At 60.0% G+C, this 461,373-nt stretch carries 417 protein-coding genes, 7 tRNA genes, 3 rRNA genes, 2 pseudogenes and 1 riboswitch (2 of these 430 running past the window's edge); of the genes and pseudogenes, 182 read left to right on the forward strand and 247 right to left on the reverse strand.

Annotation, left to right across the window (positions count from 1 at the left end; genetic code table 11):
- A protein-coding gene (locus tag AABM52_RS26460) for a sigma-54 dependent transcriptional regulator (protein WP_347909142.1) crosses the window boundary here: on the forward strand, window positions 1-858 show its 3' portion. The gene continues 480 nt to the left of window position 1, outside the view; the window shows 858 of its 1,338 coding nt (coding positions 481-1,338); the start codon falls outside the window, past its left edge; the stop codon is at window positions 856-858.
- A 4-nt stretch (window positions 859-862) separates the two neighbouring features.
- Here AABM52_RS26460 and thiO read toward each other — a convergent pair whose 3' ends face one another.
- Genes thiO through AABM52_RS26495 form a run of 7 tightly spaced genes read right to left on the reverse strand, consistent with a single transcriptional unit; the run spans window position 863 to window position 4,949 of the window.
- Window positions 863-1,963 carry a glycine oxidase ThiO gene (thiO, locus tag AABM52_RS26465; RefSeq protein ID WP_347909144.1) on the reverse strand — a complete coding sequence of 367 codons (1,101 nt, stop codon included), beginning with the start codon at window positions 1,961-1,963 and terminating at the stop codon, window positions 863-865.
- A 56-nt stretch (window positions 1,964-2,019) separates the two neighbouring features.
- Window positions 2,020-2,421 carry a type IV pilin protein gene (locus AABM52_RS26470; protein ID WP_150813481.1) on the reverse strand — a complete coding sequence of 134 codons (402 nt, stop codon included), beginning with the start codon at window positions 2,419-2,421 and terminating at the stop codon, window positions 2,020-2,022.
- 14 nt (window positions 2,422-2,435) lie between these two features.
- Window positions 2,436-2,849 carry a hypothetical protein gene (locus AABM52_RS26475; protein WP_347909146.1) on the reverse strand — a complete coding sequence of 138 codons (414 nt, stop codon included), beginning with the start codon at window positions 2,847-2,849 and terminating at the stop codon, window positions 2,436-2,438.
- Window positions 2,836-3,315 carry a PilX N-terminal domain-containing pilus assembly protein gene (locus tag AABM52_RS26480; protein WP_347909148.1) on the reverse strand — a complete coding sequence of 160 codons (480 nt, stop codon included), beginning with the start codon at window positions 3,313-3,315 and terminating at the stop codon, window positions 2,836-2,838. The genes AABM52_RS26475 and AABM52_RS26480 overlap by 14 nt, the downstream gene beginning before the upstream one ends.
- Window positions 3,316-3,325: 10 nt before the next feature.
- Window positions 3,326-4,033: a prepilin-type N-terminal cleavage/methylation domain-containing protein gene (locus AABM52_RS26485; RefSeq protein WP_347909150.1), complete on the reverse strand. Its 708-nt coding sequence runs from the start codon at window positions 4,031-4,033 to the stop codon at window positions 3,326-3,328.
- On the reverse strand, window positions 4,030-4,479 hold the full coding sequence (gene pilV / locus AABM52_RS26490; protein ID WP_347909151.1) for a type IV pilus modification protein PilV: 450 nt from the start codon (window positions 4,477-4,479) through the stop codon (window positions 4,030-4,032). Before pilV ends, AABM52_RS26485 begins: the two co-directional genes overlap by 4 nt.
- Window positions 4,476-4,949, reverse strand: a complete 474-nt coding sequence (locus tag AABM52_RS26495; RefSeq protein ID WP_347909153.1) for a GspH/FimT family pseudopilin — start codon at window positions 4,947-4,949, stop codon at window positions 4,476-4,478. The genes pilV and AABM52_RS26495 overlap by 4 nt, the downstream gene beginning before the upstream one ends.
- Window positions 4,950-5,079: 130 nt before the next feature.
- Between AABM52_RS26495 and AABM52_RS26500 the strand changes: the two genes are divergently transcribed.
- Complete coding sequence (locus tag AABM52_RS26500) at window positions 5,080-5,619, forward strand: GspH/FimT family pseudopilin (RefSeq protein ID WP_347909155.1); 540 nt, start codon at window positions 5,080-5,082, stop codon at window positions 5,617-5,619.
- Here AABM52_RS26500 and ispH read toward each other — a convergent pair.
- The 6 genes from ispH to murJ all read right to left on the reverse strand — a co-directional run bounded on the left by ispH (window position 5,588) and on the right by murJ (window position 13,148).
- Entirely contained in the window at window positions 5,588-6,535 is a 948-nt protein-coding gene (gene ispH, locus AABM52_RS26505) for a 4-hydroxy-3-methylbut-2-enyl diphosphate reductase (protein WP_223514877.1), read from the reverse strand. The two genes, AABM52_RS26500 and ispH, sit on opposite strands and share 32 nt — an antisense overlap.
- Window positions 6,536-6,746: 211 nt before the next feature.
- Window positions 6,747-7,184: an FKBP-type peptidyl-prolyl cis-trans isomerase gene (gene fkpB, locus AABM52_RS26510; RefSeq protein ID WP_223514907.1), complete on the reverse strand. Its 438-nt coding sequence runs from the start codon at window positions 7,182-7,184 to the stop codon at window positions 6,747-6,749.
- A gap of 7 nt (window positions 7,185-7,191) precedes the next feature.
- Window positions 7,192-7,704 (reverse strand): signal peptidase II, encoded by a 513-nt coding sequence (gene lspA, locus AABM52_RS26515; protein ID WP_007970932.1) that lies wholly within the window; start codon window positions 7,702-7,704, stop codon window positions 7,192-7,194.
- Entirely contained in the window at window positions 7,697-10,528 is a 2,832-nt protein-coding gene (ileS, locus tag AABM52_RS26520) for an isoleucine--tRNA ligase (protein ID WP_347909158.1), read from the reverse strand. The genes lspA and ileS overlap by 8 nt, the downstream gene beginning before the upstream one ends.
- A 13-nt stretch (window positions 10,529-10,541) precedes the next feature.
- Entirely contained in the window at window positions 10,542-11,480 is a 939-nt protein-coding gene (ribF, locus tag AABM52_RS26525) for a bifunctional riboflavin kinase/FAD synthetase (RefSeq protein WP_347909160.1), read from the reverse strand.
- Window positions 11,481-11,609: 129 nt separating this feature from the next.
- A complete protein-coding gene (murJ, locus tag AABM52_RS26530; RefSeq protein ID WP_347909162.1) occupies window positions 11,610-13,148 on the reverse strand; it encodes a murein biosynthesis integral membrane protein MurJ in 1,539 nt (512 codons plus the stop codon).
- Window positions 13,149-13,536: 388 nt separating this feature from the next.
- On the opposite strand from murJ, the gene rpsT reads away from it, so the two are divergent.
- A complete protein-coding gene (gene rpsT, locus AABM52_RS26535) occupies window positions 13,537-13,815 on the forward strand; it encodes a 30S ribosomal protein S20 (RefSeq protein WP_007970922.1) in 279 nt (92 codons plus the stop codon).
- A 119-nt stretch (window positions 13,816-13,934) separates the two neighbouring features.
- On the opposite strand, the gene AABM52_RS26540 is transcribed toward rpsT, so the two are convergent.
- From AABM52_RS26540 to rplU, 5 genes are all read right to left on the reverse strand, one after another.
- The gene (locus tag AABM52_RS26540; protein ID WP_347909182.1) at window positions 13,935-14,399 is read right to left on the reverse strand and encodes a CreA family protein; all 465 of its coding nucleotides are present in this window, start codon (window positions 14,397-14,399) and stop codon (window positions 13,935-13,937) included.
- A 12-nt stretch (window positions 14,400-14,411) separates the two neighbouring features.
- A complete protein-coding gene (proB, locus tag AABM52_RS26545) occupies window positions 14,412-15,530 on the reverse strand; it encodes a glutamate 5-kinase (protein WP_347912693.1) in 1,119 nt (372 codons plus the stop codon).
- Window positions 15,531-15,667: 137 nt separating this feature from the next.
- Window positions 15,668-16,891, reverse strand: coding sequence for an Obg family GTPase CgtA (gene cgtA, locus AABM52_RS26550; RefSeq protein ID WP_347909189.1), 1,224 nt, complete (start codon window positions 16,889-16,891; stop codon window positions 15,668-15,670).
- 195 nt (window positions 16,892-17,086) lie between these two features.
- Window positions 17,087-17,344: a 50S ribosomal protein L27 gene (gene rpmA / locus AABM52_RS26555; RefSeq protein WP_003205738.1), complete on the reverse strand. Its 258-nt coding sequence runs from the start codon at window positions 17,342-17,344 to the stop codon at window positions 17,087-17,089.
- Between the two features lie 35 nt (window positions 17,345-17,379).
- Window positions 17,380-17,694, reverse strand: coding sequence for a 50S ribosomal protein L21 (gene rplU / locus AABM52_RS26560; protein WP_003176051.1), 315 nt, complete (start codon window positions 17,692-17,694; stop codon window positions 17,380-17,382).
- A gap of 239 nt (window positions 17,695-17,933) precedes the next feature.
- Between rplU and AABM52_RS26565 the strand changes: the two genes are divergently transcribed.
- The 3 genes from AABM52_RS26565 (at window position 17,934) to AABM52_RS26575 (ending at window position 19,836) form a co-directional block, all read left to right on the forward strand.
- Window positions 17,934-18,902, forward strand: a complete 969-nt coding sequence (locus AABM52_RS26565; protein WP_008052062.1) for a polyprenyl synthetase family protein — start codon at window positions 17,934-17,936, stop codon at window positions 18,900-18,902.
- Window positions 18,903-19,034: 132 nt separating this feature from the next.
- On the forward strand, window positions 19,035-19,376 hold the full coding sequence (locus tag AABM52_RS26570; RefSeq protein WP_020798653.1) for a zinc ribbon domain-containing protein YjdM: 342 nt from the start codon (window positions 19,035-19,037) through the stop codon (window positions 19,374-19,376).
- Between the two features lie 202 nt (window positions 19,377-19,578).
- Window positions 19,579-19,836 (forward strand): hypothetical protein, encoded by a 258-nt coding sequence (locus AABM52_RS26575; protein ID WP_217836406.1) that lies wholly within the window; start codon window positions 19,579-19,581, stop codon window positions 19,834-19,836.
- 68 nt (window positions 19,837-19,904) lie between these two features.
- Here the strand turns inward: AABM52_RS26575 and AABM52_RS26580 are convergent, their stop codons facing one another.
- The 3 genes from AABM52_RS26580 to AABM52_RS26590 all read right to left on the reverse strand — a co-directional run bounded on the left by AABM52_RS26580 (window position 19,905) and on the right by AABM52_RS26590 (window position 21,554).
- A complete protein-coding gene (locus AABM52_RS26580; protein WP_347909193.1) occupies window positions 19,905-20,522 on the reverse strand; it encodes an FKBP-type peptidyl-prolyl cis-trans isomerase in 618 nt (205 codons plus the stop codon).
- Between the two features lie 121 nt (window positions 20,523-20,643).
- The gene (locus AABM52_RS26585; RefSeq protein WP_347909195.1) at window positions 20,644-20,934 is read right to left on the reverse strand and encodes a DUF6482 family protein; all 291 of its coding nucleotides are present in this window, start codon (window positions 20,932-20,934) and stop codon (window positions 20,644-20,646) included.
- Between the two features lie 131 nt (window positions 20,935-21,065).
- On the reverse strand, window positions 21,066-21,554 hold the full coding sequence (locus tag AABM52_RS26590) for a TIGR00645 family protein (protein ID WP_007970904.1): 489 nt from the start codon (window positions 21,552-21,554) through the stop codon (window positions 21,066-21,068).
- Window positions 21,555-21,725: 171 nt separating this feature from the next.
- Here AABM52_RS26590 and AABM52_RS26595 point away from each other — a divergent pair, with 171 nt between their 5' ends.
- On the forward strand, window positions 21,726-23,555 hold the full coding sequence (locus AABM52_RS26595; protein ID WP_347909197.1) for a hypothetical protein: 1,830 nt from the start codon (window positions 21,726-21,728) through the stop codon (window positions 23,553-23,555).
- A 6-nt stretch (window positions 23,556-23,561) separates the two neighbouring features.
- Here AABM52_RS26595 and AABM52_RS26600 read toward each other — a convergent pair whose 3' ends face one another.
- Together AABM52_RS26600 and AABM52_RS26605 are read right to left on the reverse strand one after the other, a co-directional pair.
- Complete coding sequence (locus AABM52_RS26600; RefSeq protein ID WP_347909199.1) at window positions 23,562-23,903, reverse strand: hypothetical protein; 342 nt, start codon at window positions 23,901-23,903, stop codon at window positions 23,562-23,564.
- Between the two features lie 321 nt (window positions 23,904-24,224).
- Window positions 24,225-26,663: an AAA family ATPase gene (locus AABM52_RS26605; RefSeq protein ID WP_347909200.1), complete on the reverse strand. Its 2,439-nt coding sequence runs from the start codon at window positions 26,661-26,663 to the stop codon at window positions 24,225-24,227.
- Window positions 26,664-26,942: 279 nt separating this feature from the next.
- Between AABM52_RS26605 and AABM52_RS26610 the strand changes: the two genes are divergently transcribed.
- The 3 genes from AABM52_RS26610 to AABM52_RS26620 all read left to right on the forward strand — a co-directional run bounded on the left by AABM52_RS26610 (window position 26,943) and on the right by AABM52_RS26620 (window position 29,984).
- Window positions 26,943-27,431 carry a DUF3015 domain-containing protein gene (locus tag AABM52_RS26610; protein WP_007970900.1) on the forward strand — a complete coding sequence of 163 codons (489 nt, stop codon included), beginning with the start codon at window positions 26,943-26,945 and terminating at the stop codon, window positions 27,429-27,431.
- Window positions 27,432-27,524: 93 nt separating this feature from the next.
- Complete coding sequence (locus tag AABM52_RS26615; RefSeq protein WP_347909202.1) at window positions 27,525-29,378, forward strand: DUF4105 domain-containing protein; 1,854 nt, start codon at window positions 27,525-27,527, stop codon at window positions 29,376-29,378.
- Window positions 29,379-29,489: 111 nt separating this feature from the next.
- Window positions 29,490-29,984, forward strand: a complete 495-nt coding sequence (locus AABM52_RS26620; RefSeq protein WP_347909204.1) for a GreA/GreB family elongation factor — start codon at window positions 29,490-29,492, stop codon at window positions 29,982-29,984.
- Here the strand turns inward: AABM52_RS26620 and gdhA are convergent.
- Window positions 29,981-31,318, reverse strand: a complete 1,338-nt coding sequence (gene gdhA / locus AABM52_RS26625; RefSeq protein ID WP_347909206.1) for an NADP-specific glutamate dehydrogenase — start codon at window positions 31,316-31,318, stop codon at window positions 29,981-29,983. The two genes, AABM52_RS26620 and gdhA, sit on opposite strands and share 4 nt — an antisense overlap.
- A gap of 300 nt (window positions 31,319-31,618) precedes the next feature.
- A complete protein-coding gene (gene ettA / locus AABM52_RS26630; RefSeq protein ID WP_347909208.1) occupies window positions 31,619-33,283 on the reverse strand; it encodes an energy-dependent translational throttle protein EttA in 1,665 nt (554 codons plus the stop codon).
- A 397-nt stretch (window positions 33,284-33,680) separates the two neighbouring features.
- On the opposite strand from ettA, the gene AABM52_RS26635 reads away from it, so the two are divergent.
- The 5 genes from AABM52_RS26635 to AABM52_RS26655 all read left to right on the forward strand — a co-directional run bounded on the left by AABM52_RS26635 (window position 33,681) and on the right by AABM52_RS26655 (window position 41,857).
- Window positions 33,681-37,421, forward strand: coding sequence for an EAL domain-containing protein (locus tag AABM52_RS26635; RefSeq protein ID WP_347912694.1), 3,741 nt, complete (start codon window positions 33,681-33,683; stop codon window positions 37,419-37,421).
- Window positions 37,422-37,556: 135 nt separating this feature from the next.
- Complete coding sequence (gene glyA, locus AABM52_RS26640) at window positions 37,557-38,810, forward strand: serine hydroxymethyltransferase (RefSeq protein ID WP_347909210.1); 1,254 nt, start codon at window positions 37,557-37,559, stop codon at window positions 38,808-38,810.
- A gap of 271 nt (window positions 38,811-39,081) precedes the next feature.
- The gene (locus AABM52_RS26645; RefSeq protein WP_347909211.1) at window positions 39,082-40,395 is read left to right on the forward strand and encodes a C4-dicarboxylate transporter DctA; all 1,314 of its coding nucleotides are present in this window, start codon (window positions 39,082-39,084) and stop codon (window positions 40,393-40,395) included.
- 48 nt (window positions 40,396-40,443) lie between these two features.
- Window positions 40,444-41,148 carry a FadR/GntR family transcriptional regulator gene (locus AABM52_RS26650; RefSeq protein WP_347912695.1) on the forward strand — a complete coding sequence of 235 codons (705 nt, stop codon included), beginning with the start codon at window positions 40,444-40,446 and terminating at the stop codon, window positions 41,146-41,148.
- A gap of 25 nt (window positions 41,149-41,173) precedes the next feature.
- Window positions 41,174-41,857, forward strand: a complete 684-nt coding sequence (locus tag AABM52_RS26655) for a GntR family transcriptional regulator (RefSeq protein WP_347909213.1) — start codon at window positions 41,174-41,176, stop codon at window positions 41,855-41,857.
- A gap of 107 nt (window positions 41,858-41,964) precedes the next feature.
- Here the strand turns inward: AABM52_RS26655 and yjiA are convergent, their stop codons facing one another.
- The 3 genes from yjiA to AABM52_RS26670 all read right to left on the reverse strand — a co-directional run bounded on the left by yjiA (window position 41,965) and on the right by AABM52_RS26670 (window position 45,381).
- Complete coding sequence (gene yjiA / locus AABM52_RS26660) at window positions 41,965-42,939, reverse strand: GTPase (protein WP_347909215.1); 975 nt, start codon at window positions 42,937-42,939, stop codon at window positions 41,965-41,967.
- A 162-nt stretch (window positions 42,940-43,101) separates the two neighbouring features.
- The gene (locus AABM52_RS26665; RefSeq protein WP_007895266.1) at window positions 43,102-43,299 is read right to left on the reverse strand and encodes a YbdD/YjiX family protein; all 198 of its coding nucleotides are present in this window, start codon (window positions 43,297-43,299) and stop codon (window positions 43,102-43,104) included.
- A gap of 15 nt (window positions 43,300-43,314) precedes the next feature.
- Window positions 43,315-45,381, reverse strand: coding sequence for a carbon starvation CstA family protein (locus AABM52_RS26670; RefSeq protein WP_347909217.1), 2,067 nt, complete (start codon window positions 45,379-45,381; stop codon window positions 43,315-43,317).
- A gap of 160 nt (window positions 45,382-45,541) precedes the next feature.
- Between AABM52_RS26670 and AABM52_RS26675 the strand changes: the two genes are divergently transcribed.
- Entirely contained in the window at window positions 45,542-45,910 is a 369-nt protein-coding gene (locus AABM52_RS26675) for a PilZ domain-containing protein (protein ID WP_347909219.1), read from the forward strand.
- A 42-nt stretch (window positions 45,911-45,952) separates the two neighbouring features.
- Here the strand turns inward: AABM52_RS26675 and radA are convergent, their stop codons facing one another.
- A complete protein-coding gene (gene radA / locus AABM52_RS26680) occupies window positions 45,953-47,320 on the reverse strand; it encodes a DNA repair protein RadA (RefSeq protein WP_046041753.1) in 1,368 nt (455 codons plus the stop codon).
- 628 nt (window positions 47,321-47,948) lie between these two features.
- Here radA and mscL point away from each other — a divergent pair.
- Complete coding sequence (mscL, locus tag AABM52_RS26685) at window positions 47,949-48,362, forward strand: large-conductance mechanosensitive channel protein MscL (RefSeq protein WP_347909221.1); 414 nt, start codon at window positions 47,949-47,951, stop codon at window positions 48,360-48,362.
- Window positions 48,363-48,405: 43 nt separating this feature from the next.
- Here the strand turns inward: mscL and AABM52_RS26690 are convergent, their stop codons facing one another.
- A complete protein-coding gene (locus tag AABM52_RS26690) occupies window positions 48,406-49,182 on the reverse strand; it encodes a ferredoxin--NADP reductase (protein WP_347909223.1) in 777 nt (258 codons plus the stop codon).
- A 305-nt stretch (window positions 49,183-49,487) separates the two neighbouring features.
- On the opposite strand from AABM52_RS26690, the gene AABM52_RS26695 reads away from it, so the two are divergent.
- The gene (locus AABM52_RS26695; RefSeq protein ID WP_347909225.1) at window positions 49,488-50,201 is read left to right on the forward strand and encodes an autoinducer binding domain-containing protein; all 714 of its coding nucleotides are present in this window, start codon (window positions 49,488-49,490) and stop codon (window positions 50,199-50,201) included.
- Between the two features lie 175 nt (window positions 50,202-50,376).
- Window positions 50,377-51,501, forward strand: a complete 1,125-nt coding sequence (locus tag AABM52_RS26700) for a methyltransferase (RefSeq protein ID WP_347909227.1) — start codon at window positions 50,377-50,379, stop codon at window positions 51,499-51,501.
- A 64-nt stretch (window positions 51,502-51,565) separates the two neighbouring features.
- On the opposite strand, the gene AABM52_RS26705 is transcribed toward AABM52_RS26700, so the two are convergent.
- The 3 genes from AABM52_RS26705 to AABM52_RS26715 form a co-directional block, all read right to left on the reverse strand.
- Window positions 51,566-51,733, reverse strand: coding sequence for a DUF2474 domain-containing protein (locus AABM52_RS26705; RefSeq protein ID WP_015096916.1), 168 nt, complete (start codon window positions 51,731-51,733; stop codon window positions 51,566-51,568).
- Between the two features lie 87 nt (window positions 51,734-51,820).
- On the reverse strand, window positions 51,821-52,828 hold the full coding sequence (gene cydB, locus AABM52_RS26710) for a cytochrome d ubiquinol oxidase subunit II (RefSeq protein ID WP_056728750.1): 1,008 nt from the start codon (window positions 52,826-52,828) through the stop codon (window positions 51,821-51,823).
- A 3-nt stretch (window positions 52,829-52,831) separates the two neighbouring features.
- Window positions 52,832-54,268, reverse strand: a complete 1,437-nt coding sequence (locus AABM52_RS26715; protein WP_347909229.1) for a cytochrome ubiquinol oxidase subunit I — start codon at window positions 54,266-54,268, stop codon at window positions 52,832-52,834.
- A gap of 393 nt (window positions 54,269-54,661) precedes the next feature.
- On the opposite strand from AABM52_RS26715, the gene AABM52_RS26720 reads away from it, so the two are divergent.
- Window positions 54,662-55,921, forward strand: a complete 1,260-nt coding sequence (locus AABM52_RS26720; RefSeq protein WP_110657144.1) for an MFS transporter — start codon at window positions 54,662-54,664, stop codon at window positions 55,919-55,921.
- On the opposite strand, the gene AABM52_RS26725 is transcribed toward AABM52_RS26720, so the two are convergent.
- Both AABM52_RS26725 and AABM52_RS26730 read right to left on the reverse strand, forming a co-directional pair.
- On the reverse strand, window positions 55,918-56,469 hold the full coding sequence (locus tag AABM52_RS26725) for a DJ-1 family glyoxalase III (RefSeq protein WP_347909231.1): 552 nt from the start codon (window positions 56,467-56,469) through the stop codon (window positions 55,918-55,920). The two genes, AABM52_RS26720 and AABM52_RS26725, sit on opposite strands and share 4 nt — an antisense overlap.
- 68 nt (window positions 56,470-56,537) lie before the next feature.
- Window positions 56,538-56,984, reverse strand: a complete 447-nt coding sequence (locus tag AABM52_RS26730) for a DUF4879 domain-containing protein (RefSeq protein ID WP_347909234.1) — start codon at window positions 56,982-56,984, stop codon at window positions 56,538-56,540.
- A gap of 222 nt (window positions 56,985-57,206) precedes the next feature.
- Here AABM52_RS26730 and AABM52_RS26735 point away from each other — a divergent pair, with 222 nt between their 5' ends.
- The 5 genes from AABM52_RS26735 to AABM52_RS26755 all read left to right on the forward strand — a co-directional run bounded on the left by AABM52_RS26735 (window position 57,207) and on the right by AABM52_RS26755 (window position 62,045).
- A complete protein-coding gene (locus AABM52_RS26735; protein WP_046041744.1) occupies window positions 57,207-58,502 on the forward strand; it encodes an NCS2 family permease in 1,296 nt (431 codons plus the stop codon).
- Window positions 58,499-59,578: a tRNA (uridine(54)-C5)-methyltransferase TrmA gene (trmA, locus tag AABM52_RS26740; RefSeq protein WP_347909236.1), complete on the forward strand. Its 1,080-nt coding sequence runs from the start codon at window positions 58,499-58,501 to the stop codon at window positions 59,576-59,578. Before AABM52_RS26735 ends, trmA begins: the two co-directional genes overlap by 4 nt.
- 114 nt (window positions 59,579-59,692) lie before the next feature.
- On the forward strand, window positions 59,693-60,604 hold the full coding sequence (locus tag AABM52_RS26745) for a LysR family transcriptional regulator (protein ID WP_223449032.1): 912 nt from the start codon (window positions 59,693-59,695) through the stop codon (window positions 60,602-60,604).
- Window positions 60,605-60,744: 140 nt separating this feature from the next.
- Window positions 60,745-61,185: a type II 3-dehydroquinate dehydratase gene (gene aroQ / locus AABM52_RS26750; protein WP_347909238.1), complete on the forward strand. Its 441-nt coding sequence runs from the start codon at window positions 60,745-60,747 to the stop codon at window positions 61,183-61,185.
- A gap of 5 nt (window positions 61,186-61,190) precedes the next feature.
- Window positions 61,191-62,045, forward strand: a complete 855-nt coding sequence (locus AABM52_RS26755; protein WP_347909240.1) for a shikimate dehydrogenase — start codon at window positions 61,191-61,193, stop codon at window positions 62,043-62,045.
- Window positions 62,046-62,081: 36 nt separating this feature from the next.
- Here AABM52_RS26755 and AABM52_RS26760 read toward each other — a convergent pair whose 3' ends face one another.
- Both AABM52_RS26760 and quiC read right to left on the reverse strand, forming a co-directional pair.
- Window positions 62,082-62,759 (reverse strand): TetR family transcriptional regulator, encoded by a 678-nt coding sequence (locus tag AABM52_RS26760; RefSeq protein WP_347909242.1) that lies wholly within the window; start codon window positions 62,757-62,759, stop codon window positions 62,082-62,084.
- 102 nt (window positions 62,760-62,861) lie between these two features.
- Window positions 62,862-64,763: a 3-dehydroshikimate dehydratase QuiC gene (gene quiC / locus AABM52_RS26765; protein WP_347909244.1), complete on the reverse strand. Its 1,902-nt coding sequence runs from the start codon at window positions 64,761-64,763 to the stop codon at window positions 62,862-62,864.
- Between the two features lie 268 nt (window positions 64,764-65,031).
- Here quiC and AABM52_RS26770 point away from each other — a divergent pair, with 268 nt between their 5' ends.
- Window positions 65,032-66,369, forward strand: coding sequence for an MFS transporter (locus tag AABM52_RS26770; RefSeq protein WP_347909246.1), 1,338 nt, complete (start codon window positions 65,032-65,034; stop codon window positions 66,367-66,369).
- A gap of 63 nt (window positions 66,370-66,432) precedes the next feature.
- Here AABM52_RS26770 and AABM52_RS26775 read toward each other — a convergent pair whose 3' ends face one another.
- From AABM52_RS26775 to AABM52_RS26790, 4 genes are all read right to left on the reverse strand, one after another.
- Entirely contained in the window at window positions 66,433-67,311 is an 879-nt protein-coding gene (locus tag AABM52_RS26775) for a DMT family transporter (protein ID WP_347909248.1), read from the reverse strand.
- A 103-nt stretch (window positions 67,312-67,414) separates the two neighbouring features.
- Window positions 67,415-68,230 carry a sugar phosphate isomerase/epimerase gene (locus tag AABM52_RS26780; protein ID WP_347909250.1) on the reverse strand — a complete coding sequence of 272 codons (816 nt, stop codon included), beginning with the start codon at window positions 68,228-68,230 and terminating at the stop codon, window positions 67,415-67,417.
- 2 nt (window positions 68,231-68,232) lie between these two features.
- Window positions 68,233-69,288 (reverse strand): Gfo/Idh/MocA family oxidoreductase, encoded by a 1,056-nt coding sequence (locus AABM52_RS26785; protein ID WP_347909251.1) that lies wholly within the window; start codon window positions 69,286-69,288, stop codon window positions 68,233-68,235.
- Between the two features lie 160 nt (window positions 69,289-69,448).
- Window positions 69,449-70,225, reverse strand: a complete 777-nt coding sequence (locus tag AABM52_RS26790; RefSeq protein WP_347909253.1) for an IclR family transcriptional regulator — start codon at window positions 70,223-70,225, stop codon at window positions 69,449-69,451.
- Between the two features lie 176 nt (window positions 70,226-70,401).
- Between AABM52_RS26790 and AABM52_RS26795 the strand changes: the two genes are divergently transcribed.
- The 3 genes from AABM52_RS26795 (at window position 70,402) to AABM52_RS26805 (ending at window position 74,279) form a co-directional block, all read left to right on the forward strand.
- The gene (locus tag AABM52_RS26795; RefSeq protein ID WP_347909255.1) at window positions 70,402-72,168 is read left to right on the forward strand and encodes an FAD-dependent oxidoreductase; all 1,767 of its coding nucleotides are present in this window, start codon (window positions 70,402-70,404) and stop codon (window positions 72,166-72,168) included.
- 260 nt (window positions 72,169-72,428) lie between these two features.
- On the forward strand, window positions 72,429-73,319 hold the full coding sequence (locus AABM52_RS26800) for a neutral zinc metallopeptidase (RefSeq protein ID WP_347909257.1): 891 nt from the start codon (window positions 72,429-72,431) through the stop codon (window positions 73,317-73,319).
- Window positions 73,320-74,279 (forward strand): alpha/beta hydrolase, encoded by a 960-nt coding sequence (locus AABM52_RS26805; RefSeq protein WP_347909259.1) that lies wholly within the window; start codon window positions 73,320-73,322, stop codon window positions 74,277-74,279. It abuts the gene before it with no gap.
- Window positions 74,280-74,349: 70 nt separating this feature from the next.
- Here the strand turns inward: AABM52_RS26805 and AABM52_RS26810 are convergent, their stop codons facing one another.
- From AABM52_RS26810 to AABM52_RS26820, 3 genes are all read right to left on the reverse strand, one after another.
- Complete coding sequence (locus tag AABM52_RS26810) at window positions 74,350-74,943, reverse strand: HAD family hydrolase (RefSeq protein WP_347909261.1); 594 nt, start codon at window positions 74,941-74,943, stop codon at window positions 74,350-74,352.
- The gene (gene tesB, locus AABM52_RS26815) at window positions 74,940-75,809 is read right to left on the reverse strand and encodes an acyl-CoA thioesterase II (protein WP_347909263.1); all 870 of its coding nucleotides are present in this window, start codon (window positions 75,807-75,809) and stop codon (window positions 74,940-74,942) included. Before tesB ends, AABM52_RS26810 begins: the two co-directional genes overlap by 4 nt.
- Before the next feature lie 104 nt (window positions 75,810-75,913).
- Complete coding sequence (locus AABM52_RS26820) at window positions 75,914-76,483, reverse strand: GNAT family N-acetyltransferase (RefSeq protein ID WP_347909265.1); 570 nt, start codon at window positions 76,481-76,483, stop codon at window positions 75,914-75,916.
- A gap of 78 nt (window positions 76,484-76,561) precedes the next feature.
- On the opposite strand from AABM52_RS26820, the gene AABM52_RS26825 reads away from it, so the two are divergent.
- Entirely contained in the window at window positions 76,562-77,482 is a 921-nt protein-coding gene (locus AABM52_RS26825) for a histone deacetylase (RefSeq protein WP_347909266.1), read from the forward strand.
- A 193-nt stretch (window positions 77,483-77,675) separates the two neighbouring features.
- Entirely contained in the window at window positions 77,676-78,917 is a 1,242-nt protein-coding gene (locus AABM52_RS26830) for a TIGR03862 family flavoprotein (protein WP_347912696.1), read from the forward strand.
- Between the two features lie 107 nt (window positions 78,918-79,024).
- Here the strand turns inward: AABM52_RS26830 and AABM52_RS26835 are convergent, their stop codons facing one another.
- Window positions 79,025-80,365: a DEAD/DEAH box helicase gene (locus AABM52_RS26835; RefSeq protein ID WP_347909269.1), complete on the reverse strand. Its 1,341-nt coding sequence runs from the start codon at window positions 80,363-80,365 to the stop codon at window positions 79,025-79,027.
- A 64-nt stretch (window positions 80,366-80,429) separates the two neighbouring features.
- Window positions 80,430-81,362, reverse strand: a complete 933-nt coding sequence (yedA, locus tag AABM52_RS26840) for a drug/metabolite exporter YedA (RefSeq protein WP_347909271.1) — start codon at window positions 81,360-81,362, stop codon at window positions 80,430-80,432.
- Between the two features lie 165 nt (window positions 81,363-81,527).
- On the opposite strand from yedA, the gene AABM52_RS26845 reads away from it, so the two are divergent.
- Window positions 81,528-81,980: an Lrp/AsnC family transcriptional regulator gene (locus AABM52_RS26845; protein ID WP_007990688.1), complete on the forward strand. Its 453-nt coding sequence runs from the start codon at window positions 81,528-81,530 to the stop codon at window positions 81,978-81,980.
- A gap of 50 nt (window positions 81,981-82,030) precedes the next feature.
- Here AABM52_RS26845 and AABM52_RS26850 read toward each other — a convergent pair whose 3' ends face one another.
- The 3 genes from AABM52_RS26850 to AABM52_RS26860 all read right to left on the reverse strand — a co-directional run bounded on the left by AABM52_RS26850 (window position 82,031) and on the right by AABM52_RS26860 (window position 84,045).
- Window positions 82,031-82,636, reverse strand: a complete 606-nt coding sequence (locus tag AABM52_RS26850) for a 3'-5' exonuclease (RefSeq protein WP_347909274.1) — start codon at window positions 82,634-82,636, stop codon at window positions 82,031-82,033.
- Window positions 82,637-82,658: 22 nt separating this feature from the next.
- Complete coding sequence (locus AABM52_RS26855; protein ID WP_007990686.1) at window positions 82,659-83,138, reverse strand: NYN domain-containing protein; 480 nt, start codon at window positions 83,136-83,138, stop codon at window positions 82,659-82,661.
- Window positions 83,139-83,262: 124 nt separating this feature from the next.
- On the reverse strand, window positions 83,263-84,045 hold the full coding sequence (locus AABM52_RS26860; RefSeq protein ID WP_347909275.1) for a DUF2076 domain-containing protein: 783 nt from the start codon (window positions 84,043-84,045) through the stop codon (window positions 83,263-83,265).
- Window positions 84,046-84,223: 178 nt separating this feature from the next.
- Between AABM52_RS26860 and AABM52_RS26865 the strand changes: the two genes are divergently transcribed.
- Both AABM52_RS26865 and AABM52_RS26870 read left to right on the forward strand, forming a co-directional pair.
- A complete protein-coding gene (locus AABM52_RS26865) occupies window positions 84,224-84,898 on the forward strand; it encodes a YciC family protein (protein WP_347909283.1) in 675 nt (224 codons plus the stop codon).
- Between the two features lie 66 nt (window positions 84,899-84,964).
- Window positions 84,965-86,044 carry an endonuclease/exonuclease/phosphatase family protein gene (locus AABM52_RS26870; protein ID WP_347909285.1) on the forward strand — a complete coding sequence of 360 codons (1,080 nt, stop codon included), beginning with the start codon at window positions 84,965-84,967 and terminating at the stop codon, window positions 86,042-86,044.
- 74 nt (window positions 86,045-86,118) lie between these two features.
- Here the strand turns inward: AABM52_RS26870 and AABM52_RS26875 are convergent, their stop codons facing one another.
- The 5 genes from AABM52_RS26875 to AABM52_RS26895 all read right to left on the reverse strand — a co-directional run bounded on the left by AABM52_RS26875 (window position 86,119) and on the right by AABM52_RS26895 (window position 92,085).
- Window positions 86,119-86,952: an ABC transporter ATP-binding protein gene (locus AABM52_RS26875; protein WP_347909287.1), complete on the reverse strand. Its 834-nt coding sequence runs from the start codon at window positions 86,950-86,952 to the stop codon at window positions 86,119-86,121.
- A complete protein-coding gene (locus AABM52_RS26880; RefSeq protein WP_007990681.1) occupies window positions 86,940-87,743 on the reverse strand; it encodes an ABC transporter permease in 804 nt (267 codons plus the stop codon). Before AABM52_RS26880 ends, AABM52_RS26875 begins: the two co-directional genes overlap by 13 nt.
- 8 nt (window positions 87,744-87,751) lie before the next feature.
- Complete coding sequence (locus tag AABM52_RS26885; RefSeq protein WP_057400544.1) at window positions 87,752-88,738, reverse strand: ABC transporter substrate-binding protein; 987 nt, start codon at window positions 88,736-88,738, stop codon at window positions 87,752-87,754.
- A 464-nt stretch (window positions 88,739-89,202) separates the two neighbouring features.
- Window positions 89,203-90,573 (reverse strand): aspartate aminotransferase family protein, encoded by a 1,371-nt coding sequence (locus AABM52_RS26890; protein WP_347909290.1) that lies wholly within the window; start codon window positions 90,571-90,573, stop codon window positions 89,203-89,205.
- A gap of 21 nt (window positions 90,574-90,594) precedes the next feature.
- Window positions 90,595-92,085 (reverse strand): aldehyde dehydrogenase, encoded by a 1,491-nt coding sequence (locus AABM52_RS26895; RefSeq protein ID WP_347909292.1) that lies wholly within the window; start codon window positions 92,083-92,085, stop codon window positions 90,595-90,597.
- A 226-nt stretch (window positions 92,086-92,311) separates the two neighbouring features.
- Here AABM52_RS26895 and AABM52_RS26900 point away from each other — a divergent pair, with 226 nt between their 5' ends.
- Window positions 92,312-93,235, forward strand: a complete 924-nt coding sequence (locus tag AABM52_RS26900) for a LysR family transcriptional regulator (RefSeq protein WP_347909293.1) — start codon at window positions 92,312-92,314, stop codon at window positions 93,233-93,235.
- Here the strand turns inward: AABM52_RS26900 and hrpB are convergent, their stop codons facing one another.
- Complete coding sequence (gene hrpB, locus AABM52_RS26905; protein ID WP_347909294.1) at window positions 93,236-95,752, reverse strand: ATP-dependent helicase HrpB; 2,517 nt, start codon at window positions 95,750-95,752, stop codon at window positions 93,236-93,238. It abuts the gene before it with no gap.
- Between the two features lie 100 nt (window positions 95,753-95,852).
- On the opposite strand from hrpB, the gene AABM52_RS26910 reads away from it, so the two are divergent.
- Window positions 95,853-96,272 (forward strand): polyribonucleotide nucleotidyltransferase, encoded by a 420-nt coding sequence (locus AABM52_RS26910; RefSeq protein ID WP_218429792.1) that lies wholly within the window; start codon window positions 95,853-95,855, stop codon window positions 96,270-96,272.
- 41 nt (window positions 96,273-96,313) lie between these two features.
- On the forward strand, window positions 96,314-97,210 hold the full coding sequence (locus AABM52_RS26915) for a cation diffusion facilitator family transporter (RefSeq protein ID WP_347909295.1): 897 nt from the start codon (window positions 96,314-96,316) through the stop codon (window positions 97,208-97,210).
- Here the strand turns inward: AABM52_RS26915 and AABM52_RS26920 are convergent.
- Complete coding sequence (locus AABM52_RS26920) at window positions 97,204-98,247, reverse strand: DUF6515 family protein (protein WP_347909296.1); 1,044 nt, start codon at window positions 98,245-98,247, stop codon at window positions 97,204-97,206. The two genes, AABM52_RS26915 and AABM52_RS26920, sit on opposite strands and share 7 nt — an antisense overlap.
- A gap of 437 nt (window positions 98,248-98,684) precedes the next feature.
- Between AABM52_RS26920 and AABM52_RS26925 the strand changes: the two genes are divergently transcribed.
- Both AABM52_RS26925 and AABM52_RS26930 read left to right on the forward strand, forming a co-directional pair.
- Window positions 98,685-99,164, forward strand: a complete 480-nt coding sequence (locus AABM52_RS26925; RefSeq protein ID WP_056855781.1) for an Lrp/AsnC family transcriptional regulator — start codon at window positions 98,685-98,687, stop codon at window positions 99,162-99,164.
- Between the two features lie 247 nt (window positions 99,165-99,411).
- The gene (locus AABM52_RS26930) at window positions 99,412-99,621 is read left to right on the forward strand and encodes a DUF2788 domain-containing protein (RefSeq protein ID WP_007937369.1); all 210 of its coding nucleotides are present in this window, start codon (window positions 99,412-99,414) and stop codon (window positions 99,619-99,621) included.
- Here AABM52_RS26930 and AABM52_RS26935 read toward each other — a convergent pair.
- The 4 genes from AABM52_RS26935 to AABM52_RS26950 all read right to left on the reverse strand — a co-directional run bounded on the left by AABM52_RS26935 (window position 99,616) and on the right by AABM52_RS26950 (window position 106,048).
- Window positions 99,616-100,251, reverse strand: a complete 636-nt coding sequence (locus tag AABM52_RS26935; protein ID WP_347909298.1) for a pseudouridine synthase — start codon at window positions 100,249-100,251, stop codon at window positions 99,616-99,618. The two genes, AABM52_RS26930 and AABM52_RS26935, sit on opposite strands and share 6 nt — an antisense overlap.
- A 71-nt stretch (window positions 100,252-100,322) precedes the next feature.
- Window positions 100,323-101,822, reverse strand: a complete 1,500-nt coding sequence (gene amn / locus AABM52_RS26940) for an AMP nucleosidase (RefSeq protein WP_347909300.1) — start codon at window positions 101,820-101,822, stop codon at window positions 100,323-100,325.
- Window positions 101,823-101,939: 117 nt separating this feature from the next.
- The gene (locus tag AABM52_RS26945; RefSeq protein ID WP_347909302.1) at window positions 101,940-103,589 is read right to left on the reverse strand and encodes an acyl-CoA dehydrogenase family protein; all 1,650 of its coding nucleotides are present in this window, start codon (window positions 103,587-103,589) and stop codon (window positions 101,940-101,942) included.
- A 74-nt stretch (window positions 103,590-103,663) separates the two neighbouring features.
- Window positions 103,664-106,048 carry a 7TM diverse intracellular signaling domain-containing protein gene (locus tag AABM52_RS26950; RefSeq protein WP_347909304.1) on the reverse strand — a complete coding sequence of 795 codons (2,385 nt, stop codon included), beginning with the start codon at window positions 106,046-106,048 and terminating at the stop codon, window positions 103,664-103,666.
- Window positions 106,049-106,352: 304 nt separating this feature from the next.
- Between AABM52_RS26950 and AABM52_RS26955 the strand changes: the two genes are divergently transcribed.
- From AABM52_RS26955 to AABM52_RS26970, 4 genes are all read left to right on the forward strand, one after another.
- Entirely contained in the window at window positions 106,353-107,150 is a 798-nt protein-coding gene (locus AABM52_RS26955; RefSeq protein WP_057713171.1) for a hydroxymethylpyrimidine/phosphomethylpyrimidine kinase, read from the forward strand.
- Window positions 107,151-107,180: 30 nt separating this feature from the next.
- Entirely contained in the window at window positions 107,181-107,804 is a 624-nt protein-coding gene (gene thiE / locus AABM52_RS26960; RefSeq protein ID WP_347909306.1) for a thiamine phosphate synthase, read from the forward strand.
- A gap of 28 nt (window positions 107,805-107,832) precedes the next feature.
- Complete coding sequence (gene hemL / locus AABM52_RS26965; RefSeq protein ID WP_347909309.1) at window positions 107,833-109,116, forward strand: glutamate-1-semialdehyde 2,1-aminomutase; 1,284 nt, start codon at window positions 107,833-107,835, stop codon at window positions 109,114-109,116.
- 225 nt (window positions 109,117-109,341) lie between these two features.
- Window positions 109,342-109,896 carry a tetratricopeptide repeat protein gene (locus AABM52_RS26970; RefSeq protein ID WP_151214175.1) on the forward strand — a complete coding sequence of 185 codons (555 nt, stop codon included), beginning with the start codon at window positions 109,342-109,344 and terminating at the stop codon, window positions 109,894-109,896.
- A gap of 167 nt (window positions 109,897-110,063) precedes the next feature.
- Here the strand turns inward: AABM52_RS26970 and AABM52_RS26975 are convergent, their stop codons facing one another.
- The gene (locus tag AABM52_RS26975; protein WP_008052403.1) at window positions 110,064-110,393 is read right to left on the reverse strand and encodes a DUF1820 family protein; all 330 of its coding nucleotides are present in this window, start codon (window positions 110,391-110,393) and stop codon (window positions 110,064-110,066) included.
- Between the two features lie 135 nt (window positions 110,394-110,528).
- On the opposite strand from AABM52_RS26975, the gene miaB reads away from it, so the two are divergent.
- From miaB to lnt, 5 genes are all read left to right on the forward strand, one after another.
- Window positions 110,529-111,857 carry a tRNA (N6-isopentenyl adenosine(37)-C2)-methylthiotransferase MiaB gene (miaB, locus tag AABM52_RS26980; RefSeq protein WP_347909313.1) on the forward strand — a complete coding sequence of 443 codons (1,329 nt, stop codon included), beginning with the start codon at window positions 110,529-110,531 and terminating at the stop codon, window positions 111,855-111,857.
- A 214-nt stretch (window positions 111,858-112,071) separates the two neighbouring features.
- A complete protein-coding gene (locus AABM52_RS26985; protein ID WP_056728837.1) occupies window positions 112,072-113,079 on the forward strand; it encodes a PhoH family protein in 1,008 nt (335 codons plus the stop codon).
- The gene (gene ybeY / locus AABM52_RS26990) at window positions 113,072-113,566 is read left to right on the forward strand and encodes an rRNA maturation RNase YbeY (RefSeq protein WP_347909315.1); all 495 of its coding nucleotides are present in this window, start codon (window positions 113,072-113,074) and stop codon (window positions 113,564-113,566) included. The genes AABM52_RS26985 and ybeY overlap by 8 nt, the downstream gene beginning before the upstream one ends.
- Window positions 113,567-113,571: 5 nt before the next feature.
- Window positions 113,572-114,411 carry an HlyC/CorC family transporter gene (locus AABM52_RS26995; protein WP_027924283.1) on the forward strand — a complete coding sequence of 280 codons (840 nt, stop codon included), beginning with the start codon at window positions 113,572-113,574 and terminating at the stop codon, window positions 114,409-114,411.
- An 8-nt stretch (window positions 114,412-114,419) separates the two neighbouring features.
- On the forward strand, window positions 114,420-115,943 hold the full coding sequence (gene lnt / locus AABM52_RS27000) for an apolipoprotein N-acyltransferase (protein WP_347909319.1): 1,524 nt from the start codon (window positions 114,420-114,422) through the stop codon (window positions 115,941-115,943).
- 109 nt (window positions 115,944-116,052) lie between these two features.
- Here lnt and AABM52_RS27005 read toward each other — a convergent pair whose 3' ends face one another.
- Window positions 116,053-116,814 (reverse strand): YdcF family protein, encoded by a 762-nt coding sequence (locus tag AABM52_RS27005; RefSeq protein WP_347909321.1) that lies wholly within the window; start codon window positions 116,812-116,814, stop codon window positions 116,053-116,055.
- A gap of 104 nt (window positions 116,815-116,918) precedes the next feature.
- Window positions 116,919-117,239, reverse strand: a complete 321-nt coding sequence (locus tag AABM52_RS27010) for a hypothetical protein (protein ID WP_347909323.1) — start codon at window positions 117,237-117,239, stop codon at window positions 116,919-116,921.
- A 281-nt stretch (window positions 117,240-117,520) separates the two neighbouring features.
- Between AABM52_RS27010 and leuS the strand changes: the two genes are divergently transcribed.
- The 5 genes from leuS to AABM52_RS27035 all read left to right on the forward strand — a co-directional run bounded on the left by leuS (window position 117,521) and on the right by AABM52_RS27035 (window position 123,557).
- Window positions 117,521-120,127: a leucine--tRNA ligase gene (leuS, locus tag AABM52_RS27015; protein WP_347909325.1), complete on the forward strand. Its 2,607-nt coding sequence runs from the start codon at window positions 117,521-117,523 to the stop codon at window positions 120,125-120,127.
- An 87-nt stretch (window positions 120,128-120,214) separates the two neighbouring features.
- The gene (gene lptE, locus AABM52_RS27020; RefSeq protein WP_347909326.1) at window positions 120,215-120,820 is read left to right on the forward strand and encodes an LPS assembly lipoprotein LptE; all 606 of its coding nucleotides are present in this window, start codon (window positions 120,215-120,217) and stop codon (window positions 120,818-120,820) included.
- A 39-nt stretch (window positions 120,821-120,859) separates the two neighbouring features.
- Window positions 120,860-121,897 (forward strand): DNA polymerase III subunit delta, encoded by a 1,038-nt coding sequence (holA, locus tag AABM52_RS27025; RefSeq protein ID WP_347909328.1) that lies wholly within the window; start codon window positions 120,860-120,862, stop codon window positions 121,895-121,897.
- A 111-nt stretch (window positions 121,898-122,008) separates the two neighbouring features.
- Complete coding sequence (gene arfA / locus AABM52_RS27030; RefSeq protein ID WP_277532074.1) at window positions 122,009-122,173, forward strand: alternative ribosome rescue factor ArfA; 165 nt, start codon at window positions 122,009-122,011, stop codon at window positions 122,171-122,173.
- A 61-nt stretch (window positions 122,174-122,234) separates the two neighbouring features.
- A complete protein-coding gene (locus AABM52_RS27035; RefSeq protein WP_347909330.1) occupies window positions 122,235-123,557 on the forward strand; it encodes a lytic murein transglycosylase in 1,323 nt (440 codons plus the stop codon).
- A gap of 54 nt (window positions 123,558-123,611) precedes the next feature.
- On the opposite strand, the gene AABM52_RS27040 is transcribed toward AABM52_RS27035, so the two are convergent.
- The 13 genes from AABM52_RS27040 to AABM52_RS27100 form a co-directional block, all read right to left on the reverse strand.
- The gene (locus AABM52_RS27040) at window positions 123,612-124,559 is read right to left on the reverse strand and encodes an LD-carboxypeptidase (protein WP_347909332.1); all 948 of its coding nucleotides are present in this window, start codon (window positions 124,557-124,559) and stop codon (window positions 123,612-123,614) included.
- Between the two features lie 174 nt (window positions 124,560-124,733).
- A complete protein-coding gene (gene lipA, locus AABM52_RS27045) occupies window positions 124,734-125,732 on the reverse strand; it encodes a lipoyl synthase (protein ID WP_347912697.1) in 999 nt (332 codons plus the stop codon).
- Window positions 125,733-125,757: 25 nt separating this feature from the next.
- A complete protein-coding gene (gene lipB / locus AABM52_RS27050) occupies window positions 125,758-126,405 on the reverse strand; it encodes a lipoyl(octanoyl) transferase LipB (protein ID WP_347909333.1) in 648 nt (215 codons plus the stop codon).
- The gene (locus AABM52_RS27055; RefSeq protein ID WP_347909334.1) at window positions 126,405-126,680 is read right to left on the reverse strand and encodes a DUF493 domain-containing protein; all 276 of its coding nucleotides are present in this window, start codon (window positions 126,678-126,680) and stop codon (window positions 126,405-126,407) included. Before AABM52_RS27055 ends, lipB begins: the two co-directional genes overlap by 1 nt.
- Window positions 126,681-126,767: 87 nt before the next feature.
- Window positions 126,768-127,925 carry a D-alanyl-D-alanine carboxypeptidase family protein gene (locus AABM52_RS27060; protein WP_046041684.1) on the reverse strand — a complete coding sequence of 386 codons (1,158 nt, stop codon included), beginning with the start codon at window positions 127,923-127,925 and terminating at the stop codon, window positions 126,768-126,770.
- Window positions 127,926-128,120: 195 nt separating this feature from the next.
- Window positions 128,121-129,131: a septal ring lytic transglycosylase RlpA family protein gene (locus AABM52_RS27065; RefSeq protein ID WP_347909335.1), complete on the reverse strand. Its 1,011-nt coding sequence runs from the start codon at window positions 129,129-129,131 to the stop codon at window positions 128,121-128,123.
- Window positions 129,131-130,141, reverse strand: a complete 1,011-nt coding sequence (gene mltB, locus AABM52_RS27070) for a lytic murein transglycosylase B (protein ID WP_223542019.1) — start codon at window positions 130,139-130,141, stop codon at window positions 129,131-129,133. The genes AABM52_RS27065 and mltB overlap by 1 nt, the downstream gene beginning before the upstream one ends.
- Window positions 130,142-130,158: 17 nt before the next feature.
- The gene (gene rodA, locus AABM52_RS27075; RefSeq protein WP_347912698.1) at window positions 130,159-131,262 is read right to left on the reverse strand and encodes a rod shape-determining protein RodA; all 1,104 of its coding nucleotides are present in this window, start codon (window positions 131,260-131,262) and stop codon (window positions 130,159-130,161) included.
- 31 nt (window positions 131,263-131,293) lie between these two features.
- Window positions 131,294-133,189 (reverse strand): penicillin-binding protein 2, encoded by a 1,896-nt coding sequence (mrdA, locus tag AABM52_RS27080; RefSeq protein ID WP_347909336.1) that lies wholly within the window; start codon window positions 133,187-133,189, stop codon window positions 131,294-131,296.
- A gap of 10 nt (window positions 133,190-133,199) precedes the next feature.
- Entirely contained in the window at window positions 133,200-133,667 is a 468-nt protein-coding gene (rlmH, locus tag AABM52_RS27085) for a 23S rRNA (pseudouridine(1915)-N(3))-methyltransferase RlmH (protein ID WP_008052376.1), read from the reverse strand.
- A 9-nt stretch (window positions 133,668-133,676) separates the two neighbouring features.
- Window positions 133,677-134,171, reverse strand: coding sequence for a ribosome silencing factor (gene rsfS, locus AABM52_RS27090; RefSeq protein WP_347909337.1), 495 nt, complete (start codon window positions 134,169-134,171; stop codon window positions 133,677-133,679).
- Between the two features lie 73 nt (window positions 134,172-134,244).
- Window positions 134,245-134,934, reverse strand: a complete 690-nt coding sequence (gene nadD, locus AABM52_RS27095) for a nicotinate-nucleotide adenylyltransferase (protein WP_160385777.1) — start codon at window positions 134,932-134,934, stop codon at window positions 134,245-134,247.
- A 1-nt stretch (window position 134,935) separates the two neighbouring features.
- A complete protein-coding gene (locus AABM52_RS27100; RefSeq protein WP_347909338.1) occupies window positions 134,936-136,207 on the reverse strand; it encodes a glutamate-5-semialdehyde dehydrogenase in 1,272 nt (423 codons plus the stop codon).
- Window positions 136,208-136,396: 189 nt separating this feature from the next.
- Here AABM52_RS27100 and AABM52_RS27105 point away from each other — a divergent pair, with 189 nt between their 5' ends.
- Both AABM52_RS27105 and AABM52_RS27110 read left to right on the forward strand, forming a co-directional pair.
- On the forward strand, window positions 136,397-137,095 hold the full coding sequence (locus AABM52_RS27105; RefSeq protein ID WP_347909339.1) for a DNA-3-methyladenine glycosylase: 699 nt from the start codon (window positions 136,397-136,399) through the stop codon (window positions 137,093-137,095).
- Between the two features lie 158 nt (window positions 137,096-137,253).
- On the forward strand, window positions 137,254-138,570 hold the full coding sequence (locus AABM52_RS27110; protein WP_347909340.1) for a bifunctional DedA family/phosphatase PAP2 family protein: 1,317 nt from the start codon (window positions 137,254-137,256) through the stop codon (window positions 138,568-138,570).
- A 193-nt stretch (window positions 138,571-138,763) separates the two neighbouring features.
- On the opposite strand, the gene AABM52_RS27115 is transcribed toward AABM52_RS27110, so the two are convergent.
- From AABM52_RS27115 to AABM52_RS27130, 4 genes are all read right to left on the reverse strand, one after another.
- Window positions 138,764-139,132 carry a hypothetical protein gene (locus tag AABM52_RS27115; RefSeq protein ID WP_347909342.1) on the reverse strand — a complete coding sequence of 123 codons (369 nt, stop codon included), beginning with the start codon at window positions 139,130-139,132 and terminating at the stop codon, window positions 138,764-138,766.
- Window positions 139,133-139,356: 224 nt separating this feature from the next.
- Window positions 139,357-139,947, reverse strand: a complete 591-nt coding sequence (locus AABM52_RS27120; RefSeq protein ID WP_347909343.1) for an LON peptidase substrate-binding domain-containing protein — start codon at window positions 139,945-139,947, stop codon at window positions 139,357-139,359.
- A gap of 10 nt (window positions 139,948-139,957) precedes the next feature.
- Window positions 139,958-140,674: an LrgB family protein gene (locus tag AABM52_RS27125; RefSeq protein WP_347909344.1), complete on the reverse strand. Its 717-nt coding sequence runs from the start codon at window positions 140,672-140,674 to the stop codon at window positions 139,958-139,960.
- A complete protein-coding gene (locus tag AABM52_RS27130) occupies window positions 140,671-141,033 on the reverse strand; it encodes a CidA/LrgA family protein (RefSeq protein ID WP_015096984.1) in 363 nt (120 codons plus the stop codon). The genes AABM52_RS27125 and AABM52_RS27130 overlap by 4 nt, the downstream gene beginning before the upstream one ends.
- Window positions 141,034-141,226: 193 nt before the next feature.
- On the opposite strand from AABM52_RS27130, the gene AABM52_RS27135 reads away from it, so the two are divergent.
- The 3 genes from AABM52_RS27135 (at window position 141,227) to AABM52_RS27145 (ending at window position 144,184) form a co-directional block, all read left to right on the forward strand.
- Complete coding sequence (locus AABM52_RS27135; RefSeq protein ID WP_046041672.1) at window positions 141,227-141,682, forward strand: MaoC family dehydratase; 456 nt, start codon at window positions 141,227-141,229, stop codon at window positions 141,680-141,682.
- Window positions 141,683-141,796: 114 nt separating this feature from the next.
- Window positions 141,797-143,515, forward strand: coding sequence for a C13 family peptidase (locus AABM52_RS27140; protein ID WP_347909346.1), 1,719 nt, complete (start codon window positions 141,797-141,799; stop codon window positions 143,513-143,515).
- A gap of 27 nt (window positions 143,516-143,542) precedes the next feature.
- Window positions 143,543-144,184 carry an oxidoreductase gene (locus tag AABM52_RS27145; protein ID WP_008022905.1) on the forward strand — a complete coding sequence of 214 codons (642 nt, stop codon included), beginning with the start codon at window positions 143,543-143,545 and terminating at the stop codon, window positions 144,182-144,184.
- Between the two features lie 55 nt (window positions 144,185-144,239).
- Here the strand turns inward: AABM52_RS27145 and AABM52_RS27150 are convergent, their stop codons facing one another.
- The 4 genes from AABM52_RS27150 to AABM52_RS27165 form a co-directional block, all read right to left on the reverse strand.
- Entirely contained in the window at window positions 144,240-144,524 is a 285-nt protein-coding gene (locus tag AABM52_RS27150; RefSeq protein WP_347909347.1) for a YceK/YidQ family lipoprotein, read from the reverse strand.
- Window positions 144,517-145,149: a flavin prenyltransferase UbiX gene (gene ubiX, locus AABM52_RS27155; protein ID WP_347909348.1), complete on the reverse strand. Its 633-nt coding sequence runs from the start codon at window positions 145,147-145,149 to the stop codon at window positions 144,517-144,519. Before ubiX ends, AABM52_RS27150 begins: the two co-directional genes overlap by 8 nt.
- Window positions 145,146-146,495 carry a UDP-N-acetylmuramate:L-alanyl-gamma-D-glutamyl-meso-diaminopimelate ligase gene (mpl, locus tag AABM52_RS27160; protein WP_347909349.1) on the reverse strand — a complete coding sequence of 450 codons (1,350 nt, stop codon included), beginning with the start codon at window positions 146,493-146,495 and terminating at the stop codon, window positions 145,146-145,148. The genes ubiX and mpl overlap by 4 nt, the downstream gene beginning before the upstream one ends.
- A gap of 157 nt (window positions 146,496-146,652) precedes the next feature.
- A complete protein-coding gene (locus tag AABM52_RS27165) occupies window positions 146,653-148,569 on the reverse strand; it encodes a sigma-54-dependent Fis family transcriptional regulator (RefSeq protein ID WP_347909350.1) in 1,917 nt (638 codons plus the stop codon).
- A gap of 299 nt (window positions 148,570-148,868) precedes the next feature.
- Here AABM52_RS27165 and AABM52_RS27170 point away from each other — a divergent pair, with 299 nt between their 5' ends.
- The 9 genes from AABM52_RS27170 to AABM52_RS27210 all read left to right on the forward strand — a co-directional run bounded on the left by AABM52_RS27170 (window position 148,869) and on the right by AABM52_RS27210 (window position 158,306).
- On the forward strand, window positions 148,869-150,389 hold the full coding sequence (locus tag AABM52_RS27170; RefSeq protein WP_347909351.1) for an aldehyde dehydrogenase family protein: 1,521 nt from the start codon (window positions 148,869-148,871) through the stop codon (window positions 150,387-150,389).
- Between the two features lie 272 nt (window positions 150,390-150,661).
- Entirely contained in the window at window positions 150,662-152,035 is a 1,374-nt protein-coding gene (gene eat / locus AABM52_RS27175; RefSeq protein WP_347909352.1) for an ethanolamine permease, read from the forward strand.
- 106 nt (window positions 152,036-152,141) lie between these two features.
- Window positions 152,142-153,536, forward strand: coding sequence for an ethanolamine ammonia-lyase subunit EutB (locus AABM52_RS27180; RefSeq protein WP_347909353.1), 1,395 nt, complete (start codon window positions 152,142-152,144; stop codon window positions 153,534-153,536).
- Between the two features lie 8 nt (window positions 153,537-153,544).
- The gene (gene eutC, locus AABM52_RS27185) at window positions 153,545-154,369 is read left to right on the forward strand and encodes an ethanolamine ammonia-lyase subunit EutC (RefSeq protein WP_347909354.1); all 825 of its coding nucleotides are present in this window, start codon (window positions 153,545-153,547) and stop codon (window positions 154,367-154,369) included.
- Between the two features lie 114 nt (window positions 154,370-154,483).
- Window positions 154,484-154,945, forward strand: a complete 462-nt coding sequence (locus AABM52_RS27190) for an N-acetyltransferase (RefSeq protein WP_007990572.1) — start codon at window positions 154,484-154,486, stop codon at window positions 154,943-154,945.
- Between the two features lie 270 nt (window positions 154,946-155,215).
- Window positions 155,216-155,872: a DedA family protein gene (locus AABM52_RS27195; protein WP_347909355.1), complete on the forward strand. Its 657-nt coding sequence runs from the start codon at window positions 155,216-155,218 to the stop codon at window positions 155,870-155,872.
- Window positions 155,873-155,876: 4 nt separating this feature from the next.
- Window positions 155,877-156,689: a zinc-dependent peptidase gene (locus AABM52_RS27200; RefSeq protein ID WP_046041660.1), complete on the forward strand. Its 813-nt coding sequence runs from the start codon at window positions 155,877-155,879 to the stop codon at window positions 156,687-156,689.
- Between the two features lie 113 nt (window positions 156,690-156,802).
- The gene (gene ppa / locus AABM52_RS27205; protein WP_007990564.1) at window positions 156,803-157,330 is read left to right on the forward strand and encodes an inorganic diphosphatase; all 528 of its coding nucleotides are present in this window, start codon (window positions 156,803-156,805) and stop codon (window positions 157,328-157,330) included.
- Window positions 157,331-157,559: 229 nt separating this feature from the next.
- Window positions 157,560-158,306, forward strand: a complete 747-nt coding sequence (locus AABM52_RS27210) for a S24 family peptidase (RefSeq protein ID WP_347909356.1) — start codon at window positions 157,560-157,562, stop codon at window positions 158,304-158,306.
- Between the two features lie 373 nt (window positions 158,307-158,679).
- On the opposite strand, the gene AABM52_RS27215 is transcribed toward AABM52_RS27210, so the two are convergent.
- From AABM52_RS27215 to AABM52_RS27240, 6 genes are read right to left on the reverse strand one after another with little or no spacing between them, the layout of a single operon-like run.
- Complete coding sequence (locus AABM52_RS27215) at window positions 158,680-159,492, reverse strand: DUF2135 domain-containing protein (RefSeq protein ID WP_347909357.1); 813 nt, start codon at window positions 159,490-159,492, stop codon at window positions 158,680-158,682.
- Window positions 159,493-159,495: 3 nt separating this feature from the next.
- A complete protein-coding gene (locus tag AABM52_RS27220; RefSeq protein WP_347909358.1) occupies window positions 159,496-161,115 on the reverse strand; it encodes a DUF2300 domain-containing protein in 1,620 nt (539 codons plus the stop codon).
- A 1-nt stretch (window position 161,116) separates the two neighbouring features.
- Window positions 161,117-165,676 carry an alpha-2-macroglobulin gene (locus tag AABM52_RS27225; RefSeq protein WP_347909359.1) on the reverse strand — a complete coding sequence of 1,520 codons (4,560 nt, stop codon included), beginning with the start codon at window positions 165,674-165,676 and terminating at the stop codon, window positions 161,117-161,119.
- Window positions 165,673-166,311, reverse strand: coding sequence for a DUF1175 family protein (locus AABM52_RS27230; protein ID WP_347909360.1), 639 nt, complete (start codon window positions 166,309-166,311; stop codon window positions 165,673-165,675). The genes AABM52_RS27225 and AABM52_RS27230 overlap by 4 nt, the downstream gene beginning before the upstream one ends.
- On the reverse strand, window positions 166,308-168,020 hold the full coding sequence (locus AABM52_RS27235) for a DUF2138 domain-containing protein (protein ID WP_347909361.1): 1,713 nt from the start codon (window positions 168,018-168,020) through the stop codon (window positions 166,308-166,310). Before AABM52_RS27235 ends, AABM52_RS27230 begins: the two co-directional genes overlap by 4 nt.
- A 39-nt stretch (window positions 168,021-168,059) precedes the next feature.
- A complete protein-coding gene (locus AABM52_RS27240; RefSeq protein ID WP_347909362.1) occupies window positions 168,060-168,851 on the reverse strand; it encodes a DUF2135 domain-containing protein in 792 nt (263 codons plus the stop codon).
- A 368-nt stretch (window positions 168,852-169,219) separates the two neighbouring features.
- Here AABM52_RS27240 and AABM52_RS27245 point away from each other — a divergent pair, with 368 nt between their 5' ends.
- From AABM52_RS27245 to AABM52_RS27260, 4 genes are all read left to right on the forward strand, one after another.
- Window positions 169,220-169,462 (forward strand): exodeoxyribonuclease VII small subunit, encoded by a 243-nt coding sequence (locus AABM52_RS27245; RefSeq protein ID WP_007970180.1) that lies wholly within the window; start codon window positions 169,220-169,222, stop codon window positions 169,460-169,462.
- Complete coding sequence (locus AABM52_RS27250; protein ID WP_347909363.1) at window positions 169,459-170,346, forward strand: farnesyl diphosphate synthase; 888 nt, start codon at window positions 169,459-169,461, stop codon at window positions 170,344-170,346. Before AABM52_RS27245 ends, AABM52_RS27250 begins: the two co-directional genes overlap by 4 nt.
- Window positions 170,347-170,437: 91 nt before the next feature.
- On the forward strand, window positions 170,438-172,336 hold the full coding sequence (gene dxs / locus AABM52_RS27255) for a 1-deoxy-D-xylulose-5-phosphate synthase (RefSeq protein ID WP_347909364.1): 1,899 nt from the start codon (window positions 170,438-170,440) through the stop codon (window positions 172,334-172,336).
- Between the two features lie 157 nt (window positions 172,337-172,493).
- On the forward strand, window positions 172,494-174,347 hold the full coding sequence (locus AABM52_RS27260; protein WP_347909366.1) for a TonB-dependent receptor: 1,854 nt from the start codon (window positions 172,494-172,496) through the stop codon (window positions 174,345-174,347).
- A gap of 150 nt (window positions 174,348-174,497) precedes the next feature.
- On the opposite strand, the gene AABM52_RS27265 is transcribed toward AABM52_RS27260, so the two are convergent.
- The 11 genes from AABM52_RS27265 to nrdR form a co-directional block, all read right to left on the reverse strand.
- On the reverse strand, window positions 174,498-175,298 hold the full coding sequence (locus AABM52_RS27265; RefSeq protein ID WP_347909367.1) for a cobalamin-binding protein: 801 nt from the start codon (window positions 175,296-175,298) through the stop codon (window positions 174,498-174,500).
- A complete protein-coding gene (locus AABM52_RS27270) occupies window positions 175,298-175,717 on the reverse strand; it encodes an MFS transporter (protein ID WP_347909368.1) in 420 nt (139 codons plus the stop codon). The genes AABM52_RS27265 and AABM52_RS27270 overlap by 1 nt, the downstream gene beginning before the upstream one ends.
- Window positions 175,714-176,331 (reverse strand): GTP cyclohydrolase II, encoded by a 618-nt coding sequence (gene ribA, locus AABM52_RS27275; RefSeq protein WP_046041645.1) that lies wholly within the window; start codon window positions 176,329-176,331, stop codon window positions 175,714-175,716. Before ribA ends, AABM52_RS27270 begins: the two co-directional genes overlap by 4 nt.
- A gap of 267 nt (window positions 176,332-176,598) precedes the next feature.
- Complete coding sequence (locus AABM52_RS27280; protein WP_008018154.1) at window positions 176,599-177,102, reverse strand: phosphatidylglycerophosphatase A; 504 nt, start codon at window positions 177,100-177,102, stop codon at window positions 176,599-176,601.
- Window positions 177,099-178,064: a thiamine-phosphate kinase gene (gene thiL, locus AABM52_RS27285; protein WP_347909369.1), complete on the reverse strand. Its 966-nt coding sequence runs from the start codon at window positions 178,062-178,064 to the stop codon at window positions 177,099-177,101. The genes AABM52_RS27280 and thiL overlap by 4 nt, the downstream gene beginning before the upstream one ends.
- A gap of 178 nt (window positions 178,065-178,242) precedes the next feature.
- Window positions 178,243-178,743 (reverse strand): transcription antitermination factor NusB, encoded by a 501-nt coding sequence (nusB, locus tag AABM52_RS27290; protein ID WP_003185935.1) that lies wholly within the window; start codon window positions 178,741-178,743, stop codon window positions 178,243-178,245.
- Window positions 178,740-179,216, reverse strand: a complete 477-nt coding sequence (ribE, locus tag AABM52_RS27295; RefSeq protein WP_003228649.1) for a 6,7-dimethyl-8-ribityllumazine synthase — start codon at window positions 179,214-179,216, stop codon at window positions 178,740-178,742. Before ribE ends, nusB begins: the two co-directional genes overlap by 4 nt.
- Window positions 179,217-179,307: 91 nt before the next feature.
- Window positions 179,308-180,399: a bifunctional 3,4-dihydroxy-2-butanone-4-phosphate synthase/GTP cyclohydrolase II gene (gene ribBA / locus AABM52_RS27300; RefSeq protein ID WP_347909370.1), complete on the reverse strand. Its 1,092-nt coding sequence runs from the start codon at window positions 180,397-180,399 to the stop codon at window positions 179,308-179,310.
- A gap of 16 nt (window positions 180,400-180,415) precedes the next feature.
- Entirely contained in the window at window positions 180,416-181,078 is a 663-nt protein-coding gene (locus tag AABM52_RS27305) for a riboflavin synthase (RefSeq protein WP_007906836.1), read from the reverse strand.
- 47 nt (window positions 181,079-181,125) lie between these two features.
- Window positions 181,126-182,259 (reverse strand): bifunctional diaminohydroxyphosphoribosylaminopyrimidine deaminase/5-amino-6-(5-phosphoribosylamino)uracil reductase RibD, encoded by a 1,134-nt coding sequence (ribD, locus tag AABM52_RS27310; protein WP_347909371.1) that lies wholly within the window; start codon window positions 182,257-182,259, stop codon window positions 181,126-181,128.
- Window positions 182,256-182,720: a transcriptional regulator NrdR gene (gene nrdR, locus AABM52_RS27315; protein WP_003228656.1), complete on the reverse strand. Its 465-nt coding sequence runs from the start codon at window positions 182,718-182,720 to the stop codon at window positions 182,256-182,258. The genes ribD and nrdR overlap by 4 nt, the downstream gene beginning before the upstream one ends.
- Window positions 182,721-182,847: 127 nt before the next feature.
- Here nrdR and AABM52_RS27320 point away from each other — a divergent pair, with 127 nt between their 5' ends.
- From AABM52_RS27320 to trxA, 3 genes are read left to right on the forward strand one after another with little or no spacing between them, the layout of a single operon-like run.
- Complete coding sequence (locus tag AABM52_RS27320; RefSeq protein WP_347909372.1) at window positions 182,848-183,312, forward strand: YbaY family lipoprotein; 465 nt, start codon at window positions 182,848-182,850, stop codon at window positions 183,310-183,312.
- Complete coding sequence (locus AABM52_RS27325; RefSeq protein ID WP_347909374.1) at window positions 183,309-183,965, forward strand: 50S ribosomal protein L11 methyltransferase; 657 nt, start codon at window positions 183,309-183,311, stop codon at window positions 183,963-183,965. The genes AABM52_RS27320 and AABM52_RS27325 overlap by 4 nt, the downstream gene beginning before the upstream one ends.
- Before the next feature lie 39 nt (window positions 183,966-184,004).
- On the forward strand, window positions 184,005-184,877 hold the full coding sequence (trxA, locus tag AABM52_RS27330) for a thioredoxin (RefSeq protein ID WP_347909375.1): 873 nt from the start codon (window positions 184,005-184,007) through the stop codon (window positions 184,875-184,877).
- Here the strand turns inward: trxA and AABM52_RS27335 are convergent.
- Window positions 184,874-185,221, reverse strand: a complete 348-nt coding sequence (locus AABM52_RS27335; RefSeq protein ID WP_347909376.1) for a hypothetical protein — start codon at window positions 185,219-185,221, stop codon at window positions 184,874-184,876. The genes trxA and AABM52_RS27335 overlap by 4 nt on opposite strands.
- Before the next feature lie 135 nt (window positions 185,222-185,356).
- Between AABM52_RS27335 and AABM52_RS27340 the strand changes: the two genes are divergently transcribed.
- From AABM52_RS27340 to AABM52_RS27360, 5 genes are all read left to right on the forward strand, one after another.
- A complete protein-coding gene (locus tag AABM52_RS27340; RefSeq protein ID WP_347909377.1) occupies window positions 185,357-185,947 on the forward strand; it encodes a DUF2796 domain-containing protein in 591 nt (196 codons plus the stop codon).
- Window positions 185,948-186,070: 123 nt separating this feature from the next.
- A complete protein-coding gene (locus AABM52_RS27345; protein ID WP_347909378.1) occupies window positions 186,071-186,781 on the forward strand; it encodes an ABC transporter ATP-binding protein in 711 nt (236 codons plus the stop codon).
- Between the two features lies 1 nt (window position 186,782).
- A complete protein-coding gene (locus AABM52_RS27350; RefSeq protein WP_347909379.1) occupies window positions 186,783-188,048 on the forward strand; it encodes an ABC transporter permease in 1,266 nt (421 codons plus the stop codon).
- An 11-nt stretch (window positions 188,049-188,059) separates the two neighbouring features.
- The gene (locus tag AABM52_RS27355; protein WP_347909380.1) at window positions 188,060-188,578 is read left to right on the forward strand and encodes a DUF3299 domain-containing protein; all 519 of its coding nucleotides are present in this window, start codon (window positions 188,060-188,062) and stop codon (window positions 188,576-188,578) included.
- A gap of 178 nt (window positions 188,579-188,756) precedes the next feature.
- Window positions 188,757-189,455 carry an OmpW family outer membrane protein gene (locus AABM52_RS27360; protein ID WP_347909381.1) on the forward strand — a complete coding sequence of 233 codons (699 nt, stop codon included), beginning with the start codon at window positions 188,757-188,759 and terminating at the stop codon, window positions 189,453-189,455.
- 186 nt (window positions 189,456-189,641) lie between these two features.
- Here AABM52_RS27360 and AABM52_RS27365 read toward each other — a convergent pair whose 3' ends face one another.
- The gene (locus tag AABM52_RS27365) at window positions 189,642-190,571 is read right to left on the reverse strand and encodes an NAD-dependent epimerase/dehydratase family protein (protein ID WP_347909383.1); all 930 of its coding nucleotides are present in this window, start codon (window positions 190,569-190,571) and stop codon (window positions 189,642-189,644) included.
- Window positions 190,564-191,448 (reverse strand): sugar nucleotide-binding protein, encoded by an 885-nt coding sequence (locus AABM52_RS27370; RefSeq protein ID WP_150726884.1) that lies wholly within the window; start codon window positions 191,446-191,448, stop codon window positions 190,564-190,566. The genes AABM52_RS27365 and AABM52_RS27370 overlap by 8 nt, the downstream gene beginning before the upstream one ends.
- Window positions 191,449-191,668: 220 nt before the next feature.
- Here AABM52_RS27370 and AABM52_RS27375 point away from each other — a divergent pair, with 220 nt between their 5' ends.
- A complete protein-coding gene (locus AABM52_RS27375; RefSeq protein WP_347909384.1) occupies window positions 191,669-195,967 on the forward strand; it encodes a DEAD/DEAH box helicase in 4,299 nt (1,432 codons plus the stop codon).
- A gap of 117 nt (window positions 195,968-196,084) precedes the next feature.
- On the opposite strand, the gene AABM52_RS27380 is transcribed toward AABM52_RS27375, so the two are convergent.
- The gene (locus tag AABM52_RS27380) at window positions 196,085-198,214 is read right to left on the reverse strand and encodes a mechanosensitive ion channel family protein (protein WP_347909385.1); all 2,130 of its coding nucleotides are present in this window, start codon (window positions 198,212-198,214) and stop codon (window positions 196,085-196,087) included.
- 205 nt (window positions 198,215-198,419) lie between these two features.
- Here AABM52_RS27380 and AABM52_RS27385 point away from each other — a divergent pair, with 205 nt between their 5' ends.
- From AABM52_RS27385 to AABM52_RS27400, 4 genes are all read left to right on the forward strand, one after another.
- Window positions 198,420-199,631, forward strand: coding sequence for an MFS transporter (locus AABM52_RS27385; RefSeq protein WP_347909387.1), 1,212 nt, complete (start codon window positions 198,420-198,422; stop codon window positions 199,629-199,631).
- A gap of 250 nt (window positions 199,632-199,881) precedes the next feature.
- Window positions 199,882-200,646 carry an endonuclease/exonuclease/phosphatase family protein gene (locus AABM52_RS27390; RefSeq protein ID WP_347912699.1) on the forward strand — a complete coding sequence of 255 codons (765 nt, stop codon included), beginning with the start codon at window positions 199,882-199,884 and terminating at the stop codon, window positions 200,644-200,646.
- Window positions 200,643-201,935, forward strand: coding sequence for a cardiolipin synthase ClsB (gene clsB, locus AABM52_RS27395; protein WP_347909388.1), 1,293 nt, complete (start codon window positions 200,643-200,645; stop codon window positions 201,933-201,935). Before AABM52_RS27390 ends, clsB begins: the two co-directional genes overlap by 4 nt.
- A complete protein-coding gene (locus tag AABM52_RS27400; protein ID WP_347909389.1) occupies window positions 201,922-202,908 on the forward strand; it encodes a lysylphosphatidylglycerol synthase domain-containing protein in 987 nt (328 codons plus the stop codon). The genes clsB and AABM52_RS27400 overlap by 14 nt, the downstream gene beginning before the upstream one ends.
- A gap of 112 nt (window positions 202,909-203,020) precedes the next feature.
- Here the strand turns inward: AABM52_RS27400 and AABM52_RS27405 are convergent, their stop codons facing one another.
- A complete protein-coding gene (locus AABM52_RS27405; protein ID WP_347909390.1) occupies window positions 203,021-204,013 on the reverse strand; it encodes a GlxA family transcriptional regulator in 993 nt (330 codons plus the stop codon).
- Between the two features lie 101 nt (window positions 204,014-204,114).
- On the opposite strand from AABM52_RS27405, the gene AABM52_RS27410 reads away from it, so the two are divergent.
- On the forward strand, window positions 204,115-204,663 hold the full coding sequence (locus AABM52_RS27410) for a cysteine hydrolase family protein (protein ID WP_347909391.1): 549 nt from the start codon (window positions 204,115-204,117) through the stop codon (window positions 204,661-204,663).
- 103 nt (window positions 204,664-204,766) lie between these two features.
- Here AABM52_RS27410 and AABM52_RS27415 read toward each other — a convergent pair whose 3' ends face one another.
- Both AABM52_RS27415 and AABM52_RS27420 read right to left on the reverse strand, forming a co-directional pair.
- Window positions 204,767-205,285, reverse strand: coding sequence for a single-stranded DNA-binding protein (locus AABM52_RS27415; RefSeq protein ID WP_347909392.1), 519 nt, complete (start codon window positions 205,283-205,285; stop codon window positions 204,767-204,769).
- A gap of 9 nt (window positions 205,286-205,294) precedes the next feature.
- Window positions 205,295-206,692, reverse strand: a complete 1,398-nt coding sequence (locus AABM52_RS27420; protein WP_347909393.1) for an MFS transporter — start codon at window positions 206,690-206,692, stop codon at window positions 205,295-205,297.
- 191 nt (window positions 206,693-206,883) lie between these two features.
- Between AABM52_RS27420 and uvrA the strand changes: the two genes are divergently transcribed.
- Entirely contained in the window at window positions 206,884-209,718 is a 2,835-nt protein-coding gene (uvrA, locus tag AABM52_RS27425; protein WP_347909394.1) for an excinuclease ABC subunit UvrA, read from the forward strand.
- A 65-nt stretch (window positions 209,719-209,783) separates the two neighbouring features.
- Here the strand turns inward: uvrA and bfr are convergent, their stop codons facing one another.
- From bfr to tyrS, 55 genes are all read right to left on the reverse strand, one after another.
- Complete coding sequence (gene bfr, locus AABM52_RS27430; protein WP_347909396.1) at window positions 209,784-210,248, reverse strand: bacterioferritin; 465 nt, start codon at window positions 210,246-210,248, stop codon at window positions 209,784-209,786.
- Between the two features lie 149 nt (window positions 210,249-210,397).
- A complete protein-coding gene (locus AABM52_RS27435; RefSeq protein WP_347909397.1) occupies window positions 210,398-211,852 on the reverse strand; it encodes a catalase in 1,455 nt (484 codons plus the stop codon).
- Between the two features lie 237 nt (window positions 211,853-212,089).
- Complete coding sequence (gene rplQ, locus AABM52_RS27440; RefSeq protein ID WP_046041617.1) at window positions 212,090-212,476, reverse strand: 50S ribosomal protein L17; 387 nt, start codon at window positions 212,474-212,476, stop codon at window positions 212,090-212,092.
- Between the two features lie 42 nt (window positions 212,477-212,518).
- Window positions 212,519-213,520 (reverse strand): DNA-directed RNA polymerase subunit alpha, encoded by a 1,002-nt coding sequence (rpoA, locus tag AABM52_RS27445; protein WP_007970428.1) that lies wholly within the window; start codon window positions 213,518-213,520, stop codon window positions 212,519-212,521.
- Between the two features lie 22 nt (window positions 213,521-213,542).
- Window positions 213,543-214,163 (reverse strand): 30S ribosomal protein S4, encoded by a 621-nt coding sequence (gene rpsD, locus AABM52_RS27450; protein ID WP_003176404.1) that lies wholly within the window; start codon window positions 214,161-214,163, stop codon window positions 213,543-213,545.
- A gap of 18 nt (window positions 214,164-214,181) precedes the next feature.
- Complete coding sequence (gene rpsK, locus AABM52_RS27455) at window positions 214,182-214,571, reverse strand: 30S ribosomal protein S11 (RefSeq protein ID WP_002555466.1); 390 nt, start codon at window positions 214,569-214,571, stop codon at window positions 214,182-214,184.
- A 30-nt stretch (window positions 214,572-214,601) separates the two neighbouring features.
- Window positions 214,602-214,958: a 30S ribosomal protein S13 gene (gene rpsM / locus AABM52_RS27460; RefSeq protein WP_009045849.1), complete on the reverse strand. Its 357-nt coding sequence runs from the start codon at window positions 214,956-214,958 to the stop codon at window positions 214,602-214,604.
- Window positions 214,959-215,088: 130 nt separating this feature from the next.
- Window positions 215,089-215,205: a 50S ribosomal protein L36 gene (gene rpmJ, locus AABM52_RS27465; RefSeq protein ID WP_002555468.1), complete on the reverse strand. Its 117-nt coding sequence runs from the start codon at window positions 215,203-215,205 to the stop codon at window positions 215,089-215,091.
- 24 nt (window positions 215,206-215,229) lie between these two features.
- The gene (secY, locus tag AABM52_RS27470) at window positions 215,230-216,558 is read right to left on the reverse strand and encodes a preprotein translocase subunit SecY (protein WP_003228718.1); all 1,329 of its coding nucleotides are present in this window, start codon (window positions 216,556-216,558) and stop codon (window positions 215,230-215,232) included.
- A complete protein-coding gene (gene rplO / locus AABM52_RS27475; protein WP_003228720.1) occupies window positions 216,559-216,996 on the reverse strand; it encodes a 50S ribosomal protein L15 in 438 nt (145 codons plus the stop codon).
- Window positions 216,997-216,999: 3 nt separating this feature from the next.
- A complete protein-coding gene (gene rpmD, locus AABM52_RS27480; protein WP_003176408.1) occupies window positions 217,000-217,176 on the reverse strand; it encodes a 50S ribosomal protein L30 in 177 nt (58 codons plus the stop codon).
- A 2-nt stretch (window positions 217,177-217,178) separates the two neighbouring features.
- Window positions 217,179-217,679: a 30S ribosomal protein S5 gene (gene rpsE, locus AABM52_RS27485; protein ID WP_003186035.1), complete on the reverse strand. Its 501-nt coding sequence runs from the start codon at window positions 217,677-217,679 to the stop codon at window positions 217,179-217,181.
- Between the two features lie 3 nt (window positions 217,680-217,682).
- The gene (gene rplR, locus AABM52_RS27490) at window positions 217,683-218,033 is read right to left on the reverse strand and encodes a 50S ribosomal protein L18 (protein ID WP_003186037.1); all 351 of its coding nucleotides are present in this window, start codon (window positions 218,031-218,033) and stop codon (window positions 217,683-217,685) included.
- A gap of 10 nt (window positions 218,034-218,043) precedes the next feature.
- Window positions 218,044-218,577, reverse strand: a complete 534-nt coding sequence (gene rplF, locus AABM52_RS27495; protein ID WP_003176412.1) for a 50S ribosomal protein L6 — start codon at window positions 218,575-218,577, stop codon at window positions 218,044-218,046.
- A 12-nt stretch (window positions 218,578-218,589) separates the two neighbouring features.
- Window positions 218,590-218,982 (reverse strand): 30S ribosomal protein S8, encoded by a 393-nt coding sequence (rpsH, locus tag AABM52_RS27500; RefSeq protein WP_003186040.1) that lies wholly within the window; start codon window positions 218,980-218,982, stop codon window positions 218,590-218,592.
- Window positions 218,983-219,191: 209 nt separating this feature from the next.
- Window positions 219,192-219,497 carry a 30S ribosomal protein S14 gene (gene rpsN, locus AABM52_RS27505; RefSeq protein ID WP_003176414.1) on the reverse strand — a complete coding sequence of 102 codons (306 nt, stop codon included), beginning with the start codon at window positions 219,495-219,497 and terminating at the stop codon, window positions 219,192-219,194.
- 13 nt (window positions 219,498-219,510) lie between these two features.
- Entirely contained in the window at window positions 219,511-220,050 is a 540-nt protein-coding gene (rplE, locus tag AABM52_RS27510; RefSeq protein ID WP_003210069.1) for a 50S ribosomal protein L5, read from the reverse strand.
- A 22-nt stretch (window positions 220,051-220,072) separates the two neighbouring features.
- Window positions 220,073-220,387 (reverse strand): 50S ribosomal protein L24, encoded by a 315-nt coding sequence (rplX, locus tag AABM52_RS27515; protein WP_003176416.1) that lies wholly within the window; start codon window positions 220,385-220,387, stop codon window positions 220,073-220,075.
- 11 nt (window positions 220,388-220,398) lie between these two features.
- Complete coding sequence (gene rplN, locus AABM52_RS27520; RefSeq protein ID WP_002555479.1) at window positions 220,399-220,767, reverse strand: 50S ribosomal protein L14; 369 nt, start codon at window positions 220,765-220,767, stop codon at window positions 220,399-220,401.
- A gap of 23 nt (window positions 220,768-220,790) precedes the next feature.
- A complete protein-coding gene (rpsQ, locus tag AABM52_RS27525) occupies window positions 220,791-221,057 on the reverse strand; it encodes a 30S ribosomal protein S17 (protein WP_003176419.1) in 267 nt (88 codons plus the stop codon).
- 2 nt (window positions 221,058-221,059) lie between these two features.
- Window positions 221,060-221,251, reverse strand: a complete 192-nt coding sequence (gene rpmC / locus AABM52_RS27530; protein ID WP_002555481.1) for a 50S ribosomal protein L29 — start codon at window positions 221,249-221,251, stop codon at window positions 221,060-221,062.
- Window positions 221,251-221,664: a 50S ribosomal protein L16 gene (gene rplP / locus AABM52_RS27535; RefSeq protein ID WP_003228729.1), complete on the reverse strand. Its 414-nt coding sequence runs from the start codon at window positions 221,662-221,664 to the stop codon at window positions 221,251-221,253. The genes rpmC and rplP overlap by 1 nt, the downstream gene beginning before the upstream one ends.
- A gap of 12 nt (window positions 221,665-221,676) precedes the next feature.
- On the reverse strand, window positions 221,677-222,363 hold the full coding sequence (gene rpsC / locus AABM52_RS27540; protein ID WP_008065719.1) for a 30S ribosomal protein S3: 687 nt from the start codon (window positions 222,361-222,363) through the stop codon (window positions 221,677-221,679).
- A gap of 13 nt (window positions 222,364-222,376) precedes the next feature.
- The gene (rplV, locus tag AABM52_RS27545; RefSeq protein ID WP_003103908.1) at window positions 222,377-222,709 is read right to left on the reverse strand and encodes a 50S ribosomal protein L22; all 333 of its coding nucleotides are present in this window, start codon (window positions 222,707-222,709) and stop codon (window positions 222,377-222,379) included.
- A gap of 11 nt (window positions 222,710-222,720) precedes the next feature.
- On the reverse strand, window positions 222,721-222,996 hold the full coding sequence (rpsS, locus tag AABM52_RS27550; protein ID WP_002555486.1) for a 30S ribosomal protein S19: 276 nt from the start codon (window positions 222,994-222,996) through the stop codon (window positions 222,721-222,723).
- A gap of 16 nt (window positions 222,997-223,012) precedes the next feature.
- The gene (gene rplB, locus AABM52_RS27555; protein WP_003176423.1) at window positions 223,013-223,837 is read right to left on the reverse strand and encodes a 50S ribosomal protein L2; all 825 of its coding nucleotides are present in this window, start codon (window positions 223,835-223,837) and stop codon (window positions 223,013-223,015) included.
- A gap of 14 nt (window positions 223,838-223,851) precedes the next feature.
- Entirely contained in the window at window positions 223,852-224,151 is a 300-nt protein-coding gene (gene rplW, locus AABM52_RS27560; RefSeq protein ID WP_002555488.1) for a 50S ribosomal protein L23, read from the reverse strand.
- Complete coding sequence (gene rplD / locus AABM52_RS27565; RefSeq protein WP_003228735.1) at window positions 224,148-224,750, reverse strand: 50S ribosomal protein L4; 603 nt, start codon at window positions 224,748-224,750, stop codon at window positions 224,148-224,150. Before rplD ends, rplW begins: the two co-directional genes overlap by 4 nt.
- A 12-nt stretch (window positions 224,751-224,762) precedes the next feature.
- Window positions 224,763-225,398, reverse strand: a complete 636-nt coding sequence (gene rplC, locus AABM52_RS27570; protein ID WP_003186059.1) for a 50S ribosomal protein L3 — start codon at window positions 225,396-225,398, stop codon at window positions 224,763-224,765.
- Window positions 225,399-225,478: 80 nt separating this feature from the next.
- Window positions 225,479-225,790, reverse strand: a complete 312-nt coding sequence (gene rpsJ, locus AABM52_RS27575; RefSeq protein WP_003186070.1) for a 30S ribosomal protein S10 — start codon at window positions 225,788-225,790, stop codon at window positions 225,479-225,481.
- Window positions 225,791-225,947: 157 nt separating this feature from the next.
- Complete coding sequence (tuf, locus tag AABM52_RS27580) at window positions 225,948-227,141, reverse strand: elongation factor Tu (RefSeq protein WP_347909399.1); 1,194 nt, start codon at window positions 227,139-227,141, stop codon at window positions 225,948-225,950.
- A gap of 30 nt (window positions 227,142-227,171) precedes the next feature.
- Window positions 227,172-229,277: an elongation factor G gene (gene fusA, locus AABM52_RS27585; RefSeq protein WP_007994652.1), complete on the reverse strand. Its 2,106-nt coding sequence runs from the start codon at window positions 229,275-229,277 to the stop codon at window positions 227,172-227,174.
- A 30-nt stretch (window positions 229,278-229,307) separates the two neighbouring features.
- Window positions 229,308-229,781, reverse strand: a complete 474-nt coding sequence (rpsG, locus tag AABM52_RS27590; protein ID WP_007994653.1) for a 30S ribosomal protein S7 — start codon at window positions 229,779-229,781, stop codon at window positions 229,308-229,310.
- Between the two features lie 108 nt (window positions 229,782-229,889).
- On the reverse strand, window positions 229,890-230,261 hold the full coding sequence (rpsL, locus tag AABM52_RS27595) for a 30S ribosomal protein S12 (RefSeq protein WP_003186084.1): 372 nt from the start codon (window positions 230,259-230,261) through the stop codon (window positions 229,890-229,892).
- Window positions 230,262-230,477: 216 nt separating this feature from the next.
- Window positions 230,478-234,677 (reverse strand): DNA-directed RNA polymerase subunit beta', encoded by a 4,200-nt coding sequence (gene rpoC, locus AABM52_RS27600; RefSeq protein WP_347909400.1) that lies wholly within the window; start codon window positions 234,675-234,677, stop codon window positions 230,478-230,480.
- Between the two features lie 64 nt (window positions 234,678-234,741).
- Entirely contained in the window at window positions 234,742-238,815 is a 4,074-nt protein-coding gene (gene rpoB / locus AABM52_RS27605; RefSeq protein ID WP_150726865.1) for a DNA-directed RNA polymerase subunit beta, read from the reverse strand.
- Window positions 238,816-239,035: 220 nt separating this feature from the next.
- Window positions 239,036-239,401 (reverse strand): 50S ribosomal protein L7/L12, encoded by a 366-nt coding sequence (rplL, locus tag AABM52_RS27610; RefSeq protein ID WP_108218340.1) that lies wholly within the window; start codon window positions 239,399-239,401, stop codon window positions 239,036-239,038.
- 75 nt (window positions 239,402-239,476) lie between these two features.
- On the reverse strand, window positions 239,477-239,977 hold the full coding sequence (rplJ, locus tag AABM52_RS27615; protein WP_007970413.1) for a 50S ribosomal protein L10: 501 nt from the start codon (window positions 239,975-239,977) through the stop codon (window positions 239,477-239,479).
- A 198-nt stretch (window positions 239,978-240,175) separates the two neighbouring features.
- Window positions 240,176-240,871 carry a 50S ribosomal protein L1 gene (rplA, locus tag AABM52_RS27620; RefSeq protein WP_019693883.1) on the reverse strand — a complete coding sequence of 232 codons (696 nt, stop codon included), beginning with the start codon at window positions 240,869-240,871 and terminating at the stop codon, window positions 240,176-240,178.
- Window positions 240,871-241,302, reverse strand: a complete 432-nt coding sequence (gene rplK, locus AABM52_RS27625; RefSeq protein WP_007933726.1) for a 50S ribosomal protein L11 — start codon at window positions 241,300-241,302, stop codon at window positions 240,871-240,873. Before rplK ends, rplA begins: the two co-directional genes overlap by 1 nt.
- Before the next feature lie 117 nt (window positions 241,303-241,419).
- Window positions 241,420-241,953, reverse strand: coding sequence for a transcription termination/antitermination protein NusG (gene nusG / locus AABM52_RS27630; RefSeq protein ID WP_046041611.1), 534 nt, complete (start codon window positions 241,951-241,953; stop codon window positions 241,420-241,422).
- A gap of 9 nt (window positions 241,954-241,962) precedes the next feature.
- Window positions 241,963-242,331: a preprotein translocase subunit SecE gene (gene secE, locus AABM52_RS27635; RefSeq protein ID WP_007984402.1), complete on the reverse strand. Its 369-nt coding sequence runs from the start codon at window positions 242,329-242,331 to the stop codon at window positions 241,963-241,965.
- A gap of 45 nt (window positions 242,332-242,376) precedes the next feature.
- Window positions 242,377-242,452: transfer RNA gene (locus AABM52_RS27640), tRNA-Trp, on the reverse strand.
- Window positions 242,453-242,626: 174 nt separating this feature from the next.
- A tRNA-Thr gene (locus AABM52_RS27645) sits at window positions 242,627-242,702 on the reverse strand.
- A 26-nt stretch (window positions 242,703-242,728) separates the two neighbouring features.
- Window positions 242,729-242,802, reverse strand: a tRNA-Gly gene (locus AABM52_RS27650).
- A 24-nt stretch (window positions 242,803-242,826) separates the two neighbouring features.
- A tRNA-Tyr gene (locus AABM52_RS27655) sits at window positions 242,827-242,911 on the reverse strand.
- Window positions 242,912-243,054: 143 nt separating this feature from the next.
- Entirely contained in the window at window positions 243,055-243,495 is a 441-nt protein-coding gene (locus tag AABM52_RS27660) for a hypothetical protein (RefSeq protein WP_347909402.1), read from the reverse strand.
- Between the two features lie 7 nt (window positions 243,496-243,502).
- On the reverse strand, window positions 243,503-244,252 hold the full coding sequence (locus AABM52_RS27665) for a pantothenate kinase (RefSeq protein ID WP_347909403.1): 750 nt from the start codon (window positions 244,250-244,252) through the stop codon (window positions 243,503-243,505).
- Window positions 244,242-245,201, reverse strand: coding sequence for a bifunctional biotin--[acetyl-CoA-carboxylase] ligase/biotin operon repressor BirA (gene birA / locus AABM52_RS27670; RefSeq protein WP_347909405.1), 960 nt, complete (start codon window positions 245,199-245,201; stop codon window positions 244,242-244,244). The genes AABM52_RS27665 and birA overlap by 11 nt, the downstream gene beginning before the upstream one ends.
- Before the next feature lie 135 nt (window positions 245,202-245,336).
- Window positions 245,337-245,452, reverse strand: a 5S ribosomal RNA gene (gene rrf, locus AABM52_RS27675).
- Between the two features lie 165 nt (window positions 245,453-245,617).
- Window positions 245,618-248,511, reverse strand: a 23S ribosomal RNA gene (locus AABM52_RS27680).
- A gap of 248 nt (window positions 248,512-248,759) precedes the next feature.
- A tRNA-Ala gene (locus AABM52_RS27685) sits at window positions 248,760-248,835 on the reverse strand.
- A 30-nt stretch (window positions 248,836-248,865) separates the two neighbouring features.
- Window positions 248,866-248,942 (reverse strand) — tRNA-Ile (locus tag AABM52_RS27690).
- A gap of 81 nt (window positions 248,943-249,023) precedes the next feature.
- A 16S ribosomal RNA gene (locus tag AABM52_RS27695) occupies window positions 249,024-250,560 on the reverse strand.
- Together the 16S, 23S and 5S rRNA genes with 2 tRNA genes alongside form the textbook arrangement of a ribosomal RNA operon.
- A gap of 494 nt (window positions 250,561-251,054) precedes the next feature.
- Window positions 251,055-252,254: a tyrosine--tRNA ligase gene (gene tyrS, locus AABM52_RS27700; RefSeq protein WP_347909406.1), complete on the reverse strand. Its 1,200-nt coding sequence runs from the start codon at window positions 252,252-252,254 to the stop codon at window positions 251,055-251,057.
- A 211-nt stretch (window positions 252,255-252,465) separates the two neighbouring features.
- On the opposite strand from tyrS, the gene AABM52_RS27705 reads away from it, so the two are divergent.
- Both AABM52_RS27705 and AABM52_RS27710 read left to right on the forward strand, forming a co-directional pair.
- Window positions 252,466-253,884 carry a peptidoglycan DD-metalloendopeptidase family protein gene (locus AABM52_RS27705; RefSeq protein ID WP_347909407.1) on the forward strand — a complete coding sequence of 473 codons (1,419 nt, stop codon included), beginning with the start codon at window positions 252,466-252,468 and terminating at the stop codon, window positions 253,882-253,884.
- Between the two features lie 3 nt (window positions 253,885-253,887).
- A complete protein-coding gene (locus AABM52_RS27710; protein WP_347909408.1) occupies window positions 253,888-254,979 on the forward strand; it encodes an anhydro-N-acetylmuramic acid kinase in 1,092 nt (363 codons plus the stop codon).
- Between the two features lie 68 nt (window positions 254,980-255,047).
- Here the strand turns inward: AABM52_RS27710 and erpA are convergent, their stop codons facing one another.
- On the reverse strand, window positions 255,048-255,398 hold the full coding sequence (gene erpA / locus AABM52_RS27715) for an iron-sulfur cluster insertion protein ErpA (RefSeq protein WP_007906865.1): 351 nt from the start codon (window positions 255,396-255,398) through the stop codon (window positions 255,048-255,050).
- Window positions 255,399-255,564: 166 nt separating this feature from the next.
- Window positions 255,565-256,599: an N-acetyl-gamma-glutamyl-phosphate reductase gene (argC, locus tag AABM52_RS27720; RefSeq protein WP_347909409.1), complete on the reverse strand. Its 1,035-nt coding sequence runs from the start codon at window positions 256,597-256,599 to the stop codon at window positions 255,565-255,567.
- Between the two features lie 134 nt (window positions 256,600-256,733).
- On the opposite strand from argC, the gene hemJ reads away from it, so the two are divergent.
- From hemJ to coq7, 6 genes are all read left to right on the forward strand, one after another.
- Window positions 256,734-257,162: a protoporphyrinogen oxidase HemJ gene (gene hemJ / locus AABM52_RS27725; RefSeq protein ID WP_347909410.1), complete on the forward strand. Its 429-nt coding sequence runs from the start codon at window positions 256,734-256,736 to the stop codon at window positions 257,160-257,162.
- A 33-nt stretch (window positions 257,163-257,195) separates the two neighbouring features.
- The gene (locus tag AABM52_RS27730; protein WP_347909411.1) at window positions 257,196-258,164 is read left to right on the forward strand and encodes a nitronate monooxygenase family protein; all 969 of its coding nucleotides are present in this window, start codon (window positions 257,196-257,198) and stop codon (window positions 258,162-258,164) included.
- A gap of 93 nt (window positions 258,165-258,257) precedes the next feature.
- The gene (locus AABM52_RS27735) at window positions 258,258-259,223 is read left to right on the forward strand and encodes a DUF805 domain-containing protein (RefSeq protein ID WP_347909412.1); all 966 of its coding nucleotides are present in this window, start codon (window positions 258,258-258,260) and stop codon (window positions 259,221-259,223) included.
- Between the two features lie 61 nt (window positions 259,224-259,284).
- Window positions 259,285-260,073 (forward strand): SDR family oxidoreductase, encoded by a 789-nt coding sequence (locus AABM52_RS27740; protein WP_347909414.1) that lies wholly within the window; start codon window positions 259,285-259,287, stop codon window positions 260,071-260,073.
- 80 nt (window positions 260,074-260,153) lie between these two features.
- On the forward strand, window positions 260,154-260,492 hold the full coding sequence (locus AABM52_RS27745) for a histidine triad nucleotide-binding protein (RefSeq protein ID WP_046039514.1): 339 nt from the start codon (window positions 260,154-260,156) through the stop codon (window positions 260,490-260,492).
- Window positions 260,493-260,640: 148 nt separating this feature from the next.
- Window positions 260,641-261,288: a 2-polyprenyl-3-methyl-6-methoxy-1,4-benzoquinone monooxygenase gene (coq7, locus tag AABM52_RS27750; RefSeq protein WP_347909415.1), complete on the forward strand. Its 648-nt coding sequence runs from the start codon at window positions 260,641-260,643 to the stop codon at window positions 261,286-261,288.
- Window positions 261,289-261,369: 81 nt separating this feature from the next.
- Here the strand turns inward: coq7 and speD are convergent, their stop codons facing one another.
- Both speD and AABM52_RS27760 read right to left on the reverse strand, forming a co-directional pair.
- Window positions 261,370-262,161, reverse strand: a complete 792-nt coding sequence (speD, locus tag AABM52_RS27755; RefSeq protein WP_007986012.1) for an adenosylmethionine decarboxylase — start codon at window positions 262,159-262,161, stop codon at window positions 261,370-261,372.
- A 239-nt stretch (window positions 262,162-262,400) separates the two neighbouring features.
- Window positions 262,401-262,823: an OsmC family protein gene (locus AABM52_RS27760; RefSeq protein WP_007941657.1), complete on the reverse strand. Its 423-nt coding sequence runs from the start codon at window positions 262,821-262,823 to the stop codon at window positions 262,401-262,403.
- Between the two features lie 228 nt (window positions 262,824-263,051).
- Here AABM52_RS27760 and crp point away from each other — a divergent pair, with 228 nt between their 5' ends.
- Window positions 263,052-263,696, forward strand: coding sequence for a cAMP-activated global transcriptional regulator CRP (gene crp / locus AABM52_RS27765; RefSeq protein ID WP_008051651.1), 645 nt, complete (start codon window positions 263,052-263,054; stop codon window positions 263,694-263,696).
- A 10-nt stretch (window positions 263,697-263,706) separates the two neighbouring features.
- Here crp and AABM52_RS27770 read toward each other — a convergent pair whose 3' ends face one another.
- The 4 genes from AABM52_RS27770 to AABM52_RS27785 all read right to left on the reverse strand — a co-directional run bounded on the left by AABM52_RS27770 (window position 263,707) and on the right by AABM52_RS27785 (window position 267,042).
- On the reverse strand, window positions 263,707-264,408 hold the full coding sequence (locus AABM52_RS27770; protein ID WP_347909416.1) for a lipoate--protein ligase family protein: 702 nt from the start codon (window positions 264,406-264,408) through the stop codon (window positions 263,707-263,709).
- A gap of 148 nt (window positions 264,409-264,556) precedes the next feature.
- Entirely contained in the window at window positions 264,557-265,393 is an 837-nt protein-coding gene (trpC, locus tag AABM52_RS27775; RefSeq protein WP_347909417.1) for an indole-3-glycerol phosphate synthase TrpC, read from the reverse strand.
- A complete protein-coding gene (gene trpD, locus AABM52_RS27780; protein WP_347909418.1) occupies window positions 265,390-266,439 on the reverse strand; it encodes an anthranilate phosphoribosyltransferase in 1,050 nt (349 codons plus the stop codon). The genes trpC and trpD overlap by 4 nt, the downstream gene beginning before the upstream one ends.
- A 9-nt stretch (window positions 266,440-266,448) precedes the next feature.
- Window positions 266,449-267,042, reverse strand: coding sequence for an aminodeoxychorismate/anthranilate synthase component II (locus AABM52_RS27785; protein WP_007906885.1), 594 nt, complete (start codon window positions 267,040-267,042; stop codon window positions 266,449-266,451).
- Between the two features lie 408 nt (window positions 267,043-267,450).
- Between AABM52_RS27785 and estP the strand changes: the two genes are divergently transcribed.
- Window positions 267,451-269,361 (forward strand): esterase EstP, encoded by a 1,911-nt coding sequence (gene estP, locus AABM52_RS27790; protein ID WP_347909419.1) that lies wholly within the window; start codon window positions 267,451-267,453, stop codon window positions 269,359-269,361.
- Between the two features lie 75 nt (window positions 269,362-269,436).
- On the opposite strand, the gene trpE is transcribed toward estP, so the two are convergent.
- From trpE to AABM52_RS27840, 10 genes are all read right to left on the reverse strand, one after another.
- The gene (gene trpE, locus AABM52_RS27795; RefSeq protein ID WP_347909420.1) at window positions 269,437-270,918 is read right to left on the reverse strand and encodes an anthranilate synthase component I; all 1,482 of its coding nucleotides are present in this window, start codon (window positions 270,916-270,918) and stop codon (window positions 269,437-269,439) included.
- A 69-nt stretch (window positions 270,919-270,987) separates the two neighbouring features.
- Complete coding sequence (locus AABM52_RS27800) at window positions 270,988-271,806, reverse strand: phosphoglycolate phosphatase (RefSeq protein ID WP_347909421.1); 819 nt, start codon at window positions 271,804-271,806, stop codon at window positions 270,988-270,990.
- Window positions 271,803-272,477: a ribulose-phosphate 3-epimerase gene (gene rpe / locus AABM52_RS27805; protein WP_150725211.1), complete on the reverse strand. Its 675-nt coding sequence runs from the start codon at window positions 272,475-272,477 to the stop codon at window positions 271,803-271,805. The genes AABM52_RS27800 and rpe overlap by 4 nt, the downstream gene beginning before the upstream one ends.
- 115 nt (window positions 272,478-272,592) lie before the next feature.
- The gene (locus AABM52_RS27810; protein WP_347909422.1) at window positions 272,593-273,741 is read right to left on the reverse strand and encodes an iron-containing alcohol dehydrogenase; all 1,149 of its coding nucleotides are present in this window, start codon (window positions 273,739-273,741) and stop codon (window positions 272,593-272,595) included.
- A gap of 214 nt (window positions 273,742-273,955) precedes the next feature.
- Window positions 273,956-274,780, reverse strand: coding sequence for an ABC transporter permease (locus tag AABM52_RS27815; protein ID WP_007910157.1), 825 nt, complete (start codon window positions 274,778-274,780; stop codon window positions 273,956-273,958).
- Window positions 274,781-274,792: 12 nt separating this feature from the next.
- Window positions 274,793-276,040, reverse strand: coding sequence for an ABC transporter permease (locus AABM52_RS27820; protein ID WP_347909424.1), 1,248 nt, complete (start codon window positions 276,038-276,040; stop codon window positions 274,793-274,795).
- A gap of 181 nt (window positions 276,041-276,221) precedes the next feature.
- Window positions 276,222-277,265, reverse strand: coding sequence for an ABC transporter substrate-binding protein (locus AABM52_RS27825; RefSeq protein ID WP_347909425.1), 1,044 nt, complete (start codon window positions 277,263-277,265; stop codon window positions 276,222-276,224).
- A gap of 48 nt (window positions 277,266-277,313) precedes the next feature.
- Window positions 277,314-278,438 (reverse strand): ABC transporter ATP-binding protein, encoded by a 1,125-nt coding sequence (locus AABM52_RS27830; protein WP_046039490.1) that lies wholly within the window; start codon window positions 278,436-278,438, stop codon window positions 277,314-277,316.
- 265 nt (window positions 278,439-278,703) lie between these two features.
- Window positions 278,704-279,357 carry a response regulator transcription factor gene (locus AABM52_RS27835; protein ID WP_007993216.1) on the reverse strand — a complete coding sequence of 218 codons (654 nt, stop codon included), beginning with the start codon at window positions 279,355-279,357 and terminating at the stop codon, window positions 278,704-278,706.
- Window positions 279,358-279,458: 101 nt separating this feature from the next.
- Entirely contained in the window at window positions 279,459-281,855 is a 2,397-nt protein-coding gene (locus AABM52_RS27840) for a transporter substrate-binding domain-containing protein (RefSeq protein ID WP_347909426.1), read from the reverse strand.
- A 73-nt stretch (window positions 281,856-281,928) separates the two neighbouring features.
- Here AABM52_RS27840 and AABM52_RS27845 point away from each other — a divergent pair, with 73 nt between their 5' ends.
- Entirely contained in the window at window positions 281,929-282,918 is a 990-nt protein-coding gene (locus AABM52_RS27845; protein WP_347909427.1) for an alpha/beta hydrolase family protein, read from the forward strand.
- A gap of 138 nt (window positions 282,919-283,056) precedes the next feature.
- Here AABM52_RS27845 and AABM52_RS27850 read toward each other — a convergent pair whose 3' ends face one another.
- From AABM52_RS27850 to AABM52_RS27860, 3 genes are read right to left on the reverse strand one after another with little or no spacing between them, the layout of a single operon-like run.
- Complete coding sequence (locus AABM52_RS27850; RefSeq protein ID WP_347909428.1) at window positions 283,057-283,824, reverse strand: TerB family tellurite resistance protein; 768 nt, start codon at window positions 283,822-283,824, stop codon at window positions 283,057-283,059.
- A 1-nt stretch (window position 283,825) separates the two neighbouring features.
- The gene (gene murU / locus AABM52_RS27855; protein WP_347909429.1) at window positions 283,826-284,497 is read right to left on the reverse strand and encodes an N-acetylmuramate alpha-1-phosphate uridylyltransferase MurU; all 672 of its coding nucleotides are present in this window, start codon (window positions 284,495-284,497) and stop codon (window positions 283,826-283,828) included.
- Window positions 284,494-285,513: a phosphotransferase gene (locus AABM52_RS27860; RefSeq protein ID WP_347909430.1), complete on the reverse strand. Its 1,020-nt coding sequence runs from the start codon at window positions 285,511-285,513 to the stop codon at window positions 284,494-284,496. Before AABM52_RS27860 ends, murU begins: the two co-directional genes overlap by 4 nt.
- Before the next feature lie 130 nt (window positions 285,514-285,643).
- Here AABM52_RS27860 and AABM52_RS27865 point away from each other — a divergent pair, with 130 nt between their 5' ends.
- From AABM52_RS27865 to AABM52_RS27915, 11 genes are all read left to right on the forward strand, one after another.
- Complete coding sequence (locus AABM52_RS27865) at window positions 285,644-288,439, forward strand: LPS-assembly protein LptD (RefSeq protein WP_347909431.1); 2,796 nt, start codon at window positions 285,644-285,646, stop codon at window positions 288,437-288,439.
- Window positions 288,420-289,736 carry a peptidylprolyl isomerase SurA gene (surA, locus tag AABM52_RS27870; RefSeq protein WP_347909432.1) on the forward strand — a complete coding sequence of 439 codons (1,317 nt, stop codon included), beginning with the start codon at window positions 288,420-288,422 and terminating at the stop codon, window positions 289,734-289,736. The genes AABM52_RS27865 and surA overlap by 20 nt, the downstream gene beginning before the upstream one ends.
- The gene (gene pdxA, locus AABM52_RS27875) at window positions 289,733-290,722 is read left to right on the forward strand and encodes a 4-hydroxythreonine-4-phosphate dehydrogenase PdxA (RefSeq protein WP_347909433.1); all 990 of its coding nucleotides are present in this window, start codon (window positions 289,733-289,735) and stop codon (window positions 290,720-290,722) included. Before surA ends, pdxA begins: the two co-directional genes overlap by 4 nt.
- The gene (gene rsmA, locus AABM52_RS27880; protein ID WP_347909434.1) at window positions 290,719-291,528 is read left to right on the forward strand and encodes a 16S rRNA (adenine(1518)-N(6)/adenine(1519)-N(6))-dimethyltransferase RsmA; all 810 of its coding nucleotides are present in this window, start codon (window positions 290,719-290,721) and stop codon (window positions 291,526-291,528) included. The genes pdxA and rsmA overlap by 4 nt, the downstream gene beginning before the upstream one ends.
- A 115-nt stretch (window positions 291,529-291,643) precedes the next feature.
- On the forward strand, window positions 291,644-292,024 hold the full coding sequence (gene apaG, locus AABM52_RS27885) for a Co2+/Mg2+ efflux protein ApaG (protein ID WP_347909435.1): 381 nt from the start codon (window positions 291,644-291,646) through the stop codon (window positions 292,022-292,024).
- A complete protein-coding gene (locus AABM52_RS27890; protein ID WP_347909437.1) occupies window positions 292,024-292,905 on the forward strand; it encodes a symmetrical bis(5'-nucleosyl)-tetraphosphatase in 882 nt (293 codons plus the stop codon). Before apaG ends, AABM52_RS27890 begins: the two co-directional genes overlap by 1 nt.
- Before the next feature lie 33 nt (window positions 292,906-292,938).
- A complete protein-coding gene (gene glpE, locus AABM52_RS27895; RefSeq protein ID WP_008051614.1) occupies window positions 292,939-293,268 on the forward strand; it encodes a thiosulfate sulfurtransferase GlpE in 330 nt (109 codons plus the stop codon).
- Between the two features lie 297 nt (window positions 293,269-293,565).
- Entirely contained in the window at window positions 293,566-295,488 is a 1,923-nt protein-coding gene (locus tag AABM52_RS27900) for a PrkA family serine protein kinase (protein WP_007982655.1), read from the forward strand.
- A 204-nt stretch (window positions 295,489-295,692) separates the two neighbouring features.
- A complete protein-coding gene (locus AABM52_RS27905) occupies window positions 295,693-296,964 on the forward strand; it encodes a YeaH/YhbH family protein (protein ID WP_347909438.1) in 1,272 nt (423 codons plus the stop codon).
- Window positions 296,961-298,523: a SpoVR family protein gene (locus AABM52_RS27910; protein ID WP_347909439.1), complete on the forward strand. Its 1,563-nt coding sequence runs from the start codon at window positions 296,961-296,963 to the stop codon at window positions 298,521-298,523. Before AABM52_RS27905 ends, AABM52_RS27910 begins: the two co-directional genes overlap by 4 nt.
- A 63-nt stretch (window positions 298,524-298,586) precedes the next feature.
- The gene (locus AABM52_RS27915; protein ID WP_347909440.1) at window positions 298,587-299,816 is read left to right on the forward strand and encodes a multifunctional CCA addition/repair protein; all 1,230 of its coding nucleotides are present in this window, start codon (window positions 298,587-298,589) and stop codon (window positions 299,814-299,816) included.
- A gap of 81 nt (window positions 299,817-299,897) precedes the next feature.
- Here AABM52_RS27915 and folK read toward each other — a convergent pair whose 3' ends face one another.
- On the reverse strand, window positions 299,898-300,416 hold the full coding sequence (folK, locus tag AABM52_RS27920) for a 2-amino-4-hydroxy-6-hydroxymethyldihydropteridine diphosphokinase (RefSeq protein WP_347909441.1): 519 nt from the start codon (window positions 300,414-300,416) through the stop codon (window positions 299,898-299,900).
- Window positions 300,407-300,763, reverse strand: coding sequence for a dihydroneopterin aldolase (gene folB / locus AABM52_RS27925; RefSeq protein WP_008017405.1), 357 nt, complete (start codon window positions 300,761-300,763; stop codon window positions 300,407-300,409). Before folB ends, folK begins: the two co-directional genes overlap by 10 nt.
- Before the next feature lie 74 nt (window positions 300,764-300,837).
- Between folB and plsY the strand changes: the two genes are divergently transcribed.
- Window positions 300,838-301,407, forward strand: a complete 570-nt coding sequence (plsY, locus tag AABM52_RS27930) for a glycerol-3-phosphate 1-O-acyltransferase PlsY (RefSeq protein WP_008051600.1) — start codon at window positions 300,838-300,840, stop codon at window positions 301,405-301,407.
- Between the two features lie 23 nt (window positions 301,408-301,430).
- On the opposite strand, the gene tsaD is transcribed toward plsY, so the two are convergent.
- Entirely contained in the window at window positions 301,431-302,456 is a 1,026-nt protein-coding gene (gene tsaD, locus AABM52_RS27935) for a tRNA (adenosine(37)-N6)-threonylcarbamoyltransferase complex transferase subunit TsaD (RefSeq protein WP_347909442.1), read from the reverse strand.
- Between the two features lie 199 nt (window positions 302,457-302,655).
- Here tsaD and rpsU point away from each other — a divergent pair, with 199 nt between their 5' ends.
- The 5 genes from rpsU to AABM52_RS27960 all read left to right on the forward strand — a co-directional run bounded on the left by rpsU (window position 302,656) and on the right by AABM52_RS27960 (window position 311,199).
- A complete protein-coding gene (gene rpsU / locus AABM52_RS27940; protein ID WP_002551877.1) occupies window positions 302,656-302,871 on the forward strand; it encodes a 30S ribosomal protein S21 in 216 nt (71 codons plus the stop codon).
- Window positions 302,872-303,353: 482 nt separating this feature from the next.
- On the forward strand, window positions 303,354-305,321 hold the full coding sequence (gene dnaG, locus AABM52_RS27945; protein WP_347909443.1) for a DNA primase: 1,968 nt from the start codon (window positions 303,354-303,356) through the stop codon (window positions 305,319-305,321).
- A 67-nt stretch (window positions 305,322-305,388) separates the two neighbouring features.
- Window positions 305,389-307,236 (forward strand): RNA polymerase sigma factor RpoD, encoded by a 1,848-nt coding sequence (rpoD, locus tag AABM52_RS27950; protein ID WP_347909444.1) that lies wholly within the window; start codon window positions 305,389-305,391, stop codon window positions 307,234-307,236.
- 124 nt (window positions 307,237-307,360) lie between these two features.
- On the forward strand, window positions 307,361-311,107 hold the full coding sequence (locus AABM52_RS27955; protein ID WP_347909445.1) for an EAL domain-containing protein: 3,747 nt from the start codon (window positions 307,361-307,363) through the stop codon (window positions 311,105-311,107).
- A gap of 15 nt (window positions 311,108-311,122) precedes the next feature.
- A tRNA-Ile gene (locus AABM52_RS27960) sits at window positions 311,123-311,199 on the forward strand.
- Between the two features lie 219 nt (window positions 311,200-311,418).
- Here AABM52_RS27960 and AABM52_RS27965 read toward each other — a convergent pair.
- The gene (locus AABM52_RS27965) at window positions 311,419-311,952 is read right to left on the reverse strand and encodes a hypothetical protein (RefSeq protein WP_347909446.1); all 534 of its coding nucleotides are present in this window, start codon (window positions 311,950-311,952) and stop codon (window positions 311,419-311,421) included.
- A gap of 557 nt (window positions 311,953-312,509) precedes the next feature.
- Here AABM52_RS27965 and AABM52_RS27970 point away from each other — a divergent pair.
- Window positions 312,510-312,818, forward strand: a complete 309-nt coding sequence (locus tag AABM52_RS27970) for a DUF3077 domain-containing protein (RefSeq protein WP_347909447.1) — start codon at window positions 312,510-312,512, stop codon at window positions 312,816-312,818.
- 7 nt (window positions 312,819-312,825) lie between these two features.
- Here the strand turns inward: AABM52_RS27970 and AABM52_RS27975 are convergent, their stop codons facing one another.
- Window positions 312,826-313,503, reverse strand: coding sequence for a peptidase M41 (locus AABM52_RS27975; protein WP_347909448.1), 678 nt, complete (start codon window positions 313,501-313,503; stop codon window positions 312,826-312,828).
- A gap of 113 nt (window positions 313,504-313,616) precedes the next feature.
- Window positions 313,617-315,971: a glucose/quinate/shikimate family membrane-bound PQQ-dependent dehydrogenase gene (locus AABM52_RS27980; RefSeq protein ID WP_347909450.1), complete on the reverse strand. Its 2,355-nt coding sequence runs from the start codon at window positions 315,969-315,971 to the stop codon at window positions 313,617-313,619.
- A gap of 185 nt (window positions 315,972-316,156) precedes the next feature.
- On the opposite strand from AABM52_RS27980, the gene AABM52_RS27985 reads away from it, so the two are divergent.
- From AABM52_RS27985 to AABM52_RS28030, 10 genes are all read left to right on the forward strand, one after another.
- Entirely contained in the window at window positions 316,157-316,618 is a 462-nt protein-coding gene (locus tag AABM52_RS27985; protein ID WP_046039454.1) for an Lrp/AsnC family transcriptional regulator, read from the forward strand.
- A 221-nt stretch (window positions 316,619-316,839) separates the two neighbouring features.
- Window positions 316,840-318,522 (forward strand): FAD-dependent oxidoreductase, encoded by a 1,683-nt coding sequence (locus AABM52_RS27990; RefSeq protein WP_347909452.1) that lies wholly within the window; start codon window positions 316,840-316,842, stop codon window positions 318,520-318,522.
- A gap of 12 nt (window positions 318,523-318,534) precedes the next feature.
- A complete protein-coding gene (locus AABM52_RS27995) occupies window positions 318,535-319,329 on the forward strand; it encodes a carbon-nitrogen hydrolase family protein (protein WP_347909453.1) in 795 nt (264 codons plus the stop codon).
- 38 nt (window positions 319,330-319,367) lie between these two features.
- Complete coding sequence (gene pqqF, locus AABM52_RS28000) at window positions 319,368-321,797, forward strand: pyrroloquinoline quinone biosynthesis protein PqqF (protein WP_347909454.1); 2,430 nt, start codon at window positions 319,368-319,370, stop codon at window positions 321,795-321,797.
- A 158-nt stretch (window positions 321,798-321,955) separates the two neighbouring features.
- Window positions 321,956-322,030, forward strand: a complete 75-nt coding sequence (gene pqqA / locus AABM52_RS28005) for a pyrroloquinoline quinone precursor peptide PqqA (RefSeq protein WP_003444522.1) — start codon at window positions 321,956-321,958, stop codon at window positions 322,028-322,030.
- An 81-nt stretch (window positions 322,031-322,111) separates the two neighbouring features.
- Window positions 322,112-323,023 (forward strand): pyrroloquinoline quinone biosynthesis protein PqqB, encoded by a 912-nt coding sequence (gene pqqB, locus AABM52_RS28010; protein ID WP_347909456.1) that lies wholly within the window; start codon window positions 322,112-322,114, stop codon window positions 323,021-323,023.
- A 140-nt stretch (window positions 323,024-323,163) separates the two neighbouring features.
- Window positions 323,164-323,916: a pyrroloquinoline-quinone synthase PqqC gene (gene pqqC / locus AABM52_RS28015; RefSeq protein ID WP_347909457.1), complete on the forward strand. Its 753-nt coding sequence runs from the start codon at window positions 323,164-323,166 to the stop codon at window positions 323,914-323,916.
- Complete coding sequence (pqqD, locus tag AABM52_RS28020; RefSeq protein ID WP_347909458.1) at window positions 323,913-324,188, forward strand: pyrroloquinoline quinone biosynthesis peptide chaperone PqqD; 276 nt, start codon at window positions 323,913-323,915, stop codon at window positions 324,186-324,188. Before pqqC ends, pqqD begins: the two co-directional genes overlap by 4 nt.
- Window positions 324,160-325,332 carry a pyrroloquinoline quinone biosynthesis protein PqqE gene (gene pqqE, locus AABM52_RS28025; RefSeq protein ID WP_347909459.1) on the forward strand — a complete coding sequence of 391 codons (1,173 nt, stop codon included), beginning with the start codon at window positions 324,160-324,162 and terminating at the stop codon, window positions 325,330-325,332. Before pqqD ends, pqqE begins: the two co-directional genes overlap by 29 nt.
- Window positions 325,298-327,124, forward strand: coding sequence for a S9 family peptidase (locus tag AABM52_RS28030; protein ID WP_347909460.1), 1,827 nt, complete (start codon window positions 325,298-325,300; stop codon window positions 327,122-327,124). The genes pqqE and AABM52_RS28030 overlap by 35 nt, the downstream gene beginning before the upstream one ends.
- An 88-nt stretch (window positions 327,125-327,212) precedes the next feature.
- Here AABM52_RS28030 and AABM52_RS28035 read toward each other — a convergent pair whose 3' ends face one another.
- From AABM52_RS28035 to AABM52_RS28045, 3 genes are all read right to left on the reverse strand, one after another.
- Complete coding sequence (locus AABM52_RS28035; RefSeq protein WP_003228885.1) at window positions 327,213-327,371, reverse strand: YqaE/Pmp3 family membrane protein; 159 nt, start codon at window positions 327,369-327,371, stop codon at window positions 327,213-327,215.
- Between the two features lie 83 nt (window positions 327,372-327,454).
- Window positions 327,455-327,775, reverse strand: a complete 321-nt coding sequence (locus tag AABM52_RS28040; protein WP_046039442.1) for a DNA-binding transcriptional regulator — start codon at window positions 327,773-327,775, stop codon at window positions 327,455-327,457.
- Window positions 327,768-328,124: a type II toxin-antitoxin system RelE/ParE family toxin gene (locus AABM52_RS28045; RefSeq protein ID WP_347912700.1), complete on the reverse strand. Its 357-nt coding sequence runs from the start codon at window positions 328,122-328,124 to the stop codon at window positions 327,768-327,770. The genes AABM52_RS28040 and AABM52_RS28045 overlap by 8 nt, the downstream gene beginning before the upstream one ends.
- Before the next feature lie 362 nt (window positions 328,125-328,486).
- Here AABM52_RS28045 and AABM52_RS28050 point away from each other — a divergent pair.
- Window positions 328,487-328,657 (forward strand): annotated as a pseudogene (locus tag AABM52_RS28050) (LysR family transcriptional regulator); the annotation flags it as partial.
- Between the two features lie 227 nt (window positions 328,658-328,884).
- Here AABM52_RS28050 and AABM52_RS28055 read toward each other — a convergent pair.
- The 4 genes from AABM52_RS28055 to AABM52_RS28070 all read right to left on the reverse strand — a co-directional run bounded on the left by AABM52_RS28055 (window position 328,885) and on the right by AABM52_RS28070 (window position 336,299).
- A complete protein-coding gene (locus tag AABM52_RS28055) occupies window positions 328,885-330,663 on the reverse strand; it encodes an acyl-CoA dehydrogenase C-terminal domain-containing protein (RefSeq protein WP_347909461.1) in 1,779 nt (592 codons plus the stop codon).
- A gap of 175 nt (window positions 330,664-330,838) precedes the next feature.
- Entirely contained in the window at window positions 330,839-332,635 is a 1,797-nt protein-coding gene (locus AABM52_RS28060; protein WP_347909462.1) for an acyl-CoA dehydrogenase C-terminal domain-containing protein, read from the reverse strand.
- A gap of 85 nt (window positions 332,636-332,720) precedes the next feature.
- A complete protein-coding gene (locus AABM52_RS28065) occupies window positions 332,721-334,013 on the reverse strand; it encodes a GGDEF domain-containing protein (RefSeq protein ID WP_347909463.1) in 1,293 nt (430 codons plus the stop codon).
- A 150-nt stretch (window positions 334,014-334,163) separates the two neighbouring features.
- On the reverse strand, window positions 334,164-336,299 hold the full coding sequence (locus AABM52_RS28070; protein WP_347909464.1) for a cytochrome c peroxidase: 2,136 nt from the start codon (window positions 336,297-336,299) through the stop codon (window positions 334,164-334,166).
- Between the two features lie 1,130 nt (window positions 336,300-337,429).
- On the opposite strand from AABM52_RS28070, the gene AABM52_RS28075 reads away from it, so the two are divergent.
- On the forward strand, window positions 337,430-339,205 hold the full coding sequence (locus tag AABM52_RS28075) for a hypothetical protein (protein WP_347909465.1): 1,776 nt from the start codon (window positions 337,430-337,432) through the stop codon (window positions 339,203-339,205).
- Between the two features lie 79 nt (window positions 339,206-339,284).
- Here AABM52_RS28075 and AABM52_RS28080 read toward each other — a convergent pair whose 3' ends face one another.
- The 7 genes from AABM52_RS28080 to bioB all read right to left on the reverse strand — a co-directional run bounded on the left by AABM52_RS28080 (window position 339,285) and on the right by bioB (window position 346,403).
- A complete protein-coding gene (locus AABM52_RS28080; protein ID WP_095944826.1) occupies window positions 339,285-341,090 on the reverse strand; it encodes a phenylacyl-CoA dehydrogenase in 1,806 nt (601 codons plus the stop codon).
- 278 nt (window positions 341,091-341,368) lie between these two features.
- The gene (locus tag AABM52_RS28085) at window positions 341,369-341,665 is read right to left on the reverse strand and encodes a pyrroloquinoline quinone biosynthesis protein PqqE (protein WP_347909466.1); all 297 of its coding nucleotides are present in this window, start codon (window positions 341,663-341,665) and stop codon (window positions 341,369-341,371) included.
- Between the two features lie 123 nt (window positions 341,666-341,788).
- A complete protein-coding gene (gene bioD / locus AABM52_RS28090) occupies window positions 341,789-342,469 on the reverse strand; it encodes a dethiobiotin synthase (protein WP_154861025.1) in 681 nt (226 codons plus the stop codon).
- A complete protein-coding gene (gene bioC, locus AABM52_RS28095; RefSeq protein ID WP_347909467.1) occupies window positions 342,466-343,278 on the reverse strand; it encodes a malonyl-ACP O-methyltransferase BioC in 813 nt (270 codons plus the stop codon). Before bioC ends, bioD begins: the two co-directional genes overlap by 4 nt.
- A complete protein-coding gene (locus AABM52_RS28100) occupies window positions 343,271-344,002 on the reverse strand; it encodes an alpha/beta fold hydrolase (RefSeq protein WP_347909468.1) in 732 nt (243 codons plus the stop codon). The genes bioC and AABM52_RS28100 overlap by 8 nt, the downstream gene beginning before the upstream one ends.
- Window positions 343,995-345,173 (reverse strand): 8-amino-7-oxononanoate synthase, encoded by a 1,179-nt coding sequence (bioF, locus tag AABM52_RS28105; protein ID WP_347909470.1) that lies wholly within the window; start codon window positions 345,171-345,173, stop codon window positions 343,995-343,997. The genes AABM52_RS28100 and bioF overlap by 8 nt, the downstream gene beginning before the upstream one ends.
- A 174-nt stretch (window positions 345,174-345,347) precedes the next feature.
- Window positions 345,348-346,403 (reverse strand): biotin synthase BioB, encoded by a 1,056-nt coding sequence (bioB, locus tag AABM52_RS28110; RefSeq protein ID WP_095944924.1) that lies wholly within the window; start codon window positions 346,401-346,403, stop codon window positions 345,348-345,350.
- A gap of 93 nt (window positions 346,404-346,496) precedes the next feature.
- Between bioB and AABM52_RS28115 the strand changes: the two genes are divergently transcribed.
- The 5 genes from AABM52_RS28115 (at window position 346,497) to rarD (ending at window position 352,221) form a co-directional block, all read left to right on the forward strand.
- Entirely contained in the window at window positions 346,497-347,237 is a 741-nt protein-coding gene (locus tag AABM52_RS28115) for a ComF family protein (protein WP_347909472.1), read from the forward strand.
- 63 nt (window positions 347,238-347,300) lie between these two features.
- The gene (locus AABM52_RS28120) at window positions 347,301-348,065 is read left to right on the forward strand and encodes a TOBE domain-containing protein (RefSeq protein WP_347909473.1); all 765 of its coding nucleotides are present in this window, start codon (window positions 347,301-347,303) and stop codon (window positions 348,063-348,065) included.
- A 67-nt stretch (window positions 348,066-348,132) separates the two neighbouring features.
- The gene (locus tag AABM52_RS28125) at window positions 348,133-350,034 is read left to right on the forward strand and encodes a PhoX family phosphatase (protein ID WP_347909475.1); all 1,902 of its coding nucleotides are present in this window, start codon (window positions 348,133-348,135) and stop codon (window positions 350,032-350,034) included.
- Between the two features lie 166 nt (window positions 350,035-350,200).
- Window positions 350,201-351,175, forward strand: a complete 975-nt coding sequence (locus AABM52_RS28130; protein ID WP_046039418.1) for a serine/threonine protein kinase — start codon at window positions 350,201-350,203, stop codon at window positions 351,173-351,175.
- Between the two features lie 158 nt (window positions 351,176-351,333).
- Window positions 351,334-352,221: an EamA family transporter RarD gene (rarD, locus tag AABM52_RS28135; protein WP_347909477.1), complete on the forward strand. Its 888-nt coding sequence runs from the start codon at window positions 351,334-351,336 to the stop codon at window positions 352,219-352,221.
- 215 nt (window positions 352,222-352,436) lie between these two features.
- On the opposite strand, the gene AABM52_RS28140 is transcribed toward rarD, so the two are convergent.
- The gene (locus AABM52_RS28140) at window positions 352,437-352,955 is read right to left on the reverse strand and encodes a glycine cleavage system protein R (RefSeq protein ID WP_347909478.1); all 519 of its coding nucleotides are present in this window, start codon (window positions 352,953-352,955) and stop codon (window positions 352,437-352,439) included.
- A gap of 545 nt (window positions 352,956-353,500) precedes the next feature.
- Between AABM52_RS28140 and AABM52_RS28145 the strand changes: the two genes are divergently transcribed.
- Complete coding sequence (locus AABM52_RS28145) at window positions 353,501-355,678, forward strand: malate synthase G (protein ID WP_347909479.1); 2,178 nt, start codon at window positions 353,501-353,503, stop codon at window positions 355,676-355,678.
- Between the two features lie 106 nt (window positions 355,679-355,784).
- Here the strand turns inward: AABM52_RS28145 and AABM52_RS28150 are convergent, their stop codons facing one another.
- A complete protein-coding gene (locus AABM52_RS28150; RefSeq protein ID WP_347909480.1) occupies window positions 355,785-356,246 on the reverse strand; it encodes a response regulator in 462 nt (153 codons plus the stop codon).
- 253 nt (window positions 356,247-356,499) lie between these two features.
- Here AABM52_RS28150 and AABM52_RS28155 point away from each other — a divergent pair, with 253 nt between their 5' ends.
- The 9 genes from AABM52_RS28155 (at window position 356,500) to AABM52_RS28195 (ending at window position 367,339) form a co-directional block, all read left to right on the forward strand.
- Complete coding sequence (locus tag AABM52_RS28155; protein ID WP_347909481.1) at window positions 356,500-358,440, forward strand: putative nucleotidyltransferase substrate binding domain-containing protein; 1,941 nt, start codon at window positions 356,500-356,502, stop codon at window positions 358,438-358,440.
- Window positions 358,437-359,144: a 3'-5' exonuclease gene (locus tag AABM52_RS28160; RefSeq protein ID WP_347909482.1), complete on the forward strand. Its 708-nt coding sequence runs from the start codon at window positions 358,437-358,439 to the stop codon at window positions 359,142-359,144. The genes AABM52_RS28155 and AABM52_RS28160 overlap by 4 nt, the downstream gene beginning before the upstream one ends.
- A gap of 226 nt (window positions 359,145-359,370) precedes the next feature.
- Window positions 359,371-359,889, forward strand: coding sequence for an RNA polymerase sigma factor (locus AABM52_RS28165; protein ID WP_008048225.1), 519 nt, complete (start codon window positions 359,371-359,373; stop codon window positions 359,887-359,889).
- Window positions 359,886-360,860 (forward strand): FecR family protein, encoded by a 975-nt coding sequence (locus AABM52_RS28170; RefSeq protein ID WP_347909483.1) that lies wholly within the window; start codon window positions 359,886-359,888, stop codon window positions 360,858-360,860. Before AABM52_RS28165 ends, AABM52_RS28170 begins: the two co-directional genes overlap by 4 nt.
- A 271-nt stretch (window positions 360,861-361,131) precedes the next feature.
- Complete coding sequence (locus AABM52_RS28175) at window positions 361,132-363,576, forward strand: TonB-dependent siderophore receptor (RefSeq protein ID WP_347909484.1); 2,445 nt, start codon at window positions 361,132-361,134, stop codon at window positions 363,574-363,576.
- 72 nt (window positions 363,577-363,648) lie between these two features.
- The gene (locus AABM52_RS28180) at window positions 363,649-364,779 is read left to right on the forward strand and encodes a PepSY domain-containing protein (RefSeq protein WP_347909485.1); all 1,131 of its coding nucleotides are present in this window, start codon (window positions 363,649-363,651) and stop codon (window positions 364,777-364,779) included.
- On the forward strand, window positions 364,776-364,955 hold the full coding sequence (locus AABM52_RS28185; protein WP_347909486.1) for a hypothetical protein: 180 nt from the start codon (window positions 364,776-364,778) through the stop codon (window positions 364,953-364,955). Before AABM52_RS28180 ends, AABM52_RS28185 begins: the two co-directional genes overlap by 4 nt.
- Before the next feature lie 286 nt (window positions 364,956-365,241).
- Window positions 365,242-366,534 (forward strand): MFS transporter, encoded by a 1,293-nt coding sequence (locus AABM52_RS28190; protein ID WP_347909487.1) that lies wholly within the window; start codon window positions 365,242-365,244, stop codon window positions 366,532-366,534.
- A 175-nt stretch (window positions 366,535-366,709) separates the two neighbouring features.
- Entirely contained in the window at window positions 366,710-367,339 is a 630-nt protein-coding gene (locus AABM52_RS28195) for a glutathione S-transferase family protein (RefSeq protein WP_347909488.1), read from the forward strand.
- A 12-nt stretch (window positions 367,340-367,351) separates the two neighbouring features.
- On the opposite strand, the gene AABM52_RS28200 is transcribed toward AABM52_RS28195, so the two are convergent.
- A complete protein-coding gene (locus tag AABM52_RS28200) occupies window positions 367,352-367,858 on the reverse strand; it encodes an ATP-dependent zinc protease (protein ID WP_046039553.1) in 507 nt (168 codons plus the stop codon).
- Window positions 367,859-368,022: 164 nt separating this feature from the next.
- On the opposite strand from AABM52_RS28200, the gene AABM52_RS28205 reads away from it, so the two are divergent.
- Window positions 368,023-368,910 carry an acyltransferase gene (locus tag AABM52_RS28205; RefSeq protein ID WP_347909489.1) on the forward strand — a complete coding sequence of 296 codons (888 nt, stop codon included), beginning with the start codon at window positions 368,023-368,025 and terminating at the stop codon, window positions 368,908-368,910.
- Between the two features lies 1 nt (window position 368,911).
- Here AABM52_RS28205 and AABM52_RS28210 read toward each other — a convergent pair whose 3' ends face one another.
- Window positions 368,912-369,472, reverse strand: a complete 561-nt coding sequence (locus AABM52_RS28210) for a DUF2780 domain-containing protein (protein ID WP_347909490.1) — start codon at window positions 369,470-369,472, stop codon at window positions 368,912-368,914.
- A gap of 225 nt (window positions 369,473-369,697) precedes the next feature.
- Here AABM52_RS28210 and AABM52_RS28215 point away from each other — a divergent pair, with 225 nt between their 5' ends.
- Entirely contained in the window at window positions 369,698-370,837 is a 1,140-nt protein-coding gene (locus AABM52_RS28215; RefSeq protein WP_347909491.1) for an RHS repeat-associated core domain-containing protein, read from the forward strand.
- Between the two features lie 63 nt (window positions 370,838-370,900).
- On the opposite strand, the gene fdhA is transcribed toward AABM52_RS28215, so the two are convergent.
- From fdhA to AABM52_RS28255, 8 genes are all read right to left on the reverse strand, one after another.
- Window positions 370,901-372,100: a formaldehyde dehydrogenase, glutathione-independent gene (gene fdhA / locus AABM52_RS28220; protein WP_056726583.1), complete on the reverse strand. Its 1,200-nt coding sequence runs from the start codon at window positions 372,098-372,100 to the stop codon at window positions 370,901-370,903.
- 131 nt (window positions 372,101-372,231) lie between these two features.
- Window positions 372,232-373,089 (reverse strand): formyltetrahydrofolate deformylase, encoded by an 858-nt coding sequence (gene purU / locus AABM52_RS28225; protein WP_007981374.1) that lies wholly within the window; start codon window positions 373,087-373,089, stop codon window positions 372,232-372,234.
- A 150-nt stretch (window positions 373,090-373,239) separates the two neighbouring features.
- On the reverse strand, window positions 373,240-373,872 hold the full coding sequence (locus AABM52_RS28230; RefSeq protein ID WP_347909493.1) for a sarcosine oxidase subunit gamma family protein: 633 nt from the start codon (window positions 373,870-373,872) through the stop codon (window positions 373,240-373,242).
- Window positions 373,873-374,001: 129 nt separating this feature from the next.
- A complete protein-coding gene (locus tag AABM52_RS28235; protein WP_347909494.1) occupies window positions 374,002-377,019 on the reverse strand; it encodes a sarcosine oxidase subunit alpha in 3,018 nt (1,005 codons plus the stop codon).
- Window positions 377,016-377,345 carry a sarcosine oxidase subunit delta gene (locus AABM52_RS28240; protein WP_046039383.1) on the reverse strand — a complete coding sequence of 110 codons (330 nt, stop codon included), beginning with the start codon at window positions 377,343-377,345 and terminating at the stop codon, window positions 377,016-377,018. The genes AABM52_RS28235 and AABM52_RS28240 overlap by 4 nt, the downstream gene beginning before the upstream one ends.
- Before the next feature lie 14 nt (window positions 377,346-377,359).
- The gene (locus AABM52_RS28245; protein ID WP_007947735.1) at window positions 377,360-378,610 is read right to left on the reverse strand and encodes a sarcosine oxidase subunit beta; all 1,251 of its coding nucleotides are present in this window, start codon (window positions 378,608-378,610) and stop codon (window positions 377,360-377,362) included.
- Window positions 378,611-378,633: 23 nt separating this feature from the next.
- A complete protein-coding gene (gene glyA / locus AABM52_RS28250; protein WP_347909495.1) occupies window positions 378,634-379,887 on the reverse strand; it encodes a serine hydroxymethyltransferase in 1,254 nt (417 codons plus the stop codon).
- 212 nt (window positions 379,888-380,099) lie between these two features.
- On the reverse strand, window positions 380,100-380,816 hold the full coding sequence (locus AABM52_RS28255) for a TraX family protein (RefSeq protein ID WP_347909496.1): 717 nt from the start codon (window positions 380,814-380,816) through the stop codon (window positions 380,100-380,102).
- Between the two features lie 132 nt (window positions 380,817-380,948).
- Here AABM52_RS28255 and AABM52_RS28260 point away from each other — a divergent pair, with 132 nt between their 5' ends.
- Both AABM52_RS28260 and AABM52_RS28265 read left to right on the forward strand, forming a co-directional pair.
- Complete coding sequence (locus AABM52_RS28260) at window positions 380,949-381,986, forward strand: low specificity L-threonine aldolase (RefSeq protein ID WP_347909497.1); 1,038 nt, start codon at window positions 380,949-380,951, stop codon at window positions 381,984-381,986.
- A gap of 242 nt (window positions 381,987-382,228) precedes the next feature.
- Window positions 382,229-383,053, forward strand: coding sequence for an NAD(P)-dependent oxidoreductase (locus tag AABM52_RS28265; RefSeq protein WP_347909498.1), 825 nt, complete (start codon window positions 382,229-382,231; stop codon window positions 383,051-383,053).
- Between the two features lie 121 nt (window positions 383,054-383,174).
- Here AABM52_RS28265 and gbcB read toward each other — a convergent pair whose 3' ends face one another.
- On the reverse strand, window positions 383,175-384,275 hold the full coding sequence (gene gbcB / locus AABM52_RS28270; protein ID WP_347909499.1) for a glycine-betaine demethylase subunit GbcB: 1,101 nt from the start codon (window positions 384,273-384,275) through the stop codon (window positions 383,175-383,177).
- 296 nt (window positions 384,276-384,571) lie between these two features.
- On the opposite strand from gbcB, the gene gbcA reads away from it, so the two are divergent.
- Complete coding sequence (gene gbcA, locus AABM52_RS28275; protein ID WP_347909500.1) at window positions 384,572-385,867, forward strand: glycine-betaine demethylase subunit GbcA; 1,296 nt, start codon at window positions 384,572-384,574, stop codon at window positions 385,865-385,867.
- 60 nt (window positions 385,868-385,927) lie between these two features.
- On the opposite strand, the gene AABM52_RS28280 is transcribed toward gbcA, so the two are convergent.
- The 8 genes and pseudogenes from AABM52_RS28280 to AABM52_RS28315 form a co-directional block, all read right to left on the reverse strand.
- Complete coding sequence (locus tag AABM52_RS28280; RefSeq protein WP_347909501.1) at window positions 385,928-388,192, reverse strand: hypothetical protein; 2,265 nt, start codon at window positions 388,190-388,192, stop codon at window positions 385,928-385,930.
- Between the two features lie 625 nt (window positions 388,193-388,817).
- Window positions 388,818-389,950 (reverse strand): annotated as a pseudogene (locus AABM52_RS28285) (retropepsin-like aspartic protease).
- 269 nt (window positions 389,951-390,219) lie between these two features.
- On the reverse strand, window positions 390,220-390,990 hold the full coding sequence (locus AABM52_RS28290; protein WP_150725133.1) for an electron transfer flavoprotein subunit beta: 771 nt from the start codon (window positions 390,988-390,990) through the stop codon (window positions 390,220-390,222).
- Between the two features lie 15 nt (window positions 390,991-391,005).
- Window positions 391,006-392,226: an electron transfer flavoprotein subunit alpha/FixB family protein gene (locus AABM52_RS28295; RefSeq protein WP_347909502.1), complete on the reverse strand. Its 1,221-nt coding sequence runs from the start codon at window positions 392,224-392,226 to the stop codon at window positions 391,006-391,008.
- A complete protein-coding gene (gene dgcB, locus AABM52_RS28300) occupies window positions 392,226-394,175 on the reverse strand; it encodes a dimethylglycine demethylation protein DgcB (RefSeq protein WP_347909503.1) in 1,950 nt (649 codons plus the stop codon). The genes AABM52_RS28295 and dgcB overlap by 1 nt, the downstream gene beginning before the upstream one ends.
- Before the next feature lie 221 nt (window positions 394,176-394,396).
- Window positions 394,397-396,457: a dimethylglycine demethylation protein DgcA gene (dgcA, locus tag AABM52_RS28305; protein WP_347909504.1), complete on the reverse strand. Its 2,061-nt coding sequence runs from the start codon at window positions 396,455-396,457 to the stop codon at window positions 394,397-394,399.
- A gap of 15 nt (window positions 396,458-396,472) precedes the next feature.
- Complete coding sequence (locus AABM52_RS28310; protein WP_347909505.1) at window positions 396,473-397,003, reverse strand: DUF5943 domain-containing protein; 531 nt, start codon at window positions 397,001-397,003, stop codon at window positions 396,473-396,475.
- A 78-nt stretch (window positions 397,004-397,081) separates the two neighbouring features.
- A complete protein-coding gene (locus tag AABM52_RS28315; RefSeq protein WP_046039549.1) occupies window positions 397,082-398,059 on the reverse strand; it encodes a dipeptidase in 978 nt (325 codons plus the stop codon).
- Window positions 398,060-398,294: 235 nt separating this feature from the next.
- Here AABM52_RS28315 and AABM52_RS28320 point away from each other — a divergent pair, with 235 nt between their 5' ends.
- From AABM52_RS28320 to AABM52_RS28335, 4 genes are all read left to right on the forward strand, one after another.
- Entirely contained in the window at window positions 398,295-398,696 is a 402-nt protein-coding gene (locus AABM52_RS28320) for a lysozyme inhibitor LprI family protein (protein ID WP_347909507.1), read from the forward strand.
- A 212-nt stretch (window positions 398,697-398,908) separates the two neighbouring features.
- On the forward strand, window positions 398,909-399,163 hold the full coding sequence (locus tag AABM52_RS28325; RefSeq protein ID WP_347909508.1) for a type II toxin-antitoxin system RelE/ParE family toxin: 255 nt from the start codon (window positions 398,909-398,911) through the stop codon (window positions 399,161-399,163).
- Window positions 399,147-399,470 (forward strand): helix-turn-helix domain-containing protein, encoded by a 324-nt coding sequence (locus AABM52_RS28330; RefSeq protein ID WP_046039364.1) that lies wholly within the window; start codon window positions 399,147-399,149, stop codon window positions 399,468-399,470. The genes AABM52_RS28325 and AABM52_RS28330 overlap by 17 nt, the downstream gene beginning before the upstream one ends.
- Before the next feature lie 33 nt (window positions 399,471-399,503).
- On the forward strand, window positions 399,504-399,920 hold the full coding sequence (locus tag AABM52_RS28335) for a DUF3010 family protein (protein WP_347909509.1): 417 nt from the start codon (window positions 399,504-399,506) through the stop codon (window positions 399,918-399,920).
- A 125-nt stretch (window positions 399,921-400,045) separates the two neighbouring features.
- Here AABM52_RS28335 and AABM52_RS28340 read toward each other — a convergent pair whose 3' ends face one another.
- Entirely contained in the window at window positions 400,046-400,990 is a 945-nt protein-coding gene (locus tag AABM52_RS28340) for a GlxA family transcriptional regulator (RefSeq protein WP_347909510.1), read from the reverse strand.
- A 224-nt stretch (window positions 400,991-401,214) separates the two neighbouring features.
- Here AABM52_RS28340 and AABM52_RS28345 point away from each other — a divergent pair, with 224 nt between their 5' ends.
- From AABM52_RS28345 to aac(6'), 7 genes are all read left to right on the forward strand, one after another.
- Window positions 401,215-402,159: a choline ABC transporter substrate-binding protein gene (locus AABM52_RS28345; RefSeq protein ID WP_347909511.1), complete on the forward strand. Its 945-nt coding sequence runs from the start codon at window positions 401,215-401,217 to the stop codon at window positions 402,157-402,159.
- A 95-nt stretch (window positions 402,160-402,254) separates the two neighbouring features.
- Window positions 402,255-403,142, forward strand: coding sequence for a 3-keto-5-aminohexanoate cleavage protein (locus AABM52_RS28350; protein WP_347909512.1), 888 nt, complete (start codon window positions 402,255-402,257; stop codon window positions 403,140-403,142).
- A 175-nt stretch (window positions 403,143-403,317) separates the two neighbouring features.
- Complete coding sequence (locus tag AABM52_RS28355) at window positions 403,318-404,283, forward strand: L-carnitine dehydrogenase (protein ID WP_347909513.1); 966 nt, start codon at window positions 403,318-403,320, stop codon at window positions 404,281-404,283.
- 124 nt (window positions 404,284-404,407) lie between these two features.
- On the forward strand, window positions 404,408-404,884 hold the full coding sequence (locus AABM52_RS28360) for a thioesterase family protein (protein WP_347909514.1): 477 nt from the start codon (window positions 404,408-404,410) through the stop codon (window positions 404,882-404,884).
- A gap of 13 nt (window positions 404,885-404,897) precedes the next feature.
- Window positions 404,898-406,061 carry a gamma-butyrobetaine dioxygenase gene (locus AABM52_RS28365; RefSeq protein ID WP_347909515.1) on the forward strand — a complete coding sequence of 388 codons (1,164 nt, stop codon included), beginning with the start codon at window positions 404,898-404,900 and terminating at the stop codon, window positions 406,059-406,061.
- A gap of 323 nt (window positions 406,062-406,384) precedes the next feature.
- Window positions 406,385-406,648, forward strand: a complete 264-nt coding sequence (locus AABM52_RS28370; protein ID WP_347909516.1) for a hypothetical protein — start codon at window positions 406,385-406,387, stop codon at window positions 406,646-406,648.
- Window positions 406,649-406,695: 47 nt separating this feature from the next.
- Complete coding sequence (aac(6'), locus tag AABM52_RS28375; RefSeq protein WP_347909517.1) at window positions 406,696-407,142, forward strand: aminoglycoside 6'-N-acetyltransferase; 447 nt, start codon at window positions 406,696-406,698, stop codon at window positions 407,140-407,142.
- On the opposite strand, the gene AABM52_RS28380 is transcribed toward aac(6'), so the two are convergent.
- Together AABM52_RS28380 and AABM52_RS28385 are read right to left on the reverse strand one after the other, a co-directional pair.
- Window positions 407,143-408,246 carry a GlxA family transcriptional regulator gene (locus AABM52_RS28380; protein ID WP_007975492.1) on the reverse strand — a complete coding sequence of 368 codons (1,104 nt, stop codon included), beginning with the start codon at window positions 408,244-408,246 and terminating at the stop codon, window positions 407,143-407,145. It abuts the gene before it with no gap.
- Window positions 408,247-408,782: 536 nt separating this feature from the next.
- The gene (locus AABM52_RS28385) at window positions 408,783-410,159 is read right to left on the reverse strand and encodes an L-serine ammonia-lyase (RefSeq protein WP_347909518.1); all 1,377 of its coding nucleotides are present in this window, start codon (window positions 410,157-410,159) and stop codon (window positions 408,783-408,785) included.
- Between the two features lie 435 nt (window positions 410,160-410,594).
- Between AABM52_RS28385 and AABM52_RS28390 the strand changes: the two genes are divergently transcribed.
- The 3 genes from AABM52_RS28390 (at window position 410,595) to choV (ending at window position 413,626) form a co-directional block, all read left to right on the forward strand.
- Window positions 410,595-411,539: a choline ABC transporter substrate-binding protein gene (locus tag AABM52_RS28390; protein WP_347909520.1), complete on the forward strand. Its 945-nt coding sequence runs from the start codon at window positions 410,595-410,597 to the stop codon at window positions 411,537-411,539.
- 66 nt (window positions 411,540-411,605) lie between these two features.
- On the forward strand, window positions 411,606-412,451 hold the full coding sequence (gene choW / locus AABM52_RS28395) for a choline ABC transporter permease subunit (RefSeq protein WP_110662211.1): 846 nt from the start codon (window positions 411,606-411,608) through the stop codon (window positions 412,449-412,451).
- Window positions 412,448-413,626, forward strand: a complete 1,179-nt coding sequence (choV, locus tag AABM52_RS28400; protein WP_347909521.1) for a choline ABC transporter ATP-binding protein — start codon at window positions 412,448-412,450, stop codon at window positions 413,624-413,626. Before choW ends, choV begins: the two co-directional genes overlap by 4 nt.
- Window positions 413,627-413,880: 254 nt before the next feature.
- On the opposite strand, the gene AABM52_RS28405 is transcribed toward choV, so the two are convergent.
- The gene (locus AABM52_RS28405) at window positions 413,881-415,821 is read right to left on the reverse strand and encodes a BCCT family transporter (RefSeq protein ID WP_347912701.1); all 1,941 of its coding nucleotides are present in this window, start codon (window positions 415,819-415,821) and stop codon (window positions 413,881-413,883) included.
- A gap of 380 nt (window positions 415,822-416,201) precedes the next feature.
- Here AABM52_RS28405 and betI point away from each other — a divergent pair, with 380 nt between their 5' ends.
- From betI to yccS, 9 genes are all read left to right on the forward strand, one after another.
- On the forward strand, window positions 416,202-416,795 hold the full coding sequence (betI, locus tag AABM52_RS28410) for a transcriptional regulator BetI (RefSeq protein WP_056726553.1): 594 nt from the start codon (window positions 416,202-416,204) through the stop codon (window positions 416,793-416,795).
- Window positions 416,796-416,856: 61 nt separating this feature from the next.
- On the forward strand, window positions 416,857-418,329 hold the full coding sequence (gene betB / locus AABM52_RS28415; RefSeq protein ID WP_347909523.1) for a betaine-aldehyde dehydrogenase: 1,473 nt from the start codon (window positions 416,857-416,859) through the stop codon (window positions 418,327-418,329).
- A 215-nt stretch (window positions 418,330-418,544) separates the two neighbouring features.
- Window positions 418,545-420,245: a choline dehydrogenase gene (betA, locus tag AABM52_RS28420; RefSeq protein WP_347909524.1), complete on the forward strand. Its 1,701-nt coding sequence runs from the start codon at window positions 418,545-418,547 to the stop codon at window positions 420,243-420,245.
- A gap of 284 nt (window positions 420,246-420,529) precedes the next feature.
- The gene (locus AABM52_RS28425) at window positions 420,530-421,972 is read left to right on the forward strand and encodes a TldD/PmbA family protein (protein WP_347909525.1); all 1,443 of its coding nucleotides are present in this window, start codon (window positions 420,530-420,532) and stop codon (window positions 421,970-421,972) included.
- Entirely contained in the window at window positions 421,972-423,309 is a 1,338-nt protein-coding gene (locus AABM52_RS28430; RefSeq protein WP_347909526.1) for a TldD/PmbA family protein, read from the forward strand. The genes AABM52_RS28425 and AABM52_RS28430 overlap by 1 nt, the downstream gene beginning before the upstream one ends.
- Before the next feature lie 204 nt (window positions 423,310-423,513).
- Window positions 423,514-424,941 (forward strand): multidrug transporter subunit MdtD, encoded by a 1,428-nt coding sequence (gene mdtD, locus AABM52_RS28435; protein WP_347909527.1) that lies wholly within the window; start codon window positions 423,514-423,516, stop codon window positions 424,939-424,941.
- A gap of 105 nt (window positions 424,942-425,046) precedes the next feature.
- Entirely contained in the window at window positions 425,047-426,384 is a 1,338-nt protein-coding gene (dbpA, locus tag AABM52_RS28440; protein ID WP_256678226.1) for an ATP-dependent RNA helicase DbpA, read from the forward strand.
- 142 nt (window positions 426,385-426,526) lie between these two features.
- On the forward strand, window positions 426,527-427,705 hold the full coding sequence (locus tag AABM52_RS28445) for an NAD(P)/FAD-dependent oxidoreductase (protein WP_347909528.1): 1,179 nt from the start codon (window positions 426,527-426,529) through the stop codon (window positions 427,703-427,705).
- A 262-nt stretch (window positions 427,706-427,967) separates the two neighbouring features.
- Window positions 427,968-430,151: a YccS family putative transporter gene (gene yccS / locus AABM52_RS28450; RefSeq protein ID WP_347909530.1), complete on the forward strand. Its 2,184-nt coding sequence runs from the start codon at window positions 427,968-427,970 to the stop codon at window positions 430,149-430,151.
- A gap of 72 nt (window positions 430,152-430,223) precedes the next feature.
- On the opposite strand, the gene AABM52_RS28455 is transcribed toward yccS, so the two are convergent.
- Entirely contained in the window at window positions 430,224-430,961 is a 738-nt protein-coding gene (locus AABM52_RS28455; RefSeq protein WP_347909531.1) for a transporter substrate-binding domain-containing protein, read from the reverse strand.
- 258 nt (window positions 430,962-431,219) lie between these two features.
- Between AABM52_RS28455 and AABM52_RS28460 the strand changes: the two genes are divergently transcribed.
- Window positions 431,220-431,672 (forward strand): GNAT family N-acetyltransferase, encoded by a 453-nt coding sequence (locus AABM52_RS28460; RefSeq protein ID WP_347909532.1) that lies wholly within the window; start codon window positions 431,220-431,222, stop codon window positions 431,670-431,672.
- A gap of 52 nt (window positions 431,673-431,724) precedes the next feature.
- Here the strand turns inward: AABM52_RS28460 and AABM52_RS28465 are convergent, their stop codons facing one another.
- The 3 genes from AABM52_RS28465 to AABM52_RS28475 are packed head-to-tail and all read right to left on the reverse strand — an operon-like array spanning window position 431,725 to window position 434,718.
- Entirely contained in the window at window positions 431,725-432,021 is a 297-nt protein-coding gene (locus AABM52_RS28465) for a helix-turn-helix domain-containing protein (protein WP_102672284.1), read from the reverse strand.
- A gap of 36 nt (window positions 432,022-432,057) precedes the next feature.
- Window positions 432,058-432,549 carry a M48 family metallopeptidase gene (locus tag AABM52_RS28470; protein WP_347909533.1) on the reverse strand — a complete coding sequence of 164 codons (492 nt, stop codon included), beginning with the start codon at window positions 432,547-432,549 and terminating at the stop codon, window positions 432,058-432,060.
- A 45-nt stretch (window positions 432,550-432,594) separates the two neighbouring features.
- Entirely contained in the window at window positions 432,595-434,718 is a 2,124-nt protein-coding gene (locus AABM52_RS28475; protein WP_347909534.1) for an EAL domain-containing protein, read from the reverse strand.
- A 323-nt stretch (window positions 434,719-435,041) separates the two neighbouring features.
- On the opposite strand from AABM52_RS28475, the gene AABM52_RS28480 reads away from it, so the two are divergent.
- Window positions 435,042-435,710 (forward strand): polysaccharide lyase family 7 protein, encoded by a 669-nt coding sequence (locus tag AABM52_RS28480; protein WP_347909535.1) that lies wholly within the window; start codon window positions 435,042-435,044, stop codon window positions 435,708-435,710.
- Between the two features lie 104 nt (window positions 435,711-435,814).
- On the opposite strand, the gene fba is transcribed toward AABM52_RS28480, so the two are convergent.
- The 6 genes from fba to tkt form a co-directional block, all read right to left on the reverse strand.
- Complete coding sequence (gene fba / locus AABM52_RS28485) at window positions 435,815-436,879, reverse strand: class II fructose-bisphosphate aldolase (protein WP_007981624.1); 1,065 nt, start codon at window positions 436,877-436,879, stop codon at window positions 435,815-435,817.
- A gap of 119 nt (window positions 436,880-436,998) precedes the next feature.
- Window positions 436,999-437,340 carry an MliC family protein gene (locus AABM52_RS28490; protein ID WP_347909536.1) on the reverse strand — a complete coding sequence of 114 codons (342 nt, stop codon included), beginning with the start codon at window positions 437,338-437,340 and terminating at the stop codon, window positions 436,999-437,001.
- A gap of 56 nt (window positions 437,341-437,396) precedes the next feature.
- Window positions 437,397-437,618, reverse strand: coding sequence for a hypothetical protein (locus AABM52_RS28495; RefSeq protein WP_347909537.1), 222 nt, complete (start codon window positions 437,616-437,618; stop codon window positions 437,397-437,399).
- A 35-nt stretch (window positions 437,619-437,653) separates the two neighbouring features.
- Window positions 437,654-438,817 (reverse strand): phosphoglycerate kinase, encoded by a 1,164-nt coding sequence (locus AABM52_RS28500; protein ID WP_347909538.1) that lies wholly within the window; start codon window positions 438,815-438,817, stop codon window positions 437,654-437,656.
- 12 nt (window positions 438,818-438,829) lie between these two features.
- Complete coding sequence (gene epd, locus AABM52_RS28505) at window positions 438,830-439,882, reverse strand: erythrose-4-phosphate dehydrogenase (RefSeq protein WP_223541337.1); 1,053 nt, start codon at window positions 439,880-439,882, stop codon at window positions 438,830-438,832.
- A gap of 151 nt (window positions 439,883-440,033) precedes the next feature.
- Window positions 440,034-442,031, reverse strand: coding sequence for a transketolase (gene tkt / locus AABM52_RS28510; RefSeq protein ID WP_347909539.1), 1,998 nt, complete (start codon window positions 442,029-442,031; stop codon window positions 440,034-440,036).
- 261 nt (window positions 442,032-442,292) lie between these two features.
- Here tkt and AABM52_RS28515 point away from each other — a divergent pair, with 261 nt between their 5' ends.
- From AABM52_RS28515 to AABM52_RS28530, 4 genes are all read left to right on the forward strand, one after another.
- Window positions 442,293-443,288: a metalloregulator ArsR/SmtB family transcription factor gene (locus AABM52_RS28515; protein ID WP_046039312.1), complete on the forward strand. Its 996-nt coding sequence runs from the start codon at window positions 442,293-442,295 to the stop codon at window positions 443,286-443,288.
- 18 nt (window positions 443,289-443,306) lie between these two features.
- Window positions 443,307-444,497 carry a methionine adenosyltransferase gene (gene metK / locus AABM52_RS28520; protein WP_008050251.1) on the forward strand — a complete coding sequence of 397 codons (1,191 nt, stop codon included), beginning with the start codon at window positions 443,307-443,309 and terminating at the stop codon, window positions 444,495-444,497.
- Between the two features lie 208 nt (window positions 444,498-444,705).
- Window positions 444,706-446,385, forward strand: coding sequence for an NAD-dependent DNA ligase LigB (ligB, locus tag AABM52_RS28525; protein ID WP_347909540.1), 1,680 nt, complete (start codon window positions 444,706-444,708; stop codon window positions 446,383-446,385).
- A gap of 96 nt (window positions 446,386-446,481) precedes the next feature.
- The gene (locus AABM52_RS28530) at window positions 446,482-446,877 is read left to right on the forward strand and encodes a DUF1090 domain-containing protein (protein ID WP_347909541.1); all 396 of its coding nucleotides are present in this window, start codon (window positions 446,482-446,484) and stop codon (window positions 446,875-446,877) included.
- Window positions 446,878-446,963: 86 nt separating this feature from the next.
- On the opposite strand, the gene AABM52_RS28535 is transcribed toward AABM52_RS28530, so the two are convergent.
- Window positions 446,964-447,413 (reverse strand): cytochrome c, encoded by a 450-nt coding sequence (locus tag AABM52_RS28535; protein WP_347909542.1) that lies wholly within the window; start codon window positions 447,411-447,413, stop codon window positions 446,964-446,966.
- 128 nt (window positions 447,414-447,541) lie between these two features.
- Here AABM52_RS28535 and AABM52_RS28540 point away from each other — a divergent pair, with 128 nt between their 5' ends.
- The gene (locus AABM52_RS28540) at window positions 447,542-448,714 is read left to right on the forward strand and encodes an MltA domain-containing protein (RefSeq protein ID WP_347909543.1); all 1,173 of its coding nucleotides are present in this window, start codon (window positions 447,542-447,544) and stop codon (window positions 448,712-448,714) included.
- 90 nt (window positions 448,715-448,804) lie between these two features.
- Here AABM52_RS28540 and AABM52_RS28545 read toward each other — a convergent pair whose 3' ends face one another.
- Both AABM52_RS28545 and AABM52_RS28550 read right to left on the reverse strand, forming a co-directional pair.
- Window positions 448,805-449,188, reverse strand: a complete 384-nt coding sequence (locus AABM52_RS28545) for an MAPEG family protein (protein WP_347909544.1) — start codon at window positions 449,186-449,188, stop codon at window positions 448,805-448,807.
- Window positions 449,189-449,219: 31 nt separating this feature from the next.
- Window positions 449,220-450,053: an EamA family transporter gene (locus AABM52_RS28550; protein WP_057712956.1), complete on the reverse strand. Its 834-nt coding sequence runs from the start codon at window positions 450,051-450,053 to the stop codon at window positions 449,220-449,222.
- A 218-nt stretch (window positions 450,054-450,271) separates the two neighbouring features.
- Here AABM52_RS28550 and AABM52_RS28555 point away from each other — a divergent pair, with 218 nt between their 5' ends.
- Window positions 450,272-451,441 (forward strand): MFS transporter, encoded by a 1,170-nt coding sequence (locus AABM52_RS28555; RefSeq protein WP_347909545.1) that lies wholly within the window; start codon window positions 450,272-450,274, stop codon window positions 451,439-451,441.
- Window positions 451,442-451,444: 3 nt separating this feature from the next.
- Here AABM52_RS28555 and AABM52_RS28560 read toward each other — a convergent pair whose 3' ends face one another.
- Both AABM52_RS28560 and AABM52_RS28565 read right to left on the reverse strand, forming a co-directional pair.
- Window positions 451,445-452,341, reverse strand: coding sequence for a formate/nitrite transporter family protein (locus AABM52_RS28560; RefSeq protein WP_347909546.1), 897 nt, complete (start codon window positions 452,339-452,341; stop codon window positions 451,445-451,447).
- Between the two features lie 172 nt (window positions 452,342-452,513).
- Complete coding sequence (locus AABM52_RS28565) at window positions 452,514-452,918, reverse strand: acyl-CoA thioesterase (protein WP_102699934.1); 405 nt, start codon at window positions 452,916-452,918, stop codon at window positions 452,514-452,516.
- 198 nt (window positions 452,919-453,116) lie between these two features.
- Window positions 453,117-453,219, forward strand: a riboswitch (S-adenosyl-L-homocysteine riboswitch).
- Window positions 453,220-453,242: 23 nt separating this feature from the next.
- On the opposite strand from AABM52_RS28565, the gene ahcY reads away from it, so the two are divergent.
- The 4 genes from ahcY (at window position 453,243) to AABM52_RS28585 (ending at window position 458,791) form a co-directional block, all read left to right on the forward strand.
- On the forward strand, window positions 453,243-454,652 hold the full coding sequence (gene ahcY, locus AABM52_RS28570; RefSeq protein ID WP_046039303.1) for an adenosylhomocysteinase: 1,410 nt from the start codon (window positions 453,243-453,245) through the stop codon (window positions 454,650-454,652).
- A 189-nt stretch (window positions 454,653-454,841) separates the two neighbouring features.
- Complete coding sequence (gene metF, locus AABM52_RS28575) at window positions 454,842-455,687, forward strand: methylenetetrahydrofolate reductase [NAD(P)H] (RefSeq protein ID WP_056726523.1); 846 nt, start codon at window positions 454,842-454,844, stop codon at window positions 455,685-455,687.
- Between the two features lie 193 nt (window positions 455,688-455,880).
- On the forward strand, window positions 455,881-456,699 hold the full coding sequence (locus AABM52_RS28580) for a transporter substrate-binding domain-containing protein (RefSeq protein ID WP_347909547.1): 819 nt from the start codon (window positions 455,881-455,883) through the stop codon (window positions 456,697-456,699).
- Window positions 456,700-456,922: 223 nt separating this feature from the next.
- Window positions 456,923-458,791 (forward strand): DEAD/DEAH box helicase, encoded by a 1,869-nt coding sequence (locus tag AABM52_RS28585; RefSeq protein WP_347909548.1) that lies wholly within the window; start codon window positions 456,923-456,925, stop codon window positions 458,789-458,791.
- 158 nt (window positions 458,792-458,949) lie between these two features.
- On the opposite strand, the gene AABM52_RS28590 is transcribed toward AABM52_RS28585, so the two are convergent.
- The 3 genes from AABM52_RS28590 to AABM52_RS28600 all read right to left on the reverse strand — a co-directional run.
- Entirely contained in the window at window positions 458,950-459,543 is a 594-nt protein-coding gene (locus tag AABM52_RS28590) for a YceI family protein (protein ID WP_150672064.1), read from the reverse strand.
- Between the two features lie 32 nt (window positions 459,544-459,575).
- On the reverse strand, window positions 459,576-460,127 hold the full coding sequence (locus AABM52_RS28595) for a cytochrome b (RefSeq protein ID WP_347909549.1): 552 nt from the start codon (window positions 460,125-460,127) through the stop codon (window positions 459,576-459,578).
- Between the two features lie 265 nt (window positions 460,128-460,392).
- On the reverse strand, window positions 460,393-461,373 hold the 3' portion of the coding sequence (locus AABM52_RS28600; protein ID WP_347909550.1) for a flavin monoamine oxidase family protein. It continues 756 nt past the right edge of the window; the window shows 981 of its 1,737 coding nt (coding positions 757-1,737); its start codon lies off the right edge, out of view; its stop codon occupies window positions 460,393-460,395.

Here is a 461,373-nt window from a genome sequence, read left to right on the forward strand (position 1 = left end):
ATCAGCGGAGAGTCCGGCAGCGGCAAGGAGTTGGTCGCGCGCCTGATCCATGATCAAAGCCCCCGTGCCAATCAGCCGTTTATTGCGATCAACTGCGCGGCGATTCCCTCGGAACTGTTGGAGAGCGAGTTTTTCGGCCATCGCAAAGGCAGTTTCAGCGGCGCCATCGAAGACAAACCCGGCCTGTTCCAGACAGCCCACGGCGGCACCCTGCTCCTCGACGAAGTGGCCGACCTGCCGCTGGCCATGCAAGTCAAACTGCTGCGAGCAATTCAGGAGAAATCCGTACGCTGCGTCGGCGGGCAGCAGGAGATGGCGGTGGATGTGCGCATTCTCTGCGCCACCCACAAGAACCTTGACACTGAAGTCGCCGCCGGACGATTTCGTCATGATCTTTACTACCGTTTGAACGTGATCGAACTCCGGGTGCCGCCCTTGCGTGAGCGTCGTGACGATATCGAAATGCTGACCAGCCACATACTCAAGCGCCTGGCCGCCGATACAGATCAGCCTGCGGCAAGACTCCACCCCCAAGCCCTCGAGGCGCTGAAAAGCTATCGCTTCCCGGGCAACGTGCGGGAACTGGAAAACATGCTCGAACGGGCGCACACCTTGTGTGAGAACAAACAGATCGAAGCCGGCGACCTGCGCCTGGCTGAAGGCAATTGTGGGGCTGAGGGTGGCGTACCGGACCTGACCCGGATCGACAATCTGGAAGCATACCTGGAAAACGTCGAACGCCAACTGCTGCTCCAGGCCCTGGAGGAAACCCGCTGGAACCGCACAGCGGCGGCCCAGCGGTTGAACCTGTCATTCAGGTCGATGCGTTACCGGCTCAAGAAGTTGGGACTGGATTGAGGCTTTAAAGTCTTCCAGCAGGCGCATAAGGCGCCGGATCGATAATCGGCGCCCGGCCCAGCATCACATCGGCAAACAGCTGGCATGACGCCGGCGCCAGCACCAGCCCGTTTCGGTAATGCCCGCAGTTGAGCCAGAGCCCGTCAAACCCAGGCACCGAGCCGATGTAAGGAATACCCTTCGGTGATCCCGGGCGCAATCCGGCCCAATGCCCCACCACTTCGGCATCGGCCAGCGCCGGGATCAACTCCACCGCGGACGCCTTCAGGCTTTCCAGTGCCGACGCGGTCGGCGTCTTGTCGAAGCCTTCATGCTCCAGCGTACTGCCGATCAGTATGTGCCCGTCGCGCCGGGGAATCGCATAGCGGCCCTTGGCCAGGACCATGCTCGGCAGGAAATCCGCCGCACACTTGTAGAGAATCATCTGCCCTTTCACCGGCTCGACCGGCAGCGTCAGATCAAGACTCTTGAGCAAATCACCGCTCCAGGCCCCCGCCGTCAGGACGACTTGATCGCCCGGAACAGTACCTGTGGAGGTCTGCACGCCGACTATTTTGTTGCCGTCACGAACAAAACCGCTGACTTCGCACTGCTCATGGATCGTTACGTTCGGCAGAGCCAGCAATACGGCCTTGAGTGACTTCACCAGACGCGGATTACGCACGTTGGCGACGTCGGCCATGTAGATCGCCCGGGAAAAACCACTGCCCAGCACCGGCACGGCGTCGTGTGCTGCCGATATATCCACCGCGCTGAGCGGGCGATTTTCCCGGGCGGCCCACGCCAGCGCTTCAGCCTCGTCATCCAGATCCAGCCAGTACAGACCGGTGGTGTGCACTTCCGGATCAACGCCGGTGGCGGCAAACAAGCGCTCGCCCAGTTGTGGATAAAAGTCCTGTGACCAGTGAGCCAACGCGGTGACCGCCGGGCTGTAGCGCCACGGGTAAAGCGGCGAAACGATGCCGCCACCGGCCCAGGACGATTCCTGGCCGACGCTCGAGCGATCCAGCAGCACAACGCTTTGCACTTCGGAGGCGAGATTGAAGGCCGTCAGCAATCCAATCACCCCACCGCCGACAATCACCACTTGCTGTTGCCTGGTCATGTTCTGATCCAATCGTTAAATAGACAGTGGGTACAAAAGGCACCCGAAAAAGAAACTCAGCGCCCCCAGCAGTCTTTGCTGGTCAGGCCGGATTTCGCGTTGACCATACCGAGCACACCGGTGTTGGTGATGGTCAGATCACCGCACTTGTCAGTGGCCATGCTCGAGTCAGCCTTGCGCACCGCCGTCAGCAGAAAGGTCTGGTCGGTCAGGGTCGGTGTGATGCTGTAGTAATCATTGCCGGCACTGAGGCCCGTCGCATCGGTGTAGGCATTTTTCTGCGAGTAGAAGCGCTCCAGGAGCTGCGCCTGCTCCGAGAGCAGACCGGCTACTTCTGCGCGACGGCCCTTGTTCAGGTATTCGGTGAAACTCGGGGCAGCAATGGTCATTACAATACCGATGATCGCAATCACGATCATGATTTCGATCAGGGTAAAACCGCGGTTGGAACTACGCATGCATCAATTCTCAGTCACTGTATTTGTCGCCACATGATGCGACGGCTGCCGCCGGATTTTTCCATCCCCGCAGTACCGTCGCCAGTGGAATCGTTCACGCCCCCGCCATTGTCACCGGCGTCCTGGGTCGAATGCTCTCCGATAAAGATCACGCCATCGGATAGCGTGTCGCTGTTGTCGACCACTCCATCGGCGTTGCTGTCGAGCATCTTAACGCTGATCGCCTCGGGCAGCTTCAGGCAGACGGCCTTCAACCCCTGATTGCTGTGGTAAAAGCCGTACCAGTTGCCATTGGCCAGACAGGTTGGCCGGTTCAGCGCGGGCGAATCCGCTGATGTGGCAGCGTGCGCCGACATCGACAGGTCAAGCGCGACGACGACACCAATCAGTTGTGACCATAACCTGACAGGTCGCTCAGTACTTCGCATAGATGCTCTCCACCACGCTGCGCGAATACCCCGCGATGCCAACCGCCGTTACCCGATACAAGGTTGCCGGGGTATTGATTGGCACATTCACCGCATTTCGGCTGACACCGATGTTTTGCACGCCATAAAAGCCCTTGCCCGATGCAATCCAGGTCACGCCTGAAGAGGCGTTGAAACCGGCAGCGGTAATAGTCGAAGACTCGGAAGGTGGTGCACATTGAACGATGCCACTACAAACAGGCAACGCATAACTTTCCCGTTGCACTGTACCCTCGCCCACCCGCAACGCGGCCTCGGCACCTTGGAACGACTGATTGCGCAAGGCGACGCTACCGGCCATTTTTTCCTGCAGGGTGGCGCTCTGCATCGATGAAAGACCAATCAACGTCAGCAAGAGCAAGAACACCAGACTGACCAACAGTGCCATGCCACGTTGGGTGTAACAGGTCATGGGAGCATGATTCATTGGCACTCCCTCATGGCAAGCGGTTGCGCAGAGCGGCAACCACGTTGAAGGTTTGATCGGCCACCCGGTGGTTCGGATCGAAGAGAGTCAGGCTCAGGCGAACGCTACGAATCAGCGCGGGGTCCGGCGGGTTGCTGCTGTAGCGCGAAGCAGCCAGATCAGTGGCCGTACTGGCCAGGCCGAAGCTCACGTCGAAAGCGCTGACGTTGTCCACCAATACCTGGGGTGCTGCGGTCCCGCTTTTCATAAGCAGTTGGTTGTTGCTGAAGCTGTAAATCAGCCGTCGGATCGGAAATGCCAGCTGCCCTGCCACTGGCGTCCGCCCCTCACTGTAGGCCGTCGAACTGGTTCGACAATCGGAAAGCACGGTCCAGTCCGGCTTGCCGCCATTTCCGCCGACATCCGCCGTAACCAGCGTCAACTTGCGGCCGCCGTTGTCCCAACGGATCGGCGTTAACTGACTGGCATGGAAATCACCTTTCTCACTTGAATCAGCGATTGTTTCCAGACAACCGAACATCCCGACCATGCGGACTTCCTGAATCATTTTGCTCAACACGAAACGTGCGTCCTCCTGCATGTTCGCGGCCGCATTCTGGCTGAGATGAGTGTTCTTGGCCGCGATGAAAATCTGCACCACGCCCAGCACCACGATCAGGCTCAATGCCAGGGCGATCAGTAACTCGACCAGGCCAAAACCTCTGCTGCGGCGACTCACGGGATCACCACCGGATCAATGGCCGCGCGACTGCTCAGGACGAAACTGCGCCGCAAATCGGCAGCCTTCGCAGCCCGTGAGTCGTCCCAGGTGATCGTGATGGTGTACACCTTCTGGATGACGGTGACACTGCCCGTCGCGGAGGCACCGAGTGAATTGACAATGTTGGCGTTGAAGTCAAACAGGTCCTGATCCCGGGTGACATCCGGATTGCCCGAAGTCGGCGGCGCGATGGTGTAGTCCGCAGCGGCATTGGCGCGAATGCGGTCCATCAGGTCATAGGCGATAAAACTGGCCTGACTGGTCATGCGCGCGCTGTCCGTGTACTTCAGCGCATTGAGCTGGAACGCCGCCGCCCCCAGCAGGCCCACTCCCAGAATGAGCAGCGCCACCAGGACCTCAACCAGCGTCATGCCCTCCTGCGCACCTTGCCTCCCTGCCCTCATCCGCAGTTTCCACCCAATAGAATTCGTCCGTTCAAACACACAGTCAGCGTCCTTCCTTGTGTGCCTCGCCCATAGCTGATCACCACCTCTGAGGACGGTGATGACAAACCGCCCATGCTGTTGAAATCGATTACGGTGACGCCAGAGGTTAGCGCCAGAGTTGCGCCGCTGCTCATCGCCGGAACAACCCGTAATACATTGGCCAAAGCGCCAGTACCGTCGTAAACCGTCAGCTCCCCGCTCCAGACATCCCCACCGGCCGTCGGGCGCACCCGTGTGGCATTGCCCCGATCAATGGCTTCGAGCCGGGCAAAATTCAGGGCTCGTTGCAGGTCAGCGATTTCAGTATCGGCCCTGGTTGTTTGCGTCGAGCGGGTAAACGCCGGGACAGCCAGAGTCAGTAGCATCAGAAGGATCGCGATCGCGACCAGCAACTCGATCAGCGTGAAACCTTTTGTAGGATGATCCATCGGGGCCTTCTGTTTCCTTCGGCTATACCTGCTCTTGCGCGGCACAACATTCGAGCAATGCGGTGTGTTTGCGCTGCCATTTCTCGCGCTGGGATTGCGCGAGCCACAGCACGCCACGGAGGGAGATGTCATGCGGCAACAAGGCTTCAGCCTGATCGAACTGCTCATGGGACTGGCAATTGCAGGAATTGTTCTGCAACTGGTCAGTCCGGCGTTCGCAACGCTGATCGAATCGAACCAACGACAGCAAGCAGCACAGGCTCTTTCCAGTGGTATTCGCACCGCCCGGAGCGAAGCCATCACCCGCAACCAGGCCGTGGTGATTCACGGCATCAATGGCGACTGGAGCCAAGGCTGGCGGATGATTCTGGATATCAGCGGCAAGGGGGAGATGGACAGCGACAATCCACTGCTGGCCGAACGCCAGAGCGGCGCACGCATGTCGATCGTGGGGAACGGTACGGTCGAAAGCTCAATACGATTCAGAGGTCAGGGCGAGCCACTGTTTGGAGGGACATTACACATTTGCGCCGTTCGCGAACCGGTGAGCCAACATCAAGTGGTGTTGGCACGGACCGGTCGCGTCAGCCTGCGCAACGACAAGGTTGAGCAGGCGTTATGCGAAAAAAGGAACAATTTCAGAGCAACGAACGAACGCGCAGTTCTTTAGGCATCGAGAACGTGATGTTCTCCTCGCGACCGGCCAGTTCATCGGCACCGGTGGCACCCCAGGCCTGCAACTGCTCGATCACGCCGCGCACCAGGACTTCCGGGGCGGATGCGCCGGCAGTGATGCCGATACGCTCGACGCCTTCGAACCAGCTCTTTTGCAGGTCTTCGGCCCCGTCGATCAGGTAGGCCGGAGTGGACATGCGCTCTGCCAATTCGCGCAGGCGATTGGAGTTGGAGCTGTTCGGGCTGCCGACCACCAGCACCACGTCACACTCGTCGGCCAGTTGCTTGACCGCGTCCTGACGGTTTTGCGTGGCGTAGCAAATGTCGTCCTTGCGCGGCCCACCGATGGCCGGAAAACGCGAACGCAGGGCGTCGATAACGCGACTGGTATCGTCCATCGACAAGGTGGTCTGGGTCACGAAGGCGAGCTTTTCAGGGTTGTTCACCTGCAGTGCCGCGACATCCTTCTCGTCTTCGACCAGGTAGATCGCGCCGCCATTGCCGCCATCGTACTGGCCCATGGTGCCTTCGACTTCCGGGTGACCGGCGTGGCCGATGAGAATGCACTCTCGGCCGTCACGGCTGTAGCGCGCCACTTCAATGTGGACTTTGGTCACCAGCGGGCACGTGGCGTCGAACACTTTCAGCCCACGCCCAGCCGCTTCGCTGCGCACGGCCTGGGAAACGCCGTGGGCACTGAAGATCACGATGACGTCGTCCGGCACCTGATCCAGTTCTTCGACGAAGATCGCACCACGGGAGCGCAGGTCTTCGACGACAAATTTGTTGTGAACCACTTCATGGCGCACATAGATCGGCGGCCCGAAGACTTCCAGGGCGCGGTTGACGATTTCGATCGCCCGGTCCACACCGGCGCAGAAGCCACGGGGGTTGGCGAGTTTGATTTGCATGCTGAGCCTCGTGTCTTGCGCGCGAAAACAATGAAAAACAAACTGTGGGAGCGAGCTTGTTGTGGCGAGGGGGCTTGCCCCCGTTCGATTGCGCAGCAATCGTAAAACAGTCACCGCTGACTCATTCAGAATCGCGGAGGCCGGTTTCAGGGGCGCTTCGCACCCCAACGGGGGCAAGCCCCCTCGCCACACAAGCTCGCATCCACAGTATCTACAGCGCTTTGACGGAAATGATTTCCACATCAAAGGTCAACGTCTTGCCCGCCAGCGGGTGGTTGAAGTCGATGGTCACTTGCGCGTCATCGAATTCTTTGACCACGCCCGGCAATTCAGTATTGGCCGCATCGTTGAAGATCACCAGTAAGCCAGGCGACAGTTCCATGTCCTGGAACTGTGAGCGCGGGATGATCTGCACGTTTTGCGGGTTCGGCTGACCGAAAGCGTTTTCCGGCGCGATGCTCAGCGTACGCTTGTCACCGGCCTTGAAACCGAACAGCGCCGCTTCGAAACCTGGCAACAGGTTGCCGTCACCGACCTTGAAGGTCGCCGGGGCCTTATCGAAGGTGCTGTCCACCGTGTCGCCGTTCTCCAGGCGCAATGCGAAATGCAAGGTGACTTCCGTGTTCTGGCCGATGCGTTGCTCAGCCAATACCTGTTCAGTCATGAACGGTTTCTCCGGTCTTTTTACTTTTGAACATATCCAGTGCCAGCATGACGGCACCAACAGTGATGGCACTGTCGGCAAAGTTGAACGCCGGGAAATACCAGCGGTTCTGCCAATGCACCAGAATGAAATCGATCACATGGCCCAGGGCAATGCGGTCATACAGATTGCCCAGCGCGCCGCCGAGCACCAGTGCCAGCGCAACCGCCAGCCAGGTCTCGTTGCGCCCCAGACGCTTGAGCCACACCACCAGCACCGCGCTGACCACGACAGCGATCAACGCGAACAGCCAGCGCTGCCAGCCGGAGCTGTCCGCCAGGAAGCTGAACGCCGCGCCGGTGTTGTAGGCCAGGGTCCAGCTGAAGTAATCGGGGATGATCACGATCTGCTGGTACATCTGGAGCTTGCCTTCGAAGTAGAACTTGCTGGCCTGGTCGATGACCAGGACCAGCAAACTCAACCACAGCCAGCTCAGCCGTCCGAAACGGCCAACGGCATTAGGCATAGTGACGAACCTCGCCGGCGCCGCTGATGTTGTCGACGCAACGACCGCAGATTTCCGGGTGCTCCGGGTTCACACCGACGTCTTCACGGCAGTGCCAGCAACGGGCGCACTTGGCGTGGCTCGACTTGACGATCTTCAGCTTCAGGCCGCTGACTTCGGTGACCACGGCATCGGCCGGTGCCTGCACCAATGGCGCAACACTGGCGGTCGACGTGATCAGTACGAAGCGCAGTTCGTTGCTCAGCTTGGCCAGGTCGGCGGTCAGCGCGTCTTCGGCGAACAGCGTCACTTCGGCCTGCAGGTTGCCACCGACAGCCTTGGCTGCACGCTGGATCTCCATTTCCTTGTTGACCGCGACCTTGACCGCCATGATCCGGTCCCAGTAAGCGCGATCCAGCTCGATGCCTTCCGGCAGTTCGCTCAGGCCTTCGTACCAGGTGTTGAGCATGACGGACTCGTTACGCTCGCCCGGCAGGTACTGCCACAGTTCGTCGGCGGTGAACGCCAGGATCGGCGCGATCCAGCGCACCAATGCTTCAGAGATGTGGAACAGCGCGGTCTGGCACGAACGGCGGGCCTTGCTGTCGGCGCCAGTGGTGTACTGACGGTCCTTGATGATGTCGAGGTAGAAGCCGCCCAGCTCCTGCACGCAGAAGTTGTGGATCTTCGAGTACACGTTCCAGAAGCGGTATTCGCCGTAGTGCTCTTGCAGCTCGCGTTGCAGCAGCAGGGTACGGTCCACGGCCCAACGGTCCAGCGCCAGCATTTCTTCGGCCGGCAGCAGGTCGGTGGCCGGGTTGAAGCCGGTCAGGTTCGAAAGCAGGAAACGCGCGGTGTTACGGATACGCCGGTAGGCGTCCGCACTGCGTTGCAGGATCTGCTCGGAAACCGCCATTTCACCCGAGTAATCGGTCGAAGCGACCCACAGACGCATGATGTCGGCGCCCAGGGTGTCGTTGACTTTCTGTGGCGCAATCACGTTGCCCAGGGACTTGGACATCTTGCGGCCGGACTCGTCGACGGTGAAGCCGTGGGTCAGCAGCTCGCGGTACGGCGCGTGGTTGTCGATGGCGCAACCGGTCAGCAGCGACGAGTGGAACCAGCCACGGTGCTGGTCCGAGCCTTCCAGGTACAGATCGGCGCGCGGGCCGGTTTCGTGGCCCATCGGGTGCGAACCGCGCAGGACGTGCCAGTGCGTGGTGCCCGAGTCGAACCAGACGTCCAGAGTGTCGCTGATCTTGTCGTACTGCGGCGCTTCGTCGCCCAGGAGTTCCGCGGCGTCCAGCTTGAACCAGGCTTCGATACCTTCGCCTTCAACGCGCTTGGCAACCTCTTCCATCAGCTCGACGGTACGTGGGTGCAACTCGCCGCTTTCCTTGTTCAGGAAGAACGGGATCGGCACGCCCCAGTTGCGCTGACGGGAAATGCACCAGTCAGGACGGTTGGCGATCATCGAGTGCAGGCGCGCCTGACCCCAGGCCGGAACGAACTGGGTCTCTTCGATGGCTTTGAGCGAGCGCTGACGCAGGGTGTCGCCGGTGGTCGGCTGCTTGTCCATGCCGATGAACCACTGCGCAGTGGCTCGATAGATCAGCGGAGTCTTGTGGCGCCAGCAGTGCATGTAGCTGTGTTCGATGATGGTGGTGTGCAGCAGCGCACCGACTTCGGTCAGCTTGTCGACGATGGCCGGGTTGGCCTTCCAGATGAACTGGCCGCCGAAGAACTCCAGCGAGGTCGCGTACACGCCGTTGCTTTGGACCGGATTGAGGATGTCATCGTTGACCATGCCGTACTTCTTGCAGGTCACGAAGTCGTCAACGCCGTATGCCGGAGCGGAGTGAACCACACCAGTGCCGGCGCCCAGCTCAACGTAGTCGGCCAGGTAAACCGGCGACAGGCGGTCGTAGAACGGGTGACGGAAGTTGATCAGTTCCAGCGCTTTACCGGTGGTGGTCGCAATGACCGAGCCTTCCAGCGAATAGCGCGCCAGGCACGACTCGACCAGTTCTTCGGCCAGTACCAGCAGCTTGTCGCCGACATCGACCATTGCGTAGTTGAATTCCGGGTGAACGTTCAGCGCCTGGTTGGCCGGGATGGTCCACGGGGTGGTGGTCCAGATCACGATCGAGGCAGGCTTGGCGAGCGATGGCAGGCCGAAAGCGGCAGCCAGTTCGGCTTCATCGGCAATCGGGAACGCCACGTCGATGGTCGAGGACTTCTTGTTTTCGTACTCGACTTCCGCCTCGGCCAGGGCCGAACCGCAGTCAAAGCACCAGTTCACAGGCTTCAGGCCCTTGAACACGAAACCGCCCTTGACGATTTCGGCCAAGGCACGGATTTCACCGGCCTCGTTCTTGAAATCCATGGTCTTGTACGGGTTGGCGAAGTCGCCCAGCACGCCGAGGCGGATGAACTCGGACTTCTGCCCTTCGATCTGTTCGGTGGCATAGGCCCGGCACAGTTCGCGGGTCTTGTCCGCGCCCAGGTTCTTGCCATGGGTCACTTCGACCTTGTGCTCGATCGGCAGGCCGTGGCAGTCCCAACCCGGAACATAAGGCGCGTCGAAGCCCGACAGGGTCTTCGAGCGGATGATCATGTCCTTGAGAATCTTGTTCAGCGCATGACCGATGTGAATCGAGCCGTTGGCGTACGGAGGGCCGTCGTGCAATACGAACTTCGGACGATCCTTGCCAATCTCGCGCAACTTTCCGTACAGGCCAATACTGTCCCAACGCTGCAGGATCTGCGGTTCGCGCTGTGGCAGGCCGGCCTTCATTGGGAAGGCGGTGTCCGGAAGGTTTAGCGTGGCTTTATAGTCGGTCATTTAAGGCTCTTCATTAGCGATGGGCGCTAGGTGCGGCTAGTGCACGGGCGGCGGCGACATCCGCGTTGATCGCCGTTTTCAACGCCTCCAGAGAGGCGAAACGCTGCTCTTCGCGCAGCTTGTGGTGGAAAACCACCGTTAAACGCCGGTCATACAGATCGCCGGCAAAATCTAAAAGATGCACTTCCAGGTGGGCCTTGCCATCACCTTGGACCGTGGGCCGCACGCCGATATTGGCGACGCCGGGCCAGGTCTTGCCATCGATCTCGACATCCACCAGGTAAACCCCAGTGAACGGCACACGACGACGCTTGAGTTGAATATTGGCAGTGGGCGTACCCAGTTGCCGGGCCAGTTTCTGGCCATGCAATACGCGACCGGCGATCCGGTACGGCCGCCCAAGCAGGCGTTCGGCCAGGGCGAAATCCGCGGAGGCCAGGGCATTGCGCACTTGCGTACTGCTGACCCGGATGCCGTCCAGCTCGACGGTTTGCGCCGCTTCGACGGTAAAACCCTGAACGATGCCGGCCTGTTGCAGAAAATCGAAATCTCCTGCGCGGTCACAGCCGAAACGGAAGTCGTCCCCGACCTCCAGGTGCTGGACGCCAAGGCCATCCACCAGAATGGTATCGACGAATTCGCTGGCGCTGAGCTTGCTCAGGCGCTGGTTGAAAGCCAGGCACAGCACACGGTCGACGCCTTCGGCAGCCAGTAATTGCAGCTTGTCCCGCAGGCGGGCCAGACGGGCCGGCGCGGTGTCCGGAGCGAAGAACTCTCGCGGCTGCGGTTCGAAAATCACCACGCAGCTGGGCACGCCCAACTCGAGCGCACGCTCACGCAGCCGCGCCAGGATAGCCTGGTGGCCACGGTGTACACCGTCAAAGTTGCCAATAGTGGCGACACAGCCCCGATGCTGGGGGCGCAGATTGTGGAGGCCTCGAACCAGCTGCATAACGCGCTTCTTGCTCATAAAGTGGTCGATTATAACCACACCCGGCGGCCGACGACAGGCAACACCGTAACCCAAAGTGATCGAGCCGACAAAACCGCCGGCTCGCCCGTGTTTATCGAGGCCAGAACCTCAGCCCAGCGTCTTGCGATTGAAGTCGCGCAAACGGAAGCCCATCAACACTAACATGCCGAAATAAGCCACCACACCGGCACCGACCAAGGCACCCAGGCGCAGGAAACGTTCAAGCATCTGCCCCTCACCCCAGGCCGGCATGAAATGCATCCCTGCCAGCAACACGCCAGACATCACCGCAACCGCAATCACCAGTTTTAAGCCGAACTTTGCCCAGCCCGGTTGCGGCTGGTACATCTGCTGTTTACGCAGCTGATAGAAGAGCAACCCTGCGTTGAGGCAGGCGCCAGCGCTGATGGCGAGCGCCAGGCCCGCGTGAGCCAGCGGACCGATCAGCATCAGGTTGAACAGCTGGGTGACCACCAGGGTGAAAATCGCGATTTTTACCGGCGTTCGGATGTTTTGTTGCGCATAAAAGCCCGGCGCCAGCACCTTGATCACGATAATCCCGAGCAAACCGACGGAATAGGCGATCAACGCGCGCTGGGTCATGGCCGCATCATGGGCATCGAACTGACCGTACTGGAACAGCGAAACCGTAAGCGGCTCTGCCAGAATCCCCAGCGCCAGGGCGCAAGGCAGCACCAATACGAAGCACAGGCGCAGACCCCAATCGAGGATGCGCGAGTATTCGTGACGATCCTTGTTGGCGTAGGTCTTGGCCAGGGTTGGCAACAGAATCGTCCCCAGCGCCACACCCAACACGCCAGACGGCAGCTCCATCAAGCGGTCGGCGTAATACATCCAGGACACGGAACCGGCAACCAGGAACGAAGCGAAAATGGTGTTGATGATCAGCGAAATCTGGCTCACCGACACCCCGAGGATCGCTGGCAGCATCTGTTTCATAACGCGCCAGACGCCGGTGTCGCGCAGGTTCAGGCGCGGCAGCACCAGCATGCCGATCTTTTTCAGGTGCGGCAGTTGATAGAGCAACTGCGCCAGGCCACCCACCAGAACCGCCCAGCCGAGCGCCATCACGGGCGGATCGAAGTAGGGTGTCAGGAACAACGCAAAAATAATCATGCTGACGTTAAGCAGCGTCGGCACGAATGCCGGGACCGAAAAACGGTTCCAGGTGTTGAGGATCGCACCCGCCAGCGACGACAGGGAAATCAGCAATATGTAAGGAAAGGTCACCCGCAACAGGTTGGAAGTGAGCTCGAATTTTTCCGGCGTATTGGTGAAACCCGGCGCGGTGACCCAGATGACCCACGGCGCGGCGATCATGCCCAACACCGTGACCAGCGCCAATACCAGCGTCAGCAGGCCCGAGACATAGGCAATGAATGTGCGGGTCGCCTCTTCACCCTGCTGGCTTTTGTATTCCGCGAGAATCGGCACGAATGCCTGGGAAAACGCCCCCTCGGCAAAGATCCGCCGCAGCAGATTGGGCAATTTGAAGGCGATAAAGAAGGCGTCGGTCGCCATTCCCGCGCCAAATGTACGCGCAATAAGGGTGTCACGAACAAACCCCAGAACCCGGGAAAGCATCGTGATAGAGCTGACGGCGGCCAACGATTTGAGCAGATTCATTGAAAGAGTTTGTGCCTGTCGATAAACAGCAGGCGAATAAAGCGCCTACTTATGCGATACTCCGCGCCGCAACAGCACAGAGCCAAAGCTCGCGAGTTTACAGGTCACACGCCGGAAAGAAATATTCTGTGCCACCGACCTCATGAAAACGTGACGAGCGAAGGCAAGACAAGGCGAAAACAGGCGAGAAAGCGGAGTTGACGAACGTCAATGAGCATTTCGAGTCTGTTTTCAACGCAGTATTGCCGAGCGTAGTAGTTTTCATGGGGTCGGGACCGACCACTTAGCGGAACGTTTCCTCCGCCCTTGACAAGACTTCAACTCATCGGCATGATTCGCGGCCTATTTTGTTTGCTATTTCCTAAAAAGTCTTTCGAGGAGCTCGACGGTGGCCAACTCACCTTCCGCCAAAAAACGTGCAAAACAGGCTGAGAAGCGTCGCAGCCACAACGCCAGCCTGCGTTCCATGGTTCGTACCTACATCAAGAATGTAGTTAAGGCCATCGACGCAAAAGACGCTGCCAAAGCTCAAGCTGCTTACGTTCTGGCTGTGCCAGTTATCGACCGTATGGCCGATAAAGGCATCATCCACAAGAACAAGGCCGCTCGTCATAAGAGCCGCCTGAATGGCCACGTTAAGGCCCTGAACGTTGCCGCTGCTGCCTAAGCGACTCGTTCATTAAAAAACCGACCTCAGGGTCGGTTTTTTATTGCCTGCGATTTGATGGGCACACAAAAAAACTGTGGGAGCAAGCTTGCTCGCTCCCACAGTTTTTTTGCGTGAAATTACTGAGCGTGCGCCCACGGCAAAATCGGAATCGCCGTCACCGCATTCTGCGGACTGCCCTCAATCAAGCGATCGCTGTACACCAAGTACACCAGCGTATTGCGCTTCTTGTCGAGGAAGCGCACCACCTGCATGGTCTTGAACACCAGGGACGTGCGCTCCTTGAACACCTCATCACCATCCTTGAGCTCACCCTTGAAGCTGATGGGCCCGACCTGCCGGCAAGCGATAGACGCTTCGGCACGATCCTCGGCCAAACCAAGACCGCCTTTCACCCCGCCGGTCTTGGCGCGAGACAGATAGCAGGTCACGCCATCGACTTTGGGATCATCAAAGGCCTCGACCACGATCCGGTCATTCGGCCCGACAAACTTGAACACCGTCGACACCTGACCGATCTCTTCGGCCGAAGCCATCAGCGGCATCGCCAGCAATAGCCCCAACAATCCTTTTGCCACACGCATTCAGGTATTCCTTCAGACCAGGATCAGGTTATCGCGGTGAACCAGTTCCGGTTCTGCCATGTAACCCAACAGACCGACAATCGCCTCGGACGACTGACCGATGATTTTTTGCGCTTCCAGTGCACTGTAGTTGGCCAGGCCACGGGCAATCTCGCGACCGTCCGGCGCCACGCAGACCACCATCTCGCCGCGACGGAAGCTGCCCTGCACCAACTTGACCCCAACCGGCAGCAAGCTCTTGTTGCCCTCGGACAACGCGGTTACAGCACCCGCATCCAGCACCAGGGTGCCACGGGTTTGCAGATGACCGGCCAGCCACTGCTTGCGCGCCGCCAGCATGCCGCGCTCCGGCGACAGTAAGGTACCGATGCGCTCGCCCGCCTTGAGGCGATCCAGCACACGCTCAATACGCCCACCAACGATGATGGTGTGAGCGCCTGAACGAGCCGCCAGACGCGCAGCACGCAATTTGGTCTGCATGCCACCACGCCCCAGCGCACCGCCGGTGCCACCCGCCACCGCGTCGAGCGCCGGGTCATCGGCACGCGCCTCGTAAATCAGCTGGGCATCCGGATTGTTGCGCGGATCGGCGTCGAACATGCCGTCGCGATCCGTCAGGATCACCAGCAAGTCAGCCTCGACCAGGTTGGCCACCAGTGCCGCCAGGGTGTCGTTGTCGCCAAAACGGATTTCGTCGGTGACCACGGTGTCGTTCTCGTTGATCACCGGAATGACCTTCAGTTCGACCAGCGCACGCAAGGTGCTGCGGGCGTTCAGGTAGCGCTTGCGATCGGACAAGTCGTCGTGAGTCAGGAGAATCTGCGCGGTATGCCGGCCATGCTCGGCAAAGCTCGACTCCCAGGCCTGCACCAACCCCATCTGGCCGATTGCGGCAGCAGCCTGAAGTTCGTGCATCGCACTGGGTCGCGAGGTCCAGCCCAAACGGCTCATACCGGCCGCCACCGCCCCGGAGGACACCAGCACCAGTTCGACACCCGCCTCATGCAAAGCCACCATCTGCTCAACCCAGACACCCATTGCCGCGCGATCCAGGCCCTTGCCGTCCGCCGTCAGCAAAGCGCTGCCGATCTTCACGACCCAACGCTGCGCACCTGTCACCTTGCTCCGCATCATCTTCAACCTTAGCTTGAGGGCAGCGCGACCTAGCACTGCCCGTGACGTTATTCGTGGTTATTCGTGACCAACAATCGATTTCCAGATACCAAAACGCCGCTCGATTGAGCGGCGCTTAAGTTTATCGCAACGAATCAGTCACGCACGTAAATGATTTCCGGACCGTCTTCGTCATCCACATCTTCTTCGTCCCAGTCATCGTCGCCGATGTCGTGGACCGACTTCACGCCGCTGCGACGCAGGGCACGCTTGTCATCCAGCGCCTGCAGCTGCGCGCGGGCTTCGTCTTCGATGCGCTGATCGAGATCGGCCAGCTCTTCCTTGTAGGCCGGGTCATTGGCCAGGCGATCAGCACGATCTTCCATGTAACGCATGATGTCGCGGCACAGACGCTCGGTACCGAGCTTGGAGATGGCCGAGATCACGTAGACCGGCCCCGTCCACTCCAGGCGATCAACGATTTCCTTGACGCGAGCATCGTGCTCTTCATCAAGGATCTGGTCGCACTTGTTCAGGACCAGCCAGCGATCACGCTCCGCCAGGGACGGGCTGAACTTGATCAGCTCGTTGACGATCACTTCAGCGGCATCCGGTGCGCTTGCGTCATCCAGCGGCGCCATGTCCACGAGATGCAGCAGCAGACGCGTACGCGCCAAGTGCTTGAGGAAGCGAATGCCCAGGCCAGCACCTTCGGAAGCGCCTTCGATCAGACCCGGAATGTCCGCGACCACGAAACTCTTCCAGCGATCGACGCTGACCACACCCAGGTTCGGCACCAGCGTGGTGAACGGGTAGTCGGCAACTTTCGGCTTGGCAGCCGAAACCGAACGGATAAAGGTACTTTTACCGGCGTTCGGCAAGCCCAGCAGACCGACATCAGCCAGTACTTTCATTTCCAGCTTCAGGTCGCGCTGCTCACCCGGCTTGCCCGGAGTGGTCTGGCGCGGCGCACGGTTGGTACTGGATTTGAAACGGGTGTTGCCCAGACCGTGCCAGCCGCCCTGCACTACCATCAGTTTCTGACCGGCCTTGGTCAGGTCGCCGATGACTTCCTGAGTCGCAGAGTCGATCACCGTGGTGCCGACCGGAACGCGCAGGATCAGGTCTTCACCCTTCTTGCCGGTGCAGTCGGTGCTGCCGCCGTTGGAGCCACGCTCGGCATCGAAGTGCCGGGTGTAACGGTAGTCCACCAGGGTGTTGAGGTTTTCGTCGGCCATCATGTAGATGGAACCGCCGTCACCGCCATCACCGCCGTTCGGGCCACCGTTCTCGATAAACTTTTCCCGACGGAAACTCATGGCGCCATTGCCGCCATCACCAGCCTTTACTCGAATCGATACTTCATCAACAAACTTCATAACAAACGCCTCTCGCCATACGGACGAGCCGAAAAACAATCAAGACATAAGACTCTTGCAAAAATGAGCGCAGCGACCCTGAACCACGATACCCACATCGTACGCCGACAGCCCATACAAACAGCTTTGCAAGAGACTCACCCCACAAACGAAAAAGCCCCGTCGCGAGACAGGGCTTTTCCAGCGATCGCGCAATTAAGCTGCGATTACGCTCACGTAACGACGACCGAAGGCGCCTTTTACTTCGAACTTGATCACGCCTTCGACTTTAGCGAAGAGGGTGTGATCTTTACCCATGCCAACGCCGTAGCCAGCGTGGAATTGGGTGCCGCGCTGACGCACGATGATGTTGCCTGCTTTGATAGCCTGGCCGCCATACATCTTCACGCCAAGGCGTTTGGCTTCTGAGTCGCGACCGTTACGGGTACTACCACCAGCTTTTTTGTGTGCCATGAGTTCAATTCTCCTAGTGAGGAATTAGGCTGTAATTAAGCCTGAATACCGGTGATTTTGATCTCGGTGTACCACTGGCGGTGGCCCATACGCTTCATGTGGTGCTTACGGCGACGGAACTTGATGATGCGGACTTTATCGTGACGACCTTGGGAGATCACTTCAGCCACAACGGTAGCGCCAGCAACAACTGGAGCGCCGATATTCACGTCGTCACCGTTGGCAACCAACAGAACGCGATCAAAGGTAACGGATTCGCCGGTAGCGATTTCCAGTTTTTCGATCTTCAGGTATTCACCTGGGGCGACTTTGTACTGCTTGCCGCCAGTAACGATTACTGCATAAGACATGGTATTTCTCCGATAATCCTGCTCACCCAGCTCTTTATAAGAAGAGGTATTGGCTGGCATGGCTGCATGGGGCTGGAGGCCCGCTTGCAATTGCGTAAGGCAGGTGCTGCCCAGGAAGTTCAGGGTGCGCGATTGTACGCAAGGCACGAGCGCCTTGCAAGGGGCCGTCCATCGCGCCTTGACACCTGCAAGCGTGGGTCCTAGCATGCCGCGCAACCCTTCTGGAGCGACTGTCGCTGATGCAACCCCAAGCTTTTTACCGCGCGGTGGCGGACGATTTTAGCGCCGTCGACGGCATCATCAAGAAGCAGCTGACTTCTCGAGTGCCGCTGGTATCGAAAATCGGCGATTACATTACCTCGGCCGGCGGCAAACGCCTGCGTCCTTTATTAGTGTTGCTGTGTGGCAAGGCCCTGGGTCGCGAAGGCGACGAGCTGCGCCTGCTGGCCGCGACCATCGAGTTCCTGCACACCGCTACCCTGCTGCATGACGATGTGGTCGACATGTCCGGCATGCGCCGTGGCCGCTCGACCGCCAACGCCATGTGGGGCAACGCGCCAAGCGTACTGGTCGGTGACTTCCTGTATTCGCGCTCGTTCGAAATGATGGTCGAGCTGGGTTCGATGCCGGTGATGAAGATCCTTTCGCAAGCCACGCGCATCATCGCCGAAGGCGAAGTGTTGCAGCTGTCGAAGGTTCGTGACGCCAGCACCACCGAAGAAACCTACATGGAAGTCATCCGCGGCAAGACCGCGATGCTCTTCGAAGCCTCGACCCACAGCGCCGCTGCCCTGTGCCAGGCCTCGCCGGAACAGGCCGAAGCCCTGCGCACATTCGGTGATCACCTGGGCGTGGCCTTCCAGCTGGTCGATGACCTGCTCGACTACAAAGGCGACGCCGAAACCCTGGGCAAGAACGTCGGAGACGACCTGGCCGAAGGCAAGCCGACCTTGCCGCTGATCTACACCATGCGCGAAGGTACGCCGGAACAGGCCGCCCTGGTGCGCAAGGCAATCCAGAAAGGCGGAATCGAAGACCTGGAAAGCATCCGCGAAGCCGTGGAAGCCTCGGGCTCGCTGGAGTACACCGCGCAACTGGCACGCGATTATGTGGCCCGTGCGATCAAGTGCCTCGAAGCGCTGCCAGCCAGCGAATATCGCGATGCACTGGTTGAACTGAGCGAGTTCGCGGTAGCCCGCACGCACTGACAGCACTGCAAAACCCTGTGGGAGCAAGCTCCCCCAGGGTTGTTCACCACAGGTTTCCTGCGCTGCGCCCTCTCCCGCCTAAAACCCTATACAATGTGCGCTTTTTAGCGATCCTGAATCCAAGGAGCCTTAGTGAGCACGTTGCCACCCTGCCCAAAATGCAATTCCGAATACACTTATGAAGACGGCGCTCAGCTGATCTGCCCCGAGTGCGCCCACGAATGGTCCGCCAGTGGTGAAGCCGAAGCGGTGTCCGATGACGCAGTGAAAAAGGATTCGGTCGGCAACGTCCTGCAGGACGGCGACACCATCACCGTGATCAAGGACCTCAAGGTCAAGGGTACGTCTTTGGTGGTCAAGGTCGGCACCAAGGTCAAGAACATCCGCCTGTGCGATGGCGATCACGACATCGATTGCAAGATCGACGGCATCGGCCCGATGAAACTCAAGTCCGAGTTCGTCAGAAAAGTCTGAGCCTGCTGTTCTCCATCCCGCGCCCGGCGTGGGATGGCGCCTCCCCCTCCCCGCTTCACCCAGTAAATCCTCGCAATAGCCAAACGCCAGTCGTTTTGACCTGACGCAATCTTTACCCGGAAAAAGCGCAAACCGCCAATAGGCCCTTGCTATTTGTTGAATAAGAATTATTCTCACAAAACACTCAGTGGAGATGAGAACCATGACTTATTTGATCGATGCCTGGCTGGACCGCCCACACCCTTACCTCAGGATCCTGCATCGGGAAACCGGGGAAGTCTGTGCCGTACTGGAAGAGGAAGCCTTGAACGAGCTGCAGGATCAGGGTGACCTGGACGTCAGCGGCTTGAGTTCCAGCGAGCCGGTGGTGCTCAAGGAACTGGTGCGTAATCTGTTTCTGTTTTGCTATGCCCGAGCGTTGCGCCCGCACAGTGAACTGCACCACAAGATCGAAATATGAAATACCGCAAAAAAACTGTGGGAGCGAGCTTGCTCCCACATTAGCCCGACGTCATATCGGGCCGGGCATTACAGAACGTCGAGCAACTCGACGTCGAACACCAGTACGCTGTGCGGCGGGATGCCGCCAACGCCTTGAGCGCCGTAAGCCAGTTCGCTCGGCACGTACAGGCGCCATTTGCTGCCGGCGTTCATCAGTTGCAGGGCTTCGGTCCAGCCGGCGATCACGCCGCCAACCGGGAACTCTGCAGGCTCGCCGCGCTCGTAGGAGCTATCGAACACAGTGCCGTCGATCAGGGTGCCGTGGTAGTGAGTACGCACGGAATCTTCACGGGATGGCTTGGCGCCTTCACCAGCGGTCAGCACTTCGAACTGCAGGCCGGAAGCCAGAGTGGTGATGCCGTCACGCTTGGCGTTTTCAGCCAGGAAGGCCAGACCTTCGCCAGCAGCCGCTTCAGCCTTGGCTGCAGCTTCGGCCTGCATGATTTCGCGGATGACTTTGAAGCTGGCGGACATTTCTTCCTGACCCACACGGCTTGGCTTGCCGGCGAATGCGTCGGTCAGACCGGCCAGGATCGCGTCCAGGCTTACGCCCGGTGGCGGGTTGTCGCGCAGTTGGTCGCCCAGCTGACGGCCAATACCGTAGCTGACGCGGGTTTCGTCGGTGGACAGATTTACTTCGGACATGACACTGCTCCGCTGTGCGGACGGCTCGGGAACTTGCCATGCGTGCACAGCGCGTCCCGGAGCGCCCGGAACCAAAAGGGCCAGCAGACTAGCACAGATGTCATGCCATTGATGAGGGGCCTCAGGCGATCGGCACCTTCAGGTTTTCCTCCACATCGGCAACCAGACCGCACATTTCGTCATGCACGACCGTGTGCACGAGGTTGAAGTGCAACTTGGGAAAGGAGCGCAGCACATCACGGGCATGCTCCACCGAACGCAGGCTAATCATGTGCCCGCGCGCATCGCTCAAGGGATATGCCGCGCCATGCATCCGCGCCTCCAGCAAGTAGATGCCTCCCTCCATCGAGATCAGGTTCAGCTCATCGACCTTCCCGGCGACGGCATACGCATTCAACTCTTGCAGGTTCATGAGCGCACCTCACACATTAGCGAGCCTCTTAACAGGGATAGGCTTCGGCGCATCAAAGCACAAGCCACAAACGACGCCGCCCGTCTGTTTTGCAACAGACGGGCGGCGTGTTTCATGGGGCCGGCGATGGGTCAGTGCTTGGTGACTTTATCCAGGTAACCCATGGCAAATGCCGAGACCACGAAGGTCATGTGGATGATCACGTACCACTGCAAATGCTCGGGATCGACGTTCTTGGCGTCCATGAAGATGCGCAGCAGGTGAATGGACGAGATCGCCACGATCGATGCGGCTACCTTCATTTTCAGCGACGAAGAGTCCATGGTGCCCAGCCAGTTGAGCTTCTCCTTGCTGTCGTCGATGTCCAGTTGCGAGACGAAGTTCTCGTAGCCGGAAATCATCACCATCACCAGCAAACCGCCCACCAGGGCCATGTCAATCAGCGACAGCAGCACCAGGATCAAGTCCGATTCGGCCATCGAAAACACGTTCGGGATGACGTGGAAGACTTCCTGGAAGAATTTCAGTGCCAGCGCCAGGAGCCCGAGGGACAGACCGAAATAGATCGGCGCCAGCAGCCAGCGCGAGGCGTACATTGCATTTTCGATAAAGCGTTCCATTGAAACTCACATGTAGGGCTGAAAACGGCGGCGAGTATACCAGCCGCCCGTCCATACCCAGAAGCTGCCAGAAACCGTCGAAAAATCCGCCACCTGCGCCTGTGTATCAAAGTTTTTCTGCTAGTGTCCAAATCATTGACTGATCAGTGATGTCGGACAGGAAGACTGGAAATGGATGTGCGATTGCCTTTATCGAGTGCCGGAATTTGCCTGGCGCTGCTACTGAGCGGCTGCTCACCCAGCGACGAAAAACGCCAGGTCAGCCTCGAAGAAAAAACCGCGCAGTTCGAAAAGTCGCTGGACGCCATCCAGGATCCGAAGCTCAAGGATGCCGTGTCGGAGCTGGGCGGCTCACTGCTGCTGCTCGAACGCGCGCAACTCAAGCTCGACAGCAAGCCGATGGAAACCGAATACGGCGAAGACGCCCTCGCCATGCTCAAGCACTACCCGACCCCGCAGGCTCTGGTCGACACCTACATCAACGGGTTGTTCGTGCTGCAAAAGGACTCCAGTTCCGACTACCTGACCGATCTGCAGCCTGTATTCCCCTTCACTTTCAGCGTTCCTGCCGCGTTTTTGTTTCCCCATGGCCTGGAATGGCAGTCGGTCACGCTCAGCAACAAACGAGTGATTCCATTCCAGCCGGAATGGTCGGAAACCGACCCCGGCATTCAGCTCAGCCCATCGAGCTCCAACCTGACCAACCCCGATGACCTGACCGTGGCCTACCCCTTCATCGAAGGCCTCGACATTGACAGAAAGCAGCAACCGCAACCTGTGAGCCTGCAAGGCAAGGTCGAAGTCATCGCGCCACGCCGCCTCTACAGCTTCGACCTGACGAAAAAGGACGTAGGCCAGACCCGCACCAATGACAACCTGAGCGTCACCCTGCTCTCATTGACGAACAACTACGCGGAAATCGAATACAACAACAGCGCACCGCTGGCCCCCGAAGTCAGTGAAACGCCACTCAACCCGCTGATCGTCCAGGCCAGGGACAGCACCGGTCAATTCATCGCACGCGCCGGTTCAATCAACGAAACCTCCGTACAAATTGCCTTCTATCAGCAGCAACTGGCCAAGATGCAGCAGCAAAAGAGCTGGAGCGAAGCCCTGGAAAAACAGCTCGACGAAGAACAACGCAACTTTGAGAAGCAGCAGGCTCGGCATTATTCGAAGATCTACTTCAACGGGATGATCGAAACCCTCGAAGTCAGCCTGCTGGATTTTTCCGCCGTCACGGTCACCCGAAAGGACCTCGACCTGCCGGTCCGGCGCTTCGATGCCAATACCACGGACAAATCCATCCAGCCCTTGAACCTGTCCGTGGTGGTCTATGACGACCAGACGGCGGGCTGGCTGAAAGGGGCAACGTTGAGTGAGGATCAGCTGAAAAAGAACGTCAGCATCAGCCAGTCGGTCGACGACCCCAGCGCTGCGCGAATCGAATTCACTCACCTGCGCACCTTCAACGATGAACTGCTCGGCACATCGTTCAACCCCGGTGAAAGTCCGGTGAGCTTCTTTACCGAAGACACGCTTGGCAAACGCGACGAGCCGATCGAACTGCCGTCAGAGGCGTACCAGATCGATCCCCTGCGCGGCACCATCACTTACGATCTGAATCTGTTTCCGCAAACTCCAGCCTATGCGGTGGGTTCGATGCCGCTGTTCCTGGCCACGGTCGACAAGCAAATCGTCGATGCCCGTCAACTGCCCAAGGGCCTCGCGTTCAAAGACAATGCACTGGTGGTGAACCTGAAGGCATTTCCCGCCCAGGACTGGCGTTTTTTCGCCAAGGACGACAGCGGTAATTACTTGAAGGAGATTCTATCGGTCAGCCATGGCACGAGCGCACAGGGTCCGGCGCAGTTTGCCGTGCATTACTTCTACGGACAGCCTACGCGCCTGGAAACTTATCAGCGCACTGACCTCGCCACCGTGCAATACGGTTTCGAAGTCAAACTCGACAAGGCCGACATGACGCGCCTTGATCAATAGTGCCACTCAGTGCTCGGGGTGAAACTCGAAACCGCCCATGTTCCGGCAGCGACCACCGTTGATTTCCCGCAGTTGGGCTTGCAGGTGCAGGCACCAGATTTGCGGATCGTCGGCCAACTCGTAGCCGTGCAGGGTCAGGCTTTCAACGATGGTGTCGAGGATTGATTCAGCGGCGAACGGACCATGAAACGGGCCTTGGGCCTTGATGGCCGAAGGTTGTTCACCGGCCATTCCGGCGGCGAACAGCAGAGTCCACATGCCCGTATCTCCCGCCAATGGACGGATGGCACATTCGATACGGGTCACAAGGCCCAGGCATTGACGGGTGAGGCAGAGGTTGCGCGACATGGCGGCGACCCTCGGTAGATCCGGTATTCAGCCCCCATGGGAAGGCTGTTTCGATCCTGTGATTACGTCGATATCCTTGAGCAGAGAATAGAAGAAAAGTCTGGCTTGCAGGCCGGGGCAAGACCGAAAGGCGCCGAATGGTCATAGTGTGAATATTGACGTCATTTCGACGACGCTTTTCCAGTGTTCACACAAACAAATGTGGTAGCGAGCCTGCTCGCGAAGGCGGACCGTCAGTCAACACATGGGTTGAATGTCAGTCCCTCATCGCGAGCAGGCTCGCTCCCACAGTAGAGCGGTGTGAGTTAGTTCAAGTGCACATCAGGCCGGCTTGGTTTCCGCCAATGCCTCTTGCGCCAACTCCTTCTCGGCTTCCTTGAGATCATCTTCGCTGATCATTTCCGCGATAACCCGCAGGCGCTCCACGACCCGCGCGTTCACGCTGCCTTCAGGGAACTCGCCGTTCTCGTCCGGTTCGCCGGCCGGCTCACCGACCAGCAAGCTCAAGGCTTCGTCGGCCTGACGGACCGCGTAGACATGGAACTGCCCCGCACGCACCGCCGTCAGCACCTTCTCGTCGAGCATCAGGGTGGCGACGTTGGCGTGAGGAATGATTGCCCCCTGCTCGCCGGTCAGCCCGCGGGCTTCGCACAGACGGAAGAAGCCCTCGATCTTCTCGTTGACTCCGCCGACCGCCTGCACTTCGCCGAACTGGTTGATCGAACCGGTGATGGCAAAGCACTGCTTGAGCGGGGTTTTCGACAAGGCCGAGATCAGGGTGCAGGCCTCGCCCAGGGAAGCACTGTCGCCATCGACATAACCGTAGGATTGCTCCAGGGCGATGCTCGCGGAAATCGCCAGCGGAAATTCCTGGGCATAACGGCTGCCCAGATAACCGGTAAGGATCATCACGCCTTTGGAGTGGATCGGCTGGCCGAGGTTGACCTCGCGCTCGATGTCGACGATACCGCTGCCGCCCGGGTACACCGTGGCGGAAATCCGCGCCGGTATACCAAAGGCCGAGTCGCCGACTTCCAGCACTGTCAAGCCGTTGCACTTGCCGACCGCCGCGCCAGCGGTGTCGATCAGGATGATCCCGGCCAGCATGTCGTCGAGAATCCGCGCCGACACCCGCCCGGTACGCGTGGCCTTGGCCTTGAGCGCGCGCTCGATGTGCCCGGCGTCGGTCATTTCATCGCCTGCCAGGTGGCGAATGAAATCCGCCTCGCTGACCAGTTGAAACAAATCACCGATACGCGCCGACAAGCGCCCCTGATGCTCCGCCAGTCGCGCGCTGTAAGTCGCCAGGCGCGCCACCGCATCGGCGGTCAGCGGTGCCATGCCTTCTTCGGAAGTACGGGTTTTGAGCAACTGGGCGAACTGTTCAAGGCTCTCGTCGACCATCGGGATGTCTTCGTCGAAGTCCACCAGGACGCGGAACATCTCCTGGAAGTCCGGATCGAGGTCTTGCAGCGTGTAATACAGCTGACGGGCACCGATGATGACAACTTTGACCTGTAGCGGAATATGCTGCGGCGAAAGGGTGACGGTCGCGAAACGCCCCATCTCGCCCAGCGGCGACTCCATTTTCAGCTTGCGCGATTGCAGGGCACGTTTCAGCGCATCCCACACGAACGGCTCGCTGAGCATTTTGTCCGCTTCGAGGATAAGGAAACCACCGTTGGCGCGGTGCAGCGCACCCGGCCGCAGTTGCCGATACGTCGTATAGAGCGCGCCCTGATCGGTGCTGTATTCGATGCGACCAAAGAGGTTTTCGTAGGTCGGGTGCGGCTCGAACACCACCGGCGCACCGCCGCTGGCCGAATGACCGACCACCAGGCTCGGCGCGTACTGTTCTTCCAGCAACTTGCGGGCGACAGCGTCGGTCTTGCTGTCGTCCACCAGTTGCTCGACCACGGTCTTGAGCAAGTACACCTGCATGGCTTGCAGATAACCGCAGACCGCGGCGTTCTCGGCGTACTTCTCCGACAACGGCGACAACAATGGCTGCAAGGCCAGGGTGATGGTTTCTTCGTTCAGATGACGCAGCTGGTTGCTCGACTCGCGCTTCCATTGCGGCAGGCTGGCGAGCTCTTCGTTCAGGCGCTCCTCCAGCACGGAAATATCCTCGTGGAAGCGCTCGCGCTCGGCTTCCGGCAATTGTGCGAACTCAGCTTCGTCCAACGCCTTGCCGTCGCCCATTGGGGTGAAGGCGATATTGCTGGCGTCGCGGTACAGCGCGACGTCCTTTTCCAGGGCCAGACGTTCGATGATGTCCAGGGCCTTGTCGTAGCGCTGATTGAAGGCGCGGTCGATGGCGCTTTTCTTTTGCTGGTAGGACGGATGCTCGAAGACTGCCGGAAAGGTCGCCAGCAGGTTGTCGATCAAACCGTTGATATCACCAATGAAATTACCGGCAGTGCCCGACGGCAATTCCAGGGCACGTGGTTCGCGAGGCTCATCGAAATTGTTGACGTAGACCCAGTCCGCCGGGGTCTGCAGGCGCTTGCCTTCGGCCTTGAGGTAGCGTTTGACGAACGAGAACCGGCCAGTGCCGGGCTCGCCCATGACGAATACGTTGTAACCGGGGCGTGGCATGGCCACACCGAACTGCAAGGCTTCGACCGCACGTTCCTGGCCAAGCACACCGCGAAAGGGCTCCAGATCATTGGTGGTAGAGAAGCTGAACTGTTCAGCGGAAAACGGACGGGTCAGCGCTTCGGGCGCTAGACGCAAGCTGGCAGCAACAGGATCAGGCATCGGGCTTCCTTAACAATCAGGCGGGGCAGATGGCAGCATTCTGGCGCTGCCCATGCCCGACTGGCAAGGAGCGCCGCAGGCCTGAGCATAGTCAATCGGCCAACCCCAGGCGGGCCGGGCTTTCGCCGCCGTTCCCCATGAATGTTTTGCAAAAAATCACGGAACCCCGTGATCGTGCCTAAACTCCAAACTGCGCGGCCGGACTAATGCCCGGCCCACTGGCACCGGAACGGGCCAGACTCCCTTGTTTATTGGTACGCACACAAAGAGAACAAAGCTATGAAACGGATTCTTCTTGGTACTCTCTTCACCGCTGTATCCATCAATGCCATGGCGCAAGCGCCAGGCGGCCCGGATTGCGGCTGGGGCAACATGCTGTTCGAAGGCCAGCGTGGTACTCCAGCTCACTTCCTGGCATCCACCACCAACGGCACCTCCGGCAACGCAACCTTCGGGATGACCTCCGGCACCAACGGTTGCGCGACCAATGCGTCGCTGACCTATGGCGGCAAATCCTGGTTTGCCATGAATGGCATGATGAACGAGCTGTCCGAGGACATGGCCAAAGGTCAGGGCGAAGCGCTGACCACCTATGCCGTGGTACTGGGCGTGGCGCCGGAAGACCGTGCGCACTTCGCCGCAGTCACTCACGAGCACTTCCAGCAGATCTTCAGCAAGGCTGACGTGACCGCAGAAGACGTGCATACCAATACCCTGGCCGTGCTCAAAGCCGACCCTCGTCTGGCCAAGTACGCGACTCAAGCTTAAGCTCGACCCGCCCCGCTTCTTTCGGGAAGCGGGTTTTGTTTTTTGGACCTGCCCCTCTTTGGGTCTTTTTCTCAAGTATTTAAGTTGCCTTCTATGCTCAAACGCCTTGCCTGGCTGGCGCTGTGTGTCTGCGCCCCGCTGTCCGCCGCGCCTCACGTCGACCCACAACGTTTGCAGCAACTGGCCAACGCCCCCTTCTGGATATCCCTGGGCCATTACGAAACCGCCAAGCTCGGCGGCTGGCGCAGCTATGTCAGCGACAGGAAGTTCTTCCTCGCCGCTGACGGCAATGAACATCCGGAACATGAACTGACGGCGACTGTACAAGCCTTGTACGCCCCGGCCAGTGCCGGTGAAACACACGCTCAATGCGTCTACCCGGCCCGCACCCGCTGGCTGAAAGAACAACTCGGCCTGACCGGCCTGCCGACACCGGACTGCGCCGGCTTCAAGCAATGGTTCAAGGACGTCTCGCCCGACAGCGCGGTGATGATCTTCCCCGCCGCATACCTGAACAGCCCGTCCTCGATGTTCGGCCATACCCTGCTGCGCATCGACCAGGCCGAAGTGAAGAGCGACAAGACTTCGCTGCTCAGCTACGCGATCAACTTCGGCGCCTACATCGAGGGCTCGGACAACAGCATCCTCTATGCCTGGAAAGGACTCATGGGCGGCTATCCCGGGCTGTTCGCGATGGTGCCCTATCAGGAAAAGCTCTCGGAATACCGCAGCCTGGAAAACCGCGACCTGTGGGAATACCGCCTGAACCTGACCCGGCAGGAAACCGCGCGCATGGTCGAGCACGTCTGGGAGCTGAAACAGATCAAGTTCGACTATTTTTTCTTCGACGAGAACTGCTCGTACCGCTTACTGGAACTGCTGCAAGTGGCCCGCCCGGGCCTGCGCCTGACCGAGCAATTCCCGCTCACCGCCATCCCGACCGACACCGTCAAAGCCGTGAAAAATGCCGGACTGGTGGAGTCCATCCAGTATCGTCCGTCCCGGGAGCGCGAGTTGCTCAGCCGCGCCGAGCCGTTGAACCCTGAAGAGCAGCAGTGGGTGCTGAAAGTCAGCGCCGATCAGAAGCAATTGCAGGACCCGGCATTCAAGGCGCAGCCGCGCGACCGTCAGGCGCTGATCATCGATGCGGCCTATCGTCTGGAGCGTTACCGCGCCAACGGCCAGGAACGCGACCCGGCGCGCGCCCAGCGCAGTTTCGAACTGCTGCGGGCAATCAACCAGAACCCGGCGCCGGAACTGGATATCCCGCAACCGGGCCTGCCTGAAGACGGTCACGAGTCCCGCACCTGGCAGCTCGGCCTTGGCACCCGTGGAGATAAAGCCTTTGGCGAGTACGGCTTGCGCATGGCTTATCACGACCTCAATGACAACAACGAAAGCTTCCCTCTTGGCGCACAGATCGAAATCCTGCAATTGAAACTGCGCCAGTACGAAGGCAATGACTGGCAAGTGCAGCAACTGGACCTGGCCACCATTCGCTCCCTGACCCCGCGTAACGAGCTGCTGCAACCGCTGTCATGGCAAGTCACCGGCGGTCTGGAGCGGGTACCGGGCAAGCATGATGACCAGACCCTTGTCAGCCACGTTAACGGCGGTGGTGGTGGCACCTGGCAACTGGGCGATGACCTGCTCGGATTTGCCCTGGGCACTGCGCGTATCGAGCACAACAACGACTTCGCCGCATTCATTGCCCCGGCCGCCGGGTTCAACAGTGGTCTGCTGTGGAAAAACCCGCTGGGCAATTTGAGCCTGGAAGCCAAGGGTGACTTTTTCACCAATGGTGAAGTGCGCCGCAGCCTGAGCCTGAATCAGCAATGGGAAATATCGCGCAATCTCGGCCTGCGTTTGAGCGCCCAGCGCGAGTTCAGCCATTTGGCGACGGCCGAGAATGAAGTGATGCTTGAACTGAAGTGGTATCACTACTGACCTGACACACCACAGGGGTTATGGCGTATTGCTCGCCATCGGTCGTTTACAGACATCCACTGAAACCAAATGCCTGCGACCATGGCCAAAACCCTATACCGGGAGAATTCCATGAGCCGTGCATTCGTCAATGAAGATAACGCCGCTGCGCAAGCCGATCAGCCAGTCGAACGGCAGGTCAGCACGCAGCCCAATTACGTCACGCCGCAAGGCCTGAACCTGTTGCAGGGAAAAGTCGCCGAACTGCAAACTCTGCACGCCGAACAATCGGCAAAAGGCGAGCAGGCCGACAAGCAGCGCCTGGCGGACCTCGAACGTGATTTGCGTTACTTCAAGCAGCGCCTGGGCAGCGCTCAGGTGGTACCCGCCGCGACTTCGACCGAGAAAGTGCAGATCGGCAGTTGGGTGACCTACGCCGATGAGCACGCCACCGAACGCCGGGTACAACTGGTGGGCGAAGATCAGGCCGATGCAGCACACGGCCTGATCAATTGGGGTTCACCGCTGGGACGGGCACTGCTCGGTGCCCGACTCAACGATGAAGTGCTGTGGCAGCGCCCCGCCGGGGATCAACTGATTGAGGTGATCCGTATCGAACCGGCCTAGACCACACCTTGTGCGAGCATGGCATCGGCGACTTTAACGAAGCCGGCAATGTTCGCGCCCTTGACGTAGTTGACCCGGCCATTCTCCTCACCGTAATGCACGCAAGCGTGGTGAATCGACTGCATGATCGCGTGCAGCTTGCTGTCCACTTCGCCACCGGTCCATGCCAGGCGCATGGCGTTCTGCGACATCTCCAGCCCGCTCACCGCCACACCACCCGCGTTGGACGCCTTGCCCGGCGCGAACAGAATGTCGGCCTCGATGAACAGGTCCACCGCCTCAAGGGTCGTCGGCATGTTCGCGCCTTCGGCCACGCAGATGCAGCCGTTGCGCAGCAAGGTGCGAGCAGCTTCGGCATCCAGTTCGTTTTGCGTTGCACACGGCAGCGCGATGTCGCAGATCAGGCTCCACGGAAGCTCACCGGCGCGGAACTCCAGGCCAAAACGGCCGGCCAGTTCACGGATGCGTCCGCGCTGTACGTTTTTCAGTTCCAGCACCGCCAGCCATTGCTCCTCGGTCAAGCCGCTTTCGCAATACAGCGTGCCTTCGGAGTCGGACAGCGAAATCACTTTGCCGCCCAGGTCCATGACCTTGCGCGCCGCGTATTGCGCGACGTTGCCGGAGCCGGAGATCGCTACGTGTTTACCTTCCACGGCCAGACCGCGACGCTTGAGCATTTCTTCGGCGAAGTACACGCAACCGAAACCGGTGGCTTCCGGGCGAATCAGGCTGCCGCCGTAGCTTGGGCCTTTGCCGGTCATCACGCTGGTGAACTGGTTGCTCAGGCGCTTGTACTGGCCGAACAGGAACCCGATTTCCCGCGCGCCGACACCGATGTCCCCGGCCGGCACGTCAACGTCGGCACCGATGTGGCGGTACAACTCGCTCATGAAGGCCTGGCAGAAACGCATGACTTCCGCGTCGCTTTTACCTTTGGGATCGAAGTCCGAGCCGCCCTTGCCGCCGCCCATGGGCAATGAAGTCAGGGAGTTCTTGAAGGTCTGCTCGAAGGCGAGGAATTTCAGGACACCCATGTTCACCGACGGGTGGAAACGCAGGCCACCCTTGTACGGGCCGATCGCGCTGTTCATCTGGATGCGGAAACCACGATTGACCTGGACCTTGCCCTGATCGTCGACCCACGACACGCGAAACACCACCGCCCGCTCCGGCTCGCAGATGCGCTCCAGGATGCCGGAGGTCAGGTAATGCGGATTGGCTTCAAGAAACGGCCACAGGGTACGCAGAACTTCTTCGACAGCCTGGTGAAATTCGGGTTGATCCGGGTCGCGTTTTTTCAGGCGCGCAAGGAAGGATTCGACGGATTCGATCATGGAAAAGTCTCGGCAAATTTATTGTCGTTGGAGGAGATTGAGCCGGACTGTAACAAACGGATCGCGCACAAGAACAGAGCAAAATGTCGCATTCATGAAATTAAATGGTGCACAGGATATAAATTATTCCGGTTTTTGGCTATTTTTGCACCTGAACAGGGATTCAAGATCCGGCTTTTGCACCACAAGGGAGATCGCTATCGCGAGCAAGCTCGCGATGAATGCGCCGCGGTATCACTGAAAAAAACGCACAAAAAAACGGAGCCCAAAGGCTCCGCTCTTTATGCAACCAACCCGAAATCAGGCCAGTTTCTTGTGCCGTACGCGATGCGGCTGTGCAGCCGCTTCGCCGAGGCGCTTTCTACGGTCGGCTTCGTACTCGGTGTAGTTACCTTCGAAGAACACCGCTTGCGAGTCGTCTTCGTACGCCAGGATGTGAGTCGCGACGCGGTCAAGGAACCACCGGTCGTGGGAGATCACAATGGCGGCGCCCGGGAAGTCCAGCAGGGCTTCTTCCAGGGAACGCAGGGTTTCAACGTCGAGGTCGTTGGACGGTTCGTCGAGCAGCAGGACGTTACCGCCCTCCTTCAGGGTCAGGGCCAGGTGCAAGCGACCGCGCTCACCACCGGACAGGTCCTTGACGAACTTCTGCTGATCGCCGCCCTTGAAGTTGAAGCGACCGACGTAGGTACGCGACGGGATCTCGTAGTTGCCGATGCGGATCTGGTCGGAACCGTCGGAGATCTGCTGGAACACGGTCTTGCTGCCGTCCAGGTCTTCGCGGCTCTGGTCCACACAAGCAAGCTGCACGGTTTCACCGACTTCGATGCTGCCCGAATCCGGCGTTTCCTTGCCCATCAGCATGCGGAACAGGGTCGACTTACCGGCACCGTTACCGCCGATCACGCCGACGATGGCGCCTTTAGGCATGGAGAACGACAGGTTGTCGATCAGCACGCGGTCGCCATAGCCCTTGGTGACGTTCTTGAACTCGATGACCTTGTCGCCCAGGCGCGGACCGGCCGGGATGTAGATCTCGTTGGTTTCGCTGCGCTTCTGGAATTCCTGCGACTGCATTTCTTCGAAGCGTTGCAGACGAGCCTTGGATTTCGACTGGCGGGCCTTGGCGCCTTTGCGCACCCACTCCAGTTCTTCCTTCATGGCTTTTTCGTGGGCCGACTGCTGCTTGGATTCGGCAGCCAGACGGTCGGACTTGGCTTCCAGCCAACCCGAATAGTTGCCCTCGTAAGGAATGCCCGCGCCGCGGTCGAGTTCCAGGATCCAGCCGGCAACGTTGTCCAGGAAGTAACGGTCGTGCGTGATCGCGACCACGGTGCCCGGGAAGTCGTGCAGGAAGTGCTCAAGCCACGCAACGGAATCGGCGTCCAGGTGGTTGGTCGGTTCGTCGAGCAGCAGCATGTCCGGGGCGGACAGCAACAGGCGGCACAGGGCCACACGACGCTTCTCACCACCGGAGAGGAATTCGACCTTGGCGTCCCAGGCCGGCAGACGCAGCGCGTCGGCGGCGACTTCCAGTTGACGATCGAGGTTGTGACCGTCACTGGCTTGCAGGATCGCTTCGAGCTTGGCCTGTTCGGCCGCCAGTTTGTCGAAGTCGGCGTCTTCTTCAGCGTAAGCCGCGTAGACCTCATCCAGGCGAGCCTGGGCGTTCTTGATCACGCTGACCGCTTCCTCAACCACTTCACGCACGGTTTTGGTCGGGTCCAGGATCGGCTCTTGCGGCAGATAACCGATGTTCAGCTCCGGCATCGGACGGGCTTCGCCCTCGAACTCGGTGTCGACGCCTGCCATGATTTTCAGCAGCGTGGACTTACCCGAACCGTTGAGGCCGAGTACGCCGATCTTGGCGCCGGGGAAGAACGACAGAGAAATGTTTTTCAGGATTTCCCGCTTCGGCGGAACAACTTTGCCCAGCCGATGCATGGTGAATACGTATTGAGCCATGGAGAACCTAGGGTCAGTGACTGATGGATGATTGGAGCGCAGGCAATGCCTGGCCAGGCTGTGCGCGTCGCCCGATTGAGAGCTTTCAATATGAGCGCGCTGAAAAAGCCTGATTTTAGGAGCTGGAACGCTCCCGCGTAACCGACAAAGCTACCTTAATGACAGATGGCAGTCCAGCCGACGGGCCGGGGCTGGCACTTCGCCACAACTCAAGGCATGCTAGCCGCCCTTCGGGCGTCCGGCTTATAGTGCACGTCGCGCCAGTCCAGCCAAACCGCAGGATTACAGCTTGTCCATTGTCCCACCGCCTCTGACTTCCAGTGCGCCGGCCACAGCGCCCGGCTCCCCCCTGCGCGGGACCTTGAAGGGCACCTTGGCGACACTCGTATTATTGCTGATGGCCCTGCTGTTCTGGCAGTTGCTCGACCAGTTGCGCGAAACCCAGAAGAACCAGCGCCAGTACACCATCGATTACACCGCCGATCTGGCCGCGCAGGTCAGCCTGAACATGGCGCTCAACGCGCAGATCGCCCTCAACCTGTTGCCGATCGTCGAGCAACCGCAGGACGCCGATGAATTGCAGGCCCTGCTGCGCAAGCTGCAACAGTCACTGCCAGACCTGCGCAGCCTGGCGTTGCTCAGCCCCTCGGGAAGAGTCATCAGTGACAGCGCTCCCGTCAGCGATGACAGCGACTATCTGAGTGAACTGGTTCGCCGCAGCCACGCTCAGGCGCACTACTTCAGCAACGCCACCGACGGTTCCGTGGTGCATTTATTGTTGCATCAGGCCAGCGGCAGTTCCCGAGGCTATTGGGTCCTGCGCCTGACTCCCACCTTCTTTTCGTCCCTGACCAAGCAACGCGAGGCCGGCGGCCGCCCGTTGTGGCTGGTGGAAAACCGCATCAATCATCAGATCATCAGCCGCGACGACGCGCAGGCCTCGGTCAATCCGGGCACGCTGACCGAGGACGATGTCGCCAACAGCGTGCTGACCGTTCCGCTGAGCAGCAGCGATTGGCAACTGCGCGGTTTGTTCGACCGCCAGCGCGTGCTGGAAGAGCTGCTGCCGGCGTTCATCGGCAAATGTCTGCTGGGCCTGGCGTTTTCCATACTGCCGTTCATCGCCCTGCTGAACATGCGCCGGCGTCAGCGCCAGTTGAATGAAGGCCGCCGGCGTTACCAGGACATTTTCGAAGGCACCGGCGTGGCCTTGTGCGTCCTCGACATGTCCGGGCTCAAGGTCTTTTTCGACAAGGCGCAACTGCAGGACAGCGAGCAACTGCAAGCGTGGCTGGCGATCCCGGAGCAACGCCGGCCATTGCTCAAGGAACTGCGGATCACCGAGGTCAACCAGGTTGCGCTGCAACTGCTTAATGTCGATAGCGCCGACAAAGCCTGGAAACTGCTGATCGACGGTAATCCACAGGACGGCACCACCATCGGCAATCAGGTGCTCGACGCGATGTTCAACCAGCAGCAACAGCTTGAGCTGGAAATCAAACTCCAGAACGCTGGCGGCCGCGACCAGCACCTGTGGCTGGTGCTGCGCCTGCCGCAAACCCCGGACGACTATAAAGCGGTGATCCTGAGCATCACCGACATCACCAGCCGCAAGCTCATCGAACTGTCGCTGCAGGAGCGCGAAGGGTTCTGGTCGGATGTGGTGCGCACCGTGCCGGATCATCTGTATGTGCAGGATGTGATCAGCCAGCGCATGATCTACAGCAACCACCATCTGGGCCAGACCCTAGGCTACAACCGCACCGAACTGCACCAGATGGGCGAATACTTCTGGGAAATCCTTCTGCATCCCGAAGACGCCGACTATTACCATCGCTCCCGCCAGGTCCAGCGCCAGGCCGGTTATCGCCAGTTGATGCAGTGCCAGTTGCGCTTCCGCCATCGGGACGGCCAGTGGCGACGCTTCGAGATTCGCGAGCAGGCACTGGCCCGGGACAAAAACGATCAGGTCACGCGGATCATCGGCGTGGCCAAGGACATCACCGACCAGATCGAAGCCAGCGAATCCCTGCGCGACAGCGAGCAACGCTACCGGATGCTCGCCGAAAGCATCAGCGACGTGATTTTCTCCACCGACAACCGCCTTAACCTCAATTACGTCAGCCCTTCGGTGCAAGCGGTGCTGGGTTACGACGCCGAGTGGATTTTCCAGAACGGCTGGCAATCGACCATCGCCAACCCGCAACAACTGACCGGCATCTACCACCTGATGGACCGAGTCAGCAAAGCGCTGGATAAACCGGACCAACTGGCGCTGTTGCGCAGCCAGGTGCAAACCCAACTGTTCCTGTTCGATTGCCTGCGGGCCGACGGGCGCAAGATCCCGATCGAACTGCGCCTGGTGTTGGTCTGGGACGAACACGGTACGTTCGAAGGGGTGCTCGGCGTCGGCCGCGACATCAGCCAGCAACGCCGGGCCGAAAAAGACCTGCGCATGGCGGCTACGGTATTCGAACACTCGACCTCGGCGATCCTGATCACCGACCCGGCCGGCTACATCGTCCAGGCCAACGAAGCCTTCAGTCGTGTCAGCGGTTACGCCGTGGAGCAGGTCCTCGACCAGTTGCCGAACATGCTGACGGTCGACGACCAGCAGGAAGCCCATCTGCGTTACGTGCTCAAGCAATTGGGCCAGCACAGCACCTGGGAAGGCGAAGTCTGGCTCAAGCGCCGCAACGGCGAGCACTACCCGGCCTGGGTCGGGATCACCGCCGTGCTCGACGATGAAGGCGACCTGGCCAGTTATGTGTGCTTCTTCAGCGACATCAGTGAGCGCAAGGCCAGCGAGCAGCGGATTCACCGCCTCGCCTACTACGACGCCCTGACCCACCTGCCCAACCGTTCGCTGTTCCAGGATCGCCTGCACACGGCACTGCAATCGGCCGAACGGCAGAAGTCGTGGGTGGTGCTGATGTTCCTCGACCTCGACCGATTCAAACCGATCAACGACTCCCTGGGCCATGCCGCCGGCGACCGCATGCTCAAGGAAATGGCCACGCGCCTGCTCGGTTGCGTCGCCGATGACGACACCGTGGCACGCATGGGCGGTGACGAATTCACCTTGCTCCTGCAACCGCGAGCCAACCGTGAAATCGCCCTGAACCGGGCGATCCATGTGGCCGAACAGATTCTCGCCAGCCTGGTGAAACCGTTCGTGCTCGAAGGCCGCGAGTTCTTCGTCACGGCCAGTATCGGCATCGCCCTGAGTCCGCAGGACGGCAACGAACTCAGCCAGCTGATGAAGAACGCCGACACCGCGATGTACCACGCCAAGGAGCGTGGCAAGAACAACTTCCAGTTCTATCAGGCGGACATGAACGCCAGTGCGCTGGAACGTCTGGAGCTGGAAAGCGACTTGCGCCACGCCCTGGAACAGAACGAATTCGTGTTGTATTACCAGCCGCAGTTCAGCGGTGATGGCAAGCGCCTGACCGGTGCCGAGGCGCTTTTGCGCTGGCGCCATCCACGCCGCGGGCTGGTGCCGCCGGGGGATTTCATTCCGGTGCTTGAAGAACTCGGGTTGGTGGTGGATGTCGGCGACTGGGTGATCACCGAAGCCTGCCGTCAACTCAAGGCCTGGCATCAGGCCAAGGTACGAGTGCCGAAGGTGTCGGTGAATATCTCGGCGCGGCAGTTCTCCGACGGTCAGCTCGGTACGCGGATCGCCACCATCCTCAAGGAAACCGGCCTGCCGCCGGCGTGCCTGGAACTGGAACTGACCGAAAGTATCCTGATGCGCGAAGTCAGCGAGGCGATGCAGATTCTCGCCGGGCTGAAAAACCTCGGCCTGAGCATTGCGGTCGACGATTTCGGGACCGGTTATTCATCGCTCAACTACCTCAAGCAGTTCCCGATCGACGTGCTGAAGATCGACCGCACCTTTGTCGATGGCCTGCCCAGCGGCGAGCAGGACGCACAAATTGCCCGGGCAATCATTGCCATGGCCCACAGCCTCAATCTGGCGGTTATCGCCGAGGGCGTGGAGACCCACGAGCAACTCGACTTCCTGCGTGAGCATGGTTGCGACGAGGTTCAGGGGTATCTGTTCGGCCGTCCGATGCCGGCGAGCCGGTTTGAAGCGCAGTTCAGTAATGATGCGTTGTTCATGCTTGACTAAGCTCCCTCGCCACAAACACTAAAAATCCCACGCATGAACACCACTTGTCTGCGACATGATGCCGTTTCATATGCCATCTAAAACCCATTGGGTTAGAATGCCCCCCTTTTCCGCCCCCGATCCCTGAGGACCGCCATGTTCAGCCGTGATTTGACTATTGCCAAGTACGACGCCGATCTCTTTGCCGCCATGGAGCAAGAAGCTCAGCGCCAGGAAGAGCACATTGAGCTGATCGCTTCGGAAAACTACACCAGCCCTGCGGTGATGGAAGCTCAAGGCTCGGTACTGACCAACAAGTACGCCGAAGGTTACCCGGGCAAGCGCTACTACGGTGGTTGCGAGTTCGTCGACGTGGTTGAGCAACTGGCCATCGATCGCGCCAAAGAATTGTTCGGCGCCGATTACGCCAACGTTCAGCCACACGCCGGTTCCCAAGCCAACAGCGCCGTTTACCTGGCCCTGCTGCAAGCGGGCGATACCATCCTGGGCATGAGCCTGGCCCACGGTGGTCACCTGACCCACGGTGCCAGCGTTTCGTCCTCCGGCAAGCTGTACAACGCCATCCAGTACGGCATCGACGCCAACGGCCTGATCGACTACGACGAAGTCGAGCGCCTGGCCGTTGAGCACAAGCCGAAAATGATCGTGGCCGGTTTCTCTGCCTACTCGCAGATCCTCGACTTCCCACGCTTCCGCGCAATCGCCGACAAGGTAGGTGCTTACCTGTTCGTCGACATGGCCCACGTGGCCGGTCTGGTCGCCGCTGGCGTCTACCCGAACCCGGTTCCATTCGCTGACGTCGTGACCACCACCACCCACAAGACCCTGCGCGGTCCACGTGGCGGCCTGATCCTGGCTCGTGCCAACGCCGACATCGAGAAGAAGCTGAACTCCGCCGTATTCCCGGGTGCCCAGGGCGGCCCGCTGGAACACGTGATCGCGGCCAAGGCGATCTGCTTCAAGGAAGCGCTGCAGCCTGAGTTCAAGGTTTACCAGCAACAAGTGGTGAAGAACGCCCAGGCCATGGCCAGCGTGTTCATCGAGCGCGGTTTCGACGTGGTTTCCGGCGGTACTGAGAACCACCTGTTCCTGCTGTCGCTGATCAAGCAGGAAATCTCCGGTAAAGACGCCGACGCCGCGCTGGGCAAAGCGTTCATCACCGTGAACAAGAACTCCGTGCCAAACGACCCACGCTCCCCGTTCGTCACCTCCGGCCTGCGCTTCGGCACCCCGGCTGTGACCACTCGCGGCTTCAAGGAAGCAGAGTGCAAGGAACTGGCCGGCTGGATCTGCGACATCCTGGCTGACCTGAACAACGAAGCGGTAATCGATGCCGTTCGTGAGAAGGTCAAGGCCATCTGCAAGAAGCTGCCGGTGTACGGCGCTTAATCAGCCCGCTAAACCGTAGCTGTAAAAACCGGCCAGAGATGGCCGGTTTTTTTTCGCCCGTTTTTTATTCAGCAGGGGAAGGCTCTAAACCGGGCTCCCCCACCAACTGGTAAGACCGGTCATGCCAATTTCTTAATTTTCGCTTGCGAACGACCAAAAACAGCGCCTAGACTGCGCCTGCACTGGACATACCGGTAAGACCACAATAATTAAGTCCTGAATCTGATGTGCCCCGCACACGGCAGCCAGGACACCGACCAGGATTCCTCCCATGCTCAGATGGTGCTCGCGTTCAATCTTCCTCCAAGTGGTTCTCGGACTGGTGCTCGGCATCGTCTGTGGGCTGACCCTTCCCGAATACTCCGCTCAGCTCAAACCGCTCGGTGACGGTTTTATCAAACTGATCAAAATGCTCATTGGCTTAATTGTGTTCTGCGTAGTGGTCAGCGGCATCAGCGGTGCCGGCGACCTCAAGAAAGTCGGCCGTATCGGCCTCAAATCGGTGATCTACTTCGAAGTGCTGACCACCATCGCCCTGGTGATCGGTCTGGTGTTCGCCTTCAGCACCGGCATCGGCAGCGGCGCGAACATTCACCTGGAGCAGCTTTCCGCAGCCGACATGGGCGACATTGCCCAGCGCGGCCAGCACATGCACACCACCACACAGTTCCTGATGGACCTGATTCCGACGTCAGTGATCGGTGCCTTCGCCGATAACAACATCCTGCAGGTCCTGCTGTTCTCCGTGCTGTTCGGCAGTGCGTTGAATCTGGTGGGCGAGGCGGCATCGGGTATTTCGCGGCTGATCAATGAACTCAGCCACGTGATCTTCCGCATCATGGGCATGATCGTGCGCCTGGCGCCGATCGGTGTGTTCGGTGCGATCGCCTTCACCACCAGCAAATATGGCCTGGACTCGCTGCAACACCTGGGCAGCCTGGTCGGCCTGTTCTACCTGACCTGCGTGGCCTTCGTGTCCCTGATTCTCGGCCTGGTGATGCGCCTCTCCGGCTTGAAGATGTGGCCATTGCTCAAGTACCTGCGCGAAGAACTGCTGATCGTCATGGGCACCGCTTCGTCCGACGCTGTGCTGCCACAAATCATGCGCAAGCTTGAGCACCTGGGCATCGGCAGTTCGACGGTGGGGCTGGTGATTCCAACGGGTTACTCGTTCAACCTCGACGGTTTCTCGATCTACCTGACCCTGGCCATCGTGTTCATCGCCAATGCCACCGGTACGCCGCTGGCAATGACCGACCTGCTGACGATTCTGTTGGTATCGTTGATCACCTCCAAGGGGGCCCACGGCATTCCGGGCTCGGCGCTGGTGATTCTGGCGGCCACCCTGACAGCCATTCCGGCCATTCCGGTGGTGGGTCTGGTGCTGGTGCTGGCCGTGGACTGGTTCATGGGCATTGGCCGGGCGCTGACCAACCTGATCGGCAACTGTGTGGCGACCGTCGCCATCGCGCGGTGGGAAAAGGACATCGATGTGCAGCGGGCGAACAAGGTACTTTCCGGCCAGGCGGGTTATACCTTTCAGCCGAGAAAACCGGTTGCTCAAGCGACAGCCAAAGAATTCTGAATGAACGCCGTGCCTGCCGACCGCAGGCACGGCTCATGGAGCGAACAAGTGATTACCTCATCAACCGTCGTCAACTCAGTGGTAGAAAAACTTCGGGCCGCTTTGGCCCGTGGTCAGTGGCGCTCCGGCGAAATGCTGCCGGGGCAACGCGATCTGGCCGAACAACTGGGCATCAGCCGCCCGAGCCTGCGTGAAGCCGTCATCGTTCTGGAAACCCTCGGTCTGGTGCGCTCGATGCCGGGCAAAGGCGTGGTGGTGCTCGAAGCCAATCTCGCCGACAGCCAGACGCATGACAGTGCAGTGGCCGCAGCGAGCCTGGAAGACGTGCTGCAACTGCGCTACACCCTTGAGCCGTTCATCGTCGGCCTGGTGGCGCAGTCCATCAGCAGCAAGGAAGTCGGGCAACTGCGCCTGACCCTGATGGACATGCGCGAAGCCCTGGAGGCCAATGACAGTGAAGCCGGCGTAAGCGCCTACATCGCGTTCCACGAAGAGCTGTTCACGCTGACGTCGAACCCGATCTTCCAGAGCGTGGTCCTGCAAACCAGCAATGCCCTCAAGCAAAGCGCCGACGTGTTGCGCAACTCCCCAGAACATCTGGCTGAACGCCTTGAAGAAAACGAAGCCGTGGTACGGGCGATCCGCAGCAAGAACAGCGCCCAGGCCAGCGCCGAGATGCGTCGGCACATTTTGCGCGAAGGTCAGCGCATGGGCATCGAACTGAACATCCCGGAAGACAACTTCGGCAGTTGAAACCTCTTCGAACTGGAGATTGGCCATGAACAGCTTCGCCTCGCCACAAACGCTCGCTACCCTGCCCGTCCGCCCTTCGGTGGATGATCTGTATTCGCGGGTCCTCGATGCCATTTTCGAACAGCGCATCCATTCGGCCAGTCGCTTTACCGAAGAAAGCCTGGCGCAGATGTTCGGTGCAAGGCGTAGCGACATGCGTGATGTACTGACGCGACTGTCCCATCAGCAGATCATCATCCTTCGCGTCAACCATCGTCCCCGCGTCGCCGAGCTTGATGTCGAGCAGACCCGGCAGACACTGCACGCCCGGCGTCTGGCCGAGATCATGCTGGTGCGACTGGCCTGTCAGCGACCTTGCGCACAAGACTTGAAGCGCCTGCGGACACTGGTCGAAAACGAGCGTCAATGCGCCGAGCGTGGCCGGGCGATTCGCTTGTCGGGAGAGTTTCATCTGCAGTTGGCACAAATGGCGGGGAATGCACCGCTAGCGCATTTTCTTGAGAGCCTGGTACCGCTGACTTCCTTGGCGATTGCGCAGTTTGATCTGCAGCAGAAGGATTATTGCGTGGAGCACATGGAGATTCTGGATGCGCTGGAGCGAGGAGATGCCGCGACGGCGCAAGTCGCGCTCAACCGGCATCTGGATTATCTGGAAGATTTGTTGCTGAGCCCTGCATCGGCGCTGGGCCAAAACTGTGCCACGGGTTAGATCGCTTTCGTCGGAACGCCGCCCGGAGCAGGCTCGCCCCCACAGGGGACTGCACTTCAGCGAGCCTGCTCGCGATGGCGACTTAAGGCTCGCTGCAATTTCTGACTTTAATCCGCCGCCACCCGCGCAAACCCCTCGCGAATCTTTTCTTCCGGCAAGTCATCGGCAATGAACACGATCACGCTTTCGCGCACGTCGTCTTCATCCCACTCTGTATCCCAGTCGAAACCATAAAGCTTCAGCACCCCCTGAAACACCATGCGACGCGATTCGCCGAGGATATTCAACACGCCTTTGTAGCGCAGCAACTGCTTGCCATGCTCCTCCAGCAGCTCGTTCATGAACTCGCTGAGCTTGTCGATATCCAGCGGCTTTTCAGTGCGCAGCACCAGGCTGGAAATGCGGTCGATGGACGGAGCAGCCTGGCTGACCGGGCGCAAACTCACGCCACCACCGAGGTCGGCATTGAGGTTGAAGCCGCGTACATCGAGCAACTCGGCCAGGTCGATCTTGCCGTGGTCGACCACGCGGATCGGCGCACGGCGGTTGATGCGGGTCAGTCGCTCGCTCAACGCGGTGAAGGTTGGCTCGTCCACCAGGTCACGCTTGCTCACCAGCAAGCGGTCGGCGAATCCGACCTGCGCCTGGGCGATGGTCTGGGTCAGGTGCAAGTCGGCATGTGCCGCGTCGACCAGCGTGATGATGCCGTCGAGGATATAGCGCTCACGCAACTCTTCGTCGATGAAGAAGGTTTGTGCCACGGGCGCCGGATCGGCCAGGCCGGTACATTCGATCACCAGGCGGTCGAAGGCGATGTCGCCCCGGTCCAGACGCTCGAGCAACAGATAAAGCGCTTTGGTCAGGTCGGTGTGGATGGTGCAGCAGACGCAGCCGTTGGACAGTGTCATCACTTGTACCGGTTCATCGCCCAACAACTGGGTATCGATACCGGCATCGCTGAATTCGTTCTCGATCACGGCAATTTTCAGGCCGTGCTCGGCCTTGAGCAGGTGACGCAACAGGGTGGTCTTGCCGGCGCCGAGGAAGCCGCTGAGGATCGTGACCGGGATGGGAGAGGACAAAATTGATCTCCTGTTTCACAAAACTGATAAACAACACAAAACAAATGTGGGAGCGGGCTTGCTCGCGATAGCGGCTTAACATTCAACATCATTGTTGATTGACAGTCCGCCATCGCGAGCAAGCTCGCTCCCACAGGTATTGCTGTTAATCCGACAACCGGATCAACAGCACTTCGGCCCACCCTTGCCACCGTAACGGGCTTCCTGACGCTCCCGAAAGAACATCTCATAGCTCATCACCGGTTTGTCCGGGTGTTTGGTCTGCATATGCTCGACGTAGTTGTCGTAGTCGGGCATGCCGACCATCAGGCGCGCGGCCTGACCGAGGTATTTACCGAGGCGACTCAAGTCATTGAACATGCTGCAATCCTCTGGTTACGCATCCGGCAGCGCCTGGAATGGCGATTCTTTATCCGTACGTTCTTTTTTACCCCAGGCGGCAATACCGACCTTGAGTGCATAGAACAGGATGCTGAACACCACAAACAGGAACAGCGCAGTCAGCGTTGCGTTCGTGTAGGCGTTGAAGATCACATGTTGCATCTGAGTGATGTCCTTGGCCGGGGCGAGGATCTGACCATTGGCCAGGGCATCGCTGTATTTTTTCGCCAGGGCCAGGAAGCCGATCGCCGGGTTGGCGTCGAACAGCTTGATGAAGCCTGCGGTGGTGGTGCAGATCAGCAACCACACGGCCGGCAACATGGTGACCCAAACATAACGCTGGCGTTTCATCTTGATCAGCACCACGGTGCCGAGCATCAGCGCGATACCGGCCAGCATCTGGTTGGAGATACCGAACAGCGGCCACAAGGTGTTGATGCCACCCAACGGATCGATCACGCCCTGGTACAGCAACCAACCCCACATCGCCACACAACCGGCGGTGGCGATCAGGTTGGCGGTCCAGGATTCGGTGCGTTTCAGCGCCGGCACGAAAGAGCCGAGCAAGTCCTGCAGCATGAAGCGTCCGGCACGGGTACCGGCGTCGACTGCGGTCAGGATGAACAGCGCTTCGAACAGGATCGCAAAGTGGTACCAGAACGCCATGGTGTTTTCACCCGGCAGGACACTGTGCAGGATCTGCGCGATACCGACCGCCAGGGTCGGTGCACCACCGGCACGGGCCAGGATGGTGGTTTCACCAATATCGTGGGCCACCGCTTGCAGGGCTTCCGGGGTAATCGCAAAGCCCCAGTTGCTGACGGCTGTAGCAACGGCCACCACATCACCGCCGACCACGGCCGCCGGGCTGTTCATGGCGAAGTACACGCCAGGCTCGATCACCGAAGCGGCAACCATGGCCATGATCGCCACGAAGGATTCCATCAGCATGCCGCCGTAACCGATGTAGCGGGCGTTGGTTTCGTTATCCAGCAGCTTCGGCGTGGTGCCGGAAGCGATCAGCGCGTGGAAACCCGATACCGCGCCACAGGCGATGGTGATGAACAGGAACGGAAACAGACCGCCCTTCCATACCGGGCCGGTGCCGTCGATGAATTGGGTCAGGGCCGGCATTTTCAGCTCGGGCATGGTCACCAGGATGCCGATGGCCAGGGCGACGATGGTGCCGATTTTCAGGAAAGTCGACAGATAGTCACGGGGCGCCAGGATTAGCCACACCGGCAACACCGCTGCGACAAAACCGTAACCGATCAACATCCAGGTGATCTGGATACCGGTAAAGCTGAATGCCTTGGCCCACACCGGATCCGCTGCGATCTGCCCGCCGAGCCAGATAGAACCCAGCAACAGCAGCACACCGATCACCGAAATCTCACCGATGCGACCCGGGCGGATGTAGCGCATGTAGATGCCCATGAACATCGCGATCGGGATGGTCGCCATCACCGTGAAAATACCCCACGGGCTCTCGGCCAGGGCTTTCACCACGATCAGCGCCAGCACCGCGAGGATGATGATCATGATCAGGAAGCAGCCGAACAGCGCGATGGTGCCGGGGATACGGCCCATTTCTTCCCGGACCATATCGCCCAGGGAACGGCCGTTGCGGCGGGTGGACATGAACAGGACCATGAAGTCCTGAACGGCACCGGCCAGCACCACGCCGGCGATCAGCCATAGCGTGCCGGGCAGGTAGCCCATCTGCGCCGCCAATACAGGGCCGACCAGCGGACCTGCGCCGGCAATGGCCGCGAAGTGGTGACCAAAAAGAATGTGCTTGTTGGTTGGAACGTAGTCCAGACCGTCATTGTTGAGCACAGCGGGAGTGGCCCGTCGCGCATCGAGTTGCATGACATTGTTAGCGATGAACAGACTGTAGTAGCGGTAGGCGACGAGATAGATGGCCACGGCAGCGACCACAATCCACAAGGCGTTGATTGCCTCGCCTCGGCGCAATGCCACGACACCCAGGGCGCACGCACCTACGATTGCCAGCACCAGCCAAGGCAAATGGCGTAGCGGGCTATTATTATTTTTCATTTTATGATTCCAGCCAGAGTGGACAAGAAAGACAGCCACCCCGAGTTTAGCGCTCCTGACGGCAAAGACCATACCCCGACATTGGTCTAGACACCTGCACGCGCTGGCAGCCTCTGATCATGCGGGTCTATAGTCAGCGTACATTTCCGAGGACCGCGCCATGAGCGAGTACCCTGCCGAACGTCGCCGCTTCAAACGTATTGCGTTCGATGCCCGAACCGAGCTGAGTCAGGGCGAGTCCACCTGGCCGGTGAAGTTGATCGACCTGTCGCTCAAGGGCTTGCTGATCGAACGACCCGATCCGTGGCTGGGCAATCCAAGGCAGGATTTTCTGGTCGACATTCATCTGAGCGAAGAGGCCGACATCACCATGGATGTGCAACTGGCCCACGACGACCATGGCCAACTCGGCTTTGTCTGCCTGCACATCAGCCTGGAGTCCATCGAGCGCCTGCGGCGATTGATCGAGCTCAACCTCGCTGATCCGCAGGAGCTGGAGCGAGAATTGGGGGCGCTGATCGAGATTTGACGGCCTGTCATCGCTCCCACAGGGTTATGTATTCAACTGAAATTATTCGAACAACGCATCCAACGCCTGCTCCAGGCGTGTGACCGCAATGATCTGCAACCCGGCCGGCGCCTCCTTCGGCGCATTGCCCTTGGGCACGATGGCGCGCTTGAAGCCGTGCTTGGCGGCTTCCTTCAAGCGCTCCTGACCGCTCGGCACCGGACGCACCTCACCGGAAAGCCCGACCTCACCGAACACCAGCAGATCGTGGGGCAACGGCCGGTTGCGCAAACTGGACATCACCGCTGCCATCAACGCCAGGTCGGACGCCGTTTCCAATACCTTGACCCCGCCGACCACGTTGAGAAAAACGTCCTGATCATGAGTCGGAATGCCGCCGTGACGGTGCAGCACCGCCAGCAACATCGCCAGCCGGTTCTGGTCCAGCCCCAGTGTGACTCGACGGGGGTTGGCCAGGTGACTGTCGTCCACCAGCGCCTGAACCTCCACCAGCATCGGCCGCGTGCCTTCCCAGGTTGCCATCACCACGCTACCCGGGACTTCTTCCTGGGCCCGGGTCAGAAATATCGCCGAAGGGTTGGAGACTTCTTTCAGGCCCTTGTCGGTCATGCCGAACACGCCAAGCTCATTGACCGCACCAAAACGGTTCTTCACCGCCCGCAGCAGACGCAAGCGACCGTCGGACTCGCCTTCGAAATACAGCACGGTGTCGACCATGTGCTCCAGCACCCGAGGGCCAGCCAGCGCGCCTTCCTTGGTGACGTGGCCCACCAGGAAAATCGCCGTACCGCTCTGTTTGGCATAACGCACCAGCAATGCCGCGCTTTCACGCACCTGGGATACACCACCCGGTGCCGATTGCAGCTGCTCGGTAAAGATCGTCTGGATCGAGTCGATCACCATCACCTTGGGCTTTTCCTGACGGGCCGTGGCGATGATGGCTTCGATGCAGGTTTCGGTCATCACCCGCAGTTGATCCTGAGGCAACCCCAGGCGCCGCGCACGCATGGCCACTTGCTGCTGGGATTCTTCACCGGTGACGTACAGCGCCGGCATGCTCTTGGCGAGGTTGCACAAGGTTTGCAACAGAATGGTCGACTTGCCGATGCCGGGGTCGCCACCGATCAGCACCACCGAGCCATCCACCAGACCACCACCCAGAACCCGGTCGAGCTCACTGGAAGCGGTGGAGAAGCGCGGAATTTCCTCGACACTGACTTCGGCCAGGGTCCTGATCTGCGCCTGCTGACCGGCCCAGCCGGTACGACCGCTGGGGGCAGCTGCCCCGCCGCTTTCCACCATGGTTTCGGTGAGCGTGTTCCAGGCCCCGCACTCACCGCACTGGCCGGCCCATTTGGGAAAGGTTGAGCCGCACTCGGTGCAGCCGTACATGCGCTTGGCCTTGGCCATCGGAACTCCCGGAAAAAAACGCGATGATAGCTCAGCTGAAGCGCGCGAGTACGGCCGGATACTTCGCAACCCTTTGGATGATCTTAAACAGCGACATTAAACGCAGAGATATTGATACACACTCAATTACAAGTCTTGTATAAGTTTCCTTGTTCAACATAACCAACAAACTCTAGAGACAGGGCTTACTGTACAACTTGAAAACCTATACAAACCTTATCCAACACACAACTCCGAAAACACTTACACAAAGCGCGGCTATTAACGCAGAGAAATACGCAGTTTGCTACCCCCCGAACTAACCAAATAGTCCACATCACTACAACAGCAATCTATTTTCAATACCGCCCACTGACCACTATCTGCCCGATCAGCTTTCAACGTCCCGATTCGGTGATAGCCCCTCAACCTTGGCTCGCTCACACAACGAAGCCATATCGCTGAAAAACGTCATATGCAAAACACCGCAGAAGGCCTGGCCGCCCCACAGTTGAGATCCATCGGTGATTTTTTCAACACCACCCGCTGTCGATTGCTCGCAAGCGCGGCAGGCAGTTGATTCGAGCAGAATGCGATTTGGTGATTTACACTGCGTTCATCAACCTCATCTGTAACAAGGAAATAACCTATGGGCGTGCTAAATGAGTTCAAGGCCTTCGCGGTCAAAGGCAACGTGGTCGACATGGCCGTCGGCATCATCATCGGTGCGGCCTTCGGCAAGATCGTCACCTCGTTTGTCGGTGACCTGGTCATGCCACCAATCGGGATGCTGATCGGTGGCGTCGACTTCAGTGATCTGGTCGTAACGCTCAAGGCAGCGGACGGCGCGACTCCGGCGGTGGTGCTGGCTTATGGCAAATTCATCCAGACCATCATCGACTTTGTCATTGTCGCCTTCGCGATCTTCATGGGCGTCAAGGCTATCAACCGCCTGAAGCGCGAAGAAGCCGTGGCCCCCAGCCTGCCGCCGGTTCCAACCAAGGAAGAAGAGTTGCTGGGCGAGATCCGCGACTTGCTCAAGGCCCAGAACAACCGGCCTTGACGGCATCAGCATAAAAAACGGCGCCTTCGAGGCGCCGTTTTTCTTACCAGAAGTTTTCCACCGCCACCTGGCCGGGTCGCCGGCTGAGGCTCAAGTGCATGTCCCGCTGCTTAAGCAGCTTGCGCGTGTCATCGATCATCTGCGGATTACCGCACAGCATGACCCGAGAATGCTCAGGGGTCAGCGCAACACCCGCGACGCGCTCCAGCTCGCCGTTTTCAATCAGCGTGGTGATCCTCCCGTTCAATGAGCCGGGATGCTGTTCACGAGTGACCGTGGTGATGAGTTGAAGTTTATGGGCGTACTCCGCCAGATACTCACGCTTGGCCAGCCCTGCGATCAGCTCCTGATAAGCCAGTTCCCGGGCTTCGCGAACGCTGTAGACCAGGATGATCCGCTCGAATCGCTCCCAGACTTCGAAATCCTGAAGTATCGACAGGAACGGCGCGATGCCCGTGCCGGTGGATAACAACCACAGATCGCGCCCATCGACAAACCGGTCCAGCGTCAGGTAACCAAACGCCTGGCGGTCGACCAGCAATGCATCGCCGACACCCAGCCGGCTGAGCTCGCTGGTGAACTCACCGCCAGGTACGACAATGGAAAAGAACTCGAGGAACTCGTCAAAGGGCGAGGACACCATGGAATAGGCGCGCCATACCGTGCTGCCGTCAGCCTTGGTGACACCCAGCCGGGCAAATTGTCCCGCCCGAAAACGAAAACCTGCGTCCCGGCTGGCACGCAAGGTAAACAGGTTCGGGGTCAGCGGATGAACCTCGAGCAAGGTCTGACGGGTAAATTTTTCCTCACTGACGGACATGGAAGGCTCCAATCGAAAGATACCCCAGTGTCCCGCAAAGAAAGCAGCGTAACCACCGACAATTTGTAGTGGCATTAACGAGCACTACCGATCGAACATTAAATGCGACATACAACCATGATTATAAAATGACATATGGCATTTCATAACTCGTCTATTGCCTAAGAACCTGGAACACACTTTTCCAACAGTCAAAAGAACAAAATTGTCGAACCATCCATGTAAGAACCGTCCTACACTTCGTGACGTGCCGGATTTCGGATCCAATACTGCATCCGAACAACAGGCACATGGAGATCATGTGTATGGAGATCTGGAAGGAGTCACAGCTCAAACATTTGGCCCACACGCAAGAGATCAATACGGCCTATCGAATCGCGCTCAATTTCGCTAGAAACCTTGGATATAAATTTTGTGGCTTTTCAATTACTTCGACCTCAGTCGGGGCCGACGCCAGTACGGTGAACCTGAACAATTTTCCCCAGGAGTGGAACAGTCAATATGAAAAAAACAACGCCACACAAATAGACCCGATAGTGGCGCATTGCAATCACTCAACGCTGCCTGTTCTCTGGAGCGAAGAGCTTTTTTCCAGGACGCCATGGCTATGGCAGTTGCTGCAGCAACAAGGTTTGCAGCATGGCTGGTCCCAGGCGATCCACGATGAGGAAACCGGTCTGCGCAGTATTCTCAGCCTTGCCAGAAGCCATTGCCCGATTTCAGCCTATGAGCTGTACGAGCATCTTGGATTCTCGGTATTCATCAGTCGCCATTTGCACGCTCTGGCGATCGCAATGCAACCGAGAAAACCGGTTCCCCCCCAGGCTCCCCCCTTGTCACGGCGGGAACTCGAAGTATTGAAACTGTCGGCCGATGGCAAGACGGCCTATGAAATTTCCAGGATCCTCAGTTTGAGTGAACGCACGGTCAATTTTCATGTGCACAGGGCTATCGAGAAGTTCGGCGTCAATAACAAGATTGCGGCAGTCATCGCCGCGGCCCGGTCCGGAGCCATCTGAAAGCGCCCGCCCGCGGGAAAACCTGCGGGTAATCCAGGCAAAAAAAACGTACCATTTGCGGTCCCTCCTGAGTGATGGCGTGTAGACCTTCACGACGCAGTACACTCGGACGGCTCCGCCCGCTTCAACGCCTTCAGGCAGCGGGACATCCGTTGATTACCCAGAGCCCCGCCCCATGCCTTTGCTCGAAACACCCTTCGCCAGCCTCGACCTGATCCGCCAGCCCGAACAGCAGAACGAACCGCTGCAAGCTTTCGATGCAGCCGATGAATACCTGCTCAATCATCTGGCCGAACAGCAGCCGGCCTCGGACACCCGGGTATTGGTGCTCAATGACAGTTTCGGCGCGTTGGCGGCGAGCCTCGCGGGCAAGGTGCGGGTGGTCAGCAGCGGTGATTCGTTCCTGGCCCTGCAGGGTCTGGAAAAGAACCTGGTGCGCAACGGCCTGGCCTTTGATGCGGTGCCGAGCGTACCCGCCAGCGAAGCCCTTGCCGGGCCGTTCGACTGCGTGCTGATCCGTGTACCGAAAACCCTGGCGCTGCTGGAAGAACAACTGATCCGCCTGCAAGGCCAACTGGCACCCGGCGCCCAAGTGGTTGCCGCAGCCATGATCAAGCACCTGCCTCGGGCGGCGGGTGACCTGCTGGAGCGTTACATCGGCCCTGTGCAAGCCTCGTTGGCGGTGAAGAAGGCGCGGCTCTTGATTGCCACGGCTCAGGACAAAACGCCATCGGTGTCGCCTTACCCAACGCGATACAGACTCGACGAACCGGCCATCGAACTGCTCAACCACGCCAACGTGTTTTGCCGCGAAGGCCTGGACATCGGCACCCGGGCATTTTTGCCACACCTGCCGAAAAACCTCGGCTCGGCGCGGGTCGCCGATCTCGGTTGCGGCAACGGCGTCCTGGCCATCGCCAGCGCCCTGCAAAACCCCGAGGCCCACTACACGCTGGTGGACGAGTCGTTCATGGCCGTGCAATCGGCCTTCGAGAACTGGCGCGCTGCACTGGGTGAACGGGAAGTGATCGTGCGCCCCGGTGATGGCCTGGCCGGGCAGGAACCGCAATCACTGGACGTCGTGCTGTGCAATCCACCCTTTCACCAGCAACAGGTGGTGGGCGACTTCCTGGCCTGGCGGATGTTCCAGCAGGCGCGAGAAGCGCTGGTCGTGGGCGGCGCACTGTACATCGTCGGCAATCGTCACCTGGGTTACCACAGCAAGCTGGCGCGATTGTTCCGTGGCGTCGAGCAAGTGGCGGCCAATCCGAAATTCGTGATCCTCAAGGCGCGCAAGTAACAGGCAAAAAAAACCCTCCGGTCGGAGGGTCGTAAATCCGTGCCCTGAGGCCACGGGAGAGATGTCAGTGCGTGGTCAGGCCGGCCGCGTTCATGAACAGGCGCATCAGGCTGGCGACGATGAACAAGGCACCCACGCTGCCGACCCAGATCAGGGCCAACCAGCCGAGCCGCTGCCATAGCGGCTTTTTTTCGGCTTCTTCAATGTCGTGCAGGGAATGTTTGCCGTTCATTGATAAATCCTCCGATGTAGATCGATGGCGTCTGTCAGAACGCCATCGCGAGCAGGCTCGCTCCCACAAGGTTCGCGGTGCACAGGGCTAGTGGTAGCCGTCTTCATGGGTCACCTTGCCGCGGAACACGTAGTAGCTCCAGAAGGTGTAGCCCAGGATGAACGGGATGATGAACAGCGTGCCCACCAGCATGAAGCCCTGGCTTTGCGGCGGCGCGGCGGCATCCCAGATCGAGATCGACGGCGGGATGATGTTCGGCCACAGGCTGATGCCCAAGCCGCTGTAACCGAGGAAGATCAGCACCAGGGTCAGCAGGAACGGCGTGTAATGCGCGTTGCGGGCCACGGCGCGGATCAGGCCGTACATCGTCACCAGCACCAGGATCGGCACCGGCATGAACCAGAACAGATTCGGCATGGTGAACCAGCGGGCGGCGATATCCGTGTGGGCCAACGGGGTCCAGATGCTGACGATGCCGATCACCGCCAGCAGCACGAAGGCCAATGGCCGTGCCAGGTCATGCATCTGTTCCTGCAACTTGCCTTCGGTCTTCATGATCAGCCAGGTGCAACCGAGCAACGCATAAGCAACCACCAGCGCCGCACCACAGAACATCGTGAACGGTGTCAGCCAGTCCAGTGAACCACCGGCGAACTGCCGGTTGACCACCGGCAGCCCATCGATGAACGCGCCGAGCGCAACGCCCTGGAAAAACGTCGCAGTGACCGAACCACCGATGAACGCCTTGTCCCACAGGTGACGCTTGTCGTCCCTGGCCTTGAAGCGGAACTCGAAGGCCACGCCGCGGAAGATCAACCCGATCAACATCAGTATCAGCGGCAGGTACAACGCCGAGAGCACCACCGAGTAGGCCAGCGGAAACGCGCCGAACAACGCCGCGCCCCCCAACACCAGCCAGGTCTCATTGCCGTCCCACACAGGGGCGACGGTGTTCATCATCACATCGCGATCGGTCTTGCCCGGAATGAACGGGAAGAGAATGCCGATGCCCAGGTCGAAACCGTCCATGACTACGTACATCATGATGCCGAAGATGATGATCACGGCCCAGATCAGCGGAAGATCAATACCCATGATTCAAATCTCCTTGGTCAGGTTGTGGCCGGCATCGGCGTGATCGTCGTCGGCTGCGGACAACGGCCGGGCCGGTGTGCGTTTCTGGCCGGGGCCACCGTCGTTGGTTTCCTTGCCTTCGTCGGTCTTCGGCCCCTTGCGCACCAGGCGCATCATGTAGCCAAGACCGGCGCCAAACAGCGCGAAATAAACCACGACAAACAGGATCAGGGTGATGCTCATCTGCATGAAGCTATGGTTGGACGACGCATCCGCCGTACGCATCAGGCCATAGACCACCCACGGCTGACGGCCGATTTCCGTGGTGAACCAGCCAGCGAGGATCGCGATCAGGCCGGACGGCCCCATCCACAGCGCCAGGTACAGGAACGGCCGCGAGGTGTAGAGGGTGTCGCGCTTGCGCAGCCACAGGCTCCACAAACCAGTGAAGATCATCAGGAAGCCCAGGCCCACCATGACCCGGAACGACCAGAACACGATGGTCGAATTCGGCCGGTCTTCAGGCGGGAACTCCTTGAGCGCCGGCACCTGTTTGTCCAGGGAGTGCGTGAGGATCAGGCTGCCCAGGTACGGGATCTCGACGGCGAACTTGGTTTTTTCCTCCTTCATGTCCGGCCAGCCGAACAGGATCAGCGGGGTCGCCTCGTTGCCCTTGTTTTCCCAGTGCCCCTCGATCGCGGCGATTTTCGCCGGCTGATGCTCAAGTGTATTGAGGCCGTGGAAGTCACCGATGACCGCCTGGATCGGCGCAACGATCAACGCCATCCACATGGCCATCGAGAGCATTTTGCGGATCGCCGGGTTGTCCTTGCCGCGCAGCAAATGCCAGGCCGCGGAAGAACCGACGAAGAAGGCCGTGGCGACGAAGGCTGCCGTGGCCATGTGCATCAGGCGATACGGGAACGATGGGTTGAAGATAATCGCCAGCCAGTCGGTGGGTATGACCTGACCGTTGACGATCTCGAAGCCCTGCGGGGTCTGCATCCAGCTGTTGGAAGCGAGAATCCAGAAGGTCGAGATCAACGTACCGATGGCCACCATCACGGTGGCGAAGAAGTGCAGGCCACGCCCGACCTTGTTCCAGCCAAACAGCATGACACCCAGGAACCCGGCCTCGAGGAAGAATGCCGTGAGCACTTCATAGGTCAGCAACGGCCCGGTCACGGAACCGGCGAAGTCCGAGAAGCGGCTCCAGTTGGTGCCGAACTGATAGGCCATTACCAGACCGGAAACCACCCCCATGCCGAAGTTGACGGCAAAGATCTTCGACCAGAAATGGTAGAGGTCACGGTAGGTGTCGTTATGGGTTTTCAGCCACAGGCCTTCGAGTACCGCCAGGTAACTCGCCAGGCCGATGGTGATGGCCGGAAACAGGATGTGGAACGAGATGGTGAACGCGAACTGAATTCGGGCGAGATCAAGTGCCTCTAAACCGAACATAAGTCTTCCTCTGTCAGGTAGTACGGCTGCTGGCTGGAAGCCTGCACCCACGGCCCCCACGGATATGGAGTGTGGCGAATCTCTGTTTGTTCTTTTTTTTGCACGCATCACAACGCAGGGAGTCTGGCCTTGCGGCCGCCGGATCAATTCCTTTTGTGGGTTTTGATCTGGATCAATCAACGTTGAAAGAGTAGTCCCAATTTCGGGGAGGAACCGCGTGGTCTTTTGCCGCGTGACAAGTTGCCTCACGGCTTTTGTCATCAGCAGCAACACATTCCCTGTGGGAGCGTTAAGGAAATCGATGTCTGGCTAACTAAATTTTTTGTCACGGCAACTTTCTGTTACAGGTTGGTGATAATCTCGCCGTTCCCCTCTCCCCAGATTTCCCCGCAGATGCCCAGCCAAGAGCCCTTGCTGTTACGTCACCACCGCCCTTTTCTCGCGTTCTGGCTGGCCCGGGTATTTACCGCCAGCGGCTTCCAGATGCTCACCGTGGCCATCGGCTGGAACCTGTACCAACTGACCGGCAACGTGCTCGACCTGGGGTTGGTCGGCCTGGTCGAGTTCGCCCCGCGCGTGCTGTTCATGCTGCACACCGGGCACGTCGCCGACCGCTATGACCGGCGCAAGGTCGCGGCAATCTGCCAATCCCTGCAGGCATTGATCGCCCTGTCGTTGGCCATCGGCAGCGCCACCGATCATGTCACCCGGGAAATGATCTTCATCCTGGCCTTCCTGCTCGGTGCCGCTCGCTCCTTTGAAATGCCGACCACCCAGGCCCTGTTGCCAAGTATCGTGCCCAGCGCGCTGTTTCCCCGTGCAGTGGCCGCCGCACAATCGGCCCAGCAATCAGCCACCATCGTCGCCCCGGCCCTCGGCGGTTTGCTCTACGCCTTCGGCAGCGTCTGGGTGTATGGCCCGACGGTTCTGTTGTATGTCATCGCCTGTTCGCTGATGCTCAACCTGCCGGCCCGGCAAACCCCGCTGAACAAGGGCAAGGCCACTCTGGATTCGCTGTTGGCGGGCATTCGCTTCATCCGCAGTCGTCCGGACATTCTCGGGGCGATCTCCCTCGATCTGTTCGCGGTGCTGTTGGGTGGCGCCACGGCCTTGCTGCCGGTGTTCGCCAAGGACATTCTGCTGACCGGCCCGTGGGGGCTTGGCCTGCTGCGCTCGGCACCGGCGGTGGGCGCGCTGCTGATGTCGCTGTTCCTGGCGCGGTTTGCCGTGGAACGCAACGTCGGGCGGGTGATGTTCACCGCCGTGGGCATCTTCGGCGTGGCAACCATTGCCTTCGGCCTGTCGACCTCGTTCTGGTTTTCCCTGGCGGTGTTGGTGGTGCTGGGCGCGGCAGACATGATCAGCATGGTGATCCGCGCCTCGTTCGTTCAACTGGAAACCCCGGACGAAATGCGTGGCCGAGTCAGCGCCGTGAATGGTCTGTTCATCGGTGCCTCGAACCAGTTGGGCGAATTCGAATCGGGCCTTACTGCCCACTGGTTCGGCACCGTGCCCGCCGTGGTCATGGGCGGGATCGGTACGCTGGTGGTGACCGGGGTGTGGGTCAAGCTGTTCCCGACACTGGCCAGCCGCGATCGCATGCACGTGGCTAAAGATGAAGAGAAGGAAGAGGCGAAAGTCCAGGCAGGCTAAACCAACAACTCCCCCGCCACCGCCGTACGTATGGCTTTCCCGCAGAGTTGCTCCACCAGCGCCAGGGCAAACGCCAAAGCGGCGCCTGAGCCTTGAGCCGTGATGCAGTTGCCGTCGACTACCACCGGTTGATCGACGAAGGTACAGCCCGACAGTTGATGGCTGGCCGAGGGCAGGCAGGTCATACGCCGTTGACGCAATACGCCGAAGGCCTGCAGCGCCACGGCGGGCGCTTCGGCGATGCCGGCGAACAGGCGACCGGCCGCCGCCTGATCCTTGATCAATTGTTGCAGGGGTTGGTGGGCTGCCAGGTGCTGCGAACCCACCGCACCGCCGGGCAAGGCAATCAGGTCGAAGGGTTGCGCCAGCAAGTCCACCAGCATCGCATCGGACGTCAGGCGAGTGCCGCGGGCGCAGGTGAGCATGCGCCGCCCTTCGATACTGGCCACCACCACTTCCACTTTGGCGCGGCGCAACACGTCGATCAGGGTGACGGTTTGCAGGTCATCGGTACCCTCGGCAAGGGCAATCAAGGCTCTAAAGGTCATCAGGTGCTGTCCACGGAATGATCTTTTAAGCGTAGTCAGCTTTCCCGCCCCTTGTTCGAGACCTGTGGTTACTTGATGTAAAGCTGCGTCGACAGCGTGTTGCCGGGCGCGTTGATCGAGGTGTTGCTGAAGGTCAGCGTGCCTTCCTGCTTGCCCGCCAGATCGAGGGCATACAAATAGCCGACGGTTTTTTCCCCGGGGGTGCAACTGGTCAGGTTGCCGTTCTTGAACGCGCAAACCGGTGTCCGTGTGCCGTTCACTTCGAAACCGTCGAGGGCAACATGGGCCTCACGCCCGTAACCCACTTCCAGCACGTACACCGTGATGTTCGGGCCATTGTGATCGCAGCGCGTCCGGGTTTGCCCTTCGTCGATGTTCTCGACACCACAGGACGGCGACGCGACCTTGAGCACTTTCAATTGCGTCAGCGGTGGAGCCGAGGCCGCCACGGCCGCTTGAGCCCCGAGAAACAACGCCATCCCTACTCCGAAGGCGGCAACCAGACGCTTTTTCATGCAGGCCCCATCCACCCCAAAAAATCAGCGCGCAGTATGGCGCACTTGGCTTTGTCGCAAAACATCGACGACGATCACCGCCAAAGCAGCCATATTCCCAAGCTACTGGTATGATGCGCGGCTTTTTCCGGCCCACAGTAATTTCCAGGCGCGTTCTGCTGCCTGTGCTTTGCTGTTGAGGTCGATACATTCACGGCGCCCGGCGCGCCACGGGGAGCAGACATGCTGGAAAGGCTGTTTCAACTCAAGGCACACAACACCAACGTGCGGACCGAGATTCTGGCGGGCGTCACGACCTTCTTGGCCATGGCCTACATTCTGTTCGTCAACCCGAGCATCCTCGGCGAGACCGGCATGGACAAGGGCGCAGTGTTTGTCGCCACCTGCCTGGCAGCTGCCATCGGCTCGACGACCATGGGCCTGATCGCCAACTACCCGATCGCCCTCGCACCGGGCATGGGCCTGAACGCCTTCTTCACCTACACCGTGGTCCTGCACATGGGCCATACCTGGCAAGTGGCGCTGGGCGCGGTGTTCATCTCGGCGGTGTGCTTCTTCCTGCTGTCGATCTTCCGCATCCGTGAATGGATCATCAACAGCATCCCGCTGCCGCTGCGCTCGGCGATTGCCGCCGGTATCGGCCTGTTCCTGGCGCTGATCGCCCTGCACAACGCCGGTATCGTGGTCAGCAACCCGGCGACCATGGTCGGCCTCGGTGACCTGAAACAACCGGCCCCGATCCTCGCCACCCTCGGTTTTGCCCTGATCGTCGCCCTCGAAGCCCTTGCCGTGCGCGGTGCGGTGCTGATCGGCATTCTGGTGGTGACCATCGTTTCCATCGTGATGGGCTTCACCCCGTTCGGCGGCGTGATGTCGATGCCACCGTCCCTGGCCCCGACCTTCCTGCAACTGGACATCAAGGGCGCGCTGGACATCGGTCTGGTCAGCGTGATCTTCGCCTTCCTGTTCGTCGATCTGTTCGACAACTCCGGCACCCTGATCGGCGTGGCCAAGCGCGCCGGCCTGATGGGCAAGGACGGCCATATGCCGAAAATGGGCCGCGCGCTGATCGCTGACAGCACCGCCGCCATGGCTGGCTCCCTGCTGGGCACCTCGACCACCACCAGCTACATCGAATCTGCAGCCGGCGTGAGTGCCGGTGGCCGCACCGGCCTGACCGCCGTCGTGGTGGCGATCCTGTTCCTGCTGGCGCTGTTCTTCTCGCCGCTGGCCGCCAGCGTTCCGGCCTTCGCCACCGCACCGGCACTGCTGTTCGTCGCCGTGCTGATGACATCCGGCCTGGCCGAAATAGACTGGGACGACATTACTGTCGCCGCGCCGGTGGTGATCACCGCGCTGGCAATGCCGTTCACTTACTCCATCGCCAATGGCATCGCCTTCGGTTTCATTTCCTGGACCGCCATCAAGCTGATGTCCGGTCGTGGTCGTGAGCTGAACCCGGCGTTGGTGATCCTGTCGATTCTGTTCGTGATCAAGCTGGGTTGGTTCAACGCATGATTTTTGATTCCCAGGCCTACGCCGTTCAGCTCGAAGAAAAGGTCACGCGCCTGCGTGACCTGCTGGCCCCGTTCGATGCGCCGGAGCCAGCCGTTTTCGATTCGCCGCTGAAAAACTTCCGCCTGCGCGCCGAGTTCCGCCTGTGGCGCGAGGCCGGCGAGCGTCACTACGCGATGTTTTCCCAGGAAGACAAACGCACGCCGATCCTGATCGAAGAGTTCCCGATTGCCAGCCTGCGCATCAACCAGTTGATGCCGCAGTTGAAGGCAGCGTGGCAAGCGAGTGCGCCCCTGAGCAACAAGCTGTTCCAGGTGGAGTTCCTGACCACTCTGGCTGGCGACGCGATGATCACCCTGTGCTATCACCGCCCGCTGGACGAGCACTGGCATGCGGCGGCGTCGAAACTGGCAGCCGACCTGAACGTCAGCATCATCGGCCGCTCCAAGGGCAAGCGCGAAGTCATCGGTCACGATTATGTGGTCGAGAAGCTGGAAGTCGGCGGTCGCACCTTCAGCTATCGCCAGCCCGAAGGCGCCTTCACCCAGCCCAACGGCACGGTGAACCAGAAGATGCTCAACTGGGCATACGACGCGCTTGGCGATCGCAGCGACGATTTGCTGGAGCTATATTGCGGCAACGGCAACTTCACCCTGCCGCTCGCTACCCGCGTGCGCAAAGTGCTGGCCACCGAAATCAGCAAGACCTCGGTCAACGCGGCCTTGAGCAATCTCAGCGAAAACGCTGTGGATAACGTCACCCTGGTGCGTTTGTCCGCCGAAGAACTGACCGAAGCCCTGAACGAAGTGCGCCCGTTCCGCCGCCTGCACGGCATCGACCTCAAGAGCTACGAGTTCGGCAGTGTGTTCGTCGACCCACCCCGTGCCGGCATGGACCCGGACACCTGCGAGCTGACCCGGCGCTTCGACAACATCCTGTACATCTCCTGCAACCCGGAGACCCTGGCAGCCAACATCGCCCAACTGCACGACACCCACCGCATCACCCGATGCGCGATGTTCGACCAGTTCCCGTGGACCCATCACATGGAATCCGGGGTGATGCTGACCCGGCGTTGATGACAACCGCACCCACAAAAAAGCCGTCCTCGTGACGGTTTTTTTGTACTCGTGCGCGGGAGACTGATAAATACTGGATCAGTTACTTCATCTGATCCCCCGGTGTAATCAATCATGCAGCGACAATTCGACGATCTTCAGTTGGGCAGCATTGAGCTGTTTTGCCTGGCCGCCGAGGCTGGCAGTTTTACTGCCGCAGCACTGGTGGCGGGTGTCACGCCCGCTGCCGTGAGCCGTTCGGTGTCGCGCATGGAAGAACGCCTGGGCGTGCGCCTGTTTGCGCGCACCACCCGCAGCGTGAAGCTGACCGACAGTGGTCGCCGCTATTACGAGGAGTGCCGCTTGGCCCTGGCGCAACTGATCGAGGCCCAGCGCGAGGTGATGGGCCAGCAGCAAGTGCCGTCCGGCACCTTGCGCATCAGTATTCCGACCACCTACGCACATCATCGAATCTTGCCTTTGTTGCCCGAATTTCGGGCGCGCTATCCGGCGGTTAAGGTCGAGTCGCACATCAGCAATCGCAACATCGATTTCGTCGGCGAAGGCTACGACATGGCGATTCGCGTGCGAGCCATCCCGGATTCCGGCCTGATCGCCCGCCCGTTGGAAGATGCTGCCCTGGTGATGATCGCCAGCCCCGACTACCTGAAACGGGCCGGCACTCCGCAAACCCTCGACGACCTCGAAAACCACGAGTGCATTCAGTACGAATTGCCCAGCAGCGGCCGGCGCATTGCCTGGTTGTTCAACGATGAAGGCGTACCCCGGGAAATTCTCGCCGAGGGCAGCCTCAGTTGTTCCGACGATGTACTGGGCGGTGTCACCTTGGCCAAACACGGGGCGGGGTTGTTTCAGACCTATCGTTTTATCGTGGAAAAGGAACTGGCCGACGGCTCGCTGGTGGAAGTGCTCAAGCCCTATGGCGGGCGCTCCCGGCCGTTTACCTTGCTGTACCCGCAAAGTCGCCATGTACCGCTGCGCTTGAGGGCGTTCATTGATTTTCTGGTGGAGCATTTGCCGCGCTGAACTCCGAAAGTGTCCGATCACCGCCCACAACCCTTCAGCGTGCCTTCACTCCAATTGACCAAATTAACTAGTTAGTACAATTTATCTCCACAGGCCGGGATCCTCGGCCGATTCCAAAAATAATAAGTGGAGAGATTCCGATGTCCCCTATCGTTCTGGTGCTCAACGGCCCGAACCTGAACCTGCTCGGCACTCGTGAACCGGCGACTTACGGCCACGAAACCCTGGCAGACATTTCGACCCTGTGCGCACGTAGCGCCGAAGAGTTCGGCCTGGCAGTGGAGTTTCGCCAGACCAACCATGAAGGCGAATTGCTCGACTGGATTCACGCCGCCCGCGGTCGCTGCGCCGGGATCGTCATCAATCCTGCCGCGTGGACCCACACCTCCGTTGCGATCCGCGATGCCCTGGTCGCCAGCGAACTGCCGGTGATCGAGGTCCACCTGTCCAACGTGCATGCCCGGGAGCCCTTCCGCCACCACTCGTTCGTATCCGCCATTGCAACGGCGGTGATGGCCGGTTTTGGCAGTCATGGCTATCGCCTGGCGCTGGAACACTTCAGTCATCGCTTGAAGGGGTGATCGCAATGACTCAGAACCACGTGATACTGGCCGGGCTGATTGGCGCCGGCATCCAGGCGTCCCGCACACCGGCCTTGCACGAGCATGAAGGCGATGCCCAGGGGCTGCGCTACCTCTATCGCCTGATTGATCTTGATCAGCTGAAGCTCGACAGCAACGCCTTGCCCGACCTGTTGATGGCTGCCGAGCGCATGAACTACACCGGGCTGAACATCACCTTTCCCTGCAAGCAGGCGATCATCCCGCTGCTCGACGAACTCTCGCCGGAGGCCCGCGGTATCGGTGCGGTCAACACGGTGGTGCTCAAGGATGGCAAACGCGTCGGCCACAACACCGACTGCCTGGGCTTTGCCGAGGGTTTTCGCCGGGGCTTGAAAGGTGTTGCCGTTGAACGTGTCGTACAGATGGGCGCCGGCGGCGCAGGTGCGGCGGTGGCCCACGCATTGTTGAGCGAGGGCGTACAACAGCTGAGCATTTTTGACGTGGACATCCGCCGTGCCCAGGATCTGGCTGACAATCTCAATCAGCATTTCGGCGTCGCTCGGGCGGTGGCCGGGTATGACCTGCCCAACGCCATGGCCCTGGCTGATGGCTTGGTGAACACCACGCCGATGGGCATGAAAAAGCTGCCGGGCATGCCGGTGCCGGTCGAGCTGCTGCGGGCCGAATTGTGGGTGGCGGAGATCGTTTACTTCCCGCTGGAAACCGAACTGCTGCGCAACGCCCGCGCCCTCGGTTGCCGGACGCTGGACGGCGGCAACATGGCGGTGTTTCAGGCGGTGAAGGCGTTCGAGTTGTTCAGCGGCGTGGTGCCGGATGCCCAGCGGATGCTTGAGCATTTCCAGAGCATGAATGACTGAATGAGTGAAGTGAGGGGGCAACCCCCTCACCTCGCCTCAGGCTTGCAGGTACCGCAGAACCGACTCGCAAATCATCTCCCGATGACGCTGCTTGATGCCCTCGTCCGGCAGGTCGATCTGGAAAATCTCACCAAAGGTATGGCGGTTCGAGACGCGATAGAAGCAGAACGAACTGATCAGCAGATGCACATCCAGCGGATCAAGCCCGGTACGGAACAGCCCTTGCTCGGCGCCTCGACGCAGAATCTCGCCCAGTGAATCGAGGATAGTGTTGTTCATCGCCTTGATCGCATCGGAGCGCTTCACATACTCGGCGTTGTGAATGTTCTCGATACTGACGATGCGCACGAAATCGACGTTGCGATCATGGTGGTCGAAGGTGAACTCCACCAGCCGCCGAATGGCTTCGATCGGCGCCAGTTCCGTCAGGTGCAGGCGATTTTCGGTGATGCGGATATCGCCGTAGAGTTTTTCCAGCACCTCGACGTAGAGCTGCTCCTTACTGCCGAAGTAGTAATAGATCATGCGCTTGGAGGTGTGGATGCGCTCGGCGATGGCATCGACGCGAGCCCCGGAAAGCCCCTGCTGGACGAATTCGACAATCGCCTCCTGCAGGATGTTTTCGCGGGTCTTTTCCGGGTTGTTCTTGCGACTCTTGCGCGGCTCGGCACCAGGTTCTACGGAGGCTGCGGGGAGTTCTGAGGTCATTGTCATTGCGGGCTCACGGCCATCACTGCACAGGCTGGCGATTATGGGCTGCGCGGCACGGTGAAGGAAGCCGCGCAGCCCACGTTTAATCCCGCGTTTACGAATTACCTACAACTTCGCCTGGCGCAATGCGCCGCTACGGGATTTGGCCATGGCCGCCAGGCGCACCGCGACGTTGGCCGCGCCGTAGCCGGCATAACCGTTTTTACGCTGGATGATCTCGAAGAAGAATCGCCCCTCGAACGGCTCGGTGTACACATGAAACAACTCACCGCCCTGTGCATCGCGGTCGTACAACACATTGTAGTAGGCCAGTTCGCTGAGGAACTCGTCGTCGAAATCGAACCGCGCCGCCAGGTCATCGTAGTAGTTGAGCGGGATATCCAGCAGCGGCACGCCCGCCTCTTTTGCACGACTGACCTGGGCAAAGATGTCATCACAATCAAACGCGATGTGATGCACGCCGGAGCCGCGATAACTCGACAGCGCGTGTGAGATCGCGGTGTTGCGGTTCTCGGAAATGTTCAGCGGCAGGCGGATCGAACTGTCGCGACTGCGCAAGGCACGGCTCTTCACCAGACCATAAGGATCCGGCAGCACGACTTCATCGTCCGCCTCGAAATCCAGCAGGCTCTTATAGAACAGCACCCAGCTGTCGAGGCTGTCGGCCGGCAGCGCCATGGCCATGTGGTCGATGCGCTTGAGGCCGCCGCTGACCGGCGCATCCGCCAGCAGATTGAAGTCGGTGCCGTAGACGTCGGCATCCTGGTCCACCAGATAAATCAGGCTGCCATCCGGCGCACGCACCGCCGCCAGTTCCAGTTCATTGGGACCCACCAGCCCGCGATAGGGCTGGCCCTTGTAGGCCACGGCTCGGGCCAGCGCACTGGCGCTGTCCTTGACCCGCACGGCGGTGGCGCACAACGAAGGGCCGTGGGCCTCAAAGAAACTGTGAGCGAAGGAGTAAGGCTCGGAGTTGAGGATCAGGTTGATATCGCCCTGGCGCATCAGGCTGACGCTCTTGGAACGATGCTGCCCGGCCTTGACGAAACCCAGTCGTTCCAGCCAATGGGCGAGCTTGGCGCCTAGGCTTTCGTCCACGGCAAACTCCAGGAACTCGATGCCGTTGTACTCACTGGCCTTGGGCGTTTCGAACAGAATCTCGGAGTTAGCCGCAGGCTTGGCTTCCTGCGCCAGGCGCTCGCGGGTTTTCTCTTCCAGGTACAGCAACGAACGCAAGCCGTCGGCGGCGTTGGCCCGTGGCGGTGCGGCGCGGAAACCGTCGTTGAAGATCTCCAGCGACAGCGGCCCGGTGTAGCCGCTCTTGATGATCGGCGCGAGGAACCCCGGCAAGTCGAATTCACCCTGGCCCGGGAAGCAGCGAAAATGCCGGCTCCACTCCAGCACGTCCATGGCCAGGATCGGCGCGTCAGCCATTTGCACGAAGAAAATCTTGTCCCCGGGAATCTCGGCGATAGCGCTTGGATCGCCCTTGAGCGACAGGGTGTGAAAGCTGTCCAGCAACACGCCCAGGCTTGGGTGATCGGCCTGACGCACGATGTTCCACACCTGTTGCCAGGTGTTCACATGCCGGCCCCAGGCCAGCGCTTCGTAACCGATGCGCAGGCCCCGTGCTCCGGCGTGCTCAGCCAGCAGGCGCAAGTCGTCGACCAGGATCTGCTCATCACCGATGGACTCGGCCGAGGCGTTGCTGCACACCAGCACCAGGTCAGTGCCCAGCTCCTGCATCAGGTCGAACTTGCGTTCGGCGCGTTCCAGGTTGCGCGACAGGCGATCGCGGCGGCAGCCTTCGAAATCGCGGAACGGTTGAAACAGCGTGATGGCGATCCCGAGATCGGCGCACATCTGTTTAATTTCCCGCGGACTGCCGTCGTAGTAGAGAAGGTCGTTCTCGAAAATCTCGACGCCGTCGAAACCGGCGGCGGCAATGGCTTCGAGTTTTTCCGGCAGGGTACCGCTCAAGGATACGGTGGCAATGGAACGCTGCATGTTTCGGCTCCCGGTGGAGGCTTCGGCTACAGGGAATTTGCGCCGCTTTTAAAAGAGTGAGGGGATTATTGAGCCGGGTTGGCCATTGGGCAATTTAAAGTGTACTACCCAGTTAGTTTTGTGTTCGATTATCGAACACAATGGCCGATAGCGAATTGACGATTTTTTGTTCGCTGCGCAACATCGTCCTCACATTAAGTCCGGACACGCAGCACCGGCCGCGATGTCCAAAACACCAAATAACAAATTCAAAAAACGGGTGGTACACATGATTCCTTCCCAAAGCTCTCGCATGGCTCCAGCCATGAACGTCACTGCCGGCGGTATCGGCGACAAGATTCGCGGCGCCATGGCCGTCGGCAAAACCCGTTGGGGCATGCTGGCGCTGGTGTTCTTCGCCACCACCCTGAACTACATCGACCGCGCCGCCCTGGGCGTGATGCAGCCAATCCTGGCCAAGGAAATGAGCTGGACGGCGATGGACTACGCCAACATCAACTTCTGGTTCCAGGTCGGTTACGCCATCGGCTTCGTGCTGCAAGGCCGCTTGATCGACCGGGTCGGCGTCAAGCGCGTGTTCTTCTGCGCGGTGTTGCTCTGGAGCCTGGCAACCGGCGCCCACGGCCTGGCCACTTCGGCGGTCGGCTTCATGGTTTGCCGATTCATCCTCGGCCTGACCGAAGCGGCAAACTATCCGGCCTGCGTGAAAACCACCCGCCTGTGGTTCCCGGCCGGCGAGCGCGCCGTGGCCACCGGCATTTTCAACGCCGGCACCAACGTCGGTGCGATGTTCACACCCATGCTGCTGCCACTGATCCTGCACGTCTGGGGCTGGCAGGCCGCGTTCCTGTGCATGTCGGCACTGGGCGGGATCTGGCTGCTGTTCTGGGGCCTGAAGTACTTCAACCCGGAAGACCATCCGAGCGTCAAACAGTCGGAGCTGGACTACATCCAGAACGAAGTCGAACCGGAACAAACCCGCGTACCGTTCTCGAAAATCCTGCGCATGCGTGGCACCTGGGCCTTCGCCCTCGCCTACTCGATGACGGCGCCGGTGTTCTGGTTCTACCTGTACTGGCTGCCGCCGTTCCTCAACCAGCAATACAACCTGGGCATCAACGTGACCCAGATGGGTATCCCGCTGATCATCATCTACCTCACTGCCGACTTCGGTAGCGTTGGCGGCGGCATCCTCTCCTCGTTCCTGATCGGTCGCGGCGTCAATCCGATCAAGGCGCGACTGATGTCCATGTTCCTGTTCGCCTGCTGCATCATCGGCGTGATCATGGCGGCCGGCTCCAGCAACCTGTGGGTCGCGGTGTTCGCCATCTCCCTGGCCATCGGCGCGCACCAGGCCTGGACCGCGAACATCTGGAGCCTGGTGATGGACTACACGCCCAAGCACATGATGAGTACGGTGTTCGGCTTCGGCGGCATGTGTGCGGCGATTGGCGGGATGTTCATGACCCAGCTGGTCGGCCACATCCTGACCGTCACCAACAACAACTACACCGTGCTGTTCACCATGATTCCGGCGATGTACTTCATTGCGCTGACCTGGATGTACTTCATGGCACCGCGCAAGATTCCGAATGTAGAAGACTGATGTTCCCTCGGCGCAGGCCCGATCTCGGGCCTGCGCTTTTTTTTGCCTGCGTTTTACCGCAGCTTAGCGACGGCTCTGCTGCCAGGCCGCTGCCAACCCGCTGCAGCAGATCACGGCAATGCCGAGCACGGTGGTCGGTGTCGGCGTATGGGAAAACAGCAGCCAGCCCAGCAGGCCGGCGAAGATGATCTGGCAGTAGCTGAACGGCGCCAGCAGTGCTGGTGCCGCGAGACGGAAAGCCTGGGTCAGGAACAGGTGAGCCGTCATCCCGCAGGCCCCCAGCGCCAGCATCATCGCGCCATGCACCAGGTTCGGCGTCTGCCAGAAGAACGGCACCAGCGCACTCATCACCAGCGTGTTGCACAAGCCTGCGAAGAAGTTGCTGGTGGTCGGGCTGTCGATATCGCTGAGCTTGCGGGTCAGCAGTTGATAGAAACAGAAAAACAGCGCCGAACAGAACGGCAGCAACACCGCCGGGGTAAACAGATCACCACCAGGGTGAACGATGATCAGCACCCCGCTGAAACCGAAAATCACCGCCAGCCATTGCCCCCGCGTCACCCGCTCGCCAAGCAGCGGTACCGACAACGCGGTGACCAACACCGGCGCGAGGAAGTTGACCGACGTGGCCTCGGCCAGCGGGATGTACATCAGCCCCGTGGTGAAAAACAGACTGGTGCCCAGCAGGCACAGCGCCCGGATCACCTGCAGTAATGGCCGTTTTGTACGCAGCACCCGCAGCCCGGATTGCGGCAGGAAAATCCCGGCCATCAGCAAGGTATGAACCACGTAACGCGCCCAGACCACCATGACAATGGGATAGAAACCGGAGAGGTATTTGGAAAAGGCGTCGTGGCTGGAAAACAGGAAGGTTGCGACAACGATCAGCAGGATGCCTTTGAAGGGCTGATTGACGCCGGAAAGCGGGGTGCTGACGGTCATGGGGTTTCCTTACTTGAAATCAAAAGCATCACGGGCAAACCACGCTTCCACCTGGTCAGCATAGAACCTGTGTGGCTTGCCCGAGATAGATGCGCAGCACCGATTAGAGCCGCGCCAACAATTCCCGGGTTTTATCCAGCGCCATCTGCGCCCGGTCCAATCCACTCACGCCCTGCTCCAGCAACTGCACCGTGGGAATCTCCAGGCTCAATGGAATGTCAGCCGGCAAACCGCGCAACAACCCCGGCAGGTCACAATCGCCATCGCCGGGGAAACGCCTTTCGTTACGCGCCTGACGCAAGATCTCCGCCATGTCGGCCGGCCGTGGTCCTGCGACGTCACACAACTGTGCATACCGTAACCGTGAGGGGGCAACTTTGGCCAGATCTTCCAGCCGCGATCCAGAGCGGTCGAAGTGGAAGGCGTCGACCAATACGCCGCCGTTTTCACGCCCGGCGTTTTCCACGATGCGCGTAGCTTGTTGAAGATTGCGCGCATCGGTCCAGGGCATGAACTCCAGGTGCGGGTGCAGCCCATAGGCTGCTGCCAGATCACAGAGCTGGGCAAAATGCTGCGTCAGCCGCTGTTCGTCAGGATCGTTACCGGCCACCAGCAACTCACTGGCGCCGAACTCGGCACCCACCGCGAGGATTTTCTCGAAATCGGCGACGATGGCTTCCGGCTTGAGCCGCAGGATTTCGACGTCCAGCACCCGAATACCGGTATCGCGCAGACGCGCCAGGGTCTGGCGCCGCAATTCGTGGTCGGCCACCAGGGCAAAATGGTGCTCCTCCGGAGTCGCCGGTACCAGACGCAAACCGACATGGCTGTAACCGGCCCGCGCGGCGACCTCGACCATGTCGGGCGGTGACAACTCCAGCACGGTCAGGCTGGCCAGGGAGAAGATACGCTCGCTCATGCTCAACCCTCGATCACGGATGGCGCGCAGGCACGCCCGGTTTCGGCGGCTTCGCGGATGGCTTCGATCAGCGCCAACGTACGCGCGGCATCGGCGGCACTCACCAGTGGCTCGACTTCCCGACGTGCAACGCGCACGAAGTGTTGCAACTGCAAACGCAGGGCTTCATCGGCACTGAAGCTTTCCTGGGTTGCCTGCAACGGTTGATGCCAGCCGCCGTCGACTTCGTCGTAGTGCCAGCGTTTAAGTTGCGGAATGCTCAGCGCCCCACCTGTCCCGGCCAGCAGATAGCACGGCTGATCAGGATGACGCGGATACACCGGGTTCTCCCCCGAATCCAGCTCCCAGCTCCAGGGCGCCGCCACCGCATCGGAGCCGGTCAGGCTGCCCAGTGCACCGTTGTCGAATTGCAGCAACACTGCCGCGCAATCCTCGTTGGCAAACCCGCGAATGGCATTGCTGGTGATGGCCTGAACCTGACGCACTTCACCGCATAAGTGCCGCAGCAGATCAAGGTCGTGGATCAGGTTGGTCAACAACATCCCCGCACCGGCCTCGCGGCGCCAGGGTGTTTCGAAATAGCTGTCGGGCTTGCGCAACTGCCAGAGCGCCGTGACCGTGGTCAACCGACCCAATGCGCCGCTGTGGACAAGTTCGTGGGCACGGACGATCAGCGGATTGTGCCGGCGGTGATGTCCGACCAGTACCGGAACGCCAGTCGCCTTCGAGGCAGCCACCAACTCCCTGGCTTCATCCAGGTGCACGCCCACCGGTTTTTCCAGCAATACCGGCACACCGGCCGCGAGGCAATCGAGGGCCGTGCTGACGTGCTGCGTGTTCGGGTTGGCGACTATCACGGCGTCCGGCTTCGCCTGCTCCAGCATCTGACGATGATCGGCGAAACAGGCTACGCCCCATTGAGCCGCAAGACTGGCCGCCTGCGGTCCGGGATCGGCCACGGCGCACAACGTCACTTCAGCCAGGGATTGCAGGTGCTGGTAGTGCTGCTGGCCCATGTTGCCTGCACCGATCAGGGCGATGCGAAGTGGCGAATTCAAGATGCGGTCCTCTTGTGAGTGTTATTGGAGCGATGAATTCCAATAATTTAGAACCTGGTTCCAGATTCTTACACAGACCTGTCCTGAAAGTGTTCGAACAGCGCACAGCTTCTCAAGCTGAACAAAGAGCTCGCTCCTACAAAGTTTTTTTGCGAGGGTCTTAAGCAAACAACTCCGACGCCAAACTCGCCGCCGACAACTCCTCGGTGTACGCCAGCAACAACGGCGCCAGCTCATGCAGCCGCGCCCCCGGCATCCGTGCACTCGGCCCGGCGATGCTGAGCACACCGATCACCCGTCCATCGGCGGGATGGCGCACCACTGCCGCAATCGCCGAAGTGCCCACCGCCGAGCTTTCTTCAACCCAGGCGTAGCCTTGCTCCCGCGCCAGACGCAGGCGTTCGAGCAATTCGATGTTCGAGCGTGGCGCGTTCGGCCCCACATGTTCCGGCACCTGCGCACCCTGCCGTTCCACCAGCGACAAGGCTTCGGCATCGCTCATGCACGCCAGCCACGCATGCCCCGAGGCTGTGTAGAACAACGGCGCATCGCGGCCCATGTCCGGGTCGTAACGCAGACCGGAGCGCGCGCCCTGGGATTTGGCGATCCAGGTCTGACGCTCACCGTCGATCACCCCGAGACGCACCAGCTCGCCGGTTGCCTGAGCCAGGCGGTCAAGCACCGGCTGCACGATATCGGTACCGCTGCTCGACAGGTAACGGAAGCCCATCGCCACCAGTTTGGTCGAGAGGTGATAACGCAAATTATCCGGATTCTGCCGCACATAACCGAGGCGGATCAGCTCGGCCAGCAGGCGATGGGTCGCGCTCTTGGGGATGTCCAGTTGCTCCGCCAGGGTCTGCATCGGCAGGCCATGGGGATCGCTGGTGAGGCTTTCGAGCACACTGAAAACACGTTCGATCTGACTGCCGGCCATGGTCGCTTCCACGCAAAATTTGCTCGATTCTAGAAGACAACCGCACGAATGCGAAATCTGGAACTGACCGTTCGATAACCGCCCGTTTTACGCCCCCCAGACTTGTTCGGCCTCACCCGATTCTTATATTTTCCGGAACCAGATTCCACAAAAAATAAAACACCGGAGTTCAAACAATGCCTGCCGAAGCGCACTTTCTTCCCGACATCGACTGCGATGTGCTGATCGTTGGCTCCGGTGCGGCGGGACTGTCGGCGGCCGTGACCGCCGCGTGGCACGGGCTGAAAGTCATAGTGGTGGAAAAGGACCCGGTGTTCGGCGGCGCCACGGCCTGGTCCGGTGGCTGGGCCTGGGTGCCCTGCAACCCGCTGGCCCGACGCGCGGGCATCGTCGAAGACGTTGAACTGCCGCGTACTTACCTGAAGCACGAACTGGGCGAGCGTTTTGATCCGGCGATGATCGACGCTTTCCTGGAGGCCGGCCCGCGGATGGTGTCGTTCTTCGAGCAGCACACTTCGCTGCAATTTTCCGACGGCAATGCCATTGCCGACATTCATGGCGACACGCCCGGGGCCGGCACCGGTGGACGCTCGGTGATCGCCGCCCCTTACGACGCACGCAAAGTCGGCACGCTGCTCAAGCGCCTGCGCAAAACCATGCGGGAAACCTCGTTCATGGGCATGCCGATCATGGCGGGGGCGGACCTCACGGCATTCCTCAACCTGACCCGCTCACTGTCGGCGGCCTGGCACGTTACCCGGCGTTTCAGCCGGCACCTGTTCGACCTCGCCATGCATGGCCGGGCGATGCAACTGGTCAACGGCGTGGCCTTGGTGGCACGGCTGGCGAAATCCGCCGATGACCTCGGCGTGTCGCTCTGGGAATCAGCGCCCGTGACCCGATTGCTGCGCGAGAATGATCAGGTACGAGGTGCAGTGGTCATCACCGCCAAAGGCTCGGTGCGCATCCATGCACGCAAGGCCGTGGTGCTCGCCGCGGGTGGTTTCGCCAATGACATCGCACGCCGCAAGGCACTGTTCCCCCGTACACCGACCGGGCATGAGCATCTGGCCTTGCCGCCCCTCGGCGTTTGCGGCGATGGCCTGCGCCTGGGCGAAAGTGCCGGTGCCAGGGTCAATAGCGACATGGCGTCCGCCGTCGCCTGGGCGCCGGTTTCGCAGGTGCCGCACAGCGACGGCAGCACGGGGCACTTCCCGCACATCATCGAGCGGGGCAAACCCGGCATCATCGGTGTGCTGAGCAACGGCCAGCGCTTCGTAAATGAAGCCAACGGATACTACGACTACGTTACGGCCATGGTCGCCACCGCTCCGCCGGGTGAAGAAGTGGCGTCGTGGCTGATCTGCACCCATGGCTTTCAGCGTCGATATGGCCTGGGCATCTCTCGGCCATTTCCGGTGCCGCTGTCATCCTTCATCCGCAGCGGCTATCTGAAAACCGGCAACACCCTTGAGGAATTGGCTGCTGCCTGCGGCATCGACCCGGTTGGCTTGCGCAGCACCGTGTCGGACTACAACCGCCACGCGCGCAACGGCGAGGACCCGCAGTTCGGTCGTGGTTCCACGCCCTACAACCGCAAGCAGGGTGACGCACTGCAACGACCCAACCCATGCGTCGCACCGATCGAGCAAGGCCCCTTCTATGCCGTGAAAGTCCAGCCGGGCTGCTTCGGCACCTTCGCCGGACTCAAGGTCAACCAACATGCCCAGGTCCTGGATGGCGCGGCGCAACCCATCGCCGGCCTGTACGCGGCGGGCGGCGACATGGCCAGCATCATGGGCGGCCACTACCCCGCTGGCGGCATCAACCTTGGCCCGGCGCTGACCTTCGGCTACATCGCCGCGCACCACATCGCAGGCGTCACTGCTTATGAAAAGGAGATCGACCATGCGGCACAAACGAGATCGTCAGGTCAACCCTGACTTTGCGCCGGTATGGGATGCATTCGACGAATAATCCGCAAGACCGGCGATCGCTCTCTCGATAAAAACCTATCGCAGGACGGAATTCGACGGGATATCCGTGTTCAATACAAACCTGAAACCTTCTCGGCAGCCCCTCGCGGGTGGCCGGGAATCAGCCTGTGCGCGAAAAAAAGACGGACGACCGGACTGGCGCCGCTCCCACTTGGCAGCAACACTCATCGCACGGAGCTTTACCCGGAACAGAAGAGGATTCCCACATGCTATGGAAAAAAGGCCGACGCAGCGACAACGTGGTCGACGCCCGTGGCGATGAGGTCGGCGGCGGTGGCGGCATGCGTTTTGGCGGCGGCAAGGGACTGAGCCTTACGGCGATCCTCCTGATTGTCGGCATCGGCTGGATCACCGGCCAGGATCCGTTGCAGATCCTTGGACAACTGACCGGGCAAATGGAGCAACAATCGGCGCCCGCCACCAACCAGAGTCGACAGGCACCGCCGGCCAATGATGAGAGCGCGGAGTTCGTGCGTTCGATCCTCGGCGATACCGAGGACACCTGGGGCACAATTTTTCAGCAGGCCGGCCGCCAATATAAGGACCCGACCCTGGTGCTGTTCAGCAACCGCGTGAATTCCGCCTGCGGTCTGGCCACCTCGGCGACCGGCCCCTTCTATTGCCCGGCCGACCAGAAGGTCTACCTGGACATGGCGTTCTTCCAGGAAATGTCCCAACGCTTTTCCGCCGCGGGCGACTTCGCCCAGGCCTACGTAATCGCTCACGAAGTCGGACACCATGTGCAGACCTTGCTTGGGGTTTCCGCGAAAATTCAGGCAGCACGCCAGCAAGGTCGGCAGATGGAGGGCGATGGCGGTTTGCTGGTTCGTCAGGAACTGCAAGCCGATTGCCTGGCCGGTGTCTGGGCCAACCATGCGCAGAAGCGCCTGAACTGGCTGGAACCGGGCGACATCGAAGAAGCACTGAACGCAGCGAACGCCATCGGTGACGATCGTTTGCAGCAACAGGGTCAGGGCCGCGTGGTCCCGGACTCGTTCACCCACGGTACGTCGGCGCAACGGGTGCGCTGGTTCAAAACCGGTTTCGCCCAAGGCCAGGTTGGCCAGTGCGATACCTTTGCGGCGAAAAATCTGTAAATGAAGAAGTGGTTGTTGGTTGTTCTGTTTACTTGCGCAACGTCCCAGGCCGCCGAGCATGGGGTCAAGGAACTCAGCTCTGGGCGCCTGCTGTTGAAATCAGGTGAAATCGCGGTGGGCATCAGCCCCGCCCCGGCAAAAATCGAACGGGTGCTGATCATCCTCCACGGTCGCTTGCGCAACGCGCAAACCTATCTGCAGAGCGGTGAGCACGCGGCCGAACTGGCCGGGCAAAGCGCAACGACCCTGGTGATTGCCCCGCAATTTCTCAATGAAACCGACGTTGCGGTCCATCCGGTGGCCGACACCGTTTTGCGCTGGCAAGGCAATGAATGGATGGCAGGCGGCGAATCCACAGCACCGTTTCGGCTGAGCTCCTACGCGGCGCTCGACGAAATCATCGCCCGCTTGGGTGACCGTCAGCAGTTTCCGGATGTGAAGCAAATCGTCATCGCCGGGCACTCCGGTGGCGCGCAGGTGGTTCAGCGCTATGCATTGCTCGGTCACGCGCAATCCGACCTAGATGCGGCCGGCGTGCAGGTGCGCTACGTGATCGCCAATCCGTCCTCCTACGCTTATTTCGATGAGCGTCGACCGGTGGCGTTCAGCCACGCCGGTTGCCCGCAATTCGATCGTTGGAAATATGGGCTGACGGATTTACCAGCCTACGCCGAAGGACAAACCGCCGCGCAGTTGCAGGAAAGTTACCTCAAGCGTGAAGTCGTTTATCTGCTGGGGCAGCAGGACACCGACGCTAATCATCCGGCGCTGGATAAAAGCTGTGAGGCCAGCGCGCAAGGGCCCTCTCGATTGGCCCGCGGGCGTTTTTACTTCGATTATCTGAAGCGGCTGCAACCGCAAGGGTTGAAGCAGCAACTGATTGAAGTGCCCGGGGTCGGGCATGACGGGGATGGGATGTTTACCTCGCCGGAGGGGCAGAAGGCGTTGTTTGGGCAGTAGGTTTTTCGGGGCTTGAACTGACGCCATCGCGAGCTTGCTCGCGATGGCGGATTAGCAGGCAACATTTTCTTCAAGCGCAAAGCATTTGACGCAACGCCACACAATCCGCCGCATGCCAATCGGTCAATTCCGGCCATGGATTATCCGGCAGATTCACCAGCACAGTCCGCGCTCCCGCTGCCCGCCCGCAATCGAGATCGAAGCGGTAATCACCAACCATCACCATCTCGCTCGCCGGCACCTTCCACGCTTCGGCCAGTTTCAATAGCCCGCCCGGATGCGGCTTGGGCGGTGCATCATCGCGGCCCAACACATCCTCGAGCGCAAAGCAGTCGGCCAGGCCAATGGCCTCCAGCGTGACATGGGCCAGCTCCCGGGCATTGCGCGTGAGAATGCCCAGGCGATACCCGCGCCCGGCCAGTTCGCGCACCAACTCCACCGCACCCGGTGCCGGTTGCGAACCGAGGGCCAGGTCCCGCTCATGCTCCAGCAGCCATGCATGTTTGGCCGCAGCCTCCTCGGCCGGCAGTGCGGCGAGGTGGGTCAGGATGTCGTGTTCGGCAGGGATCGCCAACGCCACGCGAATCGCCGCGAAGTCGTGCACGGCCACGGTCAGGGTGCCGTCCATGTCGAACACCCAGTGACGCACGTCGGCCAGGCTCATGCCCAATCCTTGCGGTGACGGATCAAGCCTTCCTGGGTGACCGAGGCCACCAGTTGCCCGGCGCGGTTGAACACGCTGCCACGGGAGAATCCACGGGAGTTGCCGGCCCACGGACTGTCCATCGCGTAGAGCAACCAGTCATCGGCGCGCAGATCCTGGTGGAACCACAGCGCGTGATCGAGGCTGGCGACCTGCATGTCCTTGTGCCAGACCGACTTGCCGTGGGGCTGCATCGAGGTGACCAGCAGACCGAAATCCGATGCATAGGCCAGCAGGTATTTATGCAGCGCCGGCGAATCGGCCAACGCCCCGTCGGCGCGGAACCAGACGTACTTGACCGGGTCGGAGGGCAGCGGGTTGTAGGGATCTTTCTCGGTCACCGGGCGAAATTCGATCGGCTTCGGGCACAGCAGTTTTTCGCGCATTTTCTCGGGGATCAGGTGCGCGCGCTGCTGGGTGATCTCCAGCTCCGATGGCAGGTTTTCCGGACCGACCACTTGCGGCATTTCGCTCTGGTGCTGGAAGCCTTCTTCGTCGTACTGGAACGACGCACTGCAGGTGAAAATCGGGTGGCCCTTCTGGATCGCCGTCACCCGACGCGTACTGAAACTGCCACCGTCACGCACCCGGTCAACCTGATACACCACCGGCAATCCGGCATCGCCCGGACGCAGGAAATAGCCGTGCATCGAATGCACATGGCGCGCCTCTTCCACCGTCTGACTGGCCGCCGACAGCGACTGGCCGAGCACCTGACCACCGAACAGCTGACGAAAGCCCAGGTCCTGGCTACGGCCACGGAACAGGTTTTCTTCGATCGGTTCCAGGGTCAGCAGGTCGACCAGATCATCCAACACTTGGCTCATTCAGATGCTCCTCACGCAAAACATTGCCGCGCAGCCTTGGCTGCAACGCTCGATTCAGTTTCTGGACTCGGCCCATGAGGGCCATTGTAAACGTCCGTGTCAGGTTATCCATGCAAGGTTTGCAGCCATTGCTCGCGGCTAATGCGATACAGCACATGCCGACGCAACGGATGATCGGCTTCGAGTCGCGGGTGATCGAAGTCATTTTCCGGATCATGGTGCATGCCGATGGCCTGCATGACTTTCTCTGATGGCAGATTGGTTTGCGTGGTGAAGGCCACCAGCTCTTTCAGCGGCAAACGGTCGAACCCGCAGCGCAGAGCGGTCCACGCCGCTTCACTGGCGTAACCCAAGCCCCAGTGCTCGCGGGCCAGGCGCCAGCCGATTTCCGTGGCCGGGGTAAACGGTGCGTCGAAACCGACCACGCCAAGCCCGGTAAACCCGATGAACTGACCAGAGTCCTTGCGCTGCAAAGCCCAGAGACCATAACCATGCTCGGCGAAATGACCACGGATTCGCCCGATCAATGATGCGCTTTCCAGCCGGCTCAAGGTTGCCGGGAAATAGCGCATCACCTGCGGATCGGCACACATCGCCGCAAAGTCAGGTAAATCTTCATCGCGCCACTGGCGCAACAGCAGCCGAGCGCTTTCAAGTTCCAGTATTGGCTCCATTGCTCCCCGCCCTCCGTTTGCATGCCGCAAGTCTACAACGCTGGTAGGATCCTTCTCTCATTCCTGAATGAAATCATCATGCCGCTCCCGCTGATTTATCACGAAGACTACAGCCCCGAGTTTCCGGCGGATCACCGCTTTCCCATGGACAAGTTTCGCCTGTTGCGCGATCACCTGGTGGACAGCGGCCTGACCCGCGACGCGGACCTGCTGCGCCCGGAGCTGTGCCCTACAGAGATTCTCGCCCTCGCCCATGACCCTTCGTATATCGAGCGCTACATGAGTGGCGAATTATCCCGCGAAGACCAGCGCCGCCTCGGCCTGCCCTGGAACGAAGCCCTGGCCCGGCGTACGGTGCGGGCGGTCGGTGGCTCGTTGCTCGCGGCCGAGCAGGCGCTGGAGCATGGTCTGGCCTGCCACCTGGCGGGCGGCACCCACCATGCGCACTACGACTACCCGGCCGGCTTCTGCATCTTCAATGACCTGGCGGTGATCAGTCATTACCTGCTGGAAAGTGGTCGGGTGAATCGGGTGCTGATCTTCGATTGCGACGTACATCAGGGCGACGGGACCGCACGAATACTGCACAACACTCCGGAGGCGGTGACCGTTTCCCTGCACTGCGAAAAGAATTTTCCTGCGCGCAAGGCCGAAAGTGACTGGGACATTCCGCTGCCCAACGGCATGGGCGATGCCGACTATCTGAAGGTGGTGGACGATGCACTCAACTACCTGCTGCCGCTCTACCAACCGGACCTGGTGCTGTATGACGCCGGGGTCGATGTGCATAAGGACGACGCCCTGGGTTATCTGAAGCTGACAGACGAAGGCGTCGCCGCCCGCGATGAAAGCGTGATGCGCCATTGCCTGGGCCGTGACATTCCTGTGGTCGGGGTAATCGGCGGCGGCTACAGCAAGGACCGCCAGGCCCTGGCCCGCCGTCACGGCATCCTTCATCACAGCGCGCAGCGCGTCTGGCAGTCATCAGGTTGTCACTGAGCTGTGGATGCTTTACCCACAATGCCTGTGGAACTGCCTGTGGATAACCTGAGTGAAAGGGCCTGCAGCCCATGCTGCGTATAGGCTACAGAACGGTGGTTGTTTTTTAACCAGCATTAGCAAACACCACCGCCCCCTGTGGGACGGGGCTGGTAGAATGCCCGGCTTATCCCGCCAGACCGCAGCGCATCCCATGACCCGATCCTCGTCAGCCCTCCCCCCTCACGTCGCCATCATCGGCGGTGGCCCCGCCGGTCTGATGGCGGCCGAAGTGTTGAGCCAGGCCGGGATCAAGGTCGACCTGTACGACGGCATGCCCTCGGTCGGACGAAAATTCCTCCTGGCCGGCGTCGGCGGCATGAACATCACACACTCCGAAGCCTACCCGGCGTTTCTCTCGCGCTACGCCGAACGCGCCCCGCAGATCGCCCCGCTGCTGCGCAGCTTCGGCGCCGAAGCGCTGCGCCAGTGGATTCATGACCTGGGCATCGAAACCTTCGTCGGCAGCTCCGGCCGGGTATTCCCCACCGACATGAAGGCCGCACCGCTGCTGCGCGCCTGGCTCAAGCGCCTGCGCGACAGCGGCGTAGTTATCCACACCCGCCACCGCTGGCTCGGCTGGGACGAGCGTGGCGGTTTGCGCATCGACAGCCCGGAAGGCGAAAAAGCCGTGCAAGCCGATGCCATCCTGCTCGCCCTCGGTGGCGGCAGTTGGTCGCGGCTGGGTTCGGACGGTGCTTGGATGCTGCCACTGGAGCAACACGGTGTCGGACTGGCGCCGTTGCAACCGAGCAATTGCGGCTTCGAGGTGCAGGCCTGGAGCGAGTTGATGGTCAGCAAATTCGCCGGCGCGCCGCTGAAAAACATCGCCATCGGCCTTAACGACGACGTGCCGCGACTCGGCGAATGTGTGATTACCGCCACCGGGATCGAAGGCAGCTTGATCTACGCCCTGTCGGCACCGATCCGCGAGGCAATCAACCGGCACGGCTCGGCAACCATTCATTTTGACCTGTTGCCGGGCCGGCCTGTGGATAAAGTTCAGGCGGCGTTGAGCAAGCCCCGGGGATCGCGCTCCATGGCCAAGCACCTGCACAGTCAGTTGGGCATCGATGGGGTCAAAGCGGCGCTATTGCGTGAGCTGACCAGCGCCGACTGCTTTGCCGACATGGCCTTGCTGGCCAAATCGATCAAGGCATTGCCACTGACGCTGGTGAAAACCCGTCCACTGGACGAGGCCATCAGCAGCGCGGGTGGCGTGTTGTTTGAAGCGATGGATGAGCGATTGATGCTCAAGCAACTGCCTGGCGTGTTTTGCGCCGGGGAAATGCTCGACTGGGAAGCGCCGACGGGCGGCTATCTGCTGACTGCGTGTTTTGCCAGTGGGCGGGCGGCCGGAATTGGAATGATTGAGTGGTTGCAGCGCAAGGGCTGAAGACCGAGGCGCGCCCTTCGCAAGCAGGCTCACTCCTACAGAAAAATGCATTCCTACTGTAGGAGCGAGCCTGCTCGCGATGGCGGCTTAACAGACGCCGGGAAAAATCAAGGCTTGCGCTTACGCGGCCCGGTATTGAACACCGGCACCTTGCGCACAGGCTTGATCGAAGGCTCTGCCGGCGCAACCTCTCCGCTATCAACCCACCGACCCAGATTGCGTTTACCACCGCCACCACCGGAAGCCTTGGGCTTCTTCGGTTTCTTCGGCTTCTTGACGACCTGGCCACTGGCATCGGTGTCCGGCACGCGGTGTTCAGGTTCGAAGTCCGGCTCGTTCTGCCGCTTCAAGGTCTGGCGGGTCAGCGTCTCGATGGCCGACAGCAGATTCACTTCATCGGCGCAGACCAGGGAAATCGCCTCGCCCGTCGAACCCGCGCGGCCGGTACGACCGATGCGGTGGATGTAGTCTTCAGCGACGATCGGCAAGTCGAAGTTGACCACCAACGGCAGGTCTTCGATGTCCAAGCCACGGGCCGCCACATCGGTGGCGACCAGAATCTGCACTTCACTCGCCTTGAAACGGTCCAGTGCGCGCTGACGAGTCGCCTGGGGTTTGTCGCCATGGATACCGTCGGCATTGATGCCCAGGCCCTGAAGTTTATCCACCAGCGCGTCCACGCCGTTGCGGGTCTTGGCGAACACCAGCACCTGCTTCCACTTGCCCTTGCGCATCAGATGCACGAACAGTTCCGGCTTGCGCTTCTTGTCCACCGTCACGATCCACTGCTTGACGGTGTTGGCCGCGACGTTGCGCGGGCTGACTTCAATGGTCAGCGGATCGTTGAGCATCTGCCCGGCCAGCAGGCGGATGTCATCGGAGAAGGTCGCGGAGAACAGCAGCGTCTGACGTCTCGAAGGCAGCGCGCGGTAAATGTTCGCCAGCTCCTCGGAAAAACCCAGATCGAGCATGCGGTCAGCTTCGTCCAGCACCAGGGTCTGCAGTTGGTTGAACTTCAGCGCGTTCTGGCGGAACAGGTCGAGCAAGCGGCCCGGGGTCGCCACCAACAGGTCGACACCGCTGCGCAGCTTCATCATTTGCGGGTTGATGCTGACCCCGCCGTACACCGCGTAAGTACGCAGCGGCAGATTCTCGGCGTACTGGCGCACGGCTTCGTGAACCTGCTCGGCCAGCTCGCGGGTCGGTACCAGGATCAGCGCGCGGACCGAGTTGGCGGTGACTTTCGGCCCTTCCATGGCCAGCAGTTGCAACAGCGGCAGGGCGAAACCGGCAGTCTTGCCGGTGCCGGTCTGGGCGGCGGCCATCAGGTCGCGACCGGCCAGCACCGCCGGAATGGCTTGCGCCTGAACCGGCGTCGGAGTCTGGTAGCCGAGCGTCTCGAGAGAGCGCAGCAAGGGTTCGATCAGGCCAAGAGTGGCGAAAGTCATGGGAGTACCGTAGGAAAATTCAGCGCGGTTGTGCAAACGAGTGTGCAATGGCGCGCAGTTTACCCTAATTCACACGGGATTCTGTCGGTACTGCCTTCGCCACCACTGGCCGCTCTGGCGTGCGACGCCACTGCGGCAGGCCAATCAACACCACGGCGCTGATGATGACCGCCATCGCCAGGGCCTCTTCGATACCGATGGTTTCGCCGACAAACACGATCCCCAGCAACACCGCCACCGCCGGGTTGACGTAGGCATAGCTTGTGGCCGCCGCCGGGCGCACGTGTTTCAGCAGGTACATGTAGGCGTTGAAGGCGATGATCGAACCGAACACCGTCAGGTACGCCAGCGCAGCCCAACCTTCGATCGGTGGCAGCTTTTCCAGGTGCTCACCGCTGACTGCGCTGGCAATCAGCAACACCACACCGCCCACCAGCATTTCCACAGCGCTGGCCATCGCGCCTTGGGGCAGCGGCAGGTGCTTGCTCCATACCGAGCCGAAGGCCCAGGTCGCCGCCGCGAATATCAGCAAGGCCGCACCCAGAGGGCTCGATTGCAGGTTGGAGCCCAGGTTGAGCATGGCGATGCCGATCAAGCCGAGCACAATCCCGGCCCATTCCAGACGGGTATTACGCGCGCCCCAGAAATATCCGCACAGCAAGGTAAACAGCGGCACCGTCGCCACCGCCAAAGCCGCCACCCCGGAGGCCACGCCCGTATGCTCGGCCACGCTCACCGCGCCGTTGCCGCACGCCAGCAGCAAAATCCCGATGATCCCGGCAGCTTTCCACTGCGCCCAGGTCGGTGCCGGCGCCCCGCGCCAGCGCAGAAAGGCGTACATCAAGGTCCCGGCGATCACGAAGCGGATGCCGGCAAGCAGCAGTGGCGGCCAATATTCCACGCCAATGCGGATCACCAGGTAGGTCGAGCCCCAAATCACATACAAGGCGAAGAAGGCTGCGATCAAGGGTAAGGGAAAGCGACGAAGGCCGGACATGGGGGCAGCTCACAGGCAAGGACAAGTGAACGGCTATTCTAGAAAGGCCAGCGCCGAAAAATAAGTTACAAAACCTGTTTAAAGCGCCGGTACACTTTTCAAAACACGGAGTTCAGCGCTATAAACCGTGTTTTCGAAAGTCGGCCATTTTCAGGAGTCACCCCGATGGATAAGTACGACCGCATGCTGCTCAGCGCCCTGCTGGAAAACGGTCGCGCGTCCTACGCGGACCTGGCGCGCAAGGTCAACCTGTCTGCCCCGGCCGTGGCCGAGCGCGTGGCCAAGCTCGAAGCCAGCGGCGTGATCACCGGTTATCAGGCGAAGGTCGACATGGCCAAGCTCGGCCTGCCGATCCAGTGCGTGATCGAACTGCGCCTGAACCAGCACGGCAACCAGAAAGCCTACGACGACCTGATCAAAATCCCGCAATTGACCGAATGCCATCGGGTGACCGGTGACCCGTGCGTGATCATGCAGGCGGCGGTGGGCTCGATGCCGGAGTTGGAAGAGTTGATCAACCGGATTGCCACGTTCGGGTTCAGCAAGACGTCGATTGTGTTGTCGAGTGCGATAGAGAAGCGGGTGCCGTTGGGGCACATTGAGGGGAATGGCAAATAAACCCAAGACCACAGCAGATCAAAATGTGGGGATTTGCGGTGTTTTCGGGATCAGCGATAACGCTTTAGGTGCTCGCCCACTTTCGCCGCCGGGACCTTCTGCAACTTGCACAGCAAGTCATGGGACAGCTCGCGCAAACCATGCTTCTGGCGCAACTCTTCAGCCAGATGCGCCGTCAGGTTGGCCGCCATCTCGGCATCGGCCATGGCCCGGTGGGCCTTGCCGGTGTGGGGCAGGTTGGCGAAGGTGGTGAGGGTGCCGAGTTTGTGGTTCGGCGCGGCGGGCATCAGGCGGCGGGCCAGCAGCAGCGAGCAGGCAAAGTTCTGCAAGCGGGTGCGTTTGATTCGCCCGAGTTCAAAGTCCCAGAACTTCTGGTCGAACGCGGCATTGTGCGCGAGCAACGGGGTGCAGCCGACGAACTCATTCACCTCGTTCATCACCTGCTCCGCCGACGGCGCGGTGCGCAGCATGGCGTTGCTGATGCCGGTGAGTTGTTCGATGAAGGCCGGGACGCGCACGCCGGCGTCCATCAGGCTTTGGTAACGCTCGACAATGCGCCCCTGTTCAAGGATCACCACGGCGATTTCCGTGGCCCGGCAACTGCTGCTCGGGGAGATCCCGGTGGTTTCAAAGTCGATGACTGCTATGCGTTCCAAACCTGGTTCAACTCCGTAAAAATCAATTCTTGAGCAGCAACGCGCCTTCGATCGGCACGTAGCGGCTGGCGGCGCGGATCAGCGAGTTGGCGGTCAGGCCCGGCACACCGTAGGCCACCGCCTGCACCCCGTGTTTGCTGATGATGCGTTCGAGCAGCATGTCGAAATCACCGTCGCCGGAGGCCAGGACGATTTCATCGACATGGTCGGCGGCATCCATGATGTCGAGGGTAATGCCCACGTCCCAGTCGCCCTTGGCCGAACCATCGCTGCGCTGGATGTACGGCTTGAGCTTCACGGTGAAACCGAGGTTGCGCAGGATCTGCTGGAACTGCTGCTGTTTGCTGTCGCCACGGTCGATGGCGTAGGCGTAGGCTTCGACGATCTCGCCCTGTTTGCTGATGTCAGCCCACAGTGCGGCGTAGTTGAAGTGACAACCATAGGCCTGACGCACGGTGTAGTAGAGGTTCTGGACATCGGCGAACACTGCGATTTTTTTCACCGGCTTTCCTCAAGGCTGAATCAGGCACCAGGCCCGAAAAGTTGCCCAGTATGCCAGCCCGGAGGATTGTTCCGCGAATAATCGGCTATGTGGCAAGGGAGCAAGCTCCCTTGCCACATATGTGTCAGACGAAGGAATCGTCGTCGCCGCCAAAGAACGATGAGCTGTCATCGCTGTAGTCGGCGTCGCTGAACCCGCCCTGATCGTTACTGTAGGAATCGTTACCGGCCATACGCTGGTCATCGCCCCAGCCATTGTTGCCCTGGTCGTTGACCTGGGCCGGCTCTTCCTTGATGACTTCGACGACTTCCGGTTGCTGATTGTGATGGAACAGGCTGCTGATGCCTTGTGCCAGCATCACGCCACCCGCCACGCCAGCGGCGGTTTTCAACGCACCACCGAGGAAACTGCTGCCGGCCGCTGCCGGAGCCTGTTGTTGCGGCGCATAGCCCTGCTGTGGATAGTTTTGCGGCGGCGCGCCGAAGTTCTGCTGTGGCGGTTGCGAACCGAACGACGAGCGTCCCGGCTCACGCCAGCCACCGCTCGACGGCGGTGCACTCTGGGTTGGCGCGGGCTGTGGCTCACGGGAGCTGCCGCCAAAGATGCTCGACAAAAAGCCACCACTACTCGGCGCAGGAGCCGGGGTCGCCTGGGCCTTGGTCTGTTGCAGTTCGGCCTGCAGCTGCTGGACTTGCTGGGTCAGTTGTTTGTTCTGCTCATCGAGGCTCTTGATCGCCGCCTCTTGCACCAGAATCGCCTGGGTCATGAAATAACCGGCCGCGGGCTGGCGCGTCAGGTGTTCCTTGATCCGCGCCTCGGCCTGGACGTCGCGCGGGGCTGAGTCCGTTTCGGCCTGTTGCAGCCGGGAAAACAGTCCATCGATCAGGGTTTGTTCTTCGCTGTTCATGGCGACCTCGTAGATTGCCGGGGAAATCGTTGCCTTTATCCGATGAGGATAAGGTGCCCAACCTTAATGGAGGCTGAAACAAGATGTTTCAATGTCCTTTACCGAACGTTTACGTTTGCGTCCCCGAGCACTTGATCGGTTAAAGTGAGCCACTGCTTCCAACCTGCGATACCAACTGATGAATCCGTTAGATGTGCTGCGTGACTCCCTGTATTTCTTCAAGCGCAATCTGGGCCAGATCGTGCAACTGTGCCTGCCGCTGATAATGCTTGAGGCGCTGTTGCAACAAGTGGTCGACCACTCCACGGAGCCGGACAGTTTCCCCGGCATCAGCGTGATTGTCGGTTTGCTGGTGTACCCGCTGTACACCGCCGCGCTGATTCTGTTTCTCGACGCCCGCAGCCGCGGCGAATCGCCGAGCAACCGCGAGCTGCTGTCTAGGTCCGCCTACCTGTGGCCACGCTTCGCCCTGCTGACGGCGCTCAATACCGTGCTGATTCTGCTGGGCCTGTCGCTGTATTTCCTGCCGGGTATCTACCTGATGGTGACCCTGGCGTTTGGCGAATACCTGCTGGTGTTGCGCGGCCTGGCGCCGCTGGCGGCCATGAAGGAAAGCCTGCGCATGACCAAAGGTCACTTCCTGCGCATCCTGTTGTGCATTCTGTGTGTGATGGGGCCGTTGTGGCTGCTCAAGGGGGCCACCCTGGCGGTGTACCCGGAACCTCAGAACCCGGTGATCTCGCTGCTGATCGACAGCGCCCACAGTTTCCTGCAGCTGTTTACCAGTGTGGTGCTGTTCCGGCTGTTCATGCTGATCAACCCGTTGCCTGAGAGAAATGACAGCGCGCTCTGACCTTGGGCGCGGCCATCGCTCTCGGGTATGCTCGGGAGCAATTTTGTAACGCTAATAAGCCGAGCCATGACCCGTCTACTGCGCTACACCCTGCTGGGCCTGCTGATCGTGACCGGCCTGATCGCCGTGATGATCTACAGCCTGACCTGGCGCCCTGATGCCAAAGAAGTGTTGCCCGTCAGTTGCAGTGCCCATGCCCCCTCCCTGGTCCCCGGGCAGGCGTTGAAGGTGATGACCTGGAACGTCCAGTCCCTGGCCGGCAAGCGTTACGTATTCTGGAATGACCTGGCCGCCGGCACCGACGAACGCCCCACAGCGGAAGACATGGCCTTCAGCCTCGACGAAGTGGCGCGGGTGATTCGCGACGAACAGCCGGACATCGTGCTGTTGCAGGAACTGGACGACGGCGCCAAGGCCAGCGATTACCAACACCAGTTCAAACTGCTGCAAGAACGGCTCGCCGACTTGTATCCGTGTGGCACCAGCGCGTTCGACTGGAAGGCCGACTTCGTGCCGGACCCGCACATCTTCGGCAGTGTCGGCCGGCAACTGGCGACCCTGAGCCGTTACCAGATCGAACATGCCGAACGGCTGCAGTTGCCAGTCGCCTCGGGCAATCCGCTCAGCCGCCAATTCAAACCCAGAGATGCCTTGCTGGTGAGCTACTTGCCGTTGAGTGATGGCGGGCAAATAGCGGTGCTCAATACCCATCTGGACCGCGCCAGCCAAGCCGACAACTACTTGCAAAACCAGGTGAACGCCGTGGCCAGGACCCTCGATAAATTCGAAAGCCGTGGCACGCCGTGGCTGATCGGTGGGGATTTCAACCTGTTGCCGCTGGGCCAGTATCGACGCCTGTCCGATGCGCAACGCGCGCCCTACTCCGCCGACAGCCCGTTGCACCTGCTGTGGGACAAGTACCCGATGATCCCGACCAACAACGAAGCCAGTGGTATCGACCGCGAACGCTGGCTGACCCATTACCCGAACGATCCCGGGCTGAACGGCCCGGACCGGACCGTCGACTACCTGTTCTACAGCCCGCGGATCAAACGGGTGGAGGCAATGGTGCGCCAGGATGATACGTTGCGTATCTCCGATCACCTGCCAGTGATTGCGCGGTTCCTGCTGCCGGCTGCGCCGTAGCACCTCACTCCAGCCAGACACAAAACCTGTGGGAGCGAGATTGCTCGCTCCCACAGGGTCTGTGTATGCCCGACTTAATGCACCTCCTCCAGATCATCATGCAGCAGCCCGAAGATCTCGCGCTTCATCTCGATGAACGAGCGCTCCATGACCATATCGAGGTTGCGTGGGCGCTCAATCGGTACATCCAGAATCTGCTTGATCCGCCCAGGCCTGGCGCCCATCACATACACCCGGTCGCCGAGCAGGATCGCCTCGTCGATGTCGTGGGTCACGAACAACACGGTCTTCTTGCTGTTGCCCCACACCCGCAACAACAACTGCTGCATTTGCAGGCGCGTCTGGCTGTCGAGGGCGCCGAAGGGTTCGTCCATCAACAGGATTTGCGGGTCATTGGCCAGCGCGCGGGCGATGGCGACGCGCTGCATCATGCCACCAGACAACTGCTTGGCGTAGTTGTCGGCAAAGCCGCTCAGGCCCACTTCGTTGACGTAGTAATCAACGATGTCCTTGCGCTGCGCCGCCGGCATGCCGCGCCGCTTGAGGCCGAACTCGACGTTCTGCCGCACCGTCAGCCACGGAAACAGCGTGTAGCTCTGGAACACCATGCCGCGATCCGCACCGGGGCCTTCCACCTGTTGGCCGCCGACGTAAATCTCGCCCGAGGTCGGTTCGGCCAGGCCGGCGGTGAGGTACAGCAGGCTCGACTTGCCGCAACCCGAAGGTCCGACCAGTACGGCGAATTGCTGGTCCGGCACCTCGAACGACACTTCCTCCAACGCGGTAAAGGTACCGCCATCGGGCTTCTTGTAACTCAGGCTGACCTTGTCCACTTGCAACCGTGGCGCGTTCGCCGGGGCAGCATGAGGGGCGGTAAAACGATGAGTGGCGGCGGTTACTGAGCCCATGCGGTGATCCTCAGACGTAGGAAACGGAACAGTTGATCGGTGACCAGGCCCAGCAGACCGATGATCGCGATGGCGAGGAAAATCACATCCACCTGGAAGCCACGCATGGCCTTGAGGCTCAGGTAACCCAGGCCACTGGAAGCGGCGACCAGTTCAGCCACCACCAGGTAAGTCCAGGCCCAGCCCATGGTCACGCGCAGGGTGTCGAGCACACCTGGCAAGGAAGCCGGAGCGATCACGTGCAGCACCGCATCACGACGGTTGGAACCCAGGGTGTAGGAGGCGTTGATCAGGTCCTTGGAGATGCCTTTGGACACGTCCGCGATCATCACCAATTGCTGGAAAAATACGCCGAAGATGATCACCGACACCCGCTGCTCCAGACCGATGCCGATCCACAGGATGAACAGCGGCACGAACGAGGTCACCGGCAGGTAGCGAATGAAATTCACCAGCGGCTCAAGAAAGGCCTGGACGATGCGGAAGCTGCCCATCAACAGCCCCAACGGCACCGCCACCAGGGAGGACACGATGAAACCGACCATCACTACTTCGACACTGGCCCACACATGCTGGCCGAGGGTGCCGTCGCGACCCAGGCGCACGGCGGCCTCGACCACCGCGCCCGGCGTCGGCAGGAACATGCCCGGCACCACGCCGCCGTAGGACAAGCCGGCCCACAGGCCGACCAACAGCACCCAGGCCAGGCCGCTCGCGCTCCAGATCACCGAGACCGGCAAACCGGTCTTGGGCGTGATGCAACGGCTCAGCCATGAATTGCGCTTGAACATGCAGCCTCCTAGAGCGGGGTGACGAAACGGTTGTCGATCAGGTCGTCATTGCTGACGTTGTAGGGCTTGCCTTGCAGCTCGCTGGCGGTCTCGTTGGCCAGTTTGATCAGCGGTGCGCTGTCACCCGGTTTGCCCGGCGCGCCCAGCAGTTTTTCGCTCATGGCCTGATCGTAGAAACGCACGCCTTGCGCTGCGGCTTCCAGTTCCTTCGGATCGGCCAGGTAACCGCCAACACCCTTGGCCATGATTTTGTAGGCTTCCTGCGGATGATCCTTGGTGTACTGCACGGCTTTGTACAAACCGGCCACCAGGGCCTTGACGTCTTCCGGCTGTTTTTCGATCACGGTGCAGTTCAGTGCGACCACGTCGACGATCACCCCCGGTGTGCTGCTGCTGTCGATCAGCACCTTGCCCTGCTGCTTGTCGCGAACCATCGACAGGTGCGGCTCCCAGGTCACGGCAGCCGGTACGCGACCGGCGATGAACGCGGTGGCGGCGTCGTCGGCCGTCATGTTCTGCACGGTGATGTCGCTCATTTTCATGCCGTTCTTTTTCAGCAGATACGACAACCAGAACTGCGAGGTCGAACCTTCGTTCACCGCCACGGCCTGGCCTTTGAGCTCTTGCAGGCTCTTGACGTCCTTGCCTACCAGCACGCCGTCGCCACCATGGCTGTCGTCCAGCGCGGCCACGGCCTTGAAGCAGAATTGCGGACGGTACTTGAGCACCTCGTCGATGGTCGACGCCGAGCCGGACAACTCGCCGGAAGCTTGTGCGGCCATGTACATCGCCGCTTCTTCGACCACCGGCAACTCGACGGTCAAACCGTTCTCCTTGAAGTAGCCGAGGTCCTGGGCCAGGTACAGGGTGCCGTAGCCGACCCAGGTGGTATGACCGATGGACAGGGTGCCGGCCTGGGCGCTGGTGGCGACCGTCGCGGCGATGGCGGTGACCGCCAGTGGATGGGCAACGCGGGTAAGCAAGGACTTGATCATGGAGCACTCCCAAAGCTGTTGATTTAGTTTTGTCATGGGCAGTACGGCGAGCCCTGAATCGGCTGCGACCTGTGGTCTCTCAGGGACCCTTCGGCGGGCAGCATTCGGCGGGCTGGCGATATCGATGTTGGCCCAAGGGCGGGATTAGGAAAATGAGGAAATATGTGGATGCGAGTGATGAAAAAACTGGTTAGCGCGCACCGCGAAAGGGCGCTGTGGGCGGGGATGCCCGAGGTGGGTGCAAAGCTTGAGAACAGCAAAAGATCGCAGCCTTCGGCAGCTCCTACATTGGAATGCGATCCCCTGTAGGAGCTGCCGAAGGCTGCGATCTTTTATGTCTGTCGCAATCGCGAGCAGGCTCGCTCCTACAGGGGTCTATGTCGCCCTCGTTTCCGATGATCGACACAAATCCAATGTAGGAGCGAGCCTGCTCGCGATAAGGTCCGCAGGACCTTCCAGCAAGATCAGAGCCGGCCGTATTCCTGCGCCGTCCGATCCAGCGCTTTCAGGGTCTTGCTGATCAGCTCGTCAATCTCCTCACGACTGGCGATCAAGGCCGGCGCCATGATCATCCGGCCAAGGGTCGAGCGAATGATCACCCCCTCCTCGAAACCAATCGTACGGCAACGCCAGGCAATATCGTTCTCGTTGGCGAAACGCTTGCGAGTGGACTTGTCTTCGGCCAGTTGCAACGCCGCGACCATGCCGGTGCCCTGGATATCACCCACCAGCGGGTGCTTGCCGAACACTTCCCGCAGGCACTGTTGCAGGTACGGGCCGATGTCGTCCTTGACCCGCGTCACCACACCTTCGTCACGTAGCGCCTTGAGGTTGGCAATCGCCACCGCCGCCGCCACCGGGTGCCCGGAATAGGTCAAGCCGTGGGCAAACACGCCGCCCTGCTCCACCAGCACCGAGGCCATTTTCTTCGACAGGATCAAGCCGCCCATGGGGATGTAACCCGAGGTCAGGCCTTTGGCGATGGACAGGGTGTCCGGCTCGAAACCGAAGTACTCGTGGGCGAACCATTCGCCGGTACGACCGAAGCCGCCGATCACTTCATCCGCGCACAGCAGCACATCGTACTTGCGGCAGATGCGCTGGATTTCCGGCCAGTAGCTCTCTGGCGGGAAGATCATGCCGCCGGCGCCCTGGAACGGTTCGGCGATAAAGCCCGCGACCTTGTCCGCACCCAGTTCGAGGATCTTCGCTTCCAGTTGCTGTGCCGCGCGCAGACCGAACTCGGCCGGGGTCAGGTTGCCTTCGTGGGCGAAAAAGTACGGCTCGTCGATGTGCTCGATGTCCGGAATCATGCCGCCCATTTCGTGCATGAACTTCATGCCGCCCAGCGCCGTCGCGGCCAGGGTCGAACCGTGGTAACCGTTCCAGCGGCCGATCATGATTTTCTTCTCGGGCTTGCCGAGCACCTGCCAGTAGCGACGCACCGTGCGGATCAACACCTCGTTGGCTTCGGAGCCGGAGTTGGTGTAGATCGCGTGGCTGTAGTGAGCCGGCAGCAGGCTGAACAGCAGCTCGGACAGCTCGATCACCTGCGGGTGGGTGGTGTGGAAAAACATGTTGTAGTACGGCAACTGTTCCAGCTGCTGGCTCGCCGCAGCGGCCAGGTCCTTGCGCCCATAACCGAGGTTGGTGCACCACAACCCGGACATGCCGTCGAGGTAACGCCGGCCATCGTTGTCCCACAGGTGCAGGCGTTCGCCACGGACCATCACCCGTGGCCCCTCTTCGTTGAGGGCTTTCTGATCGACGAACGCATGGATGTGGTGCGCAGCGTCGGCGGCCTGGTAGTCGCGGGTGTCACGTGATGTGGTCATCGCCAGTTCTCCGTTTTGTTATCAGCGCAATTGAAACCAGGTGGTCTTCAACTGGGTGTATTTATCGAATGAATGCAGGGACAGGTCGCGGCCGAACCCCGACTGCTTGCCGCCGCCAAAAGGCACGGTCACGTCCAGCGCATCGACGCTGTTGACCGACACCGTACCGGCCCGCAATTGTCGCGCCACACGGTGGGCGCGGTTGAGGTCGTCGGTCCACAGCGAAGCCGCCAGACCGTAGACGCTGTCGTTGGCCAACTGCAAGGCGTGGGCCTCGTCGTCGAATGGCGTAATCGCCAGCACCGGGCCGAACACTTCATCGCGAAACAGCGGCATGTCCGGCGTCACGCCGGTGAAAATCGTCGGTTGGATGAAGTTGTCCGAGCCGTTGAAGATCGACTGCCGACCACCACAAACCTTGGTCGCGCCTTGCTGCTCGGCCTGCTGGATGAATTTCATGATGCGCGCAGTCTGACGGCTGTCGACGATGGCCCCGGCGGCGCTCGACGGGTCCAGCGGATCGCCCGGCAACCAGCGTTCGGCCTGGGCCTTGAGGCGCTCGACGAACTCGTCATGGATCGAGCGCTGCACCAGCAACCGCGAGTTGGCCGAGCAGACTTCGCCCTGATTGAAGAAGATGCCGAATGCGGCTTTTTCCGCTGCCAGATCGAGGTCCTGGCAATCGGCGAACACCAGGTTCGCACTCTTGCCACCGCACTCCAGCCACACCTGCTTGAGGTTCGACTGGGCCGAGTACTGCATGAAATATTTGCCGACTTCGGTGGAGCCGGTGAACACCAGGCAATCGACGTCCGGGTGCAGGCCCAGAGCCTTGCCGGTCTGTTCGCCGAGGCCCGGCAGTACGTTGAGTACACCTGGCGGAATCCCCGCCTCCAGCGCCAGCTCAGCCAGGCGCAGGGCGGAAAACGGCGATTGCTCGGCCGGTTTGAGGACTACCGAGTTACCGGCGGCCAGGGCCGGGGCGAGTTTCCACGCCGCCATGTCCAGAGGGAAATTCCACGGCACCACGGCAGCCACTACGCCCAAGGCTTCGCGAGTAATGGTTGCCAGCACGTTCTGCGCACTCGGCGCGACCTGGTCGTAGAGCTTGTCGAGGCTCTCGGCGTACCAGCGGAACACGCCTGCGGCACCCGGTACGTCGATGTTGTAGGCATCGGTGACGGGCTTGCCCATATTCAGCGAATCGAGCAGCGCCAGCTCTTCACGGTTTTCCAGGATCAAGTCGGCCAGGCGCAACAGTACTTGCTTGCGTTCGGTCGGCGAGCGCGCAGCCCAGGTGCCCGCCTCGAAGACCTGCCGCGCATTGTGTACCGCTGCGTTCACATCTTCTTCGCCGCAGGCGGCAATGTTGGCCAGGCATTGCCCGGTGGCAGGGTTGATCGCGGCGAAAGTCTGCCCCGACTGCGCCGGGCGGCGCTGGCCGTCGATCACGGCCTGGTCGGGAAACCGCATAGAAGCGGCCTTGCGTTGCCAATACTCAAGCTCGAACACGTTCAGATGCTCCAGAGGACATTCTTGTGTATTGGATAGTCGCTCAGGCCCGAGCGGTGGAAAACCAGTAAAAATGTGTTCGCAGGCCAAGAAAAAACTACGTAGCCAATCTCCCTTCTGGCGCAGCATGTGGTTATTGTTCAAACACAACAAATCGCTACCCGAGCGGATAGGGGTGGCGCGCAAATTGCCTGGATGCCTGATCCGTTCTCCCCCGAGGTTTGCTGTGGCTGCCTACAATCTGCGTCAACTGAAATACTTCATCACCACCGTCGAGTGCGGCAGCGTCGCCGAGGCCTCGCGCAAGCTGTACATCGCCCAGCCTTCGATCTCCACGGCCATCAAAGGGCTGGAAGACAGTTTCGGCGTGCAACTGCTGATCCGCCATCACGCTCAGGGGGTGTCATTGACCCCCAGCGGTGCACGCTTCTACCGCAAGGCCCAGGAACTGCTGCGCATGGCCAAGGAGTTCGAGCAGAACGCCTTGGCCGACAACGACGTGGTCGCCGGGCAGATCGATATCGGCTGCTTCGAAACCGTCGCGCCGCTGTACCTGCCGCAATTGATTGCCGGGTTTTCGGCGCTGTACCCGGGGGTGGAAATCCGCATCCGCGACGGCGAGCAACAAGAGCTGGTGCAAGGCCTGACCTCCGGTGCTTTCGATCTGGCGATTCTTTACGAGCACGATCTGGACGGCACCATCGAGACCGAACCGCTGATGCCGGCGCAACGACCTTACGCCCTGCTGCCGGCGGATCACCGCTTTGCCCAGCAAGCGCAAGTGTCGCTGCGGGATCTGTACCTGGAGCCGATGATTCTTCTGGACGTGCAGCCGAGCCGGACCTACTTCGTCAGCCTGTTCGAAGAGCTGGGCCTGACGCCACGGATCGCCTTCAGCTCGCCATCGATCGAGATGGTGCGCGGCATGGTCGGACAGGGATTCGGGTTCTCAATCCTGGTGACCAAACCGCATTCGGAGTGCACCTACGACGGGCAAAAAGTGGTGTGCGTGGACATTTCCGAGGACGTCACCGGTTCCGGGCTGGTGGCGGCATGGCTCAAGCGTGGGCAACTGACCAAGCCGGCGCAGTTGTTTGCTGACTATTGCCGCGAACAACTGACCGCCAAGGCTGAAAGACCTGCCCCGTAACTACTTGCGCGGTTTTATCCGCGCGGTGGCTTCGGCCACCAGCGGATCATCCGGCCAGTAATGCTTCGGATAACGCCCCTTCAAATCCTTCTTCACCTCGGCATAGGTGCTGCGCCAGAAGTTGGCCAGGTCCTGAGTCACCTGCACCGGCCGCCGCGCCGGGGACAACAGATGCAGTTTGACCACCTGCCGCCCCCCGGCAATGCGCGGGGTTTCGGCCAGGCCGAACAACTCCTGCAAGCGCACCGCCAGAATCGGCGGCTGTTCGCTGTAGTCCAGACGAATCGACGAACCCGACGGCACGCTTAGATGATGGGGCGCCAGTTCGTCCAGCCGTTGCGGCAGCGGCCACGGCAGCAGGTTGTGGACGATGCTCGACAGGTCCAGGTTGGCGAAGTGACTGAGCCGCGAAACCTTGCCCAGATACGGCATCAGCCAGTGTTCCAGACTCTTGAGCAACGCCGCATCGCTGACATCGGGCCACTCGCTCTCGCCCTTGGCGGCGAGGTCCAGTTGCCGCAACAAGGCGACCCGCGCCTGCCACTGACGCAGCTCCGGGGTCCACGGCAACAGCTCCAGGCCTTTGCGCCGCACCAGGTTGACCAGCGCCTGGCTGCGGGCGGTTTCGTCGAGGCCGGTCAGTGGCTCGCGGCTGAGGATCAGTTCGCCAACCTTGCGCTGACGCTCGGCCCGCAGCACGCCTTCGCGCTCATCCCAATCCAGTTGATCGACGCAGCGTACCTGCTCGGCCAGTACTGAATCGAAGAGCGCCGGATCGAAGTCCGTCGCCAGGTAAATCCGCTCCTCACGCTGGCCCTGGCGACTGCCCAGATCGGCAATCACCAGCCACGCTTGCTTCATCAGGCTGTCGGCTTCGGCGAACAGTGCGGCACGTCCGTTGGCCAAGCGATATTCCGCACCACCGGGGCGCCGTTGCTGGGCGACCCGGTCGGGATAGGCCAGCGCCAGCAACGCGCCGAGCCAGCGCGGATGATCGGGATCGCTGACCGGCTCCGAGGCTTTGCCGCGCAGGTAACCACGATACTGCCGCGCCAGTTGCCGGGCGCGTTGCACCCCGCCCTGGGCACCGCGTGCGGCGCGTTCTTCGCCAGACAGCAATACCAGTCGGCTGTGCAAGTCCGCCCCGGCGCCGCGCAAGATATCGCGCTCGCCGAGCAGTGCCGCGACATCACAGGCCATGTCCGCCAGACCCAGCGCCTGGCCGCGCAACAGCAAATGCGCGATGCGCGGATGCGCCGGCAGTTCGGCCATGGCCTGACCGTGACGGGTCAGCGCTTCGCCCTCCAGAGCCCCCAGGCGTTCGAGCAGATCCTGAGCCTGTGCATAAGCGGCGGCCGGCGGCACGTCGAGCCACACCATTTGCCCGGGCGTCACGCCCCAACGCCCCAGTTGCAAGGCCAGCCCGGCGAGGTCCGCCGAAAGGATTTCCGCACTGCCATAGGCCGCCAATTGCTCGTGCTGATCCTGGGACCACAAGCGATAACACACGCCGGCTTCCAGGCGCCCGGCCCGGCCCGCGCGCTGGATGGCGCTGGCCTTGGAAATGCGCTGGGTGTCGAGACGGGTCATGCCGCTGCCGGGGTCGAAACGCGGCACCCGCGCCAGCCCGGCATCGATTACGACGCGTACGCCGTTGATGGTCAGGCTGGTTTCGGCAATGTTGGTGGCCAGCACCACTTTGCGTTTGCCCGCAGGAGCCGGATCGATTGCTGCCCGTTGCGCGGCGAGGTCCAGTTCACCGTGCAATGGGCACAGTAGAACCTGAGTGTTTTCGCCCAAGGCATCGGCCAGTTGCTGATGCACGCGGCGGATTTCTGCCTGCCCCGGCAGGAACACCAGCACGCTGCCGGTCTCGTCGTTCAAGGCTTCGAGGATGGTCTGCACCAGACGCGGCTCGATGAATTCACCGGTCTGGAACGGCCGGCCCCAACGCATCGCCACCGGGTACATGCGCCCTTCGCTGCGCAGGATCGGCGCGTCGTCGAGCAACCCGGCCAAGCGTTCGCCTTCGAGCGTGGCGGACATCAAGAGGATTTTCAGCGGCTGATCGTCACGGAACAGTTCGCGGCCATTGAGGCTCAGGGCCAGCGCCAGATCAGCGTCGAGGCTGCGTTCGTGAAATTCGTCGAAGATCAGCAGGCCCACGCCCTCAAGCGCAGGGTCATCCTGCAAACGCCGGGTGAGGATGCCTTCGGTGACCACTTCGATGCGGGTGTTGGGGCCGACCTTGCTGTCGAGCCGAATGCGATAGCCCACGGTTTCGCCGACCTTCTCCCCCAACTCACTGGCCAGACGTTCCGCCGCTGCACGCGCGGCCAACCGGCGGGGTTCGAGCATCAGGATGGTCTGCCCGGCCAGCCACGGTTCATTGAGCAAGGCCAAAGGCACCCGGGTGGTTTTACCGGCGCCGGGCGGCGCTTCAAGCACGGCTTCGTGGCGTGTAGCGAGGGCTTCACGCAGGGCGGGTAAAACTTCATCGATCGGCAAAGAAATCATGCTGGCTCCAAAACAGAGGCGCGAGTATAACGGCGAACTGTTTGGCGTAGTCTGGGCTCTAACCAGTAACGTTATTGGCGTTCTACTCAGGAGATTTCATATGCGTGCTCCCTTTCGCCTGATTGGCGGTGTTCTGGTCGCAACCTTGCTGACTCAAGTGACCGCCTGCGGTTCGATCTTCTACCCGGATCGCCGGGGCCAGATCGAAGGCAAGATCGACCCGGCCATCGCCGCGCTCGACGCCGTGGGCCTGCTGTTCTACATCATCCCCGGCCTGATCGCATTTGCCGTGGACTTCGCCACCGGCGCGATTTACTTCGAGCCGGGCAAGACCGCCCAGGTCGACCCGCAAAAACTCAAGGACGCCATCGGTGCCGACGGCAAGGTCGATAACCGCAAGTTGCAGACTATTCTGGAAAGCGAACTGGGCCGCAGCTTCCCGCTGGACGATCCACGCCTGATCCAGAGCAAAGGCAGCGCACAGCAACTGGCGATGTTCGGCCTGCAACCCGCAGCGTAATCCCTACGCGCGAAAGGACTCTTCAAGGAACGATGGCCTCTATGACCTCCAGCTCCGAACACGCCCGCCTGCTGCGGCTGGCGACCCGTGCCTCGGTGGCGGTGGCGTGCACATTGATTGTCGCCAAAGCCATCGCCTGGTGGCTGAGCGGCTCGGTGAGCATGCTCGCCGGGCTCACCGACTCGACACTCGACGGCGTCACGTCATTGCTCAACCTGCTGGCGGTGCATTACGCCCTGCGCCCCGCCGACAATGATCATCGCTACGGGCACGGCAAGGCCGAATCGTTGGCTGGCATGGCCCAGGCGTTGTTCATTGGTGGCAGTGCGGTGCTGATCGCGTTGCAGGCCTATGAGCGGCTCAAACATCCCGAACCGGTCGGCGCGCCGTGGATCAGTATCGGCGTGATTGTGTTCTCCCTCGCGTTGACCCTGGCGTTGTTGATGTTTCAACATCGGGTGGTCAAGGCCACCGGCTCCAACGCGGTGCGCGCCGACTCCCTGCACTACCGCTCGGACCTGCTGCTCAACGGCAGCATTCTGATCGCGCTGGTGTTGGCCGGGTTTGGGCTGCACCAGGTCGACCCCTGGTTCGGTCTGGGAATCGCTGCCTACATTCTGTGGAGCGCGGTGCAGATCGCCCGGGAGAGCTTTGCAGTGTTGATGGATGAAGAGCTGCCGCCGGAGGTCAGCCAGCACATGCTGGAATTGGCGTGCAGTGTGCCTGGCGTATTGGGTGCCCATGACCTGCGCACGCGGATCTCCGGCAATCAATGGTTTGTGCAGTTGCATCTGGAGCTGCCGGGGGAACTGACGCTATCCGTTGCCCACGGCATCAGCGATCAGGCGGCCGCGGCGATTCACACCGCCTACCCGCGGGCCGAAGTGCTGGTGCACGCCGATCCGCAGGAAGTGGTGAAAGCCGCCCTGGATCAGTAAGTCACCTGATAACCGCGACTGCTCAGGCAGTTGCCCTGGGCCTGTCGGTAGGCTTGCACCACTGACGGGTCTGGCTGGTAGGTGGCGGTTCGTGGATCGAAACCACTCTGCTGCACCGCGTATTGATAACACTCGTAACCGTCCCGACTGACCTGCTCCGGCGACTGACCGTTGGCTGGATAGGCCTCCACGTCATAACCATTGTTGCCGGCGGGAGGTTGCGATTGGCCAACCGGCGGTTCGACCACGACGTAGTCCTGAGTGCTTTCCTGATAGGCGTAATACGAACCGGCCGCGAGGAACAGCAATGCCCCGCCGATCCACACTTGCTCGGCGTAATCGGGCAAGTATCTGACGCGAATCCCGCGCGGTGGCTCTACCACCTCATAGCGCGGGCCCAGCGGGCGATACCAGTAGCCACCGGAATAGTAGTAATCCATCCCACGGTAAGGCACGCGGAAGTTGCGCTCGGGGAAGCGGTCGATCACCTGGCCGGGGCGATACCTGGGGCCTGACCCCCAACCGTTACCATGGCCATTCGGGCGCCCCTGCCCGTGATTGTCATAGGACGGTGCGCCTGTGTAGCCATTCCAGTGCTGGTTGTAATCGTTGCGACGCGGCTGATCCTGATAGTAGCCACGCTGCGGCTGCTGGGTCTGGCGCACGGTGTCGGGCCGGGGCTGGATTGGCATGTCAGTGGCCGGCATCTGCGGCGGAGGTGGCGGCGAGCGCACCCGGCTGTTGAAATCCGGCGCTGGACGGTTCTGCCACTGGCCATTGTCCTGATGCTGATTCTGGCCGTTGTGCTCGTACTGGCGATTGTCGTTGTTCTGCGCCCGGGGCTGATTCTGCTGCTGGCCGTTTTGCGGATGCGGCTGGTTGCTGCCACCATGGCCCTGGTTATCGCCCTGATGCCCACCCTGGCCGTGTTGCTCGCCATCATGGCCACGGTTTTGCGGTTCATCGGCCATCGTTTGCGCGGTGACACTGACACATAGCAAACCAACGCCGGCCAAACGCCAGATGCGCGATTTCATGCTTTTCCTCATTGCGGGTAAGGGCCTGTACATAAGACTGGGAAAGCAGTGGCCGGTTCTGCGACAGGTTATCAGTCACGCAACTTATTTATTGAGGGTCGGGGGGCAAATTGCGCACAAGAAAAAGGGGAGACCCGTCGGCCTCCCCTTAGAGAACTTCGTCCTGGCTCGACGCTTGTGGCGCCGGCTCACCTCACGCCGTCTTCTGGACAGTGTGTAGCTCGGGGGCCGGCACATCCCCGGTGGGGGTGGCGACCGCGGCGGGCCTGATTCGGCGAGCCGCACTGGACTGTTTGTCCGAGCAGTGATTCTGGTGATAAGAATAGGCCGGGGGCACCGGCAGAGGATTGCGAAGATTGCTGAATTAAACATCACTTGCGCAATTTTTAACCCAGGATACATAATCCTTCGCAATAGTTACGACAAAGGACCGTTTGATGAGCAAGCTCGACCGTTACGACCTGAGTATTCTGGCGGAATTGCAGCGCGACGCACGCATCTCCAACCAGGAGCTGGCCGAGCGCATCGGCCTGTCGCCTTCGCCGTGCTCGCGACGGGTCAAGCAACTGGAAGACGACGGCTACATTTCCCGCCAGGTCGCCCTGCTCGACCGCAAGATGCTCGGCCTGAGCCTGACCGCTTACGTGCTGATCGGCATGGACCGTCATACGCCGGAGCGTTTCGAGAACTTTGAACAGGCCATTCGCACCTTGCCGCAAGTACTGGAATGCAGCCTGGTGACCGGGATGGATGCCGACTATCAACTCAAGGTCGTGGTGCCGGACATGGATCACTACCAGAAACTGCTGCTGGGGCATCTGACGCGGATTGAAGGGGTGACCAGCGTGCGGTCGAGTTTTGTGTTGAACCAGGTGTTGAATAGCACCGAACTGCCTTTGACTCATCTGCGTAGCTGATAGAGGGTTGAAGGGCTGACTGTGGCGAGGGAGCTTGCTCCCGCTCGGCTGCGAAGCAGTCGCAAACCCGACACATGCAGTGTGCCAGAGGTAACTCGATTACAGATTTCAGGGCTGCTGCGCACCCCAACGGGGGCAAGCCCCCTCGCCACAGGTGCGACACACCGACGCAGGTCAATACAGCGCGAACCCGCGCAGGCGTATACTCCCCGCGCCCTTTTAGCCACGCCCGCGCTGGAGATGTTCGATGGATCCTGCCGTTTTCGAAGAGTGGATGATGACCGGACTGGTCAGCATCCTGATCATTTTCATGGGTTTCATCGTCTGGGATCTGGCGAAGAAGTCCAAAGCCGGGCGCTTTGGCTCGTTCATTCTGTTCTTCGTGCTGGGCCTGGGCGTGGCGGCGTTCGTGATCAAGAGCGTGGTGATCGGCCTGATCGAATCCGGCACGTTATAAGCGCGCCGGCACTTCTTTCCACTGGCCCTGATCGAGCCCTTCGATCGTCCAGTCGCCGATCCTGACCCGCACCAGGCGCAAGGTCGGCAACCCGACCGCCGCAGTCATGCGCCGCACCTGCCGATTGCGACCTTCGCGAATCACCAACTCAAGCCAGCTGGTCGGCACGCTTTTACGAAAGCGCACCGGCGGATTGCGTGGCCACAACTCGGGCTCGTCCAGTTGCCGCGCCTCGGCGGGCAGGGTCATGCCGTCATTCAATTCGACGCCGTCGCGCAAGCGTTGCAACTGCTCGGCGTCCGGCTCGCCCTCGACCTGTACCCAATAGGTCTTGGCCAGTTTGTGTTTCGGGTCGGCGATCCGCGCCTGTAGCTGGCCGTCGTTGGTCAGCAATAACAAGCCTTCGCTGTCCCGGTCCAGCCGTCCGGCCGGATAGATTCCCGGTACATCGATGTAATCCTTGAGGGTCGCGCGCCCTTCGCCGTCGCTGAATTGCGTCAGCACATCGAAAGGTTTGTTGAACAGGATCAACTTCGGCTCGGCCGGTGGTGCCTTGGCAACACGACGCGGGGCTGAAGGTGAAGGTTTCGCGCCAGGGCGGCGAGAAACGGGGCGTTGAGGACGGGACATGGCGAAGAGAACATCTAACGGTCAGGGCTGCTAATGCTAGTGCCCTGACCGTCAAATGACCATGACAACTGTTAGCGGAACGGCGGCTCGTCGAAGCTGCGCAGTTTGCGCGAGTGCAGCGAGTTGAGTTCGGTGCGCAACAGATCCACCGCCTCGATACCGATCTTCAGGTGCTGGCTGACCGCGCGTTCATAGAAGGCGTTGGCCGAGCCCGGCAGCTTGATTTCGCTGTGCAGCGGCTTGTCCGAGACGCACAGCAACGTGCCGTACGGCACCCGCAAGCGATAACCCTGCGCGGCAATCGTGCCGCTTTCCATGTCCACCGCCACGGCACGGGACAGGTTGATCAGCGGCCGTTCCTGGGCCCAGCGCAGCTCCCAGTTACGGTCGTCGTAGGTCAGCACGGTGCCGGTACGCAGGCGTTTCTTCAGTTCGTCGCCCTTCTCGCCGGTGACGTTGGCCGCCGCTTGCTGAAGCGCGAGTTGCACTTCGGCCAACGCCGGAATCGGAATGTTCGGCGGCACCACCCGGTCGAGAATCCCGTCGCGACGCATGTAGGCGTGGGCCAGCACGTAATCGCCAATGGTCTGCGACTGACGCAGGCCGCCGCAGTGACCGATCATCAGCCAGCAATGCGGGCGCAGCACGGCCAGGTGGTCGGTGATGTTCTTGGCGTTGGACGGGCCGACACCGATGTTGACCAGGGTCACGCCGTGACCATCGCTGGCGATCAGGTGATAGGCCGGCATCTGGTAGCGGTGCCAGACCACACCGGCAGCAATTGCCGCGGCTTCGTCGTGGTCCATGCTCTTGTCGATGATCACGTTGCCCGGCAGCACCATGCGCACGAAACGCGGATCGCTGCGCAGTTGCTCCAGGCCATGGACGATGAACTGGTCGACGTAACGGTGATAGTTAGTCAGCAGAATCCACGGCTGCACATGCCGCCAGTCGCTGCCGGTGTAATGCACCAGTCGGCGCAGGGAGAAATCCACCCGCGCAGCATCGAACAGGGCCAGAGGCAGCGGATCGGTGTTTTCCCAATCGTACAAACCGTCGGCAATGCCGTCGGTCGCGGCCGACAGGTCAGTGCTCGGGAACACTCGCGCCAGCACGGCGGCGGTGACGCCGGAACCCGCCAGTTCATCGCCCTGCTCGACCACATACGGATACGGGATGTTCTGCTGGCTGACACCGACTTCCACGGTCACGGTGAAGTCGTGCATCAGTGGAACGAGCTGTTCCAGCAGGTATTTACGGAAAGCCGAGGGATGGGTGACGGTGACGCTGTAGGTGCCCGGCAGTTGGACCTTGGCGTAGGCACGGGTGGTCTGCGGAACTTCGCCCTGGCAAAGGTAGGTCAGGCGCAGTTCGGGATAACGGAACTGCGCTCGCTGTTCGGCGTCCGGCTCAACGCGGTCCTTGAGGTAGCGCTTGAGCGCCTGGCTCAGCGCGGTGGTTGCACGATTGTGCAAGAGTGCAAGCCGATCCACGGCTTGCTCGGCGGTTTGAACGACAATAAAAGCTTCGGTCACGATCAGCATCCTGTGTTCTGACTTGCAGACCTTCATCTTGCCTGCATCGTCGCCTCACGGGAACAGCCAAAAAAGATCGCAGCCTGCGGCAGCTCCTACAAGGGCTCGTCGTGCACCCGTAGGAGCTGCCGAAGGCTGCGATCTTCTAACCAATCAGAAGCCTTGTGGAGTCGAGCGGGCGACAATGGCTTCCACGTCCAGGCCGCGCGGCAATGCGCCATACACTCGGCCGCCGCCATCCAGTCGACTGGCAATAAACGCATCACTGACCACCGCATTCCCGGCTTCCAGCAACAACTTGGCCTGCAACCCCAGGGCAATGTCTTCCGTCAGTTGGCGGGCACGGTACTGAATGTCGCCGGTGTCCTTGAAGGCCGCCTGCAATTGATTGATGTGCGCCGCCAGGCGCTTGTCGCCATGGCCATCGCCCAACTCGCTGAACAGCGCATCGAGCACACCCGGCTCTTTCGACAGCGCTCGCAGTACATCAAGGCACTGCACGTTGCCGGAACCTTCCCATGTCGAATTCACCGGTGCCTCGCGGTAAAGCCGCGGCAGGATGCTGTCTTCGACATAACCTGCGCCGCCCATGCATTCGGCCGCTTCGTTGATCATGGCCGGCGCCCGCTTGCAGATCCAGTACTTGCCCACCGCCGTCACCAGCCGGGCGAATTTGGCTTCCTGCGAATCATCCAGATGATCCAGCGCCCGGCCCATGCGCAGGCTCAAGGCCAGGGCGGCTTCGCTTTCCAGGGCCAGATCCGCCAGCACGTTCTGCATCAACGGCTGTTCGCTGAGCAGCTTGCCGCCAACCGAACGGTGAGCGCAGTGATGGCTGGCCTGGGTCAGCGCCTGACGCATCAGCGAACTGGAACCGACCATGCAATCGAAACGGGTCATGGCGACCATCTCGATGATCGTCGGAACGCCACGCCCCTCTTCACCGACCATCCACGCCAGTGCGCCACGGAACTCCACTTCGCTGGAAGCGTTGGAGCAATTGCCGAGCTTGTTCTTCAGGCGCTGGATATAGAATTGATTGCGCGTGTCGTCCGGACGATGGCGCGGCAGCAGGAAACAGGTCAGGCCCTTGTCGGTCTGCGCCAGGGTCAGGAAGGCGTCGCACATCGGCGCCGAGCAAAACCACTTGTGCCCCACCAGTTCATAGGCCTGTCCCGGACCGCTGGCACCGACCGGATACGCCTTGGTGGTATTGGCCCGCACATCGGTGCCGCCCTGCTTCTCGGTCATGGCCATGCCGATGGTGACCCCGGCCTTGTGGGCCATGCCGACATTGCGCGGGTCGTATTCGGTGGCGAGGATTTTCGGTAACCACTTTTCCGCCAGGTCCGGTTGCAAACGCATGGCCGGCACACTGGCGAAGGTCATGGTCAGCGGGCAGCCGCTGCCGGCTTCGGCCTGACTGTGCAAGTAAGTCATGGAAGCGCGGGCCACATGGGCGCCGGACTGCGGATGAGCCCAGGGCAATGAGGTCAAACCATGCTCAACCGCCGTGCGCATCAATTGGTGATAGGCCGGGTGAAATTCCACCAGATCGATGCGATGACCGAACCGGTCATGGCTGTTGAACACCGGCTTGTTCTGATTGGCGAGGAACCCGGCTTCCATCAACGGGCCACCGGCCAGCGCGCCGTAGGCGTCGATCCGCGATTCGGCCCAACCGGCCCCGAACCGCCGCGACCATTCCTGCAACGGCAAGTCGATGCGGTACAGGTTGGCGCCGTCCAGTGACGGTGGCTGGTTGGTGACTTCGTGGGTTTCGGCGAACTGATGCAGGTTCATGACAGGGCTCCTTTGGTTGGCCAAGGGACTTCAGTTAAGCACCGCCCCTCGGCCGATCAAAGTGTCATATGCGCCTAACTGTCGGCGCTTTCGCCCTGTTGCGAACAGAGCACACGGCGGTAGAGGGCGGCCTGCAAGTCTTCGAATTTCACCGGTTTGTTCAAGTGATCAATCACCGCGCCGGTCGGGCAGCGCTCACGGTCACAGCCCAGGGCAATCAAGAACAACGGCAGCTCGGCATAACCGGGTAACGCGCGGATCCGGCAGCACACCGACTCACCGTTCAGCAGCGGCAACTGACAATCGACCAGCGCCGCGTCAAACACTTCGCGCTGCAAGAGATCGAGCGCGGCATCGACGCTGTCGGCCGTACGCACGCGAAAGCCCAACTTGAGCAACATGCCGCGCATCACCAACTGGCTGATGTCGTTTTCATCCACCAACAACACGGCACAATCCTGAGGCAAGCGCAGGCGCGGAAAATCCCGGGTCATCAACGGCGTCACCGGACGCTCGGCCACCGGCAGACCGACTTCCACATCCAGCTGAAACCGGCTGCCGCGTCCTGGCTCGGAGCGATGAGTCAGGCGCCCGCCGAGCAATTCGACCAACTGTCGGCAAATCGCCAGGCCAACCCCCAGGCCGCCGTATTCACGGGTCATCGAGCCATCGAGCTGGAAGAACCGTTGATACATCGTGGCCTCCCCCAAATCGGTGAAACCAATGCCGGTGTCGATCACCGCAAAGGTCAAGGCCAGCCGGTCGGGTTCGATGGTCTTGCCGGTCACCCGCAGGGCCAGACCGCCGACCTTGGTGAACTTGATGGCGTTATCCAGCAGGCATTCCAGGCACTGCGCGATCTTGACGTTATCGCCGCGCAAGCGATCCGGCACACCTGGCGCGACTTCGACCTTGAAATCCAGCGACTTGCCCGATGCGTTGCCCTCGAACTGCGTGCGCAGAGCCTCGACCACGCCACGCAAGCTGAAGGTGTCGGCCGAGGCCTTGAGTTTGCCGGCCTGCAATTCGGTGAGGGTGAGGATGCCGTTGACCATGCGCATCATGTCCCGCGCCGACCCCGAAGCCGTCTGCTGGTACTGCTCAAGCTCCGGGTCCATCTCGACCGTCTGCATCAGCTCCAGCGAACCGATCACACCGTTCATGGGCGTGCGCAATTCGTGGGTCAGGGTGGCAAGGAACTCGTCCTTGAGCTTGTTACTGCGAGCCAGTTGCTGGTTGAGGACTTCAAGCTTCTGGCTGGCGTCGAACAGGGTTTGCGCCTGCTGCTCGCGCATGGCATTGATGCGATCGGCCAGCGCCAGGGACAGCAGCGCCACTTCGATGGCCGAGCCGATCTGGCTGGAGTACATGGTCAGGAACACATTCGGCAGGTAGCCCAGCACCATCAGTGTATTGACGATGCCACCGAGCAAAAACGCCGACCAGGCAATGATGAAATACCGCGCTACTCGCAGGCCCCGCAGCCAGGCAAAGATCCCGGCGGCAAAAATCACCACGGTGAACGTCAGCGCCAGGGCCGTGGCCAGGCGCAAGGCCAGGGCATAGCTGGTCATCAACGACAGGCCGACCACCAGCGCACCGAAGCCAACCAGCGCCAGCAACAGGCGGTCGAGCCAGCGACTGTGGGTAGCCATTTGCAGGAAACTGCGGGCGAACTGACTGCCGAACAGCCCCGCACAGCCGATGAAAAACGGCGTCGCGGCGTTGGCCCACCACGGATTGTCCGGCCAGAAATACTGCACGGCCGCACCGTTTACCGACAGCTGATACAAACCGAACGAGGCGATATAGAAGATGTAGTAGAGGTAACTGGTGTCGCGCACGCTGAGGTAGATGAACAGGTTGTAGACCAGCATCCCCAGCAGCACGCCATAGATCAGCCCCAGTACGTAGAGGCGCACGGGCTGCTCTTCGAGGTAGGCGGTGCTCGACCACAAGGTGACCGGCGCCTGAATCGAGCCTTCGCTTTGCAAGCGCATGAAAACGGTTTCGGCCTGATCCGGCTTGAACGTCAGGTCGAACAGATAGTTGTTCTGACGAATCTCGCGGCTGGCGAAGGGCAAGGCATCGCCGGTCTGACTGACCAACTGATAGTTGCCGGCCGCATCGGGCAAATAGAGATCGAGATGATCGAGGGGCGGATAGGCCAGTTCCAGCAGCCAGGTCCTTTGCGCCGCCGGGTTGGCCGGACGGTAATGCAGGTCGATTTTCAACCAGAACACGGAACGCGAGTACCCGGCGTTGAGCGTGTCCTTGTGGTGTGGTTTGAAGTTGCCGGCCGCAGCTTGCGCACGGATATCCGCGATGGTCGCCTGACCACCTGCGTCCTCATAGACCTGCAGGATTCGGCCCAAGGGAAGGCTTTGAGTGAACTCATCGAACTCGACGGCGTTCGCCAGGAGGGGCAAACACAACAGCAACATCAACAAATAGCGCATTGAAGCCCCAGCGTGGCCTGTCCGGTTCTGTCAGGAAGCCCCCCATTCCTTTTGAGCAGACGTAAAACCGGCATCACCTGTTATTGGTTTGGATCCACTCTAGCATAGCCGTTGATGGCCATTAAACACCATTGAAATTTTTCCTGCAGAGGCTCTAGGACGGGCGTTTCAGCGACACCACTGAACGATTATCAATGACAGGAAAATCACAGTGGCGAGGGGGCTGGCCCCTTCGCCACAATGTATCGACCAAACACACTGCCACAACACCCGAAAAACAGGTTTGGTGGTAAGCTCGCGCACCATGAATATCTACAGCTCTCGCCCCGTTGTCCTCTGTCTCTCCGGCCACGACCCAAGTGGTGGCGCCGGCTTGCAGGCAGATATCGAAGCCCTGCTCGCTCAGGGTTGCCATGCGGCTCCGGCCGTCACCGCCCTGACCGTGCAAGACACCGTCAACGTCACGGATTTCCGCGTCCTGGACCGTGAGTGGGTACTGGCCCAGGCCAATGCCGTGCTCAACGACTCAGAAGTCGCGGCGGTCAAACTGGGCATGCTCGGTTCTCTGGAAATGGTCGACACCGTGGTCGAACTGCTTTCAGCGCATCCGCATTTGCCGGTGGTCTGCGACCCGGTGCTGCGCGCCGGCGGTGGTGGACGCCTGGGCAAGGACGAAGTCGGCTACGCCATGCGCGAACGCCTGCTGCCCTTGTCGATCATTGCGACCCCCAACCTTCCCGAAGCCCGCATCCTCGCCGAACTGCCCGAAGGCACCGCGGATGAGTGCGCTGAAAAACTCCTGCCGTTCGTCAAACACCTGCTGATCACCGGCGGCCATGGCGACGAAACCGAAATCCACAATCGCCTGTACAGCCGCGACGGCCTGCGCGAAACCTTTACCTGCCAGCGTTTGCCGGGCAGTTATCACGGTTCCGGATGCACCCTGGCCAGTGCCCTGGCCGGTCGTCTGGCCCAGGGCGAAAACCTCGCCAGCGCCGTGCAGACCGCGCTTAACTACACGTGGCGCACCCTGCGTGATGCCGAGCAACTGGGCAAAGGCCAGTTCGTGCCGCGCCGCTTGCCACTGGATTTCTGTTCGTAACTTCTATTTGTATGCGGTGAGGCTTGTCCGATGAAACTACGTGGCCTGTACGCCATTACCGACAGCCATTTGCTGGACGGTAAGTTGCTCAAGTACGTGGAGGCGGCGCTGGAAGGCGGCGTCACCTTGCTGCAATACCGCGACAAGAGCAGCGACGAGGCCCGCCGCCTTCGTGAGGCCGAAGCCTTGCGCGGGCTGTGCGAACGCTACAAGACGCAGTTGATCATCAACGACGACGCCGAGTTGGCGGCACGCCTGAACGTGGGCGTGCACTTGGGCCAGACCGACGGCCCGCTGACACCGGCCCGTGCACTGCTCGGGCGCCAGGCGATCATCGGTTCAACCTGCCACGCACAGCTCGAACTGGCCGAACAGGCCGCCAAGGAAGGTGCCAGCTATGTCGCCTTCGGCCGCTTCTTCAATTCGAACACCAAGCCCGGCGCCCCGACCTGCAGCCTCGACCTGCTCGATCAGGCCCGCAAGCAGTTGCACTTGCCGATCTGCGCGATCGGCGGCATCACCCTGGATAACGCCGCCCCACTGGTGGCCCATGGCGTCGATCTGCTGGCGGTGGTGCATGGCCTGTTTGGCGCCGAGAGTGCGGCTGAAGTGACCCACCGCGCCCGCGCCTTCAACGAATTGTTTTCTATTTAAGCTTTAAATCTGATTTGAGAGCCCGATCATGTCTCGTTCCGAAACCCTGTTTGCCAATGCCCAGAAACACATTCCCGGTGGCGTGAACTCGCCGGTTCGCGCTTTCAAGAGCGTCGGCGGCACGCCGTTGTTCTTCAAGCACGCCGAAGGCGCCTATGTCACCGACGAAGATGACAAGCGTTATGTGGATTACGTCGGTTCCTGGGGTCCGATGATTCTCGGCCACAGCCACCCGGACGTACTGGACGCCGTGCGCAAACAGCTTGAGCACGGTCTGTCCTACGGCGCCCCGACCGAGATGGAAACGCAGATGGCCGACCTGGTCTGCTCCCTCGTGCCGTCGATGGAAATGGTGCGCATGGTCAGCTCCGGCACCGAAGCGACCATGAGCGCCATTCGCCTGGCCCGCGGCTTCACCGGCCGCGACAGCATCATCAAGTTCGAAGGCTGCTACCACGGTCACTCCGACAGCCTGCTGGTCAAGGCCGGCTCCGGCGCACTGACCCAGGGCGTACCGAGCTCGGCCGGTGTACCGGCGGCATTCGCCAAACACACCCTGACCCTGCCGTTCAACGACATCGACGCGGTAGAAACCATGCTCGCCGAAGTCGGCCAGGACGTAGCCTGCATCATCGTCGAGCCAGTGGCCGGCAACATGAACTGCGTGCCGCCGGCACCGGGCTTCCTCGAAGGCCTGCGGACCCTGTGCGACAAGCACGGCGTGGTGCTGATTTTCGACGAAGTGATGACCGGTTTCCGTGTCGCCCTCGGCGGCGCCCAGGCGTACTACGGCGTGACGCCGGACCTGACCACCTTCGGCAAGATCATTGGTGGCGGCATGCCGGTCGGCTGCTTCGGCGGCAAGCGCGAAATCATGCAGCGCATCGCCCCGCTGGGCCCGGTCTACCAGGCCGGTACGCTGTCCGGTAACCCGCTGGCGATGGCCGCAGGCCTGACCACCCTGCGCCTGATCAGCCGCCCGGGCTTCCACGCCGAGCTGACCGACTACACCACTCGCCTGCTCGACGGCCTGCAACAGCGCGCCGATGCGACGGGCATTCCGTTCGTGACCACTCAAGCGGGCGGGATGTTCGGCCTGTACTTCAGCGGTGCCGACGACATCGTCACCTTCGATGACGTCATGGCCAGCGACGCAGCCCTGTTCGGCCGCTTCTTCCACCTGATGCTCGAAGGTGGCGTGTACCTGGCACCGAGTGCATTCGAAGCCGGTTTCACGTCGATCGCCCACGGCGAGGCTGAACTGAAGCTGACCCTGGACGCCGCCGAGCGCGCCTTCGCGGCCTTGAAGTAACGCTCAAATGCTGACGCTGGCCCTTGCCAGCGTCAGCTTTCGCCTGCATTCCCAGGTTTTTTCCTGCTCATCTGCTGATAATCCCCTGCAAAGTGGGCGATAAATTTCCCGCGCAGCAGAAAAACGAGTAAAGACTTTGTAAGGTTGGCCCTGCTTATTTCATAATGCGCGCTTATTGGATCCCCTCGATGGGTCCGCGCGCCCTTCAGAGGTAAGTCGATTCCCATGAACCGCACCGGCCGCACCCTTGCACTGGGCTGCCTGTTGCTTCTTCAGCCCCTGCTCGCGCACGCACAAGCAGGCGGCAACTCGTTGTTAATCCCAGCGATGGGTCGCTGCACCCTCAATACCCAGCCGCAAGACCTGGAACAGGCCCTCGCCGCCTGCCAGAAAGCGTCGGAAGAAGGGGATGCGCAAGCGCAATACGAGTTGGGTGAGTTCTACTACGAAGGCAAAAACACGCCGCGCGACCTCAATCAAGCCCTGAGCTATTTCGAAAAAGCCTCGCTGCAAGGCCACGCCCAGGCACAATTCAAACTCGGGACCATGTTCTTCCACGGCGAAGGCGTGCCGGCCAATAACGTTCAGGCGTACATCCTGCTGAAAATGGCGGCGGTCAACGGCGCCGAAGATGCCCTGGACACCGCCGACGAAGTCACCGAAAAGATGCCCCGCGAAGAACTGGAGCTTGCGACCCAGGTGCTCGGGCAAATCTTCCGTAAATATTTGATGGAATTGCAGAGCGCTGACGGGCGTACGCCTTTCGCGCCTCTACCCTGACAGCGACTCGGTACCCTGTGGCGAGGGGGCTTGCCCCCGTTCGACTGCGCAGCAGTCGTAATTCAGCAATGCGGTTTATCTGAAAGAAAGCGGTGCCAGGTTTTAGGGCCGCTACGCTGCCCAACGGGGGCAAGCCCCCTCGCCACAAAAGCTCACTTCACTCCAACTTACTTCTCAGGCATCGGCATCGGGAACGGCATGACATTGCCGACCGCGCCACGGGCTTCGCTGATTTTCGGTGTTCCCATACGCTCGACTTCGTCGATGCGCACGATCGAATGCATCGGCACAAAACTGCGCACCACGCCTTCGAACTGAGCCTTGAGTTTTTCTTCGCTCGGATCGACGACCACTTGCGTGCGCTCGCCAAAGACGAACTCTTCCACTTCCAGAAAGCCCCACAGATCACTTTGATAGATCTGCTTGGCGTACATTTCGAACACCTGGCCCTGGTTGAGGAAAATCACCTTGTAGATTGGAGCTTCACGTTTGGTCATGGCAGGCGAGCAACACATCGGGGGATAAAAATGAGGGCGCGAACTATAGCATAGCCATCGGACGCGCAGCGGTAGGAACCACGGGACATGTTCCCTATAATGCGCGGTTCTTTGAATCACGTGATGACTCTCTCCATGGCCAAGAAGCTTTACATCGAAACCCACGGTTGCCAGATGAACGAGTACGACAGCTCGCGCATGGTCGATCTGCTGGGCGAACACCAGGCCCTGGAAGTCACCGCCCGCGCTGAAGACGCCGACGTGATTCTGCTCAACACCTGCTCGATCCGCGAGCGTGCCCAGGATCGCGTCTACTCCCAGCTCGGTCGCTGGCGCGAACTGAAGCTGGCCAACCCGGACATGGTGATCGCCGTCGGCGGTTGCGTGGCCAGCCAGGAAGGCGCAGCCATCCGCGATCGCGCACCGTACGTCGACGTGGTCTTCGGCCCGCAGACCCTGCACCGCCTACCGGAAATGATCGACGCCGCGCGCATCACCAAGCTGCCGCAAGTCGACGTCTCGTTCCCGGAAATCGAAAAGTTCGACCATTTGCCCGAGCCCCGCATCGACGGCCCGAGCGCTTACGTGTCAGTGATGGAAGGTTGCAGCAAGTACTGCACGTTCTGCGTGGTGCCCTACACCCGCGGCGAAGAGGTCAGCCGGCCGTTCGACGACGTGCTTGCCGAGATCATTCACCTGGCCGAAAACGGCGTGCGCGAAGTGACGCTGCTGGGGCAGAACGTCAACGGCTATCACGGGACGACTCATGATGGGCGCCTGGCCGACCTGGCCGAGCTGATCCGCGTGGTCGCTGCGGTCGACGGCATCGACCGCATCCGCTACACCACGTCGCACCCGCTGGAGTTCTCCGACAGCCTGATCCAGGCCCACGCCGACGTGCCGGAGCTGGTCAAGCACTTGCACTTGCCGGTGCAATCGGGCTCAGACCGCATCCTCGCCGCGATGAAGCGCAACCACACCGCGTTGGAATACAAATCCAAACTGCGCAAGCTGCGGGCCGCCGTGCCGGGGATCTGCATCAGCTCGGACTTCATCGTCGGCTTCCCGGGCGAAACCGAGAAGGACTTCGAGCAAACCATGAAGCTGATTGCCGACGTCGGCTTCGACTTTTCCTACTCGTTCGTCTACAGCCAACGCCCGGGCACACCGGCCGCCGACCTGGCCGATGACACCCCGGAAGAGCTGAAGAAAGAACGCCTGAATGCCTTGCAGCATCGTTTGAACCAGCAAGGTTTCGAGATCAGCCGACAAATGGTCGGTTCGATCCAGCGGATCCTGGTGACCGATTACTCGAAAAAAGACCCGGGCGAGCTGCAAGGCCGGACCGAGAATAATCGTATCGTCAACTTCCGCTGCGATAATCCGACCCTGATCGGCCAGTTCGCAGATGTGCACATCGATGCCGCGCAGCCGCACTCGCTACGGGGCTCGTTGATCCAGTAACACTGAAGATCCCTGTGGGAACGGGCTTGCTCGCGAATGCGGTCTGTCAGCTACATTATTGTCGACTGACACACCCTCTTCGCGAGCAAGCCCGCTCCCACAGGGACAGCGCCAGGCCAGTGAATTAACTTGGTCTGCATAAGAGCTTTCGCACCCACGCCACTGGCGCTATCCTTGATTCATCACTATTGCCCCAGGGCGGCTAAATACGACCTTGAACGCACCCATAGAACCACATCGTTTCATCCTCGAGCCTTTTGAAGCTCGTCGCTTCGCCAATCTGTGCGGGCAATTCGACGAGCATCTGCGCTTGATCGAACAGCGCCTGACCATCGAGATCCGCAATCGCGGAAACCAGTTCGAGCTGATCGGCGAACCCAAACACACCACCTCCGCGGAAAACCTCCTGCGCCGCCTGTACCGGGAAACCAAGGGTACCGAGCTGTCGCCGGACATGGTGCATCTGTTCCTCCAGGAATCGGCCGTCGAGCAGCTGGACAACCACTCCCCCGCCGAACCGTCCGTGGCCTTGCGCACCAAGAAAGGCATGATTCGCCCCCGTGGCTTGAATCAAGTGCGCTACGTGAAGGAAATCCTCGGTAACGATATCAACTTCGGCATCGGCCCGGCCGGTACCGGCAAGACCTACCTGGCCGTTGCCTGCGCGGTGGATGCACTGGAGCGCGAGCAGATTCGCCGCATCCTGCTGGTTCGTCCGGCGGTCGAAGCGGGTGAAAAACTCGGCTTCCTGCCCGGCGACCTGTCGCAAAAAATCGACCCGTACCTGCGCCCGCTCTACGACGCGCTCTACGAAATGCTCGGCTTCGAATACGTCGCCAAGCTGATCGAGCGCCAGGTGATCGAAGTCGCGCCGCTGGCCTACATGCGCGGCCGTACGCTGAACAACAGCTTCATCATTCTCGACGAAAGCCAGAACACCACGGTCGAGCAGATGAAGATGTTCCTGACCCGGATCGGCTTCGGTTCCACGGCCGTCATCACCGGGGACATCACCCAGGTCGACCTGCCGCGCGGCACCAAGTCCGGCCTGCACCATGTGATTGAAGTGCTCAAGGATGTGCCGGGGATCAGCTTCACCCATTTCCAGCCCAAGGACGTCGTGCGCCATCCACTGGTGCAGCGCATCGTCGAAGCCTACGAGCGCTTCGAAACCAAAGCGGCCGATGATGCCGCCGCCAAGGATAGCCGCCGCGATGCTTGAGCTTGACCTGCAAATCGCCACCGAAGCCAACGCCCCCAGCGAAGCCGAGTTCCGCCAGTGGTGCGAACTGGCTTTGCGCCAGCGCACCGCCGACTCGGAGATGACCATTCGTCTGGTCGACGAAGCCGAAGGACGCGAGCTGAACCACACCTGGCGGCAAAAGGATTACGCAACTAACGTCTTGTCATTCCCGGCCGACGTGCCGGATGAGTTCCTCGACATCCCGCTGCTGGGCGATCTGGTGATCTGCGTGGCCGTGGTCGAGCGCGAAGCCGCTGAACAGGGCAAGGCGCTCAAGGCCCATTGGGCACACCTGGTGATTCACGGCTGCTTGCATCTGCTTGGTTACGACCATATTGATGACGAGGAAGCCGAAGAAATGGAAGCACTGGAACGAACGTTGCTTGCAGAACTGGGCTTTCCCGATCCGTACGCGGACGACGAAACCGACGCATCCCCTACCGAAACAACAAAGGATTCAGAGTAATCGCTATGAGCGAAGATCGATCGAGCAACGGGCAGAAGTCATGGCTGGGTAAGCTCACCCAGGCTTTTGCCCACGAGCCGAAAAACCGCCAGGAGCTGCTGGAGCTGCTGCGCGATGCACACCAGAACAAACTGCTGGACAGCGAAGCGCTGGCCATCGTCGAAGGCGCCATCCAGGTGGCTGACTTGCAGGTCCGGGACATCATGGTCCCGCGCTCGCAAATGGTCAGCATCAAGGCGACCCAGACACCCCGCGAGTTCCTGCCTGCCGTGGTCGACTCGGCCCACTCCCGTTACCCGGTCATCGGCGAAAGCCACGATGACGTGATGGGCGTGTTGCTGGCCAAGGACCTGCTGCCGTTGATCCTCAAGGAGAACGGCGACAGCTTCAACATCAAGGACCTGCTGCGCCCGGCCACCTTCGTTCCGGAATCCAAGCGCCTTAACGTGCTGCTGCGCGAGTTCCGCGCCAACCACAACCACATGGCCATCGTCATCGACGAATACGGCGGCGTGGCAGGCCTGGTGACCATCGAAGACGTGCTGGAACAGATCGTCGGCGACATCGAAGACGAACACGACGTCGAAGAAGACAGCTACATCAAGCCGCTGCCCAGCGGTGACTTCCTGATCAAGGCCCTGACACCGATCGAGAACTTCAACGAGTTTTTCGACAGCGAGTTCTCCGACGACGAATTCGACACCGTTGGCGGCCTGGTGATGAGCGCGTTCGGGCATTTGCCAAAACGTAACGAAATCACTGAAATCGGCCCGTACCGTTTCCGCATCCTGAACGCCGACAGCCGTCGGATTCACTTGCTTCGCCTGACGCCCATTGCTCGCTAAGGATTGAAATGCGCTGGACAACCCGCCCCGGCTGGCCCGGTAACCTGCTGGCCGTGGCGGCCGGTGCAATCACCACACTGGCCCTGGCGCCGTTCGATATCTGGCTACTGGCACTGCTCGCCGTCGGCCTGTTCTATGCCGGCCTGCGCGAGCTGAGCCCACGTCAGGCACTGGGTCGCGGCTGGTGTTTCGGTTTCGGCCTGTTCGGTGCCGGCACCAGCTGGATCTACTACAGCATTCACCACTTCGGCGGCGCGTCGGTATTGCTCGCCGGTTTCCTGATGCTGCTCTTCACCGCGGCGATTGCCTGGTTCTTTGCCCTGCCCGCCTGGATCTGGGCGCGCTGGCTGCGCCGAAATGAAGCGCCGCTGGCCGATGCCTTGGCCTTCGCGGCGCTGTGGGTCGGCCAGGAAGCCTTCCGCGGCTGGTTCCTGACAGGTTTCCCGTGGTTGTATTCCGGTTACAGCCAGCTCGATGGCCCGCTGGCCGGGCTCGCCCCCATCGGCGGGATGTGGCTGATCTCCTTCACCCTGGCCCTGACGGCCGCCTTGATCTACAACGGCTTGCGCCTGGTTCGCACAGGGCGCAAAGGCTTCATCGCTGCCGGTGCATTGCTGCTGGTCGGGCCATGGCTGCTCGGCATGGCCCTCAAACATCATGCCTGGACCAGCCCGTCGGGCCCGCCACTGAGCGTCGCCGCCATTCAGGGCAACATCGAACAAAGCATGAAGTGGGACCCGGCGCAGCTCAACGCGCAACTGGCGCTATACCGCGACATGAGCTTCAGCTCCAGGCGCGTCGATCTTCTCATCTGGCCGGAAACGGCGATCCCGGTGCTCAAGGAGTCCGCCGAGGGCTACCTGAACATGATGGGCAACTTCGCGGCCGAACGTAAATCGGCGTTGATTACCGGTGTCCCGGTCCGCATGGAGGTACGCCACGAGAAGCGCTTCTTCAATGGCATCACCGTTACCGGTGAGGGCGACGGCACTTACCTCAAGCAAAAACTGGTGCCGTTTGGGGAATATGTTCCGCTGGAAGATGTGCTGCGCGGGCTGATCGCCTTCTTCGACCTGCCGATGTCGGACTTTGCCCGCGGCCCGGCCGACCAGCCTCTGCTGCAAGCCAAGGGTTACCAGATCGCGCCGTTCATCTGTTATGAAGTGGTGTACCCGGAATTCGCCGCCAGCCTTGCCGCCCGCAGCGACCTGTTGCTGACCATCAGCAACGACACCTGGTTCGGCACCTCCATCGGCCCGCTGCAGCACCTGCAGATGGCGCAGATGCGTGCGCTGGAGGCCGGCCGCTGGATGATCCGCGCCACCAACAACGGCGTATCCGGCCTGATCAACCCGTTCGGTCAGATTACCGATCAGATCCCGCAGTTCGAACGCGGCATCCTGTATGGCGAAGTGGTGCCGATGCACAACCTCACACCGTACCTGGAATGGCGCTCGTGGCCGTTGCTCATTCTCTGCGTGTTGTTGTTTGGCTGGGCGCTGATTGCGAGCCGGATGGCCAAGACTGTCTGAAGATTTGAGGCGACGGTGGAAAGATCGCAGCCTCGTTTCATTCGACCGCTCCTACAGGGTGTACGCAATCCCAATGTAGGAGCTGCCGAAGGCTGCGATCTTTTGCTCTTCAGCGATAGAAAAGCGAATAACCGATCTGCCCCACCGCCTCGTTCATCAACTGCCCGTTCTGCCAGATCGCCTTGAACTCCGGCATCCAGCCACCCAGTGGCCGTGCATTGTCGCCGCCCAGAAACCCTACCGGCGCCGGCACCACCTCAAACCCGGCCTTGCGGAAACTCCAGACCGCTCGCGGCATATGCCCGGCATGAGTCACGAGCACCACACGCCTGACGCCCTGTGGCAGCAACACCTCGGCGCTGAACCGGGCATTTTCCCAGGTCGTGCGGCTGCGCCCTTCCTGCCAGCGCACGGTCACGCCAAAGTCGTCGCGCAAGGAGTCAGCCATCATCTGCGCTTCGCTTGGCGGAGTGCCGTAATGCAAGCCGCCGCTGGTCAGTACCGGCAGGCCGGACGCCTTGGCCAGCCGCGCGGCATAGCGCTGGCGCTCCAGGCCGATACCCGTGGGCTGGTCGCCCCCCCAGGCAATATCACCGCGTTCGCGCCCGGAACCAAGGACCACGATGGCGTCCGCGCGCTGCCCCAGCAGTGCCCATTCGTCGCGGGCCAGCGGTGGCTCACGTTCGAGCAGGCCGGCACTCCACTGCACCACCACCGGCAGGCTCATCAGCCAAAGGCCACCCAGCCCCAGTGCAAAGCACACACCGGCAAGCCTTGGCCTTGAGCGGCGCAACCACCAGGCGAGCAAAAGCAGCAGCAATAGAATGCCGGGGGGCAAAAGAAGTTGTTTTAAAAAATAACGAAAAGGCATCGAGCATCTCCTGCAGATGCCCGAAGCCTAAGTGGGTTGGCGCAATGCGACAATCAATACGGAAGGACTATGCTTCAAAAAACCATGGAGCACGGCTCTGCGTCTTATTTGAACTGCAAAGACCGGACCTTTACCGCGTCTCTGCCGGGAACCTTGTCCTTGAGCCAGATGATCTTGGCTGAACGTGGTGCGTCGAGTTGCTTTACCGCCTCAGACAAGCATCCGTGTGTCTCACGCTCACTGCGATCCAGATACGCCTTGACCAGTGCAAACTCTGCGGCGCTCAGGCCACGCAGTTCCAGTTCCATAGGGCGCACGTCGCGCAACCGGCCAGCAGTTCTTGCCGCTTCCAGGGCAAGGGCCAAACGATCGATCAGCCTTTCGTACAGCTCCGGTTTTGTAGCTTTTTGCTGTGACTCAACCATCCCTCACCTCATTGGAAGATAAGACCTACTCCCCAGTTAGAGCTTAGCTTCCATGAACAAACCGGCTGAACGCCGCGACCAACGGCCCTCGCAGCGGTTTTTGCGACACGCGCGGCAGTAATCAGGGTTTCCCTCGGTAGAGCGCGGTCATGTATGCTACGGCGCTTCCTGTAACTCCACTTCCGGCTCGGCTGGGCATCGAAAACGCCAATGCGGCGTGATCATCGTCCAGCGATGCATTGAAGAGGATTAGGCCACCCCTATTCAGTTCAAAAGTAGCCATGCACGAACAATATCAGCCCCGTGAAATCGAAGCCGCCGCCCAGTCGTTCTGGGACGAGCAAAAGTCCTTTGAAGTCAGTGAACAGCCAGGCAAGGAGACTTACTACTGCCTGTCGATGTTCCCTTACCCCAGCGGCAAGCTACACATGGGGCACGTGCGCAACTACACCATCGGCGACGTGATCTCCCGCTACCAGCGCATGCAAGGCAAGAACGTTCTGCAACCCATGGGTTGGGACGCCTTCGGCATGCCGGCGGAAAACGCCGCGATGAAGAACAACGTAGCGCCCGCCAAGTGGACCTACGAAAACATCGCCTACATGAAGTCCCAGCTGCGTAGCCTGGGCCTAGCGGTGGACTGGTCGCGCGAAGTGACCACCTGCAAGCCGGATTACTATCGCTGGGAACAATGGCTGTTTACTCGCCTGTTCGAAAAAGGCGTGATTTACAAAAAAAGCGGCACCGTGAACTGGGACCCGGTCGACCAGACCGTCCTGGCCAACGAACAGGTGATCGACGGTCGCGGCTGGCGCTCCGGCGCTCTGATCGAAAAGCGCGAAATCCCGATGTACTACTTCAAGATCACCGCCTACGCGGATGAGCTGCTGGAGAGCCTCGACGAACTGACTGGCTGGCCCGAACAGGTCAAGACCATGCAGCGCAACTGGATCGGCAAATCCCGCGGCATGGAAGTGCAGTTCCCGTACAACGTCGACTCCATTGGCGAAGCCGGCGCGCTGAAAGTCTTCACCACCCGTCCGGACACCCTGATGGGCGCAACCTACGTTGCCGTGGCCGCCGAACACCACCTGGCCACCTTGGCCGCACAGAACAATCCCGAGCTGCAAGCGTTCATCGCTGAATGCAAGGGCGGCAGCGTGGCCGAAGCCGACGTCGCCACCCAGGAGAAAAAAGGCCTGCCAACCGGCCTGTTCGTCGAGCACCCGCTGACCGGCGAAAAACTGCCGGTCTGGGTCGCCAACTATGTGCTGATGCACTACGGCGACGGCGCGGTGATGGCGGTTCCGGCCCACGACGAGCGCGATTTCGAATTCGCCCACAAGTACAACCTGCCGATCAAATCCGTGGTGCGCACCAGTTCCGGTGACAGCAACCCGGCGCCATGGCAAGACGCCTACGGCGAGCACGGCACGCTGATCAATTCCGGTGAGTTCGACGGCCTCGACTTCGCGGGCGCCTTCGACGCTATCGAGGTCGCACTGATCAAGAAAGAACTGGGCGCCTCGCGTACCCAGTTCCGCCTGCGCGACTGGGGCATCAGCCGCCAGCGTTACTGGGGCTGCCCGATCCCGATCATCCACTGCAACACTTGCGGTGACGTGCCGGTACCGGAGGATCAACTGCCTGTCGTGCTGCCGGAAGACGTCGTACCCGACGGCGCCGGCTCGCCACTGGCGCGCATGCCCGAGTTCTACGAGTGCAGCTGCCCTAAATGCGGCCAGCCTGCCAAGCGTGAAACCGACACCATGGACACCTTTGTCGAGTCCTCGTGGTACTACGCCCGCTATGCCTCGCCGCACTTTGAAGGTGGCCTGGTGGAAAAATCGGCGGCCGACCACTGGCTGCCGGTGGATCAGTACATCGGCGGTATCGAACACGCGATTCTTCACCTGCTCTACGCGCGTTTCTTCCACAAGCTGATGCGCGACGAAGGCCTGGTGAGTTCCAACGAGCCGTTCAAGAACCTGCTGACCCAGGGCATGGTGATCGCCGAGACTTACTACCGCCGCGAAGCCAATGGCGCTTACACCTGGTTCAACCCGGCGGACGTCGAGCTTGAGCGTGACAGCAAAGCCAAGGTCATCAGCGCCAAATTGAAATCTGACGGCCTGCCGGTGGAAATCGGCGGCACCGAGAAGATGGCCAAGTCGAAGAACAACGGTGTCGACCCACAGTCGATGATCGACCAGTTCGGTGCAGACACCTGCCGCCTGTTCATGATGTTCGCTTCGCCACCTGACATGAGCGCGGAATGGTCCGACTCCGGCGTCGAAGGTTCGCACCGTTTCCTCAAACGCGTCTGGCGCCTGGCTCAAGCCCACGTCACTCAGGGCCTGCCGGGCAAACTGGACGTCGCCGGCCTGAATGACGAGCAGAAAGCCGTTCGTCGCTCGATCCACCTGGCCATCAAGCAGGCCAGCCAGGACGTCGGCCAGAACCACAAATTCAACACCGCCATCGCTCAAGTGATGACGCTGATGAACGTACTGGAAAAAGCCGCGCAAGGCACCGAACAGGATCGCGCGCTGGTTCAGGAAGGCCTGGAAGCCGTGACCCTGCTGCTGGCTCCGATCACGCCGCACATCAGCCACGAGCTGTGGAATCGACTGGGTCACGCTGAACCTGTGATCGACGCCGGTTGGCCGGTGGTGGATGACAGCGCTTTGGTACAGGACAGCCTGCAACTGGTGATTCAGGTCAACGGCAAGCTGCGCGGCCACATCGAAATGCCGGCCAGCGCCAGCCGTGAAGAAGTCGAAGCCGCCGCCCGTGCCAACGAGAACGTGCTGCGCTTCGTCGACGGTCTGACCATTCGTAAAGTGATCGTAGTGCCCGGGAAACTGGTCAATATCGTCGCCAGCTAATTGGATCAGGCGCCAGGTGAGCCTGGCGCCGAGTAAAACCTTTCGGGCCGCTTGATCGGCCCACATGGTTTCAAGGGGAGCAACAAGATGATCAAACGCAATCTGCTGGTGATGGGCCTCGCGGTTTTGCTGAGCGCCTGCGGTTTCCAGCTGCGCGGCACCGGCACCAATGAACTGGCGATCAAGGAACTCGACCTGAGCGCCCGTAACGCTTATGGCCCAACCGTTACCCAGTTGCGTCAGGTACTGATTGGCAGCGGCGTCAAGGTCTATAACGGCGCCCCTTACAAGCTGGTGCTGACCAATGAGCAGGAAACCCAGCGTATCCTCAGTTACGCAGGTGCCGGTCGTGCCGGCGAGTACCAGGTCACCACCGTGCTGAACTACGACATCCGTGGTCGCGGTGATCTGGCACTGCTGAGCGACAAAATCGAAGTGCAGAAAATCTACATGCACGACGGCAACAACCTGGTCGGATCTGACCAGGAAGCTGAAACGGCCCGCACAGAAGGCCGCCGGGAGATGGTCCAGCGCATGATGCTGCGCCTGGAACAACTGAGCCCGACCCAACTGAACAAGTTGCAGCAGACTGCCGAAGCCAGGGCCAAGGCTGATGCCGCAGCACTGGAAGCGGCAAAGAAGGCTGAAGCGGATACCCCGCGTCAGTCGCCTGTCGAACTGCCGCAGCAGTAAGACTTACGGGGCGCCCTGGCGCCCCGTTCGCCCTCTCTTATGAAGCTCGCCCCCGCCCAACTCGCCAAACACCTGCAAGGCGCCCTTGCGCCGGTCTATATCATCAGCGGCGATGACCCGTTGTTGTGCCAGGAGGCGGCCGACGCTGTTCGCGCTGCCGCCCGTCAGCAGGGATTCGATGAACGCCAGGTGTTCGCCGCCGACGCCAGTTTCGACTGGGGGACGCTGCTGCAAGCCGGTGCCAGCATGTCGCTGTTCGCCGAAAAGCGCCTGCTGGAACTGCGCCTGCCTTCCGGCAAGCCCGGCGACAAGGGCGCTGCCGCGCTGATCGAGTACTGCTCGCGCCCGGCCGACGACACCATCCTGCTGATCAGCTTGCCAAAGCTCGATGGCAGCGCGCAGAAAACCAAGTGGGGTAAGGCGCTGGTCGAAGGGCAGCAGACCCAGTTCGTGCAGATCTGGCCGGTCGATGTTGCCCAGTTGCCAAACTGGATCCGCCAACGTTTGTCCCAGGCCGGGCTTTCCGCCAGCCAGGACGCCGTTGAACTGATCGCGGCGCGGGTCGAGGGTAATTTGCTGGCTGCTGCCCAGGAAATCGAAAAGCTCAAACTGATGGCCGAAGGCGGTCAGATCACCGTTGAAACCGTGCAGGCTGCGGTGGCCGACAGTGCGCGTTTCGACGTCTTTGGCCTGACCGATGCTGTGCTCAATGGTGAAGCAGCTCACGCCTTGCGCATGCTCGAAGGGTTGCGCGGTGAAGGCGTCGAGCCACCGGTGATTCTCTGGGCCCTGGCCCGGGAGTTGCGCCTGCTGGCCAATATTTCCCTGCAATACAGCCAGGGCACGCCGCTGGACAAGGCCTTCAGCCAGGCCAAACCGCCAGTCTGGGATAAACGTAAACCGCTGATGAGCAAAGCCCTGCAGCGCTACTCGGCCCAACGCTGGGCGCAACTGCTGCTCGAAGCGCAGCGCATTGATGCGCAGATCAAAGGCCAGGCGGCCGGTTCGCCGTGGATGAGCTTGAGTCGGTTGACGTTGTTGATGGCTGGTCAGCGCTTAACCCTGCCCGCTGAGTAACACCACCCCTGTAGGAGCGGCGCTTTTTCCGATAGTCATCGGGACTGGACAGCCTTTCAACTTCGGCCGATGATTCGCCTCGCAAAATCCACTCACTTGCGAGAAGTCACCATGAGCAAAAAGCCGTCGAAACACGGCCCCAACAAGGCCAAATCCATCATCGCCCAGCCATTGTTCCGCAGCCGTCAGGAACGCCCGGCCAAGGGCAAAGGCAGTTACCGCCGCGAAGCCTTCCAGTCTGACAGCTGGGGGGCTTCTTACTTTCTGGCTGCGTAAAGCAGAACACCCCTTCGACATGTTAAGGTCTGTACCTGATTCGTATTCCCTGGACCCGTGCATGCCCTTTTGTCTTCCCCGTCGTTGGCACTTACGCCAATTGATCGCAGCCTCCAGCCTTGTTTTGCTTGTCGCCTGTGCGGAAAAACCGACCGCAGCCGACGCTCAGCCGCTTCAGACACTTCCTGTCGCTACCGCCCCGGCGGTTGTTCCGCCTGTGGTTCCGACCGGTGAGAACCTCGACATCCAGCCTACCCAGACCTTTGCCGAATGGCAGGCGGGTTTTCGCAAGGATGCCCTGGCCGCCGGTATCCGCGCCGATCTGTTTGATCGCGCTTTCGCCAATGTCAGCTTCGATCCCAGCGTGATCCGCGCCGACCGCAGCCAACCGGAATTCGCAAAACCGGTGTGGGAATACCTGGACGGCGCCTTGTCGCCGCTGCGGGTACGCAAAGGCCAGTCGCTGATCGACCAGTACGCCGACGTCCTGCAAAGTATCGAGCAGCGCTACGGTGTCGATCGCCAGGCGCTGGTGGCGGTGTGGGGAATGGAAAGCAACTTTGGGCAGTTCCAGGGCAACAAGTCGGTGATCAATTCCCTGGCGACCCTGGCCTACGAAGGCCGCCGTCCCGGCTTCGCCCATGCGCAATTGATCGCGGCCCTGCAAATCCTGCAACAAGGCGATATCGAACCTGAGAAAATGCTCGGATCCTGGGCCGGCGCCATGGGCCAGACCCAGTTCATCCCGACCACCTACAACACCCACGCCGTCGATTTCGACGGCGACGGCCGTCGCGATATCTGGGGCAGCTCGGCCGACGCCCTGGCCTCGACCGCGCACTACCTGCAAAGCTCCGGCTGGCAGAGAGGTCAGCCGTGGGGCTTTGAAGTCCAGCTGCCGAGCGGTTTCGACTACGTACTGGCCGACGGCACGATTCGCAAGAGTGTCGCCGAGTGGCGCCAACTCGGTGTTACGCTGCCCAACGGTGGCCAGGTCCCGGCAGGCTCCGAGCAATTGTCAGCGGCCCTGTTGCTACCGGCCGGTTACCGTGGCCCGGCCTTCCTGGTGCTCGACAACTTCCGTGCGATTCTCAAGTACAACAACTCGTCGTCCTACGCCTTGGGGGTGAGCCTGTTGTCGGAGCGCTTCAACGGCGCAGGCCTGATCAGCGGTACGTGGCCAAAGGATGACCTGCCTCTGAGCCGTACCGAGCGGATCGAGCTGCAGAACCTGCTCAGCGCACAAAGCTATGACGCCGGCACCGCCGACGGGATCATCGGTGCCAACACCCGCAAGGCGATCCGCAGCGCCCAGCAGTCGTTTGGCTGGCCGGCGGACGGGTATCCGACGCACAAGTTGCTGGATGGACTGCGTAACCGCTAAAAGCAAAAGATCGCAGCCTGCGGCAGGCTGCGATCTTTTCAAGATATTCGCGACTTACCTGATTACCACATCCTGCTCCAGCACCAATTCCTTGTTCCCGGCATCCAAGCGCACCAACGCCCCCATAGGCAATGTCAGGTTCGGATCGCAATGCCCACTGCGCCACCCGGACAGCACCGGAATCTTCAATGGCTCGAAGGTCTGCTTGAGCAACCTGTCCAGCGCTGCCACCTCAACCCCCGCCACATCCCCGACCAACACGCCGCGCAGCTTGTGCAACGTGCCTGCCAGCCGCAGATGGGTGAGCAACCGGTCGATGCGATACAGCGGCTCGTTGATATCCTCGATCAACAGAATGGCGCCCTCGGCATCTATCTCGTAAGGCGTGCCCATGGTCGCGGCGATCATTGCCAGATTGCCACCGAGCAAGCGCCCATGAGCCACGCCCGGCTCGATCGTGGTCAACGGGTAAGCCACCGGATGAGCCAGCACCGTGCCCGCCCTCACCTGCCCGCGCAGCATGTTGAAGAACGAAGACTCGGTAGGTATTTGCTTGTCACCCAGCAGGTCGGCATTGAGCATCGGACCATGAAAGGTCACGAAGCCGGCAAAACGACTGATCGCCAAATGCAGCGCGGTGATGTCGCTGTAGCCGACGAACGGCTTGGCGTTGTCACGCAGCAAATCAAAATCGATGCGGTCGAGCAGCCGCGGCGTGCCGTAACCACCGCGCAGGCAGATGATGGCATCCACCTCGCTGTCGGCGAACGCTGCATGCAGGTCGCCAAGTCGCACTTCGTCGCTACCGGCCAGGTAGCCGTTTTTTTCGTAGACCCCGGGAAACACTTTCAGTGAGTAACCCCGGGCACGCATCCATTGCACCGCCTTGTCGGTGTCCAGCGGGGCTGGGCCAGCGGGTGCGATGACGCCGATCATGCCTTCCGACGGCAGTGCCGGGACGGGAGCATGAGGGCAAAGGGTGTGGGTCGGTCGAGCGGTCATCCGTGAATCTCCCTGCGTGAAATCTTCAGCACACAGTAGTCAGGAACGGGGACAAACAGAAGAGGAACCGTTGCCCCGCAGGTTGCAGGAAAAAACAGCCCTTGCCGTAAGCCAGGCAAAAAAACGCCCGCGAGGCTGGATGCCGTGCGGGCGCTTTTCATTTCATTGCGTCGATCAGGACGACATCAGCTCGGCCTTGACCAGCTTGGCCTGCTCGTCGGCGTGATACGAGGAGCGTACCAACGGGCCCGAGGCAACGTTCTTGAAGCCCATCTTGTAGCCTTCCTCGGCGAACCAGGCGAAGGTGTCCGGGTGCACGAAGCGCTGCACCGGCAAGTGACTGCGGGACGGTTGCAGGTACTGGCCGAGGGTCAGCATGTCGATGTCGTGCTCGCGCATGCGCTTCATGACTTCGATGACTTCTTCGTCGGTCTCGCCCAGGCCCAGCATCAGGCCGGACTTGGTCGGAATGTGCGGCATCATCTGCTTGAAACGTTGCAGCAGGGTCAGCGACCACTGGTAGTCCGAACCCGGACGCGCGGCCTTGTACAGGCGCGGCACGGTCTCCAGGTTGTGGTTGAACACATCCGGCGGCTCGGCAGCGGTGATTTGCAGCGCAATGTCCATGCGGCCACGGTAGTCCGGGACCAGGGTCTCGAGCTGCACGTTCGGCGACAGCTTGCGGATTTCACGGATGCAGTCGGCAAAGTGCTGGGCACCGCCGTCACGCAGGTCGTCGCGGTCTACCGAGGTGATCACGACGTACTTGAGTTTCAAGTCGGCGATGGCGATGGCCAGGCTTTCCGGCTCGTTGACGTCCAGTGGCTTCGGACGGCCGTGGCCGACGTCGCAGAACGGGCAACGACGGGTGCAGATGTCACCCATGATCATGAAGGTCGCGGTGCCACCGGAGAAGCACTCGCCCAGGTTCGGGCAGGATGCCTCTTCGCAGACGCTGTGCAGCTTGTGTTTGCGCAGCAGGGCCTTGATGCGGTCGACTTCCGGCGAAATCGGGATGCGTACACGAATCCAGTCCGGCTTCTTCGGCAGTTCGGTGGTCGGAATGATCTTTACCGGGATGCGTGCAACCTTTTCGGCGCCGCGCAGCTTGACGCCGGCTTCAACCTTGGGACGCGGGGCCGGGCGCTCGGTGACATCGAGCGTCGGGATCATGGTTTGCACTGCATCAGTAGTCATATCAGTCGATTCCGCCCGTCAGGGTCGTCTGCTCAGCATAGTCGAGGTGTTTGACGAGCTGCGCGCGCAGCCGGGCACTTACCTCGGCAAATTCAATCGATCCTGCGTGATCGCTCAGCTGGGTCATCGCCAGCCCGGCATAGCCGCAGGGATTAATCCGTCGAAACGGTTCCAGGTTCATGTCCACGTTCAAGGCCAGGCCATGAAAGGAACAACCGTGGCGGATCCGTAGACCCAGGGAAGCGATTTTCGCCCCGTTGACGTAGACACCCGGTGCATCGGGCTTGGCCACGGCGGTGACACCGTAACTGGCCAGCAGCTCGATCAGGCATTGCTCCATCCGGCTGACCAGATCGCGCACGCCAAACCCGAGCTTGCGCACGTCCAGCAGCAGATAAGCCACCAGCTGGCCGGGACCGTGGTAGGTCACCTGACCACCACGGTCGACCTGCACCACCGGAATATCACCAGGAAGCAGCAGATGTTCGGCCTTGCCAGCCTGCCCCTGGGTGAACACCGCAGGGTGTTCCACCAGCCAGATCTCGTCGGCGGCATCGCTGCCGCGTTCGTTGGTGAAGCGTTGCATGGCATGCCAGACCGGCTCGTAAGCCATCTGGCCGAGCTCGCGAAAGCCCAGCACACCGGACATCACAGCACCATGTGCACGAAACCGGTTGCCCGCAGTTCGCTGTTGATGTTGTACAGCTGATCCTGGTCGGTCGCGACGATGTGCAACTGAATCGTGGTGTATTTGCCGTTGCTGCTCTGGCGCTCGTCAACGCGCTCATCGTTGATCGTTGCATGTTTGCGCACGATGTCGATGATTCTGTCCTTGTTGCCCGCGCCGGTGTCGCTGATCACCTTAACCGGGTAATCATTGGCAGGGAACTCGATCTTTGGCGCCTTTACTTCGGTATCGGTCATGGCGTAACGGCCTCGTAAGCGTAAGCCGTGGCGACGGGCATGGCTGCGCGCCAGATCAGCGCGGAGCCATGCAGGTGCACACTAAATTCAGTTGAACAAGCCGTAGAAGAATAGACGGATGCTATCCCACATGCGACGGAAGATACCACCTTCCTCGACAGCGTCCAGAGCGATCAGATCGGCGCTGTGCACCACCTTGTCGTCCAGTTTCACTTCGACTTTACCGATCACGTCGCCCTTGGCGATTGGCGCGACCAGCTGCGGGTTCATGGTCATGCTGGCAGCGAGCTTTTTCAGCTGGCCTTTTGGCAGGGTCATGGTCAGGTCTTCAGCCAGACCGGCCTTGACCTGGTTGGTGGAGCCTTTCCAGACCGGAGCCTGAGCCAGCTCGGTGCCCTTCTGATAGAAGGTCTGGGTTTCGAAGAAACGGAAACCGTAGGTCAGCAGCTTCTGGGTTTCGGCGGCACGGGCCACTTCGCTGTTGGTGCCGAAGACCACGGCGATCAGGCGCATGCCATCACGTACGGCCGAGGACACCATGCAGTAGCCGGCTTCGTCGGTGTGGCCGGTTTTCAGGCCGTCGACGGTCTTGTCGCGCCACAGCAACAGGTTGCGGTTCGGTTGCTTGATGCCGTTCCAGAAGAACTCTTTCTGCGAGTAGATCGCGTAATGAGCCGGGTCTTCGTGGATGATCGCGCGAGCCAGCACCGCCATGTCGTGAGCCGACGAATAGTGCTCAGGGTTCGGCAGGCCTGTCGGGTTCATGAAGTGGGTGTTGGTCATGCCCAGGTCGGCGACGGTCTTGTTCATCAGGTCGGCGAAGGCGTCTTCGCTACCGGCGATGTGCTCGGAGAGCGCGACACTGGCGTCGTTGCCCGACTGGATGATGATGCCGTGCAGCAGGTCGCTGACAGTGACTTGCGAGCCGACCTTGATGAACATCCGCGAACCGCCGGTACGCCAGGCGTTTTCACTGACGGTCACCGGATCGTTTTCGCCGATCTGGCCACGACGGATTTCCAGGGTCGCGATGTACGCGGTCATCAGCTTGGTCAGGCTGGCCGGTGGCAGACGCTGGTCACCATTGTTCTCGACCAGCACGTTGCCGCTGCTGGCATCCATGAGCACATAGGCCTTGGCGGCCAGTTGTGGTGGCGAAGGCATCATCTCGACCGCGAATGCGGCGGGTGAGAGGAGCAGCGGGACTAGCAGGAACAGGCGTTTGGCAAAGGTGGTGATGTTCATCCGTCTCTCGAAATCGCTAATGGAAACTGCCCGAAGGCAAAACTAATCAAATGACTTTCTAACGAGTCATCGCGTGTTCAGTTGCTCACTCAGTCACCCTTGCCGGGCTTTTGTTCTTCAACGAGTCAACAACCTGGTTCGCCCCCCAATACCGCAGACGAACCGTCAATCAAGCTCTACGTATTACTTCGTGGCTTACTCGGTCACAACACTCGGCGAACCGAGATTGGCCAAGCGCACACTGTTCTGCACCTGCTGGATTTCACCCGGCGATCCAATCGGGCCCAGGCGAACCCGATGCAGGGTCTGCTGATTGCGCACGATCGAGCTGATGAACACCGGAGCGCTCACCATCCCGCTGAGCTTCGATCTCAGGAGTTCTGCAGCGTCCGGGTTGGCGAACGCGCCCACCTGCAGATACTGGCCAGAGGCTGGTACAGAAGCGTTTTTTTTTGCATCAAGCTGCACAGGCACCACCGCGGCGGCGTGTTGCTGCGGCGGAGGCGTCCATTGTTCGACGGTGCCGGCCGAAGCCGTGATCACCGGGGCGCTATTCTGCGCGACTTTCGGTTCGTTGAGCATTAATGGTGCCGGACGGCCCTTGGCGGCCCACCATTGCTGCGGGTCGATGCCTTCAACCTTGACCCGCGCGGTGCCGGTTTCGGCGTAACCGAGTTTCTTGGCGGCAGCGTAGGACAAGTCGATGATCCGGTCCGAGTAGAACGGACCGCGGTCATTGACTCGCAGGATCACGCTCTTGTTGTTGTCCAGGTTGGTCACCCGGACGTAACTTGGCAGTGGCAATGTCTTGTGCGCGGCACTCATGCCGTACAGGTCATACACTTCGCCGTTGGCGGTGTTCTGGCCGTGGAACTTGGTGCCGTACCAGGACGCCGTACCCGACTGCACGTAGGTCTTGGACTCTTGCAACGGGAAGTAGGTCTTGCCCAGCACGGTGTACGGGTTGGCCTTGTACGGGCCGGTGTGCAGGGTCGGCGTGGCGTCCGGGATACGCGAAACGTCGACATCCCACCATGGCGCGCCATCCTTGTGGGCGCGGTTGATGTCCAGCCCCGGCGTCGTGCGCACGGCGGTGCTGCTGGTCTTCTGGGCCGGCGCGCGACTGGTCGAACAACTGGCGACCAGCACTGCCAGCGCGGCGAATGCCATCAGCTTCAGGGGTTTATTGATAGGCAATGCCCGCATTACTTGACGCCCCGTGCTTGGACCAGCTGTTCAGACAGTTGATGTACGGCCATGGCGTACATCACGCTGCGGTTATATCGCGTGATCGCGTAAAAATTCTTCAGGCCCATCCAGTACTCGGGGCCATTGTCGCCTTCCAGGCGGAACGCAGTAACCGGCATATCATCGCGCAGCGCATCATGACTTGACCACCCCAGGGCTCGCAACTCCCCGACGGTTTTCGTCGGTTCGATTCCTGTGGTCAAACCTTCGTCGACCTGATCGCCACGGACATCGGCGCGGCTGACCACCGGTTCGCCTGCAACCCAGCCATGACGCTTGAAGTAACTGGCGACACTGCCAATGGCATCGTCCGGGTTGGTCCAGATGTTGATATGGCCATCACCGTCGAAATCCACCGCATAGGCGCGGAAACTGCTCGGCATGAATTGCGGCAATCCCATTGCACCGGCGTAGGAGCCCTTGAGCGTCAACGGATCGACCTGCTCTTCGCGGGCCAGCAGCAGGAACTCACGCAACTCCTTGCGGAAAAACTCGGCACGGGGAGGATAGTCGAAACCCAGGGTCGACAAGGCATCGATCACCCGGAAATTTCCGGTATTACGGCCGAAAAAGGTTTCAACGCCGATGATCGAGACAATCACCTGGGCCGGCACGCCGTATTCCTGCTCGGCACGGGCCAGCACCGCTTCGTGCTGACGCCAGAAATCCACACCCCGGGCGATGCGCGCATCGGTTATGAACATCGGGCGATATTCGCTCCACTGCTTGACCCGTTCGGCGGGCTTCGAGATGGCGTCCAGAATCGACTGCTTGCGCTCGGCTTCGCGGAACACGCCCATCAATTGTTCGCCGGCGAAACCGTAGTCGCGGGTCATTTCACCGACGAACTCGGCCACCTGGGGTGAACCTTCGTAGTCGCCGGCCAACGCTTCCTGCATGGTGCCAAGGATGCTTACCAGGCCGACCCATGGCGCGTATCGAGTCGCCCAGCCACGCATTACTTGCATTGAAAATTTCACCTTATTCAAACCTGCGCGATCCACTTGCGATGGGTATGGATCGACATCAAAACCCCAAACGCTGACAGTAGCGTCACCAGCGAAGTTCCTCCGTAGCTAATGAACGGCAACGGCACCCCCACCACCGGCAACAGGCCACTGACCATACCGATGTTGACGAAAACATAAACAAAAAACGTCATGGTCAGGCTGCCCGCGAGCAACTTGCCGAACAATGTCTGCGCCTGGGCGGTAATCACCAGGCCGCGGCCGATCAACAGCAGGTAGATCAGCAACAGCGCGCAGATCCCCACCAGGCCGAACTCTTCACCCATTACCGCAATGATGAAGTCGGTATGGCTTTCCGGCAGGAAGTCCAGGTGCGACTGAGTGCCCAGCAACCAACCCTTGCCGAACACACCGCCGGAGCCGATGGCGGCCTTGGACTGGATGATGTTCCAGCCGGTGCCGAGCGGATCGCTCTCCGGGTCGAGGAACGTCAGGATCCGCTGCTTCTGGTAGTCGTGCATGATGAAGAACCACATGGCAATCGCCACCGGAACCGCGGCGGCCAGCACACTGAGGATCCAGCGCCAGCGCAAGCCACCCATGAACAGCACGAAAGCGCCGCCGGCCAGGATCAGCAGCGAAGTGCCGAGGTCCGGTTGGCGCACGATCAGAATGAACGGCACGCCGATCAGCATCAGGCTGATGCCCACATGCTTGAGCTGCGGTGGCAATGTGCGTTTGGACAGATACCAGGCGATGGTTGCCGGCATCAGGATTTTCATGAACTCCGAGGGCTGGAAGCGCACGACACCGGGGATATTGATCCAGCGAGTGGCGCCCATGGCGTTGTGGCCCATGACATCCACCACCACCAGCAACATCACACCGATCACATACCCGACCGGCACCCAACGAGCCATGAAGCGCGGCTCGAACTGAGCGATGACGATCATCGAGACCAGACCGATGCCGAACGAAGTGGCCTGCTTGGCCAGCAGGTCCCAGCTCTTGCCACTGGCCGAATACAGTACGAACAGACTGCCGGCGGCCAGGGTCAACAGCAAAATCAGCAGCACGCCATCGATGTGCATGCGTTGCAGCAGCGTCGCGCGACGACGCATCACATCCTCACTGGAGAGCATGCGATCAAAATTATTCATCACGGGCCGTGGCCTCCGCGCTAGTAGGACTGGCGTATTCGGCTTTGAGGTGACCGTCCTGGTCGAGCAACCAGGCGTCCATGATCTGACGCACCACTGGCGCGGCGACGCCGGAGCCGGACTCACCGTTCTCGACCATCACCGACACCACGATCTGCGGATCGTCCGCCGGGGCGAAGCCCACGAACAAGGCGTGGTCGCGATGGCGTTCCTGAACCTTGGAGCGGTCGTACTTCTCACCCTGCTTGATCGCGACCACTTGGGCCGTACCACTCTTGCCGGCGATGCGGTACTGCGCACCGATCGAAGCCTTGCGTGCCGTACCGCGGGCGCCGTGCATCACCTGCTGCATGCCGTGGTTGACCTTGGTCCAGTCAGACGGGTCGCGCAGGATGATGTCCGGCATCGGGTTCTGATCCACCGGTTTCTCGCCTTCGATGGTCTTGGCCAGGTGCGGACGGTTCCAGATGCCTTTGTTGGCCACCAGCGCGGTGGCCTGGGCCAGCTGCAACGGGGTCGACTGCATGTAGCCCTGACCGATCCCGAGAATCAGCGTTTCACCCGGGAACCATGCCTGGCGGCGGGTCGCGCGCTTCCATTCGCGGGTCGGCATCAGACCCGGCGACTCCTCGAACATGTCCAGGGAAACCTTCTGACCGATACCGAACTTGGACAGGTACGACGACAACCGATCGATCCCCAGCTTGTGGGCCAGGTCATAGAAGTAGGTGTCGTTGGAACGCATGATCGCCGTGTCGAGGTCGACAAAACCATCACCGGTGCGGTTCCAGTTGCGGTACTTGTGATCGTAGTTGGGCAACATGTAGTAACCGGGGTCGAACACCCGGGTCGAGGCAGTCACCACGCCCGAATCCAGACCGGCAATCGCCACAGCAGGCTTGATGGTCGAACCCGGCGGATACAGACCGCGCAGTACGCGGTTGAACAGCGGCCGGTCGATGGAGTCGCGCAGTTCGGCATAGGCCTTGGAGCTGATGCCGGTGACGAACAGGTTCGGATCGAAGCTCGGCTGACTGACCATCGCCAGCACCTCGCCGGTTTTCGGGTTCAGGGCCACCACCGCACCACGACGACCGCCGAGCGCGGCTTCGGCGGCTTCCTGCAATTTGATGTCCAGGCTCAGGACGATGTCTTTGCCGGAAACCGGTTCGGTGCGCTTGAGCACCCGCAATACACGGCCCCGAGCGTTGGTCTCGACCTCCTCGTAACCCACCTGACCATGCAGCTCCGGCTCATAGAAGCGCTCGATGCCGGTTTTACCGATTTGATGGGTGCCGCTATAACTGACCGGGTCCAGAGTCTTGAGCTCTTTCTCGTTGATCCGCCCCATGTAGCCCACCGAGTGCGCAAAATGCGCGCCCTGGGGATAGTGACGAACCAGTTGCGCGACCACTTCCACCCCGGGCAGGCGGAACTGGTTCACGGCAATTCGCGCGATCTGCTCTTCAGTCAGCTCGAACAGGATCGGCACCGGCTCGAATGGCCGGCGCCCCTGACGCATGCGCTTCTCGAAGATCACCCGGTCCTCGGGCGTCAGTTCCAGCACTTCGACGATCACGTCGAGCACTTGCTGCCAGTCGCCGGACCGCTCGCGGGTCATGCTCAGGCTGAAACTCGGCCGGTTATCGGCAATCACCACGCCGTTGCGGTCGAAGATCAAGCCACGGGTCGGCGGAATCGGCTGCACGTGGACGCGGTTGTTTTCCGACAGGGTCGAGTGATACTCGTACTGGATCACCTGCAGGAAATACAGGCGCGCGATCAGTACGCCAATCAGCGTTACCACCGCAATTGCCCCGAACACGACGCGGCCACGCACCAGACGGGCGTCTTTTTCGTGGTCCTTGATGCGGATCGGCTGGGACATGAGGGCAGAACTACTTGTGGTAAGGGTGACCGGACAGCACGGTCCAGGCACGGTACATCTGTTCGCCGATCAGGATCCGCACCAGCGGGTGCGGCAAGGTCAGCGGCGACAACGACCAACGCTGGTCAGCCCGGGCACAGACTTCCGGCGCCAACCCTTCGGGGCCGCCGACCATGAAGTTGACCGTACGCGAGTCCAGCCGCCAGCGATCGAGCTCGACCGCCAGTTGCTCGGTGCTCCAGGGCTTGCCATGGACTTCGAGAGTGACAATCCGCTCGTTCGGCCCGACCTTGGCCAGCATGGCTTCGCCTTCCTGGCGGATGAAACGGGCCACGTCGGCGTTCTTGCCACGGGTATTGAGCGGTATTTCCACCAGTTCCAGCGCCAGCTCGGACGGAAGACGCTTGGCATATTCATGCCAGCCTTCTTCCACCCATTTGGGCATGCGTGAACCGACGGCGATCAGTCGCAGTCGCACAGCGGTCCCTTATTCCTGGTCTTTGTTGAGCTTGTTGAAATGCTCGTGACCCACTTCAGGGCTGTGGTGCTTGCCATCGGCTGCACGGCTCTGCTCGGCACCTTTCCACAGGCGCTCCAGGTCGTAGAACTGACGGGCGTTGGAAGTCATCATGTGGACGATCACGTCGTCCATGTCCAACAGCACCCAGTCGCTGTCGCCCTTGCCTTCTTCACCCAGCGGCTTGATACCCAGGGCTTTGACGGCCTCGCGAACCTTGTCCAGCATCGCGCCGATCTGGCGGTTGGAGGTACCGGTAGCGATGATCATGTAGTCAGTGATGCTCTGCTTGTCGCGAACATCAATCACCAGCACGTCCTGGGCCTTGACGTCTTCCAGGGCGGCTACGGCGATCTTGACCAGATCGTCGCCTTTAGGCGGCTCGGCGGCGAGGACCTTTTCCGGCAGCGGGGCACTCTTGAATGTGCCTTTGCGTTTTACTTTGCTTTCGTTGTTGCTCGTCATATAAAACTCGTTTTGCTCGTTTGTTCGGGCGCTTCAATACACGTTGTTGCCACGTGCCTTGAGGCACTCCCATTCAGTTCGACGCACGGTAGAGCCCGTGCGCATCGATGTAGGCCAGGACCGCGTCGGGCACCAGGAAACGTACCGACTTACCGCTGGCCAGCAGTTGACGGATCTGGGTGGCGGATACCGCGAGCGGTGTCTGCCAGACGAATGCAATCTGTCCGCTCGGCCCTTTGAGGGCCAGCGGGTCGCTCACCGAGCGCGCTGCCAGCAGGTTGCGCAAGGCATCCGGCGGTTCGCTGTCGGCATCCGGGCGTTGCAACACCAGGATATGGCAATGCTGGAGCAACTCTTCCCAGCGGTGCCAAGTGGGCAGGCCGCAAAAAGCGTCCCAGCCCAAAAGCAGAAAAACCTGGTCATCCGCGGCCAGTTCGGCGCGCATCAGTTCCAGGGTATCGATGGTGTAGGACGGTTTGTCCCGCTGCAATTCGCGGGCGTCCACCACCAACGGTGCCACACCGGCCACCGCGCACTCGACCATCGCCAGACGGTCTTTTGCCGACACCTGCGGCGTGTCCCGATGGGGCGGCCTGGCACTGGGTGTCAGACGCAACTCATCGAGCGCCAGGGTTTCGGCGACTTCCAGTGCACCGCGCAAGTGGCCGATGTGCACCGGGTCGAACGTTCCGCCCAGCACGCCAATGCGGCGAGGGGCTGGCTCGCTGACGGTGACCGGTGCTGACGGGTCGAAGTCGCCCAAGTCAGACCGGCTCCTGTCCGCGCAGCTGCCCGTCGCCGACCACGATGTACTTCTCGCAGGTCAGTCCTTCGAGGCCCACCGGGCCGCGGGCGTGCAGCTTATCAGTAGAAATGCCGATCTCGGCACCCAATCCGTATTCGAAACCATCGGCGAAGCATGTCGGGGTGTTGATCATCACCGACGAGGAGTCGACTTCAGCCACGAAACGCCGGGTGTCGCCCTGGTGTTCGCTGACAATCGAATCGGTGTGGTGGGAGCCGTAATGATTGATGTGCTCGATGGCCTGTTCCAGTCCGTCGACCACGCGGATCGACAGAATCGCCGCCAGATACTCGGTGTTCCAGTCTTCCTCGGTGGCCGGCACGGCATCGATGATCGCCCGGGTGCGCTCGCAACCGCGCAGTTCGACGCCTTTTTCACGGAACTGGGCCGCCATCGCCGGCAGGAAATCCTTGGCGACGGTTTGATCGACCAGCAGCGTTTCCATGGCACCGCAGATGCCATAACGGTAAGTCTTGGCATTGAACGCGATGCGCTGGGCCTTGGCCAGGTCGGCGTGCTCACTCACGTAAACGTGGCAGATGCCGTCCAGGTGCTTGATCACCGGGACGCGGGCGTCACGGCTCACGCGCTCGATCAGGCCACGGCCGCCGCGCGGTACGATGACATCGACGTACTCAGGCATGGTGATCAGCGCGCCGACGGCAGCGCGGTCCGTGGTTTCGACCACTTGCACCACCGCAGCAGGCAGATCGGCCTCGGCCAGGCCACGCTGAATGCAAGCGGCGATGGCGCGATTGGAATGAATCGCCTCGGAACCGCCACGCAGGATGGTCGCGTTACCGGATTTCAGGCACAGGCTCGCGGCATCGATGGTCACGTTCGGCCGCGACTCGTAGATGATTCCGATAACGCCCAATGGCACGCGCATCTTGCCGACCTGAATACCGGACGGACGGAAGCTCATGTCGCGGATCGCGCCGACCGGGTCCGGCAGGGCTGCAACCTGACGCAGGCCGACGATCATGCCGTCGATACGCGCCGGGGTCAGCGCCAGACGTTCGAGCAGGGCCGGCTCAAGACCATTGGCGCGACCGGCGGCCAAATCCTGTTCATTGGCCGCCGTCAGCTCGGCGCGGGCAGCGTCCAGCGCATTGGCGGCGGCCTGCAGGGCGCGGTTTTTCTGCGCGGTACTGGCACGGCCGATCACGCGGGAAGCTTCGCGGGCAGCGCGACCCAGGCGGGTCATGTAGTCAAGAACGGACTCAGTCATGGTCTGGCGTGGTCTTTGATTAGGTCTTGGTAAAGAGTAAAGCGACAGATTATAGCTGTCGCGCCCACTGACTAACAGCGGTGACGGGCGGATGGTCGAAATGGAGGGCAATTTGCCGATGTTCAGCCGGGATTAAGCTGCAAATTGTTATCATCACGACTCATTCAGCCCTGACAAATGCCGGTCATCATGTCCAACCTGACTGTTCGAGCGTCCGCTGTGAGCCTGCCCACGGGCCTCCCGGACGCGTTTTTCGACCGTGACGCGCAAATTCTGGCCCGGGATTTACTGGGCAAAGTCATTCGCCATCGGGTTGGCGACCTGTGGCTCAGCGCCCGGATCATCGAAACCGAAGCCTATTACTGTGCAGAAAAGGGTAGCCACGCGTCCCTCGGCTACACAGAAAAGCGTAAGGCTTTGTTTCTGGATGGCGGCCACATCTATATGTATTACGCCCGGGGCGGCGATTCACTGAACTTCAGTGCCCAGGGGCCGGGTAACGCCGTGCTGATCAAGTCCGCCTACCCGTGGGTCGATCAATTGAGCGGGCCGGGCAGCCTGGCACAGATGCTATTGAACAATCCCGATGCCCAGGGCCGCCCTCGCCCGTCACAAAAGCTCTGCGCCGGGCAAACCCTGCTGTGCAAGGCACTGGGCCTGAAAGTACCGGTGTGGGACGCCAAACGCTTCGATCATGAAGTGCTGCTGGTAGAGCACGTTGGGCAGACGCCCGCACACATCATCCAGACTACACGCCTGGGCATCCCCCACGGGCGCGATGAACACCTGATGTATCGCTTTGTCGATGCTGCCTACGCGGCTTACTGCACGCGCAACCCGCTACGACGAGGCCAGGTCGAAGGTCGCGATTATTTTGTGCTGCCCTGAAATCGATCCGGATTTTGAAACTGAAGGAATCCCCTGTGGGAGCGAGCCTGCTCGCGATGAGGTCAGCACAATCAACAACACTGCTGACTCAAAGTGCGCTATCGCGAGCAGGCTCGCTCCTACAAGTAGAAAATTGAACATTTGATGGAGTGGTTTTTATGGGCCCATGGCTCGATAGCGTGACCGGATGGCTGGCGGTCAACCCGCAATGGCTGGCAGCAGCGGTATTCATCGTGGCCTTTGTGGAATGTCTGGCGATTGCCGGGCTGATCGTTCCCGGCACGGTGTTGCTGTTCGCCGTGGCGGTACTGGCAGGCAGCGGTGCGTTGCCGCTGAGTGAAACCTTGCTTCTGGGCTTCCTTGCCGGTGTGTTGGGTGACGTGGTTTCGTATTTCCTTGGACGGCATTTTCATCAGAACATCCGGCGCCTGCCCGGTTTGCGCCATCACCCGGAATGGATTGCCGGGGCCGAGGCCTATTTCCAGAGGTATGGCACCGCCAGCCTGCTGGTCGGGCGTTTTATCGGGCCATTGCGGCCGATGCTGCCCATGGTCGCCGGCATGTGCGACATGCCCTTCCCACGCTTCATCGCCGTCAGCCTGCTGGCCGGTGCCGGCTGGTCGGTGGCTTATCTGCTGCCAGGCTGGGCTACCGGCGCAGCCATTCGCCTGCCGTTGCCTGAAGGTTTCTGGACTCAGGCCGGGATCGTTGCCGGCAGCATTGCGGTCATGGTGGGGTTGAGCGCCACCAGCAGCTTGCGCCAGCATCGCAGGGCTACAGCGTTGATCGCTGGCATGAGCTTTCTCATTCTGACGGGATTGTTCATCGGCTATCCGCACCTTGGCGCCCTCGATCAAGGGCTGATGACCCTGGTGCAGGAGCATCGCAATCCAATGCTCGATGAGGTGGCGGTGGTTTTCACACTGATCGGTGAATTCCGCAACATGCTGTTGTTCAGCGTACTGCTGACAGGTTTGCTGCTGCTGATGCGCCAATGGCGCCCTGCGATCTTCACCGGAAGCACCCTGCTCTGCACGGCATTGGCGAACACCGCGACCAAATACTTCTTTGCCCGAGTGCGCCCTGAAGTGCTGAGTGACCCACTGACCAGCTACAGCATGCCCAGTGGCCACGCGTCTGGCTCTTTTGCGCTGTTCCTGACCCTCGCCGTACTGGCCGGCCGTGGACAACCGCCACGGATGCGTCTGACCTGGTTATTGGTGGGCTGCCTGCCCGCAATGGCGATTGCGCTTTCGCGGGTTTACCTCGGAGCGCATTGGCCGACGGATGTATTGGCCGGCGCAATGCTTGCGGCGTGCGTCTGCGCGGCGAGCCTGTGGCTGATCCAGCGCAATGAACCGCTCAACGCCTTGCCTCCCAAGGTCTGGTGGCTGGTGCTCCCTGCCTTGGTGGCATTGTTCGGTTTCTTCGTGTTGCGGCATTTGCCCCATACGATGTTGCGGTATGCGTACTAGATAAAGCAGAAGATCGCAGCCTTCAATCGCGCCTACATGAAAGGGGGGGTGGCCCTGCAGGAGCAATCAAAGGCTGCGACTTTCCAAAAATGCCAGGCAAACAACTTTTCGGCGATTCACCCAATCACTGCAGGTCAACTAATAACCGCCTCCACACTAAACAACAACGACTCCTGATGACTTATATTAAATCTCACCCCCCAAACGGAAAGCTTGGCAAATTCGCGTCATCAACACCACGATATTTCGCAATGGCTGTATCGGCATGTTTGGCAACCTGACCAGCGATGACGACATAGTCTTCCAACTTCCAACGAACTTCCGTAGAGAACTTGATCATCGCCTCCCCCACATAATCATCCCAGAGTCGTTGCTCAAAACTATCGCGGCCGGCATTCAAACCCGAGCGCCGCACCAGAATCAACGCATTGGCCGCATTCGCAGCCGAGTCCGCCGCAAACTCGACTTCGGCCTGCGGTGTTTTTGCAAAAACATACCGGACCATGATCCGGGAAAAACACACCCCCCACAACGCACGCTCATCGCCACTTAAATTTCTCATTAAATAATCCTTTATATTTGCAATACCCGCTTCATGCAGGCATATAAAATATAACCACTCAAACTTTTCAGATCAAGACAATCCACTCTCTACACTTATTAAAAATCAATACGAAGACCAACCAGACAAACCGACCACAACAACCATAAATAACAAACTTATAACTTGAAACCTCAACCAACCAACGACACCAGGCCGAACACTCTACGGTTTGCGTTTACTAATCAGGTAAACAACTCCCCCTGCAACTCATCCAGCAACGCCTGAATCGCATCCAGTCGTTGCTGCGGATCGTCGAGTTGCAGCAGGTCGATCTTGTCCAGTTCAGCGAAAGGCAACAGATACGCCAACTGATTGGCCAGTGACTGCTGGCCGGTCGCTTCGGTGCCCATGTTCAAGGCTTCAACCATCGGGTGTTCCGCCAGGGCCTTGAGCAAGGCCACCAGGTCGGCGTCCTCATCCTGCAGTGGCTGCTCGGGTTCGTCTTCCAGCCACTCGACTTCGGCGACGGTCAACTGATCGCGCTGGACTTCCGTTCGCAACACGTGGAAACGCCGCCCGCCCTGAACCCGAATCCCCAGCAGGCCGTTGTCCTGCTGTTTGAAATCGGTGATCAGCGCCTCGCACCCGACCAGGGCGTAACCCGCCGGGGCAATCCCGACTTCCTCGCCATCGAGGATGCACACCACGCCGAAGCCGCCGCCCTGCTTCATGCAGCGGCCGATCATGTCCAGATAGCGCGCTTCGAAGATCTGCAAGTCGAGGATGCAGCCTGGAAACAGCACTGTATTGAGCGGAAAAAGCGGCAGACTCATAGACATTTCCTTACACCACCATCGACACCGCCAACGGCAGGAACACCGCCGTGGCCACACCCATCAGGCTCATCGCCAGCGCCGCGAAGGCGCCGCACTCTTCACTTTCCTGCAACGCCACCGACGTGCCGACCGCGTGGGCCGTCATTCCCAGCGCCATGCCCCTGGCTTCCGGACTGTGCACGCCGAGACGGGTCAACAACGCCGGGCCGAAAATCGCGCCGATCACACCGGTAATCAAGACGAACACCGCTGCCAGCGCCGCGACACCACCGATCTGCTCAGCCACCAACATGGCGATAGGCGAGGTCACCGATTTCGGTGCCATGGTCATCAGGATCATGTGCTCGGCACCAAACGACCAGCCCAGCAACACGCCCATCCCCGTGGCCACCACCCCGCCTATCACCAGCGTAGTAAATATCGGCCAGAACAACTGCCGAATCCGTCGCAGGTTGAGATAAAGCGGCACCGCCAGCGCGACAGTGGCCGGGCCGAGCAGGATGCTCAGGATCTCGGTGCTCTTGCGGTACTCGGCGTAGGTCAGGCCGCAGCCCACCAGCACGCCGATCACCAGCAACATGGAGACCAACACCGGCTGCAAAAAGATCCATCGGGTTTTCTCGAATGCCGCCAGGACGAGTTGATAGGCGCCAAGGGTAATGCCGATACCAAACAAGGGATGATGAATCACCGACGTCCAGGCGCCGTGCCAGTCGAAGATCATTGGTTGTCCTCGGAGTGAGCGTGACGCTTGACCATGCGCTGCATCAGCACCCCGGCGAAGGCCATCGAAAGCAGCAGCGACAACACCAGTGCACCGACAATGGCCCAGAAGTCAGCCGCGATGTCAGCGGCGTAGACCATCACGCCCACGGCCGGCGGCACCAGCAACAGCGGCAGGTAGCGCAGCAGGCTGCCGGCCGCCAGGTTCAGCGGCTCGCCGACCTGTCCGCGACAGATGAGGTACACCAGTAACAGCAGCAACCCCACAATCGGCCCCGGCAGCACCGGCAAGAACAAATGATTGATCGCAGTGCCGAGCAATTGGAACAGCACCAGCCACGTCAGGCCCCGTAACAACATCAAAGTTCTCCCGCAAAATCCGTCACCCGCATTGGCCGGGCATTATAAGCATGCTCGCGCTATAGACCGGCATTCGCCAAAAGCATGGTCAGTTGACCGGAGCGTTTGGTCATGTTGATCTAAAGTGGTAAGCCGGGAGGTCAGATCCCCGCAAGCCAAAACCATAAAACCGATGAACCCAAGGAGAGTCTCAATGCCCTATGTTCCAGTTGCAGAGCTCAAAGATTATGTCGGCAAGGAACTTGGACGTTCCGAATGGCTCACCATCGATCAGGACCGCATCAACCTGTTCGCCGAAGCCACAGGGGATTTTCAGTTCATCCACGTCGACCCGGTCAAGGCCGCGCAAACGCCATTTGGCAGCACCATCGCTCACGGCTTCCTGTCGCTGTCGCTGATCCCGAAACTGATGGAAGACATCCTCGTCATGCCCGAAGGCTTGAAGATGGTGGTCAACTACGGCCTCGACAGCGTGCGCTTCATCCAGCCGGTCAAGGTCAACTCGAAAGTGCGCCTGAAGGTCGACCTGACCGAAGTCATCGAGAAGAAACCCGGCCAGTGGCTACTCAAGGCCACCACCACCCTGGAAATCGAAGGTTCGGACAAACCGGCGTACATCGCCGAACCCCTGTCCCTGTGCTTCGTATAAACCGTCCCGGATGCGAAGCAGCTCATGCTGTTTCGCGCCATCTGGCGGCACCTCGCCCTGTATAAGGTCACATAGCTGCGGCATACTCCCTCGCCTAATTGCCCGGAATCCGCTATGCGCCCACTTGCACTCCTTGCCTTGACCCTGATGCTCACCGCTTGCGGCGACGGCGAATCGCCATTGCCTCCTGACGCACGCCTGCCGGACGGCGGACGCTATCGCGGTGACCTGGTCAATGGCCTGCTGCAAGGCAAGGGGCGTATCGACTACCCGAATGGCAGCTGGTACGCCGGCGAGTTCGACAAGGGCCAGTGGCAAGGCCAGGGCGAATGGCATGGCAGCAATGGCGAAGTCTATCGCGGGCAGTTCAATCAGGGACTGTTCGACGGCCAAGGGGCGCTGACCACCAATGCCAGCAGCTACAGCGGCGGCTTCAAGGCCGGCCGACGCAACGGCGAAGGCACCCTCAAAGAAAATGGCATGAGCTATCGCGGGGAGTTCAAGGCCGATCAATACGCCGGCCTGGGTCGCCTCGAACTCGAAGACGGCAGCTCCTATCAGGGCCTGTTCGCCCACGGCAAACCCAATGGCGAAGGACAGCGCGGCGACGGCAACGGCAATCAGTTCACCGGGCACTTCGTCGACGGCCAGCTGGAAGGCAACGGGACTTTCAACAGCGCCGACGGCGACATGTATGTCGGCGGCTTCAAGAACAATCAACTGCACGGCAAAGGCCGCTACGAAAACGCCGACGGCGATGTCTGGCTGGGCCAGTTCAAGGAAGGCTCGCTGAACGGCAAGGGCGAGTTGATCGGCACTGACGGCAGCCACTACATCGGCCAGTTCAATGACTGGCGCTTTTCCGGCCAGGGCCGCCTGAACCTGTCCGATGGCAGCTTTTACACCGGCCAGTTCGACAACGACAGCTACCAGGGGCGCGGCACATTGGTGTTGACCGACGGCACCGTGCTCAGCGGCACCTGGATCAATGGCCAGCGTGTACGCGACGCCGAGGGCAAACTACTGCCCGACACCCTTGAGCTCGGCCTGCTGGCCCAGGGACGCCTGCTCGACGCGGCGCTGACCAACGTTCCACCCTCGACCCCGGCGGTGGAGCTGTATTCATTGACCCTGGGTGGCGATGGCAAGCAAAGCGTGTTTCTGCGCGAATCAGACTACGTCGCCAACATGCTCAGCACCCGTTTCGGCACCTTTGGCCAGATTCGCCTGGTGAACCATCGCGACCACCTCGCCGACCGCCCGATGGCTACCCGGGAAAACTTGCGCCGGGCTGCCCTGACGCTGGCCGAACGCAGCGGTCCGGAAGATCTGATTTTCATCTACCTGACCAGCCACGGCACCAGCGAACACGAGCTGGTGCTGGACCAGCCACGCATGGAATTGGCCGATCTGCCGGCCGACGAATTGGCCGCTGTTCTCGCCCCCCTGAAAAACCGCGACAAGATCATCGTGATTTCGTCCTGCTACTCCGGCGGATTCATTCCCGCCCTCAAGGATGAACGGACCCTGATCATGACGGCCTCGCGGGCCGACCGAGTGTCCTTCGGTTGCTCGGAGGAAGCCAACTTCACTTACTTCGGCGACGCCCTGTTCGCCCAGGCCCTGAACCAGACCGATGACCTGGAACAAGCCTTCAAACTGGCCAAGGCCACTGTCGCCGAACGTGAGCTGGCGGACGGTTTCGAAGCGTCCGAACCACAGATCTGGGCACCGAAAACCGTGCTCTCGCATTGGCAGTTACTGCGCAAACAGCAGGCACGAAAAGCCCTGCAAAGTGCGTCCATGGAAAGCAAGGATGCAAACAGCAACTAAGCTGAACAGTATCAAGGGAGAAACACTATGTACTTGACGCCTCAGCACGTATTGCTTGCCGGAGCCACCGGGCTGACCGGTGAACATCTGCTTGATCGCCTGCTTAACGAGCCAACGATTACCCGGGTATTGGCCCCCTCACGCAGGCCTCTGGCCAAGCACCCGCACCTTGAAAACCCGGTCGGCGACCCGGCGGAGTTTCTGCCACAGTTGAACGGCCGCGTCGACATCGCCTACTGCTGCCTGGGCACCACCATCAAACAGGCAGGCTCGGAACAGGCGTTCCGCGCGGTGGACCTGGACATGGTCGTGGCCTTTGCCAAACGCGCACGGGAGATGGGCGCACGGCACCTGATCGTGATCAGTGCTCTGGGAGCCGATCGCAGATCCTCGATTTTCTACAACCGGGTCAAAGGCGAGATGGAGTACGCATTGCGCGCGCAGGACTGGCCGCAGCTGACTATTTGCCGCCCTTCGCTGTTGCTGGGTGATCGCACTGAACCGCGACTGGGCGAGAAGTTCGCCGGTCCGCTGTCTCGGCTGATCCCTGGCAAATACCATGGTATTGAAGCCTGCCAACTGGCCCGCGCGATGTGGCGCCTGGCGCTGGAAGAGCAGGATGGCGTGCGGATTGTCGAGTCGGATGAGCTGCGCAAACTCGGCAAGTAAACCGCGGACCTGTGGCGAGGGAGCTTGCTCCCTCGCCACAAGAGCCGCGCGATACCTACAATCCGCCCGTCGCCTGAAAACTCACCCCTATCACCGTCAGCAATGACAGCGGCAACAGCAGCGTGTCGAGCAACGCACTCGCCGGCAGGTCGACACCGGGATAGCTTGGCGCTTCGGCGCCGAAACGGTCCTTGGCGCAGCACCCACCATTCATAGCGTACAAATCCAGGCGAGTCCCCGAGTAAACCACCGGCGCCCCCGGCTTGGCCGCATCGAGGGTCCGCGCCGTGGCACACCCGGCCAATTGCAGCGCCAGCACTATCACCAGCAGCTTATTCATCGCTGGTCAGATGATGCTCGCCCCAGCGCGGCAACATGTCCTGAGGAATATTCAGCAGGTTGAGAATCCGTGCCACGACGAAATCGATCAGGTCGTCGATGGTTTGAGGCTGATGGTAGAAGCCCGGAGATGCCGGCAGGATTGTCACGCCCATGTTCGACAACTTGAGCATGTTCTCCAGGTGAATGCTCGAATACGGCGCTTCACGGGGCACCAGGATCAACTGCCGACGCTCTTTGAGCGTCACGTCGGCGGCCCGTTCGATCAGGTTGTTGCAGGCGCCGGTAGCGATGGCCGACAACGTGCCCGTGGAGCACGGCACCACCACCATCGCCGCTGGCGCGCCGGAACCCGAAGCCACCGGAGACATCCAGTCTTCCCTGCCGTACACCCGAATCTGCCCGGCGGCAGCCCCCGTGTATTCGGTAAGGAACGCCTGCATCATCTGCGGCTTGGTCGGCAGCGTGACGTCGGTTTCGGTGGCCATCACCAACTGTGCGGCCTTGGAAATCAGGAAGTGCACCTCACGATCTTCCCGCACCAGGCAGTCGAGCAGGCGCAAACCGTACTGGGCGCCTGAAGCGCCGGTCATTGCCAGGGTGATGCGGTCCGGGCCGTTGTTCATTTGAGCGCCTCGGCCAGTTTGCCGTGCAGGCCGCCGAAGCCGCCGTTGCTCATGATAACCACGTGGGTGCCGGGTTGGGCCTGGCTCTTCACGCGCTCGATGATGCCCTCAAGGGAATCACTGACAATCGACGGCACGGTGCACAGCGCCGCAGTACCCGCCAGGTCCCAGCCGAGGTTGGCCGGCGCGTACCAGATCACCTGATCGGCATCGACCACGCTTTCCGGCAATCCGTCACGGTGCGCGCCAAGTTTCATGGAGTTGGAACGCGGCTCGATGATCGCGATCAACGGTGCATCGCCGATGCGTTTGCGCAGGCCATCCAGCGTGGTGGCGATGGCAGTCGGGTGGTGAGCGAAGTCGTCATAAATGGTGATGCCACCCACTTCCGCGACTTTTTCCATCCGGCGCTTCACGCTTTTGAAGGCGCTCAACGCGGCAATGCCCATGGACGGCACCACACCGACGTGGCGTGCAGCAGCCAGGGTCGCCAGGCCATTGGCGACGTTGTGCTGGCCCGTCATGTCCCACTCGACCACACCCTGGGCGACGCCTTCGAACATCACTTCGAACTTCGAGCCATCTTCACTGAGCAGCTTGACCTGCCACTGACCGCCGGCACCGGTGGTTTGCACCGGGGTCCAGCAACCCATCTCGATCACGCGTTGCAAGGCCGGCTCAGTGGTCGGATGAATCACCAGGCCTTCGCTCGGGATAGTCCGCACCAAGTGATGGAACTGCCGCTCGATGGCCGGCAGGTCCGGGAAGATGTCCGCGTGATCGAACTCGAGGTTGTTCAGGATTGCCGTGCGCGGGCGGTAGTGCACGAACTTGGAGCGTTTGTCGAAGAACGCGCTGTCGTACTCGTCGGCTTCGATGACGAAGAACGGCGTATCGCCCAGGCGCGCCGACACCGAGAAGTTTTGCGGCACGCCGCCAATCAGGAAACCCGGGGCCATGCCCGCGTGTTCCAGCACCCAGGCCAGCATGCTGCTGGTGGTGGTCTTGCCGTGCGTACCGGCAACCGCCAGTACCCAGCGACCTTGCAGCACATGATCGGCCAGCCATTGCGGGCCGGAGACGTAGGGCAGGCCTTTGTTCAGCACGTACTCCACAGCCGGGTTGCCCCGGGACATGGCGTTGCCGATCACTACCAGATCAGGGGCCGGATCGAGTTGCGCCGGGTCGTAGCCTTGGGTCAATTCAATGCCCTGGGCTTGCAGCTGAGTGCTCATCGGCGGATAGACGTTGGCATCGGAGCCCGTCACGTGATGGCCCAGCTCCTTGGCCAGAACCGCCATTGACCCCATGAAAGTGCCGCAGATACCAAGAATATGAATGTGCATTAGTCGACCTCGTAAACATGGCCGCAGGTTAGCTTAGGGTAGGAAAAATCGCACCTTGTGTTTCAGATTTGAGGACGCCTTCGCGAGCAGGCTCCCTCCCACAAGGCCTGCGCAGCCCCTGTGGGAGCGAGCCTGCTCGCGAAGGCCGTGATGCGGTCTACCGGGCGATACCGTGTTTACGCAGCTTCCGATATAGGGTATTGCGACTGACCCCCAACTGCTCCGCCGTATGCGTCATATGCCAGCGCGTCTGCTCCAGCGCCGTGAGTAACGCCAGTCGCTCGGCATCTTCCAACGGATGCTCCGATGGCTCCTCGATAGCCTGCGCCACCGCCGGCCTGGCCGAACGAATCATCGCCGGCAAATCCTCCAGGCCGATCCGCCCGTTCTCACACAGTGCTGCCAGCGTACGCAGCACATTTCGCAACTGCCGCACGTTTCCCGGCCAGGCGAACCCCAACAAGGCCTCCCGCGCCGGCCCGTCGATCAACACGGTTTCTCCGCCCGCCTCCTCGGCCAGCAGAAAGTCGAGCAACCGGGATTTGTCGCTACGATCACGCAAGGCCGGCAACGCGACTTCCAGCCCGTTGAGACGGTAATACAAATCCTCACGGAAGCTGCCGTCCTGCACACGATCCAGCAAGTTACGGTGAGTGGCACTGATGATCCGCACATTCACCGATTCCGGTTCGCCGCCGATCGGCACCACTTGCCGGTCTTCGAGCACCCTCAGCAAGCGCGTCTGCAAGGCCAGTGGCATGTCACCGATTTCATCGAGGAACAAGGTCCCGCCATCGGCCTGTTGCAACTTGCCACGCATGCCCTCCTTGCGCGCGCCGGTAAAGCTGCCGCCGCGATATCCGAACAGTTCGCTTTCAATCAGGCTTTCGGGAATGGCGGCGCAATTGAGGGCGACAAAGGCTTTCTCCGCCCGCTGGCTGGCGTGGTGCACCGCTTTGGCAAAGGCCTCCTTGCCGGACCCGGTTTCGCCGTTGATCAGCAGCGGCACGTCGCGCTCGTAGACGCGCAAGGCTTTGCGGAAGTCCGCCTGCAACGTCGCGTCATCCAGGCAAATGCCCGACAGGCGCGGCGCTTGTACAACCTTGGCCGCTGGCACCATCGGAATCGGCAGCGGTCGCCGTGCCTCACCGCGCAACACTGCAAACAGCTTGCGACCATCACGGGTACGCAACGGCCAACTGGTGGCGGCATTGGTGCTCGCACGACCGAGCAACTCATCGAGCGAACAATCGAAAAACGCCTCCACCGGCTTACCCAGCAAGCCGCCGCGAATATGTCCCAGCAGGTTCAGCGCACTCTGGTTGACCGCACAAATGCGCCCTTCCCCGTCGAATGCCAGCAACCCTTCGCTGAACAAACCGACGGACTCGGCCTGCAAGTGAAAACGCAACAACCATTGATTGTCGAAACAGCGCAGGAAGTAGCAGCTCTCGATCATCTTCGCCGATAGATTGACCAGTGCCATGGTGTGGAACTGGCTTTGCCGCGACACATCGCGCCGCGCCGACGACACGTCAAGTACAGCCAGCAGTTCGCCATGGGGATCGAAGACCGGGCTCGCCGAGCAGGTCAGGCCGGTATGGCGGCCACGAAAGTGTTCATCCTGATGGATGGTCAGTGACTGACGCTCCACCAGGCAGGTGCCGATGCCATTGGTGCCTTCGCAGGCCTCGCTCCAGTCGGCACCGAGCCAAAGGCCGGCGCGCTCGAAAATCTGCCGTTCGGCGGGCGCGGTGACGCAGTTGAGGATCACGCCGCGGGCGTCGGTCAGCAGCACTGCGTGGCCGGCGCCGGAGAGTTGTTGATGCAGGCTGGTCATTTCATTGCCGGCGATGTGCAGAACCTGCTGCAAGCGTTCGCGGCTTTCCAGGACACGGCCATGTTCCAGCACCGTCGGCGCGATGCTCAGGGCCGGATCGAGGTGATAGTCCTCAAGGCAGCGCAGCCAGGAACGGGCGATGGACGGATCGCTGCCAGGACCGTGCAGGTGGGTCTTTCCCTGAGTCACGGTCAATACTTGCTGGGCATGGCGACTCAAATGGTTGTCGTGCATTTCTTATTATTCTCCCCGGGGCTCGGCGTCCCGTGCATGAGGTGATGCCGAGCATCCTCCAGCCCGGCCCGCATTGCAATGCCTGCAAGACCGGTTGGTCACAGGCTGTGCCACAAAGGGTACAAAGTGTCACCCAGGCTGTACCGAAAGCGTCACAGGCGTTACCCACCCGTCTGACAAAAACTTCGCAAGGCCTTGATTTACCTGACATGCAAGGCACTGGCCCGGCCCTTGCTCTACGCTTAAAGCAAGCGCACATGCGCGACTCCCTATAAGCACAAAAGCAAGGAGAGACCACCATGCGTTACGCTCACCCCGGTACTGAAGGCGCTATCGTTTCGTTCAAAGCCAAATACGGTAACTACATCGGCGGCGAGTTCGTCGCGCCTGTCAAAGGTCAGTACTTCACCAATACCTCGCCAGTGAATGGCCAACCGATTGCCGAATTCCCCCGTTCCACGGCCGAAGACATCGACAAGGCCCTGGACGCTGCCCACGCCGCTGCCGACGCGTGGGGTGCCACCTCCGCCCAGGCGCGTTCGCTGGTGCTGCTGAAAATCGCCGACCGCATCGAACAGAATCTGGAACTGCTGGCGATCACCGAGTCCTGGGACAACGGCAAGGCCGTGCGTGAAACCCTCAACGCCGACATCCCGCTGGCCGCCGACCACTTCCGCTACTTCGCCGGTTGCATTCGCGCTCAGGAAGGCAGCGCTGCCGAAATCGACGGCAACACCGTGGCCTATCACATCCATGAACCGCTGGGCGTGGTCGGGCAGATCATTCCGTGGAACTTCCCGATCCTGATGGCCGCCTGGAAACTCGCCCCGGCGCTGGCTGCCGGCAACTGCGTGGTACTCAAACCCGCCGAGCAAACCCCGCTGGGCATCACCGTGCTGGTCGAACTGATCGGCGACCTGCTGCCACCGGGTGTGCTGAACATCGTCCAGGGTTTCGGTCGCGAAGCCGGCGAAGCGCTGGCTACCAGCAAGCGCATCGCCAAGATTGCCTTCACCGGCTCGACCCCGGTCGGCTCGCACATCATGAAATGCGCGGCGGAAAACATCATTCCGTCCACCGTGGAGCTGGGGGGCAAGTCGCCAAACATCTTCTTCGAAGACATCATGAAAGCCGAACCGAGCTTCATCGAGAAAGCTGCCGAAGGCCTGGTGCTGGCGTTCTTCAACCAGGGCGAAGTCTGCACCTGCCCATCCCGCGCTCTGGTGCAAGAATCGATCTACGACGAGTTCATGGCCGTCGTGATGAAGAAAGTCCTGCAAATCAAACGTGGCGACCCGCTGGACACCGATACCATGGTCGGCGCCCAGGCGTCCGAGCAGCAATTCGACAAAATCCTTTCGTACCTGGAAATCGCCAAGGGCGAAGGCGCCGAGTTGCTGACCGGCGGCAAGGTGGAAAAACTCGAGGGCAGCCTGGCAAGCGGGTATTACATCCAGCCGACCCTGCTCAAGGGCACCAACAAAATGCGCGTGTTCCAGGAAGAAATCTTCGGCCCGGTGGTGAGCATCACCACCTTCAAGGACGAAGCCGAAGCCCTGGCCATCGCCAACGACACCGAGTTCGGCCTGGGCGCCGGCCTCTGGACCCGCGACATCAACCGCGCCTACCGCATGGGCCGCGCCATCAAGGCCGGTCGTGTGTGGACCAACTGCTACCACCTGTACCCGGCGCACGCCGCGTTCGGTGGCTACAAGAAGTCCGGCGTCGGCCGTGAAACCCACAAAATGATGCTCGACCACTATCAGCAGACCAAAAACCTGCTGGTGAGCTACGACATCAATCCGCTGGGCTTCTTCTAAAAACCGGGGGCGGCACAGGTAAATCTGTGTCGCCCTTCAAACAGCCATCGCGAGCAGGCTCGCTCCCACAGGTTTTTGTGGTGAATCCACCTTTTGAGACCTGACACAGAACCCTGTGGGAGCGAGCTTGCTCGCGAAGGCGTCTGAAATGACACAACACAAAAGGCTGGCCGCTCTGGCACGGGCCTTGCGTACCCGTCATTCAGGAATTGCACTCAACCCGTCGTACCCGAAAGTCCAAAAGATCGAACAATAAAAATTAGAGAGGACTTATGACTACTTCTTCCACACAGCTCAAACCCACACTCGGCACCCTGCATTTATGGGGCATTGCCGTCGGCCTGGTGATTTCCGGCGAGTACTTTGGCTGGAGTTACGGCTGGGGCACCGCAGGCACACTGGGGTTTCTCGTCACTGCGTTGATGGTGGCGACGATGTACACCTGCTTCATCTTCAGTTTCACCGAATTGACGACGGCGATTCCCCACGCTGGCGGGCCGTTTGCCTACAGCCGCCGGGCCTTTGGTGAAAAAGGCGGGTTGATCGCCGGCATCGCCACCCTGATCGAATTCGTCTTTGCACCACCGGCCATCGCCATGGCCATTGGCGCCTACCTCAACGTGCAATACCCGGAACTTGACCCGAAAATCGCCGCCGTTGGCGCCTATTTCGTGTTCATGGGCCTGAACATCCTCGGCGTCAGCATCGCGGCCACCTTCGAGTTGGTGGTCACCGTGCTGGCAGTCGCCGAATTGCTGGTGTTCATGGGCGTGGTCGCCCCGGGCTTCAGCTTCAGTAACTTCGTACTCAATGGCTGGTCGGGTTCGAACGAGTTCACGATGGGCTCGATTCCCGGTATTTTCGCCGCCATTCCCTTCGCGATCTGGTTCTTTCTTGCCATCGAAGGCGCGGCCATGGCTGCCGAAGAAGCCAAGGACCCGAAACGCACCATCCCCAAGGCCTACGTCAGTGGCATTCTGACCCTGGTGTTCCTGGCCATCGGCGTGATGGTGATGGCCGGCGGCGTCGGCGACTGGCGTCAACTGTCGAACATCAACGATCCACTGCCCCAGGCGATGAAAGCCGTGGTCGGCAATAATTCGAGCTGGATGCACATGCTGGTATGGATCGGTCTGTTCGGTCTGGTGGCAAGTTTCCACGGGATCATTCTTGGCTATTCACGGCAGTTCTTTGCACTGGCTCGCGCCGGTTACCTGCCCAAAGGGCTGGCCAAACTCTCGCGCTTCCAGACCCCACATCGGGCGATTCTGGCCGGTGGCGTGATCGGCATCGCCGCGATCTACAGCGACGGTCTGGTCAACCTGCAAGGCATGACCCTGACGGCGGCGATGATCACCATGTCGGTATTCGGTGCCATCGTGATGTACATCATCAGTATGCTGAGCCTGTTCAAGCTGCGTAAAACCGAACCGAACCTGGAGCGCACCTTCCGCGCGCCGGGGTATCCGATCGTGCCGGGGATCGCGCTGTTCCTGGCGGTGGTGTGCCTGGTGGCGATGGCCTGGTTCAACACCGTGATCGGCCTGGTTTTCCTCGGCTTCATGGTTGCCGGTTACCTGTACTTCCAGCTAACCGCCAAGCAACGTTCCGAGGCACCGGCAGACGCTATGCTCGAAGGTATATGAATGCACCGGCGCCGGGCCCCGAGCCTGGCGCCTGCATTATTGAAGTGCATGCAATTGCCCACAGAAAAGCGGATCGCATTTTAAATTGATCAGGAGGCCCCGCCCCATGGCCGTATATGCCCATTCCGTCGGCGCCCAGACCTATCGCTTCGACAGCCTCAAGGATGTGATGGCCAAGGCCAGCCCGGCGCGCTCCGGGGATTTTCTAGCCGGCGTCGCGGCCCTCAATGACGGCGAGCGCGTCGCAGCCCAGATGACTTTGGCCGACATCCCGCTATCCCACTTCCTGCAAGAAGTGTTGATTCCCTATGAATCCGATGAAGTCACCCGACTGATCATCGACACCCACGACAAACAAGCTTTCGCAGTCGTCAGCCACCTCACCGTCGGCGGCTTTCGCGACTGGCTGCTCAGCGATGCCGCCGACGAGCAGGTCCTGCGCGCCCTCGTCCCCGGCCTGACTCCGGAAATGGCCGCCGCCGTGTCGAAGATCATGCGCGTACAGGATCTGGTGCTGGTGGCGCAAAAAATCCGCGTGGTCACGCAGTTTCGCGGCACCCTGGGCCTGCGCGGTCGACTGTCCACGCGCCTGCAACCGAATCACCCCACCGACGAACCGGCCGGCATCGCCGCGAGCATTCTCGACGGCCTGCTGCACGGCAATGGCGATGCCATGATCGGCATCAACCCGGCCACCGACAGCATCGCCTCGATCTGCACGATGCTGGAGATGCTCGACGCGATCATCCAGCGCTACGAAATCCCGACCCAGGCGTGCGTGCTGACCCATGTCACCACGTCGATCGAAGCGATCAATCGCGGCGTCCCGTTGGACCTGGTGTTCCAGTCGATCGCCGGCACCGAGGCGGCCAACGCCAGTTTCGGCATCAACCTCAATATATTGCAGGAAGGTTACGACGCAGGATTGAGCCTCAATCGCGGCACGCTGGGCCGGAACCTGATGTACTTCGAAACCGGCCAGGGCAGCGCCCTGTCGGCCAACGCCCATCACGGCGTCGATCAACAAACCTGCGAAACCCGGGCCTACGCCGTGGCGCGGCATTTCAAACCGTTCCTGGTCAACACCGTCGTCGGCTTTATTGGCCCGGAATACCTGTACAACGGCAAACAGATCATCCGCGCCGGCCTCGAAGACCACTTCTGCGGCAAGCTTTTGGGCGTGCCCATGGGCTGCGACATCTGCTACACCAACCACGCCGAAGCCGACCAGGATGACATGGACACCTTGCTGACCCTGCTGGGTGTCGCCGGGATCAACTTCATCATGGGCATCCCCGGCTCCGACGACATCATGCTCAACTACCAGACCACCTCGTTCCACGATGCGCTTTACGCCCGACAGACCCTGGGGTTGAAGCCCGCACCGGAATTCGAACAGTGGCTGGCGAAAATGGGCATCTTCACTCAAGCCGATGGCAGGGTTCTCTTCGGCGACAGCCTGCCGCCAGCCTTCCGGCAGGCCTTGGCGCAACTGGGATGAGCATTGACATGGACAAACTACCCTTCGATCCACACAACCCTTGGCTGGAGCTGCGACGCCTGACGCCGGCGCGAATCGCTCTGGGCCGCACCGGCACCAGCATTCCCACCCACGCGCAACTGGACTTCCAATATGCCCACGCTCAGGCGCGGGATGCGGTGCACTTGCCGTTTGACCATGCCTCCCTCAATGCGCAAATGGCCGAACGTGATCGCGAGTGCCTTTTGCTGCACAGTGCGGCGACAGATCGCAACACCTACCTGCAACGCCCCGATCTGGGGCGAAAACTCAGTGATGCCTCGGCGCAGACCCTTCGTGATTACGCGACGGCCCATCCGGGAGGCGTGGATCTGGTGATCGTGGTCGCCGACGGCCTGTCGGCACTGGCCGTTCATCGCCATACCCTGCCGTTTCTGACACGCTTCGAAGAGCAAATGGCCGGCGACAGCTGGACTGTTGCGCCAGTCATACTCGTGGAACAGGGCCGGGTGGCCGTCGCCGATGAGATCGGTGAGTTGCTTGGCGCAAAAATGACCGTGATCCTCATCGGTGAACGCCCTGGCCTCAGCTCTCCGGACAGCCTGGGTTTATATTTCACCTACAATCCCAAGGTCGGCCTTACCGATGCCTACCGTAATTGCATCTCCAATGTCCGGCTCGAAGGCCTGAGCTACGGCATGGCGGCACACCGTTTGCTGTATTTGATGCGCGAAGCCTGCCGGCGGCAGTTGTCAGGGGTGAATCTGAAGGACGAAGCGCAGGTTCAGACACTGGAGTCGGACACGGGAGGCGACATGAAAGGAAATTTCCTGCTCGGCCCGCCAAATGCCTGAACCGCTTGCGCATTGCACATTCGTACCAGTTTCAGGCAGGATCGTGGCGCGGCCGCCAAGGGTTTCCCATCGCCGTCAGAGACGTAAGACAGCCACTTGAAGACGAGACCTACCATGCGGATTATTCAAGCGACCCTCGAACACCTGGACCTGCTGACCCCGTTGTTCGTCAAATATCGCGAGTTTTATGGTTCCCTGCCGTATCCGGACTCGTCCCGGGCGTTCCTCGAAAAACGCCTGCGTCGCAAGGAGTCGGTGATCTACCTGGCGCTGTCCGATGACGACAGCAACAAACTGATGGGCTTCTGCCAGCTGTACCCGAGCTTCTCCTCGCTTTCGCTCAAACGTGTGTGGATCCTCAACGACATTTATGTCGCCGAAGACGCCCGTCGCCAGTTGGTGGCCGACAACCTGATCCGCACCGCAAAAAAAATGGCCAAGGAAACCAATGCCGTGCGCATGCGTGTTTCGACCAGCAGCAACAACGAAGTCGCGCAGAAAACCTACGAGTCCATCGGATTCAAGGAAGACACCGAATTCAAGAACTATGTGCTGCCGATCAGCGACGAACTCTGAATCACCTGCACCCTGCTCGCGATGACATCGACCGGATTGCACTGCCCCAATGAGGCGACGGCATCGCGAGCAGGCTCGCTCCCACCTGTTCGTTATCAAACATCAGCCCTGTGATGACATTCCCCGCTACAATCTCGACGCGATTTTCACCACTCGCCTCGTATAATCCCGATATTCCCGGCTTGTAAGAAAAACTACCTCTATCCGTAGTCTTACGCGAAGTCATCCGCACAGGCCCGCTGAGTCGGGCCATTACCACAGGTGCTATCCATGGATTTCAACCCGATCGACATTGTCCTGCATCTCGACGTCTACCTCGACATGCTTGTAACCAACTACGGGGCATGGATCTACGCCATCCTGTTCATGGTGATCTTCTGTGAAACCGGCCTTGTGGTCATGCCCTTCCTGCCGGGCGACTCCCTGCTGTTCATCGCCGGTGCCGTGGCGGCCGGTGGCGGCATGGACCCGGTACTGCTCGGCGGTCTGCTGATGCTGGCGGCGATTCTGGGCGACAGCACCAACTACATCATCGGACGAACGGCGGGTGAAAAACTGTTCAGCAATCCGAACTCGAAGATCTTCCGTCGTGATTACCTGCAACAAACCCACGATTTCTACGACAAACACGGCGGCAAAACCGTGACCCTGGCGCGCTTCCTGCCGATCATCCGTACCTTTGCACCGTTCGTCGCCGGGGTGGGGAAAATGCCTTATCCGCGTTTCTTCGCCTTCAGTGTCTTCGGCACTGTCCTGTGGGTCGGCGGGCTGGTGACGCTTGGTTACTTCTTCGGCAATGTGCCGTTCATCAAGAAGAACCTGTCGCTGCTGGTAGTCGGCATCATCCTGCTCTCGCTGGTGCCGATGATCATTGGCATGGTGCGCAACCGCCTTGCCGCGTCGAACTCCAAAGCCGAATCGCGCTGACACGATGTGGTCCCTGAGCGCCTGGCGTCGCCGGCGCACCCTGGCAAAACACCCGATTGCCGATGACATGTGGCAACGGGTGCGCCATCACCTGAGTTTTCTCGATGGCATCAGCGCCGCCGAAGACCAATGGCTGCGCGAAGCCTGCGTGCTGTTCCTCGAAGACAAGCACCTGAGCGCCCTGCCCGGTGTCGAACTGCATCAGGAACAACGCTTGCTGCTCGCCGCCCAGGCGCAACTGCCACTGCTGCACCTCGGCGACCTGAACTGGTATCAGGGCTTCCACGAAATCATCCTTTACCCCGATGACTTCCTCAGCCCTCAGCGCCATCGCGATGCCAGCGGCGTCGAGCACGAATGGGACGGTGAGCACAGCGGTGAAGCCTGGCAGCAAGGCCCCATCATCCTCGCCTGGCCCGGCGTAATGGCCAGTGGTGGCTGGGAAGGCTACAACCTGGTGATCCACGAACTGGCGCACAAGCTCGACATGCTCAACGGCGTCGCCAACGGCCTGCCGCCGTTGCATCCCGACATGCGCGTCAGCGACTGGGCCAGCGTCATGCAAGAGGCCTACGACGACCTCGACCGGCAACTGGAACGCAATCCCGATGCCGAAACCGCCATCGACCCCTATGCCGCCGAAAATCCTGCCGAGTTCTTCGCCGTCACCAGCGAATACTTCTTCAGCGCCCCGGATTTGCTGCACGAGGCTTATCCACAGGTGTACCAGCAGTTGAAGCTGTTCTATCGCCAGGACCCATTGGCGAGGTTGAAGCAACTTCAGGCGCATGACCCTGTCTATCAGGCACACCAGTAAGCGCCATACGACTTCTGGTCCATGGCGTCGACACAGGAATATGCCTATAATCGCCGCCACTTTTTGGTCAATCCGGCCAAGTGTTTTTGGTCAACTAACGGGGGCAACGCCCAATGAGCTACAGCAAGATTCCGGCTGGCAAAGACCTGCCGAACGACATCTACGTCGCGATCGAGATTCCGGCCAACCACGCGCCGATCAAATACGAAATCGACAAAGACAGCGATTGCCTGTTCGTTGACCGTTTCATGGCCACCCCAATGTTCTACCCGGCCAACTACGGTTACATCCCGAACACCCTGGCTGACGACGGTGATCCCCTCGACGTGCTGGTCGTAACCCCTTACCCGGTTGCTCCAGGTTCGGTAATCCGCGCCCGTCCGGTTGGCATCCTGAACATGACCGACGACGGCGGCGGCGATGCCAAAGTCATCGCAGTCCCACACGACAAGCTGTCCCAGCTGTACGTCGACGTGAAGGAATACACCGACCTGCCGGCGCTGCTGATCCAGCAGATCGAGCACTTCTTCGCGAACTACAAAGATCTCGAAAAAGGCAAATGGGTGAAGATCGAAGGCTGGGCCGGCGCAGACGCCGCCCGCGAAGCGATCACCAAGTCGGTTGCTGCCTACAAAGGCTAAGCCCGGCTGCAGGCTATTAGCTGCAAGCGGCAAGAAAAACCCCGGGAGATCCGGGGTTTTTTGTGGGCGCTTGATAAGCACGCTAAACACCCCGTTTAAACAAACCTTCCAATGGTTTTTACTTGTTTAAAGTTCCCCAAGAGCGTCTTACATCCGGTCGTAAAATTCCCGCGAAATTTGAACGAGGCGTTTATTCAAACCCTTGTTAGCCGCCAGTAGACTCGCGCTCATGAAAAAGAACACTAGCGGCCCACGCTTTAAAGCGCTGCTCGAAGCAGCGAACATCACAACCACCGGATTTGCCGAATTCCTGGATACGGCTCCGCAAAATGTACATAACTGGTACACCCGCGGTGTGCCCGCCCATTGCATGGAAGAAGTCGCCAGAAAACTCTCCGTCAGCAGCGACTGGCTGAAAACCGGCGAAGGCTCGAAAGATGCCCAGCACCTGCGCCTGCTCGACGAAACCGGCAACACCTTCGATGCCCAGACCATCCGCGGCGTCTACACGGTCATCGAGCCTGTCGACGTCGAACTGCCATTCCTCAAGGAAGCTGTCACCGCCCCGGGCTCCAACAAAACCCACGTCATAGAAGACCCCGAGCAATCCATCCGCCTGCCCCGCAGCCACCTCGATTCCCTGGAAATCAACCACGCCGACGCCATCTGCGCCCTGATGAGCGGCAACAGCATGGGGGAAAAAATCGAAGACGGTTCGACCCTGGCGATTGACCGTGGCCTGACCCAGATTGTCGATGGCGAGATCTACGCCATCGAACATGACGGCATGCTGCGCATCAAGTACCTGCACCGACTGCCGGGCAACTCCCTGCGACTGCGCAGCCACAACCGCGCCGAATACCCCGATGAAATCTTCAGGGCTGCACAAATCGAAGAGCAGAACATCAGGGTGCTGGGCTGGGTGTTCTGGTGGTCGACCCTGAACAAACGACGGCCGACGGTGCCCTTTCTTTAAGCGCTCCAGAACGCCCATCGGCCGCCCACCCGGGTGGCCAAACGGCTCTGCCCGGCACTTCCCGCTGGGAATTTCCATCAAACCTGCGTATGCTGCGCCCCACATTTGCGCATCGACCCGCCCTGCGGCTCAGATGCACTGGCCTGACAGATGACTTTCTCACCAGGTCCCACAGCCGGACGCAAGATCCGGGTGTACGTTTTGAAGGCTGGCGCGGCTTACCAAAAATGATCCAAGCCAGTCCCCGAGAAGCCGGCCACAAGCCGGCTTTTTAATGCCTGAAAGAAAGTGAGCTGCCCCGTACTTGAATTTGTCGCAGCACTGCTGCGACAAACAAAAAACGAATAGTGTCAGCACTGCTGTCACTTCCCCCTCAGGGATAACTAAACCCCTTCACCAACGTCAATTCCCCCACCGCACGCATCGGCACCAGGAACGTCTCCATCTTCTCGCTCGGCGTGCCTTCCTCGGTAATCACCGTCACCTGGGCCGTGGTCAGCGCTTGCACCGCGTCTTCCTGCCCATCTTCATCACTGCTGTAGCCGCCGCCAAAGTAGTTCACGTAGACCAGATATTGCCCCTTGATCGGCGCGGGCATGGCGAAGATTTCCGGGCCGTAGCCGGTGGTGACGTCGACGTCGAGCGCGGCGCCGTTGGGGGCGACGCGGTCGCCGTACCAGATGTGGGCGCCGTCGGGGGTGATCAGGTGCAGGTCGAGGTCGGTGTTGTCGCTGTCCCACGCCAGCAATACGCGCAATTTGGCCGGGGTTGCACCGCCGCTGCTGTTGAGAAATTGCGTGCGCTGACGTTGCTGGCCATCGGGGCTGCGAACCTCGACGCTGTTGCTGCCGTTGGGGAATGAGAACGGGCGATCGAAGCGGCCGGCCGGGTCGATTTTCAGCGGCATGCTCACTCCGTTGACGATCAGCCGGCCGGGCTCTGTGGATTTGGCTGTGGCTTTGATCTGGCCGCTGATGCGAGCGGTGCTGGCCTGCCCTGCCGGGGTATTCACCGACGAGGCCGGGTAGTTGACGACCTGCCGGAAGTTTTCCCCTTCGCCCTCAGGCGCGCCGGTGCGCCAACCGCCTGCGGGGGTGTCAAGTTTGACGCTGTCAGCCGCCATCACCGATGGCAACGCCACCAGCGAGTAGAGAAACAGCAAGACCTGTGGATAACGGAGCTTCATGGACTATTCCAGCAAGAGGTGGCGGGCGAGCCCTTCGATGTAGGTTTCATCCTGGCCATTGGGGTGTGCTTCGAAGGCCAGGTGCAGGTATTCGTGGGTCAGGTCGAGGCGGTCTTGCAGTGTCTGCGCGCCACGCACGTAGATGCGCTGACGTTCGCGGTCGACATAGGGGCGACCGAAGGCCAGGCGGCAGACGGCGAAGGTGCTGACTTCGTTGTAGCCGGTTTCGCTTTCGAGTTTCTGGCGCCAGCCGCGCCGTTGTTTCTGCAGCCATTCTTGTGCGGCGGGCAACGCTTCGCAGGACGCGACCGGGTTGTCCCAGCGACTGAGACTGGCACGTGGGTAGGCGTGCAGCAGGATGGCGTCGTAGCGCTGCCCGGCACGGGCCTGCTCGACGGCTTGCTGCCAGGACAACTTGTCCGGGCCGGGTTGATCGGAATGGTAGGTGACGGTGCTGCCGGCGAGCACCAGGTCGCTGGTCCAGGCGGCAATGTCGCGAGACTCGGACGACGCCGGACGCGGTGCGACCCGCTGACGGCTGCTGCTGTCGTCGATGCTCAGGCAGTGACCGCTGCGCGTGGCGTTTTGCAGCAGGTAGGTACGGATGGCCACGGCCAGGGCCTTGGCGGCCTCGACCGGTTCGGCACTGGCTTCGCGCTGGAGAACACGGGCCACGTACTCTTCGCGATCCAGACGAGCCACAAGCTTGTCGTTCAGTAGAAACAGTTCGCCGTCGCTGTGAATATCCAGCGCATTGCCGTTGGCGAATTCGACGCGGTAGTTACCCTGCAATGCCCCGGACGTCACCGCCGCATCCCCTGACAGCACGCGCCGAAGTGGATAGCGGGAGAACAGGTCGACCTCTACGCACTGCCCTGCATCCGCAGGCCATGCAACAGGAATCACCGTAGACAATGCTTGCGCGTAATCTCGAAGAACCCGCTGACTGGTGCCGCGCCCGCCGGCCCAGACCGGTGTACCGTCCGCCGTCCAACCGGCAAACCCGCCCTGACGCGATGTTGCATCCTGATCCGCCAGCCAGCTCCAGGTCTTCACCCGCAGGCGGCTGCCGAGTTCGCCGACGACATGGCCATCGGCGGCATTGAGCACCACATCGAGCAACACACGTCGGGCTTGATCCTGCGCTGGCAGCACGGTCAACACCTTCAACAGTTCGGCCACCGAAACCCGGGTAGCCGGTTGCAACGAAGGCAAATCCAGCAACCATTGCGGCGCCTGCCGCGCCTGCCAATAGGTTCGCCAGTCGGCATTGCTGATGCCCAACCGCGCGGGTTCGAAATACAGACCGCATGACTTCACCAACGCCTGATCACGCTCGATCCTGCCGCCCGCCGTGCAGCAATACACCTCCTCTTTCGACTGCCCGCGACATTCATAAGCCGGCTCGTGCGCGCCGGTGTCCACCAGCCAGGCGTAGACGAACAACTTCCACACACTGCCCAACGGCGTCTGCAAGGTTGGCGGCAACGGCTCGCGAGTGATCACCTGCGTTCGGCTGAGCGACAACAAATCGCCCTTGAAGGCCAGGCGCAAAGGTTCGTCCTGCGCCGTTGCCAGCACAGGGATCAGACATAGCAACCAACCTATCAGCAGCCTGTGCACGTCAGTGAACCGTGACCTGGCCAAGAGCTGCCTTTTGTTCCAACGCCTGATGTTGCGGCGCATAAACCTGAGTGAAACGCACCGGCGGCAAGTTGAACTGCCCCTTCTGCGAGAAGCGCACCAAGTGACGCAGGCGCAATTCGCCACTCAAGGCATCGACCGGAACGGCATAAGCCATTTGCCCCGGTTCGAAACGCGCCTTCTCCAGCGCCGTCGGCTCGGTGCCAGCCTTGCCCATGAGTTTGATACCCCAGGTCGTGCGCTCGACATCGGCGCCCGGTGGCAGCGGCACTTCCAGCATCCCATAACGCAACGGTCTGGCGGCTTTGCTGGTGACGATCACTTCATCGAGATAGAGGTTGTCGCTGGACAGCGGCGCGTTGCCGACCGCTTCCAGTTTGAAAGTGAAGGCCTCATCCCCCGGCACCAGTCGCGACAGGCGACGAGTGATGGTCACGGCCATCGGATCGACCGCCGGCTGCTGGCTGCGGTAGCTCAATGCAGCGCGCAGCGGACGCTCTTGCGCGCCGGTCAGCGTCAATACCGCCGGCACTGGCGCAGGCCCCTGCCACGTCCAATACATCTCACCAGAAACCCCGTACTGCTTCTTCCAGCCTTCACCCGGCGCCAATGCAATGGTGGGCGATGCCTGCTCGATGCTGCGTTGCAGCCAGGTGAGTGCCAATGCACGCTCCAGGGTCGATTGCTGCGGCAGCAAACGTTGCAGCAAGGCCTGGGCGTGAGCCTGATCGAAGGGTTGCAGCGACAGGTTCAGCGCTTCGGCAAACGGCTGGGAACTGACCGCCAGACGTTGCTGCGCGTCGGCCAGTTGCCGATTGAACACATCCGGCAAAGCGACCTTCGCCTGCCTTGCCAGCGACGCCGTCAGCACTCGTGCGGCAGCCAGCCCCAAGGCGGAATCCGGATCGCTCATGACGAGGCTGTCTTCGCCGTCTTCCATCAGATTCGCGGCAGTGCCCTCGCCCGCTTTCGCCAGGTCGTCCATCAAGCCGCTGAGCAATGTATTGACCGGCAACTGCATCTGTTTGGCGAACGAAAGGATCAGCGCCCGCTGCAACAGCGGCGTGTTCTTCGCTTGCTTGGCGTAGACCTCCAGCACCCGCTGCCAATGCTCCGGCGGCAGGCTCAGTTCCAGTACCTGGCTGGCGTGCCAGTCGGCGTAATAGGCGTAAGCGGTGAGGAACGCATCCGGCTCGCCGTCCATGCCCCACCAGGTGAAACACGCCGAAGGGCCGGCCATTTGTACCAGGCGCAGGCGACTGTTTTGCATGATCAGGCGCAGGCGATCGCGGATCTGCGGATTCGCCGCCAGCGTCGGGTAGGCGATGCTCAACGGCAGCAGGCGGCTGGCGGTCTGCTCGACGCCACCGTAGGGGTAGCTCAACAGATCGTCGAGTGCAGAACGGAACAACGCTTGCGGACTGTCGTCCAGACGCAGGCGGATATCACTGGCGTCTGTCGGCAGTGTCAGCGGTGTATCGCCCTCACCCACATCAATGCTCTGGGTTTGAGTCACCTGCCAGCCTTCACCGGTCGCGCTCAGGCGCACCGCCAGGGCATCAGCGGTTTTGCCATCCTGCACCAGCTCGGCGCTCCACTCGCCATTGGCCAGTTCAAAGGTCGGCAACGGGATGTAGTTGATGCCGCTGTTCAGGGTCACAGGCACACGCTGTTCGTTGCCGGCGTAACGGGTCACCAGTTCGGCCTTGACCGGTTTCTCGGCCTGGCTGAAGGCGAACACGCCGAGGTCCGGTTTGTCGCCGGCGCGGAATCGAGTCGGGCCACTCCACTTCAGGTACAGCGGTTTTTCCGAGCGCACGAATTGCTTCTTCTGCCCGACCTGACCGCCATCGGCAATGGCCCTGGCGGTGATGCGCCAGCGGGTCAGGGAGTCGGGCATCTTGAAGGTGAAGCGGGTTTTGCCGTTGGCATCGGTCAGCAATTCAGGTTGCCACGCTGCGGTGTCGACGTCCTCGCGACGCGGTCGCTCCAGCACCTTCACGCCGCGCTCACTGCGATTGGCTTTGCCCGGTGCACCGGGACTGCCCGGCAAGGCGACGTCATAACTGATGAACGACAAACTGGCGCTGGTACGCACGTTGTTGCGTCGTGGGTGATAGAAGAACTGGTCGATGCTCGGCGCGACTTCAGGTTGCAGGGCGTAGACCATTTCATCGACCACGCTGACCGTCAGGTGCGCGGGAATCGCTTTGCCGGCGAACTGGGTGGTCAGGTCCACCGAGACGGTTTCACCCGGCTGATAGGTTTCCTTATCCGTGGTGATGGCCACGTCGATCTGTGGCGTGACCACCTTGATGCCGGCGTTCTGGAAACTGTATTGGCCGCCCTTGGTGTACAGCACCGAGAACGTCAGGTTCGGCGCGAAACCGTCCTTCACCGGGATGCGCGCGCGGTACTGGGTATCGCTGAGTTTTTCCATCTTCAGCCAGTCGCCACCCTTGGAAAGTAACGCAGTGGCTTCGACCTTGTCGCGCTCCAGAGATAGCAGCGCATCGCTCACTGGCTCGGGGAAAGTGATCAGTGCCAGCGCTTCATCGCCTGCAATGTACTCGGGCTTGTCGAGGACGATTTCCACGGTGCCGGGTACGGCTTTGACACCTTCGCCGGTAACCGAATGGCCGGTGGCGCCGACCACCCGGCCATGATCATCCTTGAGCGTCAGGTTGTAGGTGCCCGGCCGGTCAAAGGCCAGGGTAAACCCCTTGTCGGTTGCCGCGAGTTTGCCTTCGCCGGTGCTCTGGTCTTCCAGGCGAGTCCAGCCGTAGCTGCCCGGCGTAACGGCGTCGGCCTGCTCGCCTTCGCGGGTGTAGCTGAAGGCAACCTTGTCACCCACCGCGCTGAAACGCCGTGGCGCGTTCAAGCGGAAATTCGCCGCGCCACGGTCGATGAGGATTTCCTTGGTGGTCTTGACCCGATACGCCGCACCGTCGCTGGCAAACACCGTGAGCATGTAGCGACTCGGTTTGTCGGCGGCCGGCAAGTCGAGGGACGCGTTGCCCTTGGCGTCGGTGGTCAATTCGGTGCTGGTCAGCTCCACTGGAAATTGCCCGAGGTACTGCAGTTCGTTGTCGACCATCGACAGCTGTTGGGCGCGCAGGCTCAGGCTCAGTTTCGCATTGGCCACCGGTTTGCCGTCCGGGTACAGCAGCACCAGGTTGCCCTTGACCGGCTCGCCAGTACGGTAATCCTGCTTGGCCAGATTGAGCGAAATCTCGAAGTGCGGCTTGATGTATTCCGCGACGCGAAAGGCGCTGCTGTAGGCCTGATCCTTGTAGTTGAAACGCAGTTCATATCCACCGGCCACGGCGTTGTCCGGCAATTGGAATCGGCCCTGGGTGCCAGCCTTGGAATCGAGTTTCAGATCGAGGGATTGCAGCGCCGTACCGGTCGCATCCAGCACGGTCACATTGACGTCGGCCGCGCTTGGCTGCACCGAATCCCGCGCATTCTTGAATTCACGCCCGACGATTTTCAGCGACACCCAATCCCCCGGCCGATACAGCGGCCGGTCGGTGAAGGCATAGAGTTTGGTGTCGTAGATTTCGCTGTCGTAGTAGAAGTTCTCGGAGACGAACACCCCGCCCTCTTCGTCTTCGCCGATCACAAACGAACGCTCGGGGCTGACGTGTTTCAGGCGCAACAAACCGTCGGCATCGGTGGCCCCACTACTCATCACACCGAGGCCATCGGTCCACAGCACATTGACCTTCGGTACCGAACTGCCTTCGTGTTTGCGCGCGGCCCACACCAGCAATTCGTCACCGGCGATCTTGCTCACCGCCACGGTGTTGGAGACGAACACCATGGTGGTCGCGCGGTACTTGCCGATCAGCGCTTCCACCAGATAAAGACCCGGCTTGAGATTGCCCAACGGGATGTACACGTTACCCGGCGCGACGCTGACGAACTCACTGGATGAACCGGCCAGGTTCACCCCGGCAGGTGGCTGGATCGGCTTGGCCTGCCACAACGGATAACGGAACTGGCTGACCACCGGCAAACCCGGTATCAGCGCGAATTGCGGCTGCGCATCGTAGGGCGTCGGCGCGGCCATCGCGTTGCCCATCTTCAGTTCCGGCACTTCCTCGGTGACTTGTTTACGCGACTCGTAGGAAAACGCCCGCTGCATCACCCGACGGGATTTGCGATACCAGTTGTCCCACAGGTAAGCGAGGGTGTTGGACAGACCTTCACCCTTGAACTGGCCATCGCTGACCACTCGATGCAGGTTCTTCTGGCGCTTGAGGAAGTCCAGCGGTTTGTCGATGCGGTACACCCGAATGTCGGCGCCGCCGTAGGGCTCCATGCGAAACCGGCGATAGTCGCGGCCCGGCGCTTCGAGTCGCACCATCGCCGGTTCATCGCTGGCAAAGCTGCTATCGGCCAGCAGGAAAAAACTCTCGCCGGCCACCGGCGCATAGCCGCTGGCCGGGACCGAATCTTCGGCGTTTACCGCCGAGAACGGCAGCAGCAATACCAACATCAGAGACAGAAAACGCAGCATGCGGGCACCGGTCATTGGGAAAGAAAATTCAGTCGATAGACGCCGATGAAGTTGGGGTTGGCTGCGTCGGGTATCCATCGGGTGTCCTTCCATGTCATGAGTTGCTGCAGGCTTGCCGAACGCATGCCGTTGTCGGTGGGAGTGCTGGTGCCGGTGTGATAGGCGATGTAGCGGCCCATCCAGATCATCAGGTGCTGGTCGTCGCCCTGATCGAAAAACATCAGGTCGCCAGGGCGTGCTTGAGACACATCGCGGCTGACCAGATGGCTGTTGAACTGGATCAATTTGATCGCATTGACGTACGGCCCGACCTTGCCACCGCCCTGCTGCCATTGCTGGGCAAGACCGCGCTGGGCGTCGCTCAGTTGCAGTTCCGGCGGCAGGTAACGATTGGACAGGCCATTGCTGCGCAGCCATTTGTCGTCATGGACTTTCAGCGCTTCATTGGCGGCGAAGCGCACCAGCCCGGCGCAGTCCTGCTGATACCAACGTGGGCTCGGGCCCTGGCTCAGTTGCTCCTGGGCAATGCGTACGAACCAGGCACGAAACACCTGGGATTGCTGCGGGTCGAGCGATGATGCCTCGACAGCGCGGGCACCCGCGCTCAGCAACAAGGCCAGCAGGCCGAGACTTCGGATCAATGCCGTCACAGGGCTTTCCACTCCAGCGGCAGCCACTGCCAGTGGCCGTCTGGCTCGCTGCCTTCGGGCAAGGTCAGGGCGTATTTACCGTAGCCGCCGAGCTTGCGCAGTTTCGGGATCAGGTAGGTTTGCGCGGCGTTGTAGAACACCGGTTCCATGTCCTGGGGCAGGCTGTCGAGGGTTTCCTGCTGCATCAATTGCGCCATGGAATCCGGGCCGAAATAGACCGGCATCAGCAGCTCTTTCGGTACCACATCGGCCATCGGCGGGAAGCGTTTGTCGAGGGTGCCGAGGGCCTTTTCCACAAGCTTGTCGTCAAGGGAAAACAGCAGCGTCGAACCGTGGCGCGCCAGGCTGACTTTCATGAACGCCTTGCCGGTGATGGCATCGGGGGCTTCAGCTTCCTTGGCCGCATAGGGACCGAAACTGGAGCTGACCTGACGTTGCCACTGGTGGCTCTGGCCTTCCTGTTTTTCCACCACCGGGAAGGCGCCTTCTTCGACATTGCTCTCGTAAGCACCGACCATCGAGCCGAACAGGCTGCCCAGATCCCCATCGAGTTTGCCGCTGTCGGCATCGTTGAGGCTGGCCACCAGCAAGGGCGTGTACAACCGCGAATCGGCATACCAGCACAGGCCCGCCGCGCCGGCCATGTGTTCGGTCAGCGCCTGGGCTACCGTCTCCTGCGCACCGAGTTTCACCAGCAGCGGTTTCTGTTGCTCGGCAGCCAGCGGCAACGCCACGCAAGCGCTGGCGCCCATGGGCATGGCTTGCCAGATCGGTTTGAAGTCGAAGTCCGGCTGATTCTCCAGTTCATCCATGGCCAGGAAGCTGTGCCAGCCCTTGTCGTCCATGTCGAAGCGCAGGCCGGCGAAGTTCGGAATGAAGCGCTGGTAACCCATGGCCAGCACACTGGCATTCACCGACAGGCGTTGTTTCACCTCCGGCGCACGAGGCGGCAGACCGAAAGCTTCGGGGAACAGTTTGTCGCCATTGAGCAACGCGGCAATGGCCGTGGTCGACACGCTGCCCGATTCTTCCGTTGCACCGCTTTGCGGATCGTAGAGTTTCGCCGGATTGGACAGCACCACCAGTTTGTCGCCATGGGACGCGAACAGCAGTGCCTTGCTGGCGTTGTAACTGAGTTGATAGAGCGCCACGTCGTCGGTACCGACCTTCACGTCAGCGACCTTGCTCAGCTGCGAGTCGTCCAGCGCCACTTTGGCCAGTGGTTCCAGCACCTTGGCCAGCCCGCCGCGATCCATCACCAGCAGGAAATCCTTGAGCCGCCCATCCGCCCCGCGCCACAACGCTACGTCGGCAGGTTGATCGAACAGCTGCTCGATCAAGGTGTCCTGCAGTTTCAGGTCATGTTCATAGATGATCCGCCGCAAGCTGCCGATCAACCCCAGGCGGTCGGCGTGGGTTTCGTAATAGAAGACGAAATCTTCGGTCAGGGTTTCCTTGAGGAACGGCACCGCCAGCAGGTCCTTGGGCAGCTGGCTCAGGGAATGGGTTTCCAGCAGGCCATCCGGGCGGCTCATGCCCAATTTGTCACTGGCCAATGCAGGCGCCGGGGCCTTGGGTTTGTGCATGAACCACCCCAACCCAGCGGCCACGCCAACTACCAGGCATATCCCGATCAGCAGCGTCGGCCAATGCAGGGAAGGTTTGGCCGCTGGTGCGCCAGCGGCCGGAGTAACAGTGGTATCACTCATGTTCACAAAACCCGATGTTCATCCGTGGAGCGGGGATGCTTAGTAGTTGAAAGTCTTGACCAGCAGCAGGTCGCCGATTGCGCGCAGGGGCACGATGAACGTCTCGCGTTTTTCATCGACGGTGTTTTCGTTGAGCACCAGGTTGATCTGCGAGGTAATCACCTCGTTCTGGTTGCCGGACTCATCGAAGTTATAGCCGCCGCTGCCGAAGTTGCCCCAATAGTTCACGTAAACCAGATAGGTGCCATGCAGCGGTGCAGTCATGGTGAACATTTCCGGACCCGGGCCATCGACGCCGTCAGGGTCGAGGCCGCCGCCATTGGTCAAGGCCGAATGCGCCCAGAAAGCATGCTGGCCATCGGGCGTGACAATGTGCAGGTCGAGCTCGGCTTTCGGATCATCCCAACCCAGCACCACGCGAATCCGCGCCGGCGTGCGCAGGTTGTTGGCTTCATAGAATTGAACACGCTTGAGGGACTGGCCTTCGGCGCTGCGCACTTCGACGCTGTTGGAGCCGGCGCCAAACGCATAGGGCCGAGCAAAACGCCCTTGCTCGTCGGTATAGAGATTCAGCGGATTGCCGTTGACCGCCAAGGTGTGCGGCCCACGCTGGGTGCCCAGGGCCTTCAGTCGGCCTTCGATCATCGTGCGATTGCGCTGCACACCCCGATCAATCGGCGGCGTGGGATAGGCGACTTGCGGGTTTTCGCTACGGTCCAGCAAGCCGTTGAAACGCCAGCCGCCCACCGGTTCCGATAACTCGGCATTGGGCGCGGCCAGAATCACGGGCGCGAAAACCAGCCCGATCAGCAGCAAAAGAAATGAACGCATGCGACGCCTCCTGCCATGCATGACGAAACCTTGCGCCTGATCCTGGGCGCGTTACAGATGTGGATACTGCGTTTCGTCTGAAAGACCCGTGAGTGCCAGGTCGTATAGGGCTCGAAGGTTAGCCATTCGGGTGTTTTTTAACAATCGGATGGCACCGAAATTGCGGCGGGAATCACGGTAACGGGTGGACGGTGAGCCGAATAGCGATCTTATTCGGCTCATAAAGTGAGCCGAATAATCCGTATCGTCGGGTTGCCACGAACTTTGTGGCACTCACAACCATGGCTTTCGAATCCCCCCTTCATTTGCCCATGAACCCCCTATCTGCTAGTGTCGCGCCGGTTTAACGTCAACCGGAAATCGCCGCCATGGCCCGCAAAAAAGCTGCACTGGATTTCGAACAGTCCCTCGCCGACCTGCAAACGCTGGTGGAGCGTCTGGAGAATGGCGAATTGTCGCTGGAGGACTCGCTGGCCGCTTTCGAGCAAGGCATCGGTCTGACCCGCGATTGCCAGGCGGCGCTGGCCCAGGCCGAGCAAAAGGTTCAGGTGCTGCTCGAGCGTGATGGCGAGTTGGCCGAGGAACCCTTCGACGCGGATCAGCCAGAATGATTGCAGCGTACTCGGCAACCAGCCAGGCCCGCGTCAATGCGGCTCTGGATACCCTGTTCAATGCACCGAGCCCCGAGCTGGCGCGGCTGTATGAAGCCATGCGCTACAGCGTGATGAATGGCGGCAAACGCGTGCGTCCACTGCTGGCCTACGCCGCGTGCGAAGCGTTGGGCGGCAAGGCCGAGCAAGCCAACGGCGCAGCCTGTGCCGTGGAGCTGATCCACGCCTACTCGCTGGTGCATGACGATTTACCGGCGATGGACGATGACGATCTGCGTCGCGGCCAGCCCACCACCCACAAAAAATTCGATGAAGCCTGCGCGATCCTCGCCGGCGACGGCTTGCAGAGCCTGGCCTTCAGCGCCCTGCTCGACCCGCGCCTGAACACATTGGACGCCGAGGTCCACCTGCAAATGGTCAGCGCCTTGGCACTGGCCGCAGGCCCGGCGGGCATGGTCGGCGGTCAGGCCATCGACCTCGGCTCGGTCGGTCTGAAGCTCGACCAGAAAGCCCTGGAGTACATGCACCGGCACAAGACCGGTGCGTTGATCGAGGTCAGCGTCAAGCTCGGTGCCCTGGCCAGCGGCCGTGCCGAGAAAGACGAACTCAAGTCCCTGCAGACTTATGCACAGGCCATCGGCCTGGCATTCCAGGTGCAGGACGACATTCTCGACGTCGAAAGCGATACCGAAACCCTCGGCAAACGCCAGGGCGCCGACATTGCCCGGGACAAGCCGACCTACCCGGCCCTGCTCGGCCTCGACGCCGCCAAGGCCTATGCCCTGGAGCTGCGCGACCAGGCCCTGCACGCGCTGCGACCGTTTGACGCGGCGGCCGAGCCGTTGCGTGATCTGGCCCGGTATATCGTCGATCGCCGCAGCTGACGGCGATTGCGCCAAAAAAGACCAACGCGTGGGCAGGGGGCGATGCATCAGGTAAACTGCCGCATCTTTTATACCTATAACGATTCGCCTGATGCCCACGACGTTTCATGAGATTCCCCGCAAGCGCCCGACCACGCCCCTGCTCGACCGCGCGAACACGCCGGACGGCCTGCGCCGGTTAGGCGAAGCCGAGCTGGAAACCCTGGCCGATGAGTTGCGCCTGGAATTGCTCTACACGGTCGGCCAGACCGGTGGGCATTTCGGTGCCGGCCTGGGCGTGATCGAGCTGACCATCGCGCTGCATTACGTCTTCGACACCCCGGACGACCGGTTGGTGTGGGACGTGGGTCATCAGGCGTATCCACACAAGATCCTCACCGGTCGTCGCGAGCGCATGGGCACCCTGCGCCAGAAGGACGGCGTCGCCGCCTTCCCGCGCCGTTCCGAGAGCGAGTACGACACCTTTGGCGTCGGCCACTCCAGCACCTCGATCAGTGCCGCGCTGGGCATGGCGATTGCCGCCCGCCTGCAAAACAGCGAGCGCAAGGCGATCGCGGTGATCGGCGACGGCGCGTTGACCGCCGGCATGGCGTTCGAGGCGCTGAACCATGCGCCGGAAGTGGACGCCAACATGCTGGTGATCCTCAACGACAACGACATGTCGATCTCGCGCAACGTCGGTGGCTTGTCGAACTACCTGGCGAAGATCCTTTCCAGCCGCACCTACGCGAGCATGCGCGAAGGCAGCAAGAAAGTGCTGTCGCGCCTGCCCGGTGCCTGGGAAATCGCCCGCCGGACCGAAGAATATGCCAAAGGCATGCTGGTTCCCGGCACGCTGTTCGAAGAACTGGGCTGGAACTACATCGGCCCCATCGATGGCCACGACCTGCCGACCCTGATCGCCACCCTGCGCAACATGCGCGACCTGAAAGGTCCGCAGTTCCTGCACGTCGTCACCAAGAAAGGCAAAGGCTTCGCCCCGGCGGAAGTCGACCCGATCGGTTACCACGCCATCACCAAACTCGAACCGCTGGACGCCCCGGCCGCCGCGCCGAAAAAGGCCAGCGGGCCGAAGTACTCCGGTGTGTTCGGCGAATGGCTGTGCGACATGGCGGCGGCCGATCCGCGTCTGGTCGGGATTACCCCGGCGATGAAGGAAGGCTCGGACCTGGTCGCTTTCAGCGAACGCTTCCCGCTGCGCTACTTCGACGTGGCCATTGCCGAGCAGCACGCGGTGACGTTTGCCGCCGGCATGGCCTGCGAAGGCGCGAAACCGGTGGTGGCAATCTACTCGACGTTCCTGCAACGCGGTTACGACCAATTGGTGCATGACGTCGCCGTGCAGAATCTCGACGTGCTGTTCGCCATCGACCGCGCCGGTCTGGTGGGCGAAGACGGCCCGACTCACGCCGGCAGCTTCGATCTTTCGTACCTGCGCTGCATCCCCGGCATGCTGGTGATGACCCCGAGCGATGAAAACGAGCTGCGCAAGATGCTCACCACCGGCCACCTGTACGAAGGCCCGGCGGCAGTGCGTTATCCACGCGGCAACGGCCCGAACGCGACCATTGAGAAAGACCTCGAGCCGATCGAGATCGGCAAGGGCGTAGTCCGCCGCCAGGGCAGCAAAGTGGCCCTGCTGGTGTTCGGCGTGCAACTGGCCGAAGCCCTGAAAGTCGCCGAGACGCTGGACGCGACCGTGGTCGACATGCGTTTCGTCAAGCCGTTGGATGAAGAACTCGTTCGTGAAATCGCTGCCAGCCATGAACTGCTGGTGACGGTCGAAGAAAACGCGATCATGGGCGGCGCCGGTGGCGCGGTCAGCGAATTCCTCGCCCGCGAAAACATCCTCAAGTCGATGCTGCACCTGGGCTTGCCGGACATTTACGTCGAACACGCCAAGCCTGCGCAAATGCTGGCTGAGTGTGGTCTGGATGAGGCAGGGATCGAGGCTTCGATCCGCGAGCGCCTGCAACTGCTGAACATCTAAACGCAAAACCCTGTGGGAGCGAGCTTGCTCGCGATGGCGGCCTGTCAGTCGACTCAAATGCTGACTGATACACCGCTATCGCGAGCAAGCTCGCTCCCACAGTGGTTTTCAGCGTCTATCAAAACTGTATTCGCCTCAAAGCACCAACGGACTACCCATGAAACTCTCCCCCTTCGCCCTGACGCTGACCCTGCTGCCGGCCGGTCAATTGCTGGCCGACACCTTCGAACGCGACCAGGCCCTGAAGCTGCCCGACGTGTTGATCAGCGCCAACCGCCAGGTCGAAGCGCGTAACGACAGCAGCGCCGCCAACACCGTATTCACCCGCGAAGACATCGATCGCCTGCAACCCGATAGCGTCACTGACCTGTTGCGTCGGGTGCCGGGCGTGCAAGTCTCGCAGACCGGCGGGCGCGGCAGCATTCCGGGTGTCTACATCCGTGGCACCCAGTCAGCCCAGAGCCTGGTGCTGGTGGATGGCCAACGCATCGGCAGCTCGACCTCCGGCGACAGCAACCTGCAACACATCAATATCGAACAGGTCGAGCGCGTGGAAGTGCTGCGCGGCTCCCGCTCGGTTATTTACGGCAGCGATGCGATTGGCGGGGTGATCCAGATCTTCACCCGCCGTGGCGGCGAACAAGGCCTGCAGCCGCGGATGCACATGGGTTTTGGCAGCAACCAGACCTGGGAGCGCAGTCTCGGTTTGTCCGGTGGCGATGAGCAAACCCGCTTCAACCTCGGCGCCAGCCTCGACGAAACCGCCGGGATCAATCGCACCCACGAGTCGTATCCCAGTGATGGCGATCACGACGCGTATCGCAACAAGTCCCTCAGCCTGAGCCTGAGTCACGCCCTGACGGAAGACATCGAAGTCGGCGCCAACCTGCTGGATAACCGTGGCAAGAGCGAGTTCGACAGTCCATTCGATTCAGTTCAACAGCAGCCCTACAACGAATTCGATGTGAGCAGTGTCAGCAGTTACATTGACGCGCGCATCAATGAAGCATGGAAAACCCGTGTTGAATTCGGCCACAGCGAAAACCGAGAGAAAAACCTCGACAAGCTCAGTGACGAACGCAGCGCTTTCAACACCTACCGCGACTCGGTGAACTGGCAGAACGACCTGACGCTCAACGAGCGCAACAGCCTGATGCTGGGTGGTGACTGGTACGAAGACCGGATCAACAGCACCACGGCGTTCGACGAAGACAGCCGCTGGAACCGTGCCGCGTTTATCCAGCATCGCTTTCAGGCGAACAGTTTCTCCACGGAGTTGGGCCTGCGTCACGACGAAAACCAGCAGTTCGGCAGTCAGAACACCTGGAGCGGTACCTTTACCCTGCCGCTTAACCCGGATAACGAAATACTGCTGAGTTACAGCGAGGGTTTCCGTGCGCCGACGTTCAACGACTTGTATTACCCGAACTACAACAACCCCGACCTGAAACCTGAAACCTCGAAAAGCTATGAACTGCAATGGCGCAGCCAAATAACCGAGAGCAGTCGCTTAGAAGCGTCGCTGTATCGCACAGATATTGAAGACGCAATCATCTACAGCTCCCGCCCTGAGAACGTTGCTTCCGCGAGAATCAACGGCTTCGAAGCAGCGCTGAAACAGGAACTGTTCGGCTGGCAGAGCAATCTGGGCGTGGCGATCATCGACCCGCGCGATCGTGACACGGGCCACACCCTGGCCCGTCGTGCGCGGCGCACCTTGAGTTGGGATCTGGACCGTCAGTTCGATCGCCTGGGCCTCGGCGCCAGTTGGCAAGCGGTCAGCAGCAGCTATGACGACTTGAACAATCAACAGCCATTGGGTGGCTATGCCTTGTTGGGGTTGCGCAGCAGTTGGGAGCTCAATCGTGAAATCCAGCTGGAGCTGAAGGTCGACAACCTGCTGGACAAGGGTTACAGCCGGGCGCTGTACAGCTTCCAAGGTAGTCAGTACGGGTATCGCGAGGAAGGTCGGGCGTGGATGTTCGGGGTGACCTGGACGCCGGAGATCTGAGGCTGACGCAAATCATTGTGGCGAGGGAGCTTGCTCCCGCTCGACTGCGCAGCAGTCGCAATCAAAGCTGACAGGGGCAATCAGACAAATTGCAGTGTTGGTTTTTAGGGCTGCTTCGCAGCCCAGCGGGAGCAAGCTCCCTCGCCACAGTTACAAATTCGGCGCGATCAACTGGCACAGCTTTGCAGTCGCCTCGACCATCTGCCCACTCGGCCGCTCCAGCCCTTTGTCCGTCACCAGGCGCAACTGTCCCTGTGCCACGGCCGCCACCTGCGGCCAGGCTTTCCACGCATCGAGCTGCGCCTGCTCACTGGCCAGAATCACCTCGGGATTACGCTGCAAAACAGCCTCCACACTCACCTGAGGTGCCGGCAGTTTTAGATCGGCAAACACGTTTTGCGCACCGCAGACCTCCAGCGCATCGCTGATGATCTGCTCACCGCCCACCGTGTACAGCGGCCGATCCCAGACCTGATAGAACACTCGTAACGGCTTGTCCCGGCGATAGCGCTGACGCAATTCATCCAGCCGCTGGCGTAAATCGCTGGCCAATGAAATTCCGCGCTCAGGTCGACCGAGCTGAGCGGCAATGACCTCGATCTGCGCGGCGAGCTGGTTCAGGCTGTGGGGTTCAGCGACGTAGGTGGGAATATTCAGTCGCTTGAGCTGGTCACGCTGGGCCGGGCCGACGCTACCGGGCCATAGCAGCAACAGATCGGGCTTCAGGCTGAGCAAGCGCTCCATGTCCAACTGGCCATAACGGCCAACGGAGGGCAGATTCTTGAGTGGCGCAAGCCGTTCACCGGCGTCCAGCACACCCACCAGGAGGTCGGCGGAACCCAGTTCAACGACGATTTCAGAGAGCGACGGTGCGAGGCTGACAACCCGTTCGACCGCGAATACCGACCCACTGGCGGCCAGCAGCGACACCGCCAGCCAGAACGCGCGCATCAACCGAGTTGACGCGGAATACGGTAGAGGTAGAACAGCACCACGGTCGACAGTGCCAGCAGCATCAGCGGCACGGCTTCGAGACCGACGAACACCGCCAGGGCACCGATCCAGGCCGGCAGCCCGGCGGCCAGGAATGCCGTGCGCCGCTTGGCCGCCAGACTGATCCAGGCGCTTGGTTCTTCAGGGGTATCAAGGGCTTTCTGGGTGGCGATCAGCGCGTGTTTGTAGGCGCCGAAAAACTTCAGGCTGACAAACATCGAGGCGACTCCGGCGATGAACAACGGCATCGACAGCACCGGCAGAATGGCTTCGCTCTGGCCGAACAGCGCGTTGATCACAAACAGCGGCAACAAGGCCAATGCCAGGTATTGCCACCAGTTGACGGACAGTCGCCGCCGCACCTGACCGCGGGTCACGCCCGGTCTACCTCGCCCTGATGCTCATTGCCCATCATGTGGTCGAGCTTGCTGGCTTTGGTCGCCAGGTAGAGTCGGTTATGCGGGTTGTGGCCAGTGTGCAGCGGCACGCGCTCGGCGACCACGATCCCCATGTCGGTCAAGGCCTTGACCTTGCGCGGGTTGTTGGTCATCAGGCGCAGGGACTTCACGCCCATGTGCTCCAGCATCGGCAGGCACATGGCGTAGTCACGCTGGTCGGCGGCAAAGCCCAGACGTTCGTTGGCTTCGACGGTATCGGCGCCACCGTCCTGCAGCTCATAGGCGCGTATTTTGTTGAGCAGACCAATGCCCCGGCCTTCCTGACGCAAGTAGAGCAACACGCCACGACCTTCACGGGCGATGGCCTGCAAGGCAGCTTCCAGTTGCGAGCCGCAGTCGCAACGTTGGCTAAACAGGGCATCGCCCGTCAGGCATTCGGAGTGCAACCGGCCGAGTACCGGGGCACCGTCATCGAACTCACCCAGGCTGAGCACAACGTGCTCGCGGCCGGTGGCTTCATCGAGAAAGCCATGCATGGTGAATTGCGCAAAAGGTGTTGGCAGCTTGCAAGCGGCGACAAAAGCGACAGGCACCGGTGTGCTCCTGATCTAAAAGTCTGAAGATTCGCAGAGCCGGCATTGTAACAGCAGGTTCCGGAGGACGCTTAGGCTGAATTATCGGCGATAACTATCAAAATGTTTGATATATGCCCCGGTACATACCCTGTGGGAGCGAGCCTGCTCGCGATTGCGTACTGTCAGCGACATCAATACTGACTGATACACCGCCATCGCGAGCAGGCTCGCTCCCACAGGGTTCTGTGTCGGTCATCGGATCTGGAAAGCATTCGAATCAAACGGTCAGGCGAAAAACCACACCAGTCCCTGCATCGCCAACCAGGCAAACACCCCGGCCAGGACATCATCCAGCATGATGCCGACGCCGCCATGTACATGCCGGTCAATCCAGCGAATCGGCCATGGCTTGAGAATGTCGAAGAAGCGGAACATCAGGAAACCGGCCAGTAACCACTGCCAGCCTTCCGGCACCAGCCACAGGGTGATCCACATCCCGACCATTTCGTCCCAGACGATGCCTTCATGGTCGTGTACCCGCAAATCGTCGGCCACTTTGCCGCACAGCCAGAAGCCGAACAGCATGGTGATGCCCAGCATCAGCCAGTAACCCCAGTCGGGCAGCATCTGCCACAACGGGATAAAGGGCAGCGCAACCAACGACCCCCAAGTGCCGGGCGCCTTTGGCAAGGTGCCCGAGCCGAAGCCGAACGCCAAAAAATGCCACGGATTACGCCAGACCGACGGCGGTACGTTTTCCGCCGGGACCTGTTTGGGATGATCTGTCACGGTGACTCCCGAAAATGTTGATAACCCCGGGTTTGCGGGGTGATGTCTTTGCCATCGGCGTCCAGCAGCTTCACACCCTGCCCTGTCACAACCTGGCCAATCACATGGATCGGCCAGCCATCGGCCAGCAGTAGCGGCAACTCGACGGACGGTAAGGTGAAGGCCAGGACGTAATCGTCGCCGCCGCTCAGGGCCGCAACCTGTGCGTCCGATTGACCGAGAAAGTCGACCAGGCTCTGCGACAGCGGCAAACGATCCCGCTCGATTTCGATACTGACCTTCGAGGCCAACGCGATATGCCCGCAATCAGCGAGCAGGCCGTCAGAGATATCCATTGCCGAAGTGGCCTTGCCCCGTAGTGCCTGACCCAAGCCGAGCTGCGGTTGCGGCGACCAGTAATGCGCCAACAACGGCTCGGCAATGCTCGCTTCGGCTGTGCGCTGGCCGAGTACCAAGGGCAAGGCACCGGCCGCATTGCCCAGGTTGCCGCCGACACACAGCAGGTCCCCCGGTTGCGCACCGCTGCGGGTCAGCGCCAGACCGGCCGGTACGCGCCCGAACACGGTCATGGTCAGGCTCAGCGGCCCACGGGTCGTGTCGCCACCCACCAACGCCACGCCACAGCTTTGCGCCATCTGGTTCAAACCACGGGCATAGGCTTGCAGCCAATCGGCGGTCACCGTCGGCAAGGTCAGGGCAAGGGTAAAGGCAACCGGTGTGGCGCCCATGGCGGCCAGGTCGCTGACGGCCACGGCCAGCGATCGCTGACCGAGCAGAAACGGATCGCAGGGATCGGCGAAATGCACGCCGGCCACCAACGTATCGGTAGAGATCGCCATCTGCTCCCCAGGGGGAACAGCCAGCAAGGCGCAGTCATCGCCAATCCCGAGGGCAACGCCTTCGCCGCCCTGCGCACAAGGCGCGGCGGCGAAGAAATTGCGGATCAGCTCAAACTCACCCATTAGGTATCCTGTCTCACCAATACTGTTCATTTTTTAGCGGCGTCTGGTGTCGCCATACGGCGTTGCCGCTCCTCGCCATAGCACGCTATGACTCGTCGCGGCGCCTTGTCTGGCAACACCAGCCACTCGCTAAAAAACGAACGTATCGGCGAGACAGGACACTAGATCCAAGCGCTGGTTAGCGCTTGAACGCCTTGACTTCAGCTTCACGCAGGCGCGGGGCCAGCTTGTCGAGCACACCGTTGACGAACTTGTGGCCGTCGGTGGAACCGAAGACCTTGGCCAGTTCGATACCCTCGTTGATCACAACGCGGTACGGCACGTCGACGCGCTTGAGCAGTTCCCAGGTGGACAGGCGCAGAACGGCCAGTTCAACCGGGTCCAGCTCTTCGATGGTCAAGTCCAGGCATGGCGTGAGCGCGGTGTCGATTTCGGTCTTGAACTGCGGAACCCCGTGCAGGATTTCGCGGAAGTACGCGCCGTCGACATCGCTGAAATCGTTATCGACCCGGAACTGCGCTTCGATCTCGTTCAGCGATTGCTTGGCCATGTGCCATTGGTACAGCGCCTGAGTCGCGAGCTGACGGGCTTCGCGACGCTTGACGCTTTTCGATGGCTTGCCGGCATCCGCAGGCTTTGGATCGCGCGGGTTGAAACGATCGCTTTCGTCGCTAATCACTTGGCCTCCAACTGCGCCAGCAGACTGACCATTTCCAGAGCGGACAGGGCAGCTTCAGCACCTTTGTTACCGGCCTTGGTGCCGGAACGTTCGATGGCTTGCTCGATGGAATCAACGGTCAGGACGCCGAAAGCGACCGGAACGCCGAACTCCATGGACACCTGGGCCAGGCCCTTGGTGCACTCGCCAGCCACGTATTCGAAGTGCGGAGTGCCGCCACGAATGACCGCGCCCAGGGCGATGATTGCCGCGAATTCGCCTTTCTGGGCGACTTTCTGCGCAACCAGCGGAATTTCGAAGGCGCCAGGCGCGCGGATGATGGTGATGTCGCTTTCGCTCACGCCGTGGCGAACCAGGGCATCAACTGCACCGCTGACCAGGCTTTCAACGACGAAGCTGTTGAAACGGCCCACTACCAGAGCGTAGCGGCCTTTAGGGGCGATGAAGGTACCTTCGATGGTCTTCAGGGTCATTCGATAGATCTCTTAAAGAGCCGGGACGCGTCTCGTACGCGCCCCTCGGTGATATTTGAACCGCGAATTCAAGGCCGGAAACAACCGGTCATTATTCGGAGGGCACGTATTCTACAACTTCCAGATCGAAACCGGATATCGCATTAAATTTCATGGGTGCCGACATCAGGCGCATTTTGCGCACACCGAGGTCACGCAGGATCTGCGAACCGGCACCGACAGTGCTGTAGGTGGTCGGTTTTTTCACCGCAGCCTGGTCGGCAGTTTCGCGGATGTGCGCCAGCAACACGTCGCCATCGAGCGGGTGACCGAGCAACAGCACCACGCCGCTGCCGGCCTCGGCAACCGTGGCCATGGCGGCGCGCAGGCTCCAGCGGCCCGGTTGTTTGACCATCAGCAGGTCACGCAGTGGGTCCATGTTGTGCACGCGAACCAGGGTCGGTTCTTCCGCGCAGACATTGCCCAAGGTCAGTGCCATGTGCACGTCGCCTTCCACGGAATCACGATAGGTCACCAGGTTGAATTGGCCCAGCTCGCTGTCCAGTGGCTGCTCGGCAATCCGCTGAACGGTACGTTCGTGGATCATCCGGTAGTGAATCAGGTCGGCGATGGTGCCGATCTTGATGTCGTGTTCGGCGGCAAAAGCTTCCAGTTCGGCGCGACGGGACATGGTGCCGTCGTCGTTCATCACTTCGCAGATCACGCCGCTCGGCTCGAAACCGGCCATGCGCGCCAGGTCGCACGCCGCTTCAGTGTGGCCGGCGCGGGCCAGGGTACCGCCGGCCTGGGCCATCAGCGGGAAGATGTGGCCCGGGCTGACGATGTCTTCAGCCTTGGCATCACGGGCGGCGGCGGCCTGCACGGTACGCGCACGGTCGGCGGCGGAAATGCCGGTGGTCACACCGGTAGCCGCTTCGATCGATACGGTGAACTTGGTGCCGAAACCGGAACCGTTGCGCGGCGCCATCAACGGCAGCTTGAGCAATTCGCAGCGCTCGCGGCTCATCGGCATGCAGATCAGGCCACGGGCGTGCTTGGCCATGAAATTGATGTGCTCGGGCTTGCAGCACTCGGCGGCCATGATCAGGTCGCCTTCGTTCTCGCGGTCTTCGTCATCCATGAGGATGACCATCTTGCCTTGGCGGATGTCTTCAACCAGTTCTTCGATGCTATTGAGCGCCACAAGGCACCCCCTTGAGTCAGGATTTGAGGTAGCCGTTGGCGGCCAGAAAGCTTTCGGTAATGTTACTGGAGGTCGGCTCCGCGGCCTTGTCGCCCAGCAGCAAACGCTCCAGGTAACGGGCCAGCAAATCCACCTCCAGGTTCACCCGGCGGCCTGGCTGGTACGACGCCATGATGGTTTCGCTCAGAGTGTGGGGAATGATGGTCAGCAGGAACTCGGCGCCATCGACTGCGTTCACGGTGAGGCTGGTGCCGTCGACGGTGATCGAGCCTTTATGGGCGATGTACTTGGCCAGGTCCTTCGGCGCGCGGATGCGGAATTCCACGGCGCGCGCGTTCTCGGTACGGGCAACCACTTCGCCCACGCCGTCGACGTGACCGCTGACCAGATGCCCGCCGAGGCGAGTGGTCGGGGTCAGGGCTTTTTCCAGATTGACCGGGCTGCCGCTTTTCAGGTCGTTCATGGCGGTGCAGTCGAGGGTTTCGCGACTGACGTCCGCCGCAAAGCCGTTGCCCGGCAATTCAACGGCGGTCAGGCACACGCCGTTGACCGCGATGCTGTCGCCCAGTTTGACGTCGCTCAGGTCGAGCTTGCCTGTTTCGACGTGAACCCGCACATCACCGCCCTTTGGGGTCAATGCACGAATACTGCCGATGGATTCGATGATGCCGGTAAACATGAGGTTCTCCTCGAGAACAAAGCCAGCGCTGTAGCGTTGACCAGAAATTATACGCTCGCGGTTGACGTAGGAATGGCAATGACTCGCCAGTCATCGCCCACTGCGCGAATTTCAATGATTTTAAGCTCGGGCGCATCCTTCATTTGCGCGAGCGGCCAGTCCAGCAGCGGCCGCGCCGAAGAACCCAGGAACTTGCCGGCGATGAAAATCTGGAACTCGTCCACCAGCCCGAGTTGGGCAAACGCGCCTGCCAGACGCGGGCCGGCCTCGACCAACACCTCGTTGACGCCACGAGCGGCGAGCTCAACCAGCAGTTGGCGAAGATCGACCTGCCCATCGTAGCCGGGCACGATCAGACACTCCGGACCGTTGGCATATTGTTCTTCCACCGCCACGCAGGTCGCGACCAGTGCCGGGCCGGCCTTGAAGAACGGAGCATCCAGCGGCACCCGCAGACGACCGTCGACCAGCACCCGCAGCGGCGGACGGCTCATGGCCAAGGCCGTTTGTTCTGCATCCAGCCCCAGCTCATCGGCGCGCACGGTCAACCGTGCGTTGTCCGCCAGCACCGTATCGGCGCCGGTCAGTACCACACTGGCTTGCGCGCGCAGACGCTGAACTGCCGAACGCGCCGCCGGGCCGGTGATCCATTGGCTTTCGCCGCTTTCCATCGCCGTGCGACCGTCCAGGCTCATGGCCAGTTTGACCCGCACGAACGGCAAGCCGTGTTCCATGCGTTTCAGGAAACCTTGATTGAGCTTTCGCGCCTCGCCTTCCAGCACGCCGCTTTCAGTGGCGATGCCAGCCTGGGCCAGGCGTTGCAGGCCACGACCGGCAACTTCCGGGTTCGGGTCCTGCATCGCCGCGACCACGCGGGCCACACCGGCATTCACCAGTGCATCGGCGCAAGGCGGCGTGCGACCGTGGTGGCTGCAAGGTTCAAGGGTCACGTAAGCGGTGGCGCCACGAGCCTGCTCACCGGCCGCGCGCAAGGCGTGCACTTCAGCGTGGGGCTCGCCGGCGCGCTCGTGCCAGCCTTCGCCGACAATCTGCCCGCCCTGCACGATCACGCAACCGACCCGCGGATTGGGGTGCGTCGTGTAATGCCCCTTGCGCGCCAGTTCCAGGGCACGGGCCATGAAATGGGCGTCGAGGATGGCAAGTTCTGCGGGCGTAGTCATTCTTTCACCGGTTCACGGGCCAGGCGATCGATCTCTTCGCGGAACTCGTTGAGGTCCTGGAAGCGGCGATATACCGAAGCGAAGCGGATGTAGGCGACTTCGTCGAGCTTCTGCAGCTCGGCCATCACCAGTTCGCCGACCACGAGGGATTTGACCTCGCGCTCGCCCGTGGCGCGCAGTTTATGTTTGATGTGCACCAGCGACGATTCGAGGCGCTCGACACTCACCGGGCGCTTTTCCAGCGCGCGCTGCATGCCGGCGCGGAGTTTTTCTTCGTCGAACGGCTGGCGACTGCCGTCGGTTTTGATCAGGCGCGGCAACACCAGTTCAGCCGTCTCGAACGTCGTGAAACGCTCGCCGCAGGCCAGGCATTCACGCCGGCGGCGCACCTGTTCGCCCTCGGCGACCAGACGCGAGTCGATGACCTTGGTGTCGTTGGCACCGCAGAAGGGACAGTGCATGGTGGCAGGCAACAAAAAAAGGGAGGGCCATGGTAGCGCATCCCGGTGGCAAGACAAGCCATAGGGTTTGCGGTATACAGACGGGATGATCACTTGATCCATGGAATTCAGCTTTATGGAGCCACCAATGTCGTTACGTCCGCTCATTTTGCTCAGTGTTTTCAGCCTGCTGGTGGCTTGTGGCAGCGATGCACCCAAGCCCCAGCCGCCAACGCCTGGCCCGGCGCCACAGCAAGCTCAGAAGAAAGCCCGGGAGGCCGCCAACCTCGGCCCCCTGCCTGCCTATCAGCGTGAACTGAGCGGCACCTTGCAAGGCGTACCGGCCGGCGCTGAAGTCGAACTGGCATTGCTGGTGATCGACGAAAAAGACCGCCCGCAACAATTGCTCGCCAGTTCCAGCCTGATCGGCAACAACCAGGTGCTGCCGTTTCACCTGCGTTTCAATCCGGAATCCTTCCCGTCCGGGGCCCGCGTTGAACTGCGAGGCCGTGCCAGTCAGTCCGGGCAGTTGATCCTGCACCTGCCGTCGCAGCTGATTACCCAGCCGACCACCCAGGCTTTGGGCCAACTGCAATTCGTCAAAGCCCCATGAGTGCACCGCTCGACCTGCAAAAGGCGTTGGGTGAACTGCTCGGTGATGCGCAATTGGTCGCCTGTGAGTTACCAGGGACCTACCTGAAGTTGTGGCTGATCGATGGCGACAACATGGACCGCGCCTTCAGCCCGGAAGAGACCCGGCGCATCCTGCATGAGCCGCCGTACTGGAGTTTCTGCTGGGCCAGCGGCCTGGCCGTGGCCCGTTATCTGGCCGAAAACCCGCATTGGGTCGAAGGCAAGCGGGTACTGGATTTTGGCGCCGGGTCTGGCGTGGCGGGGATTGCCGCCGCCAGGGCCGGCGCGCTGGAAGTGCTGGCCTGCGACCTCGACCCGCTGGCGATTGCCGCGTGTCAGGCCAATGCCGAACTCAATGACGTACAGCTCAACTACTCGACGGATTTTTTCGCCGAGGCCGATCGCTTCGATCTGATCCTGGTGGCGGATGTGCTGTACGACCGGGCCAACCTGCCGCTGCTCGACCAGTTCCTCAGCCGCGGCCGAGAGGCGCTGGTGGCCGATTCCCGAGTGCGGGACTTTCGCCATCCGTTGTACCGGCGCATAGAGATGCTGGAGGCGATGACCCTGCCGGATCTGGCCGAGCCCCACGAGTTTCGGCATGTGAGCCTCTACCACGCCGCCCGCGCCTGACCGTATAGTTGCCCTATTCACGCTTTTACGAGATTGCCCATGAGTCAGGAAACGCCGTACATCTTCGACGCCACGACTGCCGATTTCGACCAGTCGGTGATCGAGAACTCTTTCCACAAGCCGGTGCTGGTGGATTTCTGGGCCGAATGGTGCGCGCCCTGCAAAGTGCTCATGCCGATGTTGCAGAGCATTGCCGAGAGCTATCAGGGTGAGTTGCTGCTGGCCAAGGTCAACTGCGACCTCGAACAAGACATCGTCGCCCGCTTCGGCATCCGCAGCCTGCCGACCGTGGTGCTGTTCAAGGACGGCCAGCCGGTAGACGGCTTTGCCGGTGCCCAGCCGGAGTCCGCCGTGCGCGCCCTGCTCGAACCCCATGTGCAGATGCCGCCACCGGCCGCCGCCGATCCGTTCGAACAGGCCCAGACACTGTTCGACGACAGCCGCTTTGCCGATGCCGAAGCCCTGCTCAAAGTGATCCTGGGTGAAGACAACACCAACGCCAAGGCGCTGATCCTGTACGCCCGCTGCCTGACCGAGCGCGGTGAACTGGGCGAAGCGCAAGCCGTGCTGGATGCGGTCAAGAGCGACGAGCACAAGGCCGCGCTGGCCGGCGCCAAGGCACAGATCAAGTTTCTGGGTTTGGCCAAGGACCTGCCGGATGCCGCCGACTTGAAGGCCCGCCTGGCAAAAGACCCGCTGGACGATGAAGCGGTCTATCAACTGGCGATCCAGCAACTGGCCCGTCAGCAGTACGAGGCCGCGCTGGATGCATTGCTCAAGCTGTTCACCCGCAACCGCAGCTACAGCGAAGGCTTGCCGCACAAGACCTTGCTGCAGGTGTTCGAGTTGCTGGGCAACGATCACCCGTTGGTGAGCACCTACCGCCGCAAGTTGTTTGCCGCGCTGTACTAAGCCGTCTCGATCCAGCTGTAGAGCGGCGTATCCCCGCCGCTCACTACCTTCACATCCGAACTATGGCGCAAACGCACCAGCAGGCGCTTGCCCGCCGCCGCGCTGCCGGTCAGGCCTTCAAGTTGATCGAGCAGGTCAGGTCCGCTGAGCTGCCCGGCCTTACGCAGCAAATCCCTGGCGATCTGCCACAGCGCGTCATCCTGATTCAGTGGTTTCGCCGCTGGCGCGCTGACCTCGGATTTTTCCACCTGCAACTGCGCCCCTAGCCGCGCCCAGTCCGCGTCGTCCATCTCCAGGGTCAAATCCACCGGCCAGTCGCCGATGCTTCCGCGAATTCGCAACATAGGTCTGCTCCCGCAAATATCTTCCCGGCATGCTCCCATGGGACTTGTGCAACGCCAAGCAGGCAGTCAAACTCTCCGCACTTTCGTTATAAGATCACATAACATTTTCTTCATTTTACTTTTCGGAGACTCGTCATGCGTCGTCTGCTTCTCGCCCTGCCGTTTGCCTTGTTGCCATTGGCTGTCGCCCATGCTGCCGACGAACACGATCATGAGCATGGCAGCCTGGGTGCCCACGAACATGGCGTGGGACGCCTGAACGCGGCGCTGGACGGCAAGACCCTGGAGCTGGAGCTGGAAAGTCCGGCCATGAACCTGGTGGGTTTCGAGCACGTCCCCACCAGCGACGCAGACAAAGCCAAAGTCGCCGCCGTCCGCGCGCAACTTGAACAACCACAGGCCCTGTTCAACCTGCCGAAAGCCGCCGGTTGCGTGGTGGAGAACCAGGAGCTGGAAAGCCCGCTATTCGGCGACAAGCCCGAGGCCGACGATGATCACGATGAAGACGCCAAGGACGCGGACGGCCACGAACATCACCATGACCACAGCGAAATCCACGCTCGCTATCAGTTCACCTGCGCCACGCCGGCGGCACTGAAGTCGCTGGACCTGGCGAATATATTCACCAGTTTCCCGGCCACCCAAAAAATTCAGGTACAACTGATCGGCCCGAGCGGGCAGCAAGGGGTTGATGTGACGGCCAAGACTGCTGCCCTTAAATTCTGAATCCACTGAAGATCACCCTGTAGGAGCTGCCGCAGGCTGCGATCTTTTGACCTTCAACGATCAAAAGATCGCAGCCTGCGGCAGCTCCTACACAGGTCAATCAACACCCATGAAATCGGCTAAATGACCCAAGCACTCATCGAACTGTCCGACCTGGGCTTCAGTTGGCCCGGTCACCCGCCACTGCTGGACATCCCGGCGTTTCGCCTGGAGCGCGGGGAAACCCTGTTCCTCAAAGGTCCCAGCGGCAGCGGCAAGACCACCCTGCTCGGCCTGCTCGGCGGCGTGCAAAAGCCTGATCGCGGCAGTATCCGCCTGCTCGGCCAGGAACTGACCCAGCTCTCGGCCGGCGCCCGCGACCACTTCCGCGTCGATCACACCGGCTACATCTTTCAGCAGTTCAACCTGCTGCCGTTTCTGTCGGTGCGTGAAAACGTCGAACTGCCCTGCCACTTCTCGAAACTGCGCGCCGAACGGGCGAAACAACGTCACGGCAGCGTCGACAAAGCCGCCGCCACGCTGCTCGCCCACCTGGGCTTGAAAGATGAAAATATCCTCGGTCGCCGTGCCGATTCGCTGTCCATCGGCCAGCAGCAACGGGTCGCCGCCGCCCGCGCGCTGATCGGTCAACCGGAACTGGTGATCGCCGACGAGCCGACCTCGGCCCTCGATTACGACGCCCGCGAGAACTTCATTCGCCTGCTGTTCGCCGAGTGCCGCGACGCCGGGTCGAGCCTGTTGTTCGTCAGCCACGACCAGAGCCTGGCGCCGCTGTTCGACCACAACCTGTCGCTGGCCGAACTCAATCGCGCCGCTACCCTGTCCGAGGTCTGAGATGTATCTGTTTCGTCTAGCCATGGCCAGCCTGGCTAACCGCCGCTTCACCGCGATCCTCACCGCGTTCGCCATCGCCCTGTCGGTGTGCCTGTTGCTGGCAGTGGAGCGCGTGCGCACCGAAGCCAAGGCCAGTTTCGCCAGCACCATCAGCGGCACCGACCTGATCGTCGGCGCCCGCTCCGGTTCGGTGAACCTGTTGCTGTACTCGGTGTTCCGCATCGGCAACGCCACCAACAACATTCGCTGGGACAGCTTCGAACACTTCGCCAGCAACCCGAAAGTGAAGTGGGCGATCCCGATGTCCCTCGGCGACTCCCATCGCGGTTACCGGGTGATGGGCACCACCGAAGCCTACTTCGAGCATTACCAATACGGTCGCCAGCAACACCTGCAACTGAGCGATGGCCGTGCTTTCGAAACCGATCCGTTCGAAGTGGTGCTCGGCGCTGAAGTGGCCGATGCACTGCACTACAAACTCGGCGACAAACTGGTGCTGGCCCACGGCGTGGCGGCGATCAGCCTGGTCAAGCACGACGACAAACCGTTCACCGTGGTGGGCATTCTCAAGCGCACCGGCACACCGGTGGACCGCACGCTGCACATCAGCCTCGGTGGCATGGAAGCAATTCACATCGACTGGCACAACGGCGTGCCGGCCCGGGGCGAGGGGCGCATCACCGCCGACCAGGCGCGCAACATGGACCTGACGCCGCAAGCTATCACCGCGTTCATGCTCGGCCTCAACAACAAGATTTCGACCTTTGCCCTGCAACGGGAAATCAACGAATTCCGCGGTGAGCCGATGCTGGCGATCCTGCCGGGTGTGGCGTTGCAAGAGCTGTGGAGCCTGATGGGCACTGCGGAAAAAGCTCTGTTCGTGGTCTCGCTGTTTGTAGTGCTGACCGGGTTGATCGGCATGCTCACGGCGATTCTCACCAGCCTCAATGAACGCCGTCGGGAAATGGCGATCCTGCGCTCGGTGGGCGCGCGACCGTGGCACATCGCGACGCTGTTGGTGCTCGAAGCCTTTGCCTTGGCGCTATCGGGCGTGATCGCCGGTGTGGCGCTGCTGTATGTGTGCATCGCGGCGGCCCAGGGTTATGTGCAAGCCAACTACGGTCTGTTCCTGCCGCTGTCGTGGCCGAGCGAGTATGAATGGACGCTGCTCGCTGGCATCCTGATCGCCGCGCTGCTGATGGGCAGCGTGCCGGCCTGGCGCGCCTATCACCAATCCCTGGCCGATGGCCTGTCGATTCGTTTATGAGGACGTTGAAAATGCCCCGCGCTGTACTTGCGCTGTTGATGCTGGTCGCCCTGCCCCTGTGGGCGGCCCAGCCAAAAGACCTGAGCTGGTCGGAGATGATCCCGCCCGACGCGCCGAAAGAAGTGCCGAACATGACGCCGCTGCACGATCTGTCGCAGATGAGCAGCACGCTCTCGGCAGAGTCGGCGCCAGCAGCCAAACAGGACATGCCCAACGCTCCGGTGGTCAAGGCCCTCGACGGTCAGAACATTCGCCTGCCGGGTTACATCGTACCGCTGGAAGTGAGCGAGGAAGGCCGCACCACGGAGTTTCTGCTGGTGCCGTATTTCGGCGCCTGCATCCATGTGCCGCCACCGCCGTCGAACCAGATCGTGCACGTCAGGAGCGAAGTCGGCGTGAAGCTCGACGAGTTGTATCAGCCTTACTGGATCGAAGGCGCATTGCAGGTCAAGGCGTCCACCAGCGAGTTGGCGGATGCCGGGTATCAGATGGAGGCGGACAAGATTTACCTGTATGAATTGCCGGAGTGAATCCGGTGGTTTTGTGCTGTCTGTTAGTCCCTCTTCGCGAGCCTGCTCGCGATGAGGCCAGCAAAAACGCCACAAAATCCAACCCCTCCCCACTTTCATTGAGCTGCATCAAAAGACCGAATAGTTAGCCCGCTTACCATTGGACATCGAAAATTTTTAACGTCCTCTGGAGCCCCCCATGAACAAGTCCATGCTCAGCGCTTCGCTGGTTGCCCTCGCGCTCGCAGCCCCGCTCGCCCACGCCTTTGAGGCCGGTGACATCATCCTTCGTGCGGGCGCCATCACCGTTAACCCGAAAGCCGACAGCTCCAGCGTGAAGGTCGATCAGGGCCCGCTGGCCGGTACCAACCTGGGTGGCAAGGCGACCATGGACAGCGACACACAGCTGGGCCTGAACTTCGCCTACATGCTCACCAACCATTGGGGGATCGAACTGCTCGCCGCTACTCCGTTCGAGCATGACGTGAAACTCAAAGGCACCGCCCTGCCTGCCGCCAATGGCAAACTCGGCTCCCTGAAACACCTGCCGCCGACCCTGAGCGTGGTGTACTACCCGCTGGATTCGAAGTCGGCCTTCCAGCCGTACGTCGGTGGTGGCATCAACTACACCTGGATCTACGACGAAAGCCTCAGCAGCGAAGCCAAGTCCGCCGGCTTCAGCAACTTCAACGCGAAGAATTCTTGGGGTCTGGCCTGGCAGGTCGGTGCCGACTACATGCTGACCGAACATGTCATGCTCAACGCGCAGGTGCGCTACATCGACATCGATACCCGCGCTACCGTCGAAAACAACTCGATTGCACCGGGCACTCGCGCCAAGGTCAATGTCGATGTCGATCCGTTTGTGTACATGGTCGGCCTGGGCTACAAGTTCTAAAGTATGTTCACGTGGTGGTGAACCTGGCTTTGTGGCGAGCAAATTCAAAATCTGACGGCGACTGCTTCGCAGTCGAACGGGAGCAAGCTCCCTCGCCACTGGAGTTGCACAAGCTTTAAGGTAAATTCCGGCCGTGAAAAAGGCGCCTGTAAAAAGGCGCCTTTTTCATGTCCGCAGGGCAGTCATCTATCGACCCAGCAACCGCGCCAGCCCGACACACATCGGTGTCTGCTCTGTGGTACTGAAGCGTTCCAACAGGCGCCGGTTGTTCGCCCGGGAATGACGAATGTCACCGGAGCGCGCCGGGCCATAACTCACCGGTGGCAACTTGCCGACCACGGCTTCGAGCGCTTCGAGCATTTGCTTGAGGGTCGTCGCCTGGTTCCAGCCAACGTTGACCGCACCGGATTCGACCCGGGGCTTCTCGATGGCCTGCACCAGCAAGTCGACCAGGTCTTCGACGTAGACAAAATCCCGGGTCTGCTCGCCATCGCCAAACACCGTGATCGGCAGGCCTTTCAGTGCGCGCTCGCTGAATATGCTGATCACTCCGGAGTACGGCGAAGACGGATCCTGGCGCGGGCCGAAGATGTTGAAGAAGCGGAAAATCACCGGTTCCAGCGCATGCTGGCGGCGGTAGAAGTCGAAGTAATGCTCGCTGGCCAGTTTGTCCACCGCGTAAGGCGTCAATGGCGCCTTGGGTGTGTCTTCGTCGATCGACTCACCTTCGCCATTGTTGCCATACACCGCTGCGCTGGAGGCAAACAGTACGCGCTTGACCCCGGCCTGGCGCATGGCTTCGCAGACGTTCAGCGTGCCGATGAAGTTGCTCTGGTGCGTGCGCACCGGATCGTCCACCGAAGCCTGCACCGAAGCCACGGCCGCGAGGTGCGCCACGGCGCTGCAACCGGCCATCGCCTGGGCGACCAAAGCCGCATCGGCCACGTCGCCGACGATCAGTTCGACCTTGGGATTGTCCAGCGGCAGATTGCTACGCTTGCCGGTGGACAGGTCATCGAGAATCCGCACCGCATGGCCCTTGGCAAGCAGCGCGTCAGTCAGGTGCGAACCAATGAAACCGGCACCACCGGTGATCAAAACGGGGCCGTCAGCCATGGCGATAGAACCTGTCCAGTAGACCGGGAAGCGCCGCACGCCAGGCGCGTGGTTTGATCCCGAAGGTATGCAGAATTTTCTTGCAGGCCAAGACCGCATGTTGCGGTTCTTCGGCAGCATCCGGACGCGCGGCGTGGGCCTGGGCGGTCGGGGCTTCGATGGCCAGCGGATGCAGGCTGCGGGCTTCGGTCAGAATCGCTTGCCCCAGCGCCAGCGGCGTGGTCGCCTCATGCCCGGCGTAGTGGTAGGTGCCCCACAGCGGCGCGGCGCAATCGAGCTGCTTGAGCACAGATATGATCACGCGGGCGGCATCGTCGACCGGCGTTGGATTGCCGCGCCTGTCGTCGGCCATCAGCAATTCTTCGGGTTGTTCGGCACGGGCGAGGAAACGACCAAGGGCACCATCCGGGCTGTCGTCCAGCAGCCAGCCGAAACGCAGCAGCACGTGTTGCGGACAGGTGGCGCGCACGCTTTGCTCGATCCGCCACAACGCCTGACCCCGCAGGCCCAATGGCACGGGTTCATCTTTTTCGCTGTAAGCCGTAGCGCGGGAGCCGTCGAACACGCGATAGCTGGAAGGTTGCAGCAGGACGATGTTGTGGTGCTGGCACAGTTCCGCCAGACGCTCGATCGCGCGCTCCTGGCCGGCCAGGCGCGATTCGCTCACTGCCTCGGCCTGAAACCAGTCGAAGTAGTAGGCAAGGTTGATCAATGCATCGGGACGGGTGTCGTCGAGCAGTTGTGTCAGGCTCGCGGCGTCCCAGCCGTTTTCGGGCGGGCGGGGGGCGAGGAAACCGATGTCTTCCTCCGCACCGAGGCGAATCAGCGCCTGCCCAAGGGCATTTCCGCCGCCCAGTAACATAAGGCGCATTCGCATAGAGTCAGCAGGCCCAGTCTGATTGAAACGATGGCTTTATCGACATCGCCCCTAGGCGATGTCGTTGATAATTGCCGGAATCGTTGCATTTTGCGGGTTTAGTGCGCAACCGTCACCCGTAAAGTGTAGATGTCTTGGTTCACTGCGGCCCCTGTGGCGAGGGACGGTGATAAACGAGCGGTACTTGCATCTTGCGCCCCCCACCCGCATAAATTGCTGCATGAACCTGCCCACCCCCGCAGACAGTGCCCTGAGCGGCTTCCACCCTGCCGTCAGCGCCTGGTTCAGCCACACGTTCCCGGCGGTCACCGCCGCCCAGGCCCGGGCGTGGCCGTTGATCCGCCAGCGCCGTTCGACCCTGGTTTCCGCGCCCACCGGTTCCGGCAAGACCCTCACCGCCTTTCTCGCCGTCATCGGCGACCTGGTGCACCGGGGCTTGGAAAGCCCCGAAGGCTTGCCCGACGCTACCCTGGTGGTCTACGTCTCGCCCCTCAAGGCGCTGTCCAACGACATCCAGATCAACCTGCAAAACCCGCTGGCCGGGATTACCGAGCAATTGCGCGTGATGGGCCTGCCGCAATTGCAGATCACCACCGCCGTGCGCACCGGCGATACACCGCAAAAAGACCGTTCGGCGATGCGTAAAACGGCGCCGCACATTTTGGTGACCACGCCGGAATCCCTGTATGTGCTGCTCGGATCTGATTCCGGCCGGCAGATGCTCGGCACCACACAAACGGTGATCGTCGACGAGATCCACGCCATGGCCGCCAGCAAACGCGGCAGCCATCTGGCACTGAGCCTTGAACGACTGCAAGCCCTCTGCCCGGAGCCGCTGCTGCGCATCGGTCTGTCAGCCACGCAAAAGCCCATCGAAGCCGTCTCGCGCTTCCTGGTCGGTCACAACCGTCCGTGCGAAATCGTCGACATCGGCCACGCCCGCCCCCGCGACCTGAACATCGAAGTGCCGCCGGTGCCGCTATCGGCCGTGATGGCCAACGATGTCTGGGAACTGGTGTACGACCGCCTCGCCGCCCTCGCCCGGGAACACCGGACCACGCTGATTTTCGTCAACACCCGGCGCCTGGCCGAACGCCTGAGCCGGCACCTGAGCGAGCGCCTGGGCAAGGCTGCCGTGGCGGCCCACCACGGCAGCCTGGCCAAGGAGTTTCGCCTCGATGCCGAACAGCGACTCAAGCGCGGCGACCTGCAAGTGCTGATCGCCACGGCATCGCTGGAACTGGGGATCGACATCGGCGACGTCGACCTGGTGTGCCAGATCGCCTCCCCGCGTTCGATTGCCGGGTTTCTGCAACGGGTCGGCCGCTCCGGGCACCAGGTCGGCGGCACGCCCAAGGGCCGCTTGTTCGCCACCACCCGCGACGACCTGATCGAATGCGCCGCGCTGCTCGACTGCGTGCGCCGGGGCGAACTCGATACCTTGTTGATCCCGCAAGCGCCGCTGGACGTGTTGGCGCAGCAGATCATCGCCGAGGTCAGTTGCCAGGAATGGTCGGAGCAAGCGCTGCTGGATATGCTGCGCCGCGCCTCGCCCTACGCCGGACTCGACGACAAACACTATCAGGCGCTGCTGCACATGCTCGCCGAGGGTTACAACGGCCGTCAGGGCATCCGTAGCGCCTACCTGCACCGCGACGCCGTGAGCCGCACCCTGCGCGGTCGCCGGGGCGCGAAACTGACGGCGGTGACCAGTGGCGGGACTATTCCGGACAACGCCGACTACAGCGTACTGCTGGAGCCTCAAGGGCTGAACATCGGCACCATCAACGAAGACTTTGCGGTGGAAAGCATTGCCGGGGATGTCTTCCAGTTGGGCAACACGTCCTATCGGATCCTGCGGGTGGAAACCGGCAAGGTTCGGGTCGAGGATGCCCATGGTCAGCCGCCGACCATTCCGTTCTGGCTCGGTGAAGCACCAGGGCGCAGCGTCGAATTGTCCTCGGCGGTGGCGCGCTTGCAGGCACAACTCGACGACCTGCTGGGGGCTGCGCCAGGCAACTTGCAACCAGCGCTCGACTGGCTGACCGAGACCCTGGGTTTGAACCTCGCCAGCGCCGAACAACTGGTGGACTACCTGGCCCGCGCGCGGCAAACGCTGGGCGCCCTGCCATCCCAAGACACACTGTTGATGGAGCGCTTTTTCGACGAGTCCGGCGGTACGCAACTGGTCATTCACACGCCGTTCGGCAGCCGCATCAACCGCGCCTGGGGCCTGGCCCTGCGCAAGCGTTTCTGTCGCACCTTCAACTTCGAATTGCAGGCCGCCGCCAGCGAAGACGCCATCGTGCTGTCGCTGTCCACCAGCCACAGTTTTGAACTGGACGACGTCTGGCGCTACCTGCACAGCAACAGTGCCGAACACATCCTGATCCAGGCCGTGCTCGACGCGCCGCTGTTCGGTGTGCGCTGGCGCTGGAATGCCGGCGTAGCCCTGGCGCTGCCGCGCTACAGCGGCGGGCGCAAGGTCCCGCCGCAGATCCAGCGGATGAAAAGCGAAGACCTGATCGCCAGCGTGTTTCCCGATCAGATCGCCTGCGTGGAAAACCTCGCCGGCGAACGGGAGATTCCCGACCATCCGCTGGTGGAACAGACCCTCGACGATTGCCTGCACGACGCAATGGACAGCGAAGGCTGGCTGGCCTTGTTGCGGCGCATGGAACGCGGCGACATTCGCCTGATCAGCCGCGACTTGCCGGCGCCTTCGCCACTGGCGGCGGAGATTCTCAGCGCCCGGCCCTATACCTTTCTCGACGATGCACCGCTGGAAGAACGCCGCACCCAAGCGGTACTCAATCGGCGCTGGAGCGACCCGCAATCCACCGACGATCTCGGTGCGCTGGACGCCGAGGCGATTGCCGCCGTGCGCGAAGAAGCCTGGCCGGCGCCCTCCGCTGTCGATGAAATGCACGAGGCCTTGATGAGCCTGGCGTGCATCACCGATGCCGAAGCCGAAGCCAATCCGCAGTGGCTCGACTGGCTCACGACCCTGGCCGACAGCGCACGCGCGAGCCGTTTGCAGATCAACGCCGGGCAATCGTTGTGGCTGGCACTGGAACGCCTGACCTGCCTGCGGGCGATTTATCCACAGGCCGAATTGACGCCATCGCTGCAAGCGCTGCCGGACTTCGACGAGGTCTGGGTAGCCGACGACGCTATCCTCGAACTGATCCGCGCGCGGCTCAGCGCCTTCGGGCCGCTGGCCCTCGATCGCATTGCCGAACCACTCGGCTTGCCCGCTGCGCAGGTCAATCAGGCCCTGGCGCAACTGGAACGCGAAGGCTACGTGCTGCGCGGCCGCTTCACCCCGGGCACCGCCGAAGAAGAATGGTGCGAGCGGCATCTACTGGCGCGGATTCACCGCTATACGGTCAAGCGCCTGCGCCGGGAAATCGAACCGGTGGCATTGCAGGATTTCATGCGATTTCTGTTCGACTGGCAGCATCTGTCGAGCGCGAGCCAGGGTCAGGGCGCGGCGGTTTTGCCGGCCGTTATTGCGCAATTCGAAGGCTACCCCGCCGCCGCCTCAGCCTGGGACAGCGACATCCTGCCGGCGCGAATCAAGGACTACTCGGCGACCTGGCTCGATGAACTGTGCCGCAGTGGCAGGCTGGTGTGGACGCGCCTGACTGCGCACAACAAAAGCGCCAGCACCGCGCTGCGCAGTACGCCGATTGTGTTGCTGCCGCGCAACCGGGTCGGCCTCTGGAGCGGCTTGACCGAACAGACGCCGGTCAGCGAACTGTCGCCGAAAACGCAAAAGGTCCACGCCGCCCTCAGCCAGCACGGCGCGCTGTTTTTCGATGAACTGATCCATGAGGCCCACCTGCTGCGTTCGGAGCTGGAGATCGCCCTGCAGGAACTGGTGGGCGCGGGGCTGGTGAATGCCGACAGCTTTGCCGGGTTGCGCGCACTGATCACCCCGGCCAGCAAGCGCCAGCCTCGCAACAGCCGGCGTGGACGCGGGGCATTCATCGGTGGCATGGACGACGCCGGACGCTGGGCCCTGTTGCGACGCGCGCCGGTGGTGCAAAACCAGCCGACGCCTGCCGAAACCCTTGAACACATCGCCATGACCTTGCTGCGTCGCTATGGCGTGGTGTTCTGGCGCTTGCTGGAGCGTGAGGCGGATTGGTTGCCAAGCTGGCGCGAACTGCTGCGTACTTTCCATCGCCTGGAGGCACGTGGCGAGATTCGCGGCGGGCGGTTTGTCAGTGGCCTGGCGGGCGAGCAATTCGCCCTTCCCGAGGCGATTCCGTTGTTACGGAAGGTGCGGCGTCGGCCCCATGACGGCAGCCTGGTCGCGGTGTGCGGGGTCGATCCGCTGAACCTCGCCGGCACGCTATTGCCCGGCGCGAAAGTCCCGGCACTGGCGAGCAATCGGCTGGTGTATCGCGATGGTTTGCCGGTTGCTGCCGAGATTGCCGGCAAGCAGCAGTTCTGGGGGGAGTTGGATCAGCAACTCAGTGCCGAAGTGCGCAATAAACTGATCCGGCACTGAGGGTGTCTGGTCTGGCGCCTTCGCGAGCAGGCTCGCTCCTACAGTTGATCTGTGTCGTTCAAAAATCCCCCTGTAGGAGCGAGCTTGCTCGCGATGAGGCCAGCACGGCCAAAAAAACTATTGAGACCGCGGCCGATCCGGCATCAGCACCGCCGAATGATCCGGCTCATGCGCTGCCTCCGGCGGTGCTTCGACCGGATGCCTCGGCACTAGCGCCTGCTGTGGATAAGTCTGCGCGAAGTTCACCCACGGGCAGTTATCCACAAGCTTTTTCAAGCGCTGGTTGAAGGCCCGGCTCACTGCGTATTGTCCACCGGATACCGTGCGGAATTGTGCGGTCAGCACCACACCGTTGAGGTCCATCTTGTCGACGCCAAACACATCCAGCGGTCCTTGGAGGTTGTAGCGCAGGAACGGGTCGTTGCTGATGGAATGCCCGGCTTCGCGGATCAGTTCGATGGCCTTGTCGACATCGGTGTCGTAGGTGAATTGCACCGAGAAAAACGCATAGGCGAATTGCCGTGATTGGTTGGTCACGGCCTTGATCTGCCCGAACGGCACCGAGTGCACGAAGCCCTTGCCGTCGCGCAGACGCAAGGTGCGGATGGTCAGGCCTTCGACGGTGCCGGCATGCCCGGAATCGAGCACCACCCAGTCACCGATGGACAGTGTGTCTTCGATGATGATGAACAGCCCGGTAATCACGTCCTGCACCAGTTGCTGGGAGCCGAAACCGATCGCCAGGCCGATGACCCCGGCACCGGCCAGGAACGGCGCGACGTTGATCCCAAGGTTGGCCATGGTGGTGATCGCGCAAATCACCACCAGGATGATTTTGATCGCGTTGCGCAACAGCGGCAGGATGGTTTTCACCCGCGTACTTGGCTGGCGCGCCGAGCGCTTGTTGGCCGGCGGTTTCAGGGCTTCCTGAATCGCCGTGTCGAGCACCACCCAGACCATCCAGGTCACCAGCAGGATCAGACCGATGTGGCTCAGGGAATCACTGATCGCCCGGCCCACGGCATTGGTCACTGCGAATTCGAACAGCGACACGCCCCAGATTCGCCCGAGGATATCGATGAACACGATGGCCATGCCGATGCGCAGCAAGGCGTGGGACAGATTGAGAAAGCGTTCCTTGTAGGCGCTGCTACGGCGCAGGTCCGCTTCGCTGCGGGCCTTGAACAGATGATGCAGCGTGGTGCTGAGAAACACCGTGGCAATCAGCAACACCGTGGTGAACAGGGCGCTGCGCAGCACTCTCTGGTTGTCCGCCCCGGCGCCGATCAGGTTGATGATCGAAACCAGCACCATCAACAGAATCGGCCAATACCAGAGCCCGGAAAATATCCGCAGGGTTTCACGCAACGCCGGCTGCTTGAGGCGCTGGGCCAGCGGCAGAATGCGGATCACATGGGCGACCGGACGGCGCATGCGGATCACCAGCAAGCCGAAGGACATCGACGCTGCCAACCCGGTGAACACGGCGATGCTGCTGGTGAGATTGTTGCCCAGTTGATGGGCGATCTGCGGGCTGGTCAGGGCGTCGCTCAGGGCCACCAGAAAACCGATGCCGAACAGCGGTCGTGGGCTGTGTTGGCGAATAATCTGCACCGCCCGCCGCTTGTGCCCGGCATTGAACACCACCACCAGCGACAGCACCAATGATGCGGCAAAGACCCCGGCACTGGTGGCATAGGCAAAACACAACGCCAGCGCCCGTCCCGCCGATATCGGCAAAAACTGGCTGGCATAAATCGTCAACGGCAGGCTGATCACCGCCGGAAAGGTGTAGGGCAGCACGTAGCCGAGCAACGCCTGGCCCCGTTCACGACTGAGCAGCAGACGATGCTCGCACAGGCGCCTGGCAGCCATCCGCCCAAGCAGCCAAAGACAGGCAAACACCACCGCCCACACACAGGTCAGCAGCAGGAAATCGCCGGCGACGCTCCAGGGCGAACGGGCCGATGGCTGATTGACCAACTGATCCACTTCATCGGCCGCGCGGTCGGCACGCAGGCGCCAGACGTCGACGAGGTTTTCGTTGAGATCGAGTTTGGTCTGGACCTCGTCGATGCTCGAACTGATGGCCCCCAGTAATCCGCCTTGTACCAGCGGTTCGGGGTGGGCCGGCGGCGTCGCGGCGGTCGCGGTGGCCGGCAGCCCCGGTATCGCAGCGGCTTCCAGTTGCTCGCTGCCCACAAATAGCAACGCTCCGAGCAGTATCGCGGTCTTGAGCCTGATCAAAGCACCCGCTCCTTTGGCTGTGTCTGTATGGAACTGATCGAGAAATGCCGGGCAAGTTCGGATATAGCTCCCTCGCCACAGACTAACACCCACGCTCGCGATCTTTGCGCCCAAGACAAATATCAAATGTCCATCCCTGTATTTTTCTGAACGAGCCAAATCCCGACACTGCGCTCCATCACATCATTGCACCGGAGTTGCAGCCATGCCCATTGCCTTGCTCGCGCTGACCCTCAGCGCCTTTGCCATCGGGACGACCGAGTTCGTCATCGTTGGCCTGTTACCCACCATTGGCGCCAACCTCGGCGTCAGTCTGCCATCCGCCGGGCTGCTGGTCAGCCTGTATGCCCTTGGCGTTGCCGTCGGCGCCCCGGTGCTGACCGCCCTCACCGGCAAGGTTCCGCGCAAGTTGCTGCTGTTGTCGCTGATGGTGCTGTTCACCCTCGGCAATCTGTTGGCGTGGCAAGCACCGAGCTACGAGTCGTTGATCCTCGCGCGAATCGTCACCGGCCTGGCCCACGGGGTGTTTTTCTCGATCGGCTCGACCATCGCCACCAGTCTAGTGCCGAAGGAAAAAGCCGCCAGCGCGATTGCCATCATGTTCACCGGCCTGACCGTAGCGCTGGTCACCGGCGTGCCGCTGGGGACATTCATCGGCCAGCATTTCGGCTGGCGTGAAACCTTCCTTGCCGTTTCGGCCCTGGGCGTGATCGCCTTCATCGGCAGCCTGATCTACGTGCCGAAAAATATCGCCCACAGCAAACCCGCATCGTTGTTGCAGCAATTGCAGGTGCTCAAGCAACCGCGCCTGTTGCTGGTGTATGCCATGACAGCCGTCGGCTACGGCGGCTCTTTCATTGCCTTTACCTTCCTCGCACCGATTCTTCAGGACCTCTCCGGCTTCAGCGCCGGCACCGTCAGCCTGGTGTTGCTGGTCTATGGCATCTCCGTGGCCGTCGGCAACATCTGGGGCGGCAAACTGGCGGACAAGCGCGGCCCGATCAGCGCCCTGAAAATCATCTTTGCCCTGCTCGCCGCCGTGTTGTTCGTGCTGACCTTTACCGCCGGCAATCCGTGGCTCGCGCTGGCCACCGTGCTGGTCTGGGGCGCCGTGGCGTTCGGCAACGTGCCGGGGTTGCAAGTGTATGTGGTGCGTCAGGCCGAGCATCACACCCCGCAAGCGGTGGACGTGGCGTCCGGCCTGAACATCGCGGCGTTCAACCTCGGCATTGCCGGTGGCGCCTGGGGCGGTGGCCTGATCGTCGCCCACATGGGTTTGATTCACACTGCGTGGATCGGTGGTCTGGTGGTGCTGGTGGCGCTGGCATTGACCGCGTGGAGTGGACGCCTTGATCGCCTCGGCCCGGTCTATGCCGAACCCGCTGAGGGCTCTACCCGCATTATCACTGGCCACTGATAAACCCTGTGGGAGCGAGCCTGCTCGCGATGAAGGCGGTCCATTCAATATGGATGTGACTGATAAACCGCCTTCGCGAGCAGGCTCGCTCTCACATTTGCCCGGTGGTGTTCTGTAGAAAGGTACCGTCCGTAGCCCCATCGAAACTTTCGCCGCCGCCCCAGAGTCATCCAAAGACAGGAGCCGTCAGGCGGGAGGCGACATGACAGCGAATCACACCGATATTCCCGCACACTCGAACGCAACCGAGATGCGGGTACAGGGTTCGTCCGTCACTTGTCGTTTCACGGTGCTGACGGTCAACACCCATAAAGGCTTCACCGCGCTCAACCGGCGTTTCATCCTGCCGGAACTGCGTGAAGCGGTGCGCAGCGTGTCTGCCGACGTGGTGTTCTTGCAGGAAGTCCACGGCACCCACGAGCAGCATCCCAGGCGCTACACCAACTGGCCAACGATGCCGCAATACGAGTTCCTCGCCGACACCTTGTGGCCGCAGTTCGCCTATGGCCGCAATGCGGTATATCCGGCGGGCGATCACGGTAATGCGCTGTTGTCGAAGTTCCAGATCATCCGCCACGACAACCTCGATGTGTCCATCAGCGGGCACGAGAACCGCGGGCTCTTGCATTGTGTGTTGCGTTTGCCCGGCGACGGCCAGGAAGTGCACGCCATTTGCGTACACCTGGGGCTGCGCGAAACCCATCGCACCGCGCAATTGAAGCTCCTCGCCCAACGCCTGGACGCCCTGCCCCGTGACGCCCCGGTGATTGTCGCCGGGGACTTCAACGATTGGCGCCAGCGCGCCGATGCATTGCTCAAACCCAGCGGCTTGCGCGAAGTCTTCGCCGCGCACCATGGCAAACCGGCGCGCAGTTTTCCCGCGCGCTTGCCGGCATTGCGCCTGGACCGCATCTACGTGCGCAACCTCAAGGCCAGCCACCCGCGAGTGCTGACCTCCCGGCCCTGGTCGCACCTTTCCGACCACGTCCCGCTGTCGGTGGAGATCGAGCTGTGAGCAGCCAGTCGATGGAAAAAAACACGCTGGAACACATCCCCGCTCCGCCGACCCGCGAGCCGACAGCGGTCGATGTCGAATACGGCTGGCAAGGCAGCAATCGGGTCGAGCTGCTGGAGAATGGCGAGGCGTACTTTCCCCGGGTGTTTGAAGCCCTGCGCCGGGCGCAAAATGAAATCCTGCTGGAAACCTTCATTCTGTTCGAGGACAAGGTCGGCAATGAGCTGCAACAGATCCTGATCGAAGCTGCTCAACGCGGCGTGCGCACCACTGTCAGCCTCGACGGCTTTGGCTGCGGCGAACTGAGTATCGGGTTCCTCACCGCCCTGACCGCCGCCGGCGTGCATCTGCAAATGTTCGATCCGGCACCGAAACGCCTGGGCATCCGCACCAACTGGTTCCGGCGCCTGCACCGCAAGATTGTGGTGGTGGATGGCACCGTGGCGTTCGTCGGCGGGATCAACTTTTCCGCCGATCATCTGGCCGACTTCGGCCCCGAGGCCAAACAGGATTATTCCGTGGAAGTGCAAGGCCCGGCCGTGGCCGATATCCATCACTTCGCCCTGCTGCAATGCGGTCGCCCGGTGCGGGCCAAATACTGGTGGCAACGCCGTCGGCAGCGGCGTTCGGAACTGGCCTTCAGTGATCACGATGGTCAGGTGCGGCTGGTGTACCGCGACAACGGGGAACACCAGACCGACATCGAGGAGGTTTACCGCCAGGTGTTGCGCCAGGCGCAGCGCCGGGTGGTGATCGCCAACGCTTACTTCTTTCCCGGTTTCCGCCTGCTGCGCGAGATCCGCAACGCGGCTCGTCGAGGCGTGGATGTGCGGCTGATCCTGCAGGGCCAGCCAGACATGCGGGTGGCCAAGCTTGCGGCGCGCATGACCTACGATTACTTGCTCAAGTCCGGGGTGAAGATCTACGAATATTGCGAGCGCCCGCTGCACGGCAAGGTCGCGCTGGTGGATGAAGACTGGAGCACCGTTGGCTCGAGCAATCTCGACCCGTTGAGCCTGTCGATGAATCTGGAAGCCAACGTGCTGATCCGCGACCGAGGCTTCAATCGTCATCTGTTCGATCGCCTGGAAGACCTCAGCGACAACCATTGCCAGGCCATGTCTCACGACATCGCGCCACGCGGGCGTGTCTGGCACATGACCATCGGTTTTCTGGTGTTTCACTTCCTGCGGCATTTCCCGGCGTGGGCCGGTTGGTTGCCGGCGCATAAACCTCGCCTGAAACCCTTCCCTGTTCCGACCGGGAGCGCTGACCATGAACCGCGCTGAGCACCACACGGCAACTCACGCCAAAAGCCCTGGCAAGCCGCACTGGAGCCGCTGGAAACGACCGCTGACGATGCTGTTTTTCCTGATGCTGATCGTGCTGTTCACGATGCTCGCCCAGCGCCTGGAATGGAACGAAGTGTTCGATAACCTGGCGGATTTCAAGGTGCGCACGCTGATCATTGCGTCGGGGCTGACCCTGGTGAGTTTTCTGGTGTACGCCTGCTTCGACCTGATCGGCCGCACCTACATCCGCCAGAACCTGACCTGGAAGCAGATTCTGCCCGTAGGGATCATCAGCTACGCCTTCAACCTGAATCTGAGCGCCTGGGTCGGCGGTATCGCCATGCGTTACCGGCTGTATTCGCGGCTCGGGGTCAGCAAGAGCAACATCGCGAAAATCCTCGGCCTGAGCCTGGCGACCAACTGGTTTGGGTACATGGTGATTGCCGGCGCCGTGTTCAGCAGCGGGCTGGTGCGTATGCCGCCGGGCTGGAAGCTCAGCAGTAGCGCGCTGCAGGGCGTGGGAGTTTTGTTGTTACTGCTGAGCGCCGGGTACCTGGCGGCGTGCCGCTTTGCCAAACGTCGGGAGTGGGCGATTCGAGGCATCGAGATTGACCTGCCGTCGCTGCACATGGCGGTGCTGCAACTGGCCCTCGGTGCCCTGAACTGGTCGCTGATGGCGGCGGTGATTTTCACCTTGCTGCCGAGCAAACTGGATTATCCACTAGTATTGGGCGTGCTGTTGATCAGTGCCATCGCCGGGGTCATCACTCACATCCCGGCCGGGCTCGGCGTGCTGGAAGCCGTGTTCGTGGCGTTGCTGCAACACGAGGTTAAGCGGGGCAGCCTGGTGGCTGGACTGCTGGCCTATCGGGCGATTTATTTCATCCTGCCGCTGTTGATTGCCCTGGTGATGTATTTGCTGGTGGAGGCCAAGGCCAAGGCGTTGCGGATCGAGAGAAAACCCAAATAATCTGTTGTGCTTCCAAGACCGCCATCGCGAGCAAGCTCGCTCCCACAGGTTTAGCGGTGTACATATATTTTGTGTACGACTCGGACGCTGCGGGAGATTTGTTGTGAATGGCCTACCGTGCCGCACCCCCCGGCGTCACCCCAAACCGCGTCCGGTAATCACTCGGCGCCAATCCGGTGATTTTCTTGAACGTTGCGCGAAATGCCCCGGGGTCCTGATAACCCACGGTCCAGGCGATGTGGTCGATGGTGCCATTGGTGAACTCAAGCATTTCCCGGGCCTTGCCGACTCGCAGATGCTGGCAGTATTCCGTGGGTTTGAGCCCGGTGGCCGCGCGGAAGCGGCGCAGGAAGGTGCGTTCTTCCAGGCCAGCCTTTTCGGCCATCGCCGCCAGCGACACATCGGTCGCCCCGGTGCTTTGCAGCCAGTGTTGCACCTTGAGTATCGCCGCATCGCCATGACTGAGGATCGGCGCAAAATTGCTGCCGCACTCACTGGCGCTGTCGCTGTGCTCCACCACCAGAAAACGCGCGGTGTTGGTAGCGATGCTCGGGCCCAGCAGCCGGTTGACCAGGCGCAAACCCAGTTCGGACCAGGCCATCAGCCCGGCGGTGGTAATCAGGTCGCCGTCATCGACGATCGGCGTATCGGCCTTGAGCCGTATCGCCGGATAACGTTCGGCGAAGGCTTTGGCCGAGGTCCAGTGGGTGGTGGCGCTGCGACCGTCGAGCAGACCGCTTTCGGCCAACAGGATAGAACCCACGCAAACCCCACCCAGTGTCGCACCCTTGGCATGTTGCTCACGCAACCAGCGGATCAATCCCTGGGGCGCCTGGCCCTCGGAAAAACCGCCGATCGACGGCGGAATCAACACGGCCACCAGGGCGCGCTCCGGGCCGGGATGGCTGTCGAAGACCCGAACCGGTGGCTGATCACCTTCGACCTGCCAATGACTGACCCGCAACAGCGGCAACTGCGCAGACTGATGTTCGGCGGCAATCCGGTTCGCCACCCCGAACAAGTCCGTCAAGCCATGCACCGCCGCCATCTGCGCGCCGGGATAGATCAACACACCGAGTTCGGCGATTGCCCTTTCTGCATCCATTGTCAGTTTTCCCCCTTCTATTGTCGGTGCGGCCAATCCTCGGATCGCCTGCCAGACCCAATACTTCATTCCACACCAACACACACTTCGAGGAAACAGTCATGGCCAAGCAAGCGCTCATCGTAGTCGATATCCAGAACGACTACTTCCCCCAAGGCAAGTGGCCGCTGGTCGGTGCCGACGCTGCCGCCGACAACGCCGTCCGCCTGATCAAGGCCTTCCGCGACGCAGGGGATTCAGTGGTGCACATCCGCCACGAATTCACCTCCGAAGAGGCGCCGTTTTTCACCCCGAACTCCGAAGGCGCCAAGCTGCACCCGAAAGTGCTCAACCGCGCCGACGAACCGGTGGTACTCAAGCACTTCGTCAACTCGTTCCGCGAAACCGAGCTGAAATCGATCCTCGACGAACAAGGCATCAAGGAGCTGGTGGTCGTGGGCAGCATGAGCCACATGTGCGTCGACGGCATCACTCGTGCGGCGGCGGATTTTGGCTATACGGTCACCGTGATCCACGACGCCTGCGCCACCCGTGACCTGGAGTTCAATGGCATAGCGGTTCCGGCGGCGCAGGTTCATGCGGCGTTCATGGCGGCCCTCGCGTTTGCCTATGCCAGCGTGGTGTCGACCAACGAGTTCCTGGCGGCCTGAGTCTGCACCAAATTTCACCGTCCATAAAAAACCCGCACTTCAGACCGAAGTGCGGGTTTTGTTTTGTCAGCTTGCCGCTTGTAACTTGAGACTTGCAGCTGCTTTAGAACGGGATATCGTCATCAAAGCTATCGAAGTCCGGAGCCGGCTGAGGAGCGGCCTGCTGTGGAGCCGGACGCGACTGTTGCGGTGCCGACTGCTGTGGACGTGGAGCCTGCTGGCGCGGAGCGGGTTGCTGGTAGTTGTTACCACCGCCCTGGCCCTGCTGGTCGCCCTGTGGACGGCCGCCCAGCAGTTGCATGGTGCCTTGCATGTCGACCACGATTTCGGTGGTGTAACGCTTGATACCGTCTTTTTCCCACTCGCGGGTCTGCAGCTTGCCTTCGATGTAGACCTGCGAACCTTTACGCAGGTATTCGCCAGCGATTTCTGCAACCTTGCCGAACATCGACACACGGTGCCATTCGGTCTTTTCGACTTTCTGACCGGTTTGCTTGTCGGTCCACTGTTCGCTGGTCGCCAGACTCAGGTTGGTCACGGCGTTACCGTTAGGCAAGTAGCGAACTTCGGGATCCTGGCCGCAAGTGCCGACCAATATGACTTTGTTAACCCCACGGGCCATAACGTTCTCCTAGGCTACGCACGCTGCCCCGGCCGGGTTGTTCACCAGGCACTCAAGGGTGGTGCGATCCAATAGTTCGGTGTCCAGTTTGATGTAAATCGCCGCCTCTTCCGCGACGATGACTGCATCTGTTACCCCTACGACCGCCATCAGGCGCTCGACCAGACCCGCTTCGCGGATCGCCTCTGGCGACAACGGCAAGCGCAGGCTCGTGACGTAGGGAGGTTCGCGCATGGTAACAGCAAAGGCCAGCCAGAGGGCAGCCAGACCGGCGCATCCGAGGAACACAACCGACAGACCGCCATGCTGGAACAGCCAGCCACCGAGGATTCCCCCCAGTGCCGAGCCGAGGAACTGGCTGGTGGAGTAAACCCCCATCGCCGTGCCCTTGCCGCCTGCCGGTGAAACCTTGCTGATCAACGACGGCAACGAAGCTTCCAGCAGATTGAACGCGGTGAAGAACACCACCGTACCGATCACCAGAGCCCGCAAGCTATCGCCAAACTGCCAGAAGAATAGCTCAGTGAGCATCAGCGTCACGACGGAGCCGAGTAAAACTCGTTTCATTTTGCGTTTCTTCTCGCCGTAGATAATGAACGGGATCATGGCGAAGAAAGAAATCAGCAACGCTGTCAGATACACCCACCAGTGCTGCTCTTTGGGCAGCCCGGCTTTCTCGACCAGCGCCAGCGGCAAGGCGACGAAGCTGGACATCAACATCGCGTGCAACACAAAAATGCCCAGGTCCAGGCGCAGCAGGTCCGGATGCTTGAGGGTCGGGATCAGCGCCTGGCGCGCGACACCGGACTCACGGTGCTGCAACGGGCCGGTGGAGCGCGGCACCATGAACATCACGATCACGATGCCGAACAGCGCCATGCCGCCGGTGGCAAGGAACAGCCCGGACAACCCGAAGGCGCGGGTCAACAGCGGGCCGACCACCATGGCCACCGCAAACGACAGGCCGATGGTCATGCCGATCATGGCCATGGCCTTGGTCCGGTGCTGCTCGCGGGTCAGGTCGGACAGCAAGGCCATGACCGCCGCGGAAATCGCCCCGGCGCCCTGCAGGATCCGCCCGGCGATCACGCCCCAGATCGAGTCGGCATTGGCTGCCAGCAGACTGCCGAGGGCAAAGACGATCAGGCCCAGGTAAATCACCGGGCGGCGACCGATGCGGTCGGAAATGAAACCGAACGGAATCTGGAACACTGCCTGGGTCAGGCCATAAGCGCCAATCGCCAGACCGATCAGGGCCGGCGTGGCTCCGGCCAGATCCATCCCATAGGTCGCCAGTACCGGCAACACCATGAACATGCCAAGCATACGGAAGGCGAACACCAGGGCCAGACCGCTTGCTGCGCGGGTCTCGCTGCCACTCATGCGCTCGCTGTGGGGATCGTGCATGGAAAAACCTCATGTGAACCGGCGGCGATTCTACCAGTCCCATCGATTGGCAGGGTATATCGCGACGCTTTGACGCGCATTGCTGACACACTCTTCATGTAAGACAGTAGCCCACTCGTTTGATAGTGTGCATCCATCCAGTATTTGGCCGTATACTCCTACGTTTTCGACGCCCGCCAAGCGAGGCCACCTTGGACAAGATCCTGATTCGTGGGGCTCGAACCCACAACCTGAAGAACATCGACCTGACCCTGCCACGGGACAAGCTGATCGTCATCACCGGCCTGTCCGGCTCCGGCAAGTCGTCCCTGGCTTTCGACACCCTGTACGCCGAAGGTCAGCGCCGCTACGTCGAATCGCTGTCGGCCTACGCCCGGCAGTTCCTGTCGATGATGGAAAAGCCCGACGTCGACACCATCGAAGGCCTGTCGCCAGCGATCTCCATCGAACAGAAGTCGACCTCGCACAACCCGCGCTCGACGGTCGGCACCATCACCGAAATCTACGACTACCTGCGCCTGCTTTATGCACGCGTGGGTATTCCGCGCTGCCCGGATCACGATATCCCGCTGGAAGCGCAGACCGTCAGCCAGATGGTCGACCTGGTCCTCGCCGAACCGGAGGGCAGCAAGCTGATGCTGTTGGCGCCGGTCATCCGCGAGCGCAAAGGCGAACACCTGTCGGTTTTCGAAGAGCTGCGCGCTCAGGGCTTCGTCCGCGCCCGAATCAACGGCAAGCTCTATGAGCTGGATGAAGCGCCCAAGCTCGACAAGCAAAAAAAACACACCATCGATGTCGTGGTCGACCGTTTCAAGGTTCGCGCCGACCTGCAACAACGCCTGGCCGAATCCTTCGAGACCGCGCTGAAACTGGCGGACGGCATCGCCCTGGTGGCGCCGATGGACGACGAGCCGGGCGAAGAGATGATCTTCTCCGCACGCTTCGCCTGCCCGATCTGCGGCCACGCGATCAGCGAACTGGAACCCAAGCTGTTCTCCTTCAACAACCCGGCCGGCGCCTGTCCGACCTGCGATGGTTTGGGGGTGAAGCAGTTCTTCGACATCAAGCGACTGGTCAATGGCGAACTGACCCTGGCCGAAGGAGCGATTCGCGGCTGGGATCGACGTAACGTCTATTACTTCCAGATGCTCGGCTCGCTGGCCTCGCACTACAAGTTCAGCCTCGAAGTACCCTTCAACGAACTGCCGGCCGATCAGCAGAAATTCATCCTGCACGGCAGCGGTTCGCAAAACGTCGACTTCAAATACCTGAACGACCGTGGCGATATTGTCAAACGCTCGCACCCGTTCGAAGGCATCGTGCCGAACCTGGAACGCCGTTACCGCGAAACCGAGTCGGCATCGGTGCGCGAAGAACTGGCCAAGTTCCTCAGCACCCAGTCGTGCCCGGATTGCCGTGGCACCCGTCTGCGGCGTGAAGCGCGTCATGTGTGGGTTGGCGAGAAGACCCTGCCGGCAGTGACCAACCTGCCGATCGGCGATGCCTCTGATTATTTTGGCGGGCTCAAGCTCACCGGCCGGCGTGGTGAAATCGCCGACAAGATCCTCAAGGAAATTCGCGAGCGCCTGCAGTTCCTGGTCAACGTCGGCCTCGACTATCTGTCGCTGGATCGCAGCGCGGACACCCTGTCCGGTGGCGAGGCCCAGCGTATTCGCTTGGCCAGCCAGATTGGCGCCGGCCTGGTGGGCGTCCTGTACATCCTCGACGAACCGTCCATCGGCCTGCATCAGCGCGATAACGACCGGCTGCTGGGCACCCTCAAGCACCTGCGCGACATCGGTAACACGGTGATCGTGGTCGAGCACGACGAAGACGCGATCCGACTGGCCGACTACGTGGTGGACATCGGCCCGGGCGCTGGCGTGCACGGCGGGCACATCGTCGCCGAAGGCACACCGGCCGAGGTCATGGCGCACCCGGACTCGCTGACGGGCAAATACCTGTCGGGCCGGGTGAAGATCGAAGTCCCGGCCAAGCGCACACCGCGCAACAAGAAGCTGACGCTGTCGCTCAAGGGCGCGCGTGGCAACAACCTGCGCAATGTCGATCTGGAGATTCCGATCGGCCTGCTGACCTGTGTCACCGGTGTGTCCGGTTCCGGCAAGTCGACGCTGATCAACAACACCCTGTTCCCGCTGAGCGCCACGGCGCTGAATGGCGCCACTACCCTTGAAGCGGCTGTCCACGACAGCATCAAGGGCCTGGAGCACCTGGACAAGGTCGTCGACATCGACCAGAGCCCGATCGGCCGCACACCGCGCTCCAACCCGGCGACCTACACCGGATTGTTCACACCGATTCGCGAGTTGTTCGCCGGCGTACCGGAGTCCCGCTCCCGGGGCTACGGGCCGGGGCGTTTCTCCTTCAACGTCAAGGGCGGCCGCTGCGAAGCCTGCCAGGGCGACGGCCTGATCAAGGTCGAGATGCACTTCCTGCCGGACATCTACGTGCCCTGCGACGTGTGCAAGAGCAAGCGTTACAACCGCGAGACCCTGGAGATCAAGTACAAGGGCAAGAGCATCCACGAAACCCTCGAGATGACCATCGAGGAAGCGCGGGTGTTCTTCGATGCCGTACCGGCCTTGGCGCGCAAGCTGCAAACGTTGATGGACGTCGGCCTGTCGTACATCAAGCTGGGGCAATCGGCGACCACCCTGTCCGGCGGTGAAGCCCAGCGGGTGAAACTGTCCCGCGAGCTGTCCAAGCGCGATACCGGCAAGACCCTGTACATCCTCGACGAACCCACCACCGGGCTACACTTCGCTGATATCCAGCAACTGCTGGACGTGTTGCATCGCCTGCGCGACCACGGTAACACCGTGGTAGTGATCGAACACAACCTGGACGTGATCAAGACCGCTGACTGGCTGGTGGACCTGGGTCCGGAGGGTGGTTCCAAGGGCGGGCAGATCATTGCCGTCGGCACGCCGGAGGAAGTGGCCGAGATGAAGCAATCCCATACCGGTTACTACCTCAAGCCGCTGCTGGAGCGTGACAGGGCTTAACCGGGCCCCATGAAAAAGCCCCTGTCACTTCATCAGCGACAGGGGCTTTTTTGTATTCGCAGCAATCAGGTGTGGGATTGCAGGTAGTTCTCAAGCCCGATCAACTTGATCAGACCCAACTGCTTCTCGAGCCAGTAGGTGTGATCTTCTTCGGTGTCATGCAATTGAACCCGCAGCATTTCGCGGCTGACATAGTCCTTGTGCTGCTCGCAGAGCTTGATGCCCTTGCACAGCGCAGCCCGCACCTTGTATTCCAGGCGCAAATCCGCTTCGAGCATCTCGGTCACCGTGGTGCCGACATCGAGATCGTCCGGACGCATGCGCGGCGTGCCTTCGAGCATCAGAATCCGGCGCATCAGGGCGTCAGCGTGCCCTGCTTCCTCTTCCATCTCGTGGTTGATTCGTTCGTAGAGCTTGGTGAAACCCCAGTCCTCATACATCCGCGAGTGGACGAAATATTGATCACGCGCGGCCAGTTCGCCGGTCAGCAACGTGTTGAGGTAATCGATCACATCTGGGTGGCCTAGCATCGCCCTACATCTCCCTGCTTGAAAGTTGTAGTTTGAACCAACATGCCCGTACCGTCACTCGCAAGACGCAATAAAAGCGAAGACATTCTGAGAAAATCGGCCGAAATAACGCAAAAAACCGCCCAAACAAGGGCGGTTCTGCTTCTCATTTAGACTTCGTTAAGCTGTACGTTGAGCAGCTTCGCGATTGCTTCTCCATACGCCGGGTCAGCCTTGTAGAAATGTTGCAGCTGGCGATCAACCACATCACTCGACACACCCGCCATCGCACCGGCGATGTTGCTGACCAGCAGCGATTTCTGCTCTTCAGTCATCAAGCGGAACAACGCGCCGGCATGACTGTAGTAATCAGTGTCTTCACGGTGGTCGTAACGATCAGCGGCACCACTGAGGGCCAGCGCCGGCTCTGCGTAACGAGGCGCCTGCTTCGGCGACTCGACATGGCTGTTCGGCTCGTAGTTCGGCGCCGCACCGCCATTGCTGCCAAAAGCCATCGAACCATCGCGCTGGTAACTGTTGACCGGACTCCGCGGAGCGTTGACTGGCAACTGCTGGTGATTGGTACCGACACGGTAGCGATGAGCGTCCGCGTAGGCGAAGACCCGACCTTGCAGCATACGATCCGGCGACAGACCAACGCCCGGGACCATATTGCTGAGACCGAACGCCGCTTGCTCGACTTCCGCGAAGTAGTTCTGCGGATTGCGATTGAGCTCAAGTTCTCCGACTTCAATCAGTGGAAACTCTTTCTGCGACCAGGTTTTGGTGACATCAAACGGGTTCTCGTAGTGCGCCGCCGCCTGAGCCTCGCTCATGATCTGAATGCACACGCGCCATTTCGGGAAATCACCCTGCTCGATGGCATTGAACAGGTCACGCTGGGCGTAATCCGGATCAGTACCCGCCAGGCGCGCAGCCTCGGCAGGAGCAAGGTTCTTGATCCCCTGTTTGGTCTTGTAGTGCCACTTCACCCAGTGGCGCTCACCTTGAGCGTTGATGAGGCTGTAAGTGTGGCTGCCGAAGCCGTGCATGTGGCGGTATCCATCAGGGATACCCCGGTCGGAGAACAGGATGGTGACCTGGTGCAGCGCCTCGGGCGAATGCGACCAGAAGTCCCACATCGCCTGGGCACTCTTCAGGTTGCTTTGCGGCAAACGCTTCTGGGTGTGAATAAAGTCCGGAAACTTCAGCGGATCGCGAATGAAGAACACCGGGGTGTTGTTACCAACAATGTCCCAGTTGCCTTCCTCGGTGTAAAACTTCAGGGCAAAGCCGCGCGGATCACGCTCGGTATCGGCCGAACCACGCTCACCGCCCACAGTGGAAAACCGCAGGAAAGTCGGGGTTTGCTTGCCGATTGCCTCAAACAGCTTCGCGCTGGTGTATTGAGTGATATCGCGCGTCACGGTGAACGTACCGTAGGCACCCGAGCCTTTGGCGTGTACACGGCGCTCAGGGATGTTTTCACGGTTGAAGTGGGCAAGCTTCTCGATCAGGTGAAAGTCGTCGAGCAGCAGCGGGCCACGAGGGCCGGCGGAACGGGAATTCTGGTTATCAGCAACAGGAGCGCCACTGGCGGTGGTAAGCGTTTTGTTTTGGCTCATGCGATCTTCCTTCCTCTGTCGGTCTTGAACTGCCGGCTATCGGCTGAGAAGGAGTATTGATCATCAATATGACAGCTACAAATTCATTAACTTGCAGACATCGATAGATAAAAACTAATGATCATCCCCATCACATAATGCCGATGTGGACGAAGGAGACGCTTGTACAAACGGCGCGTTTCTTATAGACACAAAAAACCGGGCACTAGGCCCGGTTCTTTGTTTCAGACTGACGTCTTACTCGGCAGATACAGCTTCGCCGGCAGTAGCACGATCAACCAACTCGACGTACGCCATAGGCGCGTTGTCGCCAGCGCGGAAACCGCACTTGAGGATGCGCAGGTAGCCACCCTCACGGGTAGCGTAACGCTTGCCCAGGTCGTTGAAGAGCTTACCAACGATAGCTTTCGAACGAGTACGGTCGAAAGCCAGACGGCGGTTAGCAACGCTATCTATCTTGGCCAAAGTGATCAGCGGCTCGGCAACGCGGCGCAGTTCTTTAGCTTTTGGCAGAGTAGTTTTGATCAGCTCGTGCTCGAACAGCGACACCGCCATGTTTTGGAACATGGCCTTGCGGTGCGAGCTGGTGCGGCTCAGGTGACGACCACTTTTACGATGACGCATGGTTCATTCCTTACCAAACACTACGTTCGGTGATTACGACGATCAGGCAGTCGCCTTGTCGTCCTTCTTAAGACTTGCAGGCGGCCAGTTGTCGAGGCGCATGCCGAGGGACAGACCGCGGGAGGCCAGAACGTCCTTGATTTCAGTCAAGGATTTCTTGCCCAGGTTCGGAGTCTTCAACAGCTCTACTTCGGTACGCTGAATCAGGTCACCGATGTAGTAGATGTTTTCCGCCTTAAGGCAGTTAGCCGAACGTACAGTCAGTTCCAGATCGTCAACCGGGCGAAGCAGGATCGGATCGATCTCGTCTTCCTGCTCGACAACCACTGGCTCACTGTCACCCTTGAGGTCGACGAACGCAGCCAACTGCTGTTGCAGGATGGTTGCAGCGCGGCGAATTGCCTCTTCAGGATCCAGAGTACCGTTGGTTTCCAGATCAATAACCAGCTTGTCCAGGTTAGTACGCTGCTCGACACGGGCGTTTTCCACCACGTATGCGATACGGCGAACCGGGCTGAACGAAGAGTCAAGCTGCAAGCGACCGATGCTGCGGCTTTCGTCTTCATCGCTCTGACGCGAATCTGCCGGTTCATAACCACGACCACGAGCTACTACGAGCTTCATGTTCAGGGCGCCGTTAGACGCCAGGTTAGCGATTACGTGATCGGGATTAACGATCTCGACATCATGATCCAGCTGAATATCGGCAGCGGTAACCACCCCCGAACCCTTCTTCGACAAGGTCAGCGTAACTTCGTCACGACCGTGCAGCTTGATAGCCAGACCTTTAAGGTTCAACAGGATTTCAATTACGTCTTCCTGTACACCTTCGATGGCGCTGTACTCGTGGAGCACACCGTCAATCTCGGCCTCGACTACTGCACAGCCGGGCATTGAGGACAACAGGATGCGGCGCAGCGCGTTGCCCAGGGTATGGCCAAAGCCACGCTCGAGAGGCTCGAGAGTGATCTTGGCGCGGGTTGGACTGACAACCTGCACATCAATGTGGCGGGGTGTCAGGAACTCATTTACCGAAATCTGCATGGATGCACCTATTTTCTAGCCCTTACTTGGAGTAGAGCTCGACAATCAGGCTTTCGTTGATGTCGGCGGACAGATCACTGCGAGCTGGAACGTTCTTGAAAACGCCCGACTTCTTCTCAGTGTCTACTTCTACCCATTCTACGCGGCCACGTTGGGCACACAGATCGAGAGCTTGGACAATGCGAAGTTGATTTTTTGCTTTCTCGCGAACAGCGACCACGTCACCAGCACGAACCTGGTAGGACGGAACGTTAACGGTCTGACCGTTTACGCTGATCGACTTGTGCGATACCAGCTGACGGGATTCGGCACGAGTCGAACCAAAGCCCATACGGTATACAACGTTGTCCAGACGGCATTCGAGCAGTTGCAGCAGGTTTTCACCGGTTGCACCTTTCTTGCCAGCAGCTTCTTTGTAGTAGCCGCTGAATTGACGCTCGAGAACGCCGTAGATACGACGGACCTTCTGCTTTTCACGCAGTTGGGTGCCGTAGTCGGACTGGCGACCGCGGCGTTGGCCGTGGATACCAGGTGCTGCTTCAATGTTGCACTTCGATTCGATCGCGCGCACGCCGCTCTTCAGGAAGAGATCGGTGCCTTCGCGACGAGCGAGTTTGCATTTTGGACCAATGTAACGAGCCATTCTTTACAATCTCCTGGATTACACGCGGCGCTTCTTCGGCGGACGGCACCCGTTGTGCGGGATTGGCGTCACGTCGGTGATGCTGGCGATCTTGTAGCCACAGCCGTTCAAAGCGCGGACTGCGGATTCACGACCTGGACCTGGACCTTTGACATTGACGTCAAGGTTTTTCAGGCCGTATTCCAGCGCAGCTTGACCAGCACGTTCAGCAGCTACTTGAGCAGCAAACGGGGTGGACTTGCGGGAACCGCGGAAACCCGAACCACCGGAGGTAGCCCAGGAAAGAGCGTTACCTTGACGGTCGGTGATGGTCACGATGGTGTTGTTAAAAGATGCATGGATGTGGGCGATGCCATCAACCACTGTCTTTTTAACTTTTTTACGAGGACGAGCAGCAGGTTTTGCCATGATTAAATTCCTGTCGATTCGCTGGGGCGATTACTTGCGGATCGGCTTACGCGGACCTTTACGGGTACGCGCGTTGGTCTTGGTACGCTGACCGCGCACTGGAAGACCGCGACGATGACGCAGACCGCGATAGCAACCGAGGTCCATCAAGCGCTTGATTTTCATGTTGATTTCGCGACGCAGGTCACCTTCAGTGGTGAACTTCGCCACTTCGCCACGCAGCTGTTCAATTTGCTCGTCGCTCAGATCTTTGATCTTTGCTGCTGGGTTTACCCCAGTCTCTGCACAAATTTTCTGTGCAGTAGTGCGACCAACACCATAGATGTAGGTCAGCGAGATAACAGTATGCTTGTTATCTGGAATGTTAACGCCTGCAATACGGGCCATTCAGTGGGACTCCAATTGACAGCTACCTACGCCCCGGAAGCCAAGAAATAGGGCGCGAGATAATATCGCTGTAATAACAAATAATCAACCCGGCAGCGCACTAGCTGCCGGGCTTGAAGCACAATCACACTCAGCCTTGGCGCTGTTTGTGACGCGGTTCCGCGCTGCAAATTACTCGAACAACACCTTCGCGGCGAATAATCTTGCAGTTACGGCACAGCTTTTTCACCGATGCACGAACTTTCATCACCAACTCCTCGAACCTTATGGGTCAGCGCAGCATGCCGCTGCCGTAACCCTTCAGGTTGGCTTTCTTCATCAGGGATTCGTACTGGTGCGAAACGAGGTGCGATTGTACTTGGGACATGAAGTCCATCACAACCACGACGACGATCAGCAACGAGGTCCCGCCAAGGTAGAACGGTACGTTGGCTGCAACCACCAGGAACTGGGGCAACAGGCAGACGGCCGTCATGTAAAGAGCACCGAACATGGTCAAGCGAGTCAGAACGCCATCAATGTAGCGCGCAGACTGCTCACCTGGACGGATGCCCGGAATAAAGGCACCGGACTTCTTCAGGTTTTCCGCTACGTCTTTCGGATTGAACATCAACGCCGTATAGAAGAAGCAGAAGAAAATAATCCCTGCACTAAACAGCAGAATATTCAACGGCTGACCAGGAGCGATCGACTGCGAGATGTCCTGCAACCAGCCCATACCTTCAGACTGACCGAACCAGGCACCCAACGAAGCCGGGAACAGCAAAATGCTGCTCGCGAAAATAGCCGGAATAACACCGGCCATGTTCACCTTCAGCGGCAAGTGGCTGGTCTGCGCAGCGAAGACCTTGCGGCCCTGCTGACGCTTGGCGTAGTGAACAGCAATACGACGCTGACCACGCTCAATGAACACCACGAAACCGATAATCGCTACTGCCAGCAAACCGATGGCAACCAGGGCGAAGATATTGATATCACCCTGACGTGCAGACTCGAAAGACTGCCCGATCGCTCTCGGAAGACCGGCGACGATACCCGAAAAAATCAACATCGAGATACCGTTGCCAACACCACGCTCAGTAATCTGCTCACCCAGCCACATCATGAACATCGCACCAGCCACAAACGTGGATACCGCGACGAAATGGAAGCCAAAGTCACCAGTGAACGCAACGCCCTGCCCCGCCAGACCAATGGACATGCCAATAGCCTGGACGAGAGCGAGGACGACAGTGCCGTAGCGGGTGTACTGGCTGATCTTGCGACGGCCAGCTTCACCTTCCTTCTTCAACTGCTCCAGCTGCGGGCTGACGGCGGTCATCAGTTGCATGATGATCGATGCCGAGATGTACGGCATGATCCCCAGTGCAAAGATGCTCATCCGTTCCAGCGCGCCGCCGGAAAACATGTTGAACAAGCTAAGAATGGTCCCCTCATTCTGTCGAAACAGGTCCGCGAGACGGTCCGGGTTGATACCTGGAACCGGGATGTGTGCGCCTATTCGGTAGACGATAATCGCCAGGAACAGAAAACGCAGACGAGCCCAGAGTTCAGACATACCGCCTTTGCCGAGCGCAGAGAGAGCACCTTGCTTAGCCATTTATTCCTCGAACTTGCCGCCAGCTGCTTCGATAGCCGCACGCGCACCTTTGGTGGCGCCGATTCCCTTGCCGATAGTGACAGCGCGAGTCACTTCACCGGACAGCATGATTTTCACACGCTGTACGTTGACGTTGATCACGTTGGCATCTTTCAGGGACTGCACGGTGACGATGTCGCCTTCCACTTTAGCCAGCTCGGACAGACGCACTTCTGCGCGGTCCATGGCTTTCAGGGAAACGAAACCGAACTTCGGCAGGCGACGATGCAGCGGCTGTTGACCGCCTTCAAAGCCTGGAGCAATGGTGCCACCGGAGCGGGAGGTCTGACCTTTGTGACCACGGCCACCAGTCTTACCCAAACCGCTACCGATACCACGGCCCGGACGATGCTTTTCGCGACGGGAACCCGGCGCTGGACTCAGATCATTGAGTTTCATCGATTAACCCTCGACACGCAGCATGTAGTAAGCCTTGTTGATCATCCCGCGATTCTCGGGAGTATCCTGGACTTCTACAGTGTGACCGATGCGACGCAGACCCAGACCCTTAACGCACAGTTTGTGGTTAGGGATGCGGCCGGTCATGCTTTTGATCAGCGTTACTTTTACGGTAGCCATGATCAGAAGATCTCCTTGACGCTTTTGCCACGCTTGGCGGCAATGGATTCAGGAGACTGCATTGCTTTCAAACCCTTGAAAGTGGCGTGAACCACGTTTACCGGGTTAGTCGAGCCGTAGCACTTGGCCAGAACGTTCTGAACGCCAGCAACTTCGAGGACAGCACGCATAGCGCCGCCAGCGATGATACCGGTACCTTCAGAAGCAGGCTGCATGTACACCTTCGAAGCGCCGTGAGCGGACTTCATTGCGTACTGCAGAGTGGTGCCGTTCAGATCAACCTGGATCATGTTGCGGCGAGCAGCTTCCATTGCCTTCTGGATCGCAGCAGGCACTTCACGCGACTTGCCACGGCCGAAGCCAACACGGCCTTTACCATCACCAACCACGGTCAACGCGGTGAAAGTGAAGATACGGCCGCCTTTAACGGTTTTGGCTACGCGGTTAACTTGAACCAGCTTCTCGATGTAGCCTTCGTCGCGCTTTTGGTCGTTATTTGACATAACTTAGAACTCCAGCCCAGCTTCACGAGCAGCATCAGCCAGCGCTTTAACGCGGCCGTGGTACTTGAAGCCAGAGCGGTCGAAAGCCACTTGCGAGACGCCAGCGGCCTTAGCACGCGTAGCGACCAGCTGGCCAACCTTAGTGGCCGCGTCGATGTTGCCGGTGGCACCATCACGCAGTTCTTTATCCAAAGTCGAGGCGCTTGCCAAGACTTTGTTGCCGTCGGCCGAAATGACCTGGGCGTAGATGTGCTGCGAAGAGCGGAACACGCAGAGACGCACGACTTCGAGTTCGTGCATTTTCAGGCGTGCTTTGCGAGCGCGACGCAGTCGAGTAACTTTTTTGTCGGTCATTTGCTATGCCCTACTTCTTCTTGGCTTCTTTACGACGGACGACTTCGTCCGCGTAGCGCACACCTTTGCCTTTGTACGGCTCTGGTGGACGGAAGTCGCGGATCTCGGCGGCCACTTGACCTACCAGCTGCTTGTCGATGCCCTTGATCAGGATATCGGTCTGGCTAGGAGTCTCAGCGGTGATGCCTTCCGGCAGTTCGTAATCCACTGGGTGCGAGAAGCCAAGAGCCAGGTTCAGCACTGTGCCTTTTGCTTGCGCTTTGTAACCAACACCGACCAGCTGGAGCTTGCGCTCGAAGCCTTGGCTTACGCCTTGGACCATGTTGTTTACCAACGCACGAGTGGTACCAGCCATTGCGCGAGTCTGTTGATCGCCATTGCGAGCAGCGAAACGCAGCTCACCGGCTTCTTCAACGATCTCAACGGACGAATGGATGTTCAGTTCAAGAGTGCCCTTGGCACCCTTCACCGAAAGCTGTTGGCCTGCGAATTTTACTTCGACACCGGCTGGCAGCTTAACGGGGTTCTTAGCGACGCGAGACATGCTTATCCCCCCTTAGAACACAGTGCAAAGAACTTCGCCGCCGACACCGGCAGCGCGCGCAGCACGATCAGTCATCACACCCTTGTTGGTGGAGACGATAGACACACCGAGACCGCCACGAACTTTTGGCAGATCATCGACGGACTTGTACTGACGCAGGCCTGGACGGCTAACGCGCTTCACTTCTTCGATAACCGGACGGCCTTCGAAGTACTTCAGCTCGATGGACAGCAGTGGTTTGATTTCGCTGCTGATCTGATAACCCGCAATGTAACCTTCGTCCTTCAGGACTTTGGCAACAGCTACCTTCAACGTGGAAGATGGCATGCTTACGACGGACTTTTCAGCCATCTGGGCATTACGGATACGAGTTAGCATGTCCGCTAACGGGTCCTGCATACTCATGGGCTAGACGCTCCTAATACAAAAAAATTAGCCTTGCGGCTATTACGTGTCGCCGAGAATCTCCGAGCATGAAAAACACGGGCTCAGGCGAGCCGGGTATTCTAGACACACCCCAGAAATGAATCAAGCCCCAAAAGGGGCTTGATTCAGATTCAAGGCCACCGGTGGTCAGGATCTTGCGATCCTGGACACCGAGACTTTGACAGTACTTACCAGCTGGCTTTAACCAGACCCGGTACGTCACCACGCATGGCAGCTTCACGCAGCTTGTTACGGCCGAGGCCGAACTTGCGGTAAACGCCGTGTGGACGACCGGTCAGGCGGCAGCGGTTACGCATGCGCGAAGCGCTTGCGTCACGTGGCTGCTTCTGCAGGGCTACTGTAGCTTCCCAACGCGCTTCTGGACTTGCGTTCAGATCAACGATGATAGCTTTCAGTGCTGCACGCTTCTTGGCGTACTTGGCAACCGTGAGCTGACGCTTCAGCTCGCGGTTTTTCATGCTCATCTTGGCCATGGTCCTACTCCAATCAGTTGCGGAACGGGAATTTGAACGCACGCAGCAGAGCGCGGCCTTCATCATCGTTCTTGGCAGTGGTGGTCAGGGTGATGTCCAGACCGCGGAGAGCATCGATCTTGTCGTAGTCGATTTCCGGGAAGATGATCTGCTCTTTCACGCCCATGCTGTAGTTGCCACGACCATCGAAGGACTTGGCATTCAGGCCGCGGAAGTCGCGAACCCGAGGCAGGGAGATCGACAGCAGACGATCCAGGAACTCGTACATACGCTCACGGCGCAGGGTCACTTTGACGCCGATCGGCCAACCTTCACGGACTTTAAAGCCAGCGATGGATTTGCGAGCGTAGGTCACAACGACTTTCTGGCCTGTGATCTTTTCCAGGTCAGCAACAGCGTGCTCGATGACTTTTTTGTCGCCGATCGCTTCGCCCAGACCCATGTTCAGGGTGATTTTGGTAACGCGCGGAACTTCCATCACGTTCGAAAGCTTAAGTTCTTCCTTAAGTTTCGGAGCAATTTCCTTCCGGTAAATCTCTTTTAGTCGTGCCATGGTCTCATCTACCTAGCAGTGTTCAAGCATCAACCGCTTTTTGGGTCGACTTGAAGACACGAATTTTCTTGCCGTCTTCTACTTTGAAACCAACGCGGTCAGCCTTGTTGGTTTCGCCGTTGAAAATGGCGACGTTAGAAGCATCCAGCGGAGCTTCTTTTTCGACGATACCGCCCTGCACGCCCGACATCGGGTTAGGCTTGGTATGACGCTTAACCAGGTTCAGACCACCAATAACCAAACGGTTGTTAGCGAGAACCTTAAGCACCTTACCGCGCTTACCTTTGTCTTTGCCGGCGATCACGATGATCTCGTCGTCACGACGAATCTTTTGCATGTCGGATCTCCTTACAGCACTTCTGGGGCGAGCGAGACGATCTTCATGAACTTCTCAGTACGAAGTTCACGGGTCACTGGCCCAAAGATACGGGTGCCGATCGGCTCTTGCTTGTTGTTCAGAAGAACAGCAGCGTTGCCATCAAAGCGGATAATGGAGCCATCAGCACGACGTACGCCGTGACGAGTGCGGACTACAACAGCAGTCATCACTTGGCCTTTTTTCACTTTACCGCGAGGAATTGCTTCCTTCACGGTAACTTTGATGATGTCACCGATACCAGCGTAACGACGATGGGAGCCACCCAGCACCTTGATGCACATAACACGGCGAGCGCCGCTGTTATCGGCCACATCGAGCATGGATTGAGTCTGAATCATATAATTTCTCCGACCCCTAGTCCTTAGACTTCCACAGCGCGTTCGAGAACATCAACCAGCGCCCAAGACTTGGTCTTGGCCAAAGGACGAGTTTCACGAATAGTGACTTTGTCGCCGATGTGGCACTGATTGGTTTCGTCGTGCGCGTGCAGCTTAGTCGAACGCTTAACGTATTTACCGTAGATCGGGTGCTTAACGCGACGCTCGATCAGAACGGTGATGGTTTTGTCCATCTTGTCGCTGACAACACGGCCAGTCAGCGTACGGACAGTTTTTTCGGCTTCAGCCATGATTACTTACCTGCCTGCTGGTTGAGCACAGTCTTCACGCGAGCGATGTCACGCTTAACTTGCGAGAGCAGATGAGACTGCCCCAACTGGCCAGTTGCTTTCTGCATACGCAGATTGAACTGGTCGCGCAGCAAGCCGAGCAGTTGCTCGTTCAGCTGCTGTGCGGATTTTTCACGAAGTTCATTCGCTTTCATCACATCACCGTCCGTTTAACAAAGGAGGTGGCGAGCGGCAGCTTTGCAGCAGCCAGGGCGAAAGCCTCACGCGCCAGCTCTTCAGAAACACCCTCGATTTCATACAGGACTTTGCCTGGCTGAATCTGGGCAACCCAGTACTCCACGTTACCCTTACCTTTACCCATACGAACCTCGAGAGGTTTCTTGGAGATCGGCTTGTCCGGGAATACACGGATCCAGATCTTGCCACCACGTTTTACGTGACGGGTCAGAGCACGACGCGCTGACTCGATCTGACGAGCGGTGAGACGACCACGAGCAACAGACTTCAGCGCGAACTCGCCGAAGCTGACTTTGCTACCGCGCAATGCCAGGCCACGGTTGTGACCAGTCATTTGCTTGCGGAACTTCGTACGCTTTGGTTGCAACATTTGGCGTACCCCTTACTTAGCAGCTTTTTTACGAGGCGCTGGTGCTTGTGGTTTCAGTTCTTCTTGGCGACCACCAATTACTTCGCCTTTGAAGATCCAAACCTTTACACCGATCACACCGTAAGTGGTGTGAGCTTCGTAGTTGGCATAGTCGATGTCGGCACGCAGGGTGTGCAGTGGCACACGACCTTCGCGATACCATTCAGTACGTGCGATTTCAGCACCGCCGAGACGACCGCTCACTTGGATTTTGATGCCTTTGGCACCAATGCGCATGGCGTTCTGCACGGCGCGCTTCATAGCGCGACGGAACATTACGCGACGCTCCAGCTGCTGAGCTACGCTCTGCGCAACCAGCATACCGTCGAGTTCCGGCTTGCGGATCTCTTCGATATTGATGTGCACAGGCACACCCATTTGCTTGGTCAGGTCCTGACGCAGTTTCTCAACATCTTCACCTTTCTTCCCGATAACGATACCTGGACGAGCGGTGTGGATGGTGATACGTGCAGTTTGGGCCGGACGATGGATATCGATACGGCTTACGGACGCGCTTTTTAGTTTGTCTTGGAGATACTCACGCACCTTCAGATCTGCGAGCAAATAGTCCGCATAAGTCCGACCGTCTGCGTACCAGACGGAGGTGTGCTCCTTGACGATTCCCAGGCGAATGCCAATGGGATGTACTTTCTGACCCATCTCTTCGACTCCGTTACTTGTCAGCAACCTTGACAGTGATATGGCAAGACCGCTTGACGATGCGATCAGCACGGCCTTTGGCACGTGGCATGATGCGCTTCAGCGAACGCCCTTCGTTGACGAAAACGGTGCTGACCTTCAGGTCATCAACGTCTGCGCCTTCGTTATGCTCGGCGTTGGCTACGGCCGACTCCAGCACTTTCTTCATGATCTCGGCGGCTTTCTTACTGCTGAAAGCCAACAAGTTGAGCGCTTCGCCCACCTTCTTCCCGCGGATCTGGTCGGCGACCAAGCGGGCTTTCTGGGCGGAGATTCGAGCGCCCGACAACTTAGCGGCTACTTCCATTTCCTAACCCCTTAACGCTTGGCTTTCTTGTCTGCCACGTGCCCGCGATAAGTGCGGGTACCGGCAAACTCGCCCAGTTTGTGGCCGACCATGTCTTCGTTCACGAGAACTGGGACGTGCTGACGACCGTTGTGTACTGCGATGGTCAGACCGACCATTTGTGGCAGGATCATCGAACGACGCGACCAGGTTTTCACCGGCTTGCGATCGTTCTTTTCCGCCGCCACTTCGATCTTCTTCAGTAGGTGAAGATCGATAAAAGGACCTTTTTTCAGAGAACGTGGCACTGTCGTATCCCTCTATTTACTTGCGACGACGGACGATCATTTTGTCGGTACGCTTATTACCACGAGTCTTCGCGCCCTTAGTCGGGAAGCCCCATGGCGATACCGGATGACGACCACCAGAGGTACGACCTTCACCACCACCATGTGGGTGGTCAACCGGGTTCATGGCAACACCACGAACGGTTGGGCGAACGCCACGCCAGCGTTTGGCACCAGCTTTACCCAGCGAACGCAGGCTGTGCTCGGAGTTCGAGACTTCGCCCAGGGTCGCACGGCATTCAGCCAGGACTTTACGCATTTCACCGGAACGCAGACGCAGGGTAACGTACACGCCTTCACGAGCGATCAGCTGAGCCGAAGCACCAGCGGAACGAGCGATCTGAGCGCCTTTACCTGGCTTCAATTCGATGCCGTGTACGGTGCTACCAACTGGAATGTTGCGCAGTTGCAGAGCGTTGCCCGGCTTGATCGGTGCCAGGGCACCTGCGATCAGCTGGTCGCCAGCGCTCACGCCTTTAGGGGCGATGATGTAGCGACGCTCGCCATCTGCGTACAGCAGCAGAGCGATGTGAGCAGTACGGTTTGGATCGTATTCGATACGCTCGACAGTGGCAGAGATGCCATCTTTGTCGTTGCGACGGAAGTCGACCAGACGATAATGCTGCTTATGGCCACCACCGATGTGACGAGTGGTAATACGACCATTGTTGTTACGACCACCAGTCTTCGATTTCTTCTCGAGCAGCGGTGCGTGAGGAGCGCCTTTATGCAGCTCCTGGTTGACCACCTTGACCACAAAACGGCGGCCAGGGGAAGTCGGTTTGCATTTAACGATTGCCATGATGCACCCCTTCCTTACTCAGCACTGCTGCTGAAATCGAGATCTTGGCCTGGCTGAAGGGAGATAACTGCCTTCTTCCAGTCATTACGCTTGCCCAGTCCGCGAGCAGTGCGCTTGCTCTTACCCAGAACATTCAGGGTAGTAACACGCTCTACTTTCACGCTGAACAGGCTTTCGACGGCCTTCTTGATTTCCAGCTTGGTTGCGTCAGTAGCAACCTTGAAAACGAACTGGCCTTTCTTGTCTGCCAGAACCGTAGCCTTCTCGGAAACGTGCGGGCCAAGCAGAACTTTAAATACGCGTTCCTGGTTCATCCCAGCAGCTCCTCGAATTTCTTCACGGCCGACACGGTGATCAACACCTTGTCGTATGCGATCAGACTAACTGGATCGGAACCTTGCACGTCACGTACATCTACGTGTGGCAGGTTACGAGCAGCCAGGTACAGGTTCTGATCAACAGCGTCGGACACGATCAGAACGTCGGTCAGGCTCATGTTGTTCAGTTTGCCCAGCAGGTCTTTGGTTTTCGGCGTTTCAACGGCGAAATCCTGAACCACGACCAGACGATCAGTACGCACCAGCTCAGCAAGGATGGAACGCATTGCTGCGCGGTACATCTTCTTGTTCAGCTTCTGGGAGTGATCCTGAGGACGAGCTGCGAAAGTGGTACCGCCGCCACGCCAGATTGGGCTACGGATAGTACCGGCACGAGCACGGCCAGTACCTTTCTGACGCCATGGGCGCTTACCGCCACCACGAACGTCGGAACGGGTCTTTTGCTGCTTGGAACCCTGACGACCGCCAGCCATGTAGGCTACGACTGCTTGGTGAACCAGCGTCTCGTTGAACTCGCCGCCAAATGTCAGTTCGGAAACTTCGATCGCTTGAGCGTCATTTACATTTAATTGCATGTCAGCTTCCCCTTAACCGCGAGCCTTGGCTGCTGGACGTACAACCAAGTTGCCGCCAGTAGCGCCAGGAACAGCGCCCTTGACCAACAACAGATTGCGTTCAGCGTCCACGCGCACTACTTCGAGGGACTGCACGGTCACGCGCTCAGCGCCCATATGACCGGACATTTTTTTGCCCTTGAATACACGACCAGGAGTCTGGCACTGGCCGATAGAGCCTGGAACGCGGTGGGATACGGAGTTACCGTGGGTGTTATCTTGCCCGCGGAAATTCCAACGCTTGATCGTACCCTGGAAGCCTTTACCCTTGGACTGACCGGTTACATCAACCAGTTGACCAGCGGCGAAGATTTCAGCGTTGATCAGATCGCCGGCCTGGTACTCGCCTTCTTCAAGGCGGAATTCCATTACGGTACGACCAGCGGCAACGTTCGCTTTAGCGAAGTGGCCAGCCTGAGCTGCTGTTACACGCGAAGCACGACGCTCGCCGACAGTGACTTGCACTGCACGATAGCCATCGGTCTCTTCAGTTTTGAACTGGGTGACGCGATTCGGCTCGATCTCAATGACCGTGACCGGAATGGAGACACCTTCTTCGGTGAAAATACGGGTCATACCGCATTTACGACCGACTACACCAATAGTCATGTTGTAAACCTCATGAGTGTACGGGGCTTTCACCCGCTATGGCCGCCCATTTCAGAGCGTTACACGACTAAGACCGAGTCTTAGCCGAGGCTGATCTGCACTTCCACGCCGGCCGCAAGATCAAGCTTCATAAGAGCATCAACGGTTTTATCCGTTGGCTGGACGATGTCCAGAACGCGCTTATGAGTACGGATCTCGTACTGGTCACGCGCGTCTTTGTTGACGTGCGGGGAGACCAGAACGGTGAACCGCTCTTTACGGGTAGGCAGTGGAATTGGACCACGCACTTGAGCACCAGTACGTTTCGCGGTTTCCACGATTTCCTGGGTTGATTGGTCGATCAGGCGATGGTCGAAAGCCTTCAACCTGATACGGATTTGCTGATTTTGCATTGGATTTCAGACTCCGGCTGCTATTCCCACCGAGCGCAATACGCCCGTTAAAAGGAGGCGCAATTCTATAGACGCCCCAGATGGGTGTCAACCCAATAAAAAAGCCCCCGCTGAGCGGGGGCTTTTCAAAGCATCGAAGCTATCTCAAAAGAGATGCTTACTCGATGATTTTGGCTACGACGCCAGCGCCGACGGTACGACCGCCTTCACGGATAGCGAAACGCAGGCCGTCTTCCATTGCGATGGTCTTGATCAGGGTAACTTCCATCTGGATGTTATCACCTGGCATTACCATTTCAACGCCTTCTGGCAGCTGGCAGTTACCAGTCACGTCAGTAGTACGGAAGTAGAACTGTGGACGGTAGCCTTTGAAGAACGGAGTGTGACGACCGCCTTCTTCCTTGCTCAGAACGTAAACTTCTGCGGTGAACTTGGTGTGCGGCTTAACCGAACCCGGCTTAACCAGAACCTGACCACGCTCAACGTCGTCACGCTTGGTACCACGCAGCAGAACGCCGCAGTTCTCGCCAGCACGACCTTCGTCGAGCAGCTTGCGGAACATTTCAACACCGGTGCAGGTGGTGGTGGTGGTGTCACGCAGACCAACGATTTCCAGCGAATCTTGAACGCGAACGATACCGCGCTCGATACGACCAGTCACAACAGTACCACGACCCGAGATCGAGAATACGTCTTCGATTGGCATCAGGAATGGCTTGTCGATCATACGAACTGGTTCTGGGATGTAGCTGTCCAGAGTCTCTACCAGCTTCTTAACAGCGGTAGTACCCATTTCGTTGTCGTCTTTGCCTTCCAGCGCCATACGAGCCGAACCGATGATGATTGGAGTGTCATCGCCCGGGAAGTCGTAGGTGGACAGCAGGTCGCGAACTTCCATCTCGACCAGTTCCAGCAGCTCAGCGTCGTCTACCAGGTCAGCCTTGTTCAGGAAAACCACGATGTACGGAACGCCTACCTGACGGGACAGCAGGATGTGTTCACGGGTTTGCGGCATCGGACCATCAGCGGCCGAGCAAACCAGGATCGCGCCGTCCATCTGGGCAGCACCGGTGATCATGTTCTTCACGTAGTCAGCGTGACCTGGGCAGTCAACGTGAGCGTAGTGACGAATGGCCGAGTTGTACTCAACGTGAGCGGTGTTAATGGTGATACCACGAGCTTTTTCTTCTGGAGCGCTGTCGATTTTATCGAAATCAACGATTGCGGAACCGAAAACTTCGGAGCAAACGCGAGTCAGAGCTGCGGTCAGAGTGGTTTTACCGTGGTCAACGTGACCGATGGTGCCAACGTTGACGTGCGGTAGGGAACGATCAAATTTTTCTTTAGCCACGACAATTAACTCCTTGCCTAAAGGACTGAATCAGCCTTGTTTTTTGGTTACAGTTTCGACGATGTGCGACGGAGCTGTATTGTATTTTTTGAATTCCATAGAGTAGCTTGCGCGACCCTGGGACATCGAACGAACGTCGGTCGCATAACCGAACATCTCGCCCAACGGAACTTCAGCACGGATCACCTTACCGGAGACCGTGTCTTCCATACCCAGAATCATGCCGCGACGACGGTTAAGGTCGCCCATCACGTCACCCATATAGTCTTCAGGCGTAACAACCTCTACCGCCATGATCGGCTCGAGCAACTCACCACCGCCCTTCTGGGCCAGTTGCTTGGTCGCCATGGAAGCAGCCACCTTAAACGCCATCTCGTTCGAGTCGACGTCGTGGTAAGAACCATCAAACACGGTAGCCTTCAGGCCGATCAGCGGATAGCCGGCAACTACGCCGTTCTTCATCTGCTCTTCGATACCCTTCTGGATAGCCGGGATGTATTCCTTAGGAACCACACCACCCACTACTTCGTTCACGAATTGCAGACCTTCCTGACCTTCGTCAGCAGGAGCAAAACGGATCCAGCAATGGCCGAACTGGCCACGACCGCCGGACTGACGAACGAACTTGCCTTCGATTTCGCAATTCTTCGTGATGCGCTCACGATACGAAACCTGAGGCTTACCGATGTTGGCTTCGACGTTGAACTCACGGCGCATCCGGTCAACCAGGATGTCCAGGTGCAACTCGCCCATGCCAGAGATGATCGTTTGACCAGTCTCTTCATCAGTCTTGACGCGGAAAGACGGGTCTTCCTGAGCAAGTTTGCCCAGAGCGATACCCATTTTTTCCTGGTCATCCTTGGTCTTAGGCTCAACGGCAACCGAAATAACCGGCTCCGGGAAGTCCATGCGAACCAGGATGATTGGCTTGTCAGCGTTGCACAAGGTTTCACCAGTGGTGACGTCCTTCATGCCGATCAGGGCCGCGATGTCACCAGCGCGCACTTCCTTGATCTCTTCACGGGCGTTTGCGTGCATTTGCACCATACGGCCCACGCGCTCTTTCTTGCCTTTGACCGAATTGATCACGCCGTCGCCGGAGGCCAACACGCCCGAGTAAACACGGACGAAAGTCAAGGTACCCACGAATGGGTCGGTAGCGATCTTGAACGCCAGAGCCGAGAACGGCTCGTTGTCGTCTGCATGACGCTCCATTTGCTTTTCCTCGTCATCCGGGTCAGTACCCTTGATGGCAGGAATGTCGGTTGGAGCCGGCAGGTAGTCGATAACGGCGTCGAGAACCAGGGGAACACCCTTGTTCTTGAAGGAAGAACCGCAAACAGCCAGAACGATCTCACCAGCGATAGTACGCTGACGCAGAGCACCCTTGATTTCCTCGATGGTGAGCTCTTCACCTTCAAGGTACTTGTTCATCAGTTCTTCGCTGGCTTCGGCCGCAGCCTCAACCATGTTGTTGCGCCACTCTTCAGCCAGTTCCTGCAGTTCAGCAGGGATAGCTTCACGACGAGGAGTCATACCCTTGTCGGCATCGTTCCAGTAAACAGCTTCCATGGTCATCAGATCGATCTGACCCTGGAAGTTGTCTTCGGAACCGATAGCCAACTGGATAGGCACCGGAGTGTGACCCAGACGCTGCTTGATCTGAGCGATCACGCGCAGAAAGTTCGCACCGGCACGGTCCATCTTGTTCACGTAAACGATACGTGGAACACCGTACTTGTTGGCTTGACGCCATACGGTTTCGGACTGAGGCTCAACGCCGGAGGTACCGCAGAACACAACGACCGCGCCGTCGAGTACGCGCAGGGAACGCTCAACTTCAATAGTGAAGTCTACGTGGCCCGGGGTATCGATGACGTTGAAACGGTACTGGTCCTTGTGCTGCTTCGCAGAACCCTGCCAGAAGGCGGTAATGGCAGCAGAAGTAATGGTAATACCACGCTCCTGCTCCTGCACCATCCAGTCTGTGGTCGCGGCGCCGTCATGCACCTCGCCCATTTTGTGACTTTTGCCAGTGTAAAAAAGGACGCGCTCAGTGGTGGTGGTTTTACCAGCATCCACGTGAGCAACGATACCAATGTTACGGTAGCGATTAATCGGTGTTGTACGAGCCATAAAGCCCTCGCAAAATTAGTGACGCTAAAATTAGAAGCGGTAGTGCGAGAAAGCCTTGTTGGCTTCAGCCATACGGTGAACGTCTTCACGCTTCTTAACTGCAGCACCTTTACCTTCGGCAGCGTCCAACAGTTCGCCAGCCAAACGCAGAGCCATAGACTTCTCGCCGCGCTTGCGGGCGTAGTCTACCAACCAGCGCATTGCCAGAGCGTTACGACGGGAAGGACGAACTTCGACCGGAACCTGGTAAGTAGCACCACCAACGCGGCGCGACTTCACTTCGACCAGCGGAGCGATGGCGTCGAGTGCTTTTTCGAAGAGTTCCAGGGGATCGGTGCCGGCCTTACGAGCCTTCACGGTATCCAGGGCACCATAAACGATACGCTCGGCAACGGCTTTCTTGCCGCTTTCCATTACGTGGTTCATGAATTTGGCGAGGATTTGGCTTCCGTATTTCGGATCGTCCAGAATCTCACGCTTGGCTGCTACGCGACGTCTTGGCATTGATAAGCCCTCAAACGGTCTTCAGGTTAGCCCGGGACAGCTCCTATGGATGCGTGCCCGACCTTACTCTTATCGACTCAATAAAATTAAAAACTGCAAAACGGCCGATTACTTCGGACGCTTGGTACCGTACTTCGAACGACCCTGGTTACGACCTTTAACACCGGAAGTATCCAACGAACCGCGAACGGTGTGGTAACGAACACCTGGCAAGTCTTTTACACGACCGCCGCGGATCAGTACCACGCTGTGCTCTTGCAGGTTGTGGCCTTCACCGCCGATGTACGAGGAAACCTCGAAACCGTTGGTCAGACGCACACGGCATACTTTACGCAGTGCCGAGTTAGGTTTTTTCGGCGTGGTGGTGTACACACGGGTGCACACGCCACGGCGTTGCGGGCAGTTCTGCAGCGCAGGCACGTCGGATTTCTCGACGATACGCTTACGCGGCTGACGTACCAGCTGGTTGATAGTTGCCATCTACTAGCTCCACTGTTGTCTTGCGACGCTATTGTCTTGCAAGAAAAGCAAAATGGCAGGAACGAGTTCCCGCCAAATTTAGGGGTACAAGAGTCTAAAGAGGATCTTGTCCCCAGTCAAGGCAAGGCCCCGCCCTCCCCGCTCATCCAATCTCGACAAATTGTCTCGATTCGATGAACGGAGTGACCAGGGCCTCACACTCATTTACCGCAGAACTCAGTTACCGCTCGAGTTCAGCGCTTCGGTCAGCGCAGCTTCCACTTCACTGGCGCTTACGCGCAACGGCTTGTCTGCCTCACGGCGGCGCTTACGCTCGCTGTGATAAGCCAGGCCGGTACCAGCCGGGATCAGACGACCCACGACCACGTTTTCTTTCAGGCCGCGCAGGTAATCGCGCTTGCCGGTTACCGCCGCTTCGGTCAGTACGCGAGTGGTTTCCTGGAAGGAAGCCGCCGAGATGAACGATTCGGTGGACAACGACGCCTTGGTGATACCCAGCAGAACGCGAGTGAACTTGGAGACGAACTTGTCTTCTCCGCTCAGACGCTCGTTCTCTACCAGTACGTGAGTCAATTCCATCTGGTCGCCCTTGATGAAACTGGAATCGCCGGATTCAGCGATCTCAACTTTACGCAGCATCTGACGCAGGATGGTCTCAATGTGCTTGTCGTTGATCTTCACGCCTTGCAGACGGTAAACGTCCTGGATCTCGTTGACGATGTACTTGGCCAGCGCACTCACACCCAGCAGACGCAGGATGTCGTGTGGATCGCTCGGGCCGTCGGAGATAACTTCGCCGCGGTTTACCTGTTCGCCTTCGAACACGTTCAGGTGACGCCACTTCGGAATCAGCTCTTCGTACGGATCGGTACCGTCGTTCGGGGTGATAACCAGACGGCGCTTGCCTTTGGTCTCTTTACCGAACGCGATGGTGCCGCTGACTTCAGCCAGAATCGACGCTTCTTTCGGACGACGGGCTTCGAACAAGTCGGCAACACGCGGCAGACCACCGGTGATGTCGCGAGTTTTCGAAGTCTCTTGCGGGATACGAGCGATAACATCACCGATCGCGATCTTCGCACCATCCGCTACACCGACCAGGGCGTTGGCTGGCAGGAAGTACTGAGCGATAACGTCAGTGCCTGGCAGCAACAGATCCTTGCCGTTGTCGTCGACCATCTTCACGGCAGGACGGATGTCCTTACCAGCAGCTGGACGATCTTTGGCGTCGAGTACTTCAATGTTGGTCATACCGGTCAATTCGTCAGTCTGACGCTTGATCGTGATGCCTTCTTCCATGCCCACGTAGGTCACGGTACCTTTCATTTCGGTAACGATCGGGTGAGTGTGCGGGTCCCACTTGGCCACGATAGCGCCAGCTTCGACCTTGTCACCTTCTTTAACCGAAATCACAGCACCGTACGGCAGCTTGTAACGCTCACGCTCACGACCGAAGTCATCAGCGATGGCCAGCTCACCGGAACGGGACACGGCAACCAGGCAACCATCCACTCGCTCAACGTGCTTCAGGTTATGCAGACGGACGGTACCGCCATTCTTCACCTGAACGCTGTCGGCTGCGGAGGTCCGGCTTGCCGCACCACCGATGTGGAACGTACGCATCGTCAGCTGGGTACCCGGTTCACCGATGGACTGGGCAGCGATAACGCCGACCGCTTCACCGATGTTCACCTGGTGACCACGGGCCAGATCGCGACCGTAGCACTTGGCGCAAATGCCGAAGCGGGTTTCGCAGCTGATCGGCGAACGCACGATCACTTCGTCGATGCTGTTGAGCTCGATGAACTCGACCCACTTCTCGTCTACCAGGGTGCCGGCAGGAACGATGACGTCCTCGGTACCTGGCTTGAATACGTCACGGGCGATAACACGACCCAATACGCGCTCACCCAGCGGCTCTACAACGTCACCGCCTTCAATGTGCGGAGTCATCAGCAGACCGTGTTCGGTGCCGCAATCGATCTCGGTTACAACCAGATCTTGTGCAACGTCTACCAGACGACGAGTCAGGTAACCGGAGTTAGCCGTTTTCAACGCGGTATCCGCAAGACCCTTACGAGCACCGTGAGTGGAGATGAAGTACTGAAGTACGCTCAAACCTTCACGGAAGTTCGCAGTAATCGGCGTTTCAATGATGGAACCGTCCGGCTTGGCCATCAGGCCACGCATACCGGCCAGCTGACGAATCTGTGCTGCGGAACCCCGCGCACCCGAGTCAGCCATCATGTACATCGAGTTGAAGGACTCTTGGTCAACTTCGTTGCCGTGACGGTCGATGACTTTCTCTTTCGAGAGGTTGGCCATCATCGCCTTGGAAACTTCGTCGTTCGCCTTGGACCAAAGGTCGATTACTTTGTTGTACTTCTCGCCCTGGGTTACCAGGCCGGAGGCGTACTGGCTTTCGATCTCTTTCACTTCATCAGTAGCAGCATTGATGATGCGGGCTTTTTCATCCGGGATAACGAAGTCGTTAACACCGATGGAAACGCCGGAAATGGTCGAATAAGCAAAACCGGTGTACATCAACTGGTCAGCGAAGATCACAGTCTCTTTCAAACCAACCACGCGATAGCACTGGTTGATCAGCTTGGAGATCGCCTTTTTCTTCATCGGCAGGTTGACGACGTCGTACGACAGACCTTTTGGCACAACCTGGAACAACAGAGCACGGCCGACAGTGGTGTCGACGATACGGGTGTTGCTCACGCTGCCGCCATCACGGTCGTTGACGGTTTCGTTGATCCGGACTTTAACCTTGGCGTGCAGTGCGGCTTCGCCGGCACGGAACACACGGTCAACTTCCTGCAGATCCGCGAACACTCGACCTTCGCCCTTGGCGTTGATCGCTTCACGAGTCATGTAGTACAGACCCAATACAACGTCCTGCGACGGAACGATGATTGGCTCACCGTTGGCTGGCGACAGAATGTTGTTGGTCGACATCATCAACGCACGCGCTTCGAGCTGGGCTTCCAGCGTCAGCGGTACGTGCACGGCCATTTGGTCGCCGTCGAAGTCGGCGTTGTACGCGGCGCAGACCAGAGGGTGCAGCTGGATAGCCTTACCTTCGATCAGTACCGGTTCAAACGCCTGGATACCCAGACGGTGAAGGGTCGGTGCACGGTTGAGAAGAACCGGGTGTTCGCGAATCACTTCAGCGAGAACGTCCCAGACTTCCGGCAGCTCGCGCTCGACCATCTTCTTGGCAGCCTTGATGGTGGTAGCAAGACCACGCATTTCAAGCTTGCCGAAAATGAACGGCTTGAACAGCTCGAGAGCCATTTTCTTCGGCAGACCGCACTGGTGCAGACGCAGGGTCGGACCTACGGTAATTACCGAACGGCCGGAGTAGTCAACACGCTTACCGAGCAAGTTCTGACGGAAACGACCCTGCTTACCCTTGATCATGTCAGCCAGGGATTTCAGAGGACGCTTGTTGGAACCTGTGATAGCGCGGCCACGACGACCGTTGTCGAGCAGTGCGTCGACAGCTTCCTGCAACATACGCTTTTCGTTGCGCACGATGATGTCCGGAGCGGACAGATCCAGCAGGCGCTTCAAACGGTTGTTACGGTTGATCACTCGACGATACAGATCGTTGAGGTCGGAAGTCGCGAAGCGACCGCCATCGAGCGGAACCAGTGGACGCAGATCTGGCGGCAGAACCGGCAGAACGGTCAGCACCATCCACTCTGGCAGGTTGCCGGAACCCTGGAAGGCTTCCATCAACTTCAGACGCTTGGACAGCTTCTTGATCTTGGTTTCGGAGTTGGTTTGCGGAATCTCTTCACGCAGGCGGCCAATCTCGTGTTCCAGGTCGATAGCGTGCAGCAGTTCGCGGACAGCTTCGGCACCCATGCGGGCATCGAAATCGTCGCCGAACTCTTCCAGCGCTTCGAAGTACTGCTCGTCGTTGAGCAGCTGACCTTTTTCAAGGGTGGTCATGCCTGGATCGATAACGACGTAGCTCTCGAAGTAGAGTACGCGCTCGATATCACGCAGGGTCATGTCCATCAGCAAGCCGATACGGGACGGCAGCGATTTCAGGAACCAGATGTGGGCAACTGGCGAGGCCAGTTCGATGTGCGCCATGCGCTCACGACGAACTTTTGCCAGCGCGACTTCAACGCCGCACTTCTCGCAGATCACACCACGGTGCTTCAAGCGCTTGTACTTACCGCACAGGCACTCGTAATCCTTTACCGGGCCAAAGATCTTGGCGCAGAACAGGCCGTCACGCTCAGGTTTGAACGTACGGTAGTTGATGGTTTCCGGCTTTTTAACTTCACCGAACGACCACGAACGGATCATCTCAGGCGATGCCAATCCGATACGGATGGCGTCGAACTCTTCGACTTGACCCTGGTTTTTCAGCAAATTCAGTAGGTCTTTCAAGGCCTTTCCTCCTGGCGGAGCAGAGAGCGGGCAATCCTGCCCCGCTCTCGATTCGCGTCACGTGTTATTCGGTTTCCAGATCGATATCGATGCCGAGGGAACGAATTTCCTTGATCAACACGTTGAAGGACTCGGGCATGCCCGGCTCCATACGGTGATCGCCATCCACGATGTTCTTGTACATCTTGGTACGGCCGTTCACATCGTCCGACTTCACTGTGAGCATTTCTTGCAGAGTGTAAGCGGCACCGTATGCTTCCAGTGCCCAGACCTCCATCTCCCCGAAACGCTGACCACCGAACTGCGCCTTACCACCCAGCGGCTGCTGGGTAACCAGGCTGTACGAACCGGTAGAACGAGCGTGCATCTTGTCGTCTACCAAGTGGTTCAGCTTCAGCATGTACATATAGCCAACGGTAACCGGGCGCTCGAACTTGTTGCCGGTACGGCCATCAGTCAGCTGCATCTGGCCGCTTTCTGGCAGGTCCGCCAGTTTCAGCATGGCCTTGATTTCGCTTTCCTTGGCACCGTCGAACACTGGAGTGGCCATTGGAACGCCGCCACGCAGGTTTTGAGCCAGATCCAGGATTTCCTGGTCCGAGAAGTCATCGAGGCTTTCCTGACGACCGCCGATCTCGTTATAGATCTCGTGCAGGAACTTGCGCAGCTCGGCAACCTTGCGCTGCTCTTCAATCATGCGGTTGATCTTCTCGCCCAGACCCTTGGCCGCGAGGCCCAGGTGGGTTTCAAGGATCTGACCGACGTTCATACGCGAAGGTACGCCCAGCGGGTTGAGGACGACGTCGACCGGGGTGCCATTGGCATCGTGCGGCATGTCTTCAACCGGCATGATCACGGAGACCACACCTTTGTTACCGTGACGACCGGCCATCTTGTCGCCCGGCTGGATGCGACGACGGATTGCCAGGTAGACCTTGACGATTTTCAGCACGCCTGGAGCCAGGTCATCGCCCTGCTGCAGTTTGCGCTTCTTGTCTTCGAACTTGTCGTCCAGCAGACGGCGACGATCAACGATGTAGGCCTGAGCCTTCTCGAGCTGCTCGTTCAGAGCATCTTCAGCCATGCGCAGTTTGAACCACTGGCCGTGCTCAAGACCGTCGAGAACTTCGTCGGTGATGTCCTGGCCTTTCTTCAGACCGGCGCCGCCTTCGGCTTTGTGGCCGACCAGAGCGGAACGCAGACGTTCGAAAGTAGCACCTTCAACGATGCGGAACTCTTCGTTCAGGTCCTTGCGGATCTCGTCCAGCTGGGACTTCTCGATCGACAGGGCACGAGCATCACGCTCAACGCCGTCACGGGTGAAGACCTGTACGTCGATGACGGTACCCTTGGTGCCGGTAGGCACGCGCAGGGAGGTGTCTTTAACGTCGCTGGCTTTTTCACCGAAGATGGCACGCAACAGCTTCTCTTCCGGAGTCAGTTGAGTCTCGCCTTTCGGAGTGACCTTACCTACCAGAATGTCGCCAGCGCCAACTTCAGCACCTACGTAAACGATACCGGCCTCGTCCAGTTTGTTCAGTGCAGCTTCACCCACGTTCGGGATGTCTGCAGTGATTTCCTCTGGGCCAAGCTTGGTGTCACGCGCCACACAGGTCAGCTCCTGAATGTGGATCGTGGTGAAGCGATCTTCTTGAACAACTCGTTCCGACAAGCAGATGGAGTCTTCGAAGTTGTAACCGTTCCAGGCCATGAACGCGATACGCATGTTCTGACCCAGTGCCAGCTCACCCATGTCGGTGGACGGACCATCGGCCATGATGTCGCTGCGCTGAACCCGATCACCTTTACGCACCAGCGGACGCTGGTTGATGCAGGTGTTCTGGTTGGAGCGGGTGTATTTGGTCAGGTTGTAGATGTCGACACCAGCTTCACCGGTTTCAACTTCGTCATCAGCAACACGAACCACGATACGGCTGGCATCAACGGAGTCGATCACGCCGCCACGACGAGCCACGACGCAAACGCCGGAGTCACGGGCTACGTTACGCTCCATGCCGGTACCGACCAGCGGCTTGTCAGCGCGCAGGGTTGGTACAGCTTGACGCTGCATGTTCGAACCCATCAACGCACGGTTGGCGTCATCGTGCTCGAGGAACGGGATCAGCGACGCGGCAACCGAAACTACCTGCTTCGGCGATACGTCCATCAAGGTGACGTCTTCCGGCGCCTTGACGGTGAACTCGTTCAAGTGACGAACAGCTACCAGCTCGTCGATCAGCATTTTCTTGTCGTTCATCGTGGCCGAAGCCTGAGCGATCACGTGATCAGCTTCTTCGATGGCGGACAGGAACACGATCTCATCGGTAACCAGGGCGTCTTTCACCACACGGTACGGGCTCTCGAGGAAGCCGTACTGGTTGGTGCGCGCATAGGCAGCCAGGGAGTTGATCAGACCGATGTTCGGACCTTCCGGCGTTTCGATCGGGCAAACACGACCGTAGTGCGTCGGGTGTACGTCACGAACTTCAAAGCCGGCACGCTCACGAGTCAAACCGCCAGGGCCGAGTGCAGACACACGACGCTTGTGGGTGATCTCGGACAGCGGGTTGTTCTGGTCCATGAACTGGGACAGCTGGCTGGAACCGAAGAACTCTTTCACCGCCGCAGCCACTGGCTTGGCGTTGATCAGGTCTTGCGGCATCAGGCCTTCGCTTTCAGCCATCGACAGACGCTCTTTGACCGCACGCTCAACACGTACCAGGCCAACGCGGAACTGGTTCTCGGCCATTTCGCCTACGCAGCGAACACGACGGTTACCCAGGTGGTCGATGTCATCGACGATGCCTTTACCGTTACGGATGTCGACCAGGGTCTTCAGTACCGCGACGATGTCTTCCTTGCACAGCACGCCCGAACCTTCGATCTCGGTACGACCGATACGACGGTTGAACTTCATCCGGCCGACCGCAGACAGGTCATAGCGCTCAGGGCTGAAGAACAGGTTGTTGAACAGGGTCTCGGCAGCGTCCTTGGTTGGCGGCTCGCCAGGACGCATCATGCGATAGATCTCGACCAGCGCTTCCAATTGGTTGCTGGTGGAGTCGATCTTCAGGGTGTCGGAGACGAACGGACCGCAGTCGATATCGTTGGTGTACAGAGTTTCGATGCGAACAACCTGAGCCTTGGCGATTTTGGCCAGGATCTCAGTGTTCAGCTCGGTGTTGCACTCTGCCAGGATTTCGCCGGTTGCCGGATGCACGATGACCTTGGCGGTTGTGCGACCCAGGACGTAGTCCAGAGGCACATCCAGCTCTTTGATCCCGGCTTTTTCCAGCTGGTTGATGTGGCGAGCGGTGATACGACGACCCTGCTCGACAATAACCTTGCCTTTATCATCCAGAATATCGAGGACAGCGATTTCACCGCGCAGGCGCTGAGGCACCAGCTCCAGGCTCAGGGTCTCGCCCTTCACGTGGAATACGTTGGTGGTATAGAACGCGTCCAGCACTTCTTCAGTGGTATAGCCCAGCGCGCGCAGCAGTACCGAGGCAGGCAGCTTGCGACGACGGTCGATACGCACGAATACGCAGTCTTTCGGGTCGAACTCGAAGTCCAGCCACGAACCGCGGTAAGGAATGATGCGCGCGGAGTACAGCAGTTTACCGGAGCTGTGCGTCTTGCCACGGTCGTGGTCGAAGAACACGCCCGGGGAACGGTGCAGCTGGGAAACGATTACACGCTCGGTACCGTTGATTACGAAGGTACCGTTTTCAGTCATCAGGGGAATTTCACCCATGTAGACTTCTTGCTCTTTGATGTCCTTGATCGCTTTGTTCGACGACTCTTTGTCGAAAATGATCAGGCGCACTTTTACCCGCAAAGGTACGGCGTAAGTTACACCGCGCAATACGCATTCTTTGACATCAAATGCCGGTTCGCCCAGGCGATAACCGACGTACTCCAGCGCAGCATTGCCGGAGTAGCTGATGATCGGGAAAACGGATTTGAAGGCCGCATGCAGGCCCACGTCGCGGAACTGATCTTTAGTCGCTCCCGCTTGCAAGAATTCACGATACGAATCCAGCTGGATGGCCAGGAGGTACGGCACATCCATGACGTCCGGCAACTTGCTAAAGTCCTTGCGGATACGTTTTTTCTCAGTATATGAGTAAGCCATCAGCGTTCCCCAGCTTGGTCACCTGCTTGTTTGGCCCCTCCCGACGGGAGCAGCCAGAAAATCGTGCAAACCCCATGGTTTGCGCCACCGCATCGGGTGGTTACAGCTCGCTATCGACACCGACCCAGTCGGCTGGCAATAACGGAAAAAGGCCGGTGGCAAGAGCCACCAGCCATCAGCCTGTCGCTTAACGCTCGGGCTGGAGACGCAAAGTCGATGCTTACTTCAGCTCGACTTTAGCGCCTGCTTCTTCCAGAGTTGCTTTGGCTTTGTCGCCTGCATCTTTGGTCACTGCTTCCAGAACCATGGCAGGAGCGCCGTCAACTACAGCCTTGGCTTCTTTCAGGCCCAGACCGGTCAGTTCACGTACTGCCTTGATCACGTTAACTTTCTTCTCGCCAGCTTCGAGCAGCATGACGTTGAATTCAGTTTGCTCTTCAACAACAGCGGCAGCAGCAGCTGGACCAGCCGAAGCAGCAGCAGCGGTAACACCGAATTTTTCTTCGAAAGCTTTGATCAGCTCAACAACTTCCATTACGGACATGTTGCCAACTGCTTCAAGGATATCGTTCTGAGAGATAGACATGAATCTAATTCCTGATATTGGGGACGGCCTACGCGACCATCGAAAAAAACAAAAAACGCGAGAAGTTGACGAGCCTTAGGCTGCAGCAGCTTCTTTCTGGTCGCGAATTGCCGCCAGGGTACGAGCCAACTTGCTGGTAGCGCCTTGAATCACGCTCATCAGCTGAGAAATTGCTTCGTCACGGGTCGGCAGAGTTGCCAGTACGTCGATTTGGTTAGCTGCGAGGAACTTGCCCTCGAACGCAGCTGCCTTGATCTCGAACTTGTCCTGACCCTTTGCGAATTCCTTGAAGATCCGGGCAGCAGCGCCTGGATGTTCCTTGGAGAACGCAATCAGGGTAGGGCCAGTGAACACGTCGTTGAGGACACTGAATTCAGTGTCAGCAACAGCGCGCTTGAGCAGGGTGTTACGTACAACACGTACGTAAACGCCAGCTTCACGAGCCTCTTTACGGAGTCCGGTCATCGCGCCTACTGTTACGCCACGGGCATCAGCCACGACAGCGGACAGAGCGACTTTGGCAGCCTCGTTGACTTCAGCGACGATGGCCTTCTTGTCTTCGAGTTTAATTGCCACGGGTTTAACTCCTGCTTGTTACCGTTTCATCTGGTCGAAACCCGATGTCGTTTTGGTGTCTGATTCGGTAAGGAACCGGGAGCACCATCTGCGTAGGCTTGTGGTTTAAGACTTGCGTCGCCTACGGTCTTGGATAGCCCCCGCCAGGCAGGGACCCCAATTTTTCAATTGGCGCGATCGCTCGCACCAATCTGTGTCTTACGCGTCGAGCGAGCCTTGGTCGATGACCAGGCCTGGACCCATGGTGGTGCTCAGGGTAACGCGCTTGACGTAAATACCTTTCGAGGAAGCTGGCTTGATACGCTTCAGATCAGCGATCAGGGCTTCAACGTTTTCCTTCAGCTTGACGGCGTCGAAGCCGACCTTGCCAACGGAGGTGTGGATGATGCCGTTTTTGTCGGTGCGATAACGAACCTGACCAGCCTTGGCGTTTTTAACCGCGGTAGCTACGTCTGGAGTTACGGTGCCGACTTTAGGGTTAGGCATCAGGCCACGTGGACCGAGGATCTGACCCAACTGACCTACAACGCGCATTGCATCCGGGGATGCGATCACTACGTCATAGTTCAGGTCGCCGCCTTTCATTTCGGCAGCCAGGTCGTCCATGCCTACGCGGTCAGCGCCGGCAGCCAGAGCGGCTTCAGCAGCTGGACCCTGGGTGAACACAGCAACGCGAACGGTCTTGCCAGTGCCGTGTGGCAGCACAGTAGCGCTACGAACGACCTGGTCGGATTTACGCGGGTCAACACCCAGGTTTACAGCTACGTCGAACGACTCGCTGAACTTGACAGTCGACAGCTCGGCCAGCAGGGCAGCGGCGTCTACAAAGTTGTAGGCCTTGCCTGCTTCGATTTTGCCGGCGATAGCCTTTTGACGCTTGGTCAGCTTAGCCATTACACACCCTCCACGTTAAGGCCCATGCTACGAGCAGAACCGGCGATAGTACGCACGGCTGCTTCCATATCAGCTGCAGTCAGATCCGCGTTTTTGGTTTTCGCGATTTCTTCCAGCTGAGCACGAGTCACGGTGCCAACCTTAACGGTGTTCGGACGAGCGGAACCGCTGGTCAGACCGGCCGCCTTCTTCAGCAGAACCGAAGCAGGGGTGGATTTGGTTTCGAAAGTGAAGCTACGGTCGCTGTAGACAGTGATGATCACTGGAGTCGGCAGACCTGGCTCAAGACCCTGAGTACGGGCGTTGAAAGCCTTGCAGAATTCCATGATGTTCACGCCGTGCTGACCCAGAGCAGGACCAACAGGTGGGCTTGGGTTAGCCTGAGCGGCTTTCACTTGCAGCTTGATGTAAGCGGTAATCTTCTTGGCCATGAGGCACTCCAATTACGGGTTCAAACGCCTCGAAAGGCTCCCCGGTTACTTGCGCGTTTATCCCAGTGACGACAAAACCCCACAGCCTACGGCTGCGGGGTTGGGATTTTTGTTCAACTAGACCTTTTCGACCTGGCTGAACTCGAGCTCCACCGGAGTAGAGCGACCGAAAATGAGCACTGCGACCTGGATCCGGCTCTTTTCGTAGTTAACTTCTTCAACAACACCGGTAAAGTCTGCGAACGGACCGTCATTGACACGCACCGACTCACCCGGCTCGAACAACGTCTTCGGCTTTGGCTTGTCGCTGCCATCGGCAACGCGGCGCAGAATCGCTTCTGCTTCTTTATCGGTGATTGGCGCAGGCTTATCGGCAGTACCGCCAATGAAACCCATCACCCGAGGAGTATCCTTGACCAAGTGCCAAGTACCCTCGTTCATATCCATCTGCACCAGCACATAGCCAGGGAAGAATTTGCGTTCGCTTTTGCGCTTCTGGCCATTGCGCATTTCAACCACTTCTTCAGTGGGAACCAGAATCTCGCCGAAGCCATCTTCCATACCGGCCAGCTTTACGCGCTCGACCAGCGAGCGCATTACATGCTTCTCGTAACCGGAGTAAGCATGCACAACATACCAACGCTTAGCCACGGGACACCCTTAGCCGACGATCAAGGAAACAAGCCAGCCGAGCAGGGAATCGAGCCCCCACAACAGCAACGCCATAACCAGGACAACAGCCACAACGATCAACGTGGTCTGCGTGGTTTCTTGGCGAGTTGGCCAAACGACTTTACGAATTTCGGTGCGAGCTTCCTTAACCAGTACAAAGAAAGACTTGCCCTTGACCGTCTGCAGGCCTACAAAGGCAGCTACGGCAGCAATAGCAAGCAATGCGAGTACGCGGTACAGGATCGGCGAAGCAGAAAAGTACTGATTGCCAACAACGCCAACAACCACCAGAGCGACTACTACAAGCCACTTGAGGAGGTCGAAACGAGAGCCTTGAGCTTCAGCTTTAGGAGTCATCTATGAAGATCCTGTGAAAAGAAAGCCAGACACACCGAGTGAATCTGGCAGGTCAGGAGGGAATCGAACCCCCAACCTACGGTTTTGGAGACCGTCGCTCTGCCAATTGAGCTACTGACCTAAAACAAAATCAGGCCGACCATTATGCCGACCCGAAAAAGACTTTACAACACTTACCAGGCAATCCCGGCTGCAACACCGATATCCACGATACCGGCAACCCTCAGAAACACAATCAGGCGCAACCACTACCACCTAAAACAAAGGCAGATATTTTCATATCTGCCTTGTTATATGGAGCTCTTGAGCGGATTTGAACCGCTGACCTCACCCTTACCAAGGGTGTGCTCTACCAACTGAGCTACAAGAGCGTAACACTGTGCAAAACCCGTAAACTTGGAGCGGGTAGCGGGAATCGAACCCGCATCATCAGCTTGGAAGGCTGAGGTTCTACCACTAAACTATACCCGCGAGGCTTACAGCTCTCGCTAAAAATGGTGGAGGGGGAAGGATTCGAACCTTCGAAGTCGTAGACGTCAGATTTACAGTCTGATCCCTTTGGCCGCTCGGGAACCCCTCCTAAGCGAGCCGGCATTCTACATCATGCCAGCCTTCTGTCAAGCATTTTTCTCATTAAAAACCTGAGCTTAGCTGCGTTGACCTCGCTTCACACCGTTAACCGTTTCCGGTGTTCGCTGTGGAGCGGGCGCCATTCTATGCAAACTATTCGGCGGGTGCAACCCCCTCGCACGGCATTATTTTATGTTTTAACTCATTGAATTCTTTAGAAAGGTTTAGCAGCTGCAAATCGTCCAGCCAACGCCGGCTTTCCGGTGCGATACGCACCCAATACCCCACCCCTTCTGTCGCAGCTTTCGGCAGGGACTGAAACTTGACCTCCATCCCGCTCAAACGTCGCTCAACCGCCTGGGCGGCCTCCTGGCGCGTATAGCCGCCCAGATAAAGGCAGCCATTGTCTGTCGAGACAGCTTTACCCTTGTCTTTGGATACATCACTTGCTTCGCTCAACAAGCGGATATCCTGTTGAGACCCGCGATACAGACTCAAAGGCGTGACATCCTTCGCGCGCAGAGGAGCCTCTTGTTGATGCCAGATGTAGTAGAAGCCATTGAGGACAAGCAGCAGCAGAAACAACCAACGCATAAAAACCTCAGGACAAGGGACAGGCCATGGCCAATCCGACAAACACCAAGTCCGGAACAACCCTGGCCTGAGGCACGACCTCAGCAACCAGGCTCGCATCCCCCCCGGTGAGGAACACGACAAAGTCCTCACCCCAGTAGCTGCGCGCCAATTCGAGCTGGGTCAGCACGAAGCCGCGCAACATCAACAGACACCCACGCTCTACAGCCTCGACCGTCGCGCGACCAGGAACAAGACTTTCCTGAGCCTGCTCGGCCGCCAGATCCCCATAACGAATTTTGCGAGTGTGGGTGCGCAACTGGTTGCGCATCAAAGGCATCCCCGGACAGATGAAACCACCCAGGTGCTCTCCATCCGCCGCGATAAAGTCAGCGGTCACGGCCGTACCGAAATCGAGCACCAGACACGCACCTGAAGCCAGATGAAAGCCTCCGAGCATTGCGAGCCACCGATCCAGCCCCAGCCGCTCAAACTCTTCATACCCATTGCGCACGCCTGACATTTCGCGCGCAGGCGTTGCGCACACAACCGGCACATCAAAGGTATCGCCAAGCAAAGACGTCAGCGCAGCGGTTTCCTCCGCGGTCCTGACACTCACCAACCGGCAAAACGTGAGGACAAGCCCTTTGAGCGCCCCCAACCCCTCCAGCAATGCGAGATTGGAATCGACGACCCCCTCACCCAGCACATGCCCGGCATTAACGGCAAGCACACGCCACTTGATGAAACTATTCCCACAATCGAGCTCAAGAATCATCACGCAACCTCAGGCTCAACTCACCACCACTGAAGACTTTCTCCACACCATCCACCTTCAGGCGCAAAGCGCCCTGGCCATCAATACCAAGCACTTCACCATCAATTTGATTGACGCCGGCAATCAACGACACGCTTCGCCCCTGCCACAGGTGATTTTGCTCCCACTCTGACTGGATGGCCAAAAAACCACCCGCCTGGTGACGAGCCAGGTATCGCTGCAGCATCTCCCCCAGCACCGCGACCAATTGGTTGCGATCAAACAACTTGCCTGACTCGAGCCGCAGGGATGTCCATTGCTGATCCACTTCGTCAGCGGACTGCATGTTCACATTGATTCCCACTCCCAGGACCACGTGACACACATCAGCAGGGTCACCAACCAACTCGAGCAGTATTCCCGCGATCTTTTTCTGGCCGACAAGAACATCGTTAGGCCATTTCAATCCAGCAGCTGCAATACCGAGCTCGCGCAACGTCTGCAAGACAGCGAGCCCAACGACGAGACTCAAGCCTTCCAACTGACGCATCCCGCCATCAATGCGTAGCACCAGGCTGTAATAGACGTTTTCTGCGAATGGACTGACCCACTTGCGACCACGTCGCCCGCGTCCGGCTGTCTGCCGCTCCGAAAGCACCACAAAGGGTGCCGCTTGCCCACGCTCAATAGCGCGCAGCGCTTCGGCATTAGTGGAGTCGATTGAGTCGCAAACCTGAACCGGCCAGGCGCAAGAGTGCGCCTGAGCGCTTATCTCGGCAGGATCGAGCAGCGCTAATGGCGCGGACAATTGATAGCCGCGCCCACGAACCTTATGAATAGACAAACCCAGCTCAGCTTCCAAATGCTGAAGCTGCTTCCACACAGCACTACGACTGACGCCCAGGGCAGCACCCAATGCTTGACCCGAGTGGAATCGGCCATCTTTAAGAAGCTTTAACAACGTCAGCATGCAGGTCTCGCCTCACAATGAGGCCCGCATGATAGCCACGCACCGAGCAATTGCATAGAAATCCAGTAGCTGTGGCTTTCCTGCGGACAAAAACAAAACCCCAACTGCTTTCGCAATTGGGGTTTCGGAATTTAATCTTGACGATGACCTACTCTCACATGGGGAAACCCCACACTACCATCGGCGATGCATCGTTTCACTGCTGAGTTCGGGATGGGATCAGGTGGTTCCAACGCTCTATGGTCGTCAAGAAATTCGGGTACTGAGTCGTGGCCGGCTGGCCTCGCTTCAGCAAATTGGGTATGTGATAGCTTTCGGTGTTTTGTGCTGCTTTTGTGAGTACAGCCGAACTTTCGGTTCGTTTCGTCTTCACACACCGCAATCTGGCTTTTAAGCGCAAATTGCTTGGGTGTTATATGGTCAAGCCTCACGGGCAATTAGTATTGGTTAGCTCAACGCCTCACAGCGCTTACACACCCAACCTATCAACGTCGTAGTCTTCGACGGCCCTTCAGGGGACTCAAGGTCCCAGTGAGATCTCATCTTGAGGCAAGTTTCCCGCTTAGATGCTTTCAGCGGTTATCTTTTCCGAACATAGCTACCCGGCAATGCCACTGGCGTGACAACCGGAACACCAGAGGTTCGTCCACTCCGGTCCTCTCGTACTAGGAGCAGCCCCTCTCAAATCTCAAACGTCCACGGCAGATAGGGACCGAACTGTCTCACGACGTTCTAAACCCAGCTCGCGTACCACTTTAAATGGCGAACAGCCATACCCTTGGGACCGGCTTCAGCCCCAGGATGTGATGAGCCGACATCGAGGTGCCAAACACCGCCGTCGATATGAACTCTTGGGCGGTATCAGCCTGTTATCCCCGGAGTACCTTTTATCCGTTGAGCGATGGCCCTTCCATACAGAACCACCGGATCACTAAGACCTACTTTCGTACCTGCTCGACGTGTCTGTCTCGCAGTCAAGCGCGCTTTTGCCTTTATACTCTACGACCGATTTCCGACCGGTCTGAGCGCACCTTCGTACTCCTCCGTTACTCTTTAGGAGGAGACCGCCCCAGTCAAACTACCCACCATACACTGTCCTCGATCCGGATAACGGACCTGAGTTAGAACCTCAAAGTTGCCAGGGTGGTATTTCAAGGTTGGCTCCACGCGAACTGGCGTCCACGCTTCAAAGCCTCCCACCTATCCTACACAAGCAAATTCAAAGTCCAGTGCAAAGCTATAGTAAAGGTTCACGGGGTCTTTCCGTCTAGCCGCGGATACACTGCATCTTCACAGCGATTTCAATTTCACTGAGTCTCGGGTGGAGACAGCGCCGCCATCGTTACGCCATTCGTGCAGGTCGGAACTTACCCGACAAGGAATTTCGCTACCTTAGGACCGTTATAGTTACGGCCGCCGTTTACCGGGGCTTCGATCAAGAGCTTCGCGTTAGCTAACCCCATCAATTAACCTTCCGGCACCGGGCAGGCGTCACACCCTATACGTCCACTTTCGTGTTTGCAGAGTGCTGTGTTTTTAATAAACAGTCGCAGCGGCCTGGTATCTTCGACCGGCGTGGGCTTACGGAGCAAGTCCTTCACCCTCACCGGCGCACCTTCTCCCGAAGTTACGGTGCCATTTTGCCTAGTTCCTTCACCCGAGTTCTCTCAAGCGCCTTGGTATTCTCTACCCAACCACCTGTGTCGGTTTGGGGTACGGTTCCTGGTTACCTGAAGCTTAGAAGCTTTTCTTGGAAGCATGGCATCAACCACTTCGTGTTCTAAAAGAACACTCGTCATCAGCTCTCGGCCTTAGAATCCCGGATTTACCTAAGATTCCAGCCTACCACCTTAAACTTGGACAACCAACGCCAAGCTGGCCTAGCCTTCTCCGTCCCTCCATCGCAATAACCAGAAGTACAGGAATATTAACCTGTTTTCCATCGACTACGCTTTTCAGCCTCGCCTTAGGGACCGACTAACCCTGCGTCGATTAACGTTGCGCAGGAAACCTTGGTCTTTCGGCGTGGGTGTTTTTCACACCCATTGTCGTTACTCATGTCAGCATTCGCACTTCTGATACCTCCAGCAAGCTTCTCAACTCACCTTCACAGGCTTACAGAACGCTCCTCTACCGCATCATCCGAAGATGATACCCGTAGCTTCGGTGTATGGTTTGAGCCCCGTTACATCTTCCGCGCAGGCCGACTCGACTAGTGAGCTATTACGCTTTCTTTAAAGGGTGGCTGCTTCTAAGCCAACCTCCTAGCTGTCTAAGCCTTCCCACATCGTTTCCCACTTAACCATAACTTTGGGACCTTAGCTGACGGTCTGGGTTGTTTCCCTTTTCACGACGGACGTTAGCACCCGCCGTGTGTCTCCCATGCTCGGCACTTGTAGGTATTCGGAGTTTGCATCGGTTTGGTAAGTCGGGATGACCCCCTAGCCGAAACAGTGCTCTACCCCCTACAGTGATACATGAGGCGCTACCTAAATAGCTTTCGAGGAGAACCAGCTATCTCCGAGCTTGATTAGCCTTTCACTCCGATCCACAGGTCATCCGCTAACTTTTCAACGGTAGTCGGTTCGGTCCTCCAGTTAGTGTTACCCAACCTTCAACCTGCCCATGGATAGATCGCCCGGTTTCGGGTCTATTCCCAGCGACTAGACGCCCTATTAAGACTCGCTTTCGCTACGCCTCCCCTATTCGGTTAAGCTCGCCACTGAAAATAAGTCGCTGACCCATTATACAAAAGGTACGCAGTCACCCAACAAAGTGGGCTCCCACTGCTTGTACGCATACGGTTTCAGGATCTATTTCACTCCCCTCTCCGGGGTTCTTTTCGCCTTTCCCTCACGGTACTAGTTCACTATCGGTCAGTCAGTAGTATTTAGCCTTGGAGGATGGTCCCCCCATATTCAGACAAAGTTTCTCGTGCTCCGTCCTACTCGATTTCATGACTAAGAGATTTTCGCGTACAGGGCTATCACCCACTATGGCCGCACTTTCCAGAGCGTTCCGCTAATCTCAAAGCCACTTAAGGGCTAGTCCCCGTTCGCTCGCCACTACTAAGGGAATCTCGGTTGATTTCTTTTCCTCAGGGTACTTAGATGTTTCAGTTCCCCTGGTTCGCCTCTTGCACCTATGTATTCAGTACAAGATAACCATCTTATGATGGCTGGGTTCCCCCATTCAGACATCTCCGGATCAAAGTCTGTTTGCCGACTCCCCGAAGCTTTTCGCAGGCTACCACGTCTTTCATCGCCTCTGACTGCCAAGGCATCCACCGTATGCGCTTCTTCACTTGACCATATAACCCCAAGCAATCTGGTTATACTGTGAAGACGACATTCGCCGAAAATTCGATTGAGCTCCTAAGAGCAACTCACAAATTTTACCTTAGCCTGATCCGTTACCAGTGAAAGTAACGTTCAGTCTATCTTTCTATCACATACCCAAATTTTTAAAGAACGAACTAGTCAAAGACTAGAAATCAACATTCACCATCGTCTCGATGGAATGCTCATTTCTAAGCTTTATACAATCAGAAGCAGTTAGTGGTGGAGCCAAACGGGATCGAACCGTTGACCTCCTGCGTGCAAGGCAGGCGCTCTCCCAGCTGAGCTATGGCCCCGTATTTCTACAGGCGTTTCCCACACAAAATTGGTGGGTCTGGGCAGATTCGAACTGCCGACCTCACCCTTATCAGGGGTGCGCTCTAACCAACTGAGCTACAGACCCAATTTCGGGCTGCTTCTTATCGTCTTCTTCAATGAATCAAGCAATTCGTGTGGGAACTTATGGAGCAGCTGAGTCGTCGATTAAGGAGGTGATCCAGCCGCAGGTTCCCCTACGGCTACCTTGTTACGACTTCACCCCAGTCATGAATCACACCGTGGTAACCGTCCTCCCGAAGGTTAGACTAGCTACTTCTGGTGCAACCCACTCCCATGGTGTGACGGGCGGTGTGTACAAGGCCCGGGAACGTATTCACCGCGACATTCTGATTCGCGATTACTAGCGATTCCGACTTCACGCAGTCGAGTTGCAGACTGCGATCCGGACTACGATCGGTTTTGTGGGATTAGCTCCACCTCGCGGCTTGGCAACCCTCTGTACCGACCATTGTAGCACGTGTGTAGCCCAGGCCGTAAGGGCCATGATGACTTGACGTCATCCCCACCTTCCTCCGGTTTGTCACCGGCAGTCTCCTTAGAGTGCCCACCATTACGTGCTGGTAACTAAGGACAAGGGTTGCGCTCGTTACGGGACTTAACCCAACATCTCACGACACGAGCTGACGACAGCCATGCAGCACCTGTCTCAATGTTCCCGAAGGCACCAATCCATCTCTGGAAAGTTCATTGGATGTCAAGGCCTGGTAAGGTTCTTCGCGTTGCTTCGAATTAAACCACATGCTCCACCGCTTGTGCGGGCCCCCGTCAATTCATTTGAGTTTTAACCTTGCGGCCGTACTCCCCAGGCGGTCAACTTAATGCGTTAGCTGCGCCACTAAGAGCTCAAGGCTCCCAACGGCTAGTTGACATCGTTTACGGCGTGGACTACCAGGGTATCTAATCCTGTTTGCTCCCCACGCTTTCGCACCTCAGTGTCAGTATCAGTCCAGGTGGTCGCCTTCGCCACTGGTGTTCCTTCCTATATCTACGCATTTCACCGCTACACAGGAAATTCCACCACCCTCTACCATACTCTAGCTCGTCAGTTTTGAATGCAGTTCCCAGGTTGAGCCCGGGGCTTTCACATCCAACTTAACGAACCACCTACGCGCGCTTTACGCCCAGTAATTCCGATTAACGCTTGCACCCTCTGTATTACCGCGGCTGCTGGCACAGAGTTAGCCGGTGCTTATTCTGTCGGTAACGTCAAAACACTAACGTATTAGGTTAATGCCCTTCCTCCCAACTTAAAGTGCTTTACAATCCGAAGACCTTCTTCACACACGCGGCATGGCTGGATCAGGCTTTCGCCCATTGTCCAATATTCCCCACTGCTGCCTCCCGTAGGAGTCTGGACCGTGTCTCAGTTCCAGTGTGACTGATCATCCTCTCAGACCAGTTACGGATCGTCGCCTTGGTGAGCCATTACCTCACCAACTAGCTAATCCGACCTAGGCTCATCTGATAGCGCAAGGCCCGAAGGTCCCCTGCTTTCTCCCGTAGGACGTATGCGGTATTAGCGTTCCTTTCGAAACGTTGTCCCCCACTACCAGGCAGATTCCTAGGCATTACTCACCCGTCCGCCGCTGAATTCAGGAGCAAGCTCCTGTCATCCGCTCGACTTGCATGTGTTAGGCCTGCCGCCAGCGTTCAATCTGAGCCATGATCAAACTCTTCAGTTCAAACATCTTTGGGTTTTGAGAAAACCCTAAACTTGGCTCAGCAATCGTTGGTTACATCTTTGATTTCTCGCGGAGTAACTTGTGATGCTGATAATCTGTTGACTAGCAGTCTGACTCCACAAGCACCCACACGAATTGCTTGATTCAGTTGTTAAAGAGCGGTTGGTTAAGATCTTTCGTCTCAACCGAGGCGCGCATTCTACAGCAGCCTCATTTGCTGTCAAGTGGTATTTTTCAGAAGCTTTCCAAGTTTCCTTTTCAACTTCAACCACTTGCGCTTCAGATCTCTCGTCAGCGGGAGGCGAATTCTACAGCGTTACACGCTGCTGTCAACACCTCTTTTTCAACTCCCTTTCGGCTTCGATGACCTGAAGCAACCTGCTGCCGAAAACTGCGCAACTCTTTGTTTACCAAGGAGTTTTCCGTTTCGACTGCGCCGGAAGTGGGGCGAATTATAGGCTTCTAGAATTCGCCGTCAACCCCTTATTTCAGCTTTATTCGGATTTGAGCGTAATACGCGCAAACGCCTTCTTCCCGGCCTGGCAAACATGGGTCGCGCCCAGTGCATATATAAAGGTGCGATCGACAACCTCACCATCTATACGCACACCACCGGAACCCAGGAGATCTCGCGCCACCGCCGAGTTCTTGACCAACCCCGCCTTATTAAGGACGGCAGCGATCGGCATATCCTCGGCAGCAGTCAATTCGATTTCCGGCAGATCATCCGGCAGCTCGCCATCCTTCATACGGTTACCGGCGGCACGGTGAGCATTGGCCGCAGCCTCCTCACCATGGAAGCGCGCAACGATCTCTTCAGCCAGCTTGATCTTGATGTCGCGCGGATTGGCGCCCGCCTCGACATCAGCGCGGAACGCATTGATCTCATCCATGGAGCGGAAGCTGAGCAACTCGAAGTAACGCCACATCAGCGCATCCGGAATGGAAACCAGCTTGCCGTACATCACGCCCGGCGCTTCCTGGATACCGACGTAGTTGCCCAAGGACTTGGACATCTTCTTCACGCCATCCAGGCCTTCAAGCAGCGGCATGGTCAAAATGCACTGGGCTTCCTGACCATAACCACGCTGCAGCTCACGCCCCATCAGCAAGTTGAACTTCTGATCGGTGCCGCCGAGTTCCACGTCTGCGCGCAGAGCTACAGAGTCATAACCCTGAACCAGCGGATAGAGAAACTCGTGAATGGCGATTGGCTGATTGGTGGTGTAGCGCTTGTCGAAGTCATCGCGCTCGAGCATGCGAGCCACGGTGTACTGCGAAGTCAGGCGAATGAAGTCCGCCGGGGCCATCTGATCCATCCAGGTGGAGTTGAATGCCACTTCGGTTTTTACCGGATCCAGAATCTTGAAGACCTGAGTCTTGTAGGTCTCGGCATTCTCGAGGACTTGCTCGCGAGTGAGCGGCGGGCGCGTGGCACTCTTGCCGCTCGGATCACCGATCATCCCGGTGAAGTCACCAATCAGGAAGATCACCTGATGCCCCAGCTCCTGGAACTGGCGCAGCTTATTAATAAGCACGGTGTGACCCAAGTGCAGGTCCGGAGCCGTTGGATCGAAGCCCGCCTTAATACGCAGCGGCTGGCCACGCTTGAGCTTTTCAATCAGCTCGGACTCGACCAACAGTTCTTCCGCACCACGTTTGATCAGCGCTAGCTGCTCTTCAACCGACTTCATAACAGACCCGCAAGGCTCAGATTCAAAGGGAACCAACCATACAAGATCGCGCGTCAAATACAAGGTTTGCCCGGCGCACGGACGCCAATCCGCAGACAGAGCGCCTGCGGACTTGCTTCAGAGATGATTTGGTTATATTTTATACAGTTATTTCATCTTCATCATGTCATTCATCTTTTCCAATTCATCTTTTTCAAAGTCAAAACCACTTATGACCACAGAATCGTCTAAAGCGCCGCCGCTTTACCCGAAGACCCACTTGCTTGCCGCAAGTGGCATCGCCGCCCTTCTCAGCCTGGCGCTCCTGGTATTCCCTTCCAGCGATGTCGAAGCCAAAAAGACAACCCTGAGTCTTGAACTGGAAAGCCCTGCTGAACAACTGACACAAGATCAAGACGCTGCTGACGCCGTTCAAGCCACAAATGAACCAGCAACTTCCCCCTTCGTGCAGATCGACAACAGCGCCGAAGACACCCAGGAAACCGCTCAAGCCGAACCTGCGCCGGTCGTCGAAGAAAAGAAGCCGGCAAGCCACAGGGAAGTGATCGTCACCAAGGGCGACACCCTCTCTACACTGTTCGAGAAGGTCGGCCTCCCAGCCACTTCAGTGCATGACGTGCTGGCCAGCAACAAGCAGGCCAAGCAGTTCAGCCAGCTCAAGCACGGGCAAAAACTCGAGTTCGAACTGAGTCCTGACGGCCAGCTGACCAACCTGCACAGCAAGCTCAACGACCTCGAAAGCATCAGCCTGACCAAGAACGACAAGGGCTACACCTTCAACCGCATTACCGCCAAACCGACCGTACGCTCTGCCTATGTACATGGCGTGATCAACAGTTCGCTGTCGCAGTCCGCAGCCCGGGCCGGCCTGTCTCACAGCCTGACCATGGACATGGCCAGTGTGTTTGGCTACGACGTGGACTTCGCCCAGGATATTCGCCAGGGTGACGAGTTCGACGTGATCTACGAGCAAAAAGTCGTCAACGGCAAGGCCGTCGGCACTGGCCCGATCCTGTCGGCGCGCTTCACCAACCGCGGCAAGACCTACACCGCCGTGCGCTACACCAACAAACAAGGCAACAGCAGCTATTACACCGCTGACGGCAACAGCATGCGCAAGGCGTTCATCCGCACACCGGTGGACTTCGCCCGCATCAGCTCGAAATTTTCCATGGGCCGCAAGCACCCGATCCTGAACAAGATCCGCGCCCACAAGGGCGTCGACTACGCAGCACCGCGTGGCACGCCGATCAAGGCTGCCGGTGATGGCAAGGTCTTGCTGGCTGGCCGCCGTGGTGGCTATGGCAATACCGTGATCCTCCAGCACGGCAACACCTACACCACGCTCTACGGCCACATGCAAGGCTTCGCCAAAGGCGTGAAGACTGGCGGCACAGTGAAACAGGGCCAGGTGATTGGCTATATCGGCACCACCGGCCTCTCCACCGGGCCGCACCTGCACTACGAGTTCCAGGTCAACGGTGTACACGTCGATCCGCTGGGCCAGAAACTGCCAATGGCCGATCCGATTGCCAAGGCAGAACGCGCACGTTTCCTCGCCCAAAGCCAGCCACTGATGGCGCGCATGGAACAGGAAAAAGCCACTCTGCTGGCTTCGAGCAAGCGCTAAGTCATGGCGTTCTATATAGGTGTGATGTCCGGAACCAGCCTTGATGGCCTGGACATCGCACTGATCGAGCAAGCCCCGGCGATCAGGCTGATCGCCTCCCACTACATCCCGATGCCCGATACCCTGCGCACCGAGCTGCTCGGCTTGTGCGCCAGCGGCCCGGACGAAATCGCCCGCTCCGCCATCGCCCAGCAGAACTGGGTGAAACTGGCCGCCCAAGGGATCCATGCCCTCCTCGCTCAACAGCAACTGAAGCCTGACGACATTCGTGCGATTGGCAGCCATGGCCAGACCATCCGCCACGAACCGGCACGCGGCTTCACCGTGCAGATTGGCAACCCGGCCCTGCTGACCGAGCTGACCGGCATCACCGTGGTCAGCGACTTTCGCAGCCGCGACGTCGCTGCCGGCGGACAAGGCGCACCGCTGGTTCCCGCCTTTCACGAAGCCTTGTTTGAAGAGCGGGCCGGTAATCGCGCAGTACTGAACGTTGGCGGCTTCAGCAATCTCAGCCTTATCGAGCCCGGCAAGCCGGTCGCCGGTTTCGACTGTGGCCCGGGCAATGTGCTGCTGGACGCCTGGATTCACCAGCAACGCGGCGACCACTTTGACCGTGACGGCCAATGGGCTGCCAGCGGCAACGTAGAGCCTGTGCTGTTGAATGCACTGCTCAGTGATCCGTTCTTTGTGACCAAAGGCCCGAAGAGTACCGGCCGGGAAGTGTTCAACCTGCCATGGCTGACACGGCATCTGGCACGACTGCCAGCCTTCGCCGCCGAAGATGTTCAGGCGACGCTGCTTGAGCTGACCGCGCTGACCATCATCGAGTCACTGCAAAGCGCCCAGGCAGACACGCAGGAGTTGCTGGTTTGCGGCGGCGGCGCCCACAACACTGCCTTGATGAACCGCTTGGCCAGCCTGCTGCCAAGCGCAAGCGTCAGCAGCACCGCTACCTACGGTGTAGACCCCGACTGGGTCGAAGCCATGGCCTTCGCGTGGCTGGCTCATTGCTGCCTCGAAGGCATCGCAGCCAACCGTCCGAGCGTCACCGGCGCCCGCGGCTTGCGCGTACTGGGCGCTATCTACCCCACATAAATCCTCCACACAGCAAAACGCCGCAAGACCCCGGGGCCGTGCGGCGCTCTGTGAAACAGGTGCGCTGATCAGATCGAGAACGAAGAGCCACAGCCACAGGTGGTGGTCGCATTCGGGTTCTTGATGACGAAACGCGAACCTTCCAGACCTTCCTGGTAGTCCACCTCGGCACCTGCCAGGTACTGGAAGCTCATCGGATCGACAACCAGACTCACACCTTCGCGCTCAACGATGGTGTCGTCATCGGCCACTTCTTCATCGAAGGTGAAGCCGTACTGAAAACCTGAACAACCGCCGCCCGTAACGAATACGCGCAGCTTCAAGCGATCATTCCCCTCTTCATCGACCAGGCTCTTCACCTTGTGCGCGGCACCGTGGGTGAATTGCAAAGCCGTGGGGGTGAAGGATTCGACGCTCATGCTGACTATCTCCCGGCGTTACGCCGTCATATTGCGTGATGACGCGCATTATCCGCTTCTCCTAGAAAAGCGGTCAACTATTGTTATGGTATATCAACCAATCCAATCGCCGGCCCGGAATGCAAAAAGGCCCGTCAGACGGGCCTTTTGCTGTACACGATAACGCTTACGGCAGCATGCCGGCGTGGGACAGACCCAGACGTTCATCCAGCCCGAACAGGATGTTCATGTTCTGCACAGCCTGACCCGAAGCGCCTTTGACCAGGTTGTCGATCACCGACAGCACAACCACCAGATCGCCGTCCTGAGGGCGATGCACCGCGATACGGCAGACGTTGGCACCCCGTACGCTACGAGTCTCCGGATGGCTGCCCGCCGGCATTACATCGACGAACGGCTCGTTGGCATAACGCTTTTCAAACAACGCCTGCAGGTCTACCGAACGATCAACAACGGTTGCGTAGAGCGTGGAGTGAATGCCACGAATCATCGGCGTCAGGTGCGGAACGAAGGTCAGGCCGACGTCCTTGCCTGCTGCACGACGCAGCCCCTGGCGAATCTCCGGCAGGTGACGGTGACCTTTGACCGCATAAGCCTTCAAGCTTTCCGACGTCTCGGAGTACAACGAGCCTACGGAAGCACCACGACCGGCACCGCTGACGCCGGACTTGCAGTCAGCAATCAGATGCGCAGCATCGGCCAGGCCTGCTTCCAGCAATGGCAGGAAACCCAATTGCGTTGCAGTCGGGTAGCAGCCTGGCACGGCAATCAGGCGCGCTTTCTTGATCTGCTCGCGATTGACTTCCGGCAAGCCGTAGACCGCCTCGTCCAGCAACTCCGGTGCACCGTGCGGCTGGCCGTACCACTTGGCCCATTCATCCGCGTCTTGCAGACGGAAGTCAGCCGACAGGTCAATAACCTTGGTCCCGGCCGCCAGCAGTTCGCCCGCCAAGGCATGGGCAACACCGTGCGGTGTGGCGAAGAACACCACATCGCAGGCACCCAGGGTCTTGATGTCTGGAACGCTGAACGCCAGGCCGTCGTAATGGCCTCGCAGGTTCGGGTACATGTCGGCAACGGCCAGGCCAGCCTCGGATCGGGAAGTGATAACAACCACCTCAGCTTGCGGATGTTGCGCCAACAGACGCAGCAGTTCGACACCGGTGTAACCCGTGCCGCCGACGATACCGACCTTGACCATAAACCTGCCCTCAACGAACCCACTGGAAAGCCGTCGATAATAGGGGCCGCGCGCCCCTGCGACAACCGTCAAGGTGACGTGCGGAGCCTCAAGCCTCTACTATCCGGGCTACCGTGAACCTGGAATAACTAAAAATGCTCTATCTGTGGATCAAAGCGTTTCATATCGTCAGCATCGTTTGCTGGTTTGCCGGCCTGTTCTATTTGCCGCGCCTGTTCGTTTATCACGCCCAAAGCGAGGACACCGTCAGTAAAGAACGCTTCAGCATCATGGAGCGCAAACTGTACCGGGGCATCATGGGCCCGGCGATGATCGCCACGCTGATCTTCGGCGGCTGGCTCATCTACCTCAATCCAGGCATCTTCAGCCAGGGTGGCTGGATACACGCCAAACTGACCCTGGTCGTGTTGCTGATCGGCTACCACCACATGTGCGGCGCCCAGGTAAAACGTTTTGCCCGTGGCGAGAACACCCGTAGCCATGTCTTTTATCGCTGGTTCAATGAAGTGCCGGTTCTGATATTGCTGGCTATCGTAATTCTGGTCGTCGTTCGGCCGTTCTAAATCCACCAGGCACCACTTACCGGGGTATTTCCAATGTCGCTGCCCGCTCTGCTCGAAGAACGTTTGCGTCTGCCCGTGGTGGCGGCGCCGATGTTCCTGATTTCCAATCCGCAATTGGTACTCGCCTGCTGTCGCCAGGGCGTGGTCGGCAGCTTCCCGGCGCTGAACCAGCGCGAAAGCAGCGGCTTCAAGGCCTGGCTGGAAGAAATCGAAGCCGGGCTGGCGACAATGGAAAATCCCGCGCCTTATGCCGTGAACCTGATCGTCCATAACAGCAATCCACGCTTACAGGCGGATCTTGAGATCTGCGTCGAACACAAAGTGCCGATCGTGATCACCAGCCTCGGTGCCGTGAAAGAACTGGTCGACGCGGTGCACAGCTACGGCGGTCTGGTGTTCCATGATGTGACGACTCGTCGTCATGCCGAGAAGGCGGCCGAAGCCGGCGTGGATGGCTTGATCGCCGTGGCTGCCGGCGCCGGTGGACACGCTGGGACCTGGAGCCCATTCTCGCTGATTGCCGAAATCCGCCAGTTCTTCGACAAGACCCTGTTGTTGGCCGGCTGCTTGAACCACGGCCACGAAATCCTTGCCGCTCAATTGCTCGGCGCGGATTTGGCCTACTTTGGTACACGATTTATCGGCACGACAGAAAGTCACGCGCCCGACGCCTACAAAGAAATGCTGCTGACATCCAAAGCGGCAGACATCATCCATACTCCAGCCGTATCAGGTGTCCCCGCGAGCTTCATGCGCAAGAGCCTGGAGGCCGCCGGTTTCGACATGGCCGCCTTGCAAGGCAAGGGCGAGATCAACTTCGGTTCCAAGCTCAAACCCGTGAGCGATGAGGCCAAAGCCTGGAAGACCGTTTGGTCTGCAGGCCAGGGTGTGGGAGAAATCGAAGACTTGCCGAGTGTCGAGCAGTTGATTGCTCGTCTCGACGCGGAGTACCGCCAGGCCCTGGAGCATGCCGCCCAGCTACCAAAACGCTGGCCGCGCTGACAGCAAATCTTGGCCAGTCTTGCCCGGCTGGCCTTACACTCACCCGGGCACAAGCTTCTTCTTTCAACCTCTCGCGACAAGGATGCTTCGCACATGGGCGAAAATCATTTCAAGATCGTATTCGAAGGCGCCTTGCTGCCCGGTGTCGACATCACCACGGCAAAGCTCAATCTCGCCGATTTGTTCAAGAGCGATGTCACAGCCATCGAGCGCTTGTTCGCCGGGCGTCCGGTAGCGCTCAAACGCAACCTGTCGCAAGCCGATGCCCAGACCTATCTCCAGGCGCTGAGCAAAACCGGTATCGACGCCCGCATCGAAGCCGAAACGCCGATCGAGCTGAACCTCGCCGACGTGCATGACCATGCGCCGGTCAGCAGCCAGGAGCCTTTGGCAGATCCGCAGTCCCCTTACGCGCCGCCTCGCGCGCCCGTCGGCGAAGCCGTGGCGGAATTCGCCACGCTCAAGCCATTCAGTTTCGATGGCCGTATCGGCCGCTTGCGTTACCTCGCCTGGACGTTGGTGCTGTCAACTGTGCTCCTGGCTGTTTGCGGGGTGTTTGCCTTGGTCGCCCTGGCTCTCATCGGCGCGGATTCGACCGCCGGCCTGATATTGGGCAGCATGCTGGCCTTGATCCTGTTCGTCGGATTTGTCTTCGTCAGCATCCAGATCACCGTTCAACGTTTGCACGATGTCGGCTGGTCCGGCTGGCTGTGGCTGCTGAACATGGTGCCGTTCGTTGGCAGTTTCTTTCCGTTCGTGATCATGGTCGTACCGGGCAACGACACTGCCAACCGCTACGGCCCGCCGCCTCCGCCGAACAGTACCGCGGTCAAGGTTTTGTCTTCGCTGTGGCTGATCGTTATCGCGCTGGTTCTGTTCGGCTCGCTGGCCGGTGGTCTCACGGCGATACGGGAAGGATACGAAAACGCCGCCCAGAGCAGCTACGAAAGCAGTTCGGTCACCACCGATGAAATCGAAGTCGAGGTCGAACCGGTGCCAAATACCGCCGACGATGCAGCCGAACAGGCCCAGCCCCCTGTAGACTCTGCGAAAGAATGAACAGCGCTCCTGGCCCGTGACACCTGCGTCGCGGCGCGGAGCTGTTGCGATGGAGAACTGCATGACCCGTTACGCTCTGATCACTGGTGCCTCCAGCGGCATCGGCCTGGCAATGGCCGAAGCGCTGGCCCGGCGCGGCCGCAGCCTGATTCTGGTGGCCCGACAACGTGATCAGCTGGAAAGTATTGCGATTGAACTGACCCAACGGTTCGGCGTTGAGGTGTTGTTCCGTGCCTGTGACCTGGGCGAACCGCTGCGCCTGTCGGGGTTCCTGCTGGAACTGGAAGAAGGCGACCGGCAGATCGATCTGTTGGTCAACTGCGCCGGTATCGGTACATGCGGCCCGTTTCTGGCCCAGGACTGGATGACCGAGCAAGACCTGATCGAAGTGAACATCCTCGCCCTCACCCGCCTGTGCCATGCCATCGGCAACAGCATGGCCCTGCAAGGCGGCGGGCAGATTCTGAATGTGGCCTCGGTGGCGGCGTTTCAACCCGGGCCGTGGATGAGCACCTATTACGCCAGCAAGGCGTATGTACTGCACTTTTCCGAAGGATTGCGCGTCGAGCTGAAAAAATGTGCGATCAAGGTTTCGGTGCTCTGCCCCGGGCCGACCCGCACGGCGTTTTTCCGTACCGCGCAACTCGACAGCAAAAAGCTGACCAACAGCAAACTGCTGATGAGCCCCGAGGAAGTGGCGCTCTACACCGTGCGCGCACTGGAAAAGAATAAAGCGATCATTATTCCCGGGCGGCGCAACCGCTGGTTCGCCTTCCTGCCGCGGCTCGGCTCGCGGTGGCTGACTCGCACAATCGCCGGCATGGTCAACAAGGCCTACTGCCCGCGCTGATCCAACCCAAGGTAAAAAGCTGGGCGCTGGCATACGCCATGAGTACACTCAGGCCAGCCCAAACAACGGAGAAAACAGCTGTGGATACTCTGTTCACCAAGATCATCAACCGGGAAATCCCGGCGAAGATCATTTACGAGGACGACCAGGTACTGGCCTTCCACGACATTGCCCCACAGGCACCGGTACATTTCCTGGTGGTCCCGAAAAAACCGGTTCGCACCTTGAACGACCTGACCGAGGACGACAAGACATTGGCCGGGCACATACTGTTCACCGCCCAGCGCCTGGCACTGGAACTGGGCTGCGAAAAAGGTTTCCGCGTCGTCATGAACTGCAATGAAGAAGGCGGGCAAACCGTCTACCACATTCATATGCATGTGCTGGGTCAGCGCCAGATGCACTGGCCACCGGGCTGATTGCGCCAAACCCTGTGGAAGCGGCGCATTGCCGCTTCCACAAAAGGCATCACAACACTGTCACAGCCTCTGCATCACAATGACCCAGCGCAAACCTTCCCCGGCCGATTGGGTTAAACTGGCCGCCGAAATCCCCCCGGAGGTCAGCATGACTACCCAACGTCACTACTCGCCGATTGACCGCCTTCTGCTGCAAGCCGATGCCGCGATGCGCACCCTGCTGCCCTTCAGCGGCCAGCCGTACCGTCCGTCGCCCGCCATCGTGCAGCCGGATGCGAAAATGAGCGACGAAGACACGCGCCACGTTGCCGGCCTGATGCGCATCAACCATACCGGCGAAGTCTGCGCCCAGGCGCTGTACCAGGGACAGGCCTTGACCGCCAAGCTGCCGCAAGTGCGTGCTGCGATGGAGCATGCCGCCGAAGAAGAAATCGATCACCTGGTCTGGTGCGAACAACGCATCCATCAACTGGGTAGCCACACCAGCATCCTCAATCCGCTGTTCTATGGCATGTCGTTCGGGATTGGCGCAGTGGCCGGCCTCATCAGCGATAAAGTCAGCCTGGGGTTCGTTGCGGCGACGGAAGACCAGGTGTGCAAACACCTGAACGAACATCTGGAGCAATTGCCGGCCGAGGATGAAAAATCCCGGGCGATTCTTCAGCAGATGCGCATCGATGAAGAACAGCATGCCGAAAGCGCGCTGGATGCTGGCGGCTTTCGCTTTCCGGCACAGGTGAAGTTCGGGATGAGCCTGATGGCCAAGGTGATGACCAAGAGTACTTATCGGATCTGACTCCGTTTTTTGTAGGAGCCAGCGCCAGAATAAAAAAAGGCGACTGCCGTGAGGGAGTCGCCTTTTTTGTGTTCGAGAATCTTACGCCATATTGCGCGCGTAGAAGATTTCGAGCATTTCGTGTTTCACCCGCTCGGTCACCTGGGCGCGCTGCTCAGAGGACAGGTTGCTGGTGGCGTCGCCGAACAGGTAGTTATCCAGTTCGAAGTTCTTCAGCAGCATCTTGGTGTGGAACAGGTTTTCCTGGTACACGTTCACGTCGGTCATCTGGTACGCGTCGTAAGTGTCGTCGGAGAGGTAGTTCTGGATCGAATTGATCTCGTGGTCGATGAAGTGCTTTTTGCCTTCAACGTCACGGGTGAAGCCGCGCACACGGTAGTCCACAGTCACGATGTCCGAATCGAACTGGTGAATCAGGAAATTGAGCGCTTTAAGCGGTGAAATGACCCCGCAAGTCGACACGTCGATGTCCACACGGAAGGTTGCAATACCGCTGACCGGATGGATTTCCGGGTAGGTGTGCACCGTGATGTGGCTCTTGTCGAGGTGGGCCAGAATGATTTCAGGCAGCGGGCCCGGGGACTCTTCGATCTGACTGTCGGTCGGGGTTACCGGCTCTTCCGAGATCAGGATCGTGACGCTGGCGCCCTGTGGCTCATAGTCCTGACTGGCAATGTTCAGGATGTTGGCACCAATGATATCGACAACTTCCGTGAGGATCTGCGTCAGGCGTTTCGCGTTGTACTCTTTATTGATGTACTCGACGTAAGCCTGCTGGTCTTGCGGGGTTTCCGCGTAGCAGATGTCATAGATGTTGAAGCTCAAGGTCTTTGTCAGGTTATTGAACCCGTGGAGCTTGAGTTTGCTTTTCACCGTTAAAAACTCTCTATGTGTTTGCGGCCCGGCCGCGTGATCAAGCATGCCCGTCAAATGCGAACAACGCACCTGCGTAGGACGGTTAACACCTCTTCGCGATGGCGATTTTGGTTGTCTGTTCGGGTGCGAGGCCTGTCGGCTGACGGGCCACTACCCTGAAAAAAGTGGCGCATTATGCAGACGTCAGCTTGTGTTCGCCAGAGTCTGCACTGCTTTTATGATAGTTGAATGTCGATTCAACCGAGCTCGATGATCTCGTAGTCGTGGGTAATTGCCACGCCGGCCGCGCCGAGCATGATCGAGGCCGAGCAATACTTCTCGGCAGACAGCTCGATGGCGCGTTTGACCTGGGCTTCTTTCAGCCCGCGGCCCTTGACCACAAAGTGCATGTGGATCTTGGTGAACACCTTTGGATCTTCGGTCGCACGCTCGGCTTCGAGGAAGGCTTCACAGCTTTCGACCGCCTGGCGGGACTTCTTGAGGATGCTGACCACATCGAAATTGCTGCAACCGCCGACACCCAGCAGCAGCATTTCCATCGGCCGGACACCCAGGTTACGTCCGCCGGCATCGGGCGGACCGTCCATGACCACGACATGACCGCTACCGGATTCGCCGAGGAACATGGCTTCGCCAGCCCATTGGATGCGTGCCTTCATCGCCAAGACTCCACTGTATAAAAAAGGGTCGCCAGCTTAGCACAGGCCCCGTGATTGACAGCGCCCGGTGTCCTGGGACATATCCCACCGGCTTGTAGGTAAATGCTCGAATATTGCTGGAAGTGTCTGTTAAGCTGACGCCAATTCTATGGCGCATAGCCAGCTTTACTCCAGCGTTCACTATTTATAAAAACCAAACATACCGTGCAGTTTTTTCGGGATACAACCATGGTTGCTATTGCCCCCAACTCCAAGATCAAGAACCTCGACAAGCTGTTGATGCATTGCCAGCGCCGCCGCTATCAGGCCAAGAGCAACATCATTTGTGCCGGCGACCGCTCGGAAACGCTGTTCTTCATCATCAAAGGCTCAGTCACCATCCTGATCGAAGATGACGACGGCCGGGAAATGATCATTTCCTACCTGAACGCCGGGGACTTTTTCGGCGAGCTGGGCCTGTTTGAGCAAGCCGGCCTGGAGCAGGAGCGCAGCGCCTGGGTGCGGGCCAAGGTTGAATGCGAAGTCGCGGAAATCAGCTACGCGAAATTCCGCGAGTTGTCCCTGCAGGATCCGGACATTCTTTACGTCCTCAGCGGACAAATCGCACAGCGCCTGCGCAACACCACGCGCAAGGTTGGCGACCTGGCATTCTTTGATGTAACCGGTCGAGTCGCCCGCTGCCTGCTGGAGCTGTGCAAACAGCCAGACGCCATGACGCACCCCGATGGCATGCAAATCAAGGTGACCCGTCAGGAAATCGGGCGGATTGTCGGTTGTTCGCGGGAGATGGTCGGTCGCGTGCTCAAGGATCTGGAAGAACGCAACCTGGTGGACGTCAAGGGCAAGACCATGGTGGTCTTCGGTACGCGATAAGCTCGAATACCTAGCCGCTGAACATCTGCACCAGCACCAACCGGTAGAGATAGTCGAGGCGCGCCAGGGCATCGTGCGCCGCGAACTTCTCATGCAGCGCGATGTGGCTTTCGGCGCGTACTCGTTGCTCCAGTCCGCAGGCCTCGTTGAAACGATTGACCGCCGCGACCATCGACTCTCGTTCGTTATCGATCAGCATCGCTCCGTGCACCAGCCCCACCGGACGCTGCCCACCCTGACTCTGGCGCCAGCGCTGGGCGGTGCCGACCATCTTGCGACCATCGAGGTTGACGTTGAAGCGACCGTCACAGAACGCCCCCTCGATTTCGCCAAGGGACGACGTGCCGCCCAACTCATCCAGCAGCTGACAAATGGGATCGCACAAACGGTGGTAACCGGTTTCTATGCGATTCAGATCCCCTTCGCTACGCAGCGGCGCGTAAACCAGTGCGATATTGATCGTTGAGGCCGATTGCGGCACCGGCTCGCCGCCGGTTTCACGCAACAGGACTGGCCAACCGGCCGCCGCCGACACTTCACATGCAGCCTCGAAACCCGGCAAGCGGTTCAATCGGCGCGGCATGACCAGCGCCCGATCGCTCGGCTGCCAGAACAGCAGGCCGAACTCCGCGTCGCCGGCGCAGACCGATGCCAGCAAGTCCTGTTCGGCTTGCAGGCCGGCTTCGATGGTCAGATGGGTCGGCTGGGTCATAAGCTGCTCCGCAACTCTGAAATCTTCAGGGAATTTGAATGCCCCTTCGCGAGCAAGCCCGCTCCCACATTTGATCGCGGTCGAATGTGGGAGCGGCGGTGCGACGATTCGACTTACTCGCGAAGGGGTCGACTCGGTCTGCGAGTAATCAGTCGAGGGTCGAGCCGCTGACCGGAATACCGCGTTCAGGGAAGAACAGACGCTGCAATTCTGTACCCGGGCTTTCGGCGCGCATGAACGCTTCGCCGACCAGGAACGCGTAGACGTCGCTGATTTCCATCAGCTCGACATCGGCGCGGTTGAGAATGCCACTCTCGGTGATGACCAGTCGATCACGCGGAATGCGCGGCAACAGGTCGAGGGTGGTTTCCAGGCTGACGTCGAAGGTGTGCAGATTGCGGTTGTTCACGCCAACCAGCGGAGTATCGAGGGTTTTCAAGGCCCGCTCCAGCTCGTCGCCGTCGTGGACTTCCACCAGCACATCCAGGTTGACGCTTTTGGCCACGGCCGCCAGTTCGGCCATTTTCACGTCATCCAGCGCGGAAACGATCAACAGCACGCAATCGGCACCCAGGGCCCGGGCTTCGACGATCTGGTACGGATCGATCATGAAGTCCTTGCGGATCACCGGCAGCTGGCAAGCCGCGCGGGCCTGCTGCAGGTAGGCGTCAGCGCCCTGGAAATAATCGATATCGGTGAGTACCGACAGGCAGGTCGCGCCGCCCTTCTCGTAGCTTCTGGCGATATCGGCGGGAACGAAATTCTCGCGGATCACGCCTTTGCTCGGCGAAGCTTTCTTGATTTCGGCAATGACTGCCGGCTGCTTCAACTTGGCCTGAGCCAGCAAGGCCTTGGCAAAACCACGGGGTGCATCGGCCGCCTTGGCCAGGTTTTCCAGCTCGGCGAGGCTGACGCGAGCGCTACGCTCGGCGACTTCCTCGACCTTGCGCGCCAGAATCTTTTCCAGAACCGTCGGTACACTCATCCCTCATTCTCCACTTTGAATACCGCGGTAAATGCACCCAGCTCCTCAAGCTTTTCTCGAGCGAGGCCGGTGTGCAACGCATCGTGCGCCAAGGCAACGCCTTCTTTCAGGCTGCTGGCATGGTCGGCCGCGTACAGTGCGGCACCGGCATTGAGCATGATCATCTCGGCCGCTTTCTGACCGTTTTCGGTCTTGCGCTTGCCCAGGGCATCGCGAATCAGTTCAAGAGAAGCCGCCGGGCTTTCCACGGCCAGGCCATGCAGGCTCTGGCTCTTCATGCCCAGGTCTTCCGGCTCGACCCAATACTCGGTGATCTGATCGTTTTTCAGTTCTGCCACGAAGGTCGGTGCTGCCAGGCTGAACTCATCCAGGCCATCCTTCGAATGCACCACCAGCACATGCTTGCTGCCCAGACGTTGCAACACTTCCGCCAGCGGCCGGCACAAGGCCTGGGTAAATACGCCTACCACCTGATGCTTCACACCGGCCGGATTCGTAAGCGGGCCGAGCATGTTGAACAAAGTACGCAAGCCCAGATCCCGACGCGGGCCGGCGGCGTATTTCATCGCGCTGTGGTGAGTCTGGGCAAACATGAAACCAATACCAACGTTGTCAATGCAGCGCGCCACTTGCACCGGCGTCAGGTTCAGGTAGATACCGGCTGCCTCCAGCAGGTCGGCACTGCCGCTCTTGCCCGACACTGCACGGTTGCCATGCTTGGCCACGGTGCAGCCGGCAGCGGCAACCACGAACGCGGCAGCGGTCGACACGTTGAAGATATTGGCGCCGTCACCACCGGTGCCCACCACATCGACCACACCGTCGAGGGTCTTGAGTTCGACCTTGTCCGCCAGTTCGCGCATCACCGACACCGCACCGACGATTTCGTCGATGCTTTCGCTCTTCATGCGCATGGCCATCATGAAGGCGCCAATCTGCGCGTCCGAGCATTGCCCGGTCATGATTTCGCGCATCACATCGCGCATTTCATCGGTGCTGAGGTCGAGGTGATCGACGATACGGCTCAGGGCTGTCTTGATGTTCATGAAAAGTCCTTAGCGCGTGCCGCCGGTTTGTTTGAGGAAGTTGGCGAACAGTTCGTGGCCCTGTTCGGTGAGGATCGACTCAGGGTGGAACTGCACGCCTTCGATGTTCAGAGTCTTGTGACGCAGGCCCATGATCTCGTCGACCGAGCCGTCTTCGAGCTGGGTCCAGGCGGTCAGCTCCAGGCAATCGGGCAAGGTTTCGCGCTTGACGATCAATGAATGATAGCGGGTCACCGTCAGCGGACGATTCAGGCCTTCGAATACACCCTTGTCCTCGTGAAATACCGGGCTAGTCTTACCGTGCATCACTTGACGGGCGCGCACCACATCACCGCCAAAGGCCTGGCCGATGGACTGGTGGCCGAGGCAGACGCCAAGAATCGGCAGTTTGCCGGCGAAATGCTTGATCGCTTCAATCGAGATGCCGGCCTCGGTCGGGGTGCAAGGACCGGGGGACACAACGATGCGCTCAGGGTTGAGGGCTTCGATTTCAGCGATGGTCAGTTCATCGTTGCGCACGACCTTGACTTGGGAGCCGAGCTCGCCAAGGTACTGCACAACGTTGTAGGTAAAGGAGTCGTAGTTATCGATCATCAGCAACATGGCGTATAGAACCTCTTGAATTCACTGACTTTGAAGATGGCCTTCGAATGATTTACCCGCAGGGTGCTGCGCTTTGTCAGGTGCCGGTGTAGCGCCAGCAAAGCGGCATTTCAAACAGGTAAAGAAGGCAAAGCGGTACAGGTCCGGCGAGGCCGGCAAAAGAATTCAGGCGCGCCAACGCCAGCGGGCGTGTGCCTTGATGACTTGATCCAGGAGTTTACTGATGATCAACACGGGGAAGGTCTCGTTCGTACGTCCCGGCACAGTAACTTAGCTGGGCAGAGCGCGCAATATCGCCGGGGGCACTGCCTGCGAAACTAACAAAGGCTTCGCGACAGATGGCAAAAGGCCGGAAGTTTTTGGTACTGTCGTTTCGTTCACTAAAACAATAAATAAACGGACTTGCACATGATCAAACAGTCGTTGTTTGTACCGCTCGCAGGATGCTTGCTCGCGATGGCATGCGCCCAGGCGAACGCCGCACCTAATCCATATACAAGTTTCATTGTCTTCGGGGACAGCCTTAACGACGCAGGGACCTTTGCCGACACGGGCGGGCCTGCCGGGGCGACGCAGCGCTTCACCAACCGGACCGGGCCGGTGTACCTGGATGGCAGCGGCGAAGTCCGCTCGCTCAACTCCACACAGATTCTGGGTGGAAAACTGGGGTTCTCGGCGGACCAGACGGCATCCTCTGCTTCAGCAGTTCGCGCCAACGAAGGCCTGCCTGATGGTAACAACTGGGCTGTAGGCGGCTACCGTACCGACCAGATTCTTGATTCGATTACCAGCACCTCCGCCACCGGCGAACGCACCCGGGCCGGCTATCTTCCGTCCAATAACTTCCGTGCCGACCCGAACGCACTGTATTACCTGTCGGGTGGCGGTAATGACTTCCTGCAAGGTCGCGTCACCAGCCTGCCCCAGGCCAGTGCCGCCGCCAACCGCCTGGCCGACAGCGTGCAGACGCTGCAAACCGCCGGCGCCAAATACGTCATGGTCTGGTTGCTGCCCGATATCGGCTTTACCCCGGCGTTCAACGGCACCCCGCTGCAAGCGTTCACGTCCCAACTCAGCGCCCAGTTCAACACTGAACTGGTAAGCCGACTGCAAAACATCAATGCCGAAGTCATCCCGCTCAACATTCCGGTATTGCTCAAAGAGACGTTCGCCAACCCGGCACAGTTTGGCCTGGCCACCGACCAGAACCTCGTCGCCACCTGCTTCAGCGGCAACGGTTGCACCGAGAACGCCCGCTACGGTATCAACAGCGCCACGCCGGACCCGACCAAGCTGATCTACAACGACTCGGTGCACCCCACCGAAGCCGGGCAGCGCCTGATCGCCGATTACGCGTATTCCCTGCTGGCGGCGCCGTGGGAGCTGACCTTGCTGCCGGAAATGGCCCAGGGCACCGTGCGTGCGCATCAGGATGAATTACGCAATCAGTGGCTGGCCGATTGGGAAAACTGGCAAGGCGTCGGCCAATGGCGAGCCATTGTTTCCGGCGGCGGACAGCATCAGGACTTTGACGGTCAGGACAGCGTGGCAAGCGCCGACGGTAACGGCGCCAACCTGAACATCGGTGGCAGCTACCGTCTCGACGATGCCTGGCGTGTTGGTCTGGTGGCCGGTTTCTATAACCAGAAACTCGAAGCCGGCAACAACGACTCCGACTACAAGCTCAACACTTACCTGGGCACGGCATTCGCCCAGTACCAGCAAAACCGTGTGTGGGCTGACGCGGCGGTGACGGCCGGGCATCTGGATTACGACAGCCTCAAGCGTAAATTCCAGCTGGGCGTCAACGAACGCGGTGAAAAAGGCGATACCAGCGGCTACGTCGAAGCCTTCAGCGCACGCGTGGGTTACGACATTGCGCAACAAGCCGGCAGCCGTTGGCACCTGTCGCCGTTTGTCAGCGCCGACTTCTCCAAGGTACAAGTCGATGGTTACTCGGAGGACGGCAACAATTCCACGGCGCTGACCTTCGCCGATCAGGAGCGCATTTCCCGGCGCCTGGGCGCTGGCCTGCAAGGCAAATACCAGATCACCTCGCAAACCCAGGTGTTCGGCGAAGCGGCAATCGAGCGTGAGTACAACGACGATACCCAGGACGTGGACATCAACCTCAACAGCCTGCCGAACAACCAGTTCACGCTGGAAGGCTACACCCCGCAAAGTCACCTGCAGCGTGTGAACCTGGGGGTGAGTCACAACCTCACCAAGGACCTGGCACTGCGCGCCAGCTACAACATCCGCAAGGACGACGACTTCACCCAACAGGGCATCAACGTAGGAGTTGCGCTGGACTTCTGATGTGCCGCCAATAAAAAACGCGGCGCCCTCTCAGGCGCCGCGTTTTTTTATGGTGGTGAGGTCTTTGTGGTGAACTCAGCTTTCCGGGGTCTGTTCAGCCAGGGCAACGGCGCGGAACATCGCGCGGCGCTTGTTCAGGGTTTCTTCCCATTCCAGCGCCGGCACCGAGTCGGCGACGATGCCGCCACCGGCCTGCACATGCAACTCGCCGTTCTTGATCACCGCCGTGCGGATCGCAATGGCGGTGTCCATGTTGCCGTTCCAGGCGAAGTAACCGACCGCACCGCCGTAGACGCCACGCTTGACCGGTTCCAGTTCGTCGATGATTTCCATCGCGCGAATCTTCGGCGCGCCGGACAAGGTGCCCGCCGGCAGGATCGCCCGCAGTGCATCCATCGCCGTCAGCCCGGCTTTCAGTTGCCCGGTGACGTTGGACACGATGTGCATCACGTTGGAGTAACGCTCGATGACCATCTTCTCGGTGAGCTTCACCGAGCCGATTTCCGATACGCGACCGGTGTCGTTGCGGCCGAGGTCGATCAGCATCAAGTGTTCGGCGATTTCCTTGTCGTCCGACAGCAGGTCTTTTTCCAGCGCCAGGTCAGCCTCTTCGTTGGCGCCCCGCGGACGGGTACCTGCAATCGGGCGTACGGTGATCAGGTTGTCTTCGACCCGCACAAGCACTTCCGGCGAACTGCCGACGACGTGGAAGTCGCCGAAGTTGAAGAAGTACATGTAAGGCGTCGGGTTGAAGCAGCGCAGCGCGCGATACAGATCGATGGGTGCCGCCTTGAAGTCGATCGACATGCGCTGGGACGGCACGACCTGCATGCAGTCACCGGCCAGGATGTATTCCTTGATGGTGTCGACGGCTTTTTCGTAATCGTTCTGGGTGAAGCTGGAGCGGAACACCGGGTCAGCCGATTGTTGCTTGCTGAAGTCCAGGCCACGGCGTGGAGTGATCGGCTGACGGAGTTTTTCCAGCAGCTCTTCCAGGCGCGCGCGACCTTGTTCGAAGGCGTCTTCCTGCGCCGGGTCGGCCAGGACGATGGCGTGCATCTTGCCGGCCAGGTTATCGAACACCACCACGGCGTCGGACACCATCAGCAGAATGTCCGGTACACCCAGCGGGTCCGGGTTCGGGCATTTGCCCAGGCGCTTCTCGACATAACGCACGCAGTCGTAACCGAAGTAGCCCACCAGGCCGCCGTTGAAACGCGGCAAACCGGCAATGGTCGGCACGTTGTAGCGTGCCTTGAAGGCTTCGACGAAGGCCAGCGGGTCTTCCACGTCGTGGCTTTCGGTCTCGACGCCATCGACGGTCACGCTGACGTGATGATCGTGAACCCGCAGCACGGTGCGGCACGGCAGGCCGATGATCGAGTAACGGCCCCACTTCTCACCGCCCTGTACGGACTCCAGCAAGTAGGAATTGGGCTCGTCGGCCAGCTTCAGGTAGATCGACAGCGGCGTGTCGAAGTCGGCCAGGGTTTCGCAGGCAAGGGGGATGCGGTTGTAGCCGGCAGCGGCCAAACGCAGGAATTCTTCGCGGATCATGAGGTGCCTCGTGGCTTGAGGGTCGAACAGTCAGGTATGCAAACGCGCCGGAAACCGGCCAGGATCAAGTCAGGCGCGCCAACGCCAGCGGGCCAGGGCCTTGATGACTTTCATCCAGAGTTTGCGAGTGACCACCACGATGGCGTTTCCAGAAGGGGGTTTGACAGCGTCGGCCAACGTTATCTCAGCGGCCGGATCCAGGCAACCGGGAATTAGTTTGCGCAGGTCGTCGATCACCATTGCCGGCGATTCTTCCGCGATCGGCCGACCGTGGTTATAGCCGTAGCTCAGGGCCACGCACTTGACCCCCGCTGCTTTCGCCGCCAGCACATCACTGCGCGAATCACCGATAAACAACGACTGCGAAGCCGGAATGTTGGCCATTTTCATCACGAAAAACAGCGCGGCCGGATCGGGTTTTTTCTGTGGCAAGGTATCGCCGCCGATGATCCAGCGGAAATAACGGCCGATTTTCATCTGATCCAGCAGCGGCGCGACGAAACGCTCCGGCTTGTTGGTGATCAGCGCCATCTCGACGCCCTGCTTTTTCAGCCATTTGAGGGTGTCGCGTACGCCGGGATAAACCACGGTCAACTCATGGCTCTCGCCATAAGCCTGCATGAAATACTCCAGCGCCTGTTCGGCCTCGTGGTCATCGACCGCCGAATGATCGATAGCGCCAGCCAGCGCACGACGCACCAGCACCGGCGCGCCGTTGCCGACCCATTCGCGTACCGCGTCCAGCCCGGCGGGCTTGCGACCGAGTTTGAGCAGCATCTTGTCCACAGCCACTGCCAGGTCCGGGACCGAGTCGATCAAGGTACCGTCCAGATCGAACATCACCAGCCGCGGCAGTTGCCCCGGGAACAACTGCTCAAATCCACTCATGGGCGAGCCAGCGCCAGTTCGGAACGCATCTTGTCGATGACTTCCTGATAGTTCGGCGCATTGAAGATGGCCGAGCCGGCGACGAAGGTGTCAGCGCCAGCCGCAGCGATTTCGCGAATGTTGTTCACGTTCACGCCGCCGTCGATTTCCAGGCGGATGTCACGGCCCGACGCATCGATCAGCGCCCGCACTTCACGCAGCTTGTCGAGGGTGCCGGGGATGAACTTCTGCCCGCCGAAGCCCGGGTTGACGCTCATCAACAGGATCATGTCGACCTTGTCCATGACGTGCTTGAGCACATCCAGCGGGGTCGCCGGGTTGAACACCAGGCCCGACTTGCAGCCGCCTTCGCGGATCAATTGCAGGGAGCGGTCGATGTGCTGGGTGGCTTCCGGGTGGAAGGTGATGTAAGTAGCGCCGGCTTCGATGAAGTCGCCGACGATGCGGTCCACCGGGCTGACCATCAGGTGCGCGTCGATCGGCGCGGTCACGCCGTACTTGCGCAGTGCCGCGCAGACCATCGGGCCGATGGTCAGGTTGGGCACGTAGTGGTTGTCCATGACATCGAAGTGCACGAAGTCGGCGCCGGCGGCCAGGACGTTGTCCACTTCTTCACCCAGGCGGGCGAAGTCGGCGGAGAGAATCGACGGAGCAATTACGAAGGGCTGCATGACGCACCTTTTCTGAGCAGAATCACGATGGCGCGCATTGTATACCTCATGCTTTGACGCGCGCACCGTGAGCGCGATGATTGGACCTTGCCATCATCCCTGATCAGAGAAGGCCCTAGTACGCCGCGCGATAGATCTTTTCGATATCGACGGCACTCAATTTACGAGGATTGTTGCGCATCAAGCGCTCGATCCCCGCCGCTTCCACGGCCATGGACGGGATGGCGTCCTCGGGCACACCGAAACTGCGCAGGCCTTGGGGAATTTCAACGGCGGCACACAGCTCGGACATGGCTTGCACGGCTTTGTCAGCCGCTTCGTTGATACTCAAATGAGCGGTCTTCACGCCCATGGCCTCGGCGATATCCTGCATGCGTTCGATGCAGGCCATCTTGTTCCAGGTCATGACATAGGGCAGTAGCAAGGCATTACTGACCCCATGGGCAATGTTGAAACGCCCGCCCAGCGGATACGCCAGCGCATGCACCGCGCCAACCCCGGCATTGCCGAACGCCATGCCGGCCATCAGGCTGGCGGTGGCCATGTCTTCCCGCGCTTGCAGGTTCGACGGGTTCGCGTAGGCCTTGGGCAAAGCCTTGGCGATCAACTTGATGGCGCCAATGGCCAGGGCATCGGTAATCGGCGAGGCGTTGACCGACAGATAGGACTCGATGGCATGCACCAGCGCATCGACGCCGCTGGCCGCCGTGACGCTGCGCGGACAGGTCAGGGTCATTTGCGGACTGACCAGCGCCACATCCGGCAACAGGTAGTCGCTGACAATGCCCTTCTTCAATTGCGCGACCTTGTCGGAAAGGATGGCGACGTTGGTCACTTCCGAGCCGGTGCCGGCGGTGGTCGGGATGGCAATCAGTGGCGGGCCTTTGCGCGGGACCTGATCGATACCGAACAGATCCTCCAGCGCACCGTGGTACCCGGCATAGGCCGCCACACTCTTGGCAATGTCGATGGCACTGCCGCCACCGAGGCCGATCAAACCGTCATGCCCGCCGTCACGATAGGCCTGCATGCAATCTTCGACGATGGCGATTTCCGGGTCCGGCAACACCCGGTCGAAAATCTCGTAACTGCGTTCGCCCAGTTGCGCCAGTGCCAGCTCTACCGTGCCGGACTTGACCAGGGCGGCGTCGGTGACGATCAGCGGGTTGTCGATATCCAGGCGTGTCAGCTCGGCGGCCAGCTGCTCGATGGCACCTGCGCCGGTGATCAGTTTGTGAGCGATTTTGAAAGAGGAAAGACTCATGTGCGCAGCCTCTTATAGGTAGGGGAGCTGGGCACAATAGTAGCTGGGGATTGCGGGTTGTCTTCCATTCAGGTCGTGAATGACCGAACAGACACTGGAGGTCCAATGTAGGAGCGAGCTTGCTCGCGATGCCGGAGTGTCAGTCACTATCGATGTCGACAGACAGTCCGCTATCGCGAGCAAGCTCGCTCCCACAGGGGGTTGGTGTGAAGCTTTAAACCTGCGCGGTACGCAGTTTCTCGCTACGCCCACGCAGCCATTCCAGGGTCAGCAGCAGGATCACCGAGAAGGCAATCAGCAGCGTCGCGGCGGCGGCAATGGTCGGGCTGAGGTTTTCGCGGATGCCGCTGAACATCTGCCGTGGCAAGGTCGCTTGCTCGGGACCTGCGAGGAACAGCGTCACCACCACCTCATCGAACGAAGTCGCGAAGGCAAACAGCGCCCCGGAGATCACGCCCGGCGCAATCAGCGGCAAGGTCACCCGGCGGAACGCGGTCAGCGGCGAAGCGCCCAGGCTCGCAGCGGCCCGCACCAGGTTGTGATTGAACCCCTGCAGGGTTGCCGACACGGTAATGATCACGAACGGCACACCCAACACCGCATGCACCACGATCAGTGAAAAGAAACTGTTACCCAATCCCAGCGGAGCAAAGAACAGGTAACTGGCCACACCGATGATCACCACCGGCACCACCATCGGTGAAATCACCAGCGCCATCACCAGCGCCTTGCCGGGGAAATCGCCCCGGGTCAGGCCGATGGCCGCCAGCGTACCGAAGACCATCGCCAGCACCGTGGCCGCCGGGGCGACGATGATGCTGTTCTTCAGGGCGCGCATCCATTCCGCCGAGGCGAAGAAATCGTGGTACCACTGCAATGAGAAGCCCTGCAGCGGGTACACCAGGAAACTGCCGGAGTTGAACGACAGTGGAATGATCACCAGCACCGGCAGGATCAGGAACAACAGAATCAAGCCGCAGAGAATCCGCAAGCTGTAGAACCACACCCGTTCGATGGGCGACATATAAGGACTCAGCATTTCGTTCTCCCCTTAGCTCAGGCGCAGGCGGCTTGCGCCTACCAGCCAGCTGTAAATCAGATAAAGCACGACCGTCGCGAGCAACAGCAGCCCACCGAGTGCGGTCGCCATGCCCCAGTTGATGCTGGTGTTGGTGTAGAAGGCGACGAAGTAGCTGACCATCTGATCGTTGGGGCTGCCCAGCAATGCCGGGGTGATGTAGTAGCCGATGGCAAGGATGAACACCAACAGGCAACCGGCGCCGACACCGGCATAGGTCTGCGGGAAGTACACCCGCCAGAAGCTGGCGAACGGATGGCAGCCGAGGGAAATCGCGGCGCGCATGTAGGTTGGCGAGATGCCTTTCATCACGCTGTAGATCGGCAGGATCATGAACGGCAGCAGGATGTGCACCATGGAGATGTAGACACCGACGCGGTTGAACACCAACTCGATCGGCTTATCGATGATGCCCATGGCCATCAGGCCGCTGTTGATCAGGCCACCCGATTGCAGCAATACGATCCACGCCGCGACCCGTACCAGGATCGAGGTCCAGAACGGCAACAGCACCAGGATCATCAGCAGGTTGCTCTGGCGCGACGGTAGATTCGCCAGCAGGTAAGCCAGGGGATAAGCCAGCACCAGGCAGATCACGGTGATGATCAGGCCCATCCAGAAGGTGCGGGCGAAGATGTCGAGGTAGATCGCCTGATCCGGAGTGGCCGGAGCGATTTCGCCGAGGTCGTCGATGCGATGATCGACAGCCGCCAGCAGGTAATACGGGGTGATGCTGCTCGTGTTGCGGCGCACCGCTTGCCAGTAGGCCGGGTCGCCCCAGCGCTCATCGAGACCTTCCAGCGCTTCTTTATAGGAGGCAGGTTCAGTGGCGAGCGGCAAGGCACGGGCGGTTTTGGTCAGCAGGCTGCGGTAGCCGGCCAGTTCCATGTTCAGGCGTTTGGAAAGATCGCCCAGGGTCTGATTCTTGCGAGCCTCGGCGAGGTCTTCCGCCGCTGCTTTATAAACCGGTTCAGCGGGCAGGCCGCGGCCGTCCCAACTGGCGATGGCAGTCACGGTGCGCGGCATGCCGCCGACCACTTCCGGGTTGCCAACGCTTTTGAAGAGCAGCGCCACGATCGGCACCAGGAACACCAGCAACAGAAACAGCACCAGCGGCGCGATCAACGCCTGGGCCTTCCAGCGGTTGACCCGCTCGGCATGCTTGAGCCGCTGCTTCAAGGTGGGGCTGGTGCCCTCGTTCAGGGGAACGGCGATAGCCATGACGTACTCCGGGAATCTTTGAATGGGCGGCACCACCCACGGTGATGCCGCATTACATCAACACTCATGAAACACAACTGCCGCTGTAGGAGCTGTCGAGTGCAACGAGGCTGCGATCTCTTGATCTTGGAAAGGCAAAGTTAAAAGATCGCAGCCTTCGGCAGCTCCTACAGGCGAAGGATTACTTCGCAGCCCAGGCGTTGAAGCGCTGTTCCAGTTGCTCGCCGTTGTCAGCCCAGAAGCTGACGTCGATCTGCACCTGGTTGGCGATGTTTTCCGGAGTGGTCGGCATGTCTTTCAGGACATCCTTGGCCAGCAGCGGTACGGCCTGGGTGTTGGCCGGGCCGTAGGCGATGTTTTCCGAGTAAGTCTTCTGCTGCTGTGGCATTACCGAGTAGGCGATGAACTTCTTCGCAGCTTCGGCGCGTTTGGCATCCAGACCTTTTGGAATGGCCCATGCGTCGAAGTCGTAGATGCCGCCGTTCCACACGACTTTCAGGTTGCTTTCTTTCTGCACGGCAGCGATACGACCGTTGTAGGCCGAGCTCATGACCACGTCACCGGAAGCGAGGTATTGCGGCGGTTGTGCGCCGGCTTCCCACCACTGGATGTTCGGCTTGAGCTCATCGAGTTTCTTGAACGCGCGGTCCTGACCGTCCTTGCCGGCCAGCACTTTGTAGACGTCTTTCGGCGCAACGCCGTCGGCCATCAGTGCGAATTCCAGGGTGTACTTGGCGCCTTTACGCAGGCCACGCTTGCCCGGGAACTGCTTGGTGTCCCAGAAATCCACCCAGCTGGTCGGTGCGCTTTTCAGTTTGTCGGCGTTGTAGGCCAACACGGTCGACCACACGAAGAAGCCCACGCCGCAAGGCTGGATGGCGCCCTTGACGTAGTCTTCGGTCTTGCCGAACAACTTCGGATCAAGCTGCTCGAACATGTCTTCGTCGCAACCACGGGACAGCTCCGGTGATTCAACCTCTACCAGATCCCAGGACACGCTCTTGGTGTCGACCATGGCCTTGACCTTGGCCATTTCGCCGTTGTACTCGCCGGCCACGATCTTGCCGTTGCCTGCCGCTTCCCAGGGTGCGTAGAAGGCTTTGACCTGAGCCGCCTTGTTCGCCCCGCCAAAGGACACCACGGTCAGGTCCGGGCCGGCCGCCATTGCGTGTGCCGCGCCCATCATGCCCAGTGCCAAAGCGGTGAATTTCAGGGATCTCAACATTTATTGTTCTCTCCACGTGCAGGGTTGGTGTTGGTGTTGCCGGGGCGATCAATGCGCCTCTAGAAGTGGGTCGAGCGCGCGAACGTGTTCGACCTGCCAGCCAAGCGGTACCACGTCGCCGACGGCGAGCGAGGGATCAAGCTCGGCAATCGGCTGTTTCACGAAGAAGTCGGTCTTGCCGCAGACTTCCATGCGAACCCGGACGTGGTCGCCCAGATAGATGAATTCCTCGACTCGCCCGGAGAAACGGTTGACACATTGGTCGCTGGAGCCATTGAGGCTCACTCGCTCCGGACGAATGGACAGGGTCACCGGCTCGCCGGTCTGGCCGACGTTGACCGCCAGAGCTTCCACCTTCTCACCGCGCCCGAGCTCGACAATGCAACGGTCGCCGGTCTGGCTGTGCAGGCGACCATTGAGACGGTTGTTCTCGCCGATGAAGTTGGCGACGAAGGTGTTCTTCGGCTCTTCGTAGAGGGTGCGCGGTGGCGCGATCTGCTGGATTTCGCCCTGGTGGAACACCGCCACGCGGTCGGACATGGTCAAGGCTTCGCCCTGATCGTGGGTCACATAGACCACGGTGACGCCCAGGCGCTGGTGCAGGTGCTTGATCTCCATCTGCATGTGTTCACGCAGCTGTTTGTCGAGTGCGCCGAGGGGTTCGTCCATCAGCACCAGTTGCGGCTCGAACACCAGCGCGCGGGCCAATGCCACACGCTGCTGCTGACCGCCGGAAAGCTGCGCCGGGTAGCGCTGGGCGAAGGCATCGAGCTGAACCATGCTCAGCACGCGCTTGACCCGGGCACTGACGTCGCTCTTGTTCATGCCGCGTACGGTCAGCGGGAACGCCAGGTTCTCGGCCACCGTCATGTGCGGGAACAATGCGTAGTTCTGGAACACCATGCCGATGTCGCGCTTGTGCGGCGGCACGTTGTTGATGGCGCGTCCGGCCAACAGGATTTCGCCCGCGGTCGGCGTTTCGAAACCGGCGAGCATCATCAGGCTGGTGGTCTTGCCTGAGCCGGACGGCCCGAGCAATGTGAGGAATTCGCCTTTGCGAATGTCCAGGTTGAGGTCCTTGACGATCAGGTTCTCGCCGTCGTAGCTCTTCTGCACTCCACGAAAGCTGACCAGAACATCATTGGCCCCTGCGCTTGAATCGACCTGGCTCATACCCACACCTTTGTTATTGATGACTGCTGTGGGACTAAGCCTAGTGGACGCTGGGGACCGCGCAAATCGGGGGGCAAGAGAGATTCGCCTCAGCCGGATGGAAGGTTGGGGGTAGGGATTGCCCTACAAGGATGGCGGGGATGGATAGGGCAGCAGCACGCTTCAAGCTGCAAGCCGCAAGAAATGGCAAAGCCACTGCAAAAACATGTCGGTTTTGGATATGCCGGTAATCGAATAGTCGATGGAGATGTGGGAGCGGTGTGCTTTAGAGGAGCTTGTGCTCCATCGCGTACTTCACCAGTTCCGCCAGCGAGGTGATGTTGAGCTTCTGCATCAGCCGCGCCTTGTGGGTGCTGATGGTCTTGCTGCTCAGTGCCAGCTGCTGGGCGATGTCATTGACGTTGGCGCCCTGGGCCAGGCGTTCGAACACGGAGAATTCGCGCTCGGAGAGCAACGAGTGCAATGGACGCGAGTCGGTAAGACCGACTTCGAAAACCATGCGGTCGGCCAGTTCCGGGTCGATATAACGCCCACCTGACGCCACTTTGCGAATGGCCGTCAGCAACAGCGCCGGGTCGCTGTCCTTGGTCGCATAACCCGCAGCGCCCACCTTCAACGCCCGGGCGGCCATTTGCGCTTCATCGTGCATCGACAGCACCAGGATCGCCGGTGGATTGTTCAGGGCGCGAATCCGCGGAATCGCTTCCAGACCGTTGACGCCCGGCATGGAGATATCCAGCAACACCACTTCGCAGGGCACATGACGCAAGGTGTCGAGCAGCTGCTCGCCATTGCTCGCCTCCCCCACCACCAGCAAGTCCTTGGCCAGGCCGATCAACTGCTTGATGCCTTCGCGGACAATGGTGTGGTCTTCGGCTACCAGTACACGGATCACGTTCTTCTCCAGATTCAAGATCATTCGCGAGCAAGCCCGCTCCCACAGGGGATTTGTGAACGACTCTAAGCCAATGTGGGAGCGAGCCTGCTCGCGATGACGTCAGAGCAAACAATAGATAAACATCAGGCTGCATCCAGCGGCACTCGCACACTCAGGGTCGTGCCTTCACCCGGCTCACTCTCCAGCGACAACTCACCGCCCATGATCAACACCCGCTCGCGCATGCCGACCACCCCAAAGGATGTCGGCCTGCCAGCTGCGGCGACAAATCCTACGCCATCATCGCTAACCGTCAGACACAACTCGTCGCCTTCCAGCGCCAGTGTCAGTTCGACAGTATGCGCCTGGGCGTGCCGCATGACATTGGTCAGCGCTTCCTGAAGGATTCGGAACAAACCGATTGCCTTTGCATCGCTGAGCATCGGCAAGTTGTCCGGCACCTGCACCAGACACGGGATCTGCGTGCGCGCCTCGAATCGGCGGGCCTGCCACTCAATGGCCGAGGCGATGCCAGCGTCGAGAATTGGCGGTCGCAATGCCGTGGCCACATCACGAACCAGCTGAAACAACTGAGCGATCAAGCGCTTCATGCTGTTCAAGCGCTCGTTCAGACCAGGGTCGAGCTGGGCGTAGGCCAGTTCGCACATGGACGTTTCCAGCTTCAACACGGTGAGCATCTGACCCAACTCGTCGTGAACTTCCCGGGCAATGCGCGCCTTTTCTTCTTCGCGCACGCTTTCCAGGTGCGCGGACAACTCACGCAGTTGTTCCCGAGAGCTGGCCAACTCAAGTTCGATGCGCTTGCTCTCGCTGATGTCCCAGACGATCCCGTCCCAGACATAGGCGCCGTCTTCCAGGCGACGGGTGATGGCCTTGATTTCCGCCCAGCGCTGCTCGCCCTGACGCGTGAGGATTCGCCCCTGCCACGACCAGTCGCTGTCGGTATCCAGCGCATGATCCTGGGTCCGGTGATAGCTGGCCTTGTCATCCGGATGCACGAGGCTGCGCAGGCCTTTATCGCGATGCGCCAGCGTGGCCGGCGAGTAACCCACCAGGCTTTCGCTGCCTTCGCTGATGTAGGCAAAGTCGATCTGACCGGTCACCGGCGCCCGCTCCAGCCGGAAAACCAGGCCCGGAACGTTGGCGGCGATGCCCTGCAGCCGCGCCTCGCTTTCCTGCAAAGCCGCCAGGGCGCGACGCCGCTCCGTGACATCGTTGAGGTAAACCACCAGGTATTCGCCATCGCGAAAGCGCAGGAAGCTCAACGAGACATCGGCCGGCAGGATGCTGCCATCGGCCCGCACGCAATTGGATTCGAAGCTTTGCGGGCCGTCTTCACTGGCCCGGGCGCGCTTCCACAGGTTCAGCCAACGGTCCATGTGCAGGCCGGGCTCGAAATCGATCAGGGGCCGATCGATGATCCCGCCAGGCGGATAGCCCAGCATGCTTTCCGCCGCGCGGTTGGCGTAGCGCACATGGCTGTCCCAGTTGACCCAGAGGATGCCGACGGTGCTCTGGTCGATGGAAAACTGAGTGAGCCGCAAGGCCTCTTCGCTGGCGGCACGCAAGGCGATGTCTTCCTGCGCGGCCGACAGGCGCTGCTCCAGGTTGTGCTGCTGGCGACGCTGCCAGACCACGATGGCCATGCAACTCAACGCCAGCACGGCCAGCAGCAGGCAGAGGTTTTGCCAAAAGCCCGGAGACTCGGTGAGCCGCGGATACTTGGGTTGCAGCCATTGATTGTGCAGTTGCTCCAGATCCTTGGCCGGGATCGCCCGCAATGCACTTTCGACGATGCCCGCCAGTTCCGGCTTTTCGCGGAGCGTGGCCACCCGCAGCAGTTGCGGCAGGCCGACATCCCCCACCACCACCAACCCGGCGAACTCCGACTCGACCGACAAGCGTCCCAGTTGCGCCTCATCGATCACCGCATAAGTCGCCTGCTGGCCAACCAATAATTGCAATGCCTGGCGTTCCATCGGTACGCCTTGCAGATTCAGGTGCGGGTAATTGCCGCGCAGGTAGTCGGCGATGGCACTGGGCATGCGCACGGCGACGCGGGTCTGGCTGTCGAGTTTTTCCAGCTCGACCGCGCCAGCGCTTTTCTGGTCGCTGACCACCAGTTGCGGCACCCGCATGTAGGGGTCGGAAAACTGCCAGAGGCGCAGCCCGCCAGGGGTCTGGGTCAACCCCGGGGCGATGTCGATTTCGCCTTCGCGGGCCGCGGTTTCCAATTGCTCAAGGTCGGGAAAATTGCGCCAGCTCAGTTCGACATTGAGATTTTTAGCCAGCCACTTCATCAGCTCGACGTTCACCCCGGACAGGCGCTGCAAACGGCGATCGTATTGCGCATAGGGCGCCTGCAACACCAGGCCGACCCGCAACTCGCCCTGCTGCGCCAGCCAGTGCTGTTGTTTCGGGGTCAGTTGGGCAACGTGCGCTGGGGGCACGGCGGCCGCCCAGCCCATCAAGGGAAACCACAAACAGCCGATAACCCACAGGCAGCGAAAACGCATCATTGAACTCTCACACACTGACAAATACTGACCAACCCATTAGGCTGCCGGAACATCTTCTGGCCTGGAATATCCAATGCCCCCTGTCTACCGCCTGGCACTGCCAGCATTGTGCCTGTCGCTGATCCTGCCTTGCGCTTTTTCCGTCAAGGCGGCCGAACCGGCGCCCGCCGCGGAGGAAAAAACCGCAGAAGAAAAACCACTCGAACGTCAGCCGCTGCCTGAGCGTAGTCAGGAAGAAGCGACTGCACTTGAGCGAAAGATCCCGGCTCAGGAACAGCAACAACTGCAAGCAGGCACCGACACCTTTCTGGCCTTGTGGAAACCGGCCAACACCGCCGACCCCAAAGGCGCGGTGATTATCATCCCGGGCGCCGGTGAAACCGTTGACTGGCCGCAAGCGGTCGGCCCTTTGCGGCGAAAATTGCCGGATGCCGAATGGAGCAGCCTGAGTATCACCTTGCCTGATCTGCAAAGCGATGCCATTGCGCCACGAATCGTCGAAGCAGCGCCGGCTCCCAAGGTCGCCGAAACCGGCAGTAAAGACTCAACCACCGCGGCCCCTATCGAACAGGTGGCCGGTGGCGAGGCCGATGTGGCCGACAAGCCCATTGCCGAAACCACCGGGGAACAGTCCAAGGCAGATGCCGAGCGCATCTTTGCCCGGATCGACGCCGCGATTGCGTTCGCCGAACAGCAAAGCGCCCGCAGTATCGTGGTGTTGGGACATGGTTCCGGTGCCTATTGGGCCGCGCGCTACCTGAGCGAGAAGCAGCCATCGCAGGTCGAAAAACTGGTGATGGTTGCCGCCCGGACACCTGTGGCGGCCACGCCCGGGCTGGCAGAGCTGACCCCGACCCTGAAACTGCCGACCGCGGATATTTTCTACAAGGACAACGCGCAGGATCGCAACGCAGCACTGGAACGCCTGCAGGCCAGCAAACGCCTGAAGTCATCGGCATTCAGTCAGGTCGCGCTCAAGGCGTTACCGGATACCAAAGCCGAACAGGAGCAACTGTTCCGTCGGGTGCGGGGCTGGTTGAATCCACAGAACCCGGCGGACTGACAGACCGAGGCGCGATCATCGCGGGCAAGCCACGCTCCCACAGGTTTCATGCCGATCACAAAATTGCGAACGACACAAAACCTGTGGGAGCGAGCTTGCTCGCGATAGCGGTATCACTGGCGACGCAAATTTTCCGGGCTAGCGAAAATCCCGCCGCTCCCGAATCAGCGTATAGGCGTTATGCAGTTCCCGCGTTCGCTCAGTGGCCTCACGAACCTGCATCGCCGTCGCGCCAGTGCCGGCAATCTTGTCCGGATGATGACGACTGAGCAGGCGCCGATAAGCACGCTTGATCTGCGCCGGTTCAGCGGTGGCCGACACCCCCAAAAGCTTCAGCGCGTCCTGATAACTTGGCGCACTGTTGCCCAATGGCCGTTTCTGCGGCTCATAGTCGTGGGCCAAAGCCTGCACCTGATGGGGCGTCCAGCCCAGCCACTTGCCCCATTGGCCGATCAATTGACGCTCACTGCTGCCGGCACGACCATCGGCCCAGACCATTCGCCAGCAGGCGCGCAACACACCTTCCGCCGCATGGGGCTGGGCACTCAGGCGACGCAGATAGCCGCGCAGCCGGTCGCGGCCCGATTTGCCGCGATTGAACGCGGCAATTGCACGACGCTGGGCCGACTCGGACATCTCCAGCGAGCGCATTTCTGCCTGGGCCTGTTCTATATGCCCGGCTTTCACCTGGCCATCGCACTTGGCCAGGCGCCCCAACAGGACAAACAGCAATTCATCGTTACGCAGCACCGGGCGACCGCCCAGCTTTTCCCGCAAGTGCCCCCAGCTCTGCAGGTGCAAGCGCCGGTCCAGCGCCTGCCCCAACAACGCGCCGAGCATGGCCCCCGGAATGCTGGCTATGGCAAAGCCTGCTCCGGCTCCGATAAGAGTCCCTGGCCACAGCATGTCAGCGGCTCGCTTCTATTAATGTTTCAACTTCGGCCAGACGCTCGTGAGTGCCCACATCGACCCAGTGCCCCCTCAACTGCTCGCCGGTCACCTGCCCGTCGGCCATGGCCTTGCGCAACAGCGGCGCGAGCTTGAAGGCCCCCGACGTGCAACTGTCGAACAACTGCGGATGCAATACGGCGATGCCACTGTAGGTCAGGGTACCAACCTCTGGCTGCCCGTCATGCACCTGCGTTCCGACCAGGCTGAAGTCCCCGGCCGGATGATGGGCCGGGTTGCTCGCCAGCACCAGGTGCGCCAAGCCGTTGATGGGCTGATGCAGCACGCTGAAGTCGTAATCGGTCCAAATGTCGCCGTTGACCACGACAAACGCTTCATCCCCCAGCAACGGCAACGCACGGAAAATCCCGCCACCGGTTTCCAGCGGCTCACCTTCGGCCGAGTACTGAATGCTCACGCCATAACGCGCTCCATCGCCCAGGTAGTCTTCGATCTGCTGACCGAGCCAGGCGTGATTGATCACGATGTCGGTGAACCCGGCGGCGGCCAGCGCTCGCAGGTGATACTCGATCAGCGGCACGCCGCCTGCACGAACCAGCGGTTTTGGCGTAGTCAGGGTCAGCGGGCGCATGCGCTCGCCTTTACCCGCGGCCAGAATCATTGCCTTCATGCTTTCACTCCGGCACGCAGACTGGCCAGCAACACATCCAGCCCGGCCAGTTCAGGGCGGCGAGCGATCACCGCATCTATGTAAGCAAAGAAACGCGGCACATCACCCAGATAACGCGGTTTGCCGTCGCGATGGCAGATGCGCGCGAAAATGCCGATGACTTTCAGGTGACGTTGCACGCCCATCAAGTCGCTGGCACGCAGGAAGTCCTCGAAGTCGGGCTGAACCGCAATCCCGAGGGCACCCGCTTGCTGCCAGTAGCTTTCGAGCCAGCCGTGCACGCGCTCCTCGGGCCAGCTGAGGAATGCGTCCTTGAACAGGCAGGTCACGTCGTAGGTCACCGGACCATACACCGCATCCTGGAAATCCAGCACGCCGGGATTGGGCTTGCTGAGCATCAGGTTGCGCGGCATGTAGTCGCGATGCACCAGGACTTTTGGCTGCGCCAGGGCGCTGTCGATCAACAGTTCGCTGACCTGCTGCCAGAGCACTTGCTGTGCCGCGTCGAATTCGATGCCCAGTTCGCGCTTCACGTACCACTCGGGGAACAGTTCCAGCTCGCGACGCAGCAAGGCCACGTCATAGCTCGGCAGAGGCGCAACCATCGGCAACTGCTGGAAAGCCAGCAACGCTTGCAGCGCATCCTTGAACAAATCGTCGGCGTTTTCGCTGTCGATGACGTCCAGAAAGGTCTTGTTGCCCAGGTCATTGAGCAAAAGAAAGCCGCGCTCGAGGTCTTCGGCATAAATTTTCGGCACATTTATTCCGGATTTCGCCAGCAAAAAGGCGATATCCACGAAGGGTTTGCAGTTTTCCTGGGGCGGCGGCGCGTCCATCACGATGAAACTTTTGCCATCTCCTTCCCAACGGAAATACCGCCGGAAACTCGCGTCGCTGCTGGCCGCAGTCAACGTGGCCGGGGGTACGACGCCCCAGCCCTGCTCGGCAAAAAGGGTCGCCAATTGTTCATCGAGCCAAACTTTCAGGTGTTGCAAGCGTACATCTTGATCAGGCATTGCAAGGGTCTCCGACGGCGCTAGCCGTCAAGCGGGTCATGCTTTATTATCCAGCATCTTTTTCAGACCATCGAGAGGCGTGCGGCCCACACCGCGGGCAGATGGCACGCAGGAAGCCCGGACTAATAAGATGGCATTGAAATCCCCCGCGTTTCGTAAAAAATTTCCGTTGTTGGTTACCGGCAGTTTGCTGGCGCTGCAACCCCTTGCCACTTCCTATGTGGTCGCCGCGGAACAGTTTGACTGCTCAGTCTCTGCTTCGGGTTCCTGGGACTGCGCGCCAAAGACGCCGGCGGCTGCATTGCCACCGCGTCCCGTCCATGACGGCAGCACAGTTTCCGCCACCGGCGAAGCTCCGGCCGAGAACGGTTCCAGCGAAGACGCCGGCGCCAAGCCGGTGCTGGTCACCGAATCCAAAGGCCGTGGCCTGAAGTCGCGTAGCGCAGACTACAGCCACCTCGACTGGGTTCCCCGCGAGCAGCTTACCGCCGCACAATTGGCCGAAACCGGTCCTTATTGCTCTGGTTCCTATATCGAACCGATTCGTCCTGGCATGGATGACAAGACGAATAAAAGTGACGCTCCAACCTTTATCGGCGCAAAAGCCTCCCGCTATAAGCAGGATGAGCAAGTTGCGACCCTGGCCGGCGACGTTGTCATGCGTCAGGGCAGCATGCAGGTCGAAGCCGACGAAGCCAACCTGTACCAGGCCGAAAGCCGTGGCGACCTGAACGGCAACGTGCGCATTCGCGACAACGGCGCCTTGATCGTCGGCGACCACGCCGACGTGCAGCTCGACACCGGTGAAGCCAAGGTCGACAACGCCGAATACGTGATGCACAAATCCCGCATCCGCGGTAATGCGCTGTACGCCAAACGTGCCGAGAACGCGATCATCCGCCTCAAGGACGGTACGTACACCACGTGCGAACCGAACAGCAACGCCTGGCAGCTCAAGGGCAACAACATCACCCTGAACCCGGCCACCGGTTTCGGTACCGCGACCAACGTGACGCTGCGGGTCAAGGACATTCCGGTCCTGTACACGCCGTACATCTATTTCCCGATCGACGACCGTCGCCAGTCCGGCTTCCTGCCGCCGACCATCGGCACCGGCAGCGATACCGGCTTCATGCTGGTCACCCCGTACTACTTCAACCTGGCGCCGAACTACGATGCCACGTTGTACCCGCGCTACATGGAAAAGCACGGCTTGTTGATGGAAGGCGAATTCCGCTACCTGACCAAGTCCAGCGAAGGCCAGTTCGGTGCGGCGTACCTCAACGACGAAAGCAACGAACGCGACAAGCAGAGCGACGCCGAAAAAACCCGCTACATGTACAACTGGCAGCACAAAGGCGGTCTCGACTCGCGAGTGCTGACGCAAGTCGACTACACCAAGATCAGCGATCCGTATTACTTCCAGGATCTGCAGACCGACCAGATTGGCGTGAAAAGCCAGGACTACGTGAACCAGCAGGGCTCTGTCACCTATCGCGGCGACAGCTATACCGCTCGCGTAAATGCCCAGGCCTATCAACTGGCGACCGTTTCGAACATTACACCGTACGACCGTTTGCCGCAGATCACCTTCAATGGCGCGCTGCCATATCATCCTGAAGGTTTGAACTTCTCCTATGAAACCGAAATTGTTCGGTTTGACCGGGATCTGCAGACCGGCAATTACTCCGATGAAGACGGTAATGTGTCGACACGTATTGATAACAACGTTAAAGGTCTGGCTCGCGCCAATGGCGACCGGCTCAACCTTGCACCGGCTGTCAGCCTGCCACTGAACTGGACCTACGGATTCCTGAAGCCAAAGCTCAAGTACCAGTACACACAGTATCAACTGGATCTGGACAGCATCGGCAAATCTGATATTGCTAAGCAATCTGCACAGCAGGACAAGCTAAGCGGTACCTTCGACAGCAACCAGAACCGCAGCGTACCGATCGCCAGCATCGACAGCGGCTTGTACTTCGATCGTAATACCCAGTATTTCGGCAAGAACTACCGCCAGACCCTCGAGCCGCGCCTGTTCTACCTGTACGTGCCCGAGGTCGACCAGGAAGACATCCCGGTTTTCGATACCAGCGAATACACCTTCAACTATGCGTCGCTGTTTCGTGACAACCGTTTCTCCGGCTCCGACCGTGTCGGCGACGAAAACAAACTGTCCCTGGGCGTGACCAGCCGCTGGATCGAAGACAGCGGTTTCGAGCGCCAACGCATCAGCGTCGGCCAGGCCATGTACTTCAAGGACCGCGAGGTTCAGTTGCCTGGTGTCAATCCAAAAACCCGCGCCGATGCCCAAGCCAGCGTTTCGCCGTACGCACTGGAATACGAGTATCGCTGGAACCGCGACTGGCGCACCACGGCCGACTACAACTGGGACCCGGACAGCCGCAGCCCTCGCTCGGGCAGCGCGATGTTCCACTACCAGCCTGAAGACAACCCGAACAAGGTTATCAACGCCGGCTATCGCTATCGTAACGACCAGGTGATCTACAACCAGAACACCGGTCAATGGCAGTTTGGTGGTGACTACGGCACCCCTGGCACTCCTGGCTTCGTGAAGGACTACTACAAGATCCAACAGCACGACTTCTCGGTGATCTGGCCGGTCGTGCCTCAATGGAACGCCATCACCCGCTGGCAGTATGACTACAACCGCAACCGCACCCTGGAAGCCTTCGGTGGCTTCGAGTACGACAACTGCTGCTGGAAACTGCGCCTGATCAACCGTTACTGGGTTTCCTATGACGAGTTCAGTCAGGAAGCACCGCAAAACGAAAAAGGCGACCATGGCGTCTTCCTCCAAATTGTTCTGAAGGGGCTCGGCGGCCTGACTGGCGCCAAAGTAGAGAGCTTCCTCGACAAAGGCATTCAAGGTTATCGTGAACGTGAAGACCAAGCTTTCTGATTGTCTGCGCCCGCTGATGCTGGGCGCGCTGTTCCTGAGTACGGCGGCCAGTGCCGCTGTACAGTCCATCGATAAAGTGGTGGCCATCGTCGACAACGACGTGGTCATGCAGAGCCAACTGGACCAACGCGTTCATGAAGTTCAGCAAACCATCTCCAAGCGTGGTTCTGCCGTGCCGCCGGCCAGCGTGCTGGAGCAGCAGGTACTAGAGCGCCTGATCGTCGAAAACCTGCAATTGCAGATCGGCGAGCGCTCCGGTATCCGCATTACCGATGAAGAGTTGAACCAGGCTGTCGGCACCATTGCCCAACGCAACAACATGTCGGTCGAGCAGTTCCGCGCCGCCCTGACTCGCGACGGTCTGTCCTACGACGACGCACGTGAGCAGATTCGCCGCGAAATGGTCATCAGCCGCGTACGCCAGCGTCGGGTCGCCGAACGCATTCAGGTCTCCGAGCAGGAAGTGAAGAACTTCCTCGCATCCGACCTGGGCAAAATGCAGCTGTCTGAAGAGTTCCGCCTGGCCAACATCCTGATTCCCACGCCGGAAAGCGCCAACTCCGACGCGATTCAGAATGCAGCCAAACAGGCCGATGCGATTTACCAGCAGCTCAAGCAAGGCGCTGACTTCGGTCAGTTGGCAATCGCCAAGTCTGCCAGCGAAACCGCACTGGAAGGTGGTGACATGGGCTGGCGTAAAGCCGCTCAATTGCCTCCGCCGTTCGATCGTCTGTTGAGCACCATGCCGGTGGGTGATGTCACCCAGCCAATGCGCACCCCGGGCGGCTTCATCATCCTGAAGATCCTCGAAAAGCGCGGCGGCCAGACCCAGATGCGCGACGAAGTGCATGTGCGCCACATCCTGGTCAAGCCGAGTCCGATTCGCGACGAAGCAAAAACCAAGGCCCTGGCGGAGTCGCTCTACAGCCGTATCGAGGCTGGCGAAGACTTCGGCGAGCTGGCGAAAAGCTACTCGGAAGACCCGGGTTCCGCCCTCAACGGCGGCGACCTGAACTGGATCGACCCGAGCGTACTGGTGCCCGAGTTCCGCGAAGTGATGGCCAAGACCCCGCAAGGTCAGCTGTCCAAGCCGTTCCAGACACAATACGGCTGGCATGTCCTGGAAGTCCTTGGCCGTCGCGCCACCGACAGCACTACACAGGCTCGCGAACAGCAAGCAATGACCGTTTTGCGTAACCGCAAATACGACGAAGAGCTGCAGACCTGGCTGCGTCAGATCCGTGACGAAGCGTACGTGGAAATCAAACTCCCTGGCGCCGACCAGGCAGCACAGTGAAAACCCAACGTTTCGCGCTGACACCCGGCGAACCGGCAGGCATAGGTCCCGACCTGTGCCTGCTGCTCGCCTCGCAAGCCCAGCCTCACCCCCTGATTGCCATTACCAGCCGCGACCTGCTCATCGAGCGGGCCGCGCAACTGGGCGTGGCTGTCGATTTGCTGCCGGTCACACCGGACAACTGGCCGGATGCACCCGCGCCAGCCAACAGCCTGTATGTCTGGGATACACCGCTCAATGCCAAGGTCGTCGCCGGGCAACTGGACAAGGCCAATGCCGCCTTCGTACTGGAAACCCTGACCCGCGCCGGCCAGGGCTGCCTGGACGGAGATTTCGCGGGTATGATTACCGCGCCGGTGCACAAGGGCGTCATCAACGAATCCGGCATCGCCTTTTCCGGGCATACGGAATTCCTCGCCGATCTGACCCACACCGAGCAAGTCGTGATGATGCTGGCCACACGCGGTTTGCGCGTAGCCCTGGTGACCACTCACCTGCCCCTTCGCGAGATTGCCGACGCAATTACGCCGGAGCGTCTGGAACGCGTCACGCGGATCCTGCACGCCGACTTGCAAAACAAGTTCGGCATCGCCCGGCCACGCATCCTGGTCTGCGGGCTCAACCCCCATGCCGGCGAAGGCGGACACCTGGGCCATGAAGAAATCGATATCATCGAACCCACATTAGAGCGCCTGCGCGGCGAGGGCATGGACCTTCGTGGTCCCCTGCCCGCCGACACTCTGTTTACCCCAAAATATCTGGAGCACTGCGATGCGGTGCTGGCGATGTACCATGACCAGGGCCTGCCGGTGCTGAAGTACAAAGGCTTCGGCGCGGCAGTCAACGTGACCCTCGGCTTGCCGATCATCCGCACATCGGTCGACCACGGCACAGCCCTGGACCTGGCCGGCAGCGGCAAGATCGACACCGGCAGCCTGCAAGTCGCCCTGGAAACCGCCTACCAGATGGCCGAGACCCGTTTATGACCGAGCAATACCAACACAAGGCGCGCAAACGCTTTGGCCAGAACTTCCTGCACGATGCCGGCGTTATCGACCGCATCCTGCGCTCCATTCATGCCAAGGCAGAAGACCGCCTGCTGGAAATCGGCCCGGGCCAGGGCGCACTGACCCAAGGCCTGCTCAGCAGCGGCGCGCAACTCGATGTGGTGGAGCTGGACAAGGACCTGATCCCGATCCTCAACCAGCAGTTTGCCGGCAAGAGCAACTTCAACCTGCATCAGGGCGATGCGCTGAAGTTCGACTTCAACAGCCTCAATGCCGCGCCAGGCAGCCTGCGAGTGGTCGGCAACCTGCCGTACAACATCTCCACGCCGCTGATTTTTCACCTGTTGCACAACTCGCACCTGATCCGCGACATGCACTTCATGCTGCAAAAGGAAGTGGTCGAGCGCCTGGCTGCCGGTCCTGGTGGTGGTGACTGGGGCCGCTTGTCGATCATGGTTCAGTACCACTGCCGGGTCGAGCACCTGTTCAACGTCGGCCCGGGCGCGTTCAACCCGCCGCCGAAAGTCGACTCGGCCATCGTGCGCCTGGTGCCCCACGCGGTACTCCCGCACCCGGCCAAGGATCACCGCCTGCTGGAACGCGTCGTGCGCGAAGCGTTCAACCAGCGCCGCAAAACCCTGCGCAACACCCTCAAGCTGCTGATGAGCAATGCCGAAATCGAAGCCGCCGGCGTCGACGGCAGCCTGCGTCCCGAGCAACTCGACCTGGCCGCGTTCGTGCGCCTGGCCGACAAGCTCAGCGAACAAAAGCCTGCCGCAGACTGACAGGCGATGAGCGCTATCGGGTAGGACGCCACTCTGGTCTACTACCCGATACTTGGCCTAGACTGAACCCCAACAGCTACGCCCCGCGTCCCGCTTCGTTTTTAAGGCCCCTTGCATGTCCGATCCTCGCTATCAGGTCGACGTCAGCGTCGTCACCCGCTATCTGGCAGAACAATCGCAACCCGAGCACGAGCGCTTTGCCTTCGCCTACACCATCACCGTGCAAAACAATGGCGAAATGCCCGCCAAACTGCTTTCACGACACTGGGTCATCACCGATGGTGACGGGCATGTCGAAGAAGTGCGCGGCGCAGGCGTCGTCGGCCAGCAACCGCTGATCGACCCCGGCAAGAGCCACACCTACAGCAGTGGCACGGTCATGACCACCAAGGTCGGCACCATGCAAGGCACCTATCAGATGCTGTCCGACGACGGCAAACATTTCGATGCCATCATCGCGCCCTTCCGCCTGGCGGTGCCCGGAGCCCTGCACTGATGGCAACCTACGCTGTCGGTGACCTGCAAGGCTGTCTTCAAGCCCTGCAATGCCTGCTCAAACAAGTGGCGTTCGACCCACAACGGGATCGTCTGTGGCTGGTGGGCGACCTGGTCAACCGCGGCCCGCAGTCGCTGGAAACCTTGCGCTTCCTCTACAGCATTCGCGAATCGTTGGTGTGCGTACTCGGCAACCACGACCTGCACCTGCTGGCGGCCGGACGCAACATCGAACGCCTGAAGAAAGCCGACACCCTGCGCGAGATCATTGAAGCGCCCGATAGCGCCGAACTGCTCGAATGGCTGCGCCAGCAAAAGCTCATGCACTACGACGAACAGCGCAACCTTGCACTGGTCCATGCCGGCATTCCACCACAGTGGTCGCTGCGCAAAGCCTTGAAATATGCTGCCGAAGTCGAGACCGCCTTGCGTGATGACAACCTGTTGCCGCCCTACCTCGATGGCATGTACGGCAACGATCCGGCGAAATGGGACAACGACCTCAAAGGCGTGACGCGCCTGCGGGTGATCACCAACTATTTCACGCGCATGCGCTTTTGTACTGCCGAAGGCAAACTCGACCTCAAGAGCAAGGAAGGCCTCGATACCGCACCGCCTGGCTACAAGCCCTGGTTCCAGCACAAGGAACGCAAGACCAAGAACCTGAAGATCATCTTCGGTCACTGGGCAGCGCTGGAAGGCAACGTCGAAGAGCCAGGTATCTCGGCCCTCGACACCGGTTGCGTCTGGGGCGGCGCCCTGACCCTGATGAACGTCGACAGCTTTGAGCGCCTGTCCTGCAAATGCGACGAACACGGTCATGCCGTGCCGCCAGTCGCCTCATTCATTCCCCAAACATCGCCAGCCAGCGCCCCGCGCTAGACTGCCCATTCAGCCGAGCCACAGGAGCCCGCCATGAGCGAATTCAAACGTATCCCCCCGGAACAGGCCCAGGCCCTGCGCGAACAAGGCGCAGTGGTGGTCGACGTCCGCGATCCGGCCACTTTTGCCGCCCTGCACATCGCAGGCTCGAAGCATCTGGACAACCACTCCCTGCACGCCTTCATCCAGGGTGCCGACCTCGATGCACCGACCGTGGTGGTCTGCTATCACGGCAATTCCAGCCAGGGCGCGGCCGCCTACCTGATCAGCCAGGGCTTCTCCGACGTCTACAGCATGGATGGCGGATTCGAGCTGTGGCGTACGACGTATCCTGCGGAAACGGCTCAAGGCACCACTGAATAATTTTTTTGTAACGTTGCAAGCCCCGGCTCCCGCGGGCTGGCGCAGTGGCAGACGAACGGTCTGCCACAACAAATTACGTATCTCGCCTTTACCTCCCGAATTCCCAACTATCCTTAAGCCCAGGCCATCCAAAACAGGGGAGAGCCGGTACACCGGCGCACGGGTCATCGGGAGTAGCTTTCGGAGTAGTCAGCTCCGGGAGAGTTCTGGGGGGTAAACAGCAATCGCCTGTTCGGTTGCTGCCAGCATCGACTGAGTGATCCGGCGTCGGCTCCACGTATCGAGCGAGGTGACGTCATGAGTATCTTTAGCCACTTCCAACAACGCTTCGAGTCCACACGCCAGGAAGAACTCTCCCTGCAAGAGTATCTTGAGCTGTGCAAAAAAGACCGCAGCGCCTACGCTTCAGCCGCCGAGCGCCTACTGCTGGCCATCGGTGAACCGGAACTGCTCGACACCTCGACCAACTCGAGACTGTCGCGCATCTTCTCCAACAAGGTCATCCGCCGCTATCCGGCCTTTGAAGACTTCCACGGGATGGAAGAATGCATCGACCAGATCGTGTCGTATTTCCGCCACGCCGCTCAGGGCCTGGAAGAGAAGAAACAGATCCTTTACCTGCTCGGCCCTGTCGGTGGTGGTAAATCGTCCCTGGCCGAAAAGCTCAAGCAACTGATGGAAAAAGTGCCCTTCTATGCCATCAAGGGCTCGCCGGTTTTCGAGTCGCCCCTGGGTCTGTTCAACTCCACTGAAGATGGAGCGATCCTCGAGGAAGACTTCGGCATTCCACGGCGCTACCTCAACACCATCATGTCGCCATGGGCGACCAAGCGCCTGGCCGAATTCGGTGGCGACATCAGTCAGTTCCGCGTGGTGAAACTCTATCCGTCGATCCTCAACCAGATCGCCGTGGCCAAGACCGAACCAGGCGATGAAAACAACCAGGACATCTCGGCACTGGTGGGTAAGGTCGATATCCGCAAACTGGAAGAATTCCCGCAGAACGACGCTGATGCATACAGCTACTCGGGCGCACTGTGCCGGTCCAACCAGGGCCTGATGGAATTCGTCGAAATGTTCAAGGCACCGATCAAGGTGCTGCACCCACTGCTGACCGCCACCCAGGAAGGCAACTACAACAGTACCGAAGGCCTCGGCGCGATTCCGTTCACCGGGATCCTGCTGGCTCACTCCAACGAATCGGAGTGGCACACCTTCCGCAACAACAAGAACAACGAAGCCTTCATCGACCGGATCTACATCGTCAAAGTGCCGTACTGCCTGCGGGTCAGTGACGAAGTGAAGATCTACGACAAGCTGCTGTTCAACAGTTCGCTGGCCAAGGCGCATTGCGCGCCGGATACCCTGAAGATGCTGGCCCAGTTCACCGTGCTCTCGCGCCTCAAGGAGCCGGAAAACTCCAACATCTACTCGAAGATGCGCGTGTACGACGGCGAGAACCTCAAGGACACCGATCCGAAAGCCAAGTCGATCCAGGAGTACCGCGACAATGCGGGCGTCGACGAAGGCATGAACGGACTCTCGACCCGCTTCGCGTTCAAGATCCTGTCGAAGGTGTTCAACTTCGATCCGCACGAAATTGCCGCCAACCCGGTGCACTTGCTCTACGTGCTGGAACAACAGATCGAACAGGAACAGTTCCAGGCCGAGACCCGCGAACGCTATCTGCGCTTCCTCAAGGAGTACCTGGCACCGCGCTACATCGAATTCATCGGCAAGGAGATCCAGACTGCCTACCTCGAGTCCTACAGCGAGTACGGCCAGAACATCTTCGATCGTTACGTGCTGTACGCCGACTTCTGGATCCAGGACCAGGAATACCGCGACCCGGAAACCGGCGAGATCCTCAACCGCGTAGCGTTGAACGAAGAACTGGAGAAAATCGAAAAACCGGCCGGCATCAGCAATCCGAAGGACTTCCGCAACGAAATCGTCAACTTCGTCCTGCGCGCCCGGGCCAACAACAACGGCAAGAACCCGACCTGGCTCAGCTACGAAAAACTGCGGGTGGTCATCGAGAAGAAAATGTTCTCCAACACCGAGGACCTGCTGCCAGTCATCAGCTTCAATGCCAAGGCCAGCAAAGAGGACCAGCAGAAACACAACGACTTCGTCACACGGATGGTCGAGCGGGGCTATACCGACAAACAGGTACGACTGCTGTCCGAGTGGTACCTGCGGGTCAGAAAATCACAATAACCCGCTGCCGGTCAGACCGGTTGTCGTCAGCCAGAGACCTGTGTGCGCTTTTTCTGTTACACAGGCCTCTGGAAGGTGTTCGAAAGTCGGTAGCGAGTTCAGGCAGCATCCAAAGCGCTTGGGGGAGCGTTCAACATCCCTCGGCTCTCGGTTCGATGCTGTATCACCGCTCGCCCCTTTCAGGACAGCTTCTAAGGAGCAGTCATGAGCTATGTGATCGACCGACGTCTCAATGGCAAGAACAAGAGCACGGTGAACCGCCAGCGGTTTCTGCGGCGCTACCGTGATCACATCAAGAAGGCTGTCGAAGAGGCGGTCAGCCGGCGCTCCATTACCGATATGGAACACGGCGAACAAATCAGCATTCCCGGCCGCGACATCGACGAGCCGGTGCTTCACCACGGTCGCGGTGGCAAGCAGACGGTCGTACATCCGGGCAACAAGGAATTCACCACTGGCGAGCATATCGCCCGTCCACCGGGAGGCGGCGGCGGTCGAGGCCCCGGCAAGGCCGGCAATTCCGGCGAAGGGATGGACGAATTCGTCTTCCAGATCACCCAGGAAGAGTTCCTCGAGTTCATGTTCGAGGACCTCGAACTGCCCAACCTGGTCAAGCGCAACCTGACCGGCACCGACACCTTCAAGACCGTGCGGGCCGGGATCAGCAACGAGGGCAACCCGTCGCGGATCAACATCATCCGTACTCTGCGTTCGGCTCACGCCCGGCGCATCGCCCTGTCCGGCAGCAGCCGGGCAAAACTGCGTGAAGCAAAGGAAGAACTTCTGCGACTCAAGCTGGAAGAACCAGATAACTTCGGCGATATTCAGGAAATTGAAGCGGAAATCGAAAAACTCAGCGCGCGCATTCACCGCGTGCCGTTTCTCGACACGTTCGACCTCAAGTACAACCTGCTCATCAAACAACCCAACCCCAGTTCCAAGGCCGTGATGTTCTGCCTGATGGACGTGTCCGGCTCGATGACCCAGGCGACCAAGGACATCGCCAAGCGCTTCTTTATCCTGCTGTACCTGTTTCTCAAGCGTAACTACGAAAAGATCGACGTCGTGTTCATCCGCCATCACACCAGCGCCCGCGAAGTGGATGAAGAGGAATTTTTCTACTCCCGGGAAACCGGCGGCACCATCGTCTCCAGCGCCCTGAAACTGATGCAGGAGATCATGGCCGAACGTTATCCGAGCAACGAGTGGAACATCTATGCCGCCCAGGCCTCCGACGGTGACAACTGGAACGACGACTCTCCAATCTGCCGCGACATCCTGATCAACCAGATCATGCCATTCGTGCAGTACTACACTTACGTTGAGATCACCCCGCGCGAACACCAGGCCCTGTGGTTCGAGTACGAGCGCATCGCCGAAGCCTTTTCCGACACTTTTGCCCAGCAACAACTGGTCTCGGCCGGGGATATCTATCCGGTCTTCCGTGAACTCTTCCAGCGCAGGTTAGTGACATGACCGCCAAAGAGCAGAAACGCCAACCAATTTCCACCGGCTCCGAATGGACGTTCGAGCTGATCCAGGCCTACGACCGCGAAATCAGTCGTATTGCGGCTGGCTACGCACTCGATACGTACCCCAACCAGATCGAAGTGATCACCGCCGAACAGATGATGGACGCCTACGCCTCGGTCGGTATGCCGCTGGGTTATCACCACTGGTCCTACGGCAAACACTTCCTCAGCACTGAAAAATCCTACAGCCGCGGCCAGATGGGGCTGGCGTATGAGATCGTGATCAACTCCGACCCCTGCATCGCCTACCTGATGGAAGAAAACACCATCTGCATGCAGGCACTGGTGGTGGCTCATGCCTGCTATGGGCACAACAGCTTTTTCAAAGGCAACTACCTGTTCCGCACCTGGACCGACGCCAGTTCGATCATCGACTACCTGGTGTTTGCCAAGCAGTACATCATGCAATGCGAAGAACGCCACGGTATCGACGCAGTCGAGGACCTGCTCGACTCCTGCCATGCGCTGATGAACTATGGCGTCGACCGTTACAAACGCCCCTATCCGATTTCCGCGGAAGAAGAACGCCGTCGGCAAAAGGACCGGGAAGAACATTTGCAGAAACAGATCAATGACCTGTGGCGCACCATTCCAAAAGGCGCGGACAAGTACAGCGACAAGGACAACGCACGCTTCCCCGCCGAACCTCAGGAAAACATCCTGTACTTCATCGAAAAACATGCGCCGCTGCTGGAGCCATGGCAGCGGGAAATTGTGCGCATCGTGCGCAAGATCGCTCAGTATTTTTATCCACAGCGCCAGACCCAGGTGATGAATGAAGGTTGGGCCACGTTCTGGCACTACACCCTGATGAACGACCTGTACGACGAGGGCCTGGTCACCGACGGCTTCATGATGGAGTTCCTGACATCCCACACCAGCGTGGTCTTTCAGCCGGGCTTCGACAGCCCTTACTACAGCGGAATCAACCCCTACACTCTCGGGTTTGCCATGTACCGGGACATCCGGCGCATGTGCGAAGCACCCACCGAGGAAGATCGCCACTGGTTCCCGGAAATTGCCGGCACCGACTGGCTGGCAGCCATCAAGTTCGCCATGAGCAGCTTCAAGGATGAGAGCTTCATCCTGCAGTACCTGTCGCCCAAGGTGATCCGTGACCTGAAGCTGTTCAGCATTCTCGATGACGATCAGAAAGACGACCTGCTGGTGCCGGCCATTCACGATGAAGGTGGCTACCGCATCATCCGTGAAACTCTCGCGGCACAGTACAACCTGGGTAATCGCGAACCCAACGTGCAGATCTACAGCATCGACCGGCGTGGTGACCGCTCCCTGACCCTGCGTCACCAGCAACACGACCGCAAACCGCTGGGAGAGTCTACTGAGGAAGTGCTCAAGCACTTGCACCGCCTCTGGGGTTTCGACATCCACCTGGAAACCCTGCAGGGCGATCAGGTCATGAAAACCCATCATGTGCCGCCCAGAAGCGAGCACAGTGAAGGCGATTACGGCCGCCTGGACCTGGCCGTCATCCATCTTTGATCCGGTTTGTGCCTCCGAAAGCTCGATGCAACGGTTATCCTGTCGAGCTAACGGAGGTTTTTTATGCGGATTTATAAAGTCGGCGGTGCGGTACGCGATCGCCTGCTGGGCAAACCGGTTACCGATATCGACTGGGTCGTGGTCGGTGCTACCACCGAAGAAATGCTCGCCAAGGGCTTTCGGCCGGTGGGCGCGGATTTCCCGGTGTTCCTTCATCCAAAAAGCGGCGAAGAATATGCCCTCGCCCGCACCGAGCGCAAAAGCGGACGCGGTTATGGCGGGTTCACTTTTCACGCCAGCCCTGAAGTCACCCTCGAAGAAGACCTGATTCGTCGTGACCTGACCATCAATGCCATGGCCGAAGACGATCAGCAGAATCTGACCGACCCGTACCACGGCCAGCGCGATCTCGAAGCGCGCTTGCTTCGTCATGTTTCCCCGGCATTTGCCGAAGATCCTCTCCGGGTCCTGCGTGTTGCCCGCTTCGCCGCGCGCTACGCGACCCTGGGCTTTACCGTTGCCCCGGAAACCCTGGCACTGATGCGCCAGCTCAGCGAGTCAGGCGAACTTGAAGCGCTGACCCCGGAGCGCAGCTGGAAGGAAATTTCCCGCGCCCTGATGGAAGATCAGCCACAGGTGTTTGTTGAGGTTTTGCGCGCATGCGGCGCACTCAAGGTCCTGATGCCCGAGGTCGACGCGCTGTTTGGCGTACCGCAACCACCCGCCCACCACCCGGAAATCGATACAGGCGCACATACCCTGAGCGTGTTGCAGCAAGCCGCACTACACAAACAGCCGCTGACCGTGCGCTGGGCGTGCCTGTTGCACGACTTGGGCAAGGGCCTGACGCCAGAGGAAGAATGGCCGCGACACATTGCCCACGAGTTCAAAGGCCTGAAGCTGATCAAAGCGGTCAATGAACGCTTCAAGGTGCCGAGGGACTGCCAGGAATTGGCACTGCTGGTGGGCGAGTATCACACCCACGGGCATCGCGCTCTTGAGCTGAAGCCATCGACATTGCTCGAATTGCTGCAGAGCTTCGACATCTACCGTCGGCCACAGCGGTTCGAGGAGTTCATCGCAGCATGCGAGATGGATGCGCGTGGGCGCAAAGGGCTTGAGGAAAGAAGTTATCCACAGGCAGATTATTTGCGCGGCGCGGCAACTGCAGCTCGTAGCGTGGCGGTTCAGCCGTTGCTGGAGAAAGGCTTCAAGGGGCCGGAGCTGGGGGAGGCGATCAAGCGCGAGCGGCTAAAAGCCTTGAAAGCCTACAAAGAGACCGAGTCGATCTGAAAAGCTTCGCGAGCAGGCTCGCTCCCACTGGCTTACGCTAACCCTGTGGGAGCGAGCCTGCTCGCGAAGACGTCAGTAAGATCACAACAAATCTGAAGATGTCAGTTGCTCACCACGCCATTCGAACGCCACTGGCGCCAACACCTGATCGATCTGCGCCTCAGCCCACAAGGTCGCAAAGCTCTTGCTCGCGCCCGGGTGCACGAGATCCGGCGCTATCAACGACAACGGCCACAGAACGAACGCATTTTTCAGAATTTCTGCCCGCGGCAAGATCAAGCCATCGAAGTTGCCCACCAGGTCACCGAACAACAACACGTCGATATCCAGCGGCAAACCTCGGCGATCCGGTGCGTAACGACCGTTATCCGCCTCGATGAATTTCAATCGACGATCAAGCTCCATCAGCGGCAGATCGGTATACGCCGACACCACGAAATTGAAGAACGGCCCGCTCTTGATGCCCACCGGCTGGCTTTCGAACACCGCCGAACAGCGGATATCGACCAGGAACGCCGCCAAAGCATCGAGCCCCGCCCGCAAATGGGTTTCACGCTCGATATTGCTACCGAGCCCGAGGTACACCTGAGTCAGCGACATCCGCGCTCGATCTCCACGCCCACACCGCCGGTGGCAGCCGGGATGGCGCCGGGCTTGGTCAGCTTCAGGCGCATCCAGGTGATCTTGAATTCGCTCATCAGCACTTCAACCAGGCGCTCGGCAAAGGTTTCCACCAGCTGGAATTGCGCCTGCTCGGCAAACGCCTGGATGCGCGAGGAAACACTGGCGTAGTCGAGCGCCAGGGTCAGGTCGTCACCGGCTGCGGCCGGGCGATTATCCCAGGCGAAGCTCAGATCAAGACGCAAGCACTGTCGGATGCCTCGTTCCCAGTCGTAGGCACCAATCACCGTGTCGACTTCCAGGCCCTCGATAAACACTCTGTCCAAGCACTTCTCTCCGCTACACGACAAGGGCGCAATGCGCCGTTAGAATCAGGGCTTCCTCGCCCGGAATAGTTAGCATGTTTTGGTTATTGGCGATCCTCGCCTACCTGCTCGGCTCTCTGTCCTTTGCCATTTTGCTCAGCCGCCTGACCGGTAACCCCGATCCGCGAATGAGTGGCTCGGGCAATGCCGGTGCCACCAACATGTTGCGCCTGGCCGGCAAGAAACTCGCCATCCTGACCCTGCTCGGCGACCTTTGCAAAGGCCTGCTGCCGGTACTGATTGCGCGTCTTGCGGGCCTTTCGCAGCAGGAACAGGCCTGGATTGGCGTCTATGCCGTCATCGGCCATCTGTTTCCATTGTACTTTCGCTTTCGCGGCGGCAAGGGTGTCGCCACCGCTGCCGGCATGTTGCTGGGGCTATACCCGCCCGCAGCCCTTCTGGCGGTCTGCGCCTGGCTCTTGACGTTCTACCTGACCCGCACCAGCTCCCTGGCCGCCCTCATCGCCACACCGCTGACCCTGCCGTTGCTGGCCTGGCAGGAACCGGCCGCCCTGCTGCCCATGAGCGCGCTCACCGGGCTGATCGTCTGGCGTCATCGCGGCAATCTACGCGACCTGTTTGCCGGGCGCGAACGGCATTTCTAGCAGCCGGACATGAGCACCGCTCATCACAGCGCCGACAACTGCTCCATCGGCCAACGCGCCTGCACGCTGATCGCCAGGCTTTCCTGCTGACCGGCCTGCAAGCGCTGACAACCGGCGAACGCGATCATTGCGCCATTATCGGTGCAGAACTCAGGGCGCGCATAAAACACATCGCCCTTCATGTCGCCGAGCATTTTTTCCAGGGAAGTGCGCAACGCCTTGTTGGCACTGACGCCCCCTGCAATCACCAGGCGCCTCATGCCAGCAGCCTTCAGGGCACGCTTGCACTTGATGGTCAAAGTCTCCACCACGGCCTGCTGGAACGCCAGCGAGATGTCGCAACGGGCTTGCTCGCTGTCGTCCCCGGCGCTGACGCACTGTTGCCAGGTGTTCAGCGCAAAGGTTTTCAGGCCACTGAAGCTGAAATCCAGGCCCGGACGGTCGCACATCGGACGCGGGAAGACGAAACGTCCTGCAACGCCCTGCTCTGCAAGGCGAGCAATCTCCGGTCCGCCCGGATAATTGAGCCCCATCATCTTGGCCGTCTTGTCGAAGGCTTCGCCGGCAGCGTCATCCAGGGTCTCGCCCAGGAGCGTGTACTGACCAATTCCGTCGACCTGAACCAGTTGCGTATGACCACCCGACACCAACAAAGCGACGAACGGAAATTCCGGCGGTTGCAACTCCAGCATCGGCGCCAGCAAGTGGCCTTCCATGTGATGCACGCCGAGGGCCGGAATGCCCCAGGCAAACGCCAGCGCCTGAGCGCAGGAAGCCCCGACCAGCAAGGCACCGACCAGGCCAGGACCCGCGGTGTAGGCGATCGCATCGATCTCGGTCGGCACACAGTCGGCCTCGGCCAACACCTGACGAATCAAGGGCAGCATGCGTTTGACGTGATCGCGCGAAGCCAGCTCCGGCACCACGCCACCATAGGCGCGATGCAGGTCGATCTGACTGAACAACGCGTCGGCCAGCAAGCCGCGTTCACTGTCATATAATGCGACACCGGTTTCGTCGCAGGAGGTTTCTAATCCCAGTACTAGCATGGGTTTGCGCCTTGTTTAGGCTGAATTCGAAGGCGCGCATAATAGTCGTCGCGTGATGCCCCGACCAGCGGTTTTCGATCAGAGGCTTTGCATTCCGAGCGTTGAGGGGTTAACATCCGCAACCCTTAAAAACCGACGTCTTCAAGTGCTCTTTTGCCGCGAGGATGTTGACCCCGGTAATGAATGAAGGTAGCTCTGGATGCCAGCCGTCAAAGTAAAAGAGAACGAACCCTTCGACGTAGCTCTGCGTCGTTTCAAGCGCTCCTGCGAAAAAGCCGGTGTACTGGCTGAAGTTCGTAGCCGCGAATTTTACGAGAAGCCAACTTCTGAGCGTAAGCGCAAAGCAGCAGCCGCTGTTAAGCGTCACGCCAAGAAAGTTCAGCGCGAACAGCGCCGCGCCGTTCGTCTGTACTAATACACAGACGATCGTAGCAAGCTTCTGCCAAGCCCGGCCCTCAGCCGGGCTTATGGCATTTGCGTAAAACGCTTGATGCTTCACTGTCGAAGCCGCAGACGCGACCGAGACAAATCTGCTTCACCGCGTCAGACCTGGCTCTTTTGCCAGCGGTGCACGTCTTTTCTGACGAGCCTTTCAAGGCTACTGACGAGCACACCCACTGATTCCTCTCACGACGATCAGCCCAAGGCACCTGCTTGCGTGCCAGATGATGAGCTATCCGAGGCCTATGATTGGCCGCAGCGGATTCAGCGCAACACATTCAAACAGTCGAATACTGAATTGGCATTAACGTCAGTGGATTTTCGGCAGATACACTTCCCGACAACGATTACGCAGACGACACTGGTCGAGCCGCACACTTTGCGCGCCTCAAACAATGACCGCCGTCCGGTCGCCGTACGTTACGGGATCCTTTCAGCGCAGATGACGAGAACGCCATGGCCGGGCTAATTCCCCAGAGCTTCATTGACGACCTTCTGAACCGCACCGACATCGTCGATGTGGTCAGCTCGCGCCTGCAATTGAAAAAGGCCGGCAAGAACCACACCGCCTGCTGCCCTTTCCACAAGGAAAAGACTCCGTCGTTCAGCGTCAGCCCCGACAAGCAGTTCTATTACTGCTTCGGCTGCGGCGCTGGCGGCAACGCCCTTGGCTTCATCATGGACCACGACAACCTGGATTTCGTCCAGGCGGTCGAAGAACTGGCCAAAGCCGCCGGCATGGAAATCCCCCGGGAAGAAAGCGGCCGCCCGCACAAACCGCGACAGCCGACCGATTCGCCGCTGTATCCGCTACTGAGTGCCGCTGCCGACTTTTATCGCCAGGCCCTCAAAAGCCATCCATCGCGCAAGGCCGCCGTGGAATACCTGAAAGGTCGCGGGCTGACCGGCGAAATCGCCCGGGACTTCGGCCTGGGCTTTGCTCCGCCTGGCTGGGACAACCTGTTCAAGCACTTGAGCAGCGATACCCTGCAACAAAAAGCCATGATCGATGCCGGCCTGCTGATCGAAAACGCCGAAAGCGGTAAACGCTACGACCGCTTCCGCGACCGCGTGATGTTTCCGATCCGCGACAGTCGCGGGCGCGTCATCGCCTTCGGCGGCCGGGTATTGGGCGACGACAAGCCAAAGTACCTGAACTCCCCGGAAACCCCGGTTTTCCATAAGGGCCAGGAACTCTACGGCCTGTACGAAGCGCGCAAGACCAACCGCAACCTCGACGAGATCATCGTCGTCGAGGGTTACATGGACGTCATTGCACTGGCCCAGCAAGGCCTGCGCAATGCCGTTGCGACCCTGGGCACCGCCACCAGCGAGGAACACCTCAAGCGGCTGTTTCGCGTCGTGCCCAACGTGCTGTTCTGCTTCGACGGCGACCAGGCCGGCCGCAATGCGGCATGGCGGGCGCTGGAGGCGACACTTTCGAGCTTGCAGGACGGTCGTCGCGCACGTTTTCTGTTCCTGCCCGAAGGCGAAGACCCGGACACCCTGGTCCGCTCCGAAGGCACCGACGCCTTCCGCGCACGTATCAATCAGCACGCGCAGCCACTGGCCGATTACTTCTTCCAGCAACTGACGGAAGAAGCCGACCCGCGCTCGCTTGAGGGCAAGGCCCACATGGCCACCCTCGCTGCACCGTTGATCGACAAAGTCCCGGGCGCCAACCTGCGCATATTGATGCGTCAACGCCTGAGCGAAATCACCGGCCTGAGCGGTGAAGCGGTAAGCCAGCTGGCACAAAGCGCCCCGCAAGAAGCGCCGCCGGCCTACGACCCGGGTATCGATTACGACGCGATGCCCGATTACAGCGACTATCATCAGCCGCAGGCACAGGAAATGTATGCGCCGCAGCAGGAATGGACGCCGAAGAAACCCGGTGCAGGAGGCAAGAAATGGGACAAGAAACCGTGGGACAAGAATGGCAAACGGGGCGGTGACCGTGATCAACCCCGCGCGCCACGGGTGCCCGCCGCCGTAGAACCGCCGACCCTCGCCGCCTTGCGCACGTTGCTGCATCACCCGCAACTGGCCGAAAAAGTCGAGGATGCCGGGCACTTCGCCGCCGAGGATCACACCAACACGCAATTGCTGGTGGCGCTGCTCGAAGCTGTGCAGAAGAATCCCAAGCTAAACTCAATTCAACTGATTGCGCGTTGGCACGGCACAGAACAAGGCCGTTTGCTCAAGGCCCTGGCGGAAAAGGAATGGCTGATTGATGGAGATAACCTTGAACAACAGTTTTTCGACACCATTACTAGCTTGTCAGCCCGCCAACGCGAGCGAAATCTGGAACAACTTCTGCGAAAAGCGCGTCAAAGCGAATTGACCAGCGAAGAGAAAAATCAACTGCGCGACCTATTGAGTCGCAATGTTTCCGCATCAAACCCGACCTCAACTGGCGCGTGAGGTCATAGCTCAGGTATAATCCTCGGCTTGTTTTTTGCCCGCCAAGACCTTCAGTGGATAGGGTGTTATGTCCGGAAAAGCGCAACAGCAGTCTCGTATCAAAGAGTTGATCACACTTGGTCGTGAGCAGGGCTACCTGACTTACGCGGAGGTCAACGACCACCTGCCGGAGGATATTTCAGATCCGGAACAGGTGGAAGACATCATCCGCATGATCAATGACATGGGGATCAACGTATTCGAGGTTGCGCCAGATAAGGATTCCCTTATGCTGGCCGACGCCGATACCGACGAAGCCGCAGCCGAAGAGGCCGCTGCAGCGTTGGCTGCGGTCGAGACCGACATTGGTCGCACTACCGACCCGGTGCGCATGTACATGCGCGAAATGGGTACGGTGGAGCTCCTCACGCGTGAAGGCGAAATCGAAATCGCCAAGCGTATTGAAGAGGGCATCCGTGAGGTGATGGGCGCAATCGCGCACTTCCCTGGCACGGTTGATCATATTCTCTCCGAGTACACTCGCGTCACCACCGAAGGTGGTCGCCTGTCCGACGTCCTGAGCGGTTATATCGACCCGGACGACGGCATCGCGCCGCCTGCGGCAGAAGTGCCGCCGCCGGTTGACGCGAAAGCCGCCAAGGCGGATGACGACACCGAGGACGATGACGCCGAAGCCTCCGATGACGAGGAAGAAGCCGAAAGCGGTCCGGATCCGATCATCGCTGCACAGCGCTTCGGCGCTGTGGCCGATCAGATGGAAATCACCCGCAAGGCGCTGAAAAAGCACGGTCGCAACAACAAGGCAACGATTGCCGAGCTGTTGGCCCTGGCCGAGCTGTTCATGCCGATCAAACTGGTGCCGAAGCAATTCGAAGGCCTGGTCGAGCGCGTTCGCAGTGCCCTGGATCGCCTGCGTCAGCAAGAGCGCGCCATCATGCAGCTCTGCGTTCGTGATGCACGCATGCCGCGTGCCGACTTCCTGCGCCAGTTCCCGGGCAACGAAGTCGACGAAAGCTGGAGTGACGCCCTGGCCAAAGGCAAAGGCAAATACGCTGAAGCCATTGGTCGTCTGCAGCCGGACATCATCCGTTGCCAGCAGAAGCTGACCGCGCTGGAAACCGAAACCGGTTTGACCATCGCTGAAATCAAGGACATCAACCGTCGCATGTCGATCGGTGAGGCCAAGGCCCGCCGCGCGAAGAAAGAGATGGTTGAAGCCAACTTGCGTCTGGTGATCTCGATCGCCAAGAAGTACACCAACCGTGGCCTGCAATTCCTCGATCTGATCCAGGAAGGCAACATTGGCTTGATGAAAGCGGTAGACAAGTTCGAATACCGTCGCGGCTACAAGTTCTCGACCTATGCCACCTGGTGGATCCGTCAGGCGATCACTCGCTCGATCGCCGACCAGGCCCGCACCATCCGTATTCCGGTGCACATGATCGAGACGATCAACAAGCTCAACCGCATTTCCCGCCAGATGCTGCAGGAAATGGGTCGCGAACCGACCCCGGAAGAGCTGGGCGAACGCATGGAAATGCCTGAGGACAAGATCCGCAAGGTATTGAAGATCGCTAAAGAGCCGATCTCCATGGAAACCCCGATCGGTGATGACGAAGACTCCCATCTGGGTGACTTCATCGAAGACTCGACCATGCAGTCGCCAATCGATGTTGCAACCGTTGAGAGCCTTAAAGAAGCGACTCGCGAAGTACTGTCCGGCCTCACGGCCCGTGAAGCCAAGGTACTGCGCATGCGCTTCGGTATCGACATGAATACCGACCACACCCTCGAAGAGGTTGGTAAGCAGTTCGACGTGACCCGTGAGCGGATTCGTCAGATCGAAGCCAAGGCGTTGCGCAAGCTGCGCCACCCGACGAGAAGCGAGCATCTGCGCTCCTTCCTCGACGAGTAATACCAGAACCCCCGGCCCAGGCCGGGGGTTTTGTTTTATGGCAGATTAATATCTCCGCACCTCCCCCTCCGTCCCGTAGCCCGTCTACACTCGAAACAATCCCCAGAGCCATAACGAGACCGTTATGCCCAGACTGCCGACCGTGCTTTTTTTGCTGTCGCTGATGACCTGGACCGCAACGGCTGGCGCGCTGACTCTAACCGACGAAGAACGTAGCTGGCTGGCGGCTCACCCGGAATTGCGCCTGGGTGTCGATGCGTCGTGGCCGCCCTTCGAGTTTCGTGACGATGGGGGCCGCTACCAGGGCCTTGCCGCGGACTACATCGAGGTCATCCGCAAAAGGCTGGCAACCCGGCTCACGCCCATCGAACCGGTGAGCTGGACCGCCGTCCTGGACCAGGCCAAAAAGGGCAAGCTGGACCTGCTGCCGGGCATCATGTCGACCCCGGAACGCCAGAAATACCTGTCGTTCACCCGTCCCTATCTGGACTTTCCGATTGTCATCCTGGCCCATGTCGGGGGTCCACAGCCACATAACCTGAAAGACCTGTACGGCCTGAAAATCGCCGTGGTGGAAAACTACGCCCCCCACGAACTGCTGCGCAGCCACCATCCCGACTTGAATCTGGTGGCGATGCCCAACGTAAGCTCGGCGCTGCAGGCGCTGGCCATCGACGAAGTGGACGCCGTGGTTGGCGATCTGGCTTCCAGCGTCTGGAGCCTGCGCCAACTCAAGCTCGATGGGTTGTATGTCAGCGGTGAAACGCCATATCGCTATCAACTGGCCATGGGTGTACCGCGCGACAACAAGATGCTGGTCGGCATTCTAGACAAAGTCCTGGCGGACATGAGCCCCGCTGAAATCAGCGCCATTCAGGAGCATTGGGTCGGCAATGTCCTTGATCATCGAACGCTCTGGAATGACCTGCTGGTGTATGGCCTGCCCGGATTGCTGCTGCTGACTGTCGTGCTGGCGGTGGTAATCCGCATCAATCGCCGCTTGAGCTCGGAAATCGCCCGCCGGGTAGACCTTGAACAGGAACTGCGCAGCAGTGAATACCACTACCGCGGCCTGGTGGAGAGCCTGTCGGCCATCGCCTGGGAAGCAAAAGTCACCGACTTCACCTACAGCTATGTGTCGCCCCACGCTGAAGACCTTCTCGGCTATCCCCTGTCCCATTGGCTGATTCCGGGCTTCTGGCGCAACATCATTCACCCCGCCGACCTGACCCGCGCCCAAACCTTCTGCGACCACGAAGTGCTGGCCGGGCGCGACCACCGCCTCGACTACCGGGTGATCACCGCCGACGGCCGCTGCCTGTGGGTGCGCGATATCGTCAGCCTGATCGAACACGGGCATGAACCGGTGATGCGTGGGCTGATGATCGACATCACCGACGCCAAGCGCACCGAAGAAGCACTGCGCCTGTCGGAACAGAAATTCGCTTCCGTATTCCAGCAATGCCCGGACATTCTGGTGATCGCGCGCCTGAGCGACGGTTGTCTGCTGGAGGTCAACGAAGCGTTCGAAGATCAGATCGGCCTCAAGGCCGAGGACGTCATTGGCCAGACCGCCACCAACCTGAACATCTGGGGGATTCCCGGTGTCGGGCCGGGCCTGCTGCAACGCTTGCAGGCCGGCAGCATCCGCAACCTGGAAATGCCCTTTCGTCGCAGCAACGGCCAGGTGTTTACCGGCCTGATCTCCGCCGAACCGTTCGACCTCGACATGACACCGGCCCTGGTGGTCGTGGTGCGGGACATCACCCAGCTCAAGGAAACCCAGCAACAGCTGCAAACGTCCGAAGAAAAATTCGCCAAGGCCTTCCACGCCTCCCCCGACGGCTTGCTGCTGTCGCGGCAAAGCGATGGCTTGCTGCTGGAGGTCAACGACGGTTTCAGCCGCATCACCGGGTTCAACAGCGCCATGTCGGTGGATCGTTCGGCACTGGACCTGGGGATCTGGGTCAACCTCAATGAACGCAAGCAAATGCTCGACCTGCTGCACCGGGACGGTTTTGTCCGCGACTTCAGCTGCCATATCCGCCGCAGCGACGGGCAGATCCGCCTCTGCGAAGTGTCCAGCCGTCCGCTGCCGATTGGCGATGAAAACTGCATGCTGACCATCGCCAGGGACATCACCGAGCGGCACCTGATGCAGGAAAAACTGCAACAGGCTGCCACCGTGTTCGAAAGCACCGCCGAAGGTGTATTGATCACCGACACCCAACAGCACATCAGCGCGGTCAACCGTGCGTTCACCGAAATCACCGGTTACAGCGAAAGCGAAGCCTTGGGCCACACGCCGCGCCTGCTCGCCTCGGGCCTGCATGACAGCGCGTTCTACGCCGCCATGTGGCATCAATTGACCGCCGAAGGCCACTGGCAAGGCGAGATTTCCAACCGACGCAAGAATGGCGAGCTGTACCCCAGCTGGCTGACCATCAGTGCCGTGCGCAACCGGGAGAAGTTCATCACCCACTTTGTCGCGGTGTTCGCCGACATTTCCAGCCTCAAGCATGCCCAGGCCAAACTCGACTACCAGGCGCACCACGACCCGCTGACCGGCCTGCCGAACCGCACGCTGTTCGAAAGCCGCCTGCTGACGGCGCTCAACAACCAACAGGAAAACGGCGGCCAGGGCGCCGTGCTGTTCCTCGACCTCGACCGCTTCAAGCACATCAACGACAGCCTCGGCCACCCGGTCGGCGACCTGCTGCTCAAGGGCATTGCCGTACGTCTCAAGGAGCAGTTGCGTGACATCGACACCGTGGCACGCCTGGGAGGTGACGAGTTCATTATCCTGCTGCCGGGCCTGCAACAATCCAGCGATGCCGACCACATCGCCACCAAATTGCTCAATTGTTTCGCCGCGCCGTTCCAGGCCGGCGAACACGAGTTTTTCATCAGCGCCAGCATCGGCACCAGCCTCTATCCGAAGGATGGCTGCGACGTCGCCACACTGATCAAGAACGCCGACGCCGCGATGTACCGCTCCAAGGCCAAGGGCCGCAACCGTGTCGAAAGCTACACCCGCGACCTCACCGCCCAGGCCAGCGAACGCGTGGCGCTGGAACACGAACTGCGCCGCGCCATCGAACGCAACGAGTTGCGCCTGTGCTACCAACCGAAAATCAGCCTCGAAGACTACAGCCTGGTCGGCGCCGAAGCCCTGATCCGCTGGCACCACCCGACCTTTGGCGACGTGCCGCGGGAACACTTCATCCCGCTGGCCGAAGAAAACGGCATGATCCTGCAAATCGGCGACTGGGTCCTGGAAACCGCCTGCCGACAGATGGCCGAATGGCACCGGCTGTACGAAAGTCCCGGCCCGCTGTCGGTCAACCTGGCCGGCGCCCAACTGCGCCAACCCAATCTGCTGGGCCGCATCGAACAGTTGCTCAAGGACAACGGCCTCAACCCCGGCTTCCTGCAACTGGAAATCACCGAAAACTTCATCATGAGCCAGGCCGAGGAAGCGCTGGCAGTGCTGCATCAACTCAAACAACTGGGCGTACAACTGGCCATTGACGACTTCGGCACCGGCTACTCGTCCTTGAGTTACCTCAAGCGCCTGCCGCTGGACATCCTCAAGATCGACCAGTCCTTCGTCCGCGGCCTGCCGGATGATCCCCACGACGCAGCGATCGTCCGCGCCATCATCGCCCTCGGACGCAGCATGCAATTCACCGTGATTGCCGAAGGGGTCGAGACCCAGGCGCAACAACAATTCCTCGCCGCCGAGGGCTGTGAACAAATCCAGGGCTACATCGTCAGCCTGCCTCTGCCCCCCGACGAATTTGCCGCGACGTTTCTTCGTACAGCAGTAAAGGCTTTTTCGGATAGCACAGTCGCAAAACCGTCGCTATAATCCGCGACCTACTGAGGGCCTATAGCTCAGTTGGTTAGAGCAGAGGACTCATAATCCTTTGGTCCACGGTTCAAGTCCGTGTGGGCCCACCAAACAAGAAAGCCGCGCAATGCGCGGCTTTCGCCAGATCTGATGATTGACGCGGGCAGCAACTTTCTTTAGATTTGCCCCATCGAAGCGACTGACCGGATGAGATTGAGCGCTTCCCAGCGGCGAAAGCCGTAACCGCGCAAGGCGGTTCGCAAGTGGTGTCCGGATCTGTTTTACCGAATCGAAGAAGACGCCTATGGCGTCTTTTTTCGTTTCTGCCTCTAGCGTTTGGTCGAATTCGGTTGTCGCAAGTAAACCTTGCCGCACAGCAACATAAAGCCGATCTTCCCCAGCAACCTCGGCGGTTGCCTGGTTTGGTGATATGCACTTTCCACCACCAAGTTTAGATCCTGCGGTTTTTCCTCGGCGGCCCGGCGCAATTCAAAGAACACGTGATAAGGCCCGGCCGGATCCTGAATCGTCATAGAGAAAGCCCAATTGCGCCGCGTCGCAGTCTCACGGACCTTGGACTGGGGATGGTTTAACTGATGTATCACTGCCGGCAGCGCCAATGACAGTCGATAACGGATTGAACAGAAAGTGCGCGGTCGTCCGGCACTATCAAGAATGATTGGCTCTGCCAGTGGATGCGTTGCCGCGTCGTAACCCTGGCTGAAACAGTGATTCGAAAAAGTGACATGCACCCGCAAGTCGCGCTTGGCCAACTGACTCGAAATCATGAAGTTGAATGGTTCAAGGTGAGCAAAATCGTAGGTCTGATCGCCAATGGTCAGTGCTGGAAAATAGGCGGTCACTTCGGTCTCCACTCCGCTAACTTCGAACCAAGGTCCGACGTCACGAAAAAGAACCAATGATCGACAAGAGACCGCTGCCGTGTATGTCAGGCGTTTCCGAAAATGATGTTGCTCAATCGTCCTGAAGTAGATCTGTTATCAGGGAGAGGCAGCCAAACATGAAAGCCGCGCAATGCGCGGCTTTTTCGTGTCTGACGTTTTGTTTTGTTTACTTAAGGTCTCGCTTTATCGGATGACGCCTGCAGACCTTGTAGGCAAACTCCGAATCTCGCGTTTGGGCACTTTGATGCCTTGTTGCGCTTTTCTCCGACGGGATAGTCTCCGGACGTCGCTGACCATTCAGCGATCGGGCTTGGAAACCCGTCGAGCGAATCGCAACAACGTGCCCAACATGACCGCAGACGTTTTACGACTGCAATCCTGTGTCATGGCGGCTGTGCGTGGGACGTCTTCGGACGTGCCGGTTTCCTAGGCTCCCGGTTTTCCAACCTGCGCACAGCTGCCACCCATTCGCTTGGAAACGAACGTGGCAGCTCCTTAAGCTTAGGAGACTGAACATGTCCAAAACTAATGCGCCCTCACCCTCAGAACTAAAAACCGTCGGTTTCACCCCTTTCCTGTATCTCTCTGATCAACCTCTGTTCCACGTCTGCCGCGACGTCCCCATCGCCGATGCCCTGGCTCAAGCCTCCGACCTGCTATTCCTCGCCAAGTCCCTCACCGTGGACGCCGCCTACGCCCAAGACTCCGACCGCCACGCTTGGGCCGCACACTACCTGACGACGATGAGCAAAGCGGTGATTGATGATGTGGTGAAGGTGCTGACGCGAAGGCCCGTTCAGGCGGCGACGAACGCCAAAGACTAGAGGCGGCTCAAGTCTCGAAAACATGCCTCGATTTTTCGGGGCTTCCAATGTTTATAGACGCAATAGCCTGCACCGCCCGCAACCGTTCCAGCATCGGCCCGGCGAACACCACCTCATACGTATCCGCCGCCCGCCCCCATTGCTCCACAAGAGCCATGCCGTCCACCAGCGCCAAAGCCAATTTGGCAATCGTCCCGGCTTGATCTTCGATTATTTCTTGAGTCCGAATCCAAACCCGATCAGTCATCGATTTAAGCTCCGCCGCTATCCGCTCACCCGACGCTGGATCGGTATCGGGATAGGCAATATTGCGCAGCAGATGCTGAAGCTCCCTGATTTTTGCGTAATCCTGTTCCGCGCCCTGCTCGCCTTTGAGGATGGCGGTGGCCTTGGGCTTATCGACGCGTTTGGCGGCTGAAGGTTTTGAAGGCAGTGTCTGCGCCATTGCGCCAGCCAGGAGCACCATCATCCGGGCTTCCAGATGCTCCTTCATGGCTTCCATCGACGAAATTGGGCGCACCAAGGTAATGGAGGCGCCTCCTTGGTGCCGCAGATCCTTGGTCACTGTCAGGGTCACGCCGCCCGTTTCAAATCCCAGGGCGCGGGCCACCACGTAGTGCCCCATTTCATGATGGGCGATCTGCAAGGCACGGTCCCGTACAGCAGCAGGTAGCTTCGTTGTCATGTCCTTCGCCTCGCACCCTCGACTGTCTCAATCCTAGCCGATTTCCACTCCCACTCTTTCACCCAACAAAAAGCCGCGCAATGGCGCGGCTTTTCTGGCTCAAGCTTCAGCCCTTATTTGGGCAAAGCGTAAGCAATCACATAATCCCCTCGATCCGTCGACTGACGCGCACCGCCCACCGTCAACAGGATGTACTGCCTGCCGGTTTTCGGTGAAACGTAAGTCATCGGCCCGGACTGGCTGCCCACCGGCAAACGCGATTTCCAGATTTCGTTGCCGTTGCCGGTGTCGAAGGCGCGCAGGTAGAAGTCCTGGGTGCCGGCGAAGAACAGCAGGCCCGACTGGGTGGCGAGCGATGCGCCGAGGGTCGGCATGCCGATCGGGATCGGCAGGTGCATGCGGATGCCCAGCGGGCCGGTGTCCTGCACGGTGCCGACCGGGACTTGCCACATCAGTTTGTGGGTCTTGAGGTCGATGGCCGACATGGTGCCGAACGGTGGTTTCTGGCACGGAATGCCGGCCGCCGAGAGGAAGCGTTCGCGCATGGCGCCGAACGGCGTGCCTTCCTGCGGTACCACGCCCATTTCGATGCCGCTGGCCCCGGCTTTGATCTTGTCGCGCGGGATCATGTAGTTGGCCAGGCCCAGGCGCATGTCGTTGACGAACATGTAGTGGGTGTTCGGATCAACCGAGACGCTGCCCCAGTTCATGCCGCCCAGCGAACCCGGGAATTGCAGGGCGCGGTCCATGCCCGGCGGGGTGTAGACGCCTTCGTGGCGCATGCCTTTGAACTGGATGCGGCACATCAACTGGTCAAACGGCGTGGCGCCCCACATGTCGGACTCGGTCAGGGTCTTGTTGCCGATTGACGGCATGTCCACCGAGAACGGCTGGGTTGGCGAGTAGCGTTCGCCGGGAACCTTGCCTTGCGGCACTGGGCGCTCTTCGACGCGGGCAATCGGCACGCCGGTTTCGCGGTTGAGCAGGAAGATCTCACCCTGCTTGGTGACTTGCGCCAAGGCTGGCTGGGTGCCGCCCTTGTCGTCCGGCACGTCGTATAGCAGCGGTTGTGCCGGCAGGTCGAAGTCCCACAGGTCGTGGTGGGTGGTCTGGAAGTGCCAGCGTACCTGGCCGGTCTTCACATCGATGGCGACGATGGACGAGCTCCACTTGTCGTCAAACTCGGTGCGTTGACCACCGAAGAAGTCTGGCGTCGCGTTGCCGGTCGGCAGGTAGACCAGGCCAAGTTTGGCGTCGTAGGACATGGCCGACCAGACGTTCGGCGTGCCACGAGTGTAAGTTTCACCGGCCCGCGGACGTTTGGTGGTGTTCGGGTTGCCCGGATCCCACGCCCATACCAGCTCACCGCTGCGCACGTCGTAGGCACGCACCACGCCCGGCGGTTCGCCGGTGGAGTAGTTGTCGGCCACGCGGCCGCCGACGATCACCACGCCCCCGGCGACCAATGGGGTCGAGGTTTGCTGGTAGTAACCGGGCTTCACTTCGCCCATGTCGGTGGTCAGGTCAACGGTGCCCTTGTTGCCGAATTCTTCGCAGGGCTTGCCGGTGTCGGCATTGATGGCGATCAGGCGCGCATCGCCGGTCGGCAGAAACAGACGTTTCGTACAGGCGGCTGGCTGATTTTCCGCAGACGCCGGGGTTTCGGAATAGCCCAGGCCACGGCAACGCTGCCAGTTGGGCGCGGTGCCTTGCGGGTCGAACTTCCAGCGCTGGGCGCCGGTGTCTGCATCCAGGGCGAAGACTTTGCCGTAGGCGGTGCAGGTGTAGACCGTGTCACCGATCTGCAGCGGGGTGTTCTGGTCTTCGGCGCCGGCACCGGTGCTTTGCGGGATGTCGCCGGTGCGGAAGGTCCAGGCAACCTGCAACTTGTCGATGTTGCCCTTCGTGATCTGGTCCAGCGCAGCAAAACGGTTGCCGGCGGTGGTGTTGCCCCAATGGGCCCAGTCTTTCTGCTCGGTGCCCGGAGTGACCGGCGTTACTGCAGGTACAGTGGTGTTTTTGACCACGTGGGTCGACACGAACATGTAGGCCATCGTCGCAACGACGCCCACGCCCAGAATGCCAGCCAGACCGTAGGCGCCACGCCCGCTGGTCGCGCCCGAAGCGCGGACCAGGGTCGGATAGATCAACGCCACCACCAGACCGATCACGGCGAAGGTCAGTACCCGCGAGACCAGCGGCCAGTATTCGAAGCCCGCATCCCAAACGGCCCAGATCGCAGTGAGGAGCAACGCCACACCATACAGCCAGGCGCCAAGCGGCTTGCGCCGGGCAATCATCAGCCCGGACGCCAGCATCACCAGCCCCATCAGCAGGAAATACCAACTGCCACCCAGCGCGATCAGATAGCCACCGCCACCGGCCAGGCCGAGCCCGATCAGTGCAATCAGCACACCCAGCCCCGCCAGCAACCATTTGCTGCCGGCGGCAGCCCCAGAATTGTTCATGTCAGACATTTTCCCCATTTGTGACAAGGGCGGAATAATGTACTACCTAGTTACTTATGGCAATTTGTCGCAGGAAAAAATGTCATGAACGGTATTGAGGCTAGATCAAATCTCCGTCGCGAGCGTCCTGCAGGAACTGCCTGTAACATGCTTGCGCACTGATCCATGCCGCTGGAGAAAACCCTTTGCCTGACACTCGCACGCCTGTTCTCGATGAAATCGACCGCCAATTGATTGCCGCCCTGCAGATCAACGCCCGCGAGAGCGTGGCCATGCTCGCCCGGCAACTGGGCATCGCCCGTACCACTGTCACTTCGCGCCTGGCGCGGCTGGAAAAGGCCAAGGTGATCACCGGTTACGGCGTGCGCCTCGGGCAGCGGGTGGTGGATGGCGGGTTGCAGGCGTATGTGGGGATAACCGTGCAACCGCGTTCCGGCAAGGAGGTGTTGCGACGCCTGAGCGCGATGGCGCAGGTACAGCAGTTGTGTGCGGTGAGTGGCGAATTTGATTATGTGGCGTGGTTGCGCACCGATTCGCCGGAGCAGCTGGATCAATTGCTGGATCAGATTGGCAGCGTGGATGGAGTGGAGAAGACCACCACGTCGATCATCTTGAGTAGCAAGATTGATCGGGGGCAGCCGGTTTGAGTTTCTGCCTTTAGCTCTTCGGTGCATGGGCTGGCCTCTTCGCGAGCAGGCTCGCTCCCACAGTGGTCAGTGTGCAAATTAAGATCGTCATATTGACCAATAAAATGGCAAAATGACGACACTTTGCGTCTTATTAACGTGCTCCGTGCTCTCTAGAATGGCTGGCATCTTTTCCTATACTCAGATGCGCATTCCGCGTCGGGTCGCCAGCAAGGTCAGCCATGAACAAGAACAATCGCCATCCTGCAGACGGTAAGAAACCAGTCACCATTTTCGGCCCGGACTTTCCTTTCGCCTTCGACGACTGGATCGAACACCCGGCTGGCCTGGGCAGCATTCCCGAGCACAATCACGGTGCCGAAGTGGCGATTGTCGGCGGCGGGATCGCCGGCCTGGTGGCGGCGTATGAGCTGATGAAGCTGGGCCTGAAACCGGTCGTCTACGAAGCTTCGAAAATGGGCGGCCGTCTGCGCTCCCAGGCGTTCAACGGCGCCGAAGGCATCGTTGCCGAACTGGGCGGGATGCGCTTCCCGGTGTCGTCCACCGCGTTCTATCACTACGTCGACAAACTGGGTCTGGAAACCAAACCTTTCCCTAACCCGCTGACACCCGCGTCGGGCAGCACGGTGATCGACCTCGAAGGTCAGACCCATTACGCACAGAAGCTGTCGGACCTTCCTGCACTGTTCCAGGAAGTGGCTGACGCCTGGGCCGATGCCCTGGAAGCCGGCTCGCAGTTCTCCGATATCCAGCAAGCCATCCGTGATCGTGATGTGCCACGTCTGAAAGAGCTGTGGAACACTCTGGTTCCGCTGTGGGACGACCGCACCTTCTACGACTTCGTCGCCACCTCCAAGGCCTTCGCCAAGCTCTCGTTCCATCACCGTGAAGTGTTCGGCCAGGTCGGTTTCGGTACCGGCGGCTGGGACTCGGACTTCCCCAACTCGATGCTGGAAATCTTCCGCGTGGTGATGACCAACTGCGACGATCACCAGCACCTGGTGGTCGGCGGCGTGGAGCAGGTGCCACAAGGCATCTGGCGCCATGTGCCGGAGCGTTGCGCGCATTGGCCAGCGGGCACCAGCCTCAGCTCGCTGCACAACGGCGCACCGCGCACCGGCGTGAAGAAAATTGCCCACGCACCGGATGGCCGTTTCGCCGTCACCGACAACTGGGGCGACACCCGCGAATACGCGGCCGTGCTGACCACCTGCCAGAGCTGGCTGCTGACCACCCAGATCGAATGCGACGAAAGCCTGTTCTCGCAAAAGATGTGGATGGCTCTGGACCGCACCCGTTACATGCAGTCGTCGAAGACGTTCGTGATGGTCGACCGCCCGTTCTGGAAGGACAAGGATCCGGAAACCGGCCGCGACCTGATGAGCATGACCCTCACCGACCGCCTGACCCGTGGCACCTACCTGTTCGACAACGGCGACGACAAGCCGGGGGTGATCTGCCTGTCGTACTCGTGGATGAGCGACGCGCTGAAAATGCTGCCGCAGCCGGTGGAAAAACGCGTGAAACTGGCGCTGGACGCCCTGAAGAAGATCTACCCGAAAGTCGACATCGCCGCGCGGATCATCGGCGACCCGATCACCGTTTCGTGGGAAGCCGACCCACATTTCCTCGGCGCGTTCAAAGGCGCCTTGCCCGGCCACTACCGCTACAACCAGCGCATGTACGCGCACTTCATGCAGGACGACATGCCAGCGGAACAGCGCGGTATCTTCATCGCTGGCGACGACGTTTCGTGGACGCCGGCCTGGGTCGAGGGTGCGGTACAGACCTCGCTCAACGCGGTGTGGGGCATCATGAAACACTTCGGCGGTGCAACTCACGCCGAGAATCCGGGTCCAGGAGATGTATTCAACGAGATCGGACCGATCGCCCTGCCCGAGTAAGAGGAATCCGAAATGCGCGTAGCCCTTTACCAATGTCCGCCGCTGCCCCTGGATGTCGCCGGCAACCTGCAACGCTTGCAGCAGCTTGCGCTGGAGGCAAAAGGTGCCGATCTGCTGGTGCTGCCGGAGATGTTCCTGACCGGCTACAACATCGGTGTCGATGCCGTCAGCGTGCTGGCGGAAGTGCATAACGGTGAGTCGGCGCAGCAGATTGCGCGCATTGCCAAGGCTGCCGGGATCGCCATTTTGTATGGCTATCCCGAGCGCACCGAGGACGGGCAGATCTACAACGCCGTGCAGTTGATCGACTCTAACGGCGAACGCATCTGCAACTACCGCAAGACCCATCTGTTCGGCGATCTGGATCACTCGATGTTCAGCGCAGGTTCCGACGAGTTTCCCATCGTCGAGCTCAACGGCTGGAAGCTCGGTTTCCTGATCTGCTACGACCTGGAATTTCCGGAAAACGCCCGACGCCTGGCCCTGGCCGGTGCCGAGCTGATTCTGGTGCCGACCGCGAACATGATTCCGTTCGATTTCGTCGCCGATGTCACCGTGCGCTCCCGCGCCTTCGAAAACCAATGCTATGTGGCTTACGCCAACTACTGCGGCCATGAAGGCGACATCCACTATTGCGGTCAAAGCAGCATTGCCGCGCCGGATGGCAGCCGTATCGCTCAGGCGGGACTGGATGAATCGCTGATTGTCGGTGAGCTGGATCGTCAGTTGATGGTCGACTCCCGCGCCGCCAATCGCTACCTGATCGATCGTCGTCCCGAGCTTTACGGCGAGCTGAACAAGTCCTAATCCGCTAGCATTGGCACTTCACTGTTCTGGAAGTGCCCATGCCCGCGCTGAATCACCCTCGCCCCCCTACTGAAACCCTGGCCAACGGCCTGCGGGTGACGCTGCGTCATGCCCCGAATTTGAAGCGTTGCGCAGCAGCGTTGCGGGTCGCCGCGGGCAGCCATGATGTGCCGCTGGCGTGGCCCGGCCTAGCGCATTTTCTTGAGCATCTGCTGTTTCTAGGGACTGAGCGTTTTCCTGCCGGGCAAGGGTTGATGGCCTACGTCCAGAGTCATGGCGGCCAGGTAAACGCGCGGACCGGCGAACGCACCACGGACTACTTTTTCGAACTGCCGCCCCAGGCGTTTGCCGGTGGGTTGGAGCGTCTGTCGGACATGCTCGCTCATCTACGTATGAATCCGGACGACCAGCAGCGGGAACGGGAAGTTTTGCAGGCGGAGTTTGTCGCCTGGTCGCAGGATGCCGAGGCGCAGCAGCAGTTTGCGCTGTTCAGTGGCCTGGCCGAGGCTCATCCGCTACGGGGTTTTCATGCCGGCAATCGCGACAGTCTGCCGCTACAACAACCCGAGTTTCAGCAGGCACTGCAGGATTTTTATCAGCGTTTTTACCAGACCGGGCAAATGACCTTGAGCCTGGCCGGGCCGCAGAGCCTCGATGAGTTGAAGGCGATGGCAGAAGCCTTTGGCAGCGTCATGACCAAAGGCGAAACAGTCACGCAACAAGCGCCGATACCGCTAATGGATGCCTCGGCCAAAAGTTATCAACAGGCTGACGAACGGCGCCTGGATCTGCTGCTTGCCCTTGAAGCGCTGCCCGATTTCTCTGCCGATGCGCTGGCGTTCCTGTGCCACTGGCTGAACCTGGCAAAACCCGGCGGCTTGCTGGCGGACCTGCGCGAGCACGGGCTGGCTGATCACCTGAAAGCCCAGCCGCTGTACCTGTTCGCCGGGCAAGCCTTGCTGCATATCGAATTCACCCTGCCCGCCGCAGACTCGGCACCAGGCATCCGCGAACGCCTGATGGACTGGCTAGGCTTCTTTGCCGAGCAAGACTGGGACCGATTGCGTGAAGAGTACGCAACGCTGCTCCTGCGCCAGCAGCAAGTCAGCAGCGCCTTGCAACTGGCCCGACTGGACAGCGAACAACGCGAAGTCGGGTTATCCGGGCCGGGCGTTACAGCCCTCAAGCTAATCCTCCAACAAGTCGGCGCTGTGGATAACTTCAGCGGGCCATGGCAATTGCCGGCACCCAACCCGTTCTTGCACTCCGAAGCAGCGGCAGCCAACGCCGGATTGATTCGCGGCCAGACCAGCGCCCACCGCGGCCTGCGCACTTTTGCCCAGGATCGCTCGCGCAGCCGTCGTGAACGTTCGCCGATGCAATTCAGCCAGGCATGGCCGGACAACGGTGCTGAAGGTGCGATTTATCTGCGCTGGCGTCTGGACTCGGCTCCCGACAGCCACCTTCAATCACGACTGGAAAACCACCTGCAACCGCTACGCGAAGACGCGCGCCAGGCCGGTGTGGATTTTTCCTTCAGTGCGTCGGGCAACGAATGGCTGCTCAAACTGAACGGGCTACAAGAGCCGATGCCCAGCGTCCTGGAGCATGTGCTGAAAGAACTGACAAAACCCGATGCCGCTGTCTCACAAGCCGAATCGACCAGCGTCGCGTTGATACCGATTCGACAACTACTCAAGGCATTGCCCGATCACTGCCTCGGGCTCACCGCGAACTCGGACGACGCGCAGCCACTCTGGTCGAGTGCGCGATGGGATGGACTGGCCATCGGGTTATCGGCTCAGACTCAAGCGGCCATGGGCCTGGCCTTGAGCCGCATACCCGGCACGCCGGACAATCAACTGACGCCGCCCTCTTCGATCCTTGCACAGCATCTGTGGAGCACTGTCGATACCGCCTCCAGTGAGCACGCGTTGCTGCTGTTCTGTCCGACAGCCACCCAGGAAATGGCCGACGAAGCCGCGTGGCGTTTGCTCGCGCATGTCTGTCAGACGCCGTTCTACCAACGCCTGCGGGTGGAATTGCAACTCGGCTATGCGGTGTTCAGCGCCCTGCGCCAGATTCACGGGCAAACCGGGCTGCTGTTCGGCGTGCAATCGCCAAGCGTTGCGCCGGTGGAGTTGCTGCAACACATCGAGCAGTTCCTGAGTCGATTGCCGGAACTGATCCACGCACTCGACGACACCTCCTTCAAGGCTCAACGCCAGGCCCTGGCGGATCAGTTTTGCAGCGCTGCGCTCACCACGGGTCAAGCAGCCGAATTGCTCTGGCAGGGCAAACTGGCCGGCCGCTCGTCGGATTATCTGACGCAATTGCCCGAGGCCATTGTGCGCACTGACCGGACCACTCTACTGGCTGCAGCCCGACGCCTGAATCAGGCCGAAGGCGGCTGGCTGTGCCTTGCCAACGGCGCTGCACCAGGCGCGCCATGGCAAGTGGCAAAATGATCATTACCGGGGCTGCAAGGAGCTTTCTCAAAGTTTCACGGGCAATTTCTTTGAAATTTTGAGTAACATAGCAGCCTAACTATCTGGAACATCTCTGACTTGAGGTGGACTATACCTATAGATAGCGCTGTCCCACCTTACCTGAAGGAGTTCAATTTATGGCCTGGACCAAACCTGCCTACACCGACCTGCGTATTGGCTTTGAAGTCACCATGTACTTCGCAAGCCGCTAATCTCAGCTTTAGCAGAGATGCAGCACAACGCCTCGGTTATCCGAGGCGTTTTATTTTCAGCGTTGAAATGATGGAGCGTCCATGTTTGTCCAGATTCTAGGTTCCGCTGCTGGCGGCGGCTTCCCCCAGTGGAACTGCAACTGCGTGAACTGCGCGGGCTTTCGCAACGGCAGCCTGCGGGCCAAAGCACGGACGCAATCGTCCATCGCGATTTCCGACGACGGCATGAACTGGGTGCTGTGCAACACCTCCCCGGACATCCGCGCCCAACTCCAGAGCTTCGCCCCGATGCAGCCGGGCCGCGCCCTGCGCGATACCGGGATCGGCGCGATCATCCTGATGGACAGCCAGATCGACCACACCACCGGTCTGCTCATGCTGCGTGAAGGCTGCCCGCATCAGGTCTGGTGCACCGACATGGTCCACGAGGACCTGAGCACCGGCTTTCCGCTGTTCACCATGCTCAACCACTGGAATGGCGGGCTGACCTGGAATCGCATCGAACTCGACCAGAGCTTCAGCGTACCGGCATGTCCGAACCTGCGCTTTACCCCGCTGCCTTTGCGCAGCGCTGCGCCGCCCTACTCACCGCATCGCTTCGACCCGCATCCGGGCGACAACATCGGCCTGATCGTCGAAGACCTCAACACCGGCGGCAAACTGTTCTACGCACCGGGCCTGGGCAAGGTCGATGCGCCGCTACTGGAAATCATGGCCGGAAGCGATTGCCTGCTGGTTGACGGCACGCTGTGGGACGACGATGAAATGCAGCGTCGCGGCGTGGGTACCCGCACCGGTCGCGAAATGGGACACCTGGCGCAGAACGGCCCCGGTGGCATGCTCGAAGTGCTTGAGCAATTGCCCGACCAGCGCAAAGTGCTTATCCACATCAACAATACCAACCCGATTCTTGATGAAGATTCGCCCGAGCGTGCGGAGCTGGATCGGCGTCAGGTTGAAGTGGCGTATGACGGAATGAGTATTGTTTTGTAAGTAGCCGAGACCGCTGCGCGGTCTATCGCGAGCAAGCTCGCTCCCACAGGGGTATGCGTTCCAACTGTGGGAGCGAGCCTGCTCGCGAAGAGGCCAGCTCAGGCACCAAAGAATCCACCGGTCCTACCCGGAGAACCGCAATGACCGACACCCCAATGTCCCCCGCCGAATTCGAAGCGGCCCTGCGCGCCAAGGGCGCCTATTACCACATCCATCACCCCTATCACGTAGCGATGTATGAAGGCCGGGCCAGCCGTGAACAGATCCAGGGCTGGGTCGCCAACCGTTTCTACTATCAGGTGAACATCCCCCTGAAGGACGCGGCGATCCTCGCCAACTGCCCTGACCGCGAGATCCGCCGCGAATGGATTCAGCGCCTGCTCGACCACGACGGTGCGCCCGGTGAAGACGGCGGCATCGAAGCCTGGCTTCGCCTGGGCCAGGCCGTGGGCCTCGACCCGGACGAGTTGCGTTCCCAGGAGTTGGTGCTGCCCGGCGTACGCTTCGCCGTGGACGCCTATGTCAATTTCGCCCGCCGCGCCAGTTGGCAGGAAGCCGCGAGCAGCTCGCTGACCGAACTGTTCGCCCCGCAGATCCACCAATCGCGCCTGGACAGCTGGCCCCGGCATTACCCATGGATCGACCCGGCCGGCTACGAGTATTTCCGCACGCGCCTGGGCCAGGCTCGGCGTGATGTCGAGCATGGCCTGGCGATCACGCTGCAGCACTACACCACCCGTGAAGGCCAGGAGCGCATGCTGGAAATTCTCCAGTTCAAACTGGACATTCTTTGGAGCATGCTCGATGCCATGAGCATGGCCTACGAACTGAAACGCCCGCCGTATCACAGCGTGACCGGGGAACGGGTCTGGCACAAAGGAATCACCTTATGAGTTTCGATCGCAGCAAGACTCCGACCTGGCGCACCGGCTACCGCTTCCAGTACGAACCGGCGCAAAAAGGCCACGTGCTGCTGTACCCGGAAGGCATGATCAAGCTCAATGAAAGCGCCGCGTTGATCGGCGGTTTGATTGACGGTGAACGGGATGTCGCGGCCATCATCAATGAGCTCGACCGGCAGTTCCCCGGCGTGCCCGAGCTCGGTGACGACATCGAGCAATTCATGGAGGTTGCCCGTGCGCAGCACTGGATCGAACTTGCCTGATTCATCGGTGCAAGTACCGCCCAAACCCGAGGTCGGCCTGCCGCTGTGGCTGCTCGCCGAGCTGACCTATCGCTGCCCGCTGCAATGCCCGTACTGCTCCAATCCGCTGGATTTCGCCGAGCAAGGCAAAGAGCTGAGCACCGAACAGTGGATAAAAGTATTTCGCGAAGCGCGGGAAATGGGCGCCGCGCAGCTGGGCTTTTCCGGTGGTGAACCGCTGGTGCGCCAGGACCTCGCCGAGCTGATTGCCGAGGCCCGCAAGCTGGGTTTCTACACCAACCTGATCACCTCCGGCATCGGCCTGACCGAGCAGAAAATCAGCGACTTCAAGAAGGCCGGTCTCGATCACATCCAGATCAGTTTCCAGGCCAGCGACGAGCAGGTGAACAATCTGCTGGCCGGTTCGAAAAAGGCCTTCGCGCAGAAACTGGAAATGGCCCGGGCGGTGAAAGCCCACGGTTATCCGATGGTGCTGAACTTCGTCACCCATCGACACAATATCGACCAGATCGACCGCATCATCGAGCTGTGCATCGCCCTGGAAGCGGACTTCGTCGAGCTCGCTACGTGCCAGTTCTACGGCTGGGCGCAACTCAATCGCGTTGGGCTTTTGCCGACCAAAGAGCAACTGGTGCGCGCCGAACGCATCACCAACGAATACCGCGCCAAACTGGAAGCCGAAGGGCATCCGTGCAAGCTGATTTTCGTCACACCGGACTATTACGAAGAACGCCCGAAAGCCTGCATGAACGGCTGGGGCAGTATTTTTCTGACAGTCACACCAGACGGAACCGCCCTGCCCTGTCACGGTGCCCGACAGATGCCGGTGCAGTTTCCCAACGTGCGCGACCACAGCATGCAGCACATCTGGTATGACTCGTTCGGCTTCAACCGCTTTCGTGGCTACGACTGGATGCCCGAGCCGTGCCGCTCCTGTGACGAGAAAGAAAAAGACTTCGGCGGCTGCCGCTGCCAGGCGTTCATGCTCACCGGCGATGCCAGCAACGCCGACCCGGTGTGCAGCAAGTCGCCACAACACGGCGTGATCCTCAAGGCTCGCGAAGAAGCCGACCACGCGACTCAGACCATCGACCAACTGGCCTTTCGCAATGAACGAAACTCTCGCCTCATCGCCAAAAGCTGAACCTTTCAGCGCCGCCAAAGCCGTGGCCGCCGCTATCGACTTTGCCGAACTGCAGGTCGGTCGGCAGGGCCTGTTCTGGAACGAGTACCGCCCCGAAGACGCGGCATGCCGGATCTGGCATTGGCGTGACGGTGCAGCGAAATGCCTGACACCACCGGGGTTCAGCGTGCGCAGCCGGGTGTACGAATATGGCGGTGGAGCGTTTTGCCTGACGGACGACGGAATCGTTTTCGTCAACGAGGCCGACCAGCAGTTGTATCGGCAATCACTGCAAGGCGAAGCGCCCGAAAAGCTGACGTCCGGGGCGTGCCGTTATGGCGATCTGCAGTTCGCCAACGGGCAAGTGCTGGTGGTCGAGGAACATCGCGATCAACACCGACTGGTGGCGATCGATCTGTTGGATGGCGCACGTCACCTGCTGGCCGAGGGTGCTGATTTCTACGCGGCGCCGACGCTGAGCCCTGATGCCCGGCGTCTGGCCTGGATCGAGTGGAGTCGCCCGGATCAGCCATGGACAGCGACCCGTTTGATGGTTGCCGAACGCCTCGCCAACGATGGCTTTGCCGAGGCTCGTTGTGTGGCGGGCGACGGCGTTCAAGAGTCTGTGCAGCAACCACGGTTTGATTCCGGCGGGCGCTTGTATTGCCTGACGGATCGCGCGGGTTACTGGCAGCCATGGAAAGAAACTGAAAAAGGCTTGAGCCAATTGCCAAGTGCGGCCGCCGACCATGGCCCCGCACCCTGGCAACTCGGCGGCAGCACCTGGTTACCGCTGAGCGACGACAGTTTTCTGGCCAGTTGGACCGAGGGCGGGTTTGGCCGATTGGGCATAGGCGGCGATTCCAGCGCCGACTTCACCGGCGACTACAGCCGCTTCCGCCATCTCGCCGTGGATGAGCAGTTCATCTATTGCATCGCAGCGTCGCCCGTCAGTTCAACCGCCGTCATCGCCATCGACCGCCAGAGCCGGCAAGTGCAACTGCTGGCCGGCGGCATCGCACCGCTTGCTCCCGAACAGATCAGCCGCCCGCAAACCTTGCGCTACCCAAGTGGCTCAGGCGAAGCCCACGGTTTCTTCTACCCGGCGATGACCGGCGAGGCGAAACCGCCATTGGTGGTGTTCGTCCATGGTGGCCCGACCTCGGCGTGCTACCCGATGCTCGATCCGCGTATCCAGTACTGGGCACAGCGGGGCTTCGCCGTGGCCGACCTCAACTATCGCGGCAGCAGCGGTTATGGTCGGGCCTATCGCCAGGCACTGCACCTGAGTTGGGGCGATGTGGATGTGCAAGACGCCTGCGCCGTGGTCAGCTACCTCAAAGAACACGGCTTGATCGATGGCGAGAAGGCGTTCATTCGCGGCGGCAGCGCCGGCGGCTACACCACCCTTTGCGCCTTGGCCTTTCACAACGTGTTCCGCGCTGGCGCCAGCCTGTATGGGGTCAGCGACCCGGTGGCATTGGGGCGCGCGACCCACAAATTCGAAAGCGACTATCTGGACTGGCTGATCGGCGATCCGCAACTGGATGCCGAACGCTACGCCGCCCGCACGCCGCTGCTGCATGCCGGCAACATCCGCGTGCCGATGATCTTCTTTCAAGGAGAACTGGATGCCGTGGTCGTCCCGAAACAGACCCGCGACATGGTCACAGCGCTGCGGGACAACGGTATCCTGGTCGAAGCGCACTACTACGCGGACGAACGTCATGGCTTTCGCAAGGCTGGTAACCAGGCCCATGCGCTGGAGCAGGAGTGGTTGTTTTATCGGCGGGTGATGGATTCAGTGGACTGAAGCCAGCGCCCACAGGTTCTGTGGCGTGCACAAATCCTGTGGGAGCGGGCTTGCTCGCGAAAGCGATCTATCCAGCGCCGCAAAAAACTCAGCGCTTGGCGATGATGTACACCGCATGCACGATCCCCGGAATGTAACCGCACAACGTCAGCAGAATATTCAGCCAGAACGCCCCGCCGAATCCTACTTGCAGAAACACACCCAGTGGCGGCAACAGGATGGCGATGATGATGCGAATAAAGTCCATGGGACAGCTCCTGATTGGGGTGGACTCGTTCGAGCCCTACAACTAATCGACCTGTGCCGTTTGTCAGGGTTCAGCCCGATTCCTCAGGCCAGTATCTCCAGACCGTGTTTGCGCACGATACTCAGCAACTTCAGCGCCATGCCACTGGGGTGTTTATCCCCTGCTTCCCATTGCTTGACCGTGGAAGCACTGGTGTTCAGGTAGCGCGCAAACACAGGTTGACTGACATTGTTGCGCTCGCGCAATGCCTTGATCTCCTGCGCGGGAATCGCATCCGGCACCCTTGCAAGACAAGACTCATCGAATTCACGCATGGTCGCCTTGCTGATTGCACCTATGGCGTACAAGGCACTAGCCGATTCGTGGATCGACTCCGATAGCTCACTTTTGAATTTTTTACTCATTTGGTATCTCCACAAACTCCTTTGCATCCAGCAAGCGCTGAATTTCCATTTCGGTCAGTCCACCATATGTCTTGGCCAACTCTCGCAAGTCGAGCAAATGCCTGGGACTGATATTGCTCTGATCTTTCTTTGCGTACAGGAACTGATAGACCCAATGAGCACCGCCCCTGGCCAGGATAATCGAGCGATGGCGGTTGGCATTCAAACGCTTCTTCCAGACCCCGCCACCCAAATTGTCAGCCTGGCCATTGAGCATTTCGGTGAATGCCTCCCGGAGCTCGTCATCACCGATCCAGGCCTTGGCAGCCTGCATTGCGAAGCGCTTTGTCTTGAACAACCTTGGTGACATCGGCATCCCTTCCATTAAACATACCACCCAGTGGTATAGAAATCAAAACCAACGCTACAGCAATACCGTTTCGCTGGCACCGGCACTCCCTGCCGATGCACGCTAGAAAGCCATTGATGTGCTAACCGCTCAAGCCGAAATTGCCTTTGGAAAAAACCGGCCACAAAAAAACGCCCCACGCCAAAAGTGTCGGGCGTGAGGCGTGCGTATTACCGCGAGACGGTTCTGGAATGTGTGCAGGGCGCGTCTGATCAGACGGCAATCCCTTTTCGGCACTGCAATTGCGCGGTGCGTACTCGGGAGAAGGCGCGCGCCAGGCGCAGGAGCATTTCATCGATGTTGGCGTTACTGACATTTAGCGCTGGGGTAAACCCCTGAGCGAACCCCGAGTGCCGCTGAAAGTCGGTTTGGTGTGTCGGGATGTGCAACGGCAGCAGGCCTCGCTGGCCTTGCTGCGGACATTGCTGGAAGAGGTGATAAACGGCCCGGATGGGCGCTTGAACAGCGCGCAGGCTTTGGATGGGACAAGCTGAAAACTTTTCTTCAGGCAAAAGAAAACCCCGCCGAAGCGGGGCTTTGCAGACTGTTTCCCTGACATCCATTTCACTCCACCATCCTGGCAGAATCCTACGTGTCCCTGTTGTTGCTTTGCGCTTCCTGCGCTACGTCCATGTGAAGTAGATTAGCTGTGGATCCAATTTGCATCTATGGGAGAACAGCAGCACGTCATGTAAGAGAATGCTTACAAAATACTACTTACTCAAAATTGTCCTGCATCCAGCAGGAACAACGATTCGCTACCGGCCTTCACCGACGCGCTCAACGAGTGAATGCGCGGCAGCAGGCGGGCAAAATAGAACCGCGCCGTGCCCAGTTTGCTTGCGTAAAAATCGTCTTGCGCTTCCTTGCCGAAAGCCGCCTTGGCCATCAGGGCCCACATGTAGGCATAGGCCACGTAGCCGAACACCTGTAGATACTCGACCGACGCCGCGCCGATTTCATTCGGATTGGCCTTCGCACGGTCAAGCAACCATGCGGTCAGTTCATCAAGGGTGGTCACGGCGTCGTTCAGCGGCTTGGTGAACTCGGTGAGGTCCGCGCTGGCGGTCGCCGTGAAGTGACGAATCTCGTCAGCGAACAGGTTGTAGAACGCCCCGCCGCTACCCACGATCTTGCGCCCGACCAGGTCAAGCGCCTGAATGCCGTTGGTGCCTTCGTAGATCTGCGTGATGCGCACGTCACGCACCAGTTGCTCCTGGCCCCACTCACGGATGTAACCGTGGCCGCCAAAGACTTGCTGGCCGTGTACCGTGGTTTCCAGGCCGAGGTCGGTCAGGAACGCCTTGGCCACCGGGGTCAGCAACGCTACCAGGTCTTCCGCGCGCTTGCGGGTGGTGGCGTCTTCGCTGAACTTGGCGGTGTCGAGTTGCATCGCCACGTAGGTGGAAAACGCACGGCCACCTTCGTTCGAGGCTTTCATGGTCAGCAGCATGCGACGCACGTCTGGATGGACGATGATCGGGTCAGCCACTTTGTCCTTGTTCTGTGCACCGGACGGCGAACGGCTTTGCAGGCGGTCGCGGGCGTACTCCACGGCGTTCTGGTACGAACGCTCGCCGGTGGCCAGACCCTGGATACCGACGCCCAGACGCTCGTAGTTCATCATGGTGAACATCGCCGCCAGGCCTTTGTTCGGCTCGCCGACCAGGTAACCCACGGCTTCATCGAAGTTCATCACGCAGGTCGCGGACGCCTGGATGCCCATCTTGTGTTCGATCGAACCGCAGTTTGCCGGGTTGCGCGCGCCCAGGCTGCCATCGGCATTGACCATGAACTTCGGCACCAGGAACAGCGAAATACCTTTCGGACCCGCCGGTGCATCCGGCAGCTTGGCCAGCACCAGGTGGATGATGTTTTCGGTCAGGTCGTGTTCGCCACCGGTGATGAAGATCTTGGTGCCGCTGACCTTGTAGGAGCCGTCGGCCTGAGGCTCGGCCTTGGTACGGATGATCCCCAGGTCTGTACCGGCGTGTGGCTCGGTCAGGCACATGGAACCGGCCCAGACGCCGGCGTACATGTTCGGCAGGTACGCGGCTTTCAGCTCTTCGCTGGCATGGGCGTTGATCGACAGGCAAGCGCCGGCGGTCAGCATCGGATACAGGCCGAATGACAGGCTGGCAGAGTTGACCATTTCTTCGACCTGGGCCGAAACGGCTTTGGGCATGCCCATGCCGCCGTAGGACGGATCGCCACCGACACCAACCCAGCCGCCTTCAGCGTAGGTCTGATAGGCCTGTGGGAATCCTGCCGGCGTGGTGACAGCACCGTCCGCCCAATGGCAACCTTCTTCGTCAGCGGCACGGCTCAGCGGTGCGATGCTTTTGCTGGTGACTTTGCCGGCTTCTTCCAGGATGGCTTCGACCGTTTCTGCATCCACGGTTTCAGCCAGTGCAGGCAGTTCGGCCCAGAGTTTGGCGACCTCGAAAACTTCATTGAGGACGAAGCGCATATCGCGCAGGGGCGCTTTGTAGTCAGCCATGGCAAACCTCGCAAGATCTATACAGATGATTCACAGGAAGAGTGTTTTCGTTGGGTCGGAGTGTACCTCAACAACTTTTGCGACACATAGGGTCAACTCATGACCATTTTGTTATTTTTAGTCATCAACAAAAAAGCCCGCGCAAGGCGAGCTTCTTTGTAACGGATTTTTATGACTAAAGCGCAAACAACTCCGCCGGCAGTTGCATCAGGCAATCGCTCCCGGCTTCGATGGCCGCCCGATGTGCAGCTGTACGTGGCAACAGACGCTTGAAGTAAAACTCGTTGGTCGCCAGTTTGCCCCGGCAGAAATCGCCATCATCGCTTCCAGCATCGAGTTGCGCCTGAGCCACCAGCGCCATGCGCAACCACAGGTAGCCAAGGATGATGTAACCGCTGTACATCAGGTAATCCACCGACGCGGCACCGACTTCGTCAGGGTTCTTCATCGCCGCCATGCCGACCCTGGTGGTCAATTCACCCCACTGCTGGTTCAGTTGATTGAGCTGCGCCACGTACCCGGCCAGTTTTGGATGTTCGGCGTTCGCCGCGCAGAACTTGTGGACGATTTTGGTGAAGCCGCGCAGCAGCTTGCCCTGGCTGCCGAGTACCTTGCGCCCGAGCAAGTCCAGCGCCTGAATGCCGTTGGTGCCCTCATAGATCGGTGCGATCCGGCAGTCGCGTACCAGTTGCTCCATGCCCCACTCGCGAATGAAGCCGTGGCCGCCAAACACCTGCATGCCATGGTTGGTCACCTCCAGCCCGGTGTCGGTCATGAAGGCTTTGCAGATCGGCGTGAGGAACGCCAGCAAGTCTTCGGCGTCCTGGCGCGCGGTTTCATCTGGGCTCAGGTGTGCAACGTCGAGCAACTGCGCGGTGAAGTAAGTCAGCGCGCGGTTGCCTTCGTTGAAGGCTTTCATGGTCAGCAACATCCGCCGCACATCAGGGTGCACGATAATCGGGTCGGCGGCTTTTTCCGGCGCTTTCGGGCCGGTCAGTGAGCGCATCTGCAAACGGTCGTTGGCGTATTTGATCGCGCCCTGGAAGCTCGCTTCACCCAGACACAACCCTTGCATGCCGGTGCCCAGTCGCGCGTGGTTCATCATGGTGAACATGCAGTTGAGGCCCTTGTTCGGCTCACCGATCAAAAAGCCCTTGGCCTCGTCGAAGTTCAGCACGCAGGTGGCCGAAGCCTTGATGCCCATTTTGTGTTCGATCGAGCCGCAGGATACGCCGTTGCGCTCGCCCGCTTCACCCGTCGCATCGGGCAGGAACTTGGGCACGATGAACAGCGAAATGCCCTTGGTCCCGGCCGGTGCGTCCGGCAATTTGGCCAGCACCAGGTGAATGATGTTGGCACTCATGTCGTGCTCGCCGGCGGAGATGAAGATCTTGCTGCCGGATATCGCGTAGCTGCCATCGGCCGCAGGGATGGCCCGGGTCTTGATGATGCCCAGGTCAGTGCCGCAATGGGCCTCGGTCAGGCACATGGTGCCGGTCCATTGGCCAGCGGTGAGCTTCTTCAAATAGGTCTGCTTTTGCGCCTCGGTGCCATGGGCGTGGATCGCCGACATCGCACCGTGGGTCAGGCCGGGGTACATGCCCCATGAGGTGTTGCTGGAACCCACCATCTCGCTGATCACCAGGCCCAGGGAGATCGGCAACCCTTGGCCGCCGTAAAGCGGATCCGCTGCCAGGCCATGCCAGCCGCCTTCGACATATTGGGTGAAGGCCTGCTTGAAGCCCGCGGGCGTGGTGACCACGCCATTGTCGAAATGGCAGCCTTCTTCATCGCCACTGCGGTTGAGCGGCGACAGTACGTTTTCGCAGAACTTCGCCCCTTCTTCGAGGATCGCATTGACCATGTCCGGGCTGGCATCGGTGGCCCCCAGCGCGGCGTAATTACTGTGAAAGTCGAAGACGTGGTCGATCAGAAAGCGCATGTCGCGCAAGGGAGCTTTGTACTCGGGCATGGTCATTCTCCGTCGGCAGATTTCTCCAACCTACTGCTGCCGACCACGCCTCACAATCACTTTGCGCTCGCTGAATGCGCCATCATCACTCAACCGTTGCGGCGTCCATGCGCACGGCACCTCGGCGGTTCTGCCCGAACGCCATCACGCAGTTTCGCCCGGCGCCCTTGGCGCTGTAGAGCGCCTGGTCAGCGGACTTGAGCACCTCTTCCGGGGTGCGTTGATCGATCCGTTCGGCAACGCCGATACTGACCGTCACCGACACACTCGAAGCAGCGGAACCGGCACGCCGCTGGCGCCCCTGATGATCGTCCTGCGGACGACTTTCCTGATTGCGCAATTGAATGTTGTAAGTGGCGATGGACTCGCGGATGACTTCCAGGTGCGGCATGCACTCTTCGAGGGTCTTGCCTGCAAACACCAGGGCAAATTCCTCGCCGCCATAGCGATACGCCTTACCGCCACCGCCAATTTTCGACAGTTTGCTGGCCACCAGTCGCAGCACCTGGTCGCCGACGTCGTGGCCGTGGGTATCGTTGAATTTCTTGAAGTGGTCGACGTCGCTCATGGCCAACACGTAGTTGCGCCCCAACCGTTGCATGCGTTCATTCAGTGCACGCCGGCCCGGCAGCCCGGTCAGTTCGTCGCGGAAGGCCATTTGATAGGCTTCGTGGGCAACGGCGGCGGCGATCATCAGCATCACCTGGCTGCACATGATGTTCAGTGTGAATGGCAGGATAAAGGTTTTCGGCAACATCCAGAACAACCCGAGCAGCCCCACCAGTTGCGCGGCATGCAGCGGTCGCGGGTTGCGCCAGTACTGCCAGGCCAGCAGCAGGAACGCCGCGATGAACACCGGATAGGACAACTGGATCAGGCTCATCCAGGCACCATGCAAGGCAGGCCAGCGAATTTCCGACAGCCAGATCAGCAGCGCGTGTGGATAACTTTGCTCAAGTCCCAGTGCCACGCTGCCGACCGCAAGCAAGACCGCGAAGCGCGCCACCATGTCCTGGAACAGATGGGTACGTTCCTGCCACGCCGCGAACACGCCAAACAGCAGCGGCAGCAGCAGGCAACACAAATGAAAGACCACGGCGGCATCGTCACGCACCTTGCCGTTGTCGCGGTAATAGTCGGTCTGGGTGTCGAGCAGGAAGTAGGCGATGTACACCGTGACCATCAGAAACAGTTCACGCTGGCGTCGGTAAACCGCGCAATAGGCGCCACCGAGCAACAACACCAGGGTAGGCAGCACGTTGAACAGCGACGTGAAGAAGACGTTCAGATCCTTGATGTAAGCAGCCGCAAGCCCCGCCAGTAACAGTACTAATGACGGCAGGAAATGACTGAAACGTACAGCAGATGAGCGCGGCAAGGGTAAAGCTCCGACCCGTCAGATCAATAGATGGCAATGTGCCCACTACTTTAACGGCAGCCCCCCCGATTTACTGAGTGAAATACTGAGGTATTTGTAAAAGGTCGTCACTGGCGGCCATCAGCCGCCAGTGACGCAAGGGCAAACCTGTTACAAGTCGTTGTTGAACGGTTGCAGCGGCCCTTCCAGCGCTGCGCGACCTTCGGCACCGACCGCTTTGAGCTGGATTTCGGCGTCCTGCGCCTGCCGGGTAGTGATCTTCGGGCTGGGCGGTTTTTGCCCGACCGAGTTTTCATCACCCTTTTCGCCCTGTGGCAGTACCAGCGATGGATGGTCAAACGGCGCCCGTTCCCACGCGACCCGAGGGTCGGTCAGCCCGACTTGCATGAACTTGACCAGCGCATCCACTTCAACCGGGGTGAGGTTCAGCCGGGTCATGTCCGGATCGAGGTTCGAACCGTTGTGCTGGTTGACCGCCGGGTGGTCGAAGCCACTGGTGTTGCTGGCATCTTCACCACGCCGGTCGCCGCCGCGGTTGTAGAACTCCATCACCTGTTGCAGCGTTGCGCGACTGCCGTTGTGGAAATACGGTCCGGTCAACGCGATATTGCGCAAGGTCGGTGTCTTGAAGGCACCATCGACCGCATCGCGAAAACCGACATTGGGCTTGAGCGTCGCATCACAAGGGATGGCCGGGCTCAAAGGCACTTCGAAGGTGCACACATCAACTTCCAGTGGGTCAGGGATCTGGCCGCCCTGGAGTACGGTGTTGTACTCGCGAGTGAAAGACAACGGATTGCCCCAGGCATCCGACCCGCCGAGCGCCAGGTCTTCCGAGGTCGGACGCACCCCGGTGTTGTAGAAACCGTTGTCATAGAGCGTCGTCAGGTTGTCGGCCATGACCATCCGCTCGATCCGTTCCCTAGGATGGAACAGCAAGCGGCTGCCGGCGTTGGTCAGTTCCGCTCCGCCGTGGCAACTGACGCACTTGCCTTTGCCCAGGAACAGATTCATGCCCTGGACCTGCTGGTCGTTCATGGCCGTATGATCGCCCTGCAAATAGGTATCCAGCGGCGCCTGGTCCGAGATCAGCGTGGACTCATACATCTGAATCGCCAGCCCGAAGAACAGCGGGAAGTTCGCCTCCATCTGGGTGTAGGGGGCGTCGCCCAACAAGACCTGCTGCGTGGCATTCCACAAACGCGGCTGGAACGCGTTCTTGATCAGTTCACGGTAAGTCGGCCGCCGGCCGTTGGACATCGGCCCGAGTACTGAGTCGGTTGACGAGATCCGTTGCTGTTTGAGCATCGAGGTGTCGAGCATGCGCCGGCCGATGTCGGCGAAGGTACGCCCGCCGCAGGACATTTCCACCGGGCTGCCGGGCGGCCCTACCGCTTGCGAGGCGGCGGAAGCATCCTTGAGCATCAGCCTGACTTTGGTCGCCACGCCACTGCGATCGCTGGTCACGAAAATCCCGGCGTCAGGGTCGCGGTTGCCGAACGGTGAGAAACCGTTGAAGACGTTGTTGGCCCGGCCATCCCAGAAGTTGCGCACGTTGAACGCTGCGTTGATCACCGTCGGTGCGTTACGCCCGGTGCTACGGCGAACATTGATACCGCCCACCTGGAAGATACCGTCTGGTTGCTGAATGCACTTGTCGAACCGCGACTGTTTGGGCTTGACGAAGTTGGCGTCGAACACGCCTTGGGAGCCGATCACATCATCGCTTGAATAGACAATCGCCGAGTTGCGATCCAGCGGATCGGCCAGCACGTGGGTCGGGAAGTCGCTTTTCTTCAGCTGGTAGTTCGGACCGCCCTTGCCACCGGACCTGGTGGTGTAGCTCGGCACATCGCCCGGAATATCCGACGCGGTAAACGGCTTGTTGAAGATCGACGAGACGTTCGCGTTGGTGTTCGCCTGGCCCGGGTTGATCTGGTTGGTGGTGCGATGATCGACACCCGCGTGGAAGTGGCAGGACGCGCAAGCAGTGGAGCCGTCACTGCCGATCTCCATGTCCCAGAACAGTGCCTTGCCCAGGAGCACTGCCGCCGAGCGATTGAGCACGTAGTCGCTCATCAGGTCGACTTTGCGCCCGCCTTCGGTTCCTGAAGGGTCGGGAGGCGTCATGCCGCGCAGTGACTGCAGGCTGGGCACGTCCGGCACGGCCGGAACGACCGGGTCTGCGGCCCAAACGCTCATGACGGGCAGGCCCATGGCGAAGAGTGTCATCACCATCGCACGGGGCAAGCAGGTGGTTCTAAAGAGGCTCAAATACTTAAACATGACGACGTTCCCGATTCAGTACGGAGTAGTCAGGCTCCGCGGTTGCCCTGTTGCGAGATGAGTTCATCGCCATGAATCTTGCTGTCCGCTCGAACAACCACATCAACTTGAAGTTGCATGGGCAATGCGAGACCTGACTGGCAAAGCACCCTCGTGGCTGGGCCATTTTTAAAGGATCATATTTCGCACCACTGGGTAGTGCTTGATGCAACTCTAGCTGCAACAAAACATCTCAACATGAAACTTTCTATATTTTCATTTAAGCCAAATCAACAAACCCTACAAACGACAGAAACTGCGCACTATTCCTCAGTTCTGGTTAAACTTCACCCCATTACTGGGTGTATTTCCCCAAACAGCCCGCGCCAGGCGAACACCAACAGCCTCCAAAGCCAGTATTTAAAGGGCTTCACGCCACCAGGCTGCGTTTCTTGAAGCTGGCAGGGTATTTGCCAATTCAAACTCCCCCGTGTAAGCAGAACTTTAAAAAACACCTGTAAACTGCAACGCCAGCCAATAGAAACGGCCATCAAGTATATAAAACCCATTCGTGCACAAGATGTACTGCGCCAGCTATTGCCTTTTTATTCATACCGCCAATACAAGCCTATATTTTCATCAATCCCTTCAACAGCTCTTCTGCACACATGCGACCTTAGTCGCATTTAACAACACCTACGACCTTAGTCGTATTCAACAGACAACACTTCTCAATCAGCACCAATGGGGAAACTTACTAAAACTTCTTACAACACTCCAAACTTGGGTATATATCCCCACCCACTTTGGAGTTAACCACTCAACATATAACTATGTACATACCGCCAACATCAGCGCAGCCCGTATTTTTGCTGGCTAACAAGCGACTGAACCAATCAGGCACGACTACTGCAATGTGCCCCTCAGGCTCAAGGAAATGTCTCTCGCGTTTGCGTCCGCAACCGGCCAACGCAACGCAGGTGAAAGCATCCGAACGGCAAGTGACGACAGTACACACGCACCTATCCCGCCGGATCGAGCCCCAATTCGACATTCACGGATTGCGTTTTTCTTGCGCAGGATTCAGCGCATCAGCAGATCCGTGAACTCGATCGGCCGACAATTGGTCCTGCAAGATTCTGGAGTGAGCCATGAGCTTATCTTTGTTCGAAAAAACGCTCGCCATACCGCTGCGTCCTCACAAACGATTCAACGGCATCTTCAGTCGCCATGCTCTGCTCGCCAGTGCCGTCGCTGTCGCACTGGCCATTGGTGGTGGTGGAGATGCATTTGCCAAAAACGGAGCTGGCGGTGGCGGCGGCGGCGGGACTGCCAAGCCCCCGGGTTTGCCTTCGCCGTTCACGACACCCACACTACCCGATCCGGTTTTTACAAACCCGACTGCGATTCATGGGTTTGACGTTACCGGTTTTATCCAAAACATGACCCTGGACACCACCAATGCGAATTGCCCCAATACCAGCGACCCGGGCCGCTTTGGGGGGACCGTCCAGTTGAACGGCGTCACGATTGTTGTCCCTTGCAACACCGTTCTGCAGATGCCGGCCAATACCCTGACCTGGGCCGACTTTGTCAGGGGTGGAACGCTGGCGCTCGGAAAATCACCGGCAGTCTACCCCTCGTTCGAGATCCATGTGGTAGGTAATACTGTCTCCAACAAGCAAATTGCCGGGCTGATCTTTGTCTCCCAGCAATCACTCAATGCGGGCAGCGGTGTCATCACCCGGATCGACTACACCAACGGCAACCTCGAAGTTGACAGCGGGAACCCGACGCAACCCACGATCATTCAGATAAACGATCCGACTGGACGTTTTGGCCGTGCCCAAAGCCCCGACCCACGGTTCTCCGTCGATGATGCCAACCCGACCATCCATGCCGCCACCGGTTACCCGATGTGCGTGCCACGCACGATTTCCGGGGACGATACGCTCTGCCCACAGAAAAACCGGCCAAAAGTGGTCACCCCGACCACGACCAACAACTGCCGCAACTTCAGCCAGGCCGGCGTCACGCCTCCGGCCAGTGGAGAGCTCTCGGTTCCAGCCTTGGGGCAGGTCTATTGCAGCCAGTACGTCATGAAGAGATTCAGCGATGCTACACGCACGGCGACGGACCCCGACCCGACACAACAGGCCCCCTTCGAAGTCGGCGACTTCATCAGTTGGTCCGGTACTCTGTTCAAGTCAACAACAACGGGCCTCCCGGACTTCATCTCGGCACACACGATCGAGGCGAATGTCGGGATCTACACTCAGCCTGGTTCGCAACCCAGCTACCTGGCTATCGGGGCATTTGGCATCGGTACGGCCGACCCGGCAGCAACGGCCATCAACGGAGTCGCCCAGGAGACGCAGGACCGGATTTTCCTTGAAGCCTCCACCACCGACATCAAGACCCCGGTCGACATCTATCTGATCGATGTCAATCCATCGACAGGCGTGCAAACCAATCGCTGGGCGACACCCTATGAGATGACGGGTGAGTGCAACCCTGCGCTGGGCCTTGCGGCCGGTTGCCTGGGAGCCACAGGTGGTATTACCACACAGAACACGGGTCCTCAGCCACAACGCGCCAGATTACGCGCGACCAAAGCGCCCACAGGGCTACTTAGCCAGCCGACACGTACCTTGCGCGTCGTTGCGCGGTCACTTTGCGTTCCACAGCAAAGCTTGTCCCAGGCCGGCGTGGACAGTTGCATCCTGAATGCGGGCAGGCTGACCGTCGCCAATGGACTGATTGCCGGACAGTATGTGGCGCCGGTGTTCGAGTTCATCTTTCCGGAAGGCGTCAAGCCTGGCGATCCTGTTGTCCCGAACGACTTCTGGCACCTGCCGTTCATACGTAACGGAGAAGGCGTGAGCACCCCGACTGGCGTCGGCCCTCTGGCTCCAACGCCATGGTGAGCAAGGCCTGACCACCGCGCAAAAAAAACCGCCGCTCCCGGAGGAAGCGGCGGTTTCTTTTGAAGGACTGCGTTAGGGCTTAGTAGCCCAGGTCGAAGTTCTCTTCTTTCATGTCCATCAGGTTGTTGGCGCCCGACAGCATGGTTACGACGTGAGTGCGGGTACGCGGCAGGATGCGTTGGAAGTAGAAACGCGCAGTCTGCAGCTTGGCGGTGTAGAACGCCTCTTCGGAAGTGCCGGCAGCCAGTTTCTCGGCAGCCAGACGCGCCATGTCAGCCCAGAAGTAGGCCAGGCAGGCGTAACCGGAGTACATCAGGTAGTCCACGGAGGCCGCGCCGACTTCTTCGCGATCTTTCATGGCGGCCATGCCGACCTTCATGGTCAGCTCGCCCCATTCCTTGTTCAGTGCAGCCAGCGGTGCGACGAACTCTTGAACCGCTTCGTTGCCTTCGTTGGTCTGGCAGAACTTGTGGACGATCTTGGTGAAGCCCTTCAGAGCCTCGCCCTGGGTCATCAGCACTTTACGGCCCAGCAGGTCGAGTGCCTGGATACCGGTGGTGCCTTCGTACAGCATCGAGATGCGGCTGTCGCGGACGTTCTGCTCCATGCCCCACTCGGCGATGAAGCCGTGGCCGCCGTAGATCTGCACGCCGTGGTTGGCCGATTCAAAACCGACTTCGGTCATGAAGGCTTTGGCGATTGGCGTCATGAACGCCAACAGTGCGTCAGCTTTCTTCTTCTCTTCTTCGTCCACGCCGTACTTGACGATGTCGACCTGCTTGGCGGTGAAGTAAACCATCGCACGGTTGCCTTCGGCGAATGCCTTCATGGTCAACAGCATGCGACGTACATCAGGGTGCACGATGATCGGGTCAGCGGCTTTGTCCGGCGCTTTCGGGCCAGTCAGCGAGCGCATTTGCAGACGGTCGCGAGCGTATTTCAGGCCGCCCTGGAAACCGACTTCAGCGTGGGCCAGGCCTTGCAGCGCGGTACCCAGGCGTGCGGTGTTCATGAAGGTGAACATGCAGTTCAGGCCTTTGTTCGCCGGGCCGATCAGGAAACCGGTGGCGCCGTCGAAGTTCATCACGCAGGTGGCGTTGCCGTGGATGCCCATCTTGTGTTCCAGGGAACCACAGGACACGGCGTTACGCGCGCCAACCGAACCATCGGCGTTCGGCATGAACTTCGGCACGATGAACAGGGAGATGCCTTTGGTGCCAGCCGGTGCATCCGGCAGGCGGGCCAGTACGATGTGGACGATGTTGTCGGCCATGTCGTGTTCACCGGCCGAGATGAAGATCTTGGTGCCGGAAACCTTGTAGGAACCGTCGGCCTGAGGCTCGGCCTTGGTGCGCAACATGCCAAGGTCGGTGCCGCAGTGCGGCTCGGTCAGGCACATGGTGCCGGTCCACTCGCCGGAAACCAGCTTGGTCAGGTAAGCCTCTTGCTGCTCAGGGGTACCGTGCTCGGAGATGGTGTTCATCGCACCGTGCGACAGGCCTGGGTACATGCCCCACGACCAGTTGGACTCGCCAACCATTTCGCTGATGGCCAGACCCAGGGACTCCGGCAGGCCTTGGCCACCGTGCTCTACGTCGTGAGCCAGGCTCGGCCAGCCACCTTCGACGAATTGCTTGTAGGCTTCCTTGAAGCCGGTCGGGGTCTTAACGCCGGACTCGCTCCAGGTGCAGCCTTCGAGGTCGCCCACGCGGTTCAGCGGAGCCAGTACCTGCTCACAAAACTTGGCGCCTTCCTCAAGAATGGCGTCAACCATGTCCGGAGTTGCGTCGGCACAAGCCGGAAGGCTCTGATAGTGCGCTTCGTAGCCGAGCAGCTCGTCACGAACGAAGCGAATATCACGCAAGGGGGCCTTGTAGTCAGGCATAGCGATAAACCTCTGCTGATGTAACCGGGAATGAACGACCGCATTGATTTGTTGTTGCGATCAAACAGTTGTTTGAAACATACGTTTACGCCCAAATCTTGTCAAGCGTCGATCTTTTGCCGTTCGTCATCGCTGGATTGGACACATGGGCACGCGACAACGCAGCCGCGCTTGCGAAGCAGCCCGCCACACCGAAAAGATTAGTTGAACAAGAAAGACTTACGCAGAAAAACGCCGCGAACAGGCGCGGCGCTGGAGGATGCAAATTCTTTAAAGAATCAGGCGTAGGTATCGATCAACGTCCCGAGCACTTCGTCGGCTGCCTTGGCGACTTTCACGCCCAGTTCCGCCTGAATCTTGCCTTGGGCCATGTCGACCACGTTGCTGGCCAGGTCCGATTGCCGGCTGCGATCAACCGATCGCAGACGATCGACCTGTGCCTCGGAGGACTGGCTGGTGACCGAACGCTCGATCGTCGTGTTGGCGATCTGCCCGGCGGCTTGATCGACACGGTTCTGCCCTGTCTGAAGAGTGCTCAGACCGGCATAAAAAGCGGTACTTCCTGAGATTTCCATGGGAGAACTCGTCCTTTCAAAGGATCAACAGCGGCCATTGAAGCAGAGTGGCCGACAAAACACCCGTCAAAAACACTAATGGCACAGTGCCTTGTCATAGGCAAAGCCCACATGCTACAAACCTCAGTCCAACAGGTCCAGTTGCAAGTGCTCGGCCACTGCCTCGGCCGTAACGGCCTTGAGTTTAGGCACACGCCCCAGGCACGGCGCCGGGAGGCGTTCGGCAAGGGTAGCCAGGTTTTCTTCCAGCCGCGAGGTCTTGGGGTCGATGATATTGGCCACCCAGCCCGCCAGTTGCAAACCGTCCCGGGCAATCGCTTCGGCGGTCAACAAGGCATGGCTTATACACCCCAGGCGTACGCCGACCACCAGGATCACCGGCAGCTTCAATGCGATGGCCAGGTCCGACAGATTGTCCTGATCCGCCAAGGGTACACGCCAGCCGCCAGCGCCTTCGATCAGGGTGAAGTCCGCCTGCATGCCCAGGATCTGCCGCATCGGCGCCAGCAACGACTGCACAGTCAGCGCCACGCCCGCCTCTCGCGCCGCCAGATGCGGGGCAATGGCCGGTTCGAAGGCCATCGGATTGACCTGTGCATAGGTCAGCGGCAGCGAACACTCGGCCAGCAAGGCCAGCGCATCGGCATTGCGCAAGCCTTTGGGCGTCACATCGCAACCGGACGCGACCGGCTTGCCCGCCGCCGTGCTCAATCCCGCCGAACGCGCCGCATGCAGCAACCCGGCAGCGACCGTGGTTTTACCGACATCGGTATCTGTGCCGGCGATGAAATAGGCTGCGCTCATAAGGGTTTCTCCAAAACGGCGTACACCACTTGATAAGTCGCCGGCAGTCCCTGGTCCTGACGAAACTGTTCGTAAGCCTCGATCAGACCCAGAATCCGCGCCCGGCCGGTCAAGCCACCCGGCCGCCCGGGATTGAGATTGTGCGCACCCAACGCCTTGAGTTCATGGGTCAGGCTGCGCACATCCGGGTAATGCAGCACGTGCGATTCGTTTTGCAGACTGACGACACGTAACCCACTGGCCGCACACAACTGCTGATAAACACCAAACTCCCGGAAGCGATTGACGTGCACCATGCCATCGACTTCGCGCCAGCTGTCACGCAATTCAAACAACGTCCCTACACACAGACTAGCAAACGCGAAAATGCCACCCGGTTTCAGCACTCGAAAGGCTTCACTGAGCACCGAGTCGAAGTCCGCGCACCACTGCACCGCCAGGCTGGAGAAGACCAGGTCGCAGGTCGAATCCTGCAGTGGCAATCGCTCGGCATCGCCGGCCACGAAGTGCGTGGCACCGCCCAATGGCCGGGCGTGGTTGAGCATGCCTTCGGCGATGTCCAGCGCAACACCATGGCTGCCCGGAAATTGCTCATCCAGGGCACGACTGAAGTGCCCGGTGCCACAGCCCAGGTCCAGCCAGCGCTGCGGTACGAAGTTCTGCGGCAAACGCCCGAGCAATTGTCTGCCCACATCACGCTGCAACTCGGCCACGCTGTCGTAGCTGGCCGCCGCGCGGGAGAATGATGCTGCTACCTGGCGCTTGTCAGGCAAGGCGCCGGGCAGGTTGGGAAGGGATAAATCAGTCATCGCCGGACTCATGCAAAAAGGCCTGGATCGCCCCCGCCACACCGTGGGGATCTTCCAGAAGAAACGCGTGGCTGGCCTGTTCAATCAGACCGATTTCGACATCCGGCAGCAATGCCAACAACTCGCCCGCCGCTTCCACCGGCACCAGCCCGTCGAGGCCGGCGAACAGATGCAGTTGCGGGCCACGGAACGCTTGCAGTGCCTGTCGTGTATCCAGTTGCGCGAGCACTTGCAGACCACTGAGCAGCACTGGCGCGGCGGTATTCGGGGCGCCGCCGAGCAACAACCGCGACAGCCCGCGCGGGTCTTCGGCGCCTTGGGCACAGAGCAGTGAAAAGCGTTTCAAGGTCGCGCGCGGATCGGCTGCACATCCCGCCAGAAACGCATCGAAGGTTTCCCCGGACATGGCGCTTGCCCATTGATCATGGGCGACAAAAGAAGCGTTGCTGGCCAGGGTGAACACACCACAGCAGCGATCGCCACGCCGGGCCGCCAGCTCGCAAGCGAGCATGCCGCCCAATGACCAACCGCCTAGCCAGGCGTCTTGCGGCAAAGTCGAATCAAGCTCATCGAGCCACTCTTCAAGATCGCTCGACGCCAGCTCCGGCAACGGCTCGATCTCGACGCGCAGGTGCTCATCCAAACCGCGCAAGGCCGCCGCCAGAGGCTCCAGCGGTGAAACGCCAAGCCCCCAGCCAGGCAGCAGAATCAGGCGATCACGCATGGCTTGGCTCCAGCTTCAGTTGCTGAAAACAATCGGCCAGTCCATTTAACAATAGCTGTACCTGGGCTTCGCTGTGGGCCGCCGTCAGCGTGACCCGCAGCCGGGCGCTGCCGGCGGGTACGGTCGGCGGACGAATAGCGGTCACCATCAACCCGCGCTCGCGCAGCATCTGCGAAAGACGCACCGCACGCCCCGCGTCACCGATCATGATCGGCTGGATCGGCGTGAAGCTGTCCATGAGTTCCAGGCCAATCTGCTCGGCACCTTCGCGAAACTGGCGGATCAGCGTCTGCAAATGCTCGCGACGCCAGTGTTCGCTGCGTAGCAGTTCCAGGCTTTTCAACGTGGCGCAGGCCAGCGCGGGAGGCTGGCTGGTGGTGTAGATGTAGGGGCGGGCGAACTGGATCAGGCTTTCGATCAACTCTTCGCTGCCAGCGACAAAGGCACCCGCCGTACCGAACGCCTTGCCGAGGGTGCCGACCAGCACCGGAACGTCATCCTGACTCAAGCCAAAATGCTCGACGATGCCGCCACCGTTGGCACCCAGCGGTCCAAAACCATGGGCATCGTCGACCATCAACCAGGCGCCTTTGGCTTTGGCCTCTCGGGCCAGCGCTGGCAAGTCGGCGATATCACCGTCCATGCTGAACACGCCGTCGGTGACCACCAGCGTATTGCCGGTGGCTTTTTCCAGGCGCTTGGCCAGGCTCACCGGGTCGTTGTGCAGGTAGCGATTGAACCGCGCGCCGGACAACAGCCCCGCGTCGAGCAGCGATGCATGATTGAGACGGTCTTCGAGCACCGTATCACCCTGCCCCACCAGCGCCGTGACCGCACCGAGGTTGGCCATGTAGCCAGTGGTGAACAGCAACGCGCGCGGGCGACCGGTCAGGTCGGCCAACGCTTCTTCCAGGGCATGGTGCGGTGAGCTATGGCCAATGACCAGATGTGATGCCCCTCCGCCCACACCCCACTTTGAAGCGCCGGCACGCCAGGCTTCGATCACTTGCGGGTGGTTGGCCAGGCCCAGGTAGTCGTTGTTACAGAACGCCAGCAACGGCTGGCCATCGACCACCACTTGCGGCCCCTGCGGGCTTTCGAGCAGCGGGCGCTGGCGGTAGAGGTTTTCGGCACGACGGGCGGCAAGGCGTGCGGCGAGATCGAAAGACATGCAGGCCTCGACGTTCAGATCACAGAAATCAAAGTGAATGCGATCCCTGTGGGAGCGAGCTTGCTCGCGATGACGGCGTCACATTCAACATTGATGTCGACAGACCTGACGCAATCGCGAGCAAGCTCGCTCCCACAGTGTTTTGCATTCCAATCAGAGGAGTCGGAGGAAGACTCAAACCGCCGCGTTATAGAACTGCTCGCTGCTCTTCTGCTCCACCAGCGCCTGCTCGATAGCGGCCTGATGCACTTCATCGGCGTGCTCTTCGCGGGCTTCCGGCAGGATGCCCAGACGCGAGAACAGTTGCATGTCCTTGTCGGCCTGCGGGTTGGCGGTGGTCAGCAGTTTTTCGCCGTAGAAAATCGAGTTGGCGCCAGCGAAGAACGCCAGGGCCTGCATCTGCTCGTTCATGGCTTCGCGGCCGGCGGACAGGCGCACGTGGGATTGCGGCATCAGAATGCGCGCGACGGCGAGCATGCGGATGAAGTCGAACGGGTCGACGTCGTCAGCATTTTCCAGCGGTGTACCGGCGACTTTCACCAGCATGTTGATCGGCACCGACTCCGGATGCTCCGGCAGGTTAGCCAGCTGGATGAGCAGGTTGGCGCGGTCGTCCAGCGACTCGCCCATGCCGAGAATGCCGCCGGAACAGATCTTCATCCCCGACTCACGTACATACGCCAGGGTTTGCAGGCGCTCGCTGTAGGTGCGGGTGGTGATGATGCTGCCGTAGAACTCCGGCGACGTATCGAGGTTGTGGTTGTAGTAGTCGAGGCCGGCCTTGGCCAGCGCTTCGGTCTGATCCTGATCCAGGCGACCGAGGGTCATGCAGGTTTCCAGGCCCAGGGCTTTCACGCCTTCGACCATCTTCAGAACATAAGGCATGTCCTTGGCCGACGGATGCTTCCACGCCGCGCCCATGCAGAAACGGGTCGAACCGATGGCCTTGGCGCGAGCGGCCTCTTCGAGGACCTTCTGCACTTCCATCAGTTTTTCTTTTTCCAGGCCGGTGTTGTAGTGACCGGACTGCGGACAATATTTGCAATCTTCCGGGCAGGCGCCGGTTTTGATCGACAGCAGGGTCGACACCTGGACGCGGTTGGCGTCGAAATGCGCACGGTGCACCGTCTGCGCCTGGAACAACAGGTCATTGAATGGCTGAACGAAGAGCGCTTTGACTTCGGCCAAAGTCCAGTCATGACGCAGGGTTGCAGTGGTGCTGGCGCTCATGGGCGTTTCCTTTGAATTATGCTTTGGCAGGCGGCTGGCTAATGGAATGTCACAGTCGCTTCACAGATGTTTCGGCATATTTAAGGAAGAGCGATGCGCTGTCAACCACGATACGAAGGACCGGTTTACATCTGGTTAAAAAACAAACAATCATGCCTTTTGTGCGATGAAACGGCCGACGGCATCCCTCCTGTCTGCACGGCCTGCGAAATCGAGTTGCCCTGGCTCGGCGACCATTGCATCACCTGCGCCCTGCCGCTGCCGGCCCCGGGCCTGACCTGCGGCCATTGCCTGAAGCTGCCACCGGCCTTCGAACAGGTGATTGCGCCCTGGACCTACTGCTTTCCGGTGGACAGCCTGATCACCCGCTTCAAACACAACGCCAAGTGGCCGTTTGGTCGCCTGCTCGGCGAACTTCTTGCTCAATACCTGCAACATCGCTTCGAAGACGATCTGCTTCGACCCCATGCTCTGATCCCGGTGCCGCTGGCCACCCGGCGCCTGCGCCAGCGCGGGTTCAATCAGGCGGCGATGCTGGCTCAGTGGTTGAGTGCGAGTCTCGATATACCTTGCGACGAACGGTTGCTGCTGCGCACTCAGGACACGGACGCCCAACAGGCCTTGAACGCCCAAGACCGCCGAAAGAACCTGCGCAACGCTTTCTCCCTGGCTGCCGGCGCCATCGTCAAAGGCCAGCACCTGGCCTTGGTCGACGACGTAGTGACCACCGGTGCCACGGCCCAGGCTCTGGCTCGCCTGCTGATGGACGCCGGTGCGGCGAGGGTCGACGTCTATTGCCTGGCCCGCACGCCCAAACCCGGCGAGACGCCCTGACTTGACTCGCGCGGTCCAAGCGGCCAACGTCCTCACCATCGTCACCACCCAAAGCGACTTGTCATGTCTTTGCCAACCTTGCTGTCCCAGCACATTGTCCGCCGTCCGCAGCGCATCGCTCTGCTGCAGCACATCGCCGAACAAGGCTCGATCACCCGCGCGGCCAAAAGCGCGGGCCTGAGCTACAAGGCCGCCTGGGATGCAATCGATGAGCTGAACAACCTGGCACAGAAGCCGCTGGTGGAGCGGATAGTCGGTGGCAAGGGCGGCGGCGGTGCCCGCCTGTCCATCGAAGGTGAGCGGGTGTTGCGCCTGTACCAGAAGCTGCAAGCCTTGCAGGCCCAGGTGCTGGAAGCCGCTGAAGACGCGAGCGATCTGGATCTGCTCGGGCGCCTGATGCTGCGCACCAGCGCGCGCAATCAGTTGCACGGCAAGGTGGTAGCGATCGAACCTCAGGGGCGCAACGACCTGATTCGCCTTGAAGTCGCGGAAGGCTTGATCGTCGATGCGCAAATCACCCACGACAGCACCGAGCGCCTGGAACTGCAAATCGGCACCGAAGTCGTGGCCTTGATAAAGGCTGGCTGGCTCGATGTGCTGGCAATCGATTCAGCTGAAACGCCTGGAAACAATTGCCTCAGCGGCATCATCGAAAAAATCCTCGACGCCGACGATGGTCCCAGCGAAGTGCGCATCACCCTGCCCAACGGCTTGACGCTATGCGCCCTGGCCGAGCCGAAGCTTCTGCAAGCATTGGCGCTGACGGGCGGTAAACCGGTGCGCGTGGAGTTTTCGCCGTCCAGGGTTCTGCTGGGCACGCCGCTATAAGCAAAACTGCAACAAAAGGTTCATTACTCACCATTAAGGTGTCTGCAAAATCCGCAGGGAGCCTGAAATGAGCCTATTAGAAGAAAACCAGTCCACCGACCTCGAAACCATGGTCGGCCTCAGCCGTCGTGGCTTCATCAGCGCGGGTGCCCTGTGCGGCGCTGCGATGTTCCTCGGTGGCAACCTGCTGAGCCGCAGCGTGATGGCCGCCAGTGTCAGCGCCGGTAACAGCCAGTTGCTGGGTTTCGACAGCATTGCCGCTGCCACCAGCGACGCCATCACCCTGCCACCGGGCTACAAGTCCTCGGTGTTGATCAGCTGGGGCCAGCCTCTGCACAAGGACGGTCCGGCGTTCGACCCGAGCGGCAACGGCAGCGCCGAACATCAGGAACTCCAGTTCGGCGACAACAACGACGGCATGAGCCTGTTCGAATTTCCGGGCGAAAAAGACCGGGCGCTGATGGCGATCAACAACGAATACACCAACTACCGCTACCTCTACGCCCACGGCGGCATGCCGCAATCGGCGGAAGAAGTGCGCAAGGCGCTGGCCTGTGAAGGCGTGTCGGTGATTGAAGTGCAGCGCAAGAACGGCCAATGGCATTTCGTCCAGGGCTCGCGCTACAACCGCCGCATTCACGGCAACGCACCCATCACCCTGAGCGGCCCGGCCGCCGGACATGCCCTGCTCAAAACCAGTGCCGATCCACACGGCAAGAACGTCCTGGGCACGTTCCAGAACTGCGCCAATGGCAAGACGCCGTGGGGCACCTACCTGACCTGTGAAGAGAACTTCACCGACTGCTTCGGCAGCAGCAACGCCGAGCAGAAATTCGACCCGGCGCAGAAACGCTACGGCGTGGTGGCCACCAGCAAAGAGATCAACTGGCACCCGCACGACGAGCGCTTCGACATGGCGAAGAACCCCAACGAACTCAACCGTCATGGCTGGGTGGTGGAGATCGATCCGTTCGATCCGAAATCGACGCCGGTCAAACGCACGGCCCTGGGGCGCTTCAAACACGAAAACGCCGCCCTGGCCGAAACCGGCGAAGGTCATGCCGTGGTGTACATGGGCGACGATGAGCGGGGGGAGTTCATCTACAAATTCGTCAGCCGCGACAAGATCGACCACAAGAACCCCAAGGCCAACCGCGACATTCTCGACCACGGCACCCTGTACGTGGCGCGATTCGATGCAGGCGACGGCAACGTCGATCACCCGAAAGGCCAAGGTGAATGGATCGAACTGACCCATGGCAAAAACGGCATCGACGCCAGCAGCGGCTTTGCCGATCAGGCCGAAGTGCTGATCCACGCCCGTCTTGCCGCCAGTGTGGTGAAAGCCACACGCATGGACCGCCCGGAATGGATCGTGGTCAGCCCCAAGGATGGTCAGGTCTACTGCACGCTGACCAACAACGCCAAACGCGGCGAAGACGGGCAACCGGTGGGCGGGCCGAACCCCCGCGAGAAGAACGTCTACGGGCAGATCCTGCGCTGGCGCACCGAGCATGACGATCACGGCTCGAAAACTTTTGCCTGGGACCTGTTCGTCGTCGCCGGTAATCCGGGTGTTCACGCTGGCACACCAAAAGGCGGATCGTCGAACATCACGCCGCTGAACATGTTCAACAGCCCGGACGGCCTGGGCTTCGACAAGGCCGGACGCTTGTGGATTCTCACCGACGGCGATTCGAGCAACGCCGGAGACTTTGCCGGCATGGGCAACAACCAGATGCTCTGTGCCGACCCGGTAACCGGCGAGATTCGCCGCTTCATGGTTGGCCCGGTAGGTTGTGAAGTGACGGGGATCAGCTTCTCGCCGGACCAGAAAACCCTGTTTGTCGGGATTCAGCATCCGGGTGAAAACGGCGGCTCGACCTTCCCCGAGCACCTGCCTAACGGCAAGCCGCGGTCTTCGGTGATGGCCATTTCGCGGGAAGATGGCGGGATCGTCGGCGCCTGACAGACCTTCATCGCGAGCAGGCTCGCTCCCACAGGGAATCATGTAGTCCTTGTGGGAGCGAGCCTGCTCGCGATGGCGTCAGCAAGGACAACACTCACCTCAAGCCCCGCCGTCTGCGCTACCATGCCTGGCCGGACGCAGCAGCCTGCTGCGCGCAGGAGTCAGCATGGCCCACCCGTTTGAAACCCTCACACCAGACCTCGTGCTCGACGCCGTTGAAAGCATCGGCTTTCTCAGCGACGCGCGCATCCTGGCGCTCAACAGCTACGAGAACCGCGTCTATCAGGTCGGTATCGAAGACGCCGAGCCGCTGATCGCCAAGTTCTACCGGCCGCAACGCTGGACCAACGAAGCGATTCTGGAAGAGCACCAGTTCACCGCCGAACTCGCCGACTGCGAGGTGCCGGTCGTGGCGCCGTTGATCCACAACGGTGAAACCCTGCACGAACACAACGGATTCCGTTTCACCCTGTTCCCCCGCCGTGGCGGCCGCGCGCCGGAGCCGGGCAACCTCGACCAACTGTATCGCCTGGGCCAGTTGCTTGGGCGCCTGCATGCGGTCGGCTCGACCCGGCCGTTCGAGCACCGTGAAGCGCTGGCGGTAAAGAACTTCGGCCATGACTCGCTGGCCACGTTGCTCGACGGCAACTTCATCCCCCGCAGCCTGCTACCGGCCTACGAATCAGTGGCCCGCGATCTGCTCAAGCGTGTGGAAGATGCCTACAGCAACACGCCGCACCAGAACATCCGCATGCACGGTGACTGCCACCCCGGCAACATGATGTGCCGCGACGAGATGTTCCATATCGTCGACCTCGACGACTGCCGCATGGGCCCGGCGGTGCAGGACATCTGGATGATGCTCGCCGGCGATCGTCAGGATTGCCTGAGCCAGTTGTCGGAACTGATGGACGGCTACAACGAATTCCACGATTTCGATCCCCGTGAACTCGCCTTGATCGAACCGCTGCGCGCCTTGCGCCTGATGCACTACAGCGCCTGGCTCGCCCGCCGCTGGGAAGACCCGGCGTTCCCCCGCAGTTTCCCTTGGTTTGGCACCGAGCGTTATTGGGGGGATCAGGTGTTGGCATTGCGCGAGCAGTTGGCAGCGCTCAATGAAGAACCGTTGAAGCTGTTTTAATCGAAAATCAAAAGATCGCAGCCTTCGGCAGCTCCTACAGGGCGAATATGTTTTCTCTGTAGGAGCTGCCGCAGGCTGCGAACTTTTTTCTGACACGACACATCTATACAACCACCTTACAATCGCCTCTTTGTTAGCTGCCTAAGCAAGGACTTTGCATGCAAGCCGCCAACCCGCGTCGCGGGTACATTCTAGGCCTGAGTGCCTACATCATCTGGGGGCTTTTCCCCCTCTACTTCAAAGCCATCGCCAGCGTGCCCGCCGTGGAAATCATCATCCACCGGGTGCTTTGGTCGGCACTGTTCGGCGCCTTGTTGCTGATGGTCTGGAAGCACCCGGGCTGGTGGCGCGAGCTGCGGGAAAACCCGCGACGGCTGGCGATCCTGGCTTTGAGCGGTGCGCTGATCGCGGCCAACTGGCTGACCTACGTCTGGTCGGTGAACAACGGACGCATGCTGGAGGCCAGCCTCGGTTACTACATCAATCCCTTGGTGAACGTGTTGCTGGGCATGCTGATCCTCGGCGAACGGCTGCGGCGCATGCAATGGATTGCCGTCGGTCTGGCGGCTGTGGGTGTGGCGCAACAGGTCTGGCAAGTCGGCAGCCTGCCGTGGGTGTCGCTGGTGCTGGCACTGACCTTCGGTATCTATGGCCTGATTCGCAAGCAGGCGCCGGTTAAGGCGCTGCCGGGGCTGGTGGTGGAAACCTGGATGCTGGTACCGATTGCCCTCGGCTGGTTACTGCTCAATCCGACGGCCAGCAGTGCCCAGGCCGAATTCTGGACCACCTCCCAGGCTTGGTGGTTGGTCGCCGCCGGCCCGATCACCCTGGTGCCGCTGGTCTGCTTCAACGCTGCCGCACGGCATTTGCCCTACACGACACTGGGGTTTCTTCAGTACCTGGCGCCAACCCTGGTTCTGCTGCAAGCGGTCCTGCTGTTTGGCGAGCACCTGTCGTCCAGCACCCTGGTAGCGTTCATGTTTATCTGGGCCGGTCTGGCGGTTTACAGCATCGATGCGTGGATAAGTTTGCGCCGCCGCAGCTGATCAAAAAACGCACAAAACCCTACAGGCCACGTCTCCCGTGGCCTGCATCATTCCTTCCCAAGGTTATCCACAGCGTGATCCCCGCCGTTTGTGCGCAAGTATCTGAAACTGCTGGTTTTTTGATCAGAACCTGAAGAGCCCCGGTCGGCGTGGCCTGGCGGGGTGTCTCTACAGGTTATCCACAGGCCGGTGCACGTTTAACTTGGATAACCTGATCAGGGTTCACTGCGCAGCACCAATTCGACCATCAGGTCGTCAGCCAGGGTTTCCAGGCGCGATTGCAGTACGTCCAGCGACAGTGTCAGCGGGACCGCAAGAATCGCCTCGGCATGGAACAACGGCTCGCTGCTCATCGGTGCCGGGCGCACTTCGGTGACCAGCCGTTCCAGATTCACCCCCTGCTCGCTCAACAAGCGCGTGATGTCACGCACGATCCCCGGGCGATCATTGCCCACCAGTTCCATGGCGATCGGTTTCCAGGTGCAGGATTGTTCGATACCGCTTTCAGCGATCAACACGCGAATGCCATGGGCGGACAAGCCCTGCAATGCATCGACCAATTCGTCGTAGGCCTCGGCCGGCACCCCCACTCGAAGAATCCCGGCGAACTGTCCCGCCATGCGCGACATGCGGCTTTCCAGCCAGTTACCGCCGTGCTCGGCAATGCATTGGGCAATGCGCTCGACTTGTCCTGGCTTGTCCGGAGCAAAAACAGTGAGTACGAGGTGGTCCATGGCGCAGCCCTCTTGTCATGACTTTTGTTATAGAGAACCAAGTATAGGCAAGGGTTGGACCTGCGCCGACAGGTCAGGCGTCTTCGCGAGCAGGCTCGCTCCCACAAGGGTTGCGCGGGCCTTTGTGGGAGCGAGCCTGCTCGCGAATGAAGTCGCCGCCGATCGAAATGGAAAACAAATCGTGTACAACTTTTGATATTTAACTGGAACAATCCAATGGTTTTTTGAGAACATCACGCTCCCCGACGTGACCGCAATGCGTCATGGGGTCGCAGAACGACGTAATTAGTCTAATTTTCACAACCGCAATTCATCATGTAGTATGCCGCAGCGCGCACTACATAACGTTGGATCGATGTCTGCCGCAGGCACGTTCGCAACCCTGAAAGCCCTGTCAGCAAGGCCCCAAGCCGTTGATTGGTCCCAACCCAGCCGCCTGTCATGGGCATGTACTGGTAGAGGGGTTTGTGGTTTAAATGGCCAAAGGCTTCATTGTTAAATTGAAGAGCTGAAAAGCGAAATAGCTGAGCAGAGTGAGGCAAGCAATGACTGAACACGTTCAAGTCGGTGGCCTGCAGGTCGCCAAAGTCCTGTTCGACTTCGTGAACAACGAAGCCATTCCCGGTACCGGCCTCACCGCCGATAAGTTCTGGGCCGGTGCCGACAAGGTCATCCATGACCTGGCGCCGAAGAACAAAGCCCTACTCGCCAAACGCGATGATTTCCAGGCTCGTATCGATGGCTGGCACCAGGTACGTGCCGGTCAGGCGCACGACGCCGTGGCCTATAAAGCCTTCCTGCAAGACATCGGTTATCTGCTGCCAGAAGCGGCCGATTTCCAGGCAACGACGCAAAACGTCGATGAAGAAATCGCCCGCATGGCCGGTCCACAGCTCGTGGTGCCTGTCATGAACGCCCGCTTCGCGCTCAACGCCTCGAACGCCCGCTGGGGCTCGCTGTACGATGCGCTCTACGGCACCGACGCCATCAGCGAAGCCGACGGCGCGGAAAAAGGCAAAGGCTACAACAAGGTGCGCGGTGACAAAGTCATCGCTTTCGCCCGCGCCTTCCTCGACGAAGCGGCGCCTTTGGCGGCCGGCTCCCACGTCGATTCCACTGGCTACAAGATCGTCGACGGCAAACTGGTGGTCGCCCTTAAAGGCGGCAGCAACACCGGCCTGCGCAACGACGCACAACTGATCGGCTTCCAGGGCGATGCCGCTGCACCGACCGCGATCCTGCTGAAAAACAACGGCCTGCATTTCGAAATCCAGGTCGACGCCAGCACCCCGGTCGGCCAGACCGACGCGGCCGGCGTCAAAGACATCCTGATGGAAGCCGCGCTGACCACCATCATGGACTGCGAAGACTCCGTCGCCGCTGTCGATGCCGATGACAAAGTGGTGATCTACCGCAACTGGCTCGGCCTGATGAAGGGCGATCTGTCGGAAGAAGTCGCCAAGGGCGGTCAGACCTTTACCCGCACCATGAACGCCGACCGCACCTACACCGCTGTCGATGGCAGTGAACTGAGCCTGCACGGCCGTTCGTTGCTGTTCGTGCGTAACGTTGGTCACCTGATGACCATCGATGCAATTCTGGACAAAGACGGTAACGAAGTGCCGGAAGGCATTCTCGATGGCCTGGTGACTTGCCTGGCATCGATGCACAACCTGAACGGCAATACCTCGCGCAAAAACACCCGCACCGGCTCGATCTACATCGTCAAGCCGAAGATGCACGGCCCGGAAGAAGCGGCGTTCACCAACGAGCTGTTCGGTCGCATCGAAGACGTGCTGGGCCTGCCGCGCAACACCCTCAAAGTCGGGATCATGGACGAGGAGCGTCGTACCACGATCAACCTCAAGGCCTGTATCAAGGCGGCGAGCGAGCGCGTGGTGTTCATCAACACCGGTTTCCTCGACCGTACGGGCGACGAAATCCACACCTCCATGGAAGCCGGCCCGATGGTGCGCAAGGCGGACATGAAGGCGGAAAAATGGATCGGTGCCTACGAGAACTCCAACGTCGATATCGGTCTGAGCACCGGCCTGCAAGGTCGCGCACAGATCGGCAAAGGCATGTGGGCCATGCCTGACCTGATGGCTGCGATGCTCGAACAGAAAATCGCTCACCCGATGGCCGGTGCCAACACCGCCTGGGTACCATCACCGACCGCTGCTGCGCTGCACGTGCTGCATTACCACAAGGTTGACGTGTTTGCCCGTCAGGCTGAACTGGCCAAACGTGCCCATGCTTCGGTAGACGACATCCTGACCATCCCGCTGGCGGTGAACCCGCAGTGGACCGCCGAACAGATCAAGAACGAACTGGACAACAACTCCCAGGGCATTCTCGGTTATGTGGTGCGCTGGATCGACCAGGGCGTCGGCTGTTCGAAAGTGCCGGACATCAACGACGTCGGCCTGATGGAAGACCGTGCCACGCTGCGTATTTCCAGCCAGCACATCGCCAACTGGCTGCGTCACGGCATCGTCAGCGAAGAGCAAGTGATGGAAAGCCTCAAGCGCATGGCGCCGGTGGTTGACCGGCAGAACGCCGGCGACGCGCTGTACCGTCCGCTGGCCCCCAACTTCGACAGCAACATCGCCTTCCAGGCGGCGGTCGAACTGGTGGTTGAAGGCACGAAGCAGCCGAACGGCTACACCGAGCCGGTTCTGCACCGTCGTCGTCGCGAGTTCAAGGCTGCCAATGGCCTGTAACTGAGCGCCTGCGCCGGACATGAAAAAGCCCTGATCGAAAGATCAGGGCTTTTTCTTTGTGGGCTGCTCGCTCCCACAAAGGCAGTTCAGGGCTGACAGGCTTGGACTAAGGCTTCATCCCAAGCTCACGCTTGACCAACTCCAGCAGATTGCCGGCATCAATCGGCTTGAGCAGAAAATCCACCACGCTCATATGCATCGCGGCAATCGCATCCTTCACGTCGGCGTCACCCGAGACAATGATGATCGGCAATGCCGCCCTGACCGATTCGCGTACCTGACGAATCAGTTCCAGACCGTCAATGTGGCTCATTCGCAAGTCGGTAATCAGTAAACCGATCGTGGGCTTTTTGATCTCCGCCTCGGTCACCAGCATCTTGAGCGCCGCTTCGCCACTGGCCGCGGTCAGGCAGCGGATACCGTCCAACGCGAGGATCTCTGACAGCAGGTCCCGGGCGTCTTTATCGTCATCGACGATCAGCACCCGTTGCGGCGGCAGGTCAGGTTCCAGCATGACGGCACTCAGCGCTTCGCGCTCGGCGTCGCTCAAAATATCGTGGTCGGACATGGCATTCCCTATATGTTCAATACAATTCCCTGGCACAACAGTGAGACAGCGCTATGCAGACCATCAATGTGCACCTCGTCGGAGAATAGTCCAATAGGGCAGCAGAGAGGTTTTTCGCACATTTGCGTAGGACTTTTCCGACAATTCAGCGCGCCAACCGCCTACCTAGACTTACGTCCAATGGGCACCCCGGCCACAGGGGTCGACCATGTATGGGTCATCCGACTACAACAATTCAAAAAAGACTGCGGTAATGGTTATGAGTAAAGCGGACGCCTTCACACAGGCAGGGAAAACCGCGGTGTTGCAGAACATCCAGGGCACGTTGCAATTCCTTCAGCGCTTCCCGCCCTTCAACCAGATGGAACACGCTCACCTGGCGTACCTGGTCGAGCAATGTCAGCTGCGTTTTTACGCCCCCGGCGAAAGCATCATCAAACCCGCCGACGGGCCAGTCGAGCACTTCTATATCGTCAAGCAAGGCCGGGTCGTGGGCGAGCGTCCGCACACGGCAAAAGGTGGCACCGAAACGGTCTTCGAGATCACCACCGGCGAGTGTTTCCCCCTCGCGGCGTTGTTGGGTGAGCGGGCGACCCGCACCGAACATCTGGCTGGCGAGGACACCTTCTGCCTGCAACTGAACAAGCCGGCGTTCATCCGCCTGTTTTCGCTATCGGACACCTTCCGCAACTTCGCCCTGCGCTGTGTCAGCAGCCTGCTGGATCAGGTCAACCAGCAAGTGCAGCAAAAAGCCGTGGAAACCCTGGGCACCCAATATTCGCTCAATACCCGACTGGGTGAGTTGGCCATGCGCCACCCGGTAACGTGCAGCCCGCAGACGCCATTGCGCGAAGCCGTGACGTTGATGCATGAACAGCAAGTCGGCAGCATCGTGGTGGTCGATGAACTCAAGGCGCCAATGGGGATTTTCACCCTACGCGACCTGCGCCAAACCGTAGCCAACGGCAGCAGTGACTTCAACGAAGCCATGGAAGGGCACATGACCCGGGCGCCGTTTTTCCTGTCGCCGGATCACAGTGCATTCGACGCGGCGATTGCCATGACCGAGCGTCACATCGCCCATGTCTGCCTGGTCAAGGACCAGCGCTTGTGCGGCGTGGTTTCCGAGCGTGACCTGTTTTCCCTGCAACGGGTCGACCTGGTGCACCTGGCGCGCACTATCCGCAATGCCCAGAAAGTGGAAAACCTGGTGGCGTTGCGGGGCGAAATCGGTCAACTGGTCGAGCGCATGCTGGCCCACGGCGCATCTTCGACGCAGATCACCCACATCATCACCTTGCTCAACGACCACACCGTGTGCAGGGTGATCGAACTGACCCTCGCCGAAAAAGGCGACCCCGGCGTGCCGTTCAGTTGGCTGTGTTTCGGCAGCGAAGGCCGTCGCGAGCAGACCCTGTACACCGATCAGGACAACGGCATTCTGTTCGAAGCCAGGGATGCGGCCCATGCCGCCGAGATTCGCGGCAAGCTGCTGCCCATTGCCCAACAGATCAACCAGAGCCTGGCGCTGTGCGGCTTCACCTTGTGCAAGGGCAATATCATGGCCGGCAACCCCGAACTGTGCCTGTCCCGGGCCGAATGGGCGCGGCGCTTTGCGGCGTTTATCCGCGAGGCAACCCCGGAGAACCTGCTGGGTTCGAGCATCTATTTCGATTTGCGCGTGGTCTGGGGCAGCGAGCAAGGCTGTGAGCAGTTGCGCCGGGGCATTCTCGATCAGGTCGGCGACAACCGTTTGTTCCAGCGCATGATGGCGGAGAATGCGCTGCGCAATCGCCCGCCCGTAGGACGTTTCCGCGAGTTCGTGCTGGCGCGCAAAAATGGCGAGAAGGCCACCCTGGACCTGAAGATCCAGGGCCTGGCACCCTTTGTCGATGGCGCCCGGTTGCTGGCCCTGGCCCATGGCATCGAGACCAACAACACGCTGGAGCGTTTTCGCCAGCTGGTTGCCAAAGAGGTCATCGAACCCCTGGACGGCGCCGCGTACGAAGAGGCCTATCACTTCATCCAGCAAGCCCGCATGCAGCAACATCAACTACAGACCCGGGAGAATTTTCCTTACTCGAATCGGGTCGATCCCGACAGCCTCAATCATCTGGACCGACGCATCCTGCGTGAGTCCCTGCGCCAGGCACAACGCCTGCAAAGCAGCCTGGCCTTGCGGTATCAGTTATGAGCCTGTTTTCGTGGCTGCGCCCGCCGAGCCCCAACCTGTCAGCCCACCTGCAACATCGGCTGGAGCAATTACCGACGGCTGCAGACCTGGCGCAGTGCAGCCTGCGCGAACAGCGCTGGGTGGTGCTCGACCTGGAAACCACCGGCTTGAACATGAACAAGGACCATGTGTTGTCCATCGGCGCGGTGGTGATCGAGGACGGGGCCATCGACTTTCGCCAACAGTTCGAACGCACCCTGCAATATCCGCAAGTGAAACTCGGCCCCAGCGTGCTGATCCATGGCATTGGCCCCAGCGCCATTGCAGCGGGCAGCGACCCGGCTGAAGCACTGCTCGACCTGATGGAGTACATCGGGGACAGTCCGGTGCTGGCCTTCCACGCGCCGTTTGACCAGCACATGCTCGGCCGTGCGCTGAAAGATCACCTGGGTTTCAAGCTGCAGCATCCGTTTCTGGACGTGGCGGACATTGCACCGCTGCTGTGCCCCCAAGCGCACATTCGCGAGGCCGGGCTGGACGATTGGATCGACTGGTTCAAGCTCGAAGTCTTCGAGCGCCACCACGCCAGTGCCGATGCCCTGGCCACCGCCGAACTGATGCTGATCCTGTTCAGCCGTGCGCGGCAGCAACAGATTCATAGCCCGTTGAATCTGCAACAGCGCTTGAATCAGTGGAAGCGCCGGCAGCAGGCGCCGTCCTTCTGACCTATACGCAATCCCTGTAGGAGCGAGCCTGCTCGCGAAAAACGTCAACGGTGACACGTTTTTCCGGTAAGACCGAGGTGTCAGATAATTTTTCGCGAGCTTGCTCGCTCCTACAGGGGCCGTCGCCAAACTCCCACCCGACCAACGCCAATTGCTTACCTCCCTCGCCTCTGCCACAATCGCGAACAATTCTCGTTAGTTAATACTTCCCAATCGGTGATGCGGCGTGTCGTCAGTTCCAAGCCCTCAAAGTGAGCTCGTCGGTGCGTTGTATCGCGACCATCGTGGATGGCTATTGGCCTGGCTTCGACGCAACGTCGCCTGCCCGCAGCGGGCCGAAGACCTGAGCCAGGACACTTTCGTGCGTTTGCTGGGCCGCGAGGAGCTGAAGGTCCCGCGCGAGCCCCGGGCGTTCCTGGTGGCGATCGCCAAGGGCCTGCTGTTCGATTATTTCCGTCGCGCCGCGCTGGAACAGGCTTACCTCACCGAGCTGATGCTGATCCCCGAAGCCGAACAACCGTCGGTGGAAGAACAGCAAATGATCCTCGAAGACCTGAAAAACATCGACCGCTTGCTCGGCAAGCTATCCAGTAAGGCTCGGGCGGCGTTCCTCTACAACCGCCTCGACGGCCTCGGTCATGCAGAAATCGCCGAGCGCCTCGGCGTGTCGGTGCCGCGGGTGCGCCAGTACCTGGCCCAAGGCATTCGCCAGTGCTACATCGCACTGTATGGTGAGCCGACATGAATCCGATCAGTTCAAAACCGGTATCGGCCAGCGTGCTGGACGCGGCGATTGCCTGGCAGCTGTCCATGGACTGCGCCAACCCGGTAGAGCGCGAAGAATTCGCCAAGTGGCACGCGGCCCACGAAGAGCACGCCCGCGCCTGGCGCCAGCTGGGCATGCTCGACCAGCGTTTCAGCGTGGCCAGCGGCCCGGCCCGCACTGCCTTGCTGCAATCGCGCGAAGGCATCCGTCGGCGTGTGCGCAAGCTGAGTAGCGGTGTAGCCAGTATCGTTGCCGTGATCGGCCTGGCCCTGTTCGCCGGAGATCGCTACCTGCCGATCGACTATTGGCTGGCCGACCAGCGCACCGCCGTTGGCGAGCAGCGCACCCTGCGCCTGGCTGACGGCACGCTGGTCAATCTCAACACCCACAGCGCGCTGGATGTGCGTTTCGATGAAAAGCAGCGGCGCATCGTGCTTCAGGAAGGCGAAATCCTGGTTGAAACGAGCCATGGCGATCCCCGGCCGTTCATCGTCGAAACCCGCGAAGGCAGCATGCGCGCGCTGGGTACGCGGTTTCTGGTCAAGCGCGAGGAAGACGGAACGCGCCTGAGCGTATTGCAGTCGGCGGTGGCGGTTCACCCTGAGTCCAACCCGGACGAACAGATTCTGCGCGAAGGCCAGCAGGTGCTGATCCGAAACAACGGCCTGGGCCCGGTTCTGGCGGTCAACCTCGGCGCGGATGCCTGGACCCGCGGCATGCTGGTGGTGGACAACACGCGGCTGGAAGATCTGGTGCATGAAATCGGTCGCTATCGAAACGGTTACGTCGGGGTCGCACCGGAAGTAGCCGACCTGCGCATCACCGGCAGCTTCCCGCTGCGCGACACCGACCTGGCACTCAACGCCCTGCTGCCGACCCTGCCGGTGCAGATTGAACAGCACACGCAATGGTGGGTGAAGGTCGTGGCCAAGGCCGATGCCAAGCCCTGAACCGCCACACAGCCCCCTGTGGCGAGGGAGCTTGCTCCCGCTGGGTCGCGAAGCGGCCCCCTGTACTTTCCAGTTAAAACGCACTTGCTGACTTTACGACTGCTGCGCAGCCGAGCGGGAGCAAGCTCCCTCGCCACAGAAGCGCATCCCGAAAGTACTTTGGCCGCAACTGGATAGCTGAATCGAAATTATTTTCATCCAGCCCTATCACTTTTTGATTTTCGTTCGGCACACAGGCAATTGAGAAATGTTTCCATTCAGGAGCCGCTGTATGCCTCGTTCGCTAGACTCCCTGTTGCGCCGCAGTTTGCTGGCGGTCGCCATCGCCCTTTGCACCCCGTTGGCCAGCAGCCAACTGGTCGCCGCTGAACAGGCGTCCAGCGTCCGCGCCTACAACCTGCCGGCCGCACCACTGGCCAACACCCTGAACCAGATCGCCAGCCAGGCCGGTTTGGCCCTGTCGTTGAATCCATCCCTGGCGGCGGGCAAGACCTCGGCGCCGGTCAAAGGCCAGTTCGATGCAACCGGCGCCCTGCGCGAAGCCCTGCGTGGCACCGGCCTGCAACTGGAGCAGAGCAGTGCGGGCACCTACACCCTGGTGGCCGTGCCCGAGGGTGTGATGGACCTGCCGGCCACCAGCGTGATCGGCGTGCAAGACACTGAAAGCGCCTGGGGCCCGGTACAGGGTTACCTGGCCAAGCGCACCGCCGCCGGCACCAAGACCGACACCGCACTGGTCGAGGCACCGCGTTCGATTTCGGTCGTCACTCGTGAGCAGATGGACGACCGCAACGCGCACACCCTCGATGATGCCGTGCGCTACTTGCCGGGCATCACCTCCAGCAGCTTCGGCAGCGACACCCGCTCCGACTGGTTGCGCGTGCGGGGTTTCGAGCCGACTCAATTCCTTGACGGCCTGCCACTGCCAAAAGGTGTGTACTCCAACCCGAAACAGGAAACCTGGAACCTCGACCGCCTGGCGCTGCTGCGCGGCCCGGCCTCCTCGGTGTACGGCCAGACCCCGCCGGGCGGCCTGCTGGACATGGTCAGCCGTCGCCCAAGCGCTGAAGCCAGCAGCGAGATCCAGCTGCAATACGGCAGCGACAATCATCGCCAGATCAACTTCGCCAGCACCGGCAAGATCGACGACGAAGGCCAGTTCCTGTACAGCCTCAGCGGCGTACTGCGTGACGGCGGCACACCCATCGACCACATTGATGACAAGCGCTACAACATTGCGCCAAGCCTGACCTGGAACATCGACGAAGACACCAGCTTCACCCTGCTCACACAGTTCACCCGTGACGATACCGGTATCACCAGTCAGTTCTATCCGATCCAGGGCACCAAGATCGACATGCCGTTCGGCGAGATCTCCCACCACAAGAACCTGGGTGACCCGAACTACGACTTCTACGACCGCACCTACTACGCGCTGGGTTATGCCTTCGAACACCGCCTGAACGATGTCTGGCAGTTCCGCCAGAACCTGCGCTACACCAAGTCGGAGCTGTCGTTCCAGGCCGTGACCGTCAACAGCTACAACCCTGAGTTTGCCGAGTTCGGGTTTGTCGTCGACGATCAAGGCAACACCGGCCGTGGCACCACCAATGTCGACGAAGACATCGCCCAATTCGCCGTGGACAACAACTTCCAGGGCGACTTCATCACCGGCGACGTCAGTCACACCTTGCTGATCGGCCTGGACCACCAGCGCAACACCACCAACTACCTCTCGATCTTCGGCACCGCGCCGGGCATCAACGTCAACGACCCGATCTATGGCTTGCCGATCGAACGTCCGGCACGCTCCACGGCGTTCTACGACTACGAACAGAAGACCCAGCAGACCGGCCTGTACATCCAGGACCAGATGGCCCTCGGCCAATGGCGCCTGACCCTCGGCGGCCGTGAAGACTGGGTCCACACCGGCACCACGTTCTTCAACAAGGGCGATGCCACCAACACCGAACGCGACAAGAACTTCAGCGGCAACGCGGCGATCAGCTACGTGTTCGACTCGGGCTTCGTGCCCTACCTGTCCTACGCCGAATCGTTCCAACCGACCAGCAATGCCGTCGCCTCGCCAACCGAGTCGTTCAAGCCGACCGAAGGCAAGCAATGGGAACTGGGGATCAAGTACCAGCCACCGGGCAGTAACACCCTGCTGACGGCAGCTGTGTATGACCTGACCCAGAAAAACGTTTCCGTCACCAACAACGTGGGCAACGTGACAGTCACCAGCCAGACCGGCGAAGTGAAAGTCAGAGGCCTGGAGCTGGAAGCCGTTTCCGACGTGACCGAAAACCTCAAGGTCACCGCTGCCTACACCCTGGCCAAATCCGAAGTGCAAGAGGGCATCTACAAGGGCAATCGCCTGCAACTGATGCCTAACCAGCAAGCGTCGGTGTGGGGCGACTACACCTGGCACAACGGCGTGCTGGACGGCTTCGGCATCGGCGCCGGCGCGCGCTATACCGGCAATACCTATGGCGACCAGGCCAACACCTGGCTAGGCAAGGCAGGCGCCTACACGGTGTTCGACGCCGTGGTTCACTACGACCTCGGTCGCCTGGACAACAGCCTTAAAGGCGCTTCGCTGGCCGTTAACGCCACCAACCTGTTCGACAAGGACTACATCTCGACTTGCGACAGCTTCTACTGCTACTACGGCGACCAGCGCAGTGTCGTCGCAAGTGCAACCTACAAGTGGTAACGCTTTGAGCTGACACGCCCAATGACCAGGCCGTCCTTCGTGGGCGGCTTTGGTTTTTCTGAAGGCTATAAAATGAAAAGTAAAACAATTCGCCGCTGGTCCGCTGTTCATACCTGGACCAGCCTGATTTGTACGGTGTTCCTGTTACTGCTGGCACTGACCGGCCTGCCGCTGATCTTTCACCACGAGATCGACCACTTACTGGGCGACGCGCCTGAAGTGAAGGTAATGCCGGCAGACACCCCGCACCTGAATTTGCAGCAGTTGGTGGAAGCCGCCGAGAAGCATCGCCCCGGTGAAGTCATGCAGTATTTCGGCTTCGAGGACGATGAGCCCAACGCAGTGCTGACCATCATGGCCGCGACCGCGGGCACCGAGCCGAACGCGTCCCACACTTTCATGCTGGATGCCCGTACTGGCGAAGCACTGGAAACGCCATCGGCCAACGGCGGTTTCATGATGACCATGCTGCGCCTGCACGTGGACATGTTCGCCGGCTTGCCGGGCAAGTTGCTGCTGGCATTCATGGGGATTCTGTTCGTGATGGCGATCGTTTCCGGCACGGTGCTGTACCTGCCGTTCATGCGTCGCTTGAAATTCGCCACCGTGCGTCAGGACAAATCCACCCGCCTGCGCTGGCTCGACCTGCATAACCTGATCGGTGTGGTGACGTTGACCTGGGCCGTGGTGGTCGGCGTGACGGGCGTGATCAGTGCCTGCGCCGACCTGATCATTGCCGCCTGGCGCAACGACAGCCTGAGCGCGATGGTCGCGCCGTACCGCGATGCGCCACCGCTGACGCAACTCGCGCCCGCGACCCGTTTGCTCGATATCGCCAAGGATGTCGCTCCGGGCATGCAGCCGGACTTTATCGCCTTCCCCGGCACGCGCTTTTCCAGTGAGCACCATTACGCAGTGTTCATGAAGGGCAGCACGCACCTGACCTCGCACCTGCTGACGCCGGTACTGACCGACGCCAGCACCCTGCAAGTCACCGCCGTGGCCGAACGACCGTGGTACATGGACGCGATGGGCATGTCGCAGCCACTGCACTTCGGTGACTACGGCGGCATGCCGATGCAGATACTCTGGGCGACCCTGGATGTGCTGACCATCATCATGCTCGGCAGTGGGGTTTATCTGTGGGTAGTGCGGCGCAAGGCCGTCAGGCCGGTGCTGGAAAAAGCGGAGAGCGTGGCATGAAGCCCCGGCAGTCGAACTTCTGGAAAGTGTTTGCCATTCCGACCGTCATCGCGGTGCTCAGCGCGGCAGGGTTGTTTGCCGCGTTGCTCGGGGATGGTGTGTGGGATTCGCTGAGTTGGTTGGGCTTGGGCATCCCCGCAGCCCTGGCCCTGCGCGGTCTCCTGCAACGCCGCTGATCCCCTGTAGGAGCGAGCCTGCTCGCGATGGGGCCGAATCAGTCGATATTGAATTGGCTGACACACAGCCATCGCGAGCAGGCTCACTCCTACAGGTTCGGCGGCAAGCCCCAAGTATTCGCCAGTCATACGATGACCTTACTTTCCACCCGTCGCCTCCCCCTGCAAACCCCCTGACATATTTGTTGACAACTTTACCCTTGCGCTCCTATAAAGGCACGCGTTGTACGACAACTTACAACATGTGCGACACCAAAAATAAATCCAAAAAAATGACGGTGAAGTGATGAAAGTCAAAGGCATCCGCTGGTGGATGGTCGGCCTGGTGACGGCCGGCCTGATGGTCAACTACCTGGCTCGCAATACCCTGTCAGTGGCCGCTCCGACCCTGATGAGCGAAATGAACATCTCCACCGAGCAGTACTCGCACATCGTCGTCGCGTGGCAGGTGTGCTATGCGCTGATGCAACCGGTGGCGGGCTACATCATCGATGCCATCGGCACCAAAATGGGCTTTGCCATTTTCGCCTTCGCCTGGTCGATTGCCTGCGCACTGGCGGCCCTGGCGACCGGTTGGCAAGGCCTGGCCTTTGTCCGCGGCCTGCTTGGCCTGACCGAAGCGGCGGGGTTGCCGGCGGCGGTCAAGACGTCCACTGAATGGTTCCCGGCCAAAGAGCGCTCGGTGGCCATCGGCTGGTTCAACATCGGCTCGTCGATTGGCGCCGTGCTGGCGCCGCCACTGGTGGTCTGGGCGATTCTGCACAGCGGCTGGGAACTGGCGTTCCTGATCGTGGGTGGCCTGGGCGTGGCCTGGACGTTTCTGTGGATGGTTTTCTACAAGCACCCACGGGACCAGAAGCGCCTGAGCGACGAAGAACGCGACTACATCCTCAGCGGTCAGGAAGATCACTTCAAAGACACGGCCAAGCAAAAAGGCAACTGGAAAAAAATCATCGGCAGCCGCAACTTCTACGCCATCGCCAGTGCGCGCATGCTCTCCGAGCCGGCCTGGCAGACCTTCAACGCGTGGATTCCGCTGTACCTGATGACCGAACGGCACATGAACATCAAAGAGATCGCGATGTTCGCCTGGCTGCCGTTCCTGGCCGCCGACCTGGGCTGCGTGCTCGGCGGCTACCTGAGCCCGTTCTTCCACAAGTACTGCAACGTGTCGTTGTTCACCTCGCGCAAGATGGTCCTGTTGTTCGGCGCCTCGTGCATGATCGGCCCGGCCTGCATTGGCCTGGTGGCCAGCCCGTACACAGCCATCGCGCTGCTGTGCATTGGCGGCTTCGCACACCAGACCTTGTCCGGTGCGCTGTATGCGATCACATCCGACTCTTTCGGCAAAAACGAAGTGGCCACCGCCACCGGCATGGGTGGCATGTTCGGCTACCTGGGCGCCGCCGCGTTCACCCTGGTGTTTGGCGTGATGGTGACCAAGATCGGCTACAGCCCGCTGTTTGTGGTGCTGGCGATTTTCGACATCGTTGCCGCGTTTATCGTCTGGACGGTTGCCCGTGAGATCAAGCCTCAGGTGGCCGCCCCAAATCTTCAAACTGCAGTTCCAGCCAGCTAAGACACAAACCCTGTAGGAGCGAGCCTGCTCGCGATAGCGGTCTGTAAGCCAGCATTGATGTTGAATGTCAGGCCGCCATCGCGAGCAGGCTCGCTCCTACAAGGGTGTTTGCCATCTTGAGCTATCGCTCCAACACGCTATGCTGCCCGACACTGCCATCGATCGAGACGCTGCCATGTCCGCCCCGAGCATGACCCTGTACCACAACCCGCTCTCTCCCTTCGTTCGCAAAGTCATGGTGCTGCTGCACGAAACCGGCCAGCAGAACCGTGTGGCGTTGCAGACCAGCGTGCTTACCCCGGTCAACCCGGACCTGACCCTGATCGAAGATAACCCGCTGAGCAAAATCCCGGCCCTGCGCCTGGCTGACGGCAACATCATCCACGACAGCCGGGTGATCCTCGACTACCTCGACCACCAGCACGTCGGCAACCCGCTGATCCCTCGCGAAGGCTCGGCCCGCTGGCGCCGCCTGACCCTCGCGTCGCTGGCCGACGGGATCATGGACGCGGCCGTGCTGGTGCGCTACGAAACCGCCCTGCGCGCCCCGGAAAAACACTGGGACGAATGGCTCGACGGCCAGCGCGACAAAATCCGTCGCGCCCTGGCATTGCTGGAAAAGGACGCGATAGCCGAACTGACCTGCCACTTCGACGTAGCCGCGATCAGCGTGGCCTGTGCACTGGGTTACCTTGACCTGCGCCATCCGGATCTGGACTGGCGCACAGCGAATCCGCAGTTGGCGGCGTGGTATTTCGAGGTGAGTCAGCGGCCTTCGATGATTGCGACGATGCCGAAGGTTTAAGCCTTCAAAAGATCAACAATCCGGCTTATCCGCCGTAAACCGCCGAGCCGGATTCACCGCCGCCCCAAACTCACGCAACGCCTTGGCGCCGATCAGCAACGGATAATTGAAGCTACTGCGGTCAGTCAGGTTGACCTCGACCGTACGCTTGACGTTACCCAGGCACAGCTCCAGATCGACCACCGGACGCTTGGTGGGTGCGATCACTTCGCTGTCATCCTCTTCCTCTTCGGAGCGGGTCTTGATCTTACTGATGCGCGCGATCTTGTGCTCGTAGACCTGGTTGCCCGCATCTTTGGTGCCGAGGCGGAAACGCACCCAGTCTTCGCCGTCACGCTTGAAGGTTTCGATGTCCTTGGCCGACAGCGACGCGGTCAGGGCGCCGGTGTCCATTTTCGCCTTGAGGACCTTCCCGCCGATTTCCGGCAGGGCGATGTATTCGTAACGCCCATAGAGGGTCGGCTCGGCGGCCATGACCGGCAGGGCGATGAGGGAGAGCACTGCAAGGAGGGATTTCACGTAATGGGTTTCCATGAGAGTGAGCAGTCGGATTTTAGACCGTCGTTCGCTTGATCGTTCCCACAAGGTTACCGACCCAAAAGTGAAACATTTGTCAGCACCGATTTGGCCTGCCGCCCGAAGCTGCTTATCATGGCGCGCCCAACCGCTTCCACGAGTGACTTATGCGCCGCCTGCTCACCGGCTGTTTTGTGACCCTGCTGCTCCTGCTCAACACCCTGGTCCTGATCGGGCCGTTGATGGTTTTTGCCCTGCTCAAACTGATTCTGCCCGGCCGTTTTCGCGATTACGCCTCTTGGTCGGTGATGTGGATCGCCGAGACCTGGTCCGAGATCGACAAGCTGATCTTCCGTGTCTGCATCCCTACCCAATGGGACATCCGTGGCGGTGACGATCTGCGTCGCGACACTTCCTATCTGGTGATCAGCAACCATCAATCCTGGGTCGACATCCCGGCGCTGATCCAGACGCTGAACCGGCGCACGCCGTTCTTCAAATTCTTCCTCAAGAAAGAGCTGATCTGGGTGCCCTTCCTGGGCCTGGCGTGGTGGGCGCTGGATTACCCGTTCATGAAGCGCTACAGCAAGGCGTTCCTGGCCAGACACCCGGAACTGGCCGGCAAGGATCTGGAAATCACCAGACAAGCCTGCGAACTGTTCAAGCGCCAACCGGTAACGGTGGTCAATTATCTGGAAGGCACCCGCTTCACCGCGGCTAAATGTGCCCAGCAACAGTCACCGTTCAATCACCTGCTCAAGCCCAAGGCCGGCGGGGTGGCCTTTGTGCTCGCAGCGATGGGCGAGCAGCTGGACGCGATTCTCGATGTGACGGTGGTTTACCCGCAGCAGAAGATTCCGGGGTTCTGGGACTTGATCAGCGGCAATGTGCCGAAGGTCATCATTGATATCCAGACCCGCGAACTCGACCCTGCGCTATGGCAGGGCGATTACGAAAACGACCCGGCGTTTCGCGAGAAGGTCCAGAACTGGGTCAGCCAGCTCTGGACCGAGAAGGACCGGCGCATCGACGCCTTGCGTGGTGGGCACCGCTGAATCAGCTACCGGTACCGGCGCCGGCGCCCCAGATCCCGCCCAGGCTGCTCAGCAGCGAACCACCGACGCCCTGCTGACCGAGGTACTGCAGGAGCACCGGGGTAAACAGGCCGATCATGCCGGTGTCCATGCCCAGGGCGCTGAAGGCGTTGTTCAGGTCGCTGGTGTTCTTGACGTTACCCAAGGCATTGTCCAGTCCTGCAGCTTTGCCACTGGAGCCGAGCAGACCGGCCAGTGCACCCAACTCACCGCCGCCCGAGAGCATGTCGATGCCCGGTACGCTTTTGGCCAGTTCCGAGTAGTCGGTCGAACTCAACTGGTTCTTCGCCAGCCCCAGCATCGCCCCGGCACCGCCGATGGCTTGTTGTGGGGTGATGTCCAATTCAGTGAGAGTGCTCAGCAGATCGGCTGTCTGCGGCGTCGGTGCGGCGGTCGCGGCCGTGTCACCGCCCTTCATGCCGGCAATGGCATTGGCCGCATCGCCCAGGCTGAACTGTGCAAAGGCCGGGCTGGCAGCCAGGGTCAGGAGCGATGCCAATGCAAAACCTCGTGAAATCTTCATTCAGACATCCTCTTGCGTCATGAAAAACGCCCGGCTTACAGGCGCAAAGCTGCCGATTTGACCGGGCAAACGCGGGCATGTTCCTCAGGTTTCCACCCATTTCCCATCCGCTCGTCACAAAGCAGCCCTGAAGCCTGCGGCACTATCAGTTCTGCTAGTAGGCGGTTCTGTTCGAATGCGCCACAGTAAAACCCTGGATCGACAAACTCATTCAGGAATCCGGGCATGCTCCCCAAACGTGAAACGCTGCTGTGCAGCTACCACTACGACCCGCTGGATCGTCTGGTTGATTGCACTCCCACATCACTAGACACCTGCCGGCGCTTTTATCTGAAAGATCGTCTGGCCACCGAGATTCAAGGTGTGGTGCAGCGTTCGATCATGCAGCACGACGATCAACTGCTGGCTCAGCAACAGCGTCAGAACGGGGCCGTGGAAGCGCGCTTGCTTGCCACTGATCAACAGCGTTCGGTATTGAATGTGATCGACGCAACTCGTCCCCATTCCTTGGCCTATTCACCCTATGGTCATCGCCCTGCGGAAAGCGGCTTACTCAGCCTGCTCGGCTTCAATGGCGAAAGACCGGATCCGGTGACGGGGTGTTATTTGTTGGGGAATGGTTATCGGGCGTTTAACCCGGTTTTGATGCGGTTTAACAGTCCGGACAGTTGGAGTCCGTTTGGGGAGGGTGGGTTGAATGCGTATGTGTATTGCGTGGGGGATCCGGTAAATCGGACCGATCCGTCGGGACATATTTCACAATTCGTCAAGAACGCACTTTTGAAAGGCTCATCACTCAAGTTGCCTCGACACGTAGCACCTAAGAACACGCGAGCACGCACTGCCTACATAAAAACGCCTGACCTACAGATTATAAAAAATCCGACTCATTTTGAACCACCATCAAATACGACTAGAGGTGTTTCTGAGCCACCGCCGCAACCAAAAGTAGATTTAAGTACGTTAGATTATATTGGCACCCATGGATCCACGACAGCACACCATAATAGTTTAACAGCCGGGCTACACTCCAACTTCATGAATAGCGCTAGCGGTCTCAGCAGCGGTCCAGGCTTCTATGTATCCCCTACTCGAAGAACAGCAGTAGATTTTTCGGAGATCGCGGCCAGTTACTCCAACAATGGCACACCCCACGTTTATGAAGTATATGTCAGTGACTTTAGTTCCATGATTCCTGGTCGCCATTACCGGTATGGAACAATGGGCGAGGGAGGCTTGATTTACAGATCGTTAAACGAAATGGAAATAGTTTTGCATGAGCGTATTTATAGACGAGTTTCAATTCATGCTACGGAGATCAGAAGGCCCCAGGTACTTCCCAGAGCCTCCGAGGCACCGTTCTGAATTCTACCAAGGGATAACAAAAGAGGGTGACATCATTTCACCCTCTTTGTTTACCCTAAGCCTTTACGCCGCACTAAACATCTTATGCGGATCAATCACAAACTTCTTCGGCACACCCGCATCGAACTCGCCATACCCCTGCGGCGCCTGATCCAGGCTGATCACCTGCACGCCCACCACTTCGGCGATGTTGATGCGGTCCCACATGATCGCTTGCATGAGCGCGCGGTTGTACTTCATCACCGGGGTCTGGCCGGTGTGGAAGCTGTGGGATTTGGCCCAGCCCAGGCCGAAGCGGATGCTCAGGCTGCCCATTTTCGCGGCAGCGTCGACGGCACCCGGGTCTTCGGTCACGTAGAGGCCGGGGATGCCGATCTTGCCTGCCACACGCACCACGCCCATCAGCGAGTTGAGCACGGTGGCCGGGGCTTCGTGTTTCACGCCGTCATGGCCATGGCCACGGGCTTCGAAGCCGACGGCGTCGATGGCGCAATCCACTTCCGGTTCACCGAGCAGCGCGGCGATCTGTTCGTGCAGCGGTGTGTCCAGGGACAGGTCGGCGATCTCGAAGCCTTGGGCCTTGGCGTGAGCCAGGCGAACGGTGTTGACATCACCGACGATCACCACCGCCGCGCCCAGCAGGCGAGCGGATGCGGCCGCCGCCAGACCGACCGGACCGGCACCGGCGATGTACACAGTGCTGCCCGGGCCAACGCCGGCAGTCACGGCGCCGTGATAACCGGTCGGCAGGATGTCGGAGAGGCAAGTCAGGTCACGGATTTTTTCCATGGCCCGGTCGCGATCCGGCAGTTTCAGCAAGTTGAAATCGGCGTACGGCACCATGGCGTATTCGGCCTGGCCGCCAGTCCAGTCGCCCATGTCGACATAACCATAGGCACCGCCCGGACGCGCCGGGTTGACGCTCAGGCACACGCCGGTATGCATCTCTTTGCAGGAACGGCAGCGCCCGCAAGCGACGTTGAACGGTACGGATACCAGGTCGCCGATTTGCAGGTTCTCGACGTCGCTGCCCTTCTCGATCACTTCGCCGGTGATTTCGTGGCCCAGCACCAGGCCGGTTTGAGCGGTGGTACGACCGCGCACCATGTGCTGGTCGGAACCACAGATGTTGGTGGAAACCACACGCAGGATGACGGCGTGGTTAATCTTCCTGCCGCGCGGATCCTGCATTTTCGGATAGTCAATACTTTGCACTTCGACCTTGCCAGCGCCGAGATACACCACACCACGATTGCCAGACATGCTTTCACCTCGCTGTTGTTTTTATGAAACCGCGTTGCCCAGGCAGGCAGCGCGTTAAGTGCTCGGGTTATTGCCTGTGTGTCTTGTGTTGCTTGTAAGGGCCTCATCGCGAGCTTGCTCGCGATGGCGATTTAAAGAACGACCGTGCGATTGGCGTTCAAAAACACTCTTCGCTCAATGTGATACCCAACCGCCCGCGCCAGGGTCAGTCCTTCGATATCCCGCCCCTTGGCGATCAGGTCTTCCGGGTAATGGCTGTGGTCCACGGCCTCCACGCCCTGGGCAATGATCGGGCCTTCATCCAGGTCGTTATTGATGTAATGCGCCGTGGCGCCCACCAGTTTCACGCCCTTGTTGTAGGCCTGGTGATAGGGCTTGGCGCCCTTGAAACCCGGCAGCAGGGAGTGGTGAATGTTGATCGCCTTGCCATCGAGCTTGCGGCACAGCTCCGGCGACAGCACTTGCATGTAGCGCGCAAGGATCACCAGTTCGGCGCCGGATTCTTCGATCACCTGCCACACCTGACGCTCTTGCGACGGTTTGTCGTTCGGGTCCAGCGGGAAGTGGTAGTACGGAATCTGGTGCCAGTCGGCCAGCGGCTTGAGGTCCGGGTGGTTGGAGACCACAGCGGCGACATCCATCGACAACTGGCCGATGCGTTGGCGATAGAGCAAGTCGTTGAGGCAGTGATCGGCCTTGGAAACCATGATCACCACTTTCGGCCGATAGTTCGGCGCGGTCAGTTCGAAGATCATGCCGAAGGCTTCACCGCGTTCAGCCAGGCCCGCGCGGAAGGACTGCTCGTCGAAGCCATCGGGCTGGCGGAATTCCACACGAATGAAGAAACGGCCCGAGAGCCGGTCATCGAAGGAATGGTGTTCGGTGACGTAGCAGCCCTGCTCGAACAGAAAGCGGGTCACCGCGTCCACGGTGCCGAGCACGCTGGGGCAGTCGGCGGTCAGAATCCATGTGTCTGGGGCGCGGCTCATAGTGCGGTGACTCCTGAGAAATCGGTGGATGCCTCCTGTAGGAGCGAGCCCTGCTCGCGATGGAGGCCAACGATGACGCGTACTTCCTGATTCAACGCGTTGCCTTGAAGTCCATCGCGAGCAGGCTCGCTCCTACAGTGACGGTGGTGATCAGGCCTGCACGCTCAGGCCGTACTCGGCAGAAGCATCCTGCAACCACAACCACCAGTAATCCGAGAAGCTGCGACGAATCAGCAGTTCCCAGGTGTCTTCGGCGGTGTGACGGATCATCAGTTGCGACTTGGCGAACACCGTGCCGACGGCTTTGCCCACCGGGAAGTTGTTCGGGTGCACGTCGTAGCTGGTGGACTTCATCAGCACTTGGCGCACGTTCGGGCCGCTCAGTTCGAGGAGTTGCTGGCCGCCGCTGACGTTGACGATTGCAATGTGCAAATCGCCCAGTGCTGCGCGCAGTTTTTGCTCGGCGGCCAGTTCTTCACCGGTCGGCACGATCAGCAGCCACTCATCCGGCCCCATCCATTGCAGGCTGGTTTCACCTTTGACGATGACAGTCAGCGCGCCCGGCAACTCGATGCCCAGGGCCTTGTGCACGCCTGCGGCGAATGCTGCGTCGTGGCCATCGCCACGGATGGTCAGGTGGCCGAGGAGTTTTTTCTCACGCACGATCACGCCGGCGTTCTTGCGGCCCTTGCCCACCAGGCTGGCGAGGTCGGCGTGATGCAGCGACGACTCGGCCTTGGCCCCGGAGGTTGGGCGTTGTTGGTAAACATTGGCTGCGGTCATAAAGCACCTTTCCTGAATTCGTAATCCCTGTGGGAGCGGGCTTGCCCGCGATGGGAGCGACGCGTTCTGCCTGAAGCACCGCGTTATCGTTCATCGCGGGCAAGCCACGCTCCCACAGGTACTGTGGTGTCACACGTTCTGGCGTTCGCCCTTCGGATCGAAGAACACCGAAGAAACGATTTCCGCCTCGATCACGCTGCCGTCGGCCAGCGGTGCGAACACGCGCTCGCCCATCCGCTGCAAACCGCCCTTGACCACGCCCATGGCGAACGAATAGCCCAGGGAGTTGTGCAGGTAACTGGAAGTCACGTGACCCACCATGGTCATCGGGATCGCCTGCTTGGTGTTGAACACCAGTTGCGCGCCTTCCGGCAGCCATTTGTTCGGATCGATCGGCTTCAGGCCAACCAGTTGCTTGCGCTGATCACGCACGCAGTCTTCACGGTTCATGCCACGCCAGCCGATCCACGAGAACGGTTTGGTGCGACCGACACACCAGCCCATGTTCAGGTCGTCCGGGGTCATCGAGCTGTCAGTGTCCTGGCCAACGATGATGAAGCCCTTCTCGGCCCGCAGCACGTGCATGGTTTCGGTGCCGTACGGCGTCAGGTTGTACTTCTTGCCGGCGTCGACGATTTTCTCGAGCACGCCCATGGCGTAGTCGGCTTGTACGTTGACTTCGTACGACAGTTCACCGGTAAACGAAATCCGGAATACCCGCGCCGGCACACCACCCACCAGACCTTCTTTCCAGGTCATGAACGGGAAGGCTTCGCTGCTCAGGTCGATATCGGTGACTTCAGCGAGCAGCTTGCGGCTGTTCGGCCCGGACAGGGTCATGGTTGCCCAGTGGTCGGTGACGGAGGTGAAGTACACCTTCATGTCCGGCCATTCGGTCTGGTGGTACAACTCCAGCCACTGAAGCACGCGAGCCGCGCCGCCGGTGGTGGTGGTCATGACGAAATGGTTGTCGGCCAGGCAAGCCGTCACGCCGTCGTCGAAGACCATGCCGTCTTCTTTGCACATCAGGCCGTAACGCGCCTTGCCCACATCAAGCTTGGTCCAGGCGTTGGTGTAGACGCGGTTGAGGAACTCACGCGCATCCGGGCCCTGGATGTCGATCTTGCCCAGGGTCGAAGCGTCCAGCAGGCCGACGCTGTCGCGCACGGCTTTGCATTCGCGCTTAATGGCGGCGTGCAGGTCTTCACCGGATTTCGGGAAGTACCAAGGACGTTTCCACTGGCCGACATCTTCGAACTCGGCGCCGTTTTTCAGGTGCCATTGATGCAGTGCGGTATAACGCACCGGCTCGAAGATGTGCCCACAGTGACGACCGGCCACGGCGCCGAAAGTCACCGGCGTGTAGTTCGGGCGGAACATGGTGGTGCCCATCTGCGGGATGGTCACGTTCAGTGAGCGGGCCGCGATGGCCAGGCCGTTGACGTTGCCGAGCTTGCCCTGATCGGTGCCGAAGCCCAGGGCGGTGTAGCGCTTGACGTGCTCGACCGACTCGAAGCCCTCGCGGGTCGCCAGTTCGATGGCGGCGGCAGTGACGTCGTTTTGCAGGTCGACGAATTGCTTCGGCGCCCGTGCGGTGTTCTTTTCATGGGGCACCTGGAACAGCGCCAAAGTCGGCTCTTCGAGACGGCTCAGGGCTTTGGGCAGCACGCCTTCGACCGACTGGAAGCCGGCTTCGGCAGCAGCGCGAACGCCACCTTCAAAACCGTCAGCCAGGGAATCGCCGAGGCCGTAGACGCCGTTGATGCCGCCGACGCACACGCGTTTCTGCGGTGCTTCACCCGGTACGAAACCGAGGATGTCTTCGCGCCAGATCGGCTTGCCACCCAAGTGCGAAGCCAGGTGAACCACCGGGCTGTAGCCACCGGAGCTGGCCACCACGTCGCAATCAAGCCATTCGCCAGGGCTGGTCACGGTGTGGGCTTTGACATCGATCGCGGCCACACGGGCAGCGGTCACGTGCTTGCTGCCACGGGCCTCGATCACGGCGCTGCCGGTGAGGATGCGAATGCCTTTGGCGCGGGCTTCTTCCACCAGCGCACCACGGGGATTGCTGCGGGCGTCGGCGATGGCCACCACTTGCAGGCTGGCATCGAGCCAATCCAGGGCAACGCGGTAGGCGTGGTCGTTGTTGGTCGACAGCACCAGCTTCTTGCCCGGTGCCACGCCGTAACGGCGCACGTAGGTCGAGATCGCGCCGGCGAGCATGTTGCCCGGCACGTCGTTGTTACCGTAGACCAGTGGACGCTCGTGAGCGCCGGTCGCCAGCACCACACGTTTGGCGCGGACCCGGTGAATGCGCTGACGCACCTGGCCAATCGGTGCACGGTCGCCGAGGTGATCGGTCAAGCGCTCGTGAATGGTCAGGAAGTTGTGGTCGTGGTAGCCGTTGACGGTGGCGCGCGGCAGCAGCAGCACGTCCGGGGTGTTCTTCAGTTCGTCGATGACGCTGGCGACCCACTCGGTCGCAGGCTTGCCGTCGAGGCTTTCGCGGGAATCGAGCAGGCTGCCGCCGAACTCTTCCTGCTCATCGGCGAGGATCACCCGGGCACCGCTGCGCGCAGCGGCCAGTGCAGCGGCCAAGCCAGCAGGGCCGGCACCGACGATCAGCACGTCGCAGTGCTGGTTCATGTAGTCGTAGGTGTCCGGATCGTTCTCGGTCGGCGAGCGGCCAAGACCGGCAGCCTTGCGGATGTACTTCTCGTAGGTCATCCAGAACGATTGCGGGTACATGAAGGTTTTGTAGTAGAAGCCCGGCGGCATCAGCTTGCCGCCGACCTTGCCGAGAATCCCCATCATGTCGTTGTTCACGCTCGGCCAGCCGTTGGTGCTGGTGGCGACCAGGCCTTGGTACAGCGCCTGTTGCGTGGCGCGCACGTTCGGGATCTGCGTGGCTTCGGTGGCGCCGATCTGCAGCACCGCGTTCGGCTCTTCAGCGCCTGCGGCGAAGATGCCGCGCGGACGGGAATACTTGAAGCTGCGACCGATGATGTCGACACCGTTGGCCAGCAGTGCAGCGGCCAGGGAATCGCCTTCGAAGCCTTTGTAGTTCTGGCCGTTGAAGGTGAAGGTCAAGACTTTGTTGCGGTCGATCCGTCCGCCGTTGGACAGGCGATTGATCTGGCTCATACCTTCTCTCCCAGAGCCGTGCTGGCCGCTTTCGGGCTATCGGTCTTGTCGGTGAATTGTGGCTTGGTGCCGATCTTGTAGGTTTCGAGAATCTCGTAGGTCACGGTGTCGCGGGTGACGTTGAAGTACTGACGGCAACCGGCGACGTGATCCCACAGTTCGTGGTGCAGACCGCGAGGGTTATCGCGGAAGAACATGTAGTCGCCCCACTCCTCGTCGGTGCAGGTGTTCGGATCCAGTGGACGCGGGATGTGCGCCTGGCCGGATGCATGGAATTCCTCTTCGGAGCGCAGTTCGCCGCAGTGAGGACAGAAGATATGCAACATGGGGATTTCTCCTGTTAGTGGGCAACCGCAGCAGCGCCGTGTTCATCGATCAACGCACCGTTGTGGAAACGGTCGATGGAGAAAGGTGCGGCCAATGGATGCATTTCACCCTTGGCCAGGCTCGCGGCAAACACGTTGCCCGAGCCAGGTGTGGCCTTGAAGCCGCCGGTGCCCCAACCGCAGTTGAAGAACATGTTCGGTACCGGGGTTTTCGAAATGATCGGGCAGGCATCCGGCGTGGTGTCGACGATGCCGCCCCACTGGCGGTTCATGCGTACGCGCGACAGTACCGGGAACATCTCGACGATGGCCTGGATGGTGTGCTCGATCACCGGGTACGAACCACGCTGGCCGTAGCCGTTGTAGCCGTCGATACCGGCGCCGATCACCAGGTCGCCCTTGTCGGACTGGCTGATGTAGCCGTGCACGGCGTTGGACATGATCACGCTGTCGATAATCGGCTTGATCGGCTCGGACACCAGCGCTTGCAGCGGGTGGGATTCGATCGGCAGGCGGAAACCGGCGAGCTTGGCCATGTGTCCGGAGTTACCGGCGGTCACTACGCCGACGCGCTTGGCGCCGATGAAGCCCTTGTTGGTTTCAACGCCGATGCACACGCCGTTTTCCTTGCGGAAACCGATCACTTCGGTCTGCTGGATCAGGTCCACGCCGAGGGCGTCGGCGGCACGGGCAAAGCCCCAGGCCACGGCATCGTGACGGGCCACGCCGCCGCGACGCTGGACGGTAGCGCCCATCACCGGGTAGCGAGTGTTCTTGGAGCAGTCGAGGTACGGAATCTCGTCCGCAACCTGTTTGGCATCGAGCAGTTCACCGTCGACGCCGTTGAGGCGGTTGGCGCTGACCCGACGCTCGGAATCACGGATGTCCTGCAGGGTGTGGCACAGGTTGTAGACGCCGCGCTGGGAGAACATCACGTTGTAGTTCAGGTCCTGGGACAGGCCTTCCCAGAGTTTCATCGCGTGTTCGTACAGGTGCGCCGACTCGTCCCACAGGTAGTTGGAGCGAACGATGGTGGTGTTGCGCGCGGTGTTACCGCCGCCCAGCCAGCCTTTCTCGACCACGGCCACGTTGGTGATGCCGTGTTCCTTGGCCAGGTAGTAGGCCGTTGCAAGACCATGCCCGCCACCGCCGACGATGACCACGTCGTAGACCTTTTTAGGGGTCGGCGTGCGCCACATTTTCTGCCAGTTTTCATGATGGCTGAGAGAGTGCTTGAAGAGGCCGAAGCCCGAGTAGCGTTGCATAGTCATTTACTCCAAAACCGCACTCAGCGATAAACCGGGAAGTCCGCGCACAGGGCTGCCACTTGCTCGGCGACATTGGCCTCGACATCGGCGTCGCCGAGGTTGTCGAGGATGTCGCAGATCCAGCCGGCCAGCGTGACGCACTGGGTCACCTTGAAGCCGCGAGTGGTGACCGCCGGGGTGCCGATGCGCAGGCCGGAGGTCACGAACGGCGACTGTGGATCGTTCGGGACAGCGTTCTTGTTCACAGTGATGTGGGCGCGACCGAGGGCTGCGTCCGCCTCTTTACCGGTGAGGCCCTGACGGATCAGGCTGACCAGGAACAGGTGGTTGTCGGTACCGCCGGACACTACATCGTAGCCGCGTTTGATAAACACGCCGGCCATGGCCTGGGCGTTGTCGATCACTTGCTGCTGGTAAACCTTGAAGCCAGGCTCCAGCGCTTCCTTGAAGCACACTGCCTTACCGGCGATCACGTGCATCAGCGGGCCGCCCTGGGCACCCGGAAAAACTGCCGCGTTGAGCTTCTTCTCGATTTCTTCGTTGGACTTGGCCAGGATCAGGCCGCCACGCGGACCGCGCAGGGTCTTGTGGGTAGTGGTGGTGACCACATCGGCGTAAGGCAGCGGGTTCGGGTACAGACCGGCAGCGACCAGACCGGCAACGTGGGCCATGTCGACGAACAGCAGAGCACCGACCTTGTCGGCGATCTGGCGGAAGCGCGGGAAGTCGAGGGTCTTGGAATAAGCCGAGAAGCCGGCAACGATCATCTTCGGCTTGCACTCGACGGCCAGGCGCTCGACTTCGTCGTAATCGATCAGACCGGTCTCGGTGTCGATACCGTACTGCACGGCGTTGTACAGCTTGCCCGAGGACGACACTTTGGCGCCGTGGGTCAGGTGACCGCCGTGGGCCAGGCTCATGCCGAGGATGGTGTCGCCGGCTTGCAGCAAGGCCAGGTACACGGCGCTGTTGGCCGAGGAACCGGAGTGCGGCTGGACGTTGGCGTAATCGGCGCCGAACAGTTGCTTGGCGCGCTCGATGGCCAGCACCTCAACCTTGTCGACGTGCTCGCAGCCACCGTAGTAGCGCTTGCCCGGATAACCTTCGGCATATTTGTTGGTCAGGCCGCTGCCTTGCGCTTCCATCACGCGCTTGCTGGTGTAGTTCTCCGACGCGATCAGCTCGATGTGATCTTCCTGACGTTGCTCTTCGGCATTCATCGCCGCCAGCAGTGCATCGTCGTAACCCTGGATCTGGTCTTGCTTGCTGAACATCGCGTCTCTCCCAGCGGCGGTGGTGCGCCATTCGTCTCGGTGAGGCACTGGCTTTTCGGCAGTGCCCTTTGGTAGCGATGGTATGACTGGCTTGGAGTCGTCAAATGCCTACGGGCGCCACGCAAAGGTGCGTTTACGACATGGGAGGAAATGACGAGGGTGGTGAGTGCCTTTGTGGCGAGGGAGCAAGCTCCCTCGCCACAAAGGCGGGGTCAGGCGATGGCCTGACGCACTGCGAGCAATAGCAGGAAATGCAGGGGATAGAGCGCATACGCCCGGCGCCGCATCGGCGGTGGTTTTGCGCCCTTTGCATGTCGCAACAAGAACAGCCCGAGCCATGGCGCAATCAGGCACGTGACAATGGCCGAAATCGCCGCGACATTGCCCAGACGAGCGGCGTAATACAGCACCTGCCACTGATTGGCCGCCAGGCACACCAACCCCGCCAACAGCGCGAAGTACCAGGGGCGTTGCAGTACCAGCAACATCGCCAGCGGCAACAACACGCCAAAGAACCCGAACATCAATCGCTGGGAGAAAAACCCTGCCAGCAGCAACGCGCCCACCGCCAGCAGGCGCGACGCAAGCACCGGCTGCTGCCAGCCACGAACTACCAGCAAGCCCAGGGCAAGGGTGGGCAGCACATTCAAGGTGTCGGGATTGGGGATGTACATCCGGTAAGGAATTTCACTCACCGCACTAAACAGCAACAACCACCCCAGGTAGCGCCATTGCCCACCGTTCACCACAACAGGCTTTCGCGCCAGATTGACCGCCATCGCCAGGCAGAACCACGGAAACGCCAGGCGGCCCGGCACATACAACAGATCGGCGGAATAACCGACATATCGCAGGTGATCGAGCACCATGCTCAAAAGCGCCAGCCACTTGAGCAGATCCAGTGCCCCGTCCCTTGAACTCACGTGCATAATTGGCCTTCGACTGTGTATGTTCCTGACAGCGACATCCTGTGCGCTCCACCTGACGATCTTGGGTACAGTGCGCACCCTCATTGACCACGGGACGCTTCACCATAGGCATCTCGACCACGGAAGCAGGCCATGACCGACAAGAGCCAACAATTCGCCAGCGACAACTATTCCGGCATCTGCCCTGAAGCCTGGGCTGCCATGGAACAGGCCAACCACGGCCACCAGCGCGCCTACGGCGACGACGAGTGGACCGCCCGCGCCTCCGACGATTTTCGCAAACTGTTCGCGACCGACTGCGAAGTGTTTTTCGCCTTCAACGGCACCGCTGCCAACTCGCTGGCGTTGTCGTCGTTGTGCCAGAGTTACCACAGCGTGATCTGCTCGGAAACCGCCCACGTCGAAACCGACGAATGCGGCGCCCCGGAATTCTTCTCCAACGGTTCCAAACTGCTGATCGCCCGCACTGAAAACGGCAAGCTGACCCCGGAATCGATCCGCGAGGTCGCGCTCAAGCGCCAGGACATCCACTACCCGAAACCCCGCGTCGTGACCCTGACCCAGGCCACCGAAGTCGGCAGCGTCTACACCCCGGACGAAATCCGCGCCATCAGCGCCACCTGCAAGGAACTGGGCCTGAACCTGCACATGGACGGCGCACGGTTCTCCAACGCCTGTGCATTCCTCGGCTGCACCCCGGCTGACCTGACCTGGAAGGCCGGCGTCGACGTGTTGTGCTTCGGCGGCACGAAAAACGGCATGGCGGTGGGTGAGGCGATTCTGTTCTTCAACCACAAACTGGCAGAAGACTTCGATTACCGCTGCAAGCAGGCCGGGCAGCTGGCGTCGAAAATGCGCTTCCTGTCAGCACCGTGGGTCGGGATCCTGGAAAACGACGCCTGGCTCAAATACGCCAACCACGCCAACCACTGCGCGCAATTGCTGGCCGAACTGGTCAGCGACATTCCCGGCGTGGAACTGATGTTCCCGGTACAGGCCAACGGCGTGTTCCTGCAACTGTCGGAACCGGCCATCGCCGCACTGACCGCCAAGGGCTGGCGCTTCTACACCTTCATCGGCAACGGCGGCGCACGCTTCATGTGCTCGTGGGACACCGAGGAAGAGCGGGTGCGCGAATTGGCGCGGGATATCCGTGAAGTGATGGCATAACCGCGATCCCCTGTGGCGAGGGGGCTTGCCCCCGTTGGACTGCGCAGCAGGCCCAAAGTCTGAGTCGGTGGTTTGTCAGTCAGACCGCGACAGCAGGTTTTACGACGGCTGCGCCGCCGAACGGGGGCAAGCCCCCTCGCCACAGGTTCGCGCTCGTCCGTTCCCCCGCCACTGCTCCTGAAGACTTCGTCTACATTGTTTGTCGAGCCTGTGCTCACATAAAAACAATCAGGAGCGTCAGCATGTCATTGCAAGGCAAAACCCTGTTCATCACCGGTGCCAGCCGCGGCATCGGCCGCGAGATCGCGCTGCGGGCCGCTCGCGATGGGGCCAACATCGTGATTGCCGCCAAAAGCGCCGAACCCCATGCCAAGCTGCCGGGCACGATTTTCAGCGTGGCCGAGGAAGTGGAAGCCGCAGGCGGCAAGGCGCTGGCCTTGCAGGTGGATGTGCGTGAAGAGGATGCCGTACGTGCGGCCCTGGCCCAGGCCAACGAACATTTCGGTGGCATCGATGCACTGATCAACAACGCCGGGGCGATCAAGCTGACCGGGGTCCAGCACCTCGAACTCAAGCGCTTCGACCTGATGCACCAGATCAACACCCGCGCCGTCTTGCTGTGCAGTCAGGCTGCGTTGCCGTACCTGAAGAAGTCCGGCGGCCACATCCTCAACCTGTCCCCGCCGCTGAACCTGGCCACCAAATGGTTCGCCCAGTACAGCCCCTACACCGTCACCAAATACGGCATGAGCATGCTGACTTTGGGCATGAGCGAGGAATTCAAGAATTACGGGATCAGCGTCAACTCGCTATGGCCACAGACGATGATTGCCACCGCTGCCATCGAGTTTCAGCTGGGATCGAGGGAATCGTTCAAGCATGCGCGCCTGCCTGCGATCATGGCGGATGCGGCGCATGTGATTCTGAGCAGCACAAATCGCAGCCTGACCGGGCGTTTGCTGATCGATGAGGAAATACTGCGGGAGAACGGTGTGACGGAGTTCGAACACTATCGGTTCGCGCCGGACAGCAGCGACAAACTCATGACTGACCTGTTCGTTGACTGAAAAAACACTGCACCTGTGGGAGCGAGCTTGCTCGCGATGACGGAATCAGATTCAACATCAATGTTGGCTGATCCAACGCTATCGCGAGCAAGCTCGCTCCCACAGGGAGTGATGGCGCTTATTAAAACTCGATCCGCACATCCCCCTTCGGCACGCTGCAGCACGACAGAATGTACCCTTCGGCTTCGTCTTCCTCGGTGATCCCGCCGTTGTGCTCCATCTCCACTTCGCCGCCCAGCTTCAGCACCTTGCAGGTCCCGCAAATCCCCATGCCGCACGCTTTCGGAATCATCAGGCCGACCTTGGCCGCTGCTGCATGCACGGTCTCGCCCGGGGCCACGCGGATGCTCTTGCCGGAGGCGGTGAATTCCACTTGATGCAAGTCCGCGGCGTCGACTTCAGGTGCCTCGGCCGCTTGTTCGGCGTGTTCCACGGCGTCAGCGCGCGCCTCTGGCGGGGTCGCACCGAAGGATTCTTCGTGATAACGCGACATGTCGAAGCCAGCGGCTTCCAGCAAGCGCTTGACCGCATTCATATACGGTGTCGGACCGCAGCAGAATACTTCGCGCTCAAGGAAGTCAGGCGCCATCAATTCAAGCATTCTGTGGTTGAGGTAACCGCGATAGCCGGCCCAGGGCTCACCCATACCGTGCTTCTCGCAGATCAGGTGCAGGCTGAAGTTGTCGATCCGCGACGCCATGTGTTCCAGCTCGCGGTGGTAAATGATGTCTTTAGGCGAACGGGCGCTGTGGATAAACACCATGTCGACATTGCCGTTGGTGTCGTAGAACCAGCGCGCCATGGACATGACCGGCGTGATACCAACGCCGCCGCTGAGGTAGAGCACCTTCGGCGCGGTGAAGTCCATGGCATTGAACAGCCCGACCGGCCCGTGCACCGCCAGCTCCTGGCCTTCGTGCAGGGTGTCGTGCAGCCAGTTGGACACCTTGCCGCCCGGCACGCGCTTGATGGTCACCGAAAAGCTGTACGGCACCGATGGCGAGCTGGAAATGGTGTACGAACGCATGATCGGCTGGCCTTCAATCTCCAGCTCCAGGGTGACAAACTGCCCCGGCTTGAAGAAGAACAGGATCGGCTGGTCGGCCATGAAGCAAAAGGTGCGCACATCCCAGGTTTCCTGGATGACTTTGACGCAACGGACGATGTGTCGACCATTGGCCCAGGTCTGGGTGGTTACCGGGTTCAGGAAGCTGTTGGACATGCTGATCTCCACGGCCGACTGTCGGCCTTCATGTTGGCGATTCTGCGTATAGCGCGAACCATCCATTTACCTATCTGCGACATTGACATGCTTATCGCGACCAGCCCCCAACGACCGGGGCTTGCGCGTCGGGAACAGATTGCACCATGTCGCCCATGGATAAGGTTCTGGCCAGCGCCGGCCCCACACTCGCCCCATACCAAGACACATTCTTTACACCTTGCGTAGCAACCCTGAGCAGCACACCTGATTAGCCACTTTCGCCGGCCACACAGAATGGCCTTGAGGATTAAACGATGGACGTCACTACTACCCTGAGCCTGGGCGATCCGCTGGAACCCGCACGCAAGGCCACCGCACAGATGCTGCAAGAGCGCGAGCGCACGTTCTCGCTGCCGCAGCCGTTTTACTCCGACGAGCGCCTGTTTGATATCGACATGCAGGAAATCTTTCAGAAAGAGTGGTTGATCGCCGGCATGACCTGCGAAATCCCTACCAAGGGCAACTACCTGACCCTGCAGATCGGCAAGAACCCGATCATCGTGATCCGTGGCGCCGAAGGCGTGGTGCATGCGTTCCATAACGTCTGCCGCCACCGTGGCTCGCGCCTGTGCACCAGCGAAAAAGGCAAGGTTGCCAAGCTGGTTTGCCACTACCACCAGTGGACCTACGAACTGGACGGCCGCCTGCTGTTCGCCGGCACCGAAATGGGCGCCGACTTCGACATGAAAGACTACGGCCTCAAGCCGGTGAACGTGAAGACCGCCGGCGGCTACATTTTCATCAGCCTTGCGGAGAACCCGCCGGCCATCGATGACTTCCTGTCGACGCTCAACCACTACATGGAACCGTACGACATGGAGAACACCAAGGTGGCGATCACCACCACCTTGATGGAAAAGGCCAACTGGAAACTGGTGCTGGAAAACAACCGCGAGTGCTACCACTGCAACGCGTCGCACCCGGAATTGTTGAAAACCCTGCTTGAGTGGGACGACGTCACCGACCCGCGCGCCGACCAGGCCTTCAAGGACCACGTCGCCGCCTCTGCCGCTGCCTGGGAAGCCGAAAAGATCCCTTACGCCCACGCCAGCTTCGGCCTGCGCAACCGCATCGTGCGCATGCCGCTGCTAAAGGGCACCGTGTCGATGACCATGGACGGCAAACAGGGCTGCGCCAAGCTGATGGGCCGCATCCAGAACCCGGACCTGGGCTCGATGCGCATCCTGCACCTGCCGCACTCCTGGAACCACTGCATGGGCGACCACATCATCGTGTTCACCGTGTGGCCGATCAGCGCCCAGGAAACCATGGTCACCACCAAGTGGATCGTGCACAAGGACGCGGTCGAAGGCGTGGACTACGACGTGGAGCGCATGCGCCAGGTCTGGGACGCCACCAACGACCAGGACCGTCGCCTGGCCGAAGAGAACCAGCGCGGCATCAACTCCACCGCGTACCAGCCTGGACCGTACTCCAAGACCTATGAGTTCGGCGTGGTGAACTTTGTGGACTGGTACAGCGAGCGTCTGCTGAGCAACCTGGGGGCTGAGCCTGCGCCGTATTTGAAGGGTGTGCCGGTTAGCGGTTGAGGATTGAAGGATTGAACCAGTAGAGGCCTATGAACTACGCAGTAAACAGGCCTCTGTTTTTCATGGCTGGGGGTGAACTGGTAATCTAGCCCAATCCGATTCGGTGCCATTTGCAAACCTGCACCTGACACCGACCGCGATTGGAATCAGGGGTATCAGGTTTTCAAGAGTAAAAGTCCTTGTAGGGCCCAGATACGCTTCAAACTCAACGACGAACACCTTGAATACATATCCGATTACATTGCCGGCCCCCTCGTCGGGAAGATCCCAGGCAAAAGAAACGCTGCGATTAGCATTGGCGGTGACGCGGAAATTGGTAGGCACTGCTGTACTGTCATCTAATGTTCTAAATACAAGCGATGCAGGTTCGGACGACAGACCGGAATGACCGATTGCGAATACACGCACGGTATAAGGCGTATCACGCGACAACCCTGCTAGTCGAATAGTTGTTTCAACCGTATCCTGGCCAATCAGTCCGTTCAAATCGTATCTATAGCGAGCAACACCGGGACCTGAACTGAGCCAGAAAATATTCGCGGACTGTACTAAGGGTTCTGCACTCAATCCCTTGGGCGCTTCCGGCCTGGCCTCCCCATTCACCACGGTGAAAGAGGCGTCTGCCGAGTACCGGGAATTCAGTCCACCCATTGTCTGATCACAGGTCAAGACAAACCCCCCTTCCGGCAATTCGACATCTGGCGGTGCCGACCAATTGCCGTTGGCATCAACCGACGCCGTGCCGTACAAAATAGTCCCCAAACCGCTTTCATAGAAACGGACTGTCGCCCCAGGCACTCCATTCCTGCCCCTGATCACGGGTTTGGTCGTCGTCACCACGGAACCGTTAGCGGGTTCAAGAATGATCGGGATTGGAAGATTGACAGTAAACGTAGTGACTTCTGAGTAGCCGGACGTCAAGTCGTTGAAGTCCTGAGCACACACCAAGGCAAAACTTCCGTACGGCAAATCGACATTTGGCGCTGCCGACCAATTGCCATTGTCATCAACCCGCGCCGTGCCGTACAAAATAGTCCCCAAACCGCTTTCATAGAAGCGGACCGTCGCCAAAGGCACACCACTTCCCCTGAACGACGGCCTCACGCTATTCACGTCAGAACCATGGACCGGCGTACTGATGGTCGGAGGATCAATGCTTGTAATTACTTGAATGGTTACTGGCTCTGTCCATCTGGATACTTGGCCGTGACGGCTCTGCCGGCACGTCAACTTAATAGTGCCACCAGGAAGTTGCGCATCCATTCTCCACGAACCATTTGAATCGGCGACCGTTGTACCCAAATCCGTCCCAATGTCACTTTGAGACAGCGTCACTATTGCGTTAGGCATTGCATATCCATTTACCTGAACGGCGTTGGTATAGGAGGTGTATCCCGGCGGAGGAAAGTGCATACGTAATCGAGTGCCTATGACAACCCGCTTTGGATTGCTTGAAATACAATGCCGAATAAACGCCGAGTTCTCACGCGCAACAAAATCAAAACTGACGATGCTGCTTTTACGCTGCCAATCACCCCCCGCTGGGTACCAGCCAACAAGCCGTGGAATAATGGCCCCGGGGCCACCGGCCCCGAAAACCGTTGCTGACATTGACCATGGATAATCATTAAATGGCGGATTTACCATTACGCCCTGTATATGAGCATACAGCCGGTCCGGATCAACAGCACCACTTCCCGCCCAAGAGTGATCAAGCTTGTCCCAAAAAAAAGTTGGATCTCGATCTGCCGATACTTCTCGAGGTACAGCGACAATCAAACGGGGTCCAGGATACTGACTCTTGATCTCTTCAAGCGTCAAGCCTTCCGCGGACCGTGGCAGCATTTTACGGGTGTAATGCCGCATGAAATGCGCGTGAATAGCGGCATAAGGTACAGGATAACTGTTGTTATGAAGTTCGAATCGGTGAAAATCAAGAATGACAATCTCCCCCGGGTTGGTCTCTTGAAAACGATCAACATCGTTCAGCATATTGGCGAATGTTCTACCTGACGTCTGGTCACTATGGGTGAATCGCAGCCCTTGATTAACATTATCCGAGCCATACCCATGAAACCATCTAAGCCTGATATCCAAAACACGTATGCCGTTGTCGAGCTGATAGCGAAAACTCTTATCCTGGCATGTTATATAACTGTTGCTATAGTCCGCCTCATTATCCATTCCAGCATTATGCGCACTTGCAAGAAGAAGCTCACTCACCCGTAAATGCTGGATGTAGGGGTGAAGATCTACCATCCAGCTGTTCAGGTTGTAAGCGTAAGATTCAACATTCGGCTCTGACAGTTCATTTTGATCGTTCATTCCGAACTCCTGCATTAACTTGAAATCAAAAATTACTGTACATTTGAACTTTAAACACCTAACAGAAAAGATAGTTTTTATACTTTTTTCATCTGAACTGGTTACTGCTAATTCCTTCCTTTATGGCACTGGTTCACCACCCTTCCCCGTGATGTAGCAGTTTCAGCTGTACGAAATATGATCTATCTCGTTCAGGCCTATGCCCGCCGCACCTCCCAGCCTTCCGCAAACAAGTTATCCACATCTCCACCCACAGCTATTGGGGACAACTGTGGAAATGCTGCAAAAATTCTCCACAAAAACCAAAGAAAAACCGTGACTTATCCAGAAGCATGCTTCCATGGACGGACTGGTCATTTTTTGATCAGAAACCTAAAAGGCACGGACTGCGTAGCTTTCAGAGGACGACAAACACCTTATCCACAGAAGCGCCAACAGAGATTGGGGGCAAGTCTGCATCCCCAGCAGCACTTATCCCCTTGAAAAAGCTTGGAAAAACCACCAACAAGGCTGATTGCTTTTTGACCAGCAGCCTGCAGGGCTTGATTTGTATGGGGTGTAGCGAGGGGCGAACATGTTATCCACAGAACCACCAACAGGGATTGTGGATAAACACCGAAGTTGTTCAGATTTTATTGAGGCATGAGCGACCCGAATCCAGGTCCAGGTCCAGGTTCAATTCAAAGTCTTTGAACGCGCGCCATCCGAGCAGTATCGACGGGACGTATTGCCCGCCGATCAGCGACGGCGGGATGGTAAAGCCCGGGTAGTATTTGTAGGTGACCGCCATGGTATTGCCTTGCAGGGCCAATACGCCGTCGAAGCGTTGAAAGCGCTTGTTGTTGCCGGTGTAAACGTTCGAGCCTCCCGGTGTCAGCGCCTGCACAACGCTGACTTGCCTGCCGGGCGACGAGGCCGTCAGGTAGTCGACATTTCCGGTATCGATGATGGCCTGCGTTGCCTGGCGATCCAGTTGTGCGGCCACCACCAGCCGTTGATTGAGATCCAGGCGGCTAACGACAACCGACGCATCACAGCCTGTGGCCGGCGACGGATTCAGCTCCAGTGTTCTGCTGGTGATCTTCAGGCGCCCCAGCTTGCTGATCAGATCCAGCCCCAACAGGTTATCCCGGTCGCTGACAAAGACCAGGACGTTCCTGAACTCGCGGCCAGGCCATTTTCGCCATAAAACGTGCTGTAGCGATAAAAAGCATCGGGCAACAACCTGATGCCCATCTGTTTCGCCGTGTCGATGTTGACCCGGGTTTGCGGTGCGCCCGTGTCCAGTACAAAACGCGCCGAGGCACCATTGGCCGCGCCGACCTCGATAAATGGCAGCACTTGTTCAGCGACGTAAAAGTCGTCGGCATACGGATGGAGCGGCAGCACCTCATGCCGCACCGAACCATTGACCGAGAAATCGCCGGTCGCCGCCAGGATAGCCAGTGATTTGCTGCCAAACGTGGAGAACAGAGGTTTCAGATCGGCGTTGGTGGCAATCGCCCGGGCATGCCTGGCCTTGATCGCCAGGTAGTATTCGGGGATTTGATTAGCGGCCTTGGCTTCGAGCAATCTGGCGAAGACCGTCACCGAGCAACTGAGGTGTCTGTCGGCATCCAGTACCTTGTCGCACTGTTGCCGCAGTTGCGCCAGGGACGCGTTGCGGCCCTGCTCGGAGTCTATCCAGCGATAAAAATCCTGATCAGCCTCGGACGCTTTTGTCTGGGCGGCAGAGATCAAGCCTGTGGATAAGCACATGGCCGAAGCAAAGAGCGACAGAAGAGCGAAAGTCTTCATATTCAGGCCAGTCATAAAACCGGGTTTTATGAGTCAGCGCTGAATGTCTGAAAGCTCCCGAAAGCGTGCCGCACCCTTGATCAGCGCATAGGAAACTGTAGTTCACCGCCCGGAATGGTGCGATGCGACACCCTGTAGGAGCGAGCCTGCTCGCGAAAGCGTCTTAACAGGCAACATTGATGTCGACTGATACTCAGTCTTCGCGAGCAGGCTCGCTCCCACAGTGTTTGCTAGCGGACCACACCTTCTTCAATCAGCAATTTGAGGATGGCCTCGGCCCCGGCTTGCGCCGTGACACCCTTGAGCACCTGCCCACCTCCACCACTGGCTTTGGCCGTCGCAGCTTTCATGCGGTCGGCACCGCTCTTGGCCTTGATCACCTTCAGGCGCTTGGGCCGTGGTTTGGCCGGTTGCAGGGTGGCGACCGCGAGCAGCTCATCGTCGACGACCTCTACGTCCTGCGCTTGCAGCACGCCGCGTCGAGCAGGGCCGTAAGCGCTCTGCCGAGGCTTGGGGGCAGCGTTATCCACCGTTGCCAGAAATGGCAGGCGCACCTTCAGCCGACGGCGTTGACCGCGGGGCAAGGCTTGCAGCACCAGCGCCGAACCGCCATCGATGGACTCGACCTGCGCCAGCCCCACCACCAGCGGCCAGCCCAGGCTTTCGGCCAGCAGGAAGGGCAACATGCCCGAGCCTTCACCGGTTTCCGCCTGGCTGCCGGTCAACACCACCTGAGCACCTGCATCGCGCAAATAGTCGGTCAGCGCCGGTAGCGCGTCGGCGCCTTGGGGTTGTTCCAGCACATGCAGTTGCTCAAGCCCCATGCCCAGGTAGGCGCGCAAGGCAGGCTCGGCGATGTCGCCGGCATGCAGCACTTGCAGGTTATCCCCAGCCAGTTGTAGGCCCAGTTCAACCGCCCGCGCATCCTGTTCCGCGCGACGCGGCCGACCGGACGTCGGGTGGGCGCCGATGGACACCAGGCTGATGATTTTCGTGCTCATAACCCTTTCCTTCCCTTAAGCCGCATCGCGCTTGGCGTCGTTGCGGTAAGCCTCTACCGCCTCGATCAAGGCTTGAAGAATCTCCGCACTCTCGCCGATCACCGAGAGGTCAGCGCGCTTGATCATGTCGCAGCCAGGGTCGAGGTTGATCGCCACCACCTTGTCGCAGGCACCAATGCCTTGCAGGTGCTGGATCGCCCCGGAAATCCCCACCGCCACATAGACCCGTGCGGTAACCCAGGTGCCGGACGCGCCGACCTGACGGTCGCGGGCCATGAAGCCGTCGTCCACCGCCACCCGCGATGCGCCTTCGGTCGCGCCGAGGGCTTCGGCTGTCCTGTGGAAAAGTCCCCAGTCCTTGACCCCGTTGCCGCCGGAGAAAATGAACTCGGCCTCGGCCATGGGGATCGCCGCCGGGTCCACCGCCACCGCGCCCAGATCTTCGATCCGCGACAGGCTGCGCGCCACGGTTGTGGATAACTCCACGGGCAAGGCTTCGTGACGGGTTTCGCTGACCGGTTCGGCGCACTCGGCAGCCGCCAGAATCAAACGCGCCAGCGGCCGGGCGAGGTCTTGCAGACCCGCGCCGGCGCGGCCGATGCACTCATGATCCTTGACCTGCCAGACCCGCGTGGCCGGGCGCTCGCCCAGTGCCGCGGCAAAACGTCGGCCGAGTTCGCCGCCGCCACTGCGGCTGTCCGGCAGCAACCAGTGACGCGGGCTGAACTGGTTATCCACAGCCCGCAGGCCCTGGACCCGTTGTTCCGGTGCATAACCGTTGAACTCTTCACCTTCAAGCACCAGCAGACGGTCGACGCCTGCCGTGGCGAAAGCGTTTTCCTTGTGTTCGCCGAACACCACGGCCAGCACTGCGCCGTCCTTGCCGGCCAATTGATGGGCCAGGCCCAAGAGGTCGCGGTCGTGGCTGCTCAAACGACCACCGACCATGTCCGGCACCACACTGATGTAAAACGCCGGTGCGGCCACCTGATGCAGCGGCAATTGCACTTCAACCGCCGCTGAGCGTTTGGTCGCCCCGCCCTGTTGAGCGCCGCTGCGGTCGATGCGTTTGATGCCGTTGGGGCCGATAAAGCCAATGCCATGGGGATTCTTGCGGATGACGCCGTTAGGCCCCATCCAGCTGTGTTGCGCCGGTTGCATCGCCGCGTGCAGCGGGTGCAGACGGTTGCGGGCAATCCATTCGGCCCGAGGGTCGCGGCGGATAATGTCGCTCATCAGTGCACCTCCGCGGTTTCACGTTGGGCCGGAGCAGCCGGTTTGTTTGGCGTTGCGTCTTCGAGCAACGCGTCGGCCACCAGCTCGGCAATGTCCTTGATCATCGGCCGGGGTTCGACCACGCCTTCGAGCATGGCGGTGCATTGTGGACAACCCACCGCCACCAGTTCGGCGCCGGTTTCGCGGATGTCTTCCATGCGCATGTCAGGGATGCGTTGCTTGCCGGGAATGTCGGTGATCGGCGCGCCGCCACCACCGCCGCAGCAGCGCGAACGGAAGCCGGAGCGTTCCATCTCTTTCACTTCAATCCCGAGGGCGCGCAATACCTGACGCGGCGCCTCGTATTCGCCGTTGTAGCGGCCGAGGTAGCACGGGTCATGGTAGGTCACGCTGTCGCCTTTGTGCTGACCGAGATTGAGCGCGCCAGCATCGATGATTTCTGCCATGTAGGTGCTGTGATGCTGCACCAGGTAGTTGCCATTGAAAGCGCCGTACTCGTTTTTCAGCACGTGGAAACTGTGCGGATCGCAGGTGACGATGCGGTTGAAACTGTATTTGGCCAGGGTCTGGATGTTGCGCTTGGCCAACAGCTGGAAGGTCGCTTCGTCGCCCAGGCGCCGGGCCACGTCACCGCTGTCGCGCTCTTCGAGGCCGAGCACGGCGAAGTCGATCTTCGCCGCCTTGAGCACTTTGACGAACGCGCGCAGTGTGCGCTGGTTGCGCATGTCGAAGGCACCGTCGCCAACCCAGAACAGCACGTCGGTGGATTTCTTTTCACTGAGCAGGTTGAGGTTCAGGTCAGCCGCCCAGTTCATCCGCCCGCCCGGCGCGAAGCCGCCCGGGTTGTCGGTAGCGATCAGGTTTTCCAGGACTTCGGCACCCTTGTTCGGGGTCGCGCCTTTTTCCAGGGTCAGATGGCGGCGCATGTCGACGATGGCATCGACGTGCTCGATCATCATCGGGCATTCCTCGACGCAGGCGCGGCAGGTGGTGCATGACCACAGGGTCTCGGCGTCCACCAGACCGTTGACGATCGGTTGATGTGGGTTCCCTGAATGCTCGCCAATAGCCTTGCCCGGATATGGGCTGCCAGCGAATTTTGCATCGGTGCCACCGGCCAGGCCGACGACCATGTCCTGAATCAGTTTTTTCGGGTTCAGCGGCTGGCCGGCAGCGAAGGCCGGGCACGCCGCTTCGCATTTACCGCACTGCACGCAGGCGTCGAAGCCGAGCAATTGGTTCCAGGTGAAATCCTTGGGTTTTTCCACGCCCAGTGGCGCGGTCGGATCGTTCAAGTCCAGAGGCTTGAGGCCCGTAGAACGACCGCCACCGAAGCGTTCGGCGCGTCGGTGCCAGGCCAGGTGCAGCGCACCGGCGAAGGCGTGCTTCATCGGCCCGCCCCAGGTCATGCCGAAGAACAATTCCGACACGCCCCACAACACGCCAACCCCGAGAATCGCCGCCAACAGCCAGCCACCGAAGTTTTCCGGGAGGATCCCGGCCACCGGCAGGGTCAACAGGAAGAACGAGACCGAGAACGCCAGCAGGCTTTTCGGCAGGCGCATCCACGGGCCTTTCGACAGGCGCGACGGCGGATTGCGCCGACGCAGGTAAACAAAGATCGCGCCGAGGAACATCACCGCTGTCATCAGCAGCAGCGCATAGCCGAGGAAGCGGTTATGCAGGCCGAAACCATGCACCAGAATCGCCAGCACGATGGACGCCACCGCACCGCCAGCCGTAGCGACGTGGGTGTTGGCAATGTATTTGTCCCGCGCGACCACATGGTGCAAGTCGACCATGTAGCGCTTGGGCATGGCAAACAGGCCGCCGATCAGGTCGACTTTCGAAGCCCGGCCCCGGCGCCACATGGCCACCCGCCGCAACGCGCCCAGGACACCAAGGCCAAGGGCGGCGAACAACAGGATTGGAAGAAGGGTGTTCAACATGGTGAAGCTCCCAAAGACCTCGGGTCTTGCAAGGGTTCATGTGCTTGCCGTTAAAGGCCTGACACCGACCTGTGGCGAGGGGGCTTGCCCCCGTTCGGCTGCGTAGCAGTCGTAAATCGGTCAAATGCATTTTTACTGACAGACCGCATTGACTGATTTTGGGGCCGCTTCGCAGCCCAACGGGGGCAAGCCCCCTCGCCACAGTGATGGTGGTGATGCCGTTAGAAATCCTTGCAGAGCCGCAGCGCGTCATAGATGGCGGCGTGTGTATTACGCTGGGCCACGCAGTCGCCGATGCGGAACAGCAAGTAGCCGTCGCCCGCCTGGCTCAGCGATGGCTGCGGCTTGATCGCGAACAAGGCTTCGATGTCCATCTGGCCTTTGTTGCGCGAGCCTTCCTTCAGCGAGTAGTAGATTTCTTCGTCCGGACGCACGCCGTTTTCCACCACCACCTGGTCGACCACCCGCTCCTCTTTGGCGCCGGTGTATTCGTTTTCCAGCACTGCCACCAGCTTGTCGCCTTCGCGGTAGACCTTCTCCAGCATCATGTCGCCGGTCATGATCACTTCTTTGGGGTACATGCTGCGGTAGTAAGTCGGGAACGACGTACCGCCGATGGCCACACCCGGCTTGATGTCGTCGGTGACGATCTCGACCTGGCTGCCCTTGTCGGCGAGGAAGTCGGCCGTCGACATCCCGGTGAACTCGCAAATGGTGTCGTAGACCAGCACGTTCTTGCCCGGTGCGACCTTGCCGTCGAGGATGTCCCAGCTGCTGACGACCAGGCCTTCAGCCGCACCCCAGTGTTCGTTCTGTTCCAGGAACGGATGACCGCCGACGGCGAGCACCACCACGTCTGGACGCAAGTCGAGAATGGTTGCTGCATCGGCCGCCACGCCCAGGCGCAGGTCAACTTTCAAACGCGCCAATTCCAGTTGGAACCAGCGGGTGATACCGGCGATCTGGTCCCGTTGCGGGGCTTTCGATGCGGTAGTGATCTGCCCACCGATGAATTCTTTCTTCTCGAACAGGGTCACGTCGTGGCCGCGTTCGGCTGATACACGAGCAGCTTCCATCCCGGCCGGGCCGGCACCGACCACCACTACCTTGCGTTTGATGCCGGTGGTTTTCTCGATGATGTGCGGCACGCCCATGTATTCACGGGAGGTCGCGGCGTTCTGGATGCAAAGTACGTCCAGACCCTGGTACTGACGGTCGATGCAATAGTTGGCGCCGACGCACTGTTTGATCTGGTCGACCTGGCCCATCTTGATCTTGGCGATCAGGTGCGGGTCGGCGATGTGAGCGCGGGTCATGCCGACCATGTCGACGTAGCCGCCCTCCAGGATACGGGTCGCCTGGTTCGGATCCTTGATGTTCTGCGCGTGCAGCACAGGCGCCTTGACCACTTCCTTGATACCGGCCGCCAGATGCAGGAACGGCTCCGGTGGATAACTCATGTTCGGGATAACGTTGGCCAGGGTGTTGTGGGTGTCGCAACCCGAGCCGACCACACCGATGAAGTCGATCATGCCGGTGTCGTCGTAGTACTTGGCGATCTGCTTCATGTCCTCATGGGACAAGCCATCCGGGTGGAATTCATCACCGCACAGACGGATGCCGACGCAGAAATCCGGACCGACTTCCTTGCGCACAGCCTTGATCACTTCCAGGCCGAAACGCATGCGGTTCTCGAAGCTGCCGCCCCATTCGTCGGTACGCTTGTTGACCCGCGGGCTCCAGAACTGGTCGATCATGTGCTGGTGCACGGCCGACAGTTCGACGCCGTCCAGGCCACCGGCCTTGGCCCGCGCCGCAGCAGTGGCGTAGTTGCCGATCACGCGCCAGATTTCTTCCGGCTCGATGGTCTTGCAGGTCGCACGGTGCACCGGTTCACGGATGCCCGACGGCGACAGCAGGGTTGGCCAGTGCTCGCCGTCCCAACGCGAGCGTCGGCCCATGTGGGTAATCTGGATCATGATCTTGGCGCCATGCTTGTGCATGGCATCGGCCAGGTTCTGGAAGTGCGGAATGATCCGGTCATCCGCCAGGTTCACCGACTTCCACCACCCTTGCGGGCTGTCGATGGCCACGCTGGAGGAGCCGCCGCAAATCGCCAGGCCGATCCCGCCCTTGGCTTTCTCTTCGTAATACTTGACGTACCGGTCGGTGGTCATGCCGCCGTCGGTGGCATAGACCTCAGCGTGCGCGGTGCTGAGCACGCGGTTGCGGATGGTCAGTTTGCCGATCTGGATCGGCTGGAACATTGCTTCGAAAGCCATGGCGGGTTCCTCGACTTACAACGGCTTGACGGTGAACAAGCCGTCTTCGTGGCCCTCTTCGGAGCCACCGTAGACTTGCTCGGCCACGGTGCGGATCTTGCTGCCGCGAGCGGCGAGGATCTGGTCCATGGCCCCTGCAAACCAGCCAGTGAACATGTAGTCGACCTTGCGTCCGACCTTGCCGTACACGTAGACGAATGCCGAGTGTTCGAGCTTGACGCTGGCGGTGCCTTTGTCGAGGTCGATGTCCTGGGTCTTGAACAGGCCCCAGCCGCGCTGCGACAGGCGCTTCATGTAGTGCTCGAACACCGCGACGCCTTCCAGGCCGTGGCATTCGGCTTCTTTTTCACACCAGTGCCAGGCGGACTTGTAGCCGGCCTTGTAGAGGATTTCAGCATAGGCTTCAGCGCCCAGCACTTCCTCGATGCCCATGTGATTGTTGACAAAGAAATGGCGCGGCACGTACAGCATCGGCAGGGCGTCGGAGGTCCAGACACCGGTTTCGCTGTCGACTTCGATTGGCAATTGCGGGGCGATCTTGGCCATGGAAACTTAACTCCAGAAAATTCGTTGTGTTGCCCGCTGCACGGACGGCAGCGGGAAAGGATTCAGAGATGCGGCGGCTTACTCGCCCCAAACGTCCTTGAGGACGTTCACCCAGTTCTCGCCCATGATCTTGCGCACCACGCGCTCGGAGTGGCCGCGCTTGAGCAACGTCTCGGTCAGGTTCGGGAACTCGCCCACGGTGCGGATGCCCAGCGGGTTGATGATCTTGCCGAAGCTGGTCAAGCGGCGGGCGTAGCCCTTGTCGTGGGTCAGGTATTCGAAGAAGTCCTGGCCGTGGCCTTGGGTGAAGTCGGTGCCGATGCCGATGGCGTCTTCGCCGACGATGTTCATCACGTACTCGATGGCTTCGGCGTAGTCGTCGATGGTCGAGTCGATACCCTTGGCCAGGAACGGCGCGAACATGGTCACGCCGACAAAACCACCGTGGTCGGCAATGAACTTGAGCTCTTCATCGGACTTGTTGCGCGGGTGCTCCTTGAGCCCCGACGGCAAGCAGTGGGAGTAGCAGACCGGCTTCTTCGATTCGAGGATGACTTCTTCGGAAGTCTTGGAGCCGACGTGGGACAGGTCGCACATCACGCCAGCCCGGTTCATCTCGGCGACGATTTCGCGACCGAAGCCCGACAGGCCGCCGTCACGCTCGTAGCAGCCGGTGCCCACCAGGTTCTGGGTGTTGTAGCACATCTGCACGATGCCGACGCCCAGCTGCTTGAAGACTTCGACATAGCCGATCTGGTCTTCAAAGGCGTGGGCATTCTGGAAGCCGAAAAGGATGCCGGTCTTGCCCTGCTCCTTGGCTTTACGGATGTCGGCGGTGGTGCGGACCGGAATCACCAGGTCGCTGTTCTCGCGGATCAGCTTCTGGCTGGCGGCGATGTTATTGACGGTGGCCTGAAAGCCCTCCCACACCGACACGGTGCAGTTGGCTGCGGTCAAACCGCCCTTGCGCATGTCTTCGAACAGTTCACGGTTCCACTTGGCAATAATCAGCCCGTCGATAACGATGCTGTCGGCGTGCAATTCGGCTGGGCTCATCAGGCTGTCCCCTATTAGCGATTCATGCGCCGAATCGTCTGCCGGCGCTTTGGGGCCAGCATATGCCTGAGCACCGGGGCAGCCGGGTGCAAAAACGACAGGGGGTTTGCCGAAAGCGTCAATCCGCGACAAAGGGTCGTCGCCAGGCACAATCACCGACCTGTTCAAGGCCCTCGGCTTGGGCCAGAATTCGCCGCATCACTGGATGCTTCACTGGACAAGAGCGGCGACGATAATGAAATCGATCATTCTGGCAATGGCACTGATTGCGACCGGCGTACACGCAGCGGAGGTGTCCGACGACAACCCGTGCGACAAAGTCGAAAACGACGTCCAGACCCTGGAATGCTCGGCCTTCAGCAAAACCACCGCCGAAGACCTGCTAAAGGAGAACCTCCAGGGCCTGTCCGAGCGCATGCAGTCGCAGTACGGCAAAACCCCGTCGCAACTGGCCGACATCACCGCCAAGATCAAAGCCGCCCAACAGCAATGGCTGAAGACCCGCGACGCCGATTGCGCTGTAGAAGCCTTCCCGGCCACCAGTGGCAGCAAGGCGTTCACCATTGCCCAGAACGATTGTGTGGCGCGGATGAGCGACGAGCGGTCGGAGTTTTTGGAGTCGATTGGGCAGGAGTAGTCCTGAAAATTCCGGTGAAAGCTGGAACTGCATCCAGCTTTAAACTGCGGTATCCCTTCTTCCTACAACAAGTTCTGATCTCGCCTACGCGCATTGCCTGGAAGCCCCAATGTGTGGGTTTTTCACGCAACATCCTGACAATTGTTGTTGATTGGCCACCTGAAAAATATAAGTAAAGATTCGCAAATCTTATAAAAGACTTATATTCTTCCATGAACAGCATCCACTGGACTCGAAAGGCCGTTAAGCAACTCCTGAAATTGCATTCCGTTCATCAGGGTCAGGTTCGTGATGCCATCACGGCGCTGGCAGGCATGCCCGATGTAGGCAATGTCAAAGCACTGGTCGGTCATGACTACGCTTATCGACTGCGTGTCGGTAACTATCGGGTTATGTTTGATTGGGATGGCGCGATCAAAGTGGTCAGTATTCAAGAGGTCAAAAAACGCGATGAACGCACCTACTGACATCCAAATCATCAATGACGCCGAAGGTAATCCAGCCTTCGTGGTCATTCCCTATGCACAATACGTGGCGCAGAAAATCGAACCCGACTTGATCCCCCATGAGGTGGTGAGCCGAATCGTCGATGGCGCTACTCCCATCCGCGCCTGGCGCGAACACTTGAACCTTACCCAGGAAGAAGTGGCCAAACGCATGGGCATCACTCAACCGGCTTTCGCCCAGCAAGAGACTGTCGCCAAGCCTCGCAAGGCCACCCGCGAGAAGATCGCTGCGGCTTTTGGCATCACCGCCAGTCAGCTTGAACTGTAAGCTGCACACCCTCTGTCACTAATGGGATTGAACATGAAAGTCTGCGGCATCGAAATCAAAGGCAGCGAAGCGATCATCGCCGTGGCCACGCTGGACGGTCAGGCGCTGGGCCATTTCGCGCTCGCCACCAAGAAAATTGCCCTGGACGATGACGACGAAGCCGCCAACGTCAAAGTGTTCGCCGCTCAGGTCGCTTCGTTTGTCCGTAAGAATTCCATCGACCGCATTGCGATCAAGAAGCGCAGCAAGAAAGGCGAGTTCGCTGGCGGGCCGACGACGTTCAAGATCGAAGGGGTTTTCCAGTTGCTGGAGAATTGCGAAGTGACCCTGCTGTCGCCGCAGACCATCAATGCCCAGGCCAAGAAGCACAATTTTGAGCTGCCGGGGACGCTGAACAAGTATCAGCATGAGGCTTACAAGGCGGCGTGTTCGGCGTTGGTGAAGAAGTAACTCCAGGCGCCGCTGTACAACTGTAGGAGTGAGCCTGCTCGCGATAGCGGTGCATCAGTCGACATGAATGTGTCTGACAGACTGCCTTCGCGAGCAGGCTCACTCCTACAGGGTTTCTCGGGTGTTTATACTTTCGCGGTACGCCGATCTTCTCGCGGGCACCGCTCATACTTCGCCCGATAACTGCGGGTGAAATACGACGGCGATTCAAACCCGCAGGCAATGCTCACTTCCAGCACGCTCATGTCTGTTTGCCGTAGCAACTGCCGCGCCTTCTCCAGCCTCAATCTCAGGTAGAAATTGCTCGGCGTGTCGTTCAGGTGCAACCGAAACAGGCGCTCCAGCTGTCGCCGCGTCACCTTGATCGATTCCGCCAGTTCCAGCGTGCTCAGCGGCGGTTCGCTGTGCTGCTCCATCTCACCGATCACATGAACCAGCTTCTTGTTGCTGATGCCATAGCGCGTGGCGACTTCCATGCGCTGGTGGTCTTTGCGCGGGCGGATGCGGCCAAGCACGAATTGTTCGCTGACCTGGATCGCCAGTTCCGGGCTGTGGGCCTGGGCGATCAGATCCAGCATCAGGTCAATGGAAGCGGTGCCGCCGGCGGAAGTAATGCGCCGGCGATCGATCTCGAACAGCTCCTGGGTGACGCTGAGCTGTGGATAGGATTCCTTGAAGGCATCGATGGCTTCCCAGTGCAGGGTCAGGCGATGGCCGTCGAGCAGCCCCGCCTCGGCGAGGATGAAGCTGCCGGTGTCGATGGCGCCTAGGGTCACGCCTTCGTGGTCCAGGCGGCGCAGCCAGTGCTCCAGCGCCGGGGTGGTGAACTTCAGGGGTTCGAACCCGGCGACCACCAGCAGCGTCGCGCCTTTTTTCAACGGTTCCAGTGCCGCGTCGGCGTTGACCGACATCCCGTTGCTCGCCAGCACCGCACCGCCATCGGCGCTCAGCACATGCCAGCGATAGAGTTCACCGCGAAAACGGTTGGCGACCCGCAACGGCTCGATGGCCGAGATAAATCCGATGGCCGAGAAACCCGGCATCAACAAGAAATAGAAATCCTGGGACATGGAGCGCACTCGCTTAGCAGGTAACAGGAGGCCAGGTAACGAGAGGGCGGGCAGCGTAGGGATGTTGATACGCCACTTGCACGCGGCATTCAAGAGCACAGGTCGCTGCAGTGCAAGAGCTGGTCGCCGCAGTGCGCTTTCATCGGTGCTTTGCTGCGTAACTTGGCATCACCGGCGCATCAGACACCGGAACTCACAATAAACGAACTGCCGAGGAACCTGAGATGAAACGACTGATCAGCAGCTGTGTTCTTGCACTCAGTGGTACCGCTTTGCTGAGCGCCAGTGTCATGGCCGCCGAACCCGCCGCGTGCCAGAACGTGCGCATGGGTGTAGTGAACTGGACCGACGTGATCGCCACCAGTGCCATGACCCAGGTATTGCTCGATGGCCTCGGCTACAGCACCAAACAAACCAGCGCCTCCCAGCAAATCATCTTCGCCGGGATACGCGACCAGCGTCTGGATCTGTTCCTCGGCTACTGGAACCCGCTGATGACCCAGACCATCACCCCGTTCGTCGACGCCAAACAGGTCAAGGTGCTTGAAGCGCCAAGCCTGCAGGACGCCCGCGCGACCCTCGCCGTGCCGACCTACCTCGCCGACAAGGGCCTGAAAACCTTCGCTGACATCGCCAAGTTCGAAAAAGAACTGGGCGGCAAGATCTACGGCATCGAGCCTGGCTCGGGCGCCAACACCCAGATCAAGGCGATGATCTCCAAGAACCAGTTCGGCCTCGGCAAGTTCCAGCTGGTCGAGTCCAGCGAAGCCGGCATGCTCGCCGCCGTGGATCGCGCCGTACGTCGCAACGAAGCCGTGGTGTTCTTCGGCTGGGCGCCGCATCCGATGAACGTCAACGTGAAAATGACCTACCTCACCGGCAGTGAAAACGCCCTTGGGCCGGACGAAGGCAAGGCCACCGTGTGGACCGTCACCGCACCGACATACGCCCAACAATGCCCGAACATCGGTCGCCTGCTGAGCAACCTGACGTTCACCGCCGAAGACGAGAGCCGGATGATGCAGCCGCTGCTGGATCACAAGGACGCTTTCGAGTCGGCCAAGCAATGGATCAAGGATCACCCGCAGGACAAAAAGCGCTGGCTTGAAGGCGTCACCACCTTCGATGGCAAACCGGCCGCTGAAAACCTGCAACTGACCAGTAAATAAACCCGAACGAACCACCGGCTCGCAGCCCCAACGGGCTGCGAACGGGACCACCACGCCTGGCCAAAGCCAAAAACTCGCCTGTAAGGAACCGCCAAATGAACCACGACGTCATCATCACCTGCGCACTCACCGGTGCTGGCGACACGACCGCCAAGAGCCCACACGTGCCGGTCACCCCGAAACAAATCGCCGCTGCCGCCGTGGAAGCCGCCAAGGCCGGTGCCACCGTGGTTCACTGCCATGTGCGTGACCCGCAAACCGGCAAGTTCAGCCGTGACGTGGCGCTGTACCGCGAAGTGATGGAGCGCATCCGCGAGGCGGACGTCGACATCATCGTCAACCTCACCGCCGGCATGGGTGGCGACCTGGAGATCGGAGCCGGCGAGAGCCCGATGGAGTTCGGCCCGAATACCGACCTGGTCGGCCCGCTGACCCGCCTGGCCCACGTCGAAGAACTGCTGCCGGAAATCTGCACCCTCGACTGCGGCACCCTGAACTTCGGCGACGGCGACACCATTTACGTGTCCACCCCGGCCCAGCTGCGTGCCGGCGCCAAACGCATTCAAGAGCTGGGCGTAAAGGCCGAGCTGGAAATCTTCGACACCGGCCACCTGTGGTTCGCCAAGCAGATGATCAAGGAAGGCCTGCTCGACAACCCTCTGTTCCAGCTGTGCCTGGGCATCCCGTGGGGCGCACCGGCGGACACCACCACCATGAAAGCCATGGTCGACAACCTGCCGGCCGACGCGGTCTGGGCCGGCTTCGGTATTGGTCGCATGCAAATGCCGATGGCGGCGCAAGCGGTGTTGCTCGGCGGCAACGTGCGAGTCGGGCTGGAAGACAACCTGTGGCTGGACAAGGGCGTGCTGGCGACCAACGGCCAACTGGTCGAGCGCGCTGGCGAAATCCTCAGCCGCCTCGGTGCCCGCGTCCTGACCCCGGCTGAAGGCCGGGCAAAAATGGGCCTGACCAAGCGCGGCTAATTCAAAACAACTTTCCCCCTGTGGGAGCGAGCTTTTGTGGCGAGGGGGCTTGCCCCCGTTGGGTCGCGAAGCGGCCCTAAAAGCTTTACGACTGCTTCGCAGCCGAACGGGGGCAAGCCCCCTAGCCACAGAGCTCGCTCCCACAGTTTTTTAGAGCCAAATTCAGGAAATTGCCATGAGCTTTATCACCGAAATCAAAACCTTCGCAGCGTTGGGCAGTGGTGTCATCGGCAGCGGTTGGGTGTCCCGCGCCCTCGCCCATGGTCTGGATGTAGTGGCCTGGGACCCGGCCCCCGGCGCTGAAGCGGCCTTGCGCAAACGCGTCGCCAATGCCTGGGGCGCGCTGGAGAAACAAGGCCTGACGCCGGGTGCATCGCAGGATCGCCTGCGCTTTGTCGCGACCATCGAAGAGTGCGTGCGCGATGCCGATTTCATCCAGGAGAGCGCCCCGGAACGACTGGAGCTGAAACTGGACCTGCACAGCAAAATCAGCGCGGCGGCCAAGCCCAATGCGTTGATCGGTTCCAGCACCTCCGGCCTGCTGCCGAGCGAGTTCTACGAGAGCGCCACACACCCGGAACGCTGCGTGGTCGGTCACCCGTTCAACCCGGTTTACCTACTGCCGCTGGTCGAAGTAGTCGGCGGCAAAAACACCGCCCCTGAAGCGGTGCAAGCGGCCATGAAGGTCTATGAATCCCTGGGCATGCGCCCGCTGCACGTGCGCAAGGAAGTGCCGGGGTTCATCGCCGACCGTCTGCTCGAAGCGCTGTGGCGTGAAGCCCTGCACCTGGTCAACGACGGCGTGGCCACCACCGGCGAAATCGACGATGCCATCCGCTTCGGCGCGGGCTTGCGCTGGTCGTTCATGGGCACCTTCCTGACCTACACCCTGGCCGGTGGCGATGCCGGCATGCGCCACTTCATGGCGCAGTTCGGCCCGGCGCTGCAATTGCCGTGGACCTACCTGCCGGCGCCGGAACTGACCGACAAGCTGATCGACGACGTGGTCGATGGCACCAGCGATCAACTGGGTAAACACAGCATTTCGGCGCTGGAGCGCTATCGTGATGACTGCCTGCTGGCGGTGCTGGAGGCGGTGAAGACCACCAAAGAGAAGCATGGGATGGCGTTCAGCGAGTAATCAGTCAGCAGGCCCGGCCCCTTCGCGAGCAGGCTCGCTCCCACAGGTTATGCGCGGTCCCTGTAGGAGCGAGCCTGCTCGCGATAGCGGCAGCCCAGTCACCATCAATGTTGGAACTAACATCATGCCCACCCTCACCACCTACCAAACCACCATCATCCCCGACTGGGTCGACTACAACGGCCACCTGCGTGACGCCTTCTACCTGCTGATTTTCAGCTACGCCACCGATGCCCTGATGGATCGCCTGGGCCTGGACAGCAACAGCCGCGAGGCCAGCGGCAACTCGCTGTTCACCCTCGAACTGCACCTGAACTACCTGCACGAAGTGAAGCTCGACGCCCAGGTCGAAGTGCACACCCAAATCATCTCCCACGACAGCAAACGCGTGCACCTCTATCACAGCCTGCACCTGGTCGGTGATGCCCAGGAGCTTGCCGGCAACGAACAGATGCTGCTGCACGTCGATCTCGCCGGGCCGCGTTCGGCGCCGTTCAGCGAACTGTCCTTGGGACGCCTGCAAGCCATCGTCGCCGAACAGGCGGACCTGCCGGCGCCCGACTACATTGGCCGAGTGATCGCATTACCCCCAAAAAAATAACAAGGAGATCGCCATGAACACCGCCGCAGCATTTGCCGACTTTCGTACCTATCCGTTGATCAGCGCGCTGACTGGCGTGCAGACCCAGGCGGACCGTGTTCTGGTGAAGTGGGCCGATGATCGCGTCAGCCTTTTCCACCATCAATGGCTGCGGGATAACTGCCCGTGCCCGCAGTGCGTCTACACCGTGACCCGCGAGCAAGTGCTGGAAATCATCGATGTGGCTCAAGATCTGACAGCTGAACAAGTGCACATCGACAGCGAAGGCTGCCTGTCGGTTGACTGGCGAGACGGCCACAGCAGCCGCTTCGACCCCGGCTGGCTGCGCGCCCACGCCTATGACGATGAATCCCGTGCCGAGCGTCAGGCACGCAAGCCGAAAGCCAGGCTCTGGCACAGCGATTTACAGCTGCCTGTGTTCGAGTATCAAGCGCTGATGACGGATAACAACGCGCTGTTGCAATGGTTGTTGGCGGTACGGGACGTCGGATTGACCCAGGTCCGTGGCGTGCCCACCGAACCCGGCTCCTTGAAACTGATCGCCCAACGGATTTCCTTCATCCGCGAGAGCAACTTCGGCGTGCTGTTCAACGTGCAATCCAAGGCCGACGCCGACAGCAACGCCTACACTGCCTTCAACCTGCCGCTGCACAGCGATTTGCCGACCCGGGAGTTGCAACCGGGGCTGCAATTTTTGCATTGCCTGGTCAATGACGCCGAGGGTGGCGAGAGCATTTTCGTCGACGGTTTTGCCATTGCCGACGCCTTGCGCCGGGAAGACCCCGAATCCTTCAAAAGCCTCTGCGAAATCCCCGTGGAGTTTCGCAACAAGGACCGTCACAGCGATTACCGTTGCCTGGCGCCGATCATCGCCCTGGATGCGTTGGGGCAGGTGTCTGAGATCCGCATGGCTAACTTTCTGCGCGGGCCGTTCGATGCCTCGGTGGAACAGATGCCCAAGCTGTATCAGGCCTACCGGCGCTTTATCGCGATGACCCGCGAGCCTCGATTCAGGTTGATGCAGCGGCTCAATCCCGGTGAGCTGTGGTGCTTCGACAACCGCCGCACCCTGCATGCCCGCAACGCCTTCGACCCCGCCACCGGGGCGCGGCATTTCCAGGGCTGCTATGTCGACCGGGATGAGTTGTTGTCGCGGATTCTGGTGTTGCAGCGTTAAACCGAGTCATCGTTCATCGCGAGCCTGCTCGCGATGGCGCCAGTCCAGACACCGCATATCTCCCTGAATCACAGGCAAAAAAAGCCCCGATCAAGCCGTGACAGGATCGAGGCAGAGGGTACTGTTGAGGAGCTGCCGTGCGAGGGTGACCAAACCTTCGTGAAGCGAGCTGAGTCCAGTGTGCCCACTCCCCCGTGCGCCGGGTTAGCCGAAAACGACATGTTCATAACCAATTGAGCCATTGCGACAATTCGCCCTTGCCGACACCCGGCACCCCTACCAGAATCGAACCACGACACCGTTCCCTGAAGAAGGATTGCGTCATGATGCACGCCGATTTGATAGACCAGGAAGACCTGTTGGGCCAGCTCAAGTCGTTGGGGTTCAACGTGCCCAGTGGGGCCACCGCCGAGCAGGCTTGCGAGTGCGTGGTAAGGGGCCTGGACGATGCTCGGGCGTATGAGCTTCGCAAGATGGTCAAGGAGATGTACACCAGCAGCGCAACGATCCTGCCGGCAGTGCGCCAGGCCATCGACAAACAATTGCTGCCGGCGTTGTCGGAGTACCAGCAAAACCATCGCACTTGAGCGTTTGCTAGAGTGTCGGCCTGTTTGGCAACTGCGAGCAAACGCTGATGTTTCGAATCCAACACTGCCAGTCCAGCGAACAATCGGGCTGGCTGCTTTTGCGTCAGGCCCTCTGGCCGGATGCTTCCGAACAGGAGCATCGGGATGAGATCGGCCAACAGCTGAGCGAGCCGCAACGCTATATCAACTTCGTTGCTTACGACAGTCGGGAGCAACCCGTTGGATTGGTCGAGGCTTCATTGCGTCGCGACTACGTAAATGGCACCGACGTCTCTCCGGTGGTGTTTCTGGAAGGTATCTACGTAGAGCCCCAGCAGCGGCGCCAAGGCTTGGCCGCGAAGCTAATCGAAATTGTGGCGCAATGGGGACGAGAACGGGGCTGCGTCCAAATGGCCTCCGACACCGAGCTCGACAATCTGCCGAGCCAGAAGACGCACAAGGCGCTCGGTTTCGAGGAAACCGAGCGCGTCGTATTTTTCAAACGCCGGCTCTGACTAGAGCCTTACACTGGCAAACGTCGACTCATTGCGCGCCTGGCTCAGCGCCGACAACGGCCCGGACAACGGCGACAGCACCAGCGCTTGTGGCAACGGCATCATCGCCACTTGCTGGGTGGTGTTGGACCCTACGCGCTCGTCACGCGGCGGAATGCCGAAGTATTCGCGGTAGCACTTGGAAAAGTGCGGCGTGGACACGAAGCCACAGACCGACGCCACTTCGATGATCGACATCGGCGTTTGCTTGAGCAGCTGGCGCGCGCGGATCAGGCGCAGCTTGAGGTAGTAACGCGACGGCGAGCAGTGCAGGTATTTCTGGAACAGGCGTTCGAGCTGACGTCGGGACACCGCGACATACACCGCCAGTTCGTCCAGGTCGATCGGCTCTTCGAGATTGGCCTCCATCAACGCAACGATTTCCTGCAACTTCGGCTGGTTGGTGCCGAGCATGTGCTTGAGCGGCACACGCTGGTGATCCTGCTCGTTGCGGATGCGCTCGTAGACGAACATTTCCGAAATGGCCGCCGACAGCTCACGACCGTGATCGCGGCTGATCAAGTGCAGCATCATGTCCAGCGGCGCGGTGCCGCCGGAGCTGGTGAAACGGTTACGGTCGAGGGTGAACAGGCGAGTGCTCATCGCTACACGAGGGAAAGCCTCCTGCATCGCCGCCAGGCATTCCCAGTGCACGCTGCAATCAAAACCGTCGAGCAGGCCGGCGCAGGCCAGGGCCCAGCTGCCGGTGCACACCGCACCGAGGCGGCGGGACTGGCGCGCCTGGCTTTGCAGCCATGACACGTGTTCGCGGGTAACAGTGCGCTGGATGCCGATGCCACCGCAAACAATCACGGTGTCCATTGGCGGCGCTTTGTGCATGGAGGCGTCGGGGGTGATTTGCAGGCCGTCACTGGCCCAGACCTGGCCGCCGTCGACGGTGAGGGTGGTCCAGCGATACAGCTCGCGACCGGACAACTGGTTGGCCATGCGCAGGGGTTCCACTGCGGAGGCCAGAGAAATCAGCGTGAAATTGTCCAGCAGCAGAAAGCCGATGGATTGAGGCGCACGGTTCTGGGGTTGGGCCCCGGAGTTGAACGTCGTCATCGCGGTATCTCCTCACACAAAGCGGGTGATGGCCTCAGGCGGAGGCTCTTTTTATTGCCATCGTTCTCGCGTGGGAGACGGGCTTTGTAATGACAGAGCAATTGCCATGCCTAAATTTGAATGCGCGTTCAATAACTCCTAAAAACGACGTCGGAATGTGTCTATATATGTCTTGCAAGGCAGGGGGATTTAAATGGCCATCAGGACTGGCAAGCGCCCCGGCCCACAAGCTGTGAGCAATTCGGTAGCACTTGTGGGAACGGCGTTGCGCCGCGATGGAAAGGAGTGTCACCGCAGGCACGGGTGACAGGCGGTCGAAGGCCGGTTGGCCCTCGATCAGTGGCAAGCCGATTTATCTGTGAGCGACGCGCTAAAAGGTGGCGCGTTTTCGAGCGGGTGTTCACTTAGCGCGCAGTTTTGACTGGTCCGTGGCGAGGGGGCTTGCCCCCGTTCGGCTGCGAAGCAGTCGTAAAAATCTTAGGGCCGCTTCGCGACCCAACGGGGGCAAGCCCCCTCGCCACAGGGTCGATGCGATCTCAACACTCCACCGCGCTAACCGCCAACCCACCCCGCGATGTCTCCTTATATTTGTCATGCATGTCGGCACCGGTATCGCGCATGGTGCGGATCACCCGATCCAGCGAAATGAAGTGCTGGCCATCACCACGCAATGCCATTTGCGCAGCATTGATCGCCTTCACCGCAGCAATCGCGTTGCGCTCGATGCACGGCACCTGGACCAACCCACCCACCGGGTCGCAGGTCAGGCCGAGGTTGTGCTCCAGACCGATTTCCGCCGCGTTACACAGTTGCTCTGGCGTGGCACCAAGGATTTCCGCCAGCCCGGCCGCCGCCATGGCGCAGGCCGAACCGACTTCACCCTGGCAACCGACTTCGGCACCGGAGATCGAGGCGTTCTTCTTGCACAGGATTCCCACTGCCGCCGCGCTGAGGAAGTAGTCGACGACATTGGCGTCGGTCACGGCCTCGCTGAATTTCATGAAGTAGTGCAGCACTGCCGGAATGATCCCCGCCGCGCCGTTGGTCGGTGCCGTGACCATACGCCCGCCGGCGGCGTTTTCTTCGTTGACCGCCAGGGCGAACAGGTTGACCCATTCCATGGCGCTCAAGGTCGAGCCGATCACGTTGGGTTTGTTCAGTTCCTGCAAGCTGCGATGCAGTTTGGCCGCGCGGCGGCGCACGTTCAGCCCGCCGGGCAGGATGCCTTCGTGTTTGAGGCCTTGTTCGACGCAATCCTGCATGGCGCGCCAGAGCTTCATCAGGCCGCTACGGATTTCCTCCTCGCTACGCCACACCCTCTCGTTGGCCATCATTAATTCAGCTACGCGCAGCTTGTGCTTTTTACACAGCTCCAGCAGCTCGGCCGCACTGGAAAAGTCATAAGGCAACACGGTGCGGTCAAGGTCGACGACACCGCTGGAGGCCTGAGCCTCATCGACGACAAAACCGCCGCCGACCGAATAATAGGTATCGCGATACAACTCGCCGTCATCACCCTCGACAATCAGGGTCATGGCGTTGGGGTGGAATGGCAGGTTCTCGTCGATCAGGCGCATGTCCCGGGCCCAGATGAAGGGCACCGGCAAGCGACTGTCGAGCAGCAGCGTGTCGGTCTCACGCAGGGTGGCGATGCGGATGCCGATTTGCGACGGATCGATCGCATCCGGCCATTCGCCCATCAGGCCCATGATCACGGCGTTGTCGCTGCCGTGGCCGATACCGGTGGCCGACAACGAGCCGAACAGCTGGACTTCGACACGCCGCACCTGCTCAAGCAACCCACGCTCGCGCAGGCCCTGCACAAACAACGCCGCCGCCCGCATGGGCCCCACGGTGTGTGAACTGGAAGGGCCGATGCCGATTTTGAACAGGTCGAAAACACTGATAGCCATTACTGCCGAACTCCTGGATGGGCCCACTGCGCACGCGAAAGCGCACGGTGACGGAGCTGCTACGCTCAAGCTGCAATCCGCCGAGATGACCGCATCATCAAGCTTTTATCCTGTTGTTCGACGTCTCTAACCGACGCACTCATGCCCACCAGCGCCGCGTGTCTTTTACGCTGTGTTTTCGCCGTTTTTTTGCGGTTCAGAGGGGAAAATCGGGCTGAAAAAATCTGTAAACGACGTCACCGACACTGGATGCGACCATCCCTGTACTGGATACGACGCACCCTGTAGGCGTCAGATTTTCACTGGTACATGATCATATCGACTCGATTGCAAGGCGACGTGGTAGAGCTGTCTCCAGAACGCCATCCAACCGCAACCTATAAGTGCGGTGGTCCAGTCGGAACACTGCCAAAAAAAACACCAAGGAGTCCATCCATGAAAGGTTCCCCGTCGTTGTTGTTGGCCGCCATGCTTAGTCTGCCGGTTCTGGCGCAAGCCGCAGAACCCGAGCAATGCAGTACCGTAAACTTCTCCGATGTCGGCTGGACCGACATCACCGCAACTACCGCGACCACCAGCGTGGTGCTCAACGCCCTCGGCTACAAGACCAAGACCACCATGATTTCCGTGCCCGTGACCTACAAGTCCCTGGCCGACGGCAAGAACATGGACGTGTTCCTGGGCAACTGGATGCCGACCATGGAAAACGACATCAAGGCCTACCGCGATGCCGGCACCGTGGAAACCGTGCGCACCAACCTCAAGGGCGCCAAGTACACCCTCGCCGTCCCTCAGGCGCTGTACGACAAGGGCCTGCATGACTTCGCCGACATCGCCAAATTCAAGAAGGAACTCGACGGCAAGATCTACGGCATCGAGCCTGGCAACGACGGCAATCGTCTGATCCAGAGCATGATCGACAAAGATGCCTTCGGCCTGAAGGCTGCCGGTTTCAAAGTCGTCGAATCCTCCGAAGCCGGCATGCTGTCCCAGGTCGACCGCGCGCAGAAACGCGACACCGCCGTGGTGTTCCTCGGCTGGGCGCCGCACCCGATGAACAAGCGCTTCAAGATTCAATACCTGACCGGTGGTGATGACTTCTTCGGCCCGGACTTCGGTGCCGCCACCGTAGCGACCAACACCCGCAAGGGCTATGCGCAGGAATGCAGCAACGTCGGCCAGTTGCTCAAGAACCTGGAGTTCACCGTCGACATGGAAAGCTCGCTGATGGGCAACATCCTGGACGACAAGATGAAGCCTGACGCGGCCGCCAAGGCCTGGCTGAAAAAGAATCCACAGGTGCTCGATACCTGGCTCGCTGGCGTGACCACCATTGACGGTAAACCTGGCCTGGAGGCCGTGAAAGCCAAACTGCAGTAATCGCTTATGCCGGGCAGGTTCGCCTGCCCGGGCTGTTTATTTCCTTGCATGCGGACGTTCACTACCATGCTGATTGATCAGAAAATACCCCTAGGCCAGTACATCGCGAGCTTCGTTGAATGGTTGACGCAACACGGCGCCAGCACCTTCGACGCCATCGCCGTGACACTGGAAACGATGATCCACGGCGTGACGTTTGCGCTGACCTGGTTCAACCCGCTGGCACTGATCGGCCTGATCGCACTACTGGCACACTTCATTCAACGCAAATGGGGCCTGACCGCGTTTGTCGTTGCCTCCTTCCTGCTGATCCTCAATCTGGGGTACTGGCAGGAAACCATGGAAACCCTCGCCCAGGTGCTGTTCGCCACCCTGGTCTGCGTGGTCATCGGCGTGCCGCTGGGCATCGTCGCCGCGCACAAGCCGATGTTCTATACTTTAATGCGTCCGGTACTCGATCTGATGCAGACCGTACCGACCTTCGTGTACCTCATTCCTACCCTCACCCTCTTCGGGCTGGGTGTGGTCCCGGGCCTGATCTCCACGGTGGTGTTCGCGATTGCCGCGCCCATCCGCCTGACCTACCTGGGTATCCGCGATGTTCCGGAAGAATTGATGGACGCCGGCAAGGCCTTTGGCTGCTCGCGCCGTCAGTTGCTTTCACGAATCGAACTGCCCCACGCCATGCCAAGCATCGCGGCCGGCATCACCCAGTGCATCATGCTGTCCCTTTCGATGGTGGTGATTGCGGCACTGGTGGGCGCCGATGGCCTGGGCAAACCGGTGGTCAACGCACTGAACACTGCTGATATCGCCCTGGGCTTCGAAGCAGGCCTGGCGATCGTACTGCTGGCGATCATGCTCGACCGTATCTGCAAACAACCCGACGCCAAAGTAGGGGGTGATGCATGAGCATTATTCGCTTTGATAACGTTGACGTTATCTTCTCCAAGGATCCACGCGAGGCCCTCAAGCTGCTGGATCAAGGCATGACCCGTAACGAGATCCTGAAAAAGACCGGGCAGATCGTGGGGGTCGAAAAGGCCAGCCTGGATGTCGAAAAAGGTGAAATCTGCGTACTGATGGGCCTGTCCGGCTCCGGCAAGTCCAGCCTGCTGCGCTGCATCAACGGCCTCAACACCGTCAGCCGCGGCAAGCTGTTCGTCGAGCACGAAGGCAAGCAGATCGACATCGCTTCCTGCAGCCCCGCCGAACTGAAAATGATGCGCACCAAACGCATTGCGATGGTGTTCCAGAAGTTCGCCCTGATGCCCTGGTTGACTGTCCGCGAGAACATCAGCTTCGGCCTGGAAATGCAGGGTCGTCCCGAGAAAGAACGCCGCAAACTGGTGGACGACAAGCTTGAGCTGGTGGGCCTGACCCAGTGGCGCAACAAGAAACCCAACGAGTTGTCCGGTGGTATGCAACAACGCGTGGGCCTGGCTCGCGCACTGGCGATGGACGCCGACATTTTGCTGATGGATGAACCGTTCTCGGCCCTCGACCCGCTGATCCGCCAGGGCCTGCAAGACGAGCTGCTGGAACTGCAACGCAAGTTGCACAAGACCATCGTCTTCGTGAGCCACGACCTTGATGAAGCGCTGAAACTCGGCAGCCGTATCGCGATCATGAAAGACGGCCGGATCATCCAGTACAGCAAACCGGAAGAAATCGTCCTCAACCCTGCGGACGACTACGTGCGGACCTTCGTAGCCCACACCAACCCGTTGAACGTGCTGTGCGGCCGCAGCCTGATGCGCACCCTGGACAACTGCAAACGCATCAACGGTTCGGTGTGTCTGGATCCAGGCGGCGATTCGTGGCTGGACCTGGCCGAAGGCAACACCATCAAGGGCGCTCGCCAGAACGGGTCGGCGCTGGACTTGCAGAACTGGGTACCGGGTCAGGCCGTTGAAGGCCTGGGTCGTCGACCAACCCTGGTGGACTCGAACATCGGCATGCGCGATGCGCTGCAGATTCGTTATCAGACCGGCAACAAACTGGTGCTGCACGATAACAACCATGTGGTGGGGATTCTGGGCGACAGCGAGCTGTATCACGCACTGCTCGGCAAGAACCTGGGGTAAGGCAACAGACACAAAAACGCCGCGAGAGAATCGCGGCGTTTTTGTTAGTGCAGATATTCAGCTGCAAACAGAGAACCCTGTGGCGAGGGGGCTTGCCCCCGTTGGGCTGCGAAGCGGCCCCAAACCCAGATACCGAAGCAGTTGAGGTAAACCGCATTATCCAGTTTTACGACGGCTGCGCCGCCGAACGGGGGCAAGCCCCCTCGCCACAATTAGAACTGCGGTGCTTTCACTGCACCGCAGTTCCTCACAACTCAGCTATAAACCCGGCCAAGGAGCTGCCGATGGCTTTCAAACTGATCGAGCACGTCACGGGTGATCTGATCCTGGGTGAAACCCATCAAGTCGTAGTCCTGGCTGCCGTTGTGCAGGTACACCTCGGCGCGATAGAAACGCTGGCGCGCTTCATCGGCCTGCGCCGACTCGGTCGGTGTGGCCAGGTAGCCGTCAAGGCTCACTTCGTAGACGAAAGGGTTGCCCTCTTCCATCTCCACCCGTACGCCCATGCAACGCTTGGACTTGCCCAGCAGTGTCTGCACTTGCAGGCCTTGAGCACGCATCTGCGCCGTCGCATCTTCCAGCGCCGGGCTCACTTGCTTGTCCATGAAGCGCTGCACCACCGATTGGCTCGGCTGCAGGTCCAACTGGGTCAAACGCTCGCTGAAACCACGGCGACCGCGTGCCGCCAGTTCCGCTTGCTCCTGTTCGATCTGCACGTCCTGGCGCATGGCCTTGTGCAAGCCGAACATGAAGAACACCAGCACCACCGAGAACGGCAGACCGGCCAGCACCACCATGGTTTGCATGGCTTCGAAGTTGCCGGCGAACAGCAGGCCGATGGTCACCAGGGTGATCACCGCCGACCAGAAGATCCGCAGCCAGTGCGGCGCGTCTTCGTCGACGTTACCGCCCTTGCACGAAAGGTTGGCCATCATCACCGCGCCGGAGTCCGCCGGGGTCAGGAACAGCACGAAACCGACAAAGATCGACACGCCGATCACAACCTTCGACGCCGGGTAATGCTCAAGCAACTGGTAGATCGCCATGGACGGCTGTTCCAGCGCCGTCTTCCCGAGCTCCACCGCCCCATGGTTCATCACCAGGTCCAAAGCCGAGTTACCGAAGATCGACAACCACGCCAGGGTGAAGCCCAGCGGAATCAGCAGCACGCCGGCCACCAGTTCGCGCACGCTGCGACCACGGGAAATACGCGCGATGAACATGCCCACGAATGGCGCCCAGGAAATCCACCAGGCCCAGTAGAACAGGGTCCACAGGCCGAGCCAGCGGTCGGACTTCTCACTGTCGCCTTCGTAGACATACAGATCGAAAGTCTTCAGCACCACGCCGTTCAGGTAGTCACCGACGTTCTGTACGAAGCCGTTGAGCAGGTGCAGGGTCGGGCCGAACAACAGGACGAAAATCAGCAGGCCGCTGAACAGCACGATGTTCAGGTTGGACAGACGGCGGATGCCGTTTTCCACGCCCGACACCGCAGCGATGGTCGCCACGGTGCTCATCACGATGATCACGATCAGCAGGTTGGTGTTGCTGTGTTCCATGCCGAACAGGTTTTCCAGCCCCGACGACACTTGCAGCGAACCAATCCCCAGGTTGGTCACCAGCCCCAGCAGGGTGACGAACATGCCGAAGCCGTCCACCGCATGCCCGGCCGCGCCCTTGACCCAACGCTCGCCCACCAGCGGATACAACGCCGATCGCAACGCCAGCGGCTGGTTATGCCGGTAGGCAAAGTACGCCACGGCCAACCCCACCAGCGCGTAGATCGCCCAGCCATGCAGGCCCCAGTGCAGGAACGTCAGCTGAACCGCCTGACGTGCCGCAAGGTTGCTGCCGGCCACGCCTTCCGGCGGGTTGAAGTAATGGTCCAACGGCTCGGACGCGCCGAAGTACAGCAGCGAGATGCCGATACCCGAGGAAAACAGCATCCCCGCCCAGGCACCGTAGCTGAAGTCCGGGGTGTCGTCCTTGCTGCCCAGTTTCAGTTTGCCGTAGGACGAAAACGCCAGGCCGACGACAAAAATCAGGTAGGCGGCGATCACCACCATGTAGTACCAGCCGAAGCTGCGGGACAACCAGGCTTGCGCCGTACCCAGCATTCTGCCGGCCTCTTGCGGGGCGATGATCAGAATGGCGGTCAACAACAGAATCAACGCGGTAGAGGTGTAGAACACCCAACCGTTGACCGTCACCTTCTCGGGTGGGGTCTTTATTAGCGAGGCAGAACTCATGGCACAGATGCTCCGGGCAGTGCGAGAGAAGAACGCAAGGCAAACGTGTTACCCGACCAATCGGTTAGTGGGCAGCCGACCGGCGGGTGATATAAAGACAGCCCGAAAAAAGCCCGAAACCCCTGGAGCGCCGCAGCGCGTAGGTTTCGAGCCGTTTCAGTTGTCGTTTTTTCCGCCACTGCACGTAGGAAAATTCACAGGCAGCGACGATTTGTCGCAGATCTTATTCTTTGTTGATTGAACGTTCAATCAAAACAAAATAGACTGGCCTTCAACCCGGTAGCCGTCGTACGTCCACCGGAAGGCCTAAGGAGATGTGCAAGATGCCCAAGGTCGGTATGCAACCCATCCGTCGCCAGCAATTGATCGAAGCCACTTTGCTGGCCGTCGATCAGGTCGGAATGGGGGACGCCAGCATTGCGCTGATCGCCCGTTTGGCCGGTGTCTCGAATGGCATCATCAGTCACTACTTTCAGGACAAGAACGGTCTGATTGCCGCCACCATGGGGTACCTGATGACCGTCCTGAGCGAGAACGTCACCCTGCGCCGACAGGCGCTGACAGATGACAGCCCGCGGGCGCATCTGCAGGTGATCATCGAAGGCAACTTCGACGCCAGCCAGGTCAATGGCCCGGCAATGAAAACCTGGCTGGCCTTCTGGGCCACCAGCATGCACCAGCCGTCTTTGCACAGGTTGCAGCGGATCAACGATCACCGTCTGTATTCCAACCTGTGCTGCCAGTTCCGCCGCGTGCTGCCGCTCAATGATGCGCGCAGTGCCGCCCGAGGCCTGGCAGCGTTGATCGACGGCTTGTGGTTGCGCGGCGCGCTGTCGGGAGATGCTTTCGACACCGGGCAGGCGCAACAGATTGCTTACGAATACATGGATACCCAACTGGCCAAGCGGGTGAGTTAGAGCACACATAAACGCTCAACCACCGAACGCGCCAGCCACTTAATGCTCTTGCGAGGACTTTATGGCCCGTTTCGAACTGCAAAAACTCTACATCGATGGCGCGTACAGCGACGCCAGCAGCGACGCCACTTTCGAAGCCATCAACCCGGCTAACGGTGAAGTCCTCGCAAAAGTGCAACGTGCGACCAAAGAAGACGTCGAACGCGCCGTCGTCAGCGCCGAAAAGGGCCAGAAGATCTGGGCCGCCATGACCGCCATGGAGCGTTCGCGCATCCTGCGTCGTGCCGTGGAAATCCTGCGCGAGCGCAACGACGAACTGGCCGCCCTGGAAACCCTGGACACCGGCAAGGCCTACTCCGAAACCCGCTACGTCGACATCGTCACCGGCGCCGACGTGCTGGAGTACTACGCAGGCCTGGTACCGGCCATCGAAGGCGAGCAGATTCCGCTGCGCACCACTTCGTTCGTCTACACCCGTCGCGAGCCACTGGGCGTCGTGGCCGGTATCGGCGCATGGAACTACCCGATCCAGATCGCCCTGTGGAAATCCGCACCCGCCCTGGCGGCCGGTAACGCGATGATCTTCAAGCCAAGCGAAGTCACCTCGCTGACCACCCTGAAACTGGCCGAGATCTACACCGAAGCCGGCGTGCCAAACGGCGTGTTCAACGTCCTGACCGGCAGCGGCCGTGAAGTCGGCACCTGGCTGACCGAACACCCGCGCATCGAGAAAGTCTCGTTCACCGGCGGCACCGACACCGGCAAGAAAGTCATGGCCAGCGCTTCGAGCTCTTCGCTCAAGGACGTGACCATGGAACTGGGCGGCAAGTCGCCGCTGATCATCTGCGACGACGCCGACCTCGATCGCGCTGCCGACACCGCGATGATGGCCAACTTCTACAGCTCCGGTCAGGTCTGCACCAACGGCACTCGTGTGTTCGTACCGGCTCACCTGAAAGCCGCTTTCGAAGCCAAGATCGCTGAGCGCGTTGCACGCATCCGCATCGGCAACCCGCAAGACGAAAACACCAACTTCGGTCCGCTGGTCAGCTTTGCGCACATGGAAAGCGTGCTGGGCTACATCGCCAAGGGCAAGGAAGAAGGTGCCCGCCTGCTGTGCGGCGGTGAGCGTCTGACTGACGGCGAGTACGCCAAAGGTGCGTTCGTGGCGCCGACCGTGTTCACCGATTGCACCGACGACATGACCATCGTGCGTGAAGAAATCTTTGGCCCGGTCATGGCGATCCTGTCCTACGAAACCGAGGAAGAGGTGATCCGCCGCGCCAACGACACCGACTTCGGCCTGGCCGCCGGTATCGTCACCAAGGACCTGAACCGCGCCCACCGCGTGATTCATCAGCTGGAAGCCGGTATCTGCTGGATCAACGCCTGGGGCGAGTCCGACGCGAAGATGCCGGTTGGCGGCTACAAGCAGTCGGGTGTCGGCCGTGAGAACGGCATCAGCTCGCTGAACAACTTCACCCGCATCAAATCGGTACAGGTCGAGCTGGGCGATTACGTCTCGGTGTTCTGATCCGCACGCGCTCTGGTGTGAACGCCATTGTGGCGAGGGGGCTTGCCCCCGTTGGGCTGCGAAGCAGCCCCATCCAGGCGCCGCATGCTTTCAGATAGAACGAGGTCTCTGAATTTGCGACTGCTGCGCAGCCGAACGGGGGCAAGCCCCCTCGCCACAGGCTGTGCAGTGTCCCAGCGACCGCGACCTGACCAACTTCAAAGAGGGTGCATTTAATGTCCCAAGAATTCGACTACATCATCATCGGTGCCGGCTCGGCCGGTAACACCCTGGCGACCCGTCTGACCGAAGACGCCGGCGTCACCGTCCTGCTGCTCGAAGCGGGCGGCCCGGACTACCGTTTCGACTTCCGCACGCAGATGCCGGCCGCCCTGGCGTTCCCGCTGCAAGGCCGTCGCTACAACTGGGCCTACGAAACAGATGCAGAGCCGCACATGGACGGCCGTCGCATGGAGTGCGGTCGCGGCAAGGGCCTGGGCGGTTCCTCGCTGATCAACGGCATGTGCTACATCCGCGGCAACGCCATGGACTACGACGGCTGGGCGAAACTGCCAGGCCTGGAAGACTGGTCGTACCTCGACTGCCTGCCGTATTTCCGTAAAGCGGAAACCCGCGACATCGGCCCGAACGACTACCACGGTGGCGACGGCCCGGTCAGCGTGACCACGCCGAAAGCCGGCAACAACCCGCTGTTCCACGCCATGGTTGAAGCCGGCGTGCAGGCCGGTTACCCGCGCACCGAAGACTTGAACGGCTACCAGCAGGAAGGCTTCGGCCCAATGGACCGCACCGTGACACCGAAAGGTCGTCGTGCCTCCACCGCCCGTGGTTACCTGGACGTGGCCAAGAAGCGTTCGACCCTGACGATCGTCACCCACGCCCTGACCGACAAGATCCTGTTCGAAGGCAAGCGCGCGGTCGGCGTGCGTTACCTGGTCGGCGCCGCTGAAGAGCGCGTTGAGGTCAAGGCGCGCAAGGAAGTGCTGCTGTGCTCCGGCGCCATCGCTTCGCCGCAGATCCTGCAACGTTCCGGCGTCGGCCCGGCCGAGCTGCTGAACAAGCTCGACATTCCGGTGGTCCACGACCTGCCGGGCGTCGGTGAAAACCTGCAGGATCACCTTGAGCTGTACCTGCAATACGCTTGCACCCAACCGGTCTCGCTGTACCCGTCGCTACTCTGGTACAACCAGCCGGCAATCGGTGCCGAGTGGCTGTTCAACGGCACCGGCATCGGCGCCAGCAACCAGTTCGAAGCCGGCGGTTTCATCCGCACCCGTCCGGAATTCGAATGGCCGAACATCCAGTACCACTTCCTGCCGGTAGCGATTAACTACAACGGCAGCAACGGTGTGAAAGAGCACGGTTTCCAGGCGCACATGGGTTCCATGCGTTCGCCGAGCCGCGGGCGCATCCAGGCCAAGTCCAAAGACCCGCGCCAGCACCCGAGCATCCTGTTCAACTACATGGCCACCGAGCAGGACTGGCAGGAATTCCGCGACGGCATCCGCCTGACCCGTGAAATCATGCAGCAACCTGCACTGGACGCCTTCCGTGGCCGCGAGATCAGCCCGGGCATCGACGTGCAGAGCGACGAGCAACTGGACAAGTTCATCCGCGAACACGCCGAAACCGCGTTTCACCCGTCCTGCTCGTGCAAGATGGGCACCGACGACATGGCCGTGGTCGATGGCGAAGGTCGCGTGCATGGCATGCAAGGCCTGCGTGTGGTCGATGCGTCGATCATGCCGATCATCACCACCGGCAACCTCAATGCACCGACGATCATGATGGCCGAGAAAATCGCCGACAAGATCCGTGGCCGCAAGCCATTGCCGCGTAGCACTGCCACTTACTATGTGGCGGGTGAAGCGCCGGTGAAGGGCAAGCCTGTGCGGGAATTGAGCCAGATCGCTTAAGGCGTTACACCGCGTCACGGCCAATCGCGAGCAGGCTCGCTCCTACAGGTTTCAGGTTGGATTGCAGATTTGTGATCCACCCTCAACCACTGTAGGAGCGAGCCTGCTCGCGATGAGGCCCTGACAACCCGCACACATCTTCCGGACAAACCCAGCAATCCCTCTCTCCACAGATCCAAACTTGATCCTCCCCCCGCGCAAGCCTAATCTAGCGCCACGCAATCGTTTCACCCCTCCCCTCGCAACGCCGCTCCATCGCCACTCCATACCCAGGAGGTTCACGAATGTTCGATTTTTACCCCCAGCTCAAGCAGCGCTTCGCTGCCTTGCGCACGGGTGCCGAATTCTTTTCCCTGCGTTATGTGCGCGAGTCCGGGCAATATCTGTCGGTGCGCAAGAACGTCGCCGAACCGCCGAGCCTGAGCCGTGACGAAGGGGCGATGCTGACCGTGCGGGTCAATGGCGTCGAGGCCTATGCGGCCACCAACGACCTGTCGCAACAGGGCCTGCAGGCCGCCCTCGAGCGCGCCGAAATCCAGGCCCGTCGACTCAAGCCCCACGCCTTGCTGGACCTGCGCGAGCAGGCTGTTTCCAGCGACCGCGCCGATTACTTTTCACCCAACCTCGACCAAGCCTTCCCGTCCCTGAGCGACTGCTACCAGTTACTCGGCGTCGAATCCGCCGCCGTGCCCAAGGACGACCGCCTGGTGAACTGGCAGGTCAGCCTCGGTATCACCCACGTCGAGCAGATCTACCTCAACAGCGCCGGTGCCGAACTCCGCCAGGCCCAACGTTTTGTGTACCCCGGCCTGGATGTCACGGCCTACGACGGCAACGACAGCCAGACCCGCAGCCTGGGTCGCGAGAACTTCGGCCAGCAAGGCGCGGCGGACGTCATCAGTCGCTGCGGCCTGATCGGTGCCGGTGCCCAGGTGGCCGATCAGGCCCTGCAATTGCTCCTGGCGCCAAACACCCCGCAAGGCCAGCGCGACCTGCTGCTGATGCCCGACCAGATGATGCTGCAAATCCACGAGTCCATCGGCCATCCGCTGGAGCTGGACCGCATCCTCGGCGACGAGCGCAACTACGCCGGCACCAGTTTCGTCAAAGCCGAAGATTTCGGCCACCTGCAATACGGTTCCGGCCTGCTCAACGTAACCTTCGACCCGGACATCCCCGAGGAGCTCGCCAGCTACGGCCATGACGACGACGGCACGCCCGCCAGCAAGCAGTTCCTGATCCGTGAAGGCCTGCTGCTGCGCCCGCTGGGCGGTGCGTTGTCGCAATTCCGTGCCGGTATGGACGGCGTCGCCAACAGCCGCGCCTGCGGCTGGAACCGCCCGCCGATCGACCGCATGGCCAACCTCAACATCGAGCCGGGCGATCAGTCCATCGAGCAGTTGATCGGCGGTATCGAACACGGCGTGCTGATGTCAACCAACCGTTCATGGTCGATCGACGATGCGCGCAACAAATTCCAGTTCGGCTGCGAATGGGGCCAACTGATCGAAAACGGCGAACTCAAGGGTGTGGTGAAGAATCCCAATTACAGGGGCATCTCCGCGCAGTTCTGGAAAAGCCTCAGCGCCGTCGGCGATGCCGGTACCCTCAAGGTCCTCGGTACACCGAACTGCGGCAAGGGCGAACCGAACCAGGTGATCCGCGTCGGCCACGCGTCACCGGCCTGTGTGTTCAGCAACGTTGATGTATTCGGAGGAGACGCCTGATGAATCCTTCAAACAGCCAGTCCGCGTCGTTCAAGGCGCTGGTCAACAGCCTGCGTGCAGCGCTTCACGAGCCCGAGCAGTTCACCCTCAGCTACGCCGCCGAATCGTCGGCCTTCGTGCGTTTCAACCACGCCAAGGTGCGTCAGGCCGGTCAGGTGCAGCAGGCGAGCATCGGCCTGAAACTGATCAACGAAGGCCGCCATGCCGACCTGCACATCACCCTGGCCGGCGATCCGCAGGTGGATGCGCAGCGCCTGAGCGAAGGCCTGCAACAGCTGCGGGAAACCTTGCCGCTGCTGCCTCAGGATCCGTACTTGCTGCTCAATTACAATGGTTGGCAGAGCAACAATGTGCAGTCGCATCCGCTGCCGGACACCGAGCAAGTAGTCGCGCAAATCACTCAGGCCGCCGAAGGCCTGGATCTTGTCGGTTTCTACGCTGCCGGCCCGATCAGTCGTGGCTTTGCCAGCTCTTCGGGCGCCTTCGGCTGGCATCAGGCCAACAGCTTCAACTTCGATTTCAGCCTGTTCCACGAGAACGGCCAGGCCGTAAAAGCCAGCTACGCCGGGCACGACTGGAACAGCGAAGGCTTTGCCAGGCGCTTCCAGCAAGCCCGCGAGCAGCTTGAGTTTCTGGGCCGACCGCTGCGCACTTTGCCGCCCGGCCAATACCGCGCCTACCTGGCACCGGCGGCACTGGAAGAAATCATGGGCATGCTGTGCTGGGGTGGTTTCTCGGCACAGTCGATTGCCAGCAAAAGCAGCCCGCTGCAAAAGCTCTACGGTGGCGACAGCGCGTTCAGCCCGCTGGTCTCGCTGGATGAAAAAGTCAGCGGCTCGCTGAGCCCGGCGTTTTCCGATGAGGGTTATCCGCGCAGCGATCTTAAGTTGATCGTCGATGGCAAGGCCGGGGCACAGCTGGTCAGCTCGCGCAGTGCTGCCGAATACGGTTTGACCGCCAATGGCGCCAGCGGTGGCGAATCACCGAGCGCGCTGAACATGAAAGCCGGGGCATTGCCCGACACGGACATCCTCAAGCAATTGGGCACGGGGTTGTACATCAGCAACCTGTGGTACCTGAACTTCTCGGATCAACCGGCCGCACGCCTGACCGGCATGACCCGGTTTGCCACGTTCTGGGTCGAGAACGGCGAGATCCAGGCACCGGTCAGCACCATGCGCTTCGATGACAGCGCCTTCAGCCTCCTCGGTTCGCAACTGGAAGCGTTGACCGCAGAGCGGGAGTTGTTGTTGTCGGCGAGTACGTATAGCCAGCGGGCGACGGCTTCGGCGTTGTTGCCGGGGGCGTTGGTCAGCCGGTTGACTCTGACGCTGTAAACGCAATATCCCGGTATACCGGGAAACCTGTGGCGAGGGGGCTTGTCGGACCGCCGCACCGCCCCGTTCGGCGGCGAAGCCGTCGTAAATCCAGCGAATGCGTGTTTTCTGGCGAAACGCATTTGCTGAGCTGGGACTGCTTCGCAGTCCAACGGGGGCAAGCCCCCTCGCCACAATGGTCCTTGCCAACCCAATTGAGGTCCCATGCCCAACCGCCCGCCTCTCGACGCTGTAACCGCCCGCTGGATACCCTGGGTGGTCGCCATTGCCTTCTTCATGCAGTCCCTCGACGGGACGATTCTCAACACCGCCCTGCCCGCCATGGCCCGGGACCTGGCCGAAGATCCATTGCGCATGCAGGGCGTGATCATCGCCTACATGCTCACGGTCGCCTTGCTGATTCCCGCGTCCGGCTGGATCGCCGATCGTTTCGGCACCCGGAAAATCTTCTTCAGTGCGATTCTGCTGTTCAGCCTCGGCTCGCTGCTCTGCGCATTGTCGAGCAGCCTGAGCATGCTGATCGGTGCCCGGGTGATCCAGGGTCTGGGCGGCGCCTTGATGCTGCCGGTCGGGCGGCTGGTGGTGTTGCGCGCCTACCCGCGCTCGGAACTGGTGCGGATCATGGGCTTCATCACCATTCCCGGGCTGCTCGGCCCGTTGATCGGCCCGACCATGGGCGGCTGGATGGTGCAATACCTGACTTGGCACTGGATCTTCCTGATTAACCTGCCGGTGGGGCTGGTCGGTTGCTACGCCGTGTGGAAATTCATCCCGGACCTGCGCGGTTCCGAGCGCACGCGTTTCGATAGCCTGGGCTTCGTGCTGTTCGGCGCGGCGATGATTCTGATCACCATCGCCATGGAGGGCTTGGGCGAACTGCACCTGCCGCACCTGCGGGTGATGTTGTTGCTGTTCGGTGGCATGGCGTGCCTGGCGGCGTACTGGTTGCGCGCCGGGCATATCGAGAACCCGCTGTTTGCGCCGTCGCTATTCAAGACCCGGACCTTTGCCGTGGGCATTCTCGGCAACCTGTTCGCCCGCCTCGGCAGCGGCGCCCTGCCCTTTCTGGTGCCGTTGCTGCTGCAAGTGGCGCTGGGCTATTCGCCGTCCCAGGCCGGGATGAGCATGTTGCCGCTGGCGGCGGCGGCGATGATCGCCAAATGGGTGGCTCGGCCACTGATCGAGCGCCTGGGCTACCGCATCGTGCTCACCGGCAACACCCTGGCCCTGGGGATCATGCTGGCGAGCATGGGCCTGGTCAGCGAGCAGACGCCGTACTGGCTGCTGCTCTGTCTGTTGGCAGTTCTCGGCGCGATCAACTCCTTGCAGTTTACCGCGATGAACACCGTGACCCTGATCGACCTCGACGACGCCAGCGCCAGCAGCGGCAACAGCCTGCTGTCGGTGGTCGCGCAATTGTCCCTGAGCCTGGGGGTTGCGTGCGCCGGTGCGTTGCTCGGTGGCTTTACCGCGGAAATTGGCAATGATGGCGTGGACACGATCCTGGGGGCATTCCAATTGACCTTCGTGACCGTGGGAATCATGGCGATGCTGGCCGCTACGATCTTCTCGCAACTGTCAAAAAATGACGGACGGCGAGTTAAGCGTCCGGAAGAACACATAGAGCCTTAGGGCGAATGGCCACCGGACTGGTACACTGCGCGACATTTTGTTTTGCAGGCCAGTCCCGTGACCACCATCGCCACCGAATTTAATACTTTGCCGCTGTCCGCCGCCATGCTGGCTAACCTCGACTCCCTCGGTTATGCCCAGATGACGCCGATCCAGGCGCAAAGCTTGCCGGTGATCCTCAAGGGGATGGACCTGATCGCCCAGGCCAAGACCGGCAGCGGCAAGACCGCCGCCTTCGGTATCGGCCTGCTGAACCCGATCAACCCGCGCTACTTCGGTTGCCAGGCGCTGATCCTGTGCCCGACCCGCGAACTGGCAGACCAGGTCGCCAAGGAAATCCGTCGCCTGGCCCGTGCCGAAGACAACATCAAGGTCCTGACCCTGTGCGGCGGCGTGTCCCTCGGCCCGCAGATCGCTTCGCTGGAACACGGCGCGCACATCATCGTCGGCACCCCGGGACGCATCCAGCAGCACCTGCGCAAGGGTTCGCTGGTGCTCCACGGCCTGAACACCCTGATCCTCGACGAAGCCGACCGCATGCTCGACATGGGTTTCTACGATTCCATCGAAGAAATCATCATGCAGGCCCCGGAGCGTCGCCAGACCCTGCTGTTCTCCGCCACCTACCCGGTAGGCATCAAGCAGCTGGCCTCGAAGTTCATGCGCAATCCGCAGCAGGTGAAGGCTGAGGCGTTCCACGACGACACGCAGATCGAGCAGCGCTTCTACGAGATTTCCCCGGATGACCGCATGAGTGCGGTGACCAAGGTGCTTGGCCACTTCCGCCCGGCCTCCTGCGTGGCTTTCTGCTACACCAAGCAGCAGGTTCAGGAAACCGTCGACCACCTGACCGCCAAAGGCATCTCCGCCGTCGGCCTGCACGGCGATCTGGAACAGCGTGACCGCGACCAGGTGCTGGCGATGTTCGCCAACCGCAGTACTTCGGTACTGGTCGCCACTGACGTCGCCGCCCGCGGCCTCGATATCGATTCCCTGGACATGGTGATCAACGTCGAACTGGCCCGTGATTCGGAAATCCACATTCACCGCGTCGGTCGTACCGGTCGCGCCGGTGAGAAAGGCCTCGCGATCAGCCTGGTGGCGCCGTCCGAAGCGCAGCGCGCCCAGGCCATCGAGCAATTGCAGCAGACACCACTGACCTGGGATCAGGTGGACAACCTCACCTCCAAGGGTGGTGGTCCGCTGTTGCCGCAGATGAGCACCCTGTGCATCGCTGCCGGTCGTAAGGACAAGGTTCGCCCGGGCGACATTCTCGGTGCACTGACCGGTGACGCCGGCATCCCCGGCGCCCAGGTCGGCAAGATCGCGATTTTCGACTTCCAGGCCTATGTGGCCGTGGAGCGCGGCGTCGCCAAGCAGGCCTTGCAACGCTTGAACGACGGCAAGATCAAGGGCCGTTCGTTGCGCGTTCGCATCCTGTAAGAACGACGCATATCCCTGTGGGAGCGAGCTTGCTCGCGATGGCGGACTGTCAGACAACATCTATGTTGAATGTGCCGACCTCATCGCGAGCAAGCTCGCTCCCACAATTGTTTTTTTGGTGACACATTTAGAGGACACCGTTTTGCGCTCTACCGAAGTCGTGATCATTGGCGCTGGCGCCGCAGGGTTGATGTGTGCACTGACCGCCGCCGGGCGTGGGCGCAAGGTGTTGTTGCTCGACCATGCCAACAAGGCCGGCAAGAAAATCCTGATGTCGGGCGGTGGCCGCTGCAATTTCACCAACATGTACACAGAGCCGAGCAATTTCCTCTCGCAAAACGCGCACTTCTGCAAATCCGCCCTGGCCCGCTACACCCAGTGGGACTTCATCGGCATGGTGGCCAAGCACGGCGTGCCGTACCACGAGAAGAAACTCGGCCAGCTGTTCTGCGATAACAAATCCAGCGACATCCTCGAAATGCTGCTCAACGAGTGCGATCAGGTCGGCGTCAGCCTGCACCTGGACACCTCGATCCAGACCATCGAGAAGCTCGAAAGCGGCTACCTGCTGGACACGACACTCGACCAGATAACCTGCGAATCCCTGGTGATCGCCACCGGCGGCCTGTCGATCCCGACCCTGGGCGCCACTGGTTTCGGTTACCAGGTGGCCAAACAGTTCGGCCACGAGCTGCTGCCGACCCGCGTCGGTCTGGTGCCGTTCACCATCACCGATCAACTCAAAGCCTTGTGCACTGAGCTGTCCGGTACGTCGGTGGACTGTCTGGTGAGCTGCAACGACCAGAGCTTCCGCGAGAACATCCTGTTCACCCACCGCGGCCTCAGCGGCCCGGCGATTTTGCAGATCTCGTCGTTCTGGGAATCCGGCGATACCGTCGAGATCAACCTGCTGCCGGATCACGACGTACCGGACTGGCTGCAACAGCAACAGGCCGAACGTCCCAACAGCGAGCTGAAAACCCTGCTTGGTGAAATCTTCACCAAGAAGATGGCCAACCTGCTGGCGGACAACTGGTTCGTCTCCAAACCGATGAAGCAGTACACCCACGCGGAACTGGCCGATATCGCGGAAAAACTGGCGAGCTGGAAAGTCGTGCCCGCCGGCACCGAAGGCTATCGCACCGCCGAGGTGACCCTGGGCGGCGTCAACACCAATGAAGTGTCGTCCAAGACCATGGAATCGCTGAAAAGCCCAAGGCTGTACTTCATTGGTGAAGTGCTCGACGTGACCGGACATCTGGGCGGATTCAATTTCCAGTGGGCGTGGGCTTCCGGTTACGCCGCCGCGCAGTACGTCTGATTCAAAAACCTACACAATCCCCCTGTGGGAGCGAGCTTGCTCGCGATGAGGCCATAACATTCAACAGAGATGTTGACTGACAGGCCGCCATCGCGAGCAAGCTCGCTCCCACAGGTTTCTCGGCCATCCACAAAACTTGTGATCAACCAGATCACCAATGCTCAAAGGAACAGATTTTGCTGTCTGATGTGATCGACGCCATTGCGTCGGCGTCATTAGTGGCTCAATTTAGCGTCATTGCCTCGGAAGGCCTTCGCATTTCATGTCATCGACTTCGTTCCACCAGTCTCTGCGTCGCCTTTGGGCGCTGGATAAGTTCAGCTACAGCGTGCGGGTATTCATTGCCCTGACCGGCACCATGGCGCTGTGTTGGTATCAGGATGAAATGGGCCTGCTGATCCCCTTGTTCCTGGGGATTATCGCCAGTGCCCTGGCCGAGACCGACGACAGCTGGCAGGGCCGTCTCAACGCGCTGGCGGTGACGCTGGTGTGTTTCGCGGTCGCCGCCCTGTCCGTTGAACTGCTCTTCCCCTACCCCTCGCTGTTTATCATCGCCTTCGCCCTGGCTGCGTTCTGCCTGACCATGCTCGGCGCCCTCGGCGAGCGCTATGGCGCGATTGCCTCGGCGACGTTGATCCTTTCGGTCTACACCATGATCGGCGTGGACCAGCGTGGCGGTGCGGTCACCGATGTCTGGCATGAGCCGTTGTTGCTGGTGGCCGGCGCAGCCTGGTACGGCGTGCTGTCGGTGTTGTGGCAGGCGCTGTTTTCCAATCAGCCGGTGCAGCAGAGCCTGGCGCGCCTGTTCCGCGAACTGGGCTTTTACCTGAAGCTGAAATCCTCGCTGTTCGAGCCGATCCGGCAGATGGACGTGGAGGCGCGGCGCCTGGAATTGGCCCAGCAGAACGGCCGGGTGGTGGCGGCACTGAACGCCGCCAAGGAGATCATCCTGCACCGGGTCGGCAATGGTCGCCCGGGGTCGAAAGTCAGCCGCTACCTCAAGCTGTACTTCCTCGCCCAGGACATCCACGAGCGCGCCAGCTCTTCGCACTACCCTTACAACGCCCTGGCCGACGCCTTCTTCCACAGTGACGTGCTGTTCCGCTGCCAACGCCTGTTGCGCCAGCAAGGCAAGGCCTGTCGGGCCTTGGCCGAATCGATCCAGATGCGCCAGCCGTTCACCTATGACGCCAGTTTCGCCGAGGCCCTGAGCGACCTGGATGCCTCTCTCGAACACCTGCGCATCCAGAGCAACCCGGCCTGGCGCGGTTTGCTGCGCTCACTGCGGGCGCTGGCCGCCAACCTCGGCACTCTCGACCGTTTGCTCAGCGATGCCAGTAACCCCGACGCCCTGGCCGACGCCACCGACAGCAGCCTGCTCGACCGTTCGCCGCGCAGCCTCAAGGACGTGTGGCTGCGCTTGCGCACGCAACTGACACCGACCTCGCTGCTGTTCCGCCATGCCCTGCGATTGCCCCTGGCCTTGAGCATCGGCTACGCCATGGTGCATTTGATTCACCCGTCCCAGGGCTACTGGATCATCCTCACCACGCTGTTCGTCTGCCAACCGAACTACGGCGCCACTCGCCGCAAACTTGGTCAACGGATCATCGGCACCGCCATCGGCCTGACCCTGGCCTGGGCGCTGTTCGACCTGTTCCCGAACCCGTTGATCCAGTCGTGTTTCGCCATTGCCGCCGGGGTGGTGTTCTTTACCAACCGCACCACCCGCTACACCCTGGCGACGGCGGCAATCACCCTGATGGTGCTGTTCTGCTTCAACCAGGTGGGCGACGGTTACGGGCTGTTCCTGCCCCGGCTGTTCGATACCTTGCTCGGCAGCCTGATTGCCGGGCTGGCGGTGTTCTTGTTCCTGCCGGACTGGCAGGGCCGACGCCTGAACAAAGTGCTGGCCAACACCCTGGCCTGCAACAGCATTTACTTGCGTCAGATCATGCAGCAATACGCGGCAGGCAAAAGCGACGACCTGACTTACCGCCTGGCCCGCCGCAACGCGCACAACGCCGACGCGGCGCTGTCGACCACGCTGGCCAACATGTTGATGGAGCCGGGGCATTTCCGAAAGGAAGCGGATGTGGGCTTCCGCTTCCTGGTGCTGTCACACACGCTACTCAGCTACCTGTCGGGCCTGGGTGCGCATCGGGAAACCCAACTGCCGACTGACGTACGCGAGCACTTGATCGAAGGGGCCGGGGCGAAACTGGCCGCCAGCATCGACGCGATCGCCCAAGGGCTGGCGAGCAAGTCTTCGATCGAGATTCAGAGCGATGAAGAAGAAGCACTGGCCAATGAACTGGAACAGATGCCTGATGAAATCGATGAGGGACAGCGGTTGGTGCAAACACAACTGGCGCTGATCTGCCGGCAGCTGGGGCCGCTGAGGACGTTGGCGGCGCATCTGATCAAGGACACCAGTGAGGATTGAGATCTGTGGTGTCCGGGCGGACCTCATCGCGAGCAGGCCATCAACAACAGCACAGAATCCGGATAAACCCACTCACATCCCATGCTGTCTCATCAACTTGTCATAACTCCCGTCCGCCTTCATCGCCGCAATCTCCCGGTCGAAACCGGCGACGATCCGCGCATGCTCGGGATTCTTCAGACTGACCATGATATGCAGGCTGTTCTCGCTCAACGCCTTGGGCAGGAATTCCACGGCATTACGCACCTTGGGTGATTCACGGGCCAGGTAGTAGCGGGCAACGTATTCATCTTCCAGCGTCAGCTTGACCCGGTCGGCCGCGAGCATGCGCACCGCCATGGCGAAACTGTGCACAGGGATTTTCTGCAACGACTCGTCGTTGTCGAACGGGGGCGAATAGGCGTAACCACGCACGATGGCAATCGGATAAGTGTGCAATTGCTGCAGGTTATTGAATTCGATGGGCGCGTCTTTGCGCTTGAGAAAGCGCACGCGATTGAGCAGGTACTCGCCGGAGAACTGGCCAAGCCTGGTCCGCTCCTCGGTGTACCAGGCGTTGACCAGCACGTCGTATCGGCCCTCGCCCAATCCCATCAAGGCCCGTGCCCAGGGCACCTGTTCGAAATCACTGGCATAGCCGGCCCTGGCGAGCGCGGTACTGACAATGTCCGTGGCCAAACCACCGTTGACGAGCGTGGCGTCGGTGAAGGGTGGCCAGACATCAGCGACCAGCCGCAGCTTTTCTGCTGCCGCTCCCTGAACCAGCAACAGCAATCCAATCAAGGCAAAAGCTCGATGCATTCGCGGCATGCCAGAAAATCCTTAGCGGGCAGGTTGCCCGACGTGTTTTCAGCCAAAACCCCAAGGCCCCTGTACCGGCGAGACCCGGGTACTCAACATTAGCTCATCGAAGCCACAGCACAGCGCTTCGATCCAGATTACACAAAGAAGACATCGGCGCGAAAAATGAATGATGGCATTTTGGCCTTTGTCACAGATTCTTCCGCCATAAAGACTTCTGGCGTGAGTGCGCTTAGTATCGGAACGACGTTTTCAGGGAATCAAAACATGACAGTCGATTGGATCTGCAAACACCACAGCGACCTGGGCAAGGAGCAGCTGTACGCCATTTTGCAGTTGCGTGCAGAAGTGTTCGTCGTCGAGCAAAAATGCGTTTACCAGGATATTGATGGCCAGGACCTGGAAGGCGACACCTGCCACGTGATGGCCTGGGACGGTAACCGACTGGTGGCCTACCTGCGCCTGCTCGACCCGCAATCACAGGGCGGCGACGTGGTGATCGGGCGGGTGATCATTGCCCCTCAGGCACGCGGCGCAGGCCTGGGGCATGAGCTGATGGAGCAGGCATTGAAACAGATCGAGAAATACTGGCCTGGCCTGCCGGTCTACCTCTCGGCCCAGGCGCATTTGCAGGGGTATTACGGGCGGTACGGGTTTGTCGTGGCGGGTGAGGAATATGTGGAAGATGGCATTCCACACATCGGGATGCGTCGCTCCTGAAGGCCCTATCGCGAGCAAGCTCGCGATGGCGTCAGCTCAGGCAACGCATATCTCAGGGATACTCCAGCACCGCCTTGATCTGCCGCAGATTACGCTCGATCCACCCGCGATCAATTGCCCCCCACTCGCGAATCCGATAGCGCCCCGCATGGTTGCGCGCGCCCTCCTCCTGCTCGAACTCACAAATGATGTCCAGATCCGCCAACGCCGCGATGGTGTCCTGTGCCGTGCGCCGGGGCATGCCGGTGACATCGGTCAGCGCCGGGACGCTGCTGGCCAGCCCACTGTCGATCAGGTACGCCACGTATAACCGGCGATAGAAGCTGCTCTTGGTCTTGCTCACGTCCATCCACACACTCCTTGTTGCGATTCTCGGCGGCGATAGTTACTGCATGTCCCGCCACGTCAGGTACACCCGCACATCAAATTCCACCTGGTGATAACCCGGCAGCATGTGTTCGCACAGTTTGTAGAATGCCTTGTTATGGTCCGATTCCTTGAAGTGCGCCAGCTCATGCACCACGATCATTTTCAGGAACTCGGAAGGCGCTTCCTTGAACAGCGAAGCAATGCGGATTTCCTTCTTGGACTTGAGCTTGCCACCCTGCACCCGGGAAATCGTGGTGTGCAGGCCAAGGGCACGGTGGGTCAGGTCCAGACGGTTGTCGAACAGCACCTTGTCGATGGCCGGGGCATTACGCAGGTACTCCTGCTTGAGGTCCAGAGCATAGGTGTACAGTGCCTTGTCGCTCTGCACCCCATGCTTTTGTGGATAACGCTGGCTCAGGTAATCGCCCAGCCGACCGTCGGCGATCAGCTGGCGCACCTGATCCTGCAAGTTAGCGGGATAAGCCTGGAGATATTTCAACACGGTCATCGGGACGGCAATACAGGTCACTGAAAGGTCGCCAGTGTAGCGAATTCAGCGAGCCAGCGCGCTCCAGTCAAACGGCTGGACAAAGACCCCCGTGTCTTCGGCCATCATCGGCCGGGCCACCAGAAAACCTTGCACATACTCACAGCCGTTGGCTTGCAGCCATTCATACTGCGCGACGGTCTCCACCCCTTCGGCAATCACCAGCATCCCGAACTGCCTGCACAGGTCGATCACACTGCGCACCAGCGCCGTATCCTTTGCCGACTCCGGCAACCGGGCAATCAAATGACGGTCGATCTTGAGGGTGTCCAGCTCCAGGTCGCGCAAGTGGGTCAGGGAACAGGGGCCGGCCCCGAAGTCATCCAATGCCACGCGTACGCCCAGATTGTGCAGCAGGCGCAATTGCTTGCGGGTTTCTTCGGGGTTGTGCATCAAGGCCCCCTCCGTGACCTCGACTTCCAGCTGACGCGGCTGCAGGCCATGGCGCTCCAGCACCTGGCGCAACTCGGTGACCAGGTTGGGCATGCCGAACTGCGTACTGCTCAAGCTGACGCCGAGCACCAGGTCCTCGGCAAACAGGGACTCCCAGGCTTTGCGTTGCCCGGCGCCGCGATGGTAGATCCAGCTGCCCAGGCGACTGATCAGCCGCGCCTCCTCCAGCAATGGCAAAAACAGCCCCGGAGGGACATCGCCAACACTCGGATGCTGCCAGCGCAACAAGGCCTCGAAGCCACGAATCCGCCCGTCGGCAATCGCAACCTGAGGCTGATACACCAGATTGAAATCCCGGTTCTCGATGGCCATGCGCACACTTTCTTCCAGCATCAGTCGCGTGCGTGCCCGGCCGTTCATTTCATGATCGTAGAAGCGATATTGCTGGCGACCGGCACGCTTGGCTTCATACATGGCGATGTCGGCCGCCCGCAGCATGCCGTCGAGATTGGCGCCACAATCAGGGAACGTAGCGATACCGATGCTTGCACCCAGGGCGATATCGAGGCCGTCGATCTGCTGACAGATCGATACTCGCTCGATGAGCTTCTCGGCAATCTTCGCCGCCTGCTCGGGGACCTCCAGATCCAGCAGCGCGGTGAATTCGTCGCCGCCCATCCGTGCCAGGATGTCGAAAGGCCGCAGGCAAGCCTTCAACTGTTCGGAGACCCAGCGCAGCACCCGATCGCCGGCATCGTGCCCGAGGGAATCGTTGACTCGCTTGAAGCCGTCGAGGTCCAGGTACATCAAGACCCAGGAGCTGTCGGAACGCTCACCGCGCAGCAGCAGGTTCTCAACGGTCTGGTAGAAACCCCGGCGGTTGAGCAATCCAGTCAGCGGATCGGTGACCGCCTGAAATTCCAGTTGTTGATGCAGATGGCGCACCACCGACATGTCCAGCACGGTCACGACCATCGCGTGTTGCTCGGCGGGCAATGGAGCGCAGGACAAAGCCACCGGCACCTGCTGGCCGGGCGCCGTTCGTAGCTGGGCATCGTGCAGGCGCAGGGTTTCGCCGCGCTTGTATCCGGCCAGCAACTCGGAATCGGCCCAGATCGGGATATGCGGCTTTTGCAGGTAGTCCAGAAACTCCTTGCCTTGCAGTTCCTGCACCGGGGCATTGAGCAACCGTGACATCGCCGGATTGGCAAAACGAATCACACCGTCCTCACCCAATACCAGAATGCCTTCGGCTGCGTTATCCAGCACCGACGCATTAAAGGCACGAGCCGCTTCCAGATCATGACTCAGGCGCTGCAAGGCCCGGCGGTTACGCTGGTGTTCGAGCAACGCCTGGACCTTGGGCGTGAAGATCTGTGGGTCGAACGGTTTGAACAGGTAATCCACCGCACCACTGGCATAGCCTTTGATCACTGCGTCCTGGGACTGTTCGTTGGCAGTCAGGAAAATGATCGGCGTGAGACGGGTCCGCTGGCTACCGCGCATCAGGCGCGCCACTTCATAACCGTCCATGCCCGGCATCTGCACGTCCAGCAGAACCAGGTCGATATCGTGTTCAAGCAACAAGCCGAGGGCCTCAAAACCCGAAGTGGCAGTAATGACCCGCCAGCCCTGTCGCTGTAACAACGCGCGCATGCTGATCAGGTTTTCAGGGTAATCGTCGACGACTAATAAGGTTGAGCCGCCTTCTACTGGCGTTGGTTGCGCGCATTCCATGCTGCTTCTCTAATTGCGGGGTGTCAGGCCGGTTTCTCGTGAAAACCGGACAAATACTGTGCTTTCACTCTAGACCCGGTTCTGCGAAAGCAGAAGGTGTCAGTGAGCCATCATTTTATCATTGTGTCTTTTTACCGACTAACGGTCGAATGCCCAGTCCGATGAAACCCGGAAAAGATGGCATTTCGACAGGATGTTGACGTCAACCACCCGTCAGACGGGCGTTAACAAAATCTCCCGCTACGCTTATAAAGGCCGCCCCAAAGGTGCGGTCTAGAGCTTCTGGTACCCCCGTGCAGCATCAATCAAGTGGAAGAACCGACATGATCGATCTCGCAACATGGAACCTCAGCGTTCCCGTCGGCAGCCCGCCGTACACCGTCGAAACCTCCAAACTGGTGGACGGCTTCAAGGATCAATACTTCCATTCCGACACCGGCACATTGTTTTTCTGGTCGCCCGTGACCGGCTCACGTACCGAAAACGCGATTTATCCGCGCACCGAATTGCGTGAAACCTACAGCAACGGCACGTTGAAAAACTGGTACTACCCGGAGGCCGACAATTTGTTGCATGCCACTCTGGCAGTAAATCAGGTGCCAAGTTCCGGGAAGATCGTCATCGGCCAGATCCATGCCTATCAAAGCCAGAAACCTCTGGTGAAGGTCGAATACCAATACAAAACCAGTACAGGCACCGGCAATATCGTCGCCAAGGTCCGGATGCATCCCGATGACGATACAGGCCGGGTGATCATCGTTGCGACGGGGGTGAAACTCGACCAGGAGTTCAACTACCTCATTCACCTCAGCCCCGGTGGCGCCTTGGGCATCAGCGCGGCAGGTTATCAATGGGATACGCAAATCAGCACAACCTGGCGCGACAAACCGCTGTACTTCAAGGCCGGGGTCTATGTGCAGGACAACACCGGGTACACCACTGAAGGCGGCAAAGTGACGTTCAGCAAGCTGGATATCGATCACAATCAATGATGTCGAGGCATCGTTGACACTGTGGGAGCGCCGACCATGGATCATCGCCCACAAAAAACCCGCCTCTCGACGGGTTTTTCATCAAGGCAGTTTAACGCTCAGGCTCAGTTGACCTTGGCGTTCAACTCACCTTTCAGATAACGCTGATACATACCTTCCAGCGAGATCGCCTTGATCTTCGAAGCGTTGCCGGCAGTGCCGAAGGCTTCGTAGCGGGCGATGCACACGTCGCGCATGGCGGTAACGGTGGCGCCGAAGAATTTACGCGGGTCGAACTCGCTCGGGTTGGTGGCCATCAGGCGACGCATTGCGCCAGTGGATGCCAGGCGCAGGTCGGTGTCGATGTTGACCTTGCGCACGCCGTGCTTGATGCCTTCGACGATTTCTTCAACCGGTACGCCGTAGGTTTCCTTGATGTCGCCGCCGTACTGGTTGATGATCGCCAGCCACTCTTGCGGAACCGAAGACGAACCGTGCATCACCAGGTGGGTGTTCGGAATGCGCTTGTGGATCTCTTTGATACGGTCGATGGCCAGCACGTCGCCGGTAGGCGGCTTGGTGAACTTGTAGGCGCCGTGGCTGGTACCGATGGCGATGGCCAGGGCATCAACCTGAGTGCGTTTTACGAAGTCAGCGGCTTCTTCCGGGTCGGTCAGCATCTGGCTGTGATCCAGAACGCCTTCGGCGCCGATGCCGTCTTCTTCACCGGCCATGCCGGTTTCCAGCGAACCCAGGCAGCCCAGTTCGCCTTCTACCGAAACGCCGCAGGCGTGAGCCATGGCTACAGTCTGCTGGGTGACACGCACGTTGTAGTCGTAGTCGGTCGGGGTCTTGCCGTCTTCGCCCAGGGAACCGTCCATCATGACCGAGCTGAAGCCCAGTTGAATGGAACGCTGGCAGACGTCAGGGCTGGTGCCGTGGTCCTGGTGCATGCACACCGGGATGTGCGGAAATTCTTCGATCGCAGCCAGGATCAGGTGACGCAGGAATGGCGCGCCAGCGTATTTACGGGCGCCGGCCGAAGCCTGGACGATCACCGGGGAGTCAGTCTTGTCAGCGGCTTCCATGATGGCGCGCATCTGCTCAAGGTTGTTGACGTTGAAGGCTGGAACGCCGTAGCCGAACTCGGCTGCGTGGTCCAGCATCTGGCGCATGCTGATAAGTGCCATTGTGTGTATCTCTCCCGGTTGAGGGTCGTTAATCGTGCCAGCCTGCCGGAGCGGCGGCGGCTATTCAAGTTTTTGCAGATCGGGGGTTGGCCCGGACTGCGGATTCGGTGTTCTTCGTTTTACTCAGCCTTGCAACCGCGGCCGATCAAATCATTGGTGGCGACCCAGTAAACCAGGCCTTCCTCACCTTTTATGTGAAACGCCAGCATGTCATTGCTGTACAGCGAACCCGATGCACCCGGTTCCTGCTTCAAGCGGTAGACCTGATCGGCACCACCCAGGCGCACGTCGACTTCCCTGCGGCTGTCGTCGGTGTAGCGCCACAGCACTTTGGCCTGGCTGTCGCAGGTCCAGATGGTCCAGTTATCCACAGGCGCGGACGACTGGAACGGGTTCAACTGATTGAACTGAGCACAACCGGCCAATAGCGCCAGCGCCGCAACGGCGATAAAACCTTTCATCCGTGTCCCTCGACTGACGGCGCACGCTGCCAGCCCTGAGTAATGAGTCAGACCCGTCAAGGGCAGCCATGTTCCTTGGCGGGTACCTGGGTCTCGTATTTGTCCAGGCCTTCCGGCCCGGAACGCTTGTTGAGCACCGGGTTGGTTTCCGCCTGCCAGTCAGCCTGGTAGCAGCCTTTGTCCGACTTGGACGGCGCCGGTTCCGCAGTGGCCTTCGGGTTACTCCCGCACGCCACCAGCGAACCTGCGACGATCAACAGCGCTAACGTCTTGACCATTTCAACACTCCCTTGCCTGGTCAAAGGGGCGACCCTCAGACCTTGGCCCGGCTTTCCAGGACTTCAACGGCTGGCAGGACCTTGCCTTCGACGAATTCGAGGAACGCGCCGCCACCGGTAGAAATGTAGGAGATCTGCTCGGCCACGCCATACTTGTCGATGGCCGCCAGGGTGTCGCCACCGCCGGCAATGGAGAACGCCGCGCTGTCCGCGATGGCCTGGGCCAGCACTTTGGTGCCATTACCGAACTGATCGAACTCGAACACGCCGACCGGACCGTTCCACAGGATGGTTTTCGACGATTTGAGCAGCTCGGCGAAGTTGGCAGCGGTCTGCGGGCCGATGTCCAGGATCATGTCGTCGGCAGCGACGTCAGCGATCAGCTTGACGGTCGCAGCGGCGCTTTCGGCGAACTCCTTGGCAACCACCACGTCCACTGGCAGCGGTACGCTGACTTTGGCGGCGATGGCGCGAGCTGTGTCCAGCAGGTCCGGCTCGTACAGCGACTTGCCGACCGGGTGACCGGCAGCAGCCAGGAAGGTGTTGGCAATGCCGCCGCCAACGATCAACTGGTTGCAGATCTGGCTCAGGCTGTTCAGCACGTCGAGTTTGGTCGACACCTTGGAGCCGGCAACGATGGCCGCCATCGGCTGGGCCGGAGCGCTCAGGGCCTTGCCCAGCGCGTCCAGTTCAGCGGCCAGCAGCGGGCCGGCAGCAGCGATCTTGGCGAACTTGGCCACGCCGTGGGTCGAGCCCTCGGCACGGTGAGCGGTGCCGAAGGCGTCCATCACGAACACGTCGCACAGGGCGGCGTATTGCCGGGCCAGTTCGTCGGCGTTCTTTTTCTCGCCTTTGTTGAAGCGCACGTTTTCGAACAGCACGATGTCGCCCGCTTTCACGTCGACGCCGCCCAGGTAGTCAGCTACCAGTGGCACTTCGCGGCCCAAGGCCTTGCTCAGGTAGTCAGCGACTGGCTTGAGGCTGTTCTCGGCCGAAAACTCGCCTTCGGTCGGACGGCCAAGGTGCGAGCAGACCATCACGGCCGCGCCTTTTTCCAGGGCCAGCTTGATGGTCGGCAGCGAGGCCAGGATACGCGCATCGCTGGTGACAACACCGTCCTTGACTGGGACGTTGAGGTCTTCGCGGATCAATACGCGCTTACCTTGCAGATCGAGGTCGGACATCTTCAACACGGTCATGGGTCGCACTTCCTACGGTTTTTTTGAAGTTGCTGTTTGCAGATAGTGTTCTGCAACGTCCAGCATTCGGTTGGCAAAACCCCATTCGTTGTCGAACCAGGCCAGGATGTTCACCAGCCGTGGGCCGGAAACGCGGGTCTGACTGGCATCGACGATCGCCGAATGTGGGTCATGGTTGAAATCACAGCTTGCGTGGGGCAACTCGGTATAAGCCAGCAGGCCTTTGAGCGGGCCGCTGGTAGCGGCTTCGCGCAGGATCCGGTTGACCTCGGTGGCGTCGGTCGCGGTGGCGGTCTGCATCGTGATATCGAGGCAGGACACGTTGACCGTCGGCACCCGCACGGCTTTGGCCTGAATTCGGCCGGCAAGTTCCGGCAGCAGGCGCTCGATACCACGCGCCAGACCGGTGGACACCGGAATCACCGACTGGAACGCCGAACGGGTACGGCGCAGGTCTTCGTGGTGATAGGCATCGATGACCGGCTGATCGTTCATCGCCGAGTGAATGGTGGTGATCGACACGTAGTCCAGGCCAATGGCCTGATTCAACAGGCGCAACAGCGGCACGCCGCAGTTGGTGGTGCAGGACGCGTTGGACACCAGCAACTCGTCGCCGGTCAGGCAATCCTGGTTCACGCCATAGACGATGGTCGCGTCGACGTCCGTCTCGCTGGCCATCGGCTGGGAAAACAGCACACGCGGGGCGCCGGCGTCGAGGAAACGCTGGCCGTCTTCGCGAGTGTTATAAGCGCCAGAACACTCCAGCACCAGATCGACGCCCAGGGACGCCCAATCGATACCTTCGGGGGTGGCACTGCGCAGGACCTTCACGCAGTCGCCATTGATATGCAGACAATCGCCGTCGACCTTCACTTCGCCGGGGAACCGGCCATGGGTGGAGTCGAAGCGTGTCAGGTATTCGATGCTGGCCATGTCCGCCAGATCGTTGATCGCGACAATCTCGAACCCGGCCTTTTCGCCTCGCTCGAACAACGCACGCAAGACGCAACGACCAATCCGGCCGTAGCCGTTGAGTGCAACTTTGTAGGGACGCGGTTGAGGCATGGGGTTCTCGATTACCGTGGTGAATCCGTCAGTACAGTGTTGTAAGTTCCATTGTCATCGCGAGCAAGCTCGCTCCCACAGGGTGTACACCGTCCATGTGGGAGCGAGCTTGCTCGCGATAGCGTCAGTTCAGACAACCCGATTTCCGGATTTAGTCTTCCAGCAGCTCTTCAGCCTGACCCAGGATATTTTCCAGGGTGAAGCCGAACTCTTCGAACAAGGCCGACGCAGGCGCCGACTCGCCGTAGGTGGTCATGCCGATCACGCGGCCTTCCAGGCCCACGTACTTGTACCAGTAGTCCGCATGGGAAGCCTCGATGGCGATACGGGCGCTGACCTGCAACGGCAGGACCAATTGCTTGTAGCCGGCGTCCTGGGCATCGAACACGCTGGTGCACGGCATGGAAACCACGCGAACCTTGCGGCCCTGCTCGGTCAGTTTGTCGAAGGCCTGAACGGCCAGGCCGACTTCCGAACCGGTGGCGATCAGGATCAGCTCAGGCTCGCCCGCGCAGTCCTTGAGCACATAGCCACCACGGCTGATGTCGGCGATCTGGCCGGCGTCACGGGTTTGGTGCTGCAGGTTCTGACGAGAGAAGATCAGGGCCGAAGGACCGTCCTTGCGCTCCAGTGCGTATTTCCAGCTCACTGCCGACTCAACGGCATCGGCCGGACGCCAGGTGTCGAGGTTCGGCGTGCAGCGCAGGCTGGCCAGTTGCTCGATTGGCTGGTGAGTCGGGCCGTCTTCGCCCAGACCGATGGAGTCGTGGGTGTAGACGTGGATCACACGCTGCTTCATCAGGGCCGACATGCGCACTGCGTTGCGGGCGTATTCCATGAACATCAGGAAGGTCGCGCCGTAAGGCACCAGGCCGCCGTGCAGGGCAACGCCGTTCATGATCGCGGTCATGCCGAACTCGCGCACGCCGTAGTACATGTAGTTGCCGCTGGCGTCTTCGGCGGTGACGCCTTTGCAGCCTTTCCACAGGGTCAGGTTGGAACCGGCCAGGTCGGCCGAACCGCCGAGGAACTCAGGCAGCAGCGGGCCGAACGCGTTCAGGGCGTTCTGGCTGGCTTTACGGCTGGCGATGGTTTCGCCCTTGGCCGCCACTTCGGCGATGTAGGCCGAGGCTTTTTCGCTGAAGTCAGCCGGCAGGTCACCGCTCAGACGACGCACCAGTTCGCTGGCTTCAGTCGGGAACGCGGCGGAGTAGGCAGCGAAACGCTGATCCCACTCGGCTTCCACGGCTTTACCTGCTTCCTTGGCGTCCCACTCGGCGTAGATATCGGCCGGGATTTCGAACGGGCCGTGATTCCACTTCAGCGCCGCACGGGTCAGGGCGATTTCCGCGTCACCCAATGGGGCGCCGTGGCAATCTTCCTTGCCTTGCTTGTTCGGCGAACCGAAACCGATGGTTGTCTTGCAGCAGATCAGGGTTGGCTGCGCGCTCTTGCGGGCCGTCTCGATCGCCGTCTTGATCTCTTCCGGATCGTGACCGTCGACATTGCGGATCACTTGCCAGTTGTAGGACTCAAAACGCTTCGGCGTGTCGTCGGTGAACCAGCCTTCGACTTCGCCATCGATGGAGATGCCGTTGTCATCGTAGAAAGCGATCAGCTTGCCCAGGCCCAGGGTACCGGCCAGGGAAGCGACTTCGTGGGAAATGCCTTCCATCATGCAGCCATCACCCAGGAACACATAGGTGTGGTGATCGACGATGTTGTGGCCAGGACGGTTGAACTGCGCCGCCATGACTTTTTCAGCCAGGGCAAAACCCACGGCGTTGGCCAGGCCCTGGCCCAGTGGACCGGTGGTGGTTTCAACGCCCGGGGTGTAGCCGAGTTCCGGGTGGCCCGGGGTGCGGCTGTGCAGTTGACGGAACTGCTTCAGGTCATCGATCGACAGGTCGTAGCCGGTCAGGTGCAGCAGCGAGTAGATCAACATCGAGCCATGGCCGTTGGACAGCACGAAGCGGTCACGGTCGGCGAACGATGGATTGCTCGGGTTGTGCTTGAGGTAGTCGCGCCAAAGTACCTCGGCGATATCCGCCATACCCATCGGGGCACCGGGATGGCCGCTGTTGGCTTTTTGCACGGCATCCATGCTGAGGGCACGAATGGCGTTGGCACGCTCACGACGGCTAGGCATCGCTGTTCTCCTGGGGGCTTGAATAAAACGAATCGGAAAAAAGGCGAGCATTTTCCCTCACCGGGACGCCTCGGGGCAATGACAGATAGTCATCTGAAGGCGTTTTTCCAATGGATAACGACGGTTTCGCCTGGTGAAACCTTTCCGCCGTCCGTTTGTTGACTGAAGCTAACGTTAAGAAGTGCCATCTATCGAGCAATATCAAAACTTTTTGATATTGCTCTTGCGATGCCTTCGACCCGTGACTAGACTGCCGGCCTTATGAATTTACGCGTGCCTTCCATTCAACATGACGATTGCGATGAGCTGGCAGCCTTGTGCAAGGCCGGCGGCGATCCCCTGCGGTTGAATGTATTGCGCGCACTGGCCAACGACTCGTTCGGCGTACTGGAACTGGCGCAGATCTTCGGCATCGGCCAGTCAGGCATGAGCCACCACCTCAAGGTACTGGCCCAGGCCGATCTGGTGGCGACCCGCCGTGAAGGCAATGCGATTTTCTACCGTCGCGCCCTGCCCCACACCGAACTGCTGGGCGGCAAATTGCACGCAGCCCTGCTCGAAGAAGTGGACAACCTGACGCTGCCGACCGACGTACAGTCGCGCATCACCCAGGTCCATGGGCAACGGGCGGCCGCCAGCCAGGACTTTTTCTCACGGGTGGCGGAGAAGTTTCGCGCCCAGCAGGACTTGATCGCCGGCCTGCCGCAATACCGCGAAAGCGTGGTGGCCCTGCTCGACAAGCTGAGCTTCGACAAAGACGCCACGGCCATTGAAGTCGGCCCCGGCGATGGCGCATTCCTGCCGGAACTGGCGCGCCGCTTCGCGCAAGTCACGGCGCTGGATAACAGCAGCGCAATGCTCGAACTGGCGCGCCAGGTCTGCGAACGCGACAAGCTGACTAACGTTAGCCTGCAACTGGCCGATGCATTGAACGGCGTCAGCCTCAAGGCCGATTGCGTTGTACTGAACATGGTGCTGCACCATTTTGCCGCGCCGGCCGATGCGCTCAAGCACATGGCCAATTTGCTGCAACCAGGCGGTAGCCTGTTAGTGACAGAGTTATGTAGCCACAACCAGAGTTGGGCCAAGGAGGCCTGCGGTGATCTCTGGCTGGGGTTTGAACAGGACGATCTGGCCCGTTGGGCCACCGCTGCGGGACTCGTTCCCGGGGAAAGCCTCTATGTAGGCTTACGTAATGGTTTCCAGATCCAGGTCCGCCATTTTCAGCGACCGGCTGGCGACACTCACCATCGGTAATTTCAGGAAAACATCGAGATGAGCGAATACTCCCTTTTCACCTCCGAGTCCGTGTCTGAAGGGCATCCGGACAAAATCGCCGACCAGATTTCTGATGCGGTGCTGGACGCCATCATTGCTGAAGACAAGTTCGCCCGTGTGGCGTGCGAGACTCTGGTGAAAACGGGCGTGGCCATCATCGCCGGCGAAGTCACCACTTCCGCCTGGGTTGACCTGGAGCAGATCGTTCGTGACGTGATCACCAACATCGGCTACACCAGCTCCGACGTCGGCTTCGACGGCGCGACCTGCGGCGTGATGAACATCATCGGCAAGCAGTCCCCAGACATCAACCAGGGTGTTGACCGTGCCAAGCCTGAAGATCAGGGCGCCGGCGACCAGGGTCTGATGTTCGGCTACGCCAGCAACGAAACCGACGTGCTGATGCCTGCACCGATCACGTTCTCGCACCAGCTTGTACAAAGGCAAGCTGAAGCCCGTAAATCCGGCCTGCTGCCTTGGCTGCGCCCGGACGCCAAGTCGCAAGTGACCTGCCGTTACGAAAACGGCAAGGTTGTCGGTATCGACGCCGTCGTTCTGTCGACCCAGCACAACCCGGAAGTGTCGTACAACGACCTGCGCGAAGGCGTGATGGAGCTGATCGTCAAGCACGTGCTGCCTGCCGAACTGCTGAGCAAGGACACCCAGTTCCACATCAACCCGACCGGCCAGTTCATCATCGGCGGCCCGGTGGGTGACTGCGGCCTGACCGGTCGCAAGATCATCGTCGACAGCTACGGCGGCATGGCCCGTCACGGCGGCGGCGCATTCTCCGGCAAGGATCCATCGAAGGTTGACCGTTCGGCGGCCTATGCTGGCCGTTACGTAGCCAAGAACATCGTTGCCGCCGGCCTGGCCGAGCGCTGCGAGATTCAGGTGTCCTACGCCATCGGTGTTGCCCAGCCGACTTCGATCTCGCTGAACACCTTCGGCACCGGCAAGATCAGCGACGACAAGATCGTCAAACTGGTCCGTGAAGTGTTCGACCTGCGTCCATACGCAATCACCACCATGCTCGACCTGCTGCACCCGATGTATCAGGAAACCGCTGCGTACGGCCACTTCGGTCGCACCCCGGCGACCAAGACCGTAGGTGACGACACCTTCACCACGTTCACCTGGGAAAAAACCGACCGCGCCGACGCCCTGCGTTCTGCTGCCGGCCTGTAAGACTTCCCCGCAACACCCGAAGCCCCGCACGGTTCGCGCCTTGCGGGGCTTTTTATTGCCTTGTGTTTGAGACCGCGTAGTCACCTTCGCGAGCAAGCTCGCGAAGAGGCCAGCACAGACACCGGAAATACCCGGCAAAACACCCCCTCGCTGCACCAACTGATACTGACCTAGCCTTCACGCACCTCACCGAGCAAGGACGCTCAAGATGCTTCCCGACCTGCGCCTGTTTTTTGCCGCTCTACTGATCTTTGCCCACCTGACCGCCAATGCCGCCGAGTGCCCGGACTGGCCACCCGAACGCGCCCTGATTGAAGTCAACAAACTGCAACAGCAAGTCGACCTATGGGACGACAGCTATCACCGCCAGGGACGCTCACTGGTCGCCGATGAACTCTACGACCAGTCCCGCGCGCGACTCACCCAATGGCGCCACTGCTTCAACCTGAGCCCGTCCGCAGACCCCTTGCGCACTGCACGCGGCACCCTGCCCCACCCCATCGCCCACACTGGCCTGGGCAAACTGCACGATCGGCCCGGCGTGGAAAACTGGCTGCGTGACCGGGTGGACGTCTGGATCCAGCCTAAAATCGATGGCGTGGCGGTAACCCTGGTTTACCGCAATGGCCTGCTGGTTCAGGCAATCAGTCGCGGCGACGGCGAGAGCGGTCAGGACTGGACGGTTCCGGCAAGGCAGATTCAGGCCATCCCGCAACGGCTATCGCAGGCCCGAGACCTGATCGTGCAAGGCGAACTGTATTGGCGCCTGACCGATCATGTGCAGGCCCGGGCCGGTAGCCTCAATGCTCGTGGCTCGGTGGCCGGCCTGATGGCGCGCAAGGTCTTGAGCGCCGAACAGGCCGCCAACATCGGCCTGTTTGTCTGGGACTGGCCCCAAGGGCCGGCGAGCGTGCCCGCGCGTGCCGCCGCGCTGACTGCGCTAGGCTTCTCAAGCACCACGGCATACAGCCAGCCCATTGCCTCCGTCGTCGATGCCGAGCGCTGGCGCGAGCACTGGTATAGCACCCCCCTGCCATTTGCCAGCGATGGTGTGGTCCTGCGCCAAAACCAGCGCCCAGCCGCCGAACGCTGGCAGGCCAGGTCACCCTACTGGGCCATCGCCTGGAAATACCCCTTCGCCCAGGCACTGGCCGAAGTCCGCCAGGTCCACTTCAAAATCGGTCGGACCGGGCGGATCACTCCGGTACTTGAATTGACCCCGGTGAAGCTGGATGACCGGCAGATCAAACACGTCAGCGTCGGTTCGTTGCAACGCTGGCAGGCACTGGACATCCGCCCGGGTGATCAGGTCGCCATCAGCCTGGCCGGGCTGACCATTCCCAGGCTCGATAGCGTTGTATTGCGCAGCAGCGAGCGCGCCGAATTGAAGGTACCGCTGGCAGAGCACTTTCATCTATTAAGTTGCTGGCAACCGACTCCGGGCTGCGAGAGTCAGTTTCTCGCACGTCTGACCTGGCTCAGCAGCAAACAGGGTCTGGCGCTGCCCAATACAGGTCCGGGGACCTGGGAAAAACTTCTTGCAACAGGTCGCCTGAACGGTCTGCTGGATTGGTTGACCCTCGATGCCCAAGAGCTTGCTACCATTGACGGTTTCGGCGAGCGCAGTGCGGCTCGTATTGCAGACGGCTTCAACCTGGCCCGGCAACGCACGTTCGCGCACTGGCTCAAAGCCTTGGGACTACCGCCGACAGGCCAGGCGCATCTCGGCGACTCATGGCAGGTACTGGCGCAACGTGACATCGAACATTGGCGGGCCGAGGCCGGTATCGGGCCAGGGCGTGCGGCGCAACTGAGCGCTTTTTTCCGCGACCCGCAGGTCCTGGCCTTGAGTGAAACGTTACGTGATGCGGGGATTGACGGCTTTTAGCTGCCTGCCCTGCGCCCACCGGGAACCCCAGGGGACCGCTGGGCTCCAACAAGCCATTGCCACACCGGCCTGCTTGCATTCCTACATGGAGCTTTTATGAAATTTCTTTCACCGCTCGCCCTGTTGACCCTTTGCAGCGTGCTGGCCACCCCGTTGATGGCGGACGAGGAAGCACCGGGGCTGACCGGTTGCGCCGCCAAGAAGCAAGGTATCGTCAACCAGATCGAATTGGCAAAGGTCCACGGCAACGCCGACCAGCAGGCTGGCCTGGAAAAAGCCCTGAGCGAAGTCGAAGCGAACTGTACCGACGCCTCGCTGAAGAAGGAACGGGAAAACAAGGTGCTCGACGCCAAGCACGAAGTCAGCAAGCGTCAGGCGGACCTCGACAAGGCCATGAGCAAAGGCGACCCCGACAGGATCAACAAGCGCAAAGACAAACTCGCCGATGCCCGCAAGGAATTGCAGAACGCACTGGATGAGCTGGATAAATAAGAACGGATAACGAACAAAGATTTCGGTGTTGCCGAAGCAGTCTTCGCGAGCCTGCTCGCGAAGAAGCCAGACCGGGCACCGCTGGGTCAATGATCCCGAAACGCCTTATGACAAGCACTGCAAGCATCTTCGACTTTCTGCACCGCCGGCCCCAGGTTGCTGGCCTTGTAGGGTTGAACCTGACTGGCGATCACCAATTCACCGGTGGCGCTTTCAAGATCGCGGGCCATTGCCTGAAAGCGTGTCTGCTGCTCCCAGACATCGCTCTTGGCGCTGGTGTGTTCTTCTTCGCGCACTTGCGGGAAATGCTGCCACGGCTCACGGGACAACGCATCGAGCTTCACCGCGCCCTCGGCGAACTTCGGGCCATCGAACGCAATGCGTCCACGCAACATGCCGCCCAGGTCTTCGCCAGTCTTGAGCATCTGCTTGAAAATGGCCTTGCGCTGGCCGAGCGGCGAGTTGGGGTCGACACCGCCACAAGCGGACAACGTCAGGCAGGCCAGCAATACAACAGAAAGTCTTTTAAGAGTCATGGTGGCTTCAGGTCACGGGAAACGGCGGCCAGTATCCTCGCGTCATCGGCAAAGACCAATAGCCCTATTATCAACAAGGGTTGCTTGAGTACATGGAGTTCTCAGGCAACCGGCAAAGGAATCACTCCATGAACAGCCGTTTCAAGGCCTGGCGTCACAGCCTGGCCTGGACCCTGCCGATGGTGGCCCTGCTCGCAGGCTGCACCGGTGGCGACAAACAACAACCGAAAACCCACGCCCTGGCCACCTACTCCAGCGCCACATGGGAAGCGCTACCGGCGGTGTCCGACAGCGACCTGGTCGCCGGTTTCGGTTCCTGGCGTAGCGCCTGCACCCGACTCAAGGCCGACCCGGTCTGGGGTGGCACCTGTGCCTCAGCTGCCAACGTGCCGCAAACCGCCAGCGACATTCGCGGTTTTCTCAAACAGAACCTCGATGTCTATGGCCTGCGGGCCGCCAACGACAACCCCAACGGCCTGATTACCGGCTACTACGAACCGGTGTATCCCGGGAGTCTGACCCAGACCGGCACTGCCAATGTCCCGGTCTATGGCGTCCCCGAAGACATGATCATCGTCGCCCTCGACAGTATTTACCCTGAACTCAAGGGCAAGCGCCTGCGCGGGCGACTCGAAGGTCGCGTGCTCAAGCCGTACGACGATGCAGCAACCATCGAAACCAAAGGAGTCAAGGCGCCGGTCGTGGCCTGGCTGACCGATCCGATGAACCTGCAGTTCCTGCAAATCCAGGGTTCGGGTCGTATCCAGCTCGACAATGGTCGCCAGCTGCGCATCGCTTACGCCGATCAGAACGGCCATCCGTATCGACCGATCGGCCGCTGGCTGGTGGAACAGGGCGAGTTGAAAAAAGAAGACGTGACCATGGGCGCCATCAGCACCTGGGCCAAAGCCAATCCGTCGCGGATTCCTGAACTGCTCGGCAGCAACCCCAGCTACGTGTTCTTCACCCGCAACCCGGACAGCAACGAAGGTCCGCGCGGCTCGCTGAACGTACCGTTGACCGCCGGTTACAGCGCGGCGGTGGATCGCAAGGTGATTCCGCTGGGCAGTCTGTTGTGGCTGTCCACCACCAAACCGGACGGCACGGCCCTGGTACGCCCCGTGGCAGCACAGGACACCGGCGGCGCCATTGCCGGCGAGGTCCGGGCGGATCTGTTCTGGGGTACCGGCGATGCGGCCGGGCAACTGGCCGGGGACATGAAACAGCAGGGACAGATCTGGATGCTCTGGCCCAAAGGTGCGACGTTGCCACAAGTGCCGCAGGTGGCGGACAAACTTTAACGTCAAAAGATCGCAGGCTTCGCCAGCCCCTACAGGCACACTCGACACCCGGTAGGAGCTGGCGAAGCCTGCGATCCTTTGATCTTGCCTTTAAACCGACAACACAAAGAAACTCACGATCAACCCCATCCCCACGAACCACATCAACGACCTTAGCGTCGCCAGGTCCGTCAGATAGAAAATGATGTAGAGCAGACGGCTGGTGATGAACAACACGGACAATACATTGATTGTCACCAATTCGGCGTTGCCCGCCAGGTGCGCCACGATCACCGCGGCAGCAAATGCCGGCGTCACTTCAAAACTGTTCAGCTGCGCCGCGTTCGCCCGCTTGGCCAAACCCTCCAGGGAATCGAGAAACCCTCGTGGATCATGATTGTCTTTCAGACTGTACCCGCCACTGACCTTCGCGACACCCGTGCACAGATACGGCAGGAAAATCGCAATCAAAATGCACCACAGAGCAACCGTCATAAAGCAGTCCCTTTTTCACGTTTCAGAACAGTCAAAATTTCATGACCAATATACCGATCAGCACCAGCCCACAGGCCAAGAGGCGCGGCCCGCCAAAAGGTTCTTTGAGGTAACGCATACCGAACAGCACCACCAGGATCACACTGATCTCGCGCAGCGCCGCCGCCTCGGCAATCGAACCCAGTTGCATCGCCCACAGCACCAGAGCGTAGCTGAACAACACGCAAAACCCGACGGCCAGGCCCAGTCGCCACTGCTCGCGCCAGAACAACATGAACGCGGGTCGTTTGCGCACCAACGCCAACAGCGGAAACGGCCAGGCGCTGAGCAAGGTGACCCAGACCAGGTAATCCAGTGGATGGGACCAGCGCCGCAATGCCTGCCCGTCGATGTAGGTGTAGCAACCGATGCACAGGCCGATCAGCGCCACCACCGGCAACATCGACCACGGCAAACGCGCTCCACCTCCGCCCTGCCAGAGCAGGCACAGCATGCCGAACGGGATCAGCAGGATGCCGAATATCTGCTGATGGGTCAGCACTTCCCCGGCAAAGATCAGCGTCAGCGCCAGCACCACCAACGGTGACAGGCCGCGCATCAATGGATAGACCAGCCCGAGGTCGCCGACCCGATAGGCCTGGATCAGCAAATAGCGATAGAGCAACTCGAACGCCGCCGACGCCAGGATCCACGGCCAGATCTCCAGCGGCGGCACGCTCAGGAACGGCAGCATCAGCACGACAAAGAGCAGCGCCACGCTGTCCATGCAGGCCACCACCAACAGTCGCTCCGCACTGAACTTGATCAGGGTATTCCACGCCGCATGCAACAGCGCCGCCACCAACACCAACGCCGTCGCAAGCACGGCCTACTCCCTTTGTTGTCTCCACGATCTTTGTAGGGGCGCAGAGAATTGATTCGCCATATTTCAGTGGCTGTTTATACTGCAAACGACCACGCCACACTCAGTTGCGCACAGACTAATTCCAATAAAAATTCCTCCCGTCCCGCTCTCGTCGAGAACGGTCGTCGGCCTGCGTATGCCTGATCACAGCGTCAAGACTACCGACAGAGACCTTGCGCATGCCACTCGCTTTGCTTGCCCTCGCTGTTGCCGCCTTCGGCATCGGCACAACCGAATTCGTCATCATGGGTCTTTTGCCCGATGTCGCCCGCGACCTCAGCGTGAGCATTCCCGATGCCGGATTGCTGATCACCGGCTACGCCCTGGGCGTGGTGTTCGGTGCACCGATCCTCGCGGTCGGCACCGCCAACATGCCGCGCAAGGCCACGCTGCTAGGCATGACGCTGATGTTCATCCTCGGCAACATGCTCTGCGCGCTGGCGCCGAACTACGCCACGCTGATGGCCGCGCGCGTGATCACGGCGCTGTGCCACGGCGCATTTTTCGGCATCGGTTCGGTGGTGGCTGCCGGGCTGGTAGCCCCCAACAAGCGGGCTCAGGCGATTGCCATGATGTTCACCGGCCTGACCCTGGCCAACGTGCTCGGCGTGCCGCTGGGCACAGCACTCGGGCAATACGCGGGCTGGCGCTCGACCTTCTGGGCGGTGTCGGTGATAGGGGTTCTGGCGGCGATTGCGCAATGGGTCTGGCTGCCGAAAAACATCGCGATGGATAAAGCCAACCTGGCCAGCGAGTTCAAGGTGCTGGGCAAGGCCAATGTACTGCTGGCCCTGGGCATGAGTGTACTGGCCTCGACCAGCCTGTTCAGTGTGTTCACCTACATCGCGCCGATCCTGCAGGACATCACCGGCGTCAGCCCCCACGGCGTCACCCTCATGCTGCTGTTGTTCGGCGTGGGCTTGACCGCCGGCAGCATGCTCGGTGGTCGTCTGGCGGACAGCCGCTTGCTGCCTTCGCTGGTGGGCATGGCGCTGGCGGTGCTGGTGGTGCTGGCGGCGTTCACGCAAACCAGCCATTCGGTGATCCCGGCAGCCATCACACTGGTGTTGTGGGGGACGTTTGCCTTCGCCCTGTGCCCGATCCTGCAACTGCTGATCATCGATCAGGCCCACGAGGCACCGAACCTGGGTTCGACCCTGAACCAGAGCGCCTTCAACCTGGGCAACGCGGCCGGCGCCTGGATCGGCGGGCTGGTGGTGGCCAGCGGCGCCGATCTGGCGGACCTGCCCTGGACCGGCGCGCTGGTCAGCGGACTGACTGTGGTGACTGCACTGTTCTTCATCTATCGCCAGCGTCGTGGAGCGGTTGCACTCGATGTGGCGGGCTGAACATCACCTGGATGGTTTTTTGATCTGCTGCGGATCGGGCGCCTCGCTCTGATCCGCCGATTGCTTCGGCATCCCGCTTTCGCTGCGAATCTGTGCATGGCTGATCAGCGCGAAAATAAAACTGCCACCGATGATGTTCCCCGCCAGCGTCGGCCCGGCGAACACCAGCCAGAAATCACGCCACGGCAACTCGCCGGCAAACACCAGATACGAAACCTCCAGCGAACCGACCACGATGTGGGTGAAATCCCCCAGCGCCATGAGGTAGGTGATGAGGATGATGATCCACATCTTGGCGCTCTCCATGGACGGGATCATCCAGACCATGGTGGCGATCATCCATCCGGAAATGATGCCCTTGGCGAACATCTGGCTGGCGTGGTTTTCCATGACCTTGCGGCCGATATCGAGGAAGGCGACATCGGTCTTGCTGTCGAATATCGGCAGCTCCAGCATCACGTACGCCACCAGCAAGGTGCCACAGAGGTTGCCGACCAGCACCACCGTCCACAGCCGTAGCAGCCGGCCGAAGTTGGCCAGCGTCGGTTTGGTCATCACCGGCAGCACGGCGGTCAGGGTGTTTTCGGTGAACAGTTGCTGACGGGCGAGGATCACCGCGAGAAAACCGGCGCAATAACCGAAACTCGCGATCACCTTGAACCCCTCGCCATCCGGCAGGCGCGAATTGAGCAACCCCACGCCCATCAGCGACAGGCCCATGGTCAACCCCGCCGCCAGCGCCGACCACCACAACGCGCCAATGCTGCGGTCCAGCTCCTGATCGCCCTGGGTACGGATGATCTCGTGCAGCACCGCGGCACGGGGCGGCTGACTCTTTTCGACTTCGTGCTCTTCTTGCGCCGAAAGGTTCGGGGTCTTGCCGTCTTGTGCCGAGTTCATGGGATGCGCAACCGGTGGCGGGCTATTTAGCTACGACCTGCGCCGATCAAGTTACGTTCGGTAGGAGCTGCCGAAGGCTGCGATTTTTTGACTTTGATCCTGGCGTCATCACTGACTGTTTAAAATCAAGATCAAAGGATCGCAGCCTGCGGCAGCTCCTACGGGGCTCGCATTACGAGCCGGCGTCATCATCCTGGAACTGGTCTTTGACGTACTTGATTTCAGTCCGGCCGTGAGGCGCCGGCAAGCCGTCTTCACCGAGGTTCACGAACACCATTTTTTCGACGGTGAGGATGCTCTTGCGGGTGATCTTGTTGCGCACTTCACACGTCAGGGTGATCGAAGTGCGGCCGAATTCGGTCGCCGTGATGCCCAGTTCGATGATGTCGCCCTGGCGCGAAGCGCTGACGAAGTTGATTTCGGAAATGTACTTGGTGACCACACGCTGGTTGCCCAACTGAACGATGGCGTAGATCGCCGCCTCTTCGTCGATCCAGCGCAGCAGGCTGCCGCCGAACAACGTGCCGTTGGGGTTGAGGTCTTCGGGTTTTACCCATTTGCGGGTGTGGAAATTCATGTTCACTCCTGAGCGTCTTGCCGAATGATGCTGACCATCATGGCAGAGCCCGACCCAGAGCTCTATTGAGCATCGTCTATGGTCTCGATTACCGTTCGGACATTGACCGACAGAAACGCTTTGGAAGATCGGCATAGCCCGCTATAATCGCCACCGTTTCAAAACGGTCATCTTCAATTGTTACCGTTTTCCCGCCACCTGTCCGAGGGGCGCTGCAGCAGGTTCGACCTGTCAGGCTCGGATGGGGCGTTGCCTGGCCTTCACTGGCTGGACACTAAACGCACAACGGCGCCCATTCGCATACATTACGAATGGAGGCTCTTCATGAGCGCTGTCAACACGCCTGCAGATTTTACCGACTACAAAGTCGCCGACATGTCCCTGGCTGCCTGGGGCCGTCGCGAAACCATCATCGCTGAGTCCGAAATGCCAGCCCTGATGGGTCTGCGTCGCAAGTACTCCGAAGAGCAACCACTCAAGGGCGCGAAGATCCTCGGCTGCATCCACATGACCATTCAGACTGCCGTGCTGATCGAAACCCTGGTTGCCCTGGGTGCCGAAGTGCGCTGGTCGTCCTGCAACATTTTCTCGACTCAGGATCAGGCCGCCGCCTCCATCGCCGCTGCCGGCATCCCGGTTTTTGCCTGGAAAGGCGAGACCGAGCAAGAGTACGAGTGGTGCCTGGAGCAGACCATCCTGAAAGATGGCGCGCCTTGGGATGCCAACATGATCCTCGACGACGGCGGCGACCTGACCGAGTTGCTGCACAAGAAATACCCAGCCGTTCTGGACCGCGTCCACGGCGTGACCGAAGAAACCACCACCGGCGTTCACCGCCTGCTGGACATGCTGGCCAAGGGCGAGCTGAAAATCCCGGCCATCAACGTCAACGACTCGGTGACCAAGAGCAAGAACGACAACAAGTACGGCTGCCGTCACAGCCTGAACGATGCGATCAAGCGCGGTACCGACCACCTGCTGTCCGGCAAGCAAGCGCTGGTCATCGGCTACGGCGACGTGGGCAAGGGTTCCGCCCAGTCCCTGCGTCAGGAAGGCATGATCGTCAAAGTCTCCGAAGTCGACCCGATCTGCGCCATGCAAGCCTGCATGGACGGTTTCGAACTGGTTTCGCCGTTCATCGACGGTATCAACACCGGTACCGAAGCGAGCATCGACAAGGCACTGCTGGGCAAAATCGACCTGATCGTGACCACCACCGGTAACGTCAATGTTTGCGACGCAAACATGCTCAAGGCTCTGAAGAAGCGTGCCGTTGTCTGCAACATCGGTCACTTCGACAACGAAATCGACACCGCTTTCATGCGCAAGAACTGGGCATGGGAAGAAGTGAAGCCGCAGGTTCACAAGATCCATCGTACCGGCGCTGGCGATTTCGACCCACAGAACGACGACTACCTGATCCTGCTGGCCGAAGGCCGTCTGGTTAACCTGGGCAACGCCACCGGCCACCCGAGCCGCATCATGGACGGTTCGTTCGCCAACCAGGTTCTGGCGCAGATCTTCCTGTTCGGCCAGAAGTACGCCGACCTGTCGCCAGCCAAGAAAGCCGAGCGCCTGACCGTTGAAGTACTGCCGAAGAAACTCGACGAAGAAGTGGCCCTGGAAATGGTCCGCGGCTTCGGCGGCGTCGTGACTCAACTGACCAAGACCCAGGCCGACTACATCGGCGTGACCGTCGAAGGCCCGTTCAAGCCGCACGCTTACCGCTACTAAGAGCAGCTGCGAGTTGTGAGCTTCAAGCGGCAAACAAAGGCCATAAGCCGAATTTGCCGCACGACGCTTAAAGCTTCGCCCAATTTTGCCAAATCAGTTTCAGGCAGCAGGCTCCAGGCCCAAGAGACAAGCGCACCTCCGCGTCTCTTGCAGCTTGCAGCTTGTTGCCTGTAACTGGAGGTCACCTCCATGTCCCAAGATCGTCGCTACAGCTTCGAGTTCTTCCCTACGAAGACCGATGCCGGGCAAGAAAAGCTGCTCGCCACTGCTCGCCAGCTGGCCGCCTACAACCCTGACTTCTTCTCCTGCACCTACGGCGCCGGCGGTTCGACCCGTGATCGCACGCTGAACACCGTGTTGCAGCTCGAAAGCGAAGTCAAAATCCCTGCCGCCCCGCACCTGTCCTGCGTGGGAGATAGCAAAGCTGACCTGCGCGGCCTGCTGGCCCAGTACAAGGCCGCCGGCATCAAGCGTATCGTCGCCCTGCGCGGTGACCTGCCTTCGGGCATGGGCATGGCCAGCGGTGAAATGCGCCACGCCAATGATCTGGTTGAATTCATTCGTGAAGAAACCGGTGATCATTTCCACATCGAAGTCGCCGCTTACCCGGAAATGCATCCGCAAGCGCGCAATTTCGAAGACGATGTTGCCAACTTCGTGCGCAAGGCCAAGGCTGGCGCCGACAGTGCGATCACCCAGTATTTCTTCAACGCCGACTGCTACTTCTACTTCGTGGAACGCGTGCGGGCGCTGGGCGTGAACATTCCGATCGTGCCGGGCATCATGCCGATCACCAACTACAGCAAGCTGGCGCGCTTCTCCGATGCCTGCGGTGCGGAAATCCCGCGCTGGATCCGCAAGCAACTGGAAGCCTACGGCGACGACACCCAGAGCATTCAGCGCTTTGGCGAACAGGTCATCACCGAAATGTGCGAACAACTGCTGCAGGGTGGCGCTCCAGGGCTGCACTTCTACACCCTGAACCAGGCTGAAGCGAGCCTGGCGGTGTGGAACAACCTGAAGTTGCCGCGTTAAACGTCGTTAAAGCACGATTAAAAGATCGCAGCCTGCGACAGCTCCTACAGAGAAATGTGTATTCCCTGCAGGAACTGTCGCACGCTGCGATCTTTTGCTTTCAACGCACTATTAATGTGCGGCAATCCACGGAGTTAGAGCATCTGCGGTCAGTTTCTGGCTCTTTCCGGTTTCTCGTCGTAATCTCAAGCCCATGCCTTTGATCACGCAGTTAATCGCCGTGCTTGTCTTCACTTGCCTGAGCCTCACCGCCCGGGGCGAGAAGCTGCGCATTGTCACGGAACCGTGGGCACCCTACGTATACGAAGACAACAACGGCAGATCCCTGGGCCTGGACTACGAAACCACTGCCATTGTCTTCAAGCGCCTGGGCATCGAAGTGGAGTGGCAATTCCTGCCATGGAAACGCTGCCTGTCGATGCTGGAGTCAGGCCAGGCCGACGGCGCGCTGGACATCTTTCACAGCGACGAACGCGATGCGACCCTGCTCTACCCCAGCGAACCGCTCTCGGAAGTCCAGTTCGTGATGTTCTACGCCAATGAACGACCCCATCCGTTTCGCACCCTCGATGACTTGCAAGGCCTGACCATCGGCACCTCGCCGGGTTACCTGTACAGCAAGGATTTCAGCGATTCGACGCTGTTCACCCGCGAGCCGGCCCCCACCCATGAAGCCAACTTCGGCAAACTGGTACGCGGGCGGATTGACCTGCTGATTACCGATCGCCGCGTCGGCCAGCATTTGCTCGACGAACTGGGCATCCGCGACAAGATCACCGAAAACCCCACGATCATCAGCCAACAAAGCCAGTTTCTCGCGGTGCGGCGCAATGCGGGCATGGATCTGCTGGTGCAGCGTTTCGGCGCCGAACTCAAGCGTTTCAAACGCGAGCCCGCCTACGCTGAACTGAGTGCCCGCTACGGCGCGGAACCGGCAGCCAGCGTGAAGACTGAAAAAACCACGGTTGCCACGGAAAAAACCGTTGAGCAGCAGGAAAGCGGCGCGCAGTGATAGCTCTGTTATACTCCGGCCTTCCCGCCAGGCTCACGCCCGGACGCTCGGAATCGTTAAAGGCATCTCAACCCCGCTACTGCGCAGCTTTCAGCCCGCGCGAGCGCTTGCAGACGAGCCTTCGAGACCCAGCAGGACCGGACGGGATTGCGTCCTCTTAAACGCCATTCGCGCCAGGCAAGACTCCCATTGGGCCAAGCCCTAACTTAAAACAGGATTACTCATGTCCTTTGCTTCCCTCGGTCTCTCCGAGGCTTTAGTCCGCGCCATCGAGGCAGCGGGCTATACCGAGCCTACTCCGGTGCAACAGCGGGCCATTCCCGCCGTGTTGCAAGGTCGCGACCTGATGGTCGCGGCACAGACAGGTACTGGTAAAACCGGCGGTTTCGCCCTTCCGATCCTGGAGCGGCTGTTCCCCAATGGTCACCCGGACAAATCCCAGCGTCACGGCCCGCGCCAACCGCGCGTACTGGTCCTGACCCCGACTCGCGAACTCGCAGCCCAAGTGCATGAAAGCTTCAAGGTCTATGCCCGTGACCTGAAGTTCGTCAGCGCCTGCATCTTCGGCGGTGTCGGCATGAACCCGCAGGTTCAGGCCATGTCCCGTGGCGTAGACGTGCTGGTGGCCTGCCCTGGCCGCCTGCTCGACCTGGCCGGCCAAGGCAGCGTCGATCTGTCCCACGTGGAAATCCTCGTGCTGGACGAAGCCGACCGCATGCTCGACATGGGCTTCGTCCATGACGTGAAAAAGGTCCTGGCCCGTCTGCCGGCCAAACGCCAGAACCTGCTGTTCTCGGCGACCTTCTCCAAGGACATCACCGACCTCGCCGGCAAGCTGCTGCACAATCCGGAACGCATCGAAGTCACGCCGCCGAACACCACGGTCGAGCGTATCGAACAGCGCGTATTCCGCCTGCCGGCCAGCCACAAGCGTTCGCTGCTGGCGCACCTGATCACCGCCGGTGCCTGGGAACAAGTGTTGGTGTTCACCCGCACCAAGCACGGCGCCAACCGCCTGGCCGAGTACCTGGACAAGCATGGCCTGAGCGCCGTCGCGATTCACGGCAACAAGAGCCAGAACGCCCGCACCAAAGCCCTGGCCGACTTCAAGGCCGGTGAAGTGCGCATCCTGGTCGCCACCGACATCGCCGCTCGCGGTCTGGACATCGACCAGTTGCCTCACGTGGTCAACTTCGAACTGCCGAACGTCGATGAAGACTACGTGCACCGCATCGGCCGTACCGGCCGTGCCGGTCGTTCGGGCGAGGCGATTTCGCTGGTCGCCCCGGACGAAGAAAAACTGCTGAAAAGCATCGAGCGCATGACCAGGCAGAAAATCGCCGACGGCGACCTGATGGGCTTCGATGCCAGCGCCGTGGAAGCCGAGAAACCTGAAGTGCGCGAGCGTCCGGACATGCGTAACCCACGCAATCCACGTGGCCCGCGCGGCGACGGTCCGAACGGCAGCGGTGGCGGCGGCGGTCGCAAGGACAAAGGCAAGGACAAGGGCAAGGAAAAACCGGCCGGCGAACGCGGCGAGCGCCCTGCCCGTCAGCAGAAGCCACGTGAAGGCACTCCGGCTCGCGAACAGCGCCCGTCGCAGCCTCCTCGTGCCGCCTCTGATCGTGCCCCGGACGAGTTCCTGGATGACGATATCGATAACTTCGGTAACCGCGTCGACTACGTACCGCAGCAGAAACCTGCTCAAGGCCGCGGTCGCCGTCCGGGTGCTCCGGCACAAGGCACTGCGGCAGGTTCGGGCGCTCCACGTTCCGGCAAACCACAAGGTCGCCAGAACGGTCCGCGCAACAGCGATGGCGCCAGCACCGGCACCCCACCGGCCAAGCGTAGCGGTCCTCGCAGTGGCGCACCGCGCGACGGCCAGGCCCGCCGCGAAGACTCGCGCGATCGCCGCCCGGCCCGTGACGACCAGCCGCGTTCGGAGCCAGCCGTACAGAACCCGCGCGGTCCCGCGCCGAAGATCATGCACAAGGAGTCGAAGGCTGACCGCTTCCCGACACCAGAGCAGCTGGATCAACTGCCAAGCCGTCCTCGTGGTGAGAAACCAGCGCTGCTGACCCGCAATCGCTGAGTTATCGCTGAAATGAAAATGCCCCGGTTCGAAAGAGCCGGGGCATTTTTTATGGCTGACCAATTACCTGTGGGTTTGCATTGCCTGGCAGATTACGTACGCCAATAAAAAACGCCCCTGATCTTTCGATCAGGGGCGCTTTTGTGTCAGAGCGAAAGTTATTTCGCTTTAACACCTTCAAACGTGACGTACAGATCAACTGCGTCGGACTGTGGACCCAGGTCCATCATCTTGCCGAAATCGGAACGCTTGATGCTGGTAGTACCCTCGAAGCCTGCACGGTAGCCGCCCCATGGATCCTTGCCTTCACCCAGGAAAGTGGCCTTGACCACGACTGGCTTGGTAACGCCGGCAATCGTCAGGTCGCCGCTCACGTCAGCAGTGTCTTTGCCAGCGGCGTTTTTGCCAGTGGATTTAACGCTGGTGGACTTGAAAGTAGCCTTGGGGAAATCAGCCACTTTCAGGAAGTCTTTGCTGGAGATGTGCTTGTCACGTTCAGCGTTGTTGGTGAAGACGCTGGCGGTGTTCACGTTGAACTCGATCTTGCTGTCTTCAGGCTTGGCAGCGTCGAAGCTGAACTTGCCGTCAAGGTCCTTGAAGGTACCGGTGATGTAGCTGTAGCCCAGGTGGCTGATCTTGAAGTTGACGAAGGCGTGCTGGCCTTCCTTGTCGACGGTGTAGTCAGCCGCCATCACATTGGCAGACAGAACAGCAGAACCGATTGCCAGAGCGGCGAGAGTCTTTTTCAACATGCTTTGTTTTCCTTGGGAGTCGAGGTTGAACTTCAGGCTTTGCGACCCAGCATTCGCTTGAGGGTCACATCACGGTCGATAAAGTGGTGCTTCAATGCTGCCAACGCATGGAGGCCGGAAAAAATTACCAGCACCCACGCCAGGTAGAGGTGAATCGCACCGGCGTTATCTGCCTGGTCCGGCAGTCCGGAAACCAGGGCAGGCACTTCAAACCAGTCAAACACCGGAATCCCGGCACCTTCTGCGGTGGAAATCAGGTAACCGGCAATCATCACAGCGAACAGACAGAGATACAGAAAGGCATGGCCGAGCATGGCACCCAGACGCGTCATGCGGCTGTAACTGGCCAGGGTGGGCGGCGGCGGGCTGATGAAGCGCCACAACACGCGCAATACCATGACCCCTAGCAGGATCAAGCCAATGCTCTTGTGCAGATCCGGCCCCGACTTGCGCCACGGGTCGTAATAGCCGAGGCCGACCATCCACAGCCCGAGGGCGAATAAACCGAACACGGCCAGTGCCACGCCCCAGTGCATGAAGATGCTGACCCAGCCGTAGCGGGAGGTAGAGTTACGTAGCTGCATTGCCTAGATCCCTGTAAGTGCTGGCCCAAGACTATCGAGTTATCTATCGAATTAAAGCGGAAAATTTTGCTTTGAAATATCGAGAAATACGATCAAGAGTCTGAAACAGGCGAGTTAAGAAAAGATTAAAGGCCAATGTGTGTACAAAAATGTAGCCCAATTCAACAACACTTCTTACCAAAGGTTTATTCGATTGTGTGCCCGGATTTCTCCGGGCATAAAAAAACGCGGCATTTACGCCGCGTTTTTTTGATCCCGGGGCTTATTACGCCTTGGTATCCGTTGCCGGGGTGGCAGCCGGTTTCTTCGCCGGTTCGGTTTTCTTGGCCGGTGCCTTGGCCGGGGCTTTTTTCGCCTCGGTCTTGGCAGCCGGTTTCGCCGGAGCCTTCTTGGCCGGCTCGGCTTTTACCGGGGTTGCTGGCTTCGGTGCTTCGACGGGAGCCGGTGCAACGGCCGGAGCGGCTGCTGGCGCAGGAGCAGGTGCTACCGGCTCAGGTACCTTGACTGGCTCCGGCTTCTTCTCGTCATCCGAGCCGCCGAACAGGTTGCTGAAGAAATTGCCTTTCTTCGCCACCACCGCACCAGCGCCCGCCGCTGCGGCAGCCGGACCCACTTTCGCCGGTTCGAACGACTTGCCCGCCGCCAGGTCTTCAACCTGGCTGGCTGCACGTTGACCGGTGCGCAGCGCGCCTTCCAGGGTGCCTGGATACAGGGTGTCGGTGTGTTCGCCAGCGAAGGCTACGCGCTGAATCGGGCGTTCCCACAGGCGCCAGAACTTGCTGATCTGGCCCGGACCGAAGGCCAGGTAGGCGCCGCCAGTCGACGGGTCGGTGCTGTAGCGACGGATTTCATAACCAGTGAACGAACCGCGAGCCTGTGGATAGAACGCGTGCAAACGGATCAACACCTGATCGACCATCTGCTTGTCGCCGAATGCCTGCATCACCCGCGCGTTGTCGCCGGACAGGTTGATCACCACGTTGGCGCCACCCTTCAGGGCAGGCTCGATCCACAACATGCCAAGGCCGGTGTTGCTGAAGATTTCGCCAGACATGCGCGCCTTGGGCTCCCATACCGGCGTCTTGAACTTCAGCATGATCTGATCGCGCCAGCCGTAGTTGGTGCCCTTGATCGCCGCCATGTGCTGGGCGTCCAGCGCCGGGGTCATCTGGATCTTGTTCAGGGCGCGCAGTGGCACGGCCAATACAACGTAGTCAGCCTTATAAGCGACACTGTCGACTTTGAC

The sequence above is a fragment of the Pseudomonas grandcourensis genome (assembly GCF_039909015.1).
GTDB lineage: Bacteria > Pseudomonadota > Gammaproteobacteria > Pseudomonadales > Pseudomonadaceae > Aquipseudomonas > Aquipseudomonas grandcourensis.

Bases quoted from the DNA above. Each gene is read 5' to 3' on its own strand.
- AABM52_RS26805 (WP_347909259.1), top strand. From the start codon at position 73,320: ATGAAGAAGTGGTTGTTGGTTGTTCTGTTTACTTGCGCAACGTCCCAG.
- rpe (WP_150725211.1), bottom strand. From the start codon at position 272,477: ATGCAGCCCTTCGTAATTGCTCCGTCGATTCTCTCCGCCGACTTCGCC.
- thiO (WP_347909144.1), bottom strand. From the start codon at position 1,963: ATGACCAGGCAACAGCAAGTGGTGATTGTCGGCGGTGGGGTGATTGGA.
- AABM52_RS28460 (WP_347909532.1), top strand. From the start codon at position 431,220: ATGACAGTCGATTGGATCTGCAAACACCACAGCGACCTGGGCAAGGAG.
- AABM52_RS26745 (WP_223449032.1), top strand. From the start codon at position 59,693: ATGCAGCGACAATTCGACGATCTTCAGTTGGGCAGCATTGAGCTGTTT.
- AABM52_RS26780 (WP_347909250.1), bottom strand. From the start codon at position 68,230: ATGAGCGAGCGTATCTTCTCCCTGGCCAGCCTGACCGTGCTGGAGTTG.
- dxs (WP_347909364.1), top strand. From the start codon at position 170,438: ATGCCCACGACGTTTCATGAGATTCCCCGCAAGCGCCCGACCACGCCC.
- AABM52_RS26950 (WP_347909304.1), bottom strand. From the start codon at position 106,048: ATGCGCTATTTGTTGATGTTGCTGTTGTGTTTGCCCCTCCTGGCGAAC.
- AABM52_RS28150 (WP_347909480.1), bottom strand. From the start codon at position 356,246: ATGTCCGACCACGATATTTTGAGCGACGCCGAGCGCGAAGCGCTGAGT.
- AABM52_RS26810 (WP_347909261.1), bottom strand. From the start codon at position 74,943: ATGAGCCTGGCCGACGTGCGTCACTGGGTGTTCGACATGGACGGCACC.
- AABM52_RS27420 (WP_347909393.1), bottom strand. From the start codon at position 206,692: ATGCACGATCCCCACAGCGAGCGCATGAGTGGCAGCGAGACCCGCGCA.
- AABM52_RS27350 (WP_347909379.1), top strand. From the start codon at position 186,783: ATGTATCTGTTTCGTCTAGCCATGGCCAGCCTGGCTAACCGCCGCTTC.
- rsmA (WP_347909434.1), top strand. From the start codon at position 290,719: ATGACCGAGCAATACCAACACAAGGCGCGCAAACGCTTTGGCCAGAAC.
- AABM52_RS27995 (WP_347909453.1), top strand. From the start codon at position 318,535: ATGCGCGTAGCCCTTTACCAATGTCCGCCGCTGCCCCTGGATGTCGCC.
- pqqF (WP_347909454.1), top strand. From the start codon at position 319,368: ATGCCCGCGCTGAATCACCCTCGCCCCCCTACTGAAACCCTGGCCAAC.
- thiE (WP_347909306.1), top strand. From the start codon at position 107,181: ATGAAACTACGTGGCCTGTACGCCATTACCGACAGCCATTTGCTGGAC.
- rplA (WP_019693883.1), bottom strand. From the start codon at position 240,871: ATGGCTAAGCTGACCAAGCGTCAAAAGGCTATCGCCGGCAAAATCGAA.
- AABM52_RS28315 (WP_046039549.1), bottom strand. From the start codon at position 398,059: ATGAGCCCAGCCGAATTGCACGCCGACAGCATCGTTATCGACGGGCTG.
- leuS (WP_347909325.1), top strand. From the start codon at position 117,521: ATGCACGAACAATATCAGCCCCGTGAAATCGAAGCCGCCGCCCAGTCG.
- betI (WP_056726553.1), top strand. From the start codon at position 416,202: ATGCCCAAGGTCGGTATGCAACCCATCCGTCGCCAGCAATTGATCGAA.
- AABM52_RS27355 (WP_347909380.1), top strand. From the start codon at position 188,060: ATGCCCCGCGCTGTACTTGCGCTGTTGATGCTGGTCGCCCTGCCCCTG.
- AABM52_RS27135 (WP_046041672.1), top strand. From the start codon at position 141,227: ATGCCCTATGTTCCAGTTGCAGAGCTCAAAGATTATGTCGGCAAGGAA.
- AABM52_RS28030 (WP_347909460.1), top strand. From the start codon at position 325,298: ATGAACGAAACTCTCGCCTCATCGCCAAAAGCTGAACCTTTCAGCGCC.
- AABM52_RS28580 (WP_347909547.1), top strand. From the start codon at position 455,881: ATGCCTTTGATCACGCAGTTAATCGCCGTGCTTGTCTTCACTTGCCTG.
- ribE (WP_003228649.1), bottom strand. From the start codon at position 179,216: ATGACCCTGAAGACCATCGAAGGTACCTTCATCGCCCCTAAAGGCCGC.
- lipB (WP_347909333.1), bottom strand. From the start codon at position 126,405: ATGTCCGGTGTGCTGGGCTTTCGCGAGCTCGGCCAGATGGCTTACGAG.
- ahcY (WP_046039303.1), top strand. From the start codon at position 453,243: ATGAGCGCTGTCAACACGCCTGCAGATTTTACCGACTACAAAGTCGCC.
- radA (WP_046041753.1), bottom strand. From the start codon at position 47,320: ATGGCCAAGGCCAAGCGCATGTACGGCTGCACCGAGTGCGGCTCAACC.
- AABM52_RS27400 (WP_347909389.1), top strand. From the start codon at position 201,922: ATGAACCGCGCTGAGCACCACACGGCAACTCACGCCAAAAGCCCTGGC.
- apaG (WP_347909435.1), top strand. From the start codon at position 291,644: ATGTCCGATCCTCGCTATCAGGTCGACGTCAGCGTCGTCACCCGCTAT.
- folK (WP_347909441.1), bottom strand. From the start codon at position 300,416: ATGTCGCTGACTCAGGTGTACCTCGGGCTCGGTAGCAATATCGAGCGT.
- argC (WP_347909409.1), bottom strand. From the start codon at position 256,599: ATGGTCAAGGTCGGTATCGTCGGCGGCACGGGTTACACCGGTGTCGAA.
- AABM52_RS28335 (WP_347909509.1), top strand. From the start codon at position 399,504: ATGAAAGTCTGCGGCATCGAAATCAAAGGCAGCGAAGCGATCATCGCC.
- AABM52_RS27335 (WP_347909376.1), bottom strand. From the start codon at position 185,221: ATGTTGCGAATTCGCGGAAGCATCGGCGACTGGCCGGTGGATTTGACC.
- AABM52_RS28530 (WP_347909541.1), top strand. From the start codon at position 446,482: ATGAAATTTCTTTCACCGCTCGCCCTGTTGACCCTTTGCAGCGTGCTG.
- AABM52_RS27810 (WP_347909422.1), bottom strand. From the start codon at position 273,741: ATGAGTCTTTCCTCTTTCAAAATCGCTCACAAACTGATCACCGGCGCA.
- AABM52_RS27040 (WP_347909332.1), bottom strand. From the start codon at position 124,559: ATGACCGCTCGACCGACCCACACCCTTTGCCCTCATGCTCCCGTCCCG.
- AABM52_RS26885 (WP_057400544.1), bottom strand. From the start codon at position 88,738: ATGATCAAGTCCTTGCTTACCCGCGTTGCCCATCCACTGGCGGTCACC.
- AABM52_RS27760 (WP_007941657.1), bottom strand. From the start codon at position 262,823: ATGAAGGCACGCATCCAATGGGCTGGCGAAGCCATGTTCCTCGGCGAA.
- rpsU (WP_002551877.1), top strand. From the start codon at position 302,656: ATGCCAGCCGTCAAAGTAAAAGAGAACGAACCCTTCGACGTAGCTCTG.
- AABM52_RS26500 (WP_347909155.1), top strand. From the start codon at position 5,080: ATGCGGCAACAAGGCTTCAGCCTGATCGAACTGCTCATGGGACTGGCA.
- AABM52_RS28430 (WP_347909526.1), top strand. From the start codon at position 421,972: ATGAATCCTTCAAACAGCCAGTCCGCGTCGTTCAAGGCGCTGGTCAAC.
- fba (WP_007981624.1), bottom strand. From the start codon at position 436,879: ATGGCACTTATCAGCATGCGCCAGATGCTGGACCACGCAGCCGAGTTC.
- fdhA (WP_056726583.1), bottom strand. From the start codon at position 372,100: ATGTCTGGCAATCGTGGTGTGGTGTATCTCGGCGCTGGCAAGGTCGAA.
- yccS (WP_347909530.1), top strand. From the start codon at position 427,968: ATGTCATCGACTTCGTTCCACCAGTCTCTGCGTCGCCTTTGGGCGCTG.
- trpD (WP_347909418.1), bottom strand. From the start codon at position 266,439: ATGAACATCAAGACAGCCCTGAGCCGTATCGTCGATCACCTCGACCTC.
- AABM52_RS26565 (WP_008052062.1), top strand. From the start codon at position 17,934: ATGCAACCCCAAGCTTTTTACCGCGCGGTGGCGGACGATTTTAGCGCC.
- gdhA (WP_347909206.1), bottom strand. From the start codon at position 31,318: ATGATCGAATCCGTCGAATCCTTCCTTGCGCGCCTGAAAAAACGCGAC.
- AABM52_RS27215 (WP_347909357.1), bottom strand. From the start codon at position 159,492: ATGAAGCTCCGTTATCCACAGGTCTTGCTGTTTCTCTACTCGCTGGTG.
- AABM52_RS26995 (WP_027924283.1), top strand. From the start codon at position 113,572: ATGAGCGAAGATCGATCGAGCAACGGGCAGAAGTCATGGCTGGGTAAG.
- AABM52_RS27850 (WP_347909428.1), bottom strand. From the start codon at position 283,824: ATGCTGTGGCCAGGGACTCTTATCGGAGCCGGAGCAGGCTTTGCCATA.
- AABM52_RS28565 (WP_102699934.1), bottom strand. From the start codon at position 452,918: ATGAATTTCCACACCCGCAAATGGGTAAAACCCGAAGACCTCAACCCC.
- AABM52_RS27900 (WP_007982655.1), top strand. From the start codon at position 293,566: ATGAGTATCTTTAGCCACTTCCAACAACGCTTCGAGTCCACACGCCAG.
- rplN (WP_002555479.1), bottom strand. From the start codon at position 220,767: ATGATTCAGACTCAATCCATGCTCGATGTGGCCGATAACAGCGGCGCT.
- bioB (WP_095944924.1), bottom strand. From the start codon at position 346,403: ATGAGCGCCAGCACCACTGCAACCCTGCGTCATGACTGGACTTTGGCC.
- AABM52_RS26760 (WP_347909242.1), bottom strand. From the start codon at position 62,759: ATGACAATGACCTCAGAACTCCCCGCAGCCTCCGTAGAACCTGGTGCC.
- plsY (WP_008051600.1), top strand. From the start codon at position 300,838: ATGTTTTGGTTATTGGCGATCCTCGCCTACCTGCTCGGCTCTCTGTCC.
- AABM52_RS28290 (WP_150725133.1), bottom strand. From the start codon at position 390,990: ATGAGCACGAAAATCATCAGCCTGGTGTCCATCGGCGCCCACCCGACG.
- AABM52_RS26690 (WP_347909223.1), bottom strand. From the start codon at position 49,182: ATGTCCGTCAGTGAGGAAAAATTTACCCGTCAGACCTTGCTCGAGGTT.
- ribF (WP_347909160.1), bottom strand. From the start codon at position 11,480: ATGCAGCTGGTTCGAGGCCTCCACAATCTGCGCCCCCAGCATCGGGGC.
- gbcB (WP_347909499.1), bottom strand. From the start codon at position 384,275: ATGTCCAACAGCTTCCTGAACCCGGTAACCACCCAGACCTGGGCCAAT.
- AABM52_RS28185 (WP_347909486.1), top strand. From the start codon at position 364,776: ATGAAGCCCCGGCAGTCGAACTTCTGGAAAGTGTTTGCCATTCCGACC.
- AABM52_RS26675 (WP_347909219.1), top strand. From the start codon at position 45,542: ATGAGCGAGTACCCTGCCGAACGTCGCCGCTTCAAACGTATTGCGTTC.
- AABM52_RS26605 (WP_347909200.1), bottom strand. From the start codon at position 26,663: ATGCCTGATCCTGTTGCTGCCAGCTTGCGTCTAGCGCCCGAAGCGCTG.
- ettA (WP_347909208.1), bottom strand. From the start codon at position 33,283: ATGGCTCAATACGTATTCACCATGCATCGGCTGGGCAAAGTTGTTCCG.
- AABM52_RS27660 (WP_347909402.1), bottom strand. From the start codon at position 243,495: ATGCGTTGGTTGTTTCTGCTGCTGCTTGTCCTCAATGGCTTCTACTAC.
- ppa (WP_007990564.1), top strand. From the start codon at position 156,803: ATGAGCTACAGCAAGATTCCGGCTGGCAAAGACCTGCCGAACGACATC.
- AABM52_RS26930 (WP_007937369.1), top strand. From the start codon at position 99,412: ATGGATCCTGCCGTTTTCGAAGAGTGGATGATGACCGGACTGGTCAGC.
- AABM52_RS28180 (WP_347909485.1), top strand. From the start codon at position 363,649: ATGAAAAGTAAAACAATTCGCCGCTGGTCCGCTGTTCATACCTGGACC.
- AABM52_RS26655 (WP_347909213.1), top strand. From the start codon at position 41,174: ATGAACAGCTTCGCCTCGCCACAAACGCTCGCTACCCTGCCCGTCCGC.
- AABM52_RS28490 (WP_347909536.1), bottom strand. From the start codon at position 437,340: ATGAAAGGTTTTATCGCCGTTGCGGCGCTGGCGCTATTGGCCGGTTGT.
- ybeY (WP_347909315.1), top strand. From the start codon at position 113,072: ATGCTTGAGCTTGACCTGCAAATCGCCACCGAAGCCAACGCCCCCAGC.
- AABM52_RS27245 (WP_007970180.1), top strand. From the start codon at position 169,220: ATGGCCCGCAAAAAAGCTGCACTGGATTTCGAACAGTCCCTCGCCGAC.
- rplW (WP_002555488.1), bottom strand. From the start codon at position 224,151: ATGAACCAGGAACGCGTATTTAAAGTTCTGCTTGGCCCGCACGTTTCC.
- AABM52_RS27145 (WP_008022905.1), top strand. From the start codon at position 143,543: ATGTACTTGACGCCTCAGCACGTATTGCTTGCCGGAGCCACCGGGCTG.
- AABM52_RS28540 (WP_347909543.1), top strand. From the start codon at position 447,542: ATGAACAGCCGTTTCAAGGCCTGGCGTCACAGCCTGGCCTGGACCCTG.
- AABM52_RS27800 (WP_347909421.1), bottom strand. From the start codon at position 271,806: ATGAGTGGATTTGAGCAGTTGTTCCCGGGGCAACTGCCGCGGCTGGTG.
- AABM52_RS26915 (WP_347909295.1), top strand. From the start codon at position 96,314: ATGACCTCCAGCTCCGAACACGCCCGCCTGCTGCGGCTGGCGACCCGT.
- rpmC (WP_002555481.1), bottom strand. From the start codon at position 221,251: ATGAAAGCGAATGAACTTCGTGAAAAATCCGCACAGCAGCTGAACGAG.
- holA (WP_347909328.1), top strand. From the start codon at position 120,860: ATGAAGCTCGCCCCCGCCCAACTCGCCAAACACCTGCAAGGCGCCCTT.
- AABM52_RS26475 (WP_347909146.1), bottom strand. From the start codon at position 2,849: ATGCGAAGTACTGAGCGACCTGTCAGGTTATGGTCACAACTGATTGGT.
- pqqB (WP_347909456.1), top strand. From the start codon at position 322,112: ATGTTTGTCCAGATTCTAGGTTCCGCTGCTGGCGGCGGCTTCCCCCAG.
- dbpA (WP_256678226.1), top strand. From the start codon at position 425,047: ATGCTGGCTAACCTCGACTCCCTCGGTTATGCCCAGATGACGCCGATC.
- AABM52_RS28595 (WP_347909549.1), bottom strand. From the start codon at position 460,127: ATGCAGCTACGTAACTCTACCTCCCGCTACGGCTGGGTCAGCATCTTC.
- AABM52_RS27010 (WP_347909323.1), bottom strand. From the start codon at position 117,239: ATGGTTGAGTCACAGCAAAAAGCTACAAAACCGGAGCTGTACGAAAGG.
- AABM52_RS27955 (WP_347909445.1), top strand. From the start codon at position 307,361: ATGCCCAGACTGCCGACCGTGCTTTTTTTGCTGTCGCTGATGACCTGG.
- quiC (WP_347909244.1), bottom strand. From the start codon at position 64,763: ATGCAGCGTTCCATTGCCACCGTATCCTTGAGCGGTACCCTGCCGGAA.
- AABM52_RS28055 (WP_347909461.1), bottom strand. From the start codon at position 330,663: ATGGCTGACTACAAAGCGCCCCTGCGCGATATGCGCTTCGTCCTCAAT.
- nrdR (WP_003228656.1), bottom strand. From the start codon at position 182,720: ATGCACTGTCCCTTCTGCGGTGCCAACGACACCAAGGTCATCGACTCG.
- AABM52_RS27825 (WP_347909425.1), bottom strand. From the start codon at position 277,265: ATGTTGAGATCCCTGAAATTCACCGCTTTGGCACTGGGCATGATGGGC.
- AABM52_RS27830 (WP_046039490.1), bottom strand. From the start codon at position 278,438: ATGAGCCAGGTCGATTCAAGCGCAGGGGCCAATGATGTTCTGGTCAGC.
- AABM52_RS26830 (WP_347912696.1), top strand. From the start codon at position 77,676: ATGACCCGATCCTCGTCAGCCCTCCCCCCTCACGTCGCCATCATCGGC.
- rpsL (WP_003186084.1), bottom strand. From the start codon at position 230,261: ATGGCAACTATCAACCAGCTGGTACGTCAGCCGCGTAAGCGTATCGTC.
- AABM52_RS28230 (WP_347909493.1), bottom strand. From the start codon at position 373,872: ATGACCGCAGCCAATGTTTACCAACAACGCCCAACCTCCGGGGCCAAG.
- AABM52_RS28455 (WP_347909531.1), bottom strand. From the start codon at position 430,961: ATGCCGCGAATGCATCGAGCTTTTGCCTTGATTGGATTGCTGTTGCTG.
- rodA (WP_347912698.1), bottom strand. From the start codon at position 131,262: ATGCGTCGTCGCGCGACGCTGCTGCAACGCATGCACATCGATGGCGTG.
- lipA (WP_347912697.1), bottom strand. From the start codon at position 125,732: ATGATCCCGACGCTCGATGTCACCGAGCGCCCGGCCCCGCGTCCCAAG.
- AABM52_RS28080 (WP_095944826.1), bottom strand. From the start codon at position 341,090: ATGCCTGACTACAAGGCCCCCTTGCGTGATATTCGCTTCGTTCGTGAC.
- AABM52_RS28125 (WP_347909475.1), top strand. From the start codon at position 348,133: ATGAGCCTATTAGAAGAAAACCAGTCCACCGACCTCGAAACCATGGTC.
- rpmA (WP_003205738.1), bottom strand. From the start codon at position 17,344: ATGGCACACAAAAAAGCTGGTGGTAGTACCCGTAACGGTCGCGACTCA.
- AABM52_RS28245 (WP_007947735.1), bottom strand. From the start codon at position 378,610: ATGCAACGCTACTCGGGCTTCGGCCTCTTCAAGCACTCTCTCAGCCAT.
- pilV (WP_347909151.1), bottom strand. From the start codon at position 4,479: ATGAGGGCAGGGAGGCAAGGTGCGCAGGAGGGCATGACGCTGGTTGAG.
- rplR (WP_003186037.1), bottom strand. From the start codon at position 218,033: ATGACCGACAAAAAAGTTACTCGACTGCGTCGCGCTCGCAAAGCACGC.
- pqqC (WP_347909457.1), top strand. From the start codon at position 323,164: ATGACCGACACCCCAATGTCCCCCGCCGAATTCGAAGCGGCCCTGCGC.
- AABM52_RS27835 (WP_007993216.1), bottom strand. From the start codon at position 279,357: ATGATCTTGAATCTGGAGAAGAACGTGATCCGTGTACTGGTAGCCGAA.
- AABM52_RS26700 (WP_347909227.1), top strand. From the start codon at position 50,377: ATGCCTTTGCTCGAAACACCCTTCGCCAGCCTCGACCTGATCCGCCAG.
- epd (WP_223541337.1), bottom strand. From the start codon at position 439,882: ATGCCTCAACCGCGTCCCTACAAAGTTGCACTCAACGGCTACGGCCGG.
- AABM52_RS28385 (WP_347909518.1), bottom strand. From the start codon at position 410,159: ATGGCTATCAGTGTTTTCGACCTGTTCAAAATCGGCATCGGCCCTTCC.
- AABM52_RS27180 (WP_347909353.1), top strand. From the start codon at position 152,142: ATGGCCGTATATGCCCATTCCGTCGGCGCCCAGACCTATCGCTTCGAC.
- pqqD (WP_347909458.1), top strand. From the start codon at position 323,913: ATGAGTTTCGATCGCAGCAAGACTCCGACCTGGCGCACCGGCTACCGC.
- AABM52_RS28140 (WP_347909478.1), bottom strand. From the start codon at position 352,955: ATGGACCACCTCGTACTCACTGTTTTTGCTCCGGACAAGCCAGGACAA.
- dgcB (WP_347909503.1), bottom strand. From the start codon at position 394,175: ATGTTGAACACCCTTCTTCCAATCCTGTTGTTCGCCGCCCTTGGCCTT.
- AABM52_RS27105 (WP_347909339.1), top strand. From the start codon at position 136,397: ATGTCCAACCTGACTGTTCGAGCGTCCGCTGTGAGCCTGCCCACGGGC.
- ligB (WP_347909540.1), top strand. From the start codon at position 444,706: ATGCTTCCCGACCTGCGCCTGTTTTTTGCCGCTCTACTGATCTTTGCC.
- rplQ (WP_046041617.1), bottom strand. From the start codon at position 212,476: ATGCGTCATCGTAAAAGTGGTCGTCACCTGAGCCGCACCAGCTCGCAC.
- estP (WP_347909419.1), top strand. From the start codon at position 267,451: ATGATCAAACAGTCGTTGTTTGTACCGCTCGCAGGATGCTTGCTCGCG.
- AABM52_RS28555 (WP_347909545.1), top strand. From the start codon at position 450,272: ATGCCACTCGCTTTGCTTGCCCTCGCTGTTGCCGCCTTCGGCATCGGC.
- AABM52_RS27150 (WP_347909347.1), bottom strand. From the start codon at position 144,524: ATGAATAAGCTGCTGGTGATAGTGCTGGCGCTGCAATTGGCCGGGTGT.
- AABM52_RS27165 (WP_347909350.1), bottom strand. From the start codon at position 148,569: ATGCACGACAACCATTTGAGTCGCCATGCCCAGCAAGTATTGACCGTG.
- rpoD (WP_347909444.1), top strand. From the start codon at position 305,389: ATGTCCGGAAAAGCGCAACAGCAGTCTCGTATCAAAGAGTTGATCACA.
- AABM52_RS27060 (WP_046041684.1), bottom strand. From the start codon at position 127,925: ATGAACATCACCACCTTTGCCAAACGCCTGTTCCTGCTAGTCCCGCTG.
- AABM52_RS26945 (WP_347909302.1), bottom strand. From the start codon at position 103,589: ATGAACCTGCATCAGTTCGCCGAAACCCACGAAGTCACCAACCAGCCA.
- proB (WP_347912693.1), bottom strand. From the start codon at position 15,530: ATGCGGAGCAAGGTGACAGGTGCGCAGCGTTGGGTCGTGAAGATCGGC.
- rpsQ (WP_003176419.1), bottom strand. From the start codon at position 221,057: ATGGCTGAAGCCGAAAAAACTGTCCGTACGCTGACTGGCCGTGTTGTC.
- AABM52_RS26800 (WP_347909257.1), top strand. From the start codon at position 72,429: ATGCTATGGAAAAAAGGCCGACGCAGCGACAACGTGGTCGACGCCCGT.
- AABM52_RS28380 (WP_007975492.1), bottom strand. From the start codon at position 408,246: ATGACGACGTTCAACTCCGGGGCCCAACCCCAGAACCGTGCGCCTCAA.
- AABM52_RS27235 (WP_347909361.1), bottom strand. From the start codon at position 168,020: ATGAGTGATACCACTGTTACTCCGGCCGCTGGCGCACCAGCGGCCAAA.
- AABM52_RS27225 (WP_347909359.1), bottom strand. From the start codon at position 165,676: ATGACCGGTGCCCGCATGCTGCGTTTTCTGTCTCTGATGTTGGTATTG.
- AABM52_RS26610 (WP_007970900.1), top strand. From the start codon at position 26,943: ATGAAACGGATTCTTCTTGGTACTCTCTTCACCGCTGTATCCATCAAT.
- AABM52_RS26480 (WP_347909148.1), bottom strand. From the start codon at position 3,315: ATGAATCATGCTCCCATGACCTGTTACACCCAACGTGGCATGGCACTG.
- AABM52_RS28330 (WP_046039364.1), top strand. From the start codon at position 399,147: ATGAACGCACCTACTGACATCCAAATCATCAATGACGCCGAAGGTAAT.
- AABM52_RS28070 (WP_347909464.1), bottom strand. From the start codon at position 336,299: ATGTTTAAGTATTTGAGCCTCTTTAGAACCACCTGCTTGCCCCGTGCG.
- AABM52_RS28190 (WP_347909487.1), top strand. From the start codon at position 365,242: ATGAAAGTCAAAGGCATCCGCTGGTGGATGGTCGGCCTGGTGACGGCC.
- purU (WP_007981374.1), bottom strand. From the start codon at position 373,089: ATGAGCCGCGCCCCAGACACATGGATTCTGACCGCCGACTGCCCCAGC.
- AABM52_RS27100 (WP_347909338.1), bottom strand. From the start codon at position 136,207: ATGACTGAGTCCGTTCTTGACTACATGACCCGCCTGGGTCGCGCTGCC.
- AABM52_RS27200 (WP_046041660.1), top strand. From the start codon at position 155,877: ATGTGGTCCCTGAGCGCCTGGCGTCGCCGGCGCACCCTGGCAAAACAC.
- AABM52_RS26585 (WP_347909195.1), bottom strand. From the start codon at position 20,934: ATGAACCTGCAAGAGTTGAATGCGTATGCCGTCGCCGGGAAGGTCGAT.
- AABM52_RS26635 (WP_347912694.1), top strand. From the start codon at position 33,681: ATGGCCCTGCTGTTCTGGCAGTTGCTCGACCAGTTGCGCGAAACCCAG.
- AABM52_RS28500 (WP_347909538.1), bottom strand. From the start codon at position 438,817: ATGACCGTGTTGAAGATGTCCGACCTCGATCTGCAAGGTAAGCGCGTA.
- lspA (WP_007970932.1), bottom strand. From the start codon at position 7,704: ATGCCTAATGCCGTTGGCCGTTTCGGACGGCTGAGCTGGCTGTGGTTG.
- metF (WP_056726523.1), top strand. From the start codon at position 454,842: ATGTCCCAAGATCGTCGCTACAGCTTCGAGTTCTTCCCTACGAAGACC.
- AABM52_RS27170 (WP_347909351.1), top strand. From the start codon at position 148,869: ATGCGTTACGCTCACCCCGGTACTGAAGGCGCTATCGTTTCGTTCAAA.
- tesB (WP_347909263.1), bottom strand. From the start codon at position 75,809: ATGAGCCAAGTGTTGGATGATCTGGTCGACCTGCTGACCCTGGAACCG.
- AABM52_RS28130 (WP_046039418.1), top strand. From the start codon at position 350,201: ATGGCCCACCCGTTTGAAACCCTCACACCAGACCTCGTGCTCGACGCC.
- AABM52_RS28115 (WP_347909472.1), top strand. From the start codon at position 346,497: ATGCGCTGTCAACCACGATACGAAGGACCGGTTTACATCTGGTTAAAA.
- AABM52_RS27320 (WP_347909372.1), top strand. From the start codon at position 182,848: ATGTCGTTACGTCCGCTCATTTTGCTCAGTGTTTTCAGCCTGCTGGTG.
- glpE (WP_008051614.1), top strand. From the start codon at position 292,939: ATGAGCGAATTCAAACGTATCCCCCCGGAACAGGCCCAGGCCCTGCGC.
- AABM52_RS27975 (WP_347909448.1), bottom strand. From the start codon at position 313,503: ATGACAACGAAGCTACCTGCTGCTGTACGGGACCGTGCCTTGCAGATC.
- AABM52_RS27375 (WP_347909384.1), top strand. From the start codon at position 191,669: ATGAACCTGCCCACCCCCGCAGACAGTGCCCTGAGCGGCTTCCACCCT.
- rplP (WP_003228729.1), bottom strand. From the start codon at position 221,664: ATGTTGCAACCAAAGCGTACGAAGTTCCGCAAGCAAATGACTGGTCAC.
- AABM52_RS27260 (WP_347909366.1), top strand. From the start codon at position 172,494: ATGAAACTCTCCCCCTTCGCCCTGACGCTGACCCTGCTGCCGGCCGGT.
- birA (WP_347909405.1), bottom strand. From the start codon at position 245,201: ATGCTGACGTTGTTAAAGCTTCTTAAAGATGGCCGATTCCACTCGGGT.
- lnt (WP_347909319.1), top strand. From the start codon at position 114,420: ATGCGCTGGACAACCCGCCCCGGCTGGCCCGGTAACCTGCTGGCCGTG.
- AABM52_RS28360 (WP_347909514.1), top strand. From the start codon at position 404,408: ATGCCCACCCTCACCACCTACCAAACCACCATCATCCCCGACTGGGTC.
- hemL (WP_347909309.1), top strand. From the start codon at position 107,833: ATGTCTCGTTCCGAAACCCTGTTTGCCAATGCCCAGAAACACATTCCC.
- AABM52_RS27435 (WP_347909397.1), bottom strand. From the start codon at position 211,852: ATGAGCCAAAACAAAACGCTTACCACCGCCAGTGGCGCTCCTGTTGCT.
- ileS (WP_347909158.1), bottom strand. From the start codon at position 10,528: ATGACCGACTATAAAGCCACGCTAAACCTTCCGGACACCGCCTTCCCA.
- AABM52_RS27390 (WP_347912699.1), top strand. From the start codon at position 199,882: ATGCGGGTACAGGGTTCGTCCGTCACTTGTCGTTTCACGGTGCTGACG.
- rarD (WP_347909477.1), top strand. From the start codon at position 351,334: ATGCAAGCCGCCAACCCGCGTCGCGGGTACATTCTAGGCCTGAGTGCC.
- AABM52_RS26975 (WP_008052403.1), bottom strand. From the start codon at position 110,393: ATGACCAAACGTGAAGCTCCAATCTACAAGGTGATTTTCCTCAACCAG.
- thiL (WP_347909369.1), bottom strand. From the start codon at position 178,064: ATGGGTGAGTTTGAGCTGATCCGCAATTTCTTCGCCGCCGCGCCTTGT.
- AABM52_RS26925 (WP_056855781.1), top strand. From the start codon at position 98,685: ATGAGCAAGCTCGACCGTTACGACCTGAGTATTCTGGCGGAATTGCAG.
- AABM52_RS27905 (WP_347909438.1), top strand. From the start codon at position 295,693: ATGAGCTATGTGATCGACCGACGTCTCAATGGCAAGAACAAGAGCACG.
- rpsH (WP_003186040.1), bottom strand. From the start codon at position 218,982: ATGAGTATGCAGGACCCGTTAGCGGACATGCTAACTCGTATCCGTAAT.
- hrpB (WP_347909294.1), bottom strand. From the start codon at position 95,752: ATGATTTCTTTGCCGATCGATGAAGTTTTACCCGCCCTGCGTGAAGCC.
- rplX (WP_003176416.1), bottom strand. From the start codon at position 220,387: ATGCAAAAGATTCGTCGTGACGACGAGATCATCGTGATCGCCGGCAAA.
- AABM52_RS26575 (WP_217836406.1), top strand. From the start codon at position 19,579: ATGACTTATTTGATCGATGCCTGGCTGGACCGCCCACACCCTTACCTC.
- AABM52_RS28480 (WP_347909535.1), top strand. From the start codon at position 435,042: ATGATCGATCTCGCAACATGGAACCTCAGCGTTCCCGTCGGCAGCCCG.
- gbcA (WP_347909500.1), top strand. From the start codon at position 384,572: ATGGACGTCACTACTACCCTGAGCCTGGGCGATCCGCTGGAACCCGCA.
- AABM52_RS26705 (WP_015096916.1), bottom strand. From the start codon at position 51,733: ATGAACGGCAAACATTCCCTGCACGACATTGAAGAAGCCGAAAAAAAG.
- rpmD (WP_003176408.1), bottom strand. From the start codon at position 217,176: ATGGCTACCGTAAAAGTAACGCTGATCAAAAGCATGACCGGCCGCATC.
- AABM52_RS27820 (WP_347909424.1), bottom strand. From the start codon at position 276,040: ATGGCTATCGCCGTTCCCCTGAACGAGGGCACCAGCCCCACCTTGAAG.
- AABM52_RS27785 (WP_007906885.1), bottom strand. From the start codon at position 267,042: ATGTTGCTGATGATCGATAACTACGACTCCTTTACCTACAACGTTGTG.
- AABM52_RS26495 (WP_347909153.1), bottom strand. From the start codon at position 4,949: ATGGATCATCCTACAAAAGGTTTCACGCTGATCGAGTTGCTGGTCGCG.
- AABM52_RS27265 (WP_347909367.1), bottom strand. From the start codon at position 175,298: ATGCGCGCGTTCTGGCTGGCGGTGTCGCTGCTGGCCGCCAGTGGGTCG.
- bioD (WP_154861025.1), bottom strand. From the start codon at position 342,469: ATGAGCGCAGCCTATTTCATCGCCGGCACAGATACCGATGTCGGTAAA.
- AABM52_RS27115 (WP_347909342.1), bottom strand. From the start codon at position 139,132: ATGAGAAATTTAAGTGGCGATGAGCGTGCGTTGTGGGGGGTGTGTTTT.
- trxA (WP_347909375.1), top strand. From the start codon at position 184,005: ATGAGTCAGGAAACGCCGTACATCTTCGACGCCACGACTGCCGATTTC.
- AABM52_RS27865 (WP_347909431.1), top strand. From the start codon at position 285,644: ATGGCATTGAAATCCCCCGCGTTTCGTAAAAAATTTCCGTTGTTGGTT.
- AABM52_RS26910 (WP_218429792.1), top strand. From the start codon at position 95,853: ATGCGTGCTCCCTTTCGCCTGATTGGCGGTGTTCTGGTCGCAACCTTG.
- AABM52_RS27815 (WP_007910157.1), bottom strand. From the start codon at position 274,780: ATGCTGAGTCCTTATATGTCGCCCATCGAACGGGTGTGGTTCTACAGC.
- AABM52_RS26715 (WP_347909229.1), bottom strand. From the start codon at position 54,268: ATGTTCGGTTTAGAGGCACTTGATCTCGCCCGAATTCAGTTCGCGTTC.
- AABM52_RS26540 (WP_347909182.1), bottom strand. From the start codon at position 14,399: ATGCGTGTGGCAAAAGGATTGTTGGGGCTATTGCTGGCGATGCCGCTG.
- glyA (WP_347909495.1), bottom strand. From the start codon at position 379,887: ATGTTCAGCAAGCAAGACCAGATCCAGGGTTACGACGATGCACTGCTG.
- AABM52_RS26615 (WP_347909202.1), top strand. From the start codon at position 27,525: ATGCTCAAACGCCTTGCCTGGCTGGCGCTGTGTGTCTGCGCCCCGCTG.
- AABM52_RS27065 (WP_347909335.1), bottom strand. From the start codon at position 129,131: ATGCGGGCATTGCCTATCAATAAACCCCTGAAGCTGATGGCATTCGCC.
- secY (WP_003228718.1), bottom strand. From the start codon at position 216,558: ATGGCTAAGCAAGGTGCTCTCTCTGCGCTCGGCAAAGGCGGTATGTCT.
- crp (WP_008051651.1), top strand. From the start codon at position 263,052: ATGGTTGCTATTGCCCCCAACTCCAAGATCAAGAACCTCGACAAGCTG.
- AABM52_RS28175 (WP_347909484.1), top strand. From the start codon at position 361,132: ATGCCTCGTTCGCTAGACTCCCTGTTGCGCCGCAGTTTGCTGGCGGTC.
- AABM52_RS27210 (WP_347909356.1), top strand. From the start codon at position 157,560: ATGAAAAAGAACACTAGCGGCCCACGCTTTAAAGCGCTGCTCGAAGCA.
- AABM52_RS27705 (WP_347909407.1), top strand. From the start codon at position 252,466: ATGACCACAGAATCGTCTAAAGCGCCGCCGCTTTACCCGAAGACCCAC.
- AABM52_RS27410 (WP_347909391.1), top strand. From the start codon at position 204,115: ATGGCCAAGCAAGCGCTCATCGTAGTCGATATCCAGAACGACTACTTC.
- AABM52_RS28155 (WP_347909481.1), top strand. From the start codon at position 356,500: ATGGTTATGAGTAAAGCGGACGCCTTCACACAGGCAGGGAAAACCGCG.
- betA (WP_347909524.1), top strand. From the start codon at position 418,545: ATGTCCCAAGAATTCGACTACATCATCATCGGTGCCGGCTCGGCCGGT.
- rpsM (WP_009045849.1), bottom strand. From the start codon at position 214,958: ATGGCCCGTATTGCAGGCGTTAACATTCCAGATAACAAGCATACTGTT.
- AABM52_RS28240 (WP_046039383.1), bottom strand. From the start codon at position 377,345: ATGTTGCATATCTTCTGTCCTCACTGCGGCGAACTGCGCTCCGAAGAG.
- AABM52_RS27860 (WP_347909430.1), bottom strand. From the start codon at position 285,513: ATGCCTGATCAAGATGTACGCTTGCAACACCTGAAAGTTTGGCTCGAT.
- AABM52_RS28035 (WP_003228885.1), bottom strand. From the start codon at position 327,371: ATGGACTTTATTCGCATCATCATCGCCATCCTGTTGCCGCCACTGGGT.
- dgcA (WP_347909504.1), bottom strand. From the start codon at position 396,457: ATGGCTTTCGAAGCAATGTTCCAGCCGATCCAGATCGGCAAACTGACC.
- AABM52_RS27910 (WP_347909439.1), top strand. From the start codon at position 296,961: ATGACCGCCAAAGAGCAGAAACGCCAACCAATTTCCACCGGCTCCGAA.
- AABM52_RS27190 (WP_007990572.1), top strand. From the start codon at position 154,484: ATGCGGATTATTCAAGCGACCCTCGAACACCTGGACCTGCTGACCCCG.
- AABM52_RS26735 (WP_046041744.1), top strand. From the start codon at position 57,207: ATGCTGGAAAGGCTGTTTCAACTCAAGGCACACAACACCAACGTGCGG.
- bioF (WP_347909470.1), bottom strand. From the start codon at position 345,173: ATGTCTTTCGATCTCGCCGCACGCCTTGCCGCCCGTCGTGCCGAAAAC.
- ispH (WP_223514877.1), bottom strand. From the start codon at position 6,535: ATGCAAATCAAACTCGCCAACCCCCGTGGCTTCTGCGCCGGTGTGGAC.
- AABM52_RS28280 (WP_347909501.1), bottom strand. From the start codon at position 388,192: ATGAACGATCAAAATGAACTGTCAGAGCCGAATGTTGAATCTTACGCT.
- AABM52_RS27915 (WP_347909440.1), top strand. From the start codon at position 298,587: ATGCGGATTTATAAAGTCGGCGGTGCGGTACGCGATCGCCTGCTGGGC.
- AABM52_RS28255 (WP_347909496.1), bottom strand. From the start codon at position 380,816: ATGCACGTGAGTTCAAGGGACGGGGCACTGGATCTGCTCAAGTGGCTG.
- AABM52_RS27130 (WP_015096984.1), bottom strand. From the start codon at position 141,033: ATGTTGTTACGGGGCCTGACGTGGCTGGTGCTGTTCCAATTGCTCGGC.
- cgtA (WP_347909189.1), bottom strand. From the start codon at position 16,891: ATGAAGTTTGTTGATGAAGTATCGATTCGAGTAAAGGCTGGTGATGGC.
- AABM52_RS28210 (WP_347909490.1), bottom strand. From the start codon at position 369,472: ATGAAGATTTCACGAGGTTTTGCATTGGCATCGCTCCTGACCCTGGCT.
- AABM52_RS28295 (WP_347909502.1), bottom strand. From the start codon at position 392,226: ATGAGCGACATTATCCGCCGCGACCCTCGGGCCGAATGGATTGCCCGC.
- AABM52_RS26890 (WP_347909290.1), bottom strand. From the start codon at position 90,573: ATGACCACATCACGTGACACCCGCGACTACCAGGCCGCCGACGCTGCG.
- tsaD (WP_347909442.1), bottom strand. From the start codon at position 302,456: ATGCTAGTACTGGGATTAGAAACCTCCTGCGACGAAACCGGTGTCGCA.
- AABM52_RS28085 (WP_347909466.1), bottom strand. From the start codon at position 341,665: ATGGAAATCTCAGGAAGTACCGCTTTTTATGCCGGTCTGAGCACTCTT.
- rpsN (WP_003176414.1), bottom strand. From the start codon at position 219,497: ATGGCCAAGATGAGCATGAAAAACCGCGAGCTGAAGCGTCAGCTCACG.
- AABM52_RS28100 (WP_347909468.1), bottom strand. From the start codon at position 344,002: ATGCGTGATCGCCTGATTCTGCTGCCTGGCTGGGGGCTTGGCGTTTCA.
- AABM52_RS26725 (WP_347909231.1), bottom strand. From the start codon at position 56,469: ATGACCTTTAGAGCCTTGATTGCCCTTGCCGAGGGTACCGATGACCTG.
- AABM52_RS27990 (WP_347909452.1), top strand. From the start codon at position 316,840: ATGAACAAGAACAATCGCCATCCTGCAGACGGTAAGAAACCAGTCACC.
- AABM52_RS27055 (WP_347909334.1), bottom strand. From the start codon at position 126,680: ATGACCGATACCGAAGTAAAGGCGCCAAAGATCGAGTTCCCTGCCAAT.
- miaB (WP_347909313.1), top strand. From the start codon at position 110,529: ATGGCCAAGAAGCTTTACATCGAAACCCACGGTTGCCAGATGAACGAG.
- amn (WP_347909300.1), bottom strand. From the start codon at position 101,822: ATGAAGGTCTGCAAGTCAGAACACAGGATGCTGATCGTGACCGAAGCT.
- AABM52_RS28040 (WP_046039442.1), bottom strand. From the start codon at position 327,775: ATGAGTAAAAAATTCAAAAGTGAGCTATCGGAGTCGATCCACGAATCG.
- AABM52_RS26470 (WP_150813481.1), bottom strand. From the start codon at position 2,421: ATGCGTAGTTCCAACCGCGGTTTTACCCTGATCGAAATCATGATCGTG.
- rplD (WP_003228735.1), bottom strand. From the start codon at position 224,750: ATGCAATTAAATGTAAATGACGCTCAAGCGATCGAAGTTTCCGAACTG.
- AABM52_RS27305 (WP_007906836.1), bottom strand. From the start codon at position 181,078: ATGTTTACCGGCATCATCGAATCCATCGGCAGTATTCGTGCATTGACC.
- yedA (WP_347909271.1), bottom strand. From the start codon at position 81,362: ATGTCCGGCCTTCGTCGCTTTCCCTTACCCTTGATCGCAGCCTTCTTC.
- AABM52_RS26720 (WP_110657144.1), top strand. From the start codon at position 54,662: ATGCCCAGCCAAGAGCCCTTGCTGTTACGTCACCACCGCCCTTTTCTC.
- AABM52_RS26935 (WP_347909298.1), bottom strand. From the start codon at position 100,251: ATGTCCCGTCCTCAACGCCCCGTTTCTCGCCGCCCTGGCGCGAAACCT.
- AABM52_RS28145 (WP_347909479.1), top strand. From the start codon at position 353,501: ATGACTGAACACGTTCAAGTCGGTGGCCTGCAGGTCGCCAAAGTCCTG.
- rpoA (WP_007970428.1), bottom strand. From the start codon at position 213,520: ATGCAGATTTCGGTAAATGAGTTCCTGACACCCCGCCACATTGATGTG.
- AABM52_RS28160 (WP_347909482.1), top strand. From the start codon at position 358,437: ATGAGCCTGTTTTCGTGGCTGCGCCCGCCGAGCCCCAACCTGTCAGCC.
- AABM52_RS26695 (WP_347909225.1), top strand. From the start codon at position 49,488: ATGGAGATCTGGAAGGAGTCACAGCTCAAACATTTGGCCCACACGCAA.
- AABM52_RS28515 (WP_046039312.1), top strand. From the start codon at position 442,293: ATGAATTTACGCGTGCCTTCCATTCAACATGACGATTGCGATGAGCTG.
- AABM52_RS26775 (WP_347909248.1), bottom strand. From the start codon at position 67,311: ATGACCGTCAGCACCCCGCTTTCCGGCGTCAATCAGCCCTTCAAAGGC.
- AABM52_RS26730 (WP_347909234.1), bottom strand. From the start codon at position 56,984: ATGAAAAAGCGTCTGGTTGCCGCCTTCGGAGTAGGGATGGCGTTGTTT.
- rsfS (WP_347909337.1), bottom strand. From the start codon at position 134,171: ATGACGAGCAACAACGAAAGCAAAGTAAAACGCAAAGGCACATTCAAG.
- AABM52_RS28495 (WP_347909537.1), bottom strand. From the start codon at position 437,618: ATGGTCAAGACGTTAGCGCTGTTGATCGTCGCAGGTTCGCTGGTGGCG.
- bfr (WP_347909396.1), bottom strand. From the start codon at position 210,248: ATGCTAGGCCACCCAGATGTGATCGATTACCTCAACACGTTGCTGACC.
- AABM52_RS28310 (WP_347909505.1), bottom strand. From the start codon at position 397,003: ATGGCCAAGATCGCCCCGCAATTGCCAATCGAAGTCGACAGCGAAACC.
- AABM52_RS28545 (WP_347909544.1), bottom strand. From the start codon at position 449,188: ATGACGGTTGCTCTGTGGTGCATTTTGATTGCGATTTTCCTGCCGTAT.
- rplV (WP_003103908.1), bottom strand. From the start codon at position 222,709: ATGGAAGTAGCCGCTAAGTTGTCGGGCGCTCGAATCTCCGCCCAGAAA.
- AABM52_RS28590 (WP_150672064.1), bottom strand. From the start codon at position 459,543: ATGTTGAAAAAGACTCTCGCCGCTCTGGCAATCGGTTCTGCTGTTCTG.
- AABM52_RS27360 (WP_347909381.1), top strand. From the start codon at position 188,757: ATGAACAAGTCCATGCTCAGCGCTTCGCTGGTTGCCCTCGCGCTCGCA.
- mrdA (WP_347909336.1), bottom strand. From the start codon at position 133,189: ATGTCCCAGCCGATCCGCATCAAGGACCACGAAAAAGACGCCCGTCTG.
- AABM52_RS27035 (WP_347909330.1), top strand. From the start codon at position 122,235: ATGCCCTTTTGTCTTCCCCGTCGTTGGCACTTACGCCAATTGATCGCA.
- AABM52_RS28195 (WP_347909488.1), top strand. From the start codon at position 366,710: ATGTCCGCCCCGAGCATGACCCTGTACCACAACCCGCTCTCTCCCTTC.
- AABM52_RS28350 (WP_347909512.1), top strand. From the start codon at position 402,255: ATGAACCACGACGTCATCATCACCTGCGCACTCACCGGTGCTGGCGAC.
- rplK (WP_007933726.1), bottom strand. From the start codon at position 241,302: ATGGCCAAGAAGATTACCGCTTACATCAAGCTGCAAGTGAAAGCCGCT.
- murU (WP_347909429.1), bottom strand. From the start codon at position 284,497: ATGAAGGCAATGATTCTGGCCGCGGGTAAAGGCGAGCGCATGCGCCCG.
- AABM52_RS28265 (WP_347909498.1), top strand. From the start codon at position 382,229: ATGTCATTGCAAGGCAAAACCCTGTTCATCACCGGTGCCAGCCGCGGC.
- AABM52_RS26795 (WP_347909255.1), top strand. From the start codon at position 70,402: ATGCCTGCCGAAGCGCACTTTCTTCCCGACATCGACTGCGATGTGCTG.
- AABM52_RS27120 (WP_347909343.1), bottom strand. From the start codon at position 139,947: ATGAGTCTGCCGCTTTTTCCGCTCAATACAGTGCTGTTTCCAGGCTGC.
- AABM52_RS26835 (WP_347909269.1), bottom strand. From the start codon at position 80,365: ATGACTTTCGCCACTCTTGGCCTGATCGAACCCTTGCTGCGCTCTCTC.
- AABM52_RS27365 (WP_347909383.1), bottom strand. From the start codon at position 190,571: ATGGCTGACGGCCCCGTTTTGATCACCGGTGGTGCCGGTTTCATTGGT.
- AABM52_RS27240 (WP_347909362.1), bottom strand. From the start codon at position 168,851: ATGCGTTCATTTCTTTTGCTGCTGATCGGGCTGGTTTTCGCGCCCGTG.
- mscL (WP_347909221.1), top strand. From the start codon at position 47,949: ATGGGCGTGCTAAATGAGTTCAAGGCCTTCGCGGTCAAAGGCAACGTG.
- AABM52_RS28075 (WP_347909465.1), top strand. From the start codon at position 337,430: ATGAGCTTATCTTTGTTCGAAAAAACGCTCGCCATACCGCTGCGTCCT.
- rpsK (WP_002555466.1), bottom strand. From the start codon at position 214,571: ATGGCAAAACCTGCTGCTCGTCCTCGTAAAAAAGTTAAAAAGACAGTG.
- AABM52_RS28320 (WP_347909507.1), top strand. From the start codon at position 398,295: ATGAAATCGATCATTCTGGCAATGGCACTGATTGCGACCGGCGTACAC.
- AABM52_RS26880 (WP_007990681.1), bottom strand. From the start codon at position 87,743: ATGTTCAAGCGCAATTCATGGCTGAGCCGTTGCATCACGCCCAAGACC.
- AABM52_RS28470 (WP_347909533.1), bottom strand. From the start codon at position 432,549: ATGACCGTGTTGAAATATCTCCAGGCTTATCCCGCTAACTTGCAGGAT.
- AABM52_RS26770 (WP_347909246.1), top strand. From the start codon at position 65,032: ATGATTCCTTCCCAAAGCTCTCGCATGGCTCCAGCCATGAACGTCACT.
- AABM52_RS26820 (WP_347909265.1), bottom strand. From the start codon at position 76,483: ATGGAGCCAATACTGGAACTTGAAAGCGCTCGGCTGCTGTTGCGCCAG.
- AABM52_RS26920 (WP_347909296.1), bottom strand. From the start codon at position 98,247: ATGAAATCGCGCATCTGGCGTTTGGCCGGCGTTGGTTTGCTATGTGTC.
- AABM52_RS28585 (WP_347909548.1), top strand. From the start codon at position 456,923: ATGTCCTTTGCTTCCCTCGGTCTCTCCGAGGCTTTAGTCCGCGCCATC.
- AABM52_RS26580 (WP_347909193.1), bottom strand. From the start codon at position 20,522: ATGTCCGAAGTAAATCTGTCCACCGACGAAACCCGCGTCAGCTACGGT.
- AABM52_RS28205 (WP_347909489.1), top strand. From the start codon at position 368,023: ATGCGCCGCCTGCTCACCGGCTGTTTTGTGACCCTGCTGCTCCTGCTC.
- AABM52_RS27385 (WP_347909387.1), top strand. From the start codon at position 198,420: ATGCCCATTGCCTTGCTCGCGCTGACCCTCAGCGCCTTTGCCATCGGG.
- secE (WP_007984402.1), bottom strand. From the start codon at position 242,331: ATGACTCCTAAAGCTGAAGCTCAAGGCTCTCGTTTCGACCTCCTCAAG.
- AABM52_RS27110 (WP_347909340.1), top strand. From the start codon at position 137,254: ATGGGCCCATGGCTCGATAGCGTGACCGGATGGCTGGCGGTCAACCCG.
- AABM52_RS26665 (WP_007895266.1), bottom strand. From the start codon at position 43,299: ATGTTCAATGACTTGAGTCGCCTCGGTAAATACCTCGGTCAGGCCGCG.
- AABM52_RS26875 (WP_347909287.1), bottom strand. From the start codon at position 86,952: ATGGGCTCAGTAACCGCCGCCACTCATCGTTTTACCGCCCCTCATGCT.
- AABM52_RS26595 (WP_347909197.1), top strand. From the start codon at position 21,726: ATGGATGTGCGATTGCCTTTATCGAGTGCCGGAATTTGCCTGGCGCTG.
- tyrS (WP_347909406.1), bottom strand. From the start codon at position 252,254: ATGAAGTCGGTTGAAGAGCAGCTAGCGCTGATCAAACGTGGTGCGGAA.
- eat (WP_347909352.1), top strand. From the start codon at position 150,662: ATGACTACTTCTTCCACACAGCTCAAACCCACACTCGGCACCCTGCAT.
- choV (WP_347909521.1), top strand. From the start codon at position 412,448: ATGAGCATTATTCGCTTTGATAACGTTGACGTTATCTTCTCCAAGGAT.
- AABM52_RS27370 (WP_150726884.1), bottom strand. From the start codon at position 191,448: ATGCGAATGCGCCTTATGTTACTGGGCGGCGGAAATGCCCTTGGGCAG.
- rpsC (WP_008065719.1), bottom strand. From the start codon at position 222,363: ATGGGTCAGAAAGTACATCCCATTGGCATTCGCCTGGGAATCGTCAAG.
- AABM52_RS26790 (WP_347909253.1), bottom strand. From the start codon at position 70,225: ATGGCCGGCAGTCAGATCGAACGTGTTTTCAGTGTGCTCGAAAGCCTC.
- AABM52_RS27845 (WP_347909427.1), top strand. From the start codon at position 281,929: ATGCCCCCTGTCTACCGCCTGGCACTGCCAGCATTGTGCCTGTCGCTG.
- AABM52_RS28045 (WP_347912700.1), bottom strand. From the start codon at position 328,124: ATGTCACCAAGGTTGTTCAAGACAAAGCGCTTCGCAATGCAGGCTGCC.
- AABM52_RS27005 (WP_347909321.1), bottom strand. From the start codon at position 116,814: ATGCCTTTTCGTTATTTTTTAAAACAACTTCTTTTGCCCCCCGGCATT.
- AABM52_RS28120 (WP_347909473.1), top strand. From the start codon at position 347,301: ATGTCTTTGCCAACCTTGCTGTCCCAGCACATTGTCCGCCGTCCGCAG.
- rpoB (WP_150726865.1), bottom strand. From the start codon at position 238,815: ATGGCTTACTCATATACTGAGAAAAAACGTATCCGCAAGGACTTTAGC.
- AABM52_RS28260 (WP_347909497.1), top strand. From the start codon at position 380,949: ATGACCGACAAGAGCCAACAATTCGCCAGCGACAACTATTCCGGCATC.
- AABM52_RS27730 (WP_347909411.1), top strand. From the start codon at position 257,196: ATGTCGCTGCCCGCTCTGCTCGAAGAACGTTTGCGTCTGCCCGTGGTG.
- hemJ (WP_347909410.1), top strand. From the start codon at position 256,734: ATGCTCTATCTGTGGATCAAAGCGTTTCATATCGTCAGCATCGTTTGC.
- arfA (WP_277532074.1), top strand. From the start codon at position 122,009: ATGAGCAAAAAGCCGTCGAAACACGGCCCCAACAAGGCCAAATCCATC.
- rpsG (WP_007994653.1), bottom strand. From the start codon at position 229,781: ATGCCAAGACGTCGCGTAGCAGCCAAGCGTGAGATTCTGGACGATCCG.
- rpmJ (WP_002555468.1), bottom strand. From the start codon at position 215,205: ATGAAAGTTCGTGCATCGGTGAAAAAGCTGTGCCGTAACTGCAAGATT.
- AABM52_RS27970 (WP_347909447.1), top strand. From the start codon at position 312,510: ATGTCCAAAACTAATGCGCCCTCACCCTCAGAACTAAAAACCGTCGGT.
- glyA (WP_347909210.1), top strand. From the start codon at position 37,557: ATGTTCAGCCGTGATTTGACTATTGCCAAGTACGACGCCGATCTCTTT.
- rplO (WP_003228720.1), bottom strand. From the start codon at position 216,996: ATGAAACTCAATGATCTGAGTCCAGCGCCGGGTTCCCGTCGCGAAAAG.
- ubiX (WP_347909348.1), bottom strand. From the start codon at position 145,149: ATGAACAACGGCCCGGACCGCATCACCCTGGCAATGACCGGCGCTTCA.
- AABM52_RS26955 (WP_057713171.1), top strand. From the start codon at position 106,353: ATGAATATCTACAGCTCTCGCCCCGTTGTCCTCTGTCTCTCCGGCCAC.
- AABM52_RS26590 (WP_007970904.1), bottom strand. From the start codon at position 21,554: ATGGAACGCTTTATCGAAAATGCAATGTACGCCTCGCGCTGGCTGCTG.
- coq7 (WP_347909415.1), top strand. From the start codon at position 260,641: ATGACTACCCAACGTCACTACTCGCCGATTGACCGCCTTCTGCTGCAA.
- AABM52_RS27980 (WP_347909450.1), bottom strand. From the start codon at position 315,971: ATGAACAATTCTGGGGCTGCCGCCGGCAGCAAATGGTTGCTGGCGGGG.
- AABM52_RS28060 (WP_347909462.1), bottom strand. From the start codon at position 332,635: ATGCCCGAGTACAAAGCTCCCTTGCGCGACATGCGCTTTCTGATCGAC.
- AABM52_RS28170 (WP_347909483.1), top strand. From the start codon at position 359,886: ATGAATCCGATCAGTTCAAAACCGGTATCGGCCAGCGTGCTGGACGCG.
- AABM52_RS27125 (WP_347909344.1), bottom strand. From the start codon at position 140,674: ATGATCTTCGACTGGCACGGCGCCTGGACGTCGGTGATTCATCATCCC.
- AABM52_RS26845 (WP_007990688.1), top strand. From the start codon at position 81,528: ATGGATAAGTACGACCGCATGCTGCTCAGCGCCCTGCTGGAAAACGGT.
- AABM52_RS28365 (WP_347909515.1), top strand. From the start codon at position 404,898: ATGAACACCGCCGCAGCATTTGCCGACTTTCGTACCTATCCGTTGATC.
- trmA (WP_347909236.1), top strand. From the start codon at position 58,499: ATGATTTTTGATTCCCAGGCCTACGCCGTTCAGCTCGAAGAAAAGGTC.
- tkt (WP_347909539.1), bottom strand. From the start codon at position 442,031: ATGCCTAGCCGTCGTGAGCGTGCCAACGCCATTCGTGCCCTCAGCATG.
- AABM52_RS26670 (WP_347909217.1), bottom strand. From the start codon at position 45,381: ATGAAAAATAATAATAGCCCGCTACGCCATTTGCCTTGGCTGGTGCTG.
- AABM52_RS28345 (WP_347909511.1), top strand. From the start codon at position 401,215: ATGAAACGACTGATCAGCAGCTGTGTTCTTGCACTCAGTGGTACCGCT.
- AABM52_RS26860 (WP_347909275.1), bottom strand. From the start codon at position 84,045: ATGAACAGCGAAGAACAAACCCTGATCGATGGACTGTTTTCCCGGCTG.
- AABM52_RS27890 (WP_347909437.1), top strand. From the start codon at position 292,024: ATGGCAACCTACGCTGTCGGTGACCTGCAAGGCTGTCTTCAAGCCCTG.
- AABM52_RS28235 (WP_347909494.1), bottom strand. From the start codon at position 377,019: ATGAGCCAGATCAATCGCCTGTCCAACGGCGGACGGATCGACCGCAAC.
- rplF (WP_003176412.1), bottom strand. From the start codon at position 218,577: ATGTCTCGCGTCGCTAAGAACCCCGTTAAGCTGCCAGCCGGTGTCGAA.
- rpsD (WP_003176404.1), bottom strand. From the start codon at position 214,163: ATGGCTCGTTACATTGGTCCAAAATGCAAACTCGCTCGTCGCGAAGGC.
- bioC (WP_347909467.1), bottom strand. From the start codon at position 343,278: ATGACTGATTTATCCCTTCCCAACCTGCCCGGCGCCTTGCCTGACAAG.
- AABM52_RS26620 (WP_347909204.1), top strand. From the start codon at position 29,490: ATGAGCCGTGCATTCGTCAATGAAGATAACGCCGCTGCGCAAGCCGAT.
- rplL (WP_108218340.1), bottom strand. From the start codon at position 239,401: ATGTCTATCTCTCAGAACGATATCCTTGAAGCAGTTGGCAACATGTCC.
- AABM52_RS26645 (WP_347909211.1), top strand. From the start codon at position 39,082: ATGCTCAGATGGTGCTCGCGTTCAATCTTCCTCCAAGTGGTTCTCGGA.
- AABM52_RS27770 (WP_347909416.1), bottom strand. From the start codon at position 264,408: ATGACCCAGCCGACCCATCTGACCATCGAAGCCGGCCTGCAAGCCGAA.
- mpl (WP_347909349.1), bottom strand. From the start codon at position 146,495: ATGCACATTCATATTCTTGGTATCTGCGGCACTTTCATGGGGTCAATG.
- aroQ (WP_347909238.1), top strand. From the start codon at position 60,745: ATGTCCCCTATCGTTCTGGTGCTCAACGGCCCGAACCTGAACCTGCTC.
- trpE (WP_347909420.1), bottom strand. From the start codon at position 270,918: ATGATCCGCGAAGAATTCCTGCGTTTGGCCGCTGCCGGCTACAACCGC.
- dnaG (WP_347909443.1), top strand. From the start codon at position 303,354: ATGGCCGGGCTAATTCCCCAGAGCTTCATTGACGACCTTCTGAACCGC.
- AABM52_RS27140 (WP_347909346.1), top strand. From the start codon at position 141,797: ATGCGCCCACTTGCACTCCTTGCCTTGACCCTGATGCTCACCGCTTGC.
- AABM52_RS26870 (WP_347909285.1), top strand. From the start codon at position 84,965: ATGACCCGTCTACTGCGCTACACCCTGCTGGGCCTGCTGATCGTGACC.
- AABM52_RS28390 (WP_347909520.1), top strand. From the start codon at position 410,595: ATGAAAGGTTCCCCGTCGTTGTTGTTGGCCGCCATGCTTAGTCTGCCG.
- rpsJ (WP_003186070.1), bottom strand. From the start codon at position 225,790: ATGCAAAATCAGCAAATCCGTATCAGGTTGAAGGCTTTCGACCATCGC.
- AABM52_RS27405 (WP_347909390.1), bottom strand. From the start codon at position 204,013: ATGGATGCAGAAAGGGCAATCGCCGAACTCGGTGTGTTGATCTATCCC.
- AABM52_RS27665 (WP_347909403.1), bottom strand. From the start codon at position 244,252: ATGATTCTTGAGCTCGATTGTGGGAATAGTTTCATCAAGTGGCGTGTG.
- AABM52_RS26825 (WP_347909266.1), top strand. From the start codon at position 76,562: ATGCCGCTCCCGCTGATTTATCACGAAGACTACAGCCCCGAGTTTCCG.
- ribD (WP_347909371.1), bottom strand. From the start codon at position 182,259: ATGACTACGCCCGCAGAACTTGCCATCCTCGACGCCCATTTCATGGCC.
- rplU (WP_003176051.1), bottom strand. From the start codon at position 17,694: ATGTCTTATGCAGTAATCGTTACTGGCGGCAAGCAGTACAAAGTCGCC.
- AABM52_RS28425 (WP_347909525.1), top strand. From the start codon at position 420,530: ATGTTCGATTTTTACCCCCAGCTCAAGCAGCGCTTCGCTGCCTTGCGC.
- AABM52_RS27415 (WP_347909392.1), bottom strand. From the start codon at position 205,285: ATGGCCCGTGGGGTTAACAAAGTCATATTGGTCGGCACTTGCGGCCAG.
- AABM52_RS27345 (WP_347909378.1), top strand. From the start codon at position 186,071: ATGACCCAAGCACTCATCGAACTGTCCGACCTGGGCTTCAGTTGGCCC.
- mdtD (WP_347909527.1), top strand. From the start codon at position 423,514: ATGCCCAACCGCCCGCCTCTCGACGCTGTAACCGCCCGCTGGATACCC.
- fusA (WP_007994652.1), bottom strand. From the start codon at position 229,277: ATGGCTCGTACAACACCGATTAATCGCTACCGTAACATTGGTATCGTT.
- AABM52_RS26865 (WP_347909283.1), top strand. From the start codon at position 84,224: ATGAATCCGTTAGATGTGCTGCGTGACTCCCTGTATTTCTTCAAGCGC.
- AABM52_RS28370 (WP_347909516.1), top strand. From the start codon at position 406,385: ATGATGCACGCCGATTTGATAGACCAGGAAGACCTGTTGGGCCAGCTC.
- AABM52_RS26755 (WP_347909240.1), top strand. From the start codon at position 61,191: ATGACTCAGAACCACGTGATACTGGCCGGGCTGATTGGCGCCGGCATC.
- AABM52_RS27710 (WP_347909408.1), top strand. From the start codon at position 253,888: ATGGCGTTCTATATAGGTGTGATGTCCGGAACCAGCCTTGATGGCCTG.
- trpC (WP_347909417.1), bottom strand. From the start codon at position 265,393: ATGAGTGTACCGACGGTTCTGGAAAAGATTCTGGCGCGCAAGGTCGAG.
- AABM52_RS27735 (WP_347909412.1), top strand. From the start codon at position 258,258: ATGGGCGAAAATCATTTCAAGATCGTATTCGAAGGCGCCTTGCTGCCC.
- cydB (WP_056728750.1), bottom strand. From the start codon at position 52,828: ATGGGTATTGATCTTCCGCTGATCTGGGCCGTGATCATCATCTTCGGC.
- rplC (WP_003186059.1), bottom strand. From the start codon at position 225,398: ATGACTATTGGTGTAGTCGGTCGTAAATGCGGTATGACCCGTATTTTC.
- AABM52_RS28535 (WP_347909542.1), bottom strand. From the start codon at position 447,413: ATGACTCTTAAAAGACTTTCTGTTGTATTGCTGGCCTGCCTGACGTTG.
- mltB (WP_223542019.1), bottom strand. From the start codon at position 130,141: ATGCAAGTAATGCGTGGCTGGGCGACTCGATACGCGCCATGGGTCGGC.
- AABM52_RS28340 (WP_347909510.1), bottom strand. From the start codon at position 400,990: ATGTCCCAGGATTTCTATTTCTTGTTGATGCCGGGTTTCTCGGCCATC.
- AABM52_RS28475 (WP_347909534.1), bottom strand. From the start codon at position 434,718: ATGGAATGCGCGCAACCAACGCCAGTAGAAGGCGGCTCAACCTTATTA.
- AABM52_RS27195 (WP_347909355.1), top strand. From the start codon at position 155,216: ATGGATTTCAACCCGATCGACATTGTCCTGCATCTCGACGTCTACCTC.
- rplB (WP_003176423.1), bottom strand. From the start codon at position 223,837: ATGGCAATCGTTAAATGCAAACCGACTTCCCCTGGCCGCCGTTTTGTG.
- AABM52_RS26600 (WP_347909199.1), bottom strand. From the start codon at position 23,903: ATGTCGCGCAACCTCTGCCTCACCCGTCAATGCCTGGGCCTTGTGACC.
- AABM52_RS28355 (WP_347909513.1), top strand. From the start codon at position 403,318: ATGAGCTTTATCACCGAAATCAAAACCTTCGCAGCGTTGGGCAGTGGT.
- AABM52_RS27325 (WP_347909374.1), top strand. From the start codon at position 183,309: ATGAGTGCACCGCTCGACCTGCAAAAGGCGTTGGGTGAACTGCTCGGT.
- AABM52_RS28560 (WP_347909546.1), bottom strand. From the start codon at position 452,341: ATGAACTCGGCACAAGACGGCAAGACCCCGAACCTTTCGGCGCAAGAA.
- AABM52_RS27740 (WP_347909414.1), top strand. From the start codon at position 259,285: ATGACCCGTTACGCTCTGATCACTGGTGCCTCCAGCGGCATCGGCCTG.
- AABM52_RS27840 (WP_347909426.1), bottom strand. From the start codon at position 281,855: ATGATGCGTTTTCGCTGCCTGTGGGTTATCGGCTGTTTGTGGTTTCCC.
- AABM52_RS27340 (WP_347909377.1), top strand. From the start codon at position 185,357: ATGCGTCGTCTGCTTCTCGCCCTGCCGTTTGCCTTGTTGCCATTGGCT.
- AABM52_RS27250 (WP_347909363.1), top strand. From the start codon at position 169,459: ATGATTGCAGCGTACTCGGCAACCAGCCAGGCCCGCGTCAATGCGGCT.
- murJ (WP_347909162.1), bottom strand. From the start codon at position 13,148: ATGAATCTGCTCAAATCGTTGGCCGCCGTCAGCTCTATCACGATGCTT.
- choW (WP_110662211.1), top strand. From the start codon at position 411,606: ATGCTGATTGATCAGAAAATACCCCTAGGCCAGTACATCGCGAGCTTC.
- rpsE (WP_003186035.1), bottom strand. From the start codon at position 217,679: ATGTCAAATAACGACCAAAAGCGCGACGAAGGCTACATCGAGAAGCTG.
- AABM52_RS28465 (WP_102672284.1), bottom strand. From the start codon at position 432,021: ATGGACGTGAGCAAGACCAAGAGCAGCTTCTATCGCCGGTTATACGTG.
- metK (WP_008050251.1), top strand. From the start codon at position 443,307: ATGAGCGAATACTCCCTTTTCACCTCCGAGTCCGTGTCTGAAGGGCAT.
- lptE (WP_347909326.1), top strand. From the start codon at position 120,215: ATGATCAAACGCAATCTGCTGGTGATGGGCCTCGCGGTTTTGCTGAGC.
- AABM52_RS28325 (WP_347909508.1), top strand. From the start codon at position 398,909: ATGAACAGCATCCACTGGACTCGAAAGGCCGTTAAGCAACTCCTGAAA.
- AABM52_RS26970 (WP_151214175.1), top strand. From the start codon at position 109,342: ATGAACCGCACCGGCCGCACCCTTGCACTGGGCTGCCTGTTGCTTCTT.
- erpA (WP_007906865.1), bottom strand. From the start codon at position 255,398: ATGAGCGTCGAATCCTTCACCCCCACGGCTTTGCAATTCACCCACGGT.
- betB (WP_347909523.1), top strand. From the start codon at position 416,857: ATGGCCCGTTTCGAACTGCAAAAACTCTACATCGATGGCGCGTACAGC.
- rplE (WP_003210069.1), bottom strand. From the start codon at position 220,050: ATGGCACGACTAAAAGAGATTTACCGGAAGGAAATTGCTCCGAAACTT.
- AABM52_RS28215 (WP_347909491.1), top strand. From the start codon at position 369,698: ATGCTCCCCAAACGTGAAACGCTGCTGTGCAGCTACCACTACGACCCG.
- eutC (WP_347909354.1), top strand. From the start codon at position 153,545: ATGGACAAACTACCCTTCGATCCACACAACCCTTGGCTGGAGCTGCGA.